Below are 461,373 nucleotides of genomic sequence, written 5' to 3'. Positions count from 1 at the left end.
CGATATCACTAAGGTTAAGCACTATTTCCTTAACCAGATAAAAGAGCTTGTGGACGAGGAAGTTGAACTTGTAAGCAAGTATAAAGGAACAGTTCCCGCTGCATCCGATCTTATAACAGCAAAGGAAGACGGCTTTGCGGATAAGTACCTTGCAAAGGTTCTTGGTGTTACGGAGGATGATATCAGACAGGGACGCGAGAAAGCAGGTCTCACAGAGAGCTGGGACGGCGTTCACGTATACGGAACAAACGGAAGCGCATATTACTACTCAACATATCAGAATGAAGACAATGCAGGTGCCAATGAAACACCCGATACTGCCGGCAGCAACAAGATCATGATCCTTGGCGGCGGCCCCAACAGAATCGGTCAGGGTATCGAGTTTGACTATTGCTGCGTACATGCTGCGATGGCTCTTAAGAAGCTCGGCTTTGAGACTATCATTGTAAACTGCAACCCCGAGACGGTTTCAACAGACTATGACACCTCAGATAAGCTCTACTTTGAGCCCCTTACACTTGAGGATGTACTTCAGATCTACAGAAAAGAAAAGCCTCTCGGTGTAATCGCTCAGTTTGGCGGACAGACTCCTCTTAACCTTGCGGCTAAGCTTAAGGAAGAGGGCGTAAATATACTCGGAACAACACCTGAAGTGATCGATCTTGCCGAAGACAGAGATCAGTTCAGAATGATGATGGATAAGCTTGGAATCCCTATGGCTGAATCAGGCATGGCTTCTGATGTTGAAGGAGCAAAAGAGATCGCGGCCAAGATCGGATATCCCGTAATGGTGCGTCCTTCATTCGTTCTCGGTGGTCGCGGAATGGAGATCGTTCGCGACGAAGAGAGCATGGAAGGATACATGAAGGCTGCTGTTGGTGTAACTCCCGACAGACCTATCCTTATCGACAGATTCCTTCACAACGCACTTGAGTGCGAGGCAGATGCAATAAGTGACGGAAAGGAAGCATTTGTTCCTGCGGTTATGGAGCATATCGAGCTTGCGGGTATCCACTCAGGAGACTCTGCTTGTATCATTCCTTCCAAGCACATTTCCGAGAAGAATCTCAGAACTATCGAGGAATATACCAAGAAGATCGCGGTAGAGATGAACGTTGTCGGACTTATGAACATGCAGTATGCGATAGAAGACGATACTGTATACGTTCTTGAGGCCAACCCTCGCGCATCAAGAACAGTACCGCTTGTTTCGAAAGTATGCGGAATCAAGATGGTTCCCGTTGCTACAGATATCATCACTGCAAGTCTTACAGGAAGAAAGTCTCCCGTGGAAGACCTTATTGCAGCTAAGAAGAATACAGAGCCTGCATACTACGGCGTAAAAGAGGCAGTGTTCCCGTTCAATATGTTCCCCGAGGTTGACCCCGTTCTCGGACCCGAGATGCGTTCAACAGGAGAGGTACTTGGGCTTGCCAATACTCCCGGTGAAGCATTCTTTAAGGCTCAGGAAGCAGCAAATGCGGCACTTCCTACAGAAGGCGCGGTTCTTATTTCACTCAACAATGAGGATAAGCCCAATGCTTCAGCGCTTGCCAAGAGCTTTGCTGATGACGGATTCAAGATCTACGCAACAGGTAAGACCTATGATCTTATTAAGGAAGCGGGAATTGAAGTCGGAAAAGTAATGAAGAATTATGAAGGCGGAAGACCCAACATCGAGGATCTTATCAAGAATGATGAGGTTCAGCTCATTATCAATACCCCTATCGGTAAAGATACCGAGCACGATGACGGATATGTTCGCCGCGCAGCTATAAAAGCAAGAATTCCTTATATCACAACCGTAGCCGCTGCTAAGGCTGCAGCAGAGGGAATTCATGAAGTTAAGACCAAAGGTTGCGGCAACATCAATTCTCTTCAGGATTATCACGGTCAGCTGTAAAAAACTAAACTGTTTTTACAGCTCCTCATCGTATGAGACATCCAATATATCTTCAAAAGGAATCTTGGTATTTACTATTTGAAGTATGCGGGCGACATCATCGAACCTCGCAACCATGCCTGTGACCTTCAGGTATTCACCTTTATGGAAATAGACACAGGTTATGATCCGACCCTTTTTGATATTATGCATTTTCTTATCGAGCTCTTCGTACATTTCTTCGGAGAGCTCGATTTTTGGTACAACTATTTTTTCTTTTGCAAGGAGAGCTTCATCCAGTCCCTTAACCGCCTGAAACGGAAGGAACTGAGCGGCTCTTTTTTCTATTGGCATTTTCTGTCTTGGCATATGTTACCTCGCTAAGCTTTATGTCCGCCGATCTGATTGTTGCGGTCTCTGGTCGTTGCGCCGTCTTCGAAGTTAAGTCCCTTAAGGATCGCATTCTTTCCGAATTTGTTCTTGATCTCAAGGACAGCCTTTTGCATTTTACGGTCCTTCTCAAGATCCTGCGCGGGCATGAAGAACGAGTACTGCGTATATTCCTCGGGAATTACGTTGTTGGCGACAACGTACATGCGGCGAACCTTGTACTGCGGATTGACAATCCTGCTGTAAAGGTCTGCAATTCCGGGAATTAGAAGAAACGAAGCATTTGTTTCCGTGTCAAAAGAGAACGTGCCCTTGGCGGCAGGTAACGGGCAGCCCTTGGCGTATCCGACCATCAGGGAAAAAGACTTGCTGACAAGCCCTTTGTCGACCATATCAAGGCAGAGGATATCCATCATCTCTTTTGCAATAACGAGTCCCATATCAAAAGTGTAATCGCTCATAAGGACCTGTCCCTGAGAAAGAGAGTGCGCCGCTGACGAATACGCCTTGATATCCTTGATCGTAGTGGGTTCGCGTCCCCAGGCGTGGTCTATAAGAAGCTCGGCATTTACGCCGAGAAGTTTATAAAGAAGATTCTCATCGCCGTTTGCGATGTCTCTCATTGTCAGCATTCCGTAAGTCTCGAGTTTACGCGCGATTCCGGGACCGATGCGCCAAAAGTCGGTAAGCGGTCTGTGGTCCCATAAAGTCTCTCGATAGCTCTTTTCATCAAGTTCTCCGATAAAATCCTTGGCGTGCTTGGCCGTGATATCAAGAGCAACCTTGGTTAAAAAGAGATTGCTTCCGATGCCGCAGGTCGCGCGAAGACCGAGCGAATCGTATATGTCGCCTATTATGGTCTGTCCGAGCTCTCTGGCTGTCATATGATAGAGGTTGAGGTACTCCGTGACGTCCATAAAAGCTTCGTCGACTGAGTAAACGTGGATATCGTCCTTGGAAATGTACTTAAGATATATGGAATAAACTTGAGCGGAATAATCGAGGTATTTCTGCATCCTCGGAACCGCCATGATGTAGTCTATGTGCTTGGGTATCTCAAAGACGCGGCATCTGTTGTGAACGCCAAGAGCCTTCATCGCGGGAGAGACCGCTAGACAAATAGTCTTGTCGCTGCGCTCGGGATCGGCTACGACAAGACGCGTGGTCATAACGTCAAGTTTCCTCTCTACGCACTCAACGGAGGCGTAGAAGGACTTAAGATCTATGCAGATATATGTTCTTTCTCTTTCAGCTGCCATAGCCATATTATACAAACGTATGTTCTGTTAGTCAACCTCAGTTTCCGGAAAGACACCGCCTTATTTGTAACACAATTAAATATATATTGTGCTATAATCGGTATATCTGAGAAATTCTTCTGTTCATACATGCAATTCGCGTATTATCTACATATGTATGAATATAAAATATGCTTTTAGAGGAGGAAGGTATGTTAAAAGACGGAAAAATATGGGTTGCTAACAACGAAAGCGGCGAGAATGTATTTCTTTTGCCCAAGATGGCTAACAGACACGGACTCATTGCAGGTGCAACAGGAACAGGTAAGACAATAACTCTTAAGGTTCTTGCTGAGTCTTTCAGTGATATGGGAGTTCCCGTATTCCTTGCGGACGTCAAGGGTGACCTTGCCGGAATGGTACAGGAAGGCGTGGATTCCGAGGATATGCAGAAGCGTATTCAGAAATTCGGTCTTGAAGAAGCAGGCTTTGATTATCAAAAGTATCCTTCAACATTCTGGGATGTATTCGGAGAAAAGGGTATTCCGCTCAGAACAACGATCTCCGAGATGGGACCTGTTCTTTTATCCAGAATACTGGGACTTAACGACCTTCAGAGAGACATACTTTCAATCGCTTTTAAGATTGCCGATGACAACGAGCTTCTTTTGGTAGATACCAAGGATCTCAAGGCAATGCTTACATACATTTCCGATAATAATAAAGAGTTTGCTGCAGAATACGGTAATATCAGCAAGGTTTCGGTCGCAGCCATCGTGCGTGCGGTTGTTTCTCTTGAGATCGCAGGTGGAGATAAGTTCTTCTTCGAGCCCGCGCTCAACATCAAAGACTGGTTCACCACAGGCGAAGGCGGCAAGGGTATGATCAATATCCTCGACAGTACAAGCCTTATCAACAACGGAACTCTTTATTCGACATTCCTTCTTTGGATGATGTCCGAGCTCTTCGAGACACTTCCCGAAGTCGGCGACCTCGACAAGCCCAAGATGGTATTCTTCTTCGATGAAGCACACCTTCTTTTTGCAGATGCTCCCAAGATCCTGATGGATAAGATAGAGCAGGTTATTAAGCTCATCAGATCTAAGGGCGTAGGCATTTATTTTGTAACACAGAACCCCAGAGATATTCCCGACGGCGTTCTTGCACAGCTCGGTAACAAGATCCAGCATGCGCTTAGAGCTTACACACCTTCAGATATGAAGGCAGTTAAGGCTGCAGCAGATTCTTTCCGTGAGAATCCCGCGTTCAAGACTGCTGACGTTATTCAGGAGCTTTCCACAGGTGAGGCTATCTGCTCATTCCTTGATGAGCACGGAACACCCACAATGTGCGAGAGAGTTAAGATCTTACCTCCTCAGAGCCTTATGGGCGGAATCGATGATTCTGTCAGGGATAAAGAGATCAAGGGCAGCGTACTTTACAGCAAGTACTTCGAGCCTCACGATCCCGATTCTGCTTATGAGTTCCTTCAGAGAAAGGGCATAGAGGATGCCAAGGAAGCCGAGAGACTCAAGGCTGAAGAGCTTGCGCGCAAGGAAAAAGAAAAAGAGGAAGCTGCCGCTGCTAAGGCAAAAGAGAAAGAAGAGGCAGCCGAAAAGAGAAAACAGAAACAGAGAATCAAGACTGTCGGTAATGCAGTTGTTGGTACTGTAGGAAGAGAAGTAGGAAAAGGACTTGGTGGAAAGTTCGGAAAATTCGGAAAGACACTCGGAGGAAATCTCGGAGCAAGTCTCGGAAGAGGAATACTTTCAACAATCTTCAAGACCTGATAGCCGATGTTTATTCTTATCAAAAGATATTTATGCAATACAAAGGACCTGCTTATAATAAGCAGGTCCATATTTTTTGGGAGGAGGGGCTGTCCGGTTGGGGGACCTGACAGCCCGTGTATGAAAAAAAGTATTGTTGGGGGTTCAGAAGGTCTGTCCTTCTGATGTAATTTATATTACAATGTAACTGTTGCCAAACTGTGACAAAATTATAAAAGAATTATAACTTATTCAAAAAATAAAAATAGGAGAGAGAAAAAATGTCAAAAGATATACGTAATAACAAACATTCTCGGAGGGGATATTCTGAGAGAGAAGACAGGCGCGAGCGGGGATACGAGCGCTATAGAGACGAATTCGACGATCGTTATGATGACGAAAGATACGAAGATGAAAGATTTGATGACAGATTTGACGATCGCTACGATGATCATGACGATTATTATGAAGATGATGAAAGATATGATCGCAACGACAGATACGATGATCGCGATGATAGGTTCGACGAGCGCAACGACAGATACGATGATCGCTATGATGACGACAGACACTATGAATATGATCGCTACGAAGACGACGATCGCTATGATGATGACTATGATCGCAGAGATGACCGCTATGACGACCGCGATGAAAGATATGAAGAGGATTACGAAGATGATTATCGCGATGATCGTTATGATGACAGATATGATGATGAGAGATATGATAGACGTGATTCGAGCGACAGACGCCGCGATGATGACAGGCGTGATGTGCGCGACAGACGAAGAAAGCGCGATCGCGTAGAAGATTTTGAAGACGATTTTGATGATGTTCACGGTGGTAAAGATATGAAAAAGGGCGCAGTTAAGGCACTTATTGTAGTAGCGGTTTTATTGGTTATAGGTCTTGTTTTTGTAAAGGTCGCAATTCCTGCAATCAAACAAAAGGCCAAGAGAGCAGTCGCAGAAAAAGCGGTAGAGACAGTGTTCGAGAATGCCGAAAAGATCCCCGGTGCGGGCGAAAAGATCGGTGAGATCACTTCCAAGATGAGTGAGGAAGACAAGGAGAAAGTCACTGAGATCGTGGAAGAACACATGGATACCGAGACGGTTACGGAAGTAATGCAGTACGTAAATGAAGGTGACGAAGCGGGACTTATGAAGTACGCCGCAGAGAACCTTTCACCTGATGAGATACAGGAGCTTACCCAGATGTACGAGAAGTACAAAGACTGAGACGTAGAGCGAAAATCAATGGCAAACGCCGTATATTTCAGACTGTAGAAAAAGTCCGCAGCAATTGCTGCGGACTTTTCATATGCTTTCGAAGCGCCTTTCGGCAAATACTTTTAAAATTAATCCATTAACGCAAAAACACCCACGGGGGGACGTGAGTGCCTGCGATTTTCTTATGAGGGGGAGATAGTGATTACTCTAAAGAATAGAGCATGATTACATCACTAACTTAATTAATACTATAAACTATAAATGTGTACAAAAAGTGAAATAATTTACTTTTTTTCAAAAAATTTTCAAATGCAGATGAACTCAATGTAATTTCATTTCAGTTTCCGCGAAATTTTATATTTTAAATATGGCTTTTTGACTTACGCGTATCTACTATAAAATAAGATACATGTTTTTTATTGGGTTTGTTTTTTATAAGGAGGCCGTATGACAGGCATTTCTTCAGTATCTGGATATTCTTCATATTCACCTTATTCGGTTATTTCAAACGGCGGTACATACACCAAGGCTGCTCAGGGAGCGTCCGAGCTTGCGATTCAGGAAAAGACCAAGGCTCAGACAACAGGTCTTGAAGCCGGCGGTGAGAACCTGACTTCCGCAAAGTCTGCTCTTAACGTAGAAGACGGAGCGATGCAGGAGGTTACAGAGTATCTTCAGTCGATAAAAGAGCTGTCGGTGAAGGCTTCAAACGGAACCTTATCTGACAGTGACAGACGCTCGATTCAGGATCAGATCGATCAGTATAAGAAGGGCATTGACGATATTGCAGGTGCCACTACTTATAATGAAAAGAAACTTCTCGACGGTACAACTCCCGATATGAGAGTTGCATCCGACAACAATGGTTCCGAGGAAGTTATCTCATCCAAGAATGTTTCGCTTAAGGCGCTTGGAATTGAGGATTACGACGTTACTTCCGGTGACTTTGATATGAGCAGGATCGATAAAGCGATCGAGAAGCTTTCAAGTGCAAGAAGCGACGCGGGAGCTACAACCAACAGAGTTGAGCATGCTCTTACATATAATAGCCACGCAGCAATGGAGCTCAATGGTTATCAGATGAATAAGGAAGAGCAGAACGTATCCGATGCAATTAGTGCACTTAAGACCAAACAGGCACTCGATGCATATCAGGTTAACCTTCAGAAGAAACAGCAGGAGGATAAAGAGAGACAGTCGACGATGATTTTTGCTTAAAAAGTCTTTGGTACACGTACAGGTGTATTTTTGTCAAGGAATCTTGATGTATTTTAATCACTTTGAGTGATTTTAATCTATTGCTTGACATGGTCTAATCGTTTGATTATCATAGTCTGTGCTTGCACGTATTTATGATAAGTTATAAACGTGCTCAATATGGATGTTTTGGTACAATGACGTACGGGCAAGTATGTCATTGTACTTTTTTTGCTCGATTTAACGTGATAAAGTGGTAACGCTTTGCACGGATGCGGGGTATTAAAAAGCACTAACATTCCATAATTTCGGTGTATAATAAACTTATAGCCGATAACATAAATTCTAAACAGGTTGGAGAGACTATGAATACTAAGACACTAATGTACATTGTAAAGAGAGTATTGCTTGCAATCGTTACAATATGGGTAGTTATCACAGTTACCTTTTTCGTTATGCACGCAGTACCGGGAGGCCCATTCACAGGGGAAAAGGCTGTAACCAAACAGGTTATGGCAGCTATGGAAGCTAAGTATGGTTTGGACAAACCTTTAGGAACTCAGTATCTTACATATCTTAAGGACATATGTCTGCATTTTGACTTCGGTCCTTCATTAAAGCAGAGAGGACGCAATGTAAACGGTATAATCCTTGACGGAATGAAGACTTCTGCCAAGCTCGGTATCCTTGCAGCGTTCATCGCTCTTATCTTCGGAGTTGTTCTCGGATCTTTTGCAGCACTTCGCAGAAACAAACTCGTTGACAGGATCATTATGGTAATGACAACAGCATTCGTATCAATGCCTTCATTTATCATGGGATCGTTCCTTCTTATAATATTTTCTATTAATCTTAAGATGTTCCCGGCTAACGGAGCAGCAAGAAACGGACTTTTCCTTCCCGTTGTAACGCTTTCGCTTTATCCGATGGCTTATATCACAAGACTTACAAGATCTTCAATGCTTGAAGTTTTGGGACAGGATTATATAAGAACAGCCAAGGCAAAAGGCGTTTCAGGAACAAAGATTATTTTCGGACACGCACTTAAAAATTCACTTATCCCGGTTATCACATACTTTGGACCGATGCTTGCCGGTATCGTTACAGGCTCCCTCGTTGTTGAACAGATCTTCGCGGTTCCCGGAATCGGAAGAGCTTTCGTTAACAGCATTACGGGACGTGACTATCCGCTTGTAATGGGCACAACAATTGTACTTGCGGCCCTCATCGTAATCATGAACCTTATCGGCGACATCATGTATAAGGTTGTGGATCCTCGTATCACTTTAGAATAATTGGGAGAGTAAATATAAATGGACAAGAAAATTTTCAGTGCACAGGTTAATATGGACGATTTTATTCCTGCCACAGACTCTGAAAAAGAGTATATGGTGCAGATGCGTCCTTCATCTACATTTTTTAAAGACAGCGTAAAGAGACTTCTCAAGAACAAGGTTGCTACAACTTGTTTCTTTATTATATTATTTATCACATTGGCAGCTATTTTCGTGCCGATGTTCTGGCCTTATTCATATGAGCAGATGCTTGGAATGCAGCCGGGTAAGGCTACAGACAATTCTTTTAAATATCTCAGTCCTTTTGAGTACAGTAAGACAGAGCAGGCTTTAATAGCTTCCGGAGAGAAGGTTGTTCCTCATATCTTCGGAACAGATAATCAGGGCAGAGATTATTTCATTCGTGTTGTTTACGGAACACGTATTTCACTCGCAGTTGGCTTTTTTGCCAGCATCATAGTTCTTATTATAGGTATGACGATCGGTTCTGTCGCAGGTTATGCGGGAGGAAGAGTCGACCTTATCATAATGAGAATAGTCGATATCATATATTCACTTCCGGATATGCTTATGGTTATCCTTCTTTCATCCGTCCTTAAGGTCGTAATGGAGGGAGCGCTTGACGGAACGGCACTTGCCAAGATCGGTTCGAACATCATCAGTTTGTTTATAGTATTCGGTGTTCTTTACTGGGTATCAATGGCAAGACTTATCAGAGGACAGATCCTTTCACTGCGTGAACAGGAGTATGTACTTGCTTCTCAGGCAGCCGGAGCAAAAGGAAAGTGGATCATTATTAAACATCTTATTCCCAACTGCTTTTCGGTAATTATTATTTCTACAGCGCTTCAGATTCCAAGTGCCATATTCACAGAGAGTTACCTCTCATTCCTTGGACTTGGTGTTAATGCACCGATGCCTTCGCTTGGATCTCTTGCAAGTGACGCGCTTAACGGTGTTTCATCGTATCCTTTGGGATTGGTGATCCCTGCACTTGTTATTTCACTCATCGTTTTGTCTCTTAACCTTTTCGGCGACGGACTACGCGATGCGTTTGATCCTAAGCTTGATACTTGATAGACATTTTTTATAAGAGAAAACAGATGGAGATTTAAATATGAGTTTATTGGAAGTCAGAGATCTGCACACCTCTTTCTTTACAGATGCGGGAGAGGTCAAGGCAGTTAACGGAATATCTTTTAATTTGGACAGAGGCAAAGTCCTTGGAATAGTAGGAGAGTCAGGCTCAGGTAAGTCGGTTACGGCTTATTCGATCATGCAGATTCTTGCGGGAACAGGTAAGATCGTTTCAGGTTCTATAAAGCTTGACGGTCAGGAGCTTGTTAATTCAGGCGAGAAAGTCATGAAGACGGTAAGAGGAAATAAGGTTTCGATTATTTTCCAGGATCCCATGACCAGCCTTAACCCTACATATACAATCGGTCATCAGCTTATGGAGGCAATTTTACTCCATACAGGAAGAAATAAAGAGCAGGCAAAAGAGCGTGCGATCGAGATGCTCAAACTTGTTAATGTAAACGAGCCCGAGAAGCGTATGGATCAGTATCCGCACGAGTTTTCAGGCGGTATGAGACAGAGGGTTATGATCGCTATGGCGCTTGCATGTGAACCCGATATCCTTATCGCGGATGAGCCCACAACAGCGCTTGACGTTACTATTCAGGCACAGATCCTTGATCTTATGAAATCACTTCAGGAAGAGCTCGGAATGGCTATCATCATGATCACACACGATCTTGGTGTTGTTGCTCAGATGTGCGATGAAGTTATCGTAATGTATGCAGGTTCTATCTGTGAGCAGGGAACAGCGGATGAGATCTTCTACAATCCTTGTCACGAATATACAAAGGGTCTTCTTCGTTCTATTCCTACAGAGGGAAAAGATGGTAAGAAGCTTGAGCCTATCAGCGGAACACCCATCGACCTTCTCAATATGCCGAAAGGATGTCCTTTCGCACCCAGATGCGATGCTGCAATGAAGATATGTCTTCGTGAGAGAGCAGAGCGTATGCAGATAAATGACGACCACGCCGCAGGCTGTTGGATGAATGTCAAAAAGCAGATGGAAGGCGGTGAGAGGTCATGAGTACAAATAATAACGAAAAGAATCTCCTTGAGATAAAGCACTTAAAAGAATACTTTGATATTAACGTAGGATTTTTCAAGACCAAGCCTCTTAAGGCGGTTGACGATGTCTCTTTTACCATCAAAAAAGGTGAGACATTGGGTCTTGTAGGAGAATCAGGCTGCGGAAAGACAACCGTCGGACGTACTATTCTTAATCTTTATAAGCCCACATCCGGTGAGATCTGGTATGACGGCAAACTTATTAAGACCAAAGAGGATATAAAAGAGTTCCGTAAAAAAGCCACAATGGTTTTCCAGGATCCTTATTCATCACTTAATCCGAGAATGACGGTTTCCGATATTATCGGCGAGCCGCTTGACATACATAAGCTTTACAAGACTAAGGAAGAGCGCAGAGAGCGTATCCTTGAACTTATGGGATATGTTGGACTTAACTCTGAGCATGCTTCCAGATATGCACATGAATTTTCCGGCGGACAGAGACAGCGTATCGGTATCGCAAGATCTCTTGCCGTCAATCCTGAATTTATAGTTTGTGACGAGCCCGTATCGGCTCTTGACGTTTCCATTCAGGCGCAGGTTATCAATATGTTTGATGAGCTTCAGGATAAGCTTGGTCTTACATATTTGTTTATAGCACATGACCTTTTGGTTGTGCGTCACATCAGTGACAGAATCGCAGTAATGTACTTGGGTAAGATGGTAGAGCTTGCGGATGCTGATGAGATTTACAATAATCCGCTTCATCCTTACAGCAAATCACTTCTTTCCGCAGTACCCGTTCCGGACCCCAAGATCGCAAGAGCCAATCAGCGTATTGTATTGTCCGGTGATATACCCAGTCCTCTTAATGCTCCTTCGGGATGTCCTTTCCGTACGAGATGCCCTTATGCAAAGGCTGATTGTGCAGAGTGCATGCCAGAGTTTAAAGAGGTAAGCAAAGGTCACTTTGTTGCGTGTCATCACATGGAAGACGCCAACTGAATGATAAATCACAACTCATAATTCATAATAAGGAGGAAAATTATGAAAAAGAAGTTATTTTCAGTACTTCTTGCAATGACAATGGTACTGAGCCTTGTTGCCTGCGGCGCTAAAAAGGGCCCTGCAGAGGATGGAATCAACGTATGTATCGCATCCGAGCCGGCAACACTTGATCCTGCACTTCAGTCAGCTGTAGATTGCGGTATCGTTATCAATCACCTTTTCGCAGGTCTTGCTACTTGGGAAGAGGGCGCAAACGGTGAGAGCGTACTTGCTCCCGATTGCATCACAGAGTTTACTGAGGGTGTTGAGAATCCTGACGGAACAGTAACTTATACTTATACACTTAAGGACGGTCTTACTTGGTCTGACGGTAAGGCTGTAACAGCAGGCGATTTCGTATTTGCTTGGAACCGTGCTGCGTCACCTGCAACAGCAGCAGATTACGGTTACATGTTTGATGTAATCGACGGATATGATGAAATGTGGGCTGATGATGCTAAGGGTGATGAGACACTTAACGTTCAGGCTCCCGATGACAAGACACTTGTTGTAACACTTAAGAACCAGGTTCCTTACTGGAACGAGCTTATGGCATTCCCTACATACAAGCCTGTACGTGAGGATGTTGTAGCTAACGAAGCTTGGGCAACAGAGCCTAAGACAATGATCTGCAACGGTGCTTACACAATTGAGAGCTGGAAGCACAACTCTTATCTTACACTTAGAAAGAGAGATGACTATGTTGATGCAGATAAGGTTACAATGCCTGCTATCAACTTCTATCTTTCAGACGATGTAAATAATGACCTTGCCAACTTCAAGAACGGCGATTGGCAGTTCATTGATGATGTACCTACAAACGAGATTCCTGCTCTTAAGAAGGATTATCCTCAGGAGTTCGTTATCGTTGGTAATGTTGGTACATATTATCTTTGCTGGAATGTAAATGAAGACCTTCTTCCAAACAGTGACCTTGAGGGCACAGAGAAGGCTCTTGCAGAGGCTGAGATCAGAAACGCGATCAACCTTCTTGTAGACAGAAACTACATTGTTGAAGAGGTATCACAGGGCGGACAGGTTCCCGCTTCTTCATTCGTCGCTATGGGTCTTACAGACGCTGACGGAACTGAATTCTATAAGAATGCAGGAAATAACGACTATACAGGATACTTTGATGTATCTAAAGAAGCATATGAAAAGACTTGGGAAGAAGCTAAAGAAGTACTCAAGAAGTACTACACATTTGATGAGGCTTCAGGAAAGTTCACAGATATGCCTTCACTTATATACCTCTACAATACAAACGAGGGACATAAGGCAATCGCTGAGGCTATCCAGTCTAATTTCGCTCAGATAGGTATCAACATGAGTCTTGAGAATCAGGAGTGGGCTACATTCCTTGAGACAAGAAAGAACGGTGACTTCTCTGTAGCACGTAACGGATGGCTCGGAGATTACAACGATCCTATTTCTTTCCTTGATATGTGGACAACAGTTTCAGGAAATAACGATGTTCAGCTCGGTAAGGGTGACAATGAGGCAGTTAAGGCTTACAGCATTGACCTTACAGACCTTGGCTATGATACAAAGGTTGAGAACGGAACTTGGGCTGAGACTTATGACGTTGTTATCAGCGACATCAAGACATGCACAGATGCTAACACAAGATATGCTCTTATGCACAAGGCTGAGGATCTTCTTATGTCAACAGGCACAATTTGCCCTATCTATTACTACACAGATCTTTACATGATCGACGACAGCGTAGACGGATTCTTTACAACTCCTCTCGGCTTTAAGTATTTCATGTATTGCACAATCAATAAATAATAGTTATACTTCTTGTGTATGACATCATGGCGTCGCCCCGGAGGTTCCGGGGCGGCGTTTTTACGGAGAATGTTATCAGGGAGAATATTATGGAAAATGAAAAACTTAAACCAATGCTATTTACCGTTTTAAAAGGCTATAACGGTAAACAATTCGCGCAGGACCTTGTATCCGGAATCATAGTTGCGATAATCGCACTTCCGCTTTCAATTGCACTTGCGCTTGCATCGGGTGTTGGGCCTGAAGAAGGTCTGTACACGGCTATCGTTGCCGGCTTTATTATTTCCTTCCTCGGAGGAAGCAGAGTACAGATAGCCGGACCTACAGCAGCTTTTGCAACAATCGTTGCGGGCATTGTAGCCACAAAGGGAATGGAAGGACTTGCTCTTGCAACTGTATTTGCAGGAATCCTTCTGATACTGATGGGTGTATTTAAACTCGGATCACTTATCAAATTTATTCCGTATACGATCACAACAGGATTTACAGCCGGTATCGCAGTAACCATCCTTATAGGACAGATAAAGGATTTCCTTGGACTTACTTATCCTGCGGGAACAGCCACGGTTGAGACAATGGATAAGATTGAAGCCATCGGTAAGAATATCGGAACTTTAAATTACCAGGCTCTTATCGTAGGTGTTGTTTGCCTTGTTATTCAGATAGTATGGCCCAAGATAAGCAGCAAGATTCCCGGATCTCTTATCGCTGTTATAGTCGGAATCTTTATGGTAAAGTTCCTTGGACTTCACGTTAATACGATAGGAGATCTCTATGTTATTAAGGGACAGCTTCCTGCGTTCAGACTTCCCGCAATAAGCTATCCTTTGTTAAAAGACGTAGCGGGAGACGGCTTTACAATTGCAATCCTTGCGGCTATCGAATCTCTTTTGTCCTGTGTTGTTGCAGACAGCATGATCGATTCGAAGCACAGATCCAATATGGAGCTTGTAGCGCAGGGCGCAGGTAACATCGGATCGGCTCTTTTTGGCGGTATTCCCGCAACAGGAGCTATCGCACGTACGGCAGCAAATATCAAGAACGGCGGTAGAACACCTATCGCAGGTATGATCCATTCAATCTGCCTTGTTCTTGTGCTTGTAGTGCTTATGCCTTACGCAGCGCTTATTCCAATGCCTACTATAGCGGCTATTCTTTTCATGGTCGCTTATAATATGTGTCAGTGGAGAACCTTCGTACATCTCGTAAAAACAGCGCCCAAGAGCGATATTTTGGTGCTTGTTCTTACATTTGTACTTACGGTAGTATTTGACCTTGTTGTTGCCATCGAGATCGGTATGGTTCTTGCATGCCTCCTTTTCATGAAGAGAATGAGCGAAGAGTCTCGTGTAAGAGGATGGAAGTACTTCGATCCCGAGGATGATCCGGAAGGAACCGATCTTAAGGATATTCCCAAGCACGTTCGCGTTTATGAGATCAGCGGACCTATGTTCTTTGGTGATGCCGAGCAGATCGCCGAGATCAGCATTAAGGACTTTACCAGGGCTCTTGTTATCCGTATGCGTGGTGTGCCTGCTATCGACGCAACTGCAATGCATTCATTCGAGCAGCTCTATGACAGATGTAAAAAGAACGGTGTTCAGCTTGTCTTTTCACATGTAAATGAGCAGCCCATGAACACGATGAAGAAGGACGGCTTTGTAGAGCTTGTCGGAAGTGAGAATTTCCTCCCTCACATCGACGAAGCGCTTAAGAGAGCCGCAGAAATACAGTAAAATATTTAATAAACATGTATGAATTCCCCGAATGATCGGAAGATTGATTCGGGGAATTTTTTTGCCCTTAACACAATAAGAAATATATTGCGAAACCACAAGATGTGGTATAATGAAGGTACAAGTCATACATATACAGGGGGATCTACGCATGAAGAAGATCTATGTACTGGACACCAACGTTTTGATTCAGGCACCACACGCCTTGAAGTGCTTTGATGATAACGAGGTCGTTCTTCCGCTGGTAGTCTTAGAAGAGTTGGACGCCCACAAACGCGATGAGGGCGAGAGAGGAGCCAATGTAAGAGAAGCGATCAGAATCCTCGAACAGCTTCGGGGAGCAGGCGATCTGGTTGCAGGTGTTAAGCTTGATAACGGGGGAAGTCTTCGAGTAGAGAAGAACTTCAAGGATACAGTCCTTCCGGAAGATATGGCGGAACACAAATCCGACAACAGGATACTTAAGGTATGTAAGGGATTGTCGGAGAGTAGGAAAGAACAGGTAGTTCTGGTAACTAAGGATATTCTGATGCGTATCAAGGCGCAGCTTATCGATATCAGATCCGAGGATTTCACAACCGAGCAGGTTGCGGGGCACCAAGAGCAGTACAGTGGTAGGATCGATGTATATGCGCCGGAGGAGATTTTTAAGGATTTCAAGAAAAAAGGCATACCCGTCAGCAAAGTTTATTGTTGCGATGAAGACGGTAACAGATATGAACCTGAGTTATACGAGAATGAATTTGTAGTTGTAAGAGCCGATCAGTCTACCAATAAGACTCAGATGGGCAGAGTAAGTAAGGGCGTCATCAAAAAGCTTGAATTTGAAAGATCGCAGCCTTACGGTGTTAAACCGAGAAATGCAGGTCAGTACTTTTTACAGGAAGCGCTTATGCAGCCCGCTGATGTGGCGCCGCTTGTAATCGTAAAAGGTATGGCGGGTACAGCGAAGACATTCTATTCACTTGCTGTCGGACTTGAGAAAATGATAAATCGGCCGACCGGAGAGTACAGAAGGATTCTTGTGTGCAGACCCAATTCGCAGTTTGATGATGATATAGGCTTTCTTCCCGGCGATGAGCAGGAGAAGATATCACCGCTTATGCGACCCATTATCGATAATCTTGAGCAGCTCATTGATTCCAACGAGGAAGAAAGATACAAGGACGAGAAGGAGCTTCAGGATAAGACGGATGAAGTTTTTGACAGAGGTATCGTACAGTGCGAGGCTCTGAACTTCATAAGAGGAAGATCTATTCTCAAGACTTTCCTTATTATTGATGAAGCTCAGAATATGACACCTACGCAGGCTAAGGGTATTATCACGAGAGCCGGCAAGGATACCAAGATCATACTTCTCGGAGATCCCAATCAGATAGACAGACCGTTCCTTGATGAGAGGACCAACGGATTATCTTATGCCTCCGAGCATATGAAGGGCAGCCCGTTCTGCTGGCAGGTATCGTTATCGGCTTCAGAGTGTGAGCGTAGCCGTCTTGCTATGGATGCCATCGAGCGCATGAGAGATAAAAAAGACTTCTAATACTATTGTGTAAGTCTTCATATTATTAGTGCTTGCTAACACCTCGCTTTTAAAAGTGAGGTGTTTTTTACTTACAAAGCCTTGAAAATGCTATGAAATTTTGTTAGCTATTAATAACAAAAATTTGCCAAAATCTATTGACAAAGAATTTCAAAAAGACTATTCTTATCATGGTTAGCAAGGACTAACATTTTATTAGACGATGCTAACAGGTAATGAATTATATCTTTTATGTATTTGAAAGGAGATCAATATGCCTTTAAGTATGGGAAATATTGGTGAACTTGTTTCTATAAAACATGTATCGGGTAATGATGAGACACGTCAGCATCTCGCAGAACTTGGTTTTATCATTGGTGAGCCGGTTACCATTGTAAGTAAGAACGGCGGTAATCTGATCATCAATGTTAAAGATAGCCGAATTGCTCTTGATAAGACTTTGGCTAATCGCATTATGATCTAATAGATATAAAGAAGAGGAGACTTTATTCATGAAGACATTAAGAGATGTTGCGATCGGACAGACAGCTGTTATTAAAAAGCTGCATGGGGAAGGTCCTACAAGACGCAGAATTATGGACATGGGACTTACAAAAGGAACAGAGATAATTGTTCGCAAGGTAGCGCCTCTTGGTGACCCTATCGAGCTTACAGTCAGAGGCTACGAGCTTACTGTTCGTAAAGCAGACGCAGAATTTGTAGAAGTCGAATAATCAGGAGGTTAACATGGAAATCAAGATTGCTCTGGCGGGTAACCCCAACAGCGGAAAAACAACATTATTTAATGATCTTACAGGAAGCAGACAGTACGTTGGTAACTGGCCCGGTGTTACTGTAGAAAAGAAAGAGGGTAGACTTAAAGGTCAGGAATTCAAGGATGTTATCATCCAGGATCTTCCCGGTATTTATTCTCTTTCTCCATATACTCTTGAGGAAGTTGTATCTCGTACATATCTTGTAAATGAGAAGCCCGATGCGATCATCAATATCGTAGACGGTACCAATATAGAACGTAATCTATATCTCACAACTCAGCTTCTTGAGTTAAACATTCCTATTGTAGTAGCTCTTAATATGATGGATCTTGTTCGTAAGAACGGAGATAAGGTTGATGTTAAAGCGCTTTCAGAGGCTCTTGGATGTGAAGTTGTCGAGCTTTCAGCTCTTAAATCCGAGGGTACTGAGGCAGTAGTAAAGAAAGCAGTTGCTGCAGCAAAGGCAGGAAAGACTGCTGAAAGAAAAGAAGTTCTCACAGGCGAAGTAAAAGAAGCTGTAGAAAAGATCGAAGAGATCTTAAAGGGCTCAGTGGATGATAAATTCCTTCACTGGACAGCTATTAAGGCATTTGAGCGTGATTCTAAGGCTATGGAGAGTCTTAACCTCTCAGCAGATAAGAAGGCTCAGATCGAGAGCATAACAAAGGCATGTGAAGCTTCTCTTGATGATGATGCAGAGTCTATCATAACTAATGATAGATATACATATATAACAAATGTAACAGAAAAGGCTGTAATAAAAGGCCGTGCAAAGGGCGAGCTTTCTATTTCCGATAAGATAGACAGAATAGTTACAAACCGTATTCTCGGTCTTCCTATTTTTGCTCTTATCATGTTCCTTATCTATGCTGTTGCAATGGGAGGATGGAGCGTTTCTATCGGAACAGCCGCAACTGATTTTACCAATGATGTTATCTTTGGTGAGTGGATCCCCGGATTCTTCGATACGATCCTCACAGCTCTTCATGTAGAAGAGGGAACTGTTTTGTACGGACTTATCCAGGACGGTATTGTAGCAGGTGTCGGAGCGGTCATCGGATTCGTTCCTCAGATGCTCGTTCTTTTCTTCCTTCTTTCTATTTTGGAAGATGTCGGATATATGGCGCGTGTTGCTTTCGTTATGGACCGTATTTTCCGTCAGTTCGGACTTTCAGGTAAGTCTTTCATTCCTTGCCTTGTTGCTACAGGCTGCGGTGTTCCCGGTGTTATGGCGAGCCGTACGATTGAAAATGAGCGTGACAGACGTATGACTATCATGACTACGACTTTCATGCCTTGCGGAGCTAAGCTTCCTATTATCGGACTTATCGCAGGTGCGGTGTTCGGAGGATCACCTCTTATTGCTGCATCAGCTTACTTTATAGGTATCGGATCGATCGTTCTTTCCGGTATCATCCTTAAGAAATTTAAAGCATTTGCAGGTATGCCTGCACCCTTCGTTATGGAGCTTCCTGCTTACCATATTCCTTCATGGACAGGCGTGCTACGTGCAACATGGGAGAGAGGCTGGTCATTCATTAAGCGTGCCGGCAGCGTTATCGTGGTTTCATCTATCATCATCTGGTTCTTGTCTGCATTTGGAAATGTAAACGGACACTTCGGACTTGTAGATAACCTCTTTGAGGATGAGAGCATTGTGACGGAAGAATATGTTCAGAAGCTTGCTGATAAGATGGATGTTCCCGCTGAAGATGTAAATGCTATGGATGCATCTCTTCTTGCAGGATTCGGAAACACATTATCACCTGTATTCAAGCCTCTTGGATTCGGTAACTGGAAGGCTACTGTTTCAACTATCACAGGCCTTGTAGCTAAAGAAGAAGTAGTAGGAACTTTCGGTGTTCTTTATAACTATGACGATGCGGATGAAGAGCTCGGAGAAGAAGGCGAACAGATATGGGATAGAGTAGCTGCAGATTACACACCGCTTGCAGCTTATGGATTCATGGTATTTAACCTTCTTTGTGCACCTTGCTTCGCTGCAATTGGAGCGATCAAGCGTGAGATGAACAACGCTAAGTGGACATGGGCTGCTATCGGATATATGACTTTGTGGGCTTATGTACTTGCACTAATCACATATAATCTCGGAAGCTTTATAACAGGAGCCGCATCATTTGGATTCGGTACTGTTGTTGCGGTAGTTCTTTTGGCTGCTATTATCTATCTTCTTTTCAGAAAGGGCTATGTAGCTACGGGAAATGAAGGTCTTGAGTCAGCTGTAAAGGCTAATTCTTAATTGTTTTAGGATTTTTGGAGGTGGTAAGATGACACCTTTGGTTGGACATATTATAGTAATTGCTGTTTTATGTGCTATAGTTTTTATATGCGGTAAGAATTTTATCAGAAATATCAGACATGAACTTTCGGGCGGGGGCTGTGCTTCCTGCCCGGGAGGTTGTTCTTGCGGCAAATGCGATGGCAAAGGACATAAGTAATTACTTATAATGAATAATAATTTCAGACAGATCGAATATACGGTAACTAAAGAGGACGGCATCATAACAGCCGGCGATATTATGCGCCAAAGGCTTTCTCTTTCAAGCAGAGAGGTTTCAAGGTGCAAGAGCTTTGATGACGGCGTTATGCTTGACGGTGCCCCTATTAGGATAATCACAGAGCTTAATCCGGGGCAGACTCTTACTGTAAGGATTTATGAGGATATAGAGAACGGCTCTGAGATCGTTCCATCGGACATTCCTGTTGATATCGTATATGAAGATGAGGATCTGATACTTCTTAATAAGCCGGGAGACATGGTCGTCCATCCTTCTTATGCACATTTTTCGGATTCGCTCAGTAACGCGCTTGCAGGTTTGTATAAAAGACGCGGTGAGGAGCATGTAATGCGTGTCATAGGAAGACTTGACCGTGAGACTTCAGGGCTTATTATTTTTGCAAAAAACAGGCACAGTGCGGCGCTTTTATCCAAACAGGGACAGAATATGTCCAAGAGAAAAGAGTATCTTGCTCTGTGTAGCGGTATCTTTGAAAATCAAGAAGGAACCGTGGATGCTCCCATTGAGCGGATTCCCGGTCAGAGAATGATAAGGGAAGTAAGAGAAGACGGTAAAAGAGCGATCACACATTATAAGGTTATTAAAGCTTTCAAGGATTGCAGCCTTGTAAGGCTCCGCCTCGATACGGGAAGGACTCATCAGATAAGAGTTCATATGGCGTATCTTGGGCATCCGCTTCTTGGAGATAACTTCTATGGAAAAGAGATATCGGAGAATTACGGGCTTACAAGAGCGGCACTTCACGCGGCGCATTTGGAATTTGATCAGCCGATAACGGGAGAAAAGCTTGTATTTGAAGCTCCGCTTCCTAAGGATATGGACGAAGCGATGAAAATGATTATTTAAGCAGACTGCCTTTAATAACAGTGTTTTTACCAAACTTATCTGCAAGCTCGTCAGCCATCTTACCTAGCTTCTTGGTCTTATCATCGGTGGAGAAAGCTTCATCGAAAAGGCTCATCTGTCTGTAAGAGCCGTCGTCGAGTTTACTTACGCCGACGCCGACAAGGCGAACGACTTCGCCATATATGAACAGTCCCTCTTCGCCAAGAAGGAGCTTATCTGCAAGATATTTGGAATATTTATATATTTCAGCGGCATCGGATGTGGAATTATCAAGTTGCATCTGAGATGAATGCCTTTTGAAATTGCCTGTTTTGACAGACAGGGTTATAGTCCTTCCGAAAACTTCGTCTCTTCGAAGCCTTGAAGAAACCTTCTCTGACAGATATTTAAGGACAGGAACTATATCTTTATCATAATTATCCGCGTTAAGATCTGATGATAACGTGGTCTCGTTGGAATAGCTCTTGGCTTCTTCATAGGAATCGGAAACATGTGAACTTCCAATTCCGTTGGCGCTTGCGTAGATGTAGCTTCCAGCGTTCTCTCCAAGTATACCTGTAAGCATCTCATAGTCCGCATTGGCGGCATCACCTATGGTGCGAATCCCTAGGCTATTCAGTCTGCTTGCCGTAGAACCTCCGCATCCGTACAGATCACCGATTGGAAGCGGCCACATTTTCTCTTCAATTTCATTGGGGAAAAGAGTATGAATACGATCCGGCTTGGTAAAATCACTTGCCATCTTGGCAAGAAGCTTATTGTCTGAAATTCCCACATTAACAGTAAAACCTAAAGTATCACGTATCTCATCCTTGATCTTCCGGGCAACGCAGATGGGAAAAGGACAGTCCGGAGTTTCAAGATCTTGGTACATCGATCTGGTCCCTGTCATATCCATATAAGCTTCATCTATAGAAACCTGCGCAACTACAGGGGCGTATTTATGAAGTATATCAATAAAAGCATGAGAGCATTCTCTGTAGAAATTAAAGTCAGAGCCGACCATAACAAGATTGGGGCACTTCTGAAGCGCCTTAACCACAGGTTCACCCGTAACTATTCCGTATTTCTTGGCAGGAATGGATTTGGCGGTTATGATACCGTGTCTTGTCTTTACATCGCCGCCTACCGCTGAAGGAATGGTGCGTAGATCGACGCTTCCGGGTTCTTCACGTAGCTGTTTTACAGCTGACCATGAGAGGAATGCAGAATTGACATCTACATGAAATATGAAGTTGTCATAGTCATAAGCCCTTGTTTTCTCCATGCTTGTATTATACATCGAACAAATGTGCGAGGCAAGATACCGGTAGAAAGTTTTTAAATAATAAAGATTTGGAAAAAAGTTTCAGAGTTTGATTTACGCTATGAAATAAAGAGCTCAAAAACGCGAAAAAAATTTATTTGGCATATTGATTCAATATCGCTAATAGATTAGCATTATTTTAGGAATATGGATATTCATTTCCATAACTATTCACAGGGAGAAGTGAAAACGATGAACAGATTTGGCAAGATAATAGCAATACTGATGGCCGGTGTTCTCACTTTCACATTTACAGCTTGTGGATCAGCTAATTACGGAGCTATAGATGATCAGGCTGTAAAGAGAGAATATGATGAGAACGCACAATTCGCCATAATTGATGACGGTATCACGCCCCTTGCAGGAAGCGCAGCTTCCAGCCAGGCTTGTATCGACGCGTGTTCCGCAGTATTTAATTTAATAAATCAGCAGAGAACAGCTCAGGGACTTCCGGCACTTGTATGGAGCGATAAGCTTACAAATGCAGCGGCGGTTCGTGCGAATGAGATTACCACATCATTCTCACATACAAGACCCGACGGAACAGAGTTCTGGACAGTTGACAGCAGCGTACAGTACGGCGAGAATCTTGCTAAGCTTTATCAGTCAGCTGACAGCGTATTTATGGCTTGGATGAATTCACCTACACACGCAGCCAACATTATGGATGGAGGCTTTAAGTCGGTAGGTATCGCAATATGCCAGGTTGACGACGGAAGTTGGTATTGGGCACAGGAATTCGGATATTAAATTGATTATTGATCCGCATAGATGAATGAATAATTGCTTTCCTTCATCCATGCGGATTTTTCTTTTACGGAGTACTTAATGAAGTTTTGATAAGGAGGTATCTGTATGTTTGGAAATTCTTCAAAAGATATTTACCTTAACAGCGAGACAAGACCTATTTCCGTATCGGGAGCCAATGACAATCCCTATATGCAGGAGCTTCTAAGGGGAGAGGAAAGGCGCAGAGAGAAACATACGGACGATATCTACAACCGCCAAAACGGATACATTAAGTAAATAACAGCGAAGGATCGCATTTAAAAGAGCCGACCACTTATGTGATCGGCTCATATTATTGCTTTATCAAGTTATTTCTTTACTGCGTCCCCGTCAGAATATTTCTCATCGCAGTACTTGCATCTGTATACTTCGTTCTTTTCATCAGCAAGATAGAAGATCTGAGGAAGTTCCTGCTCGATGGAAGAGATGCATCTTGGGTTGTGGCATCTGAGCACGTCGTGGATCTCTTTAGGAAGGACGAGAGCTCTTTTTTCTATGATCTCACCGGCTTTTATAACATTGACGGTGATGTTATGGTCAATAAAAGCAAGGATGTCGAGGTTAAGAGTGTCGATGTCGCATTCGACCTTTAAGATGTCTTTTTTGCCCATAACTTTGCTCTTGGCATTCTTAATTATGGCAACGGTGGAATCGAGCTTATCAAGTCCCAAATGGTGATAGATCTGCATTCCTTTTCCGGCCTGAATATGATCGAGAACGAATCCCTCTTCAATTTTTCCGATATTTAACATGAAATACCTCTTTCTGATTTATCTAAAAGTGATGTGTGTCTGAAATGTCTTTTGAAATAAAATCCTCAGAACTTACGAAGAAGTCCTTCATTCATATGAGCATCAGTCATATCAAGGAGCGTCAGGATCAGTGCCATTCTTACGTATAATCCGTACTGAACCTGCTTGAAATATGCGGCTCTTGGGTCGCTGTCAATTTCGACCGAGATCTCGTTTACACGAGGAAGGGGATGGAGGATGAACATCTTTTCCTTAGCAAGCTCCATCTTGGCTTTATCGAGTATATAGAAGTTCTTCAAACGGATGTAGTCTTCTTCGTTGAAGAAACGTTCCTTCTGAACTCTTGTCATGTACAGGAAATCGAGCTTTCCGATGACTTCTTCGAGCTTGATCACTTCTTCATATGTGATTCCTTTTGAATTGAGCATTTCTGTGATGTAATCGGGAACACGGAGCTCTTTCGGAGAAACGAATACGAAGTGGATTCCCTCGTATCTGGTAAGAGCATTGATAAGAGAGTGAACCGTACGACCGAATTTGAGGTCTCCGCAAAGACCGATCGTAAAGTTACCGAGTTTACCGTATAAAGATCTGATGGTTAAAAGATCTGTGAGAGTCTGTGTGGGATGTTGATGACCACCGTCGCCGGCATTGATGACCGGGATAGAAGATTTGGATGCTGCCACCATAGGAGCGCCTTCCTTCGGGTGACGCATAGCGCATATATCTGCGAAACAGGAAATAACACGAATAGTATCTGCGACACTTTCGCCTTTTGCTGCTGAGGAACTGCCTGCATCGGCAAAGCCGAGCGTCTTTCCTCCAAGTCTTAACATAGCTGTTTCAAAACTTAGTCTTGTTCTGGTACTGGGCTCATAGAAGCAGGTGGCAAGTATCTTGCCGTCACATTTGTGCGAATAGGCTTCCATGTTGCTTTCGATGTCATTTGCCACATCGAAGAGCGCTTCGAGTTCATCCACCGTGAAATCCAGCGGATTCATCATGTGTCGCATGTTATTCATACACTCTCCTCGTTATAAAATTATATTTATTTTACTTTCACATCAAAAACGGATGCAGGAGCTGATCCATCCAAAGGTATATGGTACATCACTTCGTCGTTCCCGTAAACCTTAAAATAGATATATTTGGATGTGATATTAAGACTGTTCGTAACACCGTTAAACATGGTAACCGTACCGCCTCCGTTTAGGTCGCAGCGCTTAAGCGCCTCTCGTCCCAGTGTTGAAGTGGAGTAGTAGATATAGTTGTTGTCCATGGTGAAGCAGTCTACACGATCATTCGTAACTTTATTTTGCTCGCCTGTAAGAAGGCTTGTGCGATAAATGAGATAATTATCGTCACCGTTTAAGTAGTAGATATATCCGCCCTGTACAACGGGGAAAAAGTAATTTCCGTACAGAACCGGTGAAACGGAATCGCCTGCGTTGGTGTAAAGCGCGTTAATGTTGTGGTCGTTGGTAACTCCGGTATAGTAGATGACGCCGCTTTCATAGCACACAGGGGAAACATATTCCGTTGAAACAAGCGACTGATTGGTCTGGTCCACGCGGATCTTATGAAGAGAACCGCCGTTTGTCTTTACCTGATAATACAGGTATTCGCCGCAGAGCTGAACCTCACCGCAGAAATCACGAAGCAGGCATGTCTGGCTTCGACCCGAAGTTCTGCATCTGTAGATACCGAACTGATTGGTCGCCGTACCAAGACCCGAGACTCTGCCCGATACTTTGGTTGAATCCATATAGAAATACAAAAACTCTTTTGCTCCGCTGATATATTTGACACCCATACTTGTAAGACGTTTGGGCTTAGATTCGTCGACGTTCATGGAATAGAGACAGTTACTGTCATTGACATTGGAAAAATATACTTTGCCGTCCATCTCAAAAAAGAGACCGGAATTATGAAGATTGCCGGCAATATTACCGTGATCGGTAGGCGACATCGTAACTGTCTGTTCTTTTATATAAAGAACAAGAATGCCGACCAATATAAGTATAGTCAGTATTGAAAATATTGCGGTTTTTAATTTCATATTTTTCCCCTCAAAGATATTCCTCATAATTATTATAGGCGCGTTATTTCTTGCTATCAAGAAATATTTGTTCTAAAATTCAAGTAGATAATTAGGTTTTCGGAGGAAAAAATGGATTTACAAGAGCTTCGTAAAGAAATAGATTCGGTTGACAAACAGATCGTCGAACTCTATGAAAAGAGAATGGATATAGCATCCAGAGTTGCTGATTTTAAGATAAATACGGGAAAAAAAGTTTTTGACAAGCAAAGAGAAGACGAGAAATTAAACGAGATTAAAAAGCTTGCCAAATCAGACTTTAACAGGACTGGACTGGTTGAGCTCTTTTCACAGCTCATGTCCATGAGCAGAAAGCTTCAGTATCAGAAGCTTGCGGAGGCAGGAGCTTCCGGACAGCTTCCGTTTATTAAGATTGATTCGATAGATAAAAAGAATGCAAGAGTGTGCTTCCAGGGAGCCGCAGGTTCATATTCGGAGGAAGCAATGAAGCAGTTCTTCGGAGAAGACGTAAACAGCATTCCAGTCGATACGTTCAGGGATGCGATGGCTCTTTTGGAGGAGGGAAGCGCCGATTATGCGGTTCTTCCTATTGAGAATTCCACTGCGGGCATCGTTAGTGAAATCTATGATCTTCTTGCGGAGTATGAGCACTATATCATAGGCGAGCAGATAATCAAGATAAAGCATTGCCTTCTCGGTGTTCCGGGAGCCAGGCTTTCCGATATCAAGACTGTTTATGCGCATCCTCAGGCTCTTATGCAGAGTGCGAGATTTCTTTCGGATAACAGCTACATTCAGCAGGTCGGCATGAAGAACAATGCATTTGCCGCCAAGAAGGTTTCGGAAGAAGGCGATAAGAGTCAGGCTGCGATAGCAAGTGCCGGCGCCGCCAAGGTTTACGGACTCGATATCATCGAAGAGGGTGTTAATTCAGCTGATGCCAATTCAACAAGATTTATCATTGTTACCAATCAGAAGGTGTTCCTTAAGGATGCCTCCAAGATAAGTCTTTGCCTTGAGATTCCTCATCAGGCGGGAGCTCTTTATCACCTGATGTCTCATTTTATCTACAACAACCTCAACATGACCAAGATTGAATCAAGGCCTATTGAGGACAGAAATTGGGAGTACAGGTTCTTTATTGATTTTGACGGTAACCTTGCGGACAGTGCCGTTAAGAATGCACTAAGGGGGCTTCGCGAAGAAGCAAGAATGCTCAGGATACTCGGTAACTACTGATTATCCGTTGTATATAGCTGACAGGTTTTTCTTTATATTTTCTAAGAGGGTATAGATTATGAAGGGTGAGATATTTGCTGCAATTGATGTCGGTTCATACGAGATCGCACTCAAGATTTTTGAACTTTCTATGAGAAAGGGAGTGCGTGAGCTTGATCATGTAAGACATCGTATGGACATCGGAAGCGAGACTTATGCAACGGGCAAGATCTCGAGCTTGCATGTCGATGAGATGATAAGGATACTTTCCGAATTCAAGAAGATAATGAAGGAATACGGAGTTACTCATTATCAGGCTTACGGAACAAGTGCGATAAGAGAGACCAAGGATATTCTGATCGTGCGTGATCTTATCGAGCAGAGAACGGGAATCAGGATCGATGTTCTAAGTAACTCGGAGCAGCGCTTTTTGGATTATAAATCCATTGCACTAAGACACGATAAGTTTGAAAAGGTGCTAGAAAAGCCGACGGCAATCGTAGATATTGGCGGCGGAAGTATTCAGATATCTCTTTTTGAAAAAGATACTTTGGTTGCGACTCAGAACCTTATGACCGGAGTATTAAGGCTTCATACTACAATGGAGCAGGTGCACGCATCGAGACTTAAGTATGCGGATCTTGTTTCGGAGCTTATAAATTCAAGGCTTTCCGTCTTTTCAAAGATGCATCTTAAGGACAGAAAGATTGAGAATCTTATAATAATTGACGACTATGTTTCTCCGATAATGCAAAAGGTTAGGTCGGGTGCAGACGGCGACGGATTTGCCACAAGGGATGAGTTTCTTAAGATTTTGTCTTATGCGGATGACATGAGCGACTTCGATGTAGCCAAGAAGCTTGGAATGCCCGAAGAAAATGTTCCGCTGCTTCATGTTGCGGGAATTCTCATTAAGTGTATCCTTGATGCCACCAAGGCAGAGAATCTCTGGGCTCCCGGTATTACCTTGTGCGATGGTATCGCATATGAATATGCGGAGAAAAAAGACTATATCAGATCGCCGCATGATTTTGAACAGGACATCATCGCCTGTGCGCAGAATATTTCAAAAAGATACATGGGTAGTAAGTCGAGAAGAGAGACTCTTAAAAAGATCGCGCTTACTATCTTTGACAGTACCAAGGATATCCACGGATTGTCCGACAGAGACAGGCTTCTTTTGGAGATCGCGACAATTCTTCATGACTGCGGCAAATATATAAGTCTTGTTTATCTCGGAGACTGTTCCTACAACATCATAATGTCGACCGAGATCATAGGTCTTTCTCATAGCGAGAGATCGATAGTTGCAAATGTTGTAAGGTTCAATCACGAGGAATTTGAATATTATAACAGCGGCTCGGAATTTTTTGACGGACTTTCAAGAGAGGATTATCTAAGGATATCCAAACTTACAGCGATAATGCGTGTTGCCAACGGACTCGACAGGACACATAAGCAAAAGTTCAGAGACGTTATGGTAAGCATCAAAGACAGAAATCTTATCATCAACGTTGATACATCGGCGGACATCACGCTTGAGAAAGGGCTCTTTTTTAACAGAGCGTCCTTCTTTGAAGAAGTTTTTGGTTTAAAACCTGTTATTCGTCAAAAGAAAATGATGTAAATATGAGGGGTATTTATGGCAAAGAGCGGACAGAAAAAGTTAAAAGAATTTGATTTTGAAAATCCAAAGCTCTATATCAACAGGGAACTAAGCTGGATAAGCTTTAACGCAAGAGTTCTCTCGGAGGCGGAAGATACGGGGAATCCGCTGTTTGAAAGGCTTAAGTTCCTTAGCATATCCGCAAGCAATCTGGATGAGTTTTTCATGGTAAGAGTTGCTTCGCTCAAGGATATGATAAATGCGGAGTACAGCAAACTCGATATTTCTGGGCTGACTGCCAAGCAGCAGCTTGATGCCGTTTTACGTGATCTTCACAGATTTGTTGATCATCAGTACGGGATCTATAACGATATGCTTATTCCTCTTCTTAGAAAAGAAGAGCTGTTTATCTGTAATCCCGCGGATCTTTCGAATAAAGACAAGGATTATCTCAGCAGATATTTTGATGAATTTGTTTATCCGGTTCTTACTCCGATGGCGGTTGATTCATCGAGACCTTTTCCGCTTATCAGAAACAAGACGCTCAATATCGGTTCTCTTTTAAAAAAGAAAGAGGGAAAAGATGACGTTGATTTCGCGACTGTTCAGGTTCCGGATGTTCTTCCGAGAGTAATTGAACTGCCACAAGAGTACGAAGATGATACAATAAGAAGAGTTGTTCTTTTGGAACAGCTTATCATGACATATGTCGACAAGCTTTATCTCAACTACGATGTTATTACCAGCGCACCGTACAGAGTTGAGAGAAACGCCGATCTTTCTATTGATGAGGATGAGGCGGAGGATCTTTTAAAAGAGATAGAGAAGCAGATCAAGCGTCGCCAGTGGGGACAGGCGATAAGACTTGAAGTCGACAAGAGTATTGATAAAAAGCTCCTTAAGTTTATATCGGGTGAGCTGCAGGTTGACGACAACGAGATATTCTCGGTAAACGGACCTCTTGATCTTACGTTCCTTATGAAGCTTTATAAGCTTGACGGTTTTGACGAGCTCAAGGAACACAGCTATAAGGCGCCTCAGCCCGTTCCTGAATTTGATAACGGAGAAGATATTTTTGAAGTTATAAGTAAGGGCGATGTTCTTATGCATCATCCTTATGAGACTTTTGAAAATGTCGTTAAGTTTGTTGAACACGCCGCTGTTGATCCCAATGTACTTGCGATCAAACAGACACTTTACAGAGTCAGCGGTAATTCTCCGATCATTGCGGCTCTTGCAAAGGCTGCTGACAACGGCAAACAGGTAACGGTTCTGGTTGAGCTGAAGGCAAGATTTGATGAAGAGAATAACATCGTTTGGGCCAAGATGCTTGAGAAAGCTGGCTGTCACGTTATTTACGGACTTGTAGGACTTAAGACTCACTGTAAGATCACGCTTATAGTAAGGCGTGAAGAGGATGGTATTAAGAGATACGTTCATCTTGCAACGGGTAACTACAATGATTCGACGGCCAAGCAGTATACGGATGTCGGATTCTTTACCTGCGCACCGGCGTACGGTGAAGATGCGACCGCTGTGTTTAATATGCTTTCCGGTTATTCGGAGCCTCTTTCTTGGAATAAGCTTTCGCTTGCTCCTTTGTGGCTTAAAGACAGGATCATCGATCTTATAAAAAGAGAAGAAGAGCATGCGCTTTCCGGTGAGCATGCAAGGATCATCGCCAAGATGAATTCCATCTGCCACAAGGAAGTTATCGCAGAGCTCTACAGAGCAAGCTGCGCCGGCGTTAAAGTCGATCTTATAGTAAGAGGAATATGTTGTTTGAAAGCGGGAGTACCTGATGTTTCCGAGAATATTACGGTCAGATCGATCGTCGGAAACTTCCTTGAACACAGCAGGATCTTTTATTTTGAAAACGGCGGAAGTCCTGAGTACTACGCAAGCAGTGCAGACTGGATGCCTCGTAACTTGGAGCGCCGTGTTGAGATCATGTTCCCGGTTGAAAACGATAAGCTTAAGGCTAAGCTTTGGCACATACTCGATCTTGAACTAAAAGATACCGAGAAGGCACATGTCATGAATGAGAACGGTGTGTATGTCAAGCAGTCAACTCTTTTGCCTGAAGGATCAAAGAGGATCAATTCACAAAAGATTTTCGGAGATGAGGCAGAGAAGCTTGCGACAAAATCAAACACACAAAACTCCAGAGTCTTTGTTCCCGAGATGAATCCGGACAACAGGTTCTGAGAGAAAAGAGATATTAAAAAGGAGAGAGGATTTACAGTACAATGCGTTATATTTTGGCATCGGGGTCACCCCGAAGAAAGGAACTTTTATCCAAGGTTCTTAAAGAATTTGAGATTATACCCGCGCAGGGTGATGAGACAACCGACAATGTCAGACCCAATGATATGGTTGAGGAACTATCATTCAAAAAAGCTTCAGAGATTTTTCACAAAATTTTTAGCGAAGATGGGGAAATGCCTGTTGTAATAGGCGCGGACACAGTCGTATCATATAATTATAGAATACTCGGTAAGCCTAAAGACAGAGTGGAAGCGAGAAAAATGATTTCTTCTCTGCAGGGAGACGAGCACACGGTCTTCACAGGGGTAACCGTCTTTTACGGAAAGGACGGGAAGGAAGAGCACTTCTCATTTTCTGAGGAGACTCTTGTATACGTGACATCGATGACCGATGAGGAAGTTGAAGCTTATCTTTCTACAGGAGAAGCAGACGACAAAGCAGGCGCTTACGGTGTTCAAGGTGATTTCGGTAAATTCATTAATGGAATCAGAGGAGATTACTACAACGTAGTCGGACTTCCAATCGCAAGGCTTTACAGAGAAATGAAAAAAAGAGGTTTGTTATAAGCGGAGGTTTTGTATGCACGAGTATGATGAAGCGGTTTTGAAATGTTTTCTTGAGAATCAGGGACAGCTTTTTCCTGAGAATGTAGCAGAGAACATGGAAGAGGCGGAGGCCTTTTTGGAGGATTCCATGGCGGTTGTTGTTGACGGTGCCGATGAAGTTATGGAATACTTTGAAGAGACAGGCGTTGACGTGGAAGATGACAACGTGCTTGATGCAGATGAGGTTTTTGACATAGGAGATGGCAGATATCTCATTGTAGAGGCTTGACGATCGGAGTTTTGTAATATGAGTATATCCGCTAAAAAAATATTTTTCTTTGATCTTGACGGGACTTTGCTTACTTCAGGTAAGCAGGTCTCCGAAAAGACCATGGATGCCCTTAAAAAGTTTGTTGATGCAGGTAATCATTTCTGCATCAATACAGGGCGGGCTATAGACAGCGCTAAGGCTGTTGCATCCGACCTGGGACTTAATTTTAAGGGCTCTTTTTTATGTGGTAGTGACGGAACAGAGATCTATGATGTCGACAAGGGCGATTACGTCTACAAGGTAGGTGTTCCGCTTGATCTTATAAGACCCATATTTGATCTGGCAAAAGAATATGATGTTCATATTCACGCTTATACGGAGACTCATCTTGTTTCCTTAAATGACGGCGAGTGCATGAAATACTACAGAAGAGTTATAAAGACTCCGCTCATTATTACTGATGATATTTTGAAAGAAGTAAAGACGCCTCCGTCAAAGCTATTATCCGTTGAACTTCATGACCATGACAAACAGGAGCGCTTCAGAGAGGCGCTTCATAAGATGACTGGTGATGTGCTCACAACTCTTTATTCCAATCCGTATTATCTGGAGATTTTTCCCGCTGAAGCAGGAAAAGGAAGTGTTGTAAAACGTCTTTCGGATTATCTTGGGATTCCGATCGAGAACACTTATGCCGCGGGCGATGAAGAAAATGATATTTCAATGTTGCAGGCCGCAGGCTGCGGAATTGCTATGATAAACGGCAAGGATAACGTGAAGGCTTGCGCCGATGTCATCACTAAGGAAGACAACGACCACGACGGACTGGCGGAGTATATACTGGGGGCAATATAAATGAGAGCAGTAGATTTACATACACATTCGAATAATTCCGACGGAACTTTTACCGTCAAGGAACTGATGGATTATGCATATAAAAAAGACTTGGCGGCGATCGCACTCACCGATCACGATACGGTAAAGGGGCTTGACGAAGCAATAAGCTATGCGGAAAAGCATTGCCCGGGACTTGAGGTTATTCCGGGAGTTGAGGTGTCGACCGTAAACGAAGGCAAGGATTGCCATATCGTCGGGCTTTATATCGATCATCACGATGAGACTTTTCTTAATAGGTTAAAAGAGCTTCATGATGTACGTGAAAAAAGAAATGTTGAGATCGCAGCAAACCTTCATAATATCGCAGGCTTTGACTTTACCTATGAAGACGTTCAAAAAGAATTCCCGGGAGCGGTTATAACCAGAGCTCATTTTGCAAAATATCTCTGGGAGAAGGGGTATGTCGGAAGCTGGAATGAAGCTTTTGACAGGTATATAGGTGAGGGTAAGCCTTGCTTTGTTCCTCCTAACAGGATTGATCCCGAGATCGGCGTCAGATATATTCTTGATGCGGGCGGCGTTCCCGTTCTTGCGCATCCCATTTTGTATCATCTTAGCGACGAGAAGCTGGAGGCTCTGGTTTCAAGACTTAAAGATGCAGGACTTATGGGAATAGAAGCTATTTATTCAACTTATGATTCACGTGATGAGAGACAGATAAAAGAGCTTGCAAAAAAATATGATCTTTTGATAAGCGGAGGATCGGATTTTCACGGAAAGAATAAACCCAAGATCGATCTTGGCTGCGGCTTTGGAAAGCTGTTTATTCCTGAGGATGTGCTTGATGCGATCAAGGCTGCGAGAGGTTGACAGAGCACGCGTTTTTGTGCTTTAATGAATTAAATTGTGAAAATTCAGGGGGCAATATTCCATGAGTGAAAATAATAAGATACCTTATAAGATTTATTTAAGTGAGGACGAGATTCCCAAGCAGTGGTACAACGTAAGGGCAGATATGAAAAATAAGCCCGCTCCGCTTCTTAATCCGGGAACACTTGAGCCGATGGGCTTTGAAGATCTTCGTCCCGTATTTTGCGATGAGCTTATTAAGCAGGAGCTTGACGATACAACTCCTTATATCGATATCCCGCAGGAAGTTCAGGACTTCTACAAGATGTACAGACCTTCACCTCTTGTAAGAGCATACTGCCTTGAGAAGGCACTCGGAACACCTGCCAAGATCTATTACAAATTTGAAGGTAATAACACAAGCGGAAGCCACAAGCTTAACTCCGCTATTGTTCAGGCATATTATGCCAAGAAGCAGGGACTTAAGGGTGTTACCACAGAGACCGGTGCCGGTCAGTGGGGAACAGCTCTTTCAATGGCATCTGCATATCTTGGAATTGATTGTAAAGTATACATGGTTAAGGTTTCATATGAGCAGAAGCCTTTCAGAAGAGAGGTTATGCGTACATATGGCGCAAGCGTAACTCCTTCACCTTCAATGGATACTGAGATCGGACGCAAGATCAACGCCGAGCATCCCGGAACAACAGGTTCGCTTGGATGTGCAATCTCAGAGGCTGTAGAAGTTGCAACCAAGACAGAAGGCTACAGATATGTTCTTGGTTCGGTTCTTAACCAGGTACTTCTTCATCAGACAGTTATCGGTCTTGAGGCTAAGGCCGCACTTGATAAGTACAACATCACACCCGATGTCATCATTGGATGTGCAGGCGGCGGATCCAACCTCGGCGGACTTATTTCTCCTTTCATGGGTGAGAAGCTCAGAGGAGAGAAGGATTACAGAATTGTTGCTGTTGAGCCTGCAAGCTGCCCGAGCTTTACAAGAGGTAAGTTTGCATATGACTTCTGCGACACCGGAATGGTATGTCCTCTTGCCAAGATGTACACACTCGGAAGTAACTTCATTCCTTCTGCAAACCATGCAGGCGGACTTAGATATCACGGCATGAGCCCGATCCTTTCACAGCTCTATCACGATGGCTATATGGAGGCTATTTCTGTTGAGCAGACATCTGTATTCGAAGCAGCTCAGCAGTTTGCAAGGGTTGAGGGTATTCTTCCCGCACCTGAGTCAAGCCACGCTATCAGAGCAGCTATCGATGAAGCTCTTAAGTGCAAGGAGACGGGAGAGGAGAAGACAATTCTCTTTGGTCTTACCGGAACTGGATATTTCGATATGGTTGCATATCAGAAGTTCAACGACGGCGAGATGACAGATTACATTCCTACGGATGAGGAGCTTGCAAAGAGCTTTGCAACACTTCCTAAGGTTGATTGATTAGCTTCTTTGGTTTAGATGAAATAACAAAAGAGGAAAATGTCATTATAGGGCATTTTCCTCTTTTTTATATGTTTGCTATTATTCCTTTTCGATATTCCATCTGGTACTGCTTGGGCGAGACACCGACTTGCTTGGTAAATGTACGCGAGAAATTGGAATAGTTGTTAAAGCCTGATCGATAGCACGCTTCGTATGCGGTATTTCCTTCGCGAAGGAGCTTACCTGCAAGGTCGATCCTTTTAGCTATGACGTATTGTGAGATCGAAAGTCCGGATATCTTTTTCACACATCTTGAGATGTATGTTCCGTTACTGTGGATCTCTTTTTCCAGGATCTTAAGTGAGATATCGCCTGTGATATGCTCATCTATATAGTTAAATGTTCTCTTTACGATTTCAGGCATCTTATCTTGAGCAATGCCGATATCGTTTCTTTTATATTTCTTATTGAGCTTGACCATGATGATCTTCAGATATGCCATGGCAAGAATGACTGATTCGGGAGTAGTGTTAAACAGGTTCTCCTGAAGCTTTGTGCTTAATTGGTTGATCTCTTCAAGTTCGTCTTCATCAAGGTGGACCGTATGTATCGCCTTATCGTTATATGGTTTAAAACAGCTGTTTAAGTTGCAATGCTGGGTTGAAGCCTTTTCTATAACTTCTTCGCTGACATTTATAACGATCCTGTCGTATACGCCGGGAGTTGTCAGCTCGCCTCTGTGAAATACATATTTGGGCACGAGAGCAACATCTCCACGTTCCATTTCAACACCTGAATTCTCAGTAAAAAAGTTCAGACAACCTTCTTTGATGATAAGGATCTCATGACACGTGTGATTGTGCATATCATTCGTTCCGTCAAGAGGATCGGTTATCGTCTTGACTTCGCATACAAGCTCAGAACCCATGGCTTGATAAAGTTTTCTTCCCTTTTCGCTCATAATCATCCCCGTGAATCATATTTTGAAAGTATTATATCGTGATTGAGAATATATCACAATGATAAAAATTGCGCAAAGTGATGTATGGTTTGTACAGTTTTATATATCTTTTTTGTTGCATAGTGCATAAAACCATAAAAATAGATATTTATTATCTCGAAACTCGATCAGATTTTGCAATATTTTAATCATATCAGTAAAAGTGAAATATACGATGAAGTGATAAAGTGAGCTTAGAAAAAGTTTGGAGGAGAAGGAAAGTGGGTAAGAATAAAGCGTTTAAAGCGCCTAAAGCAAAGTTTGACAAAGTCTACTTCAAAAGATATTACCAGCTGTATCTTTTGCTGGCACTTCCTCTGATATATCTTTTGATCTTCAAGTACGTTCCCATGTGGTACATACTTATCGCATTTAAGAAATACAGTATTGTGCTTCCCGTGCATAAGATGGCATGGGCTAAGCATAACGGTATGGAGTTTTTTATCAAAGCCTTTAAGTCTAAGGATTTCCTCGTAGCACTAAGGAATACCATAATGCTCAATTTAAAGGATCTGATCGTCGGATTCCCCGTACCTATCATTTTTGCTTTGATACTAAATGAGCTTAGAGTGAAGAGATTTAAAAAGGTAGTGCAGACCATTACATACATGCCGCATTTCCTTTCATGGGTTGTTATATACGGTCTTGCGCTTCAGCTTTTTGCTCCTTCAACGGGACTTGTAAATCTCTTTGTTGAAAAGCTTGGCGGAAACTCGATCAACTTTCTTGGAGAACCCGGAAACTGGGTCAGAACTTATATTGGACTTGGTATCTGGCAGAGCTTTGGTTGGAACTCGATCATTTATCTTGCAGCGATCGCGGGTATTTCACCGGATCTTTATGAAGCGGCGAGCGTGGATGGTGCTTCGCGTTTCCAAAAGATGTGGCATATAACACTTCCGGGGATTCGTTCCACAATAATCGTGCTTCTTATCATGGCACTTGGAAATATCATTGGTTCCGGATTTGACCGACCTTTTGCAATGGCAAATCCTACCGTTTTAGAAAAAGCAGAAGTTATCGCAACATATGTTTATAAGGCAGGTATCAAAGGTTCTCAGTTTTCTCTTACCGCCGCGGTTGGTCTTTTCCAATCGGTAGTAAATGTATTCTTCTTGTTAGGCGCCAACTGGTTATCAAGAAAGTTTGGCGAACGCGGAATCTGGTAGGAGGTAAAAAGAGATGGAAGAAAGCAGAGTGGTTCATTCCACCGGTAGCAAGATCGGGGATGCGATATTTATTCTTATATGTTTGATTATTTCCCTTATGTGTATCATCCCGATGATAAATCTTTTGGCAAAATCCGTTTCGGGAACTGATTATCTTATCAGAAGAGAAGTATATTTACTTCCCAAGGGACTAAACTTTGACGCATATATGCATGTTCTTAAGGATGCCAAATATATAAGAGCATTTGTATGGACAGCTTTTTTGACTGTTATCTGTACTTTATTGTCACTTACAATGACGATGCTTTGCGCATATCCTCTTATATTCGAAGGACTTAAGGGAAGAAAGATAATAAATATTTTCGTGACTATAACGATGTTTTTTAATGCGGGAATTATCCCGAATTACCTTCTTCTTTTCAGAATGGGTATGCTCGATACGCCATGGGCGCTTATTGTTCCGAGTTGTATGAGTGTTTATAACGTTATCATCATGAGGAGCTTTTTTTACGGAATACCCGAATCACTTCGTGAATCGGCTCAGATTGACGGGGCGAGTTTTATAAGGATTCTGGTAAGTATTTATGTTCCGCTTTCCAAGCCTGTTATGGCAACACTGGCTCTTTTTTATGCGGTTGGAAGATGGAACGGTTACTCAGATGCGCTGATGTACATTAAGGATAAAGATCTTTATCCTTTGCAGCTTCTTTTGTACAACATCTTAAAGAACATTAACGCGGTTGAAGTCGCAACGCAGGAGGGCTTTACGACTCCGGGACTTAACGAGGCGATCAAGTGCGCGATAGTTATGTTCTCGACGATTCCGATCATTTGTATTTATCCTTTCCTCCAAAAGTACTTTATTTCGGGAGTTACTTTGGGAGCGGTAAAGGAATAAGGCATAGCTACGGATTTTTTTATAAAAAACTATATAAATAATGGGAGGTATTACATGAAGAAAAAAGTTTTATCTTTTTTGCTTGCATGCGCTATGACGTTGTCACTTGCCGCATGCGGTGACAAAACTGCAGGTGAAGCTGCCACAGCGCCGAAGGCAGACGGAGAGAGCGCTGCAGAGGCAGGAGCTTCGGAGCTTACAGACGGTAAGTTTGCAGAGACAAGGCACATAACTGTAGAGGTTTATGACCGTAACAACGACGGTGGTTCCGATCCTACCAACAATGCTTACACAGAATATATCAAGAAGGGAATGCTTGAAAAGCACAATGTAGAGGTTGAGTTTGTTGCTATTCCCCGTTGGACAGAGGTTGATGAGATCAACACTCAGCTTGCTGCAGGAACTGCACCCGATGTTTGCGTGACTTATTCATATCCTACGGTTAAGGCTTATGCGGATATGGACGCAGTGATCGATATGAGACCTTATATTGACAATTATAAGGACGAGCTTCCCAATCTTTGGAACTGGCTCGGTGAGACTAATCTTTATTGGAACTCTGATCTTAACGACGGTACAACATGGGCAATCGAAGCTAAGCTTGCCAACATGAACCGTGTTATTACATTCATTCGTAAGGACTGGCTTGATAAGCTCGGACTTAAGGAGCCCACAACCAAGGAAGAGTTCCATGACGTTCTCGTAGCTTTTAAGGAGAATGCGGATACACTTCTTGGATCTGATGCAAACAAGATGGTTCCTTATTCGGTTTCTTATGATGTGGGCTGGAGAGCAGCTACTCTTATCGAGTCTTTCCTTGATCCCGATATTTCCGATAAAGAGTACTATGTAAACGGATTTGATGACAGAAAGATCTGCCAGAACGGCACAAAAGATGGTGTTAAGCTCCTTAATGAGTGGTATAACGAAGGACTTATGTGGAAGGATTTTTATCTCTACGGCTCAGGCGATTCAACCGAGGATGATATGATGAAGGCCGGATATGTAGGTGCATTCACGCACAACTGGGATTATCCTTGGAGAAACGGTGAGGATTCTATCGCAGCAAACCTTAAGAGACTTGTAGGCGATGATGCCAAGTATATTGCGATCGATCCTTTTGAAGATAAGAAGGGTGGACACAACAAGTTCCTTGCCGGACCTATCGACAGAAAGATTTTCTTCCCGGCAACCAACGATGAGCCTCTTGCATCGATGCTTTATCTTGATTATATTTCAAGCCCTGAGGTTATCGAGTTCCTTCAGGTCGGAGAAGAGGGCGTTACTCACAACGTTCTTGATGACGGCGGATATGAGATCCTTGCAGCAACAGGAGATGCTATCCAGAATTCCGGAATGAACATCGATTATACGATTACATGTAACGGACTTCACCTTACAAATGAGGATCTTACAAATAAGTCACTTGCACATACATATGCAGGTGTCGATCCTCAGGATATTCTTGATGCCGACAAGATCGCAAAGACAGACACAAGAGTAGGCATTAACGTTAATGTCGGTGATATAGAAGCAGAGACGGGCGCAGGTGATACTCTTACAGCAAAGAGAGACACATGCTTTGATAACGCAGTTAAGGCTCCTACAGCAGAATTTGATGCTACTTGGGAAGCAGGCCTTTCCGATTATCTTTCATCAGGCGGACAGGACATCATCGATGAAAGAACAGAGAAGTGGGATTCAGTTTATTCTTCTGAAAACATAAGATGATAAGGCAATGATACAATAAGACGTTTAAAAAAAGCCCTCGGTTTTACATTAGAGATGATGTAGAACCGAAGGCTTTTTATATTATTTATACGTTAGCGATAACGCCTTTTCTGTATTCTATCTGGAACTGTTTGGGAGATACTCCGACTTGCTTTGAAAAAGTACGAGAGAAGTTGGAGTAGTTATTAAAGCCCGATTGGTAGCAAGCTTCGTTAGCCGTGTTGCCTTCGCGAAGAAGTCTGCAGGCAAGTGCGATCCTTTTGGCTATGATATATTGGGAGATCGAAAGTCCGGATATCTTTTTTACACATCTTGAGATGTAGGTACCGTTGTTGTGGATCTCGTTTTCCAAAGCCTTGAGAGTGATCTCTTCCGTAAGATGCTTATCTATATAGTTAAAGGTCCTCTTTACGATATCGGGCATCTTGTCTTCAGCAAGAGAAAATTCGTTTTTTCTGTACTTTTTGTTTATAAGAACTAGGATCAGCTTGAAATATGCATCTGTAAGGATTTCCGATTCAGGTGTAGAGCTGAACAGGTTATCTTTTAACATAGAACTGTATCTGTCGATCTCTTCAAGCTCTTCCTCGGTCAGATGAGCAGTATGGATGTGCTTATCATTATATGGTTTAAAGCATTTGTTCAGATCGTATTGCTCATATGAAGCTTCTTCCAAGATGTTCTCGGTCACGTTTATAACGATCCTGTCGTATTCTTCGGGAGTCAGTATTTCGCCGCGATGGAACTTATACATGGGGATGAGAGCGATATCTCCGCGTGTCAATTCAATTCCGGCATGATCTGTAAAAAGATTGAGCCTTCCGTTTTTTACGATGAGGATCTCATGATTGGTGTGATTGTGCATGTCTGTAGTTTGATCAAACGGAGCGCTAACATTCTTTATCTCACATAACAGCTCTGCGCCCAGTGAATGGTAGGATCTTCGCCTTTTCTGTTCCATATTTTTTCTCCCTGTTTTTGAATAAATGTATTATATCGTGAAAACGTACATTGTTCAATGAGAAAACATTGCGTTTTCTGATGTAAAAAATATATTATTTAGCGCACTTTTGCCCCAAAACGCCTAAATTCCGAATAAATATCGCTTAATGCTATTTTTTATTAAGTTATTTGACGCAAAGTTCTTATCAAATAAGTGGACGGAATTTAGACGGCGTTTTGATATATTGAAGCCAGCAAAAAACATATATAAATTTTGGGAGGCTTCTATGAAGGATAATCGTAAGCTTTTGGCCAAAATGTGGAATTATCGCTGGTTATATCTGATGCTTGTTCCTATATTGGCATATTACGTCATTTTTAAATACATACCTATGTATGGCGTAACCATAGCGTTTAAGGACTATAACGTATTTAAAGGAGTTCTTGCAAGTCCTTGGTGCGGATTTAAAGTTTTCAATAAGCTTTTTGCCAATAAGAATTTCTGGCACGCCGTACGCAACACACTTATTCTTAATTTTGCAACACTGCTTGTGAGCTTTCCGCTTACGATCATTGTATCGCTTATGCTCAATGAAGTAAGGAGCGCGGTATTCAAGAGAGTTACACAGTCTATTCTTTATCTTCCTCATTTCATTTCTTGGGTAGTTGTTGCTGCTATTTCAGTAAATATGTTCTCTGTAACAGACGGTACGATCAACATGATCGTTGAGAGAGCAGGCTTTAAAGCAATTCCTTTCCTTTCTGACAATACTTGGTGGGTAGTTACCTACGTTATATGTAATGTGTGGAAAGAGATTGGATGGGGAACAATCATATATCTCGCGGCACTTACCGGTGTTGATGAGAGCTTGTATGAAGCTGCTTATCTCGATGGCGCGACCAAGTTCCAGAGACTTATCTACATCACACTTCCATCAATTAAATCAGTCATAGTGACAATGCTCATATTACAGATTTCCAAGATGATGACAATTGGCCTGGAGGCACCACTTCTTATCGGTAACAAAAAGGTTCTCGGTGTATCCGAAGTTATCAGTACATATACCTACAGAATAGGTATTGAGAGAGCAAAGTACAGCGATTCTACGGCAATCGGACTTTTTCAGTCTGTATTCAACATCATTGTACTTGTTCTTGCCGATAAATTTGCCAAGCTCATCGGCGAAGACGGAATTATCTAATCTAGGAGGCTTATATGACGACAAAGAAAAAACTGTCGGTAGGACTGGTTATAAACGGAATAGTACTTTTTATCATAGGTTTTATATGCTTGTATCCGTTTCTGAATGTGCTTGCTTATTCGATGAGCGGATACAATGCGGTTCTATCGGGGAAGGTTACTTTTTATCCCATTGATTTTAATATTGATGCTTACAGACAGATTCTCGGAAAGACACAGATCTGGCTTGCTATGAGAGCAACGACAATAGTAACGTTGCTTGGAACGGCGCTATCACTAATCCTTACTATCTTTGCGGCCTATTCATTATCAATTAAGGATCTTCCGGGAAGAAAGGCGTTCACGGTATTTATTCTTTTCACAATGTATTTCAGTGGCGGAATGATTCCGACATTCATTGTTGTAAAGAGTCTTGGAATGTATGACACATTGCTTTCTCTGTTTTTACCACAGGCGATCAATGTATTTAACTTTATTGTTATGCGTACTTTCTTTAGGAATCTTCCGGAGAGTTTGGCAGAAGCGGCAAGAATAGACGGTGCTTCTTATATGACGATACTGTTTAAGATTGTGCTTCCTCTTTCTATACCGATAATTGCTACGATAGGTCTTTTTTATGCGGTTGCATATTGGAACACATATTTCGATGCACTTCTTTATATCAAGAGTCCTGAGAAATATACATTACAGCTACGACTAAAGAGTCTTTTGTTTGAAGGAGAACTCAACAACTCCGGTGCCAATGTGGAAGGTATCGGTACTCAGGTTATGACGCAGTCACTTAAGATGGCAACTGTTGCGGTTTCTACAATGCCTATTCTTTTGGTTTATCCATGGCTGCAGAAGTACTTTGTTAAGGGCGTTATGATCGGTTCAGTCAAAGGCTGATCCTGTCTTAGCTTTTATAAATGCGAAAGGAGCAAAATATGAAAAAGAGAGTTATTTCTTTGGTACTTGCAACAGTATTTGCAACTACCATGCTTGCGGGGTGCGGCATCGAGAATAAGCCTGAGGCGGGCACACCAAGCACAAACACAGCTGACACAAAAGATGAGGGAGGACAGGATACTGCCGAAACTGATACACCCAGTAAGTATCAGACAACTTACGGCTCTAAGCAGTTTGATAACGTAACTATCACTGTAGAACTTTTCGACAGAAGTAATGCACCAGACGGTTCGACAATTACTGACAATAAGTGGACCAAGTATGTTAATGAGCAGATGAATAAGGTTGGTATTAACGTAGAGTTCGTACCTGTTCCCAGATGGGATGAGGTTACCAAGATGCAGGCACTTGTTCCTGCAGGTGAAGCTCCAGACCTTACACTTACATACACATATGCATATGCGGAAGACTATTTTAATCAGGGTGGAACATGGGATCTTTCAGAGTTTGTAGACGGAAAAGATCAGGCTCAGAACTTAAGAGCTTATATCGGAAGCGACGTTCTTGATATCGGACGTAACTCAGACGGAGCACTTTACGGAATCGTAGCAAAAAGAGCGACAACAGCAAAGAGTAACTACTTCATTCGTAAAGACCTTCTTGATAAGCTCGGACTTGAGGTTCCCAAGAGTCCCGATGAGCTTTACAACTGCCTTGACAAGATGGTTCATGAGAATCCCAACGGCGACAAGAATGCAGTTGGTGCTATCATCTGGAACGGCTGGAACTTAAAGGAAGTATTCTCAAAGATCGCCAACGATCCTCTCAAGAACAATATCTGCGGCGGCGGTGAGGAAGTTATCCAGGATTACTATGATCCCGGTATGCGTGACTACTATAAGTTCATGAATAAGCTCTACAACAACGGACTTCTTCATCATGAGTACTACACACTTAAGGAAGATGACTTCAAGAGCCAGATCGTATCAGGTAAGCTTTGCTTTGCCGAGTACAGTGTAAACGGTAACGTTGACGTTCTTCGTGGTTCACTTCTTAAGACACTCAGAGAGAATGTTTCAGATGCTGACTTCGTTTCTATCCCTCAGTTTGCAAATGTAAACGACGGACAGGTATACAACGCAGGTTACGGCGAGGGTGGTCTTATCGCATTCTGCCCCAAGACTGCAGACGAAGAGAAGGTTGAGGCTTGTATGACATACCTTGACTGGATGTGCACAAAAGAAGGTGGTTTCGTTCTTTATCACGGATTTGAGGGCGAGAACTACAACATGGTTGACGGCGTTCCTCAGGTGATCGATGCTGAGTTCAATGCACAGGATAAGGACTGGATCCGTACAGATATCTTCCTTACAGGTAACCAGGGATACTTCGAGTCTGTTGAGGACTTCAACAAGTGTACAGCTAAAGAGGCTCCCGGCTTCGAAGATTACGTATTACAGAACTATGAGCTTGCTCTTGAAGGAAATGTTATCCACGATGCATCTTGGACATCACCTTCAACTGCTGACCTTATCACTGACCTCAACATCGCAAAAGATGATTATCAGGTTAAGGTTGTAACATGTCCTGAGGCTGAGTTCGATGCTACATACCAGGAGTACATGGATGAGCTCAAGAGCATCGGTATCGATACTATCATCGACGAGCGTACAGAGTACTACGAAGGAAAGCAGTAATAATTTTTCCAAAATGAATTTAATTTAAATTTAAGCGGGGATGGCAGCGTTTATACTGTCACCCCGCATTTTTAAGGAGAGAAGATGAGTAAACAAGACGGAATGAATTATGCACCAAAGGGGAAGCCGAGCCCTGTTGTTAAAGACGGTGAGTTCTGCATTGCTGCAATTGCACTTAATCACGGACATATATACGGAATGTGTAACGGTCTTATCGAAGCCGGAGCAACTCTTAAGTGGGTATATGACGACGATGAGAAGAGAGTTGAAAATTTTGTAAAGACTTATCCCGGAGTTAAGGTTGCCAAAAGCGAAAAAGAAATCTTGGATGACCCTGAAGTTAAGCTTGTTTGCTCTGCAGCTGTTACCAGCGAAAGATGCCCTTTGGGGATCAGGGCTATGAAAGCGGGGAAAGACTATTTTACAGACAAGGCTCCTCTCACAACTTTGGAACAGCTTGAGGAAGCCAAGAAGACAGTAGCCGAGACCGGTAAGAAGTACATGGTTTATTACAGCGAGAGAATTCATGTGGAATCGGCTGTATATGCAGGACAACTCATAGAAAGAGGTCTCATCGGAAAGCCTGTTCATGTAGACGGCTTCGGACCTCACAGGATCGGAGATCCTAAGGGAAGACCCGATTGGTTTTTTGAAAAAGAAAAATACGGCGGAATCCTATGCGATATAGGAAGCCATCAGATAGAACAGTTCTTATTCTTCTGCGGAGAAGAGAACGCGCACGTTGCTTACAGTGAGGTTGCCAATTATAATCATCCCGATCATCCGGGCCTTGATGATTACGGTGATGCGATCGTTGTTGGTGACAACGGCGCAACACAGCACTTCAGAGTGGATTGGTTTACTCCGGACGGACTTTCAACTTGGGGAGACGGACGTACCTTTATCATCGGAACCGATGGATATATCGAAATCCGTAAGTACGTAAATGTCGGAACAAATGACGGAACGACAGATCACGTTTTCCTTGTTAATAAGGACGGAGAGCAGCACTTTGAGGTCGCAGGTAAGGTGGGATATCCTTTCTTCGGACAGCTCATACTTGACTGCATCAACAGAACGGAAAATGCAATGACACAGGCACATGCGTTTAAGGCAGCCGAGCTATGTGTAAGAGCACAGATGCAGGCGGTAGACTTAAGTCGCCGTTCATGATAGCGCAATATCCTTGAAAATAATAAGCGATAGGAGAACATACTAATGATAAATGTAGCAATAGTCGGAACGGGTAATATTGCAAACATGCACGTTAAGGGACTTCTTGAGTTCCCCGAAAGATGTAAGATTGTTGCTCTTTGCGATATATATCCCGAAAAAGCCGAGGCGATGAAAGAGAAATACCAGATCAAAGACTGCGAGATCTTTGCTGATCATAAAAGCATGCTTGAGTCTGATGTAAAGATTGATGTTGTACATGTTTGTACACCTCCTTATGTTCACAGTTCGATCAGCATCGACAGCATGAATGCAGGTTGCAACGTACTTTGTGAAAAGCCTTTGGCAGCCAGCATTGAGGAGTGCAATGAGATGCTTGAAGCTGAGAAAAAGAACGGTGTAGTACTCGGCGCGATAGCTCAGAACAGATTCAGAAACGGCGTATATAAGCTTAAGAAGCTACTTGACAGCGGACTTGCCGGAAAGCTTTGCTTTGCAGAGGTAGAATCCGCATGGTGGAGAGCTCATTCATATTATGACCTCTGGTGGAGAGGAACTTGGGAAAAAGAGGGCGGCGGCCCCACACTCAATCATGCCGTTCATCATATCGATATGCTCAACTGGATGATGGGATGCGAACCCACAGAGGTGATCGCAATGCTTTCAAACGTAATGCACGACAATGCTGAGGTAGAGGATATTTCCGTAGCATGTGTTAAGTACAAGGACAACAGCATGGCTAGGATCTTAAGCTCGGTTGTTCATCACGGCGAGGAGCAGGGAATCTCTCTTCAGTGCGAGAAAGCTAAGATTTCCGTTCCTTTTGATGTAAAAGCTGAGATCGGTCAGGCCAACGGTTTTCCTAAAGAGGGTGGAAATACTGAACTTATAAAAGAGATCACAGATTACTATAACAGTATTCCCGATCTTAAATATGAGGGACACACAGGTGAGATAGATAACTATCTTACAGCGCTTGAAAACGGAACAAGACCTCTTATCACAGGTGAGGACGGAAAAAGAACCATTGAACTTATCACAGCAATATATGCTGCCGGCATCATGAAAAAACAGGTTGAGATGCCTATTTCGATGGATTCTGAATTTGCTCATACAGGAACTATCGTTAATAAAGCTCCTCATTTCTATGAGAAAAAAGAGAGCGTTGAGAATTTCGCAGATGAATCTTTTACTGTAGGAAATTATAAATAAAAGACGGAGAAGCTTAAATGATCAAGTTTGCTATTGTCGGTATCGGTAATATGGGAAGTGTTCATGCGGGTAAGCTTTTTGAAGGCGCGGTTAAAGGGGCAACCCTTGCCGCGCTTTGCGACGCTGATCATGAAAAGATAGAGGCCGCAAAGGAAATCTACGGCGATAATATTGAGTATTATGAGGACTATCATGAGCTGATAAAGGCTAGGCCCGCCGATGTTCTTCTTATCGCGACTCCTCATTATCTTCATCCAATAATCGCAGAAGAAGCTTTTGAGCACGGATGGAATGTACTTACTGAGAAGCCGGCCGGTGTAGATACACTTTCTGTCGAAAGAATGAATGAAGCAGCAAAGAAGAGCGGTAAAGCATTCGGTATCATGTTCAACCAAAGAACGGATCCGCTTTATCAGGCGCTTCGCTACTATATCTCTATCGGAATGTTTGGAGAGATAAAGCGTTTTGTCTGGATAATCAGCAATTGGTACAGAACACAGGGCTACTACGATTCTGCGGGCTGGAGAGCTACATGGAAAGGTGAAGGCGGCGGAGTACTTATCAATCAGTGCCCACATAACTTAGATCTCTGGCAGTGGATGATCGGAATGCCTGCAAGTATACAGGCGCACTGTATCAAAGGTCATTTCCATGATATAGCGGTTGAGGATGATGCGACGATATACGCGGAGTATCCGAACGGTTCCACAGGTGTCTTCATCACTTCGACAGGTGAGTATCCCGGAACAAACCGTATAGAGATATCGGGAACAATGGGTAAGGCAGTTGCCGAGGACGGAAAGCTTAAGCTGTTTCTTTTGCACAGGGATGAAGAACTCCTTAGGCAGGAGAAGTACGGCTTTGTCACAGATGAGAAGGTAAGTAAGATAGAGCTTTCTTTCGGAACGGATAACAACGGCCATATCAAGATACTTCAGAACTTTACGGACCATCTTTTATCCGGAAAAGAGCTTATTGCGCCGGGATTTGACGGCATAAATTCTCTTATGATCAGTAACGCGGCGTATCTTTCAACATGGCTTGATAAGGAGATAGAGATTCCTTTCGATAAGGAGCTTTTTATAAAAGAGCTTTCGAAGCAAAAGGATAAGGATAAGCACGGAGGCCCCGCAGAGCATAAGCTCAGTACTGATACAGAATACTCGAGAAGATGGCAGGTTCACTGGTAAAACATATGATAAAATACTTTGTTGTCTATGATGCTTTAATGTGTTAAAATGGGCACTGTGTATTGTGAATTGCATCGCATTTTATGCGCGGTAATAAATAAAGTTAGATTGGAGTATTGTTATGAACATCGTATGTTTGGACCTTGAGGGCGTACTTGTCCCTGAAATCTGGATCGCATTTGCAAAAGAGAGCGGAATCCCTGAGCTTAAGAAGACAACAAGGGATGAGCCCGATTACGATAAGCTTATGAACTGGAGAATCGGAATCCTTAAGGAGCACGGACTTGGTCTTAAGGAAATTCAGGAGACAATCGCCAAGATCGATCCTCTTCCGGGAGCAAAAGAGTTCCTTGATGAGCTCAGAAAGACAACTCAGGTTATCATCATCAGTGATACATTTACACAGTTTGCAACTCCTCTTATGGAGAAGCTCGGATGGCCCACAATTTTCTGTAATTCACTTGAGGTTGCTGACAGCGGCGAGATCACAGGCTTCAAGATGAGAATCGAAAATTCCAAGCTTACAACCGTTAAGGCTCTTCAGTCTATCGGATATGAGACAATTGCAAGCGGTGACAGCTATAACGACCTTGCTATGATACAGGCTTCAAAGGCAGGCTTCCTTTTCCGTTCAACGGATAAGATCAAGGCTGATTACCCTGAGCTTCCGGCATTTGAAGAGTATGACGATCTTCTTGCTGCGATCAAGAAGGCACTTTGATATAAGTTCTTTTAAAATAAATAATAATAAGAGTTTGAGGAATCGTGTTCTTTTTAGAGCGCGATTCTTTTTCTTTATTCACGTGGGTTTGTGTTTTTTGAATAAAGAAGAATATAATAGAACTAGGTTTTGATTTCATGCACGAGGGGCATAATATGGCGAATGTGATCAATTATATAAAATGGAGAGGAGATCTGACGTTTGGAAGAGCTCCTTTTAATGAAGTTGATAATCTGGCGCTTTCTCTGCTTGTTTACAATGATTTTGAAGGAATCGTTCCGGGCAAGGATGAAGAGGGTAGCGTAACTGTAAAAAAGGCATCGGAAGAGTTTATTAAGAAGAATTCCATGGAAGGCGCGCCCAGGACTGACTTTGGCTGGGTGCCCTACTATATGAGATATTCCAAGAGATTTGGTGAGCTGCGCCTTTCTGATTATATTGATATCAATGATACCGAGAGAGATATGATGATCACGGCATTTACCGTACATCTTCCAAGCGGTGCTGTTTTTGTGGTGTTTAGAGGAACCACGATGGAAATTGATGACTGGAGAATGGACTTTCAGCTCAGTTTCGAGGAGATAAAAGCGCAGAAAGCCGCTGTTAAGTATCTTAATCATATCCTGAATAAGTATTCCGGTGATGTTTATCTCGGTGGACATTCCAAGGGCGGTAATCTGGCTCTTTATGCCGCTATGCATATATCTGATGATTATCAAGATAGGATAAAACATATCTACAGTAACGACGGGCCCGGCTTTTGCCCGGAGCTTATCGATATGAAGAAGTTTGAAGATATCAAATGGAAGCTTACGCATATCATTCCTACGTATAGCATTGTCGGCATGCTGTTTGAGCTTCCTGTTTCTCATAAGATAGTTGCTAGCGATGCAAATAAGCTTTTGCAGCATTCGGGAATGACCTGGCAGGTAGAGGGAGATCATTTTGTTACCAGAAAGCATGTGACTGAGGAGAGTGCCGGCCTTAACAGGGTTATCGACGATTGGATAGGTAATGCCACCATGGAGCAGCGTGAGGCTTTTACCAAAGATATGTTTGATTCGATGAAATCGGGCGGAGCGGTTTCGCTTGAAGATATATCAAAGAGCGGGATCCACGATTTCGGAACGATAATTCTTTCCGCCGCGGGCTCGGAGAGTAAGACCAAGATACTTTTTGGCAAATTCTTTGGCTCTTTGTGGCGTGAATTTGAGAAGATAAGGGTGCTTGAGGCGCTTAAGACTCAGCAAGGTCTTATTGATGCCTTCCTTATCGTACTTGGAATTATATTCTTATCAACGCCTCAGGATGTATATAACGTTATAGGCGGGGGAGTTGCGATTTCCTGCGCTATCTGGAGCGCAACGAGACTGATAAAGGCAGGCCTTCGAGAGGAAAAAGCCTTTATCAAGCGAGGTCGAATGGTATTTCACATATTTGTGCTAAGCTTTATGGTCTTTATCCTTTCAAATATCGAGAGAATACCTAAGTGGACCAATGCGCTTGTTTCCATAATTTTCTTTTATCTTGCGATTGCCAGTGTGTTCTATATAGTTAAACACAAGGATACCATCAAAAAGGGCGGAATATTCTGGATGATCACGATAGCCGTTATCAACCTCAACCTCGGAATAATCACCTTATTTATGCCTCAGCGCCTTAACTATGGTAAGTCCATAACGGTCGGAAGCTATCTGATACTTATCGGTATTGTAAGACTTGTCATTCAGATCCTGACCAAGAGAGGATTGCCCGAACGACCTGTCAATCCGTATGAAAATGAAGTGTAAGACTACTTTTTTACCGTAGAAAAATATCAAAGAAAAAGTACCGCCACCGGGATCCTGCCGCAGTGACGGTACTTTATAATTCTGAAAGGTTATTCATGTTCCCTTTCCTCCTTCACTCTTTATATCGTCTTATAGCTTTTCGGCTTTAGTTTTTCTTGTTAATTTCATAGTTTTCTAATATATCTTTAGGAATAGTTTATAAATTGATGCAATCAATGTTAACATTTATGTCAAAAACTATTGCCATTTCACTTTCCTGATATTATAATCAATAGAGATGGTTAAGGACTTTGTGCTCGTTTTGAGTATACTTATTTTGTAACATATTGCGCTATTAAGATGTATTATGCGTTGGCAATTTTATGCACTATTGATGTTCTTGCATCGGGTATATCAACGATACTTGGACTATATTTTTATGCACCGTTGCATTTTGTTGTTTTAATAGCTGAGTTTGTTTTAGATGTTATAGGAATTTCAAATCTATATGAGGTTCATATAGCCAAAAGAGGTTATTTTGGTAAATACCAAACAATGTGGGTGGTATCTGTTTTTGTAGTAGTAGCTTGGCCTCTTTTATTTATCTTAGCGGATAATGATTGGATGCAAGAATTTATCTTAGCGGGTAATAATTGGACACAAGACAGAATTTGGATGTTATTATGTATTATCTTTATTTTTTTAATCGTATTTTTTGTTTATAGATTAAAGTATGCCCTAAACACTGAGAAAGCAATAAATAAGCTTATGAAAGAACAGACCGAGGAGTAAATGATAAAGTAATGAGCAGTATAAAAAGATATTTTGATACAAGACCTCTGCGATCATATCTTTTTGTTGTGACTTTAATATTCGTCATAGAATGGAATATTAGAATCTTATCTTCTATAGGCTATTTTTTGATATTTCTTTTGTGTGTTTTAAGAGCTTTTGTTGCTTATAAAATTGTACGATACCTTAAAGACTCGCAAGGCATTGTAGAGCACTTTTTAGAAGAATCATTATTTTTGGAGCAATATAAAAAGCGTTATTTGAAGGCAACCCGACTATATTCATTGTCTGCCCTTGTTTGTGCGTTACATGTGATTTCAATGATATTGGTAGCGGTTACTGATTCTGATTATTATATATTATGGGCTTTAGTTTTAATTGTGGCCGAATTTTTCCTTGATGTATTAGGAATTTCGCAATTATACGTAATATATTCAGATAACGAAGACGCAATTTCAAAATACGAGTTGTGGTGGATTGTTTCAACTTGTATGGTTGCTGTTTCGGGTATCGCACTTTTATTTGCTATATTTTTTTATATGGATAGTGGTACGGTATTTGGTCCTGTGTTCCTTTTTGGATTAATCATTTTTTGGATACATAGATTTAGCTATGCATACGAGGCAGAGAAGTTTATCAATTCACATAGAGATGATGCGATAAAAGAAGATAAACATAAGCATGAGGACGGAGTAGTTTGATGAGATGCAATAATTGCGGTAATGAATTGAACGAAGGAACAAAGTATTGTTCGATATGCGGCTTTCCTATAGAACAGGCGCAAAAGGGAAACAATATTGTGCAGCAACCGGTTCAACCTTCATCGAAATGGGGCGGAGCTTCCACTGCGCTTAAGCATAAGACAGAGATTATTGTACTTGCATCTATTATTGGTGTGCTCATCTTGTCAGCTGTGATTTTTGCGATTATTTATTTCGGTTCGGGATTCGAAAAGCCGGGTAAGTTTGTTGCTTCAAACACAGCAGAAAGTAGCGGTGTGTCTTCGTCAGATACCGATGAGGATGATGCGAAAGCATCCGATAGTTCCGAAGCTGATAATACAACAGAAAAAAGTGTTAGTGATATAGGGAAATGGGAAGTTTCACACATTACCATCACTGAGATAGACGGAGTTTTATATAACAATCAGGGGCTTTCGAGTGACGAGTTCAAGGACAATATCGAGGAGTGTTATTTTAGTAAGGATTCATCTGTTTGTGCGGTTTTAGATAAGCAGAACAATCTTTATTTTGTACGAGGCGATCTTTCTTCCGAGCTTCTTGAGAAAGGAAGCTTTGCAGTATTTAGCGGTGACAATTCTTGTCTGATTTATCTGAACAATGCAAGTATAAAAAGGTTTGATTGTCAAACATCCGAGACAACATTTATTGCTAAAGCTGATTCTATTGATGAAACTGCAATTTCACCCAATGGTGAGTTTATTGCTTTTTTGCACGCAGAGCATAAAGATGGAGATACAAAATATAATTATTATGTATATTCGAAAGACGGAACGGAAGTGTCGTGCACATCTACTGTAATTGCATATAGGATTGAAGGCGTTAGTAATGACGGAAAGAAAATATATTTCCAATCTTATGCACTCGGTGAAGGGGCGGTTTATTGCCTTAAGGACGGAGAGTTTATCAGGATTGAAGGCTCTGAAGATCATGGAAGAGCCTACTTTGATTTCGCAATGGACAATGCATTGATTGAAAAAGATGATGCGATATATTATTTTTCTTCGGAAACCTGTAAGTCGGAAAAAATAGCTTCAGGAAAAGCGTGCGCAGTATATCCGAAAAGATATTATAACAATTATATAACTGCGGTAATGTATGACAGTCGTCTCGAAGGATGCGTCATCGAATACGATGATAAATTTTACTGGATCGACGATAAGATGGAGCTAATCGCAATCTCTGATGAGTGTTTGGTTTCCGGATGCGATTTTGTTGGAGGGGCAGACGGAAAATACAGATTTTTATATCAAGGAAATAAGAATATTCATCTGATAACATACGATAACGGAGCAACCGATGATAAATTATTTTATCAGTGTGACAGCGAAATCTTCGATATAGCTGCCGATCCGGATTACAACGAAGTATGGATCTCGAGTTTTAATAATGAAATCTATCATATAACAGAAAGCGGGGCAGAGAAGATAGGGTATGACAATTTGGTTAATGCAATAAGAATTGCCTATGATATGTTTTGCGAGCGTATTGTCTTTTGCGGAGATGATAAAAAAGTTGCATATAAAGACTCTGACGGAAATATAATTACAATCAGAGAGGATTGCGAATATGTCGGCTCTCAATATCCGTTTTCTTCTAAAACTGTATGTACTGATTCGAATGGGAAGCATTATATTATTTACGGTAACTTGTTTGTAGAAGATGATGAGAATTAAAGATAGTCAAAAGAAAAGAATAAATGGGGAAGAGTAACTGATGAAATGCACTAATTGCGGCAGCGATGTCGATAAAAAAGAAAAATATTGTCCGGTCTGCGGTGTTCCGCTTGTTCATATGGATGACAGCGGTTGGGAAGAAGTCACAATTCCCGAAAACGTGCCACATGCGCCTTATTACTCAAGACAGGAAGTTGTCGAGCTTTTGGAAAAAGAGCCCGAAAGAAAGTCTGAAATAACTCAGGAGAGTTATATTGAGGAAGAAGGACCACCCCTGAAGATACAGGATTATATATCAACGATCACGGAGGAAGAGGTAATGGCATGCATTATTGTAATTGCGTTTGCTTTGATCCTCTTTGTCTTTTTTGTTATTAAGCTATATAGTTTTTAGACGAAAAACTTTTATGGATGGATAGTACAATATGAAATGCACTAATTGCGGTTATAAAGTGAAAGAGTCAGCGAAGTATTGCCCGATCTGCGGAAATCCGATGATCAAATTGGATGACGGCGGTTGGGAAAAAGTTGAAGTTGAAGAGCGAATCTTTAAAGATACTTCCGAACCTGTTCCAAATATAAGTGATGCTGTAGAACAATACAATATAAAAAAGAAAAAAGAGATCAAGAAAGAGATAAATGTTGCTGCGATCATCTTTACTATTTTGTTTGCATTTATCGCATGTCTTATTGTTATTCCCAATTTCTGGTCTATTTATTATTCCTTTAAAAGTCCCGTTGTATCCGAATTTATCGATCCTGAATCGGATATAGTTAACCTTGCTGAAAATGACGGCGTTCTTTATAACAACAGAGGCGTAGTCAATAAAGAATTTAAAGGTAAGCTCAGTAATATGATCTTTATCCCTGCAGGTCATATCGGAGTTGTGATTGATGATGATATGAATCTTTACTTTATAAACTGCGAGGATCTGACAACGGAATATATCGATCATGCGGTGGGATACAGCTGCAGTTATTACGGCGCGACTTTGTATTATATCGATGATAATAGTAGGCTTCACGTAAATGACCTTGCCAACAGGGAGACTTGGATTCATAAAACAAATGGTGAAGTTCTTTGCGCAGCAATGTCACCGAATTCAGGTTATCTGTGCAGTTTAGAATCCTGGTATGATGTTAATGAAGGACCAAAGTATAAGATCTGTGTAGTCGATAAAGAAGATAAGCCTGTTTATGAGTATGATCTCGGAGATCAATATTATGATCTTCTGAGTATGAGCAATGACGGAGATACGGTTTATTTAAGCGATCTTTATTCAACTAACACATATTATTGTCTTCATGACGGTAAACTGGATGCAATATATTCTCCTGTTAAAACATATTCGTCCGAGGTATATCTAAACGGCGATCAGAATAAAATGATGATAATAGATGAGGGAAAAGTTCTTTGCCATAGTGCAGGGGAATCAGAATGTAAGGAAGTGTTCTCAAGTTCAGACTGCCTGGTTTATCCCAAGACAAATATTGATGTCATGGAGTCAATGCATTTTATTCTGGAGGATAACTTTGACGGAACCGTTATCTTTGAGGATGACATGGGTGATGGCAAATATTACTGGCTTGATGAAGATCTGAATCCTGTTCCGTTTGCGCAAAGTGATGTTGGTGAAAACGCAGAGGCTGTAACCGGAGAAAAAGGTGACTATAAGTTTTTGTATACATACGATGGAGACATTCACTATGCTACTTTTAACGATGGAAAAGTAGGCGATGTAACACTTAAAGAGGGTGATGACCGGATCTATAAGATAGTTTCGGATGAAACAACTGAAAATATATGGATCTCTACAGTAGGCAATGATATTTTTCATGTAAGTGGAGACGCTATCGAACGCATCTATTCATATGAAGGCGGAAGAGATTGTCCTGATCTGGCTTATGACTCATTGACTGAGTTTGTATACTATACGACTCCCGATAAAAAGCTTGTCGGTGTAGATAAAGTTGATGATGTGAAGATGGAGATAAAGGGTGTTGAAGGCTTTGCCGGCGGCACACAGGATTCGGGAGATATAGTCTTTGAGTTTAAAGGCGGAGCAAAGTATAGGATCATATTTGATAAGCTTATAAGATATTCCGACGACTGATCAGAAGGCTTACTATATGAAAAAACGGCCTGGGTACTGATGTACTCAAGCCGTTAATGTTTATCAAATAAAAATATTATACGTTAAGTTCTGATCCTGTAAGGAGCTTATATGCTTCAAGGTACTTAGCGATTGTCTTGTCGATGACATCCTGAGGAAGATTGTAGTCACACTCGGGATTAGCCTTTAAGTAGTCACGAACGAACTGCTTATCAAATGAAGGCTGTCCGTGTCCGGGCTCATAGCCGTCTACAGGCCAGAAACGCGAGCTGTCGGGTGTGAGCATCTCATCAGCAAGTACAACCTCGCCGTTTTCATCAATACCGAACTCAAACTTGGTATCTGCTATTATAATACCGCGAGTGAGAGCGTAGTCTGCACATTTTTTATAAAGAGCAATAGTGTAATCCTTGATCTTGGTTGCGTACTCAAGTCCTTTTCCGGGAAAAGCCTTCTCAAGTACCTCTACGCTACGGTCAAAATCGATGTTCTCATCGTGATCGCCGATCTCAGCCTTGGTGCTGGGAGTGTAGATGGGTTCGGGAAGCTTGTCGCATTCCTTAAGACCTTCGGGAAGCCTGATCCCGCATACGGTTCCGTTTTCTTTGTAGCTGTTCCAGCCGCTACCTGTGATATATCCTCTAACGATGCACTCAACGGGAACCATATTGAGCTTTTTGCAAAGCATGCTGTTTCCTGTGAAATCAGGTGTTCTGAAAAACTCGGGCATATCAGCCGTATCAACGCTGATCATGTGGTTAGCCACGATGTCTTTGGTGTAATCAAACCAGAACTTAGACATCTGTGTGAGAACAGCACCTTTCTTGGTTACTTTGTTTTTGAGAATTACGTCGAAGGCAGAGATTCTGTCTGTTGCTACCATGATCAGGTTTTCACCGATATCATAGATCTCACGAACTTTACCTTCTTTAACAGGACTAAATGTTTGCATTATTGCTCCTCCTTAATATATAGAAAAGATAACTTTATCAGTCGTCTTCCTCTTCCTCAGCAACTGTATTGTATACTGTACGCTTTCTTGCCATCTCGTCGCTTTCGAGATATTCATCATAAGTTGAACGCTTATCTACCAAAGTTCCGTCGGGAAGGATTTCCATTATTCTGTTGGCTGTAGTCTGAACTACCTGGTGGTCACGACAAGCAAAGAGCTCAACTCCGGGGAATTTGATCATTCCGTCGTTAAGAGCGGAGATTGATTCCATGTCGAGGTGGTTGGTGGGCTCATCGAAGATAAGGCAGTTGGCACCGCTTATCATCATCTTGGAGAGAAGACAACGAACCTTTTCTCCTCCGGAAAGAACCTTAACCTTCTTGACACCGTCTTCACCTGCAAAGAGCATACGTCCGAGGAAACCTCTTACATAAGTTGCGTCCTTGATCTCGGAATAGCCTGTAAGCCACTCTGTGATATTGTAGTCATTGTCGAATTCCTTGGTGCTGTCCTTGGGGAAGTAAGCCTGAGATGTTGTTACACCCCATTTGTATGTTCCCTCATCGGGCTCAATCTCACCTGTAAGGATCTGGAAGAGAGTAGTCTTTGCAAGCTCATTGCCGCCTACAAATGCGATCTTGTCATCGTGCTGAACAACGAAGGAGATGTTATCGAGAACCTTTTCTCCGTTGATTGTCTTGGAGATTCCCTCGACAGTAAGCACTTCGTTACCGATCTCTCTTTCAGGTCTGAAATCAATATAAGGATATTTTCTGCTTGAAGGCTTGATGGTATCAAGCTCGATCTTTTCAAGAGCTTTCTTACGTGAAGTAGCCTGCTTGGACTTACTTGCATTAGCTGAGAAACGAGCGATGAACTCTTTAAGTTCCTTGATCTGTTCCTCTTTTTTCTTATTGGCTTCCTTCATCTGTCTGATCATGAGCTGTGATGACTCATACCAGAAGTCATAGTTACCGGCAAAGAGCTGAATCTTGCCGTAATCGATATCTGCGATATATGTGCAAACTTTATTAAGGAAGTAACGGTCATGAGATACTACGATAACGGTGTTCTCAAAGTTGATAAGGAACTCCTCGAGCCATGCGATGGCATCGAGATCCAAGTGGTTGGTAGGCTCGTCGAGAAGGAGAATATCGGGATTACCGAAAAGAGCTCTCGCAAGAAGAACCTTGACCTTCTGATTACCGTCAAGATCTTTCATGAGCTTGTAGTGGTTCTCGGTCTCGATTCCAAGTCCGTTAAGAAGAGACTCTGCGTCTGACTCAGCTTCCCATCCGTTCATCTCGGCAAATTCAGCCTCAAGCTCACTTGCTCTGATTCCGTCCTCGTCTGAGAAATCCTCTTTTGCATAAATAGCGTCTTTTTCATTCTTGATCTCGAAAAGTCTTGCGTTACCTGCAATAACTGTATCAAGAACAACATTGTCATCGTATTTGAAGTGATCCTGCTCGAGGAAGGAGAGACGCTGACCGGGAGTTATAGCGATATCACCGTTTGTTGTCTCAATCTGTCCTGAAAGGATCTTAAGAAATGTAGATTTACCTGCGCCGTTTGCACCGATGATTCCGTAGCAGTTTCCCTCGGTGAATTTGATATTTACATCCTCAAACAGAGCTTTTTTACCGACTCTTAGTGTTACGTTATTAGCACTTATCATTAAAAATAGCCTCACTTAATAAAATCAATTATCTTTGCAACAGTTCGTATTATAGGAGAATCTTCCATAAAATGCAATATATCCGCTGCCAATTGTTTTTACCGTAATTATAAGCTATTATATATAGACGTGAAAAATGTTTTCTTATTAAAAATGCATAAAGGGGACTATCAAATGAAGCTAAATTACAAGAGAACTATATTTATCGGTTTTGCATTCTTTGCAATCATCGCCTTTTGGCAATTCTACGATAATGAAATTCCCAAGATCCTTAAATATACATTCGGCCTTGGAGAGACCGCAACCGGTGCGGTTATGGCTATGGACAATGTCCTTGCGCTTTTCCTCCTTCCGGTTTTCGGAACTCTGTCAGATAAGACCGAGACCAAGATCGGAAAAAGAATGCCTTATATAATCATAGGAACCGTTCTTTCTATTATATTCTTGTTCGTGCTTATAGCTGTGGCAAGAAACAGTGGAAGCTTGCTTCTTTTCATTGGAATTCTTTTACTTCTTCTTATTTCAATGGGAATATTCAGATCTCCAGCAGTTTCGCTCATGCCCGATCTTACGCCTGCACCTGTACGAAGCAGTGCCAATGCTATCATAAATCTAATGGGAACCCTCGGCGGAATATATGTGCTTGTCATGACAAAGCTCCTTCTTGTTGATGGAGACAATCCGGCTGCTGCTGATTATATGCCTTTTACACTCAGTGTCATTATCTGTATGGCTGTCGGAATAGGAATCCTTGTTCTTAAAATTAAAGAGAATGCCATTAAGAAAGAGATAAAAGAAGAGGGCGGCCTTTTGTCACTAGGAGACGAGCTTGAAGAAGGAAGCTCTTTCAGAGAAAAGACTACAGTGTCAAAAGAGGTTGAAAAGAGCCTTCGTTTCCTTCTGGTATCGGTATTTCTTTGGTATACCGCATACAATGCAGTGACAACAGCTTTTTCAAGATTTGTTGTTGAAGTATGGGATATGAGAAACGGAGACTATGCGACATGCCTTTTGGTGGCAACGGTCGCAGCTACATTAAGTTATGTGCCGATCGCATATATATCGGGAGAGATCGGAAGAAAAAAGACTATTCTCATAGGAATAGTAATCATGGCGACCGGATATATAACAGCAGGATTGTTCCCCAGCTTTTCTTTCTTTATAAATATATGTTTTGTTATGGTCGGAATAGGATGGGCTACCATCAACGTCAATTCATATCCAATGGTCGTGGAGATGTGTAAGGCGGGAGATATAGGTAAGTTTACGGGATTGTATTATACTTTCTCCATGGCAGCGCAGGTATTTACACCTATTTTCTCGGGATTTTTGCTTGAGCATATTTCCTATAAGACACTCTTTCCGTACTCGTTTATATTCTCCGTACTTGCGTTTATGACTATGCTCATGGTTAAGCACGGAGACACTCGTCCGGATAAAAAGAAGAGTATTTTGGAGAATTTTGATATAGATGACTGATTTTTCTGCAATTTATTGTTGTCAATTAGACAATTAGGCTGTAAAATATTTAGCGGACGCGTTACGAATTATATTACTAGGAAGTGGTTTGAATGTTCTTAATTGAGGTTTTATGCGCTATTGCGGTTATTTTGATCGCACTATATTTTATCATGATAATGCCAAGGATGTTCTGCAAACCTTCCAGAGAACCACATGTCAAAGTGCTGTATGCTCATCGCGGACTTCATGATAACAACAGTGAGGCTCCCGAGAATTCAATGGCTGCTTTTAAGAAGGCTGTTGATGCAGGCTACGGAATAGAGTGCGATGTTCAGCTCTCTAAAGACGGAGTACCCGTTATTTTCCATGATTTTACACTTGAGAGAGTGGCCAGGAACGAGGACGGAACACCTGCAAAAGGTAAGGTGATCGACTATACCTATGAAGAGCTTATGCAGTTCAAACTTCTTAATTCCAATGAACGCATCCCCAAATTTGAAGATTTCCTTAAGCTTGTAGACGGCAAGATACCGCTTATAATCGAGCTCAAGATAGAGCTTAAGGACCTTTCGGTATGCCCTAAGGTAGACAATCTTCTCAGAGATTACAAGGGAGTATATTGTATAGAATCCTTCAATCCTTTGGGACTTATATGGTACAAGAGACATAATCCCGGTATCATGCGAGGACAGCTTTCCGATGAGTTCCACAAGGAAAAGCCTGAAGAATTCAATACATTTTTGTATTTTTCCCTTACGTATCTTTTCTTTAATGTGTTTGCTAAGCCCGATTTTATAGCTTACAACCACAAATATCCTTATAATTTATCGCTGTGGCTGTGCAGACATTTATATAAGAATGTAACCGCTGCATGGACGATTAAGAGTGAGGAAGAACTTGACAGAGCCAAGAGAAACTTTGATATCTATATCTTTGACAGTTTCATACCGGCCGATGGCCCCAATCTTTGATAATTAACTGCATCTTTTTACTATTTGATAAAAGAACCGCAGTAGTTATAAATAAAAATGTATATATGAAAGGTTGCCATTATAGAGGAATGGCAAGAAAGGTAAAACAATGGCGAACAAGTGGGTTTATATGTTCAACGAAGGTAACATGACAATGCGTAACCTTCTCGGTGGTAAGGGTGCTAACCTTGCTGAGATGACAAGTATTGGTCTTCCTGTACCTCAGGGATTCACAATCACAACAGAGGCATGTACACAGTACTATGAGGACGGTCGTAAGATTAACGACGAGATCATGGCTCAGGCTATGGAAGGCGTTAAGAAGATGGAAGAGATCAACGGTAAGAAATTCGGCGACCTTCAGAATCCTCTTCTTGTTTCTGTTCGTTCAGGAGCTCGTGCTTCTATGCCCGGTATGATGGATACAATCCTCAACCTCGGTCTTAACGATGAAGTAGTTGCAGCAATGATCAAGGGCAACCCCGATCCTGCATTCGAGCGTTTCGTATATGATTCATATCGTCGTTTCATCCAGATGTTCTCTGACGTAGTTATGGAGGTTGGTAAGAAGTATTTCGAGCAGCTTATCGACCAGATGAAAGAGAAGAAGGGTGTTAAGTTCGACGTTGACCTTACAGCAGCTGATCTTAAGGAGCTTGCAGAGCAGTTCAAGGCTGAGTACAAGAACCAGCTTGGTAAAGACTTCCCTTCAGATCCCGTAGAGCAGCTCAAGCTTGCTATCGAGGCTGTATTCCGTTCATGGGATAACCCTCGTGCTAACGTATATCGTCGTGATAACGATATCCCTTATTCATGGGGAACAGCCGTTAACGTAATGCCTATGGTATTCGGTAACCTTAACAATGAATCCGGTACAGGTGTTGCATTCACTCGTGACCCTGCTACAGGTGAGAATAAACTTATGGGTGAGTTCCTTATCAACGCTCAGGGTGAGGACGTAGTTGCAGGTGTTCGTACACCTATGCCTATCGCTCAGATGGAGCAGGAGTTCCCTGAGGCTTATGCTGAGTTCATCAAGGTTTGTGATACTCTTGAGAACCACTATCATGACATGCAGGATATGGAGTTCACTGTTGAGAACAAGAAGCTCTATATGCTTCAGTGTCGTAACGGTAAGAGAACAGCTCCCGCTGCTCTTAAGATCGCTTGCGACCTCGTTGATGAGGGACACAAGACGCCTGAAGAGGCTGTAGCAATGATCGATCCTCGTAACCTTGATACACTTCTTCACCCTCAGTTCGATGCTGCTGCTCTTAAGGCTGCAACACCTATCGGAAAGGGTCTTGGTGCATCTCCCGGAGCTGCTTGCGGTAAGGTTGTATTCACAGCTGATGACGCTGTAGAGTGGGCTGAGAGAGGCGAGAAGGTTGTTCTTGTTCGTCTTGAGACATCACCTGAGGATATTACAGGTATGAAGGCTGCTCAGGGTATCCTTACAGTTCGTGGTGGTATGACATCACACGCTGCCGTAGTTGCTCGTGGAATGGGTGAGTGCTGCGTATCAGGTTGTGGCGACATCAACATGGATGAGGAAAACAAGAAGTTCACACTTGGTGGAAAAGAGTTCCACGAGGGAGACTTCATTTCAATCGATGGTACAACAGGTAACATCTACGAAGGACAGATCGCAACTGTTGACGCTCAGATCGCAGGCGAGTTCGGACGTATCATGGCATGGGCTGATGAGTTCAGAAGACTCAAGGTTCGTACAAATGCTGATACACCTGCTGATGCTAAGAAGGCTAGAGAGCTCGGTGCTGAGGGTATCGGTCTTTGCCGTACAGAGCACATGTTCTTCGAGGAAGACAGAATCGCTGCATTCCGTGAGATGATCTGTTCAGATACAGTAGAAGAGAGAGAAGCTGCTCTTGATAAGATTCTTCCTTATCAGCAGAACGACTTCAAGGCTCTCTATGAGGCTCTTGAGGGATGCCCTGTTACAATCAGATTCCTTGATCCTCCGCTTCACGAGTTCGTTCCTACAACTGAGGACGAGATCAAGAAGCTCGCTGATGCTAAGAATAAGAGCGTAGAAGAGATCAAGGCTATCATCAATTCTCTTCACGAGTTCAACCCTATGATGGGTCACAGAGGATGCCGTCTTGCAGTTACATATCCTGAAATTGCTAAGATGCAGACTAAGGCTGTTATCCGTGCTGCTCTTGAAGTTCAGAAGGCACACTCTGACTGGAACGTTAAGCCTGAGATCATGATTCCTCTTGTATGTGAGGTTAAGGAGCTTAAGTACGTTAAGAAGGTAGTAGTTGAGACAGCTGACGCTGAGATCGCTGCTGCAGGCGCTAAGCTTGAGTACGAAGTTGGTACTATGATCGAGATCCCCAGAGCTGCTCTTACAGCTGACGAGATCGCTAAGGAAGCTGATTTCTTCTGCTTCGGTACAAACGACCTTACACAGATGACATTCGGATTCTCTCGTGATGATGCAGGTAAGTTCCTCAATGCTTACTATGACACAAAGATCTTCGAGAACGATCCTTTCGCTAAGCTTGACCAGACAGGTGTTGGTAAGCTTATGGAGATGTCACTTAAGCTTGGTAAGCCCGTTAATCCTGCTCTTCACGTTGGTATCTGTGGTGAGCACGGTGGTGATCCTTCATCAGTTGAGTTCTGCCACAAGATCGGTCTTGACTATGTATCATGCTCACCTTTCCGTGTTCCTGTTGCTAGACTTGCAGCAGCTCAGGCAGCTATCGCTGACAAGGCAAACAAGGCTTCTGATACAAAGTCTTTCGTAGACGATGAGACTAAGGAGAAGCTTAACGAGGCAGCTAAGAAGGCTGAGGCTATTGCTAAGGAACTCGCTGAGACATCAGCTGAGGTTGCTAAGGCAGGTCTTGCAGGTCTTAAAGCCGGACTTGAAGAAGCTAAGAAGGTTTACAACAACTCAAAGAAGAACTAATAGTTGAAAAACTATAATATACAAAAAGGGCTGTCCTAACAGGCAGCTCTTTTTGATTGTATTGTAAAAGAATCTCGAAAGAGTTCATGTTTTTTATGCTATACTCTTTATGAAATAAAAGTATTAGTGAGGGAATAATATGTGGTTGTTTTTTGCATTGGCTACGACCTTTATATGGGGACTTGCCGAGCTCTTTTATAAAAAGGGAGCAAGAGAGCATGAGAAATATGCTCACCTTAAGATATGCGTATGCGTCGGTGTGGTAATGGGAATACATGCACTCTTTACGCTTATTACCAAGGATATAAATTATGATCCGATAAATCTTATCAGATACCTTCCGGTATCTCTTTGTTATATCGTATCAATGGCGTTTTCTTTCTTTGGAATGAGATTTTTGGAAGAATCGATCTCTGATCCCATAGAGAATACATCCGGAGCTCTTTGCTCACTTATGTGTGTTGTTTTTCTTGGTGAAACTATAGCAAGAGGTTCTGTTGTCGCTATAATAATCATCGTAATAGGTATTCTCGGAATCGGATTTTTGGATAATACCGGTGATACGGACAGAAAAAAGAAGATAGGAAAGAAGATGGCAATCATAGCCTTTGCAATGCCTTTTTGTTACGCTATGATCGATGCGCTCGGAAGCTTTCTGGATATATATTTCTTAGATATGGAGACTAGCCCTTTATTTGGTGTTACGGAAGAAACGATAGAAGAGGTCGCGAATACTTCATATGAACTTTCATTTTTTATCGTTGCTGTTATTTTAATGATATTTATGCTTGTAAAGGGTGTTAAATTTGAACTTCCTACGCAGAGAGACAAGATACTTGCAGCTGTATGTGAGACCGCTGGACAATTCACATATGTATACGCCATGAGCGGAAACGGAGCTATCGCCGCACCGATCATTTCATCTGTATGTGTGGTATCGTTGATATTATCTCGACTTGTTTTAAAAGAGAAGTTAAAAGCCAAACAGTATTTCTTTTTGTTCTTAGTTATAGTTGGAATTTTAATCTTAGCTATTATTGAAGGAGATTGATTCAATAAAGCTTTGTTGCCTGATCAATCATGCTAAACGGACTGTCATTAGTTCCGGCAAGAGCGAATAACATTACGTAACCGTCCTTTGTAAGACACAGGAAACGCTGCTTGAATTCAACACCGTCAACTTTTCCTGTGACACTAAGAGAAGGGTGTTCTTCTCCGAGAAAAGAAATGGTATCTATTGTAGTTGTAAGATCCGTAAAGCCCCCGACACTGTCGTAATCCGATACAACCTGCTTAAGCTTGGATTCTACAATGGATTTTTCATCGTAATGATCTGTGACGTTTTTTCCTACGAAGGTAGCAATTACAGTAAAGACCGAAGATTTACTTGTAGTAGCATTTGCCAAAATGACAGGAGTGTGCTCGTTTATCTGAGCGATAACTGCCTCTGTTGCGGCAGGATCGGATGCTTTTTTGCCAAGCTCCGTGAGCTTTCCGTCTTTATCAAACTTCATTCCTTTGAGAACAGGGAAGCGTACGTTAAAAAATGAGTTTTCATAGGCTCCGTCTTTAATTTCACCAAGCGTAAATGCGGTACTTTGTGATTCCGCAGATACTGCTTCTTTTTGAGGGAGCTCATTTGTTTTTTCACTTGCGTATGCGGGAGCTGCAAACAGCATAGATAATACAAGTGCAGGAATTAAGATTTTCTTATTAAATGATTTATTCATGTTCATTCTCGCTTTCCCTTCGTTGTGTATTAAGCGTTATATATACTTTATCACGTTTTATCATATATGTGAAATTAGGAAAAAAGACCTGTAGGAGATTAGTTCTTCTACAGGTCTTTGGCGCTTATAGTATATTGTATGATATTTTTGGATTAGTTAAGCTTAGTAGCGTTTGCGATAGGAGCGAAGACTTTCTGCTCAATTCCGCCGAATCCGATTACAAGTACATATCCGTCCTTGGGGATGCAAACATATCTGTGATTATATGCAATACCTTCCATTGTTCCGGTTACATCCATACAAGGATGCTCATCGCCAAGGAAAGTAGTAGTACCAACAGAAGTCTTTACATCTGTTAATCCCATATTCTTGAACATGTCTACGATATCATTAAGCTTTGACTCGATAAGAGCTTTTTCGTTAAGGTAATCATCTGTATTATCAGCTACATAACCTACATAAACATCTAATGATGCAGTTTTGTTGTTGTTGGCATTGAGAAGCTGTACGGGATAATCGTTATCCAAGATTACCTGAACAAATGCCTCAGTAGCCTTCTTGGCAAATGGAGTTTGAGAATAGTTACCGACAAGTGTCATTAATCCTTCTTCATTAAATTTAAAATCCTCGGGTGCTTCGACTTTAACGTTGAAGAAAGAATTCTCATAAACATTTCCCTTTACTTCGCCGATGCTGAAATTCTTCTCGATAGCTTCTTCAATTACAGCCTCTGTGCTGGCATCTGTAGCTGCGATGTCTGTTGAAGCCTCTGCTGTAGAAGCATCTGTAGATGAAGCTTCTGTAGCTGCCTCTTCAGTAGATGATGCTTCGGTTGCTGCATCTTCATTAGAAGAAGCTTCTGCAGCAGCGTCCTCAGTAGAAGCGTCGGCTGATACTTCTGTATTCTTTTTGTGGTGATGGTGAGATTTCTCGCATGCGAATGCAGGCACGCTTAAGAGCATAGATAAAGCTAAAACTGATACAAGTACTTTTCTGAGTTTCATAGTTTTTCCCTCTTTCCTATTTTTTATATAAGCGCCTGTACTAATGTATCACGTTTTAGCTTGTTTTGTAAAATTTATTCAGTTAAGCGTTGTTGCATTCTCGAAATATTCGATATAATCCGAGAAACCACTTAGTTCAATCTGGAAAACATATCCGTCTTTGGAATAAGTAAGATAATTGGCAATATAATTTTCTTCACCCAAGATTCCTCTGGCTGTGAGAACATCATGCTTTTCACCGAGGAAATTGACGGTTCTTGTTTCGGATGTTATATCCGTTGGAGGAAGATCGCCGTTTGTGTTCTTAAATTCATCAATTGCTATTTGATCATATTTTTCAGCTGAAAAAGCATCGTCTTTATAAATTGTAACTTGAAAAACTTCCATATCAGTGCCTGCAAACTGAGCAATTACAGGCTTTCCGGATTCAATCGTTTCTATGGCAAATGTGGGCCATTCATCTACGGAAACGTTGTACTCTTTGGCACGGAATGAATCCTCAGAGATATAGATATAAGCAGGTGTTTCCATTTTTAAGTTTAAAAACTCATTTTCATATACATTGTCCTCATAACCGTCGCCGGGAGTTTCAATTGATTTTCCGAGGAGATATGAAGGATCCTTACCTGTGATGTCAGAAGCAGAAGTGCTTGTATCTGCAACAGAAGAATCTTCGCTTGAGATACTGTCATCGCTCTCTGAAGAAACTTCTGTACCGGTTTCATCCTGCGTGCTTGTTTCGTTTGTTGTAGCTTCAATCTGAGTATCATCTGTTGTGGTGATCTCTGTTTCATCTGCACATCCCATAACAGAGAGAGCAGTAGTTGCAGCTATGATCGCTGCCATAATTTTCTTTTTCATTTTTTTACCCAACTCTTTCTATAAATATTTTTATTGTTTCTTTATTCTCTTTGCTTTTTCAAGCAGTTCAACCTGATTGGTACCAAGCCCGCTGATCAAGTATGAGATATGATAATCTTTCTGTACATAATGAAGATGAACGTCCATAAAATCTTCGCCGTCGCATTTTCCTGTGATCATGACTACAGGACGCTGTTTACCGAGGCAATCGATTTTTTTGATCTCACCTTTAACATCTGTATAAGAAGAATCATTTTTATAGATTGCAAGTGTGTTAGTAAGATCGTTTTTGTTCATGTGCTTCATATATTCATTTTTCTCCTCGGCTGAAGAAAATTTACCGATCATTACATAAATATCTTTTTTTGGATTATGAATATACTGAGCAACTATTGTATCTCCGCTGTTGATCGCTGAAACTCTGCTGTCTTCGTTATAACCGTTGGCATCACATTCGTTTTGGGCTGCGAGTTCAGCGTCGTTTGCAACTTCAGAGTTATGATATATCGGGATTCTAATGTTAAAGAATTCATTGATATATGCTTTCTCTGTAGTTTTTCCTAGAATTTTATTGTCTGCGGCAGCTGATTTTGCCGCAGCTTCAGCATTTGCAGCCGGTAGAGCAGTAAACATACTGGTGGCTACAACAACTGCACCTATTATAAGTGCACCTAATTTTTTCATATTCATTTTATCTTTCTCCTTTTATAAGCGTTAAAGCTTTATATCCGCCAATACTTTAGAAAAGCCGGCAGTGGGTGCTAATAAGTAATCCTCTGAAGGCGTCTCAGTTTGCATCTCAATCATGATTTCCTGAGCAGCTTTCCCCGGCTCCTCAGCGGATGCGTTGTTAAAATGCGTCATTGTCAGGAAATTGATAATAATGAAAATGATAGTCCCAACAATATAAATACCCCTGTTTGTTCTTTCGTCATCTTTTTTCATACGTGTTCCCCTTTGTTTTGAATTAAAAATTAAATAGTGACCCCTAAATATTAAATTGATTGTAATATTATATTAATAGATTCTAAAATAAATTTCAATAGTTTTTTATATTTTTTTCATAAATTATTCATTTTCTGACTTTATTGAGTAAGGTACATAATTTATGGTAAAATTAGTATATATTCGGAATTAGTCTGAATATTCTTTATCTTATGAGGGCATAAAATTTATGACAGTGCAGGATGATGAACTTGTGAACGAATTAAATAGTTATGCCGGACTTGAATCTTTTAATAAGAACGCCTATGAGAGAGAATTAGAGTTGTGTGCAAATGCGGGAGCCGATGTTGAAAAGCTTAAGGCTCTTGGTTTTAATGCGCTTCAACTTGCCGAGATCAGGAAAGGCATTATAGACAAGGTTGATGTTTCCAGGTACACTGACCCCAATATGCCTTGGACGGAGATGGAAGAGCTTCGCCTTGAGATGACTCAGGGGATAGACATGACTTCTTATAGGGAACAGGGATTTGATCTTCAGCAGCTTTCACAGATCCGTCAGGGTATCGCGATGGGAATAGATGTGTCTGTTTATGCCAAGCCTGAATATCTCGCCGATCAGATGAGAGAGCTTCGTCTCGGATTATCCAAAGATCACGATGTTCCCATTATCTTTTATCAGGATCCTTCTTATGACAGCATGCAGATGAGAGAGATCAGAAAGGGACTTGAAGCCGGAATTGATATTTCTCATTATGCTTCACCGAATATTCCGTACATGAAGATGAGAGCAGTTAGAAAGAGCGCTATTGACGGACTTGTTTTCAGTGGCGGTGAGATTACCAAGTATAATGCAAGTATTTTGGAACAGCTTCATCTTGCATATCTTGATAAGGTGGATATTGCCAGATATATTAAGGATAATTTCGATGCAGAGCAGCTCGAGCAGATCAGAATATGTCTTAAGGAAGGCATTGATATCGACAGGCATATCACCGGCGATATGAGAGGTGATGCGATAAAAGAGATCAGACTTGGCCTTGAGAGCGGCGTCGATGTAGGACAGTACGCCGATCCTTCATACGGCTGGATGCAGATGTATGAGCTGAGAACCGGGCTTGAACATCAGATAGATATATCGCCATATGCCAAGCCTTTATATCAGGCTGATCAGATGCGCGAGATAAGGATCGGAATAGAAGAAGGCGTAGATATCAGTAAGTACACCACTATGATGTATACGGCCACTGATATGAGACGCATCAGGGAAAAACTTGAAAAGGGTGAATTTAAGGTTGCCGAGAAGACTGTTCAGACAGATAATCCCGCAGCGCTTGACAGGACTGAGGGAATCAGCAATGATTCAGCTCTTCTTAACAGTATGATCGCGCACAGGGATGACTATATTTCTTTTACGGCGGACGATATGCTGTGCATGCTGAAGCTTCCGCTTAGAAGCGACGGTGCGACTTACACGGAAGAGCTTATATTTAATTTCCTATTAAAATGCCGTATACGAATGGGAATTGACAAAGAGGGCATTGCAAGGATGCTAAGGCACCTTAATCCCAATGAGAATTACGTCGTTGCTGCCGGAAAAGGCCCTGTTGACGGCGTTGACGGCTATTACGATTTCTTTTTTGATACTGAGACCAATAACGAGCCTATCATATTAAAAGATGGTACGGCCGATCTTTCAAATATGGATACGCTTAAGCAGGTTCGTGTGGGCGATAAGCTTGCTTATTATCACAGGGCGACCAAAGGTGAAGACGGATACAACGTATTCGGAGAGGCGCTTAAAGCCAGAAACGGTAAAGAGATTCCTATTCTTAAGGGTGAAGGCTTCATGATCCTTAACGACAGGGTTACTTATGTTGCCAAGTATTCCGGAGCCATCAGCATGGTCGACGGTGTGATCAATATCCAGAAGGTCATGATAGTGCCTGAGGTTAAGGTCACAGATAAAAAGATCAATTATGACGGTGTTGTATATGTAACGGGAGACGTTCATTCGAGCAGCGATATCAAGGCTACGGGAGATATTATTATAGGCGGTCATATGGAGAGCTCCGTGATCGTGAGTGGAGGAAATGTCATTATCAAGGGCGGAGCAACCTGCCCTATAAGAGGCTCCATTACCGCTAAGGGCGATATTTCCGCCAAGTTCTTTGAGGGTGTTACCATAACGGGTAAGAATATCTCCGGAAACTATTTTATCAACTGTAAGATTAACTCAAGCGGTCTTATCAAGACATATGGCCGCGTTGGAATCATATACGGAGGAACCTGCCAGAGCCTTGTCGGAATTGAAACTGCTTCCGTAGGTAACAGGTCCGGAGCTAAGACTATCATCAATCTTGGAGTCAACGGTTCGCTCCTTACTGAGTACAACAACATTCAAAAGATGATAAGCAGAGAGGAAGAGGATCTGAGGACACTTCAGACGGAGAGCCTTAAGCTTCAGGAAGCCGGTGCTGTCGACAGACAGAGAATGCAGTGGAAGATCAAGATCAATGCTGCCGTAGGAATGAAGGAAGCCAAGATAAAAGAGCTTTCTGCCAAAAAGGTACGTATTCAGGCTGAAATTGACAAGGGAAGTACCGCTCAGGCAATTATTACCGAGATAGCGTACGCCGGAACGATATTTGTTATCGACGGTATCGTGCTCAGGATAGAAAATGACAGAAAAACTTATGACAAGATGATCGTCAAAGCAAATGCTCAAAAGGACGCGATCGAGATCATCTAATTTTGAAGTAAACGTTAAATAAATTCTACGATTGAACGAGGCAGAGATGCCTCGTTCTTTTGACGGAATATTCTGAATACTTTAACTTTGAGACGAATATTATTTGCACAAAATATGTTTTAACCGTGAAAAGGATTGCACAATTACCGCATAAATTCTATAATAGTCTATAGTTTTGATTAACAGGAGAGCTGTATGAAAGAACTATTTGATGAACTTCTTAAAGAAGATAAAGCATTTATTCATATCCCATACGGGAACGGATTATTTGATCTTTATAAGTCAGTTGTTGTTTCTTGGATAGTAATAGGTATTCTTATTCTTTTAATCTTATTTCTTACCCATGGTTTTAAGGTGCATAATATTTCAAAAAGGCAGGCTGCCGTTGAAAGTTTTGTACTCTGGATAAGAGGAGTCACAGGAGGCATGCTCGGAGAAGAGGGCGTAAGATATCAGGACTTTATGGCCACGGTACTTATTTTTATCTGTGCATGTAATTTGGTCGGTCTGTTCGGAGGCACTCCGCCGACTATGGATATGACAGTTACGGTCGCGCTTGCTCTTATGAGTATAATACTTGTCGAAGCGGCAGGTCTTCGTAAGAAAGGTGTAGGAAAGTGGTTCAAGGGCTTTACACAGCCGATGGCGGTCATCACACCTATGAACATACTTGAGCTTGCGATAAGACCTTTGTCTTTGTGCATGCGACTTTTCGGTAACATCTTGGGAGCGACGGTAATCATGGAACTTATCAAGTTTGTTATGCCATTGCCGATCATTTTCCCGGCATTATTAAGTGTTTATTTTGATATATTTGATGGAGCGATACAGGCGTATGTATTTGTATTTTTGACATCATTATATATAAAAGAAGCAGTCGAGTAATATTTGACGCTAAGGAGGAACAGTAAGATGAATTTAACAGCATTAGGTGCAGCTATTGCAGCATTTACAGGAATCGGAGCGGGAATCGGTATCGGCCTTGCCACAGCTAAGGCAACTGATGCGGTTGCAAGACAGCCCGAAGCGGACGGAAAGATCATGAAGCTTCTTATTCTTGGATGCGCACTTGCCGAGGCGACAGCTATTTACGGCTTCGTTGTGGCTATTATGATCATCTCTTCTACATGATCTTTGATTAAACTATTAGAGACGAGGGTATAGACGTGTTAAATGTTAGTATCTTAAGTATTGGGTGTACAGTTTTTAATCTTTTGCTTTTGTTTTTTGTTGCCAAGAAGTTTCTTTTTGGCAGAGTTGATGAAGTTCTTGTAAAGAGAATGGAAGAGGTCGACGAAGCTACTTTGGAAGCAGAAGAGGCCAAGCAGAAAGCTCTTGCCACGCAAAAAGAATACGAGGATAAGATAGCATCCGTTGATGTCGAAAAGGAGCATATTCTTTCCGAGATCAAAAAGAAGGGCTATGTTGAGTATGATCGTATAGTAAGCGATGCTAAGAAAAAAGGAGAGCAGATTCTCGTAGAAGCCAAGCACAATGCTGAGGTTGAGAATGAGCGTGCCAAAGAGGTTTATGCGGCTCAGCTTACCGATATGGTTATCGATGCGGCTTCCAAGATTGCGGCTACCAAGCACAGCAGTGAAGATGACAAAAAACTGTATGACAAATTTATAATTGAAGCCGGAGTAAACAATGAGTGATGTTTTAAAAGCTAAGCTCCGCTATGCAGATACTGCTCCGAGCGGAGAACAGTTTGACAAGATCAAGTCTGTTCTTTGCAAGAAGTTTGAAGTTGATGACATAGAGGTTGAGCTTGTATGCGATCCTTCCATCGGCGGCGGATTCATAGTGTCGTGTAAAAACTATGAGTATGACTGGTCGGATGCCGGAAGGGCCAAACAGCTTCGTGCTGAACTTAATAAGATAAGCCGCAAGACCGGTGACAGAGAGACGGGCAAGATCATCTCAATGCTCAGCAATAAGGTTGAGAAGTTCGATCTTTCTATCAAAGACCGAGAAGTCGGTACGGTTACCTGGGTCGGAGACGGCATTGCAAATATTGACGGAATAGAACATGCATTTTACGGTGAGATCATTGAGTTTGAGGGCGGTACCAGAGGTATGGCTCAGGATATTAGAGACGATCACATCGGATGCATTCTTTTTGGTAATGATACATCGATCAGACAGGGAACAAGAGCTGTCAGAACATATAAAGAGGCCGGTATCCCCGTGGGAGAAGCATTTATCGGAAGAGTTATCGATGCTCTCGGAGCACCGATAGACGGACTTGGTGATATCAAGGAATCGGGCTACAGACCTGTAGAGGAGCCTGCACCCGGTATCGTTGAAAGACAGTCTGTATGCGAACCCATGGAAACGGGTATATTATCAATAGATACCATGTTCCCCATAGGTAGAGGACAAAGAGAGCTTATTATCGGAGACAGACAGACGGGTAAGACTTCGATTGCACTTGATACGATCATCAATCAGAAGGGCAAGGACGTTATCTGCGTCTATGTTGCCATCGGTCAGAAGGCATCAACCGTTGCCAAGATCGTACAGACCCTTAAAAATACGGGAGCTATGGATTATTCCATAGTTGTCAGTTCAACGGCATCCGATATGGCGCCTCTTCAGTACATAGCACCGTATTCGGGAACGGCTCTCGCTGAGTATTTCATGCATCAGGGCAAGGATGTTCTTATAGTATATGATGATCTTTCCAAGCACGCTGTAGCTTACAGAGCGCTTTCGCTTCTTCTTGAAAGATCGCCCGGACGTGAAGCTTATCCCGGAGATGTATTCTATCTGCATTCAAGGCTTTTGGAGAGATCAAGTAAGCTGTCTTCAGAGCTGGGCGGAGGGTCCATTACGGCGCTTCCTATTATAGAGACACAGGCAGGCGATGTATCGGCATATATCCCTACCAATGTTATTTCAATTACCGACGGACAGATTTTCCTTGAGAGCGATCTTTTCTTTGAGGGAATGAGACCCGCCGTTAACGTCGGACTTTCCGTATCCCGTGTAGGATCTGCGGCTCAGACCAAAGCTATGAAAAAGGCTGCGGGAAGTATCAGAGTGGATCTTGCGCAGTATAGAGAAATGGCTGTGTTTACGCAGTTCAGTTCTGATCTTGACGAAGCCACCAAGAAGCAGCTTGATCACGGTAATGTATTGATGGAGCTTTTAAAGCAGCCTCTTGAGCATCCTCTTGCGATGCATGAGCAGGTAATCATACTCGTTGCCGTAGGTTCGGGTAAGCTTGATATGGTTCCCGTCAAGAGTGTCAGAGATTATAAAGAAAGACTCCTTACTTACTTTAATACCGAGCAGGGCGAGATCTGTGAGGATCTTACCAAGAGCAGGGATCTTTCGGATCTTTTGAAAAAGAGAATTTTGGACGCCGTAGATGAGTTTAACGATGCGGAGAACAAAAAGCTTAAGGAAGAAATAGCAAGTGGCAACTATTAAAGAGATTAGGGATCGAATAGAAAGTGTCAACGATACCCGGAAAATTACAAATGCGATGTATCTCATATCTTCAACCAAGCTCCAAAGAGCAAAGAAGATGCTGACAGATACCGAGCCGTTTTTCTTTTCCACTCAGGCTATGATATCCAGAATTGTAAGGCATTTACCCGAGGAAGTTGAGAATATCTTTTTGGAGACAAGACTTGATATTCCCGAGGAAGAAAGAAGGCGCGGTTACATCGTCTTTACTGATGATAAGGGACTTGCGGGCGCATATAACCACAATGTTATCAAGCTTGCCGAGGAATATATCAAAGAAGACGGTGACAGATGGAAGCTCTTTGTGATCGGCGAAGTCGGAAGATTTCATTTTGCTACAAAGAATATGAAGATCGAGGAATCTTTTATATTTACTTCTCAGAATCCCACTCTTCACAGAGCAAGAAAGATCGCGGCCGAGATACTTGAGTATTACTACACAAGACAGGTCGATGAGTTCTACATCATTTATACGACGGTTCACGGCAATAAGACGGAGACCAGATTCCAAAAGCTCCTTCCGCTTGATATCATTACAGACATCAGAAAAGAGAAGGTGCCAACAGGAACCATACTTGAGGAATTCCTGATGGAACCAAGTCCCTCCGCCGTTTTGGATAATATAGTTCCCAATTATATTACGGGATTTATATATGGAGCGCTTGTAGAAGCATTTTGCAGCGTGCAGAGTGCTCGTATGATGGCGATGGATAATGCCAATAAAAATGCCGAGAAGATGATAATGGATCTTCAAAGAACCTATAACAGGCAAAGACAGGCTATGATAACTCAGGAGATAACTGAGGTTGTCAGTGGTGCCAAGGCGCTTAAGCATGCCAAGGAAGTGAAGGCAAAAAAAGCGGCCAAAGCCAAAGAAGCTAATTAACGAATCGAGGATATTCTTTTGAAAAACGGTAAGATTATACAGGTCATGGGACCGGTTGTTGACGTAAAATTTGAAGACAACGATCTTCCATATATCAGCGACGCTCTTTATGTATATGTAGAAGAAAAAAAGCGTGTCATGGAGGTTTCTCAGCATATCGGCGACAATGTCGCAAGATGTATCATGTTATCTCCAAGTGAAGGCTTATGCAAGGACATGGAGGTAATCTCTACGGGAGGACCTATTTCTGTTCCCGTAGGCGAAGGAGTTTTGGGTCGTCTGTTTAACGTAATGGGCGATGTTATCGATAATAAGGGAGAAGTAGCCTGCAGCGAGAAGTGGGAGATTCACAGAGAAGCTCCGGATTTCGTTGATCAGAGCCCTGTTGTTGAGATACTTGAGACCGGAATTAAGGTTATCGATCTTCTCGCTCCTTATGCAAAAGGCGGTAAGATCGGACTTTTCGGAGGTGCGGGTGTTGGTAAGACTGTGCTTATCCAGGAGCTTATCCAGAACATCGCAACCGAGCATGGCGGATATTCCATTTTTACAGGTGTAGGAGAGAGATCCAGAGAAGGAAACGATCTCTGGCTTGAAATGACTGAGTCCGGAGTTATCGATAAGACAGCTCTTGTCTTCGGACAGATGAATGAGCCACCCGGAGCCCGTATGAGAGTTGCGGAGACCGGACTTACGATGGCTGAGTACTTTAGAGATGTTAAGCATCAGGATGTGCTTCTTTTTATAGATAACATTTTCCGTTTTGTACAGGCAGGCTCGGAAGTATCTTCACTTCTTGGAAGAATGCCTTCGGCTGTAGGTTATCAGCCTACGCTTGCTACTGATCTCGGTGCACTTCAGGAGAGGATCACTTCAACGAGATTCGGTTCCGTTACTTCCGTGCAGGCTGTATACGTTCCTGCCGATGACCTTACAGATCCCGCTCCCGCAACGACATTCGCGCATCTTGACGCTACAACGGTTCTTTCACGTAAGATCGTAGAACAGGGTATTTACCCCGCGGTAGATCCGCTTGAATCGTCAAGCCGTATCCTTGAAGAGGATATTGTCGGAAAAGAGCATTATGAAACAGCTATCAAAGTTCAGGAGACTCTTCAGAAATATAAAGAGCTTCAGGATATCATCGCTATTCTTGGTATGGAAGAGCTTAGTGATGATGACAAGCAGACTGTATACAGAGCAAGAAAGATTCAGAGATTCCTTTCTCAGCCTTTCCATGTAGCTGAGCAGTTTACGGGAATAGAAGGAAAATTCGTTCCTCTTAAGGATACGATAAAAGGCTTTAAGGCTATTATTGACGGAGAGATGGACGAATATCCCGAGGCAGCGTTCTTTAACGTTGGTTCGATCGAAGAAGTTATTGAGAAGGCTAAGCAGATAGAGGCGTAATTATGAACAAAGAAAAAGCCCCGACCTTTGGACTCAGGGTCATATCTGTAAACGGAATATTTTATGATGACAGAGCAGAGGAGATTATCCTTCCCTGCGCTGACGGTGAGCTTGCTATCCTTGCCAATCACGAGGAGCTTATCCTTGCTTTGTCCGACGGAGTTATAAAGATCAAACAGCCCGGCGGAGAATGGCTATACGGAGTTGTAAGTTTGGGGTCTGTACAAGTAGCCAACAATAGGTGTATAGTTCTTGTGAATACCGTTGAAAGACCTGAAGATATTGACAAGCAAAGAGCAAGGGAGGCTTATGAGTTTGCCATGGAACATCTTCAGCACAAACAGTCCATCAAAGAGTTCAAGAAATCTCAGGCGGGACTAGCAAGAGCTCTTACCAGACTTAAGGCGGCTTCCAAATATTCTGACTGATATACGGAGTGATATTTTGAAAAAGTTTTTTAGAAAAAGTTTTTGTTTGGGTTTGTTAATTATTTTAGTTTTAAATGCCATCGGCTGTGCCAAGAAAGACGATAAGCTTGAAGCATACAAAAACGAGATGACACAGTTTTATGATAAGCTTGCAAGTCTTGGCGATTCTATCGATGCTATAGATGCTGATTCGGAAGGCTCTAAAGAAGAGCTTTTAGGTTACCTTGATGAAATGAATGATGCGTATCAACAGATGGGACAGCTTGAAGTCCCCGAAGCCTTTTCGGGTATTTCCGATATTACCGTTGAGGCTGCCGAGTATATGCAGAAAGCCAATGAGTGTTATCATCTTGCTTATGACGGCGATTTCGATGAAGATAACGAGCAGCTCGCTTCTCAGTATTACGAGAGAGCCAATAACAGAGCAGTGGTAATACTTCAGGTCCTTCACGGAGAGGTTCCTTCGGGTGAAGGTGTTTCAGTCGAGACAGAAGATGCGTATCAGTTGTCAACTATAGATTCAGATATAAGCACTGAGTAATATCAGTGCTTCTTTTCTAGTCAGAAGATATCCATGAAAAAAGAAAACAGATTTTTATATTTAATCAGTTTCATAGCGTGTATGCTCGTAATCGTGATACATACGAGATTTCCCGGTAATTTCGGACTTGCGATCGAAGCGATAAGCAGGTCTGCGGTTCCGTTTTTCTTTGTGCTTTCCGGAAGATATCTTCTTCGTGACGGCGATGAGAGCGTACTTGATATAAGGAAAAAGTGCGGAAAATACTGGATCAGACTATTAAAGATTACGGCGAGTGTCTATGTCGTTTATTTTGTCTTTTCTCTTTTGGTACATATATACCTTGGGGATTCGGTAAAAGAATGGCTGCTTTCCAAGTATTCTTTAAAGGAATGCATTTTATTTTTGCTGTTTAATACAAGTACCGTTGTATATGATTCTGTCTATGTTTTTGACCATCTGTGGTTTTTGTTTGCGCTGCTTTATACGGTCGGACTTATTTATATTTTTGCGCGAGTACTTAGAAAGTGGTATAAGGTTCTTATAGCATTCCTTATATTTATGCTATATTTTGGAGAGGCACTTCAGACTTTTTATCCTATAAGACCATTTGATATCAGCATTACAACATGGTACATACTGAGAAACTGGCTCTTTTTCGGACTCCCGTTTGTGCTTATCGGTATTCTGCTTGCTGATATATTTAGGAAAAAGAGATTAAAATACGGCGATGATTATTTAAATGTAATGACCTTACACAAAACAAAATTCATTCTTATGATCGCGGCCGGTCTTGTAATGTCAGTTGCTGAGACTTTTGTTTTCGGCAAAAAGGAAATCTATATAGGTTCACTCCTTGTTGTTATCGGAGTATTTCTTTTATCCGAGTGCAAAATTCATGCGGGAGATCATCTTTATAAGATTGGAAAAAAGAGTTCGAATTATATTTATTATTATCATGTACTTGTAATTGCAGTAGTTGATAGATTATCATATGCCGAGGTAATACCTTATCCGACGATGTGGCTTAAGCCGCTTCTCATTATGGCAATATGTTTGATCATGTTTTATATATTGCCGCTATTATTTAAAAAGGAACACAGCAGATGACAAGAGAACAGTTTTTGGAATTTTGTAATGACAGGATCATATTTCTGGACGGAGCTACCGGCTCTAATCTGATCAAAGCCGGAATGCCGGTCGGAGTCTGTCCGGAGGCGTGGATCCTTGAACATAAAGATGTAATGAAGGAACTTCAGAAGAACTATGCCGAGGCGGGTTCCGATATTGTCTATGCACCGACATTTACAGGAAATAGGATCAAGCTGGCCGATTACGGACTTGATAAAGATATAGTTAAGATAAACACCGAGCTTGTACAGCTTTCAAAAGAAGCGGTAGCAGGCAAAGCGCTTGTCGCCGGCGACCTTACAATGACAGGTAAGCAGCTTAAGCCTATCGGAGATCTCGATTTCGAAGAGCTTGTTGATGTATATAAGGAACAGATAAAGATCCTTGAAGATGCAGGCTGCGATCTTCTCGTGGTGGAGACCATGATGAGTCTTCAGGAATGCAGAGCAGCTCTAATCGCGGCAAAAGAGGTTTCGGACCTTGCCGTTATGGTGACTCTTACATTTGAAGCTGACGGAAGAACGCTTTTTGGTTCTGACGCGGCAGCAAGTGCCATTACAATGGAAGCGCTCGGCGCATGTGCTGTCGGAGCGAACTGTTCTACAGGCCCCGATAAGATGGAAGAGATCATAAGGAGCATGGCGGAGGTTACAAGCATACCGATAATCGCCAAGCCCAACGCCGGACTTCCTTCAGTTGATGAAGACGGAAACACGACATATGACATGGACTGCGATACATTCGTTGTCGAGATGGAAAGACTTGTCAATGTCGGAGCATCAGTGCTTGGCGGATGCTGCGGTTCTACACCTGATTTCATAAGAGGCATCAAAGAGAAATACGGCGAAGTTAAGCCAAGTACCATTGTAGATGCCGAGGGTAATCACATAAAGAGAAAGGATCTTCACAAAAGATATCTCTCATCAGAGAGAAGTTCATTATCATTTGGAATGGACGATCTTTTCATGATAGTAGGAGAGAGGATCAATCCTACGGGAAAAAAGAAGCTTCAGGCGCAGCTTCGTGAAGGAAATCTCGAGATGGTCATGGATTTTGCGCAGAGCCAGGAAGAAGACGGCGCGTCGATCCTTGATATAAACGTCGGAATGAGTGGAATCGACGAAAAGAGCATGATGCTGACCGTTATGGAAGAGGTGAGCTCGATTACCGATCTTCCTCTTTGCATAGATTCAAGTAGCGCAGAAGTTATGGAGGCTGCTCTTCGCAGATACCCGGGCAGAGCTCTTATGAACTCTATCTCGCTTGAAAAAGGTAAGGCAGAAGTGTTCCTTCCTCTTGCCAAGAAATACGGAGCGATGTTTATCCTGCTTCCTCTTAATCCCGAGGGACTTCCTAAGTCTTCGCAGGAGAAGATCGACAATATCAATAAGCTTTCCAAGATGGCTTTTGATATGGGAATGGTAAAAGAAGACATTGTCGTGGATGGTCTTGTTGCGACGGTTGGTGCGGACCCGAAGGCTGCGCTTAATACACTTGATACTATCGCTTATTGTCATGATAACGGCTATGCTACGATCTGCGGACTTTCCAATATCTCTTTTGGTCTTCCTCAGAGAAGTAATGTAAATACCGCATTTCTTACAATGGCGATCCAAAACGGACTTACAATGGCAATCGCCAATCCATCACAGGAAATGCTCGTAAATGCTGCATTTGCGTCGGATCTTTTGCGCAATAAGGAAGGCGCGGATCTGAGATACATTCAGAGAATGCAGAGATATGAGATTAATAATGCACAGGGTGATGCTCCGGCAAAAGAGGTTAAAAAGGACACTGCCGCTGATGGTGATATTCTTGGTATAATAAAAAAAGATGTGCTTAACGGCTCGAAGAGAAATATCGTAAAAGATACAGAGAAAGCCGTTAGTATGGGAATCGAACCGAGAGTGATACTTGATACGGTTCTCATGCCGGCGATCAATGAAGTCGGAGATCTTTTTGATAAAGGAAAGTTCTTCCTTCCGCAGCTCATCGCGGGTGCTGAAGCAATGAAGCTATCTATCGGATATCTTGAACCGCTTCTTAAAGACAGTGCGGATGACGGTAAGGAACTTCCCGCGATCGTTATTGCGACGGTTCACGGAGATATCCATGATATCGGTAAGAACCTCGTTGCACTCATGCTTAAGAACTATGGCTTTAAGGTCGTGGACCTAGGCAAAGATGTTCCGAAGGAAGAGATCGTAAAGGCAGCCAAAGAGAACAATGCCAGCATCATAGCTCTTTCCGCACTCATGACGACCACTATGAAAGAGATGAAGAATGTGGTCGATCTTGCCAAGGACGAGCATCTTGATGCAAAGATAATAATTGGCGGAGCGGTGGTCACACCCGATTATGCCGAGGAGATCGGAGCGGACGGATATTCATCCGATGCTGCCGATGCCGTAAGACTGGTTAAGCAGATACTTAATATAGAATAATATAGAATAAACAGATTTTTCTTTTTAGGAGGAATAATATGATTGGAGCTGAGGCGATAGTAAAGTGCCTTGAAAAAGAGAAGACCGAATACGTTTTTGGTTATTCCGGAGTTGCAATTGATCCTTTTTGGAACAAGATACTTGATACCAATATCAAGAGTGTTCTCATCAGGACTGAGCAGAATGCTGCTCACTGTGCAAGCGGATATGCTCGTATAAGCGGTAAAACGGGGGTGTGCGCCGTCACATCGGGTCCCGGTGCGACCAATCTTATAACAGGTATTGCAACAGCATATGCTGACAGTATTCCTCTTGTAGCTATCACGGGTCAGGTTAACAGCGATATGATCGGAAGCGATGTATTCCAGGAGGCTGATATCACCGGCGCCGTTGAGTCTTTTGTTAAATACAGCTATCTCGTAAGGGATGTTGCTGATATTCCGAGGATATTTAAGGAAGCATTTTATATTGCGAGCACCGGACGTAAGGGTCCCGTTCTTATCGATATTCCTTTCGATATCCAGAACGCAGAGTTCCCCGGTAAGTTCGTATATCCCGACACCATTTCTATGAGAACTTACAAGCCTACAGTTAAGGGTAATATGGTTCAGATAAAGAAAGTCATCAAGGAAGTTGAGAAGGCTAAGAAGCCTATCATCTGTGTCGGCGGCGGTGTTCATTTAAGCAACGCGACCAAGGAACTTAGAGAGTTCGCTGAGCTCAATAACGTTCCTGTTGTTTCGACGATGATGGGTATCGGTGTTATGCCGACAGAGCATCCGCTTTACTTTGGAATGGTCGGTAACAACGGTCAGTCTTATGCCAACAAAGCTATGAATGAATCGGACCTTCTTTTGATGGTCGGAGCGAGAGTTGCGGACAGAGCCGTTAACAGACCGGATCTTATAACTGAGAACAAGGTCATGGTCCATATTGATGTCGATCCCGCTGAGATCGGTAAGAATGTTGGTCCTACGATCCCTCTTGTAGGTGATATCAAGCATATCTTCCAGGATTTCCTTGCTCAGGACGATCATGCCGACGATCATTCGGATTGGATAGCTACTATTAATGAATATAAGAAGACAGCTCTTTCGAAGGCAAAAAAGGCTGCTAAGAAAAGTAAGTACGTTGAGCCTAAGGAGTTTATCACCAAGCTTTCGAATGCTATGAAGAACGATGCGGTTTACGTTGCTGATGTCGGACAGAACCAGATGTGGTCTTGTGCACATCATATAGTAAAGAACGGCCGCTTCATTACATCGGGCGGTATGGGAACTATGGGATATTCAATTCCCGCAGCGCTCGGAGCAAAGCTTGCAAGTCCCAAGAAGCAGATTGTTGCTGTAACAGGTGACGGCGCGTTCCAGATGTCGATGATGGAGCTTGCGACCATGAGACAGTACGGCGTTCCCGTAAAGATAGTCGTTATGAAGAACGGATATCTTGGAATGGTAAGAGAGCATCAGCACTTTGCTTATAACGACAACTACTCAATGGTTGAGCTTAAGGGCGATCCCGATCTTTCACTTATTGCGGCTGCATACGGTATGGGCTATGCGAAGGTTGACGGATCGAGCGATCTTGAAAAAGAACTTAAATCTTTCCTTTCAGATGATACATCTGCGCTTATGGAGGTCATTGTTGATCCCAAGGCGCTTACTAAGTGATAAGGGGGACAATTATGAGAAGAATTTATTCAGTCTTGGTAGAGAACAGAGCAGGTGTGCTCTCTAAGGTATCGGGACTATTTTCCAGAAGAAATTTTAATATTGAATCCCTTGTTGTAGGTGAGACCGCTGACAAGAGTGTTTCCTGCATGACTATCGTTTCATCGGGCGATGAGCGTACGATCGAGCAGATAGAGAAACAGCTTAATAAGAAAATCGATGTCATCAAGGTAAAGACCTTTAAGGAGAGCCTTAGTATCAATAGAGAGCTTATGCTCATAAAGGTTAAATACAACAAAGAGAACAGAAGAGATATCATGGAGAACTGTGAGATCATGAATGCGTCCATCGTAGACATGTCCAAGAATCTTATGGTCATCCAGATCTGTGACACTTCGGAGAGAATAGAACTCTTTATTGAAATGCTCAAAAGCGTGAGTATTGTTGAAATTGCACGCACCGGAACAGTAGCATTGACGAAGTGTAAAGAGCAGTGATATAATCTGATTTAATTGGTTAAAAGTTTAAAGCGCTAAATAAATCAATTGATATATGGGAGCTAAGTAATGCAGAAAAAAGTTTTTCAGCTTCTAGTAGACAACAATCCCGGTGTACTTTCCAGAATATCGGGACTGTTTTCACGAAGAGGCTATAATATTGAAAGCATCACCGCTGGTGTCACCGCAGATCCGAGATACACCAGAATAACTATTGTGGCTGCAGGAGATGATGTGATACTTGATCAGATCGAGAAACAGGTAGCCAAGCTTGTAGATGTAAGAGACATTCATGAGCTTTTGCCTTCAGACAGCGTTTACAGAGAGCTTGCAATGGTCAAGGTCAGAGCTCATGCAGATCAGAGACAGAGTATTCTTGCTACGGCCAACGTGTTCAGAGGCAACATTGTTGATGTAAGTATTGATTCACTTATTATAGAGATTACCGGTAGCCAGTCCAAGATTGACGCTTTTCTTAAGCTTCTTGAGGGTTACGAGATCTTGGAGCTTGCAAGAACAGGTATTGCAGGACTCGGCAGAGGTACAGATAAAGTTATTTATCTTGATGACTGACGATCGCCTATTAAATTTATTATTAAATATAAATCTATCTAAAGGAAAAAATGGAGGAAAAAACAGATGTCACAGGAAGCACGTATTTTTTATCAGGAAGATTGCAACTTATCTTTACTTGAGGGTAAGACAATTGCAATTATCGGCTATGGCTCACAGGGACATGCACATGCCCTTAACCTTAAGGATTCAGGCTGCAACGTTATCATAGGACTTTACGAGGGTTCAAAGAGCAAGGCTAAGGCTGAGGCTCAGGGACTTAAGGTTTACAATACAGCTGAGGCTGCAAAGATGGCTGATATCATCATGATCCTTATCAACGATGAGAAGCAGGCTAAGATGTACAGAGAGGACATCGAGCCCAACCTTCAGCCCGGCAACATGCTTATGTTCGCACACGGATTCAACGTACACTTCGGACTTATCAAGGCTCCCGCAGGTGTTGACGTTGCTATGATCGCTCCCAAGGCTCCCGGTCACACAGTTCGTTCTGAGTACCAGGCTGGAAAGGGAACACCTTGTCTTGTAGCTGTAGAGCAGGATGCTACAGGTAAGGCACTTGATATTGCACTTGCTTACGGTGCAGGTATCGGTGGAGCAAGAGCAGGTCTTCTTGAGACTAACTTCAGAACAGAGACAGAGACTGACCTCTTCGGTGAGCAGGCTGTTCTTTGCGGTGGTGTTTGTGCACTTATGCAGTGCGGTTTCGAGACACTTGTTGAGGCTGGTTACGATCCCAGAAACGCATACTTTGAGTGTATCCACGAGATGAAGCTCATCGTTGACCTTATCTATCAGTCAGGTTTCGCAGGAATGAGATATTCAATCTCTAACACAGCTGAGTACGGTGATTACATCACAGGACCTAAGGTTATCACACCTGAGACCAAGAAAGCTATGAAGCAGATCCTTAAGGACATCCAGGACGGAAGCTTCGCTAAGGAATTCCTTCTTGATATGTCAGAGGCAGGCGGACAGGTTCACTTCAAGGCTATGAGAAAGCTCGCTTCTGAGCATCCCGCTGAGAAGATCGGTGAGGAGATCAGAAAGCTTTACAGCTGGAACAACGAGTCTGATAAGCTCATCAACAACTAATTTTACCAAGGTTTACATTGAAAAACTTTGCTAATTAGACTAATATTAAAAGAGTGTCGTACAGGCACTCTTTTTTTCATGGATATGTGTTTTGTATCCTATCAACAAAATGCTTTTTTAAGGGGAAATGTTTTGAAAACTGTTGAAAGTTTAGAAAATAATACCAAGACTAAGGGATGGTATGTGACGGTAGTTGTCTTCTTTAGTGCATTTCTGTTTTATGTACTTGCGGCACTTCCGATATTCATACAGAGAGGATTGCCATTCTTTTATTACGGTGATTACAATGTTCAGCAGATTCCGTTTTATATAGTCGCTCACAGAGCGGTGAGAAGCGGAAGCTTACTTTGGAACTGGAATATAGATCTTGGCGGTACCATGCTGGGTGACTTTGCTTTTTACCTCATGGGTAGTCCGTTCTTTTGGCTGTCGACTTTATTTCCCGAGTCAGCAATTCCATATCTGATGCCGTTTTTGATGGCTCTTAAGTATGCTACGGCTGCAGCATGTGCTTATGTATATATCAGAAGATATGTGCACAAGTACACCTATGCGATGATCGGAGCTTATCTCTATGCTTTCTCCGGCTTCAATGCCTGCAATATCGTATTTAACCACTTTACCGAAGCGGTGGCTTTCTTCCCGCTTTTCCTTCTTGCGTTTGAAGAGCTCATGAAGGTTGATGACGGTAAAGAAGTTTATTCGTTCAAGCTTTCGGGACTTCCTTTTGTACGTTTTGCATTTATGACTGCCCTTATGTCCGTGATAAATTACTATTTCTTCTTCGGACAGGTAGTCTTCATGGCAATCTATTTCTTTATCAGATATGCCTTTAATAATAAGCTTAAGACAACACTCATGATGCTCTTTAGAGCGATCAGTGCGGGCGCTGTCGGAATCCTTGTTGCGTCATTCTTCCTGCTTCAGGCTTTTGCCGGATTAAAGGGCAATACGAGACTTAATAACTTTGTACTTGGTTATGACATGCTTGTATATCCCAGTGAGAAGATGCTTTGGGATATCGTTAAGAGTGTTTCTATGCTTCCCGACATCATCGGTAAAGGAACCCTCTTTTACACTGGAACTGTCAAGAACGCTTCACTTGCCGCATATATACCTTTATTTGGTATTTCCGGCGTTATTGCGTACTTTTTACTTAATAAGAAAAAGAAGAATTGGGAAAAGACACTTATCGTTGCATGTGCAGTTATCGCTGCGATCCCTGTATTTAACGCAGCATTTTCGATGTTTAACAGCTCATATTATGCAAGATGGTTCTACATGCCCATTCTTATCATGTGCCTTATGACGGCTCAGGTTGCAGAGAGAGGAAAGTCTCCGCAGCTTAAGAAGGGTACGGTTGTTACCGTTATCTTGTTCCTGTTCTTTGTTCTTGTTTATTATCTGCCTTCAAAGAATGACGATGGAGAGACAGTCTTCTTTAACATGACTGAGAATACCGAGATCTTTCTCCGCGATGTTATCGGAACAGCTATACTTTGCTTTGTCCTTTTGATGATCGTATTTGTTGTGCCCAAAAAATTTAAGAAGGAAAAAGACCTTGCAGGCAGAAGAGTATCGTGGAGAGATCGTGTAGTCCTCGTTGTTGTTATGCTCAGCTGTATTGCATCTACTTTTGTTCCGATCAAGAACGGAAGCTCTATCATAAGTGACAGAGGAAAGAAGATGTGGCAGGAGCAGATGCTTTTTAACAAAGTCACTGTGGACATGAGTGATTTCTGCAGAGGTGAGGTGGATAGCACATCTACCAACTACGACATGGTATGGGGAATACCTTCAATTCATTGCTTCTTAAGTACAGTTCCTTCAGAGATATTTGATTTCCTTTATGGAACAGCGGCTATAAAGAGAACTGTTGAGACGACTATCCCTGTAAACAGATGCGGGGCAAGGGCGATCCTTTCCGCAAGGTATTACATGGAAAATGCCGAGATCAGCAAGAACAGGATCTTTAATAATGACGAAGGCACCGAGGGGTATGAGTTCCTTGAGAACACTAACGGCTTTGATGTCTTTGAAAATAAGAACTTCATCCCTATGGGATTTGTTTATGACAATTACATTACTGAGTCGGAGTGGGAAGATCTGAATGCAGCGGATCATGACTATGATCTTTCCAGAGTTCTCATCCTTTCCGATGAAGATGCGGATAAATACGGCGATAAGATCGCTATGACAGAGATCACTGCCGAAGATATCACAAACGATGAGCTTTCATATTCGAGATTTAAAGAGGAATGCAAGAAGAGAAGACAGACATCATGTACATCATTTGATCATGATACACATGGCTTTACTGCTCAGACTTCGATGCTTTCCGATGATACGCTTGTGTTCTTCTCAGTTCCTTGTACTGAGGGCTTTGTTTGCAGTGTAGACGGAAAAGACACTGAGCTTATAAAGGCAGACTACGGCCTAATGGCAATACCTGTTTCTGCTGGTGTTCATGAGATCAAAGTTACTTATATACCGGAAGGCTTCAAGCTTGGACTGATCTTTAGTATCGTAGGAATCACTGTTCTTGGGGCATATCTGTTTATTACATTAAAATACATCAAGAAAAAGTGATTAAATTTGTTATGTGTTTTTTATAATTGGGTTATGTTATATTTACTCTTATAATTTTGATTTATATTAACTTAGATGTGAAGGAGACAGACTATGAGTGGAATGACAATGAGCCAGAAAATATTGGCTGCTCATGCCGGACTTGATCACGTTGAGGCAGGACAGCTTATAGAGGCTAATCTGGATCTTGTACTTGGCAATGATATTACGAGTCCCGTTGCCATCAATGAGATGAGCAAATTTACAACAAAGGGAGTTTTTGATAAGGATAAGATCGCGCTTGTTCCCGATCACTTTGTTCCCAACAAGGATATCAAGTCGGCTGAGAACTGTAAGTGCGTTCGTGAGTTCGCCAGAAAGAACGAGATCACCAATTATTTTGAGGTTGGTAAGATGGGCATTGAGCATGCTCTTTTACCTGAGAGAGGTCTTACTGTTCCGGGTGACCTTATTATCGGAGCTGATTCTCATACATGTACATACGGTGCACTCGGTGCTTTCTCAACAGGTATCGGATCAACCGATATGGCTGCCGGTATGGCTACAGGTAAGGGATGGTTTAAGGTTCCTTCAGCTATCAAGTTTAATATTGTAGGAAAACCTTCAAAGTGGGTTAGCGGTAAAGACGTTATCCTTCACATAATCGGTATGATCGGTGTAGACGGAGCTCTTTACAAATCTATGGAATTTGTCGGAGAGGGCATCAAGAACCTTTCAATGGACGACAGATTTACTATTGCAAACATGGCTATTGAAGCAGGCGGAAAGAATGGTATCTTCCCTGTTGATGAGCTTACTGTCGCATATCTTGAGGAGCATGCACCCGGCAAGAAGTATACAGTATATGAGGCTGATCCCGATGCTGTTTATGACGAGGAGTATACTATCGATTTAAGCACACTTAAGTCTACTGTTTCATTCCCTCATCTTCCCGAGAATACACATACTTTTGATGATATTGCTGATATCAAGATCGATCAGGTAGTTATCGGATCTTGTACAAACGGAAGACTTGACGATCTTAGATGTGCGGCTGAGGTTATTAAGGGACATCATGTTGCTGACGGAATCAGATGTATCATCATTCCCGCAACACAGGATATCTTCTTAAAGGCTATGGAAGAGGGGCTTGTAAAGACATTTGTTGAAGCAGGTGCGATCATCTCAACTCCCACATGTGGACCTTGCCTTGGCGGTTATATGGGTGTTCTCGCTTCCGGAGAGAAGTGCGTTTCAACAACAAACAGAAACTTCGTCGGAAGAATGGGCGCAATTGATTCGGAGATCTATCTTGCTTCACCTGCTGTTGCCGCAGCAAGTGCTGTTACAGGTAAGATTTCTCAGCCGTCAGAGATTGGATTATAATTACTTAATATAGAGGAGAGTTAAAATGAAAGCTGCTAAAGGTACAGTTTTTAAATATGGTGACAATGTGGATACGGATGTTATCATCCCTGCAAGATATCTCAACAGCACAACGGGAGAAGAGCTTGCCAAGCATTGCATGGAAGATATCGACAAGGATTTTACCAAGAATGTTAAAAAGGGTGATATTATCGTAGCTGAGAAGAACTTTGGCTGCGGCTCATCAAGAGAGCATGCACCCATTTCAATCAAGGCTGCAGGTGTTTCCTGTGTTATTGCCAAGAGCTTTGCGAGAATCTTTTACAGAAATTCTATCAACATCGGTCTTCCCATTATCGAGTGTGAAGAAGCAGCCGATGCAATTACAAACGGCGATATTGTGAGTGTTGATTTTGATTCCGGTATTATTACTGATGAGACAACGGGAAAGTCATTTAAAGGACAGGCATTCCCTCCTTTCATGCAGAAGATAATTGATTCCGAAGGACTTATTAATTACATCAACTCATCGGAGGATAAATAATGAGCAGATTATTTTGTGTAATCCCTTGTTACAATGAACAGGAGGTATTGCCGGAGACTTCGAAAAGACTCAAAGAGAAGTTTGAGAGCCTTATCGCGGCAGGCAAGATCTCTGAGGACAGTAGGGTTTTATTTGTAAATGACGGTTCGAAGGACGAAACCTTCAATATGATCAAAAAACTTCATGAAGAAGATAAGCTTTTTCAGGGTATCAATCTGTCCAAAAACATGGGACACCAGAATGCACTGCTTGCAGGACTTATGACTGCAAAAGACTTATGTGACATGGCAATTTCGATGGATGCCGATCTTCAGGATGATATAGATGCCATTGATGCCATGGTTGATAAGTTTAACAACGAGGGCTGTGATGTTGTTTACGGAGTAAGATCCAAGAGGGTAACAGATACTTTCTTTAAGAGATTTACAGCTGAGTCATATTACAAGCTGATTGATTCCATGGGAGCCAAGACTGTCTATAATCATGCTGATTACAGACTTATGAGCAGACGAGCACTCTTTGCACTTTCGGAGTTTGGTGAGGTCAATCTTTTCCTTAGAGGAATAGTTCCCATGCTCGGCTTTAAGTCTGATATTGTTTATTATGAAAGAGCCGAGAGATTCGCTGGAGAGAGTAAGTATCCCCTTAAGAAGATGCTTAGCTTTGCGGTTGAAGGAATCACGAGTCTTAGCACCAAGCCCATCAAGATGATCACAGGCCTTGGCTTTTCGATCATTTTTATAACACTTCTTGTGTTTATCTATTCTTTGGTAAGATATTTTACCGGACATAACGATCCGGGATGGACAACAATAGTTATGTCGGTTTGGTTTATCGGTGGCCTTACCATCTTTTCCATAGGTATTATCGGAGAGTATATTGGTAAGATCTATCTTGAGACCAAGAACAGACCCAGATTTATAATTGAATCATATATCGGCGACGAGGAAGATGTGGAAGTTTCCGAGTATACCTACAAGCGCTGATACGTAAGAAATAAGGAATGTGTCTTTTTGCATAGTATAATATATGCTAAAGGCACTCCTTTTATGTTCTAAAATAAATACAGAAACGGAGACAGATAATGGCTAACGGACACGGCAAGAAACCCGAAGATTTCAAAAAGCAGATGGAGGATAATTTCAAGGTTAAACCTTCAGAGCATTCTCATATTAAAAAGGTTATAGGAATCGTGAGCGGAAAGGGCGGCGTAGGAAAGAGCCTTGTGACAGGACTTTCGGCTGTTTATATGAACAAAAAAGGCTATAAGTGCGCGATCATGGATGCCGATATCACAGGACCTTCAATACCTAAGATGTTTGGTATAGGCCAGGCAAAAAACGCCGATGAGACAGGTCTTTTGCCTGCCGATTCAAAGAATGGCATTAAAGTTATGTCGCTTAATATGCTTATGGACAACGAGACGGATCCCGTTATCTGGAGAGGACCCGTGATCGCCGGTATTGTTAAGCAGTTCTGGTCAGATGTAAACTGGGGTGATGTTGATTATATGTTTGTCGATATGCCTCCCGGAACAGGTGATGTTCCGCTTACTGTTTTTCAGTCTCTTCCCGTCGACGGAATAATCGTAGTTTCAACTCCTCAGGAGCTTGTAAACATGATAGTCGAGAAAGCCGTAAACATGGCTACCATGATGAATATCCCTGTACTTGGAATAGTTGAGAACATGAGCTATATGAGCTGTCCTCACTGCGGAGAAATGATAAGTATCTTTGGTGAGAGCGGACTTGATTCATATGCAGCATCCAAGGGTATCGACGTTCTCGGAAGGCTTCCTCTCGATCCCAAGATTGCGGGATTGTGTGATTCTGGTAAGATAGAAGATATAGAAGAGAATTATCTTGATAGTCTTGTTTATGTTCTTGACGCTATGAACGAGTAAAGAGGAGAGTAATTATTATGAAGATGAAACCCGAGAAAAATCAGGTAACATGGGCGGTCACTATATTTTGCTTGTGTGTTGCGCTTATGCTTGCATATTATGTGCTGTTTGACGGAAAGACGATCATAAAGACTTTTACGTCAATAGTTGATTCGCTTTCGGGCATTGTAATCGGTATAGTTATTGCGTTTGTGCTTATTCCGCTCCTTGAGTTCATCGAGGAGAAGATCATTATGCCTATCTATAGATTGAGAGGTATAGACGTATCCAGAGCGAGCACAGCCGATAAGAAAAAGAGAAAACATATAAGATATATTTCCGTTTTGCTTACAATGATCATTTTTCTCTTTATTCTGTACGGGCTTTTTAGGATCATTATCCCCGAGCTTGTAAGGAGTTTACGTGAGATAATAAGGAATATGCCTTTTTACATTAATCAGCTTGATACGCAGTCCAACAAATATCTTGCCGATAACCCCGAGCTTCAGAAGTTTATCGATTCTCAGCTCGATACTTATTATGAGAATTTGAGCTCTTATATTACAAAGCAGCTTATTCCTATGATGCCGAGCGTAAATACCATCATGAAGTTTGCTTCTCAGAGCTTCTTTTCGGTATTCGGAGTTATCTTGGATCTCGTTGTCGGCTTTATTGTTGCGATCTATGTGCTTCTTTCCAAAGAGCGCTTTACTACAAGCGGTAAGAAGCTTGCATATGCAATCTTCAGAGAAGATTTTGCCAATGAACTTATAGGAGGATTCAGATTTGTAAATAATACATTCGAGGGATTTGTAGGCGGTAAGCTTGTTGATTCCTTTGTAATTGGTGTTATATGCTATATAGGCTGCCTCGTTCTTAAGCTTAAGTATCCGCTTTTGATATCGGTTATTGTAGGTGTCACCAACATTATTCCGTTTTTTGGTCCTTACATCGGAGGAATAATGGGAGCGCTGCTACTAGTGCTCATTGATCCCATTCAGGCTTTGATATTCCTTATTTTCGTTATCGTGCTTCAGCAGTTTGACGGCAATATCTTAGGCCCCATGATCCTTGGTAATTCCACCGGACTTTCAAGCTTTTGGGTTATCTTTTCCATTATGCTGTTTGGCGGAATGTGGGGAATAGTAGGATGGCTAATAGGCGTTCCTATCTTTGCAGTTATTTATGCGCTTGCTACACGCTTTACGAATATTCTTTTGGAAAAGAAGGGGCTCAGTACTAATACCAAGGATTACTATGACCTTGCATATATAGAAGATAAGGAGTATAAGACTCTGAGCGACCCCGTGAATACCAAGTTTAACGCAGGAAAAGAAACATCAACATTTAAGAAGATCTTTAGTATCAATTTAAAAGATAAGATTAATGCCGCCAAGATCGATAAAAATAAGACGGATAAAAATAAGTGATAAAAATAATACCGGCTTACTTGACGCACGAAAATAAAGGGTTATAATTTAAACATTAGTGTTTTGACGTGCTAAAGTAATCTAAGGAGATGGAAGAAAGATGAGCAAGAAGAATTTGGATTGGGCAAATATTGGTTTTAGTTATATGGTTGCTGATAAGAGATTTGTCTCCAACTATAAAGACGGCAAGTGGGATGATGGTGTCATTACAAGCGACAATACAATCGTACTCAGTGAGGATGCCGGTGTTCTTCATTACGCACAGGAGTGCTTCGAGGGACTTAAAGCTTATGAGACAGAGGATGGCAAGATCGTAACCTTCAGACCCGATCTCAATGCCAAGAGAATGGTAGACTCAGCCAAGAGACTTGAGATGCCTGCATTTCCTGAAGATAAATTTATAGAAGCTGTTGAGAAGGTTGTTGAAGCCAACAAGGATTGGGTTCCCCCTTACGGAAGCGGCGCAACTCTTTATATCAGACCTGTTATGTTCGCTACAGGTAATGTTATCGGTGTTAAGCCTGCTGATGAGTATCAGTTCAGAATCTTTGTTACTCCCGTAGGACCTTACTTCAAGGGTGGCGCTAAGCCTATCGTTGTTAAGATCAGTGATTTTGACAGAGCAGCACCGCACGGAACAGGTAATATCAAGGCCGGACTTAACTACGCAATGAGCCTTCATGCAATCGTTACAGCACACAACGAAGGTTTTGCGGAGAACGTATACCTTGATGCCGAGAGCAGAACATATATCGAAGAGACAGGCGGAGCCAACATCATCTTCGTTACAAAAGAGGGCGGACTTGTAGTACCCCAGTCACATACAGATTCAATCCTTCCTTCAATCACAAGAAGATCTCTTGTACAGGTTGCAAGAGATATACTTGGACTCAATGTTGAGGAGAGACCCGTCAAGCTTTCAGAGGTTGAGAACTTTGTTGAGATGGGACTTTGCGGAACAGCTGCTGTTATCAGCCCTGTCGGAAAGATCAACGATCACGGCAAGGAGATCTGCTTCGCAAGCGGAATGGACGAGATGGGACCTGTTATCAAGAAGCTTTACGATACACTTACAGGTATCCAGATGGGAACAGTTGAAGCTCCTGAGGGATGGATCCACACAATCTGCTAATATTTCGTACATTATGGGACCACGTTTTCGTGGTCCTTTTTTGTGGAATTTAGGAGCCTGGAAATGAGTATTCGTTTCGCTAATAGATGTATTCTTCGAGCTTAGAATTGTGGTATAATGTCGAATAGTATGAAAAAAGGGGAAAGAGATCATGGATAATAAAGAAAAAGTTAAAGTAGCAATAACGGCAGGGATCGTAGCCGTCATTTTATTATTGCTTATTGCATATATAGCTATTTCCGGTAAAGCTGTTGATAAAAACAAAGAGGACGAGCTTCTTGCAAGCAATATCATGGAATACGCCAACAGTGGTGCTTCCGACGATCAGAGCACATCGAGTGTTTCTACGGGAGTGTCGCTTGAGGCCGCATCTTCAGACAGCGCGGATAATGCGTCAACCGAAAGTTCTTCCGATAACGCCGATTCAAGCGCTTCATCTTCAACAAGTACTGAAAAGAATGAGAAAGTAAAAAAGGAGCCCGGAAAGTGCTTTTACAGAGCAGATGCCGCCGAGCTTAAGGATAAATACGGCAAGGTAAAATACGACAGAGATGCTCAGCTTAAGGAAATGCACGATTACTGGGCAAAGAATAATATGGAAGCCGTAAGGGAGCTTGCTCATCTCGAACGATACGAAGCGATGTCGTATTCTCTGAACGGAAGCTACGACTTCTATTATTACGGTGATAAGAATGATGATGGTAAGCCTGAAGGCAAAGGTCTTGCGGTATACGCCAACGATCAGTATTACTTCGGTGAGTTTAAGGACGGAAAGAGAAGCGGAAGCGGTTCATGGATCTGCTTTTATCCTTCATATTCCGGCAATGTGGTTACCGAGCATACTTATTCCGGCGAATGGGCTGAGGATCGCCCCAACGGAAAAGGTCAGGAGCATTATGACTATGACTCAGGCAGAATGAATACCTCTGATATCTATATTCAGAATGCTATCGGTTATTTCAAGGATTCTTATTATGACAAAGAAATGTACATAATTACAGTAGATAAGACAGGACATACCGATGAGTGGACAGGAACATGTAAAGAAGGTAAGTTTGATGCTGCTGCGCATGCTTCCAAGGATTCAACGGGTAGAATTCCCGTTATGTCACTTAAAGGTAATGATGATACGCATCTGTATATGACCGATAAGGAAATTGAAGAGAACCTTATCCGCGGTATCATCACAGGCGGAAATGCTGCCAATTAAGAGGAATAATTATTGAGCTCTGTAGATATAATTTGCGTCGGTAAGATCAAAGAGAAATACTGGAATGATGCTATCGCGGAATATTCCAAGAGGCTTTCGAGATATTGTAAGCTTAATATCATAGAGGTTCCGGATGAAAAGACTCCCGATAATGCGCCTCCTGCAATAGAAGAGCAGATCAAGCAAAAAGAGGGAGAGAGAATCCTTAAAAATATCGATGACAAAGCCCATGTGTGCGCACTTGCCATCAAAGGTAAAAAGCATAGCTCAGAGTCTTTTTCCGAATTTATAAATGACCTGGGAGTAAGAGGAATAAACCGGATTCAATTTGTTATCGGCGGCTCTTTGGGGCTTTGTGATGACGTATTAAAAAGAGCAGATTCACGGATCAGTTTTTCGGATATGACATTTCCTCATCAGATGATGAGAGTAGTGCTTTTGGAACAGATCTACAGAGGTTATAAAATTATAAGCGGAGAACCATATCATAAATGAGTGAGATTACAGAACTAAGCTTGGCGCTTACGGCTGAAGATGAGCGCAATATATTCGGCGGTAATGACAGCTATATCAGAAAGATCGAGGACAGCCTTCATGTCGAGATAATTGACAGAAACGGTGAGCTTCACATTATCGGAGACAAAGAGGGTGCCCAGAAAGCTTCCGAGATAATAAGAGAGCTTGTCCAGCTTTCAAGACGCGGATCCGATATCGAAGAGCAGAACGTTGATTATGCGATTCTTTTAAAAGACGACGAAGAAAAAAATAATATACCGAAGGTAGACAGCGCCAATGTTCTTGCCGACATTGACAGAGATATTATCTGTCATACCATTTCGGGAAAACCAATAAAGCCCAAGACACTCGGACAAAAGAAATATATCGATGCCATCAGAAATAAGATGATAGTATTCGGGATCGGTCCTGCCGGAACGGGTAAGACTTACCTTGCGATGGCAATGGCAATAACCGCTTTCCAAAGGGAAGAAGTAAGCAGGATCATTCTTACGAGACCTGCTATCGAGGCGGGAGAAAAGCTGGGATTCCTTCCCGGTGACCTTCAGAGCAAGGTTGATCCCTATCTCAGACCTCTTTATGATGCGCTTTATCAGATAATGGGTACCGAGAACTTTATCAAGAACATGGAGAAGGGACTTATTGAAGTTGCTCCTCTTGCATATATGAGAGGTCGTACGCTTGATAATGCGTTCATTATTCTTGATGAAGCTCAGAATACGACACCTGCTCAGATGAAGATGTTTCTGACCAGAATCGGTTTTGGCTCCAAGGTTATCATAACCGGTGATGAGACGCAGAAAGACCTTTCCGCCGATGTCAGAAGCGGACTTGATGTTGCTCAGAGCGTGCTTAAGAGTATTGACGATATAGCATTTTGCAAGCTAACAAGCAGCGACGTTGTAAGGCATCCGCTTGTTCAGAAGATTGTAAAAGCTTATGAGGACTTTGAGAAAAAGTCCGCAAATAAGAAGACTAAGAAAGAAATACAAAAGATGGAGAGACGTTCAAAGAATGGCAAATGAGAATTCACCTGCTAAGAATATCAAGCTTTTATATTCTGTAATGTTTTTTGTTACGGGCCTTTTTGTATTTGCATTTTCATATTTCACGGATAAGAGCATAGAAGCCATACTCAGGAATACTATCGTATCACTCATGATGATCGGCAGTGTTATCTTTATGCTTCTTGATGCATCTTCAAGGGGAAAAGAAGGCTTCTTTTACGATAATTTCAATCAGAGGAACAGATTTGTTGTTGCGTATATTATAGGACTTCTCCTTTCAATCGCACTTTCATTGGTTCCCAATCAGTTCTGGCCTTATCTTTCCGTATTTGTTGTGCTATCTCTTTTATCAAATACCGAGATCGGTCTTGTGACCGGTGTTTTCTTTGTTTCTCTCTCTGTTATGTTAAAAGAGAATGGCGGATACAGTGAACTTTTTATGTATGTTTTTGCCGGGATAGTGGCGATCGCTATGTTCAGAGACCTTAAGGAGAACAGCTCCATCGGTCTTCCGACATTCGTTTCGCTATTTATGCAGGCAGTGCTCCTTATAGCATTTAACGTTCTATTTCTTAACAGAACGCTTTCTTTTAATTTATTTGCGCTTCCCGCGCTTAATCTTATGCTCAATCTTATTCTTTTACTTCTTTTCCTGAATCTTTTCGGAGTATATGTAATAAGACGTTCCAACGATATGTATATGGAGATCAACGATCCTGAGTTTCCGCTTCTGGTTTCGCTTAAGGAAAAAGACAAGGATGAGTATTTCCGGGCAATCCATACGGCGTATCTTGCAGAGAGGATCGCACTTGGGCTTTCTTTTAACGCAAGGGCAGCCAAGACATGTTCTTATTATCACAGGATAGGCGCTCCCGAGGGAAAGCTTAAGTGGGATGAGATCAAACATTTCTATGAAGAGAATAATTTTCCGACCGAAGCGGTTGAGCTTCTTCATGAGTATATCGAGCCTGCAAAGGGAAGTGTTAAGTCCAAGGAATCGCTCGCCGTTATGTTGAGCGAGACCGTTATTGCATCGATTATGTACCTGCTTAAGAAGGACAAGGATATCAAGATCGACTATGACAAGCTTATAGATTCTGTTCTGGATAAAAAGATGAAAGAGGGTCAGCTCAAGGATTTTGATGTCACCTTTAAGGAGTTTGATGCCATTGGAAAGATACTTAAGAAGGAGAAGCTCTACTATGACTTTTTACGTTGAGAATGAGGTGGGTGCTGAGTTTGATTTTGATATAGAAGAGGTGGCAAGGACGGTTTCTCTTGAGGTCCTTAAAGAGGAAGGTTGTAAGCATGAAGTTGAGATCAGCCTTACGATCACCGATGATGAGGGGATCAGAGAAATGAACAGGGAGTTTAGAGGTATCGATAAGCCTACTGACGTTCTTTCTTTTCCCAATGTATCTTATGATGAACCCGGCGATTTCTCTGTTATCGATTCGGAACAGAGAGTCGATCTTTACAATCCGGATACCGATTGCATCATGTTCGGTGATATAGTTATAAATGAAAAAAGAGTTCGCGAGCAGGCGGAAGAGTATGGGCACAGCCTTAAGAGAGAGTTTGCTTTTCTTGTTGCTCACAGCATGCTGCATTTATGCGGCTATGATCATATGGAGGAGGACGAAGCCGCTGTTATGGAAAAGAAACAGAGCGAAGTCCTTAATAAACTTGGAATTACAAGAGACTGATTTTTAGGCATTTGGAGAACTTGTATGAAAATATATTCTGAAGAAAATAGAATACGTCCGGATATACTTACTTCTGCCGTATATCTGGCGGTTATCATAATGATGTTGTTTGCGATTTTTTCAATTCGCATTTTTGGAGATAAGGGCGCCGGTTTTGTGTGCGGTCCTTTGGCTTTCTTTTATATATTCTATGCTATTTTTGTGCTAGCCGTTCAGAAAGCGGTATGGCTTATGGTAAGAATAAGGGCGAGACGCTCTCAATATGTTAATGCAGAGCATAATATGAAAAGATCTCTGAGATTCTTTGCCGTTTGCGGAGTTATAGCAGCCGGTGTTCTTGTTCTTATTACGATATTTGGATCGACTACGCTTTTTGGTTCTAACAGAGGCTTTTTTCAGGGGATAATTGCAGCAGCAAGTATATTGTTTTTGGCTGTTCAGGGCGTTCTTAGAGGATACCTTCAGGGAATCGGTTATACCAAGCCCATCATGATCTCCGACATTATTATTGCGGCTGTGGCTTTTGGATCCGGAATTCTTTTTACGGGCATGTCATATGGCTACGGGGTTAAAGTGAATGCGCTTTTTCATGTAGGTGAATTCAGCGCCGTTTACGGTTCAACAGGCATGATGATCGGTATACTCATTGCTTCGATCGCCGGTTTTCTTCAGATCGGTATCAGCTTTTATCTAAGGAGAGGAGAACTACGCGATATTGTTAAGGGCGGTGCTCCGAGATATCTTGACAGTACAAATGATGTTCTTACGGGTGTTCAACCTCTTATTTTCCTGTATGCTACTCCCGGTATCATGCTTTTGTTTGATCAGATCTTTTATGTTATTCATCAGACAAAGATCGGAAGTGATACGGATATTGTTCTTAATTACGGAATTTATGCCGGAAGAGTTATAACAATGGTTGTCCTGTTCTCACTTCTTGTATGCATGCCGTTTATTAAAACATGGAATAGGATAATGGCGAGAGCGGCCAGAGATGAGTTTGACGGAGCAAGAAGCAGATATGCTTCATTTATCAAGAAATTTCTTCTTTTGGTGCTCCCTGTAGTGATCTTTGCTTTTGCGCTAGCGTCTCCGATAGAGGTTGCATTCTTTGGAAAAAGTTCCGATCTTGCGGACAATCTTTTGAGAATCGGTTCAGTGATGATATTCCTTGTGCCTATTGCCGTGTTTACTTCATGGATGCTTAATCACATGGGTAAAGCGATACTGATAGTGACCAATCTTACTATAGCCTGGCTGTTCCATATCGGACTTAACGTTGTATTTGAGATCATACTTAATATGGGGCTTTACGGCATTGTGATAGCTACAATAGTTTCGATATTTGTATATGATCTTTTATGCCTTCTTATGTTCGGCAAGATGTTCAAGATGAAAACCGACAACGTCAGGATATTCGTGCTTCCGCTTGCATGCAGTGCGGTTGCAGGACTTATTGTATTCTTTGTAAGTATGGGGCTTGTAAATCTGATTGGCGATATACTTACCATCGCGATCTGTTTCGTGATCTTTTATATTGTTTACATCGCAGCGCTTATTTTGCTTAAACTGGTTAATTACCATGAACTTGGATCTATTCCTTTTGGCAAAGCTTTCTATGGTCTGTATATGATGTTTGGCGGCTATGATGGAGATGAAGAATGAGTAAGGATAAAAAGAGAATAGTGGTTGCCGGAGGCGGAGCCGCAGGAATGTGTGCCGCTGTGTGTGCTGCGAGAAGCGGCGCAGAAGTAACTGTTCTTGAAAAGAATAATATCCTTGGAAAAAAACTATCAATGACGGGAAACGGCAGATGCAATCTGACTAATCTTAAAATTGACGATTCTTTCTACAACGCGGCGTCAAGAGCAAGGATGAAAACTTGGCTTGAGAAATTCGGACCATTGGATACGATTGAATTTTTCAGGTCACTCGGAATAGTTACAATGAGTGAAGAAGGTTATGTATATCCTGTTTCCGAGCAAGCGATAAGCGTAGTGAAGGCTCTTGAAAATGAACTTATTAGACTTGGCGTTTCTGTTGTTTATAACAGTCAGCTAAAGAGCATTGAGCATAAAGATGCTACTTATTCTGTCAAGACTTCGGAAGGGCTGTATGAATGTGACAAGGTAATAATTGCCACAGGATCTTTGTCCGGGGCAAAGACTACGATGTCAACGGGTGATGGTTATTATATTTGCAAGAAGCTTGGAATGAATGTTAAAGATACTTTCCCCGCGCTCGTGGGTTTTAAGACTGCAGATGAAGATATCATGCCTGCTGCCGGTGTTCGCAGTAATGCTGAAATATCTTTTTACTTGGGAGAGGAACTCCTTACTTCCGAAAAAGGTGAGGTTCAGCTTCTTTCGGACGGCATTTCGGGTATCCCCGTTATGCAGGCAAGCAGGGATATAATACGTCTTGTTTCGGAGAATAAACTTGTTTACGCACTTCTTGATCTGTACCCAGAGTATGACGAAGATTCTTTTGACAGGCTTATAAATGAAATGCTAAGGCTTCGCGATAACAGGAGTATTGTCGAGCTGTTATCGGGCTTTGGAAACAGCAATATAAACGAGATGATTTTAAAGAGAATGAAGCTTTCTCCTACTATGAAGGTTAGTAATATTTCTGAGAGTATGCTAAGGTGCATATTTGAAAACTACAGAAAGCTTAAGTTTAATATAAAAGAGTGCAGCGGATATCTTCAGTCACAGGTGACGACAGGCGGTATCAGTTTAGGCGATATTAATGACGATTTTTCTTTTGAAAAAGACGACGGAATTTATGTTATAGGCGAGCTTGTCGATGTCGACGGAAGATGCGGAGGTTATAACCTTCAGTTTGCCTGGACTTCGGGATATATTGCAGGTAACGCCGCTGCTATATAAAAGTTTTGAGGAATTCTATGATCCGTATAAATCAGATTAAAATATATAACGATCTTAATACAGTGCGAACAAAGGAGGAGCTTTTTGATATGCTGTATCAAAAGGCTTCTAAGCTTTTACGGATTGATAGAAGCGAGATCAAGAGCCTTGAGATAATAAGGCATTCGATTGATGCAAGAAAAAAGCCCGAAATTTATGATGTTTATATGATAGATATATCTTTGCGTTCGGGTTCTGAGGAAAGCAAAGTTAAAAGATGTAAGGATAAAAACGTTTCGATAGTTTCGCCTGCTAAGTATGACTTTGATAAAATGAAAAAAGCTGCCGCCGCAAGGATTTCCGGTAATGTTTCATTAGATGACGGAAGGATAGTAGTTATAGGATCAGGTCCTGCAGGAATGTTTTGTGCTTATATGCTTGCACAGGCCGGTTTAAAGCCTCTTGTAATTGAGAGAGGCAGCGATATTGATAAGAGAATGCAAGCCGTTGAAGCTTTTTGGAACGGCGAAGAGCTTGATGAGCATACAAATGTACAGTTTGGTGAAGGCGGAGCCGGTACTTTTTCCGACGGTAAACTTAATACCATGGTAAAAGACAAGGATGGCAGAGGAAGAGAAGCCTTATCTATATTTACATTACATGGCGCCAATGAAGATATCATGTATGAAGCCAAACCGCATATAGGGACCGATATTTTATGCAAAGTAATAAAGAGCATGAGAGAAAGGATCATATCAAACGGCGGAGAGTTTGTATTTGATACAAAGGTCACCGAGCTGGTTTTTGATAAAGACTCTAAGCTCTCATCTGTAATAGTTTCGGGAGATAAAAACGAAGAAATAAAATGTTGCTGTGCTGTTCTTGCAATCGGACACAGTGCGAGAGATACTTTTTATATGCTGAAAGATAAAAAAGTGAGCATGGAACCGAAGCCTTTTGCTGTCGGATTTAGAGTTGAACATCCTCAGAGTATAATAAATCTTTCGCAGTACGGTGTTTCGGATCCCAAGACACTTCCTGCGTCTCCGTATAAGCTTGTCATGAATACCGATAACGGACGGGGTGTGTATTCGTTTTGTATGTGCCCCGGAGGATACGTCGTAAACGCTTCTTCGGAAAAGGGAAGGCTGGCGGTTAACGGAATGAGCTACAGTGCCCGTGATTCGAGAAACGCCAATTCGGCGATAATAATGACAGTATCTCCCAATGATTTTGGAGGAGATGATGTTTTGTCAGGTGTTGAATTCCAAAGGCGCCTTGAAGAGAAAGCGTATGAGATCGGAGGGGGCAAGATTCCGCTTGAGTACTACGGGGATTTTAAAAAGGCTGTTACGGACGGAGATAGCTCTTTTGACGGTGCTTCCTTTAAGGGTGATATAAATAATGAGCTGATAAAAGAGCTTGATCAAAAGAATAATCTGCCATGTATGAAGGGCGCGTATTCTTTTTCAAATGTTCATGAGATACTTCCTGTTGGACTTAATAAGGACTTTGTTCAGGGAATGGAAAAGTTCGGTAGGATGATAAAAGGGTATAACAGTGACGGGGCTTTGATTTCGGGGGTTGAGTCGAGAACATCGTCGCCTGTAAGGATACTTAGGGGTGAGGACGGTGTATCGATCAATATTAAAGGTCTGTATCCGTGCGGTGAAGGCGCGGGCTATGCCGGCGGTATCATGTCGGCAGCTATGGACGGAATAAAAACTGCAGAGCTTATCGCTGCAAGTTTGATCTGATTATGATGAAGGGAAATATATATGAAGAGTAAAGACGACATTAGAAAAGCAATGCTCAAAAAGAGGGATACTTTAACCGATGAGGAGGTTGAAGCAAAGAGTAGGGCGATATTTGAAAAGCTTGCCGAGACCAAGGCTTATAAAGAAGCTGAAAATATTCTTATTTATGCCTCTTTTTTGAGTGAAGTTAAGACGGATGATATTATTCTGGATGCACTCAGCCTTGGGAAAAATGTCTTTTGCCCTAAGGTTATAAACAGAGATCTTGGCTTTATGAAGTTTGTAAGGATATATGATACGGCTGAGCTTTCGGAAGGGTATTTCGGAATAAGAGAGCCGAATATAAACGAGAATTCCGAGATTTACAAACCCGCTCCCAATACACTTATAATCATTCCGGGTGTCGCCTTTGATAAAAACGGAAACAGGATAGGCTACAAGGGTGGTTTTTACGACAGATTTTTGGCTGATAACAAGGCTTCGCATATCATCGCGCTTGCTTACAGTTTTCAGATTGTAGATGAAATTATTCCCGAAATTCATGATATTCCTGTGAATGAGGTGATTTGTGAGTGAATTTCGGCTATAATGATTGAAGATTTGAAATAAATTACGGATAGGAGCATTACATGGAACTTATAGAGATCTGCAAACGTGCAAAAGAAGTTAAGTACGAGGTACAGAATCTTTGCACAGACAAAAAGAATAAAGCGCTTTTGGCTGTTGCAAACAAGCTTGAAGCTAAGGCGCAGGACATTATAAATGCCAATAAGATCGACTACGAGAACGGCGAAAAGAACGGAATGCATCAGGGTCTTCTTGACAGACTTCTTCTTGATGAAAAGAGGATCAAGGCTATGGCCGACGGCTTAAGAGAGGTTGCGGCGCTTCCCGATCCTGTCGGAGAAGTTACCGATGAATTTGACAGACCTAACGGACTTAAGATCAAAAAGGTTCGTGTTCCCATGGGTGTTATCGGCATTATCTATGAGGCACGTCCCAACGTTACAGCCGATGCGTTTGCGCTTACTTTTAAAGCGGGCAACGCTGTTATCTTAAAGGGCGGAAGTGATGCCATAAATTCCAATATTGCTATAGCAAATACGATGAGAGAGGCGCTTACCGAGGAAGGTATCAATGCTGATGCCATCCAGCTCATTGAAAATACAGACAGAAGCGTTACGACACAGTTTATGCAGATGAACGGCTATGTTGACGTGCTTATTCCCAGAGGAAGTGCCGGACTTATCAGAGCTGTTGTGGAGAATTCCACTATTCCCGTTATCGAGACCGGAACTGGTAACTGCCATATCTATGTTGATAAAGCTGCCGATCTTGATAAGGCGATTCCGATCATCATCAACGCCAAGACTCAGAGAATAGGCGTTTGTAACGCTGCAGAATCTTTGGTTGTACATCGCGATATAAGGGATGAGTTCCTTCCTAAGTTTGAAAAGGCAATGAAGGAGCATAACGTTGAGATCAGAGGAGACAAGTACAGTGCTGCTGTTATGAGCTCTGCGAATCCCGCGACAGAAGAGGACTTTGGTAAAGAGTATCTTGATTACATTATTTCCGTCAAGACTGTGAATGATGTAGATGAAGCTATCGCTCACATCAATAAGTACAACACAGGACACTCCGAGTCCATCATTACAGAAGACAAGGAGACTGCTCAGAAGTTCCTTGACAGAGTAGATGCGGCTTGCGTTTACGTTAATGCTTCGACAAGATTTACGGATGGTTTTGAGTTCGGCTTTGGCGCTGAGATCGGTATCAGTACGCAAAAGCTTCACGCAAGAGGACCAATGGGTCTTAAGGAGCTTACATCATATAAATATCAAATAGTGGGAGAAGGTCAGATCAGGGGATGAGTGAGAACGTGACAGAGTTGCTTGAAGCAAAGAAACATATTATACAAGTATCGCGCGAACTTCATGAAGTGGGGCTGCTCGTGCGTACATGGGGAAATATCAGTCAGAGAATCGATGACGAACTTTTTTTGATAACACCTACGGGAATCAGATATGAAGATCTTACTCCGGATATGATCTGCGAAGTTAAGATCTCTGATCTTTCTTGCAACGGAGATTATGCGCCTTCCAGTGAGACGGCGGTTCATGCAGCTGCATATAAAGTAAGACCGGATGCCGGATTTATCATCCATACGCATCAGGTTTATGCTTCATGCTGCGGAGCTCTCGGTGAAAAGAAGATCTATACATATTTCGAGGATGAGGACATTGTTGTTCCTTGTGCTCCTTTTGCGCTTCCCTGGACAGACAAGCTTGCTAAGAATGTAGAGGAAACTCTTAAAAAGTACAGCGATGCACCCGGAATAATCATGGCCAATCACGGTGCGCTTTGCATTGGGCAGGATTCCAAAGAAGCTGTCTATGTTGCCGAGAAAATGGAAATAGCATGCAATAATTTCCTTATCGATGTATGCAAGACAGATATGCATCACGGTGTAGAGGAAGGCTTTAACAGCCATCTTGAGAACGGTCATATTGTCTACGACATTCACGATACTCCAAACAGAGTTAAGGACATCCATAAAGAGATATATGCAAGAAGACCCGATGTCAGATATATCATTCACAACAAATCTGAGGCTGTTGTTACCGTTTCAAGAACGGCAACTCATATGAGACCTCTTTTATATGACTTTGCACAGCTTATCGGCTATAGTGTCAAGGTTCCGAGCAATGAGCACGGCAAGGACGGAAGCAACTATCACAATATCAAAAAGAACGTAAATGCGGTATTTGCGCTTGATGACGGAGCATATTGCCTCGGTGTCACCTATGACGATGCGATGGATGCTTCAATTGTTCTTGATAAAGGCTGTATTGCGCATCTTGCTGCGCTTCGCCACGGAGAGTGTCACTATCTTTCATTGTTTGATTGCATCAGGATGAACAGGCTTTACAGGAAAAAGTATTCCAAGCTTGCAGACATGTACAAGCATGATAAGGAGAAGCAATGATAAAAAGGCCAAAGAGTATAGCTCCGGGATCGGTTATCGGAATTACGGCGCCGTCATTCGGTGCTGCGACTGAGCCGTATAGCTATCTTATAGATGTAGCTATCGAGAATATTACGCGCAGAGGCTACAAGATACTTGAAGGTAAGACCGCAAGACTCGGTGACGGTATAGGTATCAGCACCGATCCTAAGGTTGCGGCTTGTGAGCTTACTGAGTTTTATAAAAGAGGAGATATTGATGCGATAATCTCCGCCGGCGGCGGCGAGCTCATGAATGAGACCATTACTTATGTTGATTTTGAGGAGCTTAAAAGTGCAGAGCCCAAGTGGTTTGTAGGCTATTCAGACAATACCAACTTTATTTTTCCTCTTGTGACCATAACGGGTGTACAGGGGATATACGGACCTTGTATCTCAGGCTATGGTAAGGTTTGGGAGCAAACGGAAGAGGATGCTTTTGCTCTTTTGGAAGGGACCAAGGACTGTTTTTCAGGATATGATATGTTTGTAAAAGAGCCTGAAAAGGCGGATGAGTGCGAGGAGGGAAACTCGCAGGATTCTTCCGATGAAGAGCCTGAAGAAGATCTTTTTTCAAAACCCAGAGAAGAGATTTTTAAAGTCCTTCGTGAATATAGATATGAATTAAACGAAAAGAAGGTTCTGACTTCTTTTTCATGTGAGAGCGGAAAGGCTGTTAAGCTCTCTGATACCGACAAAGTAAATGTTTCGGGTATTCTTTTGGGAGGCTGCCTTGAAGTTCTGGAAAACCTTGTAGGTACGAGATTTGACAGGGTAAAAGAGTTCAAGAAAGATAATAAAGATATTATATGGGTTCTTGAAAAGTGTGAGATGAACCCTATGAGCTATAGAAGGAGTTTGTGGAATCTTCGTGAAGCAGGCTGGTTTGACGGCGCCGCGGGCTTTATTATAGGCCGCCCCGGCAACTTTTTTGACGGCGACATGATGGGAGTTGACAGATTTAATGCGGTTACCGATATACTTGCACCTATCGGAGCTCCTATCATAATGGACGCCGATATAGGTCATGTCAATCCGATGCTTCCTATAATCATGGGAGCGGATGCGGATGTTACCGCTATTGGAAATGACCTTAATATAAGATATCTTTAGAGAAAAAGCCATATACACCTCGACTTTGTGATGAGCCGGGGTGTATTTTTGTTCCCACTTTTCTTTATATGTGCTAAAATATGAACAAGACAAAGCTTTTACAAATCGCTTTAGGGAGGCATATATTAACAATGGCTGGTAATAAAAAGTATGTTGCTTACGTGTCAAGCTATACATCCGGACTTGGCTCAAAGTATGGCATCAGAATCTATGATGTAGATCTTAAGAAAGGCAGACTCACCGAGAAGCAGAAGGTTGAGATCACCAATTCTTCTTATATAGGAATCGCACATAACAAAAAGACATTGTATTCAATTACCGATGAAGGTGTTGAGGCATATCATATCGAGAAGGACGGAAGCCTTAAGTTCCTTAACGAGGCATCTATTAACGGTATGCGCGGATGCTACGTTAACATGGATCAAAATGATAACTACCTTATCACTGCGGGTTATCATGACGGTAAGGTGACCATTCTTAAGCTCAATAAGGACGGAAGTATCGGCGAGATAACGGATGAGAGATACCACAAGGGACTCGGAACCGCTGCCGGTAGAAACCACGTTCCTCATGTTCAGTGTATCAAGGTGTCCAAGGACAATCAGTATCTTCTTGCAGCAGATCTTGGAATGGACAGAGTAAATGTATATAAGCTCGATCTTGAATCAGGCAAGATCAAAGAGGTTGATGTTATTCACTGTGATCAGGAATCATCACCCAGGCATATGCAGTTTTCAAAGGATGGTAAATTCCTGTATGTATGTCTTGAGCAGAAGTGTGCGATCGACGTTTACGAATATGTAGACAATAACGGAGATCCCGATTTTAACAAGATTCAGTCTGTTTCTTGTTCGGACGAATCCGATTCTCTCGGCGTTGCAAGCAGTGCACTTACATTCTCTGAGGATTACAACTATCTTGTAAGCTCAACGGCAGGAGAGAACAACGTTATCGTATTTAAGGTTGATAAGGCTACAGGACTTCTTACTAAGCTTATTCAGCTTCCTGTTGCGGGAGAGTATCCGAAGGATGCAGCTCTTTTCCCTGACAACAAGCATCTTGTATCACTCAACCACGAGTCTGATTCACTTACATTCTTTACGGTTGATATGAAGGCCGGAACGATCGTCATGAACGGACCTGAGCTTCCTATCCCAAGACCCAACTGTATCGTATTCCACGAACTGGAAGCATAAAATTTAAATTCAAACAAAAAAGCCGCAGGAATCTGTATATCAGAAACCTGCGGCTTATTTATTATCACATCGAAGTGTCTGTTTTATTTCTTGTAGAAATTGACGATATTCTCTGTCTTGGCGTACATATTGGTAATCATGAGGTCTAAAAGTGTAATGGCACACATGCTTTCCACAACGACTACGGCCCTTGGAACAACAACAGGGTCATGGCGACCTTTGATGTTTATCTCGATAGTTTCGCCGTTTTTATTAACTGTCTTTTGAGTCTTGGCAATACTGGGCGTAGGCTTAATGTGCGCTCTGAGCGTAATATCTGAACCGTCTGAGATTCCGCCCAGGATTCCGCCTGAGTGGTTGGTCGCTTTGGAAACAGAGCTATCGTCCATAATAAACTCATCGTTGTTTTCGCTGCCGAAATATGTTGAAACCTTAACTCCGTCGCCGATTTCAATGGCTTTTACGGCGCCGATGCTCATAACTGCTCTTGAAAGAAGTGCGTCGAGCTTATCAAATACGGGTTCTCCGATTCCTGCGGGAACGCCTGTGATCTTACATTCTATAACACCGCCTACGGAGTCGCATTCCTCACGTTTTTTTGTAATGAGATCCATGGCTTTTTTATCTGCATCTCTGTCGGGCATTGAAGTGGGAGTGGAGTAAATGGCAGCTTTTTCGAATTTGGCTTCATCTATCTCGACGTTACCGATTGATCTTGTATATGCACAGACTTCAATTCCCATTTCAGATAAGAGTTTTTTGCAAAGGGCGCCTGCGGCAACTCTTCCTATCGTTTCTCTGCCTGAAGATCGTCCGCCACCTCTGTAATCTCTGAAGCCGTATTTCATATCAAAGGGATAATCGGCGTGACCGGGGCGATAGTAGCTTGCGATTTCGCTGTAATCGCCGGATCTTTGTGATGTATTTTCAACCATCAGAGAAATAGGGGTTCCCGTAGTTTTACCTTCAAAGATTCCGGATAATATCTTTACCTTGTCATCCTCTTTTCTTGAAGTGGTGGCTGCGCTCGTTCCGGGCTTTCTTCTGTCAAGGAGCTTTTGGATATCTTCTTCATTGAGCTCCATACCGGCCGGGAAACCGTCTATGACTACGCCGAGAGCAGTTCCGTGAGATTCTCCCCATGTCGATATTTTAATGTTGTTTCCGAGAATTGAACCTGACATTTTAGTTCCTCATTTCAAGTATTAGTTGTCTTTCTATATCATAATACATTACCTTGAACCAAAAATGTAAAAAAAGATGAAAACGGTACAAAAATGTTATATAATATATAAAGTATTTGATTAAGGCATAATATCGAAATATGAGGGGATTTCCGATATGAACGCTAGTAATCTGCAGATGAAGCTCACCTTTAAGAATAAGGTGATAAGCACTGTCAGCAAATTTAACAGGAAGCATAAGGCGTTATCCTTCCTTGGTATCGCCTATGCGTTGTTGGCTATTACTGTTTACAATATTCTGTTTTGTTTTTACAGAAATGCAAAGAGGCATATTTGTCTTGCCTGTATCTTACTGTTCTTTGTCTTCAGCAGCAGCTTTTCTTATCCTGCAATGTCCCTTAACATCAGTTTTGCTTCAGATATGAGTATAGAAGATTATACTGCCGAAGATTCGCAGGATCTGTCAGAAACGGAAGTTGCGGAGTCGGATGCCGAACTCGCGGTTGTAAATGATGTGGATGCGGCTCTTATTGAGGAAGCTATGGACAGTGTCAATCCCGACGTTGCGGAAGCTGAGCACACTGATCCCGAGAAACAGGCTTCTCTTTCCGAAATTCTTGAAAATACCGCAGAAAATGCTTCTTTTGAAACTATAAGTGATAATGAAGTTAGGTCGGATGATGCAGCTGAGGATTCTTCTCAGTTTGAGACGGAGGAAGAAAAGTCTTTTGACAGCAGTGAATGGAATATCATTCTTGTTAATAAGCAGCATCCTATACCTGAGGACTACGAATTTCCACTTGGCGTTATTAGCGGAAGCATGAGATGCGACGAGAGAATAATCTCGCCTCTTCTTGATATGCTGAGAGCTGCGAGCGCAGACGGTGTAAGTCTTATTATCTGCAGCCCTTACAGAGATCTCGACAGACAGACAATGCTTTTTGACAACAAGATCGACAGATATATGACCGGCGGAATGTCTTATATGGAAGCTTATAACCTTGCGTCTCAGGCTGTTACGGTGCCCGGTTCAAGTGAGCACCAGATTGGTCTTGCAATTGATATTATAAGCGACAGCTATTCCAATCTCGATGAGGGATTCGGAAATACATCGGCCGGAAAGTGGCTTCATGATAATAGTTATAAGTATGGATTCATATTAAGATATCCCGAGGGAAAAGAGAAAATAACCAGTATTGAGTATGAACCCTGGCATTTTAGATATGTAGGGGTTGACGCAGCAACGATTATCTACGAAAATGATATCTGCCTGGAGGAATTCTGGAATACATACGTTAAGTAGAGGAAGTATATGTACAAAATAATTAAAAAAGACGGAAACGCCAAAAGAGCTGAATTTACGACGGTTCACGGAGTGATTCAGACTCCCGTGTTTATGAATGTTGCGACGGTTGCGGCGATAAAGGGCGGTGTTTCCACTTATGATCTTGAAGGTATAGATACTCAGGTGGTTTTATCCAATACCTACCACCTGCATTTAAGACCGGGAGATGATCTGATCTACAGAATGGGCGGGCTCCACAAGTTTATGTCGTGCGATAAGCCTATTCTTACTGATTCGGGCGGATTCCAGGTCTTTTCTCTTGCAAAGACAAGAAGGATCAAGGAAGAGGGTGTTTATTTCCATTCTCATATAGACGGCCACAAGCTCTTTATGGGACCCGAGGAGAGTATGAGAATTCAGTCGCATCTTGGCTCCACGATCGCTATGGCTTTTGATGAGTGCCCTTCAGCCAAGGCTGAGCATGATTATGTTCAGATGTCGGTTGACAGGACAACAAGATGGCTTGAGCGCTGCAAAAAAGAGATGGACAGGCTTAACTCTCTTCAGTATACAGTCAATCCGCACCAGATGCTCTTCGGTATCAATCAGGGAGCTATATTTGATGATATCAGAATAGAGCATGCCAAGAGGATCAGTGAGATGAAACTTGACGGTTATGCTGTGGGTGGTCTTGCTGTAGGAGAGAGTCACGAGGAGATGTATCACGTTCTTGAGACTACCGTGCCTTATCTTCCCGAAGATAAGCCTACGTATCTTATGGGCGTCGGAACTCCTGCCAATATTTTGGAAGCCGTAGACAGAGGCATAGACTTTTTTGATTGTGTATATCCAAGCAGAAACGGTCGTCACGGTCATCTTTATACAAAGAGAGGACATATCAATATCTTAAATGCAAGATATGAATATGATGACAGCCCTATAGAGGAAGGATGCAAGTGTCCTGCCTGTACGAGATATTCCAAGGCTTATATAAGGCATCTTCTTAAAGCAGGAGAGATGCTCGGTATGAGACTTTGCGTTCTTCATAATCTGTATTTTTACAATCATCTTATGACGGATATCAGGACCGCGATAGAGAAGGGTGAATATACTTCTTTCAAGAATCGGATGATAGACGGAATGCAGGAGTTTGACGGCGCGGAGTCCAAAAGCAAATACAACATTGCCGTAAATTGGAGAAAAGGTTGAATTTAGCTTTCCTTTTTAGTATTATTTATTGGTGTATATTAAACTAATAGTTGGAGGAAGTTATGGGATTATTTTTAACAGCTCAGGAACCCGCGGCAGGTGGCGGTGTTATGATGATAGCAGTTTATGCTTTGTTCTTTGTAGGTATTTACTTTTTGCTTGTTCGTCCCGGCAGGAAAGAGCAGAAGCAGAAGGCTCAGATACTTGCTTCTCTTGCTGTAGGAGACAGTGTTAGAACAACCGGCGGATTCATCGGTACAGTTATTGATATCAATGACGATATGGTTATCGTTGAGTTTGGTAACAACAAGAATTGCCGTATTCCTATGGTAAAGGATGCGATCGTTGAGGTTGAGAAACCCGAGGATGCAACCGTTACGGCTGAGAGCAAAGATGCCAAGGATTCCAAGAAAAAGTAATCACTTTAGAATTCTTAAAGCCTGATTGGCATGCCAATCGGGCATTTGTTCTATATGAATGATTTAACATATTATCACTTTAAAGCATCAAGGGAGTCATTATGAAATTAAATATTACTTGTATCCCGGGTGACGGAATAGGACCCGAGATCGTTACAGAGGCCAAGAAGGTCCTTGATAAAGTTTGTGAGACCTTCGGTCATGAGATTGAATACAAAGATATTTTGATGGGCGGATGCTCGATCGATGTACACGGAGTACCTCTTACGGATGAGGCCATTGCTGATGCAAAGGCTGCCGATGCGGTCCTTATGGGATCTATCGGAGGCAACACATCTACATCTCCTTGGTATAAGCTTGAGCCGCAGCTTCGTCCTGAGGCCGGACTTCTTAAGCTTCGCAAGGCTCTTAATCTTTTTGCTAATTTAAGACCTGCATATCTGTATCCTCAGCTTAAGGACGCATGTCCTTTGAAGGAAGCTGTTGCGGAAGAAGGTTTTGATATGCTCATTATGAGAGAGCTTACAGGCGGACTTTATTTCGGAGAGCGCAGCACGGAGCTTAAAAACGGAGAGATGGTCGCAACAGATACTCTTACTTACAAAGAGAGCGAGATCAGAAGAATAGCGATCAGAGCTTTTGATGTGGCAAGAAAGCGCAGAAAGAGCGTTATAAGTGTAGATAAAGCCAATGTTCTTGATTCTTCAAGACTTTGGAGAAAAGTAGTAGAGGAAGTCAAAAAGGATTATCCCGACGTTACTTTGGAGCATATGCTTGTAGATAACTGTGCAATGCAGCTTGTTAAGAATCCTGCTCAGTTTGATGTCGTTCTTACTGAGAATATGTTTGGAGATATTCTTTCCGATGAAGCCAGCATGATCACAGGGTCTATAGGAATGCTTTCCAGTGCATCCTTAAACGATACAAGCTTTGGTCTTTATGAGCCCAGCCACGGAAGCGCTCCGGATATTGCGGGTAAAGATATTGCCAATCCCATTGCGACAGTTTTATCTGCAGCTATGATGCTCAGATATTCATTCAACCTCGATAAAGAGGCTGATGCAATTGAAAAGGCAGTTGAGAAAGTGCTTGAAGACGGTTTTAGGACTGTAGATCTTTTGCCTAAGGGACAGGATGATAAGTTTGAGCTTGTCGGATGTCGCCGGATGGGAGACCTTATTGCTGAACGAATCATTTGTAGCAAAGAGTGAAAAAAGAATATACGATAGCTTGCCGCATGAACCGGAAACAATAGCGGTTACTTTGTTTATAATCGGTATGGCAGTCTACTATCTGTGGCGTATGTTTGCCATAACTCCGCAGTATGATGAGCTTTATACATATTATACTTTTATAAGCAGAGGCCCTATTTATTCCGCGATTCATTGGCCGCTTCCCAATAACCACGTCGGTTATTCTGTTTTATCCGCAATACTTGATCTTTTTGGCAATTCGTTTATTGGGCTTCGCGGTGTATCTTTTGTCTGCGCCGTATCTAACCTTATTCTTGTCTACAGAATATGTAAAAGATATTACGCTCATGGACTTCCTTTCGGAGCCGTATGCTTATATGCATCAATGCAGGTTGTCAATGAGTACAGTGTGCAGGGAAGAGGCTATACGCTTGCAACGACTTGTTTTTTGCTTGCGATATATGTGATAGGTGATATATGCAGGATCGGAGAGGACAACAAATTTCCGTATGCTAAGCTTATCATTGCACTTACGCTTGGACTTTATACTGTTCCAAGCAGTGTGTACTGGGTTATTCCGGTTTGCATGTCGGCTGTCCTGTTTCTTGTTATCAATGCATACAGAAGTAAAGGTGTTTATAAGAAGATATCGGACAACATTTATTACAAAAAGCTGAAAGCTCTCGTCTTTTCAGGGATAATGGCTGCGTTAACCACATTTTTCCTGTATTTTCTTATTTGGTTGGCGATAGGATCCAATCTTTTGGTCAAGACCGAAGGTTCAAGCTTTTTTGGAATGTCACATGCAAAGGTTATATTGCATGCTCCTTTTAAAGCTGTGGGAGCGGGTATAGATTATATGCTTTCGCAGCCTTATATACAAAGCGTAAGCACGGCGGAGTTTAATGCAAGGTATCCCGGATGGATCATGAATCTTCTTGAGTACATGATCCCGAGAGGCGGAGTGCTTCTTCTGATATTTATTATCATAAGCTTGGGATGTCTTTTTTATGAGTGCATAAAGCATTTTGAGTACAGCAGAACGGTTATTAACCTTGTGGTTATTGTGAATGTGCTTTTTATTGCGATTGTTCTTGTTTTGCAGCACAAGCTTCCTTACCTTAGGGTGTTCAGTTACAGCGGATTTATTATGACGCTGTGCTTTTGTACCGTTATGGAGAGGCTTATAAATGTAACGATTAGGTTCTATAACAAGAATAAAGCCAAAGATACTTGGAACAGTTCATTGTCTCGAGAAAACGAGACCGTTGAAAAGAGCGAGAAGTGGTACAGCGGAATAGGCATATATATTCCGATGGTATTCATGGTTTTTGTATTTGTTTTCAGATTCTTTAATCCTTCTTTCAGCATGCAGCTGGGAGGAAGAGAGAACGAGATCTTTAATCTTCTGTATATAGCGGATGTTGAGAACAGAGACAATATGGCGGTTCTGGATTGCGATCAGCAGTATCTTTTGAAATTCGGATGGGATATCGATTGCGAAAAAACAGACGTCACAGACGCGGATTGTGTTATCATTGATAAGAACATGACAGTCCAAGGCTATAGCGGAGAAGATTTTTGGAAATTCTATCAGACATATGAAACCATTGATTGGGACTATCTGGCAACGCTTCGTGTTTTATATGAAAATGACAATTTTGTTTTATATATCAAGTGAGAAAAAGGAGAAATGTTATGGCTATGAATAGCGACAGAGTTATGGAAGGTTTACAGCAAGCTCCGCACAGAAGCTTGTTTAATGCTCTCGGATTCACCGAGGAAGAAAGAAAAAGACCGCTTATCGGTATTGTAAGTTCATACAATGAGATTGTTCCCGGTCATATGAATCTTGATAAGATCACCGAGGCTGTTAAGCTTGCGGTTGCAGAAGCCGGTGGTATGCCTGTTGTTGTTCCCGCAATTGCTGTTTGCGACGGTATAGCCATGGGTCATATCGGAATGAAGTATTCACTTGTAACAAGAGATCTTATTGCTGACAGTACGGAGTGTCTTGCTACGGCACATGCTTTTGACGGTATGGTATGTATTCCCAACTGTGACAAGAATGTTCCCGGACTTCTTATGGCAGCTGCAAGAGTTAATATTCCCACAGTATTTGTTTCAGGCGGCCCTATGATGGCCGGAAGGGTAGACGGACATAAGACATCTCTTTCTTCTATGTTCGAAGCCGTAGGAAGTGTATCTGCAGGAAAGATGACAAACGAAAAGCTCTGTGAGTTCGAAGAGAAGGCTTGCCCCACATGTGGATCATGTTCGGGTATGTACACTGCCAATTCAATGAACTGCCTTACAGAGGCAATCGGAATGGGCCTTCCCGGAAACGGAACAATTCCTGCCGTATATTCTGCACGTATTCGTCTTGCAAAGCACGCCGGCTACGCTGTAATGAATCTAATTAAGAATAATATTCGTCCCAGAGACATCATGACAAAAGACGCATTCATGAACGCCATGACAATGGATATGGCTCTTGGATGTTCTACAAATACAATGCTTCATCTTCCTGCAATAGCGCATGAAGCGGGCGTTGACATTAACATGGAAGTGGCTAATGAGGTATCAAGCAGAACTCCTAACCTTTGTCACCTTGCACCTGCAGGTGCAACTTACATGGAAGATCTCAACGAGGCAGGCGGCGTTCTTGCCGTTATGTCAGAGCTTGTTAAGAAAGATCTTATTAACCTTGATGCTCTTACCGTTACAGGAAAGACTGTAAGAGAGAATCTCGAGGGTGTTAAGAACCTTGATCCCGAGGTTATCAGACCTATCGATAATCCTTACATGCAGTCGGGCGGAATTGCCGTACTTAAGGGAAATATTGCTCCCGATACCGGTATTGTTAAGAAGTCAGCCGTTGTTCCCGAGATGATGGTTCATGAGGGACCTGCGAGAGTATTTGACTGTGAGGAGGATGCTATCGAAGCTATTCTTACAGGTAAGATAGTTGCAGGAGACGTAGTTGTTATCAGATACGAAGGACCTAAGGGCGGCCCCGGAATGAGAGAGATGCTCAATCCCACATCAGCTATCGCCGGAAGAGGACTTGGTTCAAGCGTTGCTCTTATTACTGACGGTAGATTCTCAGGCGCAAGCCGTGGTGCTTCTATCGGACATGTTTCTCCCGAGGCTGCTGTCGGCGGACCTATCGCTCTTATCGAAGAGGGAGATATCATCAGCATTGATATTCCCAACAATGCTCTTAATGTTAAGGTTTCAGATGAAGAGCTTGCCAAGAGAAAAGAAAAATGGCAGCCCAGAGAGCCTAAGGTTACAACAGGTTATCTTGCAAGATACAGAGAGCTTGTTACCAGCGGAAACAAAGGAGCGATCCTTCAGGTTCCCGTTAGTTCCAAATAATCTTTAAAAAATAGGATGGTATATTAGAAATGCAACTTACTGGTTCACAGATCGTATTGGAATGTTTAAAAGAACAGGGAGTGGATACTGTTTTCGGATATCCCGGAGGAAGCATTCTCAATATTTATGATGAGCTGTATAAACAGCAAAATGATTTTTTGCATATAAGAACTTCTCATGAGCAGGGCGCCGCTCATGCTGCCGACGGTTATGCAAGAGCTACCGGCAAGGTTGGTGTATGTTTTGCGACAAGCGGCCCCGGTGCCACAAATTTGGTAACCGGAATTGCAACTGCTTACATGGATTCAGTTCCCATGGTAGCAGTTACCTGTAACGTAAATCTTCCTCTCCTTGGAAAAGATACTTTCCAGGAGGCTGATATTGCCGGTATTACAATGCCCATTACCAAGCACGGTTATATTGTAAAAGATATAAAAGAGCTTGCTTCAACAATGAGAAAGGCATTTAAGATAGCGACAACAGGTCGTCCGGGTCCCGTTCTTGTCGATATAACAAAAGACGTCACAGCAAAGACCTGCGATTTTAAGCCTCTTAAAAATGATAAAAAAGAAGAGATAAAGAAATCTTATACTGATGAAAACATAAATGCTGTTCTTAAAATGCTCAAGGCATCAAAGCGTCCTTTTATTTATGTAGGCGGAGGTGCTGTTATTTCAGGTGCTTCCAAAGAGCTAGCTGAGTTCGTTTCGAAATTCAATGCGCCTGTTTGTGATACACTCATGGGTAAAGGTGCTTTTGACGGAACCGATAAGTTGTATGCAGGCATGATCGGCATGCACGGAACAAAGGCTGCAAACTTCGGTGTAAGTGAGTGCGACCTTCTCGTTACTTTAGGAGCGAGATTTTCTGACAGAGTAACGGGTAATGCCAAGACATTTGCTTCAAAAGCAAAGATCCTTCAGATCGATGTTGACGCTGCCGAGATCAATAAGAATATCAGGACCAATTATTCTATAGTCGGTGATCTTAAGGAAGCTCTTTCCGATATCAATAAAGTGCTTCCCAAGATGGATCATTCCGATTGGGTTGCTAAGATTGATGATTATAAGAAGCAGTTCCCTCTTAGCTATGAGAAGGATAAGCTTACATGTCCGTATATCATCGAAACTTTAGATAAGCTTACCAAGGGTGATGCCATTATCTCTACCGATGTAGGTCAGCATCAGATGTGGACTGCTCAGTATTATAAATTCAGAAATCCCAGAACCTTCCTTACTTCAGGAGGACTCGGTACAATGGGATACGGACTTGGTGCCTGTATAGGAGCCAAGGTCGGCATGCCTGATAAGACCTGTGTAAATATCACGGGCGACGGATGTTTTAGAATGAATATGAACGAGCTCGCAACTGCTTCGGGATACGGCATTCCCATTATTGAGATTATAATCAATAACAGCGTTCTTGGTATGGTAAGACAGTGGCAGACACTTTTCTATGAAAAGCACTACTCGCAGACTGTATTTTCAGATAAGGTTGATTATTGCAAGGTTGCTGAGGCTCTTGGCTGCAAAGCGATCAGGATCACCAAAAAATCTGAAGTTGAAGACGCATTAAAGAAAGCATTAAATTCCAAGGTTCCTGTAGTTATCGATTGCGTTATAGAAGAGGATGACAAGGTGTTCCCTATGGTTCCCGCGGGCGCTTCTATAAGCGAAGCTTTTGATGCCAAGGATCTTGCGAAGAAAAAATAATATAAGGAAAGACTTCATTTAAGTTGGGGAAGGATGATGAAGAAAACAATTAAGCGTATATGGCTTATGCTTGTTATTAACTTTGCGGCCATTGTAGCTTTGTACATCGCACTTGCGTTTTATTACAGCGACGGATTTCCGTGTTGCTGTTGGATAAACGGTGTGTATTGTACCGGAAAGAGTGTAGAAACAGTAAATAAAGAACTTCTTGCTAAGCACGGGTACGAAGGCGTCAATGTAATTGACGCCGGAGGTGCCGAGCTTTATATAAGTGCGGAATCTGTTGATCTGAAAGCGGATTATACAGAATCGCTCAATTCTTTTATAGAGTCACGGAACTCTTTTCTCTGGGGCTATAATCTATTTAAAAATCTCATTGTAAAAGTTGAACCGAGGGTATCTTTATCTGAAGATAAGCTTCTGGGGGTTGTAACTGATTGGGAGATCTTTTCTGATATAGGAAGTAATGATGTCTATATAGAAAAGGGCGATAACGGTTATATTCTGATAAACGGAATAACCGATGTTCCCAATAAAGAAAAGATTGTAAATACCGTATATCATTGCATGCTTCACCTTGAAGACACAGCCGATCTCGGAGCTACGGAAGGCTGTTACACGGAGGTTGAGGCGACAGAACAGCAGAGGGCTACGATGGATCTTTTTGATAAGATAAAAGAACTCCAGCCCTGCGGAATTACATATGATGTCGGCGGTGAGCAGATCAGCTTCGGGCCTTCAGTTGCATCTACCTGGTTTGTTACGTCTGATGAGCTTGATGAATATATGTATCAGGACACATCTTCTACAGATCCTTCGAGCGGATTGTTTATTATAGACAGAGCTGTTCGTACATTCCCTTCTGAAGAAGAGATGTATACACTGAACGGTTTTGTCTGCGATGCAAACGGAAGCCCTATTATAAGTGAAAAGAAAATATATGATACTTTGAACAATATCGCGAGGTCTCACAGCACTGAAAGTTTGATAGAGAGATACAGACAGACTCATGAAGGAAACATCTTGGTTAGAAAGGGAAGTAAGGGTGACGGCAGCCTCTATGATGTGAACGGAGAGTTTAATTATATTGTCGATAAGTATGTTTCCGGCGATATTTCTGCTGAAGAGACGAGACCCTTTTCTTATTATGATTCTGTTGTCTCATTTGATGCGGCGAGTGAGCTTGGCGATACTTATATTGAAGTAAATATGAGTAAGCAGCTTCTTTCGTATTATGTAAACGGTGAGCTTAGTATGCAGATGCCTGTGGTTACGGGAAATATCAACAGAGGAAGAGGAACGCCGGCAGGACTTTTTAATGTCTATAATAAAAGGTATCACACTTATCTTAGAGGAACCGATTATGTTTCTTATGTAAATTATTGGCTCGGAGTTAATAAAGGCGTCGGAATTCATGACGCAACATGGAGAACTCAGGAAGAATTTGGAGGAGAAACATTTAAATCAAACGGTTCTCACGGATGTATTAATTGTCCGCTCGAATCAGTTGAACAATTATGGAATGTCGCAGAAGTAGGCACTCCGGTTATATTATACTATTAAAATATCCGCTCTTTTTTGATTAAAAGAGCGGATAAATTTTTGATCAAAAACTGATTTAAAAAAATAAAATAACAAAGATTATGGAATGACGTTATTGACATTTTTTGTTCTGCGTATAGAATAAAATTATTGAGGCTTTTTAATGCTTTAATATGATAAAACACAGGAGGATACAAAAGTGTCACGAGTTTATAATTTTTCTGCCGGACCGGCAGTGTTACCCGAGGAAGTATTGAAGCAGGCAGCTGCAGAGATGCTTGATTACAATGGATGTGGAATGTCTATTAACGAGATGAGCCACAGATCCAAGACTTTCGATGAGGTTATTCAGACTGCCGAGCAGGATATCAGAGATCTTATGAATATTCCTGACAACTACAAGGTTCTCTTTTTACAGGGTGGCGCAAGCCAGCAGTTCGCTGCAGTTCCTCTTAACCTTATGAAGAACGGCAAGGCTGCATATATCGTTACAGGTCAGTGGGCTAAGAAGGCTTACCAGGAAGCTCAGAAATACGGTGAGGCTATCGAGGTTGCTTCAAGTGCCGACAAGACTTTCTCTTACATTCCTGATTGTTCGGATCTCGACATCCCTGAGGATGCAGATTACGTGTATATCTGCGAGAACAATACAATCTACGGAACAAAGTTCAAGACTCTTCCCAATACCAAGGGACATGTTCTTGTTTCCGATGTATCATCATGCTTCCTTTCAGAGCCTGTTGATGTAACAAAGTACGGTGTGATATATGGTGGCGTTCAGAAGAACGTTGGACCTGCAGGTCTTGTTATCGCCATCATCAGAGAAGATCTTATCAGAGATGACGTTCCCGCATTTACACCTACAATGCTTAAGTGGAAGACTCAGGCAGATAACGGTTCACTTTACAACACACCTAACTGCTGGAGCATCTACATGTGCGGTCTTGTATTCAAGTGGCTCAAGAAGCAGGGCGGACTTGAGGAGATGAAGAAGAGAAACGAAGCTAAGGCTAAGATTCTTTACGATTATCTTGATCAGAGCAAGATGTTCAAGGGAACAGTAAGACCTGAGGACAGATCACTTATGAATGTTCCTTTCGTAACTGACAGCGAAGAGCTCAACGCTAAGTTCATCAAAGAGGCTACAGCCGCAGGCTTTGTAAGCCTTAAGGGACACAGAACAGTTGGCGGTATGAGAGCAAGTATCTACAACGCTATGCCTATCGAAGGCGTTCAGAAGCTCGTTGAATTTATGGCTAAGTTTGAGAAGGAGAATTCATAATGTATAAGTACAAATGCATGAACCCGATTGCAAAGATCGGTCTTAATAATTTCACTGATCAGTATCAGGTAGTAGATAATGTTGATGATGCAGAAGGTATTCTTGTCAGAAGTGCCAACATGCTTGAGATGGAGTTCTCCGATAACCTCCTTGCGATCGCAAGAGCAGGTGCCGGAGTTAACAATATTCCTCTTGATAAGTGCGCTGAGCAGGGTATCGTTGTATTCAATACACCCGGTGCAAATGCGAACGGTGTTAAAGAGATGGTTCTTGCTGCAATGCTCATTGCTTCAAGAGATATCATCGGCGGTACAGAGTGGGTTAAGGCCAATGCAGGTGATCCCGATATCGCTAAGCTAACAGAGAAATCAAAGAAGAAGTTCGCAGGAACTGAGATCTTCGGCAAGAAGCTCGGTATCATCGGACTCGGAGCTATCGGCGTAAGAGTTGCAAATGCTGCAAGACAGCTTGGTATGGATGTTTACGGATATGATCCTTATCTTTCAATCGATGCAGCTTGGAGACTTTCTTCAGACGTTAAGCACGTAACCAATGTTGATGATATTTATTCTAAGTGCGACATCATCACAGTTCATGTTCCCGCACTTGATTCTACAAAGGGTATGATCAACGCTGAAGCTATCGCTAAAATGAAGAAGGGTGTTATCCTTATCAACCTCGCAAGAGATATTCTCTGCAACGAAGTTGATGTTCTTGCCGGAATCAATTCAGGAAAGATCCGCAAGTATGTTACAGACTTCCCGAATCCTACAACATCAGGTCATGACGGATGTATCGTTATTCCTCACCTTGGTGCTTCTACAGAGGAGTCTGAGGATAACTGTGCTGTTAAGGCGGTTCTTGAACTTAAGGATTATCTTGAGAACGGTAACATCAATAATTCGGTTAACTATCCTAACTGTGACATGGGCATTTGCACACGTCCCAGAATCGGAATTTTCCATAAGAATGTTGCCAACATGATCAGCCAGTTCACAACTGCGCTCGGTGATGCTGGTTACAATATCTCCGATATGACCAATAAGTCTAAGGGAGACTATGCTTATACACTTATCGATCTTGAAGATAAGATCACAGACGATCTTGTTAAGAAACTTACTAAAGTTGACGGTGTTATCAGAGTCAGAGTTGTAAAGAAAGAAGCATAATTATGGCGGATATCAGACCTTTTAAGGCATACAGACCGACAAAAGAAAAAGTGGGAAGAGTTGCGGCTCTTCCCTATGATGTTTTTAGCAGAAAAGAGGCTCTTGAATATGTAAAAGAAAACCCTGAGTCTTTTCTTGCTATAGACAGACCGGAGACACAGTTTGAACCGGATCATGACATGTACGCTCCCGAAGTTTACAAGAAGGCGCATGACATGCTTCATGAACAGATGGAGAGCGGTGTCTTTGTTCAAGACGAAGAAAAGAGCTATTACATATATGAGCAGACAATGAACGGCAGAACTCAGACCGGAATAGTAGCCTGCGCTTCCATTGATGACTATTTAAACGGAGTTATCAAGAAGCATGAGAATACAAGAGCTGACAAGGAAGAAGACAGAATCAAGCATGTCTATAACTGTGAAGCTCAGACGGGCCCCATTTTCCTATGCTACAGAGAAAATAAGATGCTTTCCGATCTTATTAATAAGGTTAAGGAAGTTGATGAACCTGTTTATGATTTTGTTTCTGCAGATGACGTGAAGTCCAGAGTATGGGTTATTGATGACAAAGAGGAGACCGATACGATCAGCAGGATCTTTGCTACCATCGATGCCGTTTATATTGCGGATGGTCATCACAGATGTGCATCTGCGGTTAAGGTCGGGCTTAAGAAAAGAGAAGAGAATGAAGGAAAGGTTCGCGGCAAGCAGGAATATGACTATTTCCTCTCGGTTCTTTTCCCTGACAACGAGCTTATGATCATGGATTACAACCGTGTGGTTAAGGATCTTAACGGACTTTCCAAGGAAGAGTTTTTTGACAAGCTTAAAGAGAAGTTTGATCTTGTAAAAGAAAATGAAGCTGTTAAACCCGCTAAAAAAGGCGAGTTTGGACTCTTTATCGATGATGAGTGGTTCAGATTGTCCGCTCATGCAGACATATTAAAGAGCGACGCGGTAGACGGACTCGATGTTTCCGTTTTGCAGAATGAAGTTCTTTCTCCTATTCTTGGTATCGGTGATCCCAGAACGGATAAGAGAATTGATTTCGTTGGAGGTATCAGAGGCCTTAAGGAGTTGGAAGACAGATGCCACAGTGACATGAAGCTTGCGTTTTCAATGTATCCAACATCTATTTCGGAGCTTTTTGCGGTCGCTGATGAGAAGAGACTTATGCCTCCAAAGTCAACTTGGTTTGAGCCTAAGCTCTTAAGTGGGTTATTTATTCACGAAATTAATGGTACAATTATCTAAATAACAACAATTTGAATATTGTTTTTTATTTGGAGGGGACCATAGTGAATAACAGACTGTACAAGATGATGAACTGGCCGGAGATTGAAGAGATTATTTATTCTGATGGAGACGATCCACACAGAATACTCGGAGCACATAAGGTTGGAGGTAACTATCTTGTGCAGGCATTTTATCCAAATGCAAAGTCTGTAAGCGTTCTTGTTGAGAATACCAAGAAGGCTTATGAAATGGAGCTTGCCGACGAAGCGGGGTTTTATGCGGTTATCATTCCGTATGTCGATAAGCTTAAATACAAATTCATTATTACCGATGAAAACGATAAGCAGGAAACTGTGATCGATCCGTATTCCTTCGGACCTTCAATGGATCGCGAGGATTTTATAAAGTTCGGAAGCGGTATTCATTACCGTATCTATGAAAAATTAGGAGCTCATCCCATGAGGCGTGGCGGAGTAGCAGGCACGCAGTTCGCGGTATGGGCTCCTTCTGCTGCCAGAGTGAGCGTTATTGGCGATTTCAATAACTGGGACGGAAGAATGTGTCAGATGCACAGGCTGGACCCTATCGGAATTTTTGAGATATTCGTTCCGGGCGCCAAGGTTGACGACGGCTATCAATTTGAAGTTAAGACAAGAAGCGGTCATATATACAAAAGACCCGATCCGTATGCTACAAAATCAAAAGGCGAAAACGGCGTGATTTCCGTTATAAATAAGTTTGCTCCTTTTAAATGGACAGATGAAAAATGGATCGCCGCAAGAAAGAAATTTGATAAGGATGAAGGTTCACTTTCTATCTGTGAGCTTTCTCTTGATGCGTTTGCGGAAAGGCATGAGCATAAGAGCACGATAGAAGAAATCACTCAGGATATTCTTAATTATGTTACGGATCACGGCTTTGATACAGTTGAGCTTATGCCTGTAATGAAGCATATCCCCGAGCATTTTTATCATATTCTTGATTTCTTTGCTCTTGATGATGCCAACGGTAAGCCTGAAGAGTTTATGAACTTTGTAAACACGATGCATGAGAACGGCATCAGAGTAATCCTTGACTGGGTACCAACGTTCTTTCCCAAGGCGTCTTACGGACTTAGTGATTTTGACGGTAAAGCTCTTTATGAATATGAAGACCCGAGAGTCGGTATTCATCCAAAATCAGGCGATCTGATATTTGATTACGGTAGAAAAGAAGTTACGAATTTCCTTGTTTCGAACGCTCTTTTCTGGATTGAAAAATATCACGTTGACGGGCTTAGGATTTCCGATATCTCAAGGATACTTTATCTTGACTATGACAGAAAACCCGGCGAATGGATGCCCAATATCTACGGAGGCAATGAGAATCTTGAGGCACTCGAGTTTCTTAAGCAGCTAACTACAGCCGTACATAAAGATAACCCCGGAGTATTTATGATCACAAAGGAAACTGCTTGTTGGCCTCAGGTTACAGACGGTATAGATGATGGCGGACTCGGATTTGATTATAAGTGGAACAACGGCTGGACAAGAGATTTTCTTTCATATATGCAAAACGATCCTTTGTTTAGGTCAGGCCATCACGATGAGCTTACGTTTAGCATTATCTACAGCTATACAGAGCGGTTTATATTGAGCTTTACGCATGAGGAGCTTGAGAAGGGACTTGAGGGGCTCTATTATCTGATGCCCGGAGATTCAAGCCAGAAGATGGCTAATCTAAGACTGGCGCTTAGCTTTATGATGGTGCATCCCGGTAGAAAGCACATCTACATGGAGCCTGATGCGCTTACTGTTGATCAGTCTGTTTTTGTTGAAAATATGCTGTCCAAACTAAATGCACTTTACAAAGAACATGATGCACTCCATCAGCTTGACAGCGTAGAGGGCGGATTTGAGTGGATCAATAATCTTGCAGCCGATGACTGCATGGTCTCTTTTGCAAGGAAGAGTACCGATGAAAAAGAGATACTTCTCATTGTTGCCAACATGGCAGGAATTGAGAGGGAATATGACATCGGAGTTATTGCAGACGGAAGATATACCGAAATCTTTAACAGCGACGATGTAAGTTACGGAGGTTCCGGACTTCTTAACGAAGGCAAGATTGAAGCCAAAAGAAAAGAGGCTGACGGACGCGATTATTCCGTTAACATAAAGCTTGCTCCCGTTTCGCTTGCAATCTTCTCGTTTACTCCTTACACACAGCAGGAGAAGAAGATACGTGCGATAAAGGAAGAAGAGGAGATCAAGAAGGAAAAAGAGCGTGACGAAAAACTAACTGCTCTTAAAGAAAAACAAAACGAAGAAGAACAAAAGCTTCTTGCAGAGCTTAAAAAGAAATACGAAGCAGAGCTCGCAAACGAAGAAAAGGCCATTGAAGAGAAATACGCCAAGATAGAAGAAGAGCGCATCTTCAACATAGTTTCCAAGGAGGCTATCAAGAGCATCTCCAAGAAAACAAAGACCAAACGCTCGCTGAAGAAAAAGTAATAAAAAAAGAAGGCTGATAAAGCCTTCTTTTTTATTTAAAGCTGGAAAAGGGACTTGAACCCTCGACCTACTGATTACGAATCAGTTGCGCTACCAACTGCGCTATTCCAGCATACCGCTTTGTACGTGGCACAAAAATGATTATACATTCAGGATGCCCATTTGACAAGAGAAATTGGAAATATAATTATTCAAATGCAGTCAGATTGTGATATAATAATATGCTGAAATAAAATTTTTTATTGCCGGTGCGTTTTAGCGCAAAGGTAGAGAGGATTTTCATTATGAAAGATTTAAAAGATTACGTTAGAACCATTCCCAATTTCCCTGAGGAGGGAATAATGTTCAGAGACATCACTTCTGTTTTGCAGGATCCGGACGGATTTAAGCTTGCAATCGACAAGATGCAGGATCTGGTTAAGGATTTGGATTTTGACGTTGTTCTTGGTGCGGAATCCAGAGGCTTTATCTTTAGCGCACCCATTGCATATAACAGAGGAAAAGCTCTTGTTCCTGTTCGTAAGAAGGGCAAGCTTCCTTGCGATACTATCGAGGTAGAATACGATCTTGAGTACGGCAAGGCTGTTCTTGAGCTTCACAAGGATGCCATTAAGCCCGGTCAGAAGGTACTTCTTGTTGATGACCTTATGGCTACAGGCGGAACAATCGAGGCAATGATCAAGCTTGTCGAGATGCTCGGCGGCGAAGTTGCCGGAGTTTTAGTCCTTATGGAACTTAAGGGACTTAAAGGAAGAGAAAGAATCAGCAAGTACAGACTTGATGCTGCAATAAGCTACGAAGGGAAGTAATCTACATGCCGCAGGACTTCGATGACGGAAAAATTGAAGCCATTGAGGAATTTCAGGCGCCTGATAAGCTCTATGAAGGACTTATAGAGAGAGTCAGAAAGTATCACCCTTCGGATGATATATCTCTTATTGAAAAGGCTTACAACACAGCGTCTGAAGCTCACAAGGACCAGTTACGCAAATCGGGTGAACCTTATATTATTCACCCTCTTTGTGTTGCCATAATCCTTGCTGACCTCGAAATGGATAAAGAGACTATAGCAGCCGGCCTTCTTCATGATGTTGTAGAAGATACGATCTACACCAAGGAAGAGGTCGAAGCGGAGTTTGGCGCGGATGTTGCGTTACTTGTTGACGGTGTTACCAAGTTGACGGCTCTGCAGCTTTCAACAGATAATGCCAATAAGACGCAGGAACAGCTTGATATGCAGGCTCAGAACCTTCGTAAGATGTTCCTTGCCATGGCCAAGGATATCAGAGTCATTCTGATCAAACTTGCCGACAGACTTCATAATATGAGAACTCTTGCTCATATGCCTCCCGAGAAGCAGTCCAGGATTGCTCAGGAGACCCTTGATATTTATTCTCCTATAGCGGGAAGACTCGGTATCAGCCGTATCAAGGTAGAGCTTGATGACCTTTCACTTAAATATCTTAAACCCGATGTTTACTATGATCTTGTGGAGAAGGTTTCCGTAAGAAAGAGCGAGAGAGAGAAATACGTTGAGGATATCTGTGCCAATGTCAGAAAGGCTATTGCAGATGCCGGAATCATCGGTGACGTCAACGGAAGAGTTAAGCATTTCTTCAGTATATATAAGAAAATGCGCAATCAGAACAAGACTCTCGATCAGATATACGATCTTTTTGCCATAAGGATTATTGTTGCGACCGTTAAAGACTGTTATGCGGCTCTTGGAGTCATTCACGAGATGTATAAGCCTATTCCCGGAAGATTCAAGGATTACATCGCCATGCCCAAGCCCAATATGTATCAGTCTTTACATACGACGCTTATCGGACAGACGGGTCAGCCCTTCGAGATTCAGATACGTACCTATGACATGCATAGAGCTGCTGAATACGGTATCGCTGCCCATTGGAAATATAAGGAAGCATCCGACGGTAAAAAGGCCGAAAACGGAGAAGAGGAGAAGCTCATCTGGCTTCGTCAGATATTGGAATGGCAACAGGACATGTCTGACAACCAGGAGTTCATGAACCTTCTAAAGAGTGACCTCAACCTTTTCTCAGAGGATGTTTATTGTTTTACCCCTACAGGAGAAGTCAAAAACCTTCCTGCAGGTTCTACGCCTATCGATTTCGCGTACAGTGTTCACAGTGCTGTAGGTAACAAGATGATAGGTGCCAAAGTTAACGGTAAACTCGTGCCGATTGATTATAAGATCCAAAACGGCGACAGAGTTGAGGTTATCACCAGCCAGAATTCAAGAGGCCCGAGCAGAGACTGGCTTGCCATTGCAAAGGCTACATCAACCAAGAATAAGATAAATCAGTGGTTCAGGCATGAGCTTAAAGAGGAGAATATCGCCAAGGGTAGAGAACTCCTTATAGAGTACTGTCGCAGTAAGGGAATAGATCTTTTTGCGATTTCCAAGCCTGAATTTCAGAATATTGTTATAAGAAAATACGGCTTCCATGATTGGAACGCTGTTCTTGCTGCGGTCGGACACGGCGGACTCAAGGAAGGTCAGATCATCAACAAGATGCTTGAACTCGGTGAAAAAGAGCACAAGCGTAATATCACCGATGAGGAAGTGCTTGCTGCAGTTGCGGAGTCCAATATTACTCCGCAGGTTTCGGGTTCCGACAATGCCATTATAGTTAAAGGCGTTCACGACGTTGCGGTAAGATTTTCCAAGTGCTGTAATCCCGTCCCAGGTGATGATATCTGCGGCTTTGTTACTCGAGGAAGAGGCGTGTCTATCCACAGAAAAGACTGCGTCAATGTTATCAAGATGCAGGAAGAGGACAGAACAAGGCTTATCGAGGCTAGGTGGCAGTCAGATTCCACAACGGGAAGTCAGTATGCAGCTACGATCAAGATATTTGCCAACAACAGAAGCGGTCTTCTTGCTGATATTTCAAGAGCTCTTACCGAGAAAGATATCGATATCATTTCTATGAATACAAGAACCAGCAAGCAGGGACTTGCTACGATGGAGACTTCTTTCCGTGTATCTTCAAGAGAACAGCTTCGTGGTATAGTTGATAAGATCAGGCAGATTGACAGCGTAATTGACATCGAAAGGACAACAGGCTGATGGCAAAAAGAAAACTTAATGTCGGTTTACTTACACTCGGCATGGTTGCTACCAACTTTTATTTTGTTTTTGATCCTGAAAAGACCGATGAGAATGGCAAGAAGCATGTAATATGCTTCGATCCCGGCGACAAAGGGCAGTATATATATGACTATCTTTCCGAAAAAGACTTTGTTGTGGATCTTATTCTTTTAACACATGGTCATTTCGATCATATAGGCGGCGTAGAGGAACTTAAGAACCTCACTAACGCCAAAGTCGGTTGTTATGAAAAAGAACTTGCCATATGCAAGGATCCTCATCTTAATCTTTCCAATTATTACGGAATGAACATGAGCATAACTCCTGACATATTGTACAAAGACGAAGATATAATTGAGGCTGCGAATCTTTCCTGTAAGCTTTTGGCGACTCCCGGTCATACATCCGGAGGCTGCTGTTATTATTTTGAAGACGGCGACATTCTTATCAGCGGCGATACATTATTTGAGGAATCGGTAGGAAGAACCGATTTTCCTACCAGTTCAACAAGCGAGCTTGTAAGATCCGTTAAAGAAAGATTATTTGTCCTTCCCGATGATACTTATGTTTATCCGGGACATGGCGAGATGACTACGATCGGTCATGAGAAGGATTACAATCCGTTTTTTTGAATTACTGTAATCGGAATAAAAAGAGCCGTTTTGTTTGCGGCTCTTTTTTAAGGTGTTTTTGATGGTTAAGGTTTATATTTCACAAGATAAATATGCATATGACGTACATTCCCTTTTCAAGGCTTTTTTTTCTAAAGTGGATGTTAAAGTTGTCCCTTCGTCGGGTGATTTTTTCGAAGATTCATGCGGCGATGAGATAGTCTATCATATTGATGTCGATGTCGATAAAAACGAGCTTAAGAGGAATATCTACAAGCTTTTATCGAAAGAGACGGGGAAAGAGCTTCCCTGGGGCAACCTTACGGGAATCAGACCTACAAGGATAGTGATGAATCTTTTGGATGAAGGCTATACTGACGACGAAGTTCGTGCATATATGAAAGACACTTATTTTGTAAGTGATGAGAAGATCGAGTTGAGCCTTCTTATCGCACACAGGGAAAAAGAGATCCTTAAAGATATCGATTATGAGAATGGCTACAGCCTCTATATAGGAATTCCATTTTGCCCGACAAGATGTCTTTATTGTTCATTTACGGCTTATCCTATAGGTGCATATGCCAATATTGTTGATAATTATCTTTCTTGCCTTGAAAAAGAGATTGATTATGTCGCTGAGAATTTTAAAGATAAAACGCTTGATACAATTTATATTGGAGGCGGCACACCGACTACACTTGAGCCTCATCAGATCGAAAGACTTTTGTCTTATGTCTATGACAAGCTCGATACTTCCAAGGTAAAAGAGCTTACAGTTGAATCCGGAAGGCCCGATTCCATAACAAGAGAAAAGCTTCAAACAATGAAAAAACTGGGAGTAACAAGAATATCCGTTAATCCTCAGTCCATGAAGGATGAAACTTTGGAATTGATAGGCAGAAGACACAGCGTAAAAGAGCTTGTCGATGCTTTTAAGCTTGCAAGGGAAGAAGGATTTGATAATATCAATATGGATATTATTCTTGGTCTTCCCGGCGAAGATGAAAGAGATGTCGCTTATACCATGGAGGAGATAAAAAAGCTTAATCCCGACGACCTTACCGTTCATTCTCTCGCTATCAAAAGAGGCTCCAAGCTAGCGGAGATTCTTTTGGAAAAGAAGGCTGATGCCAAGGGAAAGGGGAATATCCTGCACGGCGAGGAGGAAGAAGCGCTTGTCATGTCCAAGATGATAAAAGAAGCTTCGGAAGGAGCTGCCGATATGGGACTTCTTCCGTATTATCTTTATCGTCAGAAGAATATAAGCGGCAATTATGAAAATACCGGATATGCTAGAGAAGGAAAAGCCGGTATCTACAATATTCTTATAAATGAAGAGGTTCAGTCAATCGTCGCACTTGGTGCCGGTACGGTCACAAAGAGAGTTTACGGCTTTGGAGGCAGGATAGAAAGGTGCGATAATGTCAAGGATGTCAAGCTCTACATGGAGCAGATAGATGATATGATTGAAAGAAAAAGACAATTATTTTCTTAAAAGGAGAATGCTATGGGTAATGTACGTGTGGTTGAAGTAAAGAGAAGTATTCTGGATGACAACGATCTGGATGCAGAGAAGCTCAGAAAAGATCTTAAAGAAAGTAAGACATTTCTTTTGAATCTTATGTCTTCGCCCGGATCTGGAAAGACAACTACTCTTACGAGAACGATAGAACTTTTGAAAGATAAATACAGGATAGGTGTTATGGAAGCCGATATCGATTCGGATGTTGATGCGATCAAGATCGCAGAATGCGGTGTAAAGTCAATCCAGCTTCATACCGGCGGAATGTGCCATCTCGATGCGGATATGACAAGACAGGGAATAAAAGAGCTTGGTGTTGAGGATGTTGATTTCGCTGTACTTGAGAACGTCGGAAATCTTGTATGTCCTGCCGAGTTTGATACGGGAAGTACCAAGAATGCGATGATCCTTTCCGTTCCTGAAGGTCATGATAAGCCTCTTAAGTATCCTCTTATGTTTTCTATCTGTGATGTTGTTCTTATAAATAAGATCGATGTCATGCCTTACTTTGATTTTGATCTTGAAAAATGTAAAGAGAACATACTTATGAGAAATCCCAATGCCAAGATCATTCCCATCTGTGCAAAGACCGGTGAAGGCATGGAAGAATGGGCAAGGTGGCTATCTGAAAAAATTGAAGAAAGCATCAGATAAGTGATAGCAGTGTTTTGGGATAACACGCGATTTTTGTTTATACAATTTTTATAAAATATACAAAAAGTCCACTTGATCCCCATGGGGGCTGGTGGCTTTATTTACTTAAAGTGAAAAGGCCTCTTGTATTTTTTCTGACTTCGTAGTAAAAATGTGTATGGGTTTATTAGGGAGAAGGAAATGATGATATTCATATAACTGTGGGGTAATGGTATGAATATGGCTTGTTTAGGGGATTTGGTAATAAATATCTACACATTTTCTTTGGCAATGATGCTTCTGATCTTTCAGGAAAATGATAGGAAATCCAAATCAAATCTTAGTTTTACAAAGCTGATAGGAATTTTGGCAATTCTCGTTATTGCCTCTGCTCTTATCGATATAGGAGTGCTTGTAGGTGGAACATTTACAGGCTTCTCTAAATTTGCCACATACGTTATCTTCGCACTCGATCCCTTCGGATTTCTTTTCGCGATCAATTATATTGATTGTTTCGTTAAGAAAGATGAGCTGGTTGACGACCTTAGCGGCTTTTTCATAATGCCCGTTAAGGTGTACGCCATCAGTAATTTTGTTCTGGTTACATTTTCCACTTTGTTTAAATTTAATTGGTTCTATTTGTATGACATTGCAGGCTACCATAGAGGTCAGCTCTTTTATGTAAGACTCTTTTTCCATGCTATGGCTTGCTTTTGCATACTTGCTTATATCATCTATTACAGAAATGCCATTATTTCCGTTTATAGGACGCCGCTTCTAGCACTTCCCATTATTGTCGGTGTCGGCATAGTTTCTCAGTTTGTTATTTCGGGAATCAATTTTGCATATGCAGCGACGGTATTTGCATTCCTTATTCTCTTTATTTATGTGCAAAGGTGCGACGTAAATATGGATTATCTTACCGGTGTTGTAAACAGAAGAGGAATTGACAAGGCTCTGAAGAAGGCAGCCGGTGACGGAATGTTCAAATCATTCTCCGTTATTATGGTTGACATTGATTATTTTAAGCTTATTAACGACAGATTCGGACACAGAGCAGGTGACGAGGTTTTGTCCGCTATTGCTGATATTTTAAAAGAAACTTTTGATGATGATACGGTTGTCGGACGCTTTGGCGGTGACGAATTCTGCGTTGTCACTTCAATATCCGATGAAAAGATTTTGAAAGAGCGTGTAGACAGTATAAAAAAGGCGGTTTCACTTATCGAGTGGAGCAACATGGGCGAAATGGAGCTTTCTGTAAGTACGGGTATTTCTGTCTTTAAGCGCAATAGTAAGATGCAGATCAAAGATCTTATAGACCATGCAGACAGAATGATGTATGAGGAAAAGACGAGACACCATCTTGCGGCGGGCCTGTAAAAAGAGTCTGCTAAAATTTTAGGGTTGACGAAAAGTATTAAAGTGTATATTAATAAGAACGTGAGTAAATTTTGTATGAAGGGGTTGTATTTACAGTAATGGCAACTAAGAAACCAGTATCAAAGAAAAATTCACTTCTTATTGTTGAGTCACCGACAAAGGTTAAGGCTATAAAGAAATTCCTCGGCTCGGGATATGAAGTCGCGGCCAGCAACGGACATGTCAGAGATCTTCCGAGGAGTCAGATGGGCGTCGACATCGAGCACGACTTTGAGCCCAAGTATATTACAATTCGCGGAAAAGGAGACGTCCTTGCGGCACTTAGGAAGCAGGTTAAGAAAGCCGACAAAGTGTATCTCGCAACCGACCCGGACCGCGAAGGAGAAGCTATTTCCTGGCATCTTATCTCAGCTCTTAAGTTAAAAGAGGGCGAGGCCAAGATCCAGAGAGTCACATTCAATGAGATCACCAAAAATGCGGTAAAAGAAGCTATGAAACATCCAAGAGACATCGACATGAATCTTGTTGATGCCCAACAGGCAAGGCGTGTCCTTGACAGAATGGTTGGTTACAGCATTTCACCGTTATTGTGGTCCAAGATCAAGAGAGGTCTTTCCGCCGGTAGAGTACAATCTGTAGCGCTCAGAATTATTGCCGACAGAGAAGAAGAGATCGATTCATTTATTCCCAAGGAATATTGGACACTTGACGTTAAACTTGATATAGCAGGCGAGAAGAAGCCTATCGTTGCTCATTATTACGGCAAGGGCAATGAGAAGAAAGAGATAGAGACCAAGGAAGAGCTTGATGCAATCTGCGCTTCATTGAAGGGCAAGAGCTATAATGTTTCGGATATTAAGACAGGCGAGAGAACCAAGAAGGCTCCGCTTCCTTTTACAACCTCAACTCTTCAACAGGAGGCATCAAAGGCACTCAATTTCTCTACTCAGAAGACAATGAGAGTAGCTCAGCAGCTTTATGAAGGAATCGATCTTGGAAGTGAAGGAACAGTCGGTCTTATCACTTACCTCAGAACGGATTCAACCAGAGTATCTGATGAAGCAGTTGCTGCGGCTAATGATTATATTAAAGAGAACTTCGGAGATAAGTATCTTGCTGACGGATCCGTTTCCAAGAAAAAAGATGTTAAGATCCAGGATGCACACGAAGCTATCAGACCTACTTATGTTGATAAGACTCCGGTTAAGGTTAAGGACTTCCTTTCAAGAGATCAGTTCAGGCTTTATCAGCTTATCTGGAGACGTTTTATGGCGAGCAGAATGGCTGCGGCCAAGTATGAGACCACTTCGGTTAAAATCGATGCAGGTGAGCACCGCTTTACCCTTGCAGCATCAAAGACTGTTTTTGACGGATTTTTAAATGTTTATACTGACGATGAGGATCAGATCGAAAAGAACGTTATCAGCTCAAATTTAAGCCCTGATTCTAAGCTTTCATTTGATTCCTTCGAATCGGATCAGCATTTCACACAGCCTGCTCCTCATTATACGGAGGCTTCACTTGTTCACGATCTTGAGGCTCTCGGAATAGGAAGACCTTCTACCTATGCTCCGACAATCTCTACGATCATGGCAAGACACTATATTACCAAGGAGAATAAGAGTCTTTATATCACCGAGCTAGGACAGGCAGTTAACAAGATGATGATGGATGCATTTCCTCAGATTGTTGATGTTAACTTTACTTCCAACATGGAGGCGCTTCTCGACGGTATCGCGGAAGGCAGCGTTAAATGGAAGACCGTTATAAAGAATTTCTATCCTGATCTTGAAGAGGCTGTAAGCGCAGCAGAGAAAGAGATGGAGAAGATTCAGGTCCAGGATGAAGTTACCGATGAGATATGTGAGGTTTGCGGAAGAAACCTTGTTATCAAATACGGTCCTCACGGTAAGTTCCTTGCATGTCCGGGATTCCCCGAGTGCAAGAACACCAAGCCTTACTATGAAAAGATTGGTGTTAAGTGTCCTAAGTGCGGCAAGGACATCGTAATGAAACGTACCAGAAAAGGCCGTATCTTCTACGGATGCATCGATAATCCCGAGTGTGATTTCATGTCATGGGCAAGACCTGTCGACAAGAGTTGTCCTAAGTGCGGAAGCCTTATGGTTGCCAAGAGCAATAAGCTTGTTTGCAGTAACCAAGACTGCGGATTTATCTGCTCTAAAGAAGATGACAAGAAATAACTGATAATTTGATTGAATTTTTAGAAAACTTTAGCTTTTTTTCATAATTGTAGGCGCTTTCTCGTTTGAAGCGCCTATTTTTTTATGATATGATTACAATAGTGTACTAAATAAATTGTCGCTATTTGGACAACAAAAGGAGATATTTTAATGAGTAGTGTTCAGCTTTTGGATAAGACCCGTAAGATTGGGAAACTATTACACAATAGCAATTCCGGGAAGGTCGTATTCAATGATATCTGCAGAGTGTTGTGCGACATTTTGTCTTCGAATATGTTTGTTATCAGCAAAAAAGGCAAGGTTCTCGGAATCGGTGAGACTGTTGGCGTTGAATCGCTCAGTAAACTGTTTGCCGCAACTGTAGGCGAGTTTATCGATCCTATGCTTAACGAGAGGCTTCTTACCATTCTTTCTACAAAAGAAAATGTAAATCTTGCCACGCTTGGTTTTGAAAAGCTTGATATATCCAAGTTTCAGGCAATCATCACTCCGATAGAGATCGCCGGTGAGAGATTGGGAACATTGTTTATTTATAAGACCAAAGTTCCGTACGATATTGATGACATTATACTTTGCGAATACGGAACTACCGTTGTTGGGCTTGAAATGCTCAGAGCGGTTAATGAAGAAAATGCGGAAGAGAACAGAAAGCTTGCCGTAGTAAAATCAGCGATCAGCACACTTTCTTTTTCCGAGATGCAGGCTATCATTCATATATTTGATGAGCTTGACGGAATGGAGGGCGTTCTCGTAGCAAGTAAGATAGCGGACAGGGTCGGCATAACAAGAAGTGTTATCGTAAATGCTCTTCGTAAGTTTGAAAGTGCCGGTGTTATAGAATCAAGATCTTCGGGAATGAAAGGAACGTATATCAAAGTCACGAACGATGTTGTTTTCTCCGAGATCAAGAAGCTCAAACAAGAGATGTAATAAGGCTTTTGGCATAATATGCAAATTCATATCAGGATGGAATTTGATGAAAGGATTTATCGCTTTTGATAAATCCTTTTTATATATTTTGTAGTGAGTTTTTAATGCAAGCACAATATAAAGTATATTTTGCTTGTATTTTGAACAAAATAATTCTATTATAAATATAAGTATGATACCAAAACTGTATCTATCATTATGTTCATTTTTGGTATCGAGGAGGGTGGCATATGATAAACAGCAATGTTTTTGATTACATCAATGTCCTTGATAAGGCGGCAGATGCTTCCTGGACAAGGAATGAAGTGATTTCCAATAATATTGCCAATGTTAATACTCCCGGGTATAAGAGGCAGGATCTTAATTTTGAAGCCGAGCTTGAAAGAGCTCTGGGCCATTCCAAGTACAGGTCCATGGATCAAAAGGTCGGCGATCTTAAGGATAAGCATCTTAAGGCGAGAGTAGTTAATGATTATTCCAATTTCTCATATAGAACCGATGGGAATAATGTCGATATAGATACCGAGAACGTAACTTTGGCAGCCAACCAGCTTAAGTATCAGGGACTTATGGAAGGGATTAAGTCAGAGTTCAAGAACCTTCAGATGGTAACGAAGTCATCATAACGGAGGGATAGAGTATGAGCATATTTGATTCTTTTAATATCAATTCATCAGGCATGACGGCTGAGAGATTCCGTATGGATATCATCTCCGAAAATATCGCCAATGCCAATACAACGAGGACCAAGAACGGAAGTCCTTATGTGAGAAAGGTTGTTACCTTTGCCGAGAAAGGCTCACAGACTCCGTTTTCAAGAATACTTAACGAGAAGATGGATCACTATTCCGGAAGAGGCGTTAAGGTTACAAAGGTTCAGGATGATACCTGGACGCAGATGAATATTGTTTACGATCCTTCACATCCCGATGCGGATGAGAACGGTTACGTTACATATCCCAATGTCAATACGGTCACAGAGATGACCAACCTTATCGATGCAAGCCGCTCATATGAGGCTAATGCAACCGCGTTTAACGCAAGTAAGAACATTGCATCGAGAGGACTTGAGCTCGGCCAGAGCTGATGATCAACATAATCTTTTTTAACCGATAGTTTGATAAGTATCTGTTTGGGAGGATATTTAAATGGCATCACTTGATATTTCACAGCTTAGAAATGTCTCATCACCTGTTATCAGAAATGCTGAGAAGCTTAACAGCAGAGTATATAACGTCCTTGGAGACGATCAAAAGGGAAACGAGCAGGCTTTTTCCGTTTTCTTTGATAAAGCTGTAGAAAACATACATACAACCAATGCTTATTTATCTGATGCGGAGAATGAGGAGATCAAATGGGCTCTCGGTCAGACCGACAACACTCACGATCTTTCCATTGCGCTTCAGAAGGCTCAGATGGCGCTTCAATATACGACTGCTGTCCGAGACAGAGCTATGGCTGCATACAGAGAACTTACTCAGATGCAGATCTAAGCTTTATTTGATCTATTTTTAGTTTTTTGGGGAGGGAGAATACATGGCTGACAGACTTAAGGCCTTGTGGCAGAAAATTCTCGACTGGTGGAACCAATTCACGGCTAAACAGAAAACACTCGTTGTTGGGGCGGGTTCTGTTATATTACTGACCATAATCATAACGGTTTCCGTACTTAATCAGCCTCAGTACGTTCCTTTGGCTACCGCCAATTCTACGAAAGAAGCTTCCGAGATAAAAGAGCTTCTTGATTCAAACTCCGTTAATTACAAAATTTCCGATGATGGATTGGAATTTAAAGTGCTTAAGAAAGATCAGGCCAATGCCAATCTGCTCCTTGGAGCCAATGATATTCAGTCATACGCTTACAGTATCGATAATGTCACAAACGGTAGTTTTTCAACAACGGAATCAGACAAACAAAAGAAATATGTATTGTATCTGGAAAGTAGGCTTGAGTCTGACTTTATCCAGAAGTTCAGTGCGATAAAGAGTGCCAATGTCAATCTTCATATTCCCGATAACGACGGAACGCTTATCGGAAATAAAGAACAGGCATCTGCGAGCATACTTTTGGAGATGGCGGACGGAGTCGATTTTTCCGAAGATAACGCTGCATTTTTAGCCAAGGCCGTTGCAAAGGCCATCGGCAATGACAATACCCAGAATATTGTCATTCTTGATACTAACGGCAACATGCTGTTTTCCGGAGATGAGGATACAACCACTTCCGGTATGGCAAGCACACAGCTGTCGGTTAAAGCTAAGGCAGAGCAGCTTGTAAAAAATGAAGTTAAGAAGGTTTTGCTTGGGACCAAGCTTTATGATGATATTGAGGTCGCAAGCAATCTTGTGATGGATTTTTCTCATGAGGAGACTGTTGACCATACTTATACACCCGCTGAGGATCAGACTCAGGGTGTTCTCAGTCATGAGGATATATACACCGCTGAAAATGTCAACGGTATCAGCGGTATTCCCGGAACTGATACAAACGCCGATGATGAGACCACATACGTAACTCAGGATAATAACAATTCAAGCTCCAATATTAACGAGGAATCCAGAGATTATCTTCCCAACGAGAAGATAACAACAAGGACCAATCAGCCGGGTGAGATTAAGTATTCCGATTCATCGATCTCTGTTACGGCTATAAACTATATTGTCATGAAAGAGGAGGATTACAAGCCTGCCGAAAACGAGAACATGACATGGAATGAGTTTAAGCTCGCCAATAAGGAGCCTATTTCCGCTGAAGTACCCGAAGATATGATCAATGTTGTATCCAAGGCAACAGGTATTCCGCAGGAAAACGTGGCAATGACTGCCAATAATGAGTATGTATTCTTTGACAGAACAGGATCCAAGATCACACTTACGGATATTCTTCAGATTGTGATGATACTCATTATTCTCGGACTTCTTGCATTCATAATCCTTAGGAGTATGTGGACTGCAAGAAAGACTGAGGAAGAACCGGAGCCCGAGCCTCTTTCGGTTGAATCTCTTCTTGAGTCACAGCCCCCGGAGGAAGTGCTTGAGGATATTGAGATCGATACGGGATCAGAGACCAAGAGGCTTATCGATAAGTTTGTTGATGAGAATCCCGAAGCCGTTGCGACACTTCTGCGTAACTGGCTAAATGAAGACTTTGGCTAAGTTTTAATGATAATTTGAGTTATTACCAAATAATATTTCAAGAGGTAGAACTATGGACGCTGGGATGAGAGGAACGAATCCGTTAACTGCGGATTTTACCGGCACACAAAAAGCGGCAATACTTCTTATAGCTCTAGGGCCCGAGAAGTCATCCGCCATATTCAAACATCTCAAGGAAGAGGAAATTGAGGAGCTTACTCTTGAGATTGCCAATACTAGAAGCGTAACATCGCAGATCAAGGAGGCAATCTTAGAAGAGTTTTACGGTGTTTGCCTTGCACAGCAGTATATTGCGGAAGGCGGTATCAACTACGCCAAAGAGCTTCTTGAAAAAGCCCTCGGTGAAGACAAGGCTCTTGACGTTATCAGTAAGCTTACCGCTTCACTTCAGGTTAAGCCTTTCGAGTTTATCAGAAAGACCGAGCCGTCTCAGATACTTACCTTTATTCAGGATGAGCATCCGCAGACTATTGCTCTGATTTTGTCATACATGTCACCTTCACACTCATCGCTTATTCTTTCGGCCCTTCCTCCCGACAGACAGGCTGATGTTGCCAAGAGAATTGCGACCATGGACAGAACAAGTCCGGATACCATAAAGGAAGTGGAAAAAGTGTTGGAATCCAAGCTGTCTTCTTTGGTAAATCAGGATTATACGATCATCGGCGGCGTAGATGCTGTTGTAGAGATCTTGAATACTGTAGACCGTGCAACGGAGAAGCATATCATGGAGACTCTCGAGATCGAAGAGCCCGAGCTTGCCGACGAGATCAGAAAGAAGATGTTCGTATTCGAGGACGTTCTTCTTTTGGACGACCGTTCTATTCAGAGAGTGCTGCGTGAAGTTGAGAACAGCGACCTTGCTCTTGCTTGTAAGGGTGCTACCGAACAGGTTCAGAATGCTATCTTTAACAATCTGTCCAAGCGTCTTGCTGCAATGATCAAAGAGGACATGGACTTCATGGGCCCTGTTCGTATGAAGGATGTTGAAGAAGCACAGCAGAAGATCGTTAATGTAATCAGAAAGCTTGAAGATTCCGGCGAAATCGTAATCTCCAGAGGCGGAGGTGATGAGCTAGTTGTCTAATCTTTTTAAAGCCGGTTATGTCAGTTTTGATCAAGGCGAAGCTCGCATAATTGACAATAACGAACTTGCAAACAAAAAAATAGAAGAATTTCAGGAGCAGGAAATAAGACGTCAGAGAGCTCAGATGGCAACAGAAGAGGGCTTTGAAGAAGAGGGCGCTCCTGAAGAATTCACACCCGGAATAGATATGAACCAACTTACTCAACTCACGGAAGATCAGAGCATGCTTGGTTCTTTTCCTGACCCACAATTCGATATGGAGGCTATGCAGGCTGAGATTGATCTTAAATTGCAACAGGCACAGGAACAGGCTGACATGATCATCGAAAATGCCAACGCGCAGGCCGATAATATCAGAAATCAGGCTATTGAAGAAGGTCGCACGGAAGGCTATAATGCCGGATACAGTGAAGGTGTAGCCGAAGCGGAAGCAATTAAACAGGAAGCTGAAGCCCACAAACAGGAGCTTGATAAAGAATATCAACAGCTTGTCGATGAACTTGAGCCTGAAATGGTTGATGTTCTTACACAGATTTATGAGCATGTTTTTGACATTGATTTAAGAGAAGATAAGGGAATCATACTTCATCTTCTTAAGAGTACGCTTGGACGTATCGAGCCGGGAAATGATCTTATCGTTCATATATCTTCTGATGACTACGATGAGATTATGGATCACAAGGAGTCTCTCGATGCGTGCATTACATCACCGACCACAACAATGGAGATCATTGAGGATCCTTTATTGAAAGAAAACGAGTGCATGATCGAATCCGACAGCGGCGTTTTTGATTGCAGTCTCGGTGTTGAGCTTAAAGAAATATCAAGGAAGCTTAAGCTTCTTTCTTTTGACAGAAAGAAAAGATAAAAGAAGGAAATGCCTATGCTTACATCGTCTATTGATTTTTCAAAATATAAAAAGATGCAGACCGCGCCTTTTTATCGCATGAGAGGTAAGGTCGTCAATGTTATCGGACTTACCATTGAGTCTGCGGGTCCCGATGCTAAGCTTGGTGACATCTGTCTTATTTATCCTAAGAAAAAAGACAATGAATCTGCGACCGAACATGTCGCAAGACCGGCTATGGCTGAAGTTGTGGGCTTTAAAGATAACCATGTTCAGCTTATGCCCTATGAAAATACCAGCGGAATCGGAAACGGAAGCATCGTAGAGAATACCGATTCACCGCTCAGAGTAAATGTCGGAGAGGGGCTTCTGGGTAAGACTCTCGATGGACTCGGAAGGATTGACGGAACAAGCTTTGGAAAAGGAACCGCACTGGAGGGCGGTGTGGCTTATTCTGTAGAGAATCAGCCGCCCGATCCAATGACTCGTGACCCGATTTCTGATGTTCTTTCACTTGGAGTAAAGGCCGTTGACGGTCTTCTTACGGTCGGAAAGGGACAGCGTATCGGTATTTTTGCGGGTTCCGGTGTCGGAAAGAGTACACTGCTCGGAATGTTTGCAAGAAATACCCAGGCTGATATAAATGTTATCGCACTTATCGGAGAGCGTGGAAGGGAAGTCAGGGAATTCATAGAAAGAGACCTCGGAGAAGAAGGTATGAAGAGGTCAATTGTTGTATGTGCGACTTCCGACAAACCTGCTCTTGAGAGACTTAAAGCCGCCAAGACGGCAACTTCAATCGCTGAGTATTTCAGAGACAAGGGCAAAGATGTCCTTCTTATGATGGATTCGCTTACCCGTTTCTCCATGGCACAGAGAGAAATCGGACTTGCGAGCGGCGAGCCTCCCGTATCCAGAGGTTATCCGCCAAGTGTATACGCTGAGATGCCTAAGCTCCTTGAGAGAGCAGGCCGATCAAGAAAAGGCTCTATAACAGGTTTGTATACAGTGCTTGTTGATGGTGATGATATGAATGAACCCATCACCGATACAGCCAGAGGTATTTTGGACGGACACATCGTTCTTAACAGAAAGCTTGCGCAAAAGAACCATTATCCTGCGATTGACGTTCTTGCCAGTATCTCGAGATGTATGTCTGCCATTGCTGATCCCGAGCATAAAAAAGCTGCAGGAAAGCTTAAGAATGTTCTTGCGACATATAATGACGCCGAGGATCTTATAAATATCGGAGCATACAGGGCGGGCGCGAATAAGAATATCGATTATGCCGTTTCCAAGATTGAGCGCGTAAACGAGTTCCTTATGCAGGAAACGGATGAAAAATTTACTTTTGAGCAGATCAGAGATATGCTATTGAGCATTTTTGCTGATTGATATGGATTATGTGGTAGATTATGGCGAGATTTGTCTATCGAATGCAAAGCGTCCTTAATATCAAGCAAAAGACCGAAGGGCAGATCAAAATGGAATTTGCTGCCGCTCAGGCCGAGCTTAACAGGCAATATGATATTTTGGATGAATATATCAGGAGAAAAGAGAATTATCTTATTGAGGCCGAGGAACTAAGAAACAAAGAGACACTCCCTCTTCAGGATATTCTCGATAACCAATATGCGACTGCGCAGATGGACGTTATGATCGCTTCTCAGTATAAGATCGTTCAGCAGCATGAAGCAGAGGTTGAGAAGGTTCGCGTCAGACTTACGCGCGCCATTCAGGAAAGAAAGATGCAGGAAACCTTGAGAGAAAGAGCTTACGCCGAATTTCTCGAGGAGGAAAAGCAGGAAGAAGCCAAAGAGAACGACCAGAGAACCAGTTTTACTTACGGGCAGAGACAACAGGAGAATAACTGATCATGGCAGATACCAATTTGATTATGCCGCCTTTTGAAGATCCCAAAGAGGCAAAGGCCAAGCTGAAGGCCGATAAAAAAGAATACAGAAAGCATCTACGTGAGCAGAGAAAAGAGCAGCGTGAAAAAGAAAAAGAGTTTGCCGACAGAGCAGCCGATCTAAGTGGTGATGATGCCGGCGGACTTGCAACTTTGGTCATTACTTTCCTGATCATTCTTATTTGGATTGCCATAATGGGTCTTTTGATAAAGCTTAATGTCGGAGGCTTCGGCACAGATGTACTTGCTCCTTTGATCAAAGACATCCCTTATCTTAATCTTATCCTTCCCGATGAAGCGCTTGATAAAGACGACAGCATTAATGTGATTTCGCTTCCGGATTCTTCATCTTCCGATGTATCCGTTGATGATTCAAGCTCTATAAGTACCATGGAGCAGGCAAATGCCTATATAAAGAGACTTGAGAAGGCTCTTCAGGATGAAATGGAGCAAAATAGCGAGTATGCTTCCGAAATAGAAAAGCTTAAAACCGAAGTAGCCAGACTCGAGCCTTTTGAACAACAACAAAAAGTATTTTATGAACAGCGTAAACAATTCTACGAGGAGATGGTCAACGGAGAGAACTCTCCGAGTCCCGATGTGTATCAGAAGTGGTTTGAGACCATCAATCCCGATGACGCTGCACGTATTTATAAAGAGATCAAGCAGGGTGACCTTGATGAAGCCGCTATAAAAGCTTTTGCCACAACATATTCCGGAATGAAGGCCAAGCAGGCAGCAAAGATCTTTGATGAGATGGTGGCAGAGAATCAGATCCAGCTTGTAGCACGTATTTTGGCTCAGATGAGCGTGGAAAACAGAGGCGATATCCTCGCTCAGATGGAAAAACCCAACGCAGCCAAACTTACTCAGCTTCTTGAGCCCGGTGCTTTGGAGAAAAAATCCACTCAGGTTACGGGATAATTTCCGTAAAAAGTTTGTTTTTTCTCTAAAGTTTGGATTAAAAACTCCGATATACAAACTGAAAGTGTATAAGTATGTTTATGCACAAAAGTTAATATCGGAAGGAGGACATTTAATGAGCAGTGCAGCAAACGCGATCAACAGCGTAATGCCTATCCTGGCACAGAGCACTGCAGCCGCAAATGTTTCCGCAATATCCGATCTTAGGCAGACAGATGCCAAGGCAGGAGCTAGCTTTGAGAACATCTTGGGAAAGGTTTCCGAGACTGTTATGAACACCAAGACCGGTGATACCGGTAAAGACCTTGGACAACTTAAGCAAGATACAAAGGATGTATCGGCACAGCCTAAGGAAAACGCATCTTCATTGGAACAGACCAAGACAGCAGCTGATGAGAATGCGAATGGCCTTAACGAAGAAACGAATGTTTCCGCAGAAAAGACTGACAACAATATCGTTAAGGAAACGGATGACGGAGCACAAGGCAAGGAGGCTTCAAAAGAGCTGCAGGAAGCTATTGACGAAGATGGCAGAATGCTTATCACGGAAATGGCTAAAGAGCTTGAAATGTCTGAAGATGATATTGTAAACGCTATGCAGATGCTTGGACTTACACCGGCCGATCTACTTATACCCGGCAACATACAGCAAGTCGTTTTGGTATCAACTTCTAACGAAACAGCCCTTGATCTTATCACAGACTCAGACCTTTATACATCATTGCAGGACCTCATAGAGGATGCGGATAGTATGGGAAGTGAGCTCATGAAGGAGTTCGACTTAACTGAGGAAGATTTACAAGAGGCTATAGGCATTACTCATGAGGAATTTTCTGAAAAAATTAAAGTCGATAACAAGAAAGAATCAGAAGCAGTAACGGTTCCACTCACGGAAGAGCCTAAACAAGACAACGAAGTCTTATTCAAGGTTAAGGCAAAAGAAACCGTTAAGGTAAGCTTCGAAGAGGATGTCGATCACGACTTTAAGCCTATCGAAATTTCCCATGAAACAGAGCAAAATAATAGTGAAAGCAGCCTGAACAAGCAGGCTACACCGGAGAATATTTTTAATACCTTTATTAAAAATGTCACGGATACAATTACAACGGATTTTGATGTGATCAACACGGAAGTTTATGAGCAGAGAGCTCAGATGGAGAACGTTATCAGACAGATAACCGAGAAGATAACCATCACATCCAAGGAAGACGTCACATCAATGGAACTTTCTCTTCATCCGGCAAGTCTCGGTAATGTAAGTGTTCATCTTACAAGCACCAAGGACGGAATCGTAGCTAAGTTCGCAGCACAGAACGAGATCGTAAAGGAAGCGGTTGAGAGTCAGCTGGTAATGCTTCAGCAGAAATTCGAAGAGAAGGGAATCAAGGTTACAAGCGTTGAAGTTACAATAGCTAGTCACGGATTTGAGCAAAACCTCGATGAAGGCAATCAGAAGGAAGCACCCGGTGAGGATCCCAAGAATAAAAAGAGCCTTCGCAGGATCAATCTTTCGGAGATAAAGGATATCGATGAAAGCCTCGAGGAAGAAGAAAAGCTTCAAGCTCAGATGATGGCAATGAACGGAAATACCGTTGATTTCAGTGCATAAGCTAAAGCTTATAGAAAGAGGGAATTATGGCAGATAATAATATTAATCCTGTAAGCGCCGTTATCAAGGATGGTAAGGTAGAAAATCTGGATACCAAAAAAGCTTCTAAGGATATGAATACAGCTTCAGGCTATGACAAGGATTCTTTTCTTAAGATCCTTGTAGCTCAGATGAAGTATCAGGATCCCATGGAGCCTACATCCAATACTGAGTATATTTCACAGTATGCGACATTTTCTCAGGTTGAGCAGCTTAATAATATGGCTAATGCCATGAGCATGTCCCGTGCATCTGAAATGGTAGGAAAAACGGTTACTATCAAGCAGACCAATGCTGAGACAGGTAAGACATCTGAGGTTCAGGGCGTTGTTGATATGGTTACTTATAGCGGAAATAAGGCTTACCTTACTATCGACGGCAACAATTACAGCATCGATGATGTCACAGAGGTTCTTAACAGTGAGTATGTCAATACTCTCAAGGTTGTTGAAGACCTTCAGAAGAATATTGACTCTCTTCCCAGAACTCTCGACCTTATCAGCCTTGGCGAGCATGGTGAGAAGATACTTACTATGTATGACTACTATGATAATCTTGATGACAAGACCAAGAACTTCATTGATAAGGATTATGTGACAGCTCTTACTCAGTATAAGAAGAGAGTAGATGAACTCAATGAGGCATTGGGAGAGTTTGAAGAAGGAATTAAGAGCCTTCCCGGCAGCTCAGATGATGTAAATCTTGAAGATCACGGTAAAAAGATCGACAATCTTTACAATTACTATATGGAACTTGATTCCGCAACCAAACAGGTCGTTGAAGAGGATTATAAGGATGCTCTTCAGCTTTATGTCAACAAGATTGACGATCTTAGAGGTGATACACACAGAACCGTTTCCAAGAAGTAATTATTTTAAAGCGGAGGAATAAATCATGATGATGGATAATCGTCAGTTCTTATCCATAGGGCAGGTTAAAGACCAATATTTAACCGGAAATCTCCCCAAGGATGATAAGAATAAACAGAATATTCCCGCAGGTGAAAATTCTTTTGCATCTGTTCTAAATAAAGTTAAGGAATCTGCCGATAAAAGTTATAGCACGGAGGACCTTAAGTTTTCTAAGCATGCCGTGAACAGACTTAACGACAGAAACATTGAACTTTCAACTGAACAGATGCAGAGACTTAATCAGGGCAAGATTGAAGCCGGAGAGAAAGGCATCAAGGAATCTCTTATTCTGGTTGATGAGCTTGCGTTCATAGTGAATGTTCCCAACAACACGGTAGTGACAGCAATGGATCAGACAGAAAACAAGAACAACGTATTTACTAACATTGACGGTGCAGTGATTGTATAAGCAGATTGGACCGAAGCGGTAATGAGCCTGAAGTGCCTTGCCGTCAGGAAATCTCAGCTTCCCGACCGACAGAAGGAAGCATCCTAAAAATCACTATAAGCCGTCCAACATCCAATTTAATAACCTTTTTATTTATTTATGATGGAGGACTTTGCCTTATGATGAGATCTTTGTATTCCGGTGTAGCTGGACTTAAGACCCACCAGACCAAAATGGACGTTATTGGTAACAATATCGCCAACGTTAACACAACTTCTTTCAAATCTCAGTCAATCACATTCTCTGATCTTATGTATCAGACAACACAGACTGCATCCGGCGCTACTGAGACTAAGGGTGGTGTAAACGCTCGTCAGATCGGTCTTGGTGCTAAATCCGGAGCGATCAACACAGCAATTACAGCGCAGGGCGCAACTCAGACAACAAATAACCCCTTTGATATCATGATCACAGGTGAGTCGTTCTTTGTTGTTAATAACGGAACTTCGAACCTCTATACAAGAGACGGTTCTTTCTACGTAGACGGTGCAGGTAACCTTGCAATGCAGTCTAACGGATACCTTGTTCAGGGATGGGCAGCAAAAGAGGATCGTGAGACAGGTGAGATCACTATCAATAAAGGAACTCTCACAGGTCTTCAGATCATGAGTGCAGCTAACTACACATATGCACCTGCTTCAACAACTGCAGCACTCTTCAGCGGAAACATCGATGCTAAGGATTCAAACGTAGTATCTGATGACGGTAAGACAATCACACTTGAGTTTTACGATAATAAGGGTTACCTCTACACAGGTAAGTTCATCCTTAAGGATACAAAGCCCGAGGATGAGCATATGTATGCACTTACTCTTACAGACATTCTTGATTCAAACGGAAAGTCTATCAACGAGAATGAGAACAAGTATGATCTCATGAGCCAGATCACATTCGGTAATGCTGAGGGTGCTCAGAGAACATCCCAGCCCAATAAAACAGAACCTAATTACAGCATTATCGCAGGAACAGATTCTGCTCATATTACAATAAATAAGGCTGACGGTGACGTTAAGTTTGATAACGTACCCGCTACAGGAAGCCTTAAGAACCTTATGTCTGCCGAGACAGCAGGCGGATCACCTTATGCTAACCTTTTATCAAATGCATACGGTTTATCTGATGATGCCATTAAGGCTCAGTATCAGGAGGGATGGGAGACAGCCCAGTACACAATAGATTCAAGCGGAGAGCTTACTATCAGAAGCGTTGTATCTGATTTCCCTAATCCTGATTCTTCAGATGAGACAATCGGATTCAGCACAAATAAGTTCAGCAATATTGATTTCAGAACTCCCAATACTACAGTTAAGTATTACACAGAGCTCGACGGAAATGTAGCTTATAAGGTTCCTACAGGAGTTCCCAGCGATGCAAAAGATCTTACTGCAGATCTTCTCTCTGATGTATTTGGAATAAATCAGACTTACGGTGATGATTACAGATATGAGATTACAGCAAACGGTAAGCTCAGCATCTTCAGAAAGACACCCGGTATTACCAATACAACAGATGCTCTTCCTGTATCGAACATACTTGGCCAAATAGAAGGTTTCCAGCCTTCAAGTGGAATCGGATCATCTTTGGCTGATGTTATCAACGCTTATGATCCGACACAGCTTGCTAACCTCAAGTATACATATGATAACGGTAAGCTTACTTTGAAGGAGACAACAACTACTACTTCAAATATTACAGAAACATTTAATGATGATCTTTCCCAACACGTACAGGGAATTTATGATCTTGCTTCAGCTATTCCGATCGCAGATTCGGATACCGGTGCTACATATGAACAACTTACCGGATTTATAACTGATGCCGATCCTGTTAATGATGCTGATGCTATAGCTGCGGCACGGGCAATTGTGGGTCTCATTGATGCAAATGCTAATATTGGCGGAATTTCGAACAAATCAGCATTTGTTATAAAATTTGCCGATGTTACCGGAACAACCGGATTTAATGTTGGTTATACAACAACATCTACAGATACACATGATTATCCTTCAGCAGGCGTAACTTTTGAGAATAAGGCTGTTGCATCCGGAACTGCCGATGTAAGCAAGTATAAATCAGCAACACCCGCTTATGTATATACGAGTGTTCAGACATTCGGCAAATCATATTATTGTCCTGAAGATAAGCTTGAGAGAGTAGTTAATAAGGATTCTGCAACAGACAATATGAAGAGCGATTTCATCAGCAATGTATTCGGTATTGATGTAAGCACTCTTACAGACGGAGTTGAGTATACATTATCAATTGATAAGAAGACCGGCGGAATCAAGATTTCTCATTATGAGAACGGAACACCCAATCCTCTTGTAGGAGAGTATTCGGGACAGGGAATGTTCGAATCAACCGGCGACGGAAAGTTCAGATATAAGACAAGTAAGGCTTATGTAGATGTTCCTACAACAGGAAATATCTCAGACCTTCTTGAAAAGGCAAGAACAACAGATGATTCTGCAGGAAAGTACGCAGGAGTCCTTTCTAAGGTATACGGAATTACCGATGAGATGGCAAGAGCATACGGAATTGACGGAACATACACAATCGACAATACACCCGGCTCTGCTACATACGGACAGATCTCACTTACAACAGGTAAGCACACAATTCAGCTTAAGTTCAATGCTGATGACGGAACAATAGCATCTGCCGACAACGATAAGAATTCCAAGGTTAATATTACCTTCGGACAGGGATATCCCGGACTCGAGCCTTTCGGCTTCCAGGCATCTCCCAACAATGCAGCTGAACTTGAGAGAGCGTTTACAATCTCTGTTGACTTTACAACACTTACTAACCAGAACACACACGGCTCTTCAACTATTAAGGCCAATAAAGGCGATCTCTCTAACCTAAACACAGGTCGTATGGTTGGTGAGATGAACGGTGTAAACGTAGGAACAGACGGACGTATCTTTGCTACATATTCAAACGGACAGACCAAGCTTCTCGGACAGATCGCCAGTGCTGAGTTTGCCAATGCATCAGGTCTTTCCAAGGAAGGTGATAACCTTTATGCTTCAACGCTTAACTCAGGTGAGGCTACAATCCAGGATATCACAACCGACGGTGGTTACATGAATACCGGCGTACTCGAAATGTCCAACGTTGATCTTTCACAGCAGTTTACAGAGATGATCACAACACAGCGTGGATTCCAGGCTAACAGCCGTATCATCACAGTATCCGATACACTTCTTGAGGAGCTTACAAACCTTAAGAGATAAGCAGTAAGTCAGGTAATAAATTTCATAGGCAAAGCTTTCGAAACCCCACTTTTCTGTCGGAAGTGGGGTTTCTTTTTGAATTAATGCTGTACTATACCAAAAAATGTGTTACAATAAATAAAATACCACAATATGTAGTACTATGTCTTTTTGTAAGTGAGGATAAAAAGATACGAAATAACATAGTTTTATAATAAAATAAAATTTCAACAAATGTTTCGATTTTTGAAATTCTGTTTCAAAATACGCTTGCTTATGAACGTAAATGCGAGATTTTGAAGGCGAAAAGTGGTAAAATATTAATATCTGGAAATAAAATTTCAATTTTTATACTAAAATTTCATCTCAGAATGAAATTTTGTTGCGAAAGGCGCTATGAATACAGGTATCATCGAGCTTACCAAACTTGATACTAGAAAGATACTTATAAATCCGGCGGCTATTGAGAGCGTGGAAGCCAATCCGGATACTGTTATCATACTAACGACCGGACGCAAGCTTCTTGTCAAAGAGAAGCTTGAAGAAATATACACTAAGATCAACGGTGGACATTAAAATTTTTTCAGATGAGGGGTAAATGCTGTGGATATTGCGTCAATTATCGGTGTAGCAATGGGTGCTTTTCTGATGCTGCTGGGTATTATGACATCCGGTGGTATTCAGACAGTAGGTAACTTCTTGGATATTCCGTCAGTCCTTATCACGATCGGTGGATCGAATATGGCGGTTTTGGCATCAAGAAGTATTCCTGAATATGTTGGGGCTTTAAAAAGTTATCTTATGATCTTTAAGGTGAGTGCGAGTGACACAAAGGGTGTCATCAAGCAGATCATCGATCTTTCCAATACAGCCAGAAAAGAAGGTCTTCTTGCTCTTGAAGAAGCTGCGGGTGCTTTAGACGATCCTTTTATGAAAAAAGGTGTAATGCTTATTGTCGACGGTACAGAGCCGGAGCTTGTTAAGAGTATCCTTGAGGCTGAAATTGATTCCATGTCGGACAGACATAAAGCCAATTATTCTGTGTTCGAAGATATCGCAGCACAGGGTCCTGCCTGGGGTATGATCGGTACCCTTATCGGACTCGTTAACATGCTTAATGATATGAGTGATGCTTCCAAGATCGGTCCTTCAATGGCGACCGCTCTTATCACAACACTCTATGGTTCCGTTCTTGCGAACTGGTTCTGTTTCCCTGCATCTTCTAAGCTTAAAGCCAGAAGTAATGCTGAATATATGTCAAAGAGTATAGTAATCGAGGGTCTCCTTTCCATTCAGGCAGGTGAGAACCCCCGTGTTACTGAAGAGAAGCTTAAATCATTCCTTTCACCCGCTGACAGAGCAGCTTATGAGGCTGACAACGGCGGTGGTGGCGCTGAGGGAGGAGCTGAGTAATGGCAAAGAAAGCGGAAGAAGTAAAACCCGGCGCACCGGCCTGGACCGCGACATTCGGCGACCTCATGAACCTTCTTTTGTGCTTCTTCGTTTTGCTTTTTTCCATGTCTACCATGGATGCAGCTAAGTTCGAAGAAGTAGCCGCTTCGTTTAGTACCGCATTCGGTATTTTCCAAGGCGGTGAGATGGCAATCGGTCAGGGTGCCCTTATAGGTGACGGTGTTTCACAGCTCACAGAGCTTTCAAGTTATATTACTTCAATGGGTCTGGCACAGAGCGGAGATGATTCCGATCAGGAAGAAGCCAACATCGGAGATATGGATGAGGATGCGCTTCTTGAGGCTGCTGAAGAGGAACAGCTTGAAGCATCGATGGAGCTTGCCGAAGAGATCGAGAAGGCTCTGGAAGAAGAACAGATCCAGAACGATGTCGATCTTAATTACACAAGCCAATATGTACAGCTTACAATTCAGGGTTCGATCCTTTTTGATTCAGGTAAGACCTATCTTAAAGAGGATGCAATCCCTGTTATAGACAAGCTTGGTCAGATACTTGAGACTTACGCCGGTGGCACGATCGAGATTGAAGGACATACGGATAATGTTCCCATGACTTCCGGCGGCAAGTATTCCAATAATGATGAACTTAGTTCGGGAAGAGCTCTTTCGGTATTCTATTATCTTTGTGAGAATACCAATCTTGACCCGGCCAATCTGATACATACGGGACGCGGAGAGTATAACCCGATCGCCGACAACTCGACGGATGAGGGACGCGCCCGCAACAGAAGAGTAGAGATCAAGATCTACAATCCACTTAGTTCTTCATACTAACAAAGAGGGGGATTAATTCAATATGAAAAAGAATCTGTTATCGATCATTATCTTGGCACTTTTGGTTGTAAACATTGCGATGACTGGCTTTATGCTTCTTTCCGTCATGACAACCAATTCACAGACAGCTAAGCTTATTTCGGATATTGCCACAGCGCTTGAGCTTGAAGCAAGTGGCGGAGCTGGCGGAGGCTTTTCACCTGACAATTCCGGAGTTGTTGAAGTATCCAATATAGCAACATTCGGATTTACCGGTCAGGACAAGCTTACCATCAATCTTAAGCCCGGTGCTGACAGTAAGTCACACTACATGGTTGTTGAAGTTGTATTTTCAATGAATACTGCAAGTCCTGATTACGCAACCTATGGTTCAAGCGAGTCTCTTGCCGGAACCAGAGAACTTGTAAAATCTCAGATAACCAATGTTCTTTCAAAGTATACGATGGAAGAGCTTCAGGCTGATACACAGGCGGCCAGAGAAGAGATTCTCGAGGGTGTTCAAACACTTTACGGATCCGCATTTATATATGATGTGACATTCAGCAGTGTTTTATATAACTAAGTACTTTCTGATACATACTTATTTACGTCAGAGGAAGGAGAACCAATTTGAGTGAAGTACTGTCACAAAATGAAATAGATGGTCTGTTGGCAGCACTTAACAGCGGTGAACTTGACGTAGATCAAATGCAAGCGGCAGACGAAAAGAAAGTCAAGGATTACGACTTTAAACGACCTGCCAAGTTCTCCAAGGAACATCTTCGTACTTTGGAGATGATCTACGAACATTACGGAAGATTATTATCCACCACATTGCCGTTATATCTTCGAAAAAATGTAGTCGTTACGGTTGCCAATTCTGAGACCGTAACCTATTCGGAGTTTAGCAACGCCCTTTCCAATCCTGTAATTTTGGGAGTTATAAGTTTTTTACCGTTACAGGGTAATATCATTTTGGAATTGCAGGCGAATATAGGTTTTTCTTTTATCGACAGAATGCTCGGAGGTAACGGAGGAACCTTGGATAGACCCCGTCCGTTCACCGATATTGAGATGCCGCTTATTGAAAAGCTTGTTACCATCTGCATGCAGCTTATGGTTGAGCCTTGGCAGAATGTTGTTTCGATCAATCCCGTCATGGAGAGAATTGAGACCAATCCTCAGTTTGCACAGGTAATATCGCCGACGGATATGATCGCGATCGTAACTCTCAACATCAAGATCGGTGAGACCGAAGGTCTTATGAATGTCTGTCTTCCGTATTTCACACTTGAGAGTGTTATGGACAAGCTGAATACCAAGTTCTGGTTTTCAACCATGCAGAAAAATACGGATGAGAGCTTTGATGAATACATCGAAGCGATGGTCAAGCATGTTGATGTGCCTGTTAAGGCAGTTCTCGGAAGATGCAATGTTTCCGTCAGCGATTTTGTTCATCTGCAGGCGGGTGACATTATAAGACTTGATAACAGAGTAAATACAGATATGCAGGTATATGTCGGTAATCTGTACAAATTCACGGCATTACCCGGTACGACAAAAGATAAATACGCCGTCAGGATTACGTCGGTCGTAAGAGAGGAGGAAGAGTAGGAGCATGGATGGAATGTTATCTCAAGATGAAATAAATGCTTTATTATCCGGTATGGATACGTCAGCCGGCGGTGATGCTCCCGCTGCGGATGCAGCCCCTGATGCGGCTGCGGAACCTGCTGCTCCTGCGCAGGCTGTAGGAAGTGGGGATATAGATGAATCTCTTCTTACAGATTCGGAGAAGGATGCTATTGGCGAGGTTGCCAATATCAGCATGGGTTCGTCCGCTACGACGCTTTATTCTCTGGTAAATCAAAAGGTTAATATTACAACTCCTCAGGTTGAACTTGCAAATTGGGAGAATGTAATAAATAACTACGAAAGACCTTGTGTATTCATTCAGATCAAGTATACACAGGGACTTGACGGTACCAATATCCTTATTCTTAAAGAACATGACGTTATGGTCATCACAGACCTGATGATGGGAGGAGACGGAACCAATATTGAAGGCGAGATAGGTGAGCTTCAGCTTTCGGCTATTTCAGAGGCCATGAACCAGATGATGGGCGCTGCAGCGACATCTCTTTCTACCATGATCAATTCCAAGGTTGATATCAGCCCTCCGTCAGCTACCGTTCTTGATATGATCAATGACGATCCTTCCGATATCGCCGAGTTCCTTACCGGAACATTCGTGAAGATATCATTTAAGATGCAGGTCGGAGAGCTTGTGGATTCTACTCTTATGCAGCTCTATCCTGTAGAATTCGCAAAAGAGCTCAAGGATACCGTTATTACAGCTGAAAATAAGACATCGGGAGAGCAGAATGCCGCTGCAGAAGCTGCACCGTCACCTGCCCCTGCACCAGCGCCCGCTCCGGCACCCGCGCCTGCACCTGCAGCTCCAGACCCTTCAATGATGGGAGCTCAGGCTATGCCTCAGATGGGAATGCCACAGATGGGTATGGCTATGCCACAGATGCAGATGGCTCCTCAGATGATGAATATGAATATTCAGCCTGCCCAGTTCCAGACCTTTGCCGGTGGAACAACGATCATGGCTGGTGGCGAGAATATCGGCATCATCAAGGACGTTCCTTTGGAAGTTACGGTTGAGCTCGGCAGAACTGCTAAGCCTATTTCCGATATCCTTGATTTTGCACCCGGTACTATCATCGAGCTTGATAAGGTTGCGGGTGAACCTGTAGATGTACTTGTAAACGGTAAGTTTGTAGCCAAAGGCGAAGTAGTAGTTATCGAAGAAAGCTTTGGTGTCAGAGTTACAGAGATTGTTCAGTAATTTTTTTCGGAGAAAGCGGTATGTCCGGTGATTCATATTTACAATTTATAGTGATACTTATAATATTTGTCGGCATATTGGCACTTACGTATTATGTGACCAAATGGATGGCAGGGTATCAAAAGACAAAGAGTCTTGGATGCAATATAGAAGTAATTGAAACTTCGAGAATATCAACGACTAAATATGTTCAGATTATCAGGATTGCAGACAAGTATATGGCCATTGGCGTCGGCAAAGACGAGATAACCGCTTTATGCGAAGTTGATAAGGATTCTCTTTTGATAAAAGATGAATCCGAAAGCAACATGAGTTTTAAAGAAGTTCTTGAAAAAATAAAGGGCGAGTTTAAGAAGTAATATGAGAATTAAGTGGGGAGAGATAAAAAAGAATAAATATCTTTTGGCACAGATTAAAAAATGCCTTCTTTGTGTCACTCTTACAGTAGCTTTGTCCGGTATTTTGGGTCTTGCGATTCCTGCACAGGCACATGCCACGGCCAATGTCATTGAAGACACTACGCCTACTGACCCGACAACCGACAGAGATTCCAATCTTACGGGAAGTCAGCACGAGAGGACCAATATTACTGACCCCGGAACTTCGGAAGATCCCGATGATCTTAAGAAACTTAATATAGCAAATACAGTTACCGTGACTTATGACAACGGTAACGGTTCATTAAACGGCGCCCTGAGGATACTTATTACTCTGACGCTGATTTCGCTTGCACCGACTCTGCTTGTGATGATGACTTCTTTTACGAGGATTATCATTGCGCTTCATTTTACAAGAACCGCGATCGGTACGCAGACGTCGCCTCCGAATATAGTCATGATTGGCATTGCACTTTTTATGACTCTGTTTATTATGCAGCCTACTTTGACGGAGGTTTATAACGAGGCGGTTATTCCTTTTGAGAACGCCGAGATCGATCAAAAAGAATTTATGGATAAGGCGATGGGACCGTTTAGGCAGTTTATGTACGGTCAGACTCAGACCAAGGACGTAAAGCTCTTTATGGAGATCGACCACATAGAATGGGACGGAGAGCTTGAGAGCATTCCGAACGTTGTTCTTATTCCGAGCTTCATTGTAAGTGAGCTTAGAACGGCCTTTATTATCGGATTCCTTATATATGTGCCGTTTATAGTTATTGATATGGTTGTCGCGTCGGTACTTATGAGTATGGGTATGATGATGCTGCCGCCTACGACAATCTCGATGCCGTTTAAGATCTTGTTATTCGTACTTGCTGATGGTTGGAGTCTTATTATCGGTAATCTTGTTAAGTCGTTTTATTAGTGTTTATTTGTCATGAAAGGAGGAGACTAATATGATTACGATGAATGATATCAATACAATCATTAACGGAGCACTGTTTCTTGTTATCAAGATGTCTCTTCCGGTTCTTTTGACTTCGATGATAATCGGTCTTGTGATTTCAATATTCCAGACCGTTACTTCAATTCAGGAACAGACGCTTACTTTTGTTCCGAAGGTTATAGGTGTTTTTGTTATGATCATGCTGATAGGAAACTGGATGCTTACCGAGCTTTCCGGATATATTACTCAGCTTTGGTCTGATTTTTCTCAGTATGTTCGCTAGATGATGGGATAAACAGATGATTGATTATTCTTTTAGCTACGGCGACCTGGAAGTATTTCTTTTGATACTTGCGAGGATTACAAGCTTTATATTTGTTTGTCCGTTCTTTGGAGGAAGGCAGACACCGAATCTCGTTAAGGTTGGATTTGGTCTTATGCTTTCTATACTTATTTACGGAGCGGTTCCTTTTTATCCGCCCGCATACAACACGATAATCGGGTATACGGTCATCGTGTTAAAAGAGGTTATTACAGGCTTTCTTGTCGGATACGCCGTTTCGCTTTGCGAGATGATCGTTAATTTCGCTGGTCAGATAATTGATATGCAGATCGGTCTTTCAATGGTCAATCTCTTTGATCCTGCGACCAATCAGCAGGTTACAATTACCGGATCTTTATATTCTCAGGTGCTTACTGTAGCTCTTTTATTATCCGGTATGTACCGCTTTATTCTAAGCGCGCTTGTTGATACATTTACGTTGATACCGCTTAACGGCGCGGTTATACATTCCGACAGAATGCTTAATTCAATTGTTTTGTTCCTTAGGGACTACATTGTTATAGGTTTTAGAATTGCGCTCCCTATATTTATCATTACGTTTATTACAAATGTTGTCTTGGGAGTGCTTGCCAAGGTTTCGCCGCAGATGAACATGTTTTCCGTTGGTATTCAGATTAAGATCATTATTGGTCTGATGGTCATGTTTATCACGGTTTCTATGCTGGGTGACGCTTCTAATTTCATTTTTATAAACATGAAGGAGCTGATGCATAACTTTGTTTACAGTATGCAAAGCGGCTGATAGCCCTGTTTACGAGCCGCTCCTAATTGCATATGATCTGCAGTTTTTTGCAGAGGACGCCAACGGTGCAGAGAAAACCGAGGAGCCCACAGCCAAAAAGCTTGATGATGCAAGAAAAGAAGGTCAGGTCGCAAAGAGCCAGGAGGTTGCGACAGCCTTTAGTTTGCTTGCACTTTTTATTATTTTAAGGCTCTTTTACGCTGTTATGGGAGCAAACTTCCACAAGATATTTGAAAGAACCTATAACGACATTCCAAATGTCGCAAGAACTTATGACGGTTATCTTCCTGTTGCCACACTCAGTGCGATAGTAAGGAATGCGATGGTTCAACTGCTTGTCTTGTGTGCTCCGTTTTTTATCATAGGATTCTTGGTAGCGTTTATATGCGATTACGTTCAGGTTGGATATAAGCCGACATCTAAACCGTTACAACCAAAGCTTTCAAAGCTTAATCCCGTATCGGGCCTAAAGAAGATCTTTTCTGCCAGAAAGCTTTTTGAGCTTGCTAAGTCGCTGCTTAAGCTTGCTCTTATGGGAATTGTCATTTATACGTTTTTTAAATCCAGGACCGAATCACTGTTTCTTTTGTATGATATTCCATTAAAGAGTGCGATCGGCCTGATGGGTAATCTGATCTTTGATCTTGGAACAAGGATTGCTGTTGCTTATATGGTCATCGCTTTTGCAGACCTCATCTATCAGAAACGAAAGTTCAAAAAAGATATGATGATGACCAAGCAGGAAGTAAAGGATGAGTTCAAGAATTCCGAGGGAAGTCCCGAGGTTAAGTCTGCGCAGAAGCGTAGGATGATGGAAGCTTCGAGAAGGCGTATGATGCAGTCAATTCCACAGGCTGACGTAGTCATTACGAACCCGACGCATTATGCTGTAGCGATCAAATACGACGCTGATGAAGCGGATGCACCTATTGTCACTGCTAAGGGTGCCGATTATGTGGCTCAAAAGATCAAAGAGCTCGCCAAGGAAAATGACGTTGAGATTGTTGAGAACAAGCCGCTTGCGCGTATGCTTTACGCCAACGTTGAAGTCGGCGAGATGGTTCCGCCCGAGTTATATAAGGCGGTTGCAGAAGTCCTTGCTTATGTATATCACTTAAAGGGCAAGATTTGATAGATATTTTTAGTTGGAAATTTTACGGAAAGGAGGATATGGCATGGATACCAAAAAGCTGATGAACAGAGTCTATGATTACGGACTTGCTCTGTATATCGTCGCGGCAGTAGTAATGCTTATTATTCCTCTTTCCGATTTTATTCTGGATATACTGCTTGCATTTGATATGTCGATGTCCTTTGTCATCATGTTTACGGCAATGTTTGCTCAGGACGTTCTTGACATGTCGTTCTTCCCTACGATACTTCTTTTCACGACTATTTTCAGAATCGCTCTTAACGTATCGTCAACGAGGCTTATCCTTACACAGGGTAACGCCGGTAAGGTTATCGAGGTATTCGGATCCTTCGTTGGCGGCGGTGATCTTATCGTCGGTGCGATCATATACGTTATCCTTATCATCGTTCAGCTGATGGTCATCAACAAAGGTTCCGAGCGTGTAGCTGAAGTATCGGCTCGTTTTACATTGGACGCTATGCCCGGTAAACAGATGGCTATCGATGCCGACTTAAATACCGGCGCGATAACAGATGAAGAGGCTAAGCAGAGAAGACAGAAGATTCAGGACGAAGCAAGCTTCTTCGGAGCAATGGACGGTGCTACCAAGTACGTTAAGGGAGATGCGACTGCGGGTCTTATCATTACTGCGGTCAACCTCCTTGGCGGTATTGCGATGGGCGTTCTCAGAATGGGAATGGACGTCAACACCGCGATAAATACATATTCGATCCTTACCATGGGTGACGGTCTTGTAAGTTCTATTCCTTCACTCATGATTTCCATGTCTACAGGTATTCTTGTAACCAAGGGCTCCAAGGAGGCGGACTTTGGTCATGTTCTTATCGGACAGCTCTTCGGAATGCCTAAGACCTTGTATCTTGTAGGCGGCGTTGTAGCGGGACTAGGCATATTATCACCTTTGCCGACTCTTTTGTACGTCACCTTCGGTGCTGCATTTATCTTCCTTGGAAGAGTTGCGAGTCAGACTATAGAGGAAGTCGCAACAGAAGGGGAAGTAGCTTCGCCTGAGGAACAGGAGGCTGAAGAGATCAGGCAGCCCGAAAATGTCACGAGTCTTTTGCAAGTTGACCCGATCGAGCTTGAGTTTGGTTACGGTATCATTCCTCTTGCCGATGTCAATCAGGGCGGAGACCTTCTCGATCGAGTTGTTATGATCAGACGTCAAGTTGCGCTTGAACTTGGTACCGTTGTTCCGATTATTCGTCTTCGAGATAATATTCAGTTGAATCCTAATCAATATATCATTAAAATTAAAGGTATACAGGTGAGCGACGGAGAGATTCTTTTTGACCATTATATGGCCATGAATCCGGGACACGTTGAGGATGAGATCACCGGTATTCCTACATTTGAACCTTCCTTCCATCTTCCCGCGATCTGGATCACGGAAGGTCAGAGAGAAAGGGCGGAAAGTCTTGGCTATACAGTAGTCGATCCGCCGTCTATTATCGCTACGCACTTAACTGAGATTATCAGAGAACATATCTCCGAACTTATGACAAGGCAGGATGTTCAGAATCTTATCGATAATCTCAAAGAGAGCAATGCTGCTCTTGTTGAAGAGCTTGTTCCTAAGCTTATGAGCCTTGGTGAGATCGAGAAAGTACTTCAGAATCTTCTCAAGGAAGGCATATCTATCAGAGATCTTGTTACCATATTTGAGACGCTTGCTGATTTCGCACCCTCAACACACGATCCCGATATCCTTACGGAATATGTTCGTCAGAGTCTTAAGAGGGCGATATCAAACAAGTTCTTCATGCCGGGTGAGACTACAAGCGTAGTGACACTTGATCCCAAGATTGAGCAGGAGATCATGAACAGTGTCAAGCAGACGGAAACAGGTGCATATCTTACGCTTGATCCTGCACGCACCAAGTCGATTCTTGCATCTGTCGGTGAGCAGGTCAAGAAGCTTGAAGATGCCGGCAAACAAGCAATAATTATGGCTTCGCCTATCGTGCGAATGTATTTCAAGAAAATGACGGAAGATTACTACAAGGATCTTGTGGTGATTTCTTATAATGAAGTTGAGGCTAATATAGAATTACAATCTGTGGGGATGGTAACGGCATAATATGATTATCAAAAAGTATGTTGGAAAAACTGAAAGCGAGGCAGTCGAGGAGGCAAAAAAAGAGCTCGGACCAAACATCGTCGTGATGAATGTGAGACCTCTTAAAAATAAGGGAATCTTATCTCTTTTTAAGTCTCAGAAGATTGAGGTGACTGTTGCACTCGAGGAGGAGACGGAGAGACCTGTAAGGACATATTCTCCGCAAAAGAGTTCATCAAAGGATATTTCGCAGCGTGATACCGTTGTTTCCGCAACCGTAAATGCGACCAAGGTTCGCGAAGTTAAGGAAGACAACAGTGCCATCGAAGAAAAGCTTGATAATTTAAGCAATCTTCTTGAAAAGAATATTCTTAAGAATGAAAAGGATGAACCTGTGGAAGAAAAGACAGTTACTCCCAAGGAGGAAAAGTCGCAGATCAACGCTGCGGGTAACGATATATCCGAAGAGACACTCTCTTTTATCAAATTGTTATATAATACTCTTATAGAGAATGAGGTTGACGAGATCTATGTTAACCAGCTTACGGATGAGGTTGAGAAGGTAAGTAAACCGGGACTTCCTTTTGATTTTGCTCTTGCAAACGTATATCAGAAGATGGTTCTTAAATTCGGTAAATCCGAGCCTATCGACACGGAAAAAGAGGGACCGAGGGCTGAGATCTTTATTGGCCCCACAGGAGTAGGAAAGACTACTACGATCGCTAAGCTTGCTTCGGAGCTCAGCGTTACCAAAAAGAAGAAGGTGGCTCTTTTAACCGTTGATACATATAGGATAGCAGCTGCAGAACAGCTTCGTACTTATGCTTCAATCCTTGAGATTCCGTTCAGGGTTATCTATTCCGTTGAGGAGATGAAGCAGGCAGCCGAGGATTTCAAGGACTATGATTATATCATGGTGGATACGGCCGGCCATTCTCTTAAGAATGAAGAGCTTAAGAAGGATGTCGAGAGCTTTATCAGATGTCTTGAAGATGTTATGGATTGTGAGAACTTCCTTGTTCTTTCAGCAACCACCAAGTATCGTGATCTGATCGAGATTGCCGATGCTTATTCGGAGATGGTTGCATATAAACTTATTTTTACAAAAATGGACGAAACGGGCGCAAAGGGCAATCTTTACAATATCAGAATGCATACCGGTGCACCTGTTGCCTATATAACAAACGGTCAGAACGTTCCTGACGATATCGCTGTATTTGACGCTCAGAGAATCGTTAAGAACCTTCTAGGAGGAAAGAGTTAACTACGGGAATTCGGGGATTGCATTATGGATCAGGCGCAGCAATTAAGAAATATTATCAAAAATTCAAATAAGCCGCAAAGACCGCTGGCAAGGATTATCACAGTTACAAGTGGCAAAGGAGGCGTCGGTAAATCAAACGTTTCCATCAATCTTGCGATACAGTTTCGCAAGATGGGCAAAAGAGTCATCATACTTGATGCGGACTTTGGACTTGCAAATATCGAGATCATGTTCGGTACCGTTCCGAAGCATAATCTCTGCGATCTTATCTATCAGGGTAAGAATATTAAGGACATCATTACCTGGGGACCTGAGGGAGTCGGATTTATTTCCGGAGGTTCGGGTATTTCCGGTATGTATAACCTGAGCAGAGATTATCTTGTATATATTATTGTCAATCTTGCTGAGCTGGACGCTATAGCTGATATAATAATAATAGATACCGGAGCGGGTATTTCGGATGCCGTTATGGAGTTTCTTGTAGCGAGCGGCGAGATAATACTTGTTACAACTCCGGAGCCGACATCGATTACCGATTCGTATTCTCTTTTGAAAGCGCTTAATCAATCGCCTAGATTTTCAAGAGAAAATACAAAGGTTAAGGTTGTTTCGAACAGAGTATCTTCCGATGACGAAGGTCAGCAGTTGTTTAATAAGCTCAATGCTGTTGTGGCACGGTATCTTAAGCTTCCGCTTACTTATATGGGAGCTATACCGCAGGATCAGTATCTTGCAAAAAGTGTAATGCAGCAATCACCGGTATCTCTGCAGTATCCCAATGCCAAATCGGTCAAGGCATTTGAGAATATTGCGGGACAGCTTATGAATCCCGGCGATTATGCTGAGGTTAAGCAAAGAGGAATGGCGGCTTTCTTTTCACACATAATTACCGGCAGAAAGCTTTCAAGCACTCAGCCCGGCACTGCGGAGGCCAAGGTTATTAACTGATATTTTTACATAAAAGACTATGATTGGAGATTACAGGCATTTATGCTCACGGATTACATTTCACCCGGAAACAGGGTTGAATTAAAAGCCACCGGAAAGATCTGGATGGACGAGGATATGCGAACAAGGCATATCTACATGAGTAAAATAATGGATGTTACATCGGATGACAGGATAGAAGTTTTGATGCCTTACGAAAAAGGTAAGCTCGTTCTGCTTCCTGTTGACGGCGAATACAGTCTTTGCTTCTACAGTCCGAGAGGTCTTTTTCAGTGCTATTCAAAGATTGTTGACAGATACAGAAGCGATAACATGTATATTCTGGTACTTGATCTTACAAGCCAGCTTCAGAAGCTTCAAAGAAGGGAATATTACAGATTCAGTTGTGCGCTTGAGTTAAAATCAAGACTTTGCTCAAAGGAAGAACTCGAAGCGTTTGAAAATAACCGTAAATATCTGGTGGATAACAGCAAAGACCAGCTTCAAAGAAGCGTTGTCGTTGACATAAGCGGCGGAGGACTCAGATTTGTATCCAATTTCAGATATGATGAAGGCAGTATTATTTATTGCTCATATCGTTTACCCGGAAACGTAAATGATAAAGAATATGAGATGATTTGCAGTATCCTAAAGGTTCAAGAGCTGGAAAGCAGACCGGGACTTTTTGAACATCGTATCCAATATGTTTATATTGATGAGACTTCCAGAGAAGATATTATCCATTTTATCTTCGAAGAAGAACGAAAAATCAGAAAGAAGCAAACATAATTATGAAAAAAATTTTGTTAATTGATGACTCTGCACTCATGAGAACGGTTCTAAGTGATATCATTAATTCAGATTCAAGATTCCAGGTGGCTGACAAGGCCCGTGACGGAGTCGAAGGTCTGGAGCTTCTTAAAAAGAATTCGTATGATGCCGTAGTACTTGATATTAACATGCCCAGAATGGACGGAATCACGATGCTTAAAGAGCTCAACAAACTGGGTATCAAGGCGAAGATAATGATGGCCAGCACCGATACCAAAGAAGGTGCGAAAGTCACACTCGACTGTCTTGATCTCGGAGCCTTAGACTTTGTACACAAACCTGACAGAGCATCTGAGTGTAAAGGCGATGAATTCAGTAAACATTTCATTGATACTCTTGCGGCTGTTGCAGACAGTAGAATGCCTGTATCAAGCAAAGCTTTCTCCTTTGAAGAGGTCAAGGAATCACGCAAGGTTGTTGAACTGGTTACTAAATCTGCCGGAAAGATTACAGGTAACAGAATCGTTGCTATCGCTAGCTCAACCGGTGGCCCTCGTGCACTTCAGAGCGTTATACCTAAACTTCCAAAGAATATAAAAACTCCTATTGTACTGGTGCAGCACATGCCCGAAGGATTTACGGCATCACTTGCCGAAAGACTTGATTCTCTTTCGGAAGTAAGAGTTAAGGAGGCTGCCGAAGGAGATGTTTTGGAAGTCGGAACCGTCTATATTTCAAGAGGCGGCAAGCATATGCACATAGTAAAGAACGCCGGAAGGAGTGTTATTCACTATGTGGACGGACCCACAAGAGAAGGCGTAAGACCTTGCGCAAACTTCATGTATGAATCTCTTATGGATTCGGATTACGACGAAATATGCTGTGTAGTTCTTACAGGAATGGGAGCTGACGGCACGGAAGGAATCAAGAATCTTAAATCCAAGAAAAAAGTTCACGTGATCGGACAGGACGAAGGAACCTGTACCGTTTACGGAATGCCCAAAGCAGTAGCTGTTGCCGGGCTGGTCGATCAGGTTGTAAAGCTTGATGACGTGGCCCAGGAAATAATAATGAATGTCGGCGTGAACTAGGGTTAATATTCTTTTTAGCTTCCGTTTATAAAAGTTTTAATTTACCCCGTTCAAAAAGCCGATAAAAAGCACAAAAGTATGCGATAATTAGACTATACTTTTGTAACTATCACTTTTAACGGAGGTAAATAGGTTATGGATGTTTCCCAGTATCTAAGTGTCTTTCTCGACGAAGCAAAGGAGCACCTTCAGTCACTCAACGATAACATTATGACTCTTGAGCAGGATCCTGAGAATGAGGATTGTATCAACGAGATATTCAGATCTGCTCACTCCATGAAAGGTATGGCCGGAACCATGGGTTATACCAGAATGCAGAATCTTACGCATGATATGGAGGATGTTTTCTCTGACGTTCGTGCCGGCAAGATCAAGATCAAATCTGAGATGATCGATATCTTACTTCAGTGTCTTGATGCGATTCAGGGCTATGTGGACAACATTACCGAGAATCAGGACGAAGGTACGGAGGAACACCAGAACATCATAAAAGCTCTCGGAGATATCAGAAACGGTACTCTCGGAGCGTCTGGCGGTGACGCGGCGCCCGCTGCTGCAGATTCTGCTCCGGCAGATGCACCCGCAGACAATGCGCCTGCTCCGGGCTCAGATCCCGCATCTGATTACAGAGCAATTCGTCTTGATTCTTCTGCAAGAGCTACTCTTGAAGAAGCTAAGAATCAGGGCAAAAAAATCTACGGTATTACTGTACATATCATGGAATCCTGTATTTTGAAGGCCGCCAGAGGCTTCCTTGTATTCAAAGGCCTTGAAGATGTCGGCGAGATAGTCGTATCCGAGCCCAATACACAGGATATAGAAGATGAGAAATTTGATTTTTCTTTCAGTCTCGTTCTTATTTCGGATGAGTCCAAAGAAAAGATCGAAGAAATAGTTAAATCCGTTTCCGAGGTTGAAGGTTGTGACGTCGGAGAGTTTGATCTTAACGGTGCAAAAGGAGCTGATGATAAAGAAGAAGCTTCTTCGGATGCTGCACCTTCAGCAGCACCTTCTGCAAGTTCACCTGCTCCCGCAGCAGTTAATACACCTGCTCCCGCACCTGCAGCCGGCGGCGCTAAAAAACCTGTCGGCAAGCCTGTGGTTAACAGAACAGTTCGTGTAGATATCGAAAAACTCGATGTTCTTATGAACCTTGTAAGTGAGCTTATCATTGCTAAGAACTCACTTATATCCGCTGCCAATTCTTCAGGCGTAAGTAACGGAAATGTAAATGAACAGATTGAATATCTTGAGAGCGTTACGACCAACCTTCATGAATCAGTCATGAAAGTTCGAATGGTTCCTATTGAGAGCGTTCTCCAGAAATTCCCTCGTATGATCAGAGATCTTAACAAGACTCTCGGCAAGAAGATGGAACTTACAATGACCGGTGAAGATACCGAGATGGATAGAACTGTGGTTGATGAGATCGGTGATCCTTTGATGCATCTTATCAGAAACAGTGCCGATCATGGTATTGAGCCTGCTGCAGTCCGTGCAGAAAGAGGCAAGCCTGAAGTAGGACAGATCTTCTTACATGCTTTCCAGGATGGTAACAGCGTTGTTATCGAGGTTGGAGATGACGGTAACGGCATTGATGCTGAGGCCGTTAAGAACAAAGCTATTGAAAAGGGCGTTGTTTCTGCTGAGCAGGCAGCTCTTTTGACAGATAAACAGTGTGTTGAACTTCTTTTCCATCCTGGATTCTCAACTGCCAAGCAAGTATCCGAGATTTCAGGAAGAGGTGTTGGACTTGATGTCGTTAAGTCCAAGGTTGAGTCGCTTTCCGGTGAAGTATCCGTTAAGACCAAACTTGGCGAAGGTTCAACATGGGTTATCAGATTACCTCTTACACTTGCTATTATTCAAGCTCTCATGGTTATCATCGGAGAAGAGAAGTATGCAATTCCTCTGGATTCAATTCAGAGTATTGAGGATGTTTCTCCTTCAGACCTTAAGCTGGTTGAAAACAGAGAGGTTATTAACTTAAGAGGAAGTGTAACTCCTATCGTCAGACTTAATGAGGTTCTTGACACAGAATCCACCAAAGCTCCCGAGGATGATATGGTCGTTGTTATTGCAAGAAAGGGTGATCAGCAGGTCGGACTTGTAATAGACGAACTTATGGGACAACAAGAGATCGTTATCAAGCCTCTTGGCAAGTACACCAATAAGTGCAAACTTATAAGCGGTGCTACAATCCTGGGTGATGGTGAGATAGCTCTTATTCTTGATACTAATTCAATTTTCTGATCGTAGTTTAAGATTACGAGGAAAGGATGAATCGTTATGGATGAACTTAGAGAGACTACTGAGGTTGGAGAACTTATACAGTATATTGTTATTAAGATTGATGATGAGTATTACGGAATCAATATCAAATTCATAGACAATATTGTAAGAATGCAACAGATTACACGCGTTCCCAAGGTTGATGCGTTCCTTAAGGGCGTTATCAATATCCGAGGCGAGATTGTTCCCGTTATGAGTATTCGTATGAAGATGGGACTTGAAGAGGACGTGATAACGGACAAGAGCCGTATCATAATCCTTAAGACCGAGGCAGGAGACCTTGTGGGAATCATCGTTGATCAGGTTAATCAGGTTCTTACACTTGATTCCAAGAACATCGAGAAAGTTCGTTACGATGATAAGAAGGGCAAAGCCAATGCCACATTTGTCAGCGGTGTAGGACATTATGATGGCGGACTTGTATCGATACTTGATCTCGATGCCGTTGTTTCCGAGAAGGAAGTAAAAGAAAAAGCATCTAATGCAAGTTAATTGGAGGAAGTAATATGGGAGAGATGAATCTGGACAATTTATCCAGTCAGTATTTTGATGTACTTAAGGAGCTGGGTAATATTGGTGCAGGTAATGCCACAACAGCACTTGCGCAGATGATAGGAACCAAGGTCGATATGTGTGTGCCTCAGGTTAGGCTGCTTGATTTTAAAGATGTCGGAGACCTGATGGGCGGCGCCGAGAAGATCATGGCAGGTATATACCTTGCTCTTAACGGTGATATCGACGGAAGCATCATGTTCCTGCTTGGCAAGCAGGCCGCAAGGCACCTTGTTGATAAGCTGATGGGAACAGGCCCTAAATCCGAAGATGAAGAATTTGATGAGGTTGAGATGTCTGCTCTTAAAGAGGTCGGCAATATCATCACAGGTTCATATCTTAATTCACTTTCGATGATGACGAACCTCAAGCTCATTCCTTCAATCCCATACGTTGCCATCGATATGGCGGCTGCGATCTTGAGTGTTCCGGCGATTCAGTTCGGCATGATGGGAGATAAGATCCTTCTTATTGAGACTCAGTTCTTTGATGAGCTCAAATTAAGTGGTTATTTTATTCTTTTACCTGATATTGACGGTTACAGTAAAATTCTCTCTTCACTTGGAATGGGAGATCTTTCAAATTAACGAAGGGGTCTTATATGAGTCAGATTATTAAGGTTGGTATGGCCGATCTGAACATTTGCGTAAGCCCTGACGGAATAACCACACTAGGGCTTGGGTCCTGCGTCGGAATAGCAATAAGGGATCCCGTCACCAAGATAGGTGGCTTGGCGCACGTTATGTTGCCGGATTCAACTGAAATAAAGAACAACTCTAATATACCTAAATTTGCGGACACCGGAATTCAAGAGCTTGTAGACCAGATTGTTGCCAAAGGTGCGAACAAATCGAGACTTGTCGCCAAAATAGCGGGAGGTGCTCAGATGTTTGCTTTCCAGTCACAAAATGCGACAATGCGTGTCGGAGACAGAAATGTAGCTGCTTCGCTTAAGAAGCTTAAAGAGCTCAACATTCCGGTTCTTGCACAGGACACCGGCGATTCATACGGAAGAACGGTCATTTTTTATCCTGAAAATGGGGATTATATTATCAGAGCTGTTGGAAAGCCTGAGAAAGTTATATGAATGAAACTGAAGATTTAAAGAAATTCAATAAAAAGATCATCACGCCGTTGATAGTGCTTTCAGCGACTGCTATTATAGCGATATTTACATACTTTAAGCACTATCCTGTGCGTGAATGGCTTTTAATAGTCCTATGCTCCGTGGCTCTTTTCGTTGCGATAGCTCTTTTCTTTGAAAAGATGATCATGGGTTTTATGGACGTTAATAGGGAGAAGGCTTTAGCTTTACAAGCCGAAGAAGAAAAACTTCTTGAGGAGGAAAATCCCGAAGAAGAGGAAAGTATTGAAGGACTAGAAGAGTCGGATTCCGATTCAATGGAAATTCACGACATTCTTGAATAAAACATTCGGGGATCTGGTACATGGACGAAGCAGGCAAGAATAAATTATGGACAGAATATGGAAAGACTAAATCCGCTGATATCAGAGAGCAGCTCATCTTAGAGTATGCTCCTCTTGTTAAGCTTGTAGCGGGTAGACTCAGCATGTATCTCGGATTTAACGTTGAGTATGACGATCTTGTAGGGTATGGTATTTTTGGCCTTATCGATGCGATCGACAAATTTGATCTTATGAAGGATGTTAAGTTTGAAACTTATGCAAGCCTTCGTATCAGAGGAGCTATTCTCGATCAGATCAGAAAGATGGACTGGATACCACGTACCATTAGACAGAGGCAGAAAAAGATCGAAGCCGCTATAAGAGAGATAGAAAAAGACAGCGGACATGTTGCTACTGATGCCGAGATTGCTGCCAAAATGGATATTTCAGAGGATGAATATCAGAATTGGCAGAATCAGATGAAGGTTACCGGCGTTGTTTCTCTTAATGAATTTATGGACTCAGGCGCCGATATTCCTGAAGATTCCGGCACACACTCATCAGGCTTTACAAAGCCCGAAGAAGCTGTGGAAAAGGAAGAGCTTAAGAAGATGCTCGCAGAATCTTTGGAGCTTCTTACCGAAAAAGAAAAGAAGGTTATTTTGCTTTATTACTATGAAGAACTTACTTTGAAGGAGATAAGTGAAGTTCTTGAAGTATCTGAATCCAGAGTATCTCAGCTTCATACAAAGGCTCTTCAGAAAATGAGAGACAAACTCGGAAATTATCTTGGAATAGTAACTAATTCCAGGTAAAGAACTATATGTATAAAGGGGATTTATAGGATGAACGGTTACTTCCAGCTTGTTATCACACCTAAGGGTACCGGGATTAAAGTATTCGCACCAACAGACGGAGGAGATGCATTAAATTTTAGCGATGTCCGTGATTACCTTGAGGACAAGAAAATAGAATATGATCTCACTGTTGTAAATGAAGCTGTGGCCAATGCGGATGGTAACGTGGTTTTGATTAATAGTGCTCAAATTTTGCCCGAAAGAGAGTATGTCAAATTCTACGTTCCCAATGACCGTATGAGTGTCACGGCATTTTTTATTCCTCCTACCGAAGGTGGAGAATTGATGACGGAAAAAGAATTCCTTGATACACTGGCTTACAGAAAATATCGTTTTGGAATTCAGACGGAAGATATACATAAATTCTTTGAGCACAGAGAGTATTGTAAGGATATTCTTGTAGCCAAAGGTCAGGAAGTCGTCCAGGGAAAAAATGCCAGCGTTGAGCTTCATTTTAATGCCAATTTAAGAGCAAAACCCACACTTCGCGAGGACGGAAGCGTGGATTATTTCCATCTTAATTTTATCAATAATGTTCAGGCGGGTGATCTTCTTGCGACTTTGCATCCCGAAGTTCTCGGAATTCCAGGTACAACGGTGTTCGGAGAGGCTATTAAGCCTGCTGCTGTCAAGGCTACTTATATCAAAGCCGGCAAGAATACTGTACTTTCTGAGGATAAACTTCAGCTAACCGCGGCAACCGCAGGTCATGTTACGGTAAAAGAGGGTAGAATTACCGTTTCGGATGTTCTCACACTTGAAAATGTTGATGTATCAACCGGAAATATTGATTATGAAGGAAGCGTTGAGGTTAATGGACTTGTCGCTACCAATTTCAGTGTAAAAGCCGGTGGAAACATTCATGTGAGAGGAATTGTTGAGGGCGCCAAGCTTGAAGCCGGTGCGGATGTAATACTTGAATGCGGAGCAAAAGCGGGCGGAAATATACATGCAGGCGGTAATGTAGTAACAAAATTCATTGAGAATGCCACTGTTACTGCCACCGGAGGAATTACAAGCGAATCAATACTTCACTCCAACGTTTCTTCCGGAACTGAAATTAATGTAACCGGAAGAAGAGGCTTTATCGCAGGCGGACGAGTAAGTGCTGCCGATAAGATAACCGCTAAGGTTCTCGGTTCCGAGATGGGTGCCAATACCATAATTGAGGTTGGTGCCGATCCTCAGATAAAGCAAAGACTGAAGGAAATACAAAAAAATATCGCCGATTCACAGAAAAAGATAGAAAGTATCAAACCCACGATTGAAGGCTTTACAAAGATGCTTAAAGCAGGTGTTAAGTTTAATCCTCAACAGGTTGAGAGTGCCAAGAAGCTTATTGAGATGAACAAGACACTTACCCAGGAAATACAGGACGACTCCGATGAGTATGCTAATCTTATGGCTAAGCTTGCCGAGGCCAAGGATGCACAGGTTATAGTTGAAGGTACAGCGTATCCCGGAACAACGGTTAATATCGGAGAGCTTTCGATGATAGTAAAAAAACCTGTTCAATACAGTAGATTTGTAGTCAAGGAAGGTGATGTAAGATTGGCTCCGATATAAGGTTGGCGAAGATATATGCCGATATTAATGATATAGGAGTAAAGGAACATTTCGTATATCATTTAATAGGAGCCCATTAAACATATTTACTTAACGCAAAAGGAAGGTGAGTAACATGTCGATCAACAGGATAGACTTCGGAGTCATAGCTGCATCCAATGAGGTTTCCGCAGTAAAAGCCGCGGAAGACTCAAGACCCATGATGGATAGGCAGAATTTCCAGACTCAGTTCAATGAAGAAGTCGATAATCAAAAGAATTCGGTCATTCAAAAGGATGACGTAAGCGGACCGGAGGTTCAGGCCGATGCCCAGGGGAAGGGCAACAACGAATATGCCGGCGACGGTGGTAAGAACCGTAAGAGAGGACGGGAAGAAAGGGAAGAAAAGAATCCCATCTTCGAAAGGCAGCTCTCTGTTGAACGCATGGAAAAAATAGGGGAACAAATGCTTGATAAACACGGAAAAGCCGTAGACCTTCATATTTCCTCAGGTTTTGATTTGAAGATTTAATATATCTATATTATAATAAATTAGTTTAAGTTTAACGAAAGCAGTTGGGGCCGTAAATGATAAGTATTACCGAGATTGTTCTCATAATTGCGGGATTTGCCGCAATAATATTGGGGTATCTTCTTCCGGCCGGAAAAGAAATGGATGAAGAAGATAAAATGCTCATGGAAAGAGAAATCCGTGAGCTTGTTCGTCGTGAAGTTGAAGAGCAAAAAGAGACGATCGAGAACATGGTCGATGATACCGTCGAAGACTCCCTTGGCAGAACAGAGCGTGCCATGGAGCGAATTTCCAACGAAAAATTATCTGCGATAAACGAGTATTCAGATACCGTCATCAGTGATATTCATAAGAATCACGATGAGGTTATGTTTATGTATGATATGCTTAATGACAAGCATAAGAATCTTACAAGCGTTGTTTCCGAGGTGACAAGAAAAGCAGACGAAGCCAAACAGGTTGTCAGGGATGCCGAGGCTACAGTAAAGGAAGCCAAGGAAGCAAGCAGCTCTCTTAAAGATATACATGCCAATGAAATTCCTAAAAATGAAGTTCCTGAACCGATAGTAAGGAAGGTTCCCGAAGAGGTACCCGTTGCCGATCTTGCACTTTCTTCCAAGAATGATGTACATCAGGCATCCAGACTTGAGGATATTAAAGCTACGGTTATTAAGCCTGACGAGTCTTCAAATCTTCATATTATCGGTAATGATAATAAAGATGCTTCCGATAAGAGCGTTGAAGAGCATAAGGTCGTTACTCCCGATAAGAGCATTGAAGACTCCAAGGTTGTTACTCCTGTGAGCAATAAGGTCGTTCCGATAACCGAGGCGGTCAGAGTTGAAGGCAGAAGTGCCAATCCGGACAAAAATATGCGTGAGCTTACCGCTAATGATCCAATATCTCAGAACAGACAGATTATCGAGATGCATAAGGCAGGTAAGTCAAATATGGTCATTGCAAGAGAGCTTGGCCTCGGAATCGGAGAAGTTAAGCTTGTTATAGATCTTTCCAACAAACACAGAAAGGTTAAGTAAAGGATAAGAGCACATGAAACTTAAGTATTATCTTAGGGGAATCGGTATCGGCGTTATTCTTACAGCTCTTATCATGGGCTTTGCGTTGGGTGGCAGAAAAGCGACCATAAGCGATGCGGAAGTCATAGAAAGAGCCAAGAAGCTCGGAATGGTCCAGGGCGGAGTGCTTACCGATTATTCAAACGAGGAAAACAGCATTGATAATAAAAAAGATTCTTCTTTATCCGATGAAAAAGTATCTGAAGAAGGAGAAGAGAAGTCTGAAGAAATCGACGAAGCAGTCACTTTATCAAGTTCGCCTATTTCAAAAGTGGATAAATCGCAAGATGAAGTCAAAAAAGAAGAAGTTAAAAAAGAAGAAGTAAAAAATGAAGAAGCGAAATCAGTAGCCTCTTCAAGCGCTTCATCTGCCGCTTCAATTGATAATTCTAATCCCAAAGCAGAAGCAAAAGAATCTAAGACAGATAATTCCAAAGTCGAAAACAAGGATTCCAAAACAGATAATTCCAAAGCCGAAAACAAGGATTCCAAAACAGATAATTCCAACGAAAGTAAATCAGATACAGAACAGGTTAATAGCGATGTACCCGTTACCGGAGAAGCCAAGAGTATTACGATTCCCGGAGGTACGAGCTCAGACGGTGTGGCAAGAATTCTTTATAATGAAGGGATAATAGATGATCCCGTATCTTTCAACAAATATCTCGTTGATAATAAGATTGACAGGATAATTCGCTCGGGAACCAAGAGTTTCCCTGAAGGAGCCACTTATGAACAAGTTGCTTCAATAATTACAAAATAACAAGGTAAATACGTTAATATAGTGTTGCATTCCCGCAAATTATATGCTAATATGAAAAAGCTGTTGATTTGCGGGATTTTTATGCCCTGATCACGGTGAAAACAAGTAAACACGCATATCTGTTTCTCTTATTGGTGTCAAATCTTTGATCGTAAGGGAGTCACCGCATTTGATAACGCGCTTATGCGGATTAACGACTAAGGATATGCGGAAGAATTTAACCAAACGGAGGTAATATCATGAGCGTTGTATCAATGAAACAGTTACTTGAGGCAGGTGTACATTTCGGACACCAGACAAGAAGATGGAACCCTAAAATGGCTCCTTACATTTTCACAGAGAGAAACGGTATCCACATCATCGACCTTCAGAAGTCAGTAGTAAAGGTTGACGAGGCTTATAAGGCAGTTTTCGAGATTGCACAGCAGGGTGGAACAATTCTTTTCGTGGGAACAAAGAAGCAGGCACAGGATGCAGTTAAGACTGAGGCTGAGCGTTGCGGAATGTACTACGTTAACGAGAGATGGCTCGGCGGTATGCTCACAAACTTCAAGACAATCCAGAGCAGAATCGCAAGAATGAAGACTATCGAGAAGATGCAGGAAGACGGAACATTCGAAGTTCTTCCCAAGAAGGAAGTTGCACAGCTTAAGAAGGAGCTTTCCAAGCTTCAGGCTAATCTTGGCGGAATCAGAGATATGAAGAGAATCCCTGACGCTATCTTTGTAGTAGATCCCAAGAAGGAAAGAATCTGCATTCAGGAAGCAGAGGCACTTGGAATCACTCTTATCGGTATCGGCGACACAAACTGCGATCCCGAAGAGCTTGACTTCATCATCCCCGGTAACGATGATGCTATCAGAGCAGTAAAGCTTATCGTTGGTAAGATGGCTGACGCTGTAATCGAGGCTAATCAGGGTGCTGAGGCTGACGTAGCAGCTGAGAACGAGGGCGCTGAAGTAGAAGAAGAGACTACAGAAGAAGTAGCTGAGTGATTTTAGAATATATTTTAATTAAATAAAATCTTAGGGAGGATAATATAGATGGCTATCACAGCAGCAATGGTTAAAGAATTACGTGAGTCTACCGGTGCAGGAATGATGGAATGCAAGAAGGCTCTTACAGAAACTAACGGAGATATGGATGCAGCCGTTGAGTTCCTTAGAAAGAACGGTATCATGAAGGCTGAGAAGAAGGCTAGCAGAATCGCAGCCGAGGGTCTTACAAAGATCGCTGTTAAGGACGACAAGACTGCAGCAGTTGTTGAGGTTAACTCAGAGACTGACTTCGTTGCGCAGAACGAGAAGTTCCAGGCATTCGTTGAGGCTGTTGCTACACAGGCAGTTAATTCCGATTCTAAGGACCTTGATTCATTCATGGCTGAGAAGTGGAATGAGGATGCTTCAAAGACTGTTAACGATGCTCTTGTTGAGATCACAGCAGTTATCAGTGAGAAGCTCAGCATCAGACGTTTCGAGAAGGTTGTTGCTTCAAACGGTATCGTAGTTCCTTACGTACACGGCAACGGAAGAATCTCTGTTATCGTTGAGGCTGACACAGACGTTGTTAACGACGAGATCAAGGATGCTGTTAAGAACATTGCTATGCAGGTTGCAGCACTTAATCCTAAGTATGTTTCTACTGAGGATGTTTCTCAGGAGTACAGAGATCACGAGAAGGAAATCCTTCTTGCTCAGGCTATGAAGGAGAACGAGGAGCTTCCCGAGGGCAAGAGAAAGCCTCAGGAGATTATCGAGAAGATGCTTATCGGACGTCTCAACAAAGAGCTTAAAGAGATCTGCCTTAATGAGCAGGTTTATGTAAAAGCTGAGGATGGTAAGCAGACAGTTGGTCAGTACGTTGCTCAGGTTGCAAAGAACAACGGTGCTAACCTTTCAATCAAGAGATTCGTTCGTTTCGAGACAGGTGAAGGAATCGAGAAGAAGAGTGAGAACTTTGCAGAGGAAGTTGCAAAGCAGGCAGCTGGTCTTAACTAATCATATTTAAAGATTTACGGAGCTCCGGTTTGTTGACCGGAGCTCTTTATATTTTAGGCGAAATGTCCTATACTAGTAGGGTATGATTTTTTAATAAAGGTTGGTAATAGGTTTTGAATCAGCTAGTTACGATCAAAGGAACAAAATCAGGTATAATCCTTGTTCTTGACAATGCAGCTCCATTCCCTGTGCTATCTGATGAAGTCGCTTCAAGGTTCAAGGAAGCAGCTTCGTTTTTGGGAAATAAGAACATGGGTCTTATCATCAGAGGAAGAAAGCTCTCTGATGATGAGGAAAGTAAGATAGTAAAGATCATTGAAGATAACTGCGAGCTTAAGATATTCTGCGTTATTGACGAAGAATCCGGACTTGAGAAGATATTTGAGCATATCCCGTCTTCGGATAGTAACTTACAAAGTGATAACAGCGCGGATATCGAGGCTATACAGGATAACGACGGCAGTAACAATGCGCTTATACTTAAAGGGAACCTTAGATCCGGACAGGATGTATCCTGCAAGCAAAGCGTTGTTATTTTGGGCGATGTTAAGCCCGGTGCCAACGTTATATCTTATGGCAGTATCTTTATTTTGGGTGAGCTTCGCGGCAATGCATTTGCAGGTGCCGGCGGAGACAGAAGTGCGATTGTCATGGCTCTTAATCTCAATCCGCTTCAAGTAAGGATCGCTGATGCGATCGCTATTTCGCCCGATGCCGAGAAAGGCCCCAAGCTTAAATTCAAGAAAAAGAAGCTGATGGGAAATGATAACGGTGGGGAACCCGAGGTTGCTTATATTGAAGGTGATCACATTGTAAAGACAGCTTATGGCGCATCATTTCTTAGACAGCTAAATAACTAATTGGAGGAAAAAATGGGAGAAGTAATAGTAGTAACATCAGGAAAAGGCGGAGTAGGTAAGACAACAAGTACTGCTAACTTAGGTACGGGACTTGCCAAGCTTAACAAAAAAGTAGTTCTCATTGATACAGATATAGGACTTCGTAACCTTGACGTTGTCATGGGACTTGAAAACAGAATAGTTTATAATCTTGTAGACGTTATCGAAGGAAATTGCAAACTTAAGCAGGCTCTTATAAGAGATAAGAGATATGAGACACTGTTTCTTTTACCTGCTGCTCAGACCAAAGATAAGACAAGCGTAACTCCTGAGCAGATGAAGCAGCTTACAGAGCAGCTTGCAACAGAGTTTGATTATGTGCTTCTTGATTGCCCCGCAGGAATCGAGCAGGGATTTAAGAATGCTATAGCGGGTGCTGACAGAGCGCTTGTAGTTACAACACCGGAGGTTTCCGCTGTTCGTGACGCAGATAGAATTATCGGCCTTCTTGAGGCTAATGAGATCAAGAAGACTCAGCTTATCGTCAACAGACTTCGTGCAGAGATGATAAAGAGAGGCGATATGATGTCAGCCGACGATGTCATCGATATTCTTGCAGTTGAGCTTATCGGACAGGTTCCGGATGATGAGCATATTGTAGTTGCTACCAACAACGGTGAGCCTTTGGTTGGTGACAATTCTCTTGCAGGACAGGCTTATATGAACATTTGCCGCAGAATTACGGGCGAACAGGTTCCTTTCCTTGATCTTGATGCCAAGAAAGGCTTGTTTGGCTGGCTTAAGAAGAAATAATAGGAGGCAATATTATGAAACTTTCAGATCTTTTCAAGAAAAAGACTTCCAGTGATATTGCCAAGGATCGTCTTAAGCTTGTTCTTGTTTCGGACAGAGCTTCTTGCTCGCCCGAGCTTATGGCTAAGATCAGAAGCGACATCATAGAAGTGCTTTCTAAATACGCTGAGATTGATATGGACGGAATCGACATCAATATAACCAATATTGATGCAGATGAGAACGGTGGAAAATCAGCACCTGCTCTTTATGCGAATATTCCTATCAAGAATATGAATCACAACGTGAAATAACAGGATAAACTTAATTGAATTATGATATAATATGAGTGGTCATAATTACAAGATATCAGGAGATATTTATGAGCGGAAGCGAAGATGTATATGAATCATTAAAACTTGGAAATCAGCTGTGTTTTCCACTTTATGCTTGCTCAAAAGAAATCATCAGGAAATATAAGCCGTTTCTTGATGCTTTGGATCTTACATATACTCAGTACATAACAATGATGGTAATGTGGGAGAAAAAGAGTGTTAACGTTAAAACTCTTGGTGAGAATCTTTTTCTTGATTCCGGAACTCTCACACCTGTTTTGAAAAAGCTCGAGTCTAAGGGCTACATAACAAGAGAAAGATCGGATAAGGATGAACGCAATCTCATTGTCAGAGTCACTGATGAGGGAGAGGCACTCAAAGATAAAGCTATATCCATTCCTCAGAAGGTTGGAGCTTGTGTATGCCTTAGCGCCGATGAAAGCAAGGTTTTATACGATCTGTTATACAAGATTATCGGAAAGGTTTGTGAAACAGATTGATCTTTAAATGTAATCATAAATACGGTCTGCAATGCGTGGTTTGTTTGTGTTTTTGAAAGTCAAAAATTTAACGAAACCGCGCCTTGTTTATGGAGGCAGTTATGACTTCTCATAATCATAATCATCACCATGACCCTGAGAAGATTAAAGCCATCGTTAATCGACTGTCCAAGGCAATCGGACACCTTGAATCGGTCAAAAGGATGGTAGAGGACGATCGTGACTGTTCCGAAGTTCTTGTACAATTGGCAGCTGTACGTTCCGCGATCAACAACACCGGAAAAGAGCTTCTAAAGGAACATATAAGTCACTGCATTGTTCACGCAATTCAGGAAGGCGATGAAGATGCCATTATTGAACTAAATGATGCCATCGACAAATTTATGAAATCTACATGAGTGATAATACTCATGCAAATTGTATGTGAAAGGGGCGAACACCTTGGCTAATATTATAAACGTAGTTTACTTTCTTATTCTTTTTCCCTTTATTATGGCGATAATAATCGGATTACTTAAGAAAGCAAGTCCGCTTAGAAGTGCTGTTATTATCATAGGCGGATTTACTATTATGGCTGCTGCAATTTATGTTGCTGTTAATGTTCTCTTGTCCGGTAAAATACACATCGTTTATCTTGAGAACATAGAGCTTTATAATCATATTGTTGTAGCTTTGGAAGTATTTTTGATGGTACTTGTATGTTTCCTTAGTATCAAGTACAAGAAATTTTACGCAATTATTTTTTCGCTTGTCGGAACCATTCCGGTTCTGTGGATGGATCTCACAGGTAGAGCAGTAGAGTACTCTAATCATCTACGTATTGATACTTTTACTGCTGTTATGTATCTGATCGTAGGTGTTGTAGGTATTCTTATCTGTATCTATGCATCAGGTTACATGAAAGACTATCATCACCATCACACAGATGTGCAGGATCGTTCCAATTATTTCCTTGCACTTATGTTTGTGTTCCTTGGAGCGATGTTTGGTCTCATTTCTTCAGACAATCTTGGATTCATCTATTTCTTCTGGGAGATCACAAGTGTTTGTTCATTCCTTATGATCGGTTATACAAGAACCCAGGAAGCTGTAGATAATTCATTCAGAGCTTTATGGATGAACCTTCTCGGAGGCTGTGGATTTGCGGCAGGCCTTATGTATTGCAATATGAATCTCGAAATTGCAAATTTAAGCGACCTTACAGGCATCGCAGCTACTTCTAAATTCGTTATTGTTCCGGTTACACTTTTTGCTTTTGCTGCTCTTACAAAGAGTGCACAATTTCCTTTTTCAAGATGGCTCCTTGGTGCCATGGTTGCACCTACACCTTCAAGTGCGCTTCTTCACTCGGCAACAATGGTTAAGATCGGTGTATATATGCTTATAAGAGTGTCCCCTCTTTTGTACAATACACTTACAGGTATCATGATCACTGTTATCGGTGGATTTACATTCTTTGCAGCGTCTCTTCTTGCTATTACAGTAAGCGATGGCAAGAAAGTTCTTGCTTATTCAACAATTTCAAATCTCGGTCTTATTACAGCCTGTGCCGGAACCGGTACTACAGAGGGTGTATGGGCCGCTGTTATGCTTGTGCTTTTCCATGCTGTATCTAAGTCACTTCTTTTCCAGACAGTCGGAGATATCGAGAACTGTATGCACAGTCGTGATATAGAGGATATGCACGGACTTATCATCAAGCTTCCCAGACTTGCATTTATCATGATGATCGGTATCTGCGGTATGTTCATGGCGCCTTTCGGTATGCTTGTATCTAAGTGGGCCGCACTTAAGGCTTTCGTTGATTCAGGCAGCGTTTGGCTTGTTATTTTCCTTGTATTTGGTTCAGGAAGTACACTTTTCTACTGGGCTAAGTGGCTTGGTAAGATCTGTACCGTAATTCACCAGTCATTCGAGCTTGAAGACATTACTCCCAGAAGTGAGATGGTATCTATTTTCCCTCTTACTTCACTGATTGTTATCATGTGCTTTGCCTTCCCTTGGATGTCAACCAACATGATACAACCGATTCTGAATGAGTCATTCCAGGAACTGATCGATCCCGTTATCGGTGGAAGTGACGTTATCATCATGATGATCATGGTTACTATGATCTTCCTTATTCCTATCGGTTCAAGATTCCTTGCTATCGGTAAGAATTCCAAGATGACGATGTCGTATGTTGCCGGAGTCAATGCCGGTGATGACAGACACTATATAGATTCTTTCGGTAAAGAGAGAGCGCTTTACATGTCCAACTGGTATATGGATGAGTATTTTGGTGAAAAGAAGCTTCTTTTACCTTGTATAATCGTAGCTGCCGTTTTGGTTGCGGTAATGCTTATTATTGTGGTAGGAGGTGCGTTCTGATGACTGTATCTATTATTGTAAAAGCATTATTATATGTTATTTTGGCACCGTTTATCGGCGGCTTATTATCGGGCGTTGACAGAGTCTTTTCGGCGCGTATGCAGGGAAGACAGGGACCTCCGCTTTTCCAGCCTTTTTATGATGTTTTTAAGCTGTTAAATAAACAGACCACCGTAGTTAACGGTATTCAGGTTCTTTTCGTTACGGCTTACCTTATATTCACAATCTTTACGGGAGCTCTGTTCTTTGCAGGCGGAGATATGCTTCTTGTTTTCTTCGCACTTTCAATGTCAGAGGTTATGATGGTACTTGCCGCTTTTTCAACAAACGGCCCTTACAGTATCATGGGAGCTCAGCGTGAACTTTTGCAGATGATGTGCTACGAGCCGATGACACTTCTTGTTGCTATAGGTTTCTACTATGCAAACGGAAGCTTCATGGTAAATGACCTCATTCATGCAGATATGCCTGCAATTGTACAGATACCCGGTTTCTTTATCGGATTTGTTTTCATCCTTATCATTAAACTTAGGAAGTCACCGTTTGATCTTAGTACATCTCATCATATGCACCAGGAGATGGTAAAAGGTCTTACGACCGATCTTTCGGGTGGCAACCTTGCACGTGTTGAGATAGCAGAATGGTATGACACTGTTCTTATGATGGGTATTGTAGGAATGTTCTTTATCACGAACAATCCTATAAGTATCGTATGGGCAGTGATCGCATGCTCGATCGTATTTTTCCTTGAGACACTTATTGATAATCTTTTCCCTCGTGTTAAGTACATCACAATGCTCAAGGTTACATGGGCGGTTATCCTCGTATTTGCGGGAACCAACCTGCTGATCCTTAATGTTCTTAAATAATCAAAAGGAGAAAAGCAAATGAAAATATCGAAATCACCATGGGTGTTACATTATGACGGCTCCAGCTGTAACGGCTGCGATATAGAAGTTCTTGCTACAATGACTCCTCTCTATGACGTAGAGAGATTCGGAATTATAAATACAGGTAATCCCAAGCATGCCGATGTCCTTCTTTTGACAGGTGGCGTAAATGCTCAGACGGCTCCTGTTATCAGACAGCTCTACAACATGATGCCCGATCCCAAAGTTGTTATTGCTTGCGGAATCTGTGCATGTGACGGAGGAATCTTCAAGGAGTGTTACAACATCTTGGGAGGATCCGACAAGGTCGTACCCGTTGATGTTTATGTTCCCGGTTGTGCCGTAAGACCTGAGGCTCTGATTCAGGGCGTAGTTAAGGCTGTAGGAATTCTCGAGGAGAAGAGAAAGAAGTTAAAAGAATCTATGAAAGCCGGCTACTGTATGGTTGATTACAGTAAGATGGCTGTACATATGACCGCGGATGACTATGATCCCAGCACGCAGTATGATGCGATCCTCACTGAGGAAGCGCTCAGAGAGCAAGCTGAAGAGAAGATGAAAGCTACCGCAAAGCCAGCACCTAAGCCGGCAGCACCCGCTGCGGCGCCAAATGCGGCTGCAGCCAATACAAATGCTGCACCTGCTGCGGCAACAGCAACAGCGACTGCAACGGCGCCAAATCCAAATGCTGCGGATAATTCCGGGAAAGGAGATAACGCATAATGAATACAGAATTCACAGCCGTTAACCCCGGCAGCATTATAGATGAATCACAGAAGCTTAAATTTGCGGGATACCATCTCATGCAGCAGTGTGCTACAAGAATTCCCGATGCTTATGAGCTTATATATACCTTCGGAAAAGGACTTGAAGTTAAACAGCTCAAGATTACCCTTCCCGAAAACGAAGAGATCTCAAGTATAACAAGTATTTATCCATGCGCTTTTATATATGAGAACGAGATGCATGATCTTTTCGGTGTGCAGATCAAGATGATCAACATTGACTTTGAAGGTAAACTCTATCGCACAGCGATCGAGACACCGTTTAAATAATTGGAGGAACCCAAATGTCTAACAGAAGTGTAATTCCCTTTGGACCCCAGCATCCGGTTCTTCCGGAGCCGATTCACTTAGACCTTGTTATGGAGGATGAGAAGGTTGTTGAAGCTATTCCTTCCATCGGTTTCATTCACAGAGGTCTTGAGAAGCTGGTAGATAAAAAAGATTTTAACGAGATGGTTTACGTTGCGGAGCGTATCTGCGGTATCTGTTCTCTTGGTCACGGTCTTGGTTATTCTGAGGCTGTTGAGCATATTATGGATATCGAAGTCCCCGCAAGAGCAAGATATCTTAGGACTATTTGGTCCGAACTCAGTAGGATCCATTCTCATTTGCTTTGGATGGGTCTTCTTGCAGATGCTTTCGGATTTGAGAGCTTGTACATGGACTGCTGGAGACTCAGAGAAGAAGCTCTTGATATGTTCGAAGCTTCTACAGGCGGACGAGTTATCTTTTCCGTTATGAAGATCGGCGGTATCAGAAGAGATGTATCCAACGAGATGCTTAAGGACTTTAATGAGCGTATTTTCAAGATGGAAGAGGATCTTAAGACTATTGCAAGACCTTTCCTTGAAGATGCGGCGGTTCAGACAAGACTTCGCGGTGTAGGTGTACTTACTGCAGAGCAGGCCGATGCACTCGGATGTACGGGACCGTTCCTTAGAGCAAGCGGAATAAGCTGTGATATAAGATCAACAGGCTACTGTGCATACGGTGATATCAACTTCACACCAATCGTAAGCACTGAAGGCGATTCATATGCTCGTACAAAATGCCGTATCGAAGAGATTTTCCAGGCTTTTGATATCATTCATCAGTGTATCGACAAAATGCCTTCAGGAGATATCGAAGTTCCCGTTAAGGGAATGCCTAACGGCGAATATATGATGAGAATCGAGCAGCCTCGTGGCGAAGCTCTTTACTATGTAAAGGCTAACGGAACCAAGTTTATCGACAGAATGAGAGTCCGCACACCCACATTTGCTAACCTTTCCGGTCTTGTTGAGATCTTGAAAGGTTGTGATCTTGCGGATGTTCCTATCCTCGTTCTTACGATCGATCCTTGCATCAGCTGCACGGAGAGATAAATAGTATGAGTATTGATATGCTCACAATGGGAGATTATTATGGCACTTATAAGTTTTAAGAAAACTATATTACGTAATCTTTTTTCAAAGCCCTATACGAGAAAGACTGAGAAGGAATTTCCCGAAGGAACAAGAGGACATGTTGAAAACGACATGGATGTGTGTATTCTTTGCGGACTTTGTTCGATCAAATGTCCAACACATGCTATCACTGTAGATAAAGCAGAAAAGACATGGTCAATAAGACCTATGAGCTGCATTCAGTGTAGATGCTGCGTTGACAATTGTCCTAAGAAATGCCTTTCAATGGGCACAAGATTCCAGGAGCCCGGCGATGAGAAGGTTACCAAGACCTTTAAACAGTCCGAGAAGGCTATCGCTGCACAGGAAGCTCTTATGAAGGCTGCCAAAGAGAGAGCTGCCGCAGCAGCCGCTGCAAAAGCCGCGGCCGCACAGGGTGGAGCTGCACCTGCTACACCTGCTCAGGGAGCACCTGCAGCACCTGCTCAGAATGCACCGCAGAACGTGGAAGAAAAGAAAGATTGATGATAATATCACTTATGATTAAAGGGGCGGTCCAAGGAGTTGGCTATCGCCCCTTTATTGCCAGCTTAGCAACTGAATATCATCTTAAAGGAATGGTCAGAAATATAGGCACTGCAGTTGAAATCCGGGTGACAGGTAACGACAGGGATTTAAATGAGTTTGTAAATGTCGTTAAGACCAAGTACCCTGCAGGTGCTTTTATTTTGAATGTCGTGGAAAAGCATATCAAAAAAGATCCTTCTTTTAAGTATGACAGTTTCGTGATTGAGGATAGCATTCCTGTTTCTTTATCAGATGATCTTTCCGTCTTTTCACCCGATATAGGTATCTGTGATGATTGCCTTAAGGAGATGCTTGATGTTAAGAACAGAAGGTACAGATATCCTCTTATAAGCTGCGCTTCATGCGGACCCAGGATTAGCATAGCAGACCGTTTTCCGTATGACAGAGATACAACAACCATGGACGCATTTAATATGTGTCCTGTATGCGAGGCGGAATACAAAGAAGGCAGACGAAGACACGCTCAGACGATTTCCTGTCATGATTGCGGGCCTCAGATGCTTCTGGATTATTATGAATTTCGCGGCAGAAATAATCTTTTATCTCATGAGGAAAAGGATAGTGCTGTAAAGAAAGCTGCCGAAATTCTTCTTCACGGAGATGCCATAGGTCTTAAGGGGATAAGCGGATATCAGCTTCTTTGTCTTCCGACAGACAGCTCGGCAAGGCTGCTAAGACAGATAAAAGGCAGAGAAAATAAGCCTTTTGCCATAATGTTTTCGTCTATAGAACAAATAAAAGAATATGCGCATCTTTCAGCGCTTGAAGAAAAGCTTTTGACTTCCTCATCAAGGCCGATAGTTCTTTTAAATAAAAAGGTTGATTTCGGTGACGAAGTATTAAAAGGTTCCGGTTATATCGGAGCGTTTCTTCCATCAGCAGGCATCCATAGACTGATCTGCGATGAGGTTGGCCCAATTATATGTACAAGTGCCAATAAGTCCGATGCACCTATGATCATTTCGGATGAAGATTTTAGAAAGACTTTCATGCCGCCGTTTGGTGATGAGTATAATTCTCAGATACATGTGCGCGGTATCCTTTATCATAAAAGAGAGATAAATATGGCTCAGGACGACAGCGTTATTTTTGTTATTAAGCATAAAGACGGATCGGAAACAAGTCATTTTATCAGAAGGGCAAGAGGATTTGCGCCTCTCCCTGTTTTGGTTAAAAACATTGAGAATAATACAAAGATACTAGCCATGGGCGGCGATCTTAAGAGCACCTTTTCTTTTGCCATTAAAGATAAGATAATGCCGTCTCAGTATATAGGCGACCTTGAAGATTATTCGGTATTTGAGAATTACAAGGATGTACTTGATAGATTTGAGAAGCTCTATGAATTTGAACCCAAGATAATAGTAAGAGATATGCATCCGCTTTATATTTCGCATTCATATGCGGAAAAAGTGGCCGATTTTTCAGAAGAAAAGCTTAAGATGCTTGATGTTCAGCATCATTATGCGCATACGCTTTCCGTTATGGCTGAGAATTCGCTTGTTAGCTGTATAGGAGTAAGCTTTGACGGTACCGGATACGGTACAGACGGTAATGTCTGGGGCGGAGAATTCCTTATGTGTAACAGGACAAAATTTGAGAGGAAAGCGCATCTTTCATATGTTAAACTATGCGGAGGAAATACAGCGCCCAAAGATGCCACTCTTGTTGCAGGGTGCTATGAAGATGCTCTTGGATACATGGTTTTACAGGATTCGCAAAGGGCGGCTCTTGCAAATAATATAAATACTTTTGAGACTTCAAGTATGGGAAGGTTATTTGACGCCGTAAGTGCCTTGTTAAACATTCGAGCGTTTAATTCATATGAAGGCGAATGTGCTGTAATGCTTGAAAAGGCAGCAAGCTCTTTTTCCGGGGATTCATATCCCGAAATATGCTTCAATGTTGAGGAAGACGACGGCGTGCTTATAGCAGATCAGCTTTTGCTATATAATGACATTAAAAAGCTTTTAGATTCAAAAGAATTTGATATAAATCAGATAGCATATGCCTTTCATATGACTGTTATTAAGCTTATTTTGGATGTGTGCGTAAGAATACGAGAAGCTTCAGGCGAAAATAAGGTCTGTTTGTCCGGTGGAGTGTTCCTAAACAGGATCATCCTAAGAGAGAGTATTCGTGTTTTAAAAGAGAATTCTTTTGATGTATACGTTAATAAGCTTGTTCCCGCAGGTGATGGCGGAATATCTTTGGGACAAGCGTATTATGCGATGTTGTATTGCGATAAGTAGTTTATGCTTATCAAGATAGAAAGGAATTTTTATGTGTGTTGCAATACCGGGAACGGTCATAGCTTTAGACGGAACCAAAGCCACGGTTGATTTTAGCGGCAATAAGGTTACCGCAGAGGCAGGACTTGTCGATGTGGCAGTCGGAGATAAGGTTTTGGTTCACGCGGGCTGCATAATTCAGACAATGGATGAGAAGCTTGCAAAAGAAACTATGGATCTATTCAAAGAAATCGAGGATTTGATGGTCTGATATGATCGGTGATGATATAAAAGCTATTGCAGAACAACTTAAGAACTATGACGGCGACGAAGTAAGGATAATGGAGGTTTGCGGCACGCATACTGCCGCTATATCGGAAAACGGCATTCCTTCAATGCTTTCGCCGAAGATCAAGCTGATTTCGGGACCGGGGTGCCCGGTTTGCGTTACGGTTACAGCGGTTATCGACAAGCTTGTGGAGCTTTCGATGAGAGATGACACTATCGTGCTTACCTTTGGAGACCTTATAAGGGTAAAGGGAACAAATAAGTCCCTGGCTGATGCAAAGGCTGACAGAGCGCATGTCAAAATGGTGTATTCTCCGATGGAAACAGTTAAAATGGCGGAAAATGATCCTTCTCATACATATGTTTTTGCTGCGATCGGATTTGAGACTACCGCGCCTGTTTATGCCATGGTATTGGAAGAAGCCATTGCCAAAGGTCTTGATAATCTAAAGCTTCTGACTTCCATAAAGACCATGCCACAGGTTATTCGATGGGTTGTAAAAAATGGTGGTGGAATCGATGGCTTTATCGCTCCGGGACATGTTGCAACGATCACCGGAAGTGATATATTTAAAGAGCTTTCGGAAGAGCTTGAGTTGCCTTTTGTTGTATCCGGTTTCGAGGGAGCACAGCTTCTTTTGACAATATATGCTTTAACTTGTATGAAGGGCAAAAAGGGCATTAAAAACCTCTATAAGAGCGTTGTGACTCCTGAAGGTAATGTTAAAGCAAAAGAATTATTAAACAAGTATTTTGAGTCTTCTGACGCCTCCTGGAGGGGAATGGGCAAGATAAAAGGTTCGGGCCTGGTTCTCAAGAAGGAATTTGAAAAATATGACGCTGGAAGCCGTGATCTTGATGAAGATAATATGCCTGCAGGATGCTGCTGTGCATCAGTTCTTGTCGGTAAGATAAAGCCCTCTGACTGTCCCATGTATGGTAAAAACTGCACTCCCGACAATGCTCACGGGGCTTGCATGGTATCTACCGAGGGAAGCTGCTATAACTATTTTGTTTCGGGAAGAAAGTAAAGATATGAAAATTACAATGGCTCATGGGAGCGGCGGAGAATCTACGTCTGCTCTTATAAAAGATGTTTTTTCCAAATGTTTTAAAAACGAGATCCTTGATAAGCTTGAGGATTCGGCAGTTGTAACAGGAAGCGGCAAGATTGCCGTTACTACCGACAGCTTTGTTGTTACTCCGCTGATTTTCCCCGGAGGAGATATAGGAAGACTTGCCGTTTGCGGCACTGTAAACGATCTTCTTATGAGCGGAGCGACGCCAAAATATATTACCTGCGGAGCTGTACTTGAAGAAGGGCTCGATATTGACCTTCTTGATAAGGTTATCGCATCAATGGCACAGACTGCCGAGGAAGCCGGCGTTATCATTGTGTCCGGCGATACCAAAGTCATAGAGAACAGAGGCGCTGAGCCCGGACTTATCATCAATACATCCGGTATCGGTTTTATAGATGAGTCAAAAGAGCCTGTGGGACCCTTTAATCTTAAAGATGGGGATAAACTTTTGGTGACGGGCAATCTTGGAGATCATCACGCGGCTATTTTGGGATGCAGAATGGGAATAGAAAATGACATCAAGTCAGATTGTGCGCCTCTTGGTGATATTGTGGGCAACCTTTTGGCTGATAACATCAGGGTTCATGCTATGAGGGATGTTACAAGAGGAGGTCTTGGAACCGTTCTCAATGAATTTGCCTCAGCTTCAGAATGCAACATTGAAATTGATGAAGAATCACTTCCTGTAGATCCTTCGGTAAAAGAGTTCTGCGGATTACTCGGTCTTGACCCGATATATATGGGAAATGAAGGCAAGGCTCTTATTGTTGTCCATAAGGATGACGCTCAAAAAGCCCTTACGATCGTAAAAAACGCTAAATATGGTGCAAACGCACAGATTATCGGTCAGGTTATTAAGGATCGCAGCAAAAATGACGATAATTATGTTATTCTTAACACAAAGTTAGGTGGAAAGCGCGTTGTCGGACTTATGTACGGTGAGGGGCTTCCAAGAATATGCTAATTGTTGTAAAATAGCATATAAGAATTTAAAAGAGGTAGATAATGGAGTTTAAAAGAATAGATAAAGAAACTGTCAAATGTATCATCACGGAAGATGATATGGATGAGCAGGGAATTAAATTAGAAGACCTTTTTGAGAAGAAGAAAGAAGCTATGGATTTTCTTCATGATATCATGAGGAAAGCTCAGGAAGAAGTTGATTACAGACCCACCGGATCTTTTACACCTATGCAGATAACCGTTCTTCCCGACCATACGATCTCGCTTACACTTTCCGAGAATTCTTCAAGCTCTTTTGCTGATATGCTTAAAACTGTTACTCAGCAGGCCGGTATCAAGATTCCCAAGAATGTTCTTGAGGATCTCGGGGATTGCGAGAACGAAGAGCGCCTGCAGAGACTTAACGAGTATCTTCAGAGCCTTAAGCAGCTTACTAGCTCTGTAAAGGATATTCTTGATAATACCAAGAAGTTTACAGGCAAAAACGACAATAAGATTCCGATCACATCGAATCCATCTGCAGATGCCAGAAGACAGCTTGCCGAACAGATTACAAACAGTGCCAAAGAGCGTATTGAAGAAGCACATAAGTCTTCGGATAAGTCACAAGAAGATCTTGAAAGACTTAAATTTCACGAGTATATTTTCTCTTTTGCCGACATGAGAACTGCGATAAGCTTCTGCGCAAAAGCGCCTACTGATATTGCTATCAAGGGCTCTTTATACAGAGATGCCAAACGCGGTGCATATTACCTTCATCTTGAAAGATGCAGTGAAGATGCCAAGAAGTTTGCTTCGCTATTTACGATGGCATATGAATTCGGACATTTCTATGCTTCGAATCCTTCGGTTATCGCTCATATTAAGGAAACCTACGAGTGCATTATTAAAGATGATGCGATTTCCAAGCTTTCATCAATTGCTTTATCTTAATTGTAATTGCGAATAAAGTATTCATCAGTCTCAACAGGCCTTTTAACGAGGCTGGTTGAGACTGTTTTATATAATGGGACATGTGATTTATGCGACTTAACAGATATATTGCTGCTTGCGGAGTATGCTCTAGGCGGGGTGCCGACAAGCTCATCGAAGAAAAAAGAATAACCGTAAACGGAGAAATTGCCTCTTTCGGTACGGAAGTTAAAGAAGGGGACAAGGTTCTTTTTGACAAAAAAGAGATCACGCCGGCTAAAGAAAGTATCGTTCTTGCTTATTATAAGCCTGTCGGAGTTGTGTGTACCGAAAAGGATAAGCACGCCCAAGAAACTGTGATCGAAAATCTGGGCTTTTCGGAGCGTGTTACCTACGCTGGCAGACTCGATAAGGATTCCGAGGGACTTCTTTTAATGAGCAACGACGGCAAGCTCATTGAAGCGATGATGAAGGGTGCAAACAAACACGAAAAAGAATATGAGGTTATAGTTGATAAAGAGCTAAGCGGCGAGATCTTAAATAAGCTTTCCAATGGTATATATCTTCCCGAGCTTGACAGGACCACGCGCGGCTGCAAAGTTAAAAGGACAGGTACAAAGTCTTTTAACATAATATTGACCCAGGGACTTAACAGGCAGATAAGGCGAATGTGTAAAGAAGTCGGGCTTAATGTTGTTTCTCTTAAGAGAATAAGAGTCATGACGGTAAATCTTAAGGATTATAAGCTTGGCCCGGGCAAATATGCCAAGCTGTCAGATAAGGAAAAAGCTAAGCTTTATGAGGCGTGTGGACTTAAAATGAAGTAAGATAAGCATATTTATCAAAAATAAATGGCATAAACTTCTTATTTGCTGATATAATTAGATTTAATTGCAGGCTTGTAATAGGCCTATATAAAATAAAGTTGGGGTGTTTGATATGTCTTTTGATGAAAAAACAAATGAGATTAAACTTAAGTACGATGAACTTGTAAAGACCATCAAACATCATATGGATCTTTATTACAATCAGGATGAGCCTGAAATATCCGATTACGAGTACGACATGCTGATGCAGGAGCTCAAGAGGATAGAGAAGGAGTATCCTGATTTTGTTATGCCAGATTCTCCCAGTAAGATTGTTGGAGGAGTGGCCAAAAGAGAAGCCGGAGTTAAGGTTACTCATAACGTTCCGATGCTTTCTATCGAGGATGTTTTTAACAAGGAAGACGTTGAAGCCTTTGTAAAGAAGGTTATTCTTAAGTATCCTGATGCCAAATTTTCTGTTGAACAGAAGATTGACGGACTTAGTTTATCTCTTAGATACAACAAGGCTACTAACGATAATAAGCTGCATCTTTCGCTTGCTGAGACCAGAGGAGACGGCCTTATAGGTGAAGATGTTACAGCCAATGCGCTTGTTATTCCCGATATCAAGGAGGTTTTGGACCTTCCGTATGATTATCTTGAGCTTAGGGGCGAGGTTTACATGTCTCATGAAGCTTTTGATAAATTCAATGAAGAGCAGGAAAAACTTGGAAAAAAGACTGCGGCCAATCCCAGAAATCTTGCAGCCGGAACGCTTCGTCAGCTTGATCCTGCGATAACAAAAGCGCGCGGACTCAAGATGTTTGTTTTTAACGTTCAGGACGGCCCCGATGAGCTTAGAAGCTCTCACTGCGGCGGACTAGATATTTTGGAAAAGGCAGGCGTTAAAACTGTTTTTCATAAGCTGTGCGAAGGTGCGGGAGAAGTTGTAGCCGCCATCGATGAGATCGGAGAGATGAGAGAGAATCTTGATTTTGATCTTGACGGAGCGGTTGTTAAGATTGACCGCGTTGCATACAGAGAAGATTTCCCTGCTGGTTCCAAGTATTCAAGCGGACACATCGCTTATAAGTATCCTCCGGAAGAAAAGATAATCGTAATGGACGAGATTCTGGTTGACGTAGGAAGAACCGGTAAGCTCACTTTTACAGGAAGTTTCCATGACAAAGAAACAGGTAAGCCTGCAAGACTTTGTGGAACCAGTGTGTCCAGAGCTACGTTACACAATCAGGATTATATTACCGAGAACAAAGTCGGAATAGGCGGTGAATACAAGCTTTATAAGAGCGGAGAGATCATACCTAAGCTTAACGGCTGTGTCAAAGAGCCCGAGTACATATATGAGGCTCCTCGAATGTGCCCTGTGTGCGGAAGCCATCTTGTAAGAGAGGAAGATACTGCTGATATCAGGTGTGTCAATCCCACTTGCCCTGCGCAGGTCACTAGAACAATCGCGTATTTTACATCCAGAGATGCCATGAATATCATGGGACTTGGAGATACGCTTGTTGATGCCCTTGTTTCAGAAGGATATCTACACGATTACTCCGATATATATCTTCTTAAAGAGCACAGAGATGAGCTTATAGAAAAAGGAATTATCGGTAAGGAAAAGAATACCGACAAACTCCTTAATGAGATAGAAAAATCCAAGGAAAACGATCCTGTCAGGCTCCTTACGGGACTTGCTATCCGAAATGTCGGAAAGTCAACTGCAAGAGAGCTTATGAAGCATTTTGATAATCTTATGGATCTGTCCAAAGTTACTGTTGACGGATTTTTACAGATTCCCGATATCGGAGAGACCACGGCCGGCGATCTTTATGAGTTTTTCCATGATGAGAAGACTATTTTGATACTTAATAAGATGAAAGAGCTTGGTCTTAATATGGACGCTGTAAAAGAAGAAGGCAGCTCCGATAAGCTTGCGGGAATGACCATTGTTGTTACCGGAACACTTCCAAGCCTTGGGAGAAAAGAAGCTGAAGAGCTTATTATCAAAAACGGCGGAAAGCCCTCAGGCAGTGTGTCTAAGAAGACAAGTCTGGTGCTTGCCGGAGAAGCTGCCGGAAGTAAGCTTACCAAAGCAAATGAGCTTGGAATAAAAGTTATAGATGAAGCTGAATTTATGGAGATGATTAAAGATGCCAATTAAAATACAGAACGATCTACCCGCAAGGGAGATACTTGAAAAAGAGAATATATTCGTTGTAGATGAGAACAGAGCTTGTCATCAGGATATCAGATCTCTTCAGATCTGTATTCTAAATCTTATGCCTCTTAAAGAGGATACAGAGCTTCAGCTCCTTCGTTCGATGTCCAATACACCTCTGCAGATAGATGTCTCTTTTATGCAGATGAGTTCTCATCACTCAACAAATACTTCTCCGAACCATTTGAACCGTTTCTACAACACTTTTGATGAGTTAAAAGACAGAACGTTCGACGGAATGATCATTACAGGAGCTCCCGTTGAGCAGATGCCTTTTGAAGAAGTGGATTACTGGAAAGAGTTATGCGAAGTATTTGAGTGGACAAAGACCAATGTCACCTCGACATTTCATATCTGTTGGGGCGCACAGGCCGGTATTTATTATCACTACGGAATAGACAAAGAGGCTTTGACCGAAAAAAGATTCGGGATATACGAGCATAAAGTAATGAACAGGAAGGTTCCGCTTGTTCGAGGCTTTGACGATGTGTTTAAGCTTCCTCATTCAAGACACACCGAGACTCCTGCCGACAAGATCCATGCATGCGATGATCTTGTTGTTCTTGCCGAGTCTGAGATAGCCGGGGTATTTCTTTGTATAAATAAGTCCGGAAGCCAGATATTTGCGATGGGACATGCCGAATATGACAGACTGACTCTGGATACAGAGTATAAGAGAGATCTTTCAAAGGGACTTCCGATAAAGATGCCAATTAACTATTATCCCGATAACAATCCCGATAATAAGCCTATGCTCCAGTGGAGAAGTCACGCCAATATTTTATACACGAACTGGCTGAATTATTATGTTTACCAGAACACTCCATATCAGTGGGGGCAGATCCTTGATGAAGAAAAGAGAAAGCTTGCTTCCAAGGGACTTACCAAGAAACTTCAGTCAGATCTCTAAAGCCACATCCGTACTTGCTTTATAGGCTATTATAGTTGTAATTACGCACAAAATAAGGTAAAATATTATTGTTAAGTCGTTCATTTTTACCAAAAATCGTGCTTCAAAAAGCGCTGTGCGCAAAGGAGATAATCGTATGGGTCTTGAAATGGAAAACGAAGAGCTTGAAACTAAGAATGAACTTAAGAAAAAACCTACAAAGAAGACCAAAGAGATGCTGGAAGAGAATTCGAAGCAGATTGAAGAGCTTAAAGATGAGCAGATAAAGCTTAACGCTGTTCTTTCCGAACTTGATAAGGAAGAAGAGGCTATAGGTACGCGCTCAGCCCTCAAGATGAAGGTTACTCATAAGAAATTCGGTAATGGTCAGGTCGTTAAACAGGAAGGCAAGTACATCGAGGTTAAATTCAAAGATGTCGTAAAGAAATTTGTTCTTCCCGGCTGCATCGCCGATAAATATTTGGAAGTTGAGGACGAACAGGTCTACGAGTACTATGTAAAATGCAATGAGAACCACAAAAAGCGCATGGAAACTGAACTCAAGATCAAATCAGCAATATATGCCATCCAAAGACACGAGGATGCAATAGATAGACTTAATGCAAAATTAAAATAAAAAAGGTCAGCCTTTATAGGCTGACCTCTTTTTAACTGAGTTTTCTGTTATCATCAACTTTCTTCTGAGCTGTTGAGAGCATAAGTTTGATTCGATTAAGCTGATTAACTTCTGATGCGCCGGGGTCGTAGTCAATTGCTACGATGTTGCATCCCGGATACATGTGACGCATCTTCTTTATAACTCCTTTACCCACTACGTGGTTAGGAAGGCATCCGAAAGGCTGCGTACATACGATATTTGATGCACCTTCTTTAATGAGCTCAACCATTTCTCCCGTAAGGAACCAGCCTTCACCCGTTTGATTTCCGATATCAACGATAGGCTCGGCATATTCCACAAGCTTGTAAATTGGCTCGGGAGGAGTGAAGTGCGTACTCTTCTTATATGCATTGGTTGCTCCGCTTCGAAGTCTTTCAAGAACCCATATTCCGAGTCTGCAAAGAGTTGCTGTTACAGGTGATGTTCCAAGCTCTTTTGCTTTGTATATCTGGTTGTAGAAGCAGTAGAGCATGAAACCGATAAGCTCAGGTACAACGGCTTCTGCACCTTCGGCTTCCAAAAGTTCTACCAGGTGATTGTTGGCTGCGGGTGCGTATTTTACAAGAATCTCGCCTACTACGCCGACTCTGGGCTTAACTTCATCCGTGATAGGTATCTTATCAAAGTCTTCAACTATCTGTCTGCATAATTTTTCAAACTTAAAGATATTGTTGTGTTTTGCAGTTAAGAAATCAACACATACTTTGAGCCATTTCTTATGACATTCATCAACAGAACCGGGAACCTGTTCATAAGGTCTCATTCTGTATACGCACTTCATGAATATATCACCGAAAATAGCAGCGTAAGCAGCTTTTACGAACATCTTTTTATCGATCTTAAAGCCGGGATTTGCTTCCATCTTGGACAGATTAAGTGAAACAACGGGAATCTGCTCCATTCCGGCTTTTTTGAGAGCTCTTCTGATAAATCCGATATAATTTGTGGCTCTGCAGCCGCCACCTGTCTGTGACATGATGACAGCGATTTTATCAAGATCGTATTTACCGCTGCTAAGCTCGTCCATAATCTGACCGACAACCCAAAGAGAAGGGTAGCAGGCATCATTATTAACGTATTTAAGGCCCATGTCGATCGCGTGCCTGTTGTCGTTCTGCATTACAACGAAGTTATAACCGCAAGATGAGAACGCGGGTTCTAACAGATCAAAGTGAATAGGAGACATTTGAGGGCAGAGAATAGTATATCTCTTTCTCATTTCTTCTGTAAAAAGAACTCTCTTATTAGCTGTAGACTGAATGTCTCTGATCTTTTTCTTTTGCTTTCTTACTCTGATCGCGGCAAGAAGAGAGCGGACTCTTATCCTTGCGCTTCCGAGGTTGTTGACTTCGTCGATCTTAAGGCATGTATAGATCTTATCAGAGCCTGAAAGGATGTCATTAACCTGATCGGTTGTTACGGCGTCAAGACCGCAGCCAAACGAATTAAGCTGTATAAGATCGAGGTCTTCTCTGGTTCTTACAAAAGTAGCTGCAGCATAAAGTCTTGAGTGATACATCCACTGATCCGAGACAATAAGAGGCCTGTCAGGTTTTCCTAGGTGCGATACGCTGTCCTCTGTAAGAACGGCCACTCCGTAAGAGCAGATCATATCGGGAATTCCATGATTTATCTCAGGATCTACGTGATAAGGACGGCCTGCAAGAACGATGCCGTGCTTATTGTTTTCTTTCATCCAGCGAAGAGTCTCTTCACCTTTTGCCGATATATCTTTTCTCATCTTGTCCATTTCGGCCCATGCAAGCTTAGAAGCCTTTATAACTTCTTCTGCCGGAATCTCCGAAAATTCTTTTACAAGAGACTTGGTTGCAACTTCGAGGTTGGTAAAAGCCATGAAAGGATTTCTGAGTTTTACTTTTCCTTCGGTTATTGACTCAACGTTATTCTTAATATTCTCTGAATATGAAGTGACAATAGGGCAGTTGTAATGGTTTGTTGCACCGGGAACTTCTTCTCTTTCATAAAAAAGTCCTGGATAGAAGATGAAATCAACCTTCTGCTTAATAAGCCACTCAATATGTCCGTGAGAGAGCTTTGCGGGATAACATTCCGATTCACTGGGAATAGATTCAATACCAAGCTCATAGATCTGATGAGTCGATCTCGGTGAAAGAACAACCCTGTATCCAAGCTCTGTAAAGAATGTGAACCAGAAAGGATAGTTCTCATAGAAATTAAGAACTCTGGGTATACCGACTGTACCTCTTATCGCCTTGTCGGGTGTAAGAGGCTCATAGCCAAACATTCTCTTATATTTATAATCAAAAAGATTGGGTATTCCGTCGGCGTTTTTAACCTTACCGATACCTCTTTCACATCTGTTTCCTGAGATATGCTGACGACCGCCGGTAAACTTATTGATCGTAAGTCTGCAGTGGTTGGTGCAACCCTGGCAGGTTGTCATGCTGGTCGTATATTCAAGATTGTTGATCTGATCGATAGTAAGCATTGTTGTCTTGTAGCTTGTATCTTCATTAAATCTGTCTCTTGCTATAAGAGCAGCGCCGAATGCGCCCATGATGCCTGCGATATCGGGACGAATAGCCTCGGCACCGGAGATGATCTCAAATGCTCTAAGTACTGCGTCATTATAGAAGGTTCCGCCCTGAACGACAATATGGCTTCCGAGGTCTTTGGCGTCGGAAACTTTGATAACTTTAAACAGAGCATTTTTTATAACAGAATAAGCAAGACCCGAGGAGATATCAGCAACATCGGCACCTTCTTTCTGTGCCTGTTTAACTCGTGAATTCATAAATACCGTACATCTTGTTCCGAGATCTACTGGCGATTTAGCATATAATGCGACTTTGGCAAAGTCCTGAACACTGTAAGACAAGGACTTGGCAAAAGTCTCAATGAAAGAGCCGCAGCCTGATGAACAAGCTTCATTAAGCTGAACGGAATCAACGGACTGATTCTTGATATGAATACACTTCATGTCCTGACCGCCGATATCGAGAATACAGTCAACTTCGGGATCAAAGAATGCAGCGGCGTTGTAATGGGCAATTGTCTCAACTTCACCGTCATCAAGAAGGAGAGCAGACTTAAGAAGAGCTTCGCCGTAACCTGTTGAACAAGCTCTTGTGATATGAACGTCTGCAGGCTTAAGCTTATAGATTTCCTGAATTGAGGAAATTGCAGTCTTAAGCGGACTTCCGTTATTGCTTGAATAGAATGAATAGAGGAGATCACCGTCCTCGCTTATAAGAGCACACTTGGTTGTTGTAGAACCTGCGTCGATTCCAAGGAAAGCATTACCCTTGTAATCATCGAGTTTCTTGGTCTTTACCTTATACTGATCCTGGCGATTTCTGAACTTTTTATATTCATCCTCATTATTAAAGAGAGGATCAAGACGCGAAACCTCAGCCTCCAAAACAATCTTGTGAGATAGCTTATCAACCATCTCATCCATTGAATAAAAAGTTTCTTCTTTAGCATTGAGAGCGGAACCGATAGCAGCAAAAAGATGCGAATTATCGGTGTTTATAGTATGTTCTTCATCAAGCTTTAAAGTTCTTATAAATGCTTCTTTTAACTGATCAAGGAAATGTAAGGGGCCGCCAAGGAATGCGACATGACCTCTGATAGGTTTACCGCAGGCAAGTCCGGAAATAGTCTGATTGACAACAGCCTGGAAAATAGAAGCTGCAAGGTCTTCTTTGGTGGCACCTTCATTGATAAGAGGCTGAATGTCGGATTTAGCAAAAACACCGCATCTTGCGGCAATTGTATAAAGAGAGTTATAGCTTTTGGCGTATTCATTAAGACCTGATGCGTCAGTCTGCAAAAGAGCAGCCATCTGGTCAATAAAAGAACCTGTACCGCCGGCGCAGATACCGTTCATGCGCTGCTCGACGTTACCGCCTTCAAAATATATGATCTTGGCATCCTCACCGCCGAGCTCGATAGCAACGTCTGTCTTAGGCGCAAGCTCTTTAAGAGAAGTGGAAACTGCAATAACCTCCTGGACAAAAGGAACTTCAAGGTGCTTAGCGAGCGTAAGTCCGCCGGAACCGGTGATCACGGGATGAAGTGTAACGTTACCCGCTGTTTCTTTTGCTTCCTTAAGAAGATCTGCAAGCGTTTCCTGAATATTGGCGAAGTGCCTCTTGTAATCGGAGAAGATAATTTTTTTCTCACTGTCAAGGAGTGCCACTTTTACCGTGGTTGAGCCAATATCAATGCCTAAAGTATAATCTTTGGATATCATAAAAAACCTCACTTTAAATAAGTAGACAAGCTTAATCATTATAATGCAGCATAAGGATAAAATCAAATAAATGAGCTATTTTCAAACGGGCTGAAAACACGTTAAAAAGGGCATGTTTACAATAGCCTTCGCCGATGATAAAATCAAATGATCAGCTTTGTATAGGAAACGAGGGATTTTATGAATAATTTTATAGACAAAATGGAAAGAAAATTCGGAAGATTCGCGATCGCCAATCTTACCAAATACATCATAGGGCTTTATATTATAGGATATGTGCTTGATTTTGCGCCTAAAAGCGTTAATTTTATGTATTTATTCTCGCTAGATCCTGAGCTTGTTTTACAAGGACAGATATGGAGGCTTTTTACATGGCTTCTTATTCCACCTGCACAATTCAGCATCTTGTTGATAATAACCCTTCTTTTTTATTACTACGTCGGCACTTCATTGGAGCGCACGATCGGAACTTTTAGGTATAACCTGTTTATCTTTTCCGGAATGCTCCTTATGATCGCATCATCATTCGTTGCGTATTTTTTATTTAAGGATGTTACGATTTTCTCAGTTAATATGCGGCTTTTCTCATATTCGATAAGTACCTACTATATCCAGATGACGGTGTTGTTTGCTTTTGCGATCTGTTATCCGGATACGACTGTTCTTTTTATGATGTTTATACCTCTCAAGGTTAAATGGCTCGCTTATTTCTACGCAGCGCTTGTTCTTTATGATTGCTACAGTGCACTGCGAATTTCCAATTATTTCATGATCGCAGCAGTTATCTCGCAGGCGATAAATCTTTTACTCTTTTACTTAAGTCTTGGTAAGCTTAATCACTTAAGGCCCAAAGAAGTGAAGAGAAGAAATGAGTTTAAGAAAAATGTTCAGATCCGTCCCAAGGGAATAACAAGGCATAAATGCGCCGTTTGCGGAAGAACGGAAGAGGACGATCCTAATCTTGAGTTCAGATTCTGCTCAAAGTGTAACGGTAACTACGAATATTGCCAGGATCATCTGTTTACACACGAGCATGTTAAATAAGGAGCTGTAATGGGAAATATTGATAATAAGGAAAAAGAGTTTGCGCAGATCCTTAAATCTGTGACAAGATACGCCAGAGAAAACAGAAATACCATTTCAAAAGATGAGGTAATAGAAGCTTTTTCCGAGCTTGATCTTGATGAGAAACAGCTTGAAATGGTGCTTGAGTATCTTAAAAATCATAAGATCGGAGTCGATGAAGAAGCGGTATTTAATGACGAAGATCTGACGGAAGACGAGACCAATTACCTCAATGATTATCTTGAAAGCCTTAATGCGCTCCCCAAGTATAATGACGGAGAAAAAGAAGCTATCACGATATCTGCGCTTGCAGGTGATAAAGATGCTCAGAGCAAGCTTATCGAGATGTATCTTCCTCTTGTTGTTGATGTTGCGAGAATGTATTCTGAGCAGGGTGTTTATATCGAGGATCTTATAGGAGAGGGTAATGTCGCCCTTACCAAAGGAGTCACGATGCTTGACGCTGTCGGAGAGCCTTCCGAGGTTGAGGGATTTCTTTATAATTTGATGCTTGATGCAATGGAAAACATTATTGAGGAGAATCTTGCCGAAGATGCCGGAGCTCAGAAGGTTCTTAAGCTTGTCCAGGAGGTTGCTGATAAAGCCAAAGAACTTGCGGATGATCTCAGAAGGAAAGTTACGGTAAAAGAGCTTATGGAGGAGACCGGCTGGGATGAAGACAAGATTCGCACAGCCATCAAATTCAGTGCCGACAACATCGAAGATCTTGACAGCGGAGAAGACAAAAAGAAGTAATGAATACAATAATTAACGAAGATGATTTCAAATATTATATGCAGGACATTGAGAGATATTATTTTGGTGCCCGCTATGATTACAATGAACTTATACAAAACGAACTTGTTCCTTTTAAATTTAAAACCGTTATAACCAAGTATTTCAAAGATGAGATAGACTTCTCGACCACAATAGAGAGCCATATCTATCACATGAACAGAGAAAGCTATGATTACAAGGTATATAAACAGCTGCGAACCAGAGTAAGAACCAGCATATACAAGAATCCGGAAAAGAAAGACAAAGGATTCAAAGAAAAAGTCTACAAAATTGAAGAAATCGCCAAGTTTTCTATCGAAGATAAAGAAAAACTCGGAATGATCGTAAGAGAAGTGATCATTTCCAAGCTTGGTCTTTGGGGATTTCAGGTATGATATTTAAAAAATACAAAGAGCCTTATAAAGGCTCTTTTTTGTGTGCTAATTTACTTCGCATTTCAAATCTGCAAAATGCGGATTTCTGTTTAGTGGATGTCTGTCTTCATTTAGCATTCGGAATTTAGACGGCGGATAGCCGGTACTCTTTCTGAAAGCTCGCGTAAATGCCGTGCTGCTTGCGAAGCCGGCCTGATATGAGATATCGGTAATGGATAGCTCAGGATTTGATAAAAGAGACTGTGCATAGTTTATACGCATTTGCTGTAAATACTGATAAAAAGTAAGTCCTGTATATTCGGTGAATATTCTTTCAAAATGATACTTACTGAATCCTGCATAGGCGGCAATGTCTTCCAGTGATATCTCTTCGGTAAAATGCTCGGACAGATAGGTGCATACATTTCCCAGAGATATGCTGTTTTTGAAGCTTGCGGATACGGCTGCGGATTCAGAACCCTGCAAAACATTGATATTTTTACCGCAGAAAGCGATAAATTGCATGAGCAGTGAATATATCTCAAGTTCTCCGTATGGATCAAGCTCAGTAAAAGACATAAGACTGTCATCTATATGCTTTTCATTTAAATGAATTGCAGGTGAGGAACCGAAGTAAATCTCCATTATCATATTGAGCCATGCACATATCTTGTTATACATATCCGGAGGACATGAGCTTTTCTTTATGTGAAGGGCGGGAGACATTAGTCTGAACGCTTTTTCAATCTCTTTTAACGCGGTAATACCCGAAAAATCAGCCTGTATATATACTCTTGATCCCGGAGATAATGAGAAAATCTCGTGAATGACAGCAGGGCAGATCATGAGGATATCGTCAATTTCGACATTGTAAGTATGATTGCCGCATATAACTTTATATGGTGCTTCCTTAGGCCAGATAATCTCAATATCTGTATGCCAATGAGGAGGATAATCAACATGCATTCTGTTTATATACATTCTAAGACTTGTATTGATCTTGTGTTGAACACTTTCTTTTGTGCTGGCGATACGATTTTTCATGGTATTATACCTACCTTTTTGAGTAGCAATTTTTTATTTTAGATATAAGTATAAAATTGCTTTAAAAATACGGATTTTTAATAAAGTATTTTAGATAAATCTTTAATTAATAGACATTATAACATATGCCAGCCAAAAAACTCACCAAAAAAGTGACAATTTGTATAGTAAAATATGACAAAAGCCACTTTGGAATAAAAATGCCCACAAATAAAATAGCAATTTTAGTCTGTTTATTAGCAACTTTTTGAAAGCAATAAAGATGGGATTCAATTATAGTTAATTTTAAGTAAGAAACATTCAAATGTTTCAAAAGTAAGGATATTTTAAGGAGCGTGCTTAAATATTCAAATCATACAAAAGGAGGATAGTGTATGAATAAAAAGGTATTGGCTACTATCTTAGCAGCGGCACTTACAGTTACAACACTTGCCGGATGCGGTGCTTCAGCGCCAACGACTTCTTCAGGCGGATCTGACAATGCGGGAACAGAGAATGCTCAGGGTGCAGATGCAACAGCAACAGGTGCTAAGCAGACAGACGGAAAGAATCTTCCTACGCTTACAACAGAGCCTATGGAGATCACACTTTGGGATATCGCTACAGAGGATCCTTCTAAGAGCACACAGGAAGGTGCTGTTCATAGGTTCGAGAAAGATTATCCCAACATCAAGATAAATCAGGTGCATCAGCAGAACGATAACTATAAGCAGCAGCTTGTAGTTGCAATGAGTTCAGGACAGTGTCCTAACATCTACGTTCACTGGGGTGGCGGCCCTATGGCTGAGTATTACAAGTCAGGCTATGCCAATGATCTTACAGAAATGTATGCTAAGTACAATCATCCCGAATTTATCGATGCAGCAGTAGCACAGTCAACATATGACGGCAAGATGCTTGCAATTCCTTTCGGCGGACTTTCGGGCTGCGATATCTTCTACAATAAGACAATCTTCAAGGAACTCGGTCTTGAAGTTCCTACAACTATAGATGAGCTTGAAGCTGTTTGCGATAAGCTTAAAGAGAACAACATTATTCCTTTCACACTTGCAAATGCTTCTAAGTGGACAGGTTCAATGTATTATATGTACCTTGTAGCACGTCATTCCGGTAATGCTGAATTTGATGCTGCTTACACACAGGAGAACGGCGGAACATTTACCAGTGATGCATTTATCTGGGCAGGCACAAAGATTCAGGATTGGGTTAAGAAGGGATATTTCCCCGATGGTGTTAACTCACTTTCAGCCGATGATAATCAGGACAGAGCTCTTCTTTATGACGGATCTGCAGCTATGATGCTTCATGGCGCTTGGCAGGTTTCCGGTATCAAGAACGACAGTGAAGAGTGGTACAACGAGAATCTCGGTGTATTCCGTTTCCCTGAAGATTCAGAAGCTAAGGCTAAGGGAGTTCCTCAGGACGTTGAGATCGGCACAGCAATCGGTATGGGTATGTCATTCAACTGCTTCAAGGAAGACGGTTCTGTTGACCAGGATATGCTTGATGCTTGCTATGTTCTTGCAACACAGTATTTCAACGATGATACTTATAACAACGATCAGATGACAAGCGGAACACAGCCTTCAATCAAGGGAATGGAAGAAAACATCGACGATCCCAACATGAAGATTATCGCTGATGTGTTCTTCAACGCTTCAAACGTACAGCTTTGGTATGACCAGTATCTTCCCGCTTCTGTAACGGAAGTACACAAGAACTGCATGACTGAGCTCTTCGGACTTGAGAAGACTCCTAAGGAGATAGGCGAAGAACACGATGCGGCAATGAAAAAAGCTATTGCTGAACAGTAATTAAGCTATAAGAGTATACGATAGTATACGCTGCGGCTAAAGTGATAATAAAGCTGCCCGCAGGGATAAATATTCCTGTAGGCAGCTTTTAACTAAATGAACGCGGCGGGAAGGAGATAACGTGAAAAAAGAGAAGAATGTCAGCCTTGCTCAGGCTAAGGCGAGAAGTACAGCCAGAGCGGCAACGGTGTTTCTGATACCGGCGCTTTTGCTTATAGCGATTTTTATAATCTATCCTGTAATCGATACTTTTGCGATCAGCGGAAACAGATGGAATGGTATTTCTGCGGATAGAGTATTTATCGGATTAGACAACTGGAAAGCACTTATCAAAGATGAAATGTTCTGGAAATCTTTCCGGCACAATCTCATTGTTATGGTATTTTCCATTCTTTTACAAATTCCTTTAGGTATGCTTCTTGCTACTTTTTTGGATGCGGGAGGCAAGAAATTCAATATTTTTAAGATCATATGGTTTTTGCCGTATCTTATGAGTTCTGTAGCTATCGCATTCCTTTTTGTATATGCACTTGCAACCAACGGAGGTATTGTTTCTTCGCTTGCAAGCATTATTCAAGGTAAAAAAACAACCATAGATCTTTTGGGAACGGCTCCCAATGCCTTATATACGATCATAGGTGTTATGGCTTGGCAGTTCACTCCCTTCTATATGGTTTACTTTATAGCCGGTTACGGCAATATCGACACATCAATCTATGAAGCTGCCATTATCGATGGTGCGACAAGATGGCAGTATATTAAACATATCGCAATTCCTCTTTTGGGACCTATCTTCAAGACAGCATGCACGATGTCACTTATAGGTTCACTTAAGTACTTTGATATGATCTGGAACATGACACAGGGCGGACCTGCGGGTTCAACAGAACTTATGGCTACTTATATGTATAAGCTTTCGTTCCAGCAGTTCAACATGGGTTATGGTTCAACGGTTGCAGCGGGAATGTTCTTGCTTATAACCGCCATTGCACTGTTATTCAATAAGGTATTTAAGGTTAAGGAGGAGTATTGATTATGGAAAAAGGCTATTTGGATGATTCGGATTTTCGTAAGGCCAAGATAAAATCAAAGATTGCATGGACAATTGCAATTTTATTTGCGTGCGTTCAGGTTACCCTTACGCTTACTCCTTTCTTCTTTATGATAATAAATTCCTTCCGTAAGCAGTTTGATATGCTTCAGCAAGGTGTATTCCACCTTCCGGATCCATGGTATTTCAAGAACTACGTAGATGTTGTAACTCACGGTTTCTTCAGCTATTTCTTTAACTCAGTGATAGTAGTGGCAGTATCTCTGGTTCTTATGCTTGCAATATCATCATTTGCCGCATATCCGCTTTCGAGAATGAAGTTTAAATTAAATCCGTATATATATGCGCTTATAGTTGCAATGATGTCTGTTCCGATGCACGTAACTTTGATACCTATTTTCAAACTTACTCAGACATTCGGGCTCTATGACTCACTTTGGTCACTTATCGGACCATATGTAGCATTTGCGCTTCCCATGTCGGTATTTATACTTACTGCATTTATGAAGACTATTCCCAAGGAGATAGAGGAATCTGCTGAAATCGACGGCTGCAATCGCTATCAAAATTTCTTTAAGATGATACTTCCTTTATCTAAATCGGGATTATCAACACTTGCTATTTATAACGGCGTATCAATGTGGAATGAATTCGCTTTTGCAAACACTTTGATCATTACTCCGGCAAGAAAGACATTACCTCTTGCGCTCGGACAGTTCAAAGGTGAGCACTCGCTTGATATTCCAATTATTCTGGCAGTTCTTACACTTTCGGTTCTTCCTATGATAACATTGTTTATCATATTCCAGGATAAACTTGTTAAAGGTATGATGGCAGGAGCTGTTAAAGGTTAAATAAAGAGGGGACTTATATGATAATTTATGTAGATGTAAATGCACAGCATGACGGGAACGGTAGCAAGAATCTGCCTTTCAGAAAAATAAACGAAGCGGCTAAGATAGCAAAGCCCGGTGATGAGGTATTGGTTGCACCCGGAACCTACAGAGAGTATGTAAATCCTATAAACGCCGGAACAGAAGAGGAGCGTATAGTTTATAAAAGTGAAAAACCTCTTGGTGCAATCATAACCGGTGCCGAAAAGCTTACCGATTGGGGTAAGTTTAAAGGTGATGTATGGGTTTCAAAGGTTAAAAACAGTATATTCGGTGAGTATAATCCTTATACAACGCTTGTTTACGGTGATTGGTATTTTGCTACACCAAGTAAGCATACAGGTTGTGTATGGCTCAATGACGAAGCTCTCTACGAAGTGCATAGCATAGATGATTGCCTTGAAGGCAAGGTATATGAATGTTCGTGGGATCCCGAGAATTCTAAGAGGAAATGGTATGCAGAGCAGGACGCCAATACCGATGAAACTATTTTCTATGCTAATTTCGGCGGAGCAGATCCCAATAAAGAAAATGTTGAGATCACGGTAAGACGTGAATGTTTTATGCCAAGCAAAGAAAGAATAGGATATATAACCGTCAGCGGTTTTAATATCAATAAAGCTGCGACAACCTGGGCTCCTCCCGCAGCTTACCAGGATGGAATGATCAGTCCTCATTGGAGTCGGGGATGGATAATAGAAGATTGCGATATCTGGGGAAGCAAATGTGCCGGAATATGTGTCGGACGTTATTACGATCCTCAAAATTCCAATTTCTATACAACCAAGCATGTTAAGAGCCCTACTCAGATGGAGAGAGATTCTGTTTGCCGCGGTCAATATTACGGATGGATCAAGGGTAAGATAGGCGGACATATCATACGAAGAAACAATATTCATCACTGCGAGCAGGGCGGTATCATCGGTCGTATGGGCGGTGTCTTCAGTATTATTGAAGATAATCATATTCATCACATTAATAATATGATGGAGCTTGGCGGTGCCGAGATTGCCGGTATTAAGATGCATGCCGCGATCGATGTAATAATGCGCAGAAACCATATACATCATTGCACGATGGGAATATGGTGTGACTGGGAAGCACAAGGCACAAGAATTACTCAGAATCTTTTGCATGATAATCAGAGACCTGAATTTGCCAAGCAGCTTGAGGGTGGTATGACATGTCAGGATATCTTTGTTGAAGTAAGCCACGGACCTACGCTTATTGACAATAACATTCTTTTGTCAGATGTTTCGCTCCGTATAGCCACTCAAGGAGTTGCTATGGTTCATAATCTTTGCGCGGGTTCATTTACCTTTGTTGGTGACGGAACAAGCTGGAGATATACGCCTTATCATATGCCTCACAGAACTGAGGTTATGGGCTTTATGACCATTCTTCACGGTGATGATCGAATCTATAACAATATATTTATTCAGAAGTGGTCGGATAAAGAGCTTGTTTTATTAAATGATTCAAGACCGGAGGATAAGTATACAGAGAACAGAAAGGTCGGAACATATTGCTTTGATGAGTATCCGACTTACGAAGAGTGGATCCCGCAATTTGACTTGGAAGAAGAATATCCCAATATGAGAAAACACGAAGATTCTCATTTTGCGCACTTACCTGTCTGGATTGACGGAAATGCTTATTTTGAGGGCGCGACCGGATTTAAGAAAGAAAAAAATGCATTTACAGATAATTCCGGTAAGGTTTATGTAGATGTTGTCGAAAAAGACGGAAGCTATTTCATTGATACCAATATTTATGATGTCATGAAAGGCTTTGAGGTTGATATGATCTCCACAGAAACACTCGGTGAAGCATTTGAGCCTTCTCAGAAGTTTGAGAACACCGACGGAACACCGATCACTTTTGATAATGATTATCTCGGAGGTCATCGCGGAACGACGATAATTCCCGGACCTTTTGCAGCAGCAGAGGATGCAGACAAAAAAATCTACGGAAAACTTTCCATTGAATAAGTAAGATGGAATAACTTCTATATCATTAAATAAGGACAAAAAAGAAGAGCTGTGAAATGATTTCTCATTCACAGCTCTTTAATTCATGTTTATAAGAGATTAAGCTCTCTCAACTTTGTTTGATCTAAGGCAAGCTGCACAAACGTGCATTCTCTTAGTGCCACCGTTAACCTTAACAGCAACGTGCTGAACGTTAGACTTCCAAACTCTGTTAGATCTTCTATGAGAATGGCTTACGTTGTTACCGAAATGAACGCCCTTGCCACAAATATCACATTTAGCCAATTTTGACACCTCCTTATAAGCCATGTAATCAATATCAATAGCATAATTGTGCTGCGTTGTTCGCAACATTGATATATTAGCAGAAACATATAAGGAATGCAAGCAAAATATGCAAAATTTGTAGTTTATTTTTTAGAGAACTGCTATTATAATACTATATGTATGCGAAAACGGTGGTCCTATGGGCTATCGCATTAAGGAGGAATAATATGAAGGCTTCTTCTATGAACACTCACATGGGTAGTATATCAATCGATAATGAAGTAATCGCTCAGTACGCAGGTGCTGTTGCAATGGAATGCTTTGGCATCGTTGGTATGGCCAATGTCAATGTTAAGGACGGACTTGTCAGCCTTTTGAAGATTGATTCGATGACAAGAGGTATTAACGTATCTCTTGATTCCAATAATAAGCTTATACTTGACTTTCATGTCATTGTTGCTTATGGTGTTAGTATTTCGGCAGTGTCTGATAACCTTATAGACAATGTTAAATATAAAGTAGAAGAATTTACTGGACTTGAGATCGAGAAGATTAACATCTATATCGAGGGCGTCCGCGTAATTGATTAATTCTATCGACTGCAAGTTCTAGGAGGATTTTTGTTTTGAGTAATAATGTAATTGACGCTAAGATGTTGTCAAAAATGTTTTTGACCGGAGCTAAGAATCTCGAAGCTAAGAAGGAATGGATCAACGAACTTAATGTTTTCCCCGTTCCCGACGGCGATACCGGTACAAACATGACAATGACCATCATGTCAGCAGCCAAAGAGGTTGGATCTCTTGGTGACAACGCAGATATGTCTGCAATATGCAAAGCGATTTCTTCAGGATCTCTTCGTGGAGCGAGAGGTAACTCCGGAGTTATCCTTTCTCAGCTGCTTAGAGGTTTCACAAAGGTTGTAAAAGAACACGACGAAGTTAATGTAAGTATTCTTGCCGAAGCTTTTGATAAAGCCGTAGAGACGGCTTACAAGGCTGTTATGAAGCCCAAGGAAGGTACAATTCTTACCGTTGCCAAGGGTGCAAGTGAGAAAGCACATGAGCTTGCTGTAGAAGGAACCGAAGATATCGAGTTCTTCTGCAGTGAAGTTATTAAATATGCAGATGAAGTTCTTGCCAAGACTCCCGATATGCTTCCTGTTCTTAAGCAGGCAGGCGTTGTGGATTCCGGCGGACAGGGTCTTGTACAGGTTCTTAAGGGCGCTCTTGACGGATATCTCGGTAAAGAGATCGATCTTACCATTACAGAAGAGCAGGTTACTCCCGGAGCCAAGACGATGGGAGAACCCAAGGAAGAGGATATCAAATTCGGTTATTGTACTGAGTTTATTGTTCTTCTTTCAAAGCCTCTTAATATTAAGCAGGAAATTGATTTCAAGAATTTCCTTGAGTCAATCGGAGATTCGATCGTTATGGTTGCAGATGATGAGATCTGTAAAGTGCACGTTCATTCCAACGATCCCGGACTTGCAATCCAGAGAGCTCTCATGTACGGTCAACTTTCCAATATGAAGATCGATAACATGAGAATGGAGCACAGAGAAAAGCTTTTCCATGAGAACAACGACGGATCATGGGCAGAGATAGAGACAGAGATTAACGGAGCTGCAGAGCTTACACCAACATATCTTCCCGGTGATGATATTCCGATCGGAAAGAAAGTTGAGACTGAAGCGCCCAAGGCTGCTGAACCTGAAATGCCTCACAAGGATGTCGGTTTTGTAACCGTATGTGCAGGCTCCGGACTTGCCGATATCTTCAGAGGACTCGGTGTTGATTATGTTATAGAGGGCGGTCAGACAATGAACCCTTCAACTGCAGATATTCTCGATGCTGTTGATAAGGTTAATGCCGATACCGTTATAGTACTTCCTAATAATAAGAATATTATTCTTGCAGCAAATCAGGCAGCGATCATGTCGGAAGACAATGATTCCGAGAAGAAGATTGTTGTAGTTCCTTCAAAGACCGTACCTCAGGGTATCACAGCGATCATCAACTATGTGCCCGATACTCCTGTTGAAGACAATGTTGCTGCTATGACAGAGGCGCTTGGAACGGTTAATACAGGTGAAGTTACTTATGCCGTAAGAGATACGGTTATAGATGATGTACAGATCAAGCAAGGTGACTACATGGGTATCGGTGATTCCGGTATTCTTGCTGTCGGTGGAGAGATAGCCGATGTTACATTCGATATGCTTGATAAGATGATGAGCGACGATCTTGAGCTTATCAGTGTATATTACGGTGATGAAGTTGACGAAAAGGATGCGGAAGCTCTCAGAGAGAGAATATCCGAGAAATTCCCTTCATGTGATGTAGAGCTTCAGTTTGGCGGTCAGCCTATTTACTACTACATTGTTTCAGCAGAATAATGTATAATTTAAATATCGATTTTCTTATAAGCCGGGTTTGTTATTACCCGGCTTATATTTTAATAAGTAATCAGCGGATGAGGTTTTGTTATGGGAGAAAGAGAACTATCAGAGCTTATTACCGACCTTAAAGGTGTCGGCGACAAGACAGGCAAGCTTTTTAATAAGTGCGGTATTTATACATGTGGAGATCTTTTGACCTATTTTCCGAGAGATTATGACTATTTCGGCGATGTCATAAATGCTTGCGATGCTTCGGAAGGACAGATGTGTGCCATGAAGCTCACCATCGTGGGTACTGTTTCAAAAAGACGTGTTCGTAATCTTTCAATTCTTTCATTTGAAGCCGCCGATCAGACCGGCAAGATTAAGATGACATATTTTAACGCACCTTATCTTATTAATAATCTTAAATCCGGAACAACGCATATTTTCAGAGGTATTACCCGCAAAAAGGGTAATTTCTTTTACATGGATCAGCCAAAAATGTACAAGGTAGAGGAATATGTCGCTTTATCGGGCAGTATGAGACCGAAATATTCGTTGGTTAAGGGACTTACAAATAATGCAGTTACCAAGGCTGTTGAGCAGACCTTTATAAATGCAGGCAAGCTTGAAGAATACCTTCCGGAAGAGTTGATAAATAAGCTTAATCTTGTTTCTTATTCCGAGGCTTCATACGGAATCCATTTTCCAAAGAATGATAAGCAACTTGAGGATTCCAGAAGAAGGCTTGCTTATGATGAGTTTTTACTCTTCATTCTTAAACTGCGTCTGTTAAAACTGTCTCAAAAAGAGGTTCTTAACTCTTTTCCCATGATGGAGGTTTCCGATGTAAAAAGACTGTTGGAGCAGCTTCCTTATGATCTGACCGATGCACAGAAAAGTATTTGGAATGACATATTATCCGATCTTTCCGGAAAACATGTAATGAACAGGCTTATTCAGGGAGATGTTGGCTCCGGTAAGACCATCATTTCGTTTATGGCTCTTTTGACTGCTGCGGCAAACGGATATCAAGGCGCGATAATGGCTCCCACTGAAGTACTTGCGGCGCAGCATTTTGAGAACTTCAAAAAAATGATAGATAAATACAAGATTTCAGCACTTAAACCGATTCTTTTGACAGGATCTCTTTCTGCTAAGGATAAGCGAAATGCTCAGGAGCTTATCGCAAACGGTGACGTTAACTGTATCATCGGAACAAATGCTCTTATTCAGGAAAAGGTCAGTTACAAGAACCTGGCTCTTGTCGTTACCGATGAGCAGCACAGATTTGGCGTAAGACAAAGAGAATCGCTTGCCGGCAAAGGCGAAAACGTGCATGTTCTTGCAATGAGTGCGACACCGATTCCCAGAACTCTTGCAATTATCTTGTACGGAGATCTGAGTATTTCTGTTATCGATGAGCTTCCGAAGGGAAGACTGCCGATTAAAAACTGCGTTATAGGCACGGATTACAGAGATACTGCCTATAAATTTATCCAAAAGCAGGTGGAAGAAGGTCATCAGGCTTATATTATATGCCCAATGATAGAAGAAGGAGAGCTTAACGGCGCTGAAAATGTCATAGACTATGCCGAAAAGCTCAGAAACGTATTCCCTTCGAATATAAATGTAGGAGTCCTTCACGGTAAGATGAAGCCCTCTGTAAAAGACGATATCATGGAGTCTTTTGCAAGGAAGGATATCGACGTTTTGGTTTCAACAACTGTTATTGAAGTCGGAATCGATGTTCCGAATGCGACGGTTATCATGATAGAAAATTCCGAGCGATTCGGACTTTCACAGCTTCATCAGTTAAGAGGAAGAGTAGGAAGAGGAGATTCGCAGTCATATTGTATCTTTATCAACACTTCGGCTTCCGACGAGACCAAGAAAAGATTGGATATCATGAACAGGTCAAATGACGGTTTTGAAATTGCAAGAGAAGATCTGGAACAAAGAGGTCCCGGAGATCTTTTCGGTGTAAGACAAAGCGGTGAGCTTTGCTTTAGAGTAGGCGATATCTATCATGATAGCGATCTTGTAAAAGAAGCTGCAATGGATGCCGACAGAATTTTGGCAAGCGACCCGGAATTGTCTCTCCCACAACATAGTGTATTAAAGAATAAGATAAGCACAAAATCTGCAAATTTTATTGACTTTACAACGCTATAAAAGTAAACTTATTTTATTAAACAGGACGAAAATAGGAGGATTATCGGCATTTTTTGTCGAAATTGCTAGAATGGCTAAAGTTGCGATAGTTACAGACAGTAACAGTGGAATCACACAATCACAGGCTAAGGAACTAGGCATACATGTTGTTCCCATGCCCTTTATGATAAATAACGAAGAGTTCTTTGAGGATATCAATCTTACTCAGGAGCAGTTCTATGAAAAGCTTACCGGTAATGCAGAGGTTTCAACCAGTCAGCCTACTCCCGATTCTTTGATGACGCTTTGGGATGATCTGCTCATGGATTATGATGAGATAGTATATATCCCAATGAGTAGCGGACTTTCAGGTTCTTGTCAGAGTGCATTTATGCTCGCCGGTGAGGAATATGAAGGTAAGGTCTTTGTTGTTGATAATCAGAGAATATCCGTGACGCAGAGACAGTCCGCAATAGATGCCAAGGCTATGGCCGATGCCGGCTTTGGAGCGGAAGATATCTCCAAAAAGCTTGTTGAGACCAAGTTTGAGTCAAGCATTTATATCATGCTTGATACTCTTTATTATCTTAAAAAGGGCGGAAGGATCACTCCCGCAGCGGCTGCACTCGGTACGCTCTTAAGACTTAAGCCCGTTCTGCAGATTCAGGGAGAGAAGCTTGATGCTTTTGCCAAGGCTCGTACAACTTCTCAAGGCAAGAACATTATGCTTACAGCCGTTAAGAACGATATTGAGAACAGATTCGGAGGCATGGAGGCAGGCGATTTCTGGATAGAGATAGCCTATTCTCATGACACTGATGCCGCCAATGAATGGAAAAAAGAGGTAGAGGCTGCATTCCCCGGTCACGAGGTTCATATGGATCCTTTATCTTTATCTGTTTCATGTCATATAGGACCCGGAGCGCTTGCTCTTGCGGTCACAAGAAAACTGCATTTTTGATGCGGTAATAGATTATTTTGATTTTAAAGTTTTGCAAAGGGGTTTACACAAATGGCTTCATACGAACAATATGATGCTTCCAGTATCACTGTCTTAGAAGGTCTTGAAGCGGTCAGAAAGCGTCCCGGTATGTATATCGGAAGCGTGACCACAAGAGGGCTCAATCACCTTGTTTACGAGATCGTAGACAATGCGGTTGATGAACATCTTGCAGGTTTCTGCACACAGATCCATGTAACATTGGAAGCCGACGGCTCAGCTACGGTAGAAGATAACGGACGAGGAATTCCCGTCGGAATGCACGCTAAGGGCATAACAGCAGAGCGTGTTGTTCTTACCATGCTCCATGCCGGCGGTAAGTTTGATAATAATGCATATAAAACAAGCGGTGGTCTTCACGGTGTAGGTTCATCCGTAGTTAACGCTCTTTCTACAAGAATGAGTGTCAGGATCAAAAAAGACGGATTTATCTACGAAGACAGCTATGAGCGAGGAATACCCACAACCAAACTTAACAAGGGACTTCTCGATCCTGTCGGAACAACAAAAGAGACCGGAACAACGATTAACTTCCTTCCGGATGACACCATTTTTGAAAAGACAAGATTCAAAGAAGATGACATAAAATCAAGGCTTCACGAAACTTCTTATCTCAATCCTTCACTTACGATCATTTTCGAGGATAAAAGACCCGGTGTTGAGGAATACATTGAATTCCATGAGCCCGACGGTATCACAGGCTTTATCAAGGATATGAACAAGTCCAAAGAAGCCGTGTGCGACGTTGTTTCTTTTAGCGGTGAGAGCGAAGGCGTAGAAGTAGAAGTTGCTTTCCAGTACGTCAATGAATTCCACGAAGATGTACTCGGATTTTGTAATAACATCTATAATGCCGAAGGAGGTACGCATCTTACCGGCTTTAAGACGATGTTTACCAATATCATCAATCAGTACGCGAGAGAGCTTAATATATTAAAGGATAAGGATGCCAACTTTACGGGTACCGATGTAAGAAACGGTATGACAGCGGTTATTTCGATCAAGCATCCCGATCCCAGATTTGAAGGTCAGACGAAGACCAAGCTTGATAACCAGGATGCAGCCAAGATCGTATCCAAGATTACCAATGATGAGGTCACAAGATTCTTTGACCGTAATTTGGAGTGCCTTAAGTCTATCATCGGCTGTGCCGAAAAGGCCGCCAAGATCAGAAAGACTGAAGAAAAGGCCAAGACCAATATGCTTACCAAACAAAAGTATTCTTTTGACTCAAACGGTAAGCTTGCAAACTGCATAAGTAAAGATGCTTCCAAGTGTGAGATCTTCATCGTAGAAGGAGATTCGGCCGGCGGTAGCGCCAAGATGGCAAGAGACCGTAATTATCAGGCTATCCTACCAATCAGAGGTAAGATTCTTAACGTCGAGAAAGCCAGTATCGACAAGGTTCTAGCAAATGCCGAGATCAAGACGATGATCAATGCTTTCGGCTGCGGTTTTTCCGAAGGATACGGCAATGACTTTGATATAAATAAGCTAAGATATGACAAGATCATCATCATGGCCGATGCCGACGTCGACGGTGAACATATCGCGACACTACTTTTGACCTTGTTCTACAGATTTATGCCGGAGCTCATCTATCAGGGGCATGTTTATATCGCTATTCCGCCTCTTTACAAGGCTATGCCATCTAAAGGCAAGGAAGAGTATCTGTATGACGACAATGCACTTGCCAAGTACAGAAATACTCATAAGGGCAGCTTTACGCTTCAGCGATATAAGGGTCTTGGTGAGATGGATCCCGCTCAGTTATGGGAGACAACACTCGATCCCGAAAGACGACTTCTTAAGGCTGTTGAGATTGAGGACGCCAAGATGGCTTCTCATATGACAGAGCTTTTGATGGGCGTTGACGTTCCACCCAGAAGAGAGTTTATACATCAGCATGCGACAGACGCAGAGCTTGATATTTAAGATTTTTGACCAATAATTTGGAGTGATTTATGGAAGACAGAATTATCAGAACCGAATATTCGGACATAATGCAAAAGTCATTCATAGACTATGCGATGAGCGTTATCGTTGCGCGTGCGCTTCCCGATATCAGAGACGGTCTTAAGCCCGTTCAGAGAAGAACTCTCTATGATATGTATGAGCTCGGAATAAGATATGACAGACCTTACAGAAAGAGTGCCAGAATCGTCGGTGATACGATGGGTAAATATCATCCTCACGGCGACAGCTCAATCTATGACTGTCTTGTTGTAATGACGCAGGACTTCAAGAAGATCGTTCCTCTTGTTGACGGTCACGGCAACTTCGGTAACATCGAAGGTGACGGTGCAGCTGCAATGCGTTATACGGAGGCAAGACTTTCCAAGCTTACACAGGAAAACTTCCTTGAAGATCTGGATAAAAACGTAGTTGATTTCCTTCCCAACTTTGATGAGACAGAGAAAGAACCTGCGGTTCTTCCCGTTAAGATACCTAATTTTCTTATAAACGGATCGGAAGGTATTGCCGTTGGTATGGCTACAAGCACGCCGCCTCATAATCTTGCGGAAGTTATCGATGCTGAGATCGCATATATTCAGGATGATACCCTTACAACCGCTGATCTTATGAAATACATAAAGGGACCTGATTTCCCAACGGGCGGTATCGTAATAAACAAAGACGAGCTTAAAGATATCTATGAGACAGGTACAGGTAAGATCAGAGTTCGCGGTAAGGTTGAGACGGAGAAGGGTAAGAACGGACATATCAATCTTGTTATTACCGAGATTCCTTATACAATGATCGGCGCCGGAATCGGTAAGTTTATGGCAGATGTTGCCGAGCTTGCCGAGAAGAAGATCACCAATGACATTATCGATATTTCCAACCAGTCTTCCAAAGAAGGTATCAGAATCGTTATCGAGCTTAAGAAGGACACCGATGTTGAGAACTTCACCAATCTTCTTTACAAGAAGACCAAGCTTGAGGACACCTTCGGCGTAAACATGCTTGCTATCGACAACGGAAGACCGGAAACAATGTCTCTTAGAGATATCATGCGTGCATGCGCTGATTTCCAGTTTGAAGTTGCTACAAGGAAATATACGACTCTTTTAAAGAAAGAGCAGGAGAAAAAAGAGATACAGGAAGGCCTTATCAAGGCTTGCAATGTAATCGACCTTGTTATAGAAATTCTCAGAGGATCCAAAGACAGAGCAATGGCTAAGAACTGTCTTGTTAACGGTGTCACGGACGGAATCAACTTTAAATCCAGAGAATCAAAAGCAATGGCTGCACAGCTTCTTTTTACAGAGCCCCAGGCAGATGCAATTCTCGAGATGAGATTATATAAGCTCATCGGACTTGAGCTTGACGCCCTGATCAAAGATCATGAGCAGACTGTAGCCAATATTTACAGATACGAGGATATATTGGACAGCCACGAATCAATGTCCATGGTTATTCAGAACGATCTTAACAGGATCAAAAAAGAGTATAAGGCAGATCGTAAGACGCTTATCGAGAATCGTGAAACTGCCGTATACGAAGAAAAGCCCATCGAAGAGATGGATGTTGCGTTTATTATGGATAAGTTCGGATATGCCAAGACTATTGACGCAACAACCTATGAGAAGAATAAGGAGACTATCGAAGCAGAATTCAAGTTCTCATTTATCATGAAGAATACAGGTAAGGTATGCTTCTTTACCAATACAGGTAATCTGCACACGGTAAAGGCTACCGATCTTCCTCAGGGTAAGATGAGAGATAAGGGTGTACCGATAGACAACGTCAGCAATTTCGATACATCCAAAGAGACTATCGTTCTTGCATCAAGTCAGTCAGACCTTAATCTATACAGAGTTCTTTTCACAACAAAGACTGCGATGATGAAGGTTGTAGACGGCGGTGAATTTGATGTTTCAAAGAGAACGGTCGCAGCTACCAAATTAAATGATAATGATGAAGTTGTCAGTGTAGAGATACTACATGAGCAAAAAACTGTTATACTTAAATCAAACGATGGTTTCTTCCTTAGATTTTATGTTGAGACTATACCTGAGAAAAAGAAGGCTGCCGTCGGCGTAAGAGGAATGAGACTTGGAAAGAATGACTTCATCAGAGATGTCTATTACTTAAATGACATGGAAGAGAAGCAGGTTGAGCATAACGATAAAAAGGTTGAGCTTAGCCATCTTAAGATCACAAGCAGAGATACAAAAGGCACGAAGGTGAGATTATGAGAGTAATTGCAGGTTCGGCAAGAAGACTTAAACTTGTCACTCCTGAAGGTAACGATACAAGACCTACACAAGACAGGATAAAAGAGACATTATTTAATATGATACAGAATCAGGTTCCCGGATCGGTATTTATAGATCTTTTTTCCGGAAGCGGCGGTATCGGTATAGAGGCTTTATCGAGGGGCGCTACAAGAGCATATTTTGTTGAAAACGGCGCAGCACCGTACAAATGCATCCTGGCTAATCTTAAGACAACGCATTTTGAAGAAGAAGCTACTGTTTTTAAACAGGACGTGGTTATAGCACTTAGGAACATACACGAAAAAGAAGCTGATATAATATTTATGGACCCTCCTTATCACGGTGATCTCTATGAAAGGACATTGGCTCAGCTTCAGACAATGAGTTATGTTACAACAAATACGATGATAATTGCTGAAAGCCCCGTGGATCTTGATTTTTCTTTTGCAGAGGATTACGGATTTGAAGTCAGAAGAGAAAAGGAGTACAAGAACAACAAGCATGTATTCCTTTACAGAAAGGACAATGCATGAAGGTAGCGGTTTATCCCGGAAGTTTTGACCCGGTTACTTACGGTCATCTCGATATAATAAAACGTGCGTCTACAATGTTTGATAAAGTAATAGTGGCTGTAATGTGTAATTCTGCCAAAACTCCATTGTTTACGCTGGATGAACGTGTTAAAATGTTAAAAGAGTCTTTAAAGGGCGTTAATAATGCCGTTATTGAGTCTTTTGACGGACTACTTATAGATTATTGCAAAAAGGAAGACATCCATATTGTTATTAGGGGCCTTAGAGCTATCACTGATTTCGAGTACGAACTTCAGATTGCTCAGACCAACAAGGAACTTTCTCACAACGAAGTTGACACCGTTTTCCTTACAACGAACCTTAAGTTTTCATACCTTAGCAGTTCTGTTGTAAGAGAGGTTGCAAGCTACGGCGGAGATGTTTCTCCTTGTGTTCCCGAGCATGTAGAACAGGCACTTAAGGACAAGTATGGAAATAGATAAAGTTAGGGGGATCCTACTATGACCAGCAGAATAGAACAGCTGATTGATGAGATTGAGACCTATATTGACAATTGCAAACCCCAGCCTCTTTCTCAGACCAAAATTGTCGTAAACAAAGAAGAGATTGACGAACTTCTCAGGGAACTTAGGTCTAAAACTCCCGAGGAGATCAAAAAATATCAGAAGATCATAAGCAATAAAGAGGCTATTTTAAACGATGCCAGAAAGAAAGCTGAAGATATAGTCAATCAGGCTACTATCAAGACTCATGAGCTCATAAATGAACATGAGATCATGCAGCAGGCTTACGCTCAGGCCAATGAAGTTGTATCTCAGGCAGCTATGCAGGCTAAAGAAATTCTGGATAATGCCAACTTGGAAGCTAATAATATGAAAACTGCCGCTGTACAGTATACTGATCAGCTTCTTGCCGGAGTTGAGGATATCATCACTCAGTCTATCGATGCTACTACTAAGAGCAACGATGAGATTATCGAGACAATTAAGCAGAGCAGTGTCAATATGGTAAAAGATATCACGGCCAGCAATGACAGTGTACTTTCGGCTCTTGCTCAGTACGGAGAAGTTATAAAATCCAACAGAGCTGATCTAAGACCTCCGGAGGTTGCTCCTATTCCCGTTCAGGAACAGGCACCTGTAACCGATGGCGGACTTACACAGCAAGAAGCAATTAACCTCGATATGATCTGATAAATAAAAATAAAATAAAAGCTGCCGCTGAAGCGACAGCTTTTTATACGTATATAAACAATGAAAACACCGCATTATAAAAGGAGTTTTATCATGAATAAAAAAATCTTTACTTTGCTACTTATAATGATTCTTGCTTTTTCCGGTATAGTTCCGACACAGGGAAGCAAAGCTGTTGCTGCCGAAAAACAGCATATTATTGTAATCGACCCCGGACACGGCGGTGAAGGAGACAGAAACCTCGGCGCTCAGTATAACGGTCTATCTGAGAAAGCTCTCACTTTACAGGTTGCAAACGCGATGAAGACAGAGCTTGAAAAATACGAGAACATTACCGTTTATCTTACAAGAACAGACGACAGATTTATTTCACTCGAAGACAGAGCTGCTTTTGCAAAGAGCGTTAATGCAGAATTTGTTTTCAGTATTCATTTTAATGCATCGGCTGAGCATAATTTCTATGGATCTGAGGTGTGGACATCTGCCTTTGATAAGTACTATCAGGCAGGAATGAACTTTGGAAATATTGAGACTTCAGAGCTTTCAGCTCTCGGCCTTTATCAGAAGGGCGTTAAGACCAAGCTTGGATCAAAGGGAAGTGACTACTACGGAATTATTAGAAACAGTGTTGCAAGAGACATTCCCTGCGTAATCATTGAACATGCTTATCTTGATCACGGATATGATCTTCCTCTTGTAAAGAGTGCTGATTTCATGACAAAGCTAGGCGCTGCGGATGCAAGATCCGTGGCTAAGTATTTCGGACTTAAGTCTACTGCGCTTGGAGTTGATTATTCAGGCTTTAAGTATAATTCGGTTTCAAAGCCTGCTGCACCTGTTGGGCAGGATGCCACAGAGCCTGAAGTTTGTTCTATCAATGTGCTTTCTACCGATAAGGCAAGCGGCAATGTGCTCGTTGAAATGACTACAAAAGATTCCGGAAGTCCTGTCATTTATTTCGCATACAGTTATGACGGTGGCCAGACCTACAGCTATCTTCAGATGTGGGACAGAACCAAAGAGACACAGTCATTTAACGTGAATGTTCCAAAGAGCTGCAAGAATCCTGTTATTGTTTGCAGAGCTTACAACAGCTATGAGCTCTTTAAAGAGAGCAACGCTGTTCAGGTTACCGACTTACAGTAATAAATTTATATTTGGGTGATTGGTTTGAGACTTGATAAATTCTTGGGTGACCATAATATCGGCACAAGAAAACAGATAAAAGAATATGTCAAAAACGGAAGATGCTCTGTCAATGGCGTACCGGCTCTTAAACCGGATGTCCATATTGATGAAAGCAATGACGAGATCTCTTTTGACGGTAAAGTATTATCATACAGCAAATATCATTATTATATGCTGAACAAACCCGTTGGTGTTGTTTCTGCAACAACAGACAAGAAACAGGAAACTGTAATCGATATCCTGAAAGAAGAGAACGTTAAAGGCTTAAATCCTTGCGGCAGACTCGATATAGATACGGAAGGACTTCTTCTTTTAACCGATGACGGAGAGCTTATACATAGGCTTTTATCTCCAAAAAAACACGTAGATAAGACTTATGAAGTACATATTAAGTATGCTTTGTCGGAATCCGATATTAAGCGTTTGGAAGAAGGCGTTGATATCGGCGATAAGAACGATGACGGTAGCAAAAAGCTTACACTTCCCGCCAAAGTATGTATCAATGAAGATATTATAAATGATGAAAACGATAATCCCGTGATCTTACTTACTATCTGCGAAGGGAGATTTCATCAGGTTAAACGCATGCTCGAAGCTGTCGGTAACGAGGTTATGTTTTTAAAGAGGCTTTCCATGGGACCTCTTTTACTTGATCCTAATCTTAATCCGGGAGAATACAGAGAGCTTACAAACGAAGAGAAGAGAGCTCTTAATATTGATATAAAATAAAAGTTTTAAAGTCAGAGGTTATACGATGCTTGGAAAAGTAAGCAAGGGTGAATACGGATATATTACTTACAGAAAGAAATTCGCACTTATAATAACGGTCATCACTTTAGCAATCACGATAGGAATTTATCTTACGGGAATTATTATGTATAAAAGCCCTAAGTCGGCATTTAGTATCATTGCTGCACTGGGATGTCTTCCAACAGGTTGGTGCGGCGTAAATCTTTTCATGTTTATCAAAGCAAAAGCTTGCAGCGCAGAAGATCACAAAAAAATTGAAAATTGCCGCGGAGGCCTTCTTATAAGATACGATCATGTGATCACTTCGTATGATAAAAACTATTATGTTAACGCATCTACGGTACTTGATAAGAATATATGCTGTTATTCGTCCGATGATGATATGGATATTTCCGACTGTGAGGCTCACATAAAAAAAATGATGGCGCAGGGCGGATACTCAAGCTACAGTATCAAGATATTTACGGATATCGATAAGTACTGTGACAGATTGCTTCAGCTTGAAAAAATGCGTATTGATAAGAATATCGATCCTAAAGCAATAGAAGATGCATGGATCCCCGGAACTACACAAACTGCAGCATCCATTCTTTTATCAATTTCACTTTAAGGATAAATATGAAAGAGATTATTATCGGTGTAAATGAAGAAGGTAAGAGGCTCGACGGATTTCTTAAGTCATATCTTCCAAACGCTTCCAAAGGATTCATTTATAAGATGCTTCGGAAAAAGAATATTACTCTAAATAACAAAAAAGCGGACGGTCTTGAAAAGCTTCAAAAAAACGATTCAATCAAGATTTTCTTTTCCGATGATACTATGGCTAAATTCAGAGGAAAGGATAGTAATACCGATTTCAGAAATCCTTCCGATATTGATCTGACCCAATACGGTGAAATAGAAATAATCTTTGAAAACGAACATGTATTGTTCGCTTCCAAGCCATCGGGTCTTTTGTCTCAGAAAGCGGAAGCCGATGATATCAGTATAAATGATTGGCTTATAGATTATCTTTTGACCAAAGGACAGATAACAGGCGAAAGCCTTGATACATACAAGCCTTCTATATGCAACAGACTAGACAGAAACACAAGCGGAATCGTAATCTGCGCAAAGTCTTTGATCGGTGCACGCATCATGAACTCGATGCTTTCGGATAGATCGCTTGATAAATTCTACATAGCTGTGGTTTCCGGAAAGTTAACGGATTCTTCTCTTTTAAAAGGATACCTTCGAAAAGATGCCGACCTGAATAAGGTAGAAATATTAAAAGATGATCCTAAGGATACAAACTATTCTTATATAGAGACTTATTTTACTCCGGTTAAATACAATCCCGAATCGGATACGACGGTTCTTTTGGTGAAGCTTATTACCGGTAAGCCTCATCAGATAAGGGCTCATTTATCAAAGACGGGGCACCCGATAATCGGAGATACGAAATACGGCGGACGAAGAGAAAAAGGAATAAATAATCAGCTCTTACACAGTTACAAGATTTCTTTTCCAAAGGAAATGCCCGTTGAGCTATCGGATCTTGCAGGTAAAGAGTATATAGCACCGTTACCTGTTGAATTTTCAAGATATTGCAGCGGAGGAGATTTATGCCCACATGGAAAACAAGGGGACTGAGAGGATCTACATTAGAAGAGCTCATAAACCGTTCCAATGAAAGATACAATGAGCTTGGCCTTGCGCTTATCCAGAAAATCCCTACTCCTATAACTCCTATAAATATCGATAAAGAAACAAGGCATATAACGCTTGCTTATTTCGATCAGAAGAGTACCGTCGATTATATCGGTGCAGTTCAAGGAATCCCTGTGTGCTTTGATGCAAAAGAGTGCGCTTATGACACGTTTACTCTTGAAAACATCCATCCGCACCAGGTTGCTTTTATGGATAGCTTTGAGAAGCAAGACGGTCTGGCTTTTTTTCTTATATATTATACTGCAAGAAATGAATTTTATTATCTTCCGTACAGAAAGCTCAAGGAGTTTTGGGACAGAGCGGAGAGCGGCGGCAGAAAGAGCTTTAGGCATGACGAGCTCGATCTTTCGTTTATTATCCCTTCTCCCGGAGATCATGGCATTTTGATTCCTTATCTTGATGCCATTCAAAAAGATCTGGAGCTTAGATAAGTGCCGGTATAACATGTAAAGGCTTTTTGCTTGACAAGGTAATTAAATGGATGTTAAACTCTCTAATATAGTAACGAATTATTAGAGTAGCACTGTACCATACTAAAGTGTTTTCGAAGAGGTATTTATGAATAAAGTACAATTACACACACCTGACGGGGTACGAGATATCTACGGTTCAGAGTGCAGCGACAGAATTATTCTTGCAAATAAGATACATGAAGTAATGAAGAGCTACGGTTATCTTGATATCGATACACCGACATTCGAATTCTTCGATGTATTCGCTGAAGAGATTAACGCAAGCGATGCGAAAGAGCTTTTCAAATTCTTTGACAAAGAGGGCAATACTCTTGTACTCAGACCTGATTTCACACCTTCTATAGCAAGATGTGCATCTAAGGTTATGCTGGAAGACAAAGAACCGGTAAGAGTTTGCTATGAAGGAAAGACGTTCCTTAATACATCCAATCTACAGGGCAAGCTTAAAGAAAATTCAAACATTGGCGTTGAGCTTATGAATGATTCTTCTGTTTATGCGGATGCCGAGATAATAGCTCTTTTGGTTGAAGCTCTTAAATCTACGGGACTTAATGATTTCCAGATCAGTATCGGTGATGCCGACTTTTATAAGGGAATCTGTGAGGAAGCCGGTATTGATGAAGAAACGGAAGAAAAGATCAGAGGCTATATTACCGAGAAAAATTATTATGCAGCCGAAAACATCCTTAATGAAAGCGGTGTTTCTCCCAAGCACACCAAGCTTATTGTAAATGTAGCCGAATTTATAGGCTCCGACGAAGCTCTTGAAATGGCTCAGAGTATGGTTACCAACAAGAGATCACTTGACGCTGTTAAGAGACTAAAAGATCTGTATAAAGTTCTTACTAATTATGGTGTGGAAAAATACATCTCTTTTGACCTGGGTAACTTGAGTAAATTCAATTATTATACCGGTGTTATCTTCAGCGCATATACATATGGTGTCGGAGATGCAATTGCCAAAGGCGGAAGATATGACAGTCTTACCGGAAAATACGGAAAGAAAGCACCCGCGATCGGTTTTTCTATTGTAATAGATGATCTTATGTCTGCTTTATATAGGCAGAACGCAGATGTTGAACACGAATCTGACATAACTGTCGTAAATTATACACCTGAAACTTTTGAAGCTGCACTTAAGCAGGCTAAAGAACTACGCAAAAACGGCACGCATGTCGTTTTAAAAGCAAAATAATCGGAGGAATTATGAGATATCTTACTTTTGCGCTCGGAAAAGGCCGACTGGTTAACTCTTGCATGGAGCTTTTGAATAAATGCGGAATCGAATGCGAAGAGATTTTAGATAAAAAGACACGTAAGCTTATCTTTACCAACGAAGAGCTTGGACTTAAGTTCTTTTTGGCAAAGGGACCCGATGTTCCTACTTACGTTGAATACGGCGCTGCAGACATAGGAATTGTCGGTGCTGATACAATTATGGAAGAAAACAGAAGAGTATATGAGGTTTTGGACCTTGGCTTTGGTAAATGCAGAATGTGTGTATGCGGACCGCATGACGCCAAGGAATTGTTGGAGCATCGAGAGCTTATCAGAGTTGCGAGCAAATATCCGAATATTGCCAAAGATTACTTCTTTAACAAGAAGCATCAGACTGTTGATATAATCAAACTAAACGGCTCGGTTGAGCTCGGCCCCATCGTCAATCTTTCGGATGTTATTGTAGATATCGTCGAGACAGGCTCAACTCTTAAAGAGAACGGCCTTGAAGTTTTGGAAGAGATCTGCCCTTTATCTGCAAGAATGATCGTAAATCAGGTCAGCATGCAGATGGAAACAGAGAGAATCAGAAAGCTGATCACAGCTATGAAGGAGAACTTATAAATGCAGACGTTAAAGCTTACAGCAGAAACAAAAGAACAGCTGCTCGGAAATCTGCTCAACAGAAATCCGGGAAGTTATACAGAATATGAAACAATCGTAAACGACATTATCGAGAACGTTAAAAAAAGCGGCGATAAAGCTCTTTTTGAATATACTTCCAAGTTCGATAAGTGCGATATAAACGCTACCAATATCAGAGTTACCAAAGAAGAAATTGATAAGGCATATTCTCTTCTTGATCCCAAATTTATCGAGGTCATGAAGAAGAGTGCTGAAAATATCAGAGTATTTCACGAAAAGCAAAAGAGAAACACTTGGATCGATACCAAGGAAGACGGCAGTATCCTCGGACAGAGAATTCTCCCTATTGAGATCTCGGGAGTTTATGTTCCCGGCGGTAAAGCTGCTTACCCGTCAAGCGTTCTTATGAATGTAGTTCCCGCCAAGGTAGCGGGTGTTGAGCGTATAGTTATGTGCACACCTCCGGGAAAAGACGGAAACGTTAATCCCGGAACTTTGGTTGCCGCTGATATTGCAGGCGTAACCGAAGTATATAAAGTTGGAGGTGCACAGGCTATAGCAGCTATGGCTTTCGGTACAGAGAGCGTTCCCAAGGTTGATAAGATCACAGGCCCGGGAAATATCTTTGTAGCTCTTGCTAAGAAAGCTTGCTTTGGACATGTATCAATCGACTCAATAGCAGGTCCCAGCGAGATACTTGTTCTTGCCGATGAAAATGCCAATCCAAGATATGTTGCTGCGGATCTTTTATCTCAGGCAGAGCACGATGAGATGGCAAGTGCCATTCTTATTACTACTTCACAGGAGCTTGCTGATGGCGTCGCAAAAGAAATAGACGGCTTCCTTAAGGAGCTTTCAAGAGCCGATATCATCAAGAAATCACTTGATAATTACGGATATATGTTTGTTGCTGATAATATGGAAGATGCGATAGATGCAGCCAATGCAGTTGCTTCAGAGCACCTTGAGATCATAACCAAGAACCCTTATGAGGTTATGACCAAGATTAAAAATGCAGGTGCTATTTTCCTTGGCGAGTATTCATCAGAGCCTTTGGGAGATTATTTCGCAGGTCCCAACCACATTCTTCCTACAAACAGAACAGCTAGATTCTTCTCACCTTTAAATGTAGATGACTTTATGAAGAAGACCAGCATTATTGCTTATTCTAGAGATGCTCTTTCCAAGGTACATGAAGACATTGAACTATTTGCCAAGGAAGAGGGACTTACCGCTCATGCCAATTCAATTGCGGTAAGATTTGAATGATAGTTTTGAATGCTTGATTTTGCAAGTTTTCTTTCCGAAACGTTTATAAAATGCAAGTTTATGGGATTTTTATAGATTTTTAATATAAAATAACACCATATATTGTTAACGATAATAAGGAGACACAAGTTATGGAAAATCGAATTGCAAGTGTTACCAGAAATACTAAAGAGACCGAGATTACTGTAACTATCAATATTGACGGAAAAGGAACAAGTGATATTTCTACCGGAATCGGATTTTTTGATCACATGCTTGAAGGATTTGCCAAACACGGCTTTTTTGATCTGACCGTTAAGGTAAAGGGGGATCTTAATGTCGACGGACACCACACCGTTGAAGATACCGCGATTGTACTCGGTCAGGCTTTTCTTAAAGCAATAGGAGACAAGAAGGGTATTAAGAGATACGGAAGCATGATACTTCCCATGGACGAAACACTTGTAATGAGCGCAATTGACTTATGCGGAAGACCTTACTTTGTGATGGATGCAGGTTTTGAAGCACCTATGGTCGGTGACTTTGACACTCAGCTTGTAAGAGAATTTTTTTATTCCTTCTCTTATGCGGCAATGCTTAATCTGCACCTTCGTGTGATCACCGGTTACAATGATCACCACAAGATCGAAGCTATGTTTAAAGCTCTATCGAAGGCTTTGGATGAAGCTACCACCTACGATAACAGAATAACAGATGTTCTTAGTACAAAAGGAGCTCTTTGATCATGAATTTGAATTACGCCAAAAAATTTATACCATGCATTTTCTTATATCAGGGAAAAGCTTTTCTTGATTTCAATAAGTCCAATGCTTTATACGACGATCCCGTTACCCTTGCATCTCGTTATTCCGATTCGGGTGCCGATGAGATAATAATTTTTGACCTTTCTACAGAAGGTAATGACAAGGAGCATGAAGAGGCACTTGATATCATAAAGAAGATCTGTAAGGTTGTTGATACCGACGTTACAGGTGCCGGAAACGTAAAGCGTATGGAAGATATCAAGAAGCTTCTCTATGCCGGATGTAAGAAAGCATGTCTTAACTTCTCTAAGCCCGGCAATGTCGAGATCATAAAGGAAGTTTCCGACAAATTCGGCAAGGACAAGATCTGCGTTTGTTACAGCGAAACCTCTCAGATACAAGATAACAAAGAGCTTGTAAATGCTTATGCAAGCGAGCTTATAAATATCACGGATAAGGATATTTCAGAAGTTACATTTACCGATCTTCCCATAGTTGTACTTAAAGATGCAGCATCTTTCGACGATATCGAAAAGCTATTTGGCTATGAGAAAGTATCGGGAATAAGCGGAAACGCCATAAATGACAACTGTGCTTCTATTGATGCATGGAAGGCAGAATGTAATTCCAAGAATATCCCAATCTGTAAGCTGGAAGCAAAGTTTTCCTGGGCTGATCTTAAAAAGAACTCCGACGGAATGGTTCCCGTTATTGTTCAGGATTACAGAACCGATCAGGTTCTTATGCTCGCTTATATGAACGAGGAAGCTTATAACAAAACTCTTGAAAGCGGCAAGATGACATATTTTAGCCGCAGCAGACAGAGCTTGTGGCTAAAGGGCGAAACCAGCTCACATTTCCAATATGTCAAAGCTTTGTATGCTGACTGCGATTATGATACAATTCTTGCAAAGGTAAAACAGGTGGGAGCAGCATGTCATACAGGTAATTACTCTTGCTTTTTCAATGAGATCGCAAGCAAAGAATACAGTGAAAAGAACCCTCAGAAGGTTTTAGACAGTGTATTTGACGTCATCAAAGACAGAAAGCTTAATCCTAGAGAAGGCTCCTATACGAATTATCTTTTTGATAAAGGAATCGATAAGATTCTCAAAAAGGTTGGAGAAGAAGCTACTGAGATAGTTATTGCAGCCAAAAATCCCAACGAAAATGAGATTGTTTACGAATTATCCGATTTCCTGTATCATATGATGGTCCTCATGGCAGAAAAGAATGTAAACTGGGAGGACGTAACAGACGAACTGTCAAGAAGATAAGGAAATAATATGAATTTCAATTTAGCTTTGCCGGATGATATACTTCTTAGTATTGAAAAGCCGGAGAGATACATAGGCAATGAGGTTAACAGCGTTACCAAAGATAAGGATTCCGTTGATATCCGATTTGCCATGTGTTTCCCCGATGTATACGAGATAGGAATGTCTCATTTGGGAATTCAAATACTTTACGGAATGTTCAATTCTTATAAAGACGTATGGTGCGAGCGTGTCTATTCACCCTGGATAGACATGGACGCTGTCTTGAGGAAAGAGAACATTCCTCTTTTTGCGTTAGAATCACAAGACCCTGTTAAAGACTTCGATTTTCTTGGATTCACGCTTCAATACGAGATGTGTTATACAAACATATTGCAGATTCTCGATCTTTCCAAGATAGCTCTTTTGGCAAAAGACAGAACGTGGGACGATCCAATAGTGATCGGAGGCGGACCATGTACATATAACCCCGAGCCGATTACCGATTTTTTCGATATTTTCTATATCGGGGAAGGTGAGACCAAGTACAGAGAGATCTTTGATCTATACAAAAAAGCCAGAGAAGAAGGTACTTCTAGGACTGTTTTTTTACATGAATGTGCCAAGCTTCAAGGAATCTATGTACCTGCTTTTTACGATGTGAAATATAAGGAAGACGGAACTATTTTGTCCATGCTTCCTATATATGATGATATTCCTAAGGTCATATATAAGGAAATGTGTCTTGATCTAAACGAGACCTTTTATCCCACAAAGCCTGTTGTTCCTTATATCAAGGTCACTCAGGACAGAGTTGTCCTTGAGATCATGCGAGGATGTATAAGGGGCTGCAGATTCTGTCAGGCAGGTCAGCTTTATAAGCCTCTTCGTGAAAAAGATGTTGAGCATTTAAAAGAGCTTGCAATTGAAGCGCTTAAAAACACAGGATATGAGGAAATATCTCTAAGTTCTTTAAGCTCAAGTGACTATACCAGGCTTCCCGAGCTTATTGATTTCCTTATAAAGAGCTGTAACGAAAAGAAGGTCAATATATCACTTCCTTCGCTTCGAATCGATGCTTTTTCATTGGATGTAATGAGTAAAGTCCAGGACGTAAAAAAGAGCAGTCTGACTTTCGCTCCCGAAGCCGGAACGCAGAGAATGCGTGATGTAATAAATAAAGGTCTTACCGAAGAGGACATCTTGAGAGGATCTCATGAAGCATTCCTTGGCGGGTGGAATAAGGTTAAGCTGTATTTTATGTTGGGACTTCCGACCGAAACGGACGAAGATATACTCGGAATCGGAGATATCGCCAATAAAGTTGCTGTGGAATACTTTGAGACCGTTCCCAAAGAAAAAAGAAACGGACGAACTATAGACATCGTCGCAAGTACATCTTTCTTTGTCCCTAAGCCATTTACGCCTTTTCAGTGGGCTCCTATGAACACCAAAGAAGAATTCCTTGAAAAAGCCGATAAGACAAGAAAAGGCATTATGTCTCAGCTCAATCAGAAACATATCAAGTACAACTGGCATGAAGCCGATGCCAGTATGATGGAAGGTGTAATGGCAAGAGGAGACAGAAGGCTTAACGAAGTCATCCTAAAGGCCTATAAGAAAGGTTGTATCTTTGATGCTTGGGGTGAATACTTCCATTTCGATGTTTGGATGGAAACCTTTAAAGAATGCGGTGTCGACCCGTTCTTTTACACAACACGTGTAAGAAAAGAAGATGAGATCTTCCCATGGGATATCATCAATCCCGGAGTAACTAAGGCTTTCCTCCTAAGAGAGTGGAAAACAGCATTGTCCGGTCAAAAATCAAGTAATTGCAGACAACAATGTCTTGGATGCGGAGCTGCATCCTACGGTGTAGGTGTCTGCTTTAAGGAGCGTACATAATGAACAGATTACGCCTTAAATTTTCAAAACACGGTCCCATAAAGTTCTTAGGTCATCTAGATGTAATGCGCTATTTTCAAAAAGCAATAAGAAGAGCTGAGATAGATATAAAATACTCGGAAGGCTTCAGCCCTCATCAGGTTATATCTTTTGCTCAGCCGTTGTCAGTCGGAGCGACTAGTGACGGTGAATATATGGATATGACAGTTAATTCCATGACAAGCGTATCAGATGTTATGGATAAGCTAAATGCAGTTATGAACGAAGGAATCAAGATAACTGCGATAAGAGAGCTTGGTGAGCATGACGAAAAGGCAATGACCGCCGCTTACGCCGCAAAATACAGGATATGCTTCAGAGAAAGGCTTAAACCTGATTTCGATTGGATAAATGAATTTGAAAAGTATCTCAGACAGGATAAGCTTCCTGCGATGAAAAAGACAAAGAGCGGTGAAAAAGAAATCGATATGAAGCCGATGATTTTCGAGTATTCATTAGATGCTGAAAATGAATGCGCAGAGCTCCTTCTTAGCATGAGCAGTGCCGCTACGTTAAAACCGGCTCTTTTGTTCGGGGCATTCTTTAATTCTCTTGGCAAAGAGTTATCTACAAACGCACTCGATGTCCATAGAATCGACATATACAGATATGTGGAAGATGGCAATAATAAATACACAGAACCATTCATTACAGATGATATCAATACGAGGTTCATGCTAAATGGCTGATATAATAATATCAAAATATAAAGACACGCCTGTAGTCACTGCATTTATCGGCAATAAAATGGAATATCTTTCTTTTGTCAGAGAAAGCGATATTCATAATATCTATGTAGGCCGTGTCGATCATATTGTCAAAAACATAGACGCTGCTTTTGTTAAATACACGGTAGATAACATTGGTTATCTTCCTCTTAAAAACATAACAAGCGCTTGTGTGCTGAATAAAGACTTCAGAAAAGGCGATAAGCTCTGTAATGGAGATATCGTACTTGTTCAGGTTGAGTCGGAGGCGGTTAAGACCAAGAAGACCAAGCTTACAACAAATTTGTCGATTCCGTCCAAATATTCCGTTATAACTCTCGGAAAAACAGGAATCGGCGCTTCTGTAAAGCTTCCCAATGATATCAGAGAGATGTATACCGAATCGGTGAAAGACGGATATAATAAGCTTTTAGAAGATCGAAAAGCCTCATTGTTTGGCTGCGACATTGGACTTATTATAAGAACCGAAGCATTGGATTTAGGTGATGAAGTTAGAGCAGAAGAAGTAATAAAATATTCTGAAGAAGTAACGGATCTTTTATGTGATATTCTCAAACAGTCCAGAACCAGAACGCAATATTCACTTATTTATTCTGCGCAAAACAGTGATGTGGACAGTCACGTAAACAAAGCAACTGCTTTTTTAAAGGGACGTGGTATATCTGACATTAACATAATAGAAGACAGCGGTATATACGGTATACCTTCCAAAATCGAAGAGCTGTGCCGTAATAAAGTGTGGCTCAAGAGTGGGGCTTTCCTGATTATTGAACAGCTTGAAAGTTTCAACGCCATCGATGTAAATACAGGTAAAGCAATAAAAGGCGATGATATAGCAAAGTCTGTCAATAATGAAGCTGCCGTTGAGATCATGCGTCAAATAAGGCTTCGCAATCTTACTGGCATGATACTCATTGATTTTATCAATATGGAAGATGAGGATGAGAAACAAAAACTTATCGATAAAATGAAACATTTGTGCAAGCAAGATCCTATACATACCGCCTTTATTGATATTACGGGACTTGGCATAATGGAGCTTATCAGAAATAAAAACGATAAATCATTAAAAGAAATATTAAAGGATGTAGAAAAAGCTGTTGACAACAGTAAACATCAATGTTAATATTACTTGGTATGCCGCATAACTAGGCTTAAGAGGAGCAATCCCGCCAAAGTTAGCGAGTTTTTTAGAAGAAGGAGGTAACTTATGTACGCAATTATTGTAACTGGTGGAAAGCAGTACAAAGTTTCCGAGGGCGATGAGATCAGAGTTGAGAAGCTTGATGTAGAGCCCGGAAAAAAGGTAACATTCGATAATGTTATCGCAGTAAATGATGACAAGGAACTTAAGGTTGCTGACGATGTTAGCAAGGCTAAGGTTAGCGCTACTGTTGTTGAGCAGGGACGTGCTAAGAAGGTTATTGTTTACAAGTACAAGAGAAAGACTGGCTATCACAAGAAGAACGGTCACAGACAGCCTTTCACAACTGTTAAGATTGAAAAGATCACATTGTAATTGATTTACATGCCAAAGCAATGACTACTATTACGATAACAAGATCATCCAACGATTCATATAAGAGTATCGAATGCCTGGGACATGCAGGATTTGCTGATTACGGTAATGACATTGTATGCTCGGCTATATCAGTACTTACGATCAATCTTATCAATTCGATCGATCAACTTACTGATGATAAGATCACTGTAGATCAGGATGAAGAAAAAGGTTTGATAAGACTATTATTTGAAGATGCGCCTTCTAATGAAGCAGATCTTCTCCTTCAGTCTTACGAGCTCGGAATAGACAGCATTTATAGGCAGTACGGTAAGAAATTTTTGAACATTAAATTTAGGAGGGAATAAGTCATGTTGAATATGAACCTTCAATTTTTTGCTCATAAGAAGGGTGTTGGATCAACCAAGAACGGTAGAGATTCAGAATCCAAGAGACTTGGAGCAAAAAGAGCTGACGGACAATTCGTAAAGGCCGGTAATATTTTATACAGACAGCGCGGAACACACATTCATCCCGGTGTTAATGTAGGAATCGGTAAAGATGATACATTGTTTGCACTTGTTGATGGTGTTCTTAGATTTGAGCGCAAGGGCAGAGATAAAAAGCAGGCTAGCGTTCATCCTGTAGAGAATAAGTAATTATTAAACGGGCTTCAAACTTAGTGTTTGGAGCCCATTTTTTCACAATGTATGTTTAATACAGAAAGAAAGGTAGAAAAATGCCTGTATTTGTAGATAAAGCCAAAATCTTTATACAAAGCGGTAAGGGCGGTGACGGACATGTTTCTTTCAGAAGAGAGAAATACGTTCCCAACGGCGGTCCAGATGGCGGTGACGGCGGTAAAGGCGGCGATATCATATTTGTTGTCGACGAAGGCCTCAATACGCTTGCGGATTTTCACTACGGCGGTAAGTATAAAGCTGAAAACGGTCAGGATGGAAATAAGAGACGTTGCCACGGTAAGAACGGCGAGGATCTTTATATAAAGGTTCCGGAAGGAACAGTTATCAAAGAAGCTGAATCCGGCAAGGTAATTGCCGATATGAGCGGTGATAACAAGGAAGTAATCGTACTTAAGGGCGGTCGCGGTGGAAACGGCAATATGCATTATGCAACATCCACAATGCAGGCTCCTAAATACGCTCAGCCCGGTCAACCTGCGATAACACTTGAAGTTCTCTTAGAGCTTAAAGTCATTGCTGATGTCGGACTGGTAGGATTTCCAAATGTCGGTAAGTCCACATTTCTTTCAAAGGTATCAAACGCAAAGCCTAAGATAGCCAATTATCACTTTACTACGCTTTCTCCAATGCTGGGAGTCGTAGATCTTAATGATGCCAATGGTTTTGTTGTTGCCGATATACCGGGACTTATCGAAGGAGCAGCTGATGGTGCAGGTCTCGGACACGAGTTTTTGCGACACATTGAAAGAACTCGTATGATGATCCATGTTGTTGACGCCGCTTCTACTGAAGGTCGTGATCCTATAGAAGATATTGAAGCTATCAATTCTGAACTTGCTAAATATAACGCTGATATCTCAAAGAGGCCTCAGGTTATTGCTGCAAATAAGATAGATATGCTCCCTGAAGGCGAGGATGCGGAGATCATCCAAAAGATCCGCGAAAAGTACGAGCCTATGGGTGTTAAGGTGTTCGCGACATCGACCCTAACTGGAAAAGGTATCAAAGAATTGTTATACTATGTAAGTAAGACGATATCTGAGATGCCAAAAGAAAAAATTGTATTTGAGCAGGAATTCTTCCCCGAAGAGATGGCTAGAGAACAGGATGAAGCGTTCACTGTCGAATATGATTCGGATTCTCAGGAATATGTTATCGAAGGACCTAAGATCGAGAAGATGCTCGGTTATACCAATCTCGAATCAGAGAAGGGATTTGCATTCTTCCAGAAATTCCTTGCCGATAACGGTATTCTGGATGAGCTCGAGAAGTTACATATTAACGAAGGCGATACCGTAAGAATGTACGGATATAGCTTTGAATATTACAGAAATGCCGACACTCAGCCGGTAGATGATGAAGAGGAAGAAACATAAATGAACCTTACAAGTAAACAACGCGCTTATCTTAAGAGCCTTGCTTCTGATCTTGAGCCTGTATTTCAGATCGGTAAAGCTACCGTGACTCCCGAGGTTACTGATGCTATTGCCGAAACATTCAATACACATGAGCTAGTTAAGATCGCTGTTCTTAAGAATTGCATTGAAGATGTAACCAATGTAGCTATCATGGTATCAGAAAGAACTCGTTCCGAGCTTATTCAGGTGATCGGAAGAAAGTTCGTTTTATATAAGCCTTTCAAGGATGAACCTAAGATTGTCCTTCCTAAGGCAAAGAAAGCAAATGCTTAAGTATTTTTCTATTATCAAAGTTCTATCAAATCAATACCAGATGGAGGCATAATTATGGAATGCAGGAAAATCGGTATACTTGGCGGAACGTTCGACCCTATTCACAACGGACACCTTTTGCTCGGAGAAGCTGCAAGAGAGCAGTTTTCTCTGGACAGAGTCATCTATATACCGGGTAATTTGGCACATATGCCAAACAGAACCGAGATCTCATCCGGTGATACCAGATATAAGATGGTTCAGATGGCCATAAAGGATAATCCTTACTTTACCTGTTCAAGGATAGAGATAGACAAGGAAAACGGAACCTATACTTACAATACGATAGAAGAGCTTAAACTTATGTATCCCGGTGATGAACTCTATCTTATCCTTGGAGGCGATTCGGTTATCGGAATTGAATCATGGTATAGGTTTAAAGACCTTCTGCAATCCTGCATTATCCTTGCAGCTGTAAGAGAAGAGGACGATCTCCCCGCTCTTGATAAAAAGAGAAGAGAACTTGCAAAAATATATGGCGCAGATATCAGGCTTCTTGCATTTAACAGAGTTGATATCTCCGCAACCGACATTCGTCAAAAGATACGAATGGGCAGATCGGTCAGATACATGCTTCCTGATGAGTGCATAGAATATATCTGCATAAAAGGACTGTATAAATGAAAACATTTGATAGCGAAACCGTGCAAAAGATAAGAAAAACTCTTGAAGGAGAACTTAAGCCTGAAAGATTTACGCATACTCTTGGTGTAGCTTATACGGCAACGAGTATGGCCATGGTCTTTGATGCAGACATAGATAAGGCCCTGATAGCAGGACTTCTTCATGACTGTGCCAAGTGCATGTCTCATGATGATCAGATAAAGCTATGCAAAAAGAACAATATCGAGCTTTCGGATATAGAGAAAAAGAACCACTCCTTACTTCACGCTAAGGTGGGAATGTATCTTGCAAGAACCAAGTATGATGTATACGATACGGAAATTCTTAATGCTATAAGATGGCATACGACAGGTAAGGAAGACATGTCTTTACTTGAAAAGATAATCTATATCGCTGATTTTATCGAACCCGGAAGAAAGCCTCTTGAAGGAATGGATATCATCAGAAAAGAAGCATTTACCGATCTTGATAAATGCCTTGCACATATTCTTCATGATTCAGTTATATATTTACAGACCATAGGAAAAGAGATAGATAATTCCACTATGGATGCCTATCTTTTTTATAAAAAGTATTACAAGTAAAGAGGTGACTATGTCAGATATTGATATTTCAAAGAAGATGGCTGCAATTGCCATTGATGCTCTCGAAGACAGAAAAGGAGAGGACGTTCATACAATTGATATCAGCAATATTTCAACAATTGCAGATTACTTTATAATCGCAAGCGGCACAAATATCAACCAGGTTCAGGCACTTGCAGACAATGTGCAGGATGCGCTCGGAAGAGCGGGCCACATGACCAAAAACGTCGAAGGCTATGATACAGGTAAATGGATACTCCTTGATTTCGGTGATATCATCGTACATGTATTTGATAAAGAAAACCGACTGTTCTATGATCTTGAAAGAATATGGAGAGACGGAAAGCTTATCGATAAAGACGAATTAAATAAGTAAAACAAATAATAAAGCGTACAGATTAAATCTAATCTGTACGCTCTTTATTTATCAATAAAAACGCATAATACCGAAAACCTTACCCAAGATAGTGCAATCATCAACAATTATGGGATCCATGTTGTCATTCTCGGGCTGAAGTCTGATATGGTCCTTTTCTTTGTAAAAAGTCTTAACCGTAGCCGAATCATCAATAAGAGCAACTACCTGATCCCCATTCTTAGCTGTATTGCACACCTGTACAAAAAGCTTATCACCGCTGAAAATACCGGCATTGATCATCGAATCGCCTTTAACATTAAGTATGAAAGCATCGGCTCCCTTAGGGCACATACTGGCAGGAATAGGAATATAAGAATCTATATTTTCTTCCGCAAGAATGGGAGTACCTGCAGCAACCTGGCCAACAACGGGAATGCTTACAATCTCGGTTCTAACCATGTTGAAACCGTCATCACATATTTCAATGGCACGAGGCTTGGTAGGATCGCGTCTGATATATCCGTTCTTTTCAAGAGTCTCCAAATGCGCGTGAACCGAAGAAGTGGATTTAAGGTTAACGGCAGCACATATATCTCTTACAGAAGGAGGAAATCCTCTGGATAATGTCTGTTCTTTGATGTAATCAAGAATCTCCTGTTGTTTGCGAGAAATATTTCCTTTTTCCATATTGTCCTCCTTATCTTTTTTAACAGTATAACATACTCACAGACAAAAAAGCAAATATTTGTTCGGAATATTTGTTCGATTTTTTATTGACAAAAGAAAGTATGTTCGATATATTATTTGTAGAACAGTTGTTCGTAACATATGTTTGTGTTTAATGTGAGGTGCGTTATGAGTGAAGCAATGGCAATAGCAGCTAGTTTATACAACAATCCAAGATTTTACAGTGAAAGCGAGATCCGTATTCGCAATAACAAACTTAGAAGACAGAAGATTATCAGAAGGCAGTATATGATCGTTTCTGCAGTTGTTTTTGTAGCTATGTTTCTTACAGTATTCTATGTGTTTAGTTTCAAGGCATCAGCTCAATCAGACTCATTTGTACCCGAGTACAAATACTACAAGAACATAACCATTCATTCCGGTGATTCTTTGTGGTCGGTTGCAAACAGCGAATTTAACGCCGAACATTATAAGGATTTGAATGCATATATTTCAGAAATTTGTATGATAAATTCAATTGACAGCGATTCAATTTTGCAAGCAGGGGAATCCATCGTAATCCCTTATTATTCAAGGGATTATAAATAAATTCTTAATTCTCTTAATTATCGCTAAAACGTGTTTTTATGCGTTTAATTTGCGCTATAATTATTTCAAGACATTGTATTTTCTTTATGGCGAAAGGGGTGCTTGAGGTGAAAAAGAATAGCGCAAAATTTAAAACAGAAGGTCTTAAGTTCTACAAACGAATAGGTTTTCAGAATTTAGCGGTTAATATCGTCATGCTTGCGATGTTCATAATAGCAATATTCACTATGGACAGTAATATGAAGAACATTATTCATATTGCAAATAATGCAAGTATCGGAGAAATAGAGCTTTTGAGTAATGAAGCACAACTCCGTGAGGGCATCATCACAATTGACGGAAATATATCAGCCCTTTTAGGTGCCGTATCTATGGGTACCAACGATCCGGCTAATTACGAAGTATATTTTCAGAATATTGATGCTGTAGAAGGTAAGATTGATGGCCAATTACAATTCATGGAGGAAAGTATATTCGTAAGTGAAGCAGCCAACGGTCCCGAGCAGATGGCTGAAGTTCGAAGGTCAACGGAAGAATATCGTGCCGTCGTTGATGAAATGATCATTGCACTTAGAGCTGCTGATGCCGCTAAATCAATGGATATATATATAAATAAATATCTAGCTGCTCAGGAAGCTACATATGCAGCATATGATGTTGCTGAAGAAACAATTTCACAATTGGCTGCTCAGCTTGAAAAATATCTTAATGCACTATATCAGCAGGCATTCAGCAAGACAATTGTTCTTGTTGTTATATTCGTTATTATCATTATTATCAGCGTTATCCTTAGCGAAACAAGAATCAGTAAGAAGATCACAAGCATTGTCGGTGAACTCCAGAAGATCATTAAAGGAATCAATGATAATGAAGGTGATCTTACCTCAAGAGTTAAGACCAAGACCAGTACAGAGCTTGGCTTTATCGTAAGCGGTATCAATAACTTTATTGAAACTCTTCAGGGAGTTATCAAGGAGGTTAAGGACGGATCCAATGTCCTTACATCTTCATCTGATTCCATGACGCTTAAGATTGAGAAGGCAAGTGATAATATCACCAATACATCGGCTGCTCTTGAGGAGTTGTCAGCAAGTATGGATACCGTTTCAACTACAGCAGATCAGATTTCCGGCAAGCTTGATGAAGTTAAGACAGCTACCGATGAGATCAGACAGGAAGCTGCAAACGGTGCTGATACTGCTGAGAACATCAAACGTGAAGCAGACGAAATTAAGAACGAAGCACTCAAAAAGAAAGAAAATACCGGAGTTAAAGTCGAAGAACTCAGCGCTGTTCTTGAGAAATCCGTTAAAGATAGTGAGAAAGTTGCACAGATCAACGAACTTACCAAGGTTATCCTTGATATCGCATCACAGACCAACCTCCTTGCTCTCAACGCTTCAATCGAGGCTGCTAGAGCAGGTGAAGCAGGTAAGGGATTTGCGGTTGTTGCTGAGGAGATCAGCGCACTTGCGGAAAACAGTAGACAGACAGCCGGCAATATCCAGGTGATCAGTAATGAGGTTACCGAGGCTGTTAACTCACTTTCAACCAATGCTATGGATGTTATCGAGTTCATCAATAACGACGTACTCAACGATTACGATACATTCGTTGAGACAAGTGATAAATATGAAAATACAGCGGTTGTTATGGATGATATCCTTGAGAAGTTCAATATGAAGGCCGATAACCTCAACAATATCATGGATAAGATGGCTGAATCTGTTGTATCCATCACTGATTCCGTTAAGGAAAGTACTCAGGCTATCAACCTTTCGGCTGCAAACTCGTCAGAGATTGTTGGTCAGATCCAGGGTATCAGCGAAGCAATGGGAGAAAACAACAAGGTTACTGAGCAGCTTAGCGATAGTACCAAGAAGTTCACGAACTTATGATTTTTTCAAGTATATAACTGCAATTTTGTTATAGAATTTTCGTTATAAAATTTTGGTGCTTTTCAATATTGAATACAACGGTCGATAGATGATACTATTGTACCGTTGTATTCTTTTTATATGGGTGGAGACTTATATTGGGTAATTATAGAAAAGCACATTACAGAAAACGAAACGGGGATAGATTGTCCGCGTCTGAATATAAAGCGCGCAGAAAAAGAGAGATTATCTTTCATTTTGCTTTGATGATCATAGCTTTAGTTTTATGCATTGTAGGACTTTTATTCCTCATAAAAAAAATAACACATAAAAAAGACGAAGTTGTTCCTCCTGACAACTCAACTCAGGAACTTACCGTTGTTGATACTATAGTAAAAAAAGAAGAAAAAAAAGAATTAAAAAAAGAAGCAGAGAATCCTATGCTTAAAAAATCCGAAGATGCTTCGGCATTTTTCGAAGGCTATGATATATCAATAAGCGATGATACCGCTTATATATCCAGTGAAAACACAATCAGCACGTACGCGCTTTTATTGGATCTGGACAACGGTAAAGTTATTGCCTCCAAAGACGGTAATGTTAGGATCAATCCGGCATCAATGACCAAGATACTGACTCTTTTGGTTGCTGTCGAGCATATCGATAATCTTGATGATACCTTCGTAATGACTCAAGAGATCGGTAATTACGTATACAGCAACGATTGCAGCTGCGTAGGTCTAAAAGTAGGAGATAAGCTTACTATCAGGGATTTATTATACGGAACGATACTTCCCTCCGGAGCCGATGCTTCCATGTGCCTTGCAGAATATGTCGCAGGCTCTCAGGAAGAATTCGTTAATCTTATGAATGAAAAGCTTGAAGAGCTGGGATTATCGGATACCGCTCATTTTACCAATTGCATCGGCATATACGATGAAGATCATTATTGTACACTAATGGATATGGCAATGATTTTAAAAGCAGCGGAAGAGAACGAGGTATGCAATGAGATACTAAACACAAGAACTTATGTGACTTCTCCTACTTCCGAGCATCCTGAAGGAATAACTATATCCAATTGGTTTTTGCGTAGGATAGAAGATAAGGACACCCATGGACAAGTAACCGGTGCCAAGACAGGTTTTGTCAATCAATCAGGTTGCTGTGCTGCAAGCTATCAGGTATCAAATAACGGTAATCATTATATCTGTGTCACTGCTGATTCATACAGCACATGGAGATGTATCTACGATCATGTGGATATATATTCCAATTATACAAGTTAAGGACCGAGTCTGGTGATTACTTATTACCTTAGCCCCTGCAAAAGAGATCTCGAATCCTTCATTGCTGTATCAGACGCTTTCGCATAGATGTTTGTCGTCTGAATACTCTTATGATTCATCTTTTTCTTAAGTAATAATATATTATTGTCGCTTGCTGCATAAAAGCTCATTGCAAAGCTTGAACGCAGCTTATGCGGCGATATGATTCTTGTTTTTTCCGGTAAACATACAGATACATACTTCTTTACAAGCATCTCTACAGCCCTTACTCCAAGTCTGTTACCCGTTGTTGTCGTAAACGCGGGAAACTTAAGAGAAGAGTTGGATAGACCATATTTTGCTTTTTGAGAAGAGAAGTAGATATCAAGATAATCCCTGCATTCGTCTGAATAATAGATTACCTGCGTATCACCGCCTTTTCTCGTAACAACAACGCTGCAATCCTCAAGATTATAGTCAATAATATCCGTATCAAGCATCTCAGATACACGAAGCCCCGTATCCAATAATAATATGAACATCGCAGAATCTCTGTCAGCATAGATATAATGGACTTTTGCAACAGAATCATGCAAATGGGTTCCGTGGCGAACAGTATCAAGCAAAATCCGCTGTTCATCGTTTGTTAAATAAATAACATCCTTTTCGGGGATTTTAATTGTCTTGGTAGCGGCTATCGGATTTCTAGATAATTTGCCTGTAGCCACGAAAAATCCGTACATACTTGAAAGCGAAGCACGTTTTCTTTTAACGGTTGTTTCTTTGTGATTGCCGGCAAGCGTTGTAAGGAATCTGTTTATATCAAGAACCTCGATATCGCCAAGATCCTTAAGAGTGATTTCCTTGATGGATTTATCGCAGTATTTAGGAAGAAAATTCGTGATAAATTCAAGATACGTTTTAATGTCACGACAATATTCAAGCTTAGTCGCATAATTTTCAACGCGGCCGAAGTTATAGATAAAGTCAGATACAAAATCAGGCAACTGAGCAAGAAGCTCGTTTATCTTATCGGAATAATTCATCTTAGAAGCAGGCATATGATTAACCCCCAAAAATTAAACATTTACAACAAAAAACCAATAAAATCGTATGTATTCTCTATAAGTGCATTATATCACACATTGTCTTTTCGTAAAACTAGAATTTTGCGAAAAAGTATATGTAACCATAAAAGGCATTTCTCTCATATGATTCTTATTTCATAGGATCAAAATGCCTTTCAATTCATATTATCAAGCAATTGTATATGCTTATCACATCATACCTTACTACTTCTTATTTGTTCGAAATCCTCAACATATTGGATAATAAATTTCACAGTGCCTTCAATGCCAAGCTTACTAGAGTTGATGCAGAGATCATAGCTGTCGGCTCTTCCCCATTTCTTGGAAGAATAGTAATTGTAATAGCTCTGACGCTGCTTATCCTTCTTATTCATCATATCTCTGGCTTTATCATCGGATTTAACATCCTCAAAACGCTCTTTGATCCTCTTTATCTTGGCATCTTCGTCACCGTATATAAAAAGATTAAGCACATTATCAAACTCACTTAACGCGTAATCCGCGCATCTTCCGACTATTACGCAAGGTCCTTCCGATGCGATCTTTTTGATGGTATCAAACTGTGCAAGAAAAACCTTATGGCTGATGGGCATATCAACAAAGCTAGATGAATTATAGCCAAATGAATATGTGTCCATAACAAGATTATATAAAAAAGAGTTTGTGGGACGCTCATCGTGATTCTGGATCATTTCCTCACAAAAGCCGCTCTCTTTTGCTGCTCTCGAAAGAAGCTCCTTGTCATAACATTTGATCCCAAAATGGTCAGCAACCATCTCTCCTATTTCTCTTCCGCCTGAACCAAACTGTCTTCCGATAGTGATAACAGTATTCATATTGCTCACCCCTTTTTTCCTCATAATATAGGCACTTTTCTTATTTTTATTTTACATTATTTGAGAACATCAAGCAAATGGCTAAAATACGCAGGTAAAGGAGCATCGGTCTCGATATACTCGCCTGTAGTCGGATGTTTGAAGCCAAGGATCTTGGCATGTAAGCACTGTCCTTGCGTTTTAAACTTGCTCTTCCTTGAACCCGCATAAACATCGTCACCCAAAAGAGGATGCCCGATATGCGCCATATGAACCCTTATTTGATGTGTTCGACCTGTTTTAAGCTTACACTCGATGTATGTAAAATTATCGCCTTCAAAGCGCTTTAAAACATGATAATGGGTAGATGCATTCTTGCCACCCGATTGAACAACCGCCATCTTCTTTCGGTCATTGGCACTTCTTCCGATAAGAGTCTCTATATCGCCCTCATCTTCCTTGATTATTCCATAGCAGATAGCATGATAAACACGGTTGACCGAATGATCCTTCAACTGATCTGCGATTTTCTGGTGTGCATTGTCATTCTTACATATGATAACCGAACCGGTCGTGTCTTTATCGATCCTATGAACGATACCGGGTCTCATAACACCGTTGATACCTGATAATTTGTCCTTACAGTGAAACATAACCGCATTTACGAGGGTATCCTTGTAATGGCCTGCAGCAGGATGCACTACCATCCCTTTTGGCTTATTGACAACAAGTACATCATCATCCTCATACAAGATATCAAGCGGTATATCCTGAGGAAGAATATCCGGTACTTCTATAGGCGGAATCTCCATAAGTATATGGTCGCCTTCTTTTACAACAAAGCTGGCTTTAACGTTCTTGTCACCTACATATACTTTTTTATCATCAATAAGCTTTTTGATATACGAACGCGAAAAGGAGTCAATAAGCTCACTTATAAGCTTATCGACTCTCATACCTTCAAATTCATCGGTTACAACATACTCGAAACGATTGTTTTCTTCCATTATTTGAATTCCTTAAACTTCTTTTGCTGTCTAAAGCTCAAAAAGCTGAAGTCATTTTCCTTGTAATAGAACAACAGAAGGATTGCAAAAAGGAATGTTGCAACGGTCACATAAATATCAGCAACATTGAATATAGGGAAATTGATAAGGACAAAATAGAAAAAGTCCACAACATAGTCATATCTTATTCTGTCAATCATATTACCCGCAGCGCCGCTCGCTATAAGGACAAGAAGAATATGCATAACATTGTACTTCTTATCATCGGGCATTCTGAAAAGAACATATGAAATTATTATAAGTATCATAACTGCGATCAAAATAAAGAAAACCTTCTGATTCTGCAATACTCCGAAAGCAGCTCCGCTGTTCTTTAAAAAATTAAGCTCAAAAACGCCGTCGATAATCTTAAACGGAGGTTTATCCTGAAGATGCTCAACCGCAAGATACTTGGTAAACTGATCCAAAAAAACAAATAATATTATCATAAGATAATCCGCTATAAGAAAAATCTTTTTCTTCTTGGACATTTTAGTATTCATCGTAAAAAAACCTCATCAATCATTATTTTCAACATAAAGAATCTCATTAAGAGCTGCCTTCATATCTTCGTCTGTAACCGAAGTATCTATAACCGCTTTGCCGAGTTTCTTTAAAAGTATAAACCTTATTTTGTCCGAATCAGCCTTCTTATCAGACTTAGTAAGCTTTATAACTTCATCTACGTCGATATCCTCAACAGAGATCGGTAGACCGAACGGAACAAACATATCTCTGATCTCATAGTACTCTTCCATTGAGATCATATCCTTTTTCCATGAAATATAAGCTGCAGCTACAGAACCGAGAGCAACACATTCGCCGTGTGAAAGCTCAAAATTCTTGGCTTTTTCAATAGCATGTCCCAAAGTATGACCGAAGTTAAGAAGTGCTCTGTCACCCTTTTCAGTGGGATCCTTCTCTACTACTCTCCTCTTTATATCACAGCTCTTTGAAACCATCTCTGTAAGAACATCAATATCTCTCTCGCAAATCTCATATAAATTATCGATAAGCCATGTGTAGAAATCGGCGTCCTTAATAAGACCGTGCTTCATTACTTCTGCAAATCCCGATATATACTGACGATCATCAAGGCTCTTAAGTGTCAAAATATTCATATATACGAGCTTTGGCATATGGAAAGCGCCAATCATGTTCTTATAGCCTTTAAAATCGACGCCTGTCTTGCCGCCAATACTGCTGTCAGTCTGAGCAAGAAGCGTTGTTGGTACCTGAACAAAAGAAATACCTCTAAGATAATTTGCAGCCGTATAACCTGCCATATCTCCGACAACTCCGCCACCGAGAGCTATTATAAGATCATGTCTGTCAAAATGATTAAGTATGAGCTCCTCATAGATCTTCTCTATCTCAGAAAGATTCTTATTGCTCTCTCCTGCAGGAATAACACACTTTATAACTGCAGATGAAATAGGCGTGATCAGCTCTTCTATTTCCTTGGCGTATAGCTTATCGACGTTAGAATCCGTAATTATCGCAAATTTTCTTTTCTTAAATCCAAGCTCTTCCAAGGCCTGGGGAAATCCTTCAAAGCTATGTTCAAAAATTATGTCATAGCAGGGCTTTTCCTGATAGTTTACTGTGAGAGTCTTCTCCATGATGTCTTACTCCTTAAAATAAATAGATATAGAAAAAAGCTGTTGACCGAAAAAAATCCGTCAACAGCCTCATCTTGATTTAATCAATCTGTTGTGGTCCTTCTGAAATACCGCCTCCGAAGCCGCTGAGAAGATTCTGGAAATCTCCCGAAATATCAACGGATGCAGGTGTAATGATAAATATATATCTTGAAATCTTCTGAAGATTTCCGGAAATAGCAAATGTGGAACCTGAAGTAAAGTCAATGATTCTCTGTGCAATATCAACATCAAGGCCTTCAAGGTTAAGCACAACAGTGCGGTTTGCTAAAAGAGTCTCTGTGATCTCTCTGGCGTCCTCAACAGTTGTAGGCTTGATAACACAAACCTCCATTCCGGCGCCGCTAAGATTCTTTCTCTTGGAAGGAACAACTCTGGGAGCAGTTTTTTTGGTCTTTTCTTCACTGATCTCGATACTCGGATCGTCCTTACCTATCGGAGCTGAATTACTTAATGATTCAATTTTGGAACTGCTATCATAATAGCCGTCATCGGAATCGTAATATCCGCTTTCATCGTCCCCGGTAAGCTGAATTGCTTTTAAAAACTTGTCCATTACGTTCATAATATCAAACTCCTAACTCTTATTATTCCCAACAAAATCCCATATAATATTAACGTAGTTTTACATAAAAAGTCAAATTTTATTCTGACTTTTTTTCAGATTTTTCAGCCGTGGAGTTGTCTGAAGTATCATCGGACGTTTCTTCGCTAGCTGCTTTGAAACTTCCGTCAGAGGAATCAGACGAACTTTCGTTTTCTTCAGTGCTTGCATCCGAAGATTCATCAGCACTTTCCTCAGAAGCTTCCGATACTTCCGAGCTATCTTCCGATGCATCTTCATTATCTGAGGCCTGAGCCGCAGATGAATCATCGCTCTTATCAGATTTGTTCTTGTTATCTACGGTAGCCGAATCAAGAACTATGTAGTCATAAGTATTAAGTCCGTACATAGTATTCGATCTGACTATCGAATACTCATCATTCTGATAAAGGATCTTGATCTGTCTGAAATCGGCATAACCTTTATTAATATTATATACTCCGATCAGGCTATCTGTCTTGCTAATTGTAAATCTATCGTTGGAATCAGGTTTTATCAGTATATCTCCGGGTCTAAGTACATCGGTATCGATATAATAATCAGTCTCTGTTTCGTTATAGATCGACATATTCATGAGCTCTGAAGTCTCATTGCCCTGCTCGTCGTACTTATCTTTCAAAACAGCAAAGGTATTATCGTTATTCTTGATAACGTATTCCTTGGGTACAATGAAAAAGTTCTTATTCACAATAGCGGAATTCGGAATCTTAAGCCCCTTCTCATCTTCGGTGATAAGCTCGACATTCAGAAATCTGTCCCTGCAGAAAGTGATCATTGAATTGGTAAAAGTCAACATAACAAAATTGTCGCCGTCGGCGTTGGTAAATGTTGAAACCTTACCGTATGATTCATCCTGATTCTTGATAAATCTAACCTTTATATACTCTCCGTTTTGCTCCTTCTCAACCATCTGAGCAAATTTATCGGGATCTTTCTCTTGAATAATTATCGACCAATCTTCATCTGTACAAAGCTTATATATAGCATCTCCGGATTTTACAGGATCAGCAGGATTAGTAAGCTGTTTCTTTTCATATTTGGACTGATCGAATTTATCGGCAGTCATATCGTTAAGAGTCAGATCCTCATAACCATCGGTTGAATAAACAACAATTCCTGTATCCTGAGCGGTCTTATAATTGATGGATTTTAACTCACCGCCACCTTCGTTAAGTGATTGAATATTCTCCAAGATACTGCTGTTTGCAAGCTTCTGCACGGTTCCGTCAAGACTGATCTTAAAATCATAAACCGTATTGAATTCATGAGGATCAAAAGAAGAATCGAAATATACTATCTGTGACCTAAACTCCGACATATCTTCATCTCTGAGAACCACTTCTTCGGATCCCTGTGATTTAAGATATTCGAGAAGCTGTCCCGATTCATCCACCGTATATACGAGGTTACCAACAGCAACTCTGCTTCCTTCCGTTTGGAAATAGTTTATATAACCTGCAGTATCGGCAGGAACGATAACTTCTTTTCTGACCGCAATTGCCTCATAAATGTTGTTGGTCGACAATGAGCCTTCAATAACCTGATATCCGACAATATGGTCTTTTCGCATGTAGGTGATAACACTGATAATGATATAAAGTGCCATAACGGCAAAGAATATCATACCAATGTTGATGTTATTCAGATTTTTGGGATACCTTGTAATCTTACGGCTACCGTTATCAGCCATTTTGCACAACCTTTACGAATAGATTCTTTATAACAAAATAAATTTATAAGCCGCGGGGTATTTCCGCGGCTTATATTCTAATACTTTAATTAAAGTGAAATAACTACTTTGGATTTGACACCTTCAGGAAGCTCAGACTCGTCCATTGAGAGGCTGAGAACAAAATCAATATTAAACTTCTCGCTGAGTTTTTCAAGCTTATCAACAGTAGCGCTGATGTCTTGACCTTCTAAACAGGAAATTTTGAGGAAGCTGTCAAAATACATTTGCTGGAGATCGTGGTCCTGAGATATGATACCACTTACGAAGCCAATAAATTCTTCAGAATTAGAAATCATAAATTCCGGTACTACAATGAGGCGAATCTTGTTATTAAGCTCATACATGTGCTTGGTGTTCTTATCAAGAAAGGCTACTGAGCCGAGAACATTCTTAACCTCAGTATTAACCTTGTCCAATAAGCATTTGGTCTTTCCTTTACCCTTTTTCCCAACAATTAACTGAACCATCGGCATACCCTCCTGCAAGTAAGAATTTTATAGATGAATTAATTATAAAATATTACCCGCTAAAAGACAACCTTAACCTACTATTTCCTCGAGCAAACGAGCCATGTCAGTATAAAGAACTCCGGCGTCCTCATCACGCATAATTACAGCGATGTAGGGGTCTCCGTTGGTGTCCTTTGCAAGAAGTATGAGGCAGTGACCGGCGGCATTTGTTGTACCCGTCTTTCCGCCAATAACAGTAACTCCTTTTGGCGCGGATTTGGAGCCTGAAAGGAAACCGTTGGTATTCTTAACGGTTATATCCTTGGTTCCGCCCTTTCCGTCCTGGTAAGTCGTCGTATACTCGGTCATATTGATGATCTCGCTGAAAGTATCATACTGCATAGCCGCATTGAATATCAGATACATATCATATGCGGTCACATAATGATCATCAGCCGTAAGACCGTGCGGATTTTTAAAATTGGAATTGGTAGCACCGATATTTACAGCTTCTTGATTCATGAGTGTAATAAAATCCTCGCCCGAAGGGCCTGTAATATTGGATGCTATAAGATTGGCTATATCATTGGCGGAATAGATCAAAAGAAGGTGAAGGGCCTGATCAAGCGTCATCTTGTCGCCCTCTTTGAGATTAACCTTCTGTGCTCCGCTCTCATTGACATAAACATCGGATTTGGCAGTAAGAACCTGGTCCAAAGAACCGTACTTAAGCGCAACATAAGCAGTCATGACCTTGGTTAAACTGGCCGGCATGACTCTTAAATTGATGTTTTTGGCATATATAGTTTCTTTTCTTGTCAGGTCAAAAAGACCCGCACTTGCCTTTTCGTATATCTCGAGATCCGAATCCGAAGGCTTAACATCTTCATCCGCAACACACAGATCAGAAGCAAAAGTCGGATAAATAAGCTCATCTCTTTGTGATGAAGCAGATTCATCCACTGAATATTTAGCGGAATATGGAACTCCTTTACATCCGGTAATCAAAAGTATCGTAAGCGCAAGCACCATACAAAAAACACGCTTACTTGTACATCTCACGCCACTCAAGATCTCCTCTGTCCAATGATTTGATTAAAAGCTCTGCAGAAGCCAGATTGGTCGCAACAGGAATGTTGTGCATATCACATAAAGTCATAACATTGTTGATATCCGGCTCATGGGACTTAACAGTGAGAGCATCTCTAAGGAAAATAACAAGATCGATCTCATTATGCTCTATTGCTGCGCCAAGCTGCTGTGCACCACCTAAGTGCCCTGCAAGATATTTGTGTATACTTAAATTAGTAACCTCTTCAATAAGTCTGCCTGTTGTGCCTGTGGCATACAGATCATTCTTACTAAGGATTCCTCTGTAAGCAATGCAAAAATTCTGCATCAGTTTTTTCTTAGCGTCATGCGCTATAAGTGCTATATTCATCTATAAACACCCTCCCCGATTAATACTTATTACTTTGTAATCTGACATTGAGTACAAAGCCTATTCCCGCAAACATTGCGAGAAGTGAAGTCAGTCCTTGACTGACAAAAGGAAGCGGAAGACCTGTATTGGGCAAAATACCCGTTGCAACACCGATATTAAGGAATCCCTGGAAACCGATCCAGCCTCCTACTCCGGCAGCAATAAGCTCTCCTGCTTTGTCTCTGGCTTTCATCGAAATCATAAAGCATCTTATCGATATCATCAGAATAGCTAAGACTACAAAACATGCTCCGATAAAACCAAACTCTTCCCCTATAACCGTAAATATAAAATCTGACTGCGACTCGGAAATAAATCCGCCGTTAAGTACAGATGTTATCTCATTGGTATTGTATCCTTTACCGTACAATTGCCCTGAACCTATGGCCATCATAGAATTGAGCGTCTGATAAGCCTCTTGGTTGGCGTAATCCTCAGGATGAAGCCAAGCGAGAATACGTCTCTGCTGGTAATCACCAAGCAAAAAGCTACTGCCCTGTAAAGCATTGTAGATCACAAACAGTACTGCGGGCACAGAAATACCCAAAACTGCTCCGACAATCTTCCAATCGATCCCCGCAACAAAGATAATCGTGCAAAAAACTAGCATTATCAAAATACATGTGGATAGATCGGGCTGCTTATAAATCAGTAAAACCGGCGGTCCCAGAAGTATAAGACATATCACGATAAAGCCAAAGGATTTAACTTTATCTTTATATTTCATGATAAACTGCGCAAAAAATAAAATCAATAATAATTTAGCAGCTTCCGAAGGCTGAAACCTCACTCCCAGCACGTCAATCCATCGCTGTGAACCATTGAGCTTTTTACCCAAAGGTGAAAGTACAAGGCCCAGAACAACTACATTTGCCATGTAAAAAAGCGGATATAACTTGAGGATAACGCTGTAATCAAGGAGCGAGATACCTATCATAAGGAACAAGCCGAAAGCCAATCCACCGATCTGCTTGTAAATACTGGAGGGACTTGCTGAATTTACGGCCATGGATCCAAATATCGTAAGCACAACAACGCAAAGTACCAGGAAAAAGTCATATTCACTTAATTTGTATTTCTTGAACATTAAAAACTCCTTTTAATCTGCGTTTGCTGCGCCATCCTGCAATGTCTGAGCCGTTCCGGAAAGAAGCTCATCCTCATCCTTAAGCTCAAAGTAGTACTCAAGTACTCTCTTTGTAATCTCAGCAGCGTAACTTGATGTGTAACCGTTGGCAACTCGCGTTGCTACAGATATCTGCGGTGCCTCATATGGCGCATAACAAACAAAAAGCGAGTGGTTAGGTTTATTGGTCTCCTGCGCCGTACCTGTCTTACCTGCAACATTTATATCAAGATCATCATAGATCTTCTTAGACTGAACAACCTGTCTCATTCCGAGATGAATCGCATCCCAATAAGCCGACGGCATATCAACTGTATTTCTGACCTGAGCATCATAGGTTTCAAGTACATTACCCTTTGAATCCGTAGTCTTATCAAGCAAGGTCAGATTATAACATGTACCGCTGTTGGCAACAGTCGTAACGTACCTTGCAAGTCCCACTGTAGTATAGTTGGCGGAACCCTGACCGATTGCAGAACGAACAGAGTCGGTATCTGAAACCTGGGGCTCAGACTCTGTTATCTCAACACCCGACTTATCCGTTAGTCCATATAAGCCGGCATATTTAGCAAGCTTCTGCAAACCGATCTCAGATGAATACGAATCACCGACCTGACCTTGTACAAGTCCCAATCTATAACCCACTTCATAGAAGAATACGTTACATGAATTCTTTATACCGCCGGTAACGTTAAGCGCACCGTGACTACCCGGATAAATCCAGCATTTAGGCGGTCTGTCCTCAAACTTAGTGAATATACCGCCGCAATGAATTGTCGAGCCTGTAGTTATAACACCTTCGCAAAGTCCCGCAGAAGCAGACACCATCTTGAAAGTTGAACCGGGCGCTGTCTTCTGCATCGTTGCATAATTGATAAGCGGTTTTGACTTGTCATTAAGCAGTTTCTTATAATACGCTGAATCTACACCGTTAGCCATCTTGTTGTTGTCATATCCGGGATATGTAACAAGAGCACGTACATCACCGGTATTTACATCCGTAATTACTATGGAGCCGGTACAAGGATTAAGCGCTAGCTGAGCGGGAGTAATATCGATATTTTCGATTCTCTTTTTCATAAAACCAAATGCCGACTCTCCGCCGCGCTCCCAAAGACCGCGTTCTTCATCATCAAGCGAAACAACCTCCTGCTCAAGCAAAAGATTACATACCTGCGTTCCGCTGACTCTGTCCTCAAGCAAAAGATACTTATAAAGCCTTGCCTCAAACTCCAAATCCGGTGAGACTTCTATGCCTTCGGAAGTAACCTTTTCACCTGCAAGCTCATCCGCGATATAATCAACTATCTGAGCAAATACCTCCTCCGAAGAAGCATACTGATTATCGAGATGAAGCTTGGAAACATCAATCCAACCTTTGGCATATGCATATTTAAGGTACTCGGAAAAAGACACACTCTCTTCGAGATGATATGCCTTGTACATTTCATCTTCTTTATCCATCTTTTCCGAATTAAAAATTTCAGCTTCAAGCTTATCGGTAACATGAGTAATATACCACTTGTACTCTTTTGACAGATTCTCGTAAGGAGTCTGCTTTTCAAGCATTTCAGTCTTGATAGAATTAATGGTCTCTTCTTTTTTGGTTAAAAAAGTCTGATAAACAGCCTTCTCTGTTTCTTTGGCGTCATCCTTGGCAAAGTGAGTAATATCAACAACATGATTTTCAAAGATTGAAAAATACACATCATAGATAGGAATTGGCAGATTACTAGAACTCAAATTTGCATTATCGGGATTAGCCTTAATATTCTGGATCTTTCTGACAAGGATACCGGCAAGTGATTGTTCGAGAATATCGTAGCATGCCTCGGTAAGATCCTTATCGATCGTAAGCCATACGTCATTACCCGCAACGGAATCAACAATATTGCTTTGTTCGATTGTTCGACCGAAACTGTCAACATATAAAGTCTTAGAACCCTTTATTCCCTGAAGAACACTCTCCATAGACTGCTCTATGCCAGACTGACCGACAATATCATTGGAATCATATCTGGGGTTTTCCTTTACAAGCTCTGCGAGCTGATCTTCTGTAACCTTACCCGTATACCCAAGCAAATGTGAGAAATACTCGGAATCCGGATAATATCTTGCATAACTAGGCTCAATAGCAACACCGTCAAGCTGTGTTGCATTTTCTTTTATATCTACAACGGTCTGATCGCTTACATCTGTAGCAACCGTCGTCGCAATATACTTCTGATAGTTATTGTTGTACATTTTGTATCTGACAATAGCTATATTAAGAACTCTTTCTTTTGAATAGCCCTTTCCGGGAACAAACTTAGAGGTTAGTCCTGAACCTTCGGTCTCTCCGATATCAAATTTCTTGCAAAGATAATCGATAACCTCTTCGGCTGACTTGGTCTTCTCCTCGTACTTAAGCTCATCAGTCTTTACATGACCGTAGACATCGGCAAGGAAACGTAGAAGCGCCGATCCCGAATATATGAACTCATAATTGTTACTGTCTGAGAGCATAATACCAAAGTCCTGATCCACACTGTCGCCGTTGGACTCTATGATATCGATCACGCTGTTAAGAGTTGTATTGATCGCTTTGTCCTTACCTTTACTGGGTTTATAGACATCCTCAATAGTAACCGAATTGGCAAGCTTATTGTAAGCAAGAAGCTCGCCGTTTACATCATAAATACACCCTCTTGCAGCGGGAATGGTCTTTTCCTTTTTGATCTTAAGCTGGAAAGTATCCAGATAATAGCTACCTTTAACGATCTGCAAAGTAAAAAGTCTATAGATAGTAATTCCCGTCAAACATACAAGAAGAACACATACAATAACTGCTCTTGACGTTATGAACTTAATAAAACCGTCTTTAATATTTTCAAACAAATTTCTTAGCGCTCCTTTGTTCTCTATCATCAATCTTGTTATTGATCTTCAAGATGAGCGGATAATATAAAATAGCTATAAGCGCGGTATATACCACCTCGGGTATGATGATATTCATCATATAATATCCGATATCAAACTTATTTCTAAACATAAACAAAAGCACATAGCATACCATGCCGTAAACAAAATCAGCAAGTGTGATAAAGCTTATGGGAATCGCAAGATTCTGAGAATAAAAGATCTCATGAAGCTTACCTATAAGGAATCCTATGTACATAAAAATCAGTGCATAAAAGCCTAAATGCGCCCCAAAGAAAATATCATACAGAAGTCCGCAAAAAAAGCCGGATATGAGTCCGGCCTTATCTCCTTTTATAAATCCGAAAGATGCGGTATATATAATAATAAGATTAGGAGTAATGCCGCCAAAATCCAAAGCACGAAACAGCGTTGTCTGTAAGATAAAGGACGCCAATATGAATATTAAATTAATCAAAACACGTCTGATATTCATATACGTACATTAATTCGCTTTCATTTTTAATTCAGTGATAACGAGCACTTCACTGAGATGTTCAAAATCAACTACAGGCTGTATTGTGCCTGATTTGGTAAGGTTATTCGGATCATCGTTGATAGATTCGATGTATCCGATAAGAATGCCCGGAAGATAATTCGAGCTTATGTTGGAGGTAACAACTTTGTTGGTCGGAGTTACCTTATCAAGATCGTCTTTAAGATATGAAAATGTAATCACACCGTCCTTGTATTTCTGAAGATCTCCTTCAACCACAAGATTATCTTCGGTAGACAAAACCATACCGCTGACCGCCGCGTTATCCGAGATGATACTCTCAACCTTGGACCACTCGGGACCAACATCTATGATCCTGCCAACAAGTCCTTTTCCGGCGATAACATTCATATCAACTTTAAATCCATCATCAGAACCCTTGTTAATAATAAAAGTCGAATACCAGTTACCAGGATCTTTACCGATTACTTTGGCACCGACCATCGGATAATCCGAATATTCAGATTTAAGCTCAAACAACTCGCGAAGACGGATAAGCTCGTATTTATCCTGCTCAAGAGCTGTATTCTTAGTCATAAGCTCATCGTTTTCTTTTTTTAGCTTTTCGTTTTCATCAAGAAGCTTTGTTATGGACTCAAGTCTGTCACTTGTATTCTTAAGCTTCGTACCGACTTTGGTAATCCCCTTTTGAAAAGGCACAACAAAAACACCTGCAAACGAATTAAGCGGTCCGGAAAACAGGTTTGTATTAAAAGTTATTAAAATAAGTGCAGAACACAGCACTGTTAAAATAAAGAGGAGATATTTACTCGGAAGAGTAAATTCTTCTCCTCTTCTTTTGATTATGGGACTCATTATTACTTATCCTCTTCGATTCCGTAAGCAAGAACCTTGTACTGATCCTCCTTGATGATCTTGGCAAGACCAAGAGCAACCGATCCGACAGGATTTTCAGCAATATTTACATTAAGACCTACACCGTTTGAAAGTCTCTGAGCGAGATGGCATACCTGTGAAGCACCGCCCGTAAGATAGAGACCGTGCTTAAAGATATCGGCAGCAAGCTCCGGAGGAGTCTTCTCAAGTGTAGCCTTTACATTATCAAGTATCTGGTTAAAGTTCTCTACAAGAGCACTGTTGATAAGCTCTGTAGGAATCTGTCTCTCAACAGGAAGACCTGTAACGATATCTCTACCGTAAACAACAGCGTCCTTACCCTCTTTTTCAAAATCTTTAAGAGCGATCTTAACGTTCTCGGAAGTCTTCTCACCGATAAGAAGGCCATACTCCTTACGAACGATATTTCTGATAGATTCATCAAACTTCTTGCCGCCAACCTTGATAAGCTTGCTGACAACAATACCTCTGAGTGAAAGAATAGAAATCTCTGTTGTATCATATCCGACGTTAACAACAAGAACACCCTGAGAGTTCATGACATCGATGTTCATTCCGAGTCCGTCTGCAAGAGGCTTCTTGACCATCATGATCTTCTTGGCCTTAACACCCGCATCATTGATAAGATCGTGGAAAGCACGTCTCTCAACTTCGGTTACATCCTTGGGAACGGCGATATATACTTCGCAAGGCTTAACGGAGCCCTTCATCTGATCTGTGAGAAAGAGCTTAACTAAAGTCTCCATATGCTCGATATCGGCAATAACACCGCTGTTCAAAGGATAGCTGATCCTGATCTTATCGGGAGCCTTTTCATACATGTCGTATGCGGAATTACCGTAAGCGAATACATTAGTCTTGTTTTCGATAGCTATCATATTCTTTTCAACTGTCAGACCATCCGCATCTCTGTTATAAATCTTGATGTTACTGGTTCCAAGGTCGATTCCAAAAATATTACTCAAAACTTCCTCCTTATTGCCACAACAGCCCTTTTTCTTCAAAGCTGTAATATGACTTATCTCCAATGATTATGTGATCTCTAAGTGTGATATCAAGCATATTGCCTGATTCACGGATCTTGTTGGTGATGGCTACATCCGCCCTGCTGGGAGTCGGATCGCCTCCCGGGTGATTATGAATAAGTATCACACCCGATGCACCTGTCTTAAGAGCATGCATATAAACATCTCTCGGCGATAAAGATGCCGAATTGACAGTCCCTATAGACAAAAGACATTCATCAATAAGTCGCAACTTGTTGTTAAGACAAAGCAATATAACCTTCTCCCTCTCTTCATGCCTTAGCTTTTCCATATAGCAAAGAGCAACTTCAGAGGGCTTACAACAATCAAACGACAATGACGCGCTTCTCGTCGACATGCGCATAGCCATTTCGGCTATACATTTAAGCTTTACCGCTTTTACTTCACCGATTCCGTTTATACGCTTTAGTTCATCCAAAGAGACTCTGTATAAACAATTAAGCCCCTTTTCCTTACCTCTGCCAAGAGCAAGAACATTTCTCGCAATATCAACGGGAGAAGATGTATTGCTACCCGTTCGTATCATAATCGCAAGAAGCTCTGCATCAGAAAGAGACTGAGCACCAAAACGCATAAAGCGTTCATAAGGAAGCATGTCAAAAGACGCGCTCGCACCTTTATTGTCAAATGTATGTGTTTTCATAAGATTCCTCCCAAACTGAATATCAATTATTCATCGCTTCCGGGCGACAGAAAGGAATTCTTACAAGGTTGTTACTATAAACAACCAAACTCATACAGATTATAGTTTAACACATCACAACGCCTCTATCCACAAGATTTTGCAAAGTCTTTAATATTCCAAGCTTTGCGTGCGGCCATGTAAGGCCTCCCTGGAAGAAAACAGAGTACGGTTCTTTGATCGGTCCATCTGCTGAAAGTTCGATCGAAGAGCCCGATACAAAAGCACCTGCAGCCATGATAACCTGCGAATCATAGCCCGGCATATCCCAAGGCTCGGGTGAAACAAAAGAGTCAACAGGCGCCGCTGCCTGAATGCCTTCGCAAAATGCAATTACACCTTCGGGTTTACCGAATGTGACAGCCTGAATAATATCAAATCTCTCTTCGCAGGCATTCGGAACAACATCAAAGCCAAGCTTTTCATAAATGTTTGCCGCAAAAATCGCACCTTTAAGCGCAGAAGCCGTAACCGTGGGTGCAAGGAAAAATCCCTGAAAGAACTGAGGAAGAATTCCAAGTGAAGCGCCTACTTCTTTTCCGAGTCCCGGAGAAGTAAGTCTGTACGCCGCATTCTCAACACATTCTTTTTTACCTGCGATATATCCGCCGATAGGCGCAAGACCTCCGCCCGGATTCTTAATAAGTGAACCGACAACCATATCTGCACCAAGGTCCGTAGGCTCAATACGCTCAACAAACTCACCGTAGCAGTTATCTACCATGCAGATAACATCATTTTTAATCCCCTTGATAAAAGAGATAAGCTCTCCGATTCTCTCTACCGACAAAGTGGGTCTTGTCTGATATCCTTTGGACCTTTGAATGGTCACAAGCTTGATGTCATCATTATCCAAAAGAGTTTTCTTGATATTGTCAAAATCAAAGCTTCCATCAGGCAAAAGATCAACCTGACTGTACTTAACTCCATATTCAGCAAGTGATCCCTTTGAAGGCCTTATCCCAATAACCTCTTCAAGCGTATCATAAGGCTTTCCTACAGGTGAAAAGAGTCTGTCTCCCGGTCTTAGATTACTCATAAGAGCAAGTGCCAGCGCGTGAGTTCCGCAAGTGATCTGTGGTCTTACAAGTGCATCCTCCGTATGAAAAACCGAAGCATATACGGCTTCAAGCTTCTCTCTTCCGATGTCGTTGTAACCATAACCTGTCGTTCCCAAAAGACATGCCTCGCTGACCTTATTGTCCTGCATAGCCCTAAGAACCTTAAGCTGATTATATTCGGCAGTCTCATCTATCTTCTTGAATCTCTCTTCAAGATTCATTAAGATCTTTTCGCCGAATTCATAAACCTTATCGGAAATTCCAAGCTCATTATAGATATTGTGATTTTCAATATTATTCATCTTTATATATCCTTATTATTTCTTCCAAAATTCTTTCATCGTCGCGGTCAAATTCTCTTTTATCAATCCACCGAACGTCTTTTTCTCTTCTAAACCAGGTGAGCTGCCTCTTTGCAAAATGCCTTGTGTTTCTCTTGATAAGATATACCGCTCTGTCAAGATCGTATTCGCCGTCCAGGTAACCGATCATCTCTCTGTAGCCAAGTCCCTGCATTGACGTTGTCGACCTGTCTATATTCATTTCAAGAAGCTTTTTAACTTCTTTTTCAAGTCCATCCCTTATCATCAAGTCGACACGTTTATCAATTCTGGAATAAAGCACCTCTCTGTCATCCGTAAGAACAAAATATTTAAAATCATAAGGCGACGTTCTTTGATGTTGTTCTTCATTGTGCTCAGAGATAGGTCTTCCGGTCTTTTTGTAATATTCAAGAGCTCTGATTACCCTCTTTACATTATTGGCATGAATGATATCTGCTGACTTTGGATCTATTTCTTTTAGCTCATTAAAAAGAGCTTGTGTTTCACCATTATTTGCTCTTTCTTCAAGTTCATTCCGAATCGACATATCTTCATCCGTTTCAGTAAAATCAATGTCATACAAAACAGCCTGAATATAAAATCCGGTGCCTCCTACAATTATAGGAACCTTACCTCTTCCGGAAATATCGCTGATAGCCTCTTTGACAAGTTTTTGGAATAAAAAGACATTAAAATTCTCGGAAGGTTCCAGAATATCAATCAAATGATGCGGGACGCCTTCCATTTTTTCGGTAGAGATCTTATCGGTACCGATGTCCATATATTTATAGACCTGCATAGAATCAGCGGAGATGATCTCTCCGCCTATTCTTTTTGCAAGTTCTATTGATAGTTTTGATTTGCCGACTGCTGTCGGGCCCGTTAAAACAATAAGCTTTTGTTTATTCATTCCACCACTCGTTTGAATTTTTTATCAATCTCATACTTTGTCATTGATACGATGGTCGGCCTTCCGTGAGGACAGTTGTATGGATTCTCAAGTGTAAGAAGCTCATCCAAAAGAGCCTCCATCTCCTCTTTCGTCATCTGCGTATTACCCTTTACGGAAGCCTTGCAAGCCATACTTGCAATCTTGTAATTTATAACATCCGGCGTCCTGTCAAGATTGGTTTCATGCGAAAGCTCATCCAGAATCTGAATAAACATCTCTTTTTCATCGGAGCAGCCGAAAAGATCGATAGGTATCGCTCTCATGGCATACTCATGTCCGCCGAAATTTTCAATATTAAAGCCAAGCTTTTCAAAGTACTCTCTGTACGAAAGGAACAGATCCTCCTCCGCAGACGACAGCGTTACTATAACAGGCGGATTAACCATCTGAGAAAGTATATCACCCGATTTAAATCTTGCTATCATCCTTTCATAGTTGATCTTCTCGTGTGCCGCGTGTTGATCAACAAGGAACATCTTATCCTTAAAGCCGATGATCCAATAAGTTCCGAAAATCTGTCCTAGGATCTCGTATTCTTTTACATTGTCCCTGGTAAGAACCTTTTCTTCAAAAAGATCAAGCTGAACCGGCTTTTCGACAATAATCGCTTCGTCGGATTTTATGATCGGCGAAGGTCTTTCATTTTTTTCCGCCATCGAGCCGTCGGAATCACCGAATATCCTTGTCCAAACAGCAGATTTATTGCTGTCCTGAATCCTTATGGGTTCTTCCTTAACACCTGTGGCATAAACAGGCGCATCCTCATTTACCTTATTCTCTTCGAATCTTACGCTTTCAAAAGGTTCAGGAGCATGCTGTTTATCTTCCTTTTTATTCGAATCGGAGTCATTTGAAATTTCTGTTTTATTGTCAAAAGAACTTTCTACAGTAGCTTCTACATCTGCAACCTTCTTTGCATCCTTGAGATCGTCTCCGAGAAGCGCATCGGGAATCATCTCATGATTTCTGAGAGTTTCTTCAACATTTTTTCTGATAAACTCGTAAAGTGCCGTCTGATTATTAAATCTGACCTCAAGCTTAGCGGGATGCACATTGACATCGACAAGCGAAGGATCAAGTCTTATATGCAGAATTGCAAACGGGAACTTATGCATCATAAGATACTGCTTGTAGCCCTCTTCAAGTGCTTTTGAGATCACCTTATCCTTTACATATCTTCCGTTCACAAAGAAGATCTCGAAGTTTCTGTTTGATCTGTTTATCGAAGGCTCACCGAGATAACCCTCAATAGTAATGCCGTTCTCTGTAACATTGATCGGAACAAGGCTTACGGAAATATCCCTTCCGTAAATTCTATAGATAATCTCTTTCAGATCGCCGTTTCCGGAAGTATTGAACTTATCGTCCTTGTTATTGATATAGTGAAAAGAAACTGTGGGGTTATCCAGAGCAAGATGCTCCATGACATCCCCTATGTAACTTCCTTCAGTCTGCGGTGTCTTTAAGAATTTCTTTCTCGCCGGAGTATTGTAAAAAAGATTTCTCACAATAAGCGTCGTTCCGTCGGGAGCTCCGATCTCTTCAAATGCAGCTTCTTCTCCGCCGTTTATGCAATATCTGATTCCTTCAAGAGAATCCTTGGTCTTGGTGATCATATCAACCTGTGCGACCGCAGAGATACTTGAAAGCGCCTCTCCTCTGAATCCCAGAGAATGTATTGAAAAGAGATCGTCTATAGTCTTAAGCTTGCTGGTTGCATGTCTTTTAAAAGCTTTTCTGATCTCACTCTTTTCAATTCCGCTTCCGTTGTCGGTTACACGGATCATATCGATACCGCCGCCTTTTATTTCGACCGTAACGGCGGTAGCACCTGAATCTATTGCATTCTCAACAAGCTCTTTTACCACGCTCGCAGGTCTTTCTACGACCTCGCCCGCAGCAATCTGATCAATAGTCTTTTTGTCCAGTTCGTTTATGAAAGCCATTTAGTTTTTCCACCTGTTTTTTAAATCGCTCTGAAGCTTGTAAAGTGTGTTCAAAGCGTCCATCGGCGTAAGAGTCGTTATGTCGATTTCCTGCAATCTCTTAAGCACGTCCTCATCAGTTACCGTATCAAAAAGTGACATCTGATCAATATCGACATCGTCATAATGCGTTACTTTTACTTTTTTATCGCTCTTGTTTTCTCTGGCAATTGACTGAACCTTATCGGTTATATCATTGTCCGTAAGCTCTGTAACAATCTCCTTTGCCCTGTCTATGACCATATCGGGCACACCTGCAAGCTTGGCAACCTGAATACCATAACTCTTGTCCGCACCACCTTTAATGATCTTACGAAGAAAGACAATATCGTCTCCGTTTTCCTTGACGGCAATGCAGTAGTTATTAACGTTATCCATCTTACCTTCAAGCTCTGTAAGCTCATGATAATGCGTCGCAAAAAGCGTCTTGGCTCCGAGTATCTTACGATTACTGATATGCTCGGTTACAGCCCACGCGATCGCAAGTCCGTCATAAGTGGATGTTCCTCTTCCAATCTCGTCAAGGATAAGAAGAGAATTGGGCGTTGCGTTTCTTAAAATATTGGCGACTTCGTTCATCTCAACCATGAAAGTAGACTGACCGCTGCCAAGGTCATCCGAAGCACCGACTCTTGTAAATATCCTGTCAACTACACACATATCTGCTTTTTCAGCAGGAACAAAACTTCCTATCTGCGCCATAAGAGTAATAAGCGCAGTCTGCCTCATATATGTCGACTTACCGGCCATGTTGGGACCGGTAATAATGGATATGCAATGCTTTTTATTATCAAGATAAGTATCGTTTGAGATAAACATATCCGAAGCATCAAGCATCATCTCGACAACAGGGTGTCTTCCGTTCTTAATACTTATAACGCCTTTTTCATTTATTGTAGGCTTAACGTAATGATTCTTCTCGGCTACATACGCAAGCGATGCGTAAACATCAAGAAGTGCCAAAGCTTTGGCAGTAGTCTGTATCCTGTCTATCTCAAGAGCAATTGAATCTCTTATCTTGCAAAACATCTCATATTCAAGATTATTAAGCTTATCCTGGGCGTTAAGGATCGTATCCTCAAGCTCTTTAAGCTTCGGAGTAGTGTATCTCTCGCAGTTTGTAAGTGTCTGCTTTCTGATAAAGTAATCGGGAACCATATCTTTGTTTGAATTGGTAACCTCAAAAGAATATCCGAATACATTGCTGTATTTTATCCTAAGGTTCTTTATTCCCGTCTTCTCTTTTTCTTCTTCCTCAAGCTGAGCAAGCCAGCTTTTTCCGCTTGAACCCGCTTCTCTGAAATGATCGATGTCTTTGTCAAAGCCTTCTTTAATGATTCCGCTCTCTTTTATTGTAAGAGGAGGCTCTTCAACGATCGCACTGTCTATTAGACCGTGAATATCCTTAAGAGGATCAAGTCTTGAAGTGAGCTCTTTTAACTCGTTGTCATCCTGAACATCAAGAAGCGATGTGAGGATGGCGGGTATCATTGCTATAGAATTTCTGAAAGCAAGAAGATCTCTTGGGTTTGCTGTCTTAAAGATAATCTTGGACATAAGACGTTCAAGGTCATATACAGGTCCCATATATTCCCTTATCTCTTCTCTGGTGACCACGTTCTTCACCAGGGTATCGACAGCGCCTTGTCTTTTTATGATCTCCGCTTTATCTATCAAAGGCTGCTCAATAAACGAACGAAGCGTTCTTGCACCCATCGCGGTCTTGGTCTTATCAAGAACCCAAAGAAGCGTTCCTCTCTTTTGCTTATCACGCATCGTCTCAACAAGCTCTAAATTCCTTCTTGTAAAGCCGTCGAGAAGCATATACTTGCTTGTAAGATACGGATAGATATGCGTGATATTCGTTATCTCGGCCTTCTGCATATCTGTAAGATACTGAAGAAGCGCACCGGCAGCTATAACGCCGCAAGGGAAATCATCTATTCCGAGACTTATAAGAGAAGAAACCTTGAAGTGCTTAAGAAGCAATTTCTTGGTCATATCATCATCGTAATATCTTGATTCGAGCGGATTAACAAATACGTTCATCCTGTTCTTGATCTCATCCATATCGATGCCGCTGAAATTAAATGCATCATTACAGATAAGCTCAGTAGGCATATATTTTCCGATCTCATCCATCACTCCGCGAAGTGTGTCAACTTCGGTCAGGAAGTAATCACCCGTTGTGACATCGGCAATAGAAATACCTGTAATATCGGATGAGTAAAAAATACTCATTATGTAGTTATTCTTGGTCTCTTCAAGAGACTGCATATTAAGATTGGTACCGGGAGTAACGATCCTGGTAACTTCTCTTTTTACGATGCCCTTGGCAAGCTTGGGATCTTCTGTTTGCTCGCAAATAGCGACCTTGTAACCTTTTGAAACAAGCTTGGTAAGATATGTATCGACCGCATGAAAAGGTACACCGCACATCGGCGCTCTTTCTTCTAGTCCACAGGCTTTACCCGTAAGTGTAAGCTCAAGCTCTCTTGAAGCAACGATCGCATCGTCAAAAAACAGTTCGTAAAAGTCACCCAGTCTGTAGAACAGAATGCAATCCCTGTTTTCCATCTTAGTCTTAAGATAGTGCTGCATCATGGGTGATACTTTTTCTATATCAACATTATCGTAATTGTAGTTCGTGGTATTTTCCACGGCTTAGTTCCCCTTACTGCATTAGATTTTTTCGCCAAAATAGTAGAACCCGTGACATTCGGTAAGCTTGACCTTTACAAAGCTTCCGATAAGTTCTTCTCCTCCCGGGAAATGTACCAAAGTATTATTGGACATTCTGCCCGTCATAAGTGAAGAGTCATGCTCGTTAACTCCCTCAACAAGTACATCTTCACATCTGCCTAAAAGCTTTGCAGCCTGCTCTTTGGCTGTTTCCTGGACAACCTTAAGCAGTCTGTCAAAATTCTCCTTAACTTCCTTCTCCGGAACCTGATCCTCGAACTTAGCCGCAGGAGTGCCTGCTCTCTTTGAATATATAAAAGTAAAAGCGTTATCAAACTTTACTTTATTCACCACATCGATGGTATCATCGACATCGGCAGCCGTTTCACCCGGGAAACCGACGATGATGTCCGTTGTGATCGCAACATCGGGAATGCGTTCTCTTATCTTAGCTGCAAGAGTAAGGAACTCTTCCTTTGTATAGCTTCTGTTCATCCTCTTAAGAATCTTGGAGCTTCCCGACTGAAGAGGAAGATGGATATGACGCGCGATCTTGGGATTATTTGCAATGACATCGATAACATCATCCTTAAAATCCCTCGGATGAGGAGTCATAAATCTGACTCTCTCAATACCCTCAACCTTAGCTACTTCATCAAGAAGCTGGGCAAAAGACATAGCGTCTTTATCTACTTTTCTAAGGTCGTTGGCATACGAATTGACATTCTGTCCAAGAAGCATGATCTCTTTAACGCCGTCAGCCGCAAGCTTCTCGCACTCTCTTATGATATCCTTGGGATTTCTGCTTCTCTCACGTCCTCTTACGTATGGAACGATACAGTAAGTGCAAAATTTGTCACAGCCGAACATAATGTTTACGCCGGATTTATAAGCATATTTACGTACAACCGGAAGATCTTCAACTATCTTGTCAGTCTTCTCCCAGATATCGATTATCATCTTGTCCGAGCAAAGTGTAGTGTATAAAAGCTCGGCAAATTTGTAGATATTATGTGTTCCGAATATTAGGTCCACAAATCTGTAGCTCTTTTTTATCTTCTCTACAGCACCCGGTTCCTGCATCATGCAGCCGCAGATAGCGATCTTCATGAGTGGATTCTTTTTCTTAAAATTACTGCACTGACCGAGCCTTCCCAGAACCCTTTGGTCCGCATTGTCTCTGACCGTACAGGTATTGTAGATAACAAACTCTGCATCCTCTGAATCAGTCTCTTCATAGCCGACAAGCTTAAGCGCTGCAAGAAGCTTTTCGGAATCCCTTGCGTTCATCTGACAACCAAATGTCACAACACAGGCTCTGGGCTTTCTCCCAAGCTCTTTTTCATACTTGGAAACTATGCTCCTTGCCTTATCGATATAATCAAGCTGCCTTATACTTTCTTCGTCTGTAATCTCTTCCCTGCAAGAATTTAAAATATTTATCTTGTTCTTTTCTGAATTTACCATTTCTTAAAACTCTTTTCCGTATGCATCCACTATTCCAAGAAGGATGTCAACCACCTTTCTCATCTCCTGAACAGATGCATATTCATATTTGCCGTGATAATTATATCCGCCCGTGCACAGATTGGGACAAGGAAGACCTTTGTAAGAAAGCGCCGCTCCGTCCGTGCCTCCTCTTATCGGAGAATCTATCGGAATAATATCAAGATTTTCCATCACACGCTTTGCATTTTCAACAAGATGCATGTGAGGTCTGATCTTTTCGATCATGTTGTAATACTGGTCATTAACGCTTGCCTCCACGGTTCCTTCGCCGTATTTCTTGTTCAGGAACTCGGCCGCTGCAACAAAAAGATCCTTCTTTTCTTTAAAAAGATGCTCATCATGATCTCTGATTATGTAAGTTGCAGTCGCACTCTCAGTGCTGCCTTCAACGCCCGTCAAATGATAAAAGCCTTCTCTTTTTTCGGTATACATGGGATTTTGAAACTCGGGTAAAAGAGAATGGAACTCATAGCAGATAAGCGATGCGTTAACCATCTTGTTCTTGGCATCACCGGGATGAACACTTCTGCCGTTAACCTTGATAATGCCCTCAGCTGCGTTAAAGTTCTCATATTCAAGCTCGCCGAGCTTACCGCCGTCAACGGTATATGCATAATCGGCGCCGAATCTCTCAATATCAAAGAATGCCGTTCCTTCACCAATCTCTTCATCGGGAGTAAATGCTATCCTTATCTCGCCATGCTTTATATCTTTATTTTTCAAAAGATATTCCGTCATAGTCATGATCTCGGAAACACCCGCCTTATCATCGGCTCCGAGAAGTGTTGAGCCGTCGGTCACGATCAGGTCTTCTCCGATATGATTTAAAAGCTCGGGGAAATCCTTGGGTGAAAGAACAATCTTACCTTCTTTATCAAGAAGGATATCGGTTCCTTCGTAGCCGTCAACGATCCTGGGTTTTACATCTTTGCCGCTTACTTCATCGGAAGTATCCATATGAGCAACGAAACCGATAACAGGTCTGTCTTTACCATCCTCGATATTTCCGGGTATGCTTGCATAAACATAGCAGTGTTCGGTATCGTAAAAGACATCACTTGCGCCGATCTCTTCAAGCTCCTTGGTAAGGATCTTGGCGAGATCATGCTGCTTCATTGTAGAGGGTGATGTTCCTGAATCGGGGTCCGACTGTGTATCAACCTTTACATATCTTAAAAATTTTTCAATTACATCAGGTTTATTCATTTCTTTTTTGACTTTGCCTTACCTTTCTTTTTTCCTGCGGCTTTAACGAAAGTCTCTCCGATATATATCCTAACGGATCTTGAAGCAAGCGTATGCAGAGCATCTTCATAAGATTGCTCCTTGGAACTTAAGTCGGTATCGGACAAAAGCTTCCATCTGTATCCATCTGGGAGCTTAGGAAGCGCAAGCTCCGATTCGCTCCAATTCATGTTGTAGCAAACATATATAAACGGCTCTTTTTTGTTTTTTTGATATAAGCCGCAATAAAGCATACCAAGAATATGCGAATGTCCGGATAGATCAGGTCTCCACACCTCTCTTCCGTGACACGAAAGATCCGGGTAACCACAAGAAATATAATCCATAAGCTTAAAGGCATCCTTTTGATGAAGGATACTGAATTTTTTTCTTAAGCCTATCAGGAAATTAACATAATCAAACAAATCCCTGTTCTTGTCAAGAGCCTTCCAATCAACCCAGCCAATCTCGTTATCCTGGCAATACGGATTGTTGTTTCCGCTCTGTGAGCTTCCGAATTCATCTCCGGAGAATATCATGGGGGTTCCCTGAGACAAAAGAAGCATCGTCATAATATTCTTCATCTGCCTCGTGCGAAGCTCAAGGATACCGCGCTTTCTGGTCCTGCCTTCTATTCCGCAGTTCCATGAAATATTATTGTCACTTCCGTCCTTGTTATTCTCACCGTTTTCCTCATTGTGCTTGTGCTCATAAGAAACAAGATCGGCAAGTCTAAAGCCCTCATAGTCACAGACATAATTGATATTGCCGTATTCGGGATTGTTTAGGACCATCGCCTTAAGGAAATCTCCGCAGCTGTTGTCATCGCCCTTTAAAAACCTTCGTGAAGCATACAAAAATGCGGTGTTATAGCTTGCAAGATATTTCTTGGCATTTTCAGCGTCTTTATGATAATCATCGTACTCAAACCAGTCGTACCAGATCTTAACATCGGTAAAAAGAGGGTCCTTGAAAATCAACCTCTTCGGAATACGAGCCCCCTTAAGATGGAAGCCGTCAACATGATAAGAACATCTCCAAAATCTGAGCGCATCAAGAATAAGGCTCTCGCTCTCATCTTCTTCAAAATAAAACTGAAGAACAACTTCTATTCCGTTTTTATGCATTGTCTTTATAAAAGACTTAACCTCATCCTCGGCATTATCAGGATCTGCACAGTAAGAAGTTCTGGGCGCAAAATAATAGCCCTTCTTAAAGCCCCAGTAATTAAGTCTGTGCTTGATCATATTCTTTCCGACAATACTGCCGTCCTTTGAAAATACAAGCTCCTTGGCATTACCCGGAATCTCCTTATCGCTTCCGCGCCCTTTCGCTCTCTTTGGTTTATCAAGCTCATCCATCTCATAGCACGGCATAAGCTCAATAGTTGTAACACCAAGAGCTTTTATATGCTCAAGTTTATCGATAATACCCTTAAAAGTTCCTCTGTGGGAAGCGCTGACACCGCTTGAAGGGCTCTTTGTAAAGCCCCTTACATGCATAAGATAAACAAGACTCTCGTTGTAAGGGATATCAAGAGGCTTATCATCGCCCCAATCATAGCAGTTAAAAGAGTTTCCGTATAACGATTTATTCCTAAGAACTGCCCTTATCTTAGAAGAATCAACATCTTTTCCAAAACCCTCAAGACCTATGATATGCTCGGCGTAAGGATCACAAAAACACTCATCGTCAGTATAGAAATTATAAGAAGTATATTCATCAATATTCTCTATACCGCTTATTCTTGTAGAATAGATATCTCCTCTTTTAAGATCGCTTGGAAGTTCGATCTTAAGGCTATTTGGCGCGGATTTTCCCTTTTCCTTAGAAAAGAGTGTGATACCGCAAGAAGAATTATCTTCAAAGACGGCGCGCACAACAAGACTCTTGTCATAGTCTATATAGCATCCGAGCGGATATGGCTTTTCTTTGTGTATCACATATTTTAAAGACATTTGGGTCTCCGTTTCGTGATTTATTTAAGTGCTTAAAAAGCTTATTTTAAAGCATACATAAGCCATAATATTTTATCACATAATGACTTTATATGCACTCGGAGTATGTTATAATCTAGATAGAATCGATGAAAAAAGATTTCAGGAGGAACTTTGATGGAATTTTCCAAGATTGCTACAGATATGAATACCAAAATAGAAAATGACGAGCAGATGACAGTCGATATCGAGCTTGACGACGGCAAGATCGTCACCTGTGCCATCATTATCGTTCTTACCGTTAATTCCAAGGATTATATTGTTCTTCTTCCCCTTGATAAAAACGGCCAGAACAACGACGGCAACGTTTGGTTCTATGAATTTATATATAAAGGCGGCGATCAAGAGCCCGAACTTGGCTATATATATGATGACGCAGAATACGAAGCCGTTTCTGAAGCTTTTAATCTCTACCTTGACGATGTTGAATTTGACGAGCTCATCGATCTTCCCGAAGAAGATTCAGAATCCTTATAATTCGCATCCCACAAGTGTTTTATAGGCTTTAAAAATCTCGACGGAAGCATTTTGTTATCTTCGTCACCTGTTATATACGACATTATGAGCGCCTCTTTTGCACGTGTCATTCCGACATAAAGCATGCGGCGCTCTTCTTCTGTCTCTTTTTCCGAAACAGCGCTCCTTGACGGAATGATTCCTTCGTTGAGACTTGGTAGCCACACATACCTAAATTCCAAGCCTTTGGAGCCATGCATCGTATATATCTTCACGCAGTTCTTGTTTATGACAGTCTTATGCTTAACGGTGTTTTGCTCTTTTTCAACCTCTTCTCTTCTGTAATCTCTTATAAGCTTTACGGTATCATTGTATTTACCGGCTTCTTCACTGAATTTTTCCAGATTATCTTTGGACTTCGGATACAGCTTATCTATTCCTACCTGTTTGATCAAATACCTGACAGACAAAGAAGGCCTAAGATGCGCGATCATATTTATATGCCTAAAGAGCTTTTTTATCTCTTCGCATCTTTCTCTGTTACCCTTATAAAACTTAAGAAGAGCTCCTTCGCTTACACATTCATCAGATGCCGCTTCTCTTGAAATATATCTAAGCGGCTTATTCATTATCTTAAGAAAATCATTTCTCTTTTTACCAAGATAAGCAAATTCAAGATAAGAAAGACACAGATCAACAGCATCATCAAGCTTACTTTCGTCTATTCTGTTATCAAGACTGTTAGGTATACCAAAGCCTTTAAGAACCTGTGCCATATTTAAGCATTCCGAATTGGTCCTGAATATGATAGCAATATCCGAAAGCGCACCTCTGTAGCCGTTTATAAAAGAGACAACGGCAGCGTCCTGCATATTCTTTGAAAGGAAACGCCTTGTATATACTCTGTCTTTAATATTTGTGTCCGCAGCATATGACGACTTCTTAAATCTCAATTTATTCTCATTTATAACAAGATGCGAGGCATTGATAATACTTGCTCCGGACCTATAATTGGCTTCAAGCCTTATAATACGTATATCATTCTTATTTTCTTCATAAAAGAGCTTCATAAGACCTGGATCAGACCCTCTAAAGCCATATATTGCCTGATCATCGTCACCCACCGCAAAAAGATTGCAATCTCTGGATTTAATTAGATCAACAGCTTCTTTTTGAATTTTGTTAATGTCCTGATATTCGTCTATAAGTATGTATTTAAACTTATCGGAATATGCGTTCTTCCCCTTTGATAGCTCCTTACAACACTCAAGGATCATATCGTCAAAGTCGATCTTACCAAACTCTTTTAACAGACGGTTGTAGTCAGCAAATATCTCATCAAAATGCTCTTCAAAAGAGATACCCGGATTATGCTCACAGTCCTCACCCGTGTTCTTGATTCTTGATATTTCGGATAAAAGCTCTTTTGCCGACTCATAAACCTCAGCTTCGGAAAGTCTGTCCGGATCTTCTTTGAGAGAACTATCTTTTTTCATGACTTTATGAATAATGTCAGACATTATCTTAATCTTAAAGCTTTCGCTTGCAACGTCGATCTTTGCTCTCTTACCGGGCCTTGAGCGAAGTGATAATAATATTTGATAAAAGATGGAATGAAAAGTGCCAAACGACACTTCGGGATAAGAACTATCCGTGATCTTCATAAATCTTTGCTGCATCTCATAGGCAGCAGATCTTGTAAATGTGATAACTAAAACAGATGACGGCATTACGCCAAGATTTTCTATTAGGAACTTGATCCTGTGAACTATAACGAAAGTCTTGCCGCTTCCCGGCCCCGCAAGGATCATTGCAGGGCCGTCTTTATGAGTTATTGCCTCATACTGCGCGGCATTTAATGTAATACTGCCATCCTTAAAATTAAGGATTTTATTTTTCAAGTAACTCGATTCCTTTTTTGATTCTCTTGATTGTCTCGTCTTTACCGATAACTTCCATGAGCTCCGTTGCACCGCAAGGAGTCATCTCTTTACCGGAAACAGCGATTCTTACAGGCCAAAGAACATATCCGTTCTTGTATTCCTTGTTCTTGATGTAATCAGAAAGAAGCGCATAAAGTGTATCATTTACATAATCTTTCTCATCAAGACCTTCAAGCAAAGGAAGAACCTCTTTAAGAACCGCAAGTGAAGTCTCCTCATTGGTCTTCATCTTCTTGTGTGAGTAGATCGCTGTGTCGTACTCGGGAAGCTTGGCAAAGAACTTAACCATATCCGCGATATCGGGCCAGATCTCTATACGTGTCTTGACCATGTTTGATATCTGCTTAAGCTTGGCTTCATCAGCTGAAATAACGCTGTCGCCCTCTTCCTTAAGTGCATCGACGATATAAGCCTTAGCTGTCTTGAAGAACTCATCTTCGTCCATCTTCTTGAGATACTCCCCGTTCATCCACTTAAGCTTGGTGTAGTCAAATACGGCGGGTGACTTATTGATACGTCTGTAATCAAACTTCTCGATAAGCTCATCAAGGCTCATGATCTCGTTGTTATCCTCGGGAGACCATCCAAGAAGCGCTACAAAGTTAACAACTGCCTCAGGTAAAAATCCCTGCTCGATAAGATCTTCAAATGAAGAATGTCCGCTTCTCTTAGAGAGCTTCTTGTGCTCCTCATCAGTGATAAGAGGACAATGAATATACTTAGGAATCTCCCATCCGAAAGCATCGTAAAGTCTGTTGTACTTAGGCGATGAAGAGATATACTCGTTACCTCTTACAACGTGTGTGATTCCCATGAGATGGTCATCAACAACGTTGGCAAAGTTATATGTAGGATAACCGTCTGATTTAATAAGGATCATGTCATCAAGTTCTTTATTATCAACCGTTACATCTCCATAAAGCTCGTCGTGGAAGGTTGTTGTTCCCTCTGTAGGGTTGTTCTGTCTGATAACAAAAGGCTTACCCTCTGCAAGATTCTTCTCAACTTCTTCTTTTGAAAGAGAAAGACAATGCTTGTCGTAAACACTTATCTCTTTTCCTTCAACGACCTGAACAAGAGAAGCAAGTCTCTCCTGGTCGCAGAAGCAATAATAAGCTTCCCCCTTCTCCACAAGCTCTTTTGCATAGGTCATATAAATACCGGCCTTTTGTCTCTCACTCTGAACGTAAGGGCCGACATCTCCGCCGACATCGGGACCTTCATCATGGATAAGTCCAGTATCCTTAAGTGTCTTGTATATGATCTCCGTAGCACCCTCAACATAGCGCTCCTGATCTGTATCTTCAATTCTAAGAATATAATCGCCGCCCTCATGCTTTGTTATAAGATAAGCATAAAGAGCCGTTCTCAAGTTGCCGACATGCATACGTCCCGTTGGGCTCGGTGCATATCTTGTACGAATTTTAGCCATTTTCAAACCTCTGTTTATTATGTATTTTCTATATTCAAACGATTTATAATTGTAGCACAGAATGCCATTTTTTCAATACTTCGTATTAGTTAAAAGAAAAAGCGCTCTCGTCAGTTCTTTCCTGTCGAACCAAAGCCACCTCTGTCGGTACCTTCAAGGTGATCACACTCGTCAAATACAATGGCGGGCTGATTCTCCATGATCCTAAACTGACATATCCTGTCATTAAAACCAATGTGTGTATCTCTCATTGCGATAACAGGCATAAACCATTGATCGTTGTCTCCGCAATATGAATGATCGACAACTCCCATGTGATTGGCCTGAATAACGCCGAAATTTTTAAATGTAGAACTTCTTGGAACAATGTGTGCTTCATATCCTTCAGGAATCTCCATTGCAATTCCCAAAGGAACAAGCTTAAATTCTCCCTGCTTAAGGTCAATGTCCTCAGCACTTCTAAGATCTATCCAATCTGACTTCCCGTCAATATAAGTCAGCTTTTCAAGCTTATCGTTAAAATATTTGATCTTGATCTTTTTTTCCATTTTCTCCTCCAAACTTTATCTCGTAGTTTTTTATCCTTGCCCGGATCATGAACATCAGTTGAATTGGGTAAAAGAGCATATGCAATGAATATAAGACTTGCAGCGCTCATAAAGGAAGCTCCGAGCATGGGACTTAAATGCCCTAAAATAAAAGCAAAACATCCCGCTGCTATCGGAATCATTATTATATTATATAATACAAATCCCAAAATAATGTGATGAATATTTAAAAGAGTTATTCTTGATATTCTGAACGTCGATGCAATCTCTCTGACATCGTCGTTTATAATAAGAGCATCAGCATCATTTTCATCTTTACAAATAAATGCAGTGTTTCCTTCACCCTTATATTTCTCACAGGTCTCTTTTTTCTCTTCGGTAAGGACTCCCGAAATCACTTCATCGCATCCGACACTGTCAGCGATGGCTTTGGCGGTCTTTTCATTATCTCCCGTGACCATAAGCGTTTTGATATCCATAGTTTTAAGCTCAGCCAAGCCTTCTTTACTGTTATCCTTAATGCTGTCAGATACCGCTATGATTCCCAAAAGCATATTATCTTTGGAATAATAAATAGGAGTCTTTCCCATAGTGCAAAATGCCTGAGCACGCTCTTCTATCTCGGCCGGAATGATCGCGTGATTACTTACAAAACCATGATTTCCGCCGCGGATAACACTTCCGTCAATCTTGCCTTCAAGACCCTTTCCTTCAAATCTGATAAAGCCAACGACTTCAGTATTTTCAATATCACTGTGATTAAAAGCATAATCGGTTACTGCCTTTGCTATCGGGTGCTGCGAGTGTGATTCAATAATACCGGCATAACGAATAAGCTCATTCTCGGAACGGTCAACCTTTAATGCGCTGTATCCGCTGCTCGTCAGAGAAGCAGTGGAAAAAACATCCGTTACTACGGGTTCACCCTTGGTGATTATACCTGACTTATTAATAAGCACAGTATCGCAAAACGCGGTATCTTCAAGCTTTGATATATCTTCGAATAATATCTTGTTCTTTTTCGCAACGGAATCTCCAACCTTCAAAGCAAGCGGAGCCGATACAAATAAAGGTATGGGACACGCACTTACAAGAACTGTAGATACGACGCAAAGTGCACGAAAGATGTCTTTTTCAATTATCATCCAAAATACAAAAGCAATAGCAGAAAAAGCAATAACAATATATACAAAAGCTTTTGCCTTAGCATTAACCTCAGAAAGAATAGGTGTTTTCGCATCACGCTCTTCACCTTCAAATCTCTCAGTCAAGTATTCTGTGATTCTGTTTACTATAGCGAATAAAGTAATGACAACCGCAGGGGTTAAAAAAGATCTGATTAGAATACCATAAATAAAACAAGCAATGCTTCCGAGAGCTGTCAGGCTGTATTTATTCGGTGCCTTATTAAACAGCCCTCCAAAGCCGCTTATATAGATTTTTCTATTTAAGATCATGATAATAATGCACAAAAGCATCTGAAGGATTATTGCAACGGCGTTCATATCCATATACCCATCCTTTATGTTAATTGTACACCTTAACTGTTCTTAGTTAAAAAAGATCATGACTGATTCTGTCGTTCTACAAGATGTGCTCCGCAGTATTTCTCACGAAGCTTGGGCTTATCGATCTTACCTGTGGGATTACGAAGAACCTTATCAAATATGATCTTTCTGGGTCTCTTGTATCTGGGAAGGTCAACGCAGAAGCGCTCAACTTCCTCCTCTGTAAGAGTCATACCCTCTTTTACCTGGATGATCGCAGCAGCGATCTCACCAAGTCTGTCATCCTGAAGTCCGATAACGGCAGCATCATGTATCTTGTCGTTCTTCATAAGGAAGCTCTCTATCTGTACGGGATAGAGGTTCTCACCACCCGAAATGATAACGTCTTTCTTACGATCGACAAGGAAGATGAATCCATCTTCGTCCTGACGCGCCATGTCACCCGTAAAGAGCCAGCCGTCTTTTAATATCTCGGCTGTTGCCTCGGGGTTCTTATAATATTCTACCATGACTCCGGGACCTTTTACACAAAGTTCTCCGATTTCGCCCTGTTTTACATTCTTTCCTTCTTCATCAACGATCTTGGTCTTCCAGCCATAGCCGGGAATGCCGATAGCGCCTACCTTGCTTACATTCTCAACTCCGAGATGTACGCAGCCGGGACCTGTTGATTCGGAAAGTCCGTAGTTGGTATCGTACTTATGATTAGGGAAGTACTGAAGCCATCTCTTGATAAGACTCGGCGGAATAGGCTGAGCGCCGATGTGCATAAGTCTCCACTGTTTGAGATGATAATCCTCAATCTTAAGCTTACCTGAATCCAAAGCAGCAAGAATATCCTGAGCCCACGGAACAAGTAGCCATACTATGGTACATCTTTCCTCGGAAACGGCTCTGAAAATAGCTTCAGGGGAGTTTCCTTTTAACAATACAGCTCTGCTACCTGTGTAGAGAGAACCGAACCAGTGCATCTTGGCGCCGGTATGATAAAGAGGCGGAATGCAAAGGAAATTATCCTCGTGAGTTGTCTCATGATGCATTGCTTCCATCTTGGCCGACTGCATAAGCGCTGTGTGAATATGCAAAATAGCCTTGGGGAAGCCTGTTGTTCCCGATGAAAAATAGATCGCAGCATCATCCTTATCCTCGATAAGAATTCTCGGAGCAACAGAAGAACTGTTTGAAACCTGTCTGTAATAGTCATCTGCATAAGAAGGACACTGATCTCCTACAAAGAAAAGAAGTGTCTCTTTTTTGATCTTCTGGGCTATATCCTCGATACGGCCGATAAATTCAGGTCCGTAGAAAAGAACATCCGAATCGGAAGCATTAAGACAATAATCTATCTCTTCCGCATCAAATCTGAAATTTAGTGGTACTGCTATAGCTCCCGCTTTAAGAATTCCGAAATAAATAGGAAGCCACTCAAGACAATTCATAAGAAGGATCGCGCATTTCTGGCCCTTCTGAATTCCTCTTTCGATAAGCATATTGGCAACTCTGTTTGCCTTTTCATCAAATACAGACCATGTGATCTGTCTTCTGTAATATGCTGTGGAAGTCGGCTGAATAAGCTCATATTCCTTCCATGTAACCCTCTGCTCTTCTCTGATCTCAGGATTGATCTCAACAAGAGCTACCTCGTCCCCATACAACTTGCTGTTGCGTTCCAGTAAATCTGTTATTGGCATAAAGAAATCCTCCACTTTAAAGTGATAAAGTAAAGTATAAACATATTTTATTTAAAGGTCAAATATGATATATTAGCTTTATCGCGTTAAATTGGTATATTTATTCTGTAGGAGGTTTTTTACCATGGATCAAACAAAGAACGGGCAGCTCATGCTGGGCAACAAGGCAGTTGCTCGCGGTCTTTATGAGGCCGGAGTCTGCTTTATTTCCAGCTATCCCGGAACTCCGAGTACCGAAGTTACCGAAGAAGCTGCCAAGTATGATGAAATATATTGCGAATGGGCGCCGAACGAGAAAGTTGCTATGGAATCGGCTTTCGGTGCATCACTCGCAGGTCGCAGAGCATTCTGTGCTCAGAAGCACGTTGGACTCAACGTTGCCGCAGACCCTCTTTATACAATGTCTTACACAGGCGTTAATGCCGGTCTTGTTATAGTCGTTGCGGACGATGCAGGAATGCACTCTTCTCAGAACGAGCAGGATTCACGTCACCATGCTATCGCTGCCAAGGTTCCCATGATCGAGCCTTCGGATTCCAAAGAAGCACTTGAATACACCAAGCTAGCATATGAGATCTCAGAGGAATTCGATACTCCCGTTCTTCTTAAGATGTGCACAAGAGTTGCTCACTCACAGTCAATCGTTGAGACCGGTGAGCGCGTTGTTCCCGATAAGCCTTATGAGAAGGACATCGCTAAGTACGTTATGATGCCCGGTAATGCCAAGAAGCGTCACCCCATCGTTGAGGAGCGTACACAGAAGCTCATCAAATATGCTGAGACACAGCCTATCAACAGAGTTGAGATGGGTGACACCAAGATCGGTATCATCACATGCTCCACTTCTTATCAATATGTAAAGGAAGTATTCGGTGAGTCCGTAAGCGTTCTTAAGCTCGGAATGACCAATCCGCTTCCATGCGATCTTATCAAAGATTTTGCATCCAAGGTTGATAAGCTTTTTGTTGTTGAAGAGCTTGATCCAATCATCGAAAACCACGTTAAATCACTCGGAATCGAAGTTACCGGTAAAGAGCTTCTTCCCGTTTGTGATGAATTCTCACAGAATCTTCTTGCCAAGGCATTTGGCAAAGATATAAATGACAGCTTCTCGATCGATGAGAACATCCCTGCAAGACCTCCTGTAATGTGCGCAGGCTGCCCTCACAGAGGACTCTTCTATACTCTTAAGAAGAACAACTGCACAGTTCTTGGAGATATCGGATGTTACACACTCGGAGCTGTTCCTCCTCTCGGTGCGATCGAGATGACACTCTGTATGGGTGCATCTATCGGTTCTGTTCACGGCTTTAATAAAGTCCGCGGCGCTGAGAGCGAGAAAAAGACTGTAGCTGTGATCGGCGATTCTACTTTCATGCATTCCGGTATGACAGGACTTGCCAATGTAGCATACAACCAGTCCAATTCAACAATCGTGATCGTTGACAACTCTATAACAGGTATGACAGGTCACCAGCAGAATCCCACAACAGGCTACAATATCAAGGGCGACCCTGCAGGTAAGATCGATCTTGAGGCTCTTTGCAGAGCAATGGGCTTTGAGCGCGTAAGAGTTGTTGATCCTTATAACTTAAAGCAGTGCGACGAGGTTCTTAAGGAAGAGCTCAGCGTTGAGGCTCCTTCAGTTATCATCTCAAGAAGACCTTGTGCGCTTCTTAAGTATGTTAAGCACAACGCTCCTCTTAAGGTTAATACAGATAAGTGCGTTGGCTGTAAGTCATGTATGAAGATCGGATGTCCTGCTATCTCAATGAAGGACGGCAAGGCAAATATTGATAATACACTGTGCGTTGGCTGTAATGTATGCTCACAGATGTGCCCCGTTGGTGCATTTGAAGAAACAGCAAGCGGTAAGGAGGCCTGATAATGGAAACTAAGAATATTATGATAGTCGGCGTAGGCGGACAGGGTTCCCTACTTGCCAGCAAATTATTGGGACATCTCCTTATGTCACAAGGCTATGATGTCAAGGTTTCAGAAGTACACGGCATGTCTCAGAGAGGCGGTTCCGTTGTTACATATGTAAGATACGGTGAGAAGGTTTACTCTCCCGTTATCGATAAAGGTGAAGCAGATTTCATTGTTTCATTTGAGGCTTTGGAGGCAGCAAGATGGCTTCCATATCTAAAAAAAGACGGTCAGATAGTTACTAATACCCAGCAGATCGATCCTATGCCTGTTATCACAGGTGCTGCGGAATATCCCAAGGATCTTATCGAAAAGCTTAAGGCAACAGGAGCAAGGGTGGATGCTCTTGATTGTCTCTCACTTGCGACACAGGCAGGTTCGGCTAAGGCTGTTAACATCGTTCTTCTCGGAAGACTCTCTCACTACTTCGATCTTCCTGCAGAGGCATGGATGAAATCCCTTGAGGCCAATGTTCCCGCTAAGTTCCTTGAGATGAACAAAAAAGCTTTCGAGTTGGGTAAAAACAACTAATCATACTTATAAGTTAGACGGAGGAAATGTAATGGAGCGTTACTATCAAAAGGACATAGAGTGTGCGCCTTACGAAGAGATTCGCAAAATTCAATCAGAAAAGCTTGTAAAGCAAGTTAAACATGTATGGGATAATGTCCCCTACTACCGCAAAAAAATGGAAGAAAAAGGTGTTACACCTGATGATATCAAGTCAGTTGATGACCTCCATAAGCTTCCTTTCTTATCCAAAAAGGATTTAAGAGATGCGTATCCTTACGGACTTTTAGGTAAGCCCCTCAAGGAATGCGTAAGAATTCATTCAACATCAGGAACCACAGGAAAAAGAGTTGTTGCTTATTACACTCAGCATGACATTGATCTCTGGGAAGACTGCTGTGCACGTGCTATCATGGCAGCCGGCGGAACAGATGAAGACGTTGTTCATGTAGCATACGGCTATGGACTGTTCACAGGTGGTGCAGGTCTTCACGGCGGTTCACACAAGGTAGGTTCTCTCACTATTCCTATCAGTTCAGGAAATACAGACAGGCAGATAATGTTCATCAACGATCTTGGTGCTACTATCCTCTGCTGTACTCCCAGCTACGCAGCTTATCTTGCAGAGCGATTCAAAGAGATGGGCTACGGTCCCGATGATATTCCGCTTAAAGCAGGAATCTTCGGTGCTGAGGCATGGAGTGAAGAAATGCGTGCCGATATCGAAAAGACACTCGGCATCAAGGCATATGACATCTATGGTCTTACAGAGCTCTCAGGCCCCGGTGTTGCTTTCGAATGCTCCGAGCAGAACGGAATGCACATCAACGAGGATCACTTTATCGCAGAGATCATCGATCCCGATACAGAGGAAGTACTTCCTGAGGGTTCACAGGGCGAGCTCGTATTTACAGCTGTAGATAAAGAAGCCTTCCCTATGATCAGATATCGCACAAGAGATATCTGTAAGCTCACAAGAGAGAAATGCTCCTGCGGAAGAACCCACGTACGTATGGCTAAGCCTATGGGTCGTTCAGACGATATGCTCATCATTCGTGGTGTCAATGTATTCCCGAGCCAGATTGAGACTGTTCTAATGAACAACGGATATGCTGCAAACTACCAGATCGTTGTAGACAGAGTCAACAACACAGATACACTCGACGTACAGGTTGAGATGACTCCCGAGATGTTCACAGATAACGTCGGTGAGATTGAGGAACGTCAGAAGAAGCTTGTAGAAGGTCTTAAGTCAATGCTCGGCATCAAGGCAAAGGTTTCTCTCCTCGCTCCCAAGTCAATCGCACGAAGCGAAGGAAAAGCCGTAAGAGTTATCGATAACAGAAAGATTTGATAATAGTCTTTAAACCGAGATTTTAACTGCAAAATCATATATAATATAAATATAAAAAGACAAGGGGGATACAGCTATGAGCGTTATGCAGATTTCAGTATTTCTTGAAAATAAACCCGGAACCTTAAAGAAGATGACAGGTGTCCTTGCAGCCAATAAGATCGACATGCGTGCAACTTCTCTTGCAGAGACCAAGGACTTTGGTATCGCAAGGCTTGTAGTAGACGATGCTCTGTCAGCTGTTAACACTCTTAAGGAGAATAACTTCGTTGCAAGCCTCACTCCTGTTCTTGCAATCGAGATACCGGATGAAATGGGCGGACTTGATAAACTTCTTACAGTATTCGATGAAGCCAAGGTAAACATCGAGTACATGTACGCTTTCTCCGGCGGTTCCAACAAAGATCACGCTTACATGATCTTCAGAGTAAGCGATACCAAGAACGCCGAAGCTAAGCTTGCCGCTAATAAATCTATTAAGATGCTTACGCAGGAAGATATATCTTCCATCTAAGAATTCTTGATATAATTTAAGGCTGTGAATCACATGATTCACAGCCTTTTCTTAAAAATTTATATTTTCATTTCCATTGTTGTCTTCTGGGGTTTCATGCCCATCTTTTGATAAAATGCAAAAGCTCTTTGATTACCTGTCCATACGTTTAAAGTTATGTCTCTGCATCCGAGTGCTCTGGCTTCTTCTTTGACATGCTCAAAGATTTTCTGCGCTACATCTTTACCCCTAAAATTTTTATCCACGCAAATATCATCGATGTACATATACTTAAATTGCTGAACAAAAGGCTTATCGGGCATTTTCTTAAACTCACAGAACGCATAGCCAATTACAGCTTCGTTTTTTTCTGCTACATACACTCTCTTACTATCATCATCGAGTATGTCCTCAAGCTCAGTCGAGCTGTATTTAGTATGACCGGAAACAAAATAATCGGGTTTGATCCTTGCATGAACTTCAAGAACCTGCGAAAGAAGTGCAAGTAAAAACGGAATATCTTTAGCTGTCGCTCTTCTGACAACCAAATTTATATCTTCACTTACTTTTTCGGTAATACTTTCATTAATACGAGTGTCGGTATTCAAAGATATATTAACTTCTTTTTGTTCCTCTTTTTCAGCATCTTCTCTTATTTGTTCAGCCATGACTTCGGATTGCCAATGAAATTCACCGTCTAGATCTTCACCGCAGTACATACAATGAGTTTGGAATATACTCTCTATTCGCAATCCACGTCCGCATCCGGGACATCTGCATAGCGAATAAACCAGGCACTCGGTAAATACTACAATTAAAACTATGACAACTAATACGGCCAACGAAATCGTAAGTAAATCATCATAAAAGTGACCCATGATCAAATAAACCAAAAAAACAATGGGAGCACCTATAATCAATTCAAGTATATGCAATGAAAAATATAATCCTAACGGCGTATAATTATTTAATACCAAATATCTCTTTAATTTTTTCATAGTACAATCCTTTTAAAAACGCATAGTCAAAATCAATATGATTCTTTAAGATAACCCCAGAAGCGATGAAGCATTACCATACATGATCTTTTCAAGATCATCACCGGAAAATCCAAGCGATTTAATATATTCAGCCGATTCTTTCTGTGATGACCAAGGGCTGTCGCTTCCAAACAATATCCTTTCGCTTCCGAATGCATTAACAAGCTTTACAAAACCTTCCTTATCAAGCATCGCTTTGTCCTTATCATCCCAGTAGCCGTCAGAAAGAGCCTGTATTCTCCCTGATGAAAAAGACGTATCAAGATATACGGAAGTATCTTGAAGATAAAGCGGAACTTCTTCCCAGTTGCGCCACCCTCCCATGTGAGCCAAAACAAACTTGAATTCTCCGATGGTATTGATAACATTCCTGCACATCTTGGGAGAACAGTTTACAACTCCCGGAAAGCCGATATCTAGTCCGGCATGAGTTATTACAATAAGATCATTTTCGCACGCGGCATATATGATATCAAGAAAAGGCTTGGAATCTATGTCAGCCTTCTGATATACCGGATGAATTTTAATCCCCTTTATACCTTCATTCTTAAGGCGTCTAAGCTCCTCTTTGTACCTCGAGTACTCAGGATGAATGCAGCCAAAAGAAATAAGTCTGTCATGATACTTTTCATTTACACGTAAAGCCTTATCATTAATGCCTTCAACCTGAGATGCATTTGTCGCAACAGGTAAAAGGACGGACATATCAATGCCGCCCTTATCCATCGAATCTATAAGTCCCGAAACCGTACCATCCGTGTAAGCCAGAATATGAGCCTCTTTACTAAGGCTATCTACAGCCCGCGCCGCAATAGAATCGGGAAATGTATGGGTATGAAAATCAATAACCATATATTCAAACCTTTATAAAATCTCTATAGAAAAAGCTGTGTTGAAGCTCTCTCCTTTTTCTAATCTGTTGCCGTGTTCTCTTTTTTCAAGAGCATGTTCGTAGCCTACTCTGTCGCATCTTCCGTTCCAAGGCTCTATGCATACAAACGGCGCATTCTTTTTATCGGGAGACCAAACACCGAATAAAGGCGCATCAAAGCTGACCTTCACCTTATCCGCATCGTCCTTACGAATAATCGTAACGCTATCTGACTGTCTGCCCTCAAATATAAGTGCATCCTCATCAAAAAGCTTTGGCTCGAGAGTAAGAACTCCTCCGGTAGTTTTAACATCAATTACTTTTTCTGAGAGACATCCGCTGCTCATATCGATAACACCTGACTTAAGCGTATCTTTTACCGCAGCTCCGTTTTTTTCAAACAAGAGCTCATCGGTGTTAAGATCGCAAGTAAATGCCGGATGAGCACCTATTGAGAAATAAAAAGCTCCATCATTTTCATTCTTAACGTTATAAGAAACGGTAACCTTACTTCCTTCAAGCTTATATCCTATCTGCAATGCAAACTTAAACGGATAAACCTTCATAGTTTCTTCTGTATCTTTTAATTCAAATAAAAGCTCATCAGAAGTCTCTTTTACCAAGTTAAAATCCATATCTCTTGCAAAGCCGTGCTTAGGAAGCTCGTAAGTGACACCATCATAGATGTACATATTCTCCCACAGTCCACCTACTATAGGAAAAAGAACCGGTGAAGTTCTTCCCCAGTACTTGGGATCAGCCTGAAACATAAATTCTTTTCCGGAATCAATCTTGGTCAAAGATCTAAGCTCTGCGCCGTGGTCCTCAACCTTAATTGCTATATCATTATTTTTTAAAACGTGTAGTGACATAAAAACCTCTTTTTACAAACATTACTCAGAATCATCTGAAAGTGATGTGCTCTGATGTACAAGAACTTCCTTGTTGTAGCAAGCAAATGCGCCGTCCACAAGATCCTTCGGAGGCTTCTTGGTAAATGCAGAGATCAAAGGAACAATCACAAGTCCTGCAAGCATGCAGAATGCACCGGCATTGATGGGTGACTGTAAGAGTGTAGGGAACTTAGGTCTTACAAGCATATTTGCGATCATTACTACTGTAGAAAATACGAAGTTAACCCAAACAGCTGCCTTTGTGATGAACTTAAAGTACAATCCGTAAAGGAAAGGTGCAAGGAATGCTCCCGCAAGTGCGCCCCATGAAACACCCATGAGCTGAGCGATAAACGTTACATTTCTCTTGTACTGAACAATTGCGATAACAACAGAGATTCCAACGAATACGACGATCAGGATTCTCATGATAAGGAGCTGTTTCTTTTCATCCATGTTCTTAACTACGTGACCTTTCAAAAGATCCAGTGTAAGAGTAGAACTACTTGTAAGAACAAGTGATGAAAGTGTTGACATTGAAGCTGAAAGAACAAGCACTACAACAACAGCAATAAGGAAATCGGGAAGTCCCGAAAGCATTGTAGGAACGATGCTGTCAAAGCCGTTTGCCGCAATATCAATCTTATCGGAAAAGAGTCTTCCGAAGCCGCCTAGGAAATAGCATCCGCCGGCAACAATAAATGCAAAGAATGTAGAAACTATTGTTCCTTTTGAGATTGCTCTCTCACTCTTGATCGCATAGAACTTCTGAACCATCTGAGGAAGTCCCCATGTTCCAAGCGATGTAAGGATTACGACACCGAGAAGATTGATGGGATCGGGTCCAAAGAATGATGCAAAAACACCGGGAGTCGTTGAAACAGTTTCATCGCTTATTCGTGCAAGTCCGTCGATAGCTGCAAGGAATCCGCCCTGTGAATTAAGAACGGCAAGTACAACTGCGCTGATACCGATAAGCATGATGATACCCTGAATAAAATCGTTGATCGCTGTAGCCATGTAACCGCCGGCGATAACATATATACCTGTAAGTACGGCCATTACAATTACACAGATTGAATAATCGATGTTAAAAGCCATACCGAAAAGTCTTGAAAGTCCGTTATACAATGAAGCTGTATATGGAATAAGGAAAATAAATGTGATAACGGATGCTGCTATCTTAAGAGATCTTCCGCCGAATCTTGCGGCAAAGAACTGCGGCATTGTTGCCGAGTCAAGATGCTGTGTCATGATACGTGTTCTTCTTCCGAGGATAACCCATGCAAGAAGTGAACCGATAAGAGCATTGCCAATGCCGACCCATGTTGAAGCAATACCGTATTTCCATCCGAACTGTCCGGCATATCCGACAAAGATAACCGCCGAGAAATAAGATGTTCCGTAAGCAAATGCCGTAACCCAGGGGCCAACGGATCTTCCGCCCAATACAAAACCACTTACGTCAGTAGAGTTCTTTCTGCACATCATTCCGATGTAGATCATTACAGAAAAGAAAACCAGTAACATTAAAACTTTGATAATCATACCTTCTCTCCTCTAATACAAATAGTCTTTCTACACTTTAACACTTTCAACCGGTAAAGTCAATTGATAGATAGCAATATTTGGGCAATTTTAGCTAATAATTTCATATTGAAAAATTACGAAATAGTGTTATATTTTAAGTTGTGTTAGTTTGGTAGTAAAAAGAATTAATGTATTAAAACAAGGAGTTAAATTATGAAGTTCTTTCTTGACACAGCTAATGTCGATGACATTAGAAAAGCAAATGATATGGGTGTCATTTGCGGAGTAACAACAAACCCATCACTTATCGCAAAAGAAGGCCGTGATTTCAATCAGGTAGTTGCTGAGATAGCTTCTATCGTTGACGGACCTATCAGCGGAGAGGTAAAAGCTACAACAGTTGACGCTGAGGGCATGATCAACGAAGGCCGTGAAATAGCTAAGATCCACAAAAACATGGTTGTAAAGATTCCTATGACTACAGAAGGTCTTAAGGCTTGCCACACACTTGCAGCCGAGGGAATCAAGGTTAACATGACACTTATCTTTACAGCAAACCAGGCTCTTCTTGCAGCAAGAGCAGGCGCTGCATTCGTAAGTCCTTTCCTCGGACGTCTCGATGACATTTCAGTTCGCGGAACAGATCTCATCTCTGAGGTTGCTGAGATCTTCAACATCCACAACATCTCAACAGAGATTATCGCTGCAAGCATCCGTCATCCCATGCACGTTACCGATTGCGCTCTTGCAGGTGCAGACATCGCAACAGTTCCTTACAAGGTAATCGAGCAGATGACTCACCACCCTCTTACAGATCAGGGTATTGAGAAGTTCCAAAAGGATTACATAGCAGTATTTGGCGAGTAATCATTTTATTCATTGCATACAAAAACGTCGAGGGCAAAAGCCTTCGACGTTTTTTATTACTATAAGTTATTTAGTGAACATTTTAAATTCACCCGAATTCGGATCATAAGTATAATCCATGCCTGACAGATTTAATACAGTGACCACTTTATTATCTGCATTCATATCCAGATGCGCAGGTATACCGCACTGAAGCAATAAGAAAGAATAGTTTCTGTTTAATTCAAATTCATCAGAGTAATTATCTCTGCAATAATTAAACAAAGAAATTGCATTCTTAAAAGCCATCTCACCCGGTTTCGCTTTACTGTTTATAATATCTTCTATCTGTTTTTCATAGTCTTTTTCCTTTGAAACAAACTCATCTTTCGGAATCAGATATTCAATCTTTCCGACTCCGTCTTCAAAGCTCACTCCTTTGATCTTATCTGCCGCAAAAGGAAAATAACAACCGAGTATATCAGAATCGGTCACAAGCTTAAACGCATTCTCGTTGGAGCACTTAAATGTATCCTTACCGTTTATAAGCGCATCACAAAGATTATAAAATGCTTCTTTGTTCTCGCTTTGATTATTATTTTCCATTATCCTTGTATTAAAGACATATCTTCCGTCTTTAATATTCTTACCAAACTCATAAGCTGCAGACCTAACGCTTTCCTTTGCCGCTGTATCATCTTGATTATTTACGGACGGCTCTTCCTTTTTAGCATTCGGAACAGTCAAAGTTATCCCCTTCAGTTTAGCCTCATAGCTTTCAGAAAAAGAATGTTTCTTAATGTAGTTTCTGGCATCGGTTTTCTTTATAAGCTCAGAGGTTTCTCCGATATTGGAAACTTTAGCCGGATAACCGCCAAAATCAGACTCTTCATACTTTTTCCAGACATCATCTATAGATTTTCCTGCAAATTTAGTTCCTTTAAATAAATATTTCCAAGCTTCTCCCCAATCACTGCTCGGATATTTTTTATCTATAATTATCTCAAAATAATCACGAATAATATCTCGGTCAGAAGATGAAGTTTCCATATCAAGCCAAACCAAGAAGCGGCTCGAATTCTCACGGGATTTATCATCTTTAGCCGTATTTAACGTCCAGGAGGCGTCATTATATTTACCGTTTTTATATGCATAAATATATCTGCAATAATTCGCGAATATTTCCTTATATTTATCGTACTCAATGTACTCTGATTTCCATCCGTTTTGTATTAAATGTGCAAGTTCATGTGTAAAAGCATCATAGTGTTGTGGATTAGCAGCCAAATAATTTTGATTTATAAGAATAGTACTCGTTTGATGTGCTGCTCCGGCAATATTGAGCTCACTATCATCTCTTATTACAAGAGTTACATCAGTTGGAGCCATAGAATAAAAACCAAATCTATCATACATAGCAGGATAAGCCTCAAAAAAAAGTTTTTCAAGCTCATCAATTGTCGATGTACCTGCTCTGCCATCCCACTTCGTAAGATCAATTGTAAGCGAAAACTCAATCCCGTTTACCTCTTCACTTTTGGTTCTTATTTTCTCCGTGTTTTGTTGAACAGCCTGCTCATCGGCAGCAAACAGATCTACTTTGGGAACCATTGCGATACTCAAAGAAAGCGCCACCACCAGCGCCATAGACATTAGTTTACGTTTCATTATTAATTTCTCCTTCCGTTTTTAAGCGTCAGCGGCTCGTACCGAGCCACATAGGAAAGAGTATAACATGTATGTACTTATCTAACAAATTTCACAGGATAATACTTACACTAAAACAGGCCGGCCAAAAAATAGGTCGACCTGTTTTTTGAATTAATCATAATAAAACTCTGTTACTTCTTTGGTCTTATATGAAAAATAATAAACTATATTATTATCAGTATCCATATCGACAAAATACCCGTGAGCAAGCTCAAAATATCTGTCATCTGTGGCTTTATAATAACAATTTTCCAGAAATTTAGGTTTAAATGCATTAAGTACATAATAATCCGGATTATAATTTCCCAGATTTTGACGTGCGGAATCAGACATAAGGAAAAAATTAAGTCTGGTTGCACCATCATATTTATTCGGCCGACTTAGACCGTATGTCGGGTCTACATGATAATCAACGCCATCTATCCTGACAAGGCTCCATCTATGTCCTGTTCTATCCGGTTCAATTTCATGCCCTTCTCCGCATCTTATAATGTCCGCATGTACTCCGCACTGCATAAGAAGATACGAATACAGGCTGCAAAGTTCGGTACAGATACCACATTTATTTTGCAGCGCCCTATATGCCATTATATAGCCGGCTCTATCTTCTATATCCAGCTCTGTGGCATCATGATCGTATGTATAATTTTGAGTCATATATACATACAACGAAAGCGTTTTTTCAAAATCGGAATAATCCGGACTGACCGTTGAATTCAATATGTCCTCGATTTCATATTCAAATTCATTTACTCTTTCAAGGAACTCATCTACAGGAATCAGATACTCAATCGTTCCTACTCCGTCGGAATAGTCAACCGGTTCAATACATGCGGCTGCGGGAGGAAAATAGTTGTTTAAAAAAAGAAAATTGGTAACCCAATTAAATGCGTTTTTATTGGGACACAAAAATGTATCGTTACCTGATTCAAGAGCATCACAAAGATTAAAGAATGCCTCTCTTTTATCCTCTCCCAAAATTTCAGCTGTTCTATCCGAAAAAACATGAGTATTAAATACATATCTGCCATCTTCGATATTGCAACCAAAATCATATCCTGTAGGTTCGCTGAAAACATACTCGGCAGATTCTTCCGGTTCTTCCTCTTCTACCTCAAACTCGTACAGCTCATCATCTTCAGTATTTTCATATTCTTCAATTTCAGCTAACAGTTTACTCTTGGATTTTCCATAGAATTCCTGTTCAAAATCTTCGGTAGCTTCCTGTGAACTGCTATCAGTCTCCGTATCTTCATTTTCCTCATATGAGACCTGATAAGAACTACTCTCAGCAGCGGATGAGCCTATATCTGATATTGTCTGCTCAGGTACAGATCCAAAGATCAGCGCAAGTATCAGTATAAAAACAAGCATATAAACCTCGACTTATATCTTAACTAAATTCTTGAATATCTATTAAATCATTCCTCAGAAGCTGTATCGTTCTCAGGATAATTAATTCCCTCTGAACTGCAAAGATCATCTTCAGCCTCTACAACATTTCCGTCCTCATCAAACATTGCAGAAGGTCCAACCTCTGTGATAACCTCGTCATCAACCTCTGTATCGGGTACAGCGATAAGCTCTGTATCGTCATCTGTATCAACTACTGCGATAAGCTCTGTATCATCATCTGTATCAACTACAGCAATAAGCTCAGCGTCGTCCTCAGTATCGGAAACAACTACGATCTTTCCGTCTACGATCTTTACTTCCTGTGTATCGCTCTCAGACTCTGTATCCTCTGTCGGATCGTCTGCATAATCTGAAGGTGATGTTGCTTCAGGCTGATCTACATCATTCTCAGGATAATTGATTCCCTCTGAACTGCAAAGATCATCTTCCTGCTCTATAATATTTCCGTCTTTATCAAATAAAGCAACAGGACCAACCATATGCTCTATAGGGTTTCCGTCATTATCATATATTGCAACAGGTCCAAGTAAATGATCTATAATATTACCATCCTCATCAAACATAGCTGCGGGACCAACTTCTGAAAGGACCTCTTCGTCATCATCTGTATCGGGTACAGCGATAAGCTGTGTATCATCCTCAGTATCAGAAACAACTACAATCTTACCGTCTACGATCTTTACTTCCTGTGTATCGCTCTCAGACTCTGTATCCTCTGTCGGATCATCTGCATAATCTGAAGGTGAAGTTGCTGCTTCAGCTTCAAATACAGGAGGATTTGGTGATACAGCATGTACATGAGGTCTTGCGCAAGGACAAAATGCCATGCTGAAGTTGATCATAAATAAAAGTGCCTTTGGTAACAAACTAAATCTAATCATTTTTTACTCCTTCCAACTTTACTTTTCTAATTTCTAAGCGTTATATATGTGTTGCATTTGTTAATTCACCTTAACATATTATTAACTATGTGTCAACATTAAAACGATTGCTTTTGGAATTCCGGGTAGATGAGTGATCTAGAAATCCAGCAAAATAGGCTTGTTGCAATAGATTTTTATCTAGCGCAACAAGCCTAAATTTTATAATTGTTTAACATTTTTAAGACAACTTGATCCACTCGGAAAGAGTGAGCGGAGTATAATCAGATCTCATGCAAAAACAGTTGATCATATTGCACGGAATAGTACTCTCATGCTCGCTTCCTATCGGATAATACGGTGTACTTCCGATAAGCTCGATTATCTTTTTCATAAGATCCTCGTCCCTTGTATTATGTACATGGCCGTATAACATATAAGTCTTGGGATCTCCGTTATGTCTTTTTCTGTACTGTCCGTCATAAAAAGGAATCGGATAATGACAGCAGATAGCTTTCTTTTGAGAATCTGTTATCTCCCTGTAATTATCGATCCATTCAAATCTGTCTTTGTCAAAATCAGGTGAAGTAATGTATTTATCATGGTTTCCCGTGATCAGACAGAGTTTCCCTTTTAGCTTATGAATAAGCTCATTAGTCTGATCAACCTTTCCAAGTGAAAGATCTCCGAGAATAATGACGGTATCGGCTCTTGTAACCTTGTCATTCCACCTTTTTATCATGTATTCATTCATTTCTTCAGTGCTCTTAAATCCGCGTTTGTCCATCTTTTCATTAAGAGCATTATGATAGAAATGACAATCGGCAATATAATATATCATTTAAGATCACCACCATCATCATGTAATAATGTCGAAGGCTCGCCATCGGCGGCACTTGTCGCAAGCTCGTCACACCTCTCATTTTCATGATGACCCGCATGACCTTTTACCCAGTTCCACCTGATATTATGCGGCTCTGCAGCCATTAAGAGTCTTTTCCACAGCTCAACATTCTTAACAGGCTGCTTACCGGCTGTTTTCCAGCCTCTGGAGATCCAGCCTTCCAGCCACTTTTCATTAAAAGCTTTGATAACATACTGAGAATCCGAATACAGCATAACATCGCAAGGTCTGTTAAGACTCTCAAGTCCCATGATAGCGCCCATTAGCTCCATTCTGTTGTTTGTAGTCTTATCATAGCCTGCGCTAAGCTCTTTAATATGCTCCTGCCCTTTCGCATCAACATATTTCATTACAACGCCGTAGCCACCGGGCCCTTCCGGATTTCCCCTTGCGGCTCCGTCTGTATAAATCTCAACAAGCATTATGCCCATACTCCTGTCTTGGTAAATTTATCGGCAAGCTCCTGTGCCCTTTCAACGATTCCTTCATCATATCCAAGAACATTAAGAAGCTTAATTGCGTTACGATTGATCGCAGCGCCATCCTTGATCATATAATCAAAATGCACATCATTGTCAGTCACATTGCCTTCAAAATGATAGAGATTATAATACTCATCCAAAAGAGTCGTAAGCTCAATATCATGAGTTGCGGCAAAACACAAAACGCCACTGTTTGCAAAGGATTTAAGTATCTCTGTGGACGCTGCGATCCTCTCTACAGTATTGGTTCCTCTCAAAACCTCATCTACAAAGCACAGAACAGGCGCTTTAGTCGTTTCCTTAGATGCGTCAATGATCCTCTTCATCGATTTAATCTCAACAATATAATAGCTGTCGCCCTCAAAAATATTGTCGTTAAGCGCCATAGATGAATAAATCCTGTAAAGCGGCGCCTTATACTCCGATGCAAGCGATGTGTGAATGCTCTGTGAAAGAACCGCATTGATCGCTGCTGTCTTTAAGAACGTTGACTTTCCCGAAGCATTTGAGCCCGTGATCAATATTCCCTTATCTGTCGTAACAGTGTTCGGAACAGGTTCCTCGATAAGCGGATGAATAAGATCTTTTGCACTATAAGAAGCTGCGCTGAAATCAGGAATGCTATAGTTTTCTTTAACCGATTCTCTAAAACAAGCTACACTTATAAAAGCTTCCAATCTACCAAGCGTCGTAATTATTTTCTCAAGGTCATCTTTTTTCTCCATAATAAACTTATACATCTTGTTAAACTTGATAATATCAAGGTGCAAAAGTATTCTGAGATAATCAAGGAGCATATTGAATGGATCGCTGCCTGAATTCATCCTGCTCGGTGACATCAGTATATACGAACCTTTGCTGAAGCCTTTAAGATTGGACGCAGCAATTCTTAACGCATAAATGTCATCCGAAACCTCCGGATATTCAGCCTTTGAAAAATAGTTGACCGAGTTAATTGCTTTAAGAACATATCTGTAAGTTGCAAGATATGGTTCGATCTTGTTTTTATCCTTAAAATACAAAACAATATTGATAATACACAAAGCAACAACAGCCAAAAAACCAATCGCAAAATTAAAAAAGCAAACAATAACAGCCAAAACGATCAATGCGATCATAAGGTAATGCTTGGCGTTACTTGAATCAAGAGCATCGCCCAAAAGATTTAAATAATCATATATGGAAAATCTCGTTCCTCTTCCGATCCTACTGAAGATAAGCTGATACTTTATTCTGGCTTCTTCATTTTCGGAAAAGAAAGAAACCTTCTTTTCGATGTCGTCAAAATCATCTTCGGTCTTGGGTGTCCTTAGCATATAGTATAGATATTCTTCACCCGATGCGGAAAGACAGTAATTCATCCTTGCAAAGACACCGTCCATATTAAGATCATTCCAGGTTATGTCATCAATCTGAAAATCTTCCTTGTGATTGTCATAATAGCCCCTCAGATGATCCAGCTCATCACTCTTATACTCACGCTTCGGAGCATTTCCGTAGTTGTCTTTAAGATATTTGGTAAGTCTTTTTTCAAAAACGATCCTGTCTCTGATTCCAAATAAATATATCAGTAAAATGCCGCAAGCAACGACGGCAAATATTACTATTCCATCCATAAAACTCTGTTCCTTTTGTATATTAAGATATAAGGGGCAAAAGTATTTTTGCCCCTGCATGATCACACGAATTTCTTGATTGATTCAGTCACAAGCTTGGTAAATAAAGGCGCTGCCTTATCGGCTGCCTCCTGGACCTCTTCATGTGAAAGAGGTGTATCCGAAAGGCCGGAAGCCTGGTTTGCTATGCACGAAACACCGCAGACTCTAAGTCCCATGTGATTAGCGGCAATCGCTTCATTTACAGTACTCATTCCAACTGCAGATACTCCGAGCTTAGCAAGAAGCTGAATCTCTGCAGGAGACTCGAAAGAAGGTCCCGTAAACTGGCAATAAACGCCCTCTTTTAGTGTGATTTCGTTTTCTTTTGCCGCTTCTTTGATAATATCCTGAAGATCTTTTTTATAAATCTCAGACATATCGGGGAATCTTGGTCCGAGTTCATCAAGATTCGGTCCGATAAGTGGATTGGGAGCAAAACATGAAATATGATCGGTGATCAGCATAAGATCGCCTGCTCCGAAGCCTTCGCCAAGTCCGCCCGAAGCATTGGTAAGGAAAAGAATCTTCGCACCGAGCATACCCATAAGTCTGACAGGAAGTACGACATCGCTTATGTCATAACCCTCATAATAATGAACTCTTCCTTTCATGCAGACAACCTTTACATCGCCAACATATCCGAATATAAACTTTCCTGCATGACCGGGAACAGTTGAAACGGGAAATCCCGGAATATCCTTATATTCAATCTCAGCTTCGACCTTAATATTCTCTGCATAATTACCAAGGCCCGAACCGAGTACAAGAGCAACATCAGGTTCAAAAGAAGTCTTTGCCCTGACAGCGTCTTTGCATGCAACTAATTTATCGTATAACTTATTTGCCATAAAATAAGCCTCCTTTTCTTTTACCAAACAAGTATATCATAAAGCAACATCAACTGATAAGGTGACCGCGAACGGAAGGTTGGATCGTATTTTTCATGGCTCCCTCCAGAAAATCCTTAACACCGCCTTTGACAATCTTATTAAAGATCCTGCCCTGCATACCGCCAAGTCCTTCGGGCGCAATGCTGGTCATCGTATCAATAAGAATATCCGTACCCGGCGTTTCATTTAGCCTTAATTCAATTCCCGAGGGAACGGATGGATGAATGAAAGTGCCTTTTTTGTCCTCTCTGTCCGATGCATTGTCATCAAAATAAATATTAAAAGTACGCATGCACGCTTCCTCAAGAAAACTTATCTCATTGCGGATCACAAGCCGGTTATATTCATCGGTCGTACACACGGAAGACATTGAAAGCTTGTAGTTCTCGCCGTGCATATTTATCGTATTTACATAGCTCTTTCCGCCAAATCCGCATCGAAGACTGTAGATTTGCGTTCCTTCATATATGTCTATGAAAAAGAAATTACTGTCAAATAGCCTAAAGCCTATCTTAGATATTCCGTCAGTGAAATTGTTGTGCACAACCTGCATCATGATAGGGAAAAGACCCAGATTCTTATTTTCAAGCTCATACACATGGCCGTTAAGCTTGTGAAGCCATGTCGAAATAAGCATATTTTCATTTCGGACGTTATATGAAGCAACAGAAGCTTTAAAGCTGGATCTCTTGGATTCAAACTCCGCAACTTTTCTTTTCGGGCGACCACTCGTCATGGTAACCGCACGTTTCTTCCAACCACCTGAAGTTATTACGGGAAAAGAGCTTGTTTGACCGGAAAGGGATCTGCAAAGTGCATTCAGCTCGGACTGCGCTTTGAAATCTTTGGGAAGCGCAATATTCGATACTTCCAGATTTTTCATCGCTTCCCTTATCGTAACAGCCATAGGCGATGTTTGGAAAATATCGCTGTTACCGGCGTTGGTCACAACGATCATATCAATATCGGGATAGACAAAAACATTCTGTCCGAGCATACCGTTAAACGCATAAGAGCCCGGTCTGTCATCATTTATCCAAAGCTGATATCCGTAGTGTTCGTTATCATCTTTACCTGTTTCGATCTGATGTGAAACAGACTCTTTTACCCATTCTTCGGGAACAAGCTGCTCCCCGTTCCACTTACCGTTTTGGAGATAGAGCTGACCAAGCTTAGCCATATCCTCCGTTCGTATAAAGAGTCCCCATCCGCCCTTGGTAATATTCTGAGGACAGCTCTCCCAGAAAATACGCCTTATTCCCATGGGGTTAAAAATTCTCTCTTTGCAGAATCTAAAAAGCGAATCGCCTGTAATCTCAGTAACTATCGCAGAAAGCATGTATGTATTCATGCTGTTATAATCAAACTGAGTTCCAGGCTCAAACCTTGAACCGGCCTCAAGAAAACTTTTTCTCCAGTCATTTCCGCTGATCGCTCCGGCCTCATTAAAATCGGCTCCGCTAGACATTGTGAGCAGATCTTTTACTTTGATCGTCTTTTTCAGAAAAGCAAATCGGCTTATTTTTGCACTGAAGATATCGCTAAGTTTATCCTCAACGGAAAGTTTTCCTTCGGAAACAAGAATACCTATAGCCATAGCGACTATGCTCTTGCACATAGAATAAGAAACATGCCACATATCAAGCTTATATGGAGCAAAAGAGCTTTCGGCGATCACATTACCGTGTCTCAATACCATTATCTTGTGCATTCTGCATTCTCTGTTCTTTGCAAGATTTTTTATAAGAGACGTCAAAAAAGCAGAACTGACGCCTTCCTCTTCAGGTAAACTCCTCTTAAGCGGCATCTCCATATCAGTAATAGCCGAATTCTCAATAAAATCCGGTTTCTGAGGAGCATAGTCAACTTTGCTGATCTCGCCGGTCTCACCGGTTACAATCTTTAAGAGAAGTTCTCCAACGTCCAGTCCTGCTTTTGCCATATTATTTTATTTCCTCCGACAAGCGCAAAAAAGATTTACTTTATTTATCAATCTTAAGTGCTCTCATGGAATTAAGAATTGCGATCACCGCAACACCCACATCACCGAATACCGCAAGCCACATGGTAGTAAGTCCAAGTGCTCCGAGAATAAGAATGGCAGCCTTTACCACAAGAGCAAAAGTAATATTCTCTTTTACTATTCTAAGAGTCTTGCGTGCAATCCTGATAACAGTGGGAATCTTGGAAATATCATCGTCCATGATGACGATGTCCGCAGCTTCAATTGCAGCATCGCTTCCAAGTGAACCCATAGCAATTCCGACATCGGCTCTCATAAGAACCGGCGCGTCATTGATTCCGTCACCGACAAACGCAAGCTTACTTCCATTATCGCTTTCATTAAGCATTTTTTCAACCCTGTCAACCTTGTCAGCAGGCAGAAGCTCGTACAGAGCATCGTCTATTCCGATTTCTTTTGCAACGGAAAGCGCTGCTTTCTTACGATCTCCCGTAAGCATCACGGTCTTCTTTACTCCCGAAGCCTTCATGGCTTTAAGAGCATCCTTTACACCGTCTTTGATTATGTCGGAAATAATGACCGTTCCCATGAATTTTCCGTCATAGGCTACATATACGACCGTTCCCGCACTATCTGATTCGGTAAAAGAAATCTTGTTTTCATCAAGTAGTTTATGATTTCCCACAAGAAGTTCTTTTCCCTTGTAATTAACAGATATTCCGTGACCCGCTATTTCTTTTGCATCGGACAAAAGAGATCTGTCCACATCGCTGTTACCGCTTATCTTCCTGTAATGCTCAAGTATGGAAAGAGCTATAGGGTGATTGGAGCTTGCTTCACTTGCAGCTGCCATTGTCACAAGCTCATCTGCAGTGATTCCCGCATTGCTATCCGGTATCACTTCCGTTACCGCAAACTCACCCTTGGTAAGCGTTCCGGTCTTATCAAAAACAATTCTTGTTATTCCTGCGGCAGCCTCAAGGAAATTGCTTCCCTTAACAAGAACACCTATCTTGGATGAAGCTCCGATTCCACCGAAGAATCCGAGCGGAACCGAGATAACAAGCGCGCAAGGGCAAGAAACTATAAGGAATATACATGCTCTTTTAATCGAATCGGCAAATGACAGCTGACCGAAAAGCGGCGGCAATATTGCAAGAAGAACCGCACCTATCGTAACTACTGGAGTATAATATCTTGCAAATCTTGTGATGAAATTCTCCATCCTTGATTTCTTGTCGCTCGCATTTTCTACAAGCTCAAGGATCTTGGCAACCGTACTGTCTTCGTAAGCCTTAACAGCTCTTATCTTAAGAACTCCCTCACCGTTAAGACAACCGCTTATTACTTCACTTCCTTCAGATGCTCTTCTGGGAACAGATTCTCCTGTAAGAGCCGCTGTATCTATGAAAGATTCACCCTCAACAACTACGCCGTCTACAGGTATCTTTTCTCCGGCTCTGATAAGAAGGATATCTCCGACACTTACGTCCTCGGGATCGACTTCAGTTACCTGCCCGCCATCTCCTACGATATTAGCAAACTCAGGGGCAATGCTCATCATATCTGTGATCGCCTGACGAGACTTTCCTACGGCAACGCCCTGGAAGAGCTCTCCTATCTGGTAAAAGAGCATAACCGCAAGTGCCTCAAGATATTCTCCGATTCCGAATGCTCCGAATGTTGCGATCATCATCAGGAAATTCTCATCAAAAACCTGTCCGTGCCTGATGTTTATCGCAGCTTTTTTGATAACATCGTAGCCTATTGCAATATATGGGATAAGGAAGATGATAATCTTCAAAAGAAGCGGAACATTATCAAGCATTCCTGTTTTTTCCAAGATCAAAAGTATAAAGAATACCGCAAGAACAATCAGTATTCTGTTTCTCATTTTCTTTTGTTTCTTTGTCATATTATGTACCTCTAAAAAAGGGAATGAAGTTTAAGTCTCCTCAAACATCACTCCCCGATTTTTATATCAAGCCTCGATCTCGCAGTCAGGCTCAACCTTCTTGCAGGCTGCTACAGCCTTCTCAAATACGGAATCAAAAATATCATCGTCAGCTTCAAGAGAAAACTTCTGAGTCATGAAATTAACTCTGGCATTCATAACGCCTTCAACCTTCTTAACCGCATCCTCCATCTTTGCTGCACAGTTTGCACAATCTACTTCACACTTAAATGTCTTCTTCATAATCTTTATCCTTTCACTATTTATTCATTTATATGATTTATGCCCTGATCGATTATGGTACGCACGTGATCATCGGCAAGAAAATAGATGATTGATTTACCTTCACGTCTGTTTCCGACAAGCTTACTCTGCTTAAGTATCTTGAGCTGATGTGAAATAGCCGACTGAGTCATCTTGAGAGTCTCGGCAATATCGCACACACACATCTCGGATTCAAACAAAGCAAACAATATCTTGATCCTTGTTGAATCGCCGAATACCTTAAAAAGCTCCGCAAGGTCGTAAAGCTCATCATCTGAAGGCATTTCTTTATTTATCCTGGTAACCAGATCTAAATGAACATCATGCAATTCGCAGTGTTCTACGTCATTTATAGCCATTTCTTTTCCTTTCATTTAAACATATGAATAACTGTTCATATGTTTATATTAAAACCACTTCTTTCTTTTGTCAATAAAATAATTATAAAAACAACCCATACTGTTGGTATAATATTTTTAATACAAATCGTATTACCGGTATCTGTTTATATAGATCTTCAAAATATATAATCTTATTGACCTGAAACTGATTTATAGGAGGAAACGCTCATGAAACTGAATCTTGCCGAAAACATAAAAAGCTTTAGAAAAGAAAGAAAAATGACCCAGGAAAAACTCGCCGAAGCTCTCGGAGTTACAGTTGGCGCCGTGTACAAATGGGAATCGGGGCTCTCCACTCCCGAACTTTCTCTTATAGTTGAAATGGCTGATTTTTTCGATACATCGGTAGATGTTCTTCTTGGTTATAAGATGAAAAATAATCGTGTCGATCATATCATAAAAAACATACACAAGCTCTGTATGTCTTTTGATAACGAAGCTATTACCGAAGTGGACAAAGCCTTGGTTAAATATCCCAATTCATTTGAGGTCCTTAATATCGGTGCAGAAACATATGGATACTATGGTATAACCAGACGCGACTGCGCAATGATGCGTAAATCACTCGATCTTTTCGATAAAGTGATCTTATTGCTTCCTCAAAACAAAGATCCAAACATAAGCGAAGCTACAATAAGAGGACACATGGCTAATATCCTTTTCATGCTTGGTGAGACCGATAAAGGACTTGAAATTCTGAAAAAAAATAACGCATCAGGCATGTATAGCGACGTTATAGGTTCCTACATAGCCTTTTTTACAGATAATAAAGATGAAGCCGTTTCTTATCTTTCACAAGGTCTTGCAAGAGCTTTTTCCGGAATGACTACTTCAATCGTAGGATTTATCTTCTATTTCTGTCATAAAAAAGATTGGAAAAAAGCGATAGATATAAATAACTACGCTATCAGTTTGATAAAAGGCTTAAAGTCTGATGAAGAATTCAATTCACTTGATAAGATACACTCAGAACTTCTTGCCACTCTTTCTTATGTTCAAAAGAAATCCGGTAAGAAAAAAGAATCTGAACAAACATTTATGGAAGCAATCGAAATGGCTAAGCGATTTGATTCAAATCCGGATTACAGTATGAATTCGGTGCGTTTCATAGAACACGATGAAGATATGATCGTATATGATGTTTTCGGAGTCAACGCAACCGAATCTATTCTAAAGATTTTCACCAAACTTGATGACGATGATCTCATCATAAAATGTAAGGAGTTAATTTAATTTGGAACCGGCGGTAATATGTACAAATAAAGAAAATGTATTTCATAATAAAAACTTTTTACTTGCATTTCTGGGAGCTCTCGTATCGGAACTTGGCTTTGTCCTTTATAATTTTGCGGTCGGATTCTATATCTTGGAAATAACAGGAAACAATGCATTTATACAAGGCTTGTATCTGGCGGTAAGCGGTCTGTCCATGCTTGTTGCAACTCCTTTTGGAGGCGTGTTCAGCGATAGGTATAATAAAGCGCGCATAATGTATATCTGCGACTACTTAAGAGGGGCAACAATAATCATTGCTACTGTTTTGATGCTTATTTTTAAAAATGCCGGTGCTCACGTTGCAATTCTTTTTGTTCTTGGAATGATAGGAAATGTAATAAGCGGAATCTTCGTTCCGTCTGCTGAATCTCTTTTACCTATTATCGTAAAGGAAGAACAGCTTCAGCAAGCCAACTCATACAATGCAATGAAAACTGCCTTTGAAGGGATCATCGGAATCATCCTTGCAGGAATATTGTATTCAATACTCCCCATTCACATACTGTTCTTTATAGTAGGACTTTGCTATGTGATATCGGGTGAATCCGAGATGTTCATAAAATATAAAAAAGAAGTTATTAAAGAAAAGATCACTGTAAATATCGCTTTAAAGGATATGAAGACGGGATTTGATTACATTAGAACGAAGAAAGGAATTACCGTACTTCTCGGAGCAATGCTGTTTATCAATTTCTTTTTCGCTCCTATTATGAATAACTTCATTCCTTATTTCATCAAAACCGATGTCGCCTACTCTCCTTCTTATATATTTGACAGTTTTTTAAAGCCGGAGATGTGGTCATCTGCATTTAATCTGTGCTACGGACTTAGTTCATTTATAGGTGCTGCAATATTAAGCACGCGGTTTCAAGATGAAAAATGCGGTCAAAAAGCAGCGCATCGAATATGCGTGATCGCGATCGTGATGCTTACAATGACAGTAGCTTATATTGCACTGGTAAAAACTGGTATTTCGCTTAATGCGTTTTTGGCTATTTTATGCCTTATCGGAATAATACTCGGAACCTTGATCGCATGCGTAAACATACCGACCACTACTGCTCTCATGCGCATCGTAGATAAAAACATGATGGGAAAAGTCAGCAGCATCACATCAATAGGTGCTCAGGGAATGGTCCCTATCGCAAGCGTGCTTGCTGGTTTGATCCTAAAGTATATGGGAAGTGCATCTTTATTGATGTTCTGTTCCGTGGGTTTTACATTAACAGCCCTGTTCTTGATAAAAAACAAAGATATAAACGAATTCTAAGAGCGCATTATTTGGGCTTATGCGCTCTATACTGTTCGTTGTAATCTATACCGAATATTCCGCCCTCTTTAAAGAGCTTTTCATATGGCAATCCGCCTGATTCTCCGACACCTGCATCTGATTTGATAGCCCTGTTTCTCCATGGAAAAAACAGCGGATTACTGTATGCTCTTGCATGAAACTGATTCTCCGCAGCATAAGCATACTTATCCTTATCCCCTGTCTGAATAAGCAAAAGAGCTGTCTTTTCATCTTCTGTCAGATGATCCGGATCCTTGATCGTCATGGTGTGATCTTTTTTGTTATAAACGCCGACAGTAGAAAGATACTCAAGCGTCTTCTTCCCGCCGTACTCATCAAACTCTTTGTACTTAAAAGGTAGTTTATATGCGGCGCCGTTTTTAAAGACATCATCATGAGCAACTTTATCAATAGCAAAATCTGCGATCAGATAACTTCCATCGCTCTTAGAATCGCAGAAATATTTTAATATGGCTTTATCGTTACATCTGTAAAACTTCTCGGCATGGACCATTTTATTGATCTGCTCCATTGCGGAAGCTGCCGTCTCCTCATCTATTTCTTTACCGTCTTTCGTATCGGATATTATCTTTTTGAAAAAACTAAGATCTATAGAATTAAATACAACGGCAGTAGCCTTACACTTCTGTTCATCCATCGGTTCTCTGACTTTGATCATTGAATAAACAATTCTTCCACCGTTTGTTTTTAAACCTGTGATATACCAATCATCTAAACCGATATAATCAAATTTTTCATTATCGACTCCGGCGTCTTTACATATATCTTCGATAGATTTATCAATAATAAAATATCCGTCTTTTGTCTCTAATTTATTTGAACTTATTCCGTATTTATCTAAAAAATCCTTCATTAAAAAACATCTCTTTCCTTCGTAAGTTTTATGCCTTGATTGCCCATCTAAGCTTCGTCGATTTACTTCTTGGATTAACTCTGCATTCCTCAGCAGAGGGTCTTATCACATCGGATGATATATCACTGTATAGCCCGACTTTCAGTCCCTCCTTGAATGCCTTCTTTACTAGTCTGTCCTCACCCGAATGAAATGTTAGAATTGCAACTCTCGCTCCGGTATTAAGAATTGTCGGGAGCTTTTCAAGAAATGTATACAGCACTTCGAATTCGCTGTTAACGTCAATTCTAAGAGACTGGAATACTCTGGCACAGCTCTTTTTAATAGCATCTTTCTTTTCTTCTTTGGGAACCTTCCACAGTGCATCTTCAATAGCCTTTCGAAGAGAAGTTGTAGTGTCCATCGGATCGCCTTTTTTCATCAGATTAAACACCTTATCCGCAATCTCTTCCGCATAGGGTTCGTCCGAGTTTTCTATCATCATTCCGACAAATTCATCTCTTGTGATATTATGAAGGCGCTCGGCTGCAGATTCTCCTCTTGTCGGATCAAGCCTAAGATCAAGTGGTCCGTCAATCTTATAAGAAAAGCCGCGGCTCGGATCGTCTATCTGCATCGAAGATACACCAAGGTCCGCAAGTACAAAATCAAATTTACCGACTTCATCTGCGATTTTATCTATATTGGCAAAATTGGTAAGTCTGAACTTGAATATATCTTCAGAAAATCCCGCATCCCTAAGGCGTTTAACTGTCTTTTCGGATTCAATTGGATCAACATCAAGACCGTAGATGCAACCCTTTCCATCAGTTAACTTCTCAAGCATCTTACGTGTATGACCGCCGTATCCGAGCGTACAGTCTAGCCCCTGCTCTCCCGGCTTTATTTTTAACACATCAAGTATTTCTTTTACCATAATGGAAATATGCATTCCCGCAGGAGTAGATCCTTTGGAGATTACTCGCGCAACGGTATCCGCATACTTCTCAGGATTGTGTTCTTTATATTTTTCTTCAAACTTCTTTGGGTATTTACCTGAATAATGTACCCTTCGTTTGTGCTGCTTCTCTTCCATTCTATAACCTTTCATAATGCGTAATTATATTATCGCGACAATGCTTTCAGTATCTCGTCCATGTAAACTTCATCGGTTCCGCAACAGCCGCCGACAATCTTCATTGGAAAAGAATCATCCAAAGCCTTAGTCGATTTCGCAAGAAGTCTTGAAGATTCGGCAAGTAAAACCTTTGAATTATCCATCTGCGAATACGGAAGTTTACTTGTATTCATCTGAATTCCGCGAAATCTATTTTTTATAAGCTCTTCATCATTCTTATTTAGAGCTTCAAGAACAATTGATGGATGAACGCAGTTAGTCATATAACAAAGCGGCGCTCTTGTAACTTCTTTATCCATGATCTTAATGGCTTCATCAATCTTGGTTCCGTCTATAAGCTTACCGTCGCCTTGAATAGTGAAACTGATAATATACGGAACATTAGACTCAGAAATAATATCAGCTATTCCAAGCGCTTCATCAAGACTTGGCATAAGCGCGGCGTAGACAAAATCAATGTTTTCTTTTAAGGCCGCTTCAAGCTCCCATCTATGAAATTCGGATGATTGTTCTCTGCTAAGGCATCCTTCAGCCGTGTATGCATCGCCCTTACATCCGACCATATAGCCTATAAAAAAATCATTACCATTACTTAGATCATCTCTGACAGAATTCAAAAACTTGATATTATCCGCAACTATATCCTGCGCAAGTCCGGCATTATCTGCACGCTCAATATTAAGTCTCCTTGTAGTGGTCGTCGCAATAAAAGGAAGCGCATACTTTTTAGCAACTTGATAATACTTGCGCCATATATCCTTCAGCGCTTCTCTTCCGCTTTCTTCGCGAACAAGCTTACCCATTACAACATTTTCATCAAGCGTAATACCGTATTCTCTTTTTAAGCGCTCACCGATAGCGCCTTCCATCATTATTCTGCCTTTGTTATTAAAAATATCAGTAAAAAACTTGCTGTCCAAAATAGCCCCTATATAACAAAAATCAATAATACATAAATATAAATCACTTTGCTTTATCTATATATATCTGAGTGTATTCTAACTTCTCGAACTCCTCGTCATCAACTACTTCTTCGGATACACCAACTTCTTCCAACCTCTTCTTTTTCATCTTATCAAACTCATCAGTGGATAGAGATTCGGTTGCAAAACATTTGTCGATAGATTCTTTAAGATTAGGAATGTCAGGATCCTCATCAATGTCTTTATCAGGATTATAGAAACCAAATGTGTGATACTTTTGGGTATCATAGCTTAATGTGTATTCGGTAACAACGTATTTTTCATCAAGTTCCTGCAGTGATGGCATTGCCTCACCGAGCCCATCTCTACGTACCGCTTCAATGTCATAAATCGGCTTTATCTCACCGGTATTATCCATAAAATAATAAGCATCATAGTACATACACGCAGCATTTCCAGGGACTCCCGAGTTTCTAACACCTCCATACTCGTTAAGATCAACATCCCAACGCTCGCCGTGACAATAGCATGCAAAAACTACCTGCAACCTACTATCAATTTCTTTTATCACCAATTTAAAATCATAATCAGGGATGTCGCCACAGGCAAAACTCAAGACCAACTCGCGCTTTCCATCCATCCCGCAGTCAATAAACGAATAGCTTACCGACTCAACTTTGTAACCTCGCATAAATTTCAGATCAGTAGATGCAAAGCCAATATTGATCGCCTCTACCAGCTCTTCAAGGGAAACATCCTGTTCAGGTATGAGCTCATTCAACCACTCATCATTCCATGCGTATGTAATTTCAGTTACATGTTTTCTATAATTCGAATAACTTATCGTGCCTTTTCCTGCCAGAAATTCATCATATAGATCACCGGATTCATTCGTGGCGAACATAAATTCTCCAAGCACTTCTTCCTCGGTGTCTGTTTTATTACCGGCATCTTTAGAATCTTCGGTTTCAGCATCTTGAGATATGCCAACTTCACTCTCATCTGTTTTATCAATAGCTGACTCTTGAGCCTCTTGCTCAGTTTCTTCGACATTAGCTTTCCCCGGCTTACATGTGTGAAGAATAATAGCAACAAGCATCACTAAGATAACGGCTGCTACACCAATTATTAACATTGGTTTTTTGTTAAATTTAAACTTATTCATAGAAAAATCACTTGCGTTGTCACGCATTACCCCTTCCCGTATTTATAAGCATCATTGTTAGTATATCAGCGATAGCTAAGCCGCTCAACACCGTACATAGAAAAAGGATCGGATTTTCATCCGATCCTTCTCTACTCAATTTTTATGTTCAAATGCGTATGTTCTTTCAGTTACATGTTTTCTATAATTCGAATAGCTTATCGTGCCTTTTCCGGCCATATAATTGCCCTCTTATTACGCAGTAACCTTTTTGAAAGACTTCTTGCCTTTCTTTACCATAACGCCATCTGCAAAGTAAGCCTTGTCATATGTTGTCTTTACGTCTGTAACCTTTGCATCAGCAACAGTTACACCGCCCTGCTCAACGGCACGTCTTGCTTCACTTCTTGTAGCGCAAAGTCCTGCTGAAACAAGAACCTGAAGGATATCTACAACGCCGTCTCTGAAGTCTTCTTCCTTAAGAGCAACGGAAGGAACATTAGCCATGTCTCCGCCACCTGCAAAAAGAGCCTTCGCAGCATCCTGAGCTTTCTGAGCTTCCTCTTTTCCGTGAACAAGTGATGTAAGCTCAAATGCAAGAATCTCTTTCTTTTCATTGACTCTTGAAGTATCCCATTTCTCCATCTCAAGTATCTCTTCGATAGGAATAAATGTAAGCATCTTGATGCACTTATCAACATCTGCATCAGATACGTTTCTCCAGTACTGGTAGAAGTCATAAGGTGATGTCTTCTCAGGATCAAGCCATACAGCGTTTCCTGCTGTCTTACCCATCTTCTTACCCTGTGAATCCGTAAGAAGTGTTATTGTCATGGCATGAGCATCCTTACCAAGCTTTCTTCTGATAAGCTCTGTTCCGCCAAGCATGTTGCTCCACTGATCGTCTCCGCCGAACTCAAGATTACAGTTGTACTTCTGGAACATGTAGTAGAAGTCGTATGACTGCATGATCATGTAGTTAAACTCAAGGAATGAAAGACCTTTCTCCATTCTCTGCTTGTAGCACTCAGCTCTGAGCATATTATTAACTGAGAAGCATGCACCTACTTCACGAAGAAGTTCAACATAATTAAGGTTAAGAAGCCAATCTGCGTTATTGACCATCATAGCCTTGCCTTCGCCAAACTCGATGAACTTTTCCATCTGCTTCTTGAAGCAAGCTGCGTTGTGGTCGATGTCTTCTCTTGTAAGCATCTTACGCATATCGGTTCTTCCCGAAGGATCACCGATCATTGTTGTTCCGCCACCGATAAGTGCGATAGGCTTGTTTCCTGCCATCTGAAGTCTCTTCATGAGTGTAAGCGCCATGAAGTGACCCGCTGTAAGTGAATCGGCTGTACAGTCAAAACCGATGTAGAAAGTTGCCTTTCCTGCATTTACAAGCTCTCTGATCTTCTCCTCATCAGTTGTCTGAGCGATGAGGCCTCTTGCCTGTAACTCTTCATAAATCTTCATTTCTTTTCCTCCTTGTGATAGCGGCTGCAAAGAAACAATTGGGATATGTACTAAACTCGTATAAAACCTCGTTAAGTACATCCCCATGGCTCGCACTAGGCTCGAAAAAACCTCACCAAGTGCTCTGCTCAAAAAAATCCTCCGCAACCATTACTGATTGCGAAGGACGAATAATTCGTGTTACCACCTTCATTCACATATAGCTCACACCATATGCCTCAGCAAGTACGATCCGCGATATGTCACGAACGATACTCTTCCGATATAACGGTCAGTCCCGTCAGAGCCTACTAAGTTAATTAAAATCAATTCCGCTCTGCAGCTCACGGAGGTATTCATCATCGCCCTTAACCTACGCCTCTCACCACCCGGCAGTTCTCTGTTGTCAGCTTGCGATTCTTACTTATTCCGGTCACAGCCTTTTATGTTTTATATGATAACAAATTTTAGTGAAATATCACTTTTATGTCAAGCTATTAAAGCCAAAATGCTTTATACCGTTAGTATAACCAATCAGTTCTCGAAATACGGCTTTACGACCTTACTCATAACCGTAAGCATCATAAACAAGATCGCACTGTCAATAGGAAGCATTATCGAATTGGACAATATTCTACCGGGAAGGATTGATGATATAGCCTTTCCGTACAGCATGTTGAGCCATAACGTATTAAGACCGACATTGCAAAATATTTTTACGCAAAGCTCTGCGGCTACAACTCTCCATAATTTCACAGGCTTCTTATAAAGAAAAAATGCGTAGATCACAGAAGCAACCATTGCAGTAACGGTAAATCCAAAGAAGAAGTTTCCGTCACTTGATAAAAACCATTTGATTATATCAAGTGAACCTCCGAAAATCGCGCCGATTATAGGTCCGAATATGTAATCAACAATTCTGTTCGGAAGTCCCGAGAATCCGACTTTAATGTACGGTCCGAATTTGATCGTGGCAACTTTTCCAAGAACGATGGCAAGCGCAGCCATGAGTCCGCAGAAAGCCATGACTTTCACTTCTTTAAATTTTGCGATGGGATTTGTTTTGATTGTTTCTTTTGTAAAATCAGACATAAATTTACCTCCTTTGCAGTTTCCTTTAACCACACCGGAGGCATAATTATTCTCAAGCGATGTAGCAGCGGGATGCGATATTAGTACCGCGGATCCTGAAAAGAATCCTTCGTCCCGATGACAACTCCCTGTTCACCGGGCACTTAACGCACTAACGTCTACTCTGCATTTCATATTATTCTTTTACAAAAGAAATAATAACATCGCCTTTATTTAAATGCAAGCCACAGCTTAGCCTGTATATTTAATTTCGCTAACTGTTTGGTCTATTATAAATGAAATTATATAATCATCATATGAATACGTTAAAATATTCATGTTATCTATAGCTACACCTTTAGTTTCACCGTATGCCGCCTTAACTTCCTCTTCGGTACTTCCGACACTTATACCCTTTGAGGTCTTAATATTCTCATCCTTAATGGAGATCATGTCAGGAAATTCCTGTCTCTTTTCATCATCAATCTGATTAATGATATATGAGGACACTCCAACTTTTCCTGAATCAAAAGTATAGTAAAATCCCGGATTGTCGCCTTCTTTAGATTCCGGCTCGCCAAACGCTGCAAATACATTATCCATATTTTCATCCTTTATGGACACAGTAACTCCGTTATATTCAAATGCAGCATCATTTGATGAGTTCGCAGTTTCTTTCGATTTTCCAAAGCTACATCCCATAAGTGATAATGTAAATAATACGATCAGTAGCATTCCCGTGATTCTGGTTTTCATGATCAGCACTCCTTTCTTTCACTGCCATAAATTTCTTTTTTAACACTTAAAACTCTTCCAAAATCTTCTATATGCGGTAATCCGTCACGCTCATTAAAACGATGATTAGATAATTCATCAAAATAAGTCTCTACAAACTCTGTGATCCAAGTCCTAAACTCTTCAAGAGAAATGATAGTATCAAAAATCTCAGTTTCGCGTTCGAATCTGAATTCTCCGCTTAAAAAGTATTTCTCAACAATCAACCATTGTCCTTGCCCAAAATTTCTTAAAGTCACGAGCGAATCTTGATATCCCAAATAATCATGAGAATATAGACAAACAGATCGCCCATTGTATTCTTTACAATACTTTTCAACAATAGCTTTTTTATTTTCCTGTTTTATTATTTCTTTTTCATGAGCTTGTTTTATAGCATTTCTGATTTCATCAATTATCTCATTTACATCTTCACTTTCAGTCCTGACACATTCACCCAAACAGTGTATCTTTCTAACAATATAACTCTTTACAACTGAATTAGAGACTTCTTCTATAAATCCAACTTTTTTCTCATCAAGAAAGATATCATAATCCATACTGCCGGTATCAACTGATGTCTCAACATTGAAACCATTCATACATTCAGAACATATAAAAATAAAATGGCGATCATTCGTAATCTCAAATTGTTTTCCACATTTTTTGCACGAAATCATCTACTCACCTTTAATTCTAAAAAACAAACCCCATTCCATATAAGCATAGAACAGTTTTTCCTATTCACCAATTCTCGTTATATCCAGAAACACGGAATCTACTGAATCATCCACGAATTTTTCATCCGAATTCTTAACACCGTATAGCGTTATATCATAAGATTTTTCTTCATTTGGCCCGATAACCAAGCTTTTCTCGTTTTCTACATAATCCTTCAAGATCACTTTAAGCGAGCCACGGTAGTATTTTTCTTTTGTCAAATAATAAGAACTTGCTATAAATGATACTTTTTCGGATAAAGTGTTTTTTACAAATATGGTAGCGTCAATTTCAATCGCATCTCCGTATATTCTTATATCTCGAATCTTAGTCTTACTCTGATCTATGGATAGTCCCTCTTCTACTGTATATGATTTGCCATCAAGAGTAACTGTATAATAATCCTTCAGGTCACTTCCACTAAGTACAGTAAATGAATTATCCGAAATCCATTCTATCTGATATTGTGCGCCCCAGCCGCTTCTAGTTTCTTTTATCTTGATACTCTTTTCTGTATTATTATCTCGAACGCCCGGAAAAGATTCGCCATCTGCGATCTCGATAAAAACCGCGCTCTCGCCACCTGTCGCTCCATAACTGATATTAACGGCTTCCGCCTGATATTCTCCTGTCGGAGATACAGCAACTGTGGAAATATCTCCAATATCATCACCGCTATCACTTAAAAGAAAAAGAAAAAGTAATATAAAGAAAAATAAGAAAACAAGAATCACTGCTCCAAATGCTATTCCGCCTAAAATACCGATATTGTATATACAATCTAATATTTTATCTGATTTTTTCTCCATTAGTCTTCCTTAAATACAGACATGTATTGCACTGTGATAAAAGTAATATAAGCTCAAATCTTCACCATTCTATACAGTAGAATTTCGATGTATCGAATTTATCACAAGCCCGTTCCCATTCCCCATCATCATTTTGTATATACCAATTTTCTTCTTGCTTTCTCGGATTTTTCTCTTCGTCCACGTATTTTATCCAGCCACATTCGAAATAGATTCCTGAAATAGGCTTATACCAATATAAAAAATCTCCTGTCTCAGGATCCAGCTTTATATAGTATTCCATTTCAGAATCTTTATATTTTATCCCATCTTTAAAAACTTCAGCTTTATCTTTTTCATTAGAACGCAAAACGTTGTATGTGATACTATCCTCGTCTTGTCTATGCAAAATAAAATATCCGTCTAATGCATTACCTTCTTCCGGATCATCCAATACTATTTTTCTATAATGCCTCTCCGAATATACATCCCATTCTGCTTGCTTTTGAGTGTGATCTACATCGTAATTATTTTGCTTTTGAGTCTGACTTTCATAGTTATTATTATTCTTCTCCCGAGCATGCGACTTTTTATTGCCATCATCAGATAATGAGCATGTAGATAACATTATAAGAATAAGGGAAAAACAAATGCCATAAACAACTCGTTTTAATTCCTTATCCTCTTTGATTGAATACTCTTCACTCTCTTCATGTGATAAAGTTTTTTCCTTACCGGTTGTTTCATTAGTTATTGGATCTGTATATTTGACAATAGATATAAAATTGACAGGTCCACCGCAGTTCGGGCATTCGAACTGTGTTTGAGCATCATCCTCTATCATAAAGATCGAAGTCTTATCGCAATAGCTGCATGTACATAAAGCCTGAGAATCGCCTTCTTTGGCTATACCATCATATCTGTTATTATCTTCATCATACCAGCCGGGTTTATGTGTATTACCGTCAGTATCATGCCATGGTGTTCCATAGCATCTGTAATCATGATATTTGCCGCGTATATATTTTTGATAATTACTTTTTGAATCAGGAATTGCCCCACTAATTTTTCTCATTACTCATCCCATTCCCAAACAATTAAATGCTTTGCATCAGCTAAGCCCATACAACTTCTTATAAAGCTCCGTAAACTCTTCCTGCGAAAGAGCAAGCTCTTCTTCTCGCATATAAGGCTTTCCGTCCTTAACGCCCATGAATACTTTGCACGGGCCATCCATGTAATATCCTTCGTAGTCGTAATCCGCAGGAACCGCTTCGCGAATAAGTGTTAAAAGAGCCTGCACAAGCCCTTCGTCCGCATCGTAACCCGAAAGCGCCGGTCCCGTCGGACCGCTATATGCGCATAAAACATGATCATCGCCGGATTTATCCGTTGCACAGATAAAATACTCATATTGATTTTCAAGATTTTCGCTTACATATTTTGCTTCCCCAAACAAAGATACAAGCTGGCCGTACGCCTTAGGAAAATCATCATACTGAAGTAGATCGTATATATTGCAGATCATTCCTCCGCTGAACTTTTCTTCTTCAGCTTCGCTTGCTTTTCTAAACGTATATCCGCCATACTCTGCAGTTTTCATTGTTCCGTTTTTTTCAGACTCTTTCCTCATACTTTAAATTCCTTTTCATTTATTTCTAATTATCATATATAGAATTATGTCTTACATCTGTTGTCTTTCTACTGTAGCTACCTGATTTTGCATGGCAGCTTCCCTTGCTTTCTTGATAGCCTCTTCTGCAATTTTATCTGCCCACTTGTATTTGCATAATGCACCCAAAATTAAAGACACAATACTCAAACAGAGTATAGTAACATTTTCGACAACATCACCCTTAAGATTAAAGAACATCAAAAGCACGCCCACAATACCTAAATTGATCATTATCGCCCCCATGCCACTTATAAATGTAGCAAATCCACTACTTTTATACCTTGTATACCTGATCAACATATCATCATCCTCCTTTTTATCTTAACTTCTTTCTTCTCTTCATATCATCTTCAAAGGCTTCAGCATTTAAATATGACGTATCGATATCAAACATCGGTTTATCTTGACCGGTTAAATACACCATAAAATGCTTGCCTTCCAAAATATCTTTTCGTTCTTCTATCTTGCTGATAGCCGAGATATCTATAGACTCTTTTTCACGAAAAAAGACTATTCGATTTATTTTATTATTTTTCACAATAAACATTTGTCTGTAAAAAATAATCAAAAAGATTGGAGCTATACCTGTAAAAGCCCAGCCTTTTATTCCCGGAGTATCACCTTGTATATAGATTGCTATATCTAGCCATATCGCAACCGCCAAAAAGATAAACAGCAAAACTACAATAGGTAATTGAGGCTTAATATAATAAACGTTACTATCTTTTCCCATAATCGCTGTCCTTCTATGCAATATTCCTTTGCCTATATTTCATCCACATTACTTTAACGGTATATGGGATCATACAAAACATTCCTATCGTAAAAAACGCAGAATACGATATAGGAAATAATATAATTGATAATATTCTGAATATCGGCATTTGCTTTTTATACCATTTAATATAAAAAGCCAGACCAAATCCAAAAATCAAAGAAAAAATGATTCCCGACAACATTAACTCAACACTATTAAGAAACACCTCCTCTTGAAGATGTGAAATATTCAAATAGAAAATAGTCATTAAAAGCGTAAAAGCAGATCCTATTGCAGTAGTTATTCCTACAATCTTAAAAAACTCTCTGTTCGTAATATCAACAATATCTTTCTTATGAACAAATGCTTTGAGCTCTTTTAGTGAACCTTCGGTAAAAGAATTATTGTCTATAATGAAGTATATATTTCCTTTAATATACAGGAATGAATAGTTCTTCACGATATATAAAGAAGTAATATCGGAAACAGGATATTCTGTTCTTACAGTTTTTTCTTTGCCTACTAATTCTTGAGTTATCTTATTTTCATCAATTGTATAGATAATCTCATATTCCTGATTCTTATAGAGGTTCTTAAGCTTATAATAATTACGACACCACAGAAAAACCAAAAGGACAATAATGCCAAAATATATGAGAAACAAATAGATGAATATAACATCTTTAAACATTCCAATAAAAGAAGAAACAAAAACTACAGCAAGAAATGGCATAAAAAATCGTGCAATACCATATCCCCATATTCTATGTTCAAGCATTACTCGAAATACATTATTCTCATTTAATTTACAAGTGTTACGTATCAATATTAAATACCTCTATCTATTTTCGTTAATCATATCCGCAAACATTGCGAAACATCTCTTAACAATTTGTATTATAATATTTATCAAATAATAAAACAACCCTTTCTATGTAATACACAACTACATAGAATGGGTTGTTGCAATATCAAGAAATTTTGTTTAATTCTTACCACTCCAACATACTGTTTTCTATCTTCTTATCTCTTAACATTAGATCCTTAACAGCCTCTTTAGGTGGCTTGCCGTCAAAGAGGATCTCGTTAACAGCCTTGATTATGGGCATTTCAACTTCATACTTCTCGGCAAGCTTAAGTGCTGCCTTGGCGCTGTATACACCCTCTACTACCATCTTAACTTCGTCCATGGCCTCCTGATAGGTCTTGCCCTGTCCGATAAGCATTCCGGCGCGTCTGTTACGAGAATGCATGGAAGCACAGGTTACGATAAGATCGCCTATGCCGGAGAGTCCTGCAAAAGTCTCAAACTTACCGCCCATAGCCATTCCAAGCCTTGAGATTTCGGTGATACCACGTGTAATAAGCGCTGCCTTTGCATTGTCACCACATCCGAAACCGTCCGCAATACCCGCTGCAAGAGCAACGACATTCTTAAGTGCGGCGCCGATCTCTATCCCTAGCATATCGGGACTGATATATACTCTGAAGAAATCATTCATAAATACGTTCTGAACGTATTTGGCGATCTCTTTATCGAAAGCTCCGACAACAATAGTTGTCGGCATGCTCTTTCCTACTTCTTCGGCATGAGAAGGTCCGGATAACACACATACATGACAGCCCGGAAGCTCATCCAAGATAACATCGCTCATCACCATAAGCGATTCTTCTTCAATACCTTTACTGCAGTTTACGATTATCTGTCTGTGTTCCTCGTTCTCCTCAATGAAAGGCTTCATGCGCCTTATCGTCTCTCTCATGTGAGCAGAAGGAACAACAACAACTATGATGTCCTTATTTCTGACCGTCTCTTCCATGTCGGAAGTAAATTTAACGCTCTCAGGAAGTCTGATTCCCGGAAGCTTATCCTCGTTTCCTCTGTACGCCTTGAGTTTAGCGACGCTGTCTTGGCTTCTTGACCACACCGTCACATCATGTCCGTTACCTGAAAGCACATGTGCCAAGGCAATACCCCAGCTACCAGCGCCTACTATGCCAACTTGAGTATCCAAATTAGGCCCTCCATATATATTTTTTAGTCGATCTTATTTTTCTTTGTTAAATATGTCTTTCTCTCAGTTCCTGATAAGAGCTTTTTGATGTTTCCCCTGTGCTGATAAAAAGCAAGCGCTGTCAAAATAGCAACGATTATATAGATCTCATTTAGTTCGCTCTGAGGAAGTGCCCCTAGAAGTCCCATCTGTCCGAATACAACAGTCTGGATAAAAAACACCGTGTAAAGACAAAGGCTGCTGACAGATACAAAATGCGTGATGTTAAAAGGAACAAAGAAAGCAAAAAGACCTACAAGCACAAACTTCCATCCCATTGAAATGATGTAGCCGGCTGTACATGCGATTCCTTTTCCTCCCTTAAATTTTAGAAAGAAAGGGAAATCGTGTCCAAGCACGCAGCCTGCAGCCGTATAGATCATGTAAAGGTACTTATATTCGGGATTTCCTTTTGTAAAAAGAAAATATGTAACAAGGATAGCAATTATGCACTTAAACATATCTCCCAAAAGAACGATAAGTCCTGCCTTAGTTCCCATTACCCTGAGTGTATTGGTTGTTCCCGCATTGCCGCTTCCGACGCTCCTGATATCTACTCCCTTCATCCTGCCGTACAAAACAGCTGTCTGAAACATGCCAAAAACATAACCAATAACCAAACACAATACTCTCTCTAACATCACTTATCCTCTTTTCTCTCCCTAATGATGAATCTGAGCGGAGTTCCCTTAAATCCAAAGGCTTCTCTTATCTGATTCTCGATATATCTAGTATAGCTGAAATGCATAAGCTTTTTGTCATTTACGAAAATAACAAATGTCGGCGGCTTAACTGATGCCTGCGTAATGTAATAAAGCTTAAGTATCTTACCCTTATCACTCGGAGGCTGCTGCATTACAACCGCCTGCGTCATGATCTCGTTAAGAACACCCGTTGCCACTCTCATGGCGTGGTTTTCACTTACGATATCGATAAGATCATAGAGCTTGACCAGTCTTTGTCCCGTCTCTGCCGAAATAAAGATTATCTCGGCGTAATTCATGAACGGAAGCATATTTCTGATATTCTTGGTAAACTCTTTAACCGAATGATTGTCCTTCTCGATAAGATCCCACTTATTGACTGCAATGATAACCGCCTTACCGCTTTCATGTGCAATTCCGGCGATCTTGGCATCCTGATCCGTAACGCCTTCTTCCGCATTTATAACTAGAATAGCGACATCCGCTCTCTCTACGGCTCCTACGGTCCTTACTATCATGTAGTGCTCAAGAGCATCCTTGACCTTGCTCTTACGACGAAGTCCAGCAGTATCAATAAATGTATAGTTCTTGCCGTTATATTTGATCTCGGTATCTATAGCATCACGTGTTGTGCCTGCGATATCCGAAACGATAAGTCTGTTCTCACCGATAAGCTTATTGATGATCGATGACTTTCCGACATTGGGCTTACCAATGATCGCAATCTTGGTCGTATCGTCTTCCTCGTCGTTTATAGAATCCTTACGAAAATGACTTACAACCTCCTCAAGAAGATCGCCTATGCCCTGCTTGTTAACAGCAGAAATCGGGAAAGGCTCGCCTATTCCGAGATTATAGAACTCATAAACATCGAGCGAATCTCTGGTATAATTATCAACCTTATTAACGCACAAAACGACGGGCTTACCGGATCTTCTAAGCATATCCGCAACCTTGGAATCGGAATCCGTAAGTCCCTGCTTGACGTCAACCATGAAAATAATGACATCTGCAGTATCTATCGCTATCTGCGCCTGCTCTCTCATCTGAGAAAGGATAACATCCTTGGACTCAGGCTCAATACCGCCCGTATCAATAAGCGTGAAGCTGTGATTAAGCCACTCCACGTCCTGATATAATCTGTCTCTTGTAACGCCCGGCGTATCCTGAACGATAGCGATCCTGCTACCTGCCATTGCATTGAAAAGCGTGGATTTACCGACGTTTGGTCTACCGACCACTGCAACTATATTTTTTCTGCTCATAACAATTCCTTTTTTGTATTATCAAGTTCAATATGTCTCTTCTACCGGAATATCAAACAAAAGAGCTGCAAGCTCATGCCCGTCGCACTTGGATATTCCTATATCTACATTAAGTTCCCTTTCAACATCACTTACCGTGAAGTCATCAAGAAAATACTCTTCTCCGCTTCTTAAAAGGTTTTCCGGTAAAAAGAGTGTGCTTCCAAGCTCTTTGTCTTTTAACTGCTTAATTATATCCTGTCCGGTCAAAAGCCCGGAAACAGTGATCCTTTCGCCAAAAAACTCATTTACGATCTCATATACGTTTACTTTAAGCCCCTTACACAGCTCCATGGCTCTTTTTGCCATATCTCTGATACAGGGATACACAAGCCTGCCCGTAGCTATTGATATATTTCTTTGCACAGACATAAGATGATCGGAATGCTCGGATGTAATCACATTAAGTGCCTCTTCGTATTCATCAAGCAAAAGCCTCATCATGCCAACGCCGTTTTCCAGCTGAATATATCCGTCATATCTCTCGGCCTCGGGAAAATCACGACACGCGAGGAAATACCACTCATCACTGGCATGAATAAAATGAATGCCGTGCTCGTCATACACCTTCTTTTGCCAGCTTTCTATCAGATCAATGACCTGTTCGGCGTCCTCTTTATTAAAGGGTTCAAGCGGATAAAGACCGTCTCTGTATTTGGAAAGCCCAACCGGGACAACCGAAACACTCTGAAGATTCGGAATGTACTTGGATAAGTCGCTTATCGACCTCTCAAGCTCTTTTCCGTCATTAACACCCTTACAAAGCACAATCTGACCGTTAAGCTCGATTCCCGTGCCGGGAGCACAAAGTCTGTCGACCTTCTTAAGAGCCTCTCCCGCAAACCTGTTGCCAAGCATCATGCATCGAAGCTCGGGATTGGTTGTCTGAAATGATACGTTGATTGGCGATAGGTGATATTTCAAGATTCTATCGATGTCCTTGTCGGACATGTTCGTAAGAGTTACATAATTACCTTGAAGAAAAGACAATCGTGAGTCATCATCTTTAAAATACAAGGTTTCACGCATGCCCTTGGGCATCTGATCAATAAAACAAAAGATACATTTGTTATAACAGGACCTATAATCATCCATAAGCCCGTTATCAAACTCTATACCAAGATCCTCGTCGAAATCTTTGTCGATATCAAGAAGCCACTCCTCGCCATCGGCCTTCCTTATAAGGATGTCGAGGTGCTCGTCCTGAACAAGATACTGAAAATCAAAGATATCGCTTATTTCCTGATCGTTGATCTTAAGGAGTCTGTCGCCCGGTTCAATATTCATTTCTTCGGCAATGCTGCCTTCTACAACAGCACCGATAAGATGACCTTTTTTCGAATCCATCTGAAATATATCCTCTTGCTACGCTAATACTCCCGGGTGTTATTATACATGAATTTCCTTGACGTGTCAGTAATTATGATGATAAAACAATATATGGAAGAAATAGAAAACCAAATGAAAGGAACTATTATGCCTGATTTTCACCTTCTAGAAGGAACAATTCCGGTAGCGCCGCTTAATCTGATCGTTATGGAGTCGGCTTTGGAGCTTGGAAACAGTGTCGATAAGTACATTTCTCAGTTCAGACACGAGCTTTATTCCATGCCCGGCAACGATCCTGCGTTCCACGGTTATGTCAAGGACAGCTACAAGATTCACTTCACTATGGACAGATTCGGAAGTGGCGAATCCAAAGCCACAATAAACGAGAGTGTCCGCGGAAACGACGTCTATATCCTCACGGATATCTGCAACTACAGCATTACTTACAAGATGTACAACTACGTTAATCACAAATCTCCCGACGATCATTACCAGGATCTTAAGAGAGTTATCGGTGCCCTCACAGGCAAAGCCAAAAGAATTAACGTAATAATGCCCTTCCTCTATGAAGGAAGACAGCACAAGAGAAACGGAATGGAATCCCTTGATGCGGCTCAGATGTTTAAAGAGCTCTATGATATGGGTATCTCCAATTTCATCACTTTTGATGCTCACGACCCAAGAATATCCAATGCAAAGCCTCTAGGCGGATTTGATAACTTCCTTGCATCATATCAGTTCATGAAGGCTCTGCTCTCACATATTGATGACCTTATCGTTGATAAGGATCACCTTACCGTAATATCACCCGATGAAGGCGCTCTCGACAGAGCGGTTTACTTTGCCAACGTTATTGGCGCCGACACAGGTATGTTCTATAAGAGACGTGACTACGCTCATGTCGTAAACGGATCCAATCCTATCGTCGCTCACGAATTCCTTGGTTCAGACATTCAGGGAAGAGATGTTATCATCATCGACGATATGATTTCATCCGGTTCCAGTATGATAGATACTGCCAAGCAGCTTAAAAATATGGGTGCCAAGCGAGTATTTATCTGCACTACCTTCGGTCTTTTCACAGACGGAATGGATAAGTTTGATGAAGGCTACGAAAAAGGCTATTTTGATGCGGTCATTACGACCAACCTCACCTATATGGATGAAGAGATCACCAAAAGAGAATATATCTTCATCGCAGATATGGGTAAATTCCTCGCAACCATCATCAACTTCCTCAATCACGATGCTTCAATGTCAACGGTCAACATGCCAACAGACAAGATTCACGAGATTGTCGAGAAGTACAATTCAGGATGCAAGACACCTACAGAACTTTTTGACTAATATAATATTTTCAAATAAAAAGATACGGAGCCTTAGTCACTTTCCCCTAGACCAAGGCTCCTTCTCTTTCCCTTTATATATATGTGTTAAACAGCTTCAAAGCTGATAACAACCTTGAACAGATCGCCATCCAATTTGATGTCGAAAGTTCCACCCTGTGCAATCGTAAGGTTCTTGGCTATGGAAAGTCCAAGCCCGCTTCCTTCCGTTGCTCTCGATACATCTCCTCTTATAAATCTCTCCGTAAGCTCTGCTACATCGATATTAAGTTCTGTAGAAGAAATGTTTTTTATGGAAAACTCAACGTTGTTTCTGTCATCTTTTCCAGGAACATATTTCATATCCATGTAGACTCTGGTTCCTGAAAGAGCATATTTGCAAACATTGTTGAGTAAGTTCTCTATAACTCTCCAAAGATGATGCGCATCTGATGTAATACACATGGATGCAGCCTCATGCTTAAATATCGGAGTAAGATTGCTGTCCTCAAATTTCTCATAAAACTCACCGATAGTCTGATTAACAAGCTCTACAAAATCGGTTCTTTGAAGCTCTATGTTGATATTTCCGGAACTGATCTTGGCTACTTCAACCAGATCCTCTGTAAGCTGTTTGAGCTTCTGGGATTTCAGATCAAGGACATCTATGTATTCTTTAACTTTGTCATTGTCTATCTTTTCCCTTTTTATAAGATCAACATAATTGATGATAGAGGTAAGCGGCGTTTTAATATCATGCGAAACGTTGGTAATAAGATCCGCCTTCATCTTCTCATCTTTCATGCTGGTATCAACAGCCATCTTAATACCGTCACCGATTGAATTAACGGCTTCGGCAAGTGCCACATTGTCTGAGCGAAGATTCTCAACCTCAACCTTAGCACCGACATCTCCGTTTTTGATGTTCTCGATTACATGAATTATCTTATCTCTGTCAAGATTCTGCCTGTATATGAATACACCGATAAGTATATCCAAAACAATAGCCGTGATAATTCCGGGAACACCGATCAAAACAAGTAAAATATTAAGCAAAACAAAGATTGCGTAAGGAACCCATGTACGAACTATTACGCTGGCATTATTGGTCGTATTGACAATAACGTCTTTTGCACCGAAAGCCAACTTTTTGATCAAGCTGTCTTTCCACAAAAGTCCGCTCTTACCCTTCTCGGTAAGATTATAGATCAGGTCCAGAAGACCGATATCTGCAATAAATACGCCGATTCCTACAAGGATCAGAATAAGCGGATTCTCCAAAAGCCTGTCAATATTTCCTTTATACATAATAGAATCCAGATATGCTATTCCGACGGGAACGGCTATAATGGCAAGGCCTCTTACGGCTATAAGCTCCGTAAACGTCCTGTTCTGCGTCGTCTCGGGTATTACCGATATCTGCGATATCGAGATTATAAGTAAAAGCACATACAAAAATACAAATAATGCGCATAAGAAGTACAGCTGCGATCTATAAGGACTGTATTTGGCAAAGCCCGCCTTTCCCTGCGTAAAATCATCATCACAAGGATATGCGGCGGTATCTACGCCGATATATACCTTGATCTGATCGGGATAAGCAAAGCTGTAATTCTTTACCATGGATCTCACTATAGTCTCTTTTATGAGCGTATTTGATTCATATGAAAGCTCATTGGGACAATAGTAAATGTATTTACCGTAATTTTTAAACTTATCTAGAAGATTCTCATCCTCTTCTACGCTGACATTGGTATAAATATCAGTCTTGTTGTTTATGGTTCTTGAAACGTAGTATCTGATATTTGAATTCTGATAGCTGTAATAAGAAATATTCTTAACGTACTCATTGTAGTTACTCAGAAGCGCTACTGATGCGCTCTCTACGGACTGACGCAAGGTATCGTATTCATCCCAATTAGAAACGATTTCTTCAATATTCTTACCGTCAACGGTCTGATATCTGCATTTGAGAATATCATGCTGACCATCCTGGAACTCATAGTTTCTTGGCTTGTTTGATGTAATACTGTTGTCATCAAGCTGAGAACTGAGATATGAGTTCATACCGCCCGAAACTATATTATTCTTAAGATGAGTATATGTCGTTTCTTCAGCAAGAAAACTCGCGCACTCTTCTGCTGTCATCGCTTTTCGTTCAGTCTCAAACCCGTTCTGAGCCCATTTCAAAAGATCTGACAAATGATAATGAGCCGTGATATAGCCTCCAAGAAGTACTGAACCTCTATTTACATATGCGGTGACGTCAATTATCTTGTCACCGTCATATTGTCCGTCTGTTTCAAGCTGGCTTCGCTGCGAAACAAGCCTAAGTACATTGGATATATTGTTTCCCAGGATATTATTGAAAAGATATGACTCTTCATAAGCTCTGGATTTATCGGCTTCATGAAGACTGTACGAAACATCCCCGTTAACACCGTTTATAAGGATGTTTGTTCCCTGCGTGGTAAACAAAAGTATAAGGACAATGAAAGCAGCAAGGAAATGCTGAACAACGCTTCGTACATTAATTTTCCCAAGTCGTTTGTCTTTCATAGAACCTCATCCTCAATCTTGTATCCGACACCCCATACAACCTTGAGGTATTTGGGGTCTTTAGGATTGATCTCAATCTTTTCTCTGATATGTCTGATATGGACTGCGATAGTATTGTCAACTCGTACGGCAGAATCTTTCCAGATCTGCTCATAAATCTGATTTATTGAATATACCTTGCCCTTGTTTTTAACAAGGAAAGCAAGGATATTATATTCAATCGGCGTAAGCCTAATGCTCTCTCCGTAGACAAAGCATTCCTTGGAATTGTCATCGATGACAAGGCCGCCTGTTGAATAGACATTTTCCTTGTCCTCGACACTTCCCAAAGTCATAAATCTGCGGATATTGGACTTTACTCTTGCAACTAGCTCAAGTGGGTTAAACGGTTTGGTGATATAGTCGTCCGCGCCGATATTAAGACCTAAGATCTTGTCGGAATCCTCTGACTTAGCGGATAAAAATACTACAGGAATTGTGCTGAATTTACGTAGTTCCCTCACAAAGTGGATGCCGTCCATTCGGGGCATCATCACATCTACAATCGCAAGCTGAATCTTGGCGCTCTTTAAAATCTCAAGAGCCTCGATTCCATCATATGCCTTATATATCCTAAAGCCTTCCTGTTCAAGATAGATCTCGATCGCATCAACTATTTCTTTATCATCATCGCATACAAGAATATTTTCCATACTATCCTCACAATCCCTATATATATATTAAAACATCAAAATCTTAAGATTCTCTGTAGAAAATTCTTAAGATTTCTTAAGAATTACCGTTTATCGATAAAAATGCTGCAAGATTGCCTCTGTCTTCATGGTGTATCCTGTGTGAAAACAAAAGCTCCGGATTACATCTGGTGCATATATCCGTGATAATTATATTTTCTTCCTTAACTCCCTTTTTTAAAAGAGTCAGTTTGATCGCATTCCACAGATATAGCCTGTATTTTCCTTCCGGATATTTAACTAAGATCTTGTTATCCCTAAGCTCAGCCTCCGTATAGTTTTCGGAGAACTCCGAGGCGACATCTTCTCCTATTTCGTAGCAGTCGCCGCAAATTGAAGGTCCAATGGCACATATAAGATCTTCCGCCTTGGTTCCGTAGTTATCTGCCATCTTTTCAATCGTTCTGGCTGATATCTCACCTTTAGTACCTTTCCAGCCCGAGTGCGAAAGTCCGATCGCTTTGTTGACGGGATCAACAAAGTATACGGGCGGACAATCTGCATGAAATGTTGATAAGATAATACCGGGAACATTGGTTATAAGTCCGTCTATATCTATATAGTCCCTCGATCTTGCGGGTCCTTTGCCTCTGTCTTCTTCCGTTATGACCTTTACATTGGTGGTATGAGTCTGGAAGGTCGACACAAAATCGTCCAGCTTTCTTCCGTGCCCCATTATATCCGCTATTCTCTTATAATTCTCATCAACGGCTTCTTTCTCATCGCCTCTTGTATAGCTAAGATTCATTTGAGAATAACAGCCCTTGGAAACGCCGCCTATTCTGGTGCTGAAAAGATGATTCACAAAATCTATCTGTTCAAGCCTCGGAAAAACAAGGTATTTAACGCCGTTCTTTTCTCTAAGCTCCATTGTCTTTTCCGTGCCGCATCTTTTTATTTCTGTGTTTAACATATGTATGTATATAATGCCTTTCCGTTATCTTAATATACGTATTCAAACGCGTCTTTTATCCATTTTATCTTATATTCCTTATCATCGCCACTTATAGCTATAACATCATAGCGAACGGGTGTGTTCTCATCAAGGTGCTTATAATACATATAAAAACCTGATGCCTTAGAAATCTTTTTCCTTTTTAAATAGTCTACGGCAGTCTCCGGACTGCCGTATTTAACGCTCTTTCTGTATTTGACCTCAATAAAACAAAGGTACTTGCCATCGCGTGCGATTATATCTATCTCACCGCTCTTACATCGAAAGTTCCTTTCAACCACTTTTGCGCCGTTTTCATTTACATAATCAGCCGCAATATCTTCAAGAGCGGTCCCTAAATTTCTTTTATTTAATTCCATTACCTAATAACTGTCTTTCTTTTTATTTAAATGCATTTAGTGCCTGTGCGTCTTATCTTTTGCCTTGATCTTATCCATAGCATCGACAAAAACAAGGATCTCAGCAACTACTTCATAGAGCTCGGGTGGGATCATCTCACCGATCTCGAGTCTTGAAAGAGTATCCGCAAGCTTATCGTCGACATGGACGGGAACCTTGCTCTCCTTGGCCTTTTCAATGATCTTTTCGGCAAGGGCACCTTTACCAGAAGCAACGACCTTGGGGGCTCCGTCTTCATTTGGGTCGTAGGCAAGCGCGACCGCGGTTTTCACTTTTTCGTTGTCATTATTGCCATTGTTTGCCATTGTCATTTCCTCGTGCAAAAAAGTTTAAGCCAAAACCGGCTTTTGATCAGGCTCTCGCATCAAAAGATGTCGTTGAAATAAGAGTATTTCTTGAAACACTCAGCATCTCATCAACCGCGGCGTCTTCACCGTCTTTGTCATCGTGAAGCATCATATTAACCTGCATCGAATAGCCTCTCTTTTCAAGTCTCTCATTAAGGATGTGAATGTTGTCGTTTATAAGGTCAAGTACCGAGTCATCGGCGACATAGAAATTAGTAGTAACCTTGGTATTTAGCATCTTAACGTATACATCGACGGGTCCGAGATTCTCCATGTCAAGATGAAGTACTGCGCTGACAGATCCATCCTCAGACAGCTTTTTATGCTTATTTCTGTAGACAAAAAGATCTCCGTGCACATCCTGTCCTGCCATGCGAAGCGGCAGCTGAACATATTGAAACATCTGATTAAGCTGATTTATAAAATCAAGATTGTTCTGAATATTATTAACCGCCTGCCCAAGCTTGGATTCGGAACCGACTGTGTTTACAATGGCATCCGACAAGCCCTTCATCTGAGAATTAAGCCTCTGATACAGGTTATCGATATTCTCTTTCTTTTGGACATCTCCGGGCTTTAACAGCCACTCGGAGCTCATCGCATCCTTAAGAACCTTATTATAATCTTTACTTGTAAAAAGATTCTTCCAGGCAGCAGCCTGACCTATATCGGATAAGTCCGCCGATGTGTAGCTGTTATTTAACTCTTTTAAAAGAGCTTTCGCAGCTTCCCCGGTATCTGTCTTGGATGTCTCTATATACTTATTTATGGCTTCATCCGAAAGATTTAAAGCCTTTAAGTTATTTCGCAGTTCATCAAGATTAGACGCACCAGCTTTAGTTGCAACAGCTTCTCCTGCCAAACTGTCGATTGCTTCCCCGGGTCGGCCTGCAATGGTGGCAGTCTGCGATGCACCTTCTTCGCCTTGACCTGCAATGGTGGCGGTCTGCGATGTGCCTTCTCCGGTCTGCAAAGCTTCTTCAGCGGCTTGTAAAGTGCCCTCAGTTGCCTGTTCGGCTGCTTCGGAAATCGCTCCCTCCGTCCCTGTTTGTCCTGTGATTCCGCCTTGGTCTGCAACAGTTCCGCTCTGCGATGCAACTTCGCGGGCCTGCGCAGCTGTTTCACCTACTTGAGCTTCTACGGCTTCACCGGCAGAAGCTGCGCCCTCCGAAAGCTCTTTTAACAAGGCTCCGTACAATTTCATGGCACCTTCTTCGTTACCGCTTGCGCTAAGCTCGTTAAAAGCAGCCGGAAGCTCATCCATAAGCTCATTTATCTGGCCAATGACCTGATGCTCATAGTTCTTGTAGCTTTCGAATTGAATAATGTTGTTTTCGCTGATTGGAATATTGAGACTCTTCATTTCAACCATGGATGAAATCGAAGAATTCGGATACATCGTAAGATTTTTGTTCATGGAAAGAAGCGCATCTCTTCCGATGGGAAGACCTGCTTCCATCATATTTCTGACCATTTCGACGCTGTCGCGCGTTATCTCGATACCGGCTGCGTTAAGAGCCTTTAAAGTGCTCTCCTCAACCGAAGTGTTCTCGTACAAAGGTGTTATCGCAACTTTGCCGTTCGCCGTAGATCTGACTGCAAAATTAAGTGTCTGACCTTCTCTGAGCCCCATATCTTCAGAGAGCTTGGCTGAGATCACATTATCGCCCACACTAATATTGGCAACCTTCTCTCCGTCAACATCGGTCACAGAAACAACCGTGCCCTGAATTGAAGAGCCTGCCTTAAGCTCAAGCGGCTGTTGGCTTTCGCCTCTGACATTTAAAGTCTTGCCGTCAATTATATACGCCGAACCTGATTGTGATACATTCTGAATAATGCTCATATAAAGTTACCTATAAAACTTCTTCGATGAATCGGGCAAGGACCGTATTTCTTGATAGCGGCGATATGATCGGCGCTACCGTATCCCTTGTTGGAATCAAAACCATACTCGGGGTACTCCTTGGCGTAATCCTTCATCACTCTGTCTCTTGTAACCTTGGCAATTATGCTGGCAGCAGCTATAGAGATACTCTTGGCATCTCCTTTTATTATCGATATCTGCTTATACTTCTCAAGTTGCGGAATATGCACCGCATCGATCAAAAGAGCTCCGGGCTTGACTGACAGCTCGTTAACAGCCATAGTCATCGCTTCATATGTAGCCTGAAGTATATTGATCTCATCAATTCTCTCATTTGAGACGTGACCGATGCCAACCGCAACAGCTTTATTCATGATCTCAATATAAAGCTCTTCTCTCTTTTTTTCGGATAATTTCTTAGAATCGTTTATATACAGAATGTCAGAATCCGCGGGAAGAATAACAGCAGCGGCATAAACAGGCCCCGCAAGAGGACCTCTTCCGACTTCGTCAATACCGCACAAAAGGCCTAAAGACTCATTCTCCCTCTCATACTTTTTCATTTCATAAGTGCGCTTGATCTCTGCTTCTATCGCATCTATCTTCTTCGCAGCCGATTCCACAAGCTTTTTAACACCTGCTCTGTCGTCGCTCGAATACTCGGAAATGAAAACTTTAAACCCTTCTATACTGTCAAGATTCTGATAAATATCTTTAATAGCGGAAATAGCTTCCATTATTTTATGCCCCCAAATTTGGTCAGCGGGAATATCCTAAAGACGGCTCTTCCCATAATATCGCTCTTTTTTATCAAGCCGACAGCTTCTTCTCTACTGTCCATGCTGTTGTTTCTGTTATCTCCAAGGACAAAGAACTCTCCCTCGGGAATCGTTATCTCTTCCCTTGCCATGCCGGGATCTTCGATAACCTCCGCTCCGTAGTTCTCTTCAAGTATTTCACCGTTGATGTAAATATTGCCCTCGTCATCGATTCTCACCTTTTCGCCGGGAAGTCCGATAACTCTTTTGATAAAGTTCTGCTTATTTCCGTGTTTAAAAGGAAAAACAACAATATCAAATCTCTCGGGGTCGTGGAATCTGTAGCTGACCTTTTCAAGAATAAGCGATTCTGTATCATAAACCGTCGGATTCATTGATGAACCGATAACCTTGGTCCTCTGTGCCACAAATGTAATAAAAAGAAGCGTTAAGATAAATACTGTTGCAAGATATAGTAAAGTGTTTAATATTTCTTTTGCCACACTTTTCTTTTTTTCGTTTTCTGTTTTTTCTGTACTCATACTTATGACTGTCCTTTTATAGATTTTTTTAAAAGAGATTTCAGGATTACTCGGTAGGTCTCTCAAGTGTGATCTTTCCGAGTCTTCCGTTTCTGAAATCATCAAGCAGCATTGAAGCGGCTCTTGAAATATCAGGCTCGGCGCCCTGCTTAAAACACTTTCTGTTTATGGCAATGGCAGAAAGCACCGCGCTGTAATGTGTCGCGTACTGCTCTCCTTCAAGTTCTTCGATCTGCTCCTTGGTAATATTATACTTGGAAGGGATCGCATCTTGATAATTCTCTTCAAGAAGTCTGATCAGATTGCAGGCAAGCTCTGTTGTATCAAGGTTCTCATCATTCATTGAACCTATAAGAGCAAGATTAAGTCCAACAGTCTCATCTTCAAATTTGGGCCACAAGATACCGGGAGTATCAAGAAGCTGCATATTCTTCCCAAGAGAGATCCACTGTTTACCCTTGGTAACACCGGGCTTATTTCCTGTCTTAGCGGAAGCTCTGCCCGATAGCTTATTAATAAAAGTAGACTTTCCTACATTGGGAATACCTGCAACCATCGCCCTGATCGGTCTTCCGACGATTCCTCTTTTCTTATCTCTTTCTATCTTCTCGGCGCATGCCTTGAGAATAAGGTCTTTTACCTTTCCTGCCTCATTTCCCGTCTTGGAATTCATCTCAAGAACATAATACCCCTCATTCTTGTAAAATTCTTTCCATTTGATTGTGACGGAAGGATCGGCAAGATCAGCCTTATTAAGAAGAATAAGCCTATACTTATTCTTTCCAAGCTCATCAATATCCGGATTTCTTCCTGATGCGGGAATCCGGGCGTCTGTGAGTTCTATTATTATATCGATCAGTTTGATATTCTCCTGCATCATCCTGATCGCTTTGGTCATATGTCCGGGATACCACTGAAAATTCATAAATTCACCATTTATCTGTTCTTTAATATAAAACCTGATCCGTTGTCGCCGCTTCTAAGCTTAAACCAAGCTTTGCCGACGATCATATTGCTCTTAACGGGACCGATATTGGCACTTCTTGAATCCTCCGAACTGTTTCTGTTATCACCTAGAACGAAGTATTCGCCTCTACCGAGCTTGATCTCGTTGGAAGCAATACCTTCATCTTCCATTTTATCATATAAACTGTCGTCTTTTTCCTGCAACGTGCCGTTTATATACAGCGAACCATCGATTATCTGAACCTTTTCTCCGGGAACGGCTACCACTCTTTTGACATAATAATGAGAATTGGTATTTCCGTTCGGTAAAAAGACAATAATATCGCCCTTCTTTGGACTGAATATCGCATAAGCAAGCTTGTTTACGATTACCTTCTGTCCGTTATAAAGCATAGGCTCCATCGAATCTCCGATAGTTCCTACCTTAAAGCCGAAGACTGTCACAAGAACAAGCGCAGATAACACAGCTGCGATCGTAACACATATCCAAGAAAAGATATCTTTAATAAGCGCAGCGGAAACAGTCTTCTTTCTGGAATAAAAGGTTAAACTATTACGACGTCTTCTCCTAAACATTAAGCCCCCTTTGTTGTATGCATATACATGATGGCTGTGTAAAGCAAATTCCTATCATATAAAAAGAAAGGCAATTACTATAAAAAGTAACTGCCTTTTGTAGCAAATTATCTGGTAACAAGCTCCTTAACCTTAGCCTTCTTACCTGTAAGACCTTTAAGGTAGTTAAGCTTAGCTCTTCTAACCTTACCTCTTCTAACAACCTCTACCTTCTCAACGATAGGTGAGTGAAGGGGCCATGTCTTCTCAACGCCAACACCGTAAGACTCTTTTCTTACTGTGAAAGTTGTACGGTTACTACCGCCCTGGATCTTCTTAACAGTTCCTTCGAAAACCTGAATTCTCTCACGGTTTCCTTCCTTGATCTTAGCGTGTACTCTTACAGTATCACCTGTGCTAAACTGAGGCGCATTAGCGTTCAGCTGCTCTTTCTCGAGCTCCTGGATAATTGTACTCATATATATTTCTCCTATTCAATGGACGTTCTTAATACACTATCTGTAACAGAGGACCGTCTGATTATCACAACGTACACTAATATAACACATAAACAGCCTATTCGTCAACATAAAAGATCTTTCGGCCCAAATCTTTCCGGAAGTATCTCCGGAAGGGAAAATGTCTTATATTCGTCTACCGATTTAGCGATTATAACAAGGAAATTGTCCCTGCAAAACTCGCTCATAACCTGTCTGCAGACACCGCATGGGAAACAATAATCAAGCTCATCAGCGCCGTCATGTCCGCCGACAATGGCAATTGCCTTAAAATCCTTGACTCCTTCGCTGACAGCCTTGAAAAAAGCAGTTCTCTCAGCGCATATAGTGGGTGTATAAGAGGCATTTTCTATATTACAGCCGGTATAAACCTTGTCATCGCCCGCAAGCAGCGCGGCTCCGACATTGAAATGCGAATACGGCGTGTAAGAAAAAGCTCTCATATTACAAGCATAAGTTATAAGCTCTTTTATCTTTTGCTCATCCATACATAATACCTCGATTATCTGGAGCCCTTGTCGTAAGGAATACCCTCAGCCTTGGGAGCTCTTGAATTGGCAGATGTAAGTGCAAGAACTATAAGCGAGATGATGTAAGGCATCATATTGTATACGGATCCGGGTATATTGAGGGCTGCAAGGAAATCAAAGCCCGAATATACGTTGGAAAGTGCTCTGAAGAATCCGAACAAAAGTGCAGCAAGTCCGATATTAACAGGCTTCCACTGGCCAAAGATCATAACGGCAAGTGCAAGGAAACCAAAGCCCGCAACACCGTTTTCAAACTTCCACTCACTTACACCGGCAGTTATGTACACAATTCCGCCGATACCTGCAAGAAGTCCGGAAATAAGCACTCCTGCCCAGCGCATTGTATATACATTTATACCTACGCTGTCGGCAGCCTGAGGATGCTCACCACAGGCCATGAGTCTGAGTCCGAATCTTGTCTTGTAAAGCACGATGTATGAAGCGATAAGCGCTATCAAAGCAACAAGCATAAACCAGTTGAACTGGAATTTACCGATATTTACGACAAGTGCCTTCTTAGCTGTCACATACTGAACAGTTGAAGAAACGTTGTCGGGATTCTCAGCGATGTTGATCGACTTAACAATAACGGTTGCAGCCGCAGCGGCTAGCATGTTAAGGGCTGTTCCTACAAGTGTCTGATCTGCCTTAAAGTTGATGCAGGCAAATGCAAGGAGCATTGAATAGATAACACCGCACAATATTGAAGTGCCAAGTACCGCAAGTACGATCAAAAGCTTGGGAAGTGAAGGATTGATGTACTTAAGTGTAAGCGCTCCACCGAGAGCTCCTATAACCATTATTCCTTCAAGTCCGAGGTTGATAACACCGGAATGCTCAGAGAAGCATCCGCCGAGAGCAACCAATATCAAAACCGAGGCAAACAAAAGTGTATATTGAAGAAGTAATACCATTATTTGTTACCTCCTTCTGCATTATTCTTTTTATTTCTGATCCTGCTGTTTAGGAAGTACTTAAAGAACAGTACGAAACCGCAGAGATAGATGATGATCGCCGAAATGAAATCAGAGATCTGTGAAGGATAGATATTCTTATCAAGATAAGAACCTCCACTAGTAATGTGCTGTATAAAGTACGAAGCAAAGATTGTTCCGATGGGATCAAGTCCTCCAAGGAACGTAGCTGCGATACCATTAAAGCCCATTCCCGGAACGGATGACTGTGTAACGGACCACTGCTCATATCCCGTAAGGTAAAGGAATGCGGCACCGAGTCCCGCAAGAGCACCACCGATAAAGAGTGTGAGAATGATATTTCTCTTTTCTTTCATTCCGCTGTACTTTGCAGCATCTTTGGCAATACCGGTTGCCCTGATCTCATAGCCGAATACCGTCATCGAAAGGATAACCTTAAGAAGCACGGCTATAAGGATAGCAAGCGGAATTGCTATAGTAACGTATTTATTGTTTGAGAAGAACTTCTCAAGTCCGATTGAAGGTAAAACAGCAGCTTTATTTGTGCTAGCAAGTGTTACCGTATAAGGGCTCGCAGTCTCTTTTACCCCGGAAAGGAGCATGTTAACCGTATAAAGACCTATCCAGTTAAGCATGATACCGGAAATAACCTCGTTAACGTTAAGATATGCCTTGAGGATACCTACAACAATACCGAAGATACCGCCTGCAACAAATGCGGCGATAAGGCATACATACCAGGGAAGTCCAAGCTTAAGAGCACAGAAAAGAGATGCTCCGGCACCCGCTACGTACTGTCCCGCTGCTCCGATATTGAAAAGGCCTGCCTGATAACAGAACTGGATTGAAAGCGCACACATAAGAAGAGGCGCAGCCTTAACGAGCGTATTACCAAAGTACTTAAGTGCAGCTGCCTTGGTAGGATAAGTGAAATAGTTCTTTATGATAGTGATAATAGCTTCTGTCGCACCCTTAGCATTGATAAAAAGAAGCGCAATATAACCGATCAAAAGACCGAATACGATACAAAGAAGTGATGCAAGTATTGACTGCACAGCAGGTCTTGCAAAGAAGCTTACTTTTTCAGTCGATTTATTTTCTGCTGACATTATGCACCTACCTCCTTTCTCTTGGCTCCGGCCATGTAAAGTCCGAGTTCTTCGGGAGTTGTCTTCTTAGGTTCGAACTCTCCGACGATCTCACCCTCGTACATTACGAGGATTCTGTCTGAAATGCTCATAACTTCCTCAAGCTCAAGCGAAACAAGAAGGACCGCATGTCCGGAATCTCTCTGAGCAATGAGCTGTTTGTGAATATATTCTATGGCACCTACATCCAAGCCTCTGGTAGGCTGAACCGCAATAAGTAGATCGGGATTCTTGTCAATCTCTCTTGCAATGATCGCCTTCTGCTGGTTACCACCGGACATGCTTCTTGCCGAAGTAACAGCGCCCTGGCTAGAGCGGATGTCGTACTGATCAATAAGTTTTTCTGCATATTTGTTGATCTCGTTCTTTTTAAGGAAGCCTGCTCCTGTAGAGAACTCAGGTTCAAAATATCTCTGAAGCACGAGATTGTATGCAAGTGAATAATCAAGTACAAGGCCGTGTTTGTGTCTGTCCTCGGGGATATGGCTCATACCGCTTGTTGAACGCTCTCTTATCGAAGCATGAGTAATATCTTTACCTGAAAGTTCTATCTTACCGGTTGTAATATTCTCAAGTCCGGATAATCCGTAAACAAGCTCTGTCTGGCCGTTTCCGTCGATTCCGGCAATACATACGATCTCGCCTTCTCTAACGTCAAAAGAGACGTTCTTAACGGCATTGTTATGATGAAGCTTGGAAGGAACCGTCATATTTTCAACATGAAGGATAACCTTGCCGGGCTCCTTATCTTCTTTGGTAGCTACAAGCTGTACGTCACGACCGATCATCATTCTTGAAAGCTCTTCCTGATTGGTCTCGGAAATATTAACCGTACCGATGTACTTACCTCTTCTAAGAACCGAACATCTGTCGGCAACTGCCATGATCTCAGCAAGCTTATGAGAAATAAAGAGGATTGATTTGCCCTCTTTTGCAAGATTCTTCATGATCTGCATAAGCTCATCGATCTCAGCGGGTGTAAGAACCGCAGTTGGCTCATCAAAGATAAGAATCTCATTATCTCTGTAAAGCATCTTAAGGATCTCGGTTCTTTGCTGCATACCAACCGTGATGTCCTCGATCTTGGCGTCGGGATCAACCTTAAGTCCGTATTTCTCGGAAAGCTCAATTATCTTCTTACGAGCTACATCCTTCTGCAAAAAGCCGTGCTTAACCGTCTCATCACCAAGGATGATGTTATCGAGAACAGAAAAACACTGAACGAGCTTGAAGTGCTGATGAACCATTCCGATACCAAGGTCATTGGCATCATTGGGATTGTTTATCACAACTTCCTTTCCGTCCTTCTTGATAACACCTTCTTCAGCCTGATACAAGCCAAAAAGCACGCTCATAAGAGTGGATTTACCTGCTCCGTTCTCACCCAAAAGAGCATGGATCTCGCCTTTTTTCAGCTGAATGGTAACATTGTCATTAGCGATAATACCCGGGAAACGTTTAGTTATGCCAAGCATCTCAATAGCATATTCGCTGTTTTCTGCCACTTTTGTCTCCTCCATTATTTTAATGTACCTAATTGGTAAAAAGGACCGGAAGACTATGAATCTGCCGGTCCCTATCAGCTTAATAGCTGTTAAAAGCAAAATTACTTAATGTTGCCCTGGAAGTTAACCTTAATGTTCTCAGCAGAAGGCTTCTCAGCTGATGTGTCGTTGGAAACAGTGATTGTACCGTTTGCCATATCAGCAACGAGCTTGAGATAATCATCCTTGCTAAATGTATCGTTCCATACAGTTGAATCCTCAGGAAGTCCTACATAGTTAAGTGATGTGTCATCGCCAGATACAAGACCAAGATTCTCGATCTTGCCAGCGAACTTATCCCACTGTCCGTCTCTGATTGCTGAAAGAAGTGTGTTAACTGTAGCCTGAAGGCCCTTCATAGCAGAAGTAACTGTCATGCCCTTCTCGTACATTCCGTCGATTGTAGGAGCCTGGTCAACGTCAACACCGATTACCTTGCCGCCAACCTTAGCAGCAGCCTCACCTGCAGATGTGAAGATACCACCGACGCAAGCGAATACAACTTCTGTGCCGCCCTGATACCAAGTATCCATAGCAGCTGTGATATCAGCATCACCATAGAACTGGTTACCGTAAGCGTAGTTAAGAGTTACGTCAGCGCCGGTCTCCTTAGCAGCTGCGTCAGCACCCTGAACGAATCCGTAACCGTAACGGATAACAGCGGGAACTGCCATTCCACCGAGGAATCCGAGCTTTGTGAAGCCCATCTTTACTGCAGCGTATCCAGCCATGTATCCGGGAAGCTCTTCCTGGTATACTGCTGAGAATACGTTAGCATATGTCTCATTATTGAAATCTGAATCATCACCCTCAAGATCGTACTCAGAAACGTCAAGAGCAACGAACTTAACATCGGGATACATCTCAGCTGTCTCTTTGATAGCTCCTGCAAAAGCATAGCCGGGCATAACGATTACGTTATATTTATCAGCTACTGCCTTGTCGATCATAGCTACTCTCTCAGCGTCTGAATCGCCTTCGGGCTTATAGTATGTGAAGTCACATCCGTTAGCCTCTGAGAAAGCCTTACATGCCTCATAAGTTGACTGGTTGAATGACTGGTCTGTAATGTCACCGTAGTCAGTGATCATTGCAACTCTCATGTCTGTAGCAGCTGCAGCTGTCTCTTCAGCAGCAGGTGCTTCTGTAGCGTCAGCAGCGTCAGTAGTCTCAGTAGTCTGTGCAGGTTCTGATGTTGTAGCGGTACCAGCATTGTTAGAACCGCAGGCAACAAGAGAAGCTACCATTGATGCAGCCATAAGTACTGCAAAAAGTTTCTTTTTCATAATTGTCCTCCATTATTTTATGATGTACTACTGTATAATAAAACCGTTTAGGCTTTATCCGATGCAATAAGGCGTCTTACCGCCTCAATGGTGGTCTTGTACACCACTTCCATATCATGAGCCTGTGGATTGGGAAGCCCCTTCTTGGCTCTCTCCTGATTGGCAACAACGAGCATAACAGCTCCCGTTCTTGCTCTTAAATAGTCCCCTACTACAAATAATGTGGATGATTCCATCTCAGAACATAGTGCACCGCATTTGATCCATGCGTCCCACTTGTATAAAAGCTCGGGTCCTACAGGCTTGGTCTCAGGTTCATGCTGACCAAAGAATGAATCCTTACACTGTACAACACCGACATGATAATTGGCTCCGGCCTTCTTGGCGCCTTCTACAAGAGCACTGACAACATCAAAGCTTGCAACTGCAGGATATTCAATGGGGGCATACTCTTTGGATGTTCCTTCCGCGCGAATAGCGCCGGATGCGATAACGATATCGCCTCCGATAACATCCTCCTGCATACCTCCCGAGGTACCCATCCTTATGAAAGTATCGGCTCCGCACTTCCTGAGCTCTTCTACGGCAATTGCAGTAGATGCGCCTCCGATACCGTGTGACATAACGGTAACCTTCTCACCGTCCAAGGTTCCCGTATAAGTATTATATTCTCTATTATAAGCAATAAATTCAGGATTATCAAAAAGTTTGGAAATAGTCTCACATCTTCCGGGATCACCTGTCAAAATAACGTATCTTCCTACGTCTCCGGGTTTAACATGAGTATGATATTGATATCCCGCACCCTCAGTATAATCGACCATATTCATTCCTAACCGCTAAATATTGATATTAGCAATAGTTTAATCACAATATAACTAATAATAATTATATCACAGAAGTCCGTCCATGACATGAATAATGATCTTTTTGTTTTTTAAATCTATTTCTTTCACGCAGTCCTTGATGGCAGGGATATAAATCTTGCCTCCGTCAGCGGTCTCCATCTCGTATACATCGTTGGCTCCCGTCTGAATAACATCAGTAAGAACGCCGAGCTTATTGTCTTCTTCATCGACAATATCAAGTCCCAGCATATCGGCGATGTAGTATTCACCGGGATTAAGCTTAATTGCATCTTTCCTGTCTATAGTAAGCTCACATCCCCTGAATTTCTCTACGTCTTCTATTTTATCGAACTGCTTAAATTTCACTATCACAAACTTCTTAAAAAACTTGGCGCTCTGAACGTCAAGCTCAAGTTCTTCGCCTCTCTGAGTGTGAAGAGTTACTTTTTTAAGCTTTTTAAATCTATTGGGGTCTTCCGTTGTGGGAAATACATTAACTTCACCGTGAAGCCCGTGGGTTGAAGCTACAACACCAACCTGAAATCTATCTGTCATATTACTTATTCTCCTCCAAATACTTCTCATAGAGATCGGGTCTTCTTTCCTTAGTTCTTATTATAGCCTGTTCAAGTCGCCATTCATCAACTTTTTTATGATCTCCGGACAAAAGAATCGGAGGAACCTTCTTTCCCATCCACTCTTCGGGTCTTGAGTACTGGGGATATTCAAGAAGATTATTGCTAAAACTCTCAGTCATAGCGGATTCATCATTATTAAGAACACCGGGAACGAGTCTTGCGATCGCATCGATCATAACAGTCGCAGGAAGCTCTCCGCCCGTAAGTACATAATCTCCGATTGAAATATAATCGGTAACTATCTCTTCAAGGACTCTTTCGTCAACGCCCTCATAGTGACCGCAAAGAAAAACAAGATCTTCTTCCTTGGAGAGCTCGGATGCAAGCTTTTGGTCAAAAACTCTGCCCTGAGGAGTAACATAAATAACCCTTGGAGTCTTATTTCCATTTGCCGCAATCTTATCCTTGATCGCAAGATAGCAATCATAAATAGGCTGTGCCTGCATAAGCATGCCGGCACCGCCTCCGTATGTGTAATCATCAACCTTGTGATGCTTGATATCATTGGAATAATCCCTGATGTTGACAGCCTCAAAGGAAATGTGTCCTTTATCGATCGCTCTTCCGAGGATACTCGTTGAAAGGATCTGTTCGATCATCTCGGGAAACAAAGTCATAATATGAAAATTCATAATAATCCTTTATACAAATTAAGAGGTAAAAAAGAGCCGAATAAGAGTTACCCTATTCGGCTCATTGTTCATAAATAAGTCTTAAACAATCTCCACATCAACCTTGATGTTCTCTCTGGTCGATGCTGCCTTAACAACAGCACGTATTGCCTTGGCGATACGTCCCTGTTTGCCAATTACCTTGCCCATGTCAGAAGGTGCAACATGAAGCTCGATCATATAATTGCGCCCATCTTTCTTCTCGGAAACAACAACTTCATCCGGATTGTCTACAAGCGCTCTTGCGATTACTTCAACTAATTCTTTCATTGTTTTACCTCCGGCGTAAGTAATTTCATTCTAAAATTCAATAGCAAATGATAATTACTTGCTAATGCCGGCCTGTCTGAACAACTTAGCTACAGACTCTGTAGGCTGTGCACCGTTAGCGATCCACTTCTTTGCAAGCTCCTCGTTAACCTTAACTGTGCTGGGATCTGTGTTGGGATCGTATGTTCCGATCTCCTCGATGAACTTACCCTGTACAGGGAACTTAGAATCAGAAACGATGATTCTGTAGAAAGGAACCTTCTTCTTACCAATTCTCTTCAATCTGATCTTTACTGCCATTTTCAATTTCCTCCATTAAAAAATAAGATAGATAATAAATAATTTTCTTTTTATATGTGTGAAACAGCTGTTTGCTGCATGACATATCAAATTTATAAGTTAAAAGAACTTGTTTCCGCCGAACATTCCGCCAAGTCCGCCCATTCTGCCAAAGCCTCCGCGCTTGCCGCCCATTAGTCCGGGCATCTGCTTCATCATCTTCTGCATCTGCTCAAACTGCTTGATAAAGCGGTTTACATCGGCAATATCATTACCGGATCCCTTCGCGATCCTGTGCTTTCTCTGGGGAGACATAAGCTTGGGATTCTTACGCTCTGCGGGTGTCATAGAAAGAACGATAGCCTCCATCTTGGCAAGCTTCTTTTCATCGGGAAGCATATCATCATTGATCTTGCCCATTCCCGGAAGCATACCCATGATTGAAGAAAGACCACCCATGTTTCTCATCTGCTTCATGCTCTCGAGATACATCTCAAAATCAATCTTGCCCTTCTTCATCTTGGACGCCATCTCTTTGTCTTTCTCGGCGTCACGCTCAGCATTGGCTTCAACTGCCTTGTCGATAAAGCTTAAGACATCGCCCATGCCGAGGATACGGCTTGCCATTCTGTCCGGATAAAACTGCTCAAGATCCGAGAGCTTCTCACCCATACCTACAAAAAGAATGGGCTTACCGGTTACAGCTTTGGTTGAAAGCGCCGCACCACCTCTGGAATCACCGTCCATCTTGGAAAGGATGATACCGTCGATTCCGACTTTCTCGTTGAATTCAGAAGCAACATTGACAGCATCCTGACCTGTCATGGCATCCACAACAAGGAGTGTCTGATTAACAGTTACGGCTTCCTTGATATCCGTAAGCTCCTTCATCATTGCTTCATCTATCTGAAGACGGCCTGCTGTATCGAGGATAACAACATTGTTGCCGTTCTTACGAGCCTGTTCAATAGAACTCTTTGCAATCTCAACAGGGCTTACATCCGTGCCCATTGAGAAGAAATCAACTTCCTGCTTGTTTGCATTGATCTGTAACTGATCGATAGCGGCAGGTCTGTAAATATCGCCGGCTACAAGAAGCGGCTTTCTGCCCTTCATCTTGAGCTTGCCTGCTATCTTGGCAGCGGTGGTTGTCTTACCTGCACCCTGAAGGCCGCACATCATAATGACTGTGATCTCATTTATGGGAAGCAGTGAGATCTCGGTCGTCTCGGAACCCATAAGGGCAGTCATCTCTTCATTAACTATCTTGATGACCATCTGTCCGGGATTAAGTCCGTTAAGAACATCCACACCGACAGCTCTCTCTTGAACGGAACTTATGAACTGCTTTACAACCTTGAAACTGACGTCAGCCTCCAAAAGAGCCATCTTAACCTCTTTAAGAGCAGCCTTAACGTCGTCTTCCGTTAGAAGGCCTTTACTTCTAAGGTTCTTAAAAACGTTTTGTAGTTTATCTGTAAGACTTTCAAAAGCCATTAGTTATGTCAACTCCTCTATAATGCGACTTGATATCTCTTTGGTACTCTTCTTAAGCTCGTCCTTGGAAATTGAATCCGCAATTTCCGAAAGCTTAGAAAGCTCTTCTGCACTGCACTTGATCGCTTCAAATCGTCTTATCATGTGAAGCTTGTCCTCGTAGCTCTGCAAAGTTTTGGTACATCTCTTTATGAGATCATGCACTCCCTGCTTGCTGATACCGTGTTCATCGGCAATCTCGGTAAGTGACATATCATCATAAACGGCAGCCTCATAAATATTCTTTTGATGTTCTGTAAGAAGCTCGCCGTAAAAATCATACAACAAGCCCTGCTCTACGATTTTTTCCATATACCTTCCTTTGGCCTATTAGGACACAATGATTATAATAGACAAAAAAGAAATGGGTGTCAAGTATTTTTTCTTGACACCCTAAAATTTAGATCTTAACTTCGGAAGGAAGTATTCCTAGCTGATTTTTAAATGCCCTACTAAAAGACGAATAATCTTTAAATCCGCTTTCGATGCAAGCCGCTGTTGTAGGCATTCCCGAAATGATCAGGTCTCTCGCTTTAAGTATCCTCTTTTCCGAAATATATCTGTGAATAGAATACCCGGTCTCCTTCTTAAACGTACGCATCATATGATATCTGCTCATATAGAATTTATCAGCCAAAAGATCAATCGAAAGATCCTTGGAAAGGTTTTCCGTGATATACTCGATAAGCTCAATGACTCTTCTGTTGTACCTGGCTTCAGCGCCAAAAGCGTGGTCTTCAGATATACATGCCTTATTAAAATCAATAAGGAACTTAAGAACGTCAAGTCTTGTCGTTAACTCGCCCGCATATTCCTCATTTTCTTTTGCCATATCTTCTTCTATGATCTTTAGCATATCGAGAAGCTTAGCGCTTATATTGGCAGGAAAACGCGCCACATGCGAGTCTTTCTTAGCGGATATGTTAAAAGCATCCAAAAGACCGTTCTTTTCAAGAAACCTGTGGCTTAGATACAGAATGATCCTATCATAAGTACCACCGCCGCTTACAACCGGTCTGTGAATGTAAAACCTGTTAACGAGCACAAAATCGAAGGGCAGAAGCTCATACTCCCGTCCTTCGATCATATATTTTACATTTCCGTCCAATATCAATATCAACTTATGGAAGTCGTGATAATGGTACGGTATATCAAGTTCTTCTTTATCGGAAATATGAAAGAAACGAAAATCCTTGTTCAGATATCCCTTCTGCTCATATTCCTTGAGATTGTCCTTCATATTCATTGTCAGTACTCTGTTATGCAGATATTGAGATCAACGTCACCTTCGATACCTTTTACCTTGCCGGCGGATGTATACTGCCACATATTAAAGTGATACGGATAATACTGCGGATTGCCGTAATAAGCGATCCAGATATCGTAATCATCCACATCGGCAGCATCCATCAAAAGAGAAAAAGACTTAACGTTACCGTAGATCATGGGCTTATAGCCTGCTGCACTTATCGTATCGCAAAAAGCCTTGGCGTTCTCTTCATAAACATCCGATGAAAGAGTTGCGGTACGCGCTTCATCCGACTCGGCGGATTCAATGTCTATTACAACGGGATATTCGATATTATAAGGCTCTATCATATCCAGAAGCTTCTGTGCTTCTTCCAAAGCCTCTTTTTTATTTACAGCCTGCGAATAGAAATAAACACCGACATCAATACCGTTTTCAATCGCACCCTCAATATTGTCAACAAACTTGTCATCTTCAACGAGCTTACCTTCACCCGTTCCTCTGTAACCGGCTCTTATCATGGCATAATCGATTCCGCTGGCGGCAACCTTTTCCCAATCGATATCTCCCTGGAATCTGGAAACATCTATTCCGTTTTTGATATCAAGATCCTTGTCTCCGACATATTTAATGAATCCGTTGTCAGAAAGTTCGAAATCAGTTTCGGCAAAACCATGATGCTCGATCTCGTCTGAAATCGGGAAGAAAAAATATCTTCCGGAGCCGTTAACGACGATTTCTCCGGGAAAAAGATCTCTCACTACCCCGATAGCTGTGTCGCCGGATTCGAGCTTCTTACGAAAATCTTCTCTCAAGGTATCCTCAGCACCCTCTCTGGCTTCCCTTGCGGCATCATCAGCCAGCTTCTGTGCTTCCTCCGCGGTGTAAAAGCCTCCGCCGTTAATTGCCTCAAGCTCTTTCTTAAAAGCAGCCTCTTCTCTTTGAAGTCTTGCATTTTTTACAAGAAGAAAGATGCTAAAAGACAATGCCATGATAGAAACAAGACTCAAAAATATGATAGAGATAATATTATGAGAATTTCTGACACCTCTTTTTTCTCTTGTATCCTGAAGGTTATTTTTCATAGTCACATTCTCTCATCAAAATAGCTCTTGTAGCCTTCACCGAATATTTCACTTGCGCTTGTTATAATCATAAACGCATTCGGATCCTCATCCCTTACAATATCTTCCGCAAGTGGTGATAGTCTCTTTTTAACAGCGCAAAGAATTACCTTTTTCTCTTCGCCGCTGTAAGCGCCCTGTCCGAAAACATGTGTAGCGCCGATATCAAGCTCTTCCAATAGCCTTGCGGTTATGATATCCGGTCTGTCGGATATGATGTAGATAAGCTTCGCTTCATCTCTTCCGTATAGTACAAGATCAAGAATAAGTGAAGTAATGATAACGCATAGGAACGAATAAAGCGCAACGGTAATGTCATGTAATACAAACGTAGCTGCGATAAGCACGAATATATCAGTCAACATATAAAGAATACCAGTCTTGATATGCGGATACTTGATGCGAAGGAGCTTGATGATAACATCCGTTCCACCGCTCGTGGTATGACACTTAAACAAAAGGCCTATCGCTATCGCTGTAGTCGCACTTCCGAACGTGATCGCCAGAAGCCTATCGTAAATTGCATATTGAATAAAATACTTGGAGCAAAAATCAGTTGCAAAGGATATGAGTCCCGTCGCATATATGGTCGATATCGTAAATCTGATGCCAAATTTGTATATGGCGATGATAAGTATCGGTATGTTCATGATAAGAAACCACATACCTGTTCCGATGCCCCAGATTCTGTTAAGTACAATGGCAAGTCCGGTAAGTCCTCCCGGGGCGATATTGTTGGGATCGATCAAAAGAGCCGTTCCAACTCCGTACAGTATTGCCGCAAAGGTTATTATCAGGTACTCAAAGCACCTTCTTTTAATAGTTACCGGTTTGCTCATATTATATTTAAATATTTGTCCTTACTATTCTTGGCTTGTAGCCGTTTTCCTCAAGCGCGTTAAGGATCTGCTCCTTATGCTCGCTTCCGAATGCCTCAAGTGTGATCCTAAGCTCAACGGCTGCATTTCTGTTTATAGATACGAACTGATTGTGTTCAAGCTTGATAACATTACCGCTCACATCAGCTATTATGCCTGCTACTCTCGAAAGTTCGCCCGGCTTATCGGGAAGAAGTACAGAAACGGTAAAGATTCTGTCTCTCATGATAAGTCCCTGCTGTACTACGGATGACATTGTGATGATATCCATGTTACCACCCGAAAGTACACATGCTATCTTTTTATCCTTGCAGTCAAGCTGCTTAAGGGCAGCTACTGACAAAAGACCCGAATTCTCAACAACCATCTTGTGGTTCTCGACCATATCGAGGAAGGATACAACAAGATCTTCATCGGGAACAGTGATGATGTCATCAATGTTCTTGGAGATATAAGGGAAGATCTTTTCTCCGGGAGTCTTAACGGCTGTACCGTCAGCAATTGTATTTACTCCGGGAAGTGTCACAACGTGTCCCGCCTTAATTGACTCCTGCATACAGTTTGCACCGGCAGGCTCAACACCTATTACCTTGATCTTGGGATTAAGAAGCTTGGCAAGTGTAGATACACCTGTTGCAAGTCCGCCTCCGCCGATGGGAACAAGAATATAATCAACTGTAGGAAGCTCTTTGATGATCTCCATTGCGATCGTACCCTGACCTGTTGCAACATCAAGATCGTCAAAAGGATGAACCATCGTATATCCGTGCTCCTTAGCAAGCTCGCATGCATGCTCGTAAGCTTCGTCATAAACATTACCGTGAAGAACAACCTCAGCGCCTAATGCCTTGGTTCTGTTAACCTTGATAAGAGGAGTTGAAGTAGGCATTACGATCGTAGCCTTAACTCCGTACTGCTTAGCTGCATAAGCAACGCCCTGAGCGTGGTTGCCGGCTGAAGCGGTTATAAGTCCCTTACTTCTCTCTTCATCGGTAAGAGTCGTTATCTTGTAATAAGCGCCTCTAACCTTGTAAGCACCGGTTCTCTGAAGATTCTCGGGCTTTAAATATACTTTGTTACCTGTGTTGTTGCTCCAGTAATCACTGTAAATGAGTTTCGTCTCAAGAGTTACCTTTTTGACGTCCTCATATGCTTCTTCAAATTTCTCCAGTGTCATCTTATTCTCGTCAGCCATTTCTTTTCCTATCTCCCAACTTATATTTATACCGCAAAAGCAGTGTATTAGCTAAAAAGTGCATCGACAAACTCATCTGAGTTAAATCTCTCAAGATCGTCGATAGCTTCTCCGACTCCGATATATTTAACCGGAATATTGAGCTCCGAAACTATAGCTACGGCGATTCCTCCCTTGGCAGTTCCGTCAAGCTTGGTAAGTATAATACCCGTAAGATCGGCAGCCTCACCGAATTCTCTTGCCTGCATGATCGCATTCTGACCTGTCGTTCCGTCTAGAACAATGAAGTTCTCTCTGCAGATCTCGCCAAGCTCCTTATCGATGATCCTGTTCATCTTGGAAAGCTCTTCCATAAGATTCTTCTTATTGTGAAGTCTTCCCGCGGTATCAACTATCAAAATATCGCAGTCTCTTGATTTAAAAGCAAAGGCCGCATCATAAATAACACTCGCGGGATCTCCGCCTTCTCTTCCTGTAATAATGGGACATCCTGCTCTGTCAGCCCACTCTTTTAACTGTTCCGTAGCAGCGGCTCTGTATGTATCCGCAGCTGCAATAAGAACTTTTTTACCTTTATTTTTGAAAATAGATGCAAGCTTACCTACGGATGTTGTCTTTCCGACACCGTTAACACCGATGACAAAGATAACCGTTTTCTTATCCTCAAAATCATAAGCATGCTCATCAATGCTCATCTGCTCTCTGATATTCTGAATAAGAAGCTCCTTGCACTGCGCAGGGTCTGAAATATGCTTCTCTTTTACCTGTTTTCTTAAGTTGTCGATAATTCGACTTGTTGCATTGATACCGATATCGCCCATGATAAGTGTCTCTTCGAGTTCCTCATAGAAATCGTCATCAATTCCCGAAAAGCCGGAGAAAACATTGTCGATACCCTTGGCGATATTGTCTCTTGTCTTGGACAAGCCTTGTTGTAATTTGGCAAAAAAGCTGTTGGCCATCAGTTCGTAAGCTCCTTATCAATAAGATTAACACTTACAAGAGTGGATACGCCCTTCTCTTGCATTGTAATACCGTATAATCTGTCGGCACTTTCCATTGTACCACGACGATGTGTAATTACAATGAACTGAGTACTTGAAAGCTTATGAAGGTACTTGGCAAAACGAACTACGTTATTTTCATCAAGCGCAGCCTCGATCTCATCAAGAAGACAGAACGGTGAAGGCTTTAAGTTCTGGATAGCAAACAAAAGAGCTATCGCGGTAAGCGCCTTTTCACCACCGGACATCTGCATCATGTTGACAAGCTTCTTTCCGGGCGGCTGAGCGTTGATCCTGATACCCGCTTCGAGAATATCCTCATCCTCGGCAAGCTCAAGCGTTCCCTTACCACCGCCGAACATCTCTTTAAATACCTTGTCAAACTCGATATTTATGAGCTTGAACTGCTCCATAAACTGCTTTCTCATGGATTCATCAAGGTCTTTAATGATCTCTTTGAGCTGTTGCTCGGCTTCTATAAGATCGTCATGCTGAGTCTTCATGAATGTATATCTCTCCATGAGATTCTTGTAATCTTCAATAGCGTTGACATTGACATCACCAAGCTTTCTGATAGCATCCTTGAGCTGTGAAGTTTCTTTCTTCATAGCCGGAACATCGTTCATCTCTTCGTCGCGAAGCTCGGCTGCATCGGAAAGTGTGATCTCATACTCATTCCACATGTAATTGATCTGTGTTTCAATGGCTTCCTCACATTTTTCTTTGCGTGATGTAAGCCTTATAACTTCTTTTTCAAGATCGGACATTGTCTTATTGAGCTCTTCTGTCTTACCAAAGAACTCTTTCTGAGAAATGGCAAGATTATTCTTCTGCTCTTTCTTGGCTTCAAGGTCCTTGGTCGCATCGGACTGCACATCAAGCGAAGCCTCGATCGTAAGCCTTATCTCTTCGATGTCCTTCTTGCTCTGATTGAGGTTCTCCTCATTTTCGCGCATGGATTCCATAATCTCGGCAAGAGCCTTCTCTTCCGTTTCTATATCTTCATCCACACGCTCGATATTCTGTCTGAAGAATTCCTGCTTCTGATGAGCTTTCTCGTACTCAATCTCTTTTTTGGAGACTTTATCATTCTCCTGCTCTTCAACCTCGTGAAGGCCTTCAAGCTCTGCTCTGAACTTTTCAACCTTCTCTGTACAGGTCTTCTCAATATTTTCAGATTCTACAAGCGCAGCCTCTGACTCTTCCTTCTCGGAAGCAATCTCAAGGATCTTGCTCTCGATCTCGTCATTCTCAGCCTTAAGGTCTGAGTAATTACCCTTCTGCTCTTCCTGACGACTCTCTTCGTTCTCCACGTTAAGACGAGCGGTATTCTGCGCAATAAACTTACTCTGAAGTTCCGTCCTTAGTTCCTCGGCTTCTTCACGAAGTTCGTTACGCTTTTTCTTGGAATCTTCGATCTCTTTTTGGAGCTCGTCCATCTGCTCTTTATATTTCTTAACGTTGGCCTCCATCTCATCCATCTCGCGACGTCTTCCTAGTAGGTTGGAGTTGTTCTTAAATGCACCACCGCTTATGGCACCGCCGGGAACAAGAAGCTCACCCTCTAAAGTAACCATACGAACGGTATAATTATATTTTCTTGCGATCTTAACGGCATTATCAACGTTATCAACCGCAACGATCCTTCCAAGCATAGCCTTGGCAACTTTCCTGTACTTGGGATCCGTATCTACAAGCTCATCGGCCATACCGAGAACACCGGGCTCATTAAGGGCTTCTTTGGCCTTAAGCTCAGGAGGATTGTCAAGTGATGTAAGAGGAAGGAATGTAGCTCTTCCCGCCTTTGTATCCTTAAGATACTTGATCATCTTCTTGGCTGTCTCCTCATCGTCTGTAACGATATTCTGGATATTACCGCCAAGCGCAACCTCGATAGCTGTCTCGTACTTTGGCTGTGTCTTAATGATATCTGCAACAACGCCAATGATTCCCTTGGTGTCGTCTTTTCTCTCCATAACTTTCTTGACACTGCCGCCATAGCCTTCATATCTCTCTGTGAGATTGGCAAGTGCTTCAAGTCTTGATTTCTCCTGCTGATAAAGGCCCTGTGTCTTGCGAAGCTCGGTATCCTTAAGAGACATGTTCTCACGAAGACTGACAATCTCCTGCTCGCATGCCTTCTGTTTCTTGTTCATCTCGGAAATCTCAGCAGTGATCTTGTCAAACTCATCGCGGAGCTTTTTGATGATCTCTTCCTGCTTGGACTCATCAGATTGAGCTCTTACAAGTTTGCCCGTAAGCTCAGCCTTTTTGATGTTGATCTGTTCCTTCATTGTCTCGAGTGAGCTGAGTTTGGATTTAATATTGGCTCTGTTATTCAGAGTCTCGATAATAGTACTCTTGCATTCCTCGATATTGTCGTTGATCTCTGTTATCTTGTATAAGATGTTATCAAGCTCTTTCTTGGCATTGTCTCTGTCTTCCAAAAGAGCCTTAACTTCCTTATCTATCTCTTCTTTTTCTTCGAGATACTTGTCTTTTTCTTTGTTCTTTTCGTCTATCTTGGCTTGCTCATCCTTCATTCTTGTCTTGAAATGAGCATCGTTAACGGAGGCAGAATTGATCTTCTCATTGAGAATACCGATCTGTCCCTCAAGTTTTTCTTTTTTAACGGATGAATCCGTGATCTTGGCTCTCGCCTCATCGATCTCGGCATCCAATCTCTCAAGCTCTTTCTGGAGATTCTCGTACTCGTCTTTAGCCTTCTGATAACTGTCTTTAGCCTCAGTCAAAGATTCTGTGGCGATCTCAAGATTCTTGCCCGCTTCTTCAAGCTGATCCTTCTGATTCTTGTTCTCCAAAAGGAACATGTTTACATCGAGAGTCTTAAGTCTTTCTCTGTGCTTCAAGTACTCCTTGGCAACCTCGGACTGCTTCTCCAAAGGTGCGATCTGCTTCTCAAGCTCGAATAAAATATCGGAAAGTCTTGTAAGATTGATTTTCTCTTCTTCAAGCTTCTTGATAGCTGTCTCCTTACGAGACTTAAACTTAACGATACCAGCGGCTTCATCAAAGAGATTACGTCTGTCCTCAGGCTTACTTGAAAGGATCTGATCGATCTGGCCCTGTCCTATGATGGAATAGCCTTCCTTACCGATACCTGTATCCATAAAGAGCTCGTTTACGTCCTTAAGTCTGCAGGTAGCACCGTTTATCATGTACTCACTCTCGCCGGAGCGGTACAAACGCCTGGAAACGGTTACTTCATCATAATCAATTGCAAGTGAATGATCGGAATTATCAAGTGTGATGGCAACATAAGCATAGCCAAGAGGTTTCCTTAGCTCTGTTCCCGAGAAGATGACGTCTTGCATGGTTCCTCCGCGGAGCTGCTTGATACGCTGCTCACCGAGAACCCATCTGACTGCATCGGCGACATTACTCTTACCCGAACCGTTAGGTCCTACGATACCTGTAATGCCGTTGTGAAAATCGAATTTTATTTTATTGGCAAAAGATTTAAAGCCATGAATCTCAATACTTTTTAAATACATTATTTTGAATCGCGCAAAACAAGAATTGCCTGATAAGCCGCATTCTGCTCAGCAGCCTTCTTGGTTTTTCCTGTCCCCTCTCCCATAATCTTATCTGCAACGTAAACGCGCACCTTGAATATTTTATCATGTTCGGGACCATCTTCGCCACAAATTTCATACCTTATTTCTTTGTGCTTCATACTCTGGGCAAGTTCCTGAAGTTGAGACTTGCTGTCCCTGTATTTCTCCAAACTTTCGGTGTTTGTAAGTATATATTTGTCAATAAAGCGCTTGGCTTCGGAAAGTCCTCCGTCAAGGAAAAGAGCTCCGATAACAGCCTCTACAACATCGGCAATTATAGAATCCTTGTTACGACCGCCGGTGTGCTCCTCGCCCTTTCCAAGCTGAATATAGCTCTTAATATCAAGTTGTCCCGCATCATAAGAAAGAGCAGGCTCGCATACAAGCGAAGCACGTATCTTGGACATCTCACCCTCTTTTTTATCGGGATAAGTCTTATATAAAAATTCACTTGAGATCATCTCGAGAACGGCATCTCCCAAAAACTCAAGGCGCTCGTAATCCGGCTTTTTGTTGATACGCTGCTCATTAACAAAAGAACTGTGTGTAAATGCCTGGATCAGAAGATTCTTATCTTTAAATGTGTATCCGATCAGGCCCTCAAACTTACTTATATCATTCTCACTTAGCATATATATTCCTTACTTAACAAAAGTGAGGCAGTATGATTCTGCCCCACTAAACTCCGGTGTATTGTTTTACAGCTTATTTATTTGTAATGGCTGTCTTTAAAAGCTCTACTGCTTCTCCGACTGTCTTGATATTCTCAGTCTTCTCGGGATCGATCTGAACATCAAACTCATCCTCAAGTCCCATGATGATCTGGAAAAGATCGAGTGAATCAGCCCCAAGGTCCTCTGTAAATGTTGTTTCCATCTTGATCTCCTCAGGATCAACATTGAGAACATTCGCAATAACTTCTTTCAATTTTTCAAATTCCATATTTCCTACCTCCACTGCACAGCAGTATTAAATATATAGCATATATTTGACCAATGCGTCAATTTTCTTGCGAAAGCTTAGCACTGATTTTTTCTGTAATTTTTTGCTCCGTGAATGTCACGCACTGTAATATCGAATTCTTGATCTCGACATCAGTGCTGCTTCCGTGAGTCTTAACAACAAGGCCTTTTAGTCCGAGCATTGGTGCTCCGCCGTACTGATCAAGGCTGTAATTACCAAGAGATTTCTTAAGATCCTTTTTGATCAAAAGAGCTCCTATCTTAGTCTTAAGACTTGACATAAGGCTCTTCTTGAGCACATTCATAAGGGATTTGGCAACACCCTCGTACATCTTGATAATAACGTTACCCGTAAATGCCTCGCAGACGATTACATCGGCGTAACCTGCGGGAATATCCCTGGCCTCTATACTTCCGATAAAGTTGATATCGGGACAATTCTTAAGAAGCGGGAATGTCTCTTTTACAAGTGCATTACCCTTCTCTTCCTCGGCTCCGATATTAACGATCGCAACCGTAGGATTCTTTACGCCCATGATATTCTCCATATAAACGGTTCCCATCTTGGCGAACTGAACAAGATGATTGGATCTTGCATCAACATTGGCTCCGCAATCGATAAGCAGCGAATTACCTTTTTCCGTAGGAATGATCGGTGCAAGCGGTGCTCTGTCAACACCCTTAAGTCTTCCGACGATAACCTGTCCTCCGACAAGTGTGGCTCCTGTACTTCCTGCGGATACATACGCATCGGCTTCACCATGATTGACCATATACATCGCCTTAACGATCGATGAATCTTTCTTGGTTCTGATTGCCATTACAGGGGGCTCAGCCATCTCAATCTCTTCAGTGGCATTAATTACTTCAAGTCTGTTCTTGTCATAGCTGTACTTAGCCAGTTCCTTGTTAACGACCTCTTCCTTACCGACAAGAAAAACTTTGAGATTAGCAGCTTCCGCTACAGCATCAACAGCTCCCTTGACAGTGGATACAGGTGCATTATCACCTCCCATAGCATCGACCGCAACTCTAATAAGTTCCGACATATACGGGACCTCCCATCAATTATAAACTTATTCTAATATACTAGAGTAAAATACAAAAATCAAGGCTTTCCGACATAGCCGGAAAGCCTCTAAAATTCTGAAATATGAGGTTATACCAAAAGTATATCAAGCCTCAGCTTCAATGATGCTCTTCTTGTTATAATAGCCGCACTTCTTGCATGCCATGTGAGGCTGCATAAGAGCGCCGCAATGACTGCACTTAACCAAAGTGGGAGCTGTCATTTTCCAGTTAGCTCTTCTCTGATCTCTGTGGCCTTTTGATGATTTATTCTTAGGGCAGATTGACATTTGAGTAACACCTCCTTACCAGTAACCGTATAAGAAACTGCCTGTGTTTTAAGGCAATTGTTTACGTTTATTCATTAGCATACCTAAGTAGTATACTTACGCCAAATAGATTTGTCAACAGTTTTTTTCGCGCTATCTGTTGCAGTTCTGCGAATACTTCTTGGGCGAAATACCAACCGATTTGGTAAATGCTTTCAAAAAGTTGCTGTAATCTGAAAAACCGCATTCTTCATACGTCTGACTGACCCCGCGTCCCTCTGCAAGAAGCGACTTGGCGATCGAAATCCTGCGCGCCGTGAGGTATTTATTTATGGTAGTTCCCGTCGCAGACTTAAAAATTCTGCAAATATAAGATTCACTTATATAAAACTGCTTGGCCAGATCCCCTATACTGAGCGGCTCGGTAATATTGTTATTGATATAAGAAAGAATGGCGTCAACCTGTTCGTTATATCTTGTGGGCCTGTCCTCAAAATAGTCCTTCTCTCCAGCATCAACTATTTGATTAATGAGTACAAACAGCTCGGTAAATGTTGCCTTTTCAAGAAGGTCGTGCCCGTAACCGTTGCTTGTCAGTATCTTATTCACAAAATAAAGAAATCTCTTTTGCTGCTCCTGCGACAGTCTGATCCTATGAGAAAAATCCTCATTTCTTTTATGAAAGCAGGCGTCAATATCCGTTTCGTCACTTGATATGCTCTTCATAAAATCCGGATCGATCATTATAACGATCCTCTCGTGAAGTTCCTTGTCTATCTGGGTAAGATAATGAGAATCATATTGACTTATAAGGAAGATATCTCCGGGCTCAATGTCATAAAGCTTATTATCGATAAGGAACTGTTTACCTCCCGATATCGAATAATAAACCTCGTAGCAGTCATGTATATGCATCTCCATCGCCTTTTCATCCTTATAAAGATGAGCGATGCTGAAATACTTATTTTGAATACATTCGGCCATGGCAGCCTTACAAGAATTAAGCTCCTTCATAAAAACACCTTGCTTTAAGCCAAAACATTTTTATCTAAAGTATCTCCAAACAGGCGCACCGCAAACTTCATCAACCATCTCCATGTTGATACCGGGTCCGTATTTTTCATTTAAAAATACATACAGATAACCCGCTCTCTCACCGCCTCCTACATAAAAAACATCATCTCTTTCGATCAAAGACTTTATAGGATTGTCTATATCATTAAGATTGGCATGATAAAGACCTATCGGCGAAGGCTGGATCCATCCGCCTATCTGGCAGAAATTCTCATAGTAATCAAGATATTTCCTGTCGATATCAAAGATGTTCCTGGCTCCGCACAGATCACCGTAAGTAGTATCGACATCAACGATATAAAAGCCTTCTCTTTCGGTTATTGCTTTAACCTTTTCATAGGTCGGATCGGGTTCTTCCGCAATATGACCGTTCTTCTCATTTATAAAATAGCTAAACTGTCCGCAGCCAAACACTGCTACGGCTATAACAGAGACAGCGAGTGCTGCGATCGCAAAGCCTTTTCTGAATCTGTCATAAAGCTTGTATAATGCGCTGTCCTTGTATGCACGTGTTCCTATAATAAAAAGCACGGTAAACAATATAGCCGAAAGCCATATTCCACTCTCAACACGCCACATTATTCTCTTGGAGCATGTAAGTACGTAGTACAAAACAAACACCCACAGAGTCTGTATAAGCACAAGTAGCTTGTATCTCTTTTTAAAGAAAATAAGTGAGGTCAAAACCAAAAGCACAAAGACAACAGGGCTCGCACCGTATCTTGGCGACTCCGCAAGCTTTTGGAATGTATACTTAAATACTTCGGGATCGAGTCTAAGCTTATCTTTCCTCGTGCCCTCACCGATCTCCTGCATTGTCCTTAGCTTATCAAGATTAAAATACTCTGTATCGTTCCAGACCCACATATCAAGCAGCTGGAAATCAGTCTCTGTAAATCCGGCCTCAAGATAAGCCTCTTTATCCCAATTAAAATTGTAGTTACCGTGATCGCATTTCTCGACCATGATGTTATTCCACTCGGAAAAATACTTCCAATCGGGATTTACGTAATAAGCATAGAAATTAGCCAAAAGACATATGACTACCGCTGCAAGAGGCAGTGCAAATGTAATAAGCGCATTCTTAAGCTCTTTTTTGAAAAAGCAAGGGATAAACAGGCAAGCGGTTCCAAGGAAGGGAAGCACGATCCCCGCTCCGGCCGCTCTTGCCATAACTCCCATTGATACAAAGATCGTAGCGACAATAATGCCCGGAATATTCCTCTTTTTCCTGATGATCATGGAAAAAAGAATGATGCCGCCGGCTATCGCATAGAATGAAGAGCTCTGTGTAAACTGAATCTCCGTATAAAAATCATAAGCAAAAATCATATTCAGTGCCGTTGTCACAAAAGCGGTGACGGAAAGCGAAAAGCCTTCCGTAATAACAGCGCTTATTGCTATAACCGACAACAGATTAAAGATAAGATACGACCAAAGATACCAGTTAACACCGGGTATCACGGTATATAAAACCTTAAGTATGTATCCGAAAATAATATTGTTGTAAACAAGATACTGCGATTCACCGCCAAAAGCGCCTGCGGAAATAAGATTCATTATAGTATCGTCATTGGTCGAATACTTAAGTCTTCCGAGTAATACGCAAGCAAGGAAGAATACTAAGCTGATAAGTGTGATCGAAAGATATCTTTTCTTTTTATGATTCATAAATAATTAAAGCTCCGTATTATTTGCAAAGTGCGTAAGTATCTCTTGCGATGGCAAGCTCCTCATTTGTTGGAACCACCATAAGAGTAACCTTACTGTCGGCACCGGAAATTATTTCTTCCTTACCGCGAACCTTGTTGGCTTCATCATTAAGAGTAGCTCCGATAAACTGAAGCTTGTCACAGATAAGTTTACGTGTAAAGCCGCTGTTCTCACCGACACCTGCTGTAAAGCAGATAGCATCAACGCGGCCCATAGCTGCAGTGTATGCGCCGATATATTTAACCACTCTGTATACGAAAGCATCAACTGCGCGCTTTGCTGCCTCGTCTCCTGCAAGATATGCATCCTCAAGATCTCTGAAGTCTGATGAAAGGTCGTTGGAAAGACCGAATACACCTGACTTTTTATTTAAAAGATTCATGACGTCCGCTACGGATGAATTTTCTTTTTTCATAACGAATTCAACAACGGAAGGATCGATGTCACCCGTTCTTGTTCCCATGATAAGTCCCTCAAGAGGAGTAAGTCCCATTGAAGTATCCACGCACTTGCCGCCGTCAACAGCAGAAAGTGAAGCACCGTTACCGAGATGGCAAACGATAAGCTTAAGGTCAGATGTGGGCTTATTAAGGATCTCTGCCGCTCTCTTGCTTACGAAAGAATGGCTTGTGCCGTGGAAACCGTATCTGCGGATTCCGTACTTCTCGTAATATGAATAAGGAAGGCCGTAAATATATGCCTGCTCAGGCATTGTCTGATGGAATGCTGTGTCGAATACGGCAACCATAGGTACACCGGGCATAACTTTCTGACACGCTCTGATACCGATTAAATTGGCAGGATTGTGAAGAGGCGCAAGATCGCTGACTTCTTCGATAGCAGCGATAACTTCGTCATTGATAACTACAGACTTGGTGAATTTCTCTCCACCGTGAACGATACGATGTCCGACAGCGCCGATCTCATCAAGAGAAACAACACCGTCTTCTTTATTGGTAAGAGCATCGATAACAAGCTCTATAGCTCTGTTGTGGTCAGGCATTGGAGTTTCCTTTGTGATCTTATCCTTACCGGCGGGAGTATATACTATGCGGCTTCCGTCAATACCGATTCTCTCACAAAGTCCCTTACAAATAACGTCTTCGGAAGCAGAATCGATAAGCTGAAATTTAAGCGATGAGCTTCCACAATTGATAACCAGAATTTTCATAGCTAGCGTAACCTCTTTTCGTACATTATTTTTATTTATGATATCATATTAGTTAGATATAGTATCATCATCATTATATTGTCTGAAAGCGCTTTCACATGAGTACAATAGGAATTATAGCCGAATTTAATCCTTTTCACAACGGGCATCTGCATTTAATAAATAAGTGTAAAGAGCTTACGGGTGCCGATAAATGCATAGTTATCATGAGCGGAGATTTTGTGCAAAGAGGAGCCCCTGCTCTCACCGATAAGTTCACAAGGGCAAAGATGGCACTCTCCTGCGGTGCGGATCTCGTTCTTGAGCTACCGGTCTATTACAGCACCGGTAGCGCCGAGTTTTTTGCCAAAGGCGCGGTTTCAATACTTGATAAAACTGGCGCAGTCGATTATCTGTGCTTTGGAAGCGAATGCGGCGATATCGATTCAATAAATGCGATCGCAGAGATCCTCAATAAAGAACCAAATGCCTATAAAGATACCCTGGCAAAAGAGCTAAAAAAGGGCGTTTCTTTTGCTTCTGCACGTGAGAAAGCTCTTTTGACCGTGTTTGAAGAAGATTCATTTATAAAAAAGAATAAACTCAAGATCACCAAGACCAAGTTAAAAGAAATCATATCATCGCCCAACAACATCCTTGCCATCGAATATGTTCGCGCTCTTAAAACATTTAAGAGTAAGATCAAACCTTTTACCGTTAAAAGAGAAGGCGAGGAATACAAGTCGGAAGTACTGTCAGAGATCCCGAGCGCGGCGGCGATAAGAAGCGCCATATTTGACACCGCTTCACCGAAAGAGCTTAAAAATATGCTTAAACGCTCTATCCCAAAAGGCGCGCTCGATATTCTTTTATCCAATGACACAGGAATTGTAAGCACTGACGATTTCTCTGATATCATGCAATTTAAGCTACTTAAGGATGCGCAAAAAGGTTTTGAAGAATATGTCGATGTAACCCAAGATATCTCAAATAAGATCCTCAAAAATCTTGATTCGTATGAAAGCTTCGAGAACTTTTGCATGAAGATAAAGTCCAAGGACATCACCTATTCAAGGATCAGCAGATGTCTTATTCATATCCTTCTGGATATCAAAAAGGAAAACATAGCAGATTATGTAGAGGACGACTACACAGGCTACATAAGGATCCTGGGACAAAAGGCTTCCTCCAAGGATCTTTTGTCAGCATTTAAAAAGAATTCAATGCTCCCTGTACTTAACAGACTTAAGGATGCACCTAATGTTCTAAACCCGCTCCAAATGAGGCTTTTTGAAGAAGGTCTATATGCAGGAAGAGTTTACAATATAGTAAACACGCAGGGTTATGAGAACGAATATCGCTTAAAGCCAGTAATCATGTGATTGCAGCCGTTTTATTATCGTGATAACATTGTTTTATAAAGATAAATAATGATTCTTTTTCGGAGGATAAAATGGGTCTTCAAACGATAGCCAAGGGACAGATTATTCACAAAGCCGGAAGTGATATTGTAAATACTATAGAGGTCCTTGTTAAAGGAAAGATCAAGGTCTACGATCAGTATTCACAAGTAATACTGGGCGTAGGAGGACTGCTTGGTCTATCGGAGACACCCGAAAAAGAATACTTATATACCTACGAGGCATTGGAGGATTCAGCGATCTACTCCTATCCTTTCAATTCGGATGAGGATATTCAGGTAGTTATCCGCTCCAATCCTAAGATTGCGTCAATACTTTCATCTCAGGCAGCCGACGGAGTTTATCAGTACTTTAACGCTTACGATAAACTCTACGACGACGCGCTTGCCGAGTATGAAAAGATCAAATCTGACTACGCCGACTACCCTGTTTTATGCATAAAGGCCGGCGAGACACCCATTACATTTGAAAAGATCGATCTTCTTATCCCACCTGAAAGAACAGATACAGTTTGCGATTGGGAATTCAATATGGCTAAGAGCATGAAAGAACAGGAAGTTAACCTCAAGAAGTTCTTTTACCCTCTTAACATTGAGATCTGCATCGGTATAGTGATGCTTGCGGTTGAGCGCTGCAGGCTTATTGTTGATGCGGCAAGATACATCATAGCTTACAGAAAGCAGCTAAAGAGAAATACCGCTGACTTTGCGACAACAATGAAAATGATAAACGGCAAGCTCGAGAATATTGCTTCATCCGATTCCGAAGGCAGTGCATCCGATATCGTCATTGTAAACGCGCTGAGCACCATCATCAGCTACTCTCGCGTCGCTCCCGAAATTGCCGCCAAGTTTGAAGAACGCATACATAAATTTAAGAGCGATGACAATCGTTACGATTCCGCTGACGAAGCAAGAAGCCTTAGAAGAAAGCTTGCCACGTCCTTCTATGACGTGTTTAAGGGAGCATTCCTTCACAGCATGGAAGACAGCGAAATGAATAATGACATTCCGATTGAACTCAAAATGTTCTTTATGTTCGGCTTTGTCGATGAGGAGCTTGCAGGCGACAAGAACACCAAGATTCTTTGCAACATGGCAAGAGCTTATGTTCCGGATCCCGCAGGTAATGTTCTTCTTCTCTACGAGTGGCTGAAAAAGATCTATAAGCTTGAAGTTGAACCCTCAAGAAATGAATTCGATCAGGACTGGCCTACATATCTCAGAGAGCAAAAGGCGACAGGCAACCTCAAACAGGAACAGATCGACGCGATGACCGATGATCCCGAAAGCAGGCTTGACTTTGAGATTCACAATCTCTTTGGGCTCGGAAACCGCATGACCTTCGGTCGTATTTCCGCTTTCGTTCCCGTGTTTGATTCGCAGAACGTTCTAAGGCCACTTGATATGGCTTATATCACTGCGTCCAAGATCAATGAATTCTATGCCAACATCAGAAATATTGACTACGGTGTATTTTGCAGACAGTCTCTTTATTCCAATCCCGAGATCGGTATTACTCAGCTTTTTTATGCGGAAGACATCACACCTTATATGATCCTCATGCCTAACATCGGAAGCAGAGCTTCTTTGTGGCAGGAAATTGAAGGTAAAAAGAGAAGCACAAAAGCGAGAATGCTTATTTCCATATTTAACACAGAAAACACCGAAGATTGTATGATCAAGCTCTTTGGCGAGTTTAGATGGGAAATGTGCAAGACCGAGCAGGGCGTGCATTGGAACGATGTCACCGACCCTTCTCTTACTTCGATGTACTGCGATTATCTGCAGTTCTTTAAAAAGAACTCTTCACTCTCACCGGAGGTTAAGGAAAAGCTCAAGCTTGATCTCAAGAAGTTCAGCAATAATTATAAGAACGTATTTATCGCTGATTACCTTGCATATATCAAATACGAATCTGCAGGTTCTCCGAGACTTAACAAGGTGAGCAGGGAGATTCTGTTTACGTTCTGTCCTTTCTCAAAGGATATTCGTGATGCGATCGCTGAGAATCCTCAATACAGGGATCTTATCAATCATCTCGCTTCACACAATGCCAACCTTGCCAAGCCGCTTCTTAATCTTAAGGCAAAGCTCATTAAAGAAGGCTCAGCGATCCCTGCTCAGCTCAGCGGACAGATCGAATATCTCGAAAGCAGATAAAACAGCAGGCAGCAACTTTTTCAATGTCCTTATATCTTAACCGTTTATATAATTTAAATCAGATAATTATTTAGATATCGGAGGGTTAGATATAATGACAAAATTTATGGATAAGGATTTTCTTCTTCAGAGCGAAGCTGCCAAGAAGCTGTATCATGATCACGCTGAGAAAATGCCGATTCTTGACTATCACTGCCATATTGTTCCAAGAGAGATCGCCGAGGATGTTCACTTTGAAAACATCACACAGGTCTGGTTATCTGCAGATCACTACAAATGGCGTCTTATGAGATCCTTTGGTATTGAAGAAAAATACATCACGGGAGATGCTCCCGATAAAGATAAATTCATTATGTTCGCAAAATGCCTCGGAAAGGCTGTCGGTCACCCACTTTATCACTGGGCACATTTGGAGCTAAAGAAATACTTTAATTATGACGGTGTCTTAAATGAAAAGACAGCTTCCGATGTCTATGATATCTGCAATAAAGTCTTGCAGCAACCCGATATGAGCGCAAGAAAGCTCATAAAAATGTCTAATGTTACTCTCATATGTACAACCGATGATCCCGTGGATTCGCTTGAATGGCACGACAAGATAAGGGAAGATGATTCTTTTGATGTCAAAGTCCTCCCCGCTTGGCGCCCCGATAAGGCCATGAATATCGAAAAGCCAGAGTTTACCGATTATATGAAGACTCTGTCCGATGTCAGCGGTATCAATATCAATTCCTTTAAAGCTCTCAAAGAAGCTCTTATAAACAGGCTTGATTACTTTGCTTCAAAAGGCTGCAACGTCACAGATCATGCGCCTTCATACGTTATGTATCACCCCGCTTCGGATGAAACTGTAGAAGCAATATTTGCCAAGAGAATGAGCGGCGAAGAAATCACCGATGAAGAACGCCTTCAGTACCAGACTGCATTTATGTTATTTGAAGGTGAAGAGATTGCAAAAAGAGATTGGGTAATGCAGCTTCATTTTAGCTGTAAGAGAAACAACAATACCGCAATGTTTAAGAAAACCGGTGCAGATACGGGATTTGATGCGATAGATGCCTATTATCCCATGGGCGAACTCGCTGATTTCCTTGATGCACTTGCGCAAAAGAATGCTCTTCCAAAGACTATTCTTTACAGCCTTAATCCTAACGATCTTATGGTCATCAATACGATGCTTAACTGCTTCAACGAAGCTCCTTATGTTGCTAAGATTCAGCAGGGAAGCGCATGGTGGTTCAATGATACCAAACTTGGTATGGAACAGCACTTAAAAGCAGTTTCCGAATCAAGTAACCTTTCGGGCTTTGTGGGAATGCTCACAGATTCAAGAAGCTTTACATCCTACACAAGACATGATTACTTTAGAAGAATACTCTGTAACTATCTCGGATCGCTTGTCGATAACGGCGAATATCCCGAGGAAGATATGGATATCCTTGGCGAGATTGTTGAAGACATCTCATACAACAACGCAGTGAGATACTTCAACTTTCCCTTAGAAACAAGATAAAAGCAGACTTATACCCTGTTCGCGGTGTTTATTTATTGCTTATTATTCCTCCGCCAAGCACAATATCTCCGTCATACAGAACAGCTGACTGGCCCGGGGTAATTGCTCTTTGTCCTTCATCAAAGACAAGCTTTGCCATTCCGCCTTCCAAAGGATAAAGCGTGGCCGGCTGTTCTTTATGTCTGTATCTGATCTTGGCACTGCAACGAACTTCTGTAGTCGGCATCTCACCGGTGATCCAGTGGAAGTCGCGTATCAGAAGTTCTTTTTCAAAGAGCTCTTCGTTATCCGATAAAACAACTTGGTTGTTCTTAACATCAATCTTACTAACATATAATCTTCGGTCGGCGGGGACTCCCAGTCCTCTCCTCTGACCGATCGTATAGTTTATAAGTCCTTCATGCTCACCAAGGACATTGCCCTTGGTATCAACAATCTTTCCCTTTGGATAAGTCTTACCGGTATACCTCTTTATCATCCCTGCATAATCGCCGTCGGGAACAAAGCAGATATCCTGACTCTCGCTCTTATGAGAAGTAACGAATGCATTCTCATCCGCGATCTTACGAACCTCATCCTTGGTATATTCTCCAAGAGGAAAAAGAGTATGCGAAAGCTGGTCTTCTGTCAGATCATAAAGAACATAGCTCTGGTCTTTATTTAAATCCCTGGCTTTTAACAAATAAAAATGACCGTTACGCTCTTCTATCCTTGCGTAGTGACCTGTCACAATATAATCATAGCCTAGCTCTCTTCCCTTGTTGTAAAGGCTGTCGAACTTAAGATATCTGTTGCATCTGATGCATGGATTGGGCGTCTCACCGACTTCATAGCTGTGAATAAAAGGCTCTATAACCTTTTCTCTAAACTCAGCTTCATAGTGATATATATTATAAGGAATGCCGATCTTATCACAGACCGCTCTCGCATCATTGGTATCATTGATGCTGCAGCATGTTCCGAGAAGATCCATTCCCACTATGTCGTTTTCATAAAGGCGCATGGTACAGCCCATGCACTCGTATCCTCTTTTTGCTATCTCGTAGGCAGCAACGGAACTGTCAACACCTCCGCTCATCGCAATAAGAGCTTTCTTGTTATTACTCATATAATCTCCAATAATAAAATATAAGGGACAAAAGTCATGTATCACTCTCCGACTTATGTCCCTATCATCATAAACTCACACCTTCGCTTTTGACAAGCAGGAATAAATATAATCCATATCAAGATGCACTCTCAAAGTACTTTCAAGAATATCATACTGTTTTTCCTTAAATTCCGCATAAGAAAGTCCCGAAACGGCGTTCTTGCCAAAGTATGCAGTGATCGCAGTTGCGATACCACCCTCGTCAAAAAGGCCGTGCACATAGCTTCCGTAGACATTGCAGCCGTCGCTTAATATAACATCGCCGCAATCATCTCCGGCCGCTCTTTCGCCGTATACATTATCACTGTCACCGACAGTGATTCCCATGTGGATCTCGTAGCCCCTGTACTCTTTATCCTTGATTCCTTCAAAGCATCCCTTGGGAAAAGAGATTGTTCCCGAAACCTGCTTTCTTATCTTGTCGTCACCTATCTCTGTTTCTATATCAAGCAGCCCGAGACCTGTGATCTCATTTACTGTAGACTCAACATTTGCTGCGTCTCTTATCTTTTTACCGAGCATCTGGAAACCGCCGCAGATACCAAACACGGGCTTATCAAGAGCAAAGCGCTTGATCTTTGCTTCAAGTCCGCTCTCACGAAGCCACTTCATGTCCATTATCGTATTCTTACTTCCGGGAAGGATTATCATATCAGGATCTTCAAGATCATAAACGCTGTCTACGTATCTGACATTTACCCCTTCCTGCATATCAAATGCTCCAAGATCTGTAAAATTGGAAATCCTGGGATATCTGATAACATCAATATCAACGCTTCCCGATGATCCGAATTTTTTATTTTCAAACTTCTCGGTAAGTGAGTCTTCATCATCAACCTTAATGCTCATATAGGGAACAACACCTGCTGTTCTGATGCCTGTCTTTTCGGTTATCATATCGATACCGGAATCAAGGAGCGTCGGATCACCCCTGAATTTATTTATAATAAAGCCCTTTATACGCTCCTTTTCTTTTTCCTCAAGAAGCATGGTCGTGCCGTAGAGCTGCGCAAACACGCCTCCCCTGTCTATGTCTCCGACTAACAAAACGGGCGCATCAACAAGCTCTGCCATTCCCATATTAACGATATCATTGTCTTTCAGGTTTATCTCGGCGGGACTGCCCGCGCCTTCGATCACGATGATATCAGCCTTTTTTGCAAGTGTTTTAAATGCCTTTTTTATGTCCGGCAAAAGTTTTTTCTTATAGGCAAAGTATTCCCTGGCAGTCATGTTTCCGACGACTTCGCCGTTAACAATAACCTGAGAGCCCACATCCGATGTAGGTTTAAGGAGTATAGGATTCATGCAGACCAAAGGCTCAATGCCGGCGCACTCAGCCTGCATTACCTGCGCTCTTCCCATCTCAAGCCCTTCCTTTGTTATAAAGGAATTAAGTGCCATATTCTGAGACTTAAAAGGCGCACATGAATAACCGTCCTTCTTAAAAATTCGAAGAAGTCCTGCCACCAATAAGCTTTTTCCCGCACCCGACATGGTGCCTTGAACCATGATAACTTTAGCCATTTACTTTATCCTTCCGAGTCTGCCGATAAAGAAAAGGCAGCACATTCATGCTGCCTTTTCGTAAAGTTCATATTTACTCTGTAAGCTCAGATGTACAATGAGGACATCTTGTAGCGTCGATTGCAATTTCTGATTTGCAGCGAGGGCATATCTTTGTTGTTGCAGGAGCTTCTTCCTGTTCCTTCTTAAACTTGTTGGTTACATTGTTCATGCACTTAACAAGAAGGAAGATAACAAATGCCATCAGCAAGAAATCAATAACTACGGTGATAAATGTTCCGTAATTAACAGTTACCGCGCCGGCTTCCTTTGCAGCTTCGAGTGTGTTGTAAGTGCCGCCGTCGAGTGTAAAGAACATGTTGTTAAAGTCGATTCCACCTGTAAGAATACTGATAAAAGGCATAATTATGTCGTCAACCAGTGATGAAATGATTTTCTGGAAAGCGCCACCGATGATAACACCGACTGCCATATCCAGAACATTGCCGCGCATGATAAACTCTCTGAATTCAGCTGCCAATCCTTTTCCTTTACCTGCCACGTTGCTTATTTTGTCTTTCATACCTTTCCATCTCCCATTTAACAATACATAGGTTTGCAGTTACATTAAAAATTATAGCACATATAACCGTAAATGAAAGAGTTGTAGATACAATTCAGCCCTTTAGCCATGAAATTTTTAACTATTTTCACTTACCAGGATTGTCATTCTGCTCTGAATGATCTTGGCAACTTCTTCGGCGCTCTTTTGACCGGCAAAATAAGCCGATGCTTCTTCAACAATAATCTCACTCATCTCCTGGCCTCTAGCCTCATATATATTATTTATCGATAAAATGAAGTTTTTGATCTCATCAACCTCTTGCTGTGTAAAAGGCTTAAGCTCGGTTGTGACATCATCAATCTTCCAAGTCTCTTTTTCTCCTGTATATTCATCAATGGGCTCTTCCATAGACTTCTTGGCAGCTTCCTCAAAAGCTTTCTTATTGGTAGGGAAAGAGTTCATATAATCATTTTCATCATTTTTTTTCATAAGACTCTTAACGAATTCCCATGCCGCATCGGCATTCTCAGTTCTTGAACTGATCGCAATATTTGATGACGGGTATATGATAGATTGGTTAACCCCTTCATCATTAGGGAAGCCTATGAACGATACCTCATCGCCAAAAACTGCCTGCTTAATGCCGCGGAAATAACAAAATCCGCTTAATCCATAATTACTGAAAAGCGCCTGGTCCGATCTGTAATAACTCTCGACATCACCGCTATACTTGTTGTAATTTATTTCACTCGGGAACTTGTTTGCAAACTCAAGCAGTTCAATAAAGCTCTCGGAATCGAAGTTACACTTTTTATTCTTAGTATCAATATACTTATCGGCTGCATTTACTATTCCATTGCCAAGCACGTCCATATTAGTCTGTAATCCGAACGCAAGCTCATAAGGCGTATTATTATCTTCAATGATCTTCTCATAATCTTTTATGGATAAAACATCTTTACCGCCGGTAAACTTAGTCTTGGCGATCATCGTTAAGACAGTAAAATCCGTTATCATATTATACATCTTGCCGTCTTTTGTAAGAGCATTCTCGACATTCGGTATAAGCTCTATATTATCCTTAACCTTATCTCTGTCATAATAAGGTTTCAGATCAAGGAAAAGACCTTTATTTTTGTACTTATCAATTTCCTGCTGACCAAAGACCATGATATCGGGTACATTGTCGGAGATGATATCCATATCAAGCTTCTTCATTCCTTCGATCCAATCATCATCCGTCATCTTACAATACTCAACAAGATTTATCTTGTAATCGTCATGTGTTTTATTAAACTCGGTAACCGCAATATTTAATGAATTATCGCATGCGGTAGACGCAAGGGTAAGCACCTTCCTGTCTTTAACCTGATCCGCAGGAACTTTGGTAAATCTTTCGACTTTGGTTTCTCCCGAACTTCCATTGTAAATAGCAATAAATTCATCAGGACTTATCGCATAAGCCGCCTCGATGAAATAAGTAGCATCAATATCGGAGTCATTATAATCAAGAAGCTTAACTATCTCATCTTTCTGAGCGTCATAACCGAAAAATCCTTCATCCGTCGAAAGGTAAAAATCCTTTCCTTCTCCTAAAAAAGCATTTGAATTATATGCATAATCAGAAGTATATGCCGCGCTCTTTTCCAAAAGAGTCTGATTATCAACATCAAGCTTTTGAAGAGTGGTCTCTTCTGCGTTACTAAACACAAAAATCTGATCGTTGCTTCCCTTAATAAAATAAGAAGAGGAACAAAGGTTTTCACCTCCATTTTTACCCGCTTCGATTATTTTCTTAAACCCTTCTTCAAAGGAAAAAGAATAAAGGCCGTCAACCGATACGGTAAACATCCTGCCGTCTGAAAGAACAGCTATATCTAAAAATATCGAACTTTCATCATCGGTCAGCTCATGACTCTCTATTATATTCCCTGACGGATCAACGTGAACAATTGATATCTTGGGATCGGATGATTCCTGCTCTTTTTTATACAGGCAAGCAATACATCCTCCGTCCGAAAGATAGTTTATATGTTTATAAAAATCATAGTTCTCTGCAGGAAGCTCATATTCACCGACATACTTACCCTCTTTGGTAATAGAGACAATCTTTTCAGGACCATCCGTTACAGATTCATAGAAACACAATCCGTCTCCGACAGGCTTCAGATCCGAAACAAAGTTAGAACCAATATCAACCCCTTCTATCTGAAGTTCCTCACTTTTATAAACATAATCCTTTTTCTGCACACTTGCTTCCTGCAAGATATTCTCATCCTTAGGAGCATTACCTTTGGAAGCATCGCCGTCGGCTTTTCCTTTTCCGCAGCCGGTAAGAACCGACATGATCATAGTCGTCGTAAAAATAAGGCTAAGCCCTCTTTTAAATATCCCCTTCATATTCGTTTCCTCTCTCTTTTAAAATAAGCATTTATATCAGTTATTGATCCATAGATCAATTACTCTCATTTACATAAATAGATACTCTGTTCTGAATGATCTTGGCAACTTCATCGGCGCTCTTTTGACCGCTAAAGTATGCGGAAGCTTCTTCAGATATAATATTCAGTATCTCAGAATTACTGTCATCGACCTTATCTACTGAAAGAACAAAATCTGTGACGTAATCGATCTCATCTTTATTAAGCGGTTTAAGCTCGATGTCACTACCGTTAATCGGATAGGAATCCACATAGTACTCTTTCTTTCCTCCAAGCTTGGTGCGATACGGGTTGTTCGCAATATTCTCAGCAGCTCTGTTAAGACCGTATTCCGTTACGGAAAATCCATATTCAAATTCTCTTCTGTTGATAAAGTCTTCTTCCCAGAATCTCTTGATAAAATCCCAAGCAGCTTCAGGATAATTACTCTTGGCGCTGATAGCATATCTCCAGCAGGGAATGATAACGGAGTCATTTGTTCCGGCTTCGTTTGGATTACCTATAAATGAAATATCATTGCCGAAGACAGCCTGTTTCATGATCTGATAATCCCCATATCCATAGAATCTGTCATACATAAACAGTGATTCTCCCGAACCGTAGAATGCATATGTATCTTCACCAAACTTTTCGTAATCTATTTCAGCAGGGAATTTTCCCGCATACTCAAGGAGCTGTTTAAATTCATCGGAATCAAAAGAGCATTTCTTATTCGTAAGGTCGATAAACTTATCACCCGAATACTCGATTCCGTACTCAAGTGCCATGCTTTGATCCATGGCTCCGAAAGCCATATCGTACTTAGCGCCCATGGATGAAACAATATCATCGCAGTCCTTATAGCCTAAGCTCTGCTTATCTCCAACATATTTTTGATTAGTCAAAAGTGTACCAATTTCAAACTCGGTTATAAGCGTATACATCTTACCGTCATCGGTAGTCATTGCATCCTGGAGATTGGGAAGAAGTTTGACATTCTTCATATCTTCATCTTTTTCAAATAAAGGCTTGTAATCATAGAAAAGACCTTTGTTCTGATATTTTGCATAAGGCTGATCGCTGAAAAACACCATAATATCGGGAACATTTCCGGCTACCAGATCCATATCGAATTTCTGAACCGCTTCTTCGGACGATCCGTCAATAGTGTTGGCACCGTTTGAATAATCAATAAGCTTAATCTGATATTCATCGTTTTCTCTGTTGAACTTTATGGCCTCATCTCTTACTCTCCAGTCAATAGCGATACCACCGAGCGTAATTATCTTCTTTTCTTTGACCTGATCTTCGGGTACCTTGGTAATCTTTACAAGCTCATATATCTTATCAAATCCCGGAATAGCCGCGATCATGTCCTTGTCGCCGATTCCTGCGATAGTATTTATTCCGCTGTCAACTTCAAGACCTGAATCAAGATTATCGACAAGCTTTGTAGTCTCATTTGTATTCTCGTCATATCCGTATATAGCATCATTTGTAGATACATAAAGCTCATAGCCAGAACCGGCAAAAAATGCTGTGCCGAATTCATTGAGCTTGGACAAAGATTCTATCGGCTCGGAAAGCTCACCTTTGCTTGTATCAAGAACATAAACATTAGTGTTGGAAGCATAATCATAGGCAAATATTTTTCCGTCAGTTCCTTTGCAAAGCCTAAAATAGCATCCGCAGTATCCGCTGTCTGATTTTAATGTATCTATAACAGTCTTAAGGCCTGTATCAAAAGAAAATCCAAGGATTCCGCCGCTTGAAGATACAAAAACATTTCCGTCATCAGTAACAACAATATTGAAAATATTAAAGTCAGGTATCTCCAAAGTATTGCTTGCACAATCGTAGCTCTCTACAAGAGTACCCTTGTTGTCATACTGCTCGATATACATGTCGAGATTTTTAAGATCAATCATATCGGAGATTGAAATCAGCTCATCGGAAGATCCCTCAGTTGATGCTGAATCTGTTGATGCATCGGAAGTTGAGGCATCTTCGGATGCGGCTTCACCGGAAGCATCGGCTGCACCTGATGCTTCGTCGCCCTTTCTTACGGTTTTGTATGCATAGAAGCCTCCATCGGGTAAAAAGCTTATACTTTCAAATTCTTCACCTTTTTTGACGGGAATATCCACGGTTTCAAGCCCGCTTCCATCCGGATTAAATGAAAGAATCTGCGTCTTTTCGTCTTCATAAAAAGCCGCGAGATAAATCTTATCACCGATAGCGTTAAGAGCTTTTACCTGTGCGCCTTCAAAATTAACACCGTCAAGACTCAGCTTTTCTGTTTTGTAAACGTTTTCCTTGGAAACCGTTCCTTGTGTTTGTAGTATGCTTTCTTCTTTTTTCTTGGAATTGCCGCAGCCGACCAGAACGGATGCTGCCATAGAAAAGGCCATAGCAAAGCTTAGACCTCTTTTAAAGATCCTCTTAAATCCCATATATTCACCTCTTTTCCTTTTAAAGCGTTGTTTATAAGTAACACTTGTCATGGGGCGTCCCCCATGACAAGTGCATAGTTTATCAGCCGTTCTCGTTTATGAAAATAGATATCCTACTCTGGATGATCTTGGCAACTTCTTCAGCACTCTTCTGACCGCTGAAATATGCACCGGCTTCTTCCATTATGATGTTATGAATATCATTGTTGTAGTTATAGCACTTATCTATTGAAAGAACAAACTCCGATACCTCATCAACTTCTTCCTGTGTAAGCGGCTTAATGGGAATTTCTTTTCCGTCAACATAATAAGAATCATCGTAATACTCTTTTTTGCCGTCAACCATCATATATGGTCTTTCCATGGCCTTTGCCTTGGCATCATCAAATCCGGACTTGGTTACAGGGAAGCTGAAAGTCATATTCTTCTGATAATCGTCAGACCAGAATGTCTTTATGAAATCCCAGGCAACTTCCGGATACTTAGTCTGCGCACTGATCGCATATTCTCCGTAAGGGAAAATAACAGATTCATTAGCGCCTTCATCATTGGGAATACCTACAAAAGCAATATCATCTGCAAAAGTAGCCTGTTTGCATCTACCGTAATCATTAAAACCACTTAAACTCGTAAATTCAAACAATGCCTGATTGGTAGCAAAATAGCCTTCATATTCCTGATATTTATCATAATCAAGTTTCTCAGGAAAATTGTTGGCAAATTTCAGAAGATTAATAAATCCTTCCGAATCAAACGAGCATGTCTTGGCAGCGGTATCTATGTACTTATCCCCGGCATAGATAATGCCCTGCGCCATTACACTCTCCTTATTTGCAAAGCCGAATGCAGTATCATAAGTAACATTATTCTCTTTCATAAGATCTTCGCAGTCCTTGTAAGAAAGAGTGTTCTTACCCTGTGCGAATCTTGCTCTTGTTAACATAGAGCCCACCATGAATCCGGGGATTACAGTATACATCTTATCTCCGGTACTCATCGCCTTTAGAATATTAGGATGAATCTCAATATTCTTAAGGTCCTCATCTTTATCAAAAAGAGGCTTTATATCCATAAAAACACCTTTATTACGGTATTTATCAATAGGTTGATCCGTAGATAAGGAAATAATGTCAGGCACATTTCCGGATACTATATCCATATCAAACTGCTTACCGCCGGCTTCATAATCCTCTTCGGAATTAAATTTGGAATAATCCACAATCTTGATCTTGTACTCTTCATTATCCTGATTAAACTTAACTACCGCTTCTTTTACTTTTACATCGTAATCAAGATATACTCCGCCAAGTGTGATTATCTTTTTATCCTTAACCTGATCGGCGGGAATCTTGGTAAGCTTAACCGGTCTGTAATCATTTTCAAAGCCCGGAATGATCGCCATAAATTCATTTTCGCTTATCGCAACAGCAGAATAAATAGTGTAATCCGTTTCTATATCGGAGTCGATGTAATCCATCAACTTAACAAGCTCATCCTTGCTTGCATCATAACCGCAGAAAGCATTCTCTGTTGCTACATATATGTCATATCCGTTTCCGCCGAAAAGAGTCATTGAATATCCGTTTTCCTCGTTAAAGCCGGCACATGGCTCCGAAAGCTCTCCGTTTTCGGGATTAAACTTCTGAACAACCATACCGTTTTCGCCATAACTCTGAGCATAAATCTGATCATTTGCTCCCTTAGTAAGCGAATATGTATCCATATAAGGATTGTCTGAAGCCTTAACCTCTAAAAGAGGCTTAAAGCCCTCTTCATCGGTATATGTCTCAATACCTGCAGTTGATGAAACAAGAAGCTTACCGTCACTTAATCCGATAATAGATCTGATGTTGAAATATCCGTTATCTCCTGATTTGTCGGAAAGATCTAACTTATTTACGATATTTCCCTGGTTATCAAATTTCACTAAGAATTCCTGAGCATCTCCGCCTTCATAGAAGCCCATTCCCTCTTCATGCTCCTCGCCTTCTTCTACTGAAGAACCTTCTGCGGAAGCATCGTCTGAAGTCTCCTTGGAAGCATCGTCTGATGCCGCTTCTGTAGCCTTCTTAGACTCATCCTTTGAAGCATCTTTGGAAGCATCATCCGAATCCTTCTTAGCATCATCCTTGGAAGAATCAGCTGTAGCTTCTTCTTTAGACGCATCTTTTGCATCTTTAGCTTCTTCCTTGGAATCTCCGGCTGTTGCCTCTTCACTTGATGCAGATGCACCCTCAGCAGGTGCCGATTCACCGCCCTCAAGCGTCTGGGGCTCCTCATCCTCCGATGAAACAGACAAAACAGCGTAGCTGCTTCCGTCCGGAAGGAATTCAAAATTATAATAGTTCTCCCCTGCGTTCATAGGGATATCAAAACTTTCTACATTGCTTCCGTCTAAATTAAATTTATAAATCTTGCCGTTACTGTCATTACCTGTAAGTGCAAGATATACTTTGTCGCCGGCAACCTCAAGTCCGGCAGGATATCCGCTTATCTTAGCATCTCCGAGGTCGATATCCTCGACTTTATAGACATAATCCTTTGAGCCCTTTACAGCCTCATTAAGAATGCTGTCCTCTTTTTTCTTTTTACCGCAGCCTGTAAAAGCTGACATGGTCATCGACGTAATCAATGCAATAACGAGACCTTTTTTTAAAATCCCCTTCATTTTCATAATTTAATCCTCTTTTCTTCCCTTCAGTTTTTTTCTTTCCTTCTTTTCCTTAAGCTTAACTTGCAGATCATATTTTTTATCAGACAGATAGCTGGCTACGCCCGATACAGTCCATGTCTTGTTTCTGTACATATTTACAATGCTGACTACGACTATCAATATGATCACGGCTCTGCATATCATTCTAATAAGTAATATCAGAGCCAATATATCTTCATATCCTCTGGCTGTATTTTCCCAGTATGGATAAAAGATCGCTTTACTCCACATGCTTCTTGTGATCAATGAGGCGATCACATTTACAAGTGAAAAAAACTTAAATCTATCCGTATTGTCAACGACGGAAATATACTTTTCATCAAGCCCCGTGCTCTCTGTAATGTCTTTTTTTACGATTCCGTCAACGGGATTCGGAGATACTATCTCATAGCAATTGATACCGCCCACATTTGCGCTCTTACCGTCCTCTGACAGCTGAACATTCTTAGTTCTTCCGCTTAAAATGGTTCCGTACTTGCACAGACTGTCATATGAGATGTAAGCAACCGTATCGGTAAGTCCCGAAGCCTCTCTCATCTTGCCCTCTTGTCTTTTGACAACTCCCGTGACATAATGCGGTACATCTTTGATCGTGATCATCTGACCCGCAACATCATTGGATCCAAAGAGCTGCCAGGCAAGATCCTCGTCTATTACAACGCTGTCCTTCATAAGATCGTTCGGACCGAAGAACTGACCGTTTACCAATTCAAGAGGGTGAAAGAGAAAAAAATCTCCGCCAACTCCTATCGTAGCAACGTTTTCCGCAGTCTTTCCGTCAAAAGACATCGAAGTAACACCCTGCGCGGAATAACAGCTCGCAAACATGCGATTTTCCTCTTTCGCCGGCTGATCGTTCGATTCTTCATCTTTTTTACTGACGTCGATTGTCTCGATGATCTGGGGCGTAGCGGTCTTACCGTTTGCCGCATCTTCTTCGCTTACGATTCCGTCAAGAATAAGCTTTTGTCCGAATGAAAACTCCAGCTTTTTGATAAAATCTTCATCGATCAGCTGATCCTCCGTAAAAAAGACAGAAACCTGAGCCATTCTGTTTTCCTCAGACCATCTCTGCGCCTCGTTTTGCTCGGGAAGCAGCCCTATCAGATACCTTGAGACAAGTCCCAGGACAAGATCCACAAGGAGCAAAAAGACAATAAGAAGGATGATCTTCTTGGACTTTAAAGCCCTTTCCTTTATTTTGTTTATAAACGCTAAAATCTTATCGGTTTTCATTACTCTTACTCGTCTGCCAGTCTTATCTGTTCTCCTGCTTTAACCGGTTTGGTTGATGTTGTGATAACGTACTCGCTTCCTTCAAGTGAACCTGTTATAGCAGCATTCTTGTCATCTTCTGCTTCTACGTTAACGTCGACTCTTGTAGCAATATATCTGTTGCCCAAAGGACTTGATTTACTAGTAACAGTAAGTACAAACTTACCGTTGGAATCAGACTTGATCGCACTCTTGGGAACGATCATGTCATAGTCCTTGGATCTTTCTCCGATAGTAAGTGCCAAGCTCTGACCGGGCTGAACTTCACTACTCTCGATCTTGAAAGTAAGAACCTTCTTCCCTGCGGGATCTGTCTTATCATTCTTTATAGATGTAAGTGTTGCCTTGAAGTCTTCTCCGAACTGCCATACATTCTGAGGCTGTGCGGGATCTCCTACCTTAAGCTTCTGCGCCTGGTTATTGGGTACGGAAAAGCTTGTCGTCATATCTTTTCCATCAACCTGAATAACAGCGATAGTTTCATCGGCTGATGTTGATTCACCTGAAGCCTTGGCTAGTGAAGAAACAGTACCGGCAACCGGTGACTTAACCGATGCGCCTACCGAATCAGCCTCAAGCTTTTCAATCTTCTCTTTATGTTGTGCAATCTTATTTTGCATAGAACTTAAACTGATTTCAGTACCAATACTTTCAAGAAGTTCATCCTTAACCTTCTTAGCATCTTCTAACGCTCTCGCAGTCTTATTCTGTTCATTCTGAGCCAATGCTAGCTTCTGCTCATAACTTGAATTAACCTGACCGCCATATGTTTCAAGCTGCTTTTGATTCTTTGTAAGCTCATTAATCTTATTGTTTATATCCTCTAATCGATCTTTATCAGATGGATCTATTCCTGCCTTATCTGCATCTGCCTCTGCAAGTTCATAACTTGGAGTTGCAGCATTATATGCATTCCCCGCACCATCATAGGCTTGCTTCTGCGTTAAATACAGAACTACTGCTTTAGCTTCATTATCAGCATCTAGTGCAGCTTCATAATTATCAGTAGCCTCTTTTAGTTCAGCCTGAAACTGATCGTAACTTGTAACTTTACCACCTCTGATTTTTGTAATTACATCATCCGGTACTTTTCCTGAGAAAAGCGCAGTTTCATATTCAAGTTCAGCTGCGTCTAAAGCTTCCTTTTCCTTAGAAAGCTCTTCAGATTCCTTATCCTCCAGATAATAGATAACATCGCCTTCCTCAACGTGATCACCCTCTTTTACGGCAACACCCGAGATCTTTCTGGTCTCTTTTACCGTAATGTTATAAGGATCTTCTGCGCTGACATCACCGTTTCCTCGAATCTGCGGTGATACCGGTCCGCTCGAGATCTGCTGAGTAGCGACCTGCGGAAGCGAATAATTCATGATTGTATTGGAAAAGAATGTAAGAACAAGCATGATTGCCAAAAATGCAATGGCAACGTTCTTAACAATATCCTTTTTGGATGATTTTTCATTGCTCTTCCTCTCGATAACTTCGTTCATCCCTTAATTCCTCCTTGGTATGATATTCCCTCAACCAAATAGTCCTCTCCGTACAAGAAAATAAGTAACGGAGGAACCAGATATATAACAGCTACAGCAAAGGCAAGACTGATCTCGCCTGCGTTGATCTTGGATAAGAACACCGACAACGGATGTTTATCCGCATTGGGTAACAAGATCAGCGGTTGCTCTACCATGTTCCAATAATCAAAGAACAAAAGTATCGCAATTGATGCTATTCCTCCCTTACAAAGCGGTGTGCAAACTTTGGAAAAAACATCCCATTCACCCGCTCCGTCTATCGCCGCAGCCTCAATCACTTCCTTCGGTATTCTTTTCATGAACTTGGTCAAAAGAAATACCGCAAACGGGGAAAAGAATCCCGGAAGCAAAATGGACCACATCGTATCATAAGTTCCGAGCCACTTGGAAACCAAAAAGTTCGGAACAAGTGTTACCTGATAAGGCATAAGCATCAATATGATATATCCGAAAAACAGTGCCGATTTAATTTTGTTGTCGAACCTCGAAAATCCGTATGAAGCAAGTGTCGCTATTATCAGCTGAACAACAACTATCGGTACTGTGTAAATTACCGAATTCCAAAACTTAAGCAGATACTCCGGGCTCTTAAAGAGCACTATATAGTACTGAGAAAAAGTAACCATATCCGGAATAAACTTAAGATTCACCTCTTTCGAGATAAATGTCTTTCCGCCTTTTTCTGTCGTTTCAAAAATACTTCCGTAATTGGAATTGATCTCCGACGGAGCCATAAACGAATTTGAAACCGTAAGAATGATAGGTGTCAAAAATATAAAAGCAAAAACAATTGCAGCGATCGTGACCAGTACGGTCTTTGTTTTATCCGTCAATTCTTTTTTCTTATGCAGTTTTTTAAAATAATTCTTTTGAATGACGTTTTCCATAACTCTAACCTTCTACATCCTTGCCGAATCTGTCCTCTACCTTATACATGAAATAGACAAGGATACTTACAACAATAAACATAATGATCGCCGCCGCAGACAACTTCTGATAATCGAGCGATGCAAATGTATTGTTCATAAAATGCTGCAAAATATACAGCGAAGCATATGGATAATCACCCGTCATCAAATATACTTCTCTGAAGACCTTGAAGGAATTGATAAGCGACATTATGGTAACAAAGAGAATTGTTGAAGACATATATCTGATCTTGATGTACCAGAATATCTGCAACTTATTGGCATTCTCCAGCGCTGCTACTTCCAGAAGGTCCTTTGGAATGCTTGCAAGTGCAGACATAAAAAGAATCATGTTATATCCGAGATTCTTCCAAAGAAAAAGAAGTACAATAACTATACGTGCCTGATCCGACTTAAACCAGTCTATCTTACTCTGTCCGAATACCATCAGGAATTTATTGATAATACCGTTATAATGGAACATTACCTGCCATATAAGTACTATCGAAGCCGTCGGTACCATGAGAGGGCTTAAGAAAAAGGATCTGAAATAACTCTTAAAAGGAATTCTTGATTCCATGACCGCCGCCAAAAACAGCGATAATATAACCGCCAATGGCACGGCCGTAAAAGAAAACTTAATTGTGTTAATTCCTGCAAGTCTGAACGCATCGTTGTTCCATACATTTATATAATTACTAAAACCAACAAAAATATTTTGAATCGGGTTATTAATAAATGAATAGTAAATAACCACGCAGAACGGAGCTACAAAAAACACAAATACTCCAAGTAGCGAGGGGAGAAGAAAAAGCCAGGATATCAGGCTTTTCCTCTCATTCGCCGTGTGTTTTTTCTTTTTGAAAAGATTTCTTTTTGTATTATTTCTTTTTTCTGTATTCTGTTTCTTAAATAAATTTAGTAACTTCACTGATTGGTGTCCTTGACTACAAAATCCGGTACTTCACCGTGTTTAAAGCTGTAAAAACCATTTCCATAGCCGCCGTACATAGTTTTTCCACTGTTGATATCAATTGAATACTGTGGAGTTGTATAGTATTTGCGACTGAACCATTCTCCCGGGAATGAATAATTTACCATTGCATCCAGTATTTCCTGGATCTGCTTCTTATCGGTATATTTGACCATAACCTGCTTAGGATTGGTAACGGATATTTTCTCGTCATCCGTCATGTTTTCAAAATCAAGTCCTGAGTAAAAATTATATACTGTTATCGAATCAACCTTAGAAGCATCAACTTTATCGGGAAGCATGGCATTGTTTTTTTCCAAAAGTGCGATCGTATTCTTATATTCGGGATATACATCAAGCTGTGCATTTATATAATCACCCGAACCGGAAGATGTAAAATTGATCTGTCCTATAGGAAGCTCGTTTGTGCAAAGACTGTAGCTGTAGTTTTCAAGCACATCCTTTCGATAGGCATCGCTTAATTCACCATAACTGATGGTCGTTGTGGAAACAGCTTCAAATCCGTTGGAATAATCAACGGTCTGAACATTGTCTTTATTATTAAGGTTCCTTAAAACATCATCTCCAAAGCATTCAAACTCACCCGTTTTATACTCATCGCTTGAAATAATCTTGTCCATGAGTGCAGGATCCACATCATACGGAATAAGTATATTTCTGTATATCTTCTTTCCGTTTTTTAATCTGTATAAAATAGTTTTGTTCCATCCGGTGTTTTGATAAATTCCCGACTCTTTCATGATCGCACTATTCTGTTTCATTGATGCCATTCCGACCTTGGCGATCTCGATAAATGAATCAACATCGGTGATGTACATATTATCTTCAGCATAATCCTCAAAATAATTATCGGAATGTGTGTAATATGAATAGGTGCACGGTCCGTCAATAAATGCACAGCTCTCAACGGAATCCGGATTAGGAATGTAGCTGTCATATCCGCACAGATCGCCCTTATGGATCATAAATATCAGGAACAGGATTGCTACAGCCATAAGTGTCTGAGCTATTCCTTTATTAAAGCTCTTGATATTATTGTTATCAAAAAGCACCTCTATAACACAGCCTACTATCACGGCAGTTATCACCATGATTATGCAGATAAGTATGTGTGTTCTGATATTCTGCTTGGAAAAATAAATTGTATGCATAAACAATATGGCGAGAATACCTGAAATCACGCATATTGAAATCTTTACAATCCATCTGAACGGTCTGAAAATAATACTCTTTCCCGCATGTTCAACTCTTCTTGCCTTGCTTACCGTAAATACAAGAATAAATGCGACAATACCGACTATAATGGTATCGAGTTCATGCATCCAATTGGTCTTAATGAAATCAAATACGGCATTATAGTTTTGATTGTAGTTAAGCCCCTCGAGATACTCTCTTGCGGAAATGAAATTGTACACTCTGTCAGCCAAAGGTGAAAGGTATACATTCAACTCTCCTCGATCCACATAGGTTGCAAAAAACATATCTTTCAGTTCTAACAACACCCAGCTGATAATTGCGGGAATAAATGCAAAGAAGCCGGTAAGCAGTATTGCTGTCGGCATGTTTCCGCTAAGGAACATAGCCAAAACTGTAACCGAGTAAACTACGGAAAATGTAATTATCGTTCTGATCGTCTCAACCAATACATTTAAAAGAACCGGTCCGTTAACCGCTCCGAAGCATGCCGCAACAATAAGAGCTATAATCTCGACCGCAACATACATTAAAGTAAACGTACCTATTGCATTGGCGAAATTTTTCCTTATTCTCTGATATCTGGTAGTAGGCTGACTGAGATAAAAATCCAGCTTACTCTGAGAAAAGAGATAAGAAAAACCCTGATAAGCAAACATGATGGCAATAAACATGGCAAGCAGCCATCCGATCTGCTTAAATCCCATAACAACAATAACAGCATCGAGTTTGGAGTTATAGAACTTATTCATACTCTGTCCCGATACTTCGGCGTAATTGAATGTCCTCGTGATCGTCATGATCAAGCCGAAGATATAATATATTGCCATAAGCGGCAGAGCGATAAGTGAGGTCCATAGAGTGCTGTTTATGTATTTTTTTCTGTTTCTGATCCTATCACCCAAGGATAAATTTCCGGATGTCATATCCAACTACCTCCGTCTCGCTAATAAAGATCTCTTCCAACGTAAGTGCCAATACTTCAAAGAAAACAGGATTGCCTCTCTTAAAGGCATTCTCAATGTCTTCTCTCTCTCCTCTGATTGTGATCGTGTGAAGTCGTCCACGTTTATCATGGACAAGCACATCAAGTCCCTCGAGTGCGTTGTTCTCATCAGCTTCCGACTCAAATACACACTGAACCTTCTGCATGCCAACCTTCATGTCCGCGATGTCCTCCGAAAGGATCACACCGCCCAAATGAAGAAGTCCCACGTGATCACATATATCCTCAAGCTCTCTCAAATTATGAGAAGCAATAATAGGTGTCATACCTCTGTCAGCCATCTCAGCTGCAAAAAGACTCTTAACTCCCTGTCTTACAACAGGATCAAGTCCGTCAAAGGTCTCATCACACAAAAGATATTTGGTACCTGAGCAAACCCCCAGAAGAATTGAAACCTGCTTTTTCATTCCTTTTGAAAAAGTACTTATCTTCCTTTTTGCATCAAGTCCAAATCCCTGACACATTTTCAAAAATCTAAGTTTATCAAAGTTTTCGTAAATTCCTTCATAATACTCAGCCATCTCTTCGGGTGTACTGTTTGGAAGGAAGTATTGTTCATCTGAGATATAAAAAACATCTTTCTTGACATCGGGATTGTCATAAACAGGTCTGTTATCAACAAGTACAACACCCAGATCCGGTTTGATAACTCCTGCGATAGTCCTTAAAATAGTACTCTTTCCTGCACCGTTGGTTCCGACCAATCCAAAGACCTCTCCATCCTTTACATTAAGCGAAACTCGGTTAACGGCCTTGATGTCATCAAAAGATTTTTCAAGATCAATCAATTCGATCATGTCGCTTCTCCTCCTTTGATCATTCCGGAAAGGTACATCTTAACGTCAGAAATAATCTCATCAAAAGTTATACCTATCTCCTCTGCTTCTTTGAACAGACCTGCAATCTCCTGGATGAGCTCTACCTTCTTGTTGTCCTTAAGAAGAGCATCTCCTTTAACAAAATTACCCCTTCCCTTGACGGTGTAGATAAAGCCTTCACGCTCAAGCTCTGTATAGGCTTTCTGTACCGTATTGGGATTGGTTGACAATTCCATAGCCAGGCTCCTCACCGACGGCATCTGGTCATCGGCTTGCAGAATTCCTTTAAGGATCTGCATCTTGAAACTCTCGGCTATTTGTTCATAGATTGGTCTGCTATCTTGGTAATCAATAATTTTCATAGCGCTCCCACTCATTAATAAAAATGAACAATATGTAACAAAAAAAGTGTACTATGTTTACTAGTACACTTGTATTGTATGATATATGCTGATATTTGTAAATACCCTAAATTAAATTAATTTTAATTCTTGAAACTGTGAACAGGTGCGGGGATTCTTCCGCCTCTGTTTACAAACTCATCGCAGGAGAATTTGTTAACAGGCATAATAGGCGCATAACCAAGGAGTCCGCCGAACTCAACAGTATCTCCCACCGTCTTGCCGATAACGGGAATAAGTCTTACAGCCGTAGTCTTTTGGTTAATCATACCAATAGCCATCTCATCCGCAATTATACCTGCAATTGTTGTATCCTTAGTATCTCCGGGAACCGCTATCATATCAAGTCCTACAGAGCACACACAGGTCATGGCTTCAAGCTTTTCAAGTGTAAGGCATCCTGCCTCAACAGCGTTGATCATTCCCTGATCCTCGGATACAGGAATAAATGCACCTGAAAGTCCGCCTACATAAGAAGATGCCATTACACCGCCTTTTTTAACCTGATCGTTAAGAAGCGCAAGTGCTGCAGTTGTACCGGGTGCACCGGCATGCTCAACACCAATCTCATGAAGGATATCGGCTACGCTGTCACCGATAGCGGGTGTGGGCGCGAGTGAAAGATCGATAATTCCGAAAGGAACGCCGAGTCTGGCTGAAGCCTCTTTGGCAACAAGCTGTCCGACTCTTGTTACCTTGAACGCAGTCTTCTTTATCGTCTCGCAGAGAATTTCAAAATTCTCTCCCCTTACTTTTTCAAGTGCGGTCTTAACAACGCCGGGTCCGCTGACACCGACATTTATGATCTTATCAGCCTCTGTCACGCCGTGGAATGCACCTGCCATAAACGGGTTATCATCGGGAGCGTTACAGAATATAACAAGCTTGGCACAGCCAAGTGAATCACTTTCCTTGGTAGCCTCTGCGGTAGCTTTAACGATGGATCCCATAAGTCTTACGGCGTCCATGTTGATACCGGTCTTTGTAGAGCCTACATTAATAGAAGAACAAACAACATCGGTTGTAGAAAGCGCAAGCGGGATCGACTCGATAAGAAGTCTGTCTGCGCTTGTCATGCCCTTACTTACAAGTGCCGAATAACCACCGATAAAGTTAACGCCAACTTTCTTGGCAACCTCATCAAGTGTCTTGGCGATTTCCGCGAAATCCTCCTTTGTCTTGCAGGCAGCGCCGCCGACAAGAGCTATGGGTGTTACGGATATTCTTTTATTTACAATGGGAATACCGAATTCTCTTGAAATCTGGTCTCCGGTCTTAACCAGATCTTTGGCCGAATCGTAGATCTTGTTGTAGATATTCTTTTTAAGCTGCTCAAGATCCGAGCTGATGCAGTCGAGAAGGCTGATGCCGAGCGTAATAGTTCTAACGTCAAGATTCTCCTTCTCTATCATTTCATTGGTCTCAAGGACCTCTTTAGTATTGATCATTATTATTTTCTCCCAAAAACCAATTAGATTCTGTGCATGGAATCAAAGATTTCTTCCTTCTGGCATTTAATTACAACGCCGATATTTTTGCCAAGCTCTTCAAGGTCATCGGCAACGCTGTTAAAGTCCTTGGTAGTGCCTGCCATATCAACGATCATCATCATATTAAAATATCCGCCTACGATGGTCTGTGAAATATCAAGAATATTGATGCTCGAATCTGCAAGATAGGTACAAACCTTTGCGATAATTCCGACTGTATCCTTGCCTACAACTGTAATGATAGTCTTTTTCATGTCTCCTCCAAATTAAAAATTATATCTCGATAACAGGCGATAGCTCTGCTCTCTTAGCAACCATAATGGGAAAATCCGTCGATCTGTACGGGTTGTCACCCATGTCAACTTCAAGTCTTACCGTCTCATACGCAAGCTCAGGCAGATTATTCTCTTTGGACAGATGTCCAAGGAACACTCCTTTTATCTTGTCATTAAGGAGCTTACAGAGAAGCTCTCCGCTCTTTTCATTGGATAAATGCCCTCTGTCACCCATTATTCTGGTCTTCAGCATATAAGGATATGGTCCTGTCTGGAGCATCCTTATATCATGATTTGCTTCTAATAATAACGCGTCGCAGCCCGATAAGCAACTGACAGTATAATCATCGTAGCAGCCAAGATCCGTCGCAACGCCTATTTTCTTATCGCCTATATACACTCTGTATCCGCAGGGCTCTGCGGCGTCATGCGATATTCTCATCGGATTGATCGTCATATCCCCGACGCATACGCATGTATCGGTAAGGAGCCTGTTAAAAGAGGCATTGACCATCTCGCCCTTTTTATCGCTCTTAATGATACCGTCTATCGTTCCTGAGGTCCCGTATATCGGAATGTCATGCTTTTTAAGAATAGTATGAAGTGCCGCTATGTGATCCACATGCTCATGTGTCACAAATATCGCATCGAGATCGTCAAAAGAAAGATCGAGTCCCTTCAGACCTTCTTCTATTCTCTTTTTACTGGTTCCGGCATCTATCAAAATATGTGTGTTGTCGGAGCCTATGTAGGTACAATTGCCGCTACTGCCGCTGGCAATACTGGTAAAACGCATATGAATAAAAACCTCTTACTTCCAATATACTTCTATCTTGTCACCCTCATGAATGGCCTGCATATAATCAGGGGTCGCACCGTTAAGCGTAGTCACAATGCTCCTTCCGTTGGGCTTGGAAAGATCAAAATCTATGGCATCAAAGATATCTACAAAGATATAATCAGCCTTTCCGTGAAGTGTCACGGCGTCGTTATTTACAAATATATGAAGGTCATGAGCAAGGATGTTCTTAACTGTCTCCTGCTCTTTTTTCTTGTATTCGCCGTCATCGTCCGGAAGGTCATCAAACGAAAGCTGTCCATCCTTCCCCTCGATTATCTTGACGTCATCGGAGTTTGCATAAGACTCCTGATTGGCCTGTGAGATCGCAACCTCGTCAGCACTCGGGAAATCTCTGTAATAATCCATGATAGCTTCTTCCTGTGCCTTGAACTCAATCTTGAAGTTCTCATAGACAGGTGTATCTTTGTCACCGCGCTCGTTGTTAACGATGATCACGGTATCTTCATTGATCTCGATGTCCATAAGAGCAGCTATCTGCTCGGCTGTATTATAATCAAGCACCTTGACTTCATCGCCGGGATTAATGCTGTAAAGCGCGGTCTGAGGCTCACCGTTAACTGTCGCAAATCTCGACGCCTCGACATTCTTGCCGTTTACATTGACATTAAACTTGGTCTTAAACTCAGGGATACTCTCAATAACGGCTTCTCCGGGAGCTCCTGCAGTTGAAGGAACAACCTCGATTATGTCGTTGGCATGGATCTTGGTGTGAATATCTGCAGGCTTACCGTTAAGTGAGATGACTGCAGGTTCACCGGGTTCACCTCTCGATGCTCTCTCTTTGCCATTGACTGTATATCTGAGTTCTTCTCCTCTCTTGGGGAAAAGATCTTCATTCGGAAATGCAGCCTGCATAGCGGCATCCACGATCTGAAGCTTGCCGTTGTCATATATCTTGGTCTGTATACCGTTAAAGGAAACAAAGATAAAGTTATTGGCTTCCTCATAATAGCTTATGCAGATACCCAGAGGCGTAACAAGAAGAGAATCTCTCTCGATTCCGTCATTATTAAGGAAAGTAATGTTCTTCATTACTTCCTCACCTCTAAGAGCTACACGCTCTTCGGGAATATCCATCTCTTTTGCGATTGCCTTGGTATAACCCGGCACGCATCCGCCACCGCCGACTACGAATACAGCGCTGACAGCTTTATCACCGTTAAGCTTCTTTATTTCTTCTACGGCTTTCTGTGCCATCATATCTACCTGAGGCTTGATGATACGAGCTATCTCTTTGGCTGTGATCGTCTTACGAAGCCCCATGATATCAATATATTCAACTCTGTCGTTGTGACTTGCCGCGATCTTTATCTCATCTGCCTGGTTAAAATCAACAAGGCAGTGATGCGCGATTATCTCGGTAATATCATCACCTGCTATAGGAAGCATACCGTAAGCAGTGATAGATCCGTCATCGGTCACGCAGATATCGGATGTACCCGCACCGACATCAATAAGTGCAAGATTGAGCATTCTGAATCTGTCCGGAATCGCAACCATCATAGCTGCGATAGGCTCGAGTGTAAGATTGGCAACGTTAAGCTCCGCTCTCTCACAAGCCTTGTAAAGGCCGTCTACGCAATCATCCGGAAGGAAGGTTGCGATCAGCTCTACGCTAACCTTGCCGGCGTTATGTCCCTCAAGATTGGCTATCTGATATCCGTCCAAGTAATAATGCATTACGGAATAACCAACCAGATAAAACTTGAGGTTGGATGTATTGCTCTTTAAGAATTCCGCGTAAGCCTGTTCAACGGCTGCGGAATTAAGATTATATATATCTTCGTCTGTAATCTCATGAGACTCGGGATACTCGTACTCATACGTTGTCCTGACCGTCCTGAGAACACGACCTGCGGCAGCTATACAAACATCGGTAAGATGAATGTCTGTCTGCTGTTCAAGATTTTCTTTTACTACCCTGATGGTGGCGCCGACTTTTCCGATATCATGAATCTGTCCGTCAAGCATAGCTCTTGTCTGGTGTTTTTCGACGCTCTGAGCAATAACATTGAACTGTCCTTCATTCATATATCCGACAGTACCTACAACGCTCCTTGTCCCGATATCAAGTCCAAATACCACCTTCTGATCCGATTGCTCTAAACTTGCCATCATCTTCTCCAATCCAATAGTTTCTTTCCGATAATATCTGCAACAGTATCAAGATCCCCACTGTTGTCCAAAACAAAATCGCAATGCTCTCTGAAATCATCGTCGGAAAGCTGCTTTTTAAAGATATCCGTGACCTTCTCATCCGAGTATCCGCGTGAATCCTTAAGCCTCTGTCTTCTGACGTCTTCGGAAGCATATACATACCACAGCTCATCGACTATATCTTCATAGCCGTTTTCTATTAAAAGAGCTGCCTCCACAAAAACAAAGTCCAGCCTATTTCTAAGCCTTTCTTCATCTATAATATTAATAATATACGTATTAACTGCTGGATGCAAAATATTGTTGACCGCCTGAAGCTTTTTTTCATCTCCGAAAATAGCCTTGGCCATCTTGGCCCTGTCTATCTCGCCGTCTTCTCCTAGGATTTCTTTTCCCAAGAGATGTACCAGCTCATCATAAGCGGGATAACCCTTCATCTTGATCTCATTGGCAACATCGTCCGAATACACAACTCTGCAATTATAGTTTTTCTTAATGTATTCAAGAACCGTAGTCTTTCCGGCTCCGATACCGCCCGTTATTCCTATGATGTTGGTCTTTCCTTTTTGCAGTTTATTTTGCTTCATACCAGTCATTTCCGGTGTGACAGGTTGCTTCCATGGGAACGACCAATGTCACAGCACTCTCCATCTCTTTAGTAAGTAATTCTTTTACAATATCTATCTCATCTTGTGCAGTCTCGATGACAAGTTCATCGTGTATCTGCAGGATAAGTCTCGACTTCAGATTATCCTTCTTAAGTCTGAAAAAGACATTTATCATTGCTATCTTCATAATATCAGCGGCAGTTCCCTGTATGGGAGCATTCATTGCAACTCTCTCGCCAAACTGCTTGATATTAAAATTACTTGCTCTAAGTTCCGGAATGGGTCTTTTTCTTCCAAAAAGAGTGGTACTTCCGCCGTTCTCCTTGGCTTCTTTGACGACTCTCTCCTGATATTCCTTAACTCTCGGATAAGCCTCAAAGTATTTATCCATGTACTCCTTGGCTTCCTTAGGCGATATGGAAAGATCTCTTGAAAGACCGTAGGCGCTTATTCCGTATACGATACCGAAGTTAACCGCCTTAGCGCTTCTTCTCTGATCCGAAGTCACCTCAGCAAACGATACATGGAATACCTTGGATGCGGTACTTGCATGTATATCCTCTCCGTCGTGATAAGCCTTGATAAGCCCTTCATCCCCCGACATATGAGCAAGGATACGAAGCTCAATCTGTGAGTAATCGGCATCCGCAAACACGTAACCTTCCTTTGGAACAAAGACTTTTCTTATCAGTCTTCCAAGCTCTGTCCTCATCGGAATATTCTGAAGATTGGGCTCTGTTGAGCTGATTCTTCCGGTTGCCGTGATCGTCTGATTAAAGCTTGTGTGAATCCTGTTGTCATCTTCTATAAACTCGGCAAGCCCGTCAGCATATGTTGACTTTAATTTAGCAAGTCCTCTGTATTCGAGAATATCCGATACTATCTTGTGCTCACCGGCAAGCTTCTCAAGGACGTCCGCCGCGGTAGAATATCCGGATTTGGTCTTCTTCTCGGCGGGAAGTCCCAGCTTTTCAAAAAGGACCTCTCCAAGTTGCTTGGGCGAGTTAATATTAAATTCAACTCCCGCCGCATTATATATAGCTTTCTCAAGCTCATCAATTCGAACCTTGAGCTCATCTCCGTATATCTTAAGCTGTTCTCTCTTTGCGATGATTCCCTCTTTTTCCATAGCAAAAAGAATATAAGAAAGAGGCATCTCAACATTATAAAAGAGTGCTTCCATACCGTTCTTATCAAGCTTCTTTCGAATAAGAGACGCAGCCTTTCTGCATACGTAAGCCGCCTTACATGCATAAGAAGAAAGGATTGTCGCATCGGCATTGATAAGCGGCTCTTTTCCGAACAGATCTGCTCTTTTCTCAAGATTAAGTCCAAGATATTCTTTGGAAACATCTTCGATCATGTAGTCGTTCTTATTGGGATTATTGAGATATGCTCCGATCAAGCTGTCAAAACACCTCGGCTCATTGTTATAAGCCGTATCTTCCTTATAACCGTAATCTCTTTGTTCTATCTCATACGGTGTAAAAAGATTGTATGAGCTCTTGATATCAAATGTCGCAAGATTGCTGCTCTTACTTAGTTCGGAAAGCTTTCCTCCAAGATAATCCCCCGTTATAAAGCCCTGAATCGGGATGTATACGGCCTCTTCGTCATTAAAGCAAAAAGAAATACCGATAATATCCTTCTTCTTGATACTTCCTGACGAGATTGTATCTATTACAGGATAAAAGCCTACGTAATTATCACTTGCGTCCTTAGAAAAAGAAGCCTGAGCTTTAGCTTTTGAAAAAAGCTCTTCAACCTTTGAAAGATCCGAAGTAGCACTTATCTTTACTTCAAAAACAGGTGCTGCAGCTGCCTTACCTAGAGGAGACACGGCAGCGATCTCTTTTTCAAGAAATTCAAATAATGTATCGCTTATTTCAACGCCTTCGGCAGATAGGATAGCGGAATCGGTATAGCCAGAAAGGATATCTTTTAACCTGTAAGTCTGTGACTTGACGGCGGGCGAAGGCTGTATCTTTTCATCAAAACTAATGCTAAGCTTCTTGTATTCACCGGTCTTTGCTAGGCTCTTTAGCTTAAAAAGAGCACCGTAAATACCGCTGACGAAATTACCGTCAGCGTCCGTAAATGCAGGCATAGCGTTATATGCGTCTTTTATTAAATTAAATGCGTTAATATTAAGGATGTCCAAAGAATATATTCCCCGACAAATATAGGATTATAGAAACAGATTAAGAACAAATGCCGTAGCGGCAAGGACTACAACGCAGCCCTCGAGGACGTAGCTTAAAAGAACCAGAGATTGCCTGACCTTAAGTCTTCTTCCGGCGTCGGATAAAAGCCCTTCGAGCTCTCTCTTAAGGTTGAATGTGTTACCATCCTCAAGTCTCTTCATGCCGACTTTGACAAGAAACTGAATGGTGAGCTCTTCCTTACATTCCGCGCAGTTATCCATATGATAAAGAAAATCGGAAAGATCGCGGTTGTCGAGATCGTCATCCAGAAATAATGGAATTAACTTTTCAGCATCTTTACAAGTCATATAGTGCTCCGCACGTCAAAAATACTAACCATTCAACATATTGTATGGCAGAACGTGCTGCGACAATCTGTCTCTACAACATCTAGAATACTACAAAAGGCGGTTATTTACAATAATAGCAGATACTGTAAATACCGATAAATACGCAAATATCAGATAACTGCAACGATCGAAACTTCTCTTCTTGAAGAAAGATCAACGAAGTTCTCGCCGCATCTTATTACAGGGCGTGAAAGGTGGTCGGGATTAACGAATACTATCTCGCCGGTCTGGCCGGTGCTGAGCATTACCCTGTTTGCGATAAATGTATTAACTATATTGCTAAGGAAGGTCATGATGACATTTGGATCAAACTTATTGATACCCTCTTCCTCAAATCTCGAAATAACCGTGAAAGGACAGATCGGTGCTCTGTAAACTCTCTTGGAGGTCATTGCCTCGTAGATATTTGCAACAGTAACGATCGATGCTATCTCATCAATCTGCTCTCCCTTTAAGTGGAACGGATAGCCTGAGCCGTCTCTGTACTCGTGATGCATAAGGATACAATTCTTGATCCTGGGATCGATATCCTTATCCTTGACGAGCTCATATCCCTTAACCACATGGTCTTTCATGAATCTCTCTTCGTATTCGGTATACGCATCTCTCTTGTTGAGTAGATCGGGTGGCATAAGAACCTTACCGATGTCATGCAAAAGACCTCCGGCGGTAGCAAGCTGCACCTTTTCCTTAGGGAGTCTCATCCATGTTGCGATGGTATTGCATATAAGAGATACATTAAGGCTGTGCATATATACAGCATCGCTGTTGTCTCTGAGGTTATGAAGCATATCGAAAACACCTGCAGTTCCGCCCGCCTCAACAAAGAGATGATAAACGGGTTCTGTCAGCTTCTCTATATCAAGAGACATTTTCTCATTGGCAATAAGCTTAAATGACTCTTCAAGCTGATGCGCATTATTCTCAATATCCTGCTTGAACTTAATGAAAGCCTCGGAATTGCGGATCTTCTCGGCATATGAATAGTCAGGCTGTTTCTGTACCTGCTCTTCGCTCTTGTCGGGAACCGGCTGTTTCTCATCTTCTACGAAAATATTGTACAGAGAATGTGACTTGATCCTATGAATGTCATTCTCATCAAGCACCGTTCCTTTCGGAAGTACAAGTCTGTCATCGATTGTATAGATATTCTCGGAAACCACAAGGCCCGGTTCAAGGTTGTCTACTGAAATCAGTTTCATTTCTTTTTCCACCTAAATTAAGAGATATAGAATCATTATATCAGCATTTTTTATTTTTTGTGATAAAATGATGATATTCGCAATAAATCTAGCAAGATATGACAGTTTTGCGGTGTGACAGCTGCATAAACGCATAAAAAGGATAAAAAATGTCAGCAAAAGATGATAGTCTCAGATGGAAATTAAAAGATGAACAGCATGTGATCCAAGACGAATGGATCGATTTCAGGAAAAATATCTATGAACTTCCAAATAACGAAGAGATAGGCCCTGTTTACAATTTTTCAAAGCACAGCTTCTCTCTCATCGTCGCCACCGACGAAAACGGCAAGTTCATCTGCGTGCGCCAGTACAGACACGGCATTGATGAAATCTGCACCGAGTTCCCTGCTGGAGGAATCGAATACAAGGAAAAGAGTGATGTTCCATATATTACCAAAGGAAACATAATCGCGACCGAAGACGATGCTTTCGCAGCAGCCAAAAGAGAGCTCATTGAAGAGACCGGATATACATCGGATGAATGGACTCATCTTCTGACTCTTCCATCCAATGCCACAATATCCAACAGCAATGTACATATTTACGCTGCAGTAAACTGCAAGCATGTCGCTTCTCAGGAGCTTGACGACTCCGAGTTCCTCGATGTTCTGCTTCTTGACGAAAAAGAGCTCGTGAGCAGGATAAACGGCGGTGATTTCAAACAGGCTCTGCATGTGCTTGCATATTATCTTTATAAAGAAAGGTGCAATTGAAATATTAAATAAGCCTTGATAATAGGCTCCCCGTGTGATATATTATGTAGGCGTGCTGCAATCGGCATCGCCGATGCATTCGCATCATTTTATTATATTTGTAAAAGCCGGCATGTCGGAATGGCAGACGATGCAGACTCAAAATCTGTTGTGGGTAACCACGTGTGGGTTCAAGTCCCACTGCCGGCAGTAAAAAACCTCTACCATTTACTTGGTAGAGGCTTTCTTTTTTTATCTATTACATTGCAAAAGCAACTGTTCCTAAATATTCTGTGGCTATCTGAACTTTACCCTTTGTTACTACTGCATCATATGAATGAACCTCCCCTGTAACAGTTCTTACATATACTGTTATGGTCTTTCCTTCATAAGACTTATCGAGAGTAAATGTGTATATAGCAGGTGTTTCCAGTTTTGTAAGGCTTACTCCCGCTGCATAAGCTCTGATAAAGAGAGAACCTTCAATCGGAGTTTTCCCGGACTCAGTTATTGCTGTATTAAGAGCCTGTGCTATTTTATCAAGTCCGTTGATTGATTTTCCGTTTCTGTCAAGAGCAGGAACAATTGTTGCTGTTATCTTGGATGAATAGCCCTTAGGAACACTTGCGGAACTCAGATCAACAGCAACCTTCATTAACTTTCCATTTGAATCTTTTACTAACACACTAGATGAACCTGAATTATTAGATACAGCTGCAAAATAAGCGTTTGATGTATCAGATGTGTAAACATTAGCATAATCTGTCGTGGTTGTTACATATGCTTCCTGCGAATTATTGTCATCTGATGATGCACTACTTCCACTTGACGAATCATTATTATCTGCTACTGCGCTACTTCCACTTGACGAATCATTATTATCTGCTACTGCGCTACTTCCGCTGTTTGTATTAGAAGACGTTGAGGCTGAATAAGGCTTTGTACTGACAGTAATTGTAACTGCACCTGAATATGAATAGCCTCCGGGTGGCGTTTCAGTTACAATTCTTCCGACTTCGCCCATGTGAATATCTGTTCCATAGTAACCTTGATTCAGAATTACACCATCAGTGGGTGATGAAATATAGCTTCCATTAATGGTAACTGTTCCACCAACAGCAAGTATGGGATACCAATTTTCTTGAGAAGAGCCATTAGCATCAACTGAGACATTTGAATTGTTGATAACAATATTATGATTTCCGTATTCCCCCTGTGCATGAGAAGATATCTGTTCAGCGTTACCGGCTGCAATACTATCGGTACTTATTACATTTGAATCAGTGATAATAACATTTCCATCTGTTCCTTTACCGTCTATACCACCGATTATGCCATCAGCTGATACACTTGAATCTGTTATTTTCACATCTCCATCAGCAGAAATAGAACCGCCTGTAGTAATGTTAGCAGTATCAATTGTTAAATCGGCATTAGTTGAAGTATCAAATGTACTTACTTCGATTTTTCCGGAAATAGTAACAGGATCATCATTTGTTGTAATAGTAATATCATTATCAGCCACGACATCACCATTTACGTCATCTGTCAAAGTAAGTTTGCTGTCGTCCGAACTCCAGGTAAAACCTGTACCGCTTGGTTTATCATCGCTAAATACATTGGAATCATCACCTACATAACCTGCTGTACCCGCATAAGCGATTATAGGAGAACCTATGAGGCTTGCTACAACAAATCCACTCATAATTTTTGCTGCTACCAGATATCCTTTCATAAAAAATCCACCTCCTAGTATTGATTTTTCATCTCTATTATATCTGCACAATGCCCACGTCGGCGCTATATGCAAATATATCTTTGTCATTTAGTACACAGCCGGTGACAAGATAGTCCATCCCGCTTGCTCCGAGAGCTTTTTTGCCCTTGATGATAAGGTGGACTTTTTTATCTTCCGTCATGTATTCTTCGGAGACAGTCTTGTTGTCTTTGGAATCTTCGAGCATCTTCTTAAAATCGCCGATAAATGCAGGAATGATCACAGAGCCGATTCCCTGGCCGACTGTCGGGCCGTATATTCCGATTATTTCATGAAGTAATAACTTTCTAAGTTCATCCATAGGTTGCCTCTCATATTACTGCTGAATTGTCTCTACAATTGCGGGAAGAAGCTGTTTCTTACGTGAAACAACTCCGGGTAATTTCGCCGTATCTCCCGTTACATTTATTCCGAAAGCATTGTTCAAAGTATGCTGAGCCTTGGCGCCTTCAAATATGATCTCAGATGACTCCTCGATGATATTTGTAAGCATAAAGAACAGCATATCAAGGCCGTCTTCCTTGGCTACATTCTTAAGCTCGGGCTCGAGCCTGTTCTTTATCTCCGCAAGTTCTTCAGCGCTCATCGAATTTATCTGACCGATTCCGATCGTAAGGTCATCAACCGTAAACTTCTTGAAGTCCTGATGAAGGATCTCGCTTGCGGACTTTCCGCTTAGATTAGATCCGGCATGGAACATCTCTTTTGCGAACTCCTCAAAATCGACTCCCGCTATCTTAGCAAGCTCCTCTCCTGCGTTCTTATCTATAAGAGTGCATGTAGGAGATCTGAACATAAGCGTATCGGATAGGATCGCAGCAAGTAAAAGTCCCGCTGTCGTCTTATCTATCTCAACACCGTTTTCCTTGTACATAAGATAGATGATCGAGCATGTTGATCCAAGCGGCTGATTTCTAAAGAATACAGGGCCTGCAGTCTCGATCGTACGAAGCCTGTGGTGATCCACTATCTCTAATATTTCAGCTGAATCGGCGCCGTTTACTGCCTGATTCTTTTCATTATGATCAACTAAGATGAGCTGTTTCTTTTTAGCTCCCAAGAAGTTACGTCTACTGATCATTCCGATGTAGTGATTACTCTTATCAAGGATCGGGAAGTATCTGTGACGGGTCTGCGCCATAACATCCTGAATATCCTCGATGTAATCGTCCATGTGGAAATGAACGGTGCTGTCTTTTTTCATGACATGTTCAATCGGAATGCTCTGATTGATAAGTCTCGCAACTATAAAGGTATCATGAGGCGTCGTGATGATCTTGGTTCCGTGCTCTTTTGCCTGAGTCTGAATGGTCTTGGCAACTTCAGCGCCTTCACAGACTATAATGCATCCCGCGTTCATCTCAATAGCACAAAGCTGAGTCTCATAGCGATTTCCAAGAATTACAACGTCGCCCTCATTTATAAGATTTTCCATGATCTCAGGGCTTGCGGCCGCTATGACCACTTTTCCCTTAGTAAGATTATCCGTAATATCCCCTACAAGGAGCTCTCCGTCTATCGTCTCGACGATATTCTTATACGAAGTATGCGCCTGCGAAAGGATTCCGGGATCTATAACATCCATATATGTTTCAACGATATCATTTGTAGTAACGATACCGCTTAGTACGTCATTATCGGTAACGCAGAGAGTCACAACCTCGGCGTCTCTCATTTTGGCCCAGGCTTTTTTGAGAGAAAGATCTGATCCGACACCTTCGAGCATCCTGATCTCCATATCGCGCACCTGAGTTCTCACATCTTTTATATATACAGGAACCTCCACACCGAAATGAGACAGAACAAACTGCGTCTCTTCGTTGAGATGTCCTGCTCTGCAAGCAATATATTCATCCCCTGTTATCTTGCTTTTGAGATTAGCGTAAGTTATTGCCGCACATATCGAATCTGTGTCGGGATTCTTGTGTCCTATGACAATTACCGGCCTATTCTGCTTTTCCATACATTATCTCCCAAAAATCATAACGTAAAAATGCGTTAATACTGTCATATACAATATTAACGCATTTATGGTTATCTTTTCTATAGTTTTTGAAGATATTTGATGTCTTATATGATTATTTTACAGACATGATTTAAATCTTAAATTCGCTAAAATAGCTCAGATATTGTTCACACTCTTTTTCGGAGTTTCCTAAAACAACAATATAAGCGACCATATCATTTCGTAGGATCAAACGCTCATTTAAATACTTTTTTCTGCCTCCATCAAATTCCAGAACAAAGTTGATACTCCTGGAACTTTTACCGCAGAATTCTCCCTCACCTACAGTATATGTGATTTCTTTTGCACCAAACTGAGATTTCAGCTCTTCTTTATCCAGAACCTGCTCAAACATAGCCTCTGTGACATCACCCAATATATCATCATCCGTCATGCCGTAGCCTCTAAGTTCACCGACTCTGGGGTCATATTTTACACGTACTTGTACAACCGCACCGATGTCTTTATTTGAAGCATTCATCTCGGTTCTGATCTTTCCGCTTATTATGTCGCTATGTAAATTCAAACGGAAATTCTCTGGATCTACGCCATCATTATTTGCAAGTTCCTCTTGGCTTGCGAACTCAAATCCTTCAGGTTTGTCAAATTTCAATTCCAGAGAGGTACTTATATAGCCTTCATCAACCGTTGTACCCGGAAGATAACTCGGGATAGTTATAGTATATGTTGTTGAATAGGTTGTAGAGCTATCGGAATCAGTTTCTGTATCTGAAGAGTTCTCGTTTAAATCCTCGGATTTTTCAGCAGTTGCAGATTCTTCTTTTTCCTCAGCTTCTGTTTTCTCTTCAACGACAGCTGAAGTGTCCTGTGCCGATGCAACTTCTGTTGTCGATACTCCAATAGTAGGATCATCGGAATTTTTTTGCTGTACCTTTGAATAATTGTAATTCCACAATGTAAAAAGAATCAGTACCGCAAGCACAGCTCCTCCGATAATATACCATTTATTATTGGAGCCGCCGTTATTGGGGTTCATCTGCATATTCTGATTGAACTGCCCATATGGACCACTCTGCATATTCTGATTGAACTGCCCATATGGACCACTCTGCATATTCTGATTGAACTGCCCATATGAACCACTCTGCATATTCTGCTGTGAATTAAATTGATTATCCATAAAAACTCCCCTAGCAAAGCTATTGTGTGCATTTACAAGATCATTCTACGCTTGAAAAGATAGCAATTTTCTTATCGCAATCAGCTTCAGAGAAATTCAATACCGAAATATTTCCCAAGAACTCGTCTTTTACCATAATTATCATCTTATTATGAGCACTACCGCCATTGTTAAATCCAATAGCAATATTCTTTACAATACAAGGTTTGCCACAAAATTCTCCCTTAGTGATCGTGATATCCACATTGCTAACCTTATCAAGATTATCTATATATCCTTGTTCATCTTCTTCTATTTTTTCAGTCTCAATTCTACAAAACTCGTCTATTATTTCATCATCGCTCTTTCCGGAGTATCTTAATAATTTAAGACCGAGATTACGTACCACGCTCACCGTGACATATCCTACATCATTAGATGAAGAATCCGGCTCAGCGAACATTTCCGTTCTATACTTGTTGGAATCGATATCTTCTTTTAATACTTGATAAAAATCACCTTCGGCAGCTTCATCATCTTTAGCAAGCTCATCTTCTGACAAGAAACGATAATCGGAAGGTTTATTAAAAGTTATTCCCAAAGAATGACTGACAAAAGTATCTCCGTTATATTCGGGAATTTCATAAGGAATTGTCTTAGTCAACTCACTGGGGTCTCTCTGTTCTAAACTCTCATCATCTGTAGACTCCGTTGCATCTTCTTTTGCTTCCGAAGTCACAGTTTCATCAACATCTTCTTCCTCTTGCGTAAATACATCGGGATTGATAGTTGAGGTATCTTCCGATGCGTACTCCGTAGTGGATGCACCGATTGTAGGATCTGTAGAAGGTGTCTGTGATTCTTTCATGTTATACAAAGTAAAAAGAATCAAAACCGCAGCTACTGCGCCACCTATATAGATAAAGTATTTATTATCCCAGCCCTTCTTCTGAGGAACCTGAGTGTACGGCTGCTGATATCCCTGCTGATATCCTTGTTGATATCCCTGCTGATACATCTGAAGATTCACCTGTTGATTCATTTTAGGATTCATCTGTGAATACTTCTTCTCAAGTGATTCCAAACTCATCTCATTATCCGGCTGAGGATTAACCTGTGGATTAAGCTGAGGATTGGGCTGATTATTAAACTGATTTTGAGAATTGAATTGCGGATTGTTATTTGAATTGTTCTGTCCGCTAAACTGCTGATTGATCTGATTATCCATAATTATTATCCCCTTGCAACAAAATTTTTTTCAACTTATTTCAAAGTATACCATGACACGTTTGTGAAGTAAATGTTAATTTTGTTAATTTTTGATTCTTTAAGCAAATTGGCTATTATATAGTTCATAGTAAAAGCCTTCTTTATCAAGAAGCTCCTTATGATTTCCTTGCTCGATGATATGTCCGTCCTTCATAACAAGTATTACGTCGGCTTCACGTATGGTTGAAAGCCTGTGCGCAACGATAAAGCTTGTTCTTCCGCTCATCATCTTGTTAAACGCCTTCTGGATCCTCATCTCGGTATTGGTATCGATCGATGAGGTCGCTTCATCAAGTATCAGCATAGGCGGGATATTCAGCATAACTCTGGTGATACATAGGAGCTGTTTCTGCCCCTGAGACAGGTTGCCGCCATTTTCCGAAATAACGGTGTTATAACCCTCGGGAAGCCTTTTGATAAAGCTGTGTGCGTGAGAAGCCTTTGCAGCCTGTATAATCTCATCATCAGTAAAGCCCTCTCTTCCAAGGGTAATGTTATCTCTTATAGTGCCGCTTCTAAGCCATGTCTCCTGAAGCACCATACCGAAGTTATTTCTAAGGTCCGCTCTCTTGATATCACGGATATCCATTCCGTCTATGCTTATCTTACCCTTATCAACATCATAAAATCTCATAAGAAGATTAATAAGAGTTGTCTTTCCGCTACCTGTAGGCCCAACGATTGCAACTCTCTGCCCCTTCTTGATATTAAGGTCAAGATCTTCAATAAGGCTCTTACTCTTATCATAAGAAAAAGCCGCATCCTCGATAACGATATTTCCTTCGGGCAGAAACGCTTCGGGAGCATCCTTGGAATCAGCTTGTTCAGGCTGTTCTTCTATAAGGGCAAATACTCTCTCGGCGCAGGCAAGTGCATTTTGAAGCTCCGTGACAACTCCCGAGATTTCATTAAAAGGCTTGGTATACTGCGTTGCATAGCTTAAAAAGATCGTGAGTCCTCCGACAGTCATCCTCCCAGTAATACAAGCAAATGCACCAAAAAGAGCTACTGCAGCGTAGACAATATTGTTGATGAACCTTGTTCCCGGATTTGTTATGGCGGAAACAAATACAGCTTTGACGGAAGCATCAAAAAGCCTGTCATTAACTTCATCGAAGGCTTCCATGTTTTCATCTTCGTGCGCAAATGCCTTAACCACGGAAAGATTTCCTATCATCTCATCGATAAAGCCTGTCTGTTCGGATCTAGCCTCACTTTGTCTTTTGAATAATTCAAAGGACTTATTTGCAATAAATCTAGCAAGCAAGAGTGAGAGCGGCGTTAACGCAACCACCACTATCGCAATCCTGAAATTAAGGTAAAACATAAATACAAGAGTGCCGACAATAGTGACTATTCCGGTGAACAGCTGAGTAAATCCCATAAGAAGGCCGTCAGCAAAAAGATCCACATCGGCTATAATCCTGCTTACAATATCTCCGGTCTTAACCTTATCAAGATACTCAAAAGGCAGTATCTGAAGCTTATCAAACGCCTCTGCCCTAACATCTCTTACAACCTTAAATGTAATGGCATTGTTGGCCTTGTTCATTATCCACTGCGAAACAGCCGTGATACCGATCACTATAAGCATTTTAAATAGGATAAAAGAAATCCCTTTAAAATCAACGTTATCTTTTCCTAGAATGCAGTCGACCGCATTACCGGCAAGTATCGGAACATAGAGAGAAAGTGTTGCCGTAAGGACAGCGAGCGTAAGTGATAAAAAGATAAGTCCGCGGTATTTTCCGGCATGCTTTAATACTTTTTTTAGTGTCTTCTTTTTCATACCGCTCCCTCCTGCTTAAACTGAGAATCATAGATTTCTTTATATAACTCGCAAGAATTAAGGAGCTCGTCGTGCGTACCAATTCCGGCGACAGCGCCGTTATCAAGAACAATTATCTTATCGCAATCATGCACAGATGATGATCTCTGCGAAACAATAAATGTCGTAGGTGCATTCTCCATTTCGGAAATGGCATGTCTTAGGTTTTTATCGGTAAGAAAATCCAGTGCCGATGCACTGTCATCAAGTATCAGTATCTCAGGCTTTTTTACAAGAGCACGTGCAATGGTAAGTCTCTGCTTCTGACCGCCCGAGAAGTTCTTTCCGCCCTGAGAGACCATATGGTCAAGTCCGTTTTCTTTTCCCAAAACTATTTCCAGCGCCTGTGCTATTTTAAGTGCCTCAAATATCTCTTCATCGGAAGCACCCGCGTTGCCCCAGCGCATATTGTCCCTTATCGTTCCATGGAAAAGAACCGCCTTCTGCGGAACGATTCCTATTCTTTCACGAAGAGCCTCAAGCTTATATTCTCTTACGTCTTTTCCGTCAATGAAAACGCTTCCTTCTCTGACATCATAAAATCTCGGAAGCAAGTTTATAAGTGTAGATTTACCGCTACCGGTTCCACCGATAACACCGATCTTCTCGCCTCTTTTAACTTCAAGATCAACATGCTCAAGAGAGTCCTCACTGTCCCCGGTATAGCGCATGCATGCATCATTAAAAGCAATATGAATTTCGGTATTTTCAAATTCGTCAGATTCTCCGTCCTTCATAGAAGATTTTAATTCCAAGAGCTCCTGCACCCTGTCTCCCGATGCAATTGCCTTAGTTATTGTAAGAATCAGATTTGCAAGCTTGATAAGCTCAACAAGAATCTGTGACATATAATTATAGAGCGCAACAACCTGTCCTCTTGAAAGCTCACCGATATTTACAAGAGCAGCACTTTTATAAATAAGGTAAGCAATCGCAAGATTAAGGATCGTAAAAGTCAAAGGATTCATTAGCGCGCTCACGCCGCCCACATGCTGCTGCAGATTCATGAGCTCATTATTTCTTTTTCCAAATTCATCTTTTTCCTTGGTTTCCAGGCCGAAAGCCCTTATCACTCTTACGCCCGTGTGATTCTCACGCGTAAGTCTAAGAAGCGTATCAAGACCGCTCTGAATCTTGCCGTAGCCCGGAATACTCCATGCCATTATCACTCCGACTACAACAAACAAAAGAATTATCGTCACTACAAAGATAAGAGCCTGCCTAAAGTCGATCGTAAATGCCATGATCATGGCGCCGAACACAACAAAAGGAGACCTCAAAAGAAGTCTGATGGTAAGATTAACGCCCTGCTGGACCTGATTGACATCACTTGTCATGCGAGTGATCATCGCAGAAGTTCCGACCCTGTCCATATCCGAAAACGAAAGGCTTTGAATATTATTAAAAAGAGCTCTCTTAACCTTTCTCGCAAAGCCGGCCGCCGCCTTTGCCGCAAAATACTGCGCCGTAATAGCCGTAGCAAAGCCGACCACGCAAAGCGCGATCAAGATTCCACACATCTTGATAACATAAGTTCTGTCTCCGACTTCTATTCCTTTGTCTATCATAGCGGCGATGACAAGCGGAACAAGAAGCTCAAAAGAAGCCTCCAGCAACTTAAACAGCGGTCCCAATATAGTCTCTTTTTTATAATCCTTAAGAAATACCAGTAACTTTTTCATACTTAGATTCCAATTCCAGTTATCTAATAATTTATTCTAAGTCCCTTGGGATAGTGATTTTTTATCATACCACCCGCAAACTTGCCCCAGCCGATACTGTAGCCGTCCGTCGTAATAAGGACCCAACCTTTCTTCAGTTCTTTTGATACCCTGATAGTCTGTCCGTTCAGATAAGACTTGATTTCATCGCTATACGAAGGTATATCATAGCTTTCCTTAACATCGCCGGGCTTAAGAAAAAGAGCCAGCGCATGATTAGGTTCAAATCTGTCTTTTATTATCTCTCCCAGATGAAGCCCCGGTCTGAGCACTTTGAGTCCGTTCATGGAGGGCATATTTGAAGGGATCAAAAACAGCTGTTTTCCGAATAGTATTATGCTCTTTGATTCAAGAATATTATCAAGAACGCCGGTCTTAAGCGTCTCCTCGCAAAAAGAATAAAAAGGCTTACAAGCATCTTTTTTAACAGGAATATTTTTTCCTCCCGGAATATATTTATTTCCGTCACTTACAAGCTCTCCGTCTCTTTGAAGGACGCACAAAAAATGTCCCTCTCCGTTATCCTTGTGAGGCCAAAGCCTTCTTCTGTCTACTTCCTTAAAATCACCGTGCCTGCTTAAAAAGCCTTCGATATTATCCTCGTTCTCTTCTTTTGAAAAAGTACAGGTAGAATAAACGATACGACCTCCGGGAAGAAGCATCTTGGAAGCAAGATCAAGAATCTGCGCCTGTCTCTGCGCGCAAGCAAGGACGTTTTCGTAGCTCCACTCATCGGCCGCGTTGTCATTTTTTCTAAACATTCCTTCTCCCGAGCAAGGAGCATCTATAAGGATCTTATCAAAATAGCCTTCGAAGACCTCGGACAAATGCTGCGGAGTTTCATTAAGAACCATCGCATTTGAAATACCGAGCCTTTCGATATTAAGAGAAAGGATCTTGGCCCTGTCCTTGCCTATCTCATTTGTAACAAGCAAGCCTTCTCCCTGAAGCTTACATGCTATCTGCGTAGTTTTTCCGCCGGGAGCTGCGCACAGATCAAGTATCTTTTCCCCCGGATGAACATCAAGGTAAGCTACTGGTGCCATAGCGCTGGGCTCCTGAATGTAATATAGCCCTGCCTCGTGATAAGGATGCTTACCGGGAGCCGCGTCATCGGCATAATAAAAGCCCGTTTCTTCCCACGGGACTTTTCCTGTTATATAGGGCAGGTTCTGAATAAAAGAGGCATCGCATTTAAGCGTATTTGCTCTTAAGGCATAATATCTTCTGTCCTCTTCAAACGCCGTAATAAACGCATTATATTCATCTTCACCGAGGAACTGTTTCATCCTCTCTTTGAATTTATCAGGTAACAATACAGACCTCCGATAAAAAAGCTGCCTAAATAAGGCAGCCCGTATATCATTATGCTTTGTGTTCTTTAATATATTTCTTAATACCCTTGAAAGTCTCGGGGCTAATAATATGTTCGATCCTACAAGCATCCGTCTCAGCGGTTTCCGCATCAACTCCTGCAGTAAGCATAAGGAACTTGGTCAGGTTGGTATGCTTCTCATAGACAGCTTTAGCAGTCTTCATGCCCTCTTCCGTAAGAACAAGCTCACCATCGTTTTCTACGGTAATAAGTCCGTTCTCCTTGAGTATTCCGACAGCTCTTGAAACACTCGGTCTGGAGTAATTAAGCTCATTCGCAACATCAATTGAACGAACAGTCCCATTACGCTTCTTCAAAACATATATTGTCTCGATATAATCTTCACCGGATTCGTGCATAGTCTCATTCCTTTCATAGTCAGCTGCCATTCAGCAGTCTATTCTGTACACATATTATAATTATATTGCCCACAACCTATGTTTACAAGTGTTAAATGCGAAAGGTAGCCCGCGAAAGCATTCGGATTCGCACAACTAAAAAGAGGCTACCTTGCGTTACGCAAAGTAGCCTCTCCACTACATTTTCAAATTTGGTGGCCAAATATAATGCCGGGCATTTTATTTAGCATAATCTGTTGCTCTGCTCTCTCTTATGATATTAACCTTGATCTGTCCGGGATATTCCATCTCGTCCTCGATCTTCTTAGCGATATCACGAGCCATGAGCACCATGTCTGAATCTGAAACCTGCTCAGGAACAACCATTACTCTGACTTCTCTACCTGCCTGAATAGCAAATGAGTGATCAACACCTTTGAAGCTGTTGGTGATGTCTTCGAGTTCTTTAAGTCTTGATGTGTAAGTCTCTAATGTTTCTCTTCTTGCACCGGGTCTTGCTGAAGAAATAGTATCAGCAGCCTGTACAAGTACAGCGATAAGTGACTGGGGCTCTACGTCGCCGTGGTGAGCCTCTACAGCATTGATAACAACCTGTGATTCTTTATACTTCCTACAGATATCAACACCAAGCTGGATATGTGAGCCTTCAAGCTCATGATCGACAGCCTTACCGATATCATGTAAAAGACCTGCTCTCTTTGCAACTCTAACATCGAGTCCAAGCTCTGATGCCAAAAGTCCGCAGAGCTGTGCTACTTCAACAGAATGCTTAAGGCAGTTCTGTCCATAGCTGGTTCTGAACTTCATACGTCCAAGAATCTTGATAACTTCGGGATGAAGGCCATGAACACCCGCCTCAATGGCAGCGTTTTCACCTTCTTCTTTGATCTTGGCAGCAACTTCTTTCTGTGCCTTCTCAACCATCTCCTCAATTCTTGCGGGATGGATACGTCCGTCCACGATAAGCTTCTCAAGAGCTATACGTGCAACTTCACGACGAATAGGATCAAATCCTGAAATAACTACAGCTTCAGGTGTGTCATCAATAATAAGATCTACACCGGTCATGGTCTCAAGGGTTCTGATGTTTCTACCCTCTCTACCGATGATTCTGCCCTTCATCTCATCGTTGGGCAACTGAACAACAGAAATAGTAGTCTCGGAAACATGATCTGCTGAGCAACGCTGAATGGCGTTAACAACAATTTCCTTGGCTCTCTTATCTGCTTCTTCCTTAGCCTCAGCTTCCATGGTCTTGATCATGACAGCTGATTCATGCTTTACATCATCTTCAACAATCTTTAAAAGATACTCTTTTGCTTGCTCGGAGGTTAAGCCAGAGATTTTTTCAAGTTCCTGTATCCTCTGTTCGTTAAGCTTCGTAACCTCTTCGTTCTTCTTACTCAAAGCCTCTTCACGGGCATTTAAGCTTTGCTCTTTCCTTTCGATCGCTTCGGACCTTTTCTCGACGTTTTCCTCTTTCTGCTGAATACGTCTCTCAGTACGCTGAACCTCATTTCTGCGGTCCCTTACTTCCTTTTCGAGATCATTACGTGTTTTCAGTGCCTCTTCCTTTACTTCAAGAAGTTTCTCACGCTTCGTTTCTTCGGCAGTTTTGAGTGCTTCGTCAATAATTTTTCTTGCCCTTTCTTCAGCGCTACCGATCTTCCCCTCAGTAACCTTTTTGTGATAACCGGTTGCAATAATCCAGGTTAAAATAGCTGAAAGAACAAGAGTCACTACTGCAGTAATAACAACATAGGTCATTACAGGAGCACCTCCTTATTCAATTTTCATTGTACAATATTTTGTATAGTGGGTATTAAAAACTCCAACTAATATACAATTTTACAACACTTAAATTTTACATTTTATAAATTACAGTGTCAAGGTCAAACGCCTTGCCAACTGAATCTTTAAGTATTTTCGTGTTATTTGATAAAACGTTTAATCAATGAAAATGAATATAGTGCTATATTTCCGTAATTTTACCTTCAGCTTGGCTGACATTTTGTATATTTAACTTCTGTAACTTTTCCGGCTTCCTCTTTTAATTCTACATAGAAATCATTGGAATCAATTGCATAAAAAGTTGAATCCCCGTCTGAATTCTCTTTTAAACCGTTATCTGTAAGTGCCTTTGCCGCCTCTTCAGAGGACATTCCTACAGAAGCTCCGAAAATAGAGAAATTCTCTTTCTCCTTTAACTGTGTAATAAAAAATCCGGTTCCGTTGTCAGATCCCAAAATCTCTACAGCACCGTCACAAAGATAGAAGCACGTTCCGGCATCCTGAGGATATTCGAGTGCAGTTGTTTTAAGATCATCAGCGAGCTCATTTTCAAGATTTCCGCCATACTCGGAAGTAAGCTTATCCGTGTAGTCCTTGATATCAACCTCGGGTGCTTCAGTTGAAGCATCGGATGAACTCATAGCCTCACTGCTATACCCTGAACTCTTGGAATAGTCAAAAGCATCTGTCTCCTCTGTAGAATTAACCGTTCCCCCATCGGATATCTCAGAAATAACAACGTCTGAAGCAGATAGTGTACTTCTATCCTCCTCAACATTTGATGAACAACCTGCAAGTAACATAACACCGGTAATACCGGCAATTAAAAGTCTCTTTTTCATGTTAATACCCTTTCCTTTCATTTGTTAATTTATTACATTCTAACACGTAAGGAAAGTTTATGCAAATCTTAACATTTGCAAAAGCAAGCATCAGAGATCATCACAATTTATCGCGTTTTTTATCAACTCCATTGAATAGCCTTTTCTTAACAAAAAGGCTATAATTTTCTGTTTTTCCTTATAATCCATATCGGGATCATAATGCTTTTTAGAAAGAAGCTTCTTAATCTGATCTGTTTCTGCGTCGCGACACTCATCTTCTCCAAATTCATCAAGAACCAAATCTATAACGTCCTTGGAGACGCCTCTTGTCATAAGGTCCTGCTTTATACGCATCTTACTTTTAAGCTCGATATTGTAAGAAACATAATCACGAGCATATCTTTCATCATTAAGATAATTGTATGACTTAACATATTCTATCGCTGCATCAATGATATCTTCCGAATAAAGACCTTCCGCGAGCTTATCCTTGAGTTTCTTCTCAGTATAGTCCTTCTTTACAAGAAGCTCCATTGCCCTCTTTGTAGCTCTCTTAGGTAACAGGTTGCGGGTTATCTCATGATAAGCCTCTTCCGAAAGCTGCTCTCCCTCTTTGATCCCGAAAGAACGAAGTTCGCCCTTGTATAATACAAAGGCGAACTCACCGTCAATGAATATTTTATTTCTCTTTTTATCGAATTCTACAATATTTGATATTATCACTTTGAAGCCTTCGTTTTCTTAGGTGCCTCGGCGTCGTCTGACTTAGAAGCCGAAGCCTTAACATCTGACTGAAGTCCGTAATGTGCTCTTACCTTAGCCTCGATCTCATCCTTGATCTGAGGATTGTTCTCGAGATAAAGCTTGGCATTCTCTCTACCCTGACCAATCTTCTCGTTCTCATACTGATACCAAGCACCACTCTTATTTACGATATCAACATTGGCTGCAAGGTCAAGGATATCACCTGTTGATGAGATGCCCTTTCCGAACATAATGTCAAACTCAGCCTCTTTGAAAGGAGGCGCGATCTTGTTCTTAACAACCTTAACTCTTGTTCTGTTACCGATGTTCTCACCGTTCTGCTTGATAGCTTCAATACGACGAACATCCATACGAACGGATGAATAGAACTTAAGCGCGCGTCCACCCGTTGTTGTCTCGGGATTACCGAACATGATACCAACCTTCTCACGAAGCTGGTTGATAAATACAACTGTACAATTAGACTTGCTGATAACTGCTGTAAGCTTACGAAGAGCCTGTGACATAAGTCTTGCCTGAAGACCCACGTGAGAATCGCCCATATCGCCGTCAATCTCAGCCTTGGGAACAAGTGCGGCAACCGAATCGACAACTACTATATCAATAGCGCCTGAGCGAACCATTGTCTCTGTGATCTCAAGAGCCTGCTCACCACTGTCGGGCTGTGAAATATAAAGGTTATCAATATCTACACCGATATTCTTGGCATATACGGGATCAAGTGCGTGCTCCGCATCAATGAATCCTGCAATTCCGCCTCTCTTCTGAACTTCTGCGATCATGTGAAGAGTAACGGTTGTCTTACCACTTGACTCGGGTCCGTATATCTCAATAATTCTTCCCTTGGGAATACCACCGAGGCCAAGAGCTATATCAAGGCTGAGTGATCCGGTAGGGATAGTCTCTATATTCATGGTATCTGTAGAATCGCCGAGCTTCATAACGGCTCCCTTACCAAACTGCTTCTCAATCTGTCCGAGTGCCGCATCAAGTGCTTTTTGCTTATCTTCTCTTTCCATACATATCTCCTTCTTAGAACATTCGTTCTGTATATAAATTATACTAAAACAAACGTTCGATTCTGTCAACATATTTTTTTGTTTTTTTAATACATAATGAAACTTCGGCTGAAACGCCGTAAGAATCGCCCCGATAACATACAAGTCATTGCTCAAAGAAAGAACAATGACTCGTTTACATTATCATATATGTTCAAAATAAACAACTTAAGATTTTCTTAAGACGAAATCTCATTAATTTATCATCGTAACGTCATACTGCCTGCAAAGAGTACTGTACTCGGCATTAATAAGCTGAACCATCTCAGCATCACCGCTGACGTTATCCGGATGGAACATTTTCATAAGATCTTTGTAGCGCTTCTTAAGTGTAAGTGCACTGTTTACGCCTCTGAATAAAAGATCCAGTGCATCATACTTATTTTCCCTTTGATAAGCTTTCTCTCGCTCAAGTCTGACATATTCTCCTTCGAGTTTCTTTTTGTCAGAATTAAGCTGATCAAATCCGTTGTTGAGAATCTTGAGTCGCTGATCAAACAAAGCCTTGTCGTTATTAAGCTTTCTGCTTGCGGTATCCAGCTTCCTCTCGGCCTCGTCCACACGATCTTTAAAAGATCTCTCGTCGGCTTCAAGCTTGGCATAACGTTCTGAAAGCGAACTCTCTTGATTTTCAAGTCGCACACTCTCCTTAAACAGCCAAAGCCTGAGCTCATTAAGCTCATCCTCCGAACCGTTTAAGATAATTTCTTCAATGTTTCTCTTTTCTTCCATAAGGGCCCCTCACCTTCTGGACGACTTACTTCTCCTTATTCTCCTCAGGAAAAGCAATCTCTACTGCATCGTCATCATCCATAAAATTTTCTTTTTTGGCTGAAAAACGGTCCATAATATCGGGCACGAGATCAAGAACTTTGGTAACTGCATCCTGATTCTTGATATTAACTAGTTTGGTAGAACCATTCTTTATAACAAGAACAGCGCTCGGTGACATCCTTGCACCGAATCCACCTGCTCCGCCATTCTTTTTATCGCTGTCACTGGAACCTGCGCCAACACCAAAAGATACATCTACAAGCGGTAGCACGATTGTATCTTCTATTTTGGTGGCTTCTCCGACAACTGTCTTGGTAGCAAGGATTGAATTCATACCATGAAGCAAAGACTCAACTACGCTGTTAAAATTACTCTCTCCCATAAAAACCTCCAAGATTATATCTATCTTTCGAATATCTTCTTAAATCTGGCAATAACCTTTTTGACATCCTTGTTGAAATAGCAAACGCAAACACAATACAAAACAGTAAATAGTGTGATATGTCCCTTTAGATGTATATCGGCTTCAATGATCTTTTCATTAAAATCCGGAACAAACACAAGCTTATTTACAAGAAATGAATACATCATTCCGTATGCAGCCATGATTTCGGCTTCCCGTGCGGGATCTCCGACTCCGAGACAGAGTCTTGAGCTGCTCTTATCCGGCATTATCATCTTAAGAAGCCTTAAAAGCTTGCCTTTAACCAGGCTGTAAGCCCTCTTGAAAATTTCACTCTCAAGGGTGGACTTAATCATATTTATCTTACCACAAACTCTAGATATTGTATATTTTATTTTTCGGAACACATTTTGTGGCGTTTTTATGAGTTTTACGACAAAAGAGATCACATCTTCCACTACATCAACGATTGATTTTTCTTCATCTTCATCATCGGTATCGGAAATTTCTGTGACACCTGTGTCGTTTTTACTTTGATCCGTATCTCTTTTCTTCTTTTTTTCTTTTATCTCAAAAGAAAGATCGTCCTTATCATCTATTTTTGCTTCGGAAACATCCGATGTCGATTCAATTTTCGTTTCCGAATCCTTTTTACGTTCTCTTTTTTTCTTTTTACCAGGCTTTTCTTTTCTTGGATAGATTGTAAACCCAAAAATTTTAACGACAAACGTGTCATCTTTATGATGAATATATCTTCCGCTTAAGATATGCAAGAGCCAATGGAACTTAATCGCAAACTCAATTCTTTCGGAATCAAAGTCATCTCCGAATCGCATTTGAGGAACATTTCCGTCTATCTTATATCTTATCGGGACAAATAGCACCAATAAGACAAGTAAAAGAGCCACGGCAAGAATAACGAGTATTGTTATCCCCACTATTTTAAGTACCGATAAAACAACTGCCAACATATAAACTCCCAAGTTCGGTTTATTTCAATGAAAGACTGATGCTCACGCATCCTTATCGAGGAATTCGACCAGCTTACCGTCCATTCCCGCCTTGCATGCCCTGTCCGAAATATCAACGACCATTGCAAGCGCCTCTGCATAGCTTCCCGCGATTCCATATATATATGCAGGGTGTTCTCTGTAATACGGCTGTTTAAGGAATGCCGAATGTATGATATCAAGCTGATCGTTATCACTCATCGCCCTTACCAGGCAAAATATGGTTAACTGTCCGCTTCCGTGATATAACTTCCACTTAACAAGAGAATGTTTTTTGACCGATTCTCCAAAGTACAGATTCTTATAAAATGTACAGAATCCATTTTTTTTCATAAAAATACAATTCTCCCCAATTATCGAATTGACCTACATGCTCCCATTTATGTATAGTAGGATATATAGGGGTTATGCATTAAACTTCTTCAACAAACATTTTAACACATGAAAAAAGTTTATGGAATTGCACGCCAAGCAAATTGGGAGGTCCTAAAACATGAAGGTGGTAGCACGAATTGAATTAAAGCCCGGAATGGTTATCGCGGAAGACATTCTCAATTATAAAAACGAGATCATTGTCATGGCCGGAACCAAGGTCAACGACAATATCATGAAAAAGCTTGCAAGACAGTCTATAATTGCCGTTCCCATCAAGGAAGAAATCGATTACTCCACCACACACTTTGAAAAAGTACGTATGACGGACGGTTTCAAGAACTTTGAATCAATATACAACATCTATTTTCCCGTTTTCAAAACATGTATGTTGGGGGCAGTTGATAAAAGCCAGAAGATCAATCTCTCACAGTTAATGGAGATTTATAAGAGTATAATCGCCGGAGTTAAGAGCGGCGAACAGCTTCTTGATTATCTATATAACCTTGTTCCCGATGAAAATGATATGACACTTTGCCACTGCCTTAATTCCGCACTTATCGCGGGTGTGTTTGCAACATGGCTCGGATTGTCCAATAAAGACAGCACGCTGCTTATCGAGTGCGCATTTTTATATGACATCGGCAAATTCAGTATACCTTACCAGATACTCTGGAAGCCGCAAAGGCTCACACCTGAAGAATACATGCTCGTAATGAAGCATACACAGATCGGCTATGATTTCTTAAGACAAGTTGGTTCCTTTAACCATCATATACTCAGGGCAACGCTTCAGCATCACGAAAGATGCAACGGAACAGGCTATCCTGCTTCTCTTACATCAGATGAGATAGACAAATTTGCCAAGTATATCGCAATAATCGACACCTACGAAGCAATGACTTCACCCAGAACTTACAGGAAAAAGCTTCATCCTTTCCAGATAATCGCCAATTACGAGAACGAAGGCTTTGAAAGATATGACGTGCAGGCGCTTAAATCAATTCTCTCGCATATCGCAGCTTCTCAGCTTGGCTTTAACGTTCAGCTAAGTAACGAGAGACTCGGAACCGTTATATTAATAAATGAGAAGGCGCTCTCACGCCCTCTCATAAAATTAAACGAAGATAATTCACTTATTGACCTGTCAAAAGAAAAAAGTCTCAAGATAACTCAGGTCTTTTGATAATATAAGAACTTTATTCAACACCGAAATACGCATCAAATACTCTCTTTGCGATAGGAACGGCATAGCTTCCGCCGCTTCCCGCTTCCTCGACGATTATGGTAACGCAGACCTGTGGATCGTCGGCAGGAGCAAAGCCCGTAAACCATGCATGAGAATCTTTGGTATCGTTAAATTCAGCTGAACCGGTCTTTCCTGCCGCAGTGTAGGAAAGGCCTTTTAATTTGCTCGCGGTTCCCTTCTGAACCACCTGTTCCATCATCCCCCTAAGTATCTTGGCCTCGTCATCACTCATAAGCCTTTTATACTCTTCGGGCGCAAATTTCTTTATTTCTTTTCCGTCCTCACTCTTAACTTCACTGACCACATAAGGCTTCATAAGAATACCGTCATTGGCAACCGCACAGGTTATCATGTTAAGGTGCTCGGGCGAGATCGAAGTCTTTCCCTGACCGATGGACAGCTGCATTACAGAGTTAGGATTACCATCCTTTGGATAGGATGAAGAACTGACAGCCGATCTGCAAAAATCAAGAGGAAGTTCCTCGTTAAACATGAGATTGCCAAGCACATAGTCAAATGTCTCGGACTTAAGCCCTACACCGATATTGGCAAATGAAGAATTACATGACTTGGCAAAAGAGGTCTCAAGGTCGATATTTCCGTGTTTTTCACCGTGATAACATGATATCGTATTACCTTCATAGTCAAATCTTCCGCCGCAGCTGAACCTGTAATTCATGTAATCTGTCGGATGCTCGCGAAGATATCCGAGCGCGGTAACTATCTTAAAAGTAGATCCCGGAGGATATTTACCCTGTGTTGCCCTGTTAAGTAGCTTTGCATCGGGCGATTTATCCTGAATAAGCTGATCCCACTCTTGCTCAAGAGTATTCGGGTCAAAATCAGGCTTTGAGACCATTGCAAGGATCTCACCTGTCTTTGGATCAGAAACAACTACCGCACCCTTTCTTGAAGAGAGCGCGGAATATGCAACCTCCTGAAGATGAACATCAAGCGTTGTCTTTACGTTATCCGCGGGATACTTCTGTCCCTTTGCATCGTAGGCCACCTTCTTGGAAAGATCCAAGTTGGTATTTATAAGATAATAGTTTGAAAAGCCTTCTATTCCGGCTTTTCCTTTTGATACATAACCGACTACATGTGAAAACTCATTGCTGTAGGGATATACCCTTACTTCTTTTCCGTCTTCGTTCTTTTCCGAATAAGCTAGAATATCACCGTCTCGTGAAAGGATCTTACCGCGCTGATTCTGCTTAAGAAGGATCTTTTGTCTTGTATTGTGCTCGTTATTTATAAATTCCTGTTTATGTGTAAGAGAATAATGAGAGATATATCCAAGCATTGCAATAAACAACGCAAGATATATGCTTGTCAACACGATGATCGGATATGATCTTACTCTTTTACGTCTCTTAGTACTCTTCGTCCTCGTATCTCTCATATCTGTTTCTTTTCCTCTCATAGCGTCGTCTTTCTTCCAGGTACTCTTCATACCGTTCATCCGAACCTATCATACAGATGCCTTCAACAATCATTATCATAACTATCGTGACAAGAACGGACGATCCACCGTAGCTTATAAGCGGAAGCGTAACGCCGGTAAGCGGTATGAATTTGGCTCCACCGCCGATAGTAAGAAAAGTCTGGAAAATAAAGGATATTCCAATTCCGCAGATTATCATCCTATAGAATTTGTCATGTATATAATAGCCTTCCTGCATGATAAGAAGGAAAGTGCTGAGGCACACAAGTATCATAAGCACCGAGAATAAAATCCCCATCTCTTCCGCGATCGCAGAAAAAATAAAGTCCGTCTCGACAAACGGTATCGATTTGGGCGATCCTCCGTAGAGCCCCAGCCCAAACAATCCGCCGCTGCTGATTCCAAAGAGCGACTGTGAAAGCTGATAACCGGTACCTGTGATATCACTGAACGGATCCATCCAAGCATGGACTCTGACCTGAATATGCGAAAAGAGCTTGTACGATATCGCACTGGCAAGTGTGGCAAAGCCCAATCCCAGTATAAAGAACCCGACATTCTCGGTTGATATGTAAATAAGTGCAAGATACAGCATAAAAAAGATAAGCGCACTTCCAAGGTCCTTGGAAAGAACCAGTATAATTACATGCAGCGCCGCTACTGCCGATGCGATCATAAGATCCACAAATCCCTTCGCCTTATAAAAAGCTCCCGACAAAAAGAACAAAAACAGAACCTTTACAAATTCCGAAGGCTGGAAAGAAACTCCCGCAATGGCATAATTAAGCTTGGATCCGTTAATGGTAGCACCGAGGATTAGAACGACTCCGATCGCCGCAATTCCAACACCCGCGTAGATCCATGTAAATCGCTTAAGAAAATTGAATCTGAATATCATCTCGGGTATAAAGAATCCGATCAAAAAAGATACTGCCACAATTACAAACTGTTTGACCGCCTTGTCGTAAGACAACCTGGTAAGTATGATCACACCTATCATAAGAAGCAGGCAGCAGTTGTTTATTATAAGCCTGTTTCCGTCCGGATAGATAAAATAAAACAGCATAAGTACAGCGGAAAAGACAACTATCTGAAATGCAAAGAAAAACAGATAAAGTACTTTTCCGGTCCTTGCTATTATCTGCACAAAGCATGCAAGCTGTATCAAAAACATAAGCACGATCTGCGTAGCGTATATATTGGTCCTTGCCTCTCTGCTTCTGTATTTAAACGCCAAAAAAGCCATAACTGTATACAAAAACAGCAAAGAAGCAATGACATATTTAGATATTTCTGTTACGTATAACTCCATTCCTTTATTCAACTCCGCGTTTATAATGTCCGGTCGTAAAACGGTTTTGATTTCTCTGCATAAGGGAACGTCTGTGTTCCTTGTCCCCACTGCAGATTCCGACTCTTAGTATGTCAAGTGCCGTCTCCTTATCTTCAACCGTAAGATCAATTCTGAAATGATCAAAAAGCCTCTTGTCATAAAGATCATCCATCTTATTAAACAAGGCTGTTGGATTGGCATTCCAAATTATGTTATAGCAATTCCTGCAATTGGTGGTCACAGGCATCTTGTTCCCCATCCTGTCCGTAAGAAGCATCTTTTCATGATGATTCTCATGGAAAAAACCACTGCATTTATCTAGCGTTTTCTTGATACATCCGGCGCTGATCATCATAGGTACATGCCCGTATACATTATATGAAACAGGAAAACCTGTTTGGGCCTTGACCTTCCTGACCGTTTCGGAAGCCTCATGTATTGTAAGCTCATATGGCACAGCTATCTCTGAGACAAAAGAGCTTTCGTCGGATCTTTTAAGTTCGCTTAAAAGGCTGGCAGCTTCGGCGTTCCATGTGTATACGCCATAATCCAAAATAACCTTTTTCTTATAATCTTTTCCCTTAAGAAGTCCAAGCTGCTCAAGGTTTCTTACCAAAAGTCCGTCTATTGTACCGTCAAAGCCATCAGCCATAAAGCTTATGTCGCAGCTTCCGTCAAAAGATTCCTCTCTTGTCACGTAGGGAAGCGCCGCTATAACTTCGACTTTTGAAAATGCAGTAGCTTTAAGTATAGCTAAAATGTCGGAATTAAGCAAAAGATCACTTTCAAGATATACTCTAGATACAGTGTTTGCGCGGCCTTCGGTGATATCGCCGTATTTGATCTTTACAAGGATATCCTTCAATGCTTCCAGCTGAGCTTTGGTGTGAACAAGGACATGTACATCGGTATCTTTACCGGAAACGCCTACCTCACATGCACGTTTATCATCCGGTTCATTATTACCGTAAGTATTGTTTTTGTTGTAAGAAGCGCTTTTACCATAGCCCCTAAGGAGTTCCTCTTCCATTTCTTCGCAGAGCTTTCTTCTTAGCTCGTTGAGCTCGCTGACGGGCATAAATATTCCTTTTCCGGTATTGTTGTCATCAATTGTTATCTCTATGGATTCAGCCTCAAAAGGTGTGTTCCCGAGTCGCTCAAGCTGCTTTTTTGCGCTTTCTTCATCCATAGGTCTTTTGGACGCAGCCTGTACTTCGTTTCCGACAACGGTTTTGGAAATAAACTCACCGTCTCGGTTCACATTCATAATAAGCTCGGCTTTTTCGGATAGCTTAAGTTTACAGAATATATCGCACTTTATCTTAAGCTCTTTTCCAAGATACTGTTCCTTGACCTTATTAAGAACTTCTTCCTTTGTTCCGTTATATGCGGGAGAAGAAATAGTGACCATCTCTTTTCCGTTGTGCTTGTGATAATAGCCTGAGCTTATTCCCGTTCTGAGATAAAGAGATTTAAGCATCTCCATATCATCTTTGCTGACTTCATGCTTCTTATCAGGCTCCGCATAATAAAGATCTATGTACTTTCTGTAAAGAGCGGTTACACCTGCAGCGTACTCAGGCTTTTTCATCCTGCCTTCTATCTTGAATGAATCGATGCCCGCTTCGATAAGCTCAGGTATCATGTCAATCGTGCACATATCCTTAAGGCTAAGCGGATACTGCTCTTCTTTGGATTTAGATGAAAAAACATCTGATGTGTACGGAAGCCTGCACGGCTGAGCGCATCTTCCTCTGTTACCGCTCCTTGTTCCGACCATGCTGCTAAAAAGACACGCTCCGGAATAGCAATAACACATAGCTCCGTGAATAAAAGCCTCAACCTCGATATCCGCCTTTTCCCTGATCGCCTTCATCTCTTCAAGGCTAAGCTCTCTTGCGGGGACAACACGACAACATCCGAGCTCTTTTAACAGCCTTGCTCCGTACACGCCCGTGACTGTCTGCTGCGTGCTTGCATGAAGCTCGATCCCCGGAAATTCATCTCTTATAAAGCGCATAACGCCCAGATCCTGAACGATAACACCGTCCAGATTCTTTTCCGCATAAGGAAGCATAAAATCATATAACTCGCCAAATTCTCTTTCTTTAACGAGCGTATTAACCGTCATATATATCTTTTTCCCGTGTAAATGGGCATACGAAACAGCGTCAAGAACCTGATCCCTGTCAAAATTATCAGCATAGGCTCTTGCGCCGAATTTGGAACCTCCCAGATAAATGGCATCGGCGCCTGCGTTAAAGGCTCCGACCATTGTTTCATAGCCCCCTGCGGGAGCAAGCAATTCTACTTTGTTCATAGTTTATTCTTTAAAAAATAAAGGCTGTCAAAACTTAGACAGCCTTTTAAATGCAATCATTTCTTTGTTCCGGTCCCTTTGACCTGAGTTTCAAGCTGAATGATCTTTTTGGATGACTCATCAAGCTTGGTCTGAAGACTCTTTCCGTTCTTCTCGGTGTTCTCCAGCTTGATCTGCGTAGCAATAAGCTCGTGCTTAAGATCATAGAGCTCTTTTTCCTTCTCGGCCAGTTGCTCTTCCATAAGCTCGATCTGCTTTTTTGACTTAAAATAGTCATCTGCTATATTTAACTGCAGCAGAACATTCTGAGTATCTATCGGTTGTCTCTTAAAACTGTCGATCTTGTTGTACTCACCGATCTTATTGTTTATATAAGACGCCACCTTTTGTAAATATTCTTCACTTTCGTATCCGCTTAAGGTAAATACCTTTCCCCCGATAATTACCTCGGTATCTGTTTTAGATGCCATAAATCCACCCCTGCTTTTATTTCTTTTTAGCTTGGTTGCTTTTTAATTATATCTCCGAGTCTGACCCGTTTTCAAGCCCTAAATGGGTATACGCGGTATCAGTGACAACTCTGCCTCTCGGAGTTCTATTAATGAATCCGTTCTTGATAAGATAGGGCTCATAGACGTCCTCAATCGTGCCCGAATCCTCTCCTATCGCGGCAGCTAGGGTATCAAGGCCCACAGGTCCGCCTCCGAATTTATCTATCATCGTAAGTAATATATTTCTGTCGGTATGGTCAAGTCCCATCTTATCTACATCCATAAGATCAAGGGCCGTAACGGCAACATCCTCTGTTATAACACCGTTATGCTTGACCTGAGCGTAATCTCTTACTCTCTTAAGTATTCTGTTGGCAAGTCTGGGCGTTCCTCTGCTACGTCGTGCCATCTCTTTGGCTCCGTTGGGGTCAACCTCTACATTAAGAACTCCCGCCGACTGCATAATGATCTCGCAAAGCTCATCGGGATCATAAAATTCCATCTTATGGATCATTCCGAATCTGTCTCTCAAAGGCGCCGAAAGCATACCAGCTCTCGTCGTTGCTCCGATCAGAGTAAAATGAGGAAGATCAAGTCTTATCGAACGGGCTGTCGGGCCTTTTCCGATCATAATATCAATGGCATAGTCTTCCATTGCGGGATAAAGCACCTCTTCAACCTGTCTGTTAAGTCTGTGGATCTCATCTACAAAAAGAATATCCTTCTCCTGAAGATTATTGAGAATAGCAGCCATATCTCCGGGCTTTTCGATAGCGGGTCCGCTGGTAATTTTGATATTAACACCCATTTCCGAAGCAATTATTCCGGCAAGGGTTGTCTTTCCAAGACCGGGTGGTCCGTAAAAAAGAAGGTGATCAAGACACTCTCCTCTTTTCTTGGCAGCTTCAATATAGATCTTAAGGCTTTCCTTTATTTTCTTTTGTCCTATGTACTTATCGAGGCTCTTGGGTCGTAACGATCCCTCGATCTTCTCATCTTCCACTTTTACATTGGCGTCTATGCCTCTTGCGGAAGTTACTATCTTTCTCTTTTCCATACTTTAGAACATCTCCTTAAGAGCAAGCTTTAAAAGGACCTCTGCATCAAGCGGTGCATCGCTTCCCTTAATTACTTTTCTTACTGCCTTGACGGCATCCGAAGAATTGTATCCAAGTGCAACAAGAGCTGCAACTGCCTCGTCTTTGGCATTTGCGGCATCTCCTGTAAGATCATCTAAGGCTATTCCTCCGGAAGATGAAAGCAGATCATCCTCAGTAACCTTGATCTTGTCTCTAAGCTCAAGAGTGATCCTCTCTGCTGTCTTTTTACCAATTCCGGGAGCCTTGGCTATAGAAGCGCTGTCTCCTGAAATAATGGCAAATCTTAGATCATCGGGAGATAAAACCGATAAAACGGCAAGCCCGCCTTTTGGTCCGATGCCGTTTACCGTAATAAGCATCTTAAAAAGATTCAGTTCATCTCTTGAAAGAAAACCAAACAAAGAAAAGGTATCCTCTTTGACGTTGGTATAAGTATATAGCTTAACCATCTCTCCGATTCCGGGCATTCTGTCCATAGTGGAACCCGAAATATTAACATTGACGCCAAAGCCGTTTACGTCTATGACAGCATTACCCTCTTCGAGGTTTTCCAATATTCCGTTTACATATGCTATCACGAAAATATCCCCCTGTAAGTCAAAGCGCCGGGCTATAGATCTAGCCCGGTGCTATTTGATTTATAAAAAATAATAAATTATTTGTTCTGAAGGTACTCGTCAATTCCCTTAGCAGCTGCTTTACCTGCACCCATAGCAAGGATAACGGTAGCTGCACCGGTAACTGCATCACCGCCTGCAAATACGCCGGGCTTAGATGTTGCTCCTGTCTCTTCCTGTGCAACGATACACTGTCTGCGGTTAACATCAAGACCTGCAGTTGTTGAAGAAATAAGAGGGTTAGGTGATGTACCAAGTGACATGATAACTGCATCGCACTCGATATCAAACTCAGAACCGGGAACCTCTACAGGGCTTCTTCTTCCTGACTCATCGGGCTCACCAAGCTCCATTCTGATACATGTAATGCTCTTAACCCATCCGTTCTCATCAGCGTGGATCTCAACAGGATTGCAAAGAAGGTCGAAGATGATACCCTCTTCCTTAGCATGATGTACTTCTTCCTTACGTGCAGGAAGCTCTTCCTCACCACGTCTGTATACAACATGAACCTCAGCACCAAGACGAAGAGCTGTTCTGGCAGCGTCCATAGCAACGTTACCGCCACCAACTATAACGCACTTCTTAGCCTTCATGATAGGTGTTCTTGAATTCTCATCGAAAGCTTTCATGAGGTTACTTCTTGTGAGGTACTCGTTAGCTGAGAATACACCCATAGACTGCTCGCCGGGGATATTCATGAATCTGGGAAGACCTGCTCCCGATCCAATGAATACAGCCTCAAAGCCTTCCTTCTCCATGAGCTCATCTATTGTTACAGACTTACCGATAACAACGTCTGTTTCAAGCTTAACGCCGAGTGACTTAACGTTCTCGATCTCTTTCTTAACAACGGCATCCTTGGGAAGACGGAACTCAGGAATACCATAAACAAGTACACCGCCTGCCTCATGAAGGGCCTCAAAAATAGTTACGTCATAGCCCATCTTTGCAAGATCGCCTGCGCATGTAAGACCTGAAGGGCCTGATCCGATAACGGCAACCTTCTTGCCCTTCTTCTCCTTAGCGCCTTCGGGCTTGATGCCCATCTCTCTAGCTGTATCAGCAACGTATCTCTCAAGCTTACCGATTGAAACGGCGTCGCCCTTGATTCCTCTTACGCACTGGCCTTCACACTGGCTCTCCTGAGGGCAAACTCGTCCGCAGACAGCGGGAAGAGCACTTGCTTTGCTGATCTCCTGATAAGCACCTTCAACATTTCCCTTCTTAACCTGCTCGATAAAAGCGGGAATGTTGATAGATACGGGACATCCCTGTACACACTTGGGATTGGGACAGTTAAGACATCTTAATGCCTCTTTTTCTGCCTCTTCTTTATTGTATCCAAGACAAACTTCTTTAAAATTGGTAGCACGTTCCTTAGCGTCCTGTTCGCGGACGGGAACTCTTACAAATCCATCCATTTATTTAATCTCCTATAATAGTTAATCGCGAAAAATGTTAGTTACAGTTACCGCATCCGCCGTGGTGTGTGTCACCTTCCTGGGCCTTGAGGTAAAGTCTTCCCTCTTCGGTCTTGTAAAGCTTCATACGGTTCATAGCCTGATCAAAGTCAACCTTGTGTCCGTCAAACTCAGGTCCGTCAACACAAGCAAACTTAACCTGACCGTCTACTGTAAGACGGCAAGCGCCGCACATTCCGGTTCCGTCAACCATGATAGGGTTCATGCTGACAATTGTAGGAATTCCGAGCTCTTCTGTAAGCTTACAAACAAATTTCATCATGATCATAGGTCCGATAGCAACGCAGTGATCGTACTTGTTGCCCTCATCCCAAAGATCCTGAAGTGCCTTTGTAACCATTCCGTTTCTTCCGTAAGAACCGTCATCTGTTGTGATATGAAGGTTACATACTTTCTTAAATCTGTCCTCAAGAATAACTAGGTCTTTGGTCTTTGCACCGATAATTACATCACAGTCAACTCCCTGCTCCTTAAGCCATTTAGCCTGAGGATATACGGGTGCTGTTCCGACACCGCCTGCGATGAACACGATTTTCTTTTTCTTAAGCTCATCGATGCTCTCTTCGCAAAGGTCGGAAGGTTTGCCGAGCGGTCCGACAACGTCTGCAAGGCTGTCTCCGGCCTTAAGTGATTTAAGTTTGTAAGTTTCTGCGCCGATAGCCTGTACAACTATCTCAACAGTTCCCTTCTCTCTGTCGTAATCACAGATAGTAAGTGGGATTCTTTCTCCTTCTTCATCCACACGGATAATAAGAAACTGTCCGGGTAAACACGCGCTAGCTACACGCGGAGCCTCAACGATCATCTGAAAGATGTTCGTAGTGAGCTCATTAGCCTCTAAAATCTTGAACATAGTCATCCTCCTAACAAGATAAAAAAATATTTAAAGCCTAGCAGCTTTTTATCGATTGGAAATTGTTATAAGGGTATATTGGCCACTTGAATCATACCCTAATCTGTTTACGGAGCCGTTATTGGTATTGACCGCATAAATACGTCCGGTCGCTGTTCTTGTACCATCGTTACTGACATGTATCTCATCAATAACATAGTATTCTCCGGCACCCTGTATCTCTATCTCCGATTTGTAGATATACTCATTATGTCCGGGGACACCTACTTCTTTGCCGGTGTCATCCAGGAGATAATTAAGTCTTACAAGTGTGCTGACCACACTGCTCACAGCCTGTTCCTTGGAGATAAGTCTTGTAAATACGAGATGGTAATCTCTTTCAACTATCTCGCTGTACTCACCTTCATTGTTAAATGCAATGAATTTAAAATGCGAAGTGCCCACAGGCATGGCGATCGGTGAAATGTACTGCTTGGAATCCAGTGTGGGATCCGAGCCGTCCGTAGTATAAAAAATCGAATTGCCCGGCTCGACAACAGCAACTATCATTGTGTTCTGGCTGTAATCACCGCTTGCTTCCATTATCTGCGGAGCATCGGGAACACCGGATTCGACTATATAAGTATTCTCAACTACAGAACTGATAAATCCGTATTTATTAACGGAAACAGCCTTAATATTGTACTCACCTTCGGTATCAAGCACTATCTCTTTTTCATAAGGGATAGCTCCGTTATCTGGATCCGAACCGTTTACCGTGTAGTAGATCACAAGTCCGTCGTCCGAAGCGGAATTGGACAAAGATACCGTAATGCTCTCCTCATACGTATCCGCAGCGGGATTCATAATGGGAGTGGCAGGTACATATTTATCCTTAAGGCCTCTGGCAATCTCGTTGTCATCCGTACTTAAAAGCTCAGCAATCTTGCCGTACTGACCGTTCTCCTTATATATGGATATAATGCCTTCGTAAGCATTGGTCACTTTCTCATCGGAAAACCGATCCGAGCTTGTTATATACTGCAGTGTCTCGACAGCTTTATCGGGATCACCGGCCTCCAGATAGTAATCGGAAAGCCTGAAAATAATCTCTGTACTGTAGGGATTCTCCTTTTTGCCCTCTTCAAGATATCCGATAGCCTTATTCATATCTCCGCTACTCTTGGCTGATTCCGCAAGACTTATATAATAAATTGCGGATCTGGAGTGAAAAGCAACGATAAAGAAAACAACTATCGCTATGATGATAATAGTAGCAGAAAATCCTAAAATTGTCGTGCTTTTTTTCTTTAACGCGCTAAAAAATTCCTTTCGCTTTTGAATACGCAAGGCTTTTAACTTAGCTTCCTTATTCAGTTCATCGGCAACTCCCGAAAGTGTGGCATTTATCTCATTTTCAACCTCCGGATCGAAGTCCGGAACAAAATTGATCTCTTTGCCGCATTCGTCACAATACATGTGTCCTTCGGGAATCTCTTTACCGCAAACGGGACATATCATAAGGCCTGACCTCAAAGTGAATTGTGCATAACTGCCGCTTCATAACAATTATTCATAAGCATCGCGATGGTCATGGGACCTACACCGCCGGGTACGGGAGTGATCGCACTTGCAATCTGTGAAACTTCATCATAAAGAACGTCACCGCAGAGCTTTCCGTCTGCGCCTCTGTTAATTCCGACATCAATGACAACCGCGCCCTCTTTGACATGCTCGGCGGTGATCATGCCGGCTTTTCCTACTGCTGCTATAAGAATATCCGCTCTCTTGCACACGTCCTTAAGATCTTTGGTTCGGGAATGTGCGATCGTAACAGTTGCATTCTCTCTGAGCATCAAAAGAGCCATAGGCTTACCTACAATATTGGATCTTCCGACGATAACGCACTCTTTACCGGCGATATCTATCTTTCCGTCGCAACCTCTTTTAAGAAGCTGGATAACTCCTGCAGGTGTGCATGATACAAAGCCCTGCTCGCCTATGCAGAGAGCTCCGACATTCATGGGATGGAAGCCGTCTACATCCTTATCGGGAGATATAGCATCAATAACAGTCTTTTCATCGATCTGCTTGGGAAGCGGCATCTGTACAAGAATACCGTCTACATCCTTTCTGTTATTAAGCTCATCGATGAGCTTAAGGAGTTCTTCCTGACTTGTATCTGCGGGAAGTTCATAGGATAAAGACCTATATCCGATATACTCGCAGGCTTTCTTTTTATTCCTTACATAGACCTGCGAAGCAGGATCCTCTCCGACAAGGATAACAGCAAGAGTTACCTCTATACCTTTTTCCTTCAAAAGAGCCGTCTTTTCCTTAAGTTCGTCCTTAATATTCTGTGAAATTGCTTTTCCGTCAATAATCTGTGCGCTCATCGTGTCTCCTGTTTTTGTAGAAAGATTTTTTAATATTATGTGCGAAATCCGCATTAACGCTTAGAACAATCCTGTTATCTTGCCTGTCTCATCGACATCGATGTCGTAAGCGGCAGGATGCTTGGGAAGTCCGGGCATTGTCATGATCGCACCTGTAAGTGCAACAACAAAGCCTGCTCCGGCTGAAACATACGCTTCTCTTACTGTGATGTTGTAACCTGTAGGTCTTCCGAGCATTGCAGGATCGTCTGAAAGTGAATACTGCGTTTTTGCCATGCAGACAGGGAGATTCCCAAATCCCATCTCCTCAATCTTGGCAAGCTGCTTGGAAGCTGCCGGTGTGTATGTAACGCCATCGGCGCCGTAAATCTCCGTAGAGATAGTATTGATCTTATCTTTGAGTGAGAGTTCATCCTTATAGATAGGTGCATAGTTAGAAGGCTTGTTCTTAATGCTCTCGACAACCTTCATTGCAAGATCCTGTCCGCCTTCTCCGCCTTTTTCCCAAACCTCTGAAAGAGCGAAGTTACAACCTCTCTCCTCACAGAATTTCTTGACGAACTCTGTCTCGGCTTCTGTATCAGTAAGGAATGAGTTAAGAGTTACAACAACGGGAACACCGTATTTCTGGATGTTCTCAATGTGCTTCTCAAGATTAACGATTCCCTTCTTAAGAGCTTCAAGATTCTCTGTTCCAAGCTCAGCCTTGGGAATTCCGCCGTTGTACTTAAGGGCTCTGATAGTTGCAACAAGAACAACCGCATCAGGCTTAAGTCCTGCGATCCTGCACTTGATATCAAGGAACTTCTCTGCACCGAGATCGGCACCGAAGCCTGCCTCCGTTACAGTATAATCCGCGATCTTAAGTGCTGTCTTTGTAGCCCTTACGGAGTTACATCCGTGAGCGATATTGGCAAAAGGACCGCCGTGTACAATAACGGGTGTGTGCTCAAGTGTCTGCACCAGATTGGGCTTAAGAGCATCCTTAAGGAGTGCTGCCATAGCGCCAACTGCCTGAAGGTCACCTGCTGTAACGGGTTCTCCCGCAAAGTTATATGCAACAATGATCCTGGAAAGTCTGTCCTTCAGATCGTTAAGATCGCTTGCGAGACAAAGAATTGCCATTATCTCGGAAGCAACCGTAATAACAAAGTGATCTTCTCTGGGAACACCGTCAGTCTTGGCTCCAAGACCTACAACGATATTTCGAAGAGCTCTGTCATTCATATCCTCGGCTCTTTTCCATATGATCTGTCTGGTATCGATCTGCAGTTCATTACCCTGCTGGATATGGTTGTCCAAAATAGCCGCAAGCAAGTTGTTTGCGGATGTTATGGCATGGAAATCACCTGTAAAATGAAGGTTGAGATCTTCCATCGGAACTACCTGAGCGTATCCGCCGCCGGCCGCTCCGCCCTTTATTCCGAAGCAAGGTCCGAGTGAAGGCTCTCTAAGAGCTATAACTGTCTTGTATCCTAATCTTCTGAGCGCATCTCCGAGTCCAACACTTGTGGTTGTCTTTCCTTCTCCCGCGGGAGTAGGATTGATGGCTGTTACAAGGATAAGTTTTCCTTCCTTGTTGCTCTGTACCTTTCTAAGATACTCCTCTGTAAGCTTAGCCTTGTGCTTACCGTAGAATTCAAGATCGTCCTCTTCAATCCCGATTCCTTCCGCTACATCTCTGATGTGTAGCATCTTTGCTTCCTGTGCGATTTCAATGTCACTTTTAAAAGCCATTTATTCTCCTCCTACATACCTATCAAACTCAGCTTTGGTCATTAGTACCTTTCTGGGTTTAGTACCTTCTTCATCGCCGACCACCCCGGCTTCACATAACTGATCCATAATCCTGGCGGCTCTGTTAAAGCCGATCTTGAACACTCTCTGGAGCATTCCTATGGACGCTTTTTCTTTTTCTATGATAATCTCTCCGGCTTGTACAAAATACTCATCCCTGTCCGGATCTCCACCTGTGGAAGCACCGCTACTTCCGCCGGACTGACTCTGGTAATTTGCAAGCTGTTCTTCAACACCTTCGCCGTAGCTTGATTGTATATCCTGATTTCTTATGAAATCCGTAACCGCCTGAACTTCCTTGTCGGATACAAATGCACCCTGAATTCTGGCAGGTTTCGTATAGCCCTGAGGATAGAATAACATATCTCCCTTACCAAGAAGCTTCTCGGCACCGTTGATATCGAGAATAGTTCTCGAATCAACACCGCTCGATACCGCAAACGCTACTCGGCTGGGCATGTTCGCCTTAATAAGACCCGTAATGACATCAACTGAAGGTCTCTGAGTAGCAATGATAAGATGAATACCCGCAGCTCGCGCCAGCTGTGTAAGTCTGCAGATAGCATCCTCAACTTCATTGGCGGATACCATCATAAGATCTGCAAGCTCATCTACAATAACCACGATCTGAGGCATAACGCTCATTTCGGGATCGCTGCTCTTCTCTGCAAGCTTATTGTATCCCTTGAGATCACGCACTCCCGCGTCGGCAAACTTCTTATATCTGTTAGTCATCTCCGCAACCGCCCAGTTAAGAGCTGCGGCGGCTTTCTTGGGATCCGTCACAACAGGGATCATAAGGTGCGGGATTCCGTTGTAAACACTAAGCTCAACGATCTTGGGATCAATCATGATCATCTGCACTTCTTCAGGCTTGGCCTTATAAATAAGGCTCATGATGATCGTATTTATACATACCGATTTACCGGATCCTGTAGCACCCGCAATAAGGAGGTGCGGCATCTTGGCTATATCGGTAACAACCGTCTTGCCCGCGATATCTTTACCAACCGCAAAAGCAAGCTTTGATGAAAAGTCCTTAAACTCTCTGGATTCAAAGAGGTCTCTTAACGCAACCGCTTGATTCTCTCTGTTCGGAACCTCGATTCCCACAGCTGCCTTGCCCGGAATCGGAGCTTCTATTCTGATATCTCTTGCAGCCAGATTCATCTTGATATCATCCGCAAGTCCGACAATCTTGTTAACTCGAACGCCCGCCTCAGGCTGAAGCTCAAATCTTGTAACCGAAGGACCCTGACTTATATCGGTAACGGTGACGTTAACCCCGAAGGTCTTAAGCGTCTCCTGCAATTTAAGCGCAGTTTCTTTGAGCTGCCTTGCAGAATCCGAATTCTTGTTTCTTGTTCCCTTTTCCAAAAGAGAAAGCGGCGGAAATACATACTTCTTGGACATAGCCTTCTTGTGCTGCTCAATCTCTTTTTCCATGCCGACATTAACCGTATGAGGACCGGGACCGTCAGGCACATGAGTGCTTGTAGGCATTGAAGCCGATGACGTGATCCTGGAGGACGCACCTGCGCTCCTTGAAATATGATCCTGCGCATGTACTACGTAATCTCCGTTCATTCCGTTTCCAAGGTTCTCCGCGTGAATCGGAACATCGGGAAGGATATCATCTTCAGGTAACTGCTCTTTGGCGGCCTTGGCTACAAGCTTGCCGCTTGAAACAGGCTCCTGTTCACCACGATGCGTGTAATCATCAGTCTCATCATAGTCGTCATAGCCCATTCCGTGGATCTTGATGCCTGTTTTAAAGGCTCTTTGTCCATCCGGCTCTACATCCGTCTCTATCTCGTGCTTCTTTAAGATGATCTCATGTATGTCATCATGAAATTCGTCTTCATCGGGAATAAAAATATTGTTCTTTTCTTCCTCGCTGCTTGCATCATGAATGCGGATCTCGCTCATATCATCCGCATCTTCACCTTCCTTGGAAAGCTGCGTATCAAGCATGACACCACGCACATTCTTTTCCATCCTAAGGATCTTCTCGTCCTCTTTTTGCTCGATGGCAAGGCGCCTGTCTTCCTCAATCTGAGCTCGTCTTTGTTCTATTCTCTCTCTTCGCTCTCTTGAGTATTCTCTGTAGTTGGCGGCGTCTTCTTTGGTCTTTTCGATGATCTTGCGACCGCCCTTCTTAATACCGCCCACAAATGACTGCTCGGTAAAGATAACAACGCTGGCAATACCGATCAAAAGCAGTAAAAGCGCAGTTCCGGCAAGCGACAAATACTTATATGAAAGATATGCAAGTGAGCCTGCGAAGAATCCGCCTCCGTTGTGTGCTCTTCTTGCTTCGTTGAAAACATATGAAATGCTGTAAGACTCAGTACCCTGCGGTCTTCCGGTGAAAAGCTCCAATATCATACCCAATATAATAAAAAGAATGATCCCGGAAACTATCTTCCTTGTAGAAGCGCTGGATCCGAAGTTGGCTACACCGATAACCACACAAAAAAGCGCAAGTAAAGGCGCAAGATAGGCCGTGAAGCCGAATAAGCCGAACAAAACTCCGCTTATGGTGTTTCCTATGCTTCCGCAGATACCGAAATTACACAAAAACAGGAAAATGGTAAGAGCTACCATTGCAATGACAATAAGCTCGCTTCTTAAGGAATAGTCAACTTCCTCATTAATATGGCGCTGATTGGTCCTTGAACCGCTCCTTGATGACGAGCTGTTGGATGATTTTCTTGTCTGTTTTCTCCCCTTGTTACTCTGTGACATGTTATCCCCTTATTTCTTTACAAAATCTCTATTAGTATACCATTTTTAGCACCCTTATGCTATACTTACGTTACTGTAGATTTAGAAAAAAGGAGATCACAATGGAATTCAAGCAGGAATTAGAAACCGGCACCTTTAAGATGATCGGATCAAACGAAACAACATTAAAAATTAAAGAGGTTGCCGAGAAATGCAGGCTTGTACGCTCGGATTCGGGAGTAAGAGTTGAACTTGCTTATACAGGCCCCAGCGCAAGCAAATATATGCAGTATGTAGAAAAGCACAAGGATGAGCTTACAAAGTTCCTCTTAAACCCTGATGAAGCAGATCTTTACGAGTGGCTTGAGACTTCTCATCAGAATGAGAACACACTTAAGAAGCATGAAAAAGAAAAACTTATACTCTATGTCAACTTCGATCCCACGACACGTATGATGCTTACAGGTATCGCAGATGACAACGTTACACTCAAGCTCGGTTCACCTCTTATGCAGGTCAACATTGACGAGCTCGACAGAGATCAGTTCAAACTTAAAATCTACAATATGCTTCTTCTTGCAGATGAGATTGCCGTAATGATGGGCAATTCCGATCTTCGAAAGATGACAAATATTCAGATAGTTAAGTCATATCTTACAGAGATCTATGACAAGTATCATGAGAATATCTGATAATACTATATAAGACAGTTTATATGATCCAATGAAAAACGGCATCGCCTTGAACCCTCAAGACGATGCCGATATTTTTGTCTCTTTTTACTGCCAGATAAAACTGATTGGTATTAAACAGTAACGAACTGCTTGGTGCTGTCGGAAAGCTGGCTTGTAACTTTGTTATTGTTGTCCATTGCTTCTCCGATACCCTGCATCTGTCCAACGATCTCAGTTGAGTTTGTTGCAGAAGTATTGATCGCAACTGTGCTCTCCTGAACGGACTGATTGATGGATGTAACATGCTCGGACATCTGCTCCATGATAACGCCGAGATTCTCAGCTTTCTCACTGAACTTATTGAGCATATCATCGATTATGGATGCAGTATTCTCATACTTGGCTCCAACTTCAACAAATGAATCGTAGTCTGAAAGAACGGTCGTATTGATAAATTCAAGCACCTGCATAGCATTATCCGAAAGTGCCTTAACCGCATCGGTAACACCCTGACTGATCTTCTGGATATTGCCCGCTGTCTGTCTGCTGTTCTCAGCAAGTGAGCTGATCTCTTCCGCAACTACAGCAAAGCCTCTTCCGGCTTCACCTGCTCTTGCAGCCTCAATACTTGCATTGAGAGCAAGAAGGTTAGTCTGAGATGCAATATCAAGAATTACGTTTGTAAGCTCACCGATCTGATTAACCTGCTCGGAATCCTGAACAGACTGCTCAAGTACGGCACTGAGCTCTTCCATCTTACTTCCTGTATTGCTCTTCTTCTGATTAACTTCTTCCTGAACGGATTCAGCCTCGATCTTGATGTGCTCAGCTGTCTCTTTTCCTTCTGCCACTTCTGCATTTATGCTGTCAGTAGCGCTCTTAACGTCAACAAGCTTCTCTGTCATGGTTGTAGCAGTTGCTGATACGGTATCCATACTTGCCGAAAGCTCCTGAAGAGCTGCGGAAGTATTGGTAACATTGTCATTGGCTTTCTGAATCTTCTCGGATACTTCTTCCTCGGAAGTAGTAAGGACAACAGTTCCGTTCTTAACTTCACGCATAACGTTCTGAAGATTCTCAATGAACTTGTTAAATCCATTTTTGAAGAAGATAAGCTCTGAGTTTGTCTTGGTATTGATCCTGGCTGTAAGATCTCCGTTACCGCTGTCAATATCATCAATAATGGTATTAACTTCATTGGAGATCGATCTGATCTTCTTAACTATAAGGAAATAGTTAAGGTTAAAGGTTATTGCAACACAGATAAGGAAGATAACAAGTCCTATAACAGACTTATAAACTGCCTGATTCCTTCTGCCTATCATATTGTTTATTGAACCAGTGGAAATATCGTTAACCGCCGCATTCAGCTCAACAAGCTGAGCGTCGATGGTATTCATAAGGTCTTTAACATCGCCTTCCATAACGACAGTACACTGTGCACCGGCTCCCGACTTAGCAAGATCCATGGCATTTTCTACCATCGTTACATAGGTGTCAACATTGGTACTGAGCTCTTGGGCGATACTAAGAGCCTTTACAGACTCTTCATCATCGTGCTGCTTAAATACATCAATGAGTGATGCCATAGAAGCCTTCAGATCCTCGAAATCAGCTCTGACTTCAGTATCAATTGTCGGTTTTAATTCTCTACTGGCATAAATATATACAAACGGTTGTGCAAAGATGTCGTAAATTCTGGTAGAAACGTTTCCCTCGTACATATTGGCCGAAGCAACATACTTGATCAGCTGATTGGAATTGTTTACTGTGTTATCCAGTGAATCCATCGTAGTGAACATCACTGCCCCGAAGATAACCAGCATCGCAACGTTTACTGCGATAACTTGGAACAAAATAGAATGAAACCACTTTACCCCTTTTTTCTTTTTGCTTTTCATACACACGCCTCCATATTAACTTTTATAGCAATATCAAAGAGGACGTCTCCTCCATGATAAAAACCATACAACTTAAGTATTACTCTTTCGCCACAAACAAAGTTCCGACTTTCTTCTTCTCGATGATGTCGTATAGCTTCTCCGGATACTTGCCGTTTGTAACAAGAACATCAATGCCGTGAGAAGTTGCAAGCTCAGCAGCTTCAAGCTTAGTGATCATTCCGCCCGTTCCCCTATTCGAGCCTGATCCCGAAGCTACTTTTTTAAGCTCATCGGTTATCTCCTCAACCCTGCTTATAACCTTGGCATTTGGATCGGTCTTGGGATTACCGTCATAAAGACCGTCTATATCGGAAAAGATAATAAGCTTACTTGCATTGCAGAACACCGCAACAAGAGCCGACAACATATCGTTATCGGAAAAAAGCTTCTTTTCGGATTCGATCTCCGTATGTGAAACGGAGTCATTCTCATTTACAATGGGAATAATGTGATTTTCCAAAAGAGCATCGAATGTGTTCTTTAGGTTTTCACTTCTTACCGGATTGCTGAAATCCGCATTATCAAGAAGTATCTGGCCTACCATCCTGTTGTATTCACCAAAGAACTTATCATAGAGATGCATGAGCTCAGTCTGCCCGACAGCTGCGGCTGCCTGCTTCATTTTGATCTCCTTGGGCTTCTGCGCAAGTCTCATCTTGCCTGCGCCAACAGCGATGGCTCCCGATGAAACAAGCACCAGGTCATAACCAAGATTCTCAACTCCCGAAAGAGCTCTGCATAAATGATCGAGAGCACGGATATCTACATTGCCGCTCTCGTTAGTGATAGTGGATGTTCCCACCTTAACAACAATTCTTTTTTTACTGACTGCCATGTCTTTTACACTCTCTTATAATGTTATTATTAATCCGGCCAATATGACATTTCATTATATATCGGCCGATCTCTTCTGAATTATTATAGCGTTTGGATTAATTTTTCCTTTTATTATGCTGCCCGCTCCGATAACAGCACCCTTTCCGATATGAGTTCCGCGAAGGATCACAGTTCCCGCGCCCACCCATACATCATCTTCTATGACTACATCAGAGCTAATAAACTCGCTGTCCGTCTTATTTCTGAAATCATGATCGTGATCTACGATAACAACGTTATTGCCGAATTTGCAGTTGTTTCCAATGGTTACGGATTTGGCTGCGGTAATACATGTCCCCGTGTTAAAAAAGCAGTGATCTCCGATCTTTAGCTCTCCTCCGTCGGCAACAAGATAAAGATTGCCTCTGTTCTGGTTATAGCTTCCGAGCGTGATCTTGCCTTTTTTGTAAATCTCAACATAAAGCTTGTCAAAAGTCTGAACCGCACCTGCCGAAAAAGCAGACAAAAAACGAACTTTCCTACATCCGATACCTATAAAATTTTTAAGATAAAGAAAGGGTGATCTCATTTTTTCCTCCGACTTTTTATTTAAAGGAAACTATTATATACCTCTTCAAGCTTGGCAATATGTGTATCAAAATTGTACTCTTTGTCAGCTATTTCATAGCTTGCTTTTGAAGCACGGATATAAACGTCCTTATCAGATAAGAGCTTGGCGATCCCGTCGCTTATGCTGTCAACGTCACCGGGGGCTGATATAAAGCCGTTTACTCCGCCTCTTACGATCTTTGGAATACCTCCGACATTGGTCGAAACAACGGGTAATCCGTACGCCATCGCATCAAGTATCGACATCGGAAGTCCTTCATCATATGAAGGCAAAAGATATATCGAGGATCCTTTTAAATACTTATCCTTATCCTCTCCTCTGACCCAACCGGGAAAAAGAGCTTTCTCCTTGGTCGTAACGCTGTAAACGTCATAGGTTATCTCTTCAACATCAGCCTGCGTTCCGCTTCCGCAAAAGACAAACGAAGCGTCGGGGACCTTTGCCAGAGTCTTTTTTACAATAGACGCAAAGTCGTAGCCGCCTTTTCTTTTTCCTAACTCTCCGAGGAAAAGAACCTGCTTCTTATCAAACCTTTCATCAAACAAACTCTCTACAGTTTTTCTCTCTTGGGGTCTGCAATAATTCTCGATGACTGTAAGTTTATCGTTTGGAACTAGCTGCGACATTGTCTCTTCCCACTCTTTGGAAAGAACAATTATCTTAGAAAAATCGTTATAAACCCGCTTTATAAGCCTTTTCTTCTTATCCGATGCGTCATGATAAAATGTCTTAAAATCCGCACCGTGAAGGTGATCGACTACAGGAATGCCTCGTCTCTTTGCCATGTACAAAAAAGGCTGCATCCTGTAAAAGCTGGGTCCGAAAGAAGAATGTATATGAACAAGCTCAGGTTTAAAGCTTTTTAAGACTTTACGGAACTCGAAGACACCCTTCAAAGCTTTGATAAGCTTTTGAAATTTACTTCCGTCACAATATGATTCAACATATCTGATGTCATATTTACTCTCAAGAGCGCTTCCATAATACCCGGATACAACAGCGGCTATTCCGCCTTTGACATCTTTCTGCTGAACTATCATGCATATCCTACGTCCGGTATCCGCCATACACCGTTTCCCACTATACCTTTCACATTCCCATTCATTCTCTCCCGCATATTTCTTGGGAAAGCTATGTTATATGGAAATAATATAACACATTCCAATAATGTTTAACAGTATACAATGTTCATTCTTAAAACAATTTATAAATAGCCGCAGTCACATTGATCCCCGGTCCATAACAAGCGACCAGCACATCCGCGTCATTAAGCCCTTCAAGATCATACGGAAGATTTGTACTCAATACCAAAGTCATTTTGCGGCATGTTTTAGCCTTTTGAAGCAATGTCTTTACTTCGGTATTTTCTTTGATTTCTTTTCCCGTTGAACAGGTTGATATACAAACCACAACATCCGCATCCCGGATGGCTGTATCCGCGTTAGCACCTACTCCTTTTTCATAGCTGACGTATTTTATCTCGTTTGCTCCGGCCTTCTCGGCTCCTGCCTTGATTGAAGCAAGCTGTGCCTCATCATGATAGAAAATTACTACCTTCTTATCCTTCGAGATAGGATACACGCCTTCGTTCTTCACGCCTTTTACGGCTGCCAATGCGATATCCCATTCCACAGCCTTATGCTCCTTGGAACCGACAACACTTGCAGCCTTTTCCCCGGAAGCTCTTACCTTCCCGTTATAAAGGCCGTATTTATCCTTGATCTTCATGATCCTGTTTACAGATTCATTTAATCTGCTTTCGGAGATTTCTCCGCTTTCAACCTTGGCTGCAAGACCTTTGATATAAGCATCCAGATTATTTATATCTGCTTCAGAAGTAAGTCTTACAGGCATCAAAAGCATATCCGCGCCTGCATTGATCGCCCTCGCAGATGCATCAAGCTTATCGAAATTGACGGTTATTGCATCCATCTCCATGGAATCCGTTATGATAAGTCCCTTATATCCAAGGTCTCCTCTAAGGATATCCGTCAAAAACTTTTTGGAAAGAGTAGCCGGAAGGAAAATGTTTTGTCCCGAACTTTTGGATATGCAAGTCTCTTTTTCTATCTTCGGGTACTGAATATGCGCTGTCATTATGAAATCCGCGCTCTTAGCCAATGCAGCGTATGGAACAAGTTCAGTTTTCATCATCTCTTCATAGCTTTTGTTGACCACAGGAAGTCCCGTATGGCTGTCAACGTCCGTATCTCCGTGCCCCGGGAAATGCTTAAGACAGGACATTACATTTTGATAATGAAGTCCCATCATATAACTCTTTCCAAACTTGGTAACCACATTCGGATCTTCGGAAAAAGATCTTACGCCTATAACAGGGTTTGCAGGATTGCTGTTAACATCAACAACCGGTGCAAAATCAAGATTAAAGCCCTGCACGGCGAGCTCTTCTCCGATCACGCTCGCAGCCTTATATGCATTTGAAACATCTCCTGTGGCCGCAACCGCCATGTTACCGGGCATATTTGTTCCCGTTTGCAGACGGGTAACTCTTCCGCCTTCCTGGTCTACAGCAATAAACATATCGTATTTAAAGCCGCCGTTTTCATGCGCATCCTGAATGCTGTTGATAAGCTCAGTAGTCTGAGTCGCATCCTTAGTATTCTGACCAAATAAGATCACTCCACCAAAATCGTACTTTCCCAATACTTTTACAAGCTCCGGATTTAAAGCTGTAATATCTGTCCCATTCCAGCTTCTCAATGATGGCATGATCATCTGTGCCAGCTTCTGTTCAACTGTCATCACTTCTATGATCGGATTCTTAGCTTTACTTGCTACGACGTCAACAGTGTTATGACTTATCATCCCCACGACCATAACTCCCGTTAACAGTATTGATACCCATCTCCTCATAAAAACCTCTGTAATAATTAATCGTCAATCTTCTTGGCATACGATTTTTTGTTGCCTATATTATAAAAGCCGCATAATCATGCGGCTTTTAAGTATGGATTAGGCGGGAGTCGAACCCGCGTCCAAAAACTCATCCCCTGTCCTTCTACTATCATAGTCAATTATTCCGGGATTCTGCATCCCTGTTCCCTCATGCCGCGGTAATTGACAACTGCAAACAATCGGTAGCTTCATGATACGACCATAGCCGCAAAGCTTAAGCTATGTCGTTTCCTACAAAGTTTGACGCCGATTACCGAATGTGTAGGTGCACCCGGGTCGACGTGCTGCATTTAGGCAGCTGCTAATTCTGTGTTAGCGTTTAATTTTAAGTTGAGGTTTAACGCACCGTCCTGCGGATAGCTTCTCCAGCTTCAAAATCCCTGTCGAAACCTTTACTAACCCTTATTAAATTTGTATTGCTACTACAGTATATCGGTAACAATCATCAAAATCAACAGATAGAACCCTCTTTATTTAAATTTAAGCTTAAACTCTTTCTCGACTTCTCTCTGCTGATCCTTCTTGGCCATATCCGCTCTCTTATCATAGAGCTTCTTACCTTTAGCAAGACCGATCTCGACTTTGACCTTGCCGTTCTTAAAGTAGACCTCGAGAGGTACAAGGGTGTACCCCTGTACCATTTTCTGCTGGTCAAGCTTTCTTATCTCAGCTTTGTGCAAAAGAAGCTTCTTAACTCTTAAGGGATCCTTGTTAAAGATATTACCTTTCTCATAAGGGCTTACATTCATGCCCATGATAAAAGCTTCACCCTTATCAATACTTATCCAAGCTTCTTTTATACTGCACTTGCCCTGACGTATTGATTTTACCTCGGTTCCAAAGAGCTCGATACCTGCTTCGTACTTCTCCTCGATAAAATAATCGTGATATGCTTTTTTATTGTTAGCTACAAGCTTTCTAGCCTTGTTATCTTCTGCCATGTTACTTACCTGTTTTCTTTATCTTTTCTTCTTTCTGCCCTTGCCCTGCGCACTTCTTGCCGCCTTGCTTGTTGCAGACTTCTTGTACTTGTGGACCTTGTAGACCTTTCTTGTGGACTTGGTCTTCTTATCCGCCTTCTTATCAGATTTCTTAGAAGCTTTTCCTTTGGCGGTCTTTGAGGAAGTTTTGGATAATTCCTTCTTTGCCTTTTTCAAAAGCCTATCTACTTCTTCTGAAATCTGCGCATTATCAGCCTCTTCCTTGGCTTTTTTACTAAGGGTTCTTATCTTCTTGGCCTTGTCACCGGCAAGCTTACGAGCCTTTGGGACATACTCTTCTTCATAACGCAATTCATCTTCATTCTCATCAAAGTCTTCATCAACAAGCCTGAAGTCGATAGTCTTTGAAATCCTGTCGGCTCCTACAACCTTTATATTAACCTTCTGTCCAAGAGTGTATTCCTTGTGATACCTCTCGCCGACAAGCTTCATCTGAGCTTCGTCATATACGTAGAAATCATCCGCCATAGAAGCGGCAGCGACCATTCCTTCGCAGGAATTCTCAAGTTCAACAAAAAGACCCCAAGCGGTCACACCGGATACAACTCCCTCAAAAACTTCACCGATATGTTTTTCCATGTACTGAGCCTTCTTGAGCTTATCGGTCTCACGCTCGGCTTCTTCCGCTCTTCTTTCCGTCTCGGAAGAATGCTTGGCAACTTCATCGAGGATCTCACTGTAATGAAGCATCTTAGCTTCATTCATCCTGCCTCTTAAATGATCCTTGATTATTCTGTGGATCTGAAGATCGGGATATCTTCTGATGGGAGAGGTGAAATGGCAATAGTAATCAAATGCAAGTCCGAAGTGTCCCGTACATTCCGTGCTGTACTTGGCCTGCATCATACTGCGAAGAGTCATCCTGCTGATAACAGCCTCTTCCTTGCTTCCCTCTATATTCTTAAGGAGCTTTTGCAGCTCTTTTGGCTTAACCCCCTCATCACGTCTTGTCTTTATGTGAAGTCCGAAGCTGCTCACAAAAGCTGAGAGTGTCGAGATTTTCTCCGGATCGGGCTGCTCATGTATACGATATACGAAAGGACTCTGAAGGAAATAAAAGTGCTCCGCAACCGTCTGGTTAGCAGCAAGCATGAAGTCCTCAATAAGCTTCGTTGCCGTGTTTCTCTCATGAGGAACGATATCTATGGGATTTCCCTCTTTATCAAGAATAATCTTGGTCTCGGGGAAATCAAAATCTATTGCACCCTTCTTCTCTCTCTTTTTCCTAAGAATGGATGAAAGCTTGGCCATATCCTTGAACATGGGTACAAGCTCTTCATATTTAGCAATCTCTTCTTCGTCCTCATCCTCGAGTATCTTGGCAACGGAAGTATATGACATCCTCTCGTTGACATTTATGACAGTCTCGGCAATCTCATGATCGATAACGCCGCCGTTCTTATCAATGGTCATAAGACAAGAAAGAGCCAGCCTGTCCTCGCCGTGATTGAGCGAGCAGATACCGTTTGAAAGCCTGTGAGGCAGCATGGGTATAACCCTGTCCACAAGATAAACACTGGTTCCGCGCTTTAATGCTTCTCTGTCGAGAGCCGACTTTTCCTGAACGTAATTGGTTACATCGGCAATATGAACTCCGAGATGATACAGTCCTTCATCATCAATAGAAAGACTTACAGCATCGTCGAGATCCTTGGCATCCTCTCCGTCTATCGTGACCATAGTCACATCTCGAAGATCCATCCTTCCAAGCATATCGGCTTCGCTTATGACATCGGGGCATTTATTTGCCTGGTTTATCACCCTCTCGGGGAACTCCGTCGGGATATCGTAGTTCTTTACAATAGATAATATATCGACACCGGGATCGTTGATGTTTCCGATGACCTCTTTCACCTTGCCCTCGGGCTTCTGCCTCTTCTTGGGATCGCCGTAATCGGTGATGGTGACAACGACTTTATCTCCCGTAACAGCGCTTCCGTGGAATTCTATAGGTATAAAGATATCGCTTGTAAACTTATCGCTGTCGGGAATGACAAAACCAAAGTTTTTCTCGGCCTGATATGTTCCGACGATCTCCTGAATCCCTCTGACAAGTATATTTCTGATACGTCCTTCTTTTCTTTTTCCGCTCTGAACGGGAAGGATCTCCACTTCTACGGTATCAGTATGAAAAGCTCCGTGAACATAGTCCTCGGGAATAAAGATATCCTCATCCTCACCCTCTATCGTCACAAAGCCAAATCCCCTTGCATTGGAAATAAACTGACCAACCACGTGATTGTCAGTGTATTTCTTACTATTACCGAATAAGCTTTCTTCTACTCTTTTAAGTCTTCTTCCTTTACTCATATTCCCTCATAAAATAATTAAGGCACTCTATTTTATTATAGAGTGCCTTGCGATATTCTTACAATAACAGTTCTATCAGAACATGTGCATGTTAAGAATGATACTGAGTACGATAAACAAAACAGATAAAATAACCGTTACAGTCTTTAAAACTCCTTCTTTAGAACGGCCTCTGTTCTTGCCCCAATATGTATTCTCAACTGTTCCCTGAATAGCACCAAGTCCCTGATTCTTACCTTCCTGAGCAAGAACAAGCACAACAAGTGCAAGGCAGATCAATATAAAAATAATTCCAACTAAATAACTTAAAGTACTCACGAAATACATTCCTCCCGGTACATATTCTGCATATTAAAGAATCATGCGCTAAATGTCGCGCACAAATTACTTTATCATATTATCACTTTTTAATCAACAAAGACTTTCCTGTCATCTCTGCAGGCTGCTCTTCACCCATGCACTCGATAAGTGTGGGAATGATATCAGCAAGGCATCCGCCCTCTTTAAGAGTGTATGCAGGATCATAGTTAACCAGGATGAAAGGAACAGGGTTTGTTGTATGAGCTGTCCAAGGCTCACCTGTCTCGTAATCGATCATCATATCCGCATTACCGTGGTCTGCGCAGATGAACATTGTTCCGTTAACAGCCTTGATCGCATCAACGATCTTGCCAACGCACTCATCTACAGTCTCGATAGCGGAAACCGCAGCGGGGATAACACCTGTATGTCCTACCATGTCGGGGTTGGCGAAGTTTGCAACCACAACATCGTACTTCTGAGAGTTGATCGCATCAAGAATCTTCTCGCATACTTCGGGAGCGCTCATCTGAGGCTTAAGATCGTATGTGGGAACGTCCTTGGGAGAGTTTACAAGAACTCTGTCCTCTCCGTCATTGGGCTTCTCAACGCCACCGTTAAAGAAGAATGTAACGTGTGCATACTTCTCTGTCTCGGCGATACGAGCCTGCTTAAGTCCCTTGGCTGCAAGCCACTCACCAAATGTGTTGGTAAGAAGAACCTTCTTAAATGCAACTTCTTTATTGGGAATAAGAGGATCGTAGTCTGTGAAGCAAACGTAAGTTACGTCAAGTCTCTTTCCTCTGTTAAACTTATCAAAATCATCATCGCAGAAGCAATGTGTGATCTCTCTTGCTCTGTCGGGACGGAAGTTAAAGAAGATGATTGAATCCTTATCCTTAACTGTAGCAACGGGTGCTCCGTTCTTCATGATAACTGTAGGGATAACGAACTCGTCTGTCTTACCGTCCTTGTATGTCTGAACCATGCACTCGTGAGCGCTGTCAGCCTTGTTGCCCTCGCCCTTTGTAAGAGCATTGTAAGCAACCTCAACACGGTCATAGTTATTATCTCTGTCCATAGCATAGTAACGACCTGAGATAGAAGCGATCTGGCCTACGCCAAGCTCTTTCATCTTGTCTTCAAGCTGCTGTACAAAGTCAATTCCGCTCTCCGGAGGAGTATCTCTTCCGTCAAGGAAGCAGTGAACATAAACTTTGCTGAGTCCATTCTTCTTGGCAAGCTCAAGAAGTCCGTAAATATGTGTAATGTGGCTATGTACGCCTCCGTCTGAAACAAGTCCGTACATATGAAGTGCTGAATCGTTGGCCTTGCAATTGTTGATTGCTGCCATAAGTCCCTCATTAGTAAAGAAATCTCCGTCTTCAATAGACTTGGTGATTCTAGTGAGTTCCTGATATACGATTCTGCCGGCACCCATGTTCATGTGACCAACCTCTGAGTTACCCATCTGTCCGTCAGGAAGACCTACAGCAAGTCCGCTGGCAAGTCCCTGCACAAAGGGATATTCCTTCATAAGTGAATCCATCACGGGTGTGTTCGCCATAGCAATGGCATTACCCTCGGGATTGGGATTGATTCCGTATCCGTCAAGGATCAAAAGAACTGTTGGCTTTGAACCTCTCATTTATATATCCTCCATCTTCTACGCATATAGCGATTAAAAAACTAATAAAATAAATTTTTACCACTGCATAGTATATCTCATATAACCGCTTTATGACAAGATAGGTTTATCGGTTTTGGACAGCATAAGATGATTAACGGGATTTATTTCACAACATATCCGTTTACATCAATGCTGTCTATTATCTCGGTATTGTAATTTGTACAAATATCTATATCAACTATTATGAACTCTCCGCCGTTCTTAAGCTGAATATTTTTATTTATTACATTCTCAAGCTTTTGCTCCTCAGCACCGGTAGCACTTAGCCTTAGCAGCTCGCTTATCACGTTGCCAAGCCTAACCTTATCAATAACCTTGTCACCACTGTAAATTTCAAGCTCATCCTTCATCGGATCTATTCCGTCAGTTTTATCATAAAAAATCTTTACAGTATAAAGATCGGTATAAGATCCTTTAATCTTAAAGTGACTATCGTTACTCCTGAACACGTATATTCCATTCACATAATTAATATTCTCGACAAGCTCTTCCAATTCAGCCATCTGATCTTCGCTGTAATTTTTTTCTATATAAACCTGCCCCGGTACTCCGCAATCCATATTAAGGGTTATGTATGCTTCATGTGCTTCTCTTATGGTTCTGCTTCCGGCTTTATCAGGATTTGAAATATATTTGATTATCCTGCCCTTCTGAGATGCGATAACAGCTGAATATACATTGATTCCCGGAACCAACAAAGCAGCAAAGAAGATTACGGCAACAACAGCAAGTATAGCCTGCATTGCCTCTTTCTTTCTGATCATGTTTATAACGTACAAAATACAATATATAAGTTCAAATACAACAACCGCTATTCCGACGTATCTGTTTACAGTAAGCCCGTATCCCGAAATACGAATCGAAAGAGAAATAATCTGCAAAACAATAAACGGAATAAACAAAAGCGGCATTATCCTGAAAACTTTTCTCAAAGACTTATCACGTATGCCTTGCGCCATAGTCCAAATAAGTGCCCCGATAAAAAACAGCGATGTCAGGATAGGAAATACCTGATTTGACGGAAAACTAAAAGTCACCAGAATCTTAATTATGTAAGCATATACGATCAAAAAAGAAATTGCCAAAAGCCCCGGAAGTACATAAGTCAGCATAACTTTGCCAAATTTGGATATCTCTTCATCTGTATTCGACAATCCGCTCAAAAGACAAGGGTATTGCACAAGTCCCAAAAGAACAATCCACAAACGTATATATACCGAAGAATCAAGCTCAAACAAAAGCGCATTGAATGCTGTAATAATAAGAGTCAGGCCAATAGCGATAACAAAGAAAACAAGCTCTGCCTTCATCACTCCGCAAAAAGCCTTTGCTGTATATGTTTCAAACGAACACATACTCTTTTTATAAAAAAAGAAAAGAGAAACGCAGACTGCCGCTACAACCAAAACTACCGTGAACCTTATCACATAATCAGATATCTGTCTGACCAACAGCTCATTCACTCCGCACATCCCGGAAATTTCAACACTGTTGTATACATTAAACAAAGCGGAAAACGCTCCAAGCAGTGCACTAAAAGCCAATACCGCCACATTGGTGATAATATACTTTTTATTATCAAAAGAATAAGTCGGCTCACTCTTTCTTTTGCATTCACGATATACCTCACATACAAGTGCACCGAATGCAAAAACGAAGAATGCGATAGCAATAACATCCATCACATCTTTTGCGGCTTCATAACGATCAAACCCATCATAAGTAATACAGAAAAGAATCATCGAGATAAGCACACTGAAAAAAGATACCGGATGCCTTTTCAAAATCTGTTTAAATACATTTTTAAGCTTTTTAAAACCTAACATCACTTTCCTCCTAAGCGTTTATTTAGTTACTAAACCTGATCTGTCATCTATTTTATCATTAACTTTATCAATTGTGATATCACATTCTATTCCCGGTTCCGCGCCCTTTATATGATCATCAAGATATTTGATGATCTCCGCATCCTTAAGGTCGTATTTGTACGGCACGAGAATATCGAAGGCAACTCGCCTGCAATCGCCCTTTGCATGGATCACTCTGAAATCGTGAAAGCTAAGCTTGGGATCAAGCTCCGCCACGATGTGTGTCACCTTCCTCTTAAGCTCTTCGGAATATTCATCACCTGTAACAACGGGATCCATATGTATAACTACCATGCACCCGTACTTTGTTCTTATCTCATTTTCGATATCATCGACAAGATCGTGAACCGTTACAATATCCTTATCTCCCGGCACCTCAACATGGAGAGAAACAAAGTTCCTTCCCGGTCCGTAGTTATGTATCACAAGATCGTGAACGCCGAGAATGCCGTCAAAATCAAGAACAAAATCCTCGATCTCTTTTACAAGTTCCTTGCTGGGCGGCTCCCCAAGAAGCGGACTTATCGTATCTTTGGCTGCCTCATATCCCGTCTTAATGATAAAGATACAGGCAATGACACCGATATATCCGTCAAGAATAATTCCGGTCTTATGTGAAATGAAAGCAGAAACAAGAACGATCCCTGTCGTAATGACATCCGATATACTGTCCATGGCAGTGTTCTTTAACGCGGCGCTTCCTATCTTCTTTGACGCCTCGAGATTACCGTGAAACATTATTAATTTAATGATTATGGAAAAAATAAGAATTCCGGCGATAACGCCGTTAAACAAAGTTTCTTTCGGATGAATGATCTTTTCTACAGAAGACTGCATGAGCTCAACGCCCATGATCACAATGAAAAGAGCCACAATAAGGCCCGCAACGTACTCAAGTCTGCCGTGTCCGAACGGATGCTCTTCATCCGCTTCCTGTCCCGAAAGCTTAAAACCAACGAGCGTAACAATGCAGGAAGCCGCATCCGATAAGTTATTGAACGCATCACCCATTATAGAAATGGAACTGCTCACAATACCGGCAAAAAGCTTAGAAGAAAACAAAATAATATTAAGGCAAATGCCCACAATTCCGCTAAGTATCCCGTACTTATTTCTTACTTCAAGATCATCCGTATTGTTATGATCCTTTATAAAAAAAGCTGCAAGGAAAGATATCATAAGTTCTACAAGCTGAGGTCAAAACACTCTATTTCTCAAATTCCAGACAAATTAAAAGCGTTCCGTTTTCTACCGTCAGCTCAGCCTCCTCATCAAGGATAAATTCATTACTTACGCCAAGCGGAAAATCAGATGACAGCTCACCGTGATCAAGCGTATAACTAAGTCCCTTGATCGTAACGCCTTCCGATTTTTCGGATAAAGAAAAGACAGAAATATAACCTGTATTCCCTTTATTGAATTTAACGGTCTCATTCTCGGCTATCATGAGCATTTTGTCATGATCCATGATATATCCGTCCGCGCCGTTATGTTTAATATACAATAAAGTCTGTACATTGGCAAAGCTGTGGTCGAACCTGTGTCCGCCCAGTGCGCCGTACAAAAAGATCTTTTTATAGCCCTTTAAAAGAGCTATCTTAACAGCCTTCATCGTATCGGTATCATCTTTACGAACCTCAAGCTGCATTATTCTGTTCGGGTCACTGCTTTTGATCTCATCAAGCGTTCTTACGGCGTCGGGTCCAAGCTCTTCCAAAGAATCAAAGTCTCCCACGATCAGATCCGGAAGAATACCAAGGTCTCTTGCATACATAAATCCCGCGTCACAGGCTATACAATAATCTCCCTCTTCTATTGGAATTTCTATAGGCGTAAAGCTCCCCGCTGAAATAATCACGCATCTAGGTTCTCTCATAACATCTCCCGACAGGACCGATCATCCCAAAAGCTGTCCCATCTCTTTTATTGATTCAAAAACAACATCAGGCTTGCAAACAGAGCCTTCTATATCTTCAAGTTTTGTTTCACCTGTAAGCACCAAAACTCCGATAGCGCCGTTATTAACGCCCGTCGCAACGTCAGTGTATATCCTGTCTCCGACAAACGCGATCTTCTCTTTGGAAACACCTGTCGCACCGACAACCATATCTACGGTTTCTTGAAAAGGCTTACCTACAAATCTCGGTGTCTTGTTTGTTGAAAGCTCAATTGCCTTACAGATAGCTCCGCAATCCGGGATAAATCCACCCTTCATCGGACAATTGATATCAAGGTGAGTTGCCAGAAACAGCGCGCCTTCCCTTATATATGTGCAGGCATTGGAGAGCTTTTCAAATGTAAGTGTCTTGTCAAAGCCCACAACTACAATGTCAGGTCTTTTGTCCATATTTGCGAGAGCATCTTCATTTTCAAGATTAAAAAGATTGATACCCGCAGCTTTAAAGCTGTCTTCCAAAGGCTTTGTGCCAAGAAGATATACGGATTTACCTTTATGATTGGTATTAAGATATGCCGTCATAACATCACCCGAAGTCATGATCATATCTCTTGTTATATGGCAATTCATCTTTGCGAGCTTTTCTATATAGAGCTCAGCCGATGTCGATGAATTATTGGTAAAAAAGATATATCTTTTACCGGCTCTTTTGACCGCTTCCAAAAAGTCCAAAGCGCCGTCCAAAATATCATTTTCAAGATAAAACGTGCCGTCCATATCAAGGACGAAAAGCTCCGTTTTATCAAGGATTTCTTTCTTCGTATCAATATCAAACATCATAAAAAACTACCGCCTAAACATTTTCATTTTGGACATGCTTACCGTAGATCAGCACGGTATCGCCCGCCTTAAGAGACAGACTTCCCTTGGGAATAAGTGCTTTTCCATTTCTTCTTATCATGAAGATAAAGCTCTGTCTTGAAATATCTATATCTCTTATCGCCGTTCCGTTCCAGGAATGGCCTTCATTTATAACGATTTCTTTAAGATCGATAGGCTGAAGATCCTTGGTCTTCTCAGCACACATTACAACCAGATCGTTCTTCTTAACGACCGTCTCGCCCCTTGGTATTATGGTGTCATTACCTCTTTGGAGCGCAACTACCATCATATCTTTCGGAAGCCCGATCTCATTTATCTTCTTATCGCACCATTTATCAGCGGCGCCGAGTCTTACTCTGATAAAGTGAATATTCTCTTCTTCAGTATATTCACCGATCGCCTTAAGTCTCTGATACTGCTCGACGAAGCCTGCGGAAATGATACCCGTTGGGATAGCGACCATTCCGACGCCTAGGAAAGCTATAACTATTCCAAGTATCTTACCGGCAACGGTCCTTGGATAAATGTCACCGTAGCCTATAGTCAAAAGAGTCGACGCGGACCACCAGATTCCCGAAAAAGCATTTTGAAATACTTCGGGCTGCGTCTCATGTTCCACACTGTACATACAAAGACTCGCTGACATCATAAGTATCAGTATTATAAATACCGATGCCATGAGCTGTTGCTTTTTGCGGCTGATAACTTCAGTGATAACATTGAGCTGATCGTAATAGGAATTGATCCTAAAAAGTCTTAGTATCCTTGCCACTCTAAAGAGCTTAAACACCGCAGTTCCTCTTGGGAAGAAAAACGGCATGTAATACGGCAGGAATGATATCAGATCGATAACCCCGGTAAACGATGCCGCGTATTTAACAGGGGCATATCTCTCGGATTCCTTGGGATAAAGCTCCGGCGCCGTAAATAATCTAAGCACATAGTCTATAGCAAAGAAAAACGTTGTGACTGCCTCTATAGCAAGAAGGAGCGACCCATAGTTCCGCTCCATATAATTAAAAGTAATGGCAAACGCCGAGAAAAGATTCAAAAACAGCGCAATAATGCTGATCACATCATACAGTCTGTTTATGGGCTCATCAACAACGCCCACGCTGACCATATTAAAAAGCTTAGCTCTTATTCTTCTGCTCTTAATGTTCTCGCTTTTACTCATTACCCCTCCTGTATTCAATTGTTTGATTATTTATCTTTCTTGCGTTTACCGAAGCTCTCCATTACAAGATCGTTTACATCCTGAAGATAGTCGATGCTTCTCTTCTTGTTTTCAGACTTTATTTTCTTCTTGTCTGATTTGGATACGTTCATTGTATTGGTATCTTCGCTCTTCTTGTTGGAGCGCTTGTTGTCGTTTGAATCAAGATACCACGCCTTGGTAGAACCTTCGCCCTTTATGTTTATCCTTCCGACATTTTCAAAACCTTCGGAAGCCTGTTTCCTGAGTTTACGCTTTCTATCCTCAGCTTTTCTTCTGTCATCAGACTTTCTTCCGTCACGTGATCTCTCATCGTTTCTCTTACCGCCTGATCTTCTGTCTCCGGGCTTTCTGTCGTCAAACTTACGCTCGCCCTTGTAGCTACGCCTTCTGTCAGAAGACTTACCGTCACGGGATCTTGAATACGAGCCGCGTGAATCGCCTCTGCCTCTTCTTCCGTATCCGTCTCTTCTGTCACTTCTCTTTTCAAAAAGAACAAGATCTTCAAGATCTGCTCCCATCTTAAGCTTCATAAAGCCTGCAGCAAGCTGCTCTGCAGTGTATTCGCCCTCTTCAATCTTCTGGTTTACAAACTCAAGTACAGAAGAAATATCCGTAGATTCAATAATATCGATAACCTCGGCAAAAACCTTCTGAGATTTCGCCCTTGTGATCTCTTTTGCCGAAGGAACGCGTCTTTCTTCGATACGAGTATGGCATACCTTCTCAATCTCACGAAGCTTGTACATCTCGCGTCCGCCGACAAGAGTGAACGATCTTCCGCTCTTTCCGGCACGTCCCGTTCTTCCGATCCTGTGAACGTAATATTCAATATCCTCGGGAATATCGAAATTAAATACAGCCTCAACACCGCTTACATCAATTCCTCTTGCCGCAACATCAGTGGCGATAAGAATATTGATCTTTCCTTTTCTGAAAAGATTCATAACGGTGTCTCTCTGATTCTGAGAAAGATCTCCGTGAAGTCCGTCTGCGAGATAGCCTTTTCCTTTAAGACTCTCTGCAAGCTGATCAACCATTTTCTTGGTGTTACAGAAAATAAGCGTTCTTCCCGGATTATAATAGTCAAGGAGTCTTACAAGAACTTCCTCTTTCATCTTCTGAGGAACTCTGTAATATGCCTGCTCAATGGCAGCAACAGTGATCTCCTTGGGTGTCATCTTAATGTACTCTGCATCCTTCTGATACTTTCTTGTTATCTGAAGAATGGGTTCGGGCATGGTAGCTGAGAAAAGAGCAGTCTGTCTCTCTTCCGGCATTCCATCAAGGATAGTCTCAATATCCTCTCTAAAGCCCATATCAAGCATCTCATCCGCCTCATCAAGTACAAGAACTCTTACGCTCTTCATCTTCATGGTATGTCTGCGCATGTGATCCATAACTCTTCCCGGAGTTCCCACAACAATCTGAACACCTGCCGAAAGAGCTCTTATCTGTCTTGAGATATCCTGTCCTCCGTATACGGCGAGAACTTTGATACCGTGCATATATTTCGCAAAATCTCTGATATCGTCGGCAGCCTGCATCGCAAGTTCTCTCGTAGGACACAGAACAACTGCCTGTAAATGCTTATTCTCAGGGTCTACCTTCTCCAAAAGAGGTATACCGAAAGCTGCTGTCTTTCCGGTTCCCGTCTGAGCCTGACCGATAATGTCCTTGCCCTCCATCATTACGGGAATCGCCGCATTCTGGATGGGAGACATATATTCAAATCCCATCTCACTGACAGCGCGGATAATTCTTTCATCAAGGCCGGATTCGTCGTATCTGACCCTTACTTCTTCTTTATTCTTACTTACTTCCATTCATAACATCCTTATTCTTCACCAGATAATCAATCAGTGAAACAATTGTGAGCGCAAGAGCTATCCACATGATAACCTTGGTAACTGTAGGCATTACAGGCCCACCAATGTTTGCGATCATAAGAATAACCATGATCATCTGGAAAGTGGTCTTAAACTTGCCCCAATAACTTGCTGCGATAACTCTTCCGTTATCCGCTGCAATAAGTCTGAAACCACTGATAATAAACTCTCTTGCAATAATAACAATAACAACAGCGGCAGGAATCCTTGCAAGCTCGACAAGTCCTATCATTGCTGAGCAAACCAAAAGCTTGTCGGCAAGCGGATCCATAAACTTGCCAAAATCCGTAACCAGATCATATTTTCTTGCTATCTTGCCATCCACTAAATCCGTAAGTGACGCAATGATAAAGGTTGCAAGTGCAGCCCATCTAAAAATATCATTGTACGGATCACTCAAAAGAAAGAACACAAAAAACGGAATTAAAACAACTCTTGCTACAGTTAATTTATTAGGTAAATTCATTTTATTTCCTCCCCTATCAGATCATATTCATTGGAACCGGTGATACGAACCTTTATAAAATCGCCGGTCATAAGATCTCTTTTTACTCCGGTAACAAAAAGATACCCATCAATATCGGGTGCATCCTTGTACGTCCTTGCAACATAAGAATATGTGCCGTCATCCTCAATGTCACCGATGCGTCCCTCAACTACCGCATCAAGTGTCTTTCCGACCATATTCTCCGCTTCCTCAAAAGCAATTTCCTGCTGAAGACGCATAAGCTTGTTTCTTCTGGTGTTCTTAACCCTCTCCGTAACTTGATCCGGCATTGTGGCCGCCGGCGTATCCTCCTCCTGTGAATACGTAAACACACCAAGTCTGTCAAACCTCAGATCTCTTACAAGTGCCATTGTCTCGTTGTGATCCTGCGCCGTCTCACCCGGGAACCCACTTATAAGAGTAGTCCTTATACAGATATCGGGGATCTCTTCTCGAAGTCTTTTGACCAGTCCCCTTATCTGAGCATTATTGGTACGCCTTCCCATCTTCTTAAGTATCTTATCGGAACCTGATTGTATTGGAATATCAAGATAATGACATATCTTGGGTTCGCTCTTGATCGTCCGGATAAGCTCTTCGTTTATCTCCTCGGGATAACAATAAAGAATCCTTATCCACTTAAATCCTTCTATCTTACAAAGCTTATGTAATAGCTCAGGCAGCTTCTTCTCTCCGTAAAGATCGACTCCGTACAACGTTGTCTCCTGCGCGACCACCAAAAGCTCGGTAATCCCGGCCGCTGCAAGCTTCTTAGCATCTTCAAGGAGCTGCTCCATCGGAACACTTCTGTATCCTCCTCTGACCTTGGGTATAATACAGTAGGTACACCGCTTATCACAGCCTTCCGCTATCTTCAGATAGTTAAAAAGACCTCCCGTCGTAATTACTCTGTCCTTGCCTCCGACGGGTTTCTTGTTGATATCATAGAAATAGTTCTTGTGAGAAAATAACTTGTTTCTTGAAAGAGTTTCATCAATAGCATCGATGATCTTATCGGTAGCGGTAACTCCGAGGATCTCATCAACTTCCGGAATCTCCTTCTGGATCTCCTCTTTGTACCTCTGTGCAAGACAACCTGTGACAACAAGCGCCTTGAGCTTACCACTCTTTCGCATATCGGCAAATTCCAGGATTGTGTCAATACTCTCCTGTTTTGCATCATTGATAAAGCAGCAGGTGTTAACAACTGCTGCTTCTGCTTCATTCTCATCGTCCGTAAAGTCATAGCCTCTGCTTCGAAGCATCCCAAGCATAACCTCGGTATCGACTCTGTTTTTGTCGCATCCCAGCGACACAAATATTATCTTCATATCAGTTTTCTTCAGTATTCTCTGTTTCCTCTGCTACTTCTGCAACCTCTGAAGCATTGGCAAGTGCTGCCTTCTCCTCATCGGTAAGAATTCTGAGTGTATCCTCGTTCATCTCATCTACAGCGATTGAAAGGGGCTTCTGCTTGTCCTTAACTCTTACCATAGGCTCATCACCAGCAATGATCTGTCTTGCTCTCTTTGCAGTAGCCATTACTACAGAATATCTTGAGCTGATAACAGGTTCTTCACCTTCCTCAACGCCCTTGTTAACTACTTTCATAAGATCTACATATGAAGGATGTATCATAACTTAATTCCTTTCCTGCGGTTCTGCCGCAAATGGCAGCCGCCATTATAATTGCTTTAGCTGCGTTCTTATTGTTTCTATAAAATCAAGATTCCTGCCGGGACTTAAATGTGCGGAGCTTATGATCTGATGTACATTTTCCACACTGTCCTCAAGCTTATCATTGATGACTATATAATCATAGTTCTCGATGCCGACAGACTCTTCAACAGCTCTGTTAAGTCGCTGTCTGATAACATCCTCTGTCTCTGTTCCTCTGCCGCGAAGTCTCTTTTCAAGCTCCGTTGCCGAAGGTGGCATTACAAAAAGTAAAACCGCATCCGGATACTGCTTCTTTATCTGAAGTGCACCCTGTATCTCTATCTCAAGAATGACGTCTATTCCCTGTGAAAGTTTATCTTCAACATACTTCCTGGGAGTGCCGTAGTAATGATTTACATACTTGGCATGCTCTATAAGTCCGTCTTCCTCAATAAGCTTCTCAAACTCTTCATTGGTAATGAAGAAATACTCTCTACCGTTAACTTCGCCTTCTCTGGGTGATCTTGTAGTTGCCGAAACGGATAATGCATACTGATCATATTTGGCTGTAAGCGCCTTCATGATAGTTCCCTTACCTGCTCCCGAAAAACCCGAGACAACGATTATAATACCTTTACGATTCATCTGCAATACTCTCACTCTCCACCTGTGTCCTGCCGCTTATTGTTTCCGGCAAAAGAGCCGACAAAACAAGCATACCGTTTTCCATGACTATAACAGCCTTGGTCTTACGGCCCTGTGTTGCATCAACACTTGTCCCGTCTTCCTTGGCCTTCTGGACCATCCTTTTTACAGGGGCCGCATCAGGACTGACTATACTGATAATCTTATCGGCGTTGACGATGTTGCCAAAGCCTACATGGATGAGTTTACTCAATGTTCTGAATCTGCTCCCTTACCTTTTCTATATCGGTCTTAAGTGCGATTCCTCTGTCAGAGATCTTAAGATCTGTAGACTTGGAAAGAATCGTATTGGCTTCTCTGTTCATCTCCTGTGCAAGGAAATCAAGCTTTCTTCCTATTCCATCCTTGTCATCTCCGCTTAAAAGAGTATCCTTGGTTGCACCGATATGACTGCGAAGCCTTGTGATCTCTTCATCGACACAAACCTTGTCCGCAAAGATCGTAACTTCCATAGCTAGTCTGTTCTCATCGATCTGCTTGTCTTCAAGAAGATCCTTGATCTTCTCTCTGAGCTTGCACTTATATTCCTTGATGATCTCGGGTGAACGCTCTGAGATATATTCAACATTCTCGCGCATACCGTCAAGCTTGGAAGTAAGATCGTTACAAAGGAACTCGCCTTCTTTTATCCTGGAATCAAGGAACTTCTGTCCGGCCTCATTAAGAGCCTTCTTAAGTCCTGCCCAGACCTCTTCCTCATCAAGTTCTTCCTCTTCCATAGTAAATACTTCAGGAAATCTGGACAAAAAAGATATCTTTATATCCTGATCAAGTCCGAAATCGGAAGCCATCTCTTTTAAATAAGTAACATATTCTTCTGCGATCGCCTTGTTATATTTAACTCTGGAATCTGATTCCGAGAAATCCTCATAGCTGATGAATACATCAACCTTGCCTCGTTTCATATATCCTTTTAATTCGGAACGAATTGCAGACTCAAATGCATTGAATTTCTTGGGCATCTTGATATTGATATCAAGGTATCGATTGTTTACAGATTTAAGCTCAACAATATACTTGCGCTGACCCTCTGTGACTTCACTCCTGCCAAACCCAGTCATACTGCATACCATAAGTAGGTACCCTCCCTTATTTTTGGGCATAATAATACACAAGTTATTATAATATATCGCATTTTTCAGGTCAATGTCAATTGCCTCTGAGACGGCAATATATCGGAGTTTGTGTTAACACCAATATCTAATTTGTCTCTATTTTTATGGAATCTTAAAACCCGGGTTGATGAATGTAGAATAAATATATAAAAATGCAATAGTTAAAAGCAGCAAAAGCTGTACGATAAAAAATATTTTTACTGTTACATCCCCCATCGCATCTGGGAGTTTTATGATATACCAATCCGAAGATTTTTTTACATAAGCTACATCAATTACCGACCCAACCGGATACTTATTCTCATCCAAAGGTATATTTGTCTGTCCCTCGATATCTTCTGTGGTTCCCAATATTTTCACGTACATAATTATTCGTTCATTGGTATACTCTCCTCCGCCATATCCCACTATCTCTGCTTTAGCATAAGTACATGCATTCTTGAATTTCTTGACCGATACATATACGCCAATAAATGAAATAAAAATAGCAGACCAAAACATCCAAAGAGTTGTATATATAACCCCAAACGTATCTAATACATAATCAACTAATCCTAATAATTCTTCCATTATCTCTTACCTCTTTCCTCTTCCAAGCTTTTCTCGTCTCAATCAAAACCTTTTCTTTCTCTGAGAGATCATTATAATATATCGTATTTTTGGGTCAATTTCAATTGCCTTGAAAGTGGCGATATATCTTGGTTTGCGTTGACAAAACAATTCCTCCTGCGTTAGTGTATAACATATCACTGCACTGATCTGTGAAGTCCTATTGCATCTTAGAATAGTTTTTCAATAGCATCCAATAATTGCATGGGCTCTTTTACGAAAATATCAGCACCGAGGGTCCTTAAGAAATCCTCGTCTCTAAAGCCCCAAAGCACAGATATACAAGGGAGTTCCGAGTTCTTGGCTGTCTCAAAGTCAACCTCGGAATCTCCTATATAAACAGCTTCTTCCTGCGTACTATTAAGCTCCTTAAGTGCTTCAAGCACCATATCCGGCGCAGGTTTTCTGTTTATGCCGTCCTTTTCGCCGATAGCAACATCTATAGCATCGGAAAAGAACTTTTTATTCAGCTCTTTTACCGCCGAATCTATCTTATTAGAAACAATCGCCATCTTGTATCCGCGCTTTTTGAGTTCTTTCATCACAAGACGGATCCCGTCATAGGGACCCGTCTTATCAAGGCAGTGCGCATTATAATGTTCTTTAAATATCGGAAGCATCTCATCGATCGTTTCGGAAGGAGTGCCCTCCGGAACAGTCTCGCACAGAGCATTTCGGATTCCGTTTCCGAAAGCTTTCCTGTACTCGTCTTCCGTATGTGTAGGGAAACCGAACCTGTTCATCACATGGTTCATAGAAACCGTAAGATCGGTAAGTGTGTTGAGCACTGTACCGTCCATGTCGAAAATTATTGTATTAATCTTGTTCATTATATTAATCTCTTTAGTTAATAGGATTCTCTTTTATATACTGCTCAAGAAGCTCTGCGGCGTCTCCGATTATCTCGGCACACGGGCGCTTCTTGTAATATTCCTTGGTGCGAGCCTCGGGAGTAGGAACGTCGTGCTTTACATCAAGCCCCAGCATCTCACGGCAGACTATGGATCCATGAGTCTCCTCAAATCTGTGGGCAAGTTCCTGTATCCTTGCGTAGTGATCAGCCTTCACCTGTCCTGTCTCAGGTCCGTCATATCCATATAACAGTCCAACTATCATAAACATTCCGCTGACAGAACCGCAGACCTCACGCAGTCTTCCCATTCCGCCTCCGAAAGATGAAGCCATCCTGGAAAGTGTTGTGCTATCTATAGGTAACAGATCTTCAAACGCAAGTATAATGGACTGCGAGCAGTTGTATCCCTTTAAAAAATTTGCCATTGCGGTTTCACGCCTAGTCATAATAATCTCCTCATATCATCTTATATCCGCAGTCACTCTTCTCGGGACCATCTATCCCTGATTCGTAGTGCGCTCTAAATTCCATGTTGATATCACGGATCTCTTTCTTGCCATCATATCTGTCCACCAGGAAAAAGTAAGGTTTAAAGCTTATAAGTTCATCCGGATCCTGGTGGGGACCGATCCTAAGAGGCTCAATCTTCCCATCAACAAGATGGAATTCAAAGTAAACTGCTCACTCCTATACGCAACGGCTCCTCTAATGAATATCCATAGGACCGTTATAAAAGCAACCATCTGTGGAAAAGTAATTTCTATCATAACCAGATCACAACACCTTACTTAAAAATTCTTGAAGTCTTGGATGCTGCGGTTTTTCAAATATATCTTCAGGAGTGCCCTGCTCAAGAAGCTTACCATCGGCCATGAAAAGAACTCTGTTGCCGACCTCTCTTGCAAATCCCATCTCATGAGTTACGACAACCATGGTCATTCCTTCGTCGGCGAGCTGCTTCATAACATCAAGAACTTCTCCTACCATCTCGGGATCGAGGGCTGATGTAGGCTCGTCAAACAGCATAACCTCAGGCTCCATCATAAGAGCTCTGACAATAGCAATACGCTGCTTCTGTCCGCCGGAAAGCTGTATGGGATATGCGTCAGCTCTGTCCTCAAGTCCGACTCTTTTTAAAAGTTCGAGAGCCTTCTTTTTGGCTTCCTCTTCGGGTACTTTTTTGACCTTAACGGGCGCAATGATCATGTTTTCCATAATAGTCTTATGAGGGAAAAGATTGAAATGCTGGAATACCATTCCCATCTTCTGCCTGTGAAGATCCATGTTTATCTTGACCCATTTGCCGTTTTCGTCTTTGTATTTTTTCTTGGTAATGTCAACGCCGTCGAATATAATGGCACCGCCTGTAGGCTCCTCAAGAAGATTAAGCGATCTAAGGAAAGTGGACTTACCGCTACCCGAAGGACCTATAACAACCATAACATCGCCCTTGTCGATATCTACGGTCACTTTATCAAGTGCCTTGATAGCGCCGAAATTGTAGTGCTTTTCAAGGTCTGTTACCTGAATGATCTTATCTCTTGTCTCCACGGCTCATCCTCCTTTCAAAGTGTGCTATAAGTTTACTTGCAGGGAAGCAGAGGCAGAAATATATCGCCGTGGCAACAAGCAGCGGTTCGATAATAATAAAAGTAGCGCCTCTGACCGCGTTAACGGCAGACATAATATCCTGAACACCTATCGTATAAGTGATCGCAGACTCTTTTATGATAACAACAAACTCATTGGCGATCGCAGGCAAGATATTCTTGATAGCCTGAGGTAGTATGATGTATCTCATGTTCTGAACCCAGTTCATACCAAGGCTTCTTGCGGCCTCGGATTGACCGGAGTCAATAGACTGAATACCGGATCTCATGATCTCGCAAAGATAAGCGCCGGAATTCATTCCGAGAGCGACTACGCCCGGGAAAAATCTCTCAAATTTGATGAACCCAAAGAATGTAAAGCTCGGAAGCTCGATAAGCGCGCCGAATACACCGTAATAGATTATCGCAACCTGCACGATAACAGGTGTTGACCTGAGTATCTCAACATACGCGGTCGCGATCAAAGACAACGGATTGAACTTACTGAGAGTGACTCCGAATCCCTTCTCCCTTTGATGTCCTTCCTTATCAAGACCGAGAAATGCCAAAGGATAACAATCAGACATTCTCATTGCCGAAAGAATAATAGCAAGAACAAAACCTATTGCCACGGTAAAAACAGAGAGCATCACTGTAACAATGATGCCCTGAATAAAAAGCTGAGAATAAGGCGCAAGCCTTCCGAAATTCTCTAACTGAACAAAACTATCCATAAGATATGTCTCCAAACAAATAATCAATTATCAAGAAGTCCCTCGTGGATCTCGCCTGAAGCCTTCTCGTTGGCAGTTGCGACAAACTCATCCATTGTTCCGTCCGCAAGAGCTTTGGAAATAGCCTCGTTGACACCCTTAAGAAGTGCTTCATTTCCTTTGCTTACGCCAACGGCAGCTCCTTCAGCACCCTCGTAAGGAACGTCAAGTGCGATATAAAGTTCAGGATAATTCTTGGCGTAGCTCTCTGCAACGGGAGTTTCGATATAAGCTCCGTCAAGCTTTCCGGCAATGATCTCGGCAACAATATCCGTAACCTTGGAAAGCTGAATGATATCTGCCGAAGAGCTGTATGTCTTGGCAAGATCAACCTGAATCGATCCTGTCTGAGCTCCGATCTCCAAATTTGAACTATTGGTATCGTCAAGATTCTTGAATTTATCCTTTTTGTCCACGGATGTCACAAATGACTGACCGCCAACATAGTAAAGCTCTGAGAAATCCATGATAGCTTCACGCTTGGGATCGGGTGAAAGTCCGGAAATTCCGATATCAACAGACTTGGTCTGAACCTCCATAAGCACTCCGTCGAAATCTACGGGCACTATTTCAAGCTCAAGCCCGAGATAATCAGCGATGTAGCCCGCAAGCGCTATATCAAAGCCCGCAAGCTCGGGTGTTCCGTCCTCTCCTATAGCATAGAACTCATATGGTGCAAAATCGGGTGATGTAGCTACTGTAAGCTTACCCGGTGTAACTGTTTTGATCTCCTCTTTGGCATCCGCATCGGCTGCTGTATCAGCTCCCTCCTGCGTTGCCGTTGTATTCTGTGCGCTCTCCTTGGATGCGCCGCAAGCTGCAAGACCAAATGCCATTGTCATAGCCATAATAGCAGCGATAACTCTCTTCTTCATGATCTTTCCTCCTGAATGTACAATACTTTCTTGTCTAAATCGAATGATAATATCTTTTATTTTGTTTTGCAACATAGGGTGCACATTATTCAAACATATTTCACACTAAATTTAAATTATGAACTTTTTATGGATTTTATAAAATTTATATAAATTCTTGTCGAAATATGATATAACTATCGTGAAGGGGGTCATGTAGAAGGAGGTTTTTTGACATGGCAGAAGTAAATAATGATTACGTTAGACTTTCACAGGCTGAAATAGATAGACTTATAGAGAAGATCAACGAAGAAAAAGAAGAAACGAAAAAAGAAAAAACAATCTAAAAAAGAATGTCATCAGACATTCTTTTTTGTTGTTTTGTTATATTAAGAGATCATATATCAAGAACTATCGTCACGGGTCCGTCATTTACGGATGTCACTTTCATATCCGCCCCGAATTCTCCCGTTCCGACTTCAAAGCCTCTGTCTCTGCACTCCTTTACGACAAGCTCATATAAAGGTACGGCGAGCTCAGGTCTTGCAGCCTCAGTAAATCCCGGCCTTCTGGATGAACAGTCCGCATATAAAGTAAACTGACTTACGATAAGGAGCTTCGCTCCGGCGTCTTTCGGGTTAATGTTCATCTTGCCGTTCTCATCTTCAAATATCCTAAGGCCGCAGATCTTATCCGCCATCTTCTTGGCCTTTTCCTCGGTATCCGATACATGTACTCCAAGAAGCACCAGAAATCCGTTATCGATCTCCGCCACTCTCTTTCCGTCTATATCAACCGATGCCGATAAAACCCTTGTCAAAACTGCTCTCATGCTATTCTCCCTAAATTAATCTAGATATAACAAATAATAGCACAATCCACTAATTAAACGTATACACTTTATAGGCATTTCCATTTAGCCTATTGATTCTTTCCAATCCATCCCACGCTTCATCCGTCCATTCAGATTTCATGAACATTATCCCTTCCAGATCATCAGACCCTGCTGTCCAAAAAATCATATTGGTATCTCTATTTTCAATATAGAGTAATTTTGATTTCATTTTGTGGGGCAGATTATACTCAGCTAATGTATTCATGTTTCGGTCTCTCAGAACAAGGGTTGAGCCATCAATTTTAGCTGTATAGAACTCCTTATCCAATAAATAATTATAAATATCCAGAAACTCATCAGCTGCTAACAAATTTTTTTTCAAAGCACTTTGCCTAACATAATGCGAAGCAAACAAAGTTGTACAAACAATAAATACAGCCACCACAACGATTGAGAATTTTTTAGCCATCTCCATCACACTCTTTCCTTTTGTATATTTCCAAATAGTGCTTTAATCAAATCTCATGCAACCCAGCATTTTAATTATCTCTTTATCAGAAATATCGTTTTCAGGAGCGATGATTATTTCGATCAGGTTTTTGTCATCGGCTCTATATGCCAAAATAACCTCTTCCCAACCATCCGATCTAAACTGAACAAAAAAGCTATGGTAACTTGGTTTATCTGTTCTGCCGGTATCAACTATAACGCCATCAGTATCTCTTAATAATTTCATTAATTCCATTCCGGTTCGAATCGAATTGGCATTATCTATATCCTCGGATGAATTATTAAACTGCTCCAGAATATCGTCATCTACGTCCGCGCAATCAGGACCTATTCCCAAAACCAAATAATCATCATTTTGAATGAAAACATAATCTTCGCCATCGCTTCTATTCATTCCTTCAGTGATTCTTTTAGGCAAAAGAAAACTCGAATCACCAAATATGATAGGTTCATACTTAGAATTGTCGATAGTTCCGATTACTATAGCAATAACAAAAACGAAGAGCATAAAATATATAAAGATCTTTTGATAGTCACACTTCTTCTGTTCCATAACTCCAACATCTGCTAATTGATACAAGTACCAATCCGCTTTGATAATCCTATCCCTGGTAATCCTTCTAAGAGGAATCAATTTTTCTCTTGACTTTAGAGCCACAAACACCCACAATCTAAGCATTTATATTTTCTAACAAGTTTAGGCTTAGAAAAAAAGCAACGCGTATAATCTTCTATAACCAATATATTATTATTTCCACATTCAGGACATTTTTCATGCTGATTCCACAATGCCGCAAGCTTTGCACACTCCTGTTCGTAAGCACGATTTTTATTTGATTCCATTTTTCTTGTTTCAGTCATGTTTGCTCAACTCAATTTACAATTTATAAGTTACCAATCATCCCAAATAATACTATGTTGTTGTATCTCTACTTACTGTCACAATTTCAGATTTAAAGCTTCAAATTCATCTTCACTCAAAGCAAGATCACAACTATTATATATAAACACATTGCTCTTTCCGTTTTTCCATAAATCCAGAATCGTAAACAGAACATTTAATGCGCCCATCTCTCCACGTAAAGTCACATAAAAATCATAGCCTCTATATTCTTCTATGCTTGTTCCTTCACATTCCAGAAGTGACGTGGTATAAAAAGCAGCTATTTTAATTAATTCTCCCTTTATATCCTCAAAATTAGCCCCTCGTAATTCCACAACTTTTTTTACAATCAAATTAAGTTTATCAATTAAAGTTAAATCAGGATCTATGTTATGAGCTCTACTATACTCAGCTGATAACTCTTTGTATTTTTTTAATAAATAGCCATGTTCAGTAGAATGAAAACGCGGTTCATTTTCATCTTCTAAAAACGCCTTATAGCCTTTTTCGTGCATAATAGCAGCATATTCATCTATGCTCTTTTCATATACAGCCAAATTTCTTTTTGTCATACCGGCAGGTCCATTCTTAACAAGCGTAAAACCATGTTCTTTTGCCTCGGGTCCAATTATCTCTTTGATTATCTTTTTATATTGTATTGCCATATCATCCTTCGCAATTCGGTTTTATCATTAAACTCCAACATCTGCTTATTGATACAGGTACCAAAAAAACATTTATTGTATTATTCACTTTTTAATCAATTGAATCTCCGGAAGGTTTCTATCCGTTTTGGTATCACATCCTGCGTTTGGAGATGAAAAGATTATTTTTTTGTATGATACTTTTTCTTTAGGAGCTAAAGATATTTCCGCCACACCTGTATCATCCCAGACACCTTCAACAGTTTTATCTGAAACCAATCCACTTTGATAATCCTGATCAAATATCGCATTGACGCTGAGTGTAATCATTTCATCTGTATTATTTTTTATAGATAATACGCACATTATCCGCGTTTCCCCATTAACAACTTCAAAAGTGTCAAAATATGATTCTTTTTCTATAAGTTGTATTCTGGGTTTGTTAGATGATACAAGAAAAAAAGCTATTACAATAACAATCACTAATGACAATATGATTACTATATTTTTCTTCATTTCTCTTGATTATCCTATCCCTGGTAAGCCTTCTAAGGGGTATCTATTTTTCTCTTGACTTTATAGCCACAAACACCCACAATCTAAGCATTTATATTTTCTAACAAGTTTAGGCTTAGAAAAAAACAACGCGTATAATCTTCTATAACCAATATATTATTATTTCCACATTCAGGGCATATTTCATGCTGATTCCATAATGCAGCAAGCTTTGCGCACTCCTGCTCGTAAGCACGATTTTTATTTGATTCCATTTTTCTAGTTTCAGTCATGTTTGCTCAACTCAATTTACAATTTATAAGTTACCGTTGATCTTGCCATAGCCCAAACTACATTTTGCGTCCTGTCATTATTAAAATGGTAATCCCCCCATGCCTGCACTACTATAAATATTGGCATTATATCGCTCTCACTTGTTTTAAATTGTATTTCCACCCTGTATGTATCATATGCCACTTTGGCATCCCCTTGAAAATCCAAAACCATTTCCACCAGTATTGCAGCCATTCCGAGCCACAATTCATTTATTCTTTCTATCTCCTCCGGTGTCTCTTCTGCTATACGATTTTCATATAGGACATCATCTATATGATTCAATTGCTCCAGAGGAGTTCCGTTACCTATAATATGGTAGATTGCATCATATTTCGCCGCCAACTCTTTTCTATGCTCTTTAAAATACTGCTTCCGTTCGGGCGTTTCAAAAGAATCTGGCTTTTCTGTGAGCATATCCTCCAGAAGATCAAATCCATGCTTTCGAATAAATGTTGCAAAGAACTCCATAACATCTATAAACTCTGCATCTGTTTCAGCCCGCCAGTATTCCTTATTCTCATACTCGGGAAGTATCGCCCCTATCTCTTTCATTCCATTGCCTTTTGCAGAACTCCAAAACATCAATTTATAATCATCTTCCAAATAATCCTGCTGCTGAATGTATACTTCTTGTTCAACGTCCTCAATTTTTCTTCCAAAAGTCCAGATAAGTCTTCTTTCACAACGTATATACTTAAAACCTTTTTCCGCAAGAACTTTCCCTATTATTTCTTTGATTTTACGTGTTTTATTCATAGCAAAATCCAACGACCACTTAATCTATTCTCGAATAGACATCCTCAACATAGACCAAACACCTAAAGCATTTCTATCTCCATCAATATGATAATCCAACCACGCCTGTACAACTACAAATATCGGCCAAAAATTTAATACAGAAATGGGATATTTGACTTCTACTCGCCAGCCATCATAATCTATCTCAACCCCTTCTTTTTCTATTGCAATTTCAGTTACTATAGCAGCCATTCCAAGCAATAAATCATATACTTTTTCTTGCTCTTCCGGGATATCGTTAGCTTGTCTATTATCCCATAAAACTTCATCTATTTTCTTTAACTGATCTTGTTTGGAATCCATTGAAAGGATATGATATATAGCATCATATTTTTCAATTAAATCTTTCCTATGTTCTTTAAAATATTTTTTTCGTTCTGGTGTCTCAAATGTATCCGGTTGCTCAGCCAACATTTCATCAAGAACATCAAAACCTTTCTCTTTAATGATTCTTGAAAAAAATATCATTAAATCTTCAAATTCTTTATCTGTTTCAGCTTTCCAATATTCTTTACCTTTATAATCTGGTATTATATCGCCTATCTCACACATTCCTTGGCCTTTGGCAGAAGACCACATCATAAGTTTATATTCTTTATCAAAACGTGTATGCTGTTGAATATATACTTCCTGTTCAACTTCTCCAACTTTTCTCCCAAAAGTCCAAACTATTCCACTTTCGCAACGTATATATTCAAACCCTTTTTCTGAAAGCACTTTACCTATTATTTCTTTGATTTTACGTGTTTTATTTATATACATTAAATCAGAGCCCTTTACCGTACTAACGACCTTGCTGAAGCCCATACCAGCAAAATAGATTTATCATTATCGAAATGATAACGCATCCATGCTTGTATAACATCATAAACAGGCCAAACACTCAGTACTGTATTTGATATATTCATTTTTATTCTCCATGAGTCATAATCAATCTTCGCTCCTTCTATAGAAAAAATAATTTCTGTTAAAACAGCAGCCATTCCAAGCCATAATTCCTGTATCTCTGCCTCTTTTTCAGGCGTTTCTTCCGCTTCGCGATTTTCCCATAATACTTCATCTATATGCTTAAGCTGTTCTTCTCGTGTACCTTGCCCAAGAATATGATATATACCGTCATACTTCTCGACCAATTCTTTTCTATGTTCTTTGAAATATTGTTTTCTTTCTGGCGTCTCAAAAGAATCGGGCTTTTCTTCAAGCATATCTTCTAGTAAGTCAAATCCATGTTCTTTTATAAAGGATACAAAAAATTCTAATATCTGAAGAAATTCTTCGTCAGATTCTGCTTCCCAGTACTCCTTCTTCTCATATTCCGAAAGAACATTTCCTATTTCTTTCATACCGTTACCTTTAGCCGATGTCCAAAACATTAATTTGTATTCTTTGTCAAAACGTGTATGCTGTTGAATATATACTTCCTGTTCTACTTCTCCGATTTTTCTGCCAAAAGTCCAAACTATTCCACTTTCGCAACGTATATATTCAAATCCTTTTTCTGAAAGCACTTTACCTATTATTTCTTTGATTTTTTTTGTTCTATTCATAGCAAAATCCAGGATACACTCATTCTATTCTCTAATAGTTGTCCTTAGCATAGACCATACAATCAATATATCTTTTTTTTCCTCTAGATGATATCTTAACCACGCCTGTACAACTACAAATATCGGCCAAAAATTTAATACAGCAATGGGATATTTGACTTCTACTCGCCACCCATCATAATCTATCTCAACCCCTTCTTTTTCTATTGCAATTTCAGTTACTATAGCAGCCATTCCAAGCAATAAATCGTATATTTTTTCTTGCTCTTCCGGGATATCGTTAGCTTGTCTATTATCCCATAAAACTTCATCTATTTTCCTTAACTGATCTTGTTTAGAATCTATGGAAAGGATATGATAAATAGCATCATATTTTTCAACCAGTTCTTTCCTATGTTCTTTAAAATATTTTTTTCGTTCTGGTGTCTCAAATGTATCCGGTTGCTCAGCCAACATTTCATCAAGAACATCAAAACCTTTCTCTTTAATGATTCTTGAAAAGAATATCATTAAATCTTCAAATTCTTTATCTGTTTCAGCTTTCCAATATTCTTTACCTTTATAATCTGGTATTATATCGCCTATCTCACACATTCCTTGGCCTTTGGCAGAAGACCACATCATAAGTTTATATTCTTTATCAAAACGTGTATGCTGTTGAATATA

At 41.6% G+C, this 461,373-nt stretch carries 420 protein-coding genes, 2 tRNA genes, 1 other RNA gene, 1 riboswitch and 1 other annotated feature (1 of these 425 only partly in view); of the genes, 218 read left to right on the top strand and 205 right to left on the bottom strand.

Going from position 1 to position 461,373, the window contains the following annotated elements:
* Positions 1–1,903: the 3' portion of a carbamoyl-phosphate synthase large subunit gene (gene carB / locus D6853_RS04965; protein ID WP_120656918.1), read on the top strand. Its footprint begins 1,346 nt before the window's first position; the window shows 1,903 of its 3,249 coding nt (coding positions 1,347–3,249); the start codon falls outside the window, past its left edge; the stop codon is at positions 1,901–1,903.
* Between the two features lie 15 nt (positions 1,904–1,918).
* Here the strand turns inward: carB and D6853_RS04960 are convergent, their stop codons facing one another.
* Together D6853_RS04960 and D6853_RS04955 are read right to left on the bottom strand one after the other, a co-directional pair.
* Positions 1,919–2,251: a YolD-like family protein gene (locus D6853_RS04960; RefSeq protein ID WP_243108297.1), complete on the bottom strand. Its 333-nt coding sequence runs from the start codon at positions 2,249–2,251 to the stop codon at positions 1,919–1,921.
* An 11-nt stretch (positions 2,252–2,262) separates the two neighbouring features.
* Positions 2,263–3,531 (bottom strand): Y-family DNA polymerase, encoded by a 1,269-nt coding sequence (locus tag D6853_RS04955; RefSeq protein ID WP_120657008.1) that lies wholly within the window; start codon positions 3,529–3,531, stop codon positions 2,263–2,265.
* A 191-nt stretch (positions 3,532–3,722) separates the two neighbouring features.
* Here D6853_RS04955 and D6853_RS04950 point away from each other — a divergent pair, with 191 nt between their 5' ends.
* The 15 genes from D6853_RS04950 (at position 3,723) to D6853_RS04885 (ending at position 21,349) form a co-directional block, all read left to right on the top strand.
* Positions 3,723–5,300, top strand: coding sequence for a helicase HerA-like domain-containing protein (locus D6853_RS04950; RefSeq protein ID WP_120656917.1), 1,578 nt, complete (start codon positions 3,723–3,725; stop codon positions 5,298–5,300).
* Positions 5,301–5,560: 260 nt separating this feature from the next.
* Complete coding sequence (locus tag D6853_RS04945) at positions 5,561–6,520, top strand: hypothetical protein (RefSeq protein WP_120656916.1); 960 nt, start codon at positions 5,561–5,563, stop codon at positions 6,518–6,520.
* Positions 6,521–6,958: 438 nt separating this feature from the next.
* A complete protein-coding gene (locus D6853_RS04940; protein ID WP_120656915.1) occupies positions 6,959–7,729 on the top strand; it encodes a flagellin in 771 nt (256 codons plus the stop codon).
* Positions 7,730–8,073: 344 nt separating this feature from the next.
* Positions 8,074–9,003 carry an ABC transporter permease gene (locus tag D6853_RS04935; RefSeq protein WP_120656914.1) on the top strand — a complete coding sequence of 310 codons (930 nt, stop codon included), beginning with the start codon at positions 8,074–8,076 and terminating at the stop codon, positions 9,001–9,003.
* An 18-nt stretch (positions 9,004–9,021) separates the two neighbouring features.
* Entirely contained in the window at positions 9,022–10,080 is a 1,059-nt protein-coding gene (locus tag D6853_RS04930) for an ABC transporter permease (protein WP_120656913.1), read from the top strand.
* A 40-nt stretch (positions 10,081–10,120) separates the two neighbouring features.
* On the top strand, positions 10,121–11,110 hold the full coding sequence (locus D6853_RS04925; protein WP_120656912.1) for an ABC transporter ATP-binding protein: 990 nt from the start codon (positions 10,121–10,123) through the stop codon (positions 11,108–11,110).
* On the top strand, positions 11,107–12,096 hold the full coding sequence (locus D6853_RS04920; RefSeq protein ID WP_120656911.1) for an ABC transporter ATP-binding protein: 990 nt from the start codon (positions 11,107–11,109) through the stop codon (positions 12,094–12,096). Before D6853_RS04925 ends, D6853_RS04920 begins: the two co-directional genes overlap by 4 nt.
* A gap of 42 nt (positions 12,097–12,138) precedes the next feature.
* Positions 12,139–13,929: a peptide ABC transporter substrate-binding protein gene (locus D6853_RS04915; RefSeq protein ID WP_120656910.1), complete on the top strand. Its 1,791-nt coding sequence runs from the start codon at positions 12,139–12,141 to the stop codon at positions 13,927–13,929.
* 89 nt (positions 13,930–14,018) lie between these two features.
* Positions 14,019–15,665, top strand: coding sequence for a SulP family inorganic anion transporter (locus D6853_RS04910; protein ID WP_120656909.1), 1,647 nt, complete (start codon positions 14,019–14,021; stop codon positions 15,663–15,665).
* Between the two features lie 151 nt (positions 15,666–15,816).
* Positions 15,817–17,208: a PhoH family protein gene (locus tag D6853_RS04905; protein WP_120656908.1), complete on the top strand. Its 1,392-nt coding sequence runs from the start codon at positions 15,817–15,819 to the stop codon at positions 17,206–17,208.
* A gap of 253 nt (positions 17,209–17,461) precedes the next feature.
* A complete protein-coding gene (locus tag D6853_RS04900; protein ID WP_120656907.1) occupies positions 17,462–17,671 on the top strand; it encodes a FeoA family protein in 210 nt (69 codons plus the stop codon).
* 28 nt (positions 17,672–17,699) lie between these two features.
* Positions 17,700–17,921, top strand: coding sequence for a FeoA family protein (locus D6853_RS04895; RefSeq protein ID WP_092243121.1), 222 nt, complete (start codon positions 17,700–17,702; stop codon positions 17,919–17,921).
* Between the two features lie 13 nt (positions 17,922–17,934).
* A complete protein-coding gene (gene feoB, locus D6853_RS04890; protein ID WP_120656906.1) occupies positions 17,935–20,223 on the top strand; it encodes a ferrous iron transport protein B in 2,289 nt (762 codons plus the stop codon).
* A gap of 28 nt (positions 20,224–20,251) precedes the next feature.
* Entirely contained in the window at positions 20,252–20,422 is a 171-nt protein-coding gene (locus D6853_RS15265) for a hypothetical protein (RefSeq protein ID WP_158588665.1), read from the top strand.
* A gap of 9 nt (positions 20,423–20,431) precedes the next feature.
* Positions 20,432–21,349 carry an RluA family pseudouridine synthase gene (locus D6853_RS04885; protein WP_120656905.1) on the top strand — a complete coding sequence of 306 codons (918 nt, stop codon included), beginning with the start codon at positions 20,432–20,434 and terminating at the stop codon, positions 21,347–21,349.
* Here the strand turns inward: D6853_RS04885 and D6853_RS04880 are convergent.
* Positions 21,342–22,616, bottom strand: coding sequence for a DNA polymerase Y family protein (locus tag D6853_RS04880; RefSeq protein WP_158588664.1), 1,275 nt, complete (start codon positions 22,614–22,616; stop codon positions 21,342–21,344). The genes D6853_RS04885 and D6853_RS04880 overlap by 8 nt on opposite strands.
* 231 nt (positions 22,617–22,847) lie before the next feature.
* Between D6853_RS04880 and D6853_RS04875 the strand changes: the two genes are divergently transcribed.
* Together D6853_RS04875 and D6853_RS15260 are read left to right on the top strand one after the other, a co-directional pair.
* Complete coding sequence (locus tag D6853_RS04875) at positions 22,848–23,405, top strand: CAP domain-containing protein (protein ID WP_243108296.1); 558 nt, start codon at positions 22,848–22,850, stop codon at positions 23,403–23,405.
* A 105-nt stretch (positions 23,406–23,510) separates the two neighbouring features.
* Positions 23,511–23,681 (top strand): hypothetical protein, encoded by a 171-nt coding sequence (locus D6853_RS15260; protein ID WP_158588663.1) that lies wholly within the window; start codon positions 23,511–23,513, stop codon positions 23,679–23,681.
* Positions 23,682–23,752: 71 nt separating this feature from the next.
* Here D6853_RS15260 and D6853_RS04870 read toward each other — a convergent pair whose 3' ends face one another.
* The 3 genes from D6853_RS04870 to D6853_RS04860 all read right to left on the bottom strand — a co-directional run bounded on the left by D6853_RS04870 (position 23,753) and on the right by D6853_RS04860 (position 26,255).
* On the bottom strand, positions 23,753–24,196 hold the full coding sequence (locus tag D6853_RS04870; protein ID WP_120656902.1) for an aspartate carbamoyltransferase regulatory subunit: 444 nt from the start codon (positions 24,194–24,196) through the stop codon (positions 23,753–23,755).
* Positions 24,197–24,261: 65 nt separating this feature from the next.
* Positions 24,262–25,209 carry an aspartate carbamoyltransferase gene (gene pyrB, locus D6853_RS04865; protein ID WP_120657007.1) on the bottom strand — a complete coding sequence of 316 codons (948 nt, stop codon included), beginning with the start codon at positions 25,207–25,209 and terminating at the stop codon, positions 24,262–24,264.
* Positions 25,210–25,244: 35 nt separating this feature from the next.
* Positions 25,245–26,255 (bottom strand): DUF5050 domain-containing protein, encoded by a 1,011-nt coding sequence (locus D6853_RS04860; protein ID WP_158588662.1) that lies wholly within the window; start codon positions 26,253–26,255, stop codon positions 25,245–25,247.
* A gap of 111 nt (positions 26,256–26,366) precedes the next feature.
* On the opposite strand from D6853_RS04860, the gene pheA reads away from it, so the two are divergent.
* The 8 genes from pheA to D6853_RS04820 all read left to right on the top strand — a co-directional run bounded on the left by pheA (position 26,367) and on the right by D6853_RS04820 (position 35,308).
* Positions 26,367–27,494: a prephenate dehydratase gene (pheA, locus tag D6853_RS04855; protein WP_120656900.1), complete on the top strand. Its 1,128-nt coding sequence runs from the start codon at positions 26,367–26,369 to the stop codon at positions 27,492–27,494.
* A 58-nt stretch (positions 27,495–27,552) separates the two neighbouring features.
* Positions 27,553–29,100, top strand: coding sequence for a Ppx/GppA phosphatase family protein (locus D6853_RS04850; RefSeq protein WP_120656899.1), 1,548 nt, complete (start codon positions 27,553–27,555; stop codon positions 29,098–29,100).
* Between the two features lie 15 nt (positions 29,101–29,115).
* Positions 29,116–31,287 (top strand): RNA degradosome polyphosphate kinase, encoded by a 2,172-nt coding sequence (locus D6853_RS04845; RefSeq protein WP_120656898.1) that lies wholly within the window; start codon positions 29,116–29,118, stop codon positions 31,285–31,287.
* 41 nt (positions 31,288–31,328) lie between these two features.
* Positions 31,329–31,913, top strand: a complete 585-nt coding sequence (locus D6853_RS04840; protein ID WP_120656897.1) for a Maf family protein — start codon at positions 31,329–31,331, stop codon at positions 31,911–31,913.
* 13 nt (positions 31,914–31,926) lie between these two features.
* On the top strand, positions 31,927–32,181 hold the full coding sequence (locus tag D6853_RS04835; RefSeq protein ID WP_120656896.1) for a glyoxalase: 255 nt from the start codon (positions 31,927–31,929) through the stop codon (positions 32,179–32,181).
* 18 nt (positions 32,182–32,199) lie between these two features.
* Complete coding sequence (locus tag D6853_RS04830) at positions 32,200–33,018, top strand: Cof-type HAD-IIB family hydrolase (RefSeq protein ID WP_120656895.1); 819 nt, start codon at positions 32,200–32,202, stop codon at positions 33,016–33,018.
* A complete protein-coding gene (locus D6853_RS04825) occupies positions 33,019–33,870 on the top strand; it encodes a PHP domain-containing protein (RefSeq protein ID WP_120656894.1) in 852 nt (283 codons plus the stop codon).
* A gap of 61 nt (positions 33,871–33,931) precedes the next feature.
* Positions 33,932–35,308, top strand: a complete 1,377-nt coding sequence (locus D6853_RS04820; protein ID WP_120656893.1) for a TrpB-like pyridoxal phosphate-dependent enzyme — start codon at positions 33,932–33,934, stop codon at positions 35,306–35,308.
* 67 nt (positions 35,309–35,375) lie between these two features.
* Here the strand turns inward: D6853_RS04820 and D6853_RS04815 are convergent, their stop codons facing one another.
* Entirely contained in the window at positions 35,376–36,251 is an 876-nt protein-coding gene (locus D6853_RS04815) for a helix-turn-helix domain-containing protein (RefSeq protein ID WP_158588661.1), read from the bottom strand.
* A 260-nt stretch (positions 36,252–36,511) separates the two neighbouring features.
* Between D6853_RS04815 and D6853_RS04810 the strand changes: the two genes are divergently transcribed.
* From D6853_RS04810 to D6853_RS04800, 3 genes are read left to right on the top strand one after another with little or no spacing between them, the layout of a single operon-like run.
* Positions 36,512–37,459 (top strand): ABC transporter permease, encoded by a 948-nt coding sequence (locus D6853_RS04810; RefSeq protein ID WP_243108295.1) that lies wholly within the window; start codon positions 36,512–36,514, stop codon positions 37,457–37,459.
* A 13-nt stretch (positions 37,460–37,472) separates the two neighbouring features.
* Entirely contained in the window at positions 37,473–38,357 is an 885-nt protein-coding gene (locus D6853_RS04805) for a carbohydrate ABC transporter permease (RefSeq protein ID WP_120656891.1), read from the top strand.
* Positions 38,358–38,411: 54 nt separating this feature from the next.
* Positions 38,412–40,088: an extracellular solute-binding protein gene (locus D6853_RS04800; RefSeq protein WP_120656890.1), complete on the top strand. Its 1,677-nt coding sequence runs from the start codon at positions 38,412–38,414 to the stop codon at positions 40,086–40,088.
* 85 nt (positions 40,089–40,173) lie between these two features.
* Here the strand turns inward: D6853_RS04800 and D6853_RS04795 are convergent, their stop codons facing one another.
* A complete protein-coding gene (locus tag D6853_RS04795; RefSeq protein ID WP_120656889.1) occupies positions 40,174–41,049 on the bottom strand; it encodes an AraC family transcriptional regulator in 876 nt (291 codons plus the stop codon).
* 268 nt (positions 41,050–41,317) lie between these two features.
* On the opposite strand from D6853_RS04795, the gene D6853_RS04790 reads away from it, so the two are divergent.
* The 13 genes from D6853_RS04790 to D6853_RS04730 all read left to right on the top strand — a co-directional run bounded on the left by D6853_RS04790 (position 41,318) and on the right by D6853_RS04730 (position 56,203).
* Complete coding sequence (locus D6853_RS04790) at positions 41,318–42,232, top strand: ABC transporter permease (protein WP_120656888.1); 915 nt, start codon at positions 41,318–41,320, stop codon at positions 42,230–42,232.
* A 14-nt stretch (positions 42,233–42,246) separates the two neighbouring features.
* Entirely contained in the window at positions 42,247–43,119 is an 873-nt protein-coding gene (locus D6853_RS04785) for a carbohydrate ABC transporter permease (RefSeq protein ID WP_120656887.1), read from the top strand.
* Positions 43,120–43,157: 38 nt separating this feature from the next.
* Positions 43,158–44,816 carry an extracellular solute-binding protein gene (locus D6853_RS04780; RefSeq protein WP_120656886.1) on the top strand — a complete coding sequence of 553 codons (1,659 nt, stop codon included), beginning with the start codon at positions 43,158–43,160 and terminating at the stop codon, positions 44,814–44,816.
* An 84-nt stretch (positions 44,817–44,900) separates the two neighbouring features.
* Positions 44,901–45,989, top strand: a complete 1,089-nt coding sequence (locus D6853_RS04775; protein WP_120656885.1) for a Gfo/Idh/MocA family protein — start codon at positions 44,901–44,903, stop codon at positions 45,987–45,989.
* Positions 45,990–46,034: 45 nt separating this feature from the next.
* Positions 46,035–47,201, top strand: a complete 1,167-nt coding sequence (locus D6853_RS04770) for a Gfo/Idh/MocA family protein (RefSeq protein WP_120656884.1) — start codon at positions 46,035–46,037, stop codon at positions 47,199–47,201.
* A 17-nt stretch (positions 47,202–47,218) separates the two neighbouring features.
* Positions 47,219–48,391 (top strand): Gfo/Idh/MocA family protein, encoded by a 1,173-nt coding sequence (locus tag D6853_RS04765; protein ID WP_120656883.1) that lies wholly within the window; start codon positions 47,219–47,221, stop codon positions 48,389–48,391.
* A gap of 121 nt (positions 48,392–48,512) precedes the next feature.
* Entirely contained in the window at positions 48,513–49,112 is a 600-nt protein-coding gene (gene thrH / locus D6853_RS04760; RefSeq protein WP_120656881.1) for a bifunctional phosphoserine phosphatase/homoserine phosphotransferase ThrH, read from the top strand.
* A gap of 155 nt (positions 49,113–49,267) precedes the next feature.
* Positions 49,268–50,902 (top strand): Mbeg1-like protein, encoded by a 1,635-nt coding sequence (locus tag D6853_RS04755; RefSeq protein WP_158588660.1) that lies wholly within the window; start codon positions 49,268–49,270, stop codon positions 50,900–50,902.
* Positions 50,903–51,253: 351 nt separating this feature from the next.
* Positions 51,254–51,673, top strand: coding sequence for a hypothetical protein (locus D6853_RS04750; protein WP_147367701.1), 420 nt, complete (start codon positions 51,254–51,256; stop codon positions 51,671–51,673).
* An 11-nt stretch (positions 51,674–51,684) separates the two neighbouring features.
* Positions 51,685–52,374, top strand: coding sequence for a hypothetical protein (locus D6853_RS04745; protein WP_120656875.1), 690 nt, complete (start codon positions 51,685–51,687; stop codon positions 52,372–52,374).
* Complete coding sequence (locus D6853_RS04740; RefSeq protein WP_120656873.1) at positions 52,374–54,089, top strand: zinc-ribbon domain-containing protein; 1,716 nt, start codon at positions 52,374–52,376, stop codon at positions 54,087–54,089. The genes D6853_RS04745 and D6853_RS04740 overlap by 1 nt, the downstream gene beginning before the upstream one ends.
* 40 nt (positions 54,090–54,129) lie before the next feature.
* The gene (locus tag D6853_RS04735) at positions 54,130–54,483 is read left to right on the top strand and encodes a zinc ribbon domain-containing protein (protein WP_120656871.1); all 354 of its coding nucleotides are present in this window, start codon (positions 54,130–54,132) and stop codon (positions 54,481–54,483) included.
* A gap of 31 nt (positions 54,484–54,514) precedes the next feature.
* On the top strand, positions 54,515–56,203 hold the full coding sequence (locus D6853_RS04730; RefSeq protein ID WP_120656869.1) for a zinc ribbon domain-containing protein: 1,689 nt from the start codon (positions 54,515–54,517) through the stop codon (positions 56,201–56,203).
* A gap of 76 nt (positions 56,204–56,279) precedes the next feature.
* On the opposite strand, the gene D6853_RS04725 is transcribed toward D6853_RS04730, so the two are convergent.
* Positions 56,280–57,155: a phosphoribosylaminoimidazolesuccinocarboxamide synthase gene (locus tag D6853_RS04725; RefSeq protein ID WP_120656867.1), complete on the bottom strand. Its 876-nt coding sequence runs from the start codon at positions 57,153–57,155 to the stop codon at positions 56,280–56,282.
* 37 nt (positions 57,156–57,192) lie between these two features.
* A complete protein-coding gene (locus tag D6853_RS04720) occupies positions 57,193–58,833 on the bottom strand; it encodes an ABC-F family ATP-binding cassette domain-containing protein (protein WP_120656865.1) in 1,641 nt (546 codons plus the stop codon).
* A 174-nt stretch (positions 58,834–59,007) separates the two neighbouring features.
* On the opposite strand from D6853_RS04720, the gene D6853_RS04715 reads away from it, so the two are divergent.
* From D6853_RS04715 to D6853_RS04700, 4 genes are all read left to right on the top strand, one after another.
* Complete coding sequence (locus tag D6853_RS04715) at positions 59,008–60,312, top strand: MFS transporter (protein ID WP_120656863.1); 1,305 nt, start codon at positions 59,008–59,010, stop codon at positions 60,310–60,312.
* 92 nt (positions 60,313–60,404) lie between these two features.
* Positions 60,405–61,265 (top strand): glycerophosphodiester phosphodiesterase family protein, encoded by an 861-nt coding sequence (locus D6853_RS04710; protein WP_199712999.1) that lies wholly within the window; start codon positions 60,405–60,407, stop codon positions 61,263–61,265.
* A 109-nt stretch (positions 61,266–61,374) separates the two neighbouring features.
* Positions 61,375–64,206 carry a pyruvate, phosphate dikinase gene (gene ppdK / locus D6853_RS04705; protein WP_120656861.1) on the top strand — a complete coding sequence of 944 codons (2,832 nt, stop codon included), beginning with the start codon at positions 61,375–61,377 and terminating at the stop codon, positions 64,204–64,206.
* A gap of 139 nt (positions 64,207–64,345) precedes the next feature.
* Complete coding sequence (locus D6853_RS04700; RefSeq protein WP_120656859.1) at positions 64,346–65,257, top strand: DMT family transporter; 912 nt, start codon at positions 64,346–64,348, stop codon at positions 65,255–65,257.
* Position 65,258: 1 nt separating this feature from the next.
* Here the strand turns inward: D6853_RS04700 and D6853_RS04695 are convergent, their stop codons facing one another.
* The 5 genes from D6853_RS04695 to D6853_RS04675 form a co-directional block, all read right to left on the bottom strand.
* A complete protein-coding gene (locus tag D6853_RS04695) occupies positions 65,259–65,936 on the bottom strand; it encodes a hypothetical protein (protein WP_147367700.1) in 678 nt (225 codons plus the stop codon).
* A 152-nt stretch (positions 65,937–66,088) separates the two neighbouring features.
* The gene (locus D6853_RS04690; protein ID WP_120656855.1) at positions 66,089–66,940 is read right to left on the bottom strand and encodes a hypothetical protein; all 852 of its coding nucleotides are present in this window, start codon (positions 66,938–66,940) and stop codon (positions 66,089–66,091) included.
* A gap of 78 nt (positions 66,941–67,018) precedes the next feature.
* Complete coding sequence (locus tag D6853_RS04685) at positions 67,019–67,801, bottom strand: hypothetical protein (RefSeq protein ID WP_120656852.1); 783 nt, start codon at positions 67,799–67,801, stop codon at positions 67,019–67,021.
* A gap of 30 nt (positions 67,802–67,831) precedes the next feature.
* The gene (locus D6853_RS04680) at positions 67,832–68,491 is read right to left on the bottom strand and encodes a hypothetical protein (protein ID WP_120656850.1); all 660 of its coding nucleotides are present in this window, start codon (positions 68,489–68,491) and stop codon (positions 67,832–67,834) included.
* A gap of 24 nt (positions 68,492–68,515) precedes the next feature.
* Positions 68,516–68,746: a hypothetical protein gene (locus D6853_RS04675; protein ID WP_120656848.1), complete on the bottom strand. Its 231-nt coding sequence runs from the start codon at positions 68,744–68,746 to the stop codon at positions 68,516–68,518.
* Between the two features lie 229 nt (positions 68,747–68,975).
* On the opposite strand from D6853_RS04675, the gene D6853_RS04670 reads away from it, so the two are divergent.
* From D6853_RS04670 to D6853_RS04500, 35 genes are all read left to right on the top strand, one after another.
* Positions 68,976–71,495 (top strand): DUF342 domain-containing protein, encoded by a 2,520-nt coding sequence (locus D6853_RS04670; RefSeq protein WP_120656846.1) that lies wholly within the window; start codon positions 68,976–68,978, stop codon positions 71,493–71,495.
* Between the two features lie 195 nt (positions 71,496–71,690).
* Positions 71,691–72,380, top strand: coding sequence for a F0F1 ATP synthase subunit A (locus D6853_RS04665; RefSeq protein WP_120656844.1), 690 nt, complete (start codon positions 71,691–71,693; stop codon positions 72,378–72,380).
* A 27-nt stretch (positions 72,381–72,407) separates the two neighbouring features.
* Complete coding sequence (gene atpE, locus D6853_RS04660) at positions 72,408–72,626, top strand: ATP synthase F0 subunit C (protein WP_120656842.1); 219 nt, start codon at positions 72,408–72,410, stop codon at positions 72,624–72,626.
* Positions 72,627–72,661: 35 nt separating this feature from the next.
* The gene (locus D6853_RS04655) at positions 72,662–73,153 is read left to right on the top strand and encodes an ATP synthase F0 subunit B (RefSeq protein WP_158588659.1); all 492 of its coding nucleotides are present in this window, start codon (positions 72,662–72,664) and stop codon (positions 73,151–73,153) included.
* Entirely contained in the window at positions 73,146–74,933 is a 1,788-nt protein-coding gene (atpA, locus tag D6853_RS04650) for a F0F1 ATP synthase subunit alpha (RefSeq protein WP_120656838.1), read from the top strand. The genes D6853_RS04655 and atpA overlap by 8 nt, the downstream gene beginning before the upstream one ends.
* Positions 74,920–75,858 (top strand): ATP synthase F1 subunit gamma, encoded by a 939-nt coding sequence (gene atpG / locus D6853_RS04645; protein WP_120656836.1) that lies wholly within the window; start codon positions 74,920–74,922, stop codon positions 75,856–75,858. The genes atpA and atpG overlap by 14 nt, the downstream gene beginning before the upstream one ends.
* Before the next feature lie 18 nt (positions 75,859–75,876).
* On the top strand, positions 75,877–77,268 hold the full coding sequence (atpD, locus tag D6853_RS04640; RefSeq protein WP_120656834.1) for a F0F1 ATP synthase subunit beta: 1,392 nt from the start codon (positions 75,877–75,879) through the stop codon (positions 77,266–77,268).
* 2 nt (positions 77,269–77,270) lie between these two features.
* Entirely contained in the window at positions 77,271–77,696 is a 426-nt protein-coding gene (gene atpC, locus D6853_RS04635) for an ATP synthase F1 subunit epsilon (RefSeq protein ID WP_120656832.1), read from the top strand.
* Between the two features lie 52 nt (positions 77,697–77,748).
* Positions 77,749–78,237: a hypothetical protein gene (locus tag D6853_RS04630; RefSeq protein ID WP_147367699.1), complete on the top strand. Its 489-nt coding sequence runs from the start codon at positions 77,749–77,751 to the stop codon at positions 78,235–78,237.
* Between the two features lie 33 nt (positions 78,238–78,270).
* Positions 78,271–79,326: an acyltransferase family protein gene (locus tag D6853_RS04625; protein ID WP_120656829.1), complete on the top strand. Its 1,056-nt coding sequence runs from the start codon at positions 78,271–78,273 to the stop codon at positions 79,324–79,326.
* A complete protein-coding gene (locus D6853_RS04620) occupies positions 79,323–81,791 on the top strand; it encodes a homocysteine S-methyltransferase family protein (RefSeq protein ID WP_120656828.1) in 2,469 nt (822 codons plus the stop codon). The genes D6853_RS04625 and D6853_RS04620 overlap by 4 nt, the downstream gene beginning before the upstream one ends.
* 38 nt (positions 81,792–81,829) lie before the next feature.
* Positions 81,830–83,461: a biosynthetic-type acetolactate synthase large subunit gene (ilvB, locus tag D6853_RS04615; protein WP_120656827.1), complete on the top strand. Its 1,632-nt coding sequence runs from the start codon at positions 81,830–81,832 to the stop codon at positions 83,459–83,461.
* Between the two features lie 14 nt (positions 83,462–83,475).
* Positions 83,476–83,958 carry an acetolactate synthase small subunit gene (ilvN, locus tag D6853_RS04610; protein ID WP_092242978.1) on the top strand — a complete coding sequence of 161 codons (483 nt, stop codon included), beginning with the start codon at positions 83,476–83,478 and terminating at the stop codon, positions 83,956–83,958.
* Between the two features lie 69 nt (positions 83,959–84,027).
* Entirely contained in the window at positions 84,028–84,531 is a 504-nt protein-coding gene (gene ilvN / locus D6853_RS04605; RefSeq protein WP_120656826.1) for an acetolactate synthase small subunit, read from the top strand.
* 66 nt (positions 84,532–84,597) lie between these two features.
* Entirely contained in the window at positions 84,598–85,626 is a 1,029-nt protein-coding gene (gene ilvC / locus D6853_RS04600) for a ketol-acid reductoisomerase (protein WP_092242972.1), read from the top strand.
* A 132-nt stretch (positions 85,627–85,758) separates the two neighbouring features.
* Entirely contained in the window at positions 85,759–88,215 is a 2,457-nt protein-coding gene (locus tag D6853_RS04595; protein ID WP_158588658.1) for a YfhO family protein, read from the top strand.
* Between the two features lie 93 nt (positions 88,216–88,308).
* On the top strand, positions 88,309–89,580 hold the full coding sequence (gene leuC / locus D6853_RS04590) for a 3-isopropylmalate dehydratase large subunit (protein WP_120656823.1): 1,272 nt from the start codon (positions 88,309–88,311) through the stop codon (positions 89,578–89,580).
* Positions 89,581–89,605: 25 nt separating this feature from the next.
* Entirely contained in the window at positions 89,606–90,103 is a 498-nt protein-coding gene (leuD, locus tag D6853_RS04585; RefSeq protein WP_120656821.1) for a 3-isopropylmalate dehydratase small subunit, read from the top strand.
* Positions 90,103–91,089, top strand: a complete 987-nt coding sequence (locus D6853_RS04580) for a glycosyltransferase family 2 protein (RefSeq protein ID WP_120656819.1) — start codon at positions 90,103–90,105, stop codon at positions 91,087–91,089. The genes leuD and D6853_RS04580 overlap by 1 nt, the downstream gene beginning before the upstream one ends.
* Positions 91,090–91,187: 98 nt before the next feature.
* Positions 91,188–92,006, top strand: a complete 819-nt coding sequence (locus D6853_RS04575) for an Mrp/NBP35 family ATP-binding protein (protein WP_120656817.1) — start codon at positions 91,188–91,190, stop codon at positions 92,004–92,006.
* 17 nt (positions 92,007–92,023) lie between these two features.
* Positions 92,024–93,415, top strand: coding sequence for an AI-2E family transporter (locus tag D6853_RS04570; RefSeq protein WP_120656815.1), 1,392 nt, complete (start codon positions 92,024–92,026; stop codon positions 93,413–93,415).
* Positions 93,416–93,515: 100 nt separating this feature from the next.
* Entirely contained in the window at positions 93,516–94,547 is a 1,032-nt protein-coding gene (locus tag D6853_RS04565; protein WP_120656813.1) for a branched-chain amino acid aminotransferase, read from the top strand.
* A 151-nt stretch (positions 94,548–94,698) separates the two neighbouring features.
* Entirely contained in the window at positions 94,699–95,757 is a 1,059-nt protein-coding gene (locus D6853_RS04560; RefSeq protein WP_120656810.1) for a hypothetical protein, read from the top strand.
* Positions 95,758–95,769: 12 nt separating this feature from the next.
* On the top strand, positions 95,770–96,252 hold the full coding sequence (rlmH, locus tag D6853_RS04555) for a 23S rRNA (pseudouridine(1915)-N(3))-methyltransferase RlmH (protein ID WP_120656808.1): 483 nt from the start codon (positions 95,770–95,772) through the stop codon (positions 96,250–96,252).
* Complete coding sequence (locus tag D6853_RS04550; RefSeq protein ID WP_120656806.1) at positions 96,249–97,298, top strand: PhoH family protein; 1,050 nt, start codon at positions 96,249–96,251, stop codon at positions 97,296–97,298. Before rlmH ends, D6853_RS04550 begins: the two co-directional genes overlap by 4 nt.
* Positions 97,288–98,499: a hypothetical protein gene (locus D6853_RS04545; protein ID WP_120656804.1), complete on the top strand. Its 1,212-nt coding sequence runs from the start codon at positions 97,288–97,290 to the stop codon at positions 98,497–98,499. Before D6853_RS04550 ends, D6853_RS04545 begins: the two co-directional genes overlap by 11 nt.
* Entirely contained in the window at positions 98,483–98,986 is a 504-nt protein-coding gene (gene ybeY, locus D6853_RS04540; RefSeq protein ID WP_120656802.1) for an rRNA maturation RNase YbeY, read from the top strand. The genes D6853_RS04545 and ybeY overlap by 17 nt, the downstream gene beginning before the upstream one ends.
* Positions 98,987–99,010: 24 nt before the next feature.
* Positions 99,011–100,651, top strand: a complete 1,641-nt coding sequence (locus tag D6853_RS04535; protein WP_120656800.1) for a polysaccharide biosynthesis C-terminal domain-containing protein — start codon at positions 99,011–99,013, stop codon at positions 100,649–100,651.
* The gene (locus D6853_RS04530) at positions 100,648–101,877 is read left to right on the top strand and encodes an aminoacetone oxidase family FAD-binding enzyme (RefSeq protein WP_120656798.1); all 1,230 of its coding nucleotides are present in this window, start codon (positions 100,648–100,650) and stop codon (positions 101,875–101,877) included. The genes D6853_RS04535 and D6853_RS04530 overlap by 4 nt, the downstream gene beginning before the upstream one ends.
* A gap of 17 nt (positions 101,878–101,894) precedes the next feature.
* Entirely contained in the window at positions 101,895–103,613 is a 1,719-nt protein-coding gene (locus tag D6853_RS04525) for an NAD(P)/FAD-dependent oxidoreductase (RefSeq protein WP_120656796.1), read from the top strand.
* A 21-nt stretch (positions 103,614–103,634) separates the two neighbouring features.
* Positions 103,635–104,189 carry a 5-formyltetrahydrofolate cyclo-ligase gene (locus tag D6853_RS04520; protein WP_120656794.1) on the top strand — a complete coding sequence of 185 codons (555 nt, stop codon included), beginning with the start codon at positions 103,635–103,637 and terminating at the stop codon, positions 104,187–104,189.
* A gap of 53 nt (positions 104,190–104,242) precedes the next feature.
* Entirely contained in the window at positions 104,243–105,487 is a 1,245-nt protein-coding gene (locus tag D6853_RS04515) for a glutamate-5-semialdehyde dehydrogenase (RefSeq protein ID WP_120656792.1), read from the top strand.
* Positions 105,484–106,602, top strand: a complete 1,119-nt coding sequence (locus D6853_RS04510; RefSeq protein WP_120656790.1) for a class II aldolase/adducin family protein — start codon at positions 105,484–105,486, stop codon at positions 106,600–106,602. The genes D6853_RS04515 and D6853_RS04510 overlap by 4 nt, the downstream gene beginning before the upstream one ends.
* Positions 106,599–107,732 (top strand): S66 family peptidase, encoded by a 1,134-nt coding sequence (locus D6853_RS04505; protein ID WP_120656788.1) that lies wholly within the window; start codon positions 106,599–106,601, stop codon positions 107,730–107,732. Before D6853_RS04510 ends, D6853_RS04505 begins: the two co-directional genes overlap by 4 nt.
* A 131-nt stretch (positions 107,733–107,863) precedes the next feature.
* Positions 107,864–108,928: a lactonase family protein gene (locus D6853_RS04500; RefSeq protein WP_120656786.1), complete on the top strand. Its 1,065-nt coding sequence runs from the start codon at positions 107,864–107,866 to the stop codon at positions 108,926–108,928.
* A gap of 83 nt (positions 108,929–109,011) precedes the next feature.
* Here D6853_RS04500 and aroC read toward each other — a convergent pair whose 3' ends face one another.
* A complete protein-coding gene (gene aroC, locus D6853_RS04495) occupies positions 109,012–110,112 on the bottom strand; it encodes a chorismate synthase (RefSeq protein ID WP_120656784.1) in 1,101 nt (366 codons plus the stop codon).
* Positions 110,113–110,269: 157 nt separating this feature from the next.
* Here aroC and D6853_RS04490 point away from each other — a divergent pair, with 157 nt between their 5' ends.
* The 12 genes from D6853_RS04490 to glgB all read left to right on the top strand — a co-directional run bounded on the left by D6853_RS04490 (position 110,270) and on the right by glgB (position 127,034).
* Positions 110,270–111,415, top strand: coding sequence for a M15 family metallopeptidase (locus D6853_RS04490; RefSeq protein WP_120656782.1), 1,146 nt, complete (start codon positions 110,270–110,272; stop codon positions 111,413–111,415).
* 9 nt (positions 111,416–111,424) lie between these two features.
* Entirely contained in the window at positions 111,425–112,606 is a 1,182-nt protein-coding gene (gene tgt / locus D6853_RS04485; RefSeq protein ID WP_120656780.1) for a tRNA guanosine(34) transglycosylase Tgt, read from the top strand.
* Positions 112,607–112,668: 62 nt separating this feature from the next.
* Positions 112,669–113,025 (top strand): preprotein translocase subunit YajC, encoded by a 357-nt coding sequence (gene yajC, locus D6853_RS04480; RefSeq protein WP_120656778.1) that lies wholly within the window; start codon positions 112,669–112,671, stop codon positions 113,023–113,025.
* A 101-nt stretch (positions 113,026–113,126) separates the two neighbouring features.
* Positions 113,127–114,236, top strand: a complete 1,110-nt coding sequence (gene leuB, locus D6853_RS04475) for a 3-isopropylmalate dehydrogenase (RefSeq protein ID WP_120656776.1) — start codon at positions 113,127–113,129, stop codon at positions 114,234–114,236.
* Positions 114,205–115,899 carry a glycosyltransferase family 39 protein gene (locus tag D6853_RS04470; RefSeq protein WP_158588657.1) on the top strand — a complete coding sequence of 565 codons (1,695 nt, stop codon included), beginning with the start codon at positions 114,205–114,207 and terminating at the stop codon, positions 115,897–115,899. The genes leuB and D6853_RS04470 overlap by 32 nt, the downstream gene beginning before the upstream one ends.
* Before the next feature lie 23 nt (positions 115,900–115,922).
* A complete protein-coding gene (gene ilvD, locus D6853_RS04465) occupies positions 115,923–117,599 on the top strand; it encodes a dihydroxy-acid dehydratase (RefSeq protein WP_120657004.1) in 1,677 nt (558 codons plus the stop codon).
* A 29-nt stretch (positions 117,600–117,628) separates the two neighbouring features.
* Positions 117,629–119,311, top strand: coding sequence for a biosynthetic-type acetolactate synthase large subunit (gene ilvB, locus D6853_RS04460; protein WP_120656772.1), 1,683 nt, complete (start codon positions 117,629–117,631; stop codon positions 119,309–119,311).
* A 36-nt stretch (positions 119,312–119,347) separates the two neighbouring features.
* Entirely contained in the window at positions 119,348–120,874 is a 1,527-nt protein-coding gene (locus D6853_RS04455) for a L,D-transpeptidase (RefSeq protein WP_158588656.1), read from the top strand.
* Positions 120,875–121,052: 178 nt separating this feature from the next.
* Positions 121,053–122,135, top strand: coding sequence for a 3-phosphoserine/phosphohydroxythreonine transaminase (gene serC, locus D6853_RS04450; protein ID WP_092242861.1), 1,083 nt, complete (start codon positions 121,053–121,055; stop codon positions 122,133–122,135).
* On the top strand, positions 122,135–123,304 hold the full coding sequence (locus tag D6853_RS04445; protein ID WP_120656768.1) for a phosphoglycerate dehydrogenase: 1,170 nt from the start codon (positions 122,135–122,137) through the stop codon (positions 123,302–123,304). Before serC ends, D6853_RS04445 begins: the two co-directional genes overlap by 1 nt.
* Before the next feature lie 2 nt (positions 123,305–123,306).
* Positions 123,307–124,560 carry a DUF1015 domain-containing protein gene (locus tag D6853_RS04440; RefSeq protein WP_120656766.1) on the top strand — a complete coding sequence of 418 codons (1,254 nt, stop codon included), beginning with the start codon at positions 123,307–123,309 and terminating at the stop codon, positions 124,558–124,560.
* Between the two features lie 44 nt (positions 124,561–124,604).
* Positions 124,605–127,034, top strand: coding sequence for a 1,4-alpha-glucan branching protein GlgB (gene glgB, locus D6853_RS04435; RefSeq protein WP_120656764.1), 2,430 nt, complete (start codon positions 124,605–124,607; stop codon positions 127,032–127,034).
* 39 nt (positions 127,035–127,073) lie between these two features.
* Here glgB and D6853_RS04430 read toward each other — a convergent pair.
* Positions 127,074–127,146: transfer RNA gene (locus D6853_RS04430), tRNA-Thr, on the bottom strand.
* Positions 127,147–127,318: 172 nt separating this feature from the next.
* Here D6853_RS04430 and D6853_RS04425 point away from each other — a divergent pair.
* The 69 genes from D6853_RS04425 to D6853_RS04080 all read left to right on the top strand — a co-directional run bounded on the left by D6853_RS04425 (position 127,319) and on the right by D6853_RS04080 (position 195,887).
* Positions 127,319–127,843, top strand: coding sequence for an adenine phosphoribosyltransferase (locus D6853_RS04425; protein WP_120656762.1), 525 nt, complete (start codon positions 127,319–127,321; stop codon positions 127,841–127,843).
* A 5-nt stretch (positions 127,844–127,848) separates the two neighbouring features.
* On the top strand, positions 127,849–130,128 hold the full coding sequence (locus D6853_RS04420; protein WP_120656761.1) for a RelA/SpoT family protein: 2,280 nt from the start codon (positions 127,849–127,851) through the stop codon (positions 130,126–130,128).
* Positions 130,128–130,781 (top strand): MBL fold metallo-hydrolase, encoded by a 654-nt coding sequence (locus D6853_RS04415; protein ID WP_120656759.1) that lies wholly within the window; start codon positions 130,128–130,130, stop codon positions 130,779–130,781. The genes D6853_RS04420 and D6853_RS04415 overlap by 1 nt, the downstream gene beginning before the upstream one ends.
* 61 nt (positions 130,782–130,842) lie before the next feature.
* Positions 130,843–132,255 (top strand): coproporphyrinogen dehydrogenase HemZ, encoded by a 1,413-nt coding sequence (gene hemZ, locus D6853_RS04410; RefSeq protein WP_120656757.1) that lies wholly within the window; start codon positions 130,843–130,845, stop codon positions 132,253–132,255.
* A gap of 12 nt (positions 132,256–132,267) precedes the next feature.
* On the top strand, positions 132,268–132,936 hold the full coding sequence (gene hypB / locus D6853_RS04405; RefSeq protein WP_120656755.1) for a hydrogenase nickel incorporation protein HypB: 669 nt from the start codon (positions 132,268–132,270) through the stop codon (positions 132,934–132,936).
* Between the two features lie 213 nt (positions 132,937–133,149).
* On the top strand, positions 133,150–134,298 hold the full coding sequence (locus tag D6853_RS04400) for a GGDEF domain-containing protein (RefSeq protein WP_120656754.1): 1,149 nt from the start codon (positions 133,150–133,152) through the stop codon (positions 134,296–134,298).
* Between the two features lie 98 nt (positions 134,299–134,396).
* Positions 134,397–136,502, top strand: coding sequence for a type I DNA topoisomerase (gene topA, locus D6853_RS04395; RefSeq protein ID WP_120656752.1), 2,106 nt, complete (start codon positions 134,397–134,399; stop codon positions 136,500–136,502).
* 150 nt (positions 136,503–136,652) lie between these two features.
* The gene (codY, locus tag D6853_RS04390) at positions 136,653–137,432 is read left to right on the top strand and encodes a GTP-sensing pleiotropic transcriptional regulator CodY (RefSeq protein WP_120656750.1); all 780 of its coding nucleotides are present in this window, start codon (positions 136,653–136,655) and stop codon (positions 137,430–137,432) included.
* Positions 137,433–137,662: 230 nt separating this feature from the next.
* On the top strand, positions 137,663–138,058 hold the full coding sequence (flgB, locus tag D6853_RS04385; protein WP_120656748.1) for a flagellar basal body rod protein FlgB: 396 nt from the start codon (positions 137,663–137,665) through the stop codon (positions 138,056–138,058).
* A gap of 14 nt (positions 138,059–138,072) precedes the next feature.
* On the top strand, positions 138,073–138,519 hold the full coding sequence (flgC, locus tag D6853_RS04380) for a flagellar basal body rod protein FlgC (RefSeq protein ID WP_120656746.1): 447 nt from the start codon (positions 138,073–138,075) through the stop codon (positions 138,517–138,519).
* Between the two features lie 61 nt (positions 138,520–138,580).
* The gene (locus D6853_RS04375; protein WP_120656744.1) at positions 138,581–138,925 is read left to right on the top strand and encodes a flagellar hook-basal body complex protein FliE; all 345 of its coding nucleotides are present in this window, start codon (positions 138,581–138,583) and stop codon (positions 138,923–138,925) included.
* A 43-nt stretch (positions 138,926–138,968) separates the two neighbouring features.
* Positions 138,969–140,588: a flagellar basal-body MS-ring/collar protein FliF gene (gene fliF / locus D6853_RS04370; RefSeq protein ID WP_120656742.1), complete on the top strand. Its 1,620-nt coding sequence runs from the start codon at positions 138,969–138,971 to the stop codon at positions 140,586–140,588.
* A gap of 52 nt (positions 140,589–140,640) precedes the next feature.
* Positions 140,641–141,675 (top strand): flagellar motor switch protein FliG, encoded by a 1,035-nt coding sequence (fliG, locus tag D6853_RS04365; RefSeq protein ID WP_243108294.1) that lies wholly within the window; start codon positions 140,641–140,643, stop codon positions 141,673–141,675.
* Positions 141,668–142,543: a FliH/SctL family protein gene (locus tag D6853_RS04360; RefSeq protein ID WP_120656740.1), complete on the top strand. Its 876-nt coding sequence runs from the start codon at positions 141,668–141,670 to the stop codon at positions 142,541–142,543. The genes fliG and D6853_RS04360 overlap by 8 nt, the downstream gene beginning before the upstream one ends.
* A 15-nt stretch (positions 142,544–142,558) precedes the next feature.
* Positions 142,559–143,917 carry a flagellar protein export ATPase FliI gene (gene fliI, locus D6853_RS04355; RefSeq protein WP_120656738.1) on the top strand — a complete coding sequence of 453 codons (1,359 nt, stop codon included), beginning with the start codon at positions 142,559–142,561 and terminating at the stop codon, positions 143,915–143,917.
* 20 nt (positions 143,918–143,937) lie between these two features.
* Positions 143,938–144,396 (top strand): flagellar export protein FliJ, encoded by a 459-nt coding sequence (gene fliJ / locus D6853_RS04350; RefSeq protein ID WP_120656736.1) that lies wholly within the window; start codon positions 143,938–143,940, stop codon positions 144,394–144,396.
* A 2-nt stretch (positions 144,397–144,398) separates the two neighbouring features.
* Entirely contained in the window at positions 144,399–145,358 is a 960-nt protein-coding gene (locus tag D6853_RS04345) for a hypothetical protein (protein ID WP_120656734.1), read from the top strand.
* Positions 145,359–145,473: 115 nt separating this feature from the next.
* A complete protein-coding gene (locus tag D6853_RS04340) occupies positions 145,474–146,967 on the top strand; it encodes a flagellar hook-length control protein FliK (protein WP_120656732.1) in 1,494 nt (497 codons plus the stop codon).
* Between the two features lie 26 nt (positions 146,968–146,993).
* The gene (locus D6853_RS04335; RefSeq protein ID WP_120656730.1) at positions 146,994–147,875 is read left to right on the top strand and encodes a flagellar hook capping FlgD N-terminal domain-containing protein; all 882 of its coding nucleotides are present in this window, start codon (positions 146,994–146,996) and stop codon (positions 147,873–147,875) included.
* Positions 147,876–147,900: 25 nt separating this feature from the next.
* Positions 147,901–148,326 carry a TIGR02530 family flagellar biosynthesis protein gene (locus D6853_RS04330; RefSeq protein ID WP_120656728.1) on the top strand — a complete coding sequence of 142 codons (426 nt, stop codon included), beginning with the start codon at positions 147,901–147,903 and terminating at the stop codon, positions 148,324–148,326.
* Between the two features lie 158 nt (positions 148,327–148,484).
* Positions 148,485–151,604, top strand: a complete 3,120-nt coding sequence (locus D6853_RS15465) for a flagellar hook-basal body complex protein (RefSeq protein ID WP_243108293.1) — start codon at positions 148,485–148,487, stop codon at positions 151,602–151,604.
* A gap of 375 nt (positions 151,605–151,979) precedes the next feature.
* Positions 151,980–152,159: a flagellar FlbD family protein gene (locus D6853_RS04315; protein ID WP_243108292.1), complete on the top strand. Its 180-nt coding sequence runs from the start codon at positions 151,980–151,982 to the stop codon at positions 152,157–152,159.
* A 27-nt stretch (positions 152,160–152,186) separates the two neighbouring features.
* On the top strand, positions 152,187–152,996 hold the full coding sequence (locus tag D6853_RS04310; RefSeq protein ID WP_120656726.1) for a motility protein A: 810 nt from the start codon (positions 152,187–152,189) through the stop codon (positions 152,994–152,996).
* On the top strand, positions 152,996–153,829 hold the full coding sequence (locus D6853_RS04305; protein WP_120656724.1) for an OmpA/MotB family protein: 834 nt from the start codon (positions 152,996–152,998) through the stop codon (positions 153,827–153,829). Before D6853_RS04310 ends, D6853_RS04305 begins: the two co-directional genes overlap by 1 nt.
* Positions 153,830–153,851: 22 nt before the next feature.
* Positions 153,852–154,391, top strand: a complete 540-nt coding sequence (locus D6853_RS04300) for a flagellar basal body-associated FliL family protein (protein WP_120656722.1) — start codon at positions 153,852–153,854, stop codon at positions 154,389–154,391.
* Positions 154,392–154,438: 47 nt separating this feature from the next.
* Positions 154,439–155,422 (top strand): flagellar motor switch protein FliM, encoded by a 984-nt coding sequence (gene fliM, locus D6853_RS04295; RefSeq protein ID WP_120656720.1) that lies wholly within the window; start codon positions 154,439–154,441, stop codon positions 155,420–155,422.
* Between the two features lie 4 nt (positions 155,423–155,426).
* Complete coding sequence (gene fliY / locus D6853_RS04290; protein WP_120656718.1) at positions 155,427–156,665, top strand: flagellar motor switch phosphatase FliY; 1,239 nt, start codon at positions 155,427–155,429, stop codon at positions 156,663–156,665.
* 20 nt (positions 156,666–156,685) lie between these two features.
* The gene (locus D6853_RS04285; RefSeq protein WP_120656716.1) at positions 156,686–157,024 is read left to right on the top strand and encodes a flagellar biosynthetic protein FliO; all 339 of its coding nucleotides are present in this window, start codon (positions 156,686–156,688) and stop codon (positions 157,022–157,024) included.
* 1 nt (position 157,025) lies between these two features.
* Positions 157,026–157,970, top strand: a complete 945-nt coding sequence (gene fliP / locus D6853_RS04280) for a flagellar type III secretion system pore protein FliP (RefSeq protein WP_120656714.1) — start codon at positions 157,026–157,028, stop codon at positions 157,968–157,970.
* Between the two features lie 31 nt (positions 157,971–158,001).
* A complete protein-coding gene (gene fliQ, locus D6853_RS04275; protein ID WP_120656712.1) occupies positions 158,002–158,274 on the top strand; it encodes a flagellar biosynthesis protein FliQ in 273 nt (90 codons plus the stop codon).
* 16 nt (positions 158,275–158,290) lie between these two features.
* Complete coding sequence (locus tag D6853_RS04270; protein ID WP_120656710.1) at positions 158,291–159,076, top strand: flagellar biosynthetic protein FliR; 786 nt, start codon at positions 158,291–158,293, stop codon at positions 159,074–159,076.
* Positions 159,051–160,208 (top strand): flagellar biosynthesis protein FlhB, encoded by a 1,158-nt coding sequence (gene flhB, locus D6853_RS04265; protein ID WP_120656708.1) that lies wholly within the window; start codon positions 159,051–159,053, stop codon positions 160,206–160,208. The genes D6853_RS04270 and flhB overlap by 26 nt, the downstream gene beginning before the upstream one ends.
* 43 nt (positions 160,209–160,251) lie before the next feature.
* Positions 160,252–162,309, top strand: coding sequence for a flagellar biosynthesis protein FlhA (gene flhA / locus D6853_RS04260; protein WP_243108291.1), 2,058 nt, complete (start codon positions 160,252–160,254; stop codon positions 162,307–162,309).
* 1 nt (position 162,310) lies between these two features.
* Positions 162,311–163,552 carry a flagellar biosynthesis protein FlhF gene (flhF, locus tag D6853_RS04255; RefSeq protein WP_120656706.1) on the top strand — a complete coding sequence of 414 codons (1,242 nt, stop codon included), beginning with the start codon at positions 162,311–162,313 and terminating at the stop codon, positions 163,550–163,552.
* Positions 163,553–163,576: 24 nt separating this feature from the next.
* The gene (locus tag D6853_RS04250) at positions 163,577–164,500 is read left to right on the top strand and encodes a MinD/ParA family protein (protein ID WP_120656704.1); all 924 of its coding nucleotides are present in this window, start codon (positions 163,577–163,579) and stop codon (positions 164,498–164,500) included.
* Between the two features lie 42 nt (positions 164,501–164,542).
* Positions 164,543–165,268 (top strand): flagellar brake protein, encoded by a 726-nt coding sequence (locus D6853_RS04245; RefSeq protein WP_120656702.1) that lies wholly within the window; start codon positions 164,543–164,545, stop codon positions 165,266–165,268.
* Between the two features lie 2 nt (positions 165,269–165,270).
* A complete protein-coding gene (locus D6853_RS04240) occupies positions 165,271–166,341 on the top strand; it encodes a protein-glutamate methylesterase/protein-glutamine glutaminase (RefSeq protein WP_199712998.1) in 1,071 nt (356 codons plus the stop codon).
* Positions 166,342–166,476: 135 nt separating this feature from the next.
* On the top strand, positions 166,477–168,594 hold the full coding sequence (locus D6853_RS04235) for a chemotaxis protein CheA (RefSeq protein ID WP_120656698.1): 2,118 nt from the start codon (positions 166,477–166,479) through the stop codon (positions 168,592–168,594).
* Positions 168,595–168,630: 36 nt separating this feature from the next.
* The gene (locus D6853_RS04230) at positions 168,631–169,125 is read left to right on the top strand and encodes a chemotaxis protein CheW (protein WP_120656696.1); all 495 of its coding nucleotides are present in this window, start codon (positions 168,631–168,633) and stop codon (positions 169,123–169,125) included.
* A 14-nt stretch (positions 169,126–169,139) separates the two neighbouring features.
* Positions 169,140–169,772, top strand: a complete 633-nt coding sequence (locus tag D6853_RS04225) for a chemotaxis protein CheC (protein ID WP_120656694.1) — start codon at positions 169,140–169,142, stop codon at positions 169,770–169,772.
* A 14-nt stretch (positions 169,773–169,786) separates the two neighbouring features.
* The gene (locus D6853_RS04220; protein WP_092242765.1) at positions 169,787–170,272 is read left to right on the top strand and encodes a chemotaxis protein CheD; all 486 of its coding nucleotides are present in this window, start codon (positions 169,787–169,789) and stop codon (positions 170,270–170,272) included.
* Positions 170,269–170,613: a hypothetical protein gene (locus tag D6853_RS04215; protein ID WP_120656692.1), complete on the top strand. Its 345-nt coding sequence runs from the start codon at positions 170,269–170,271 to the stop codon at positions 170,611–170,613. Before D6853_RS04220 ends, D6853_RS04215 begins: the two co-directional genes overlap by 4 nt.
* Positions 170,614–170,633: 20 nt before the next feature.
* The gene (locus D6853_RS04210; protein WP_120656690.1) at positions 170,634–171,407 is read left to right on the top strand and encodes a FliA/WhiG family RNA polymerase sigma factor; all 774 of its coding nucleotides are present in this window, start codon (positions 170,634–170,636) and stop codon (positions 171,405–171,407) included.
* Positions 171,408–171,437: 30 nt separating this feature from the next.
* Positions 171,438–173,015: a DUF342 domain-containing protein gene (locus tag D6853_RS04205; protein ID WP_120656688.1), complete on the top strand. Its 1,578-nt coding sequence runs from the start codon at positions 171,438–171,440 to the stop codon at positions 173,013–173,015.
* A 115-nt stretch (positions 173,016–173,130) separates the two neighbouring features.
* Positions 173,131–173,526 (top strand): hypothetical protein, encoded by a 396-nt coding sequence (locus D6853_RS04200; protein ID WP_120656686.1) that lies wholly within the window; start codon positions 173,131–173,133, stop codon positions 173,524–173,526.
* A 56-nt stretch (positions 173,527–173,582) separates the two neighbouring features.
* On the top strand, positions 173,583–174,563 hold the full coding sequence (locus D6853_RS04195; protein WP_120656685.1) for a DUF6115 domain-containing protein: 981 nt from the start codon (positions 173,583–173,585) through the stop codon (positions 174,561–174,563).
* A gap of 13 nt (positions 174,564–174,576) precedes the next feature.
* On the top strand, positions 174,577–175,365 hold the full coding sequence (locus D6853_RS04190; RefSeq protein WP_120656683.1) for a hypothetical protein: 789 nt from the start codon (positions 174,577–174,579) through the stop codon (positions 175,363–175,365).
* A 239-nt stretch (positions 175,366–175,604) separates the two neighbouring features.
* Positions 175,605–176,360 carry a 30S ribosomal protein S2 gene (gene rpsB / locus D6853_RS04185; RefSeq protein WP_120656681.1) on the top strand — a complete coding sequence of 252 codons (756 nt, stop codon included), beginning with the start codon at positions 175,605–175,607 and terminating at the stop codon, positions 176,358–176,360.
* Positions 176,361–176,408: 48 nt separating this feature from the next.
* Positions 176,409–177,362: a translation elongation factor Ts gene (gene tsf / locus D6853_RS04180; RefSeq protein WP_120656679.1), complete on the top strand. Its 954-nt coding sequence runs from the start codon at positions 176,409–176,411 to the stop codon at positions 177,360–177,362.
* Positions 177,363–177,475: 113 nt separating this feature from the next.
* The gene (gene minC / locus D6853_RS04175) at positions 177,476–178,222 is read left to right on the top strand and encodes a septum site-determining protein MinC (protein WP_120656677.1); all 747 of its coding nucleotides are present in this window, start codon (positions 177,476–177,478) and stop codon (positions 178,220–178,222) included.
* Between the two features lie 12 nt (positions 178,223–178,234).
* On the top strand, positions 178,235–179,014 hold the full coding sequence (gene minD, locus D6853_RS04170; RefSeq protein WP_120656675.1) for a septum site-determining protein MinD: 780 nt from the start codon (positions 178,235–178,237) through the stop codon (positions 179,012–179,014).
* Between the two features lie 14 nt (positions 179,015–179,028).
* On the top strand, positions 179,029–179,307 hold the full coding sequence (gene minE / locus D6853_RS04165) for a cell division topological specificity factor MinE (protein WP_120656674.1): 279 nt from the start codon (positions 179,029–179,031) through the stop codon (positions 179,305–179,307).
* A 68-nt stretch (positions 179,308–179,375) separates the two neighbouring features.
* Complete coding sequence (locus tag D6853_RS04160) at positions 179,376–179,828, top strand: MarR family winged helix-turn-helix transcriptional regulator (protein WP_120656672.1); 453 nt, start codon at positions 179,376–179,378, stop codon at positions 179,826–179,828.
* Positions 179,829–179,917: 89 nt separating this feature from the next.
* On the top strand, positions 179,918–180,226 hold the full coding sequence (locus tag D6853_RS04155; protein WP_442861340.1) for a metal-sensing transcriptional repressor: 309 nt from the start codon (positions 179,918–179,920) through the stop codon (positions 180,224–180,226).
* Between the two features lie 43 nt (positions 180,227–180,269).
* Positions 180,270–182,198, top strand: coding sequence for an NADH-quinone oxidoreductase subunit 5 family protein (locus D6853_RS04150; RefSeq protein ID WP_243108290.1), 1,929 nt, complete (start codon positions 180,270–180,272; stop codon positions 182,196–182,198).
* Positions 182,198–183,067, top strand: coding sequence for a respiratory chain complex I subunit 1 family protein (locus D6853_RS04145; protein WP_120656668.1), 870 nt, complete (start codon positions 182,198–182,200; stop codon positions 183,065–183,067). Before D6853_RS04150 ends, D6853_RS04145 begins: the two co-directional genes overlap by 1 nt.
* 18 nt (positions 183,068–183,085) lie before the next feature.
* Positions 183,086–183,811 carry an NADH-quinone oxidoreductase subunit B family protein gene (locus D6853_RS15580; protein ID WP_330541422.1) on the top strand — a complete coding sequence of 242 codons (726 nt, stop codon included), beginning with the start codon at positions 183,086–183,088 and terminating at the stop codon, positions 183,809–183,811.
* A complete protein-coding gene (locus D6853_RS04135) occupies positions 183,811–184,143 on the top strand; it encodes an NADH-quinone oxidoreductase subunit C (protein WP_092242732.1) in 333 nt (110 codons plus the stop codon). Before D6853_RS15580 ends, D6853_RS04135 begins: the two co-directional genes overlap by 1 nt.
* Before the next feature lie 14 nt (positions 184,144–184,157).
* Positions 184,158–185,237: a hydrogenase large subunit gene (locus tag D6853_RS04130; protein WP_120656666.1), complete on the top strand. Its 1,080-nt coding sequence runs from the start codon at positions 184,158–184,160 to the stop codon at positions 185,235–185,237.
* A 39-nt stretch (positions 185,238–185,276) separates the two neighbouring features.
* Positions 185,277–185,783: a 4Fe-4S dicluster domain-containing protein gene (locus tag D6853_RS04125; protein ID WP_120656664.1), complete on the top strand. Its 507-nt coding sequence runs from the start codon at positions 185,277–185,279 to the stop codon at positions 185,781–185,783.
* Positions 185,783–188,098 carry a carbamoyltransferase HypF gene (gene hypF, locus D6853_RS04120; RefSeq protein WP_120656662.1) on the top strand — a complete coding sequence of 772 codons (2,316 nt, stop codon included), beginning with the start codon at positions 185,783–185,785 and terminating at the stop codon, positions 188,096–188,098. Before D6853_RS04125 ends, hypF begins: the two co-directional genes overlap by 1 nt.
* Before the next feature lie 31 nt (positions 188,099–188,129).
* Entirely contained in the window at positions 188,130–188,348 is a 219-nt protein-coding gene (locus D6853_RS04115; protein ID WP_120656660.1) for a HypC/HybG/HupF family hydrogenase formation chaperone, read from the top strand.
* Position 188,349: 1 nt separating this feature from the next.
* On the top strand, positions 188,350–189,396 hold the full coding sequence (gene hypD / locus D6853_RS04110; RefSeq protein ID WP_120656658.1) for a hydrogenase formation protein HypD: 1,047 nt from the start codon (positions 188,350–188,352) through the stop codon (positions 189,394–189,396).
* Between the two features lie 4 nt (positions 189,397–189,400).
* On the top strand, positions 189,401–190,411 hold the full coding sequence (gene hypE / locus D6853_RS04105; RefSeq protein WP_120656656.1) for a hydrogenase expression/formation protein HypE: 1,011 nt from the start codon (positions 189,401–189,403) through the stop codon (positions 190,409–190,411).
* A 41-nt stretch (positions 190,412–190,452) separates the two neighbouring features.
* The gene (locus D6853_RS04100; RefSeq protein ID WP_120656654.1) at positions 190,453–191,343 is read left to right on the top strand and encodes an adaptor protein MecA; all 891 of its coding nucleotides are present in this window, start codon (positions 190,453–190,455) and stop codon (positions 191,341–191,343) included.
* Positions 191,344–191,432: 89 nt separating this feature from the next.
* Positions 191,433–192,149, top strand: a complete 717-nt coding sequence (locus D6853_RS04095) for a pseudouridine synthase (protein WP_120656652.1) — start codon at positions 191,433–191,435, stop codon at positions 192,147–192,149.
* A gap of 112 nt (positions 192,150–192,261) precedes the next feature.
* The gene (ligA, locus tag D6853_RS04090) at positions 192,262–194,304 is read left to right on the top strand and encodes an NAD-dependent DNA ligase LigA (RefSeq protein ID WP_120656650.1); all 2,043 of its coding nucleotides are present in this window, start codon (positions 192,262–192,264) and stop codon (positions 194,302–194,304) included.
* Positions 194,294–195,271, top strand: a complete 978-nt coding sequence (gene metA, locus D6853_RS04085) for a homoserine O-acetyltransferase MetA (protein ID WP_120656648.1) — start codon at positions 194,294–194,296, stop codon at positions 195,269–195,271. Before ligA ends, metA begins: the two co-directional genes overlap by 11 nt.
* Before the next feature lie 136 nt (positions 195,272–195,407).
* Positions 195,408–195,887 carry a hypothetical protein gene (locus D6853_RS04080; RefSeq protein WP_120656646.1) on the top strand — a complete coding sequence of 160 codons (480 nt, stop codon included), beginning with the start codon at positions 195,408–195,410 and terminating at the stop codon, positions 195,885–195,887.
* Between the two features lie 31 nt (positions 195,888–195,918).
* On the opposite strand, the gene D6853_RS04075 is transcribed toward D6853_RS04080, so the two are convergent.
* The gene (locus D6853_RS04075) at positions 195,919–200,169 is read right to left on the bottom strand and encodes a 2-hydroxyacyl-CoA dehydratase (protein ID WP_120656644.1); all 4,251 of its coding nucleotides are present in this window, start codon (positions 200,167–200,169) and stop codon (positions 195,919–195,921) included.
* 180 nt (positions 200,170–200,349) lie between these two features.
* Here D6853_RS04075 and D6853_RS04070 point away from each other — a divergent pair, with 180 nt between their 5' ends.
* From D6853_RS04070 to D6853_RS04060, 3 genes are read left to right on the top strand one after another with little or no spacing between them, the layout of a single operon-like run.
* Positions 200,350–201,213 carry a hypothetical protein gene (locus D6853_RS04070; protein WP_120656642.1) on the top strand — a complete coding sequence of 288 codons (864 nt, stop codon included), beginning with the start codon at positions 200,350–200,352 and terminating at the stop codon, positions 201,211–201,213.
* Positions 201,214–201,222: 9 nt separating this feature from the next.
* Positions 201,223–201,990, top strand: a complete 768-nt coding sequence (locus D6853_RS04065; RefSeq protein WP_120656640.1) for a hypothetical protein — start codon at positions 201,223–201,225, stop codon at positions 201,988–201,990.
* Entirely contained in the window at positions 201,990–202,406 is a 417-nt protein-coding gene (locus D6853_RS04060) for a hypothetical protein (protein ID WP_120656638.1), read from the top strand. Before D6853_RS04065 ends, D6853_RS04060 begins: the two co-directional genes overlap by 1 nt.
* A gap of 45 nt (positions 202,407–202,451) precedes the next feature.
* On the opposite strand, the gene D6853_RS04055 is transcribed toward D6853_RS04060, so the two are convergent.
* Positions 202,452–203,429, bottom strand: a complete 978-nt coding sequence (locus D6853_RS04055; protein ID WP_120656636.1) for a helix-turn-helix domain-containing protein — start codon at positions 203,427–203,429, stop codon at positions 202,452–202,454.
* Positions 203,430–203,803: 374 nt separating this feature from the next.
* Between D6853_RS04055 and D6853_RS04050 the strand changes: the two genes are divergently transcribed.
* From D6853_RS04050 to D6853_RS04035, 4 genes are all read left to right on the top strand, one after another.
* A complete protein-coding gene (locus tag D6853_RS04050) occupies positions 203,804–205,243 on the top strand; it encodes an extracellular solute-binding protein (protein WP_120656634.1) in 1,440 nt (479 codons plus the stop codon).
* A 121-nt stretch (positions 205,244–205,364) separates the two neighbouring features.
* Positions 205,365–206,276, top strand: a complete 912-nt coding sequence (locus D6853_RS04045) for a carbohydrate ABC transporter permease (protein ID WP_120656632.1) — start codon at positions 205,365–205,367, stop codon at positions 206,274–206,276.
* Positions 206,277–206,278: 2 nt separating this feature from the next.
* Entirely contained in the window at positions 206,279–207,148 is an 870-nt protein-coding gene (locus D6853_RS04040; RefSeq protein ID WP_120656630.1) for a carbohydrate ABC transporter permease, read from the top strand.
* A gap of 17 nt (positions 207,149–207,165) precedes the next feature.
* Complete coding sequence (locus D6853_RS04035; RefSeq protein ID WP_120656628.1) at positions 207,166–209,178, top strand: right-handed parallel beta-helix repeat-containing protein; 2,013 nt, start codon at positions 207,166–207,168, stop codon at positions 209,176–209,178.
* Positions 209,179–209,277: 99 nt separating this feature from the next.
* On the opposite strand, the gene rpmB is transcribed toward D6853_RS04035, so the two are convergent.
* Complete coding sequence (rpmB, locus tag D6853_RS04030) at positions 209,278–209,463, bottom strand: 50S ribosomal protein L28 (RefSeq protein ID WP_092246925.1); 186 nt, start codon at positions 209,461–209,463, stop codon at positions 209,278–209,280.
* Positions 209,464–209,672: 209 nt separating this feature from the next.
* Here rpmB and D6853_RS04025 point away from each other — a divergent pair, with 209 nt between their 5' ends.
* The 30 genes from D6853_RS04025 (at position 209,673) to rsfS (ending at position 238,377) form a co-directional block, all read left to right on the top strand.
* Positions 209,673–210,035, top strand: a complete 363-nt coding sequence (locus D6853_RS04025; protein ID WP_092246928.1) for an Asp23/Gls24 family envelope stress response protein — start codon at positions 209,673–209,675, stop codon at positions 210,033–210,035.
* Between the two features lie 35 nt (positions 210,036–210,070).
* Positions 210,071–211,846 (top strand): DAK2 domain-containing protein, encoded by a 1,776-nt coding sequence (locus D6853_RS04020; protein WP_120656626.1) that lies wholly within the window; start codon positions 210,071–210,073, stop codon positions 211,844–211,846.
* 90 nt (positions 211,847–211,936) lie between these two features.
* Entirely contained in the window at positions 211,937–214,006 is a 2,070-nt protein-coding gene (gene recG / locus D6853_RS04015) for an ATP-dependent DNA helicase RecG (protein WP_120656624.1), read from the top strand.
* 70 nt (positions 214,007–214,076) lie between these two features.
* Complete coding sequence (locus D6853_RS04010; protein ID WP_120656622.1) at positions 214,077–214,946, top strand: DegV family protein; 870 nt, start codon at positions 214,077–214,079, stop codon at positions 214,944–214,946.
* 51 nt (positions 214,947–214,997) lie between these two features.
* A complete protein-coding gene (locus D6853_RS04005) occupies positions 214,998–216,920 on the top strand; it encodes a DNA gyrase/topoisomerase IV subunit B (protein WP_120656620.1) in 1,923 nt (640 codons plus the stop codon).
* A gap of 29 nt (positions 216,921–216,949) precedes the next feature.
* Positions 216,950–219,187, top strand: coding sequence for a DNA gyrase/topoisomerase IV subunit A (locus D6853_RS04000; RefSeq protein ID WP_120656619.1), 2,238 nt, complete (start codon positions 216,950–216,952; stop codon positions 219,185–219,187).
* Positions 219,184–219,741 (top strand): 16S rRNA (guanine(966)-N(2))-methyltransferase RsmD, encoded by a 558-nt coding sequence (gene rsmD, locus D6853_RS03995; protein WP_120656617.1) that lies wholly within the window; start codon positions 219,184–219,186, stop codon positions 219,739–219,741. Before D6853_RS04000 ends, rsmD begins: the two co-directional genes overlap by 4 nt.
* On the top strand, positions 219,738–220,223 hold the full coding sequence (coaD, locus tag D6853_RS03990) for a pantetheine-phosphate adenylyltransferase (RefSeq protein WP_120656615.1): 486 nt from the start codon (positions 219,738–219,740) through the stop codon (positions 220,221–220,223). Before rsmD ends, coaD begins: the two co-directional genes overlap by 4 nt.
* A gap of 18 nt (positions 220,224–220,241) precedes the next feature.
* The gene (locus D6853_RS03985; protein WP_120656613.1) at positions 220,242–220,934 is read left to right on the top strand and encodes an ATPase; all 693 of its coding nucleotides are present in this window, start codon (positions 220,242–220,244) and stop codon (positions 220,932–220,934) included.
* Positions 220,935–221,027: 93 nt separating this feature from the next.
* Positions 221,028–222,080 carry an N-acetylmuramoyl-L-alanine amidase family protein gene (locus D6853_RS03980; RefSeq protein WP_158588653.1) on the top strand — a complete coding sequence of 351 codons (1,053 nt, stop codon included), beginning with the start codon at positions 221,028–221,030 and terminating at the stop codon, positions 222,078–222,080.
* An 18-nt stretch (positions 222,081–222,098) separates the two neighbouring features.
* Positions 222,099–222,851, top strand: a complete 753-nt coding sequence (locus D6853_RS03975) for a pseudouridine synthase (protein WP_120656999.1) — start codon at positions 222,099–222,101, stop codon at positions 222,849–222,851.
* A 25-nt stretch (positions 222,852–222,876) separates the two neighbouring features.
* Positions 222,877–223,482 (top strand): hypothetical protein, encoded by a 606-nt coding sequence (locus D6853_RS03970; protein ID WP_120656609.1) that lies wholly within the window; start codon positions 222,877–222,879, stop codon positions 223,480–223,482.
* Between the two features lie 8 nt (positions 223,483–223,490).
* Positions 223,491–224,504, top strand: coding sequence for an RluA family pseudouridine synthase (locus tag D6853_RS03965; RefSeq protein WP_243108289.1), 1,014 nt, complete (start codon positions 223,491–223,493; stop codon positions 224,502–224,504).
* Positions 224,477–225,013: a Holliday junction resolvase RecU gene (locus D6853_RS03960; RefSeq protein WP_120656605.1), complete on the top strand. Its 537-nt coding sequence runs from the start codon at positions 224,477–224,479 to the stop codon at positions 225,011–225,013. The genes D6853_RS03965 and D6853_RS03960 overlap by 28 nt, the downstream gene beginning before the upstream one ends.
* A 127-nt stretch (positions 225,014–225,140) precedes the next feature.
* Positions 225,141–226,250 carry an ATP phosphoribosyltransferase regulatory subunit gene (gene hisZ, locus D6853_RS03955; protein WP_120656603.1) on the top strand — a complete coding sequence of 370 codons (1,110 nt, stop codon included), beginning with the start codon at positions 225,141–225,143 and terminating at the stop codon, positions 226,248–226,250.
* A gap of 11 nt (positions 226,251–226,261) precedes the next feature.
* Positions 226,262–226,897 (top strand): ATP phosphoribosyltransferase, encoded by a 636-nt coding sequence (gene hisG / locus D6853_RS03950; RefSeq protein ID WP_092246972.1) that lies wholly within the window; start codon positions 226,262–226,264, stop codon positions 226,895–226,897.
* Complete coding sequence (gene hisD, locus D6853_RS03945) at positions 226,898–228,187, top strand: histidinol dehydrogenase (RefSeq protein ID WP_120656601.1); 1,290 nt, start codon at positions 226,898–226,900, stop codon at positions 228,185–228,187. It begins immediately after the preceding gene.
* Between the two features lie 131 nt (positions 228,188–228,318).
* Positions 228,319–228,909 carry an imidazoleglycerol-phosphate dehydratase HisB gene (gene hisB / locus D6853_RS03940; RefSeq protein ID WP_120656599.1) on the top strand — a complete coding sequence of 197 codons (591 nt, stop codon included), beginning with the start codon at positions 228,319–228,321 and terminating at the stop codon, positions 228,907–228,909.
* 2 nt (positions 228,910–228,911) lie between these two features.
* Positions 228,912–230,207 (top strand): bifunctional phosphoribosyl-AMP cyclohydrolase/phosphoribosyl-ATP diphosphatase HisIE, encoded by a 1,296-nt coding sequence (gene hisIE, locus D6853_RS03935; RefSeq protein WP_120656597.1) that lies wholly within the window; start codon positions 228,912–228,914, stop codon positions 230,205–230,207.
* 9 nt (positions 230,208–230,216) lie between these two features.
* Complete coding sequence (locus D6853_RS03930; RefSeq protein ID WP_120656595.1) at positions 230,217–232,091, top strand: TIGR03960 family B12-binding radical SAM protein; 1,875 nt, start codon at positions 230,217–230,219, stop codon at positions 232,089–232,091.
* Complete coding sequence (locus D6853_RS03925) at positions 232,091–232,819, top strand: TIGR03936 family radical SAM-associated protein (protein ID WP_120656593.1); 729 nt, start codon at positions 232,091–232,093, stop codon at positions 232,817–232,819. Before D6853_RS03930 ends, D6853_RS03925 begins: the two co-directional genes overlap by 1 nt.
* The gene (locus D6853_RS03920; RefSeq protein ID WP_120656591.1) at positions 232,812–233,984 is read left to right on the top strand and encodes a ribonuclease E/G; all 1,173 of its coding nucleotides are present in this window, start codon (positions 232,812–232,814) and stop codon (positions 233,982–233,984) included. The genes D6853_RS03925 and D6853_RS03920 overlap by 8 nt, the downstream gene beginning before the upstream one ends.
* Before the next feature lie 84 nt (positions 233,985–234,068).
* The gene (rplU, locus tag D6853_RS03915) at positions 234,069–234,377 is read left to right on the top strand and encodes a 50S ribosomal protein L21 (RefSeq protein ID WP_120656589.1); all 309 of its coding nucleotides are present in this window, start codon (positions 234,069–234,071) and stop codon (positions 234,375–234,377) included.
* A gap of 20 nt (positions 234,378–234,397) precedes the next feature.
* Positions 234,398–234,727: a ribosomal-processing cysteine protease Prp gene (locus tag D6853_RS03910; protein ID WP_120656587.1), complete on the top strand. Its 330-nt coding sequence runs from the start codon at positions 234,398–234,400 to the stop codon at positions 234,725–234,727.
* 3 nt (positions 234,728–234,730) lie between these two features.
* A complete protein-coding gene (rpmA, locus tag D6853_RS03905) occupies positions 234,731–235,018 on the top strand; it encodes a 50S ribosomal protein L27 (protein ID WP_092246998.1) in 288 nt (95 codons plus the stop codon).
* A gap of 80 nt (positions 235,019–235,098) precedes the next feature.
* Positions 235,099–236,439, top strand: a complete 1,341-nt coding sequence (obgE, locus tag D6853_RS03900) for a GTPase ObgE (RefSeq protein ID WP_120656586.1) — start codon at positions 235,099–235,101, stop codon at positions 236,437–236,439.
* A complete protein-coding gene (yhbY, locus tag D6853_RS03895; protein WP_120656584.1) occupies positions 236,440–236,754 on the top strand; it encodes a ribosome assembly RNA-binding protein YhbY in 315 nt (104 codons plus the stop codon).
* A gap of 54 nt (positions 236,755–236,808) precedes the next feature.
* Complete coding sequence (nadD, locus tag D6853_RS03890) at positions 236,809–237,417, top strand: nicotinate-nucleotide adenylyltransferase (RefSeq protein WP_120656582.1); 609 nt, start codon at positions 236,809–236,811, stop codon at positions 237,415–237,417.
* Positions 237,414–238,001, top strand: coding sequence for a bis(5'-nucleosyl)-tetraphosphatase (symmetrical) YqeK (yqeK, locus tag D6853_RS03885; RefSeq protein ID WP_120656580.1), 588 nt, complete (start codon positions 237,414–237,416; stop codon positions 237,999–238,001). Before nadD ends, yqeK begins: the two co-directional genes overlap by 4 nt.
* Before the next feature lie 10 nt (positions 238,002–238,011).
* A complete protein-coding gene (rsfS, locus tag D6853_RS03880; protein WP_120656578.1) occupies positions 238,012–238,377 on the top strand; it encodes a ribosome silencing factor in 366 nt (121 codons plus the stop codon).
* 51 nt (positions 238,378–238,428) lie between these two features.
* Here rsfS and lexA read toward each other — a convergent pair whose 3' ends face one another.
* Positions 238,429–239,046, bottom strand: coding sequence for a transcriptional repressor LexA (gene lexA, locus D6853_RS03875; RefSeq protein WP_120656576.1), 618 nt, complete (start codon positions 239,044–239,046; stop codon positions 238,429–238,431).
* A gap of 168 nt (positions 239,047–239,214) precedes the next feature.
* Between lexA and D6853_RS03870 the strand changes: the two genes are divergently transcribed.
* From D6853_RS03870 to D6853_RS03860, 3 genes are all read left to right on the top strand, one after another.
* Positions 239,215–239,634 carry a LysM peptidoglycan-binding domain-containing protein gene (locus D6853_RS03870; protein WP_158588652.1) on the top strand — a complete coding sequence of 140 codons (420 nt, stop codon included), beginning with the start codon at positions 239,215–239,217 and terminating at the stop codon, positions 239,632–239,634.
* Positions 239,635–239,741: 107 nt separating this feature from the next.
* Positions 239,742–241,532, top strand: a complete 1,791-nt coding sequence (locus D6853_RS03865) for a methyl-accepting chemotaxis protein (protein ID WP_158588651.1) — start codon at positions 239,742–239,744, stop codon at positions 241,530–241,532.
* A 137-nt stretch (positions 241,533–241,669) separates the two neighbouring features.
* Positions 241,670–242,800: a D-alanyl-D-alanine carboxypeptidase family protein gene (locus D6853_RS03860; RefSeq protein ID WP_120656570.1), complete on the top strand. Its 1,131-nt coding sequence runs from the start codon at positions 241,670–241,672 to the stop codon at positions 242,798–242,800.
* Between the two features lie 23 nt (positions 242,801–242,823).
* Here the strand turns inward: D6853_RS03860 and D6853_RS03855 are convergent, their stop codons facing one another.
* The 23 genes from D6853_RS03855 to D6853_RS03745 form a co-directional block, all read right to left on the bottom strand.
* A complete protein-coding gene (locus tag D6853_RS03855; protein ID WP_120656569.1) occupies positions 242,824–243,840 on the bottom strand; it encodes a tyrosine-type recombinase/integrase in 1,017 nt (338 codons plus the stop codon).
* 221 nt (positions 243,841–244,061) lie between these two features.
* The gene (locus D6853_RS03850; RefSeq protein WP_120656567.1) at positions 244,062–244,703 is read right to left on the bottom strand and encodes a cytidylate kinase-like family protein; all 642 of its coding nucleotides are present in this window, start codon (positions 244,701–244,703) and stop codon (positions 244,062–244,064) included.
* A 56-nt stretch (positions 244,704–244,759) separates the two neighbouring features.
* Complete coding sequence (locus tag D6853_RS03845; RefSeq protein ID WP_120656565.1) at positions 244,760–245,689, bottom strand: RluA family pseudouridine synthase; 930 nt, start codon at positions 245,687–245,689, stop codon at positions 244,760–244,762.
* Positions 245,689–246,231 carry a signal peptidase II gene (lspA, locus tag D6853_RS03840; protein ID WP_120656563.1) on the bottom strand — a complete coding sequence of 181 codons (543 nt, stop codon included), beginning with the start codon at positions 246,229–246,231 and terminating at the stop codon, positions 245,689–245,691. The genes D6853_RS03845 and lspA overlap by 1 nt, the downstream gene beginning before the upstream one ends.
* Before the next feature lie 15 nt (positions 246,232–246,246).
* Positions 246,247–247,350 (bottom strand): 3-dehydroquinate synthase, encoded by a 1,104-nt coding sequence (gene aroB, locus D6853_RS03835; protein ID WP_120656561.1) that lies wholly within the window; start codon positions 247,348–247,350, stop codon positions 246,247–246,249.
* 79 nt (positions 247,351–247,429) lie between these two features.
* Complete coding sequence (locus D6853_RS03830; RefSeq protein ID WP_120656559.1) at positions 247,430–247,954, bottom strand: cell division protein SepF; 525 nt, start codon at positions 247,952–247,954, stop codon at positions 247,430–247,432.
* A gap of 79 nt (positions 247,955–248,033) precedes the next feature.
* Positions 248,034–249,683, bottom strand: a complete 1,650-nt coding sequence (locus D6853_RS03825) for an HlyD family efflux transporter periplasmic adaptor subunit (RefSeq protein ID WP_158588650.1) — start codon at positions 249,681–249,683, stop codon at positions 248,034–248,036.
* Positions 249,684–249,772: 89 nt separating this feature from the next.
* On the bottom strand, positions 249,773–250,192 hold the full coding sequence (locus tag D6853_RS03820) for a twitching motility protein PilT (protein WP_120656558.1): 420 nt from the start codon (positions 250,190–250,192) through the stop codon (positions 249,773–249,775).
* Between the two features lie 72 nt (positions 250,193–250,264).
* A complete protein-coding gene (locus D6853_RS03815) occupies positions 250,265–251,236 on the bottom strand; it encodes a D-alanyl-D-alanine carboxypeptidase family protein (RefSeq protein WP_243108288.1) in 972 nt (323 codons plus the stop codon).
* Positions 251,220–251,615, bottom strand: coding sequence for a methylglyoxal synthase (gene mgsA, locus D6853_RS03810; RefSeq protein ID WP_092247058.1), 396 nt, complete (start codon positions 251,613–251,615; stop codon positions 251,220–251,222). The genes D6853_RS03815 and mgsA overlap by 17 nt, the downstream gene beginning before the upstream one ends.
* A gap of 19 nt (positions 251,616–251,634) precedes the next feature.
* Positions 251,635–252,744 carry an FtsW/RodA/SpoVE family cell cycle protein gene (locus tag D6853_RS03805; RefSeq protein WP_120656556.1) on the bottom strand — a complete coding sequence of 370 codons (1,110 nt, stop codon included), beginning with the start codon at positions 252,742–252,744 and terminating at the stop codon, positions 251,635–251,637.
* A 12-nt stretch (positions 252,745–252,756) separates the two neighbouring features.
* Positions 252,757–255,660 carry a penicillin-binding transpeptidase domain-containing protein gene (locus D6853_RS03800; protein ID WP_120656554.1) on the bottom strand — a complete coding sequence of 968 codons (2,904 nt, stop codon included), beginning with the start codon at positions 255,658–255,660 and terminating at the stop codon, positions 252,757–252,759.
* Positions 255,653–256,159, bottom strand: coding sequence for a rod shape-determining protein MreD (mreD, locus tag D6853_RS03795; protein WP_243108287.1), 507 nt, complete (start codon positions 256,157–256,159; stop codon positions 255,653–255,655). The genes D6853_RS03800 and mreD overlap by 8 nt, the downstream gene beginning before the upstream one ends.
* Positions 256,160–256,186: 27 nt before the next feature.
* Entirely contained in the window at positions 256,187–257,053 is an 867-nt protein-coding gene (mreC, locus tag D6853_RS03790; RefSeq protein ID WP_120656550.1) for a rod shape-determining protein MreC, read from the bottom strand.
* Positions 257,054–257,055: 2 nt separating this feature from the next.
* A complete protein-coding gene (locus D6853_RS03785; RefSeq protein WP_120656548.1) occupies positions 257,056–258,060 on the bottom strand; it encodes a rod shape-determining protein in 1,005 nt (334 codons plus the stop codon).
* A 10-nt stretch (positions 258,061–258,070) separates the two neighbouring features.
* Positions 258,071–258,784: a RadC family protein gene (gene radC, locus D6853_RS03780; RefSeq protein ID WP_120656546.1), complete on the bottom strand. Its 714-nt coding sequence runs from the start codon at positions 258,782–258,784 to the stop codon at positions 258,071–258,073.
* A gap of 106 nt (positions 258,785–258,890) precedes the next feature.
* A complete protein-coding gene (locus tag D6853_RS03775; protein ID WP_120656544.1) occupies positions 258,891–260,186 on the bottom strand; it encodes a methionine gamma-lyase family protein in 1,296 nt (431 codons plus the stop codon).
* Positions 260,179–261,117, bottom strand: a complete 939-nt coding sequence (gene miaA, locus D6853_RS03770) for a tRNA (adenosine(37)-N6)-dimethylallyltransferase MiaA (protein ID WP_120656542.1) — start codon at positions 261,115–261,117, stop codon at positions 260,179–260,181. Before miaA ends, D6853_RS03775 begins: the two co-directional genes overlap by 8 nt.
* Positions 261,114–263,105 carry a DNA mismatch repair endonuclease MutL gene (mutL, locus tag D6853_RS03765; protein ID WP_120656541.1) on the bottom strand — a complete coding sequence of 664 codons (1,992 nt, stop codon included), beginning with the start codon at positions 263,103–263,105 and terminating at the stop codon, positions 261,114–261,116. Before mutL ends, miaA begins: the two co-directional genes overlap by 4 nt.
* Positions 263,106–265,748, bottom strand: coding sequence for a DNA mismatch repair protein MutS (mutS, locus tag D6853_RS03760; RefSeq protein ID WP_120656997.1), 2,643 nt, complete (start codon positions 265,746–265,748; stop codon positions 263,106–263,108). It abuts the gene before it with no gap.
* A gap of 78 nt (positions 265,749–265,826) precedes the next feature.
* Positions 265,827–267,293, bottom strand: coding sequence for a tRNA (N6-isopentenyl adenosine(37)-C2)-methylthiotransferase MiaB (gene miaB / locus D6853_RS03755; RefSeq protein WP_120656539.1), 1,467 nt, complete (start codon positions 267,291–267,293; stop codon positions 265,827–265,829).
* 3 nt (positions 267,294–267,296) lie between these two features.
* A complete protein-coding gene (pepT, locus tag D6853_RS03750) occupies positions 267,297–268,541 on the bottom strand; it encodes a peptidase T (protein WP_120656537.1) in 1,245 nt (414 codons plus the stop codon).
* Complete coding sequence (locus D6853_RS03745) at positions 268,538–270,517, bottom strand: hypothetical protein (protein ID WP_120656535.1); 1,980 nt, start codon at positions 270,515–270,517, stop codon at positions 268,538–268,540. The genes pepT and D6853_RS03745 overlap by 4 nt, the downstream gene beginning before the upstream one ends.
* A 156-nt stretch (positions 270,518–270,673) precedes the next feature.
* On the opposite strand from D6853_RS03745, the gene D6853_RS03740 reads away from it, so the two are divergent.
* Positions 270,674–271,033 (top strand): DUF1292 domain-containing protein, encoded by a 360-nt coding sequence (locus D6853_RS03740; RefSeq protein ID WP_120656533.1) that lies wholly within the window; start codon positions 270,674–270,676, stop codon positions 271,031–271,033.
* Here D6853_RS03740 and D6853_RS03735 read toward each other — a convergent pair.
* The 5 genes from D6853_RS03735 to D6853_RS03715 form a co-directional block, all read right to left on the bottom strand.
* Entirely contained in the window at positions 270,967–272,913 is a 1,947-nt protein-coding gene (locus D6853_RS03735; RefSeq protein ID WP_158588649.1) for an ATP-dependent helicase, read from the bottom strand. The genes D6853_RS03740 and D6853_RS03735 overlap by 67 nt on opposite strands.
* Positions 272,903–274,387 (bottom strand): glutamate--tRNA ligase, encoded by a 1,485-nt coding sequence (gltX, locus tag D6853_RS03730; protein WP_120656529.1) that lies wholly within the window; start codon positions 274,385–274,387, stop codon positions 272,903–272,905. The genes D6853_RS03735 and gltX overlap by 11 nt, the downstream gene beginning before the upstream one ends.
* Before the next feature lie 110 nt (positions 274,388–274,497).
* Positions 274,498–274,935: a dUTP diphosphatase gene (locus tag D6853_RS03725; protein WP_120656996.1), complete on the bottom strand. Its 438-nt coding sequence runs from the start codon at positions 274,933–274,935 to the stop codon at positions 274,498–274,500.
* Positions 274,884–276,446: a heavy metal translocating P-type ATPase gene (locus tag D6853_RS03720; protein ID WP_120656527.1), complete on the bottom strand. Its 1,563-nt coding sequence runs from the start codon at positions 276,444–276,446 to the stop codon at positions 274,884–274,886. The genes D6853_RS03725 and D6853_RS03720 overlap by 52 nt, the downstream gene beginning before the upstream one ends.
* A 53-nt stretch (positions 276,447–276,499) precedes the next feature.
* Positions 276,500–278,134, bottom strand: a complete 1,635-nt coding sequence (locus tag D6853_RS03715) for a class I adenylate-forming enzyme family protein (RefSeq protein WP_120656525.1) — start codon at positions 278,132–278,134, stop codon at positions 276,500–276,502.
* Positions 278,135–278,258: 124 nt separating this feature from the next.
* Between D6853_RS03715 and iorA the strand changes: the two genes are divergently transcribed.
* From iorA to D6853_RS03695, 4 genes are all read left to right on the top strand, one after another.
* Positions 278,259–280,019 carry an indolepyruvate ferredoxin oxidoreductase subunit alpha gene (gene iorA / locus D6853_RS03710; protein WP_120656523.1) on the top strand — a complete coding sequence of 587 codons (1,761 nt, stop codon included), beginning with the start codon at positions 278,259–278,261 and terminating at the stop codon, positions 280,017–280,019.
* Positions 280,020–280,021: 2 nt separating this feature from the next.
* Complete coding sequence (locus tag D6853_RS03705; RefSeq protein WP_120656521.1) at positions 280,022–280,594, top strand: indolepyruvate oxidoreductase subunit beta; 573 nt, start codon at positions 280,022–280,024, stop codon at positions 280,592–280,594.
* Positions 280,595–280,625: 31 nt separating this feature from the next.
* Positions 280,626–281,927, top strand: coding sequence for a phenylacetate--CoA ligase family protein (locus D6853_RS03700; protein WP_120656519.1), 1,302 nt, complete (start codon positions 280,626–280,628; stop codon positions 281,925–281,927).
* Between the two features lie 76 nt (positions 281,928–282,003).
* On the top strand, positions 282,004–282,441 hold the full coding sequence (locus D6853_RS03695) for an acetolactate synthase (RefSeq protein ID WP_120656518.1): 438 nt from the start codon (positions 282,004–282,006) through the stop codon (positions 282,439–282,441).
* 59 nt (positions 282,442–282,500) lie between these two features.
* Here D6853_RS03695 and D6853_RS03690 read toward each other — a convergent pair whose 3' ends face one another.
* The 4 genes from D6853_RS03690 to D6853_RS03675 form a co-directional block, all read right to left on the bottom strand.
* A complete protein-coding gene (locus D6853_RS03690; RefSeq protein WP_243108286.1) occupies positions 282,501–283,088 on the bottom strand; it encodes a GNAT family N-acetyltransferase in 588 nt (195 codons plus the stop codon).
* A gap of 375 nt (positions 283,089–283,463) precedes the next feature.
* A complete protein-coding gene (locus tag D6853_RS03685) occupies positions 283,464–284,312 on the bottom strand; it encodes an amidohydrolase family protein (protein WP_120656516.1) in 849 nt (282 codons plus the stop codon).
* 12 nt (positions 284,313–284,324) lie between these two features.
* Complete coding sequence (locus D6853_RS03680) at positions 284,325–285,203, bottom strand: aldose 1-epimerase family protein (protein ID WP_120656514.1); 879 nt, start codon at positions 285,201–285,203, stop codon at positions 284,325–284,327.
* Between the two features lie 21 nt (positions 285,204–285,224).
* A complete protein-coding gene (locus D6853_RS03675) occupies positions 285,225–286,772 on the bottom strand; it encodes a sodium:solute symporter family protein (RefSeq protein ID WP_120656512.1) in 1,548 nt (515 codons plus the stop codon).
* 195 nt (positions 286,773–286,967) lie between these two features.
* Between D6853_RS03675 and fsa the strand changes: the two genes are divergently transcribed.
* Complete coding sequence (gene fsa / locus D6853_RS03670) at positions 286,968–287,621, top strand: fructose-6-phosphate aldolase (RefSeq protein ID WP_092249968.1); 654 nt, start codon at positions 286,968–286,970, stop codon at positions 287,619–287,621.
* Between the two features lie 66 nt (positions 287,622–287,687).
* Here the strand turns inward: fsa and D6853_RS03665 are convergent, their stop codons facing one another.
* The 11 genes from D6853_RS03665 to D6853_RS03615 form a co-directional block, all read right to left on the bottom strand.
* On the bottom strand, positions 287,688–289,268 hold the full coding sequence (locus D6853_RS03665) for a hypothetical protein (protein ID WP_120656510.1): 1,581 nt from the start codon (positions 289,266–289,268) through the stop codon (positions 287,688–287,690).
* A 153-nt stretch (positions 289,269–289,421) separates the two neighbouring features.
* Positions 289,422–290,684, bottom strand: a complete 1,263-nt coding sequence (locus tag D6853_RS03660) for a transglutaminase domain-containing protein (protein WP_120656508.1) — start codon at positions 290,682–290,684, stop codon at positions 289,422–289,424.
* Between the two features lie 47 nt (positions 290,685–290,731).
* Entirely contained in the window at positions 290,732–291,607 is an 876-nt protein-coding gene (locus D6853_RS03655; RefSeq protein WP_120656506.1) for a hypothetical protein, read from the bottom strand.
* A 220-nt stretch (positions 291,608–291,827) separates the two neighbouring features.
* Positions 291,828–292,427, bottom strand: coding sequence for a metallophosphoesterase family protein (locus tag D6853_RS03650; RefSeq protein WP_120656504.1), 600 nt, complete (start codon positions 292,425–292,427; stop codon positions 291,828–291,830).
* Positions 292,424–292,912, bottom strand: coding sequence for a ribonuclease HI (rnhA, locus tag D6853_RS03645; protein WP_120656503.1), 489 nt, complete (start codon positions 292,910–292,912; stop codon positions 292,424–292,426). Before rnhA ends, D6853_RS03650 begins: the two co-directional genes overlap by 4 nt.
* Positions 292,912–294,588: a MutS-related protein gene (locus D6853_RS03640; RefSeq protein ID WP_158588648.1), complete on the bottom strand. Its 1,677-nt coding sequence runs from the start codon at positions 294,586–294,588 to the stop codon at positions 292,912–292,914. Before D6853_RS03640 ends, rnhA begins: the two co-directional genes overlap by 1 nt.
* Before the next feature lie 62 nt (positions 294,589–294,650).
* Entirely contained in the window at positions 294,651–295,478 is an 828-nt protein-coding gene (locus D6853_RS03635) for a purine-nucleoside phosphorylase (protein WP_120656499.1), read from the bottom strand.
* Positions 295,479–295,527: 49 nt separating this feature from the next.
* Positions 295,528–297,462, bottom strand: a complete 1,935-nt coding sequence (locus tag D6853_RS03630) for a serine hydrolase domain-containing protein (RefSeq protein ID WP_120656497.1) — start codon at positions 297,460–297,462, stop codon at positions 295,528–295,530.
* A gap of 40 nt (positions 297,463–297,502) precedes the next feature.
* On the bottom strand, positions 297,503–299,398 hold the full coding sequence (locus D6853_RS03625; protein WP_120656495.1) for a heavy metal translocating P-type ATPase: 1,896 nt from the start codon (positions 299,396–299,398) through the stop codon (positions 297,503–297,505).
* 66 nt (positions 299,399–299,464) lie between these two features.
* Positions 299,465–299,680 (bottom strand): cation transporter, encoded by a 216-nt coding sequence (locus D6853_RS03620; protein WP_120656493.1) that lies wholly within the window; start codon positions 299,678–299,680, stop codon positions 299,465–299,467.
* Positions 299,681–299,700: 20 nt separating this feature from the next.
* Positions 299,701–300,060 carry an ArsR/SmtB family transcription factor gene (locus D6853_RS03615; protein ID WP_120656491.1) on the bottom strand — a complete coding sequence of 120 codons (360 nt, stop codon included), beginning with the start codon at positions 300,058–300,060 and terminating at the stop codon, positions 299,701–299,703.
* A 210-nt stretch (positions 300,061–300,270) separates the two neighbouring features.
* Between D6853_RS03615 and D6853_RS03610 the strand changes: the two genes are divergently transcribed.
* Positions 300,271–301,335 carry a helix-turn-helix domain-containing protein gene (locus tag D6853_RS03610; protein WP_120656489.1) on the top strand — a complete coding sequence of 355 codons (1,065 nt, stop codon included), beginning with the start codon at positions 300,271–300,273 and terminating at the stop codon, positions 301,333–301,335.
* Between the two features lies 1 nt (position 301,336).
* On the top strand, positions 301,337–302,647 hold the full coding sequence (locus D6853_RS03605; protein WP_120656487.1) for an MFS transporter: 1,311 nt from the start codon (positions 301,337–301,339) through the stop codon (positions 302,645–302,647).
* Between the two features lie 7 nt (positions 302,648–302,654).
* Here the strand turns inward: D6853_RS03605 and D6853_RS03600 are convergent, their stop codons facing one another.
* The 18 genes from D6853_RS03600 to D6853_RS03515 form a co-directional block, all read right to left on the bottom strand.
* Positions 302,655–303,542: a hypothetical protein gene (locus tag D6853_RS03600; RefSeq protein WP_120656485.1), complete on the bottom strand. Its 888-nt coding sequence runs from the start codon at positions 303,540–303,542 to the stop codon at positions 302,655–302,657.
* Positions 303,543–303,570: 28 nt separating this feature from the next.
* Entirely contained in the window at positions 303,571–304,617 is a 1,047-nt protein-coding gene (rsmH, locus tag D6853_RS03595; RefSeq protein ID WP_120656483.1) for a 16S rRNA (cytosine(1402)-N(4))-methyltransferase RsmH, read from the bottom strand.
* A gap of 29 nt (positions 304,618–304,646) precedes the next feature.
* Positions 304,647–305,579, bottom strand: a complete 933-nt coding sequence (locus tag D6853_RS03590) for a homocysteine S-methyltransferase family protein (RefSeq protein WP_120656481.1) — start codon at positions 305,577–305,579, stop codon at positions 304,647–304,649.
* Between the two features lie 43 nt (positions 305,580–305,622).
* Positions 305,623–306,747: a hypothetical protein gene (locus tag D6853_RS03585; protein WP_147367697.1), complete on the bottom strand. Its 1,125-nt coding sequence runs from the start codon at positions 306,745–306,747 to the stop codon at positions 305,623–305,625.
* A gap of 234 nt (positions 306,748–306,981) precedes the next feature.
* On the bottom strand, positions 306,982–308,202 hold the full coding sequence (tyrS, locus tag D6853_RS03580) for a tyrosine--tRNA ligase (RefSeq protein ID WP_120656477.1): 1,221 nt from the start codon (positions 308,200–308,202) through the stop codon (positions 306,982–306,984).
* Between the two features lie 159 nt (positions 308,203–308,361).
* Positions 308,362–308,627: a binding site (T-box leader), on the bottom strand.
* An 88-nt stretch (positions 308,628–308,715) separates the two neighbouring features.
* Positions 308,716–309,273 (bottom strand): folate family ECF transporter S component, encoded by a 558-nt coding sequence (locus D6853_RS03575; RefSeq protein ID WP_120656475.1) that lies wholly within the window; start codon positions 309,271–309,273, stop codon positions 308,716–308,718.
* 63 nt (positions 309,274–309,336) lie between these two features.
* Positions 309,337–309,441: riboswitch (THF riboswitch) on the bottom strand.
* A 63-nt stretch (positions 309,442–309,504) separates the two neighbouring features.
* Positions 309,505–310,008, bottom strand: coding sequence for a DUF4309 domain-containing protein (locus tag D6853_RS03570; protein WP_120656473.1), 504 nt, complete (start codon positions 310,006–310,008; stop codon positions 309,505–309,507).
* 2 nt (positions 310,009–310,010) lie between these two features.
* Positions 310,011–310,706, bottom strand: coding sequence for a hypothetical protein (locus D6853_RS03565; RefSeq protein WP_120656471.1), 696 nt, complete (start codon positions 310,704–310,706; stop codon positions 310,011–310,013).
* Between the two features lie 60 nt (positions 310,707–310,766).
* Positions 310,767–311,555: a hypothetical protein gene (locus D6853_RS03560; RefSeq protein ID WP_120656469.1), complete on the bottom strand. Its 789-nt coding sequence runs from the start codon at positions 311,553–311,555 to the stop codon at positions 310,767–310,769.
* Between the two features lie 61 nt (positions 311,556–311,616).
* Positions 311,617–312,609, bottom strand: coding sequence for a hypothetical protein (locus tag D6853_RS03555; protein WP_120656467.1), 993 nt, complete (start codon positions 312,607–312,609; stop codon positions 311,617–311,619).
* A 36-nt stretch (positions 312,610–312,645) separates the two neighbouring features.
* Positions 312,646–313,167: a hypothetical protein gene (locus tag D6853_RS03550; protein WP_120656465.1), complete on the bottom strand. Its 522-nt coding sequence runs from the start codon at positions 313,165–313,167 to the stop codon at positions 312,646–312,648.
* Between the two features lie 51 nt (positions 313,168–313,218).
* Complete coding sequence (locus D6853_RS03545; RefSeq protein WP_120656463.1) at positions 313,219–313,509, bottom strand: hypothetical protein; 291 nt, start codon at positions 313,507–313,509, stop codon at positions 313,219–313,221.
* A 16-nt stretch (positions 313,510–313,525) separates the two neighbouring features.
* Positions 313,526–313,942 carry a hypothetical protein gene (locus D6853_RS03540; RefSeq protein WP_120656461.1) on the bottom strand — a complete coding sequence of 139 codons (417 nt, stop codon included), beginning with the start codon at positions 313,940–313,942 and terminating at the stop codon, positions 313,526–313,528.
* A 13-nt stretch (positions 313,943–313,955) separates the two neighbouring features.
* On the bottom strand, positions 313,956–314,792 hold the full coding sequence (locus D6853_RS03535; protein ID WP_120656459.1) for a YcxB family protein: 837 nt from the start codon (positions 314,790–314,792) through the stop codon (positions 313,956–313,958).
* 166 nt (positions 314,793–314,958) lie between these two features.
* Positions 314,959–315,981: an NAD(P)H-dependent glycerol-3-phosphate dehydrogenase gene (locus D6853_RS03530; protein WP_120656457.1), complete on the bottom strand. Its 1,023-nt coding sequence runs from the start codon at positions 315,979–315,981 to the stop codon at positions 314,959–314,961.
* A gap of 23 nt (positions 315,982–316,004) precedes the next feature.
* Complete coding sequence (gene plsY / locus D6853_RS03525) at positions 316,005–316,661, bottom strand: glycerol-3-phosphate 1-O-acyltransferase PlsY (RefSeq protein ID WP_120656455.1); 657 nt, start codon at positions 316,659–316,661, stop codon at positions 316,005–316,007.
* On the bottom strand, positions 316,661–317,989 hold the full coding sequence (der, locus tag D6853_RS03520; RefSeq protein WP_120656453.1) for a ribosome biogenesis GTPase Der: 1,329 nt from the start codon (positions 317,987–317,989) through the stop codon (positions 316,661–316,663). Before der ends, plsY begins: the two co-directional genes overlap by 1 nt.
* 27 nt (positions 317,990–318,016) lie before the next feature.
* On the bottom strand, positions 318,017–319,375 hold the full coding sequence (locus tag D6853_RS03515; protein ID WP_120656451.1) for a DUF512 domain-containing protein: 1,359 nt from the start codon (positions 319,373–319,375) through the stop codon (positions 318,017–318,019).
* Positions 319,376–319,504: 129 nt separating this feature from the next.
* Here D6853_RS03515 and D6853_RS03510 point away from each other — a divergent pair, with 129 nt between their 5' ends.
* Positions 319,505–320,704 (top strand): ribose-phosphate pyrophosphokinase, encoded by a 1,200-nt coding sequence (locus tag D6853_RS03510; RefSeq protein WP_120656994.1) that lies wholly within the window; start codon positions 319,505–319,507, stop codon positions 320,702–320,704.
* An 86-nt stretch (positions 320,705–320,790) separates the two neighbouring features.
* Here the strand turns inward: D6853_RS03510 and D6853_RS03505 are convergent, their stop codons facing one another.
* The 36 genes from D6853_RS03505 to D6853_RS03330 form a co-directional block, all read right to left on the bottom strand.
* On the bottom strand, positions 320,791–323,241 hold the full coding sequence (locus D6853_RS03505; RefSeq protein ID WP_120656449.1) for a sensor histidine kinase: 2,451 nt from the start codon (positions 323,239–323,241) through the stop codon (positions 320,791–320,793).
* On the bottom strand, positions 323,238–323,933 hold the full coding sequence (locus D6853_RS03500) for a response regulator transcription factor (RefSeq protein WP_120656447.1): 696 nt from the start codon (positions 323,931–323,933) through the stop codon (positions 323,238–323,240). Before D6853_RS03500 ends, D6853_RS03505 begins: the two co-directional genes overlap by 4 nt.
* Positions 323,934–324,009: 76 nt before the next feature.
* Complete coding sequence (pgeF, locus tag D6853_RS03495) at positions 324,010–324,843, bottom strand: peptidoglycan editing factor PgeF (protein ID WP_243108285.1); 834 nt, start codon at positions 324,841–324,843, stop codon at positions 324,010–324,012.
* A gap of 71 nt (positions 324,844–324,914) precedes the next feature.
* Positions 324,915–325,286, bottom strand: coding sequence for a YraN family protein (locus tag D6853_RS03490; protein ID WP_120656443.1), 372 nt, complete (start codon positions 325,284–325,286; stop codon positions 324,915–324,917).
* Positions 325,287–325,322: 36 nt separating this feature from the next.
* A complete protein-coding gene (locus D6853_RS03485; RefSeq protein ID WP_120656441.1) occupies positions 325,323–325,631 on the bottom strand; it encodes an EscU/YscU/HrcU family type III secretion system export apparatus switch protein in 309 nt (102 codons plus the stop codon).
* Between the two features lie 46 nt (positions 325,632–325,677).
* Positions 325,678–327,519 carry a flagellar hook-length control protein FliK gene (locus D6853_RS03480; protein WP_120656439.1) on the bottom strand — a complete coding sequence of 614 codons (1,842 nt, stop codon included), beginning with the start codon at positions 327,517–327,519 and terminating at the stop codon, positions 325,678–325,680.
* On the bottom strand, positions 327,516–328,277 hold the full coding sequence (locus D6853_RS03475) for a ribonuclease HII (protein ID WP_120656438.1): 762 nt from the start codon (positions 328,275–328,277) through the stop codon (positions 327,516–327,518). Before D6853_RS03475 ends, D6853_RS03480 begins: the two co-directional genes overlap by 4 nt.
* Positions 328,277–328,840: a signal peptidase I gene (lepB, locus tag D6853_RS03470; protein WP_120656436.1), complete on the bottom strand. Its 564-nt coding sequence runs from the start codon at positions 328,838–328,840 to the stop codon at positions 328,277–328,279. The genes D6853_RS03475 and lepB (D6853_RS03470) overlap by 1 nt, the downstream gene beginning before the upstream one ends.
* 46 nt (positions 328,841–328,886) lie before the next feature.
* Positions 328,887–329,765: a ribosome biogenesis GTPase YlqF gene (ylqF, locus tag D6853_RS03465; protein WP_120656434.1), complete on the bottom strand. Its 879-nt coding sequence runs from the start codon at positions 329,763–329,765 to the stop codon at positions 328,887–328,889.
* Positions 329,766–329,776: 11 nt separating this feature from the next.
* A complete protein-coding gene (lepB, locus tag D6853_RS03460; protein WP_120656432.1) occupies positions 329,777–330,382 on the bottom strand; it encodes a signal peptidase I in 606 nt (201 codons plus the stop codon).
* A gap of 107 nt (positions 330,383–330,489) precedes the next feature.
* Positions 330,490–330,840: a 50S ribosomal protein L19 gene (gene rplS, locus D6853_RS03455; RefSeq protein ID WP_092243338.1), complete on the bottom strand. Its 351-nt coding sequence runs from the start codon at positions 330,838–330,840 to the stop codon at positions 330,490–330,492.
* A gap of 104 nt (positions 330,841–330,944) precedes the next feature.
* A complete protein-coding gene (locus D6853_RS03450; RefSeq protein WP_120656431.1) occupies positions 330,945–331,367 on the bottom strand; it encodes a cytidine deaminase in 423 nt (140 codons plus the stop codon).
* A gap of 14 nt (positions 331,368–331,381) precedes the next feature.
* A complete protein-coding gene (locus D6853_RS03445) occupies positions 331,382–332,323 on the bottom strand; it encodes an ABC transporter permease (protein WP_120656429.1) in 942 nt (313 codons plus the stop codon).
* Positions 332,323–333,453 (bottom strand): ABC transporter permease, encoded by a 1,131-nt coding sequence (locus D6853_RS03440; protein WP_120656427.1) that lies wholly within the window; start codon positions 333,451–333,453, stop codon positions 332,323–332,325. Before D6853_RS03440 ends, D6853_RS03445 begins: the two co-directional genes overlap by 1 nt.
* Entirely contained in the window at positions 333,453–334,967 is a 1,515-nt protein-coding gene (locus tag D6853_RS03435) for an ABC transporter ATP-binding protein (RefSeq protein WP_120656993.1), read from the bottom strand. The genes D6853_RS03440 and D6853_RS03435 overlap by 1 nt, the downstream gene beginning before the upstream one ends.
* Positions 334,968–335,098: 131 nt before the next feature.
* Positions 335,099–336,322 (bottom strand): BMP family lipoprotein, encoded by a 1,224-nt coding sequence (locus D6853_RS03430; RefSeq protein WP_120656425.1) that lies wholly within the window; start codon positions 336,320–336,322, stop codon positions 335,099–335,101.
* Between the two features lie 47 nt (positions 336,323–336,369).
* Positions 336,370–337,146 (bottom strand): uridine phosphorylase, encoded by a 777-nt coding sequence (gene udp, locus D6853_RS03425; RefSeq protein WP_092243842.1) that lies wholly within the window; start codon positions 337,144–337,146, stop codon positions 336,370–336,372.
* Between the two features lie 69 nt (positions 337,147–337,215).
* Positions 337,216–337,725, bottom strand: coding sequence for a ribosome maturation factor RimM (rimM, locus tag D6853_RS03420; RefSeq protein ID WP_120656423.1), 510 nt, complete (start codon positions 337,723–337,725; stop codon positions 337,216–337,218).
* A 1-nt stretch (position 337,726) separates the two neighbouring features.
* Positions 337,727–338,440: a tRNA (guanosine(37)-N1)-methyltransferase TrmD gene (gene trmD / locus D6853_RS03415; RefSeq protein ID WP_120656421.1), complete on the bottom strand. Its 714-nt coding sequence runs from the start codon at positions 338,438–338,440 to the stop codon at positions 337,727–337,729.
* An 81-nt stretch (positions 338,441–338,521) separates the two neighbouring features.
* Positions 338,522–338,749, bottom strand: coding sequence for a KH domain-containing protein (locus tag D6853_RS03410; RefSeq protein ID WP_092243356.1), 228 nt, complete (start codon positions 338,747–338,749; stop codon positions 338,522–338,524).
* Positions 338,750–338,803: 54 nt separating this feature from the next.
* Entirely contained in the window at positions 338,804–339,049 is a 246-nt protein-coding gene (gene rpsP / locus D6853_RS03405) for a 30S ribosomal protein S16 (RefSeq protein WP_026512872.1), read from the bottom strand.
* A 99-nt stretch (positions 339,050–339,148) separates the two neighbouring features.
* Positions 339,149–340,525 carry a signal recognition particle protein gene (gene ffh / locus D6853_RS03400; RefSeq protein ID WP_120656419.1) on the bottom strand — a complete coding sequence of 459 codons (1,377 nt, stop codon included), beginning with the start codon at positions 340,523–340,525 and terminating at the stop codon, positions 339,149–339,151.
* A 3-nt stretch (positions 340,526–340,528) separates the two neighbouring features.
* The gene (ylxM, locus tag D6853_RS03395; protein ID WP_120656417.1) at positions 340,529–340,876 is read right to left on the bottom strand and encodes a YlxM family DNA-binding protein; all 348 of its coding nucleotides are present in this window, start codon (positions 340,874–340,876) and stop codon (positions 340,529–340,531) included.
* Positions 340,877–340,964: 88 nt separating this feature from the next.
* Positions 340,965–341,810, bottom strand: a complete 846-nt coding sequence (locus D6853_RS03390) for an AraC family transcriptional regulator (RefSeq protein ID WP_120656415.1) — start codon at positions 341,808–341,810, stop codon at positions 340,965–340,967.
* Positions 341,811–341,812: 2 nt separating this feature from the next.
* A complete protein-coding gene (locus tag D6853_RS03385) occupies positions 341,813–342,898 on the bottom strand; it encodes a glycoside hydrolase family 25 protein (RefSeq protein ID WP_120656414.1) in 1,086 nt (361 codons plus the stop codon).
* Between the two features lie 2 nt (positions 342,899–342,900).
* Entirely contained in the window at positions 342,901–343,776 is an 876-nt protein-coding gene (locus tag D6853_RS03380) for a YitT family protein (RefSeq protein WP_120656412.1), read from the bottom strand.
* Between the two features lie 7 nt (positions 343,777–343,783).
* Positions 343,784–345,010 carry a threonine ammonia-lyase gene (gene ilvA, locus D6853_RS03375; RefSeq protein ID WP_199712997.1) on the bottom strand — a complete coding sequence of 409 codons (1,227 nt, stop codon included), beginning with the start codon at positions 345,008–345,010 and terminating at the stop codon, positions 343,784–343,786.
* A gap of 47 nt (positions 345,011–345,057) precedes the next feature.
* Positions 345,058–345,972: a signal recognition particle-docking protein FtsY gene (gene ftsY / locus D6853_RS03370; RefSeq protein WP_120656410.1), complete on the bottom strand. Its 915-nt coding sequence runs from the start codon at positions 345,970–345,972 to the stop codon at positions 345,058–345,060.
* Entirely contained in the window at positions 345,972–349,529 is a 3,558-nt protein-coding gene (gene smc / locus D6853_RS03365; protein WP_120656408.1) for a chromosome segregation protein SMC, read from the bottom strand. Before smc ends, ftsY begins: the two co-directional genes overlap by 1 nt.
* A complete protein-coding gene (rnc, locus tag D6853_RS03360) occupies positions 349,529–350,224 on the bottom strand; it encodes a ribonuclease III (protein ID WP_120656406.1) in 696 nt (231 codons plus the stop codon). Before rnc ends, smc begins: the two co-directional genes overlap by 1 nt.
* A 73-nt stretch (positions 350,225–350,297) precedes the next feature.
* Complete coding sequence (acpP, locus tag D6853_RS03355) at positions 350,298–350,534, bottom strand: acyl carrier protein (RefSeq protein WP_120656404.1); 237 nt, start codon at positions 350,532–350,534, stop codon at positions 350,298–350,300.
* Positions 350,535–350,592: 58 nt separating this feature from the next.
* Entirely contained in the window at positions 350,593–351,603 is a 1,011-nt protein-coding gene (gene plsX / locus D6853_RS03350) for a phosphate acyltransferase PlsX (protein WP_120656402.1), read from the bottom strand.
* Positions 351,604–351,729: 126 nt separating this feature from the next.
* Positions 351,730–351,912, bottom strand: coding sequence for a 50S ribosomal protein L32 (gene rpmF / locus D6853_RS03345; RefSeq protein ID WP_092243392.1), 183 nt, complete (start codon positions 351,910–351,912; stop codon positions 351,730–351,732).
* A gap of 132 nt (positions 351,913–352,044) precedes the next feature.
* Positions 352,045–352,905 (bottom strand): AraC family transcriptional regulator, encoded by an 861-nt coding sequence (locus D6853_RS03340; protein WP_120656400.1) that lies wholly within the window; start codon positions 352,903–352,905, stop codon positions 352,045–352,047.
* A gap of 30 nt (positions 352,906–352,935) precedes the next feature.
* Positions 352,936–354,636 carry a hypothetical protein gene (locus D6853_RS03335; RefSeq protein WP_120656398.1) on the bottom strand — a complete coding sequence of 567 codons (1,701 nt, stop codon included), beginning with the start codon at positions 354,634–354,636 and terminating at the stop codon, positions 352,936–352,938.
* 19 nt (positions 354,637–354,655) lie between these two features.
* Complete coding sequence (locus D6853_RS03330; RefSeq protein ID WP_120656396.1) at positions 354,656–355,849, bottom strand: acetate/propionate family kinase; 1,194 nt, start codon at positions 355,847–355,849, stop codon at positions 354,656–354,658.
* 98 nt (positions 355,850–355,947) lie between these two features.
* On the opposite strand from D6853_RS03330, the gene D6853_RS03325 reads away from it, so the two are divergent.
* From D6853_RS03325 to uxaC, 3 genes are all read left to right on the top strand, one after another.
* A complete protein-coding gene (locus D6853_RS03325; protein ID WP_120656394.1) occupies positions 355,948–357,210 on the top strand; it encodes a nucleotidyltransferase in 1,263 nt (420 codons plus the stop codon).
* Between the two features lie 71 nt (positions 357,211–357,281).
* Entirely contained in the window at positions 357,282–359,411 is a 2,130-nt protein-coding gene (locus D6853_RS03320; RefSeq protein WP_120656392.1) for a hypothetical protein, read from the top strand.
* Between the two features lie 94 nt (positions 359,412–359,505).
* Positions 359,506–360,924: a glucuronate isomerase gene (uxaC, locus tag D6853_RS03315; RefSeq protein ID WP_120656389.1), complete on the top strand. Its 1,419-nt coding sequence runs from the start codon at positions 359,506–359,508 to the stop codon at positions 360,922–360,924.
* Between the two features lie 28 nt (positions 360,925–360,952).
* Here the strand turns inward: uxaC and mnmA are convergent, their stop codons facing one another.
* From mnmA to D6853_RS03210, 21 genes are all read right to left on the bottom strand, one after another.
* Complete coding sequence (gene mnmA, locus D6853_RS03310; protein ID WP_120656387.1) at positions 360,953–362,032, bottom strand: tRNA 2-thiouridine(34) synthase MnmA; 1,080 nt, start codon at positions 362,030–362,032, stop codon at positions 360,953–360,955.
* A gap of 75 nt (positions 362,033–362,107) precedes the next feature.
* Positions 362,108–363,601 (bottom strand): cobyric acid synthase, encoded by a 1,494-nt coding sequence (locus D6853_RS03305; RefSeq protein WP_120656385.1) that lies wholly within the window; start codon positions 363,599–363,601, stop codon positions 362,108–362,110.
* Between the two features lie 73 nt (positions 363,602–363,674).
* Complete coding sequence (gene mscL / locus D6853_RS03300; RefSeq protein ID WP_120656383.1) at positions 363,675–364,163, bottom strand: large conductance mechanosensitive channel protein MscL; 489 nt, start codon at positions 364,161–364,163, stop codon at positions 363,675–363,677.
* A 117-nt stretch (positions 364,164–364,280) separates the two neighbouring features.
* A complete protein-coding gene (locus D6853_RS03295) occupies positions 364,281–366,545 on the bottom strand; it encodes an ABC transporter substrate-binding protein (protein WP_120656381.1) in 2,265 nt (754 codons plus the stop codon).
* Between the two features lie 55 nt (positions 366,546–366,600).
* Positions 366,601–369,018 carry an ABC transporter substrate-binding protein gene (locus tag D6853_RS03290; protein WP_120656380.1) on the bottom strand — a complete coding sequence of 806 codons (2,418 nt, stop codon included), beginning with the start codon at positions 369,016–369,018 and terminating at the stop codon, positions 366,601–366,603.
* Between the two features lie 82 nt (positions 369,019–369,100).
* Positions 369,101–371,692, bottom strand: coding sequence for an ABC transporter substrate-binding protein (locus D6853_RS03285; protein ID WP_120656378.1), 2,592 nt, complete (start codon positions 371,690–371,692; stop codon positions 369,101–369,103).
* A gap of 3 nt (positions 371,693–371,695) precedes the next feature.
* Positions 371,696–372,967, bottom strand: coding sequence for an ABC transporter permease (locus D6853_RS03280; RefSeq protein WP_120656376.1), 1,272 nt, complete (start codon positions 372,965–372,967; stop codon positions 371,696–371,698).
* 5 nt (positions 372,968–372,972) lie between these two features.
* Positions 372,973–374,496 (bottom strand): HlyD family efflux transporter periplasmic adaptor subunit, encoded by a 1,524-nt coding sequence (locus tag D6853_RS03275; protein ID WP_120656374.1) that lies wholly within the window; start codon positions 374,494–374,496, stop codon positions 372,973–372,975.
* Complete coding sequence (locus D6853_RS03270) at positions 374,493–375,425, bottom strand: carbohydrate ABC transporter permease (protein WP_120656372.1); 933 nt, start codon at positions 375,423–375,425, stop codon at positions 374,493–374,495. Before D6853_RS03270 ends, D6853_RS03275 begins: the two co-directional genes overlap by 4 nt.
* A 4-nt stretch (positions 375,426–375,429) precedes the next feature.
* Entirely contained in the window at positions 375,430–376,227 is a 798-nt protein-coding gene (locus D6853_RS03265) for a carbohydrate ABC transporter permease (protein ID WP_243108283.1), read from the bottom strand.
* A gap of 146 nt (positions 376,228–376,373) precedes the next feature.
* Positions 376,374–378,560 carry a DUF6449 domain-containing protein gene (locus D6853_RS03260; RefSeq protein WP_120656368.1) on the bottom strand — a complete coding sequence of 729 codons (2,187 nt, stop codon included), beginning with the start codon at positions 378,558–378,560 and terminating at the stop codon, positions 376,374–376,376.
* Positions 378,532–379,437 (bottom strand): ABC transporter ATP-binding protein, encoded by a 906-nt coding sequence (locus tag D6853_RS03255; protein ID WP_120656367.1) that lies wholly within the window; start codon positions 379,435–379,437, stop codon positions 378,532–378,534. The genes D6853_RS03260 and D6853_RS03255 overlap by 29 nt, the downstream gene beginning before the upstream one ends.
* Positions 379,434–379,820, bottom strand: coding sequence for a GntR family transcriptional regulator (locus tag D6853_RS03250; RefSeq protein WP_120656366.1), 387 nt, complete (start codon positions 379,818–379,820; stop codon positions 379,434–379,436). Before D6853_RS03250 ends, D6853_RS03255 begins: the two co-directional genes overlap by 4 nt.
* A 122-nt stretch (positions 379,821–379,942) precedes the next feature.
* Positions 379,943–381,307: a PFL family protein gene (locus D6853_RS03245; protein ID WP_120656365.1), complete on the bottom strand. Its 1,365-nt coding sequence runs from the start codon at positions 381,305–381,307 to the stop codon at positions 379,943–379,945.
* A gap of 23 nt (positions 381,308–381,330) precedes the next feature.
* Positions 381,331–381,603: an ACT domain-containing protein gene (locus D6853_RS03240; protein WP_092243467.1), complete on the bottom strand. Its 273-nt coding sequence runs from the start codon at positions 381,601–381,603 to the stop codon at positions 381,331–381,333.
* 19 nt (positions 381,604–381,622) lie between these two features.
* Positions 381,623–382,420, bottom strand: coding sequence for an MBL fold metallo-hydrolase (locus tag D6853_RS03235; RefSeq protein WP_120656364.1), 798 nt, complete (start codon positions 382,418–382,420; stop codon positions 381,623–381,625).
* Between the two features lie 15 nt (positions 382,421–382,435).
* Positions 382,436–384,601, bottom strand: coding sequence for a cell division protein FtsA (locus tag D6853_RS03230; protein ID WP_120656363.1), 2,166 nt, complete (start codon positions 384,599–384,601; stop codon positions 382,436–382,438).
* The gene (coaE, locus tag D6853_RS03225; protein WP_120656362.1) at positions 384,601–385,230 is read right to left on the bottom strand and encodes a dephospho-CoA kinase; all 630 of its coding nucleotides are present in this window, start codon (positions 385,228–385,230) and stop codon (positions 384,601–384,603) included. Before coaE ends, D6853_RS03230 begins: the two co-directional genes overlap by 1 nt.
* Complete coding sequence (gene polA, locus D6853_RS03220) at positions 385,217–387,412, bottom strand: DNA polymerase I (protein WP_243108282.1); 2,196 nt, start codon at positions 387,410–387,412, stop codon at positions 385,217–385,219. The genes coaE and polA overlap by 14 nt, the downstream gene beginning before the upstream one ends.
* 27 nt (positions 387,413–387,439) lie before the next feature.
* Positions 387,440–387,763, bottom strand: a complete 324-nt coding sequence (locus D6853_RS03215) for a zf-HC2 domain-containing protein (RefSeq protein ID WP_120656361.1) — start codon at positions 387,761–387,763, stop codon at positions 387,440–387,442.
* A gap of 152 nt (positions 387,764–387,915) precedes the next feature.
* On the bottom strand, positions 387,916–389,007 hold the full coding sequence (locus D6853_RS03210) for an HD-GYP domain-containing protein (protein ID WP_120656360.1): 1,092 nt from the start codon (positions 389,005–389,007) through the stop codon (positions 387,916–387,918).
* A 149-nt stretch (positions 389,008–389,156) separates the two neighbouring features.
* Between D6853_RS03210 and D6853_RS03205 the strand changes: the two genes are divergently transcribed.
* Together D6853_RS03205 and D6853_RS03200 are read left to right on the top strand one after the other, a co-directional pair.
* Entirely contained in the window at positions 389,157–389,762 is a 606-nt protein-coding gene (locus D6853_RS03205; RefSeq protein WP_120656359.1) for an NUDIX hydrolase, read from the top strand.
* 106 nt (positions 389,763–389,868) lie between these two features.
* Positions 389,869–389,951: transfer RNA gene (locus tag D6853_RS03200), tRNA-Leu, on the top strand.
* Positions 389,952–390,000: 49 nt separating this feature from the next.
* Here D6853_RS03200 and D6853_RS03195 read toward each other — a convergent pair.
* The 17 genes from D6853_RS03195 to D6853_RS03115 form a co-directional block, all read right to left on the bottom strand.
* A complete protein-coding gene (locus D6853_RS03195; RefSeq protein WP_120656358.1) occupies positions 390,001–391,476 on the bottom strand; it encodes a hypothetical protein in 1,476 nt (491 codons plus the stop codon).
* Between the two features lie 37 nt (positions 391,477–391,513).
* Positions 391,514–391,819: a hypothetical protein gene (locus tag D6853_RS03190; protein ID WP_120656357.1), complete on the bottom strand. Its 306-nt coding sequence runs from the start codon at positions 391,817–391,819 to the stop codon at positions 391,514–391,516.
* Between the two features lie 15 nt (positions 391,820–391,834).
* Positions 391,835–393,481: a putative manganese-dependent inorganic diphosphatase gene (locus tag D6853_RS03185; RefSeq protein WP_120656356.1), complete on the bottom strand. Its 1,647-nt coding sequence runs from the start codon at positions 393,479–393,481 to the stop codon at positions 391,835–391,837.
* A 133-nt stretch (positions 393,482–393,614) separates the two neighbouring features.
* A complete protein-coding gene (locus D6853_RS03180) occupies positions 393,615–394,664 on the bottom strand; it encodes a hypothetical protein (RefSeq protein WP_120656355.1) in 1,050 nt (349 codons plus the stop codon).
* A 40-nt stretch (positions 394,665–394,704) separates the two neighbouring features.
* Positions 394,705–395,871, bottom strand: a complete 1,167-nt coding sequence (locus D6853_RS03175) for a hypothetical protein (protein ID WP_120656354.1) — start codon at positions 395,869–395,871, stop codon at positions 394,705–394,707.
* 99 nt (positions 395,872–395,970) lie between these two features.
* Positions 395,971–397,701 carry an ABC transporter ATP-binding protein gene (locus D6853_RS03170; RefSeq protein WP_120656353.1) on the bottom strand — a complete coding sequence of 577 codons (1,731 nt, stop codon included), beginning with the start codon at positions 397,699–397,701 and terminating at the stop codon, positions 395,971–395,973.
* Positions 397,698–399,422 (bottom strand): ABC transporter ATP-binding protein, encoded by a 1,725-nt coding sequence (locus D6853_RS03165; RefSeq protein ID WP_120656352.1) that lies wholly within the window; start codon positions 399,420–399,422, stop codon positions 397,698–397,700. The genes D6853_RS03170 and D6853_RS03165 overlap by 4 nt, the downstream gene beginning before the upstream one ends.
* Before the next feature lie 23 nt (positions 399,423–399,445).
* Positions 399,446–400,777, bottom strand: coding sequence for an RsmF rRNA methyltransferase first C-terminal domain-containing protein (locus D6853_RS03160; RefSeq protein WP_243108281.1), 1,332 nt, complete (start codon positions 400,775–400,777; stop codon positions 399,446–399,448).
* 49 nt (positions 400,778–400,826) lie between these two features.
* Positions 400,827–401,225, bottom strand: a complete 399-nt coding sequence (locus D6853_RS03155; RefSeq protein WP_330541269.1) for a metal-dependent transcriptional regulator — start codon at positions 401,223–401,225, stop codon at positions 400,827–400,829.
* Between the two features lie 189 nt (positions 401,226–401,414).
* On the bottom strand, positions 401,415–402,962 hold the full coding sequence (gene rny / locus D6853_RS03150; protein WP_120656350.1) for a ribonuclease Y: 1,548 nt from the start codon (positions 402,960–402,962) through the stop codon (positions 401,415–401,417).
* A gap of 227 nt (positions 402,963–403,189) precedes the next feature.
* Positions 403,190–403,828 (bottom strand): hypothetical protein, encoded by a 639-nt coding sequence (locus D6853_RS03145; RefSeq protein WP_120656349.1) that lies wholly within the window; start codon positions 403,826–403,828, stop codon positions 403,190–403,192.
* Between the two features lie 90 nt (positions 403,829–403,918).
* Positions 403,919–404,533, bottom strand: coding sequence for a regulatory protein RecX (locus D6853_RS03140; RefSeq protein WP_120656348.1), 615 nt, complete (start codon positions 404,531–404,533; stop codon positions 403,919–403,921).
* Positions 404,530–405,594, bottom strand: coding sequence for a recombinase RecA (gene recA / locus D6853_RS03135; protein ID WP_120656347.1), 1,065 nt, complete (start codon positions 405,592–405,594; stop codon positions 404,530–404,532). The genes D6853_RS03140 and recA overlap by 4 nt, the downstream gene beginning before the upstream one ends.
* Before the next feature lie 234 nt (positions 405,595–405,828).
* Entirely contained in the window at positions 405,829–406,365 is a 537-nt protein-coding gene (locus D6853_RS03130) for a hypothetical protein (RefSeq protein WP_120656346.1), read from the bottom strand.
* 25 nt (positions 406,366–406,390) lie between these two features.
* Positions 406,391–406,789, bottom strand: coding sequence for a GerW family sporulation protein (locus D6853_RS03125; protein ID WP_120656345.1), 399 nt, complete (start codon positions 406,787–406,789; stop codon positions 406,391–406,393).
* A gap of 20 nt (positions 406,790–406,809) precedes the next feature.
* Positions 406,810–407,781, bottom strand: coding sequence for a hypothetical protein (locus D6853_RS03120; RefSeq protein WP_120656344.1), 972 nt, complete (start codon positions 407,779–407,781; stop codon positions 406,810–406,812).
* 42 nt (positions 407,782–407,823) lie between these two features.
* On the bottom strand, positions 407,824–408,153 hold the full coding sequence (locus D6853_RS03115) for a hypothetical protein (RefSeq protein WP_120656343.1): 330 nt from the start codon (positions 408,151–408,153) through the stop codon (positions 407,824–407,826).
* Positions 408,154–408,313: 160 nt separating this feature from the next.
* Between D6853_RS03115 and D6853_RS03110 the strand changes: the two genes are divergently transcribed.
* Positions 408,314–409,378 (top strand): HD-GYP domain-containing protein, encoded by a 1,065-nt coding sequence (locus tag D6853_RS03110; RefSeq protein WP_120656342.1) that lies wholly within the window; start codon positions 408,314–408,316, stop codon positions 409,376–409,378.
* Between the two features lie 13 nt (positions 409,379–409,391).
* On the opposite strand, the gene D6853_RS03105 is transcribed toward D6853_RS03110, so the two are convergent.
* The 12 genes from D6853_RS03105 to D6853_RS03050 all read right to left on the bottom strand — a co-directional run bounded on the left by D6853_RS03105 (position 409,392) and on the right by D6853_RS03050 (position 426,003).
* Positions 409,392–410,894, bottom strand: a complete 1,503-nt coding sequence (locus D6853_RS03105) for a peptidoglycan D,D-transpeptidase FtsI family protein (protein WP_243108280.1) — start codon at positions 410,892–410,894, stop codon at positions 409,392–409,394.
* Entirely contained in the window at positions 410,815–412,197 is a 1,383-nt protein-coding gene (locus D6853_RS03100) for an FtsW/RodA/SpoVE family cell cycle protein (RefSeq protein WP_120656341.1), read from the bottom strand. Before D6853_RS03100 ends, D6853_RS03105 begins: the two co-directional genes overlap by 80 nt.
* Before the next feature lie 4 nt (positions 412,198–412,201).
* Complete coding sequence (locus D6853_RS03095; RefSeq protein ID WP_120656340.1) at positions 412,202–414,538, bottom strand: peptidase U32 family protein; 2,337 nt, start codon at positions 414,536–414,538, stop codon at positions 412,202–412,204.
* Positions 414,539–414,594: 56 nt separating this feature from the next.
* Positions 414,595–415,008 (bottom strand): cell division protein ZapA, encoded by a 414-nt coding sequence (zapA, locus tag D6853_RS03090; RefSeq protein WP_092243541.1) that lies wholly within the window; start codon positions 415,006–415,008, stop codon positions 414,595–414,597.
* 46 nt (positions 415,009–415,054) lie between these two features.
* Positions 415,055–416,086: a Holliday junction branch migration DNA helicase RuvB gene (ruvB, locus tag D6853_RS03085; RefSeq protein ID WP_120656339.1), complete on the bottom strand. Its 1,032-nt coding sequence runs from the start codon at positions 416,084–416,086 to the stop codon at positions 415,055–415,057.
* Positions 416,087–416,089: 3 nt separating this feature from the next.
* Positions 416,090–416,707: a Holliday junction branch migration protein RuvA gene (gene ruvA, locus D6853_RS03080; RefSeq protein ID WP_120656338.1), complete on the bottom strand. Its 618-nt coding sequence runs from the start codon at positions 416,705–416,707 to the stop codon at positions 416,090–416,092.
* Between the two features lie 77 nt (positions 416,708–416,784).
* Complete coding sequence (gene gltA / locus D6853_RS03075) at positions 416,785–418,170, bottom strand: NADPH-dependent glutamate synthase (RefSeq protein ID WP_120656337.1); 1,386 nt, start codon at positions 418,168–418,170, stop codon at positions 416,785–416,787.
* Between the two features lie 37 nt (positions 418,171–418,207).
* Positions 418,208–419,083, bottom strand: coding sequence for a sulfide/dihydroorotate dehydrogenase-like FAD/NAD-binding protein (locus tag D6853_RS03070; RefSeq protein ID WP_120656336.1), 876 nt, complete (start codon positions 419,081–419,083; stop codon positions 418,208–418,210).
* A gap of 48 nt (positions 419,084–419,131) precedes the next feature.
* Positions 419,132–420,583 carry a chitobiase/beta-hexosaminidase C-terminal domain-containing protein gene (locus D6853_RS03065; protein WP_120656335.1) on the bottom strand — a complete coding sequence of 484 codons (1,452 nt, stop codon included), beginning with the start codon at positions 420,581–420,583 and terminating at the stop codon, positions 419,132–419,134.
* Between the two features lie 11 nt (positions 420,584–420,594).
* Positions 420,595–421,458: a bifunctional methylenetetrahydrofolate dehydrogenase/methenyltetrahydrofolate cyclohydrolase FolD gene (folD, locus tag D6853_RS03060; protein WP_120656334.1), complete on the bottom strand. Its 864-nt coding sequence runs from the start codon at positions 421,456–421,458 to the stop codon at positions 420,595–420,597.
* A gap of 60 nt (positions 421,459–421,518) precedes the next feature.
* Positions 421,519–423,195, bottom strand: a complete 1,677-nt coding sequence (locus D6853_RS03055) for a formate--tetrahydrofolate ligase (protein ID WP_092243562.1) — start codon at positions 423,193–423,195, stop codon at positions 421,519–421,521.
* Positions 423,196–426,003 carry an FtsK/SpoIIIE family DNA translocase gene (locus D6853_RS03050; RefSeq protein WP_120656333.1) on the bottom strand — a complete coding sequence of 936 codons (2,808 nt, stop codon included), beginning with the start codon at positions 426,001–426,003 and terminating at the stop codon, positions 423,196–423,198.
* A gap of 101 nt (positions 426,004–426,104) precedes the next feature.
* Here D6853_RS03050 and D6853_RS03045 point away from each other — a divergent pair, with 101 nt between their 5' ends.
* Positions 426,105–426,674, top strand: coding sequence for a hypothetical protein (locus D6853_RS03045; protein WP_120656332.1), 570 nt, complete (start codon positions 426,105–426,107; stop codon positions 426,672–426,674).
* Positions 426,675–426,787: 113 nt separating this feature from the next.
* Here D6853_RS03045 and D6853_RS03040 read toward each other — a convergent pair whose 3' ends face one another.
* The 37 genes from D6853_RS03040 to D6853_RS15255 form a co-directional block, all read right to left on the bottom strand.
* A complete protein-coding gene (locus D6853_RS03040) occupies positions 426,788–428,557 on the bottom strand; it encodes a methyl-accepting chemotaxis protein (protein WP_120656331.1) in 1,770 nt (589 codons plus the stop codon).
* A 79-nt stretch (positions 428,558–428,636) separates the two neighbouring features.
* Entirely contained in the window at positions 428,637–429,434 is a 798-nt protein-coding gene (proB, locus tag D6853_RS03035) for a glutamate 5-kinase (RefSeq protein WP_120656330.1), read from the bottom strand.
* 54 nt (positions 429,435–429,488) lie between these two features.
* The gene (locus tag D6853_RS03030) at positions 429,489–430,004 is read right to left on the bottom strand and encodes an acyltransferase (RefSeq protein ID WP_120656329.1); all 516 of its coding nucleotides are present in this window, start codon (positions 430,002–430,004) and stop codon (positions 429,489–429,491) included.
* 20 nt (positions 430,005–430,024) lie between these two features.
* Positions 430,025–431,113: a glycosyltransferase family 4 protein gene (locus tag D6853_RS03025; protein ID WP_120656328.1), complete on the bottom strand. Its 1,089-nt coding sequence runs from the start codon at positions 431,111–431,113 to the stop codon at positions 430,025–430,027.
* A gap of 127 nt (positions 431,114–431,240) precedes the next feature.
* The gene (locus D6853_RS03020; protein ID WP_120656327.1) at positions 431,241–432,920 is read right to left on the bottom strand and encodes a glycoside hydrolase family 3 protein; all 1,680 of its coding nucleotides are present in this window, start codon (positions 432,918–432,920) and stop codon (positions 431,241–431,243) included.
* Between the two features lie 92 nt (positions 432,921–433,012).
* Positions 433,013–433,364, bottom strand: a transfer-messenger RNA (tmRNA) gene (gene ssrA, locus D6853_RS03015).
* Between the two features lie 68 nt (positions 433,365–433,432).
* A complete protein-coding gene (gene smpB / locus D6853_RS03010; protein WP_120656326.1) occupies positions 433,433–433,903 on the bottom strand; it encodes an SsrA-binding protein SmpB in 471 nt (156 codons plus the stop codon).
* Between the two features lie 18 nt (positions 433,904–433,921).
* Positions 433,922–436,273, bottom strand: a complete 2,352-nt coding sequence (gene rnr, locus D6853_RS03005) for a ribonuclease R (protein ID WP_120656325.1) — start codon at positions 436,271–436,273, stop codon at positions 433,922–433,924.
* Positions 436,274–436,348: 75 nt separating this feature from the next.
* Positions 436,349–436,591 (bottom strand): preprotein translocase subunit SecG, encoded by a 243-nt coding sequence (secG, locus tag D6853_RS03000; protein WP_199712996.1) that lies wholly within the window; start codon positions 436,589–436,591, stop codon positions 436,349–436,351.
* A gap of 82 nt (positions 436,592–436,673) precedes the next feature.
* Positions 436,674–438,221 carry a 2,3-bisphosphoglycerate-independent phosphoglycerate mutase gene (gene gpmI / locus D6853_RS02995; RefSeq protein ID WP_120656323.1) on the bottom strand — a complete coding sequence of 516 codons (1,548 nt, stop codon included), beginning with the start codon at positions 438,219–438,221 and terminating at the stop codon, positions 436,674–436,676.
* A gap of 143 nt (positions 438,222–438,364) precedes the next feature.
* The gene (locus tag D6853_RS02990; protein WP_120656322.1) at positions 438,365–440,089 is read right to left on the bottom strand and encodes a DUF4153 domain-containing protein; all 1,725 of its coding nucleotides are present in this window, start codon (positions 440,087–440,089) and stop codon (positions 438,365–438,367) included.
* 18 nt (positions 440,090–440,107) lie between these two features.
* On the bottom strand, positions 440,108–441,310 hold the full coding sequence (locus tag D6853_RS02985) for a cation diffusion facilitator family transporter (protein ID WP_120656321.1): 1,203 nt from the start codon (positions 441,308–441,310) through the stop codon (positions 440,108–440,110).
* A gap of 28 nt (positions 441,311–441,338) precedes the next feature.
* The gene (locus tag D6853_RS02980) at positions 441,339–442,007 is read right to left on the bottom strand and encodes a thiamine diphosphokinase (RefSeq protein WP_120656320.1); all 669 of its coding nucleotides are present in this window, start codon (positions 442,005–442,007) and stop codon (positions 441,339–441,341) included.
* Positions 442,008–442,028: 21 nt separating this feature from the next.
* The gene (locus D6853_RS02975; protein ID WP_243108279.1) at positions 442,029–442,868 is read right to left on the bottom strand and encodes an HAD-IIA family hydrolase; all 840 of its coding nucleotides are present in this window, start codon (positions 442,866–442,868) and stop codon (positions 442,029–442,031) included.
* Positions 442,869–442,881: 13 nt separating this feature from the next.
* Positions 442,882–444,087: an ion transporter gene (locus D6853_RS02970; protein ID WP_120656319.1), complete on the bottom strand. Its 1,206-nt coding sequence runs from the start codon at positions 444,085–444,087 to the stop codon at positions 442,882–442,884.
* Between the two features lie 26 nt (positions 444,088–444,113).
* Positions 444,114–445,952, bottom strand: a complete 1,839-nt coding sequence (locus tag D6853_RS02965) for a DEAD/DEAH box helicase (protein ID WP_120656318.1) — start codon at positions 445,950–445,952, stop codon at positions 444,114–444,116.
* Entirely contained in the window at positions 445,939–446,481 is a 543-nt protein-coding gene (gene pgsA / locus D6853_RS02960) for a CDP-diacylglycerol--glycerol-3-phosphate 3-phosphatidyltransferase (protein WP_120656317.1), read from the bottom strand. The genes D6853_RS02965 and pgsA overlap by 14 nt, the downstream gene beginning before the upstream one ends.
* Entirely contained in the window at positions 446,478–447,833 is a 1,356-nt protein-coding gene (gene rimO, locus D6853_RS02955; RefSeq protein WP_120656316.1) for a 30S ribosomal protein S12 methylthiotransferase RimO, read from the bottom strand. Before rimO ends, pgsA begins: the two co-directional genes overlap by 4 nt.
* Position 447,834: 1 nt before the next feature.
* The gene (rpoZ, locus tag D6853_RS02950; protein WP_120656315.1) at positions 447,835–448,140 is read right to left on the bottom strand and encodes a DNA-directed RNA polymerase subunit omega; all 306 of its coding nucleotides are present in this window, start codon (positions 448,138–448,140) and stop codon (positions 447,835–447,837) included.
* Between the two features lie 45 nt (positions 448,141–448,185).
* Entirely contained in the window at positions 448,186–448,806 is a 621-nt protein-coding gene (gmk, locus tag D6853_RS02945; protein ID WP_120656314.1) for a guanylate kinase, read from the bottom strand.
* Positions 448,796–449,059 (bottom strand): DUF370 domain-containing protein, encoded by a 264-nt coding sequence (locus D6853_RS02940; protein ID WP_120656313.1) that lies wholly within the window; start codon positions 449,057–449,059, stop codon positions 448,796–448,798. Before D6853_RS02940 ends, gmk begins: the two co-directional genes overlap by 11 nt.
* Entirely contained in the window at positions 449,052–449,939 is an 888-nt protein-coding gene (locus tag D6853_RS02935; RefSeq protein ID WP_120656312.1) for a YicC/YloC family endoribonuclease, read from the bottom strand. Before D6853_RS02935 ends, D6853_RS02940 begins: the two co-directional genes overlap by 8 nt.
* Positions 449,940–450,083: 144 nt before the next feature.
* The gene (locus D6853_RS02930) at positions 450,084–450,551 is read right to left on the bottom strand and encodes a hypothetical protein (RefSeq protein ID WP_120656311.1); all 468 of its coding nucleotides are present in this window, start codon (positions 450,549–450,551) and stop codon (positions 450,084–450,086) included.
* Positions 450,552–450,760: 209 nt separating this feature from the next.
* Positions 450,761–451,420 (bottom strand): HAD family hydrolase, encoded by a 660-nt coding sequence (locus D6853_RS02925; RefSeq protein WP_120656310.1) that lies wholly within the window; start codon positions 451,418–451,420, stop codon positions 450,761–450,763.
* A 13-nt stretch (positions 451,421–451,433) separates the two neighbouring features.
* Positions 451,434–451,889, bottom strand: a complete 456-nt coding sequence (locus D6853_RS02920; protein WP_120656309.1) for a C-GCAxxG-C-C family protein — start codon at positions 451,887–451,889, stop codon at positions 451,434–451,436.
* Positions 451,890–452,217: 328 nt separating this feature from the next.
* Entirely contained in the window at positions 452,218–452,994 is a 777-nt protein-coding gene (locus D6853_RS02910; protein WP_120656308.1) for an amino acid ABC transporter ATP-binding protein, read from the bottom strand.
* Positions 452,978–453,766, bottom strand: a complete 789-nt coding sequence (locus D6853_RS02905) for an amino acid ABC transporter permease (protein ID WP_120656307.1) — start codon at positions 453,764–453,766, stop codon at positions 452,978–452,980. The genes D6853_RS02910 and D6853_RS02905 overlap by 17 nt, the downstream gene beginning before the upstream one ends.
* A gap of 23 nt (positions 453,767–453,789) precedes the next feature.
* Positions 453,790–454,680: a transporter substrate-binding domain-containing protein gene (locus D6853_RS02900; RefSeq protein ID WP_243108278.1), complete on the bottom strand. Its 891-nt coding sequence runs from the start codon at positions 454,678–454,680 to the stop codon at positions 453,790–453,792.
* A 376-nt stretch (positions 454,681–455,056) separates the two neighbouring features.
* Positions 455,057–455,491 (bottom strand): D-aminoacyl-tRNA deacylase, encoded by a 435-nt coding sequence (gene dtd / locus D6853_RS02895; protein ID WP_120656306.1) that lies wholly within the window; start codon positions 455,489–455,491, stop codon positions 455,057–455,059.
* 49 nt (positions 455,492–455,540) lie between these two features.
* Positions 455,541–455,969 carry a hypothetical protein gene (locus D6853_RS02890; protein WP_120656305.1) on the bottom strand — a complete coding sequence of 143 codons (429 nt, stop codon included), beginning with the start codon at positions 455,967–455,969 and terminating at the stop codon, positions 455,541–455,543.
* 36 nt (positions 455,970–456,005) lie between these two features.
* A complete protein-coding gene (locus D6853_RS02885; protein WP_147367694.1) occupies positions 456,006–456,557 on the bottom strand; it encodes a hypothetical protein in 552 nt (183 codons plus the stop codon).
* A gap of 386 nt (positions 456,558–456,943) precedes the next feature.
* A complete protein-coding gene (locus tag D6853_RS02880) occupies positions 456,944–457,552 on the bottom strand; it encodes a hypothetical protein (RefSeq protein WP_120656303.1) in 609 nt (202 codons plus the stop codon).
* Positions 457,553–457,636: 84 nt separating this feature from the next.
* Complete coding sequence (locus tag D6853_RS02875) at positions 457,637–458,047, bottom strand: hypothetical protein (protein ID WP_120656302.1); 411 nt, start codon at positions 458,045–458,047, stop codon at positions 457,637–457,639.
* Positions 458,048–458,335: 288 nt separating this feature from the next.
* Positions 458,336–459,118: a hypothetical protein gene (locus D6853_RS02870; RefSeq protein WP_147367693.1), complete on the bottom strand. Its 783-nt coding sequence runs from the start codon at positions 459,116–459,118 to the stop codon at positions 458,336–458,338.
* Positions 459,119–459,142: 24 nt separating this feature from the next.
* Positions 459,143–459,922: a hypothetical protein gene (locus D6853_RS02865; RefSeq protein WP_120656300.1), complete on the bottom strand. Its 780-nt coding sequence runs from the start codon at positions 459,920–459,922 to the stop codon at positions 459,143–459,145.
* 14 nt (positions 459,923–459,936) lie between these two features.
* Positions 459,937–460,707, bottom strand: coding sequence for a hypothetical protein (locus D6853_RS02860; protein ID WP_120656299.1), 771 nt, complete (start codon positions 460,705–460,707; stop codon positions 459,937–459,939).
* Positions 460,708–460,731: 24 nt separating this feature from the next.
* On the bottom strand, positions 460,732–461,373 hold a 642-nt coding region (locus D6853_RS15255), incomplete at its 5' end, for a hypothetical protein (protein WP_158588645.1).

This window comes from Butyrivibrio sp. X503, from assembly GCF_003625475.1.
Classification (GTDB): domain Bacteria; phylum Bacillota; class Clostridia; order Lachnospirales; family Lachnospiraceae; genus Butyrivibrio.
This window is presented reverse-complemented; position numbering and strand designations above follow the sequence as displayed.

Coding starts and splice junctions, on each gene's coding strand:
- D6853_RS03655 (WP_120656506.1), bottom strand. CDS start 291,607: ATGATTAGATTTAGTTTGTTACCAAAGGCACTTTTATTTATGATCAAC.
- hisZ (WP_120656603.1), top strand. CDS start 225,141: ATGAATAAAGTACAATTACACACACCTGACGGGGTACGAGATATCTAC.
- D6853_RS04835 (WP_120656896.1), top strand. CDS start 31,927: ATGCACGAGTATGATGAAGCGGTTTTGAAATGTTTTCTTGAGAATCAG.
- D6853_RS04535 (WP_120656800.1), top strand. CDS start 99,011: ATGAAAATATATTCTGAAGAAAATAGAATACGTCCGGATATACTTACT.
- D6853_RS03445 (WP_120656429.1), bottom strand. CDS start 332,323: ATGGTATTACTTCTTCAATATACACTTTTGTTTGCCTCGGTTTTGATA.
- rpsP (WP_026512872.1), bottom strand. CDS start 339,049: ATGGCAGTAAAGATCAGATTGAAGAGAATTGGTAAGAAGAAGGTTCCT.
- D6853_RS04580 (WP_120656819.1), top strand. CDS start 90,103: ATGAGCAGATTATTTTGTGTAATCCCTTGTTACAATGAACAGGAGGTA.
- D6853_RS04935 (WP_120656914.1), top strand. CDS start 8,074: ATGAATACTAAGACACTAATGTACATTGTAAAGAGAGTATTGCTTGCA.
- D6853_RS04345 (WP_120656734.1), top strand. CDS start 144,399: ATGGCAGATACCAATTTGATTATGCCGCCTTTTGAAGATCCCAAAGAG.
- nadD (WP_120656582.1), top strand. CDS start 236,809: ATGGAATGCAGGAAAATCGGTATACTTGGCGGAACGTTCGACCCTATT.
- trmD (WP_120656421.1), bottom strand. CDS start 338,440: ATGAATTTTCATATTATGACTTTGTTTCCCGAGATGATCGAACAGATC.
- ppdK (WP_120656861.1), top strand. CDS start 61,375: ATGGCGAACAAGTGGGTTTATATGTTCAACGAAGGTAACATGACAATG.
- D6853_RS04700 (WP_120656859.1), top strand. CDS start 64,346: ATGTGGTTGTTTTTTGCATTGGCTACGACCTTTATATGGGGACTTGCC.
- rnhA (WP_120656503.1), bottom strand. CDS start 292,912: ATGCTTGTTGAGATTTATACAGACGGAGCCGCAAGGGGAAATCCGGAA.
- gpmI (WP_120656323.1), bottom strand. CDS start 438,221: ATGAGAGGTTCAAAGCCAACAGTTCTTTTGATCCTTGACGGATACGGA.
- rimO (WP_120656316.1), bottom strand. CDS start 447,833: ATGAAGATAATATTTGTGTCGCTGGGATGCGACAAAAACAGAGTCGAT.
- ilvN (WP_120656826.1), top strand. CDS start 84,028: ATGCAGAAAAAAGTTTTTCAGCTTCTAGTAGACAACAATCCCGGTGTA.
- gmk (WP_120656314.1), bottom strand. CDS start 448,806: ATGAATCGTAAAGGTATTATAATCGTTGTCTCGGGTTTTTCGGGAGCA.
- mscL (WP_120656383.1), bottom strand. CDS start 364,163: ATGAAAGACAAAATAAGCAACGTGGCAGGTAAAGGAAAAGGATTGGCA.
- D6853_RS04220 (WP_092242765.1), top strand. CDS start 169,787: ATGAGTCAGATTATTAAGGTTGGTATGGCCGATCTGAACATTTGCGTA.
- D6853_RS04940 (WP_120656915.1), top strand. CDS start 6,959: ATGACAGGCATTTCTTCAGTATCTGGATATTCTTCATATTCACCTTAT.
- D6853_RS03120 (WP_120656344.1), bottom strand. CDS start 407,781: ATGTTGGCAGTTGTTTTATCGGTACTTAAAATAGTGGGGATAACAATA.
- der (WP_120656453.1), bottom strand. CDS start 317,989: ATGAGCAGAAAAAATATAGTTGCAGTGGTCGGTAGACCAAACGTCGGT.
- D6853_RS02925 (WP_120656310.1), bottom strand. CDS start 451,420: ATGAACAAGATTAATACAATAATTTTCGACATGGACGGTACAGTGCTC.
- D6853_RS03920 (WP_120656591.1), top strand. CDS start 232,812: ATGGCTGATATAATAATATCAAAATATAAAGACACGCCTGTAGTCACT.
- rnr (WP_120656325.1), bottom strand. CDS start 436,273: ATGAGTAAAGGAAGAAGACTTAAAAGAGTAGAAGAAAGCTTATTCGGT.
- D6853_RS04945 (WP_120656916.1), top strand. CDS start 5,561: ATGTCAAAAGATATACGTAATAACAAACATTCTCGGAGGGGATATTCT.
- D6853_RS04860 (WP_158588662.1), bottom strand. CDS start 26,255: ATGAAATTAAAAACCGCAATATTTTCAATACTGACTATACTTATATTG.
- D6853_RS04795 (WP_120656889.1), bottom strand. CDS start 41,049: ATGGAACAGAAAAGGCGAAGATCCTACCATTCACTGGGCGCAGAGCTG.
- dtd (WP_120656306.1), bottom strand. CDS start 455,491: ATGAGAGCAGTTTTGACAAGGGTTTTATCGGCATCGGTTGATATAGAC.
- D6853_RS04190 (WP_120656683.1), top strand. CDS start 174,577: ATGAAACTTAAGTATTATCTTAGGGGAATCGGTATCGGCGTTATTCTT.
- recG (WP_120656624.1), top strand. CDS start 211,937: ATGGGAGAAAGAGAACTATCAGAGCTTATTACCGACCTTAAAGGTGTC.
- D6853_RS04215 (WP_120656692.1), top strand. CDS start 170,269: ATGAATGAAACTGAAGATTTAAAGAAATTCAATAAAAAGATCATCACG.
- rsmH (WP_120656483.1), bottom strand. CDS start 304,617: ATGGAAGAGAAGCAGCACAAACGAAGGGTACATTATTCAGGTAAATAC.
- D6853_RS03720 (WP_120656527.1), bottom strand. CDS start 276,446: ATGGATATGAACGCCGTTGCAATAATCCTTCAGATGCTTTTGTGCATT.
- D6853_RS03205 (WP_120656359.1), top strand. CDS start 389,157: ATGTCAGCAAAAGATGATAGTCTCAGATGGAAATTAAAAGATGAACAG.
- D6853_RS04270 (WP_120656710.1), top strand. CDS start 158,291: ATGATTGATTATTCTTTTAGCTACGGCGACCTGGAAGTATTTCTTTTG.
- D6853_RS04285 (WP_120656716.1), top strand. CDS start 156,686: ATGTCCGGTGATTCATATTTACAATTTATAGTGATACTTATAATATTT.
- minE (WP_120656674.1), top strand. CDS start 179,029: ATGAAACTTTCAGATCTTTTCAAGAAAAAGACTTCCAGTGATATTGCC.
- mnmA (WP_120656387.1), bottom strand. CDS start 362,032: ATGAGTAATAACAAGAAAGCTCTTATTGCGATGAGCGGAGGTGTTGAC.
- D6853_RS03070 (WP_120656336.1), bottom strand. CDS start 419,083: ATGTTCAAGATTTTAGAGGCTAATGAGCTCACTACGAACATCTTTCAG.
- fliY (WP_120656718.1), top strand. CDS start 155,427: ATGGATGGAATGTTATCTCAAGATGAAATAAATGCTTTATTATCCGGT.
- feoB (WP_120656906.1), top strand. CDS start 17,935: ATGGAAATCAAGATTGCTCTGGCGGGTAACCCCAACAGCGGAAAAACA.
- D6853_RS03245 (WP_120656365.1), bottom strand. CDS start 381,307: ATGATCAATACTAAAGAGGTCCTTGAGACCAATGAAATGATAGAGAAG.
- D6853_RS03475 (WP_120656438.1), bottom strand. CDS start 328,277: ATGGAAGCTATTTCCGCTATTAAAGATATTTATCAGAATCTTGACAGT.
- fliJ (WP_120656736.1), top strand. CDS start 143,938: ATGGCGAGATTTGTCTATCGAATGCAAAGCGTCCTTAATATCAAGCAA.
- D6853_RS03410 (WP_092243356.1), bottom strand. CDS start 338,749: ATGAAAGAATTAGTTGAAGTAATCGCAAGAGCGCTTGTAGACAATCCG.
- atpA (WP_120656838.1), top strand. CDS start 73,146: ATGAGTGATGTTTTAAAAGCTAAGCTCCGCTATGCAGATACTGCTCCG.
- D6853_RS04160 (WP_120656672.1), top strand. CDS start 179,376: ATGAGCGGAAGCGAAGATGTATATGAATCATTAAAACTTGGAAATCAG.
- D6853_RS03065 (WP_120656335.1), bottom strand. CDS start 420,583: ATGATATGTCCCGTTTGCGGTAAAGAGATTCCCGAAGGACACATGTAT.
- flhF (WP_120656706.1), top strand. CDS start 162,311: ATGATTATCAAAAAGTATGTTGGAAAAACTGAAAGCGAGGCAGTCGAG.
- D6853_RS04710 (WP_199712999.1), top strand. CDS start 60,405: ATGTTCTTAATTGAGGTTTTATGCGCTATTGCGGTTATTTTGATCGCA.
- D6853_RS03250 (WP_120656366.1), bottom strand. CDS start 379,820: ATGAAAATTATTGATTACCAAGATAGCAGACCAATCTATGAACAAATA.
- D6853_RS04135 (WP_092242732.1), top strand. CDS start 183,811: ATGAATACAGAATTCACAGCCGTTAACCCCGGCAGCATTATAGATGAA.
- coaE (WP_120656362.1), bottom strand. CDS start 385,230: ATGAAGCAAAATAAACTGCAAAAAGGAAAGACCAACATCATAGGAATA.
- flgC (WP_120656746.1), top strand. CDS start 138,073: ATGAGCATATTTGATTCTTTTAATATCAATTCATCAGGCATGACGGCT.
- D6853_RS04095 (WP_120656652.1), top strand. CDS start 191,433: ATGCGACTTAACAGATATATTGCTGCTTGCGGAGTATGCTCTAGGCGG.
- folD (WP_120656334.1), bottom strand. CDS start 421,458: ATGAGCGCACAGATTATTGACGGAAAAGCAATTTCACAGAATATTAAG.
- D6853_RS03550 (WP_120656465.1), bottom strand. CDS start 313,167: ATGAGGAAAGAGTCTGAAAAAAACGGAACAATGAAAACTGCAGAGTAT.
- flgB (WP_120656748.1), top strand. CDS start 137,663: ATGATAAACAGCAATGTTTTTGATTACATCAATGTCCTTGATAAGGCG.
- D6853_RS03275 (WP_120656374.1), bottom strand. CDS start 374,496: ATGAACGAAGTTATCGAGAGGAAGAGCAATGAAAAATCATCCAAAAAG.
- D6853_RS03830 (WP_120656559.1), bottom strand. CDS start 247,954: ATGAACGTAATGGACAAGTTTTTAAAAGCAATTCAGCTTACCGGGGAC.
- D6853_RS04510 (WP_120656790.1), top strand. CDS start 105,484: ATGAGTGAGAACGTGACAGAGTTGCTTGAAGCAAAGAAACATATTATA.
- pyrB (WP_120657007.1), bottom strand. CDS start 25,209: ATGCGACACATGATGAATCCGCTGGATTTCACGGTGGATGAACTCGAA.
- D6853_RS03820 (WP_120656558.1), bottom strand. CDS start 250,192: ATGGTTCAGTTAATTGTTGGGAAAAAGGGTAAAGGAAAGACCAAATGC.
- D6853_RS04505 (WP_120656788.1), top strand. CDS start 106,599: ATGATAAAAAGGCCAAAGAGTATAGCTCCGGGATCGGTTATCGGAATT.
- D6853_RS04425 (WP_120656762.1), top strand. CDS start 127,319: ATGAAAGATTTAAAAGATTACGTTAGAACCATTCCCAATTTCCCTGAG.
- D6853_RS03845 (WP_120656565.1), bottom strand. CDS start 245,689: ATGGAAGAAAACAATCGTTTCGAGTATGTTGTAACCGATGAATTTGAA.
- D6853_RS03825 (WP_158588650.1), bottom strand. CDS start 249,683: ATGGCTGATAACGGTAGCCGTAAGATTACAAGGTATCCCAAAAATCTG.
- ybeY (WP_120656802.1), top strand. CDS start 98,483: ATGACTTTTTACGTTGAGAATGAGGTGGGTGCTGAGTTTGATTTTGAT.
- D6853_RS04785 (WP_120656887.1), top strand. CDS start 42,247: ATGACGACAAAGAAAAAACTGTCGGTAGGACTGGTTATAAACGGAATA.
- flhA (WP_243108291.1), top strand. CDS start 160,252: ATGGATACCAAAAAGCTGATGAACAGAGTCTATGATTACGGACTTGCT.
- mutS (WP_120656997.1), bottom strand. CDS start 265,748: ATGATGCAGCACTATCTTAAGACTAAGATGGAAAACAGGGATTGCATT.
- D6853_RS03020 (WP_120656327.1), bottom strand. CDS start 432,920: ATGAGGAGATGGGTATCAATACTGTTAACGGGAGTTATGGTCGTGGGG.
- D6853_RS04715 (WP_120656863.1), top strand. CDS start 59,008: ATGAAGCTAAATTACAAGAGAACTATATTTATCGGTTTTGCATTCTTT.
- D6853_RS04055 (WP_120656636.1), bottom strand. CDS start 203,429: ATGAAAAATCGTATCGCCAGCACAAAAGAAAGTGTTCAACACAAGATC.
- D6853_RS04805 (WP_120656891.1), top strand. CDS start 37,473: ATGGAAGAAAGCAGAGTGGTTCATTCCACCGGTAGCAAGATCGGGGAT.
- mutL (WP_120656541.1), bottom strand. CDS start 263,105: ATGGCTTTCATAAACGAACTGGACAAAAAGACTATTGATCAGATTGCT.
- D6853_RS04335 (WP_120656730.1), top strand. CDS start 146,994: ATGGCAGATAATAATATTAATCCTGTAAGCGCCGTTATCAAGGATGGT.
- D6853_RS04665 (WP_120656844.1), top strand. CDS start 71,691: ATGAAAGAACTATTTGATGAACTTCTTAAAGAAGATAAAGCATTTATT.
- D6853_RS04420 (WP_120656761.1), top strand. CDS start 127,849: ATGCCGCAGGACTTCGATGACGGAAAAATTGAAGCCATTGAGGAATTT.
- D6853_RS02890 (WP_120656305.1), bottom strand. CDS start 455,969: ATGGAGATGGCTAAAAAATTCTCAATCGTTGTGGTGGCTGTATTTATT.
- gltA (WP_120656337.1), bottom strand. CDS start 418,170: ATGGATGGATTTGTAAGAGTTCCCGTCCGCGAACAGGACGCTAAGGAA.
- ilvA (WP_199712997.1), bottom strand. CDS start 345,010: ATGGCTGACGAGAATAAGATGACACTGGAGAAATTTGAAGAAGCATAT.
- yhbY (WP_120656584.1), top strand. CDS start 236,440: ATGAACCTTACAAGTAAACAACGCGCTTATCTTAAGAGCCTTGCTTCT.
- D6853_RS04100 (WP_120656654.1), top strand. CDS start 190,453: ATGGAGTTTAAAAGAATAGATAAAGAAACTGTCAAATGTATCATCACG.
- D6853_RS04905 (WP_120656908.1), top strand. CDS start 15,817: ATGAAGAAGATCTATGTACTGGACACCAACGTTTTGATTCAGGCACCA.
- lspA (WP_120656563.1), bottom strand. CDS start 246,231: ATGAATACTAAAATGTCCAAGAAGAAAAAGATTTTTCTTATAGCGGAT.
- D6853_RS04225 (WP_120656694.1), top strand. CDS start 169,140: ATGGGAGAGATGAATCTGGACAATTTATCCAGTCAGTATTTTGATGTA.
- D6853_RS04065 (WP_120656640.1), top strand. CDS start 201,223: ATGGGAAATATTGATAATAAGGAAAAAGAGTTTGCGCAGATCCTTAAA.
- plsX (WP_120656402.1), bottom strand. CDS start 351,603: ATGTCGGAACTTATTAGAGTTGCGGTCGATGCTATGGGAGGTGATAAT.
- D6853_RS03440 (WP_120656427.1), bottom strand. CDS start 333,453: ATGTCAGCAGAAAATAAATCGACTGAAAAAGTAAGCTTCTTTGCAAGA.
- hypE (WP_120656656.1), top strand. CDS start 189,401: ATGAAAATTACAATGGCTCATGGGAGCGGCGGAGAATCTACGTCTGCT.
- D6853_RS03620 (WP_120656493.1), bottom strand. CDS start 299,680: ATGAAGAAGACATTTAAGTGTGAAGTAGATTGTGCAAACTGTGCAGCA.
- ilvD (WP_120657004.1), top strand. CDS start 115,923: ATGAATAGCGACAGAGTTATGGAAGGTTTACAGCAAGCTCCGCACAGA.
- D6853_RS03505 (WP_120656449.1), bottom strand. CDS start 323,241: ATGAAAGACAAACGACTTGGGAAAATTAATGTACGAAGCGTTGTTCAG.
- D6853_RS03025 (WP_120656328.1), bottom strand. CDS start 431,113: ATGGCGGATACCGGACGTAGGATATGCATGATAGTTCAGCAGAAAGAT.
- hisD (WP_120656601.1), top strand. CDS start 226,898: ATGCAGACGTTAAAGCTTACAGCAGAAACAAAAGAACAGCTGCTCGGA.
- D6853_RS04455 (WP_158588656.1), top strand. CDS start 119,348: ATGAAGAAAACAATTAAGCGTATATGGCTTATGCTTGTTATTAACTTT.
- D6853_RS03240 (WP_092243467.1), bottom strand. CDS start 381,603: ATGAAAAAGACTATCATTACAGTTGTAGGCAAGGATACAGTCGGAATT.
- D6853_RS04765 (WP_120656883.1), top strand. CDS start 47,219: ATGATCAAGTTTGCTATTGTCGGTATCGGTAATATGGGAAGTGTTCAT.
- D6853_RS03985 (WP_120656613.1), top strand. CDS start 220,242: ATGACCAGCAGAATAGAACAGCTGATTGATGAGATTGAGACCTATATT.
- D6853_RS03130 (WP_120656346.1), bottom strand. CDS start 406,365: ATGGAAGAAAAGAGAAACATTGAAGAAATTATCTTAAACGGTTCGGAG.
- D6853_RS03290 (WP_120656380.1), bottom strand. CDS start 369,018: ATGGGATTTAAGAGGATCTTTAAAAGAGGTCTAAGCTTTGCTATGGCC.
- miaA (WP_120656542.1), bottom strand. CDS start 261,117: ATGAATAAACAAAAGCTTATTGTTTTAACGGGCCCGACAGCAGTCGGC.
- mgsA (WP_092247058.1), bottom strand. CDS start 251,615: ATGAATATAGCACTTATAGCGCATGACGCTAAGAAAAAACTGATGCAG.
- D6853_RS02865 (WP_120656300.1), bottom strand. CDS start 459,922: ATGTATATAAATAAAACACGTAAAATCAAAGAAATAATAGGTAAAGTG.
- D6853_RS03600 (WP_120656485.1), bottom strand. CDS start 303,542: ATGAAGGATTTTTTAGATAAATACGGAATAAGTTCAAATAAATTAGAG.
- lepB (WP_120656432.1), bottom strand. CDS start 330,382: ATGTTTAGGAGAAGACGTCGTAATAGTTTAACCTTTTATTCCAGAAAG.
- recA (WP_120656347.1), bottom strand. CDS start 405,594: ATGGAAAGAGAAGATAAGCAAAAAGCACTTGATGCGGCACTCGGACAG.
- D6853_RS03925 (WP_120656593.1), top strand. CDS start 232,091: ATGAACAGATTACGCCTTAAATTTTCAAAACACGGTCCCATAAAGTTC.
- D6853_RS03565 (WP_120656471.1), bottom strand. CDS start 310,706: ATGATTTCGTGCAAAAAATGTGGAAAACAATTTGAGATTACGAATGAT.
- hemZ (WP_120656757.1), top strand. CDS start 130,843: ATGGTTAAGGTTTATATTTCACAAGATAAATATGCATATGACGTACAT.
- rsmD (WP_120656617.1), top strand. CDS start 219,184: ATGAGAGTAATTGCAGGTTCGGCAAGAAGACTTAAACTTGTCACTCCT.
- D6853_RS03960 (WP_120656605.1), top strand. CDS start 224,477: ATGCCCACATGGAAAACAAGGGGACTGAGAGGATCTACATTAGAAGAG.
- D6853_RS03145 (WP_120656349.1), bottom strand. CDS start 403,828: ATGAAAAAGAGACTTTTAATTGCCGGTATTACCGGTGTTATGTTACTT.
- pheA (WP_120656900.1), top strand. CDS start 26,367: ATGGATTTACAAGAGCTTCGTAAAGAAATAGATTCGGTTGACAAACAG.
- D6853_RS04815 (WP_158588661.1), bottom strand. CDS start 36,251: ATGAGCGAAAAGGGAAGAAAACTTTATCAAGCCATGGGTTCTGAGCTT.
- D6853_RS02920 (WP_120656309.1), bottom strand. CDS start 451,889: ATGACTAGGCGTGAAACCGCAATGGCAAATTTTTTAAAGGGATACAAC.
- D6853_RS04500 (WP_120656786.1), top strand. CDS start 107,864: ATGGCTGGTAATAAAAAGTATGTTGCTTACGTGTCAAGCTATACATCC.
- D6853_RS02990 (WP_120656322.1), bottom strand. CDS start 440,089: ATGTTAGGTTTTAAAAAGCTTAAAAATGTATTTAAACAGATTTTGAAA.
- D6853_RS04625 (WP_120656829.1), top strand. CDS start 78,271: ATGAAAAAAGAAAACAGATTTTTATATTTAATCAGTTTCATAGCGTGT.
- obgE (WP_120656586.1), top strand. CDS start 235,099: ATGCCTGTATTTGTAGATAAAGCCAAAATCTTTATACAAAGCGGTAAG.
- D6853_RS03635 (WP_120656499.1), bottom strand. CDS start 295,478: ATGGCAAATAAGTTATACGATAAATTAGTTGCATGCAAAGACGCTGTC.
- D6853_RS03185 (WP_120656356.1), bottom strand. CDS start 393,481: ATGGAAAAGCAGAATAGGCCGGTAATTGTCATAGGACACAAGAATCCC.
- D6853_RS03910 (WP_120656587.1), top strand. CDS start 234,398: ATGACTACTATTACGATAACAAGATCATCCAACGATTCATATAAGAGT.
- D6853_RS04305 (WP_120656724.1), top strand. CDS start 152,996: ATGGCAAAGAAAGCGGAAGAAGTAAAACCCGGCGCACCGGCCTGGACC.
- leuC (WP_120656823.1), top strand. CDS start 88,309: ATGAGTGGAATGACAATGAGCCAGAAAATATTGGCTGCTCATGCCGGA.
- radC (WP_120656546.1), bottom strand. CDS start 258,784: ATGAAAACACATACATTTGACAATAAAGGTGCGAGCGCGTCTTTTGAC.
- ftsY (WP_120656410.1), bottom strand. CDS start 345,972: ATGGCCAACAGCTTTTTTGCCAAATTACAACAAGGCTTGTCCAAGACA.
- D6853_RS03685 (WP_120656516.1), bottom strand. CDS start 284,312: ATGGTTATTGATTTTCATACCCATACATTTCCCGATTCTATTGCGGCG.
- rpmF (WP_092243392.1), bottom strand. CDS start 351,912: ATGTCAATCTGCCCTAAGAATAAATCATCAAAAGGCCACAGAGATCAG.
- D6853_RS02980 (WP_120656320.1), bottom strand. CDS start 442,007: ATGAGAGAACCTAGATGCGTGATTATTTCAGCGGGGAGCTTTACGCCT.
- lexA (WP_120656576.1), bottom strand. CDS start 239,046: ATGGAAAAAGGAAATATTTCTCGCAAACAACAGGAGATTCTTGATTAC.
- D6853_RS03095 (WP_120656340.1), bottom strand. CDS start 414,538: ATGAACAAAGTAGAATTGCTTGCTCCCGCAGGGGGCTATGAAACAATG.
- D6853_RS03280 (WP_120656376.1), bottom strand. CDS start 372,967: ATGAAAACCGATAAGATTTTAGCGTTTATAAACAAAATAAAGGAAAGG.
- rpmA (WP_092246998.1), top strand. CDS start 234,731: ATGTTGAATATGAACCTTCAATTTTTTGCTCATAAGAAGGGTGTTGGA.
- fliP (WP_120656714.1), top strand. CDS start 157,026: ATGAGAATTAAGTGGGGAGAGATAAAAAAGAATAAATATCTTTTGGCA.
- aroC (WP_120656784.1), bottom strand. CDS start 110,112: ATGTCAGGTTCAATTCTCGGAAACAACATTAAAATATCGACATGGGGA.
- D6853_RS02900 (WP_243108278.1), bottom strand. CDS start 454,680: ATGAAGAAGAGAGTTATCGCTGCTATTATGGCTATGACAATGGCATTT.
- D6853_RS04545 (WP_120656804.1), top strand. CDS start 97,288: ATGGCAAATGAGAATTCACCTGCTAAGAATATCAAGCTTTTATATTCT.
- D6853_RS03050 (WP_120656333.1), bottom strand. CDS start 426,003: ATGTCACAGAGTAACAAGGGGAGAAAACAGACAAGAAAATCATCCAAC.
- D6853_RS03715 (WP_120656525.1), bottom strand. CDS start 278,134: ATGCCAATAACAGATTTACTGGAACGCAACAGCAAGTTGTATGGGGAC.
- D6853_RS03970 (WP_120656609.1), top strand. CDS start 222,877: ATGCTTGGAAAAGTAAGCAAGGGTGAATACGGATATATTACTTACAGA.
- D6853_RS03855 (WP_120656569.1), bottom strand. CDS start 243,840: ATGCCTGCTTCTAAGATGAATTATTCCGATAAGATAAACGAGCTTCTT.
- D6853_RS03680 (WP_120656514.1), bottom strand. CDS start 285,203: ATGTCACTACACGTTTTAAAAAATAATGATATAGCAATTAAGGTTGAG.
- ilvN (WP_092242978.1), top strand. CDS start 83,476: ATGAGAAGAATTTATTCAGTCTTGGTAGAGAACAGAGCAGGTGTGCTC.
- D6853_RS04520 (WP_120656794.1), top strand. CDS start 103,635: ATGAAGAGTAAAGACGACATTAGAAAAGCAATGCTCAAAAAGAGGGAT.
- D6853_RS03270 (WP_120656372.1), bottom strand. CDS start 375,425: ATGGAAAACGTCATTCAAAAGAATTATTTTAAAAAACTGCATAAGAAA.
- D6853_RS03230 (WP_120656363.1), bottom strand. CDS start 384,601: ATGGCAAGTTTAGAGCAATCGGATCAGAAGGTGGTATTTGGACTTGAT.
- D6853_RS03775 (WP_120656544.1), bottom strand. CDS start 260,186: ATGAATAATATTGAAAATCACAATATCTATAATGAGCTTGGAATTTCC.
- D6853_RS03380 (WP_120656412.1), bottom strand. CDS start 343,776: ATGAGCAAACCGGTAACTATTAAAAGAAGGTGCTTTGAGTACCTGATA.
- D6853_RS15260 (WP_158588663.1), top strand. CDS start 23,511: ATGTTTGGAAATTCTTCAAAAGATATTTACCTTAACAGCGAGACAAGA.
- D6853_RS04780 (WP_120656886.1), top strand. CDS start 43,158: ATGAAAAAGAGAGTTATTTCTTTGGTACTTGCAACAGTATTTGCAACT.
- D6853_RS04240 (WP_199712998.1), top strand. CDS start 165,271: ATGAAAAAAATTTTGTTAATTGATGACTCTGCACTCATGAGAACGGTT.
- D6853_RS04565 (WP_120656813.1), top strand. CDS start 93,516: ATGAGCAAGAAGAATTTGGATTGGGCAAATATTGGTTTTAGTTATATG.
- D6853_RS03450 (WP_120656431.1), bottom strand. CDS start 331,367: ATGGATGAGCAAAAGATAAAAGAGCTTATAACTTATGCTTGTAATATG.
- ruvB (WP_120656339.1), bottom strand. CDS start 416,086: ATGGAAAAGAGAAAGATAGTAACTTCCGCAAGAGGCATAGACGCCAAT.
- aroB (WP_120656561.1), bottom strand. CDS start 247,350: ATGGAGAAGACTCTCACAGTAAACTATCAGGAAAAGCCCTGCTATGAC.
- ffh (WP_120656419.1), bottom strand. CDS start 340,525: ATGGCTTTTGAAAGTCTTACAGATAAACTACAAAACGTTTTTAAGAAC.
- D6853_RS04300 (WP_120656722.1), top strand. CDS start 153,852: ATGAAAAAGAATCTGTTATCGATCATTATCTTGGCACTTTTGGTTGTA.
- thrH (WP_120656881.1), top strand. CDS start 48,513: ATGAACATCGTATGTTTGGACCTTGAGGGCGTACTTGTCCCTGAAATC.
- D6853_RS04840 (WP_120656897.1), top strand. CDS start 31,329: ATGCGTTATATTTTGGCATCGGGGTCACCCCGAAGAAAGGAACTTTTA.
- D6853_RS04010 (WP_120656622.1), top strand. CDS start 214,077: ATGGCTAAAGTTGCGATAGTTACAGACAGTAACAGTGGAATCACACAA.
- D6853_RS04440 (WP_120656766.1), top strand. CDS start 123,307: ATGGCGGATATCAGACCTTTTAAGGCATACAGACCGACAAAAGAAAAA.
- D6853_RS03555 (WP_120656467.1), bottom strand. CDS start 312,609: ATGAGAAAAATTAGTGGGGCAATTCCTGATTCAAAAAGTAATTATCAA.
- D6853_RS04000 (WP_120656619.1), top strand. CDS start 216,950: ATGGAAGACAGAATTATCAGAACCGAATATTCGGACATAATGCAAAAG.
- D6853_RS04960 (WP_243108297.1), bottom strand. CDS start 2,251: ATGCCAAGACAGAAAATGCCAATAGAAAAAAGAGCCGCTCAGTTCCTT.
- coaD (WP_120656615.1), top strand. CDS start 219,738: ATGAAGGTAGCGGTTTATCCCGGAAGTTTTGACCCGGTTACTTACGGT.
- D6853_RS03570 (WP_120656473.1), bottom strand. CDS start 310,008: ATGAAAACCAGAATCACGGGAATGCTACTGATCGTATTATTTACATTA.
- D6853_RS03965 (WP_243108289.1), top strand. CDS start 223,491: ATGAAAGAGATTATTATCGGTGTAAATGAAGAAGGTAAGAGGCTCGAC.
- D6853_RS04800 (WP_120656890.1), top strand. CDS start 38,412: ATGAAGAAAAAAGTTTTATCTTTTTTGCTTGCATGCGCTATGACGTTG.
- hypB (WP_120656755.1), top strand. CDS start 132,268: ATGGGTAATGTACGTGTGGTTGAAGTAAAGAGAAGTATTCTGGATGAC.
- D6853_RS03705 (WP_120656521.1), top strand. CDS start 280,022: ATGGAAACTAAGAATATTATGATAGTCGGCGTAGGCGGACAGGGTTCC.
- D6853_RS03055 (WP_092243562.1), bottom strand. CDS start 423,195: ATGGCTTTTAAAAGTGACATTGAAATCGCACAGGAAGCAAAGATGCTA.
- D6853_RS04080 (WP_120656646.1), top strand. CDS start 195,408: ATGGGTCTTGAAATGGAAAACGAAGAGCTTGAAACTAAGAATGAACTT.
- ilvB (WP_120656827.1), top strand. CDS start 81,830: ATGATTGGAGCTGAGGCGATAGTAAAGTGCCTTGAAAAAGAGAAGACC.
- D6853_RS04400 (WP_120656754.1), top strand. CDS start 133,150: ATGAATATGGCTTGTTTAGGGGATTTGGTAATAAATATCTACACATTT.
- fliG (WP_243108294.1), top strand. CDS start 140,641: ATGGACGCTGGGATGAGAGGAACGAATCCGTTAACTGCGGATTTTACC.
- D6853_RS04195 (WP_120656685.1), top strand. CDS start 173,583: ATGATAAGTATTACCGAGATTGTTCTCATAATTGCGGGATTTGCCGCA.
- D6853_RS02985 (WP_120656321.1), bottom strand. CDS start 441,310: ATGATATCTTTCCTTGCAGCTTTTTTTATAAAGGATCATAACAATACG.
- D6853_RS04920 (WP_120656911.1), top strand. CDS start 11,107: ATGAGTACAAATAATAACGAAAAGAATCTCCTTGAGATAAAGCACTTA.
- D6853_RS03100 (WP_120656341.1), bottom strand. CDS start 412,197: ATGGAGTTATACGTAACAGAAATATCTAAATATGTCATTGCTTCTTTG.
- hisIE (WP_120656597.1), top strand. CDS start 228,912: ATGAATTTGAATTACGCCAAAAAATTTATACCATGCATTTTCTTATAT.
- D6853_RS02875 (WP_120656302.1), bottom strand. CDS start 458,047: ATGAAGAAAAATATAGTAATCATATTGTCATTAGTGATTGTTATTGTA.
- D6853_RS03040 (WP_120656331.1), bottom strand. CDS start 428,557: ATGAAAAGCAAAAAGAAAAAAGGGGTAAAGTGGTTTCATTCTATTTTG.
- rpsB (WP_120656681.1), top strand. CDS start 175,605: ATGAGCGTTGTATCAATGAAACAGTTACTTGAGGCAGGTGTACATTTC.
- D6853_RS04775 (WP_120656885.1), top strand. CDS start 44,901: ATGAGTAAACAAGACGGAATGAATTATGCACCAAAGGGGAAGCCGAGC.
- D6853_RS04885 (WP_120656905.1), top strand. CDS start 20,432: ATGAATAATAATTTCAGACAGATCGAATATACGGTAACTAAAGAGGAC.
- D6853_RS04910 (WP_120656909.1), top strand. CDS start 14,019: ATGGAAAATGAAAAACTTAAACCAATGCTATTTACCGTTTTAAAAGGC.
- rimM (WP_120656423.1), bottom strand. CDS start 337,725: ATGACAGATAGATTTCAGGTTGGTGTTGTAGCTTCAACCCACGGGCTT.
- D6853_RS03480 (WP_120656439.1), bottom strand. CDS start 327,519: ATGAGCATTATTCAGAATGTATCACAATCAGGTTCGGCGTATATAATT.
- D6853_RS04250 (WP_120656704.1), top strand. CDS start 163,577: ATGGATCAGGCGCAGCAATTAAGAAATATTATCAAAAATTCAAATAAG.
- D6853_RS04825 (WP_120656894.1), top strand. CDS start 33,019: ATGAGAGCAGTAGATTTACATACACATTCGAATAATTCCGACGGAACT.
- D6853_RS03485 (WP_120656441.1), bottom strand. CDS start 325,631: ATGGCAAACAATGGCAATAATGACAACGAAAAAGTGAAAACCGCGGTC.
- D6853_RS04725 (WP_120656867.1), bottom strand. CDS start 57,155: ATGCAAACATTTAGTCCTGTTAAAGAAGGTAAAGTTCGTGAGATCTAT.
- D6853_RS03210 (WP_120656360.1), bottom strand. CDS start 389,007: ATGAAACTGATTTCAGTAGACAACCTTGAACCGGGCCTTGTGGTTTCC.
- D6853_RS03575 (WP_120656475.1), bottom strand. CDS start 309,273: ATGTCTGATTTTACAAAAGAAACAATCAAAACAAATCCCATCGCAAAA.
- D6853_RS03430 (WP_120656425.1), bottom strand. CDS start 336,322: ATGAAAAAGAAACTTTTTGCAGTACTTATGGCTGCATCAATGGTAGCT.
- D6853_RS03295 (WP_120656381.1), bottom strand. CDS start 366,545: ATGAAGGGGATATTTAAAAGAGGGCTTAGCCTTATTTTTACGACGACT.
- D6853_RS04005 (WP_120656620.1), top strand. CDS start 214,998: ATGGCTTCATACGAACAATATGATGCTTCCAGTATCACTGTCTTAGAA.
- D6853_RS03745 (WP_120656535.1), bottom strand. CDS start 270,517: ATGTCTTTAAAATATGTGATACACAAAGAAAAGCCATATCCGCTCGGA.
- yajC (WP_120656778.1), top strand. CDS start 112,669: ATGGGATTATTTTTAACAGCTCAGGAACCCGCGGCAGGTGGCGGTGTT.
- D6853_RS04525 (WP_120656796.1), top strand. CDS start 101,895: ATGATCCGTATAAATCAGATTAAAATATATAACGATCTTAATACAGTG.
- D6853_RS04515 (WP_120656792.1), top strand. CDS start 104,243: ATGGAACTTATAGAGATCTGCAAACGTGCAAAAGAAGTTAAGTACGAG.
- tsf (WP_120656679.1), top strand. CDS start 176,409: ATGGCTATCACAGCAGCAATGGTTAAAGAATTACGTGAGTCTACCGGT.
- D6853_RS03285 (WP_120656378.1), bottom strand. CDS start 371,692: ATGAAAATGAAGGGGATTTTAAAAAAAGGTCTCGTTATTGCATTGATT.
- D6853_RS04955 (WP_120657008.1), bottom strand. CDS start 3,531: ATGGCAGCTGAAAGAGAAAGAACATATATCTGCATAGATCTTAAGTCC.
- yqeK (WP_120656580.1), top strand. CDS start 237,414: ATGAAAACATTTGATAGCGAAACCGTGCAAAAGATAAGAAAAACTCTT.
- D6853_RS03125 (WP_120656345.1), bottom strand. CDS start 406,789: ATGGGAGAGAGTAATTTTAACAGCGTAGTTGAGTCTTTGCTTCATGGT.
- D6853_RS04720 (WP_120656865.1), bottom strand. CDS start 58,833: ATGATAAGTGCTAATAACGTAACACTAAGAGTCGGTAAAAAAGCTCTG.
- D6853_RS03805 (WP_120656556.1), bottom strand. CDS start 252,744: ATGTTCAAGAAATACAAATTAAGTGAATATGACTTTTTCCTGGTACTT.
- D6853_RS04330 (WP_120656728.1), top strand. CDS start 147,901: ATGATGATGGATAATCGTCAGTTCTTATCCATAGGGCAGGTTAAAGAC.
- D6853_RS03540 (WP_120656461.1), bottom strand. CDS start 313,942: ATGGGAAAAGATAGTAACGTTTATTATATTAAGCCTCAATTACCTATT.
- D6853_RS03305 (WP_120656385.1), bottom strand. CDS start 363,601: ATGGCTAAAGTTATCATGGTTCAAGGCACCATGTCGGGTGCGGGAAAA.
- D6853_RS03500 (WP_120656447.1), bottom strand. CDS start 323,933: ATGGAAAATATTCTTGTATGCGATGATGATAAAGAAATAGTTGATGCG.
- D6853_RS03340 (WP_120656400.1), bottom strand. CDS start 352,905: ATGAAGGAGCTTAATTCTTGTAAGGCTGCCATGGCCGAATGTATTCAA.
- D6853_RS02965 (WP_120656318.1), bottom strand. CDS start 445,952: ATGGAAGTAAGTAAGAATAAAGAAGAAGTAAGGGTCAGATACGACGAA.
- D6853_RS03490 (WP_120656443.1), bottom strand. CDS start 325,286: ATGGAATTAAATAAAAGAAATTTAGGGACCGCTCTTGAAGATATTGCG.
- D6853_RS03325 (WP_120656394.1), top strand. CDS start 355,948: ATGAGTACAATAGGAATTATAGCCGAATTTAATCCTTTTCACAACGGG.
- D6853_RS02970 (WP_120656319.1), bottom strand. CDS start 444,087: ATGAGTAAAAGCGAGAACATTAAGAGCAGAAGAATAAGAGCTAAGCTT.
- D6853_RS03175 (WP_120656354.1), bottom strand. CDS start 395,871: ATGGATAATCAGATCAATCAGCAGTTTAGCGGACAGAACAATTCAAAT.
- D6853_RS04755 (WP_158588660.1), top strand. CDS start 49,268: ATGGCGAATGTGATCAATTATATAAAATGGAGAGGAGATCTGACGTTT.
- D6853_RS04690 (WP_120656855.1), bottom strand. CDS start 66,940: ATGAAACTCAGAAAAGTACTTGTATCAGTTTTAGCTTTATCTATGCTC.
- D6853_RS03180 (WP_120656355.1), bottom strand. CDS start 394,664: ATGGATAATCAATTTAATTCACAGCAGAATATGCAGAGTGGTTCATAT.
- tyrS (WP_120656477.1), bottom strand. CDS start 308,202: ATGAAGATTTATGAAGAGTTACAGGCAAGAGGCCTCATCGCTCAGACA.
- D6853_RS03660 (WP_120656508.1), bottom strand. CDS start 290,684: ATGCTTGTTTTTATACTGATACTTGCGCTGATCTTTGGATCTGTACCT.
- D6853_RS04620 (WP_120656828.1), top strand. CDS start 79,323: ATGACAAGAGAACAGTTTTTGGAATTTTGTAATGACAGGATCATATTT.
- D6853_RS03665 (WP_120656510.1), bottom strand. CDS start 289,268: ATGAAACGTAAACTAATGTCTATGGCGCTGGTGGTGGCGCTTTCTTTG.
- D6853_RS04820 (WP_120656893.1), top strand. CDS start 33,932: ATGAGTGAAAATAATAAGATACCTTATAAGATTTATTTAAGTGAGGAC.
- D6853_RS04230 (WP_120656696.1), top strand. CDS start 168,631: ATGGATGAACTTAGAGAGACTACTGAGGTTGGAGAACTTATACAGTAT.
- D6853_RS04025 (WP_092246928.1), top strand. CDS start 209,673: ATGAAGGCTTCTTCTATGAACACTCACATGGGTAGTATATCAATCGAT.
- D6853_RS03695 (WP_120656518.1), top strand. CDS start 282,004: ATGAGCGTTATGCAGATTTCAGTATTTCTTGAAAATAAACCCGGAACC.
- lepB (WP_120656436.1), bottom strand. CDS start 328,840: ATGAGTACAGAAAAAACAGAAAACGAAAAAAAGAAAAGTGTGGCAAAA.
- D6853_RS03870 (WP_158588652.1), top strand. CDS start 239,215: ATGAGTGAAGCAATGGCAATAGCAGCTAGTTTATACAACAATCCAAGA.
- D6853_RS03195 (WP_120656358.1), bottom strand. CDS start 391,476: ATGAAAGGATATCTGGTAGCAGCAAAAATTATGAGTGGATTTGTTGTA.
- D6853_RS04925 (WP_120656912.1), top strand. CDS start 10,121: ATGAGTTTATTGGAAGTCAGAGATCTGCACACCTCTTTCTTTACAGAT.
- D6853_RS03385 (WP_120656414.1), bottom strand. CDS start 342,898: ATGAAAAATAACCTTCAGGATACAAGAGAAAAAAGAGGTGTCAGAAAT.
- D6853_RS03515 (WP_120656451.1), bottom strand. CDS start 319,375: ATGGATTCGAAAAAAGGTCATCTTATCGGTGCTGTTGTAGAAGGCAGC.
- D6853_RS02885 (WP_147367694.1), bottom strand. CDS start 456,557: ATGGAACAGAAGAAGTGTGACTATCAAAAGATCTTTATATATTTTATG.
- D6853_RS04845 (WP_120656898.1), top strand. CDS start 29,116: ATGGCAAAGAGCGGACAGAAAAAGTTAAAAGAATTTGATTTTGAAAAT.
- D6853_RS04550 (WP_120656806.1), top strand. CDS start 96,249: ATGAGTGAGATTACAGAACTAAGCTTGGCGCTTACGGCTGAAGATGAG.
- D6853_RS15580 (WP_330541422.1), top strand. CDS start 183,086: ATGAAAATATCGAAATCACCATGGGTGTTACATTATGACGGCTCCAGC.
- D6853_RS04235 (WP_120656698.1), top strand. CDS start 166,477: ATGGATGTTTCCCAGTATCTAAGTGTCTTTCTCGACGAAGCAAAGGAG.
- D6853_RS03110 (WP_120656342.1), top strand. CDS start 408,314: ATGAAGGTGGTAGCACGAATTGAATTAAAGCCCGGAATGGTTATCGCG.
- ilvC (WP_092242972.1), top strand. CDS start 84,598: ATGTCACAGGAAGCACGTATTTTTTATCAGGAAGATTGCAACTTATCT.
- pepT (WP_120656537.1), bottom strand. CDS start 268,541: ATGAATAAACCTGATGTAATTGAAAAATTTTTAAGATATGTAAAGGTT.
- D6853_RS04695 (WP_147367700.1), bottom strand. CDS start 65,936: ATGAATAAATCATTTAATAAGAAAATCTTAATTCCTGCACTTGTATTA.
- D6853_RS03675 (WP_120656512.1), bottom strand. CDS start 286,772: ATGATTATCAAAGTTTTAATGTTACTGGTTTTCTTTTCTGTAATGATC.
- D6853_RS03700 (WP_120656519.1), top strand. CDS start 280,626: ATGGAGCGTTACTATCAAAAGGACATAGAGTGTGCGCCTTACGAAGAG.
- fsa (WP_092249968.1), top strand. CDS start 286,968: ATGAAGTTCTTTCTTGACACAGCTAATGTCGATGACATTAGAAAAGCA.
- hypD (WP_120656658.1), top strand. CDS start 188,350: ATGATCGGTGATGATATAAAAGCTATTGCAGAACAACTTAAGAACTAT.
- D6853_RS03330 (WP_120656396.1), bottom strand. CDS start 355,849: ATGAAAATTCTGGTTATCAATTGTGGAAGCTCATCGCTTAAATTTCAG.
- D6853_RS03930 (WP_120656595.1), top strand. CDS start 230,217: ATGAATTTCAATTTAGCTTTGCCGGATGATATACTTCTTAGTATTGAA.
- D6853_RS03190 (WP_120656357.1), bottom strand. CDS start 391,819: ATGGATGAACTTAGAAAGTTATTACTTCATGAAATAATCGGAATATAC.
- D6853_RS03435 (WP_120656993.1), bottom strand. CDS start 334,967: ATGCTTGGCATAACTAAACGTTTCCCGGGTATTATCGCTAATGACAAT.
- rsfS (WP_120656578.1), top strand. CDS start 238,012: ATGTCAGATATTGATATTTCAAAGAAGATGGCTGCAATTGCCATTGAT.
- D6853_RS04125 (WP_120656664.1), top strand. CDS start 185,277: ATGGCACTTATAAGTTTTAAGAAAACTATATTACGTAATCTTTTTTCA.
- atpC (WP_120656832.1), top strand. CDS start 77,271: ATGAACAAAGAAAAAGCCCCGACCTTTGGACTCAGGGTCATATCTGTA.
- D6853_RS02935 (WP_120656312.1), bottom strand. CDS start 449,939: ATGGTATGCAGTATGACTGGGTTTGGCAGGAGTGAAGTCACAGAGGGT.
- D6853_RS04490 (WP_120656782.1), top strand. CDS start 110,270: ATGAACGCTAGTAATCTGCAGATGAAGCTCACCTTTAAGAATAAGGTG.
- D6853_RS03560 (WP_120656469.1), bottom strand. CDS start 311,555: ATGGAGAAAAAATCAGATAAAATATTAGATTGTATATACAATATCGGT.
- D6853_RS04130 (WP_120656666.1), top strand. CDS start 184,158: ATGTCTAACAGAAGTGTAATTCCCTTTGGACCCCAGCATCCGGTTCTT.
- rnc (WP_120656406.1), bottom strand. CDS start 350,224: ATGCTAAGTGAGAATGATATAAGTAAGTTTGAGGGCCTGATCGGATAC.
- D6853_RS02880 (WP_120656303.1), bottom strand. CDS start 457,552: ATGGCAATACAATATAAAAAGATAATCAAAGAGATAATTGGACCCGAG.
- leuB (WP_120656776.1), top strand. CDS start 113,127: ATGAAATTAAATATTACTTGTATCCCGGGTGACGGAATAGGACCCGAG.
- D6853_RS04915 (WP_120656910.1), top strand. CDS start 12,139: ATGAAAAAGAAGTTATTTTCAGTACTTCTTGCAATGACAATGGTACTG.
- D6853_RS04560 (WP_120656810.1), top strand. CDS start 94,699: ATGGATAATAAAGAAAAAGTTAAAGTAGCAATAACGGCAGGGATCGTA.
- ligA (WP_120656650.1), top strand. CDS start 192,262: ATGTCTTTTGATGAAAAAACAAATGAGATTAAACTTAAGTACGATGAA.
- D6853_RS04790 (WP_120656888.1), top strand. CDS start 41,318: ATGAAGGATAATCGTAAGCTTTTGGCCAAAATGTGGAATTATCGCTGG.
- D6853_RS04115 (WP_120656660.1), top strand. CDS start 188,130: ATGTGTGTTGCAATACCGGGAACGGTCATAGCTTTAGACGGAACCAAA.
- fliF (WP_120656742.1), top strand. CDS start 138,969: ATGGCTGACAGACTTAAGGCCTTGTGGCAGAAAATTCTCGACTGGTGG.
- D6853_RS03115 (WP_120656343.1), bottom strand. CDS start 408,153: ATGAAAAAAAATGGATTCTGTACATTTTATAAGAATCTGTACTTTGGA.
- D6853_RS04950 (WP_120656917.1), top strand. CDS start 3,723: ATGTTAAAAGACGGAAAAATATGGGTTGCTAACAACGAAAGCGGCGAG.
- mreC (WP_120656550.1), bottom strand. CDS start 257,053: ATGAGTCCCATAATCAAAAGAAGAGGAGAAGAATTTACTCTTCCGAGT.
- D6853_RS03980 (WP_158588653.1), top strand. CDS start 221,028: ATGAATAAAAAAATCTTTACTTTGCTACTTATAATGATTCTTGCTTTT.
- D6853_RS04870 (WP_120656902.1), bottom strand. CDS start 24,196: ATGTTAAATATCGGAAAAATTGAAGAGGGATTCGTTCTCGATCATATT.
- D6853_RS03850 (WP_120656567.1), bottom strand. CDS start 244,703: ATGAATACTGTTATCACTATCGGAAGACAGTTTGGTTCAGGCGGAAGA.
- D6853_RS04740 (WP_120656873.1), top strand. CDS start 52,374: ATGAGATGCAATAATTGCGGTAATGAATTGAACGAAGGAACAAAGTAT.
- fliI (WP_120656738.1), top strand. CDS start 142,559: ATGCTTACATCGTCTATTGATTTTTCAAAATATAAAAAGATGCAGACC.
- minD (WP_120656675.1), top strand. CDS start 178,235: ATGGGAGAAGTAATAGTAGTAACATCAGGAAAAGGCGGAGTAGGTAAG.
- gltX (WP_120656529.1), bottom strand. CDS start 274,387: ATGGCTAAAATTCGTACAAGATATGCACCGAGCCCAACGGGACGTATG.
- D6853_RS02975 (WP_243108279.1), bottom strand. CDS start 442,868: ATGATGTTTGATATTGATACGAAGAAAGAAATCCTTGATAAAACGGAG.
- D6853_RS04900 (WP_120656907.1), top strand. CDS start 17,462: ATGCCTTTAAGTATGGGAAATATTGGTGAACTTGTTTCTATAAAACAT.
- rny (WP_120656350.1), bottom strand. CDS start 402,962: ATGACCTATGTTGTTATTACTGCAGTAGTGACTCTTGTTCTTTCAGCT.
- D6853_RS04875 (WP_243108296.1), top strand. CDS start 22,848: ATGAACAGATTTGGCAAGATAATAGCAATACTGATGGCCGGTGTTCTC.
- rplU (WP_120656589.1), top strand. CDS start 234,069: ATGTACGCAATTATTGTAACTGGTGGAAAGCAGTACAAAGTTTCCGAG.
- D6853_RS02930 (WP_120656311.1), bottom strand. CDS start 450,551: ATGGAAGAATTATTAGGATTAGTTGATTATGTATTAGATACGTTTGGG.
- D6853_RS03690 (WP_243108286.1), bottom strand. CDS start 283,088: ATGGCTGAACAAATAAGAGAAGATGCTGAAAAAGAGGAACAAAAAGAA.
- hisB (WP_120656599.1), top strand. CDS start 228,319: ATGGAAAATCGAATTGCAAGTGTTACCAGAAATACTAAAGAGACCGAG.
- D6853_RS04745 (WP_120656875.1), top strand. CDS start 51,685: ATGAGCAGTATAAAAAGATATTTTGATACAAGACCTCTGCGATCATAT.
- D6853_RS04730 (WP_120656869.1), top strand. CDS start 54,515: ATGAAATGCACTAATTGCGGTTATAAAGTGAAAGAGTCAGCGAAGTAT.
- D6853_RS04210 (WP_120656690.1), top strand. CDS start 170,634: ATGGACGAAGCAGGCAAGAATAAATTATGGACAGAATATGGAAAGACT.
- D6853_RS03235 (WP_120656364.1), bottom strand. CDS start 382,420: ATGCGTTTTACCAGTATTGCCAGCGGCAGTAGCGGCAATTGTACCTAC.
- D6853_RS04685 (WP_120656852.1), bottom strand. CDS start 67,801: ATGAAAAAGAAAATTATGGCAGCGATCATAGCTGCAACTACTGCTCTC.
- iorA (WP_120656523.1), top strand. CDS start 278,259: ATGGATCAAACAAAGAACGGGCAGCTCATGCTGGGCAACAAGGCAGTT.
- D6853_RS04415 (WP_120656759.1), top strand. CDS start 130,128: ATGGCAAAAAGAAAACTTAATGTCGGTTTACTTACACTCGGCATGGTT.
- D6853_RS03170 (WP_120656353.1), bottom strand. CDS start 397,701: ATGAAAAAGAAGACACTAAAAAAAGTATTAAAGCATGCCGGAAAATAC.
- D6853_RS04205 (WP_120656688.1), top strand. CDS start 171,438: ATGAACGGTTACTTCCAGCTTGTTATCACACCTAAGGGTACCGGGATT.
- D6853_RS04530 (WP_120656798.1), top strand. CDS start 100,648: ATGAGTAAGGATAAAAAGAGAATAGTGGTTGCCGGAGGCGGAGCCGCA.
- D6853_RS02905 (WP_120656307.1), bottom strand. CDS start 453,766: ATGGATAGTTTTGTTCAGTTAGAGAATTTCGGAAGGCTTGCGCCTTAT.
- D6853_RS03625 (WP_120656495.1), bottom strand. CDS start 299,398: ATGACAAAGAAACAAAAGAAAATGAGAAACAGAATACTGATTGTTCTT.
- D6853_RS03650 (WP_120656504.1), bottom strand. CDS start 292,427: ATGATATATTATATTGCCGATTGTCATTTCTATCATAATGCTCTTAAT.
- D6853_RS04670 (WP_120656846.1), top strand. CDS start 68,976: ATGACAGTGCAGGATGATGAACTTGTGAACGAATTAAATAGTTATGCC.
- D6853_RS02860 (WP_120656299.1), bottom strand. CDS start 460,707: ATGAATAGAACAAAAAAAATCAAAGAAATAATAGGTAAAGTGCTTTCA.
- D6853_RS04735 (WP_120656871.1), top strand. CDS start 54,130: ATGAAATGCACTAATTGCGGCAGCGATGTCGATAAAAAAGAAAAATAT.
- metA (WP_120656648.1), top strand. CDS start 194,294: ATGCCAATTAAAATACAGAACGATCTACCCGCAAGGGAGATACTTGAA.
- D6853_RS03545 (WP_120656463.1), bottom strand. CDS start 313,509: ATGTTGATCAGGTATACAAGGTATAAAAGTAGTGGATTTGCTACATTT.
- D6853_RS03335 (WP_120656398.1), bottom strand. CDS start 354,636: ATGAATCATAAAAAGAAAAGATATCTTTCGATCACACTTATCAGCTTA.
- D6853_RS04830 (WP_120656895.1), top strand. CDS start 32,200: ATGAGTATATCCGCTAAAAAAATATTTTTCTTTGATCTTGACGGGACT.
- D6853_RS03640 (WP_158588648.1), bottom strand. CDS start 294,588: ATGGATGGAATAGTAATATTTGCCGTCGTTGCTTGCGGCATTTTACTG.
- D6853_RS04040 (WP_120656630.1), top strand. CDS start 206,279: ATGGAAAAAGGCTATTTGGATGATTCGGATTTTCGTAAGGCCAAGATA.
- D6853_RS03510 (WP_120656994.1), top strand. CDS start 319,505: ATGCCTGATTTTCACCTTCTAGAAGGAACAATTCCGGTAGCGCCGCTT.
- D6853_RS04075 (WP_120656644.1), bottom strand. CDS start 200,169: ATGATATCCAAAGATTATACTTTAGGCATTGATATTGGCTCAACCACG.
- D6853_RS04050 (WP_120656634.1), top strand. CDS start 203,804: ATGAATAAAAAGGTATTGGCTACTATCTTAGCAGCGGCACTTACAGTT.
- smc (WP_120656408.1), bottom strand. CDS start 349,529: ATGTATTTAAAAAGTATTGAGATTCATGGCTTTAAATCTTTTGCCAAT.
- D6853_RS04340 (WP_120656732.1), top strand. CDS start 145,474: ATGAGCAGTGCAGCAAACGCGATCAACAGCGTAATGCCTATCCTGGCA.
- D6853_RS15465 (WP_243108293.1), top strand. CDS start 148,485: ATGATGAGATCTTTGTATTCCGGTGTAGCTGGACTTAAGACCCACCAG.
- zapA (WP_092243541.1), bottom strand. CDS start 415,008: ATGGCATCTAAAACAGATACCGAGGTAATTATCGGGGGAAAGGTATTT.
- D6853_RS03390 (WP_120656415.1), bottom strand. CDS start 341,810: ATGAATATGAAGGACAATCTCAAGGAATATGAGCAGAAGGGATATCTG.
- D6853_RS03155 (WP_330541269.1), bottom strand. CDS start 401,225: ATGGCAGCTGACTATGAAAGGAATGAGACTATGCACGAATCCGGTGAA.
- rpoZ (WP_120656315.1), bottom strand. CDS start 448,140: ATGATACATCCTTCATATGTAGATCTTATGAAAGTAGTTAACAAGGGC.
- pgsA (WP_120656317.1), bottom strand. CDS start 446,481: ATGAATTTACCTAATAAATTAACTGTAGCAAGAGTTGTTTTAATTCCG.
- smpB (WP_120656326.1), bottom strand. CDS start 433,903: ATGGCAGAAGATAACAAGGCTAGAAAGCTTGTAGCTAACAATAAAAAA.
- D6853_RS03725 (WP_120656996.1), bottom strand. CDS start 274,935: ATGGAAAAAAAGATCAAGATCAAATATTTTAACGATAAGCTTGAAAAG.
- acpP (WP_120656404.1), bottom strand. CDS start 350,534: ATGGAATTTGAAAAATTGAAAGAAGTTATTGCGAATGTTCTCAATGTT.
- D6853_RS03255 (WP_120656367.1), bottom strand. CDS start 379,437: ATGATCGAATTGATTGATCTTGAAAAATCTTTTGATGACATCAAGGCC.
- D6853_RS04200 (WP_120656686.1), top strand. CDS start 173,131: ATGTCGATCAACAGGATAGACTTCGGAGTCATAGCTGCATCCAATGAG.
- D6853_RS04070 (WP_120656642.1), top strand. CDS start 200,350: ATGAATAATTTTATAGACAAAATGGAAAGAAAATTCGGAAGATTCGCG.
- fliQ (WP_120656712.1), top strand. CDS start 158,002: ATGATTACGATGAATGATATCAATACAATCATTAACGGAGCACTGTTT.
- ylqF (WP_120656434.1), bottom strand. CDS start 329,765: ATGAATTTTCAGTGGTATCCCGGACATATGACCAAAGCGATCAGGATG.
- D6853_RS04245 (WP_120656702.1), top strand. CDS start 164,543: ATGCTCACGGATTACATTTCACCCGGAAACAGGGTTGAATTAAAAGCC.
- D6853_RS03030 (WP_120656329.1), bottom strand. CDS start 430,004: ATGAGATCACCCTTTCTTTATCTTAAAAATTTTATAGGTATCGGATGT.
- D6853_RS04060 (WP_120656638.1), top strand. CDS start 201,990: ATGAATACAATAATTAACGAAGATGATTTCAAATATTATATGCAGGAC.
- D6853_RS03165 (WP_120656352.1), bottom strand. CDS start 399,422: ATGAAAAAGTTACTGGTATTTCTTAAGGATTATAAAAAAGAGACTATA.
- D6853_RS04850 (WP_120656899.1), top strand. CDS start 27,553: ATGAAGGGTGAGATATTTGCTGCAATTGATGTCGGTTCATACGAGATC.
- rplS (WP_092243338.1), bottom strand. CDS start 330,840: ATGAGTACAATTATCCAGGAGCTCGAGAAAGAGCAGCTGAACGCTAAT.
- D6853_RS04895 (WP_092243121.1), top strand. CDS start 17,700: ATGAAGACATTAAGAGATGTTGCGATCGGACAGACAGCTGTTATTAAA.
- atpE (WP_120656842.1), top strand. CDS start 72,408: ATGAATTTAACAGCATTAGGTGCAGCTATTGCAGCATTTACAGGAATC.
- ilvB (WP_120656772.1), top strand. CDS start 117,629: ATGCAACTTACTGGTTCACAGATCGTATTGGAATGTTTAAAAGAACAG.
- tgt (WP_120656780.1), top strand. CDS start 111,425: ATGTACAAAATAATTAAAAAAGACGGAAACGCCAAAAGAGCTGAATTT.
- hypF (WP_120656662.1), top strand. CDS start 185,783: ATGATAATATCACTTATGATTAAAGGGGCGGTCCAAGGAGTTGGCTAT.
- D6853_RS03215 (WP_120656361.1), bottom strand. CDS start 387,763: ATGACTTGTAAAGATGCTGAAAAGTTAATTCCATTATTTCTGGATGAC.
- D6853_RS04035 (WP_120656628.1), top strand. CDS start 207,166: ATGATAATTTATGTAGATGTAAATGCACAGCATGACGGGAACGGTAGC.
- ylxM (WP_120656417.1), bottom strand. CDS start 340,876: ATGGAAAAAATCGTAGAGCAGGGCTTGTTGTATGATTTTTACGGCGAG.
- proB (WP_120656330.1), bottom strand. CDS start 429,434: ATGGCAGTCAGTAAAAAAAGAATTGTTGTTAAGGTGGGAACATCCACT.
- D6853_RS03630 (WP_120656497.1), bottom strand. CDS start 297,462: ATGGCAAAAGCAGGACTGGACGTTGGAGAACTTCTCTTAAAGATTGTA.
- D6853_RS04675 (WP_120656848.1), bottom strand. CDS start 68,746: ATGAAAAAAGATGACGAAAGAACAAACAGGGGTATTTATATTGTTGGG.
- udp (WP_092243842.1), bottom strand. CDS start 337,146: ATGGTCGATTATACTGAGGGTGCGGGATATCAATATCATACTCATGTT.
- D6853_RS03260 (WP_120656368.1), bottom strand. CDS start 378,560: ATGACATCCGGAAATTTATCCTTGGGTGATAGGATCAGAAACAGAAAA.
- codY (WP_120656750.1), top strand. CDS start 136,653: ATGAGTAGTGTTCAGCTTTTGGATAAGACCCGTAAGATTGGGAAACTA.
- D6853_RS04880 (WP_158588664.1), bottom strand. CDS start 22,616: ATGGAGAAAACAAGGGCTTATGACTATGACAACTTCATATTTCATGTA.
- D6853_RS02870 (WP_147367693.1), bottom strand. CDS start 459,118: ATGAATAAAACACGTAAAATCAAAGAAATAATAGGGAAAGTTCTTGCG.
- pgeF (WP_243108285.1), bottom strand. CDS start 324,843: ATGGAGCTTAGAGAAAAGAACGGCGTTAAATACCTTGTTTTTCCGAGG.
- D6853_RS03610 (WP_120656489.1), top strand. CDS start 300,271: ATGAAACTGAATCTTGCCGAAAACATAAAAAGCTTTAGAAAAGAAAGA.
- D6853_RS04680 (WP_120656850.1), bottom strand. CDS start 68,491: ATGAATATGAAAAAATTAGGTGCACTTATAATAGGTGCAGTTGTTGTA.
- D6853_RS04315 (WP_243108292.1), top strand. CDS start 151,980: ATGAATACAGGTATCATCGAGCTTACCAAACTTGATACTAGAAAGATA.
- D6853_RS04930 (WP_120656913.1), top strand. CDS start 9,022: ATGGACAAGAAAATTTTCAGTGCACAGGTTAATATGGACGATTTTATT.
- D6853_RS04570 (WP_120656815.1), top strand. CDS start 92,024: ATGAAGATGAAACCCGAGAAAAATCAGGTAACATGGGCGGTCACTATA.
- hisG (WP_092246972.1), top strand. CDS start 226,262: ATGAGATATCTTACTTTTGCGCTCGGAAAAGGCCGACTGGTTAACTCT.
- D6853_RS03615 (WP_120656491.1), bottom strand. CDS start 300,060: ATGGCTATAAATGACGTAGAACACTGCGAATTGCATGATGTTCATTTA.
- D6853_RS04375 (WP_120656744.1), top strand. CDS start 138,581: ATGGCATCACTTGATATTTCACAGCTTAGAAATGTCTCATCACCTGTT.
- D6853_RS04145 (WP_120656668.1), top strand. CDS start 182,198: ATGACTGTATCTATTATTGTAAAAGCATTATTATATGTTATTTTGGCA.
- D6853_RS04155 (WP_442861340.1), top strand. CDS start 179,918: ATGGAGGCAGTTATGACTTCTCATAATCATAATCATCACCATGACCCT.
- plsY (WP_120656455.1), bottom strand. CDS start 316,661: ATGTTAGAGAGAGTATTGTGTTTGGTTATTGGTTATGTTTTTGGCATG.
- miaB (WP_120656539.1), bottom strand. CDS start 267,293: ATGGTAAATTCAGAAAAGAACAAGATAAATATTTTAAATTCTTGCAGG.
- D6853_RS03320 (WP_120656392.1), top strand. CDS start 357,282: ATGGGTCTTCAAACGATAGCCAAGGGACAGATTATTCACAAAGCCGGA.
- topA (WP_120656752.1), top strand. CDS start 134,397: ATGGCAACTAAGAAACCAGTATCAAAGAAAAATTCACTTCTTATTGTT.
- D6853_RS04575 (WP_120656817.1), top strand. CDS start 91,188: ATGGCTAACGGACACGGCAAGAAACCCGAAGATTTCAAAAAGCAGATG.
- leuD (WP_120656821.1), top strand. CDS start 89,606: ATGAAAGCTGCTAAAGGTACAGTTTTTAAATATGGTGACAATGTGGAT.
- D6853_RS03740 (WP_120656533.1), top strand. CDS start 270,674: ATGGAATTTTCCAAGATTGCTACAGATATGAATACCAAAATAGAAAAT.
- D6853_RS03045 (WP_120656332.1), top strand. CDS start 426,105: ATGGAATTCAAGCAGGAATTAGAAACCGGCACCTTTAAGATGATCGGA.
- D6853_RS04445 (WP_120656768.1), top strand. CDS start 122,135: ATGTATAAGTACAAATGCATGAACCCGATTGCAAAGATCGGTCTTAAT.
- D6853_RS03105 (WP_243108280.1), bottom strand. CDS start 410,894: ATGAAGAGTACCTGGAAGAAAGACGACGCTATGAGAGGAAAAGAAACA.
- uxaC (WP_120656389.1), top strand. CDS start 359,506: ATGACAAAATTTATGGATAAGGATTTTCTTCTTCAGAGCGAAGCTGCC.
- D6853_RS15265 (WP_158588665.1), top strand. CDS start 20,252: ATGACACCTTTGGTTGGACATATTATAGTAATTGCTGTTTTATGTGCT.
- D6853_RS04770 (WP_120656884.1), top strand. CDS start 46,035: ATGATAAATGTAGCAATAGTCGGAACGGGTAATATTGCAAACATGCAC.
- D6853_RS03585 (WP_147367697.1), bottom strand. CDS start 306,747: ATGAATAAGTTTAAATTTAACAAAAAACCAATGTTAATAATTGGTGTA.